We start from the raw sequence: 461,373 nt of genomic DNA, 5'->3' as shown, positions 1-461,373 counted from the left end.
GCCCGTTTTTGGTGGCTTTATCGATCATCATCGCGAGGGTCGGAACGTTCTTGGGATTTTCTTCGCCGATCAAGTTCCAGGGAATAAAAGCGGAAGTGACTTTGAGACCATGCTCCTTGGCCAACGGCACGAGCGTATCGGCATCCATGACGTCCATTAGTTCGACCTGGGAATAGCCTGCGGTCTTTACCTTTGCCAGGGTCGCTGACGGAGCAGCCGCCATTTCATTGCGAACGGTCCAGAGCTGAAGGCCCATTTCGGATAGATAGGGATCATCCGCGGGCAATGCTAGCGCAAGTCGATTCCGAGTTGCGAGCAGTGCAGCCCCGCTCAAGGCTGCTGTTTTCAATACATTTCGACGATTAAACACTTGATTTCCTTTCGAATAAGTCTGGAGGCAACTCCGCCGCTGAAGGTCGCGGCGTACAACCGAGGGCGAATTTGCCGCACGTTGCTGGCTGGTATTAGCGGATGCACAAGCTGATACGATTGGTACACTTAACACTACCCGGCGATGGTTGGCAATTCGGATCCTACGAATCTTTAAGCTGTGTTTGCAAGGTGCAGTTGAGATCCGACGGTTTGGTTATTCTAACCACTTCCGAGAGAGAAAAAGGGCGGAAAAGATTGTTTATCTTTATTCTGGCCTACACAAATCGTCGCAAAACGGGTATTTACTTTGGCTTGCGAAACAGCACATTAGCTGCTTGAGCGCCTCCTTAAGTGATCAAGCTTAGTTACTCAACAAAAAGAAGATTGGTAGAAAGTTTTCTAGCAAATGGCACCAACATCTGACGAAGTCTATGGCAAGGTTCAAGCCGCTTTGGTTGACGCTTTGGGCGTTGACGACGACGAAGTAACCCCGGAAGCGACTCTGGTTGGCGATTTGGGAGCCGAATCGATCGACTTTTTGGACATTGTCTTCAAGCTTGAAAAAGCTTTTGACATCAAGATTCCACGGGAAGACCTGTTCCCTGGCGATATCTTGACCAACCCAGAATATGTTTCCGAAGGCAAAGTTACAGCCAGCGGAGTCGCCGAACTCAAAAGCAAGCTACCTTGGGCCGACCTGAGCAAATTTGAAGCGAATCCACGAGTGCAAGACTTCGGCGATTTGCTAACCGTCGGTGACTTGGTGCGATACGTCGAGAGCAAAACCTAGTTGTTTCGAATGATCATCGTTCGAAAGGTCTCGCATTCGCAGCTACACGTCTCTTTCCTGTAGCTGCAGTGGCATTGTTGCTGGGGCCGTTCACTCGTTGCGACAAATCCACAAAACGTGGAAAATTCAAGCCGCGATTTCACGGGTTTACGCATTGCAGGGAAACGCTAAAGAATTGCCCTGAAAGAAGACCCGAAATCGTAACCCGAATGCGTCAGCAAGGGACAGCGCTTCGTGCGTAAAAATCCCTCGATAACGCATTCTTGTTGTGATGTCCGCTTGCCCCAAATGCGGAAGCAACTGCGGGACAGTTCCCAAAGCAAACCCATCTCAACTAAATCCAACCGCAGATGATGTTCGCGACTTGCTAGTTTGAATGGTCTAATGATAATCGCAACTCAATAAGAAACTGAATCTCAGTGATCCGGTCCATGACCTGCGATCGCGTTGGCAGCTTTGAGGTTTTTCATGCGATGGTTTTGGATTGATCGGTTCGAAGAATTTGTTCGCAACAAGTACGCTATCAGCGTCAAGAGTGTTACGTTGGCCGAAGAGCCCCTGGATGACTACCAGCCTGGGCGTCCTCATTATCCCCATTCATTAATGATTGAAGGGATGGCTCAAACGGGCGGTTTATTGATCGCCGAACCTTTCGGTTATGCAAGGCGCGTCGTCCTGGCTAAAGTTGGCAAAGCGATTTTCCACGACTTAGTGACCCCGGGCGATCGTATGCGGCTTAAGGCAACCATCCAAGACGTTCAAGATGCGGGCGCCGTGATCGCTGGCGAAATCACTGTTGAAGGCCGAGTCGTTGCGGAACTTGAGTTGTGGTTTGCATTTTTAGACGAGCGTTATGGGACTGGGCCACTTTTCCCGCTAGAACAGCTATTACACACTCTGAGAATTTTACGTTTATACGAGGTTGCTAAAGATGAAGACGGCCAACCGCTCAGCCCACCTCAATCTATGCTCGACGCCGAAATCGCAAATCTGGACAGTGTCATCGATTGATCTGTTGTGGTCTTTGTGCATCTGTGTGTTCTTAGTACTGCAGGTTGGGTGCAGCACTTCCAAAGACACCTCAAAACAGTCTAAGCAACCGGACGCTGAAGCGACCAGCAAGCTCCGCCCGGTCCGTTTATTATTGAACTGGTATCCTGAAGCGGAACATGGTGGCTTCTACGCTGCTAAGGAGCTTGGCCTGTTCGAAGCGGAAGGTCTGGATGTCACCATCGTTCCCGGCGGCAAGACAACAGTAATTGCACAGGAGCTGACTTTAGGACGCGTTGAATTTGGTGTTGCAAATGCCGACGACGTACTAGTTGCGGCTCAGCAAGATGCGCCGATTGTTGCTGTTATGACGCCCATGCAGCACACACCACGTTGCATCATGGTTCGCGAAGAAACGGGTATCAAGACTTTCGAGGATCTAAAAGATGTAACGCTGCTGCTGGATTCTTCACGAGCGTTTGTTCCTTATCTCAAGAGCCTCGGTTACTTACAAGATGTAACGATTGCCCCATACTTTGGCTCCATCGCGCCGTTGGTTGCCAACGAGCGTTTTGGCTGCCAAGGCTACAGCTTCAGTGAACCGTTCCTAGCTCAGCAGGAAGGTATGAAGGTCAAGAGTCTGATGGTTTCAGAAATCGGCTACGATCCATACTGCTCATTGTTGGTGACGAGTTCCAAAGTGATCGACCAGCAACCGGAAGTAGTGCGCAAGGTCGTCCAAGCTTCTGCCAAAGGTTGGCAAGCTTATTTGGAGTCGCCAGATAAAACCAACGAAGTCATCCTTAAAGCCAACACACAAGGCATGACAATGGAAGCGTTGCAGTTTGGCGCCACAGCGATTAAGCCGCTCAGCCAGCCAGAAAACGAGCAGCAGTTTGGTTCGATGTCCAGCTCAAGATGGAACACGCTGATAGAACAGCTTGAAAAGGTTGATTTTATCGACAAAGGCAAGCTCAAAGCGGAAGCGGTCTTTACCAATCAATTTATCGACTAAGATCTTCAGACGCCACCAAGTCAACCACTCGCAGCTTATTGAAGCATCTTTTCAACGGCATCGCGACCAGTGCAACCAACTTCAATGCCCAGTTTACTCGCTTCAGGCGTTACGCCAACGATCTTTGCATCAAGCAGATCTTCTGGCTCAACAAGCGGCTTAACTGGAGTGCCTCGGGCGATAGCGATCGCCTGCCCAAAATCAGCCGCAGTTTGCAGGTCGTAAATGCCGCATCCGACGATTCCTCGGTTAGTAATGATCGAGCAATACTGCCCGCCATCCCAACGTTGACTGGTTCCTATTGCGGTACCATTTTCAAATTTCATTTCGCGGCGCGATGCGATTGGTAACATTTTAATCACTTGAAGGTAGTGTCGAGGTAAACGAGTTCATACGTCTTCGATTTACGGCTTAGCCATCCACCAGCCAAATTACGTAGATCCAAATACAACCACAAAATGCGATGACGACAATTGCTTGAGCGAAATTCAGCGAAACAATATCCATAGACGGTGATTTCGGCTCTCGATATCGAGCAGCAACATTTGACACAATAAACAAAAAACTACACAGGAGCAACGACCCGTAGAATTTTATGCCGCTTGGCCAATGTGCGTCAGATATCCATCTTGCAGCAACAAGAAAGAGAAGCAAGACCGACGCGTACAGACTCGACAGGACACCAACAACGCGAACTGTCGACGTCCTAATTCTATTGTCGATCTTTGTTTTACTTGCCGATACCAAATCATCATCCGAAGGCCTGAATTCATAAGGGTTTGGAATGCTTGGAGCCATAGCTGTTTATCGACACGTTAGACCACGACCTAGCGACATCTGCATGCTACGAACGAGCGGCTTCGAGATGAGAAAGTTCCGTTGCAGGCCGATCGTTGCATTTACACTGTACCGTACGCAACATGTTACATTTTACCCGACTATGCTAATGCTGCAGTTTCGCTTGGAGGACTTTGATCGGCAGCAGTTCGGTCAATAATTGGCGACATGGATGCTGGTGGCGTCAAGCTGCAGTAGTTCCAAGACGGAGACCGATTCAACCCACGTTAATAGCACAGCAAGTGCTAGTGGTCTCGGTGTACCGAGTATGCCGTTCTCGAGCCAGATATTTGGTCCACACGTGTAATCATGCGGGACTTACAAAGGCGAATTAGGCGGTGGCCAACAAGTCCAAGAATTGGGAATACCCAGCGGAACGAGAGGACCTTTTCGAAAAACCCTATTTTTGAAGTAGCCGGAGCGGGACTCGAACCCGCACGGAGTTTAACCTCCCCAGGATTTTAAGTCCTGTGCGTCTGCCATTTCGCCACCCGGCCAGGTTGTAGTATTCGCCGCTGGCCACCCGCTTGCAGGCGCCGCTCGAATTTGGCGTCGTGCCGGCGATTATAGCCACTCACCCCATCGCCGAACAGGACGCTTTTCCCCACTCCGAAAACTACTTGCCAGTCGCAGAAACTCCGCTTTGAGCCGCAGCTTAAGCTGATCAAGCTAGACTCTAACCTCGTTGCTCTGCACAAGACTTGAATCGTCCGCTACTTAAGGAATTCAACCACGTCAATGCTCATCAGCGGACCTTCAGCCTCTTCGTTCTTGCTCACCAAGTAAATGTCGGCTACCGAATCCGTAACGCTCGACTTATCAAGCTCGATCGTCTTTTCGGAGTATCGTTCTCGCTGGCTGTTAGCATCGACGTTCGCGCTGCCCAATAGTGCACCGTCAACGCCGCCGACCCTCACCTCAATCACACCGCTTGGGCCAGTGCTCGCCGCCTTCACCTTAACCTGCGAAACTTGATCCATAGCAATGCTGTTAAATCGCAAGAACCCTTGGTGGTTTATCCGCCCTACAACTTGTCGGCCTTCAGCGCGAAATGAGTTCATCTTCGCCGCACCGCCAATTTCGTCCGCCGCTTCCGCTTGAATGCGTCGACTCCGCAATTGCACTTTGCCCGAACCGATTAACGCAGGCACTTCCCCGCGGCCGAGGTCCGTGTAAGTCGCCTCCAGCGCAATCGTTGCAATCTTGCTGTTGGTAGGCAGCTCATTTTGAAAGCCAACCGAACTTGGATTCGCAGCATCTGCCGTAACCGAGAAAACATACTCAACCATTTGTTGAATTTGCTGCGGCGTATGCTGCGAATGCGGCAGCATGGCAACCTTTCCCCAAACCCCAGTCGAACCTTCGAGAACTCGTTTCACCGAAAGGTCAAACTGGTGCGGTTCATCGCGGTACTTAGCTGCAATTTCGACGAACGTCGGCCCAACCAGTTTTCGACTCGCAGCGTGACAATTCAGGCAGTCACTTTTTCGAATCAACTCGAGGCCTGGGTGTACTGCGGCGGCACCTTCCTCAACTACAACCGGCACTGCTTCCACAAATAATCGACTTGGCGCATTGGATTCGATCGCTTCTAAATCGCCCTCATCGGCTTCGTCGAAGTCGCTCGTGCCATCTTCAAGATCGCGTACTTTGATGCTGTAGGCGACGGGTTCACCGGGCGTGAAAAAGTCTCCTTCGCGCGGCGTCAAAAAGCTCACTTCAGGTCGTGAATTTCCGACAATGATGGGCAGGGAAGTAATCGCTCGAGCACCGCTTGGGTCCACAACCGCTAGCTCGACAGTGTACACTCCCGGCGCATCAAAACTTGTCGACACTTCTGCTGTTTTGCCAATAACCTGACGTTCCGCTTGAGCACCGACACTCTTAATTGAGGTCCATTCATATGCCAAAGAATCAGCATCTTTGTCATAGGAGCCTTCTCCTGAAAACTGCACGGCTAAGGGTTCGCGGCCGATGCTTTCCGAGGCCTTGGCGACTGCAATTGGCTTTCTGTTACCGCGAACGTAGTCGATTCGCGTAAGCTTCGCATCAGGATTAACGCCCCAGGTTTCACCGTACTCGATGACATAGAGAGCTCCACTGGCATCAAATTGCATGTCAATTGGCCGAACAAATTTCATGTCAGGCAGAAATCGTTCAACGCTCACGACATTTGAATTTTCGTCCAATTGTACTGTATAGATCGCGTGCCGAGTCCACTCGAAGGCAAACAGGGTACGGTTAAATGCCTCCGGGAATTTGGTTTGCGAATCCAAGCCTTCATCAAAATAGTAGACAGGACCAGCACATGCCGACCTGCCACCAGAGCCGAGCGCTGGAAAAAGTTCAGTCGGCGCTGAAGGATAGTAGATTAACGCTGGTTGAGCCGGAGGCAACTCGCGAGCGCCAGTGTTGTTAGGTGACTCATTGACTGGGCTGGCGGGATCTTGCGCGGGCAGATTTTCGCCAGACTTGAAATCGGTCATGGCATACGCAAAATTGTTGCCAATAAAGTATGGCCAACCGAAAAAACCTGCCTGCTTGGCTTGATTAACTTCATCATAACCTCGAGGCCCACGCGCCGAATCTTGCCCCGCATCTGGGCCAATGTCTCCCCAATACAAGATGCCTGTCTTTTGATCGATGTTGATGCGCCAAGGATTTCGACATCCCATAACATAAATTTCAGCGTGTCCGACAGAACCATCTTTGGGGAAAAGGTTGCCATCGGGAATGCTATACGTTCCATCCGCCTCGGGATGAATCCGTAGAATCTTCCCATTGTAACTCTTTGTATTCCCCGCGGTTCGCTGCGAATCCCACGCTTGGCGATTCTCGCGTCCATCAAGTGGTGCGTAACCGTTGGAATCGTTAAAGGGGTTTGTATTGTCGCCTGTGCCAATGTACAAGTCGCCATTTGGTCCGAACTCAAGCGAACCGGCGTGATGACAACATTCACGTCGTTGCTCTTCAAACTTAAGGAGCAGCTTTTCGCTGCTCAAGTCCAACTGATCGTTCTCAAACTTAAACCGACTAATGTGCTGACCGACAAAATCTGGCGGCGAGTACTGCAAATAGATCCAGCCATTTTCAGCGAAATTAGGGTCGAGAGCCAATCCGATCAAACCATTCTCTTGTTCGTTAGTAACTTCGATCTTTCCTACCACCTCCATCTTGCCAGTGGCAGGATCGATTAGCTTCACAACTCCTGCAATCTCGATCAAGAAGATGCGACCATCCGGGGCAATATCAAGCTCCATTGGCTGAACGAGGTTGCCGCAAATCGTTGTATTCTCAAAGCGGTCGAGTTCAACTTCCGTCGCTTGAATCGCTTGGGCGACCACGCACTGCAGAAAGGTACACAGGAGAATGGCAGGCGACAGTTTCATAGATTTCAAAAGCCTTTGAGAATATTATGTAAGGCAACGAGTTGCTCGTCTGGAGCTCCAAGACGCGCTGATTCTAATTCATCTGAGCGCCAGAGTCAAAGTTTACAGATGCATCCAGATTAACTCTTTCGCCGCCCTCCGAATAGCAGAGCCCCGATTCAGCGTCTCAAAGAAACGGCGTTATCTGGCGACTTAAATATGTGGCAAGTTAAACTGTGACTAAGGGGCCCAATCCAGGTCGATGACCGGCGATTAAATGCCGCATCCAGTACCGGGCCGGTTCGTAGTGTTCTTCGGCCGTGAATGGTTCATGGAACTGACCATCAATCAAATCGTTTCGTACAAAGAACGCATTTACACCCGAAAAACTGCAGCCGACAAGTGAATATCCTTTTTTGTCCGCGATCTTTGCGATGGCCGAGAGGCTCGCGCCGAAGTAGCTCGTTCCTTGCCAGGTCAGCGACGGGTCACTAGGCTGCGCGATCGATAGCGGAGGTGCCCAGGTCGCGTTGTACTCGATCACCACGATCGCCGGTCGGACGACTGTGACAGCTTCCCAAACCCAGATGTCATTTCCATCGATATCGATCGACAGCAAACCCAACTCACCGGTTTGATTCTTCGCTTCGAAAACCTGATTTACATTGGCCGCAGTTATAAGAGCGTGCGAAACCTGCAACTTCTTTCCTGAAATCCAGTCGGCCGCGTGCTGTTGGATTTGTTTGATATACGTTTCGTTGCCATCCAACCAAAGCCCGGTCCAGCCATCCAGTAACAGCCGCAGCGTGTTGCACTCAAGCCCATCCTGCACACCGAACTCGATGAATGTCCGAGGTAAGTTCCCGTTCAGCCTGCGAATGATCTCGGCGAGGATGCCATCTTCGTCGTTCTGGGAGAAGACTTTGTAGCCGAACTGCAGCAGTCGCTTGGGCTGTAGATATCGGTCGCTTTGCAACGTTTGTCGCCAAGCCATCCATGCCTGGATCTGCAGTGATTCATCGACGCTCATCCTTGTTCCGTATCCTTTCTTATATAGCAGCACACAGCTTTCACAGTGCGTCTTTCCCAAAGAAAAAAGCCGCAGCGTTGCCAACTGCGGCTTTTGAGTTTATTACAAGAGATCGCGCAAAAGCGATTACGCTTCCGAGTATTCGCCAGCGGCGATTTCATTTTCCTTCTTTTGATTGTCAGAAAGTGACAGAGGCTTGTAGCCGCCAATGGACATAAAATAGACTAGCAGACCTAGATAAATTACCGCCATCGTTGCAGGGATGAATGAGTCGGCTCGGAGCGTTTGGCGGTCGCCTTCGATACTAGCCGCCAAAACCGTCTGCTCGTTTTCACTTAATTCCACCTGACCATTCGCGTTCAATTCGATATTGTTCTTCGCAACAACCTTCATGTCCTCTTCCGAAAGCTCGCGTCCAGCAAGAGCTTTCTTGGTGTTGATCAAGCCCAACTTGGCCCCATCAAGTCCTGTCGCTGGCTCAAAGAACAAGAATTTAGCTTGCTTCTCCGCCTTGTATTCTTCATACAAGTTCGGGGCTGTTTCCTGAAGTGTGGCTCCTGCGAAACGGTCTTTGGCATAGCCAAGACCAACAGATCCGATCAGTCCCCCACTCAACATACCGATACCGCCCATGATTGAGATTGCGATTGCCCCTGTTCGAGGGAATCGGTCCGATGCAACAGCCAACATAGTTGGCCAGAAAAACGTTTTACCGATGCCGTACAAGAACAATGCTAGTAGTGCTCCACCGAACGCCGTTATTCCGCTTACGAAATTGAGGCCTATGCAAGCCACAACAGCGCAAACCAGGAGCAATGCAATGGGAGACAAACCGATCTTCTTTTCAATAAAATCCGCACAGAAGCGGAGCAAGAACATCGTCAGCGACGTGAAGGCAAACAACATTTTACCTTCCTGGCTACTTAGAATATTGCCGGTTATATTCTGAATCCATCCATCGGTTCCTAACTCAACGGCGCCTACGAGTGCTTGCGTCACGAATAGCACGAACAAGAGCACAGAGCCGAGAGCAAAACCCGATGCCGAACTAAAGCCCATCCAAATCAACACACCGGACACGATAGAGATAATCACCCAAGTCTGGCTGCGGAAGAAGTCAGAACCAGTAAGTCCAGCAAGCAGTTCGCCTCCTAGGTTGTCCTTGATGAAAACGACTAGAAGTCCAGCAATTACAAGTGATCCTAGGATGCCAACATCAGTGAACATTTCCCTGAGCGAAAGCCCCTTTGCAGACGCCTCCGACTTTGGATAGCTCTGTCCAAAAAACATAACGCCATATAGCAGGGTGGGAATAAGATACAACCCTAACTGAACTTGCCACGAGACCTTCATAAGGTCGTCTAAAACCCACCCCACGATGGAACCAAATAGCAATCCGAGTGGCCAAGCAGCATGGAGAATGTTGAGGTAATGAGTGCGGTTTTGCGGAAACAAAGTCGCAACTAAAGGATTTGCTACTGCTTCCAAAGTGCCGTTTGCCAAAGCGAAAATGAACGTGCCAATAAAAAGGTAGTTAAAGGCCATCTGCGTCTCGGTTCCTGGAATCGCCAAAAACGCGATCACGGCAGATATTATGTGAAATAAGAATGCCGCCATTACCAGCATTCCGTAGCCGATTTTGTCAACGACGATACCGCCGATGATAATTCCGAAACAGAAACCGGTTAATCCGGCACTTCCGATCAATCCCAACTGACCGCCGCTGAATCCGAATTCCCCTCCCCAATTATCCAAAATCCCACCACGGACGGCAAAGCCGACTCCGGCTGCAAGAATCGCCATAAAACCTGCCGAAAGAAGTCGATATGCATTATCGACCGTTGGGGCGTTAGTGGTTGCTGATACTGTTGTCATGACGGTCTTCACCAACGTAATAAGTAGTAAAGGAAGTACACGGAAGAAGTTTTGAATATTTTAATGACCTAGCGGCGTATCCAATGGCTCCAGATGTTGCCATGGCTGATGACCGGCGTCAAGCTGGTGTCCGCTAACAATGCCATTGAGGAAGTCAAAAAGCCGTTGCGCATTTTGCCTAATCGATACCGAGCCTAGTTGGGCAAGCAAACAATGCAACCTCTGCAGAAACAATTCAGTTGCTACAAAGCGAACGCAAGCTTTCCTGCGAAACTGCGGGGAACAGGGCGAGTCGGTCTAGCGGCAACGAATGCTTTGACGTAACTTCCCTACCGATTTCCATGTCAGAGAGCATCCAAAAACTATGAGTTTATCCAGCGAAATTGACCCGACTTTTCGGATTCTGGTATGCCTTAAAATTCTGCAGTGCGTATACTCAAAGTTATACCCGGTCAGAATGGCCAGGATCATCGTCCCTTTTCCACGATGCTTTTTGATGTAGTGGCCATTCCTTTCTCTCCATCCCGGTGCCGCTGAACCCAGGCGCGAAGATCATAAATGAATACTTATTCTCTGGACTACATCGATGATTTGTATGTCCAGTACATCGAAGATCCCCAAAGTGTCTCTGAAAATTGGCGAAAGTACTTTGAGGAGTTCTCCCTCGCCGCACAACGCGAAATCGCCGGCAGTGGGGCAGGTACTCCGACCGAACTTTCGAACTCGGAAGCCGAACTGCTCTGGCTGGCGCGCATGCAGGAGCGAGTCGACCAATTGGTTCGTGAGTACCGAGTTCGCGGTCACTTGCTCGCGCGCGTCGACCCGCTGGACTTACGCCGCGCTGGTCAGACTCAAATCGATGCGCTTTCTTATGGATTGACCGAAGCTGATTTGAATCGTCCTTTCGCTGCCCCAACGGTGGAATACACCAACGGCCGAACAGTTGGCGATATTCTTCAGAAGTTGCGCAACACCTACTGTCGCAGCATTGGAGCCCAGTTCACGCACATCGACGATCGCGGCATTCGCGATTGGTTGCAACGACGCATGGAAAGCACTGAAAATCGCCTCGAACTGTCGCGTGAAGTGCAGGTCCGTTTGTACCAAAGATTGGCCGATGCAGAGCTTTTCGAGTCCTTTGTACGCAAGAAATTCGTCGGCGCGAAAACCTTTTCCCTCGAAGGTTCCGAAAGCCTCATTCCGCTGCTCGACCGAGCACTTGAGAAAGCTGGCGATCATGGCGTGAAGAGCGTCGTGATGGGGATGGCCCATCGCGGACGACTCAATGTGCTTGCCAATATTTTAGGAAAACGCGCGCAAAGTATCTTTTGGTCATTTGATGACCCGCGTCCAGAAATGTTCCGTGGTGGTGGGGACGTCAAATACCACATGGGCTACAGCAGCGACTGGATCACGAGCGTGGGGCACCGATTACACGTGTCGCTCTGTTTCAACCCAAGCCACCTAGAGTACGTCAATCCGGTCGTGCTAGGACGCTGCCGTGGAAAACAAGATCGCATGGGCGACGCCAATCGCACCGACGTACTATCGATTCTAATCCATGGGGATGCCGCGTTCGCTGGCGAAGGGGTTGTGCAAGAGACGCTTAACCTCTCACAACTGGCTGGTTACCAGACCGGTGGAACTTTGCACATCGTGATCAACAACCAAGTTGGCTTCACTACGGAACCCTTCGAAGGACGCAGCAGCACCTACTGCACTGATGTCTTCAAAATGCTGCAAAGCCCGATCTTCCACGTCAACGGCGAAGACCCCGAAGCCGTAGCTCAAGTCGTCTCGCTGGCGATGGACTTCCGTCACGAATTCAAGCGTGACGTGATCATCGACCTCTACGCCTATCGTAGGTTAGGACACAATGAAGTCGACGAGCCACGCTTCACGCAAACGGAAATGTACCAGGTCATCGACGCGCACAAGAGTGTACGTGAGAACTACCTCGGTCGCCTGTTGCAAATGGGAGAGCTGACTCGCGAGGAAGCCGACGAAATCATCGCGGTCCGCGACGAAAAATTGAACAAGGAGTTTGAAGCCGCCAAAAACGAACAGTTCGTTTCGGACCAACAGAGCTTGTCACAACACTGGTCTGGCTATTTTGGTGGCCCTGAACCGGAAGTTGAACAAACGGTACCAAGCGTCCCCGAAGAAACACTTCGCGAACTGCTCGACAAATTGTGTGCTTTTCCCGAGAACTTTAAACTGGTTCCCAAGCTTAATCGTTTCTTTGAACTGCGACGGGAAATGGCCCGCGGCAGTCGCAAACTTGACTGGGCATCCGCAGAATCGCTCGCCTTCGCGACCATGCTGCAAGACGGTCACCCGGTACGTCTTTCGGGACAAGATTGCCAACGCGGTACGTTTTCACAGCGACATGCGGTGCTTCACGACCCCAATACGCATGATACGCACATGCCGCTGGGACACCTCTCGCCCAATCAAGCTCGCATTGAAATCATCAACTCGCCACTCTCGGAGGCAGGCGTGCTAGGCTTCGACTATGGCTACAGCCTAGACAGCCCTGAAGGCTTTACCGCTTGGGAAGCTCAGTTTGGTGACTTCTGGAATGCGGCTCAAGTCATCGTCGACCAATTCATCACCAGCGCTGAAGACAAATGGAAGCGGCTTTCGAAGCTAACGATGCTACTGCCGCACGGATTCGAAGGGCAGGGACCAGAACATTGCAGTGCGAGGCTCGAGCGATTCCTCTTGTTGACCGCTGAAGACAACGTTCAGGTGACTCAGCCATCAACACCCGCACAATACTATCACTTGCTGCGAAGACAATGCAAATCGCTCTGGAGCAAGCCTTTGATAGTCTTGACGCCCAAGAGTCTGCTTCGTCATCCGCTCTGTGCCTCCGACTTACATGACTTGGCTCATGGTAGCTTCCAACGCGTCATTCCTGACAGTCGACCGGCAGATGCCGAAACGAAACGAATCATCCTTTGCTCTGGTAAAGTCTACTACGACTTGATAGAGGAACGCGATCGCATTGGCTGCAAGAATGTAGCTATCGTGCGCATTGAACAGTTCTATCCATTGTCACCATCTATCCTGATGAAGGCATTGGAAAACTATGCAGATGCGACAGACCTTGTATGGTTCCAAGATGAACCCACAAACATGGGCGGCTGGTATTTCATCAAGATGCGGTTTGGCGACATTATCGGGAAACGCTTCCCGATACGTTTAATTTCGCGCGTCGAATCAGCCAGTCCGTCGACCGGTTCGGCTAGCGCCCACAAGCTGGAACAGCGTGAACTTCTCGACCAAGCCTTTGCGGGCTTGTAAACACTTGCTCGGTAAACTGCGAGGTGTTTGGTATCTAGCTTGCACAACAGTGTCTCTCAGTAACGTAGTACATTTTGAGAACACTGTTGGTGGAGAATCAAACATGCCAAACGAAAACCAAACCTCGGGAATCGGAAAACAAATTAAGGGCAAGATCAACGAAGTGACCGGTGCAGCCACTGGCGATACTGCGCAAGAGGCCAAGGGAAAGGTTCAGAAGACGGTCGGTAAAGGTCAAAAAGAAGTTGGCGATATGCAGCAAGAAGCAAAGAAGAAGGGCTAACTGCTGGTTATTCCAGAGGTCCGTTGTGGGGGCTTGGAAGACACCTATACCTCTAGCACAACTTTACCCGCTAACGTCCCGTTTTGCTCGACGGTTGAGCCTTGCTGTAAGCGATGAGCTTCTGCCGCTAGAGCAAGCGGGATTGTTCGGTCTATCTGCGGCACTAACTTCCCACTAAGGAGAAGTTCGTTAATTCGCTCAGCACATGCCCGTTGTGTCCCAGCCGCGGCTTTAAACATCGCGAAACCGAATATCGAACAACCTTTCACGTAGAATGGACCGACTGGAAACTCAGGCCGCGCATCACGCCCCGCCATGACTACCATGCGTCCATTTTCCGCCATTCGGCCTACCGCGAGGTCGAAATCAGGAACACGCAGGGTCTCCCAAAAAACGTTGACTCCCTCTGGAGCAATATCTTGCAACGCCGACTCCGTGTCAATCTGGTTGTACTCGATGACATGGTCGGCCCCTAGCTCTTTGCACCGGCTTGCTTTTTCCGGCGAACCTGCTGTCGTAATGACCTCCGCGCCACTTGCCTTCGCCATTTGAACCACCATAGATCCAACGCCACCACTTCCCCCTCGCACAAAAATCTTTTCGCCAGAGGTCAGCTTTGCATGCTCAAATAGTCCCAGTTGCGCGGTTATTCCCACTAGGGCACAGGCGACTGCGGCTGCATCGGACACGTCATCTGGCGTGTGATAGACCCATTCGGGATCGACGGCGATTTCTTCAGCAAAAGTTCCTTGTCGCCCCAGTAGACCTTGATTGCTGCCCCAGACACGCTGCCCCGGCACCAATCCCGGAAATACTGTAAGGTCGACTTCGCTACCGACTTCAAGTATTTCACCGGCAAAATCACAACCAATGATAAATGGAAACTTGAGGGGCCAAAAGTTCGCCCCGTTGCGGATATAGGTATCGATTGGGTTGACTGCAACTTTCCTAACACGCACCAGCACCTGTTTCGGCGTACATTCCGGCGCCGGTAGTTCACCATAGATGATCTTTTCGGGACTACCTGTTTCCGTAATATATGCAGCGTGCATCAAGTCAACTCCTGGGCGTTTATCTCAATCTCGTCAAAGACTTAATTTTAAACATTCAACCGAGTCTGTCTGCCACACTTTTCAACTTCGTGCCGATATCAACGCGACGAGTCTAAACCGTTTCTGTACAGCAGGCGTGCGGCTAGTATACTGCAGCGAGTTCTGTTTAGACGGGTGATAGGTACTGGAAGCTTTTCCTTTCCACAGTTGAATAAATGTACTTTTGGAATTTCTCATGCGAATCGCCGCCGAAAAATTTGGCATACGACGAAGCTTTGCTGGAAGTCGTCGAACAACATGGGGAAGCCCGACCAGGCGAACCCATTGAAGTACTCCGCCTTTGGGAGATGCCGTGCACCGCGGTCGTTCTTGGTAGATCTTCGGTGGCCAACCAAGAGACCAATGTTCCGGCTTGCAAGCAATTCGGCGTGCCTATACTGCGTCGATGCTCGGGCGGAGCGACAATTTTAGCTGGCGCGGGATGCCTCATGTACTCGGCAGTCCTCTCATTCAACGTTCACCCACAGCTGGCCATGATCGACGCGGCGCACGATTTTGTAATGGATCGTTTGCTGACAGCGCTGCGGCCACAATTGGCTGCCGCTCGTCGCGAGGGGATTTGTGATTTAACAATTGCAGATCGAAAATTTTCGGGAAACGCGCTGCGGCTGAAACGTAATAGCGTTCTCTATCATGGCACGATTTTGTACGGGATGGATTTGGAGTGGGTCGAAACGTTGCTCGGTTCGCCTGCACGACAGCCCGAGTATCGTTTGAATCGCGCCCATCGCGACTTTATTGGCAACGCAAGCATTGATTTGATTAAGCTAGAAGAAGGTTTGAAACAATCTTTTGGTGCCCATAAAAATTGGTCCGAATTTCCGCTGCAGCAGAAGCTAGATGTTTTAGCAAACGAGCTTTTGGAGTCCCGATATAGCGATATCGCGTGGAATTTCGCGAGATAGCCTTTTCCGAAACGGTCCAAAAAGTGTACGATCGCTTCACAAGTCCCGCAGGCATAATGCTTTGCGGCCCATTATTGCTTTGCTTTTCGTTCTGAGTTTACTTCATGGTGTTTTCAAAAATCGGATTTCTGGGTGCTGGCCAGATGGCTAACGCACTAGCCAAAGGTGTCGTTGCCAGTGGTTTGGTGGCCCCCACAGCGTTAGTATTCTGCGATCCGGTCGATGCCCAACTTGCTGCTGCGCGGGCTCAATTTCCAGGCTGCATAACTCTACAGAATGCGCACGACTTGTTCACGCAGTGCGAGTTGATCATCCTGTCGGTCAAGCCTCAAGTGCTTCCCATCGTTGCGAGTAAATTTGCGAAGAGCGTTGGTTCGAACCACTTGCTGATATCGATCGCGGCGGGAATTTCACTGGGTAGCTTGCAAGAATGGTTTGCAACGAAGAACGTGGTACGCGTCATGCCAAACACTCCTGCCCAAGTATCTGCTGGGGTAAGTGCGCTGGCTTCCGATTTAGCGGCCGACAGCGAATCAATGCAGATAGCTTCACAGATCTTTGCCACAGTCGGCAAGGTCGTCGTCGTCGACGATGCTCAGATGGACGCTGTGACTGGACTCTCAGGATCAGGGCCAGCGTATGTTCTCATGATGATTGAGGCTCTGAGTGATGCTGGGGTAGCATCAGGACTGGCAAGACCCGTTGCGCTGACCCTCGCAGTCCAGACGGTCTTCGGATCTGCGAAAATGGTACAAGACACTCAACTACATCCCGCGGTTCTAAAGGATCAAGTCACCTCACCCGCAGGCACAACTATTGCTGGAATCCGTGTGTTGGAAGCAAATAAGTTCCGATCGACGTTAATTGAAGCCGTTTCCGCTGCCGTAAATCGCAGTCGGGAACTGCGAGGATAATTAATTTCGGTTCGACCTTGGAACAGCTAGGAATGTGGCGACAAGAAGTCAGCGTTCCGAACTTCGTCTTGAGTACGTTGGAAGATGGAAATGTCAAAATAGCGATGCCAGAACAGCCGGCCACGTCGAAGAGCAAACTCTGGATTCAGGTCTTGAAGGTTCTGATCGGAGTTGTCATTTTAGCCATCCTTGCTTCGCGCATTGATCGGACAGCGATTGACCATCTCGTGAATCACCCCAAGCGTTGGGATTTACTCGGTGTTGCGATGATGTGGGTCTTGCTGGCGCATTTGATCACTTACTTGCGTTGGTGGCAGATGGTGGTTTCGTTGGGTGTACCGCTGTCCCTAGTAATTGCTATTCGCGTGGGGTTCCTGGGAACGTTATTCAATATGGTTTCAGTCGGAGCCATCGGCGGAGATGTATTCAAGGCCGTGATCGCCACGCGCGCGGCGCGAGACAAGATGCCCGAAATCGTCGCGTCGGTTCTAGTTGACCGCATTGTGGGACTGATCGGACTAATACTTGTTACGTCAGTTTCATTTGAAACGTACGCTCGGTTGGCTTCGAGCCCAATATCCTTTTCCCAAGACATGCAGTATCTGCGCTACTTTTGCTTCGTCGCTGCGATCTCGTCGATCATTGGCTTGGTTGTCCTAGCGAGTCTGGGAAAACATTTTCCTGCGCACTGGTTTCGAAGACTACCCTTGGTCGGTTCGATGGCAGTCAGGATGGCGTCTGTCGCTCATGTTCTTCATGGAAGACCATTGCTTTTGGCCTTTCAAATTGCGTTAAGCTGCGGCGTACATATCGCTCTGACGCTTGGGTTTTATAGTGTGTCGCGAGCTTTTTACGACCAAGCCCCCGGTTTTCTCGAGCACATGATCACGATTCCACCTGCGTTTGCCATTTCAGCGTTACCCATAACACCTGGTGGTGTCGGTGTATTTGAAGTTGCCGTTGTGCAGATGATGAAAGCATTACAATTGAGCGACGCTACGTTTGATCAATTGATCGTAGTCGTCCTCGCCGTCTACCGTCTGTTCTTGCTGGCGACAGCGGCGATCGGAGGGGTTTATTACATCTTCGGTTTCGGAAGACTTGCCAAGGCAGAAGAGAAGATCGTGGCTGACCTTAGCCAGAGTTAAGCTACCTCAAGAACGTAACGATTGTATGTCACAATCCTTCGAGCACGACTCGTAACTCGCGCGGCATAATCTCATTGACGAGCGTTTTTTGGCGATCGCCGAGAAGTTGATACCGCGCAACGGTCATACTTTTGTGTGCGGAGGCGGCTTCTTTATTACCTTCAAGATTGGCCTTCCAATGTTCCGTCGCACTGGTCAGGACGTCGACAATATTATCAATGGATGGATAGCTTCGAATCTTATTTATCCATTTCGCAGCGGCTTCTGGTTTTTCAAGACGCAATTCATACCACGCCATATGAAGCCATGCTTTCATGCAGTACGCTTTGTTGACTTCATCAAAGGTTGGTGAAAAATATTGCTCTACGGCGGCCCAGTAGGCGGGGGAATCTTTGAGCAATGCGAGAGCATACTGGTCTTGAACTGACGACTGTCTGGGCACACCTAGTTGAATCGGAGTCGGCTCGGGAAGCAAACGCCGTTGCGGCGTAAAGGCGGTGACTGAGTAAGCCGCAAAACCAGCAGCGACTATACCAATCAAGGCAAGTGTTCCTCGAATGAGCTTGCGGCGAGTCTCATCGGCTAACCTCGAATGCTGCGTCGTAGCCCGCTGGAGCGCTGCAGTATGTTCGCTTGTAACAACCGCTTGATCAATTACAACGTTTGGTAGGGGGAGAGGCAGATCGGTTGGAAAAGGCCGCGGAAGCGATTCTGCCACCGTTCGGAGCGCACGATTGAGTTCGTTTGGTGATACAAATCGATCTTCCGGTTTCTTTTCTAATAGCCTTTCGACAATTGCGATCAACTCTTTCGGAACGTCGGGTCTAAGCTCGGCAAGATTTGGCACTTTGTTTTGCACATGCTGAACTGCCAACGATAAAGCTGTATCGCCTTGAAAGGGTGGCCTCCCGCTCAACATATGATAAGCAGTTACACCTAACGAATAGAGATCGCTTCGAAAGTCAACCGCTTGCCCCTGAATCTGCTCCGGACTCATGTACGTAGGTGTACCGAGTGCAATGCCGATCTCCGTTAGGTTTTCCTTTGAACTATAGGCTCGCGCGAGCCCAAAGTCTGTTACTTTAACTTCGCCATCAGTAGTCAACAGAATGTTATCGGGTTTGATATCGCGATGGACGATGCCGATACTGGCGGACTTGGAAAGGGCGGCTGACACTTGCAAGAGAATCGATACGGTCTCTTCAACGCTCAACGACCCCATCCGTTGGATATAAGAGCGTAGCGAACTGCCAGCGATATACTCTTGTGCAATAAATTGAATTGATTGGTAATCGCCAACGTCGTACACTTGAACGATGTTGGGATGAACCATCGAAGCGGCGGCTCGAGCTTCTTGGAGAAAACGTTTTAGATGTTCGGCGGATGAGGCCAAATCCATACGCATAACTTTTAGCGCAACATGCCGCTGCAAGTTCTCCTGGAATGCCAAATATACATCGGACATCCCGCCGCTACCCAGACGGTGCAAGACGCGAAACGGCCCAATAGTGCGATTTGTCAAATCGATTCGGTCGATAGACCTGACCGAAACCGATTCACTAGATACATCGCTACTCAAATTAAGCCCAACCACCAACGCGTTTAGATAAGAACTAAAGAGACTTCCAGTTTATACGAAGCAGCAGCGTCTCGCAGCCTTTCAATGACAGAAGAATATCGCCTGCATCAATCGCAGGATTGGATTGTGGTTCTCCTTCTGCATTCACAACGCTAGCCTTCTCAACGTCCCTGAAAAAGCCAAGTCTTACCGTAGAACTTTTTCCTGTCGCCTCTTGAACCCAGAGATACGCCACATCTCCGTTCGAACCAGCCTCGGTCTCATTCGCCTTGCCCTCAATTTCCAAGTGATTTGCTTGGAAAAAAGTGGTATTCAGCCAGCGAAGTTGTATACCGCGCTGTGAACTGGTTACGAAAGTCGCGGAACTTTGGTTTGCGGATAGCGGTTCAAATCCTGAAAAAACTAGCGGCTTCTGGCACCAAGCCGCGTGCGCCTGCAGCGGATCGGGGAGGTCGATCCCCGCCAAGATACTCCCGCTTTCCCCATTTCCCAAATGAGTGTCTAAATACCGCGATTCTTGCCGTGCGTGAACATTCTGACCGCCAAACATTAAATGCAGTCGGTGTTCCGCATCGTCAACTTCCATGACATCGGGGCAAAAGACCGTCGCCGAAGCCGCCTTGGTGGGAATCGTTTGCGGCCATGTCCTGAGCGTCGCCGCATCGCTAGGCCACGCTGTCCGCCACACAGGGACGCCAGCCCAAAAACCACCGGTTCCGCCTTCTACACCCTGAACTCGCTCGACCAGCCATTCGACCTTCGGCGTAATCTGGAGGCATCTACTTCCTCGCCACAACTCATACAACACCGTAAACTTGGCGATCGCTAAACTCTTGTGAACCAAAATGCCTTTCGCTGAAACGATCGCAGACATGGTCGAATTGTGTTCTAACGTCAAAGAAACATCTCGAGTTGTCGCGTAGACCTTCTCCCTCTTCTCTCGTTCCTGGACGTCAGTCGTAAAGAACGCAGCGTCAGCAATCGTCAATTGGCCGCTCATCCGGCTGCCACGCTTTCTGGCAACGAGAAGCGAACGCAGATGGCCAGTGCTAGGATCAAGTTGAACGTCCAAGAACTCGTTCGTCAGTGATTTTGCGGACGCGGCAATCAACTGACGACGCACGGACGATGGCGAACTAACGCTTGAACCTGCCGAACATTTAAATTGAGCAACGCCCATTGCTGGAACGTCTACGATAATTTCATTTCCACCGCGCAGGCTTTCTGGCATTGCATCAGCAAGTCCACGAGAGAACAAACCTGCAGCACTCGAGGATTCCTCCGCAGCATAAACTCGGTTTTCTTCGTCGGAAGTTAAGGCAAATTTTCCCGCTCGCAACCAGTACCGCTGTGGTGCACTGCTAGGATTAATAACCGTTACGACGCCCGACTCAAGCTCGACCGTTTTCGCCATCGTTGGCGTAGCCTGATATCTGCTGCGTTCGGACCCTGTTGCCCATTTGTCATTGGCGACAATCGATTTACCTGACAAAAGCCCAGACGTTACCCCAGCCAGACTCGCCAATTGTTGACTTAGCTCTTCATCTTGCTCGCCAAACTCGCATGCTTCTGCCCAACCACTGGAAACACCTGCGATTTGTGGGACAAAAGCGTTCATGTCGGCCGATGACCGAACGTCGCAGCGGCGAAGATACTGGCTTGCACTCTCGACGAAGCTCTCGACTTTCTCTCGGTCTTGCTTGCGTTTCATCCAATTGCACAGTTGCAAAAGCAAGGCGGCAAAGCTGGCGATTGATTCGGCAAGTCTAATTCGCTGACGAACGGTTTGCAATTCAATACAAAATCGAAGATAACTATTACGAACAGTTGGAAGCGAGTACTTGAATTGTGAAGTAGGAAGTGTGGTGTTACTGTAGGCTTGTCCGGTCTCTTCAAAATACCGTGCCAGCGTAATCCACTTCCCAAACGCAGTTGTTCGTTCGGTAGCCAACCGCAAATCAATGAAGGCTTCACTGTAGTCGTTTGGCCAGTGTGCGAACAGCAACGTGGGAACTTGGTGGTAGTCGAACTGCTTCGCCAAATCGACGCCAGATGATAAAACGTTGAGCGCAGAATTCGCATCGGATATAAATGCCGCAACTGCGTCGATGGTCGATCCATCAGCAGACTGCCAGCGGATCTTGGCCTGATCGCTGCGAGGCAAAGCACCATCTAGCCAAGCGGACAAGACTGCGTAGGGATAGCCAGCGATCCGATACAACTGCGCGTCGTTCGGCCGCACGCCTCCGGTTAATCGAGAGAAGGCAGTCGGTTTCTGCTTTAGCCCCAACGTTTCATACGCAGCAATTCCTGACCGAAGATCGCGCAGGAGTGTTCCTTGTCCCAGCCACGGATGTGCGGACTCTTTCTCAAGCCCTCCGGCAATCGAGATTTCTTCTTGATTGGCTTTGCTGACAAGCAATTCAAACGCGTCCGGATTGGCTGACTTCAATATGCTCAAGTTGTCAGCACTAATCAAGAAGTTTTGCTCGTGCTGTTGCTGCAACTGCTGGCTCATCGAACTTCCCAGCGTAGTTCCGACCACCAACGTCAGGTCGATCAAATTTGCCTGCTGAGAAAAGTACCGATCCCGCTCTTGAGAAATTTGATCATAACAGGACTGCAGCCAGCGTTCTGTTTCTTGTGCATCGTCGTTCAGGAAAGCTTGAGCCGCCTGAGTGACTTGTTCATGAAAAAGGGTCTGGTCAAGGTTGGTGTTATAATGCACCTTCCTCGTCAGAACATGCAGTTGCAAATAGGCGAAACCAAGTGCGAAAAAAGAGCGGCACGTAATGGGGCTTCGCGGCGGAATAGAATTGGCGATGTCAACCGACTCAAACGAAGCGACCAGTTCGCGATCAATTAATGAGACGCCCAGCGCTTGGGCAATCGCTTTCAAATTTCCCTGGCGATCGCCCAACGAATGCAATAAGAGATTGTCGCCCAATTCAATCCGCTCGCGAAGCGTCGAATCGAGATGACTTTCGGAGGCCTTTGGAACCAAAATCAGCGACGACTGGACATCAAGAGACGAACTATCGCTGCGTTTCCATTCAGGCAAGCCCGATACGGTAACGAGAAATGCGGGATGCCATAGCGAAGTCCAGCAAGCATGATAGTCGGCTGCCGTTTCTTGATCCAAATTCCGCGGCAAATCTTCAAGGGAGTAGCAGGGCTGGACAATTATGAGCCGTTGGAGAGGCATATCAAGACAAAATAAGGGAGGAAGCGAACTGCCTCTAATTTAGTTCATCTTGACGATCTATCACAGCGCCCTTGGAATGCAAAAGTGGAAAGACGAGCGGAAGCTTTCAAAACTGAAAGTAGATGAAGCCTTCCGACTGGGTTCCGGGCGCTAACAGCAAAGCCAGCAGAAACCAAGCGAACATGAAGCTCCACGAGAGGCCTTTGCGAAAACCCCAGACTCCAATTGTGTCGGTTTGTCGAAGTGCTGACGCGATCGCAACCAGCCCACCATAGCCTAAGATCGCGATCCACAACGAAGGATCATAGGCTGGACCAACCAAGCCATTTGCCCAGTCAAAGTCAACCACCTTTCGCAAACACAATATACTTTCACTCCAATTCGTCAGTCGGAAGAAACACCATGCTACGCAAACTGCATTGAACGTTAACGCTACGCATGCTCCTTTCCAGAGATAACCTCGCATGCCAGTCATTTCTGCCAATTCGTTTCGGATCGAGAATCGAATCCAGACGCGATGAGCGACCAAATAGAGTCCATGCAGGCCACCCCAAATCAGGAATGACCAACTCGCACCATGCCACAGGCCACCTAACAACATCGTGATCATTAGGTTTCGATTCGTTTGCCACCAACCGTGTCGACTGCCTCCCAGCGGAATATAGAGATAGTCGCGTAAGAACCGAGACAACGTCATATGCCAGCGATGCCAGAAGTCGGTAACAGAAGTTGCCAGATACGGCAAATTGAAATTCTCAGGCCAGTCGTAACCGAACACTTTAGCGATCCCCCTCGCAATATCTGTGTAAGCCGAAAAGTCAAAGTAGATCTGAAGAGCGTAAAGATATATGTACGGCAGCGAACAGACTCCCGCAGTAGTCGTATCTCCAATGTGGGCAAAAAATGGATTGATCGCCTCAGCAATCCGATCTGCAAGCACGACCTTTTTGAAGAACCCCCGCGCAATTAAATAACTAGCGTCCAATGGATCGATCGATCTCTGCGGCATATCGCCAGGTGCAAGGCGATTGAGAAATTCGTTCGGACGAAGAATAGGTCCTGCAACCAGATGCGGAAAAAACACCGCCGAAAGCGAGTAGCGAGATAGGCTGCTGAACGCCGGATGGACCTTGCGATAGACATCGACCATGTAGGCAATTCCGGTAAACGCAAAGAAGGAAATGCCGTAGGGTATCTCCCATTGATCCGCCGATATCATCCAGTCAGGTTTTCTAAACAGCCCACTACATAACTGCACTAACAGCGGGGCATATTTGAAATACGCTAAAAGCGAGAGGTTGAACACGAGTCCGGTCGCAAGCACTCGTCCAGGATATCGGCTTTTTTCGATCCTTATTGCGATCCACCAATTGCAGATGCAATACGCTAACAATACCGGAAGTAGTTTCCAGTGATTATGGCCATAAAACCCAAGGCTTGCGATCAACAGCCAACCAATCGCTAGCTTTTCATACCTACGAAGCAACCACCAACCGCAGAAGACCAGCGGCAGAAACCATGCAAATGCAGTTTCAGTAAACGTCACCGCTTCGTCTCCGCGCCCACGTGACTCAGCAGCGAAGAGAGAAGTATCGCATTCCCTCGCGTCGAAAAATGGTGATCTGGGATAAACAATGTCGACTTCTCTGCTTCGTCAGCAAAAGAGTTCCGAACATCGCAAACATCCATCGAACGCGAGACAGCTAGCTCGGTTATCAAATCCTGGAAGGCAAAACCCTGTCCTCGAGTAATCTGTTCGTATGTAGGTATCAACAGAATGGTTACTCTCACCCCTGACCGGCTTGATTCACTCGCTAGAACATCAAAGATCGATTCATACTGCGTAGCCAACTCTTGCGGAACTTGAACAGTCAATTTTCTTGCATAGGAGTTTGGTTTTGGCACCGGATTCGAGAACCTCAACCAACTCGCCAGTCCCAATCTGGTGACGTCTGTCCACATAGGCGCTTGATAGGTAATTACACCGTTCGAGTTTGCGCGTATTGTTTCGAGCGGGTGCTGGGCGAGAGGCGTGCTGTCAAGTGGCATCAAAGCAAAAACGATACGCTTTGGGCACAACCCATTATTTAACAAGAGCCGAACTTGCGCAACTCGAATGGGCAGCCATTCATTCTTGCCTAAGTAGAAAAAGGTCTTATCGGGCATTGCAGCCGCAGCTGAATCACCTAGCATGCCATCCATCTGAACAAACGAATTTCCAAAGAGCGCCCACTCAGGCTGGCAGTCAGAAAAAGGCGTGTACCTTTGCAGCTCGGCTCTGTTGGCCTCTTCAAAGCTCGCGAAATCGAGATAGTCGATTCCTAGCTGCAGATCGGACTTAAAAACATCTCGACCGGGCGACAATTCCCCCAGATATGGTTGGATGTCTTGCGGTGGAAATATTCGCAGATAGACTTCACCGAGAGTACCAACGACTAACAAACCCACGAGGATTCCCAACAGCGTCGAGCAGACTCTTCGGAATCGTTCGAGATAGCACATGGCACCAGCCGCAAGTGACAAAACTTTCTTGTGGGTTTTAAGCACCTGGGGATACATAAAATGGCGTTTCGCGTCGAGATCAATCCCGAGCTTGCTGCCAACTCCTTTGCCGGTTTTAGGATCCTCTATCGAAGTGGTTTTATCGGTAACTCTGTCGACGAACTTGCTGCCTAAATCGTTGCTAAAGGTCTAACGAAATCGGGCAATTGGCTCTAAACTGTTGCCATGACGCGAAACACGGACAACCCACCCAAATCAACCAGTTCCTCAGAAATAGACCGCGACACCATTGCGGCTGAATACTTTGAGACACTTCTCTATCCACCGTATCCGGTCCAAGAGGAAGCGCTGCTTGCGTATTACACCAGCGACGAAGGCGTGCTGGTATGTGCTCCTACAGGGACGGGCAAAACGCTGATTGCAGAGGCAGCGATCTATGAGGCCCTGCGCACCGGCAAGCAGTGTTACTACACAACACCGCTCATCGCTCTGACCGACCAGAAGCTCGACGAACTAACAGCAACGGTTCAGCGATGGGGTTACCCGGCGGAAAGTGTAGGGCTCGTGACCGGAAATCGTCGAGTCAACGCGAACGCTCCTATCCTCGTCGTCGTCGCCGAAATTTTGCTGAACCGATTGTTGCACCCAGACGCGTTCAACATGGACCAATGCCTGGCCGTAGTGATGGATGAATTCCACTGCTTCAATGACAATGAGCGCGGGATTGTTTGGGAGATGACACTTGGCTTTTTGCCGAAACATGTTCGCACGCTTCTCTTGTCTGCCACCGTCGGTAACAGTATCGATTTTCTCGGTTGGCTACGACGCTCCCACGGGCGAAACTTGGAGTTAGTCCAAGGTACAGAGCGAAAAGTTCCACTTGCCTTCAACTGGATTGATGACAAGTTACTAGACGAACATCTTGAATACATGTTTGAAGGTGACGACGAAACACGCCGAACTCCGGCACTACTCTTTTGTTTCAACCGTGATCAGTGCTGGCAAGTTGCGGAGATGCTAAAAGGCAAACGCTTGGTCGACAAGGCTCGGCAAGCAATCTTATCCGATCGCTTGGACCAATATGATCTCTCAAAGGGTGCTGGGCCAAAGCTCAAGGCGATTTTACAACGCGGCATCGGCGTGCATCATGCCGGAATTTTGCCGATGTATCGACGTATCGTTGAATCGCTGTTCCAAGAAAAACTACTTAGCGTTGCCGTCTGTACCGAAACTCTTTCCGCCGGCATTAACCTGCCAGCGCGATCCGTTGTACTGCCAACGATCTTGAAGGGCCCCAGAGACAAAAAGAAGCTTGTCGAGGCGAGCACGGCGCACCAAATTTTTGGACGAGCAGGTCGTCCTCAATTCGACAAAGAAGGGTTCGTCTATGCGCTGGCGCACGAGGACGATGTAAAACACTTGAGGTGGAAGGAAAAATACGATTCTATTCCGGAAGACACCAAGGATCCTCAACTGCTCCGGGCCAAGAAGCAGCTCAAGAAAAAGATGCCCAAGCGTCGCGAAGGTGAAACATACTGGAGTGCAGCGCAATTTGAGCAACTACGCAACGCTCCTTCTGCCAAGCTTGTTAGCAAAGGCGATCTGCCGTGGCGTCTGCTGGCTTACATGCTCCTGCAATCTTCTGACGTGCAATTGTTGCGAGATCTAGTAGGGCGCCGTCTCATGGCTGCGACTGATATTGAACGAGCTCAAAAACGACTCAACCAAATGTTAGTAACTCTCTGGTCTACCGGATACATCGACTTGCAGCCACCGCCTCGAGCCGCAGAAACAGCGGCCCAGGAGAGTGTTAAACCTACCAAAGTAGATCCCTTCGCAAGAACGAAACCGGAAGGGTTGCTGGCGGGCTTCGATCTCTCGAAATTAGAATTGCAAAAGACTGAGAAAGCGGAGCCGGCTGAACCTGGTGATATCGATGATGAGGAGGAGACCGAAGTAGACTCGAAACCACTGGCAGACACGAACGTGCAGTACGAAGTAGTCGACTACAAACCACTGGAAGCCAAGCCTAAAGAAGACGCAGAACTGCTGTTGCACTTGCGCAGTATTAATCCGCTGTTCGGCATGTATATGGCAGATCAATTACTTCATGCTGACCTTACCGAACGCGTCCTCGCGCTCGAAAGCGTTCTGGAGCTACCTCCGAACGTCGCCGCTCAAGTGCGTGTCCCTCCGCCCGAAGAGCTTCCGTTTGGGCCACTCGCTACCAACCATTTGCACGGCAGATTGCTCGAGTTGGGTCTGGCTACTCCACCCGAACTTACCGGCCGCTGGTCAGACGACGATGATGAAGACGAACAACAACAACGCGAACAATTCGGTCGCAGAATCCCGCCACCTTGGCCAATGTCGTTAGGCGAGAAAATTCGGAAGCTTTTCCAGTATGATGTACCTGGAGTTCATGACGTCAACGTGCGAGGTGTTTGGGTTGTCGGCGAGTTGCTGCAATTCAATGGCGAATTCTTTAAGTATATCGCAGCCCGCGGACTGCAAAAACAGGAAGGAATTCTTTTCCGACATGTGTTGCGATTTACCATGCTGTGCGACGAAATCGCTTCGGTCCCCCCAATCGGCAGCACTCCCGAAGACTGGGAAGATGTGTTCGACGATCTAATCGACACTCTTTCCGCAAGCTGCCGCGCTGTTGACCCTGAAAGCACCGACGAAGTATTAAGCGGAAAGCTCGAGAACGACGAACTGCTGATCGGAAACTTGACGCGAGCGTTACGCCGCAGCTAAACGTCTCGCATCGCGATACCAAAGTGCCAATAAAACAATCGCAAGCAACAGACAGGCAAACTGATACGCGGTAAAGCCCGAGATCACTTTAGCCTCGGGACGTATCCATTCCGTCATGAAGCGATATGTCAAATATCCCAAAAGATACACTTTAAGCCTCTGGTGTTTTAATATGTCATGCTTGGCAAGAAAATAAAACAGGCAAGCGCTGATAGCATGAAAGGCAACTTCGTACAGCTGAGTCGGATGCCGCAGGATATTTGAGTCTGCATCGACCGATGCGAAATGAACACCCCAAGGCAGATCAGTCGGCACTCCAAAACAGCAGCCGCCAACATAACATCCAATTCGACCCACAATGATCGCCACTGCAATCGGCATCACAAAGTTGTCACCAGTGGATTCTTTGATACCGAACATCCATTTCGATATTTCTACCGCCACATATCCACCAAAGATTCCTCCCAAAATCGTCTTTCCATCAGCGAACCAAAAATAGCCCGACGCGATGCCTTCCCAACCCTGTTCAAATATGAACGGCAATCGCGCTCCTAAGATCGCTCCAAGAAAGGCCGCGATTCCAATCGCAATTTTGGTATCAGGCTCAAGCGCCGAACTCACTTTTTGGCGCCGATACGTCCAGGCACACAGGGCAACAGCGGCCAACATGATCAGCATGTACGCAATTTGAATCCAAGCAGATCGCATTACTGCACAAGTCTGAATGTGGTGTACTAAGACGACAACCTTGCGACCGTCGGGAACTCAAGAATAAATTTTGTGCCACGACGCGCTTCGCTCTGAACGCTGATGCGGCCACCATGTGTTTCGATAATCTTTCTCGCCGTTGGCAAACCCAACCCACTGCCGCCGTTCTTCGTCGAATAGAAGGGTTCGAACATTTTCATAGCTGTATGATCATCCATGCCACAACCTGTATCGATCAAATCCATTGCCGCTCCACCGGGAATGGCATAGGTTCGGATGACGAATTGACCTCCATCAGGCATCGCTTCCAAAGCGTTCTTTACCAAGTTGATCAGAGCCGCTTGCAACGAATCGCTATGCAGCATTACAAGCGGTAGGTCAGGATCAAAGTAACGTACAACTTCAACATCTTGCTGGTCAGCTTGAGGTTGAAAGAGTCGCAGTACAGTCGAGATTTGATCATTGAGATTCCCTGGCGTCATCTCGAGATCCCGCATGCGAGCGAATCGGAGGAAATCCCGCAGCAGATTCTGCATGCGCTCGCACTGCTGTCGTATCAGATCGATTTTTTGTACGGCCCGACGGCTGCCACTCCAACTACTCTCCTCCAGTTCTTCGCTTAGCAAGTCCACGTTCATGTGGATCACGGAGAGCGGATTTTTGATTTCGTGCGCAAGCGAGCCAGCCAATTCCGCTAGCTCGTGATACTGTCGACGCAGATCTTCTTCAGTTTGACTCATAGTTGATTCAAAATCGTAACGGATCACCGGTTTTGAAGATGTTACTCCAATAGGCCCAGTGACTGCGTTCTTGCACGATAACTTTCTGGCGAAGAAAACGGTACGATACTTAAAATACTCGATTGCAAGATTCCGTCAGGATACACTTGGCGAGAATCTAGTGAAGAGGCTACGTTGTCGCCCAATACGTGCACACCTGTAACTGCAGGTAATGTATAGTCCAGTTCACCCCGCGGTCCGCGATAAAAAATATCGCGAAGCAACGACACTTGATAGGGTACTGGGCGATCTGTTTCGACACGAAACTGAATCGGGCAAAACGCCGAAACCTCTAAGCCGGCATCTGCGATAGGTTGAAAACCGAAAGCACTCGCACTCGCACTTGCCACCGCGTCTTGCGTGTTGGAATCGCTCGCAAGCAAGTGAGCGTCGGAGTTTAGATCCGATTCCACGAATTGGTAAGCAGCGAAATTCGCTTCCTGCCCAAGCAAGATTTGTCCATCGACTAAAGCAATTACGACTCCTGTTTGTTCATTGTTGGTTGGTTGAGCGTAAGATCGGTTCTCGGTCCTCAACACGTACGACTCTGCTTGGCCGTCGATTGCGAGCGTTCCTTCAATCGTTGAGCGACCAATGCTCACCGTCGCTTGCACGGTATGATTGTGATACCAAGCCCGGCAATCGATCTGAATCGGCAACGAAGAATCCTTAAATGCGAAATGCAGTCCAATATCTGGCACCACGAGAAACGGTCGCGATTCGTCATAGTACCACGGCGATTCATCCAAAATAGGCGAAGCATGGCGAACAAGCGACGGTCCAACTCGCGGATAAAAGCTGCTTGGGAAGTAGCCGATCGCCCGGGGCGGGATCGTCGAATCACCGCGTATCGATCCAACCAAGCTTGCCGATTCAATTTCCACGGCGCGGCTTAGAAACAGCGGCAGAGTTGCCTGCGCGCGAAGCCCATTTCGAAAAAGGTCGCCATTTGAGATTTGCAACTCTTCTCCCGGCAGAGCGGCTACCCGTTTTATCTGCAGATTTGAAGTTCCCGCTACGGCTTCATTCTGAAATGGAAAGACGACTAGCTCGCCAAATTCAGGCACCCGATCCGGTGGGTTCTGGGTAAAGCGAAGCTTTTCGCCAAACTTTTGGGAGCCGACAAGGACTTCGCTAGCACATCTCGGGCACAAAACCGATTGCTCCGATCGGTCGACAGGCGGCGAGTAGAAGGATGCCAACCCACAACTTTCACAGTAAAAATAGGATCGAGGTCCTACTAAACAAGGCTCCATAGAACTTCCGGCGACAATTCCAGAACCGATTGACGCCCCTGGCGAGGTCGGCCGGAGCGCATTCGTGCCCACTACGGTTAGAGCAAAGGACGAAACTGCCACGTAAAGCCATCCTCGTTTCCGTTGCGACGCTCCAAATCCAGGTTGGTGGCTTCGACCAAGCAAATTTCCGCCCTTATTGTCGTGGCTAAAGATCGCTAGAATCACAGACCAGTTCCGACAGTTGCCTTCTGAGGCGAGAATGACGCTGTGCGGCACATGTTCCGAGGCTCAAAAACCGAGCCATCCATTAAATATTAAATCATCGCGAGAGAGCTAACAGGGATGAATCGAGATAATTGGGATGTCGACGTAAGTTCGGAAGATTCTCCAGAACCCAAACACTTGAATTTTATCGAGCACGAAATCGAGAAGGATCTCGCGTCGAGCCGCTTTGCTGGGCGAACTTTTGCAACGCGTTTCCCCCCGGAGCCTAACGGATATTTGCACATCGGGCACGCAAAAAGTATCTGCTTGAATTTTGGACTTGCGAAACGATACAGTGGCAAATGCAACTTGCGATTCGACGATACGAATCCCGCTGCCGAAAGCGACGAGTACGTCCAGTCGATCATGAACGACGTTCGATGGCTTGGATTCGAATGGGATGAACTCCATTACGCATCCGACTATTTCGAGCAAATCTACGAGTGGGCAGTAAAGCTGGTCAAAGCCAAGAAAGCCTATATTTGCGATCTCGATAGTGAACAGATGCGCGAAATGCGAGGTACGCTGACCGAACCAGGTAAGAATAGCCCTTTCCGCGAGCGAAGCGTTGAAGAAAACCTCGACTTCCTTACACGCATGCGAGCAGGAGAATTTCCTGAAGGCACAAGAACGCTACGTGCCAAGATCGATATGGCGCACAGCAACCTGAACCTACGCGACCCGGTAATGTATCGAATTATGCACACGCCTCACCATCGCACTGGTGACAAGTGGTGCATTTATCCCATGTACGATTGGGCTCATGGCCAAAGCGATAGTATCGAAGGAATTACGCATTCAATTTGCACGTTAGAATTCGAAAATCATCGCCCACTCTACGATTGGTTTTGTGCTTCTTTGGCAATACATCATCCACGGCAGATCGAGTTCGCGCGACTCAATCTAACTTACACAGTGATGAGTAAGCGTAAGCTGTTGAAACTGGTCGAAGAGAAGCTGGTATCTGGCTGGGACGATCCTCGTATGCCAACTATCAGCGGCATGCGTCGTCGAGGATATACGCCAGAAAGCCTGCGCAACTTTTGTGAGCATGTAGGTGTTGCAAAATTCAATAGCACCATCGACGTCATCGTTCTCGAAAACGCTGTTCGAGAACACTTGAACGAAATCGCTTGCCGCTACATGGCCGTTCTCGATCCCGTCAAAGTAGTGATCACCAATTATCCTGAGGGGCAAGCAGAGGATCTGGAAGCGGTCAATCATCCTGAACGCCCAGAGGAAGGCAAGCGAACGCTGCCGTTCGGACGAGAGATTTTTATCGAACGGGACGACTTCATGGAAAATCCTCCGTCAAAGTTCTTCCGACTTCAAATCGGTGGCGAAGTTCGACTGCGCTATAGCTACATTATTCGTTGCGAAAGCATTGAAAAAGACGCTGACGGCAACATAACTCAAATAAACTGCACCTACGATCCAGAGACAAAATCGGGGTCGGGCTCGACACGCAAAGTAAAAGGAACCATCCATTGGGTGCCGGCCAAGGAATCGGTTCGAGTTCCAGTTCGATTGTACGACCGCCTTTTTCACAACGAATTCCCAGAAGACGCGCCTGAAGGTCAAACATTTTTGGACAACCTCAACCCCGACAGTGTGAAAACTTTGTATGCTCAAGTCGAACCGGAACTTGCAAAGTTAGAAAAAGGCACAAGAGTTCAATTTGAACGGACGGGTTATTTTGTAGTCGACACTGTCGATTCAAAACCCGGCGAGCCCCACTTCAACCGAATTGTGACACTCCGAGATACCTGGGCGAAAATTCTTAAAAAGGGCAACTAAAGGGCAGGCGAAATGTCAGAAGCACCATCATCCTACGACGCGGATCAACCATCAACTTCCGCAAAGAAACCCTATTCGCCTCTCGCGCTAATCGTTGTGCTTGGAGTCGTTGTTCTGGCATTCGGCAGCTACATCGGTTACGAATTCATGCTCGAAATGCAGGCCTCTGCTCCGGTAGACGTAGAACCGGAATTCACGCCATTCGGGCCCGACGATATTGGTCAACGCCGTTGATATCTGTTGGTGCTGCCAATAAGCGAACGATACGGTGCGAAAATAAAAAACAGACACCCGTTTATTTTTGCCTTGGGATCAGCGTCTTCGCAAACGCTGCTGGCAAGGCTTGATCAAAACGGAGGTCCAGCGTCTCGGGCGCCTCGGATTGCAAATACTGCGGGTACAACTGCCGAAATAGCAAAACGTTGCTCTCGAGCAACTCGTCGGAAGCGAACTCCAGGCGAGATGCTTCGTTAAATACCACGGCTACGATCTCTATCCCTCGCAGCCGGAGCACAGAACAGACTAGCATGGCTTGATTGATAGCCCCAAGCCTATTGCCGACAACAACTAAGGCGGGCAGTTTTGTTGCTTCAGCGAAATCTAGATTCGAAGTAGTTCGCGTCAGCGGCGACATCACTCCACCCGCCGTTTCGACCACGACGTAATCGCTTTGACTGTGCCACCAATCCAAGCCGGACTGGATCTTTCCCTCGTCAATTCGCAGTCCTTCCGATTCGGCGGCCAAAACTGGTGCAACTGGTTTTGTGAAGCGATAGGGACAGACACGCTCTATTGGATACTTGTTCGAAAGCGATTCAGCAAGCCGCACTGCGTCGTCGGCACTTCCTCCGGTGCATCCCGATGCGGCCGGTTTGTACGCACCGACATGCAACTCGAGCGACAACAGCGCACGAATCAGCTGGCAAGCAACCGTCGTCTTCCCGATTTCCGTGTCGTTTCCAACAATTACGCAACCGCGTTTCTTTTCACGCATCAATGTTTCTCATTTCATCAATCGCCTTCTGAGCATCAAAAACGAGCGGTGATTTATATAGCGTATGACTCAGATCGCAATCCAACAGATCACGACAACTTCGTTTCATCAACCGCGAAACTAGTCCGGAATGCCATGCAAGATATCCAATCAATTGCTCCGGCGCTATTCCTAGTTCTCGCAATGAACTGAGTCGCGTATCTCCATGTCGCTTCGCTAGCCGCCTGCCGTCTGTCCCAACAACCAAAGGCGCATGAAAGAAAATTGGCTTTTCCCAATTCAGATCGTCGTAAACTGCATTCTGCCGAAATGTGCTGAACACCAAATCGGCCCCGCGCACGACTTGATTCACGCCTGCATCATGATCATCGACAACTACAGCGAGCTGATAAGCGGCTTGATCATCCACTCGCCACACAACAAAGTCACCGAGCTCCCGTGCCGGATTAATTTCTTGCAAGCCAAGAAACGAATCGGCGAAGCTCGCGTGCGAAGCATCCCAACGGTATCGCCAACAGAACGGCGTGTTCGAAGCTTGCAGCTCATCTGCAGATTGCGGATCGCGGTGTCGGCAAGTTCCAGGATAAACCATACCATCCAAGTGAGATTCATGCGGCGCCGACGCCGTCGCAATGTCAGAGCGACTGCACGTACAGGGATAGACACGTCGGCGGACAATCAATTCGTCCAACACCATTCGATACCGAGTTGTGCGCAGCGACTGGACCAATTCAGGTCCTGCTAGTAGAGGCGATCGCGGCGAGGCGTCCCAGTCTAATCCGAGCCACTCCAGGTCATCATAAATCTGCTCCACGGCCCATGGCTTTACCCTTGGTGTTTCCAAGTCTTCAATGCGCAGAATCAGTTGACCGTCGGCAGATTGACGGAGCAAAAGCCATGCAAACAAGTAAGTTCTCGCATTACCGACATGTTGTGCTCCGGTGGGAGAAGGAGCCAAGCGCCCGATAAAATGCGTGTGCATAACGACCTAGAATCGTGCCCAGTGATGTGTGTCGGTGTTGCAAACAATCCACGCTACAAATGCTTAACCAGGAGGAAGTTGGATTTTAGGGTCCGGAAATTTCCTGCCAGCATGCAGCGCCATTACCAGTTTGCGAATGTTCAAAATATAGTCGACCATCGAATGGTCTGCTAAGTAGTCTAGTTTCCAGCGCCGGAGACTTTTGATCAGACCTTTGAATCGGTCCTTGCTGCGTGACCAGGAATAGACTTTCTTCAAGTTTCCATTGTGATCCAAGTACAACTCGATTCCGCTATGGCGATACCCAAGCCAGCGAGGAGGAACGCGTGTGACAATATCGTTATTGTTCACCCATCGATAGTGGGCCAACTGCACGGCGTGGATGTAGCGTTTGTTCCCGACTCTTGGGGAACCGAAGGTAAAAAGAGCGCGAGGATTGGTCGAAATTGATGAAAACTTACAACGCCCGGCACAAACCATCGCCATGGCCGCCCCCAAAGAATGCCCCGCAAAATATGTCGGGCGCGTATTATTGGCAATCCGCTTCTCAATCAGCGGCCACAGATGCTCGACTTCGCCATTGAACCCTTTGTGCACTCGTCCCACATCCAGCAAAACGGTAAGCGCGTTCGCATCAGCTCTCAGGTCATCCCATTGGTTTGGCTCGGTGCCCCGCGCCACGATGACTAAGTCATGCTCGTTGCTAAATAGATAAGCTTGCGCTCCATCGCGATCAAGAAACTCGCAGACAGAAATACCAGCGTTGCTGGCGATTGATTCTATCTGCGCCGGCGGAAAGTAAGCCAACCTCGAAAGTTGGGCCATTAACAATGACTGCTCTAACCAATGCAATTGGGCAATTGGGTGACTGAGCGCGATCGAGATATCATTGGGAATCAATCGATCGCTGATCCAAGCAGCGTCGTCCACTTCTAAGTACTCTTGCGATCGTTCATCGGTACCCAGTCTCGGATCGGCTCACCGATGTAGATCTGCCGAGGCCGCCCAATCCTTGCACTCATTTCATGCATTTCAACCCAGTGCGCAATCCAACCCGGCAGTCGTCCAATTGCAAACAACGCTGTAAACATCTGCACTGGAATTCCCATCGCACGATAGATTACACCAGAGTAAAAGTCGACGTTGGGATAGAGTTTTCTTTCCACAAAATAGCTATCTTGCAAGGCAACCTGCTCGAGCTCTTGAGCTACGTCGAAAAGAGGATCTTTGAGGTCGAGTTTGGCCAGCAGTACATCGCAAGCTGCTTTGATGATTGTTGCCCGCGGATCATAGTTCTTGTAGACGCGATGTCCAAAGCCCATCAATCGGAAGTTGCTCGATTTGTCTTTTGCCAGCTCGACGTACTTCTTCACATTGCCGCCATCGTCAGCTATTTGTTGCAACATGCTCACGCAAGCTTCGTTCGCACCGCCGTGACGCGGCCCCCACAATGCACAAATACCCGCCGATACGGATGCGAACAGATTAGCATTGGACGAACCGACCATGCGAACAGTAGACGTACTGCAGTTTTGTTCGTGATCAGCATGAACAATCAGCAGTAGATTCAAAGCCTTAATAAAGTCTGGGTCGGTCGTGTATTGCTCGCTTGGCACCGAGAACATCATGTTGAGGAAGTTCTCGCAATAACTCAAGCTATTGTTAGGATAGATGAACGGCTGGCCGAACGATTTTTTATAAGCGTAGGCAGCAATCGTCGGCAACTTGGCAAGCAAACGGTGGATCGACACTTCGACTTCAGCCGGATCGTGCGGGTCTAACGCGTCTTGGTAGAAAGTAGAAAGAGCGCCTACGACGGATGAAAGAATCGCCATGGGGTGTGCATCGCGAGGGAATCCGTTGTAAAAGTTCCGCATGTCTTCGTGCAACATCGTGTGCTTTCGAATCGATGCCCGGAACTTTTCGAGTTGTTCTTGAGTCGGCAGCTCGCCATAAATCAGAAGATAGGACGTCTCGATAAAATCGCAATTTTCTGCGATTTGTTCGACCGGATAACCGCGGTAGCGAAGGATTCCTTTATCCCCGTCCAGAAACGTAATCGCACTCTTCGTCGATCCCGTGTTCGCGTAGCCTTCATCCAGCGTAATGTGACCAGAATCTTTCAACAGGGTCGAAATGTCGAAGCCGCGTTCGTCTTCGGTGCCCACCACCACGGGAAATTCGTACGTTTTTTCCCCCAACGTCAACTTCGCTACTGCCCCATTCGTGTCTTTTTCTCCGCGCGTATTCGGCATGTAGCAACTCCCAAAGTTCTTAATATCTCGGAAAAATCTTGTCAAATTCCAAGAAGAATACAATCAATTCGATAGCGTTAGCAGTTTAACGATTAACCTACAGTTGAGCAATCGACCGCACCGGTGCATAGCGGTCTAATCCTGGGTTCGTCGCATCAGTGTGCACTAAATGTAACTGTTTGACTTGGCGATCCGTCGCGGTACGGACATGAATTTCAACTGGACCAATCTGCAGCACCGTGCCTTCCTTAGGAATACACCCCAAACGAGTGATGACAAGGCCTGCCAAGGTCTCGTAATCGTCTGACTCAGGCAAATCCCAACCGACGACTTGGTTGAATTTTTCGACTGAAACTCTGCCTTGAGCATCCGCGATCGCTCCGTTCTCATACTGCGTGATTTCACTGCCTTCTTCTTCATCTAATTCATCAGCAATTTCACCGACGATCTCTTCGAGGGCGTCTTCGATGGTTACCACGCCCAGCGTTTCTGAAAAATCGTCGACTACAATCGCCATGTGAGACCGACGATGAAGAAAATCTCGCAGCAACTCATACACTGGCCGGCTGCCCGGAACTCGCCAAGCGTCACGCAGCAGCGGTCGAATATTAATTGAATCCGACGCGACGTCAGTATTCAAAAAAGTAATGAGATCCTTGACGAACAGAATTCCAATGATGTTATCGAGCGAGCCTTCGTAGACCGGCAAGCGTGTGTGACCAGACCGATCGACTTCTGCGATCAATTCCGGCCAAGGCGTATGAATATCGATAGCGTTGACTTCACTGCGATGGGTCATAATGTTCTGGACTGGATTTTCGTCCAAGTTCATGACGCCCTGGATCATGTCTCGCATCCCTTTGCGCATCAATCCATCGCGCTCCCCGGCCGTGACCATCGTGCGAATCTCGTCCTCCAACGACTCTTCCTCGAAGCTATCATCTTGGACTTCATCCCCTAGCCGATGCCCCAGCCACTCGAAAAAAGCTTCCAGTGTTTGCAATGGCAACGAGATGTTCGTAATCAGCCGCCACAATGGCCACGTATGGTAAAGAATGCGAGAAGCTCGCTCTTGCACAACCAACTGCGGCAACCAGATTCGAATCGCCATCAATCCAATGGCCGTGACAATGACGAAGACAGTTTTTGCATAACCGGTGATGGTCGATACCGGTTGGTTGTCGGATATTCGACGCTGCTGTTCAACGGTAGGTAGGTAAATAAGAAACAGCGAAGTCCCAAAAACTAACGCGATGGTAACACCTATTAAGAACAGATAGGTGCAAGCCGTGGTACCAGCGTTTTGCAGGTCCAAAATCTGACCAAACCGCTCGCGTTTCCTGCGCAAGCGACAGTAGCTTTCCAGCGAGCGACCATTGAAACTCGAAAGCAAGTGTGTACCAAAAGCTCCGAGGATAGCGATCACCACCCCCAAGCCTGCCGCTGTCGCAGCATTGACGCTGTCCATTCCCCTCCTCGAATCCCATTAAAAAGGCCGCTTGCCCACCATTACCGCAGTGTAGTCAGAACAGGTTACGGCTGTCAGGCAATTGTATCGCGATTAACTACTTTTCGCGCCGGGCCTACCAGCGAATCCTGCACAGCGATCCTACATTCCGCAATCGGCTTGTTTTGGCGTACTCGATCCCCTTGAGTCCAACACACCTGACGTACGCGGATCCTTCAAAGCCTTCACCATATCGGTATCCGTAACCATTCTATATACGTACTACCGCAAAGTTAGCGAACAAACGCGCATCATGCATTACAAAGGAACATTATATTGCATCGCATTCCTCTTGTGTGTCGCTTTCCTTGCTCAAATAATGTCACCGAACGAATAAATCCAAACGCACTGCGAACGTTTTTAAAACACCTCACCATCCATGACGGCCTCGCACTGAAATGGCCGCTGCAAAACTAAAGAACGACATTTATGGAACATTCCGAGATTCTGCTGCCGAGCCTCGTAGCACTATTTGTGCTAGGTGTCACCACGCAGTGGATTGCATGGAGAATCAAAGTTCCTGCAATTCTATTACTGTTGGCAGTCGGTTCTCTAGCAGGCTCAGTTCCCAAACTTTTGTTACACCCGGAAGTGGTTTTTGGTGAATTGCTGCTTCCAATCGTGTCTCTTTCTGTCGGACTGATTCTCTTTGAAGGGGGACTGAACCTTCGTTTTGCTGAACTGAAAACGACTTGGCGGTCATTGGTTGGACTATTATCCATCGGCGTGTTAGTTACCTGGAGCCTCGTAACAGTCGCGGCGTACTACATCCTCGGACTCTCGCTTCCCGTCGCGACGCTGCTCGGTTCCGTTCTGGTAGTCACCGGTCCGACGGTCATTGGTCCGTTGTTGCGTGATATCCGACCGTCAGGACGTGTCGGTGTAATCGCCAAATGGGAAGGAATTGTAATCGACCCGATCGGCGCAACGCTCGCCGTCTTGGTCTTCAACGCAATCATTCCCGTAACGAGCGGCGAACTGAATAACGCTATCTGGAGTGTCATCGGTGACCTAACGAAAACTCTCGTGGTCGGGATTGTCAGCGGCTTGATCCCTGCTTTCGTACTCGCAATTCTGATGCGCCGCTTCTTGCTGCCCGATTATCTTCAAAATCCGATGACTCTGATGCTAGTCCTAGTCAGTTTTGCGTTCGCGAACTATTGGCAATCCGAAGCCGGCTTGCTCGCCGTCACGGTGATGGGGGTCGCTTTGGCGAACTACAAAGGGATTGACGTGAGCAAGATAATCGAATTTAAGGAAAGCATCGCCACGCTGTTGATCTCCACGTTGTTTATCATCCTCTCAGCCCGCGTGCCGCTAAATTCGTTGGTCGCGTTGGGCTGGCGAGGCCCCGCGTTTGCCGCGTGCCTGATCCTTTTTATTCGCCCAGCATCGGTATGGCTGTCAACAATCGGCAGTGGCCTCAGTTTTCCCGAACGCGCTTTTCTAGCATGGTTCGCTCCCCGAGGAATTGTCGCCGCCGCAGTGACTTCGGTCTTCGCCCTACGTTTGGGCGATTCACAGATGGTCCCAGCTACCTTCTGGGTCATCCTAGGCACAGTTACGGTTTACGGACTAAGTGCACCAAAGCTTGCCCGGCGTCTTGGACTGGCTGTCGCGGACGCTCAAGGCATTCTCATTGCTGGGGCAAACAAAACAGTTCGTGCCATTGCACTAACTCTAAAGCCACTTGGCTTCAGCGTCACCATGGTCGACACGCAGTTCCCTAGGATTCGACGTGCAACTCAGATGGGATTAAACGGTTGCTTCGCTAATGTACTGTCCGAAGAAGTGCTCGACCTTGTCGACTTTGGCGGTATCGGAAAGTTTCTCGCCATGACAGCCAATGATCAAGTTAACACCCTCGCGGCCGTACGATTCCGCGAACTGTTTGGCAGGTCCAACGTCTACCAACTAAAGTCCAACGAGGTTCGCCCCAGTTACCTGGAGACTCGCTGGCAGAATCACATGGCAGGCAGAACGCTATTCGCGGACGATCTAACGCATGAGCGGCTGAACGGCCTGATCGAAAGCGGAGCAAAACTATATGTTGTTCCGTCCGAATATCTCATTGAAAAGCAAGCTGCAGCTGCAGCTGCCAACAAAATGCTTCAGGCAAAATCGACATCGGAGAAACAATCCGACAGTTCCAGCGACATCAACTCAACTCCAATCGAACGCAAAGATTCGCCACCAGTCCGCGAGAAAGAAGAAGCGTGGCCACTGTTCGTAGTCGATGGCAAAAAAATTACGGTCTGTACGACCGACACTAAGACCACCCTAAAAGCGGGACAGAAGATTGTTATGCTCTCGGCCAACCCGATCGACTTTACACCAAAATCAAGCGAACCGACAGCGGTCAGTACCCAAGAAACAGCGACCTCTGCATAGTCCCCACGTAAGACAGTCTGCTATTCCGAAAGACTCCATCAGAGGACGTCAAACAGCCGATGCCAACAACTCCGTCATTTGCTCGACCAATTGTTTTGGATTCACAGGTTTGCGATACCATCGGTCTACACCGCTCGGGCCAATAGTCACGCCGACATCCTCGGGATTGCTTCCACTGACTGCGATGACTGGGATACGGCTGTGTGTCTGATTTTCGCGAATTCTCATCAGCGTCGATTGCCCATCCATCCCTGGCATGTTCATGTCCAAGAGTACGATGTCCGGCAGCGTATGTTCGGACAGACGGTATAGGGCCCGCAGACCATCGTCCGCTTCGGTTACGTCAAAACCGGTAAGCCGCAGATAGCCCGCCAACAGTTCGCGTTCATTGTCGTCGTCATCCACCAAAAGCGCTCGCTTGTTAGGTCGCTCCGCCCCTACGACAGTATTGTTATTGGAAGAAGCCGTACCACCCTCGAGCGAATCGAACTCGCGCAACGCCTGACTTAACGTCGTCATCGCTTCACCAATCTGGTCACGCTCTAACTGACTTGCAGCCAGGTGTAACAATTGATTCGCGCCGGAGATTCGTGCGACGACGTCTTCCGCCAGTTTGGCTTGCGAACAGTCCCCTTCGACTTCAAAGAGATCGGCGAGCAATTCTTCGCGGACGACTTTCACATCGCGTGGCGCTGTGATTCCGAGACGGACACGTTTATTTGCAATCCGCAGAATCTCAACGGAGATCCCCAGTTTTGGAAAAAGGACTTTATCTTGTGTCCCTCGCGATAGAACTAACATCGTGCTGTCATGCTTTTCGTTTGTGAGCTGCAAGTAACCATGGAGCCACCGGCTAGAGAATCGGTCCACGCAAGACCGAGCCAGTGCATGGCAGATATTTCAAGACAGAACTCTCGCAGTTGCTGCTAAATATAATTCTATGACGTCTGGCACCACGCAGGCAACTGGCTCTGTGGAAAACCGCCCCAAAGAAATAGCGCTAAGGGAACCCAAAGAACCTTTCGTTTATTCAAAAGTTTCCTGCGTTAAGGGCTCCGAGACCAGATCGCTTTATCGCTCGCGGAAGACAATACGTCCCTTGGTCAAATCGTAGGGCGACAGTTCGACGCGAACCTTATCTCCCGGTACGATTCGAATAAAGTTCTTCCGCATCTTGCCTGCAACGTGCGCCAATACTTCATCGCCTGTTTCCAACTGCACTCGAAAACGGGTATTCGCCAACGCCTGTGTTACCGTTCCATCTACTTCAAATGCTTCTTCGTTTTTTGCCATAAATCCTCGAAAAACCCTCTGTCCGAATCTGCCCGCCGATCCATATTGGTACCCTTGCGAAGCGTCAAAGATTGATAATCCCAATGTTTTATACCTATTGGGGTCAAGCGTCATCAGCAACTTGGGTAAATTGTCGCCAAAGGACACTTTCGGCGCAAGAATCTGGCGCGTCCGTCGACGAATTAACTAGCATACTACCCACTCCCCACTTATTTTGCGACTTCGCTCCCACAAAATTACTCAATTGAAACCGCCCAGTGCTCGCTACTGCCAGCAATTGAAGCGGAATAGACTTCGATAAATAGGAACATCTTGCTTAGCCCATTTTTTTACACAGCCTGCCAACACGGCATGCAGTCGATCGTCAAAGAACGCTGCTGCAACCATGAGGACGGGTATCGCTTAGCGTACTCGCGGCCAGGTTTTGTTACCCTCAAGTCCCGATACCCGGTGTCTTTGTGGTCCAGCGATGTCCCGCGCGACACTTTTGTACGCAGTAGCGGCCACATCCTGTCAAAGATTGAAGGAGAAAGCACGTTCGAGCTGGTCACGAGCGCTTTCGAACAGTTCGACGAAGCGGACTGGGAGGCGCTTCACGTTTGGCAAGTCGACAGCGATATGCCTGGCAAGAACGGCTTTGAGCCCGGAATTACCCCACTCGTCTCAGCCATCGCTCACGCTTTTCGAACTCGCTTAAAAGAGCGGGACGACGTGCGAGCCAGCACCGTTAACACGGTCGCCAGCCACAATACTAAAGTCATCGACATCATCATCGAGCAACCCAATCGCTGGTGGATTGGCGCCCACCGCGTCCACGAAAGGCACGACTGCTGGCCCGGTGGCGTGCCCCCACTCGATTTGCCAGTTACGATGATCAGCCGCGCTTATCTGAAAATCGCCGAAGCCGTTGAATGGGCTCGACTGCCACTCAAACCCAACCAGCAAGTGGTCGAAATCGGAAGCTCGCCTGGCGGTGCTTGTCAATATTTTTTGGATCGCGGCCTGCGAGTCACTGGAGTCGATCCTGCAGAAATGGACCCAGCAATTATGGCTCATCCCAAGTTTGAGTACGTTCGCTCACGCGCGATTGCCCTCAAACGCCGCTTCTTTTCTCAGTTCCAATATTTGGCTTGCGATGCCAATGTCGCTCCCAATTACACCATCGATACCGTCGGTGCAATCGTGACTCACGAGTCGAATACTTGCCAAGGCGTCGTGCTAACGATCAAATGCAAGGACCCAGCAACCGCCTTGCTCGAGTCTGAATTTGTGAACCGAGTGCGAGATTGGGGTTTTCAAAAAATCGAGGCCCGGCAACTCAGCTACAACCGTCGCGAATTCACAATTGTGCTCCAACGAAATGCGTAACTGTTCGCGCTTGTGTTAGGGAGCAGTCTGCGCGGAAGCAGTTGAAAACAACTCTGAAATTCGATCGTGGAGTTTAATCTGCAGCTTATCTTCTTGCTTGATGAGCTGCCGATTGATTTTCTCGACCAACTTGTCATTATAGTTTTCGAGTTTTTTGTCTAACACATGCCGCAGCCCTTTGCCTAAATGTTCAGCCAGCGGACCATGAATCTGTGAAATCCGATGGACTTCAAACTCTCGCAAGCTGACCGAAGCAGCGGTTGCTCTTGGACGGAATTGCACTTCGGGAGGGAAGGTAAGCGGTATAACTCGCACCTCACATTCACAGTCCACAGCAAGATCCACCGTCGCGTCGGCATTGGTCGATATTGAAATCAACTGTACATCGCGTTGCCACTGAGCGACACGTCCGAAAACGTGGAGCGGCACAGCAACGCCAACTCGAAATGCAAACTTGGAATCGCTGATTTGCTGCAACCCGTCGATCTTTAACTCAAGCAAATTTTCCGGATCTTCAAACTCGATGAAGTAGCGCGACCACGTACCTTGCTTGACAGTTTTCCACTTACGATACGTTTCAATCTTAAGGCCTTCACGCCGGAAGCGAAATCCATCGTACGCTTCTTTGGTCTTGCCCCACTTTTTGTTATTCTCATAGACCGGTGGCAAATTTTTGAGCAATAGCCATCGCGTCCAGGCATGAATCTCTGGCGAAACTGTTTGCTCGAAAACGATCGGGACTTCGTCAATATTCTCTGGAAGATTTAGATTCGGCGGCTTCGGACGCTCCGACGCGTCAATCGGTTCATCCGTCTGGGCATCATTTTCACCGACGGAATCCACATCAGAGAATATATCTTCCCAGTCATCCAGCGATGTTTGCGCCAACGATTGTTGCGCATTGACCTGGAATGTGAACGCGGGACAAAATGCGAGCAGCGAGCCGAATAAGAGAATTGGTTTTACTCGCATTTTGCACCACCGCCGAAATTTCTGAACCGAATACGCTAGTTGCGAACTGTTTCGCCGGGATTCACCGGCGAAGCGTCGGCGACTTCCGGACTCTTCGTTATTTCCTCAGCCTCGCATTCAGGACATGAATCACCACTGTTTTGTGTAGTGCAAGGAACGTCTGCCACCAAAGAAGCACTTGAGTTCAAGCAATGTCCACAGGATTCAGCTTGAGACGTGCTATCCAGCGAAAACAGCGGGACATAAGTACTTCGAGCGAACGGCACGGGCGGTTTGGTATCACTACCCGAAGTCATTTGCTTGGTAGTGAGTATGCTCAAGTCGGCTTGGATCGCTGCCACCGACATCCGCAACTCCTCAAGTGCCGCCGCAGTCGCTCCAGGGCTGCTGGAACTTTCGGCGACTTTCTGCCCGATCCATTCCTTGGCTGCCCTTAATTCCGCTTGCAGTTCTGTCTTCTCAACAATCAGCTCCATCATTGAGTCCATTAACTCATTTGCCACGCTCAATTGCGAAGCCTCTGCCCGCAGTTCTGAATTGACCTCCAGCAGCTCACGAATTTCTAAGGAGTGATTTTTCTCCTGCTCTAGCATTCGTTCTAAGTATTCTACTTTTGCGCGAAGTTCTGCGTCCTGAGATCCATTTGAATTTGCAACGTTTGATTCTATTGGTTCACGCAATGTAACTTCCGCCGAAGTATTATCGGAAATCGTTACCGTCTTAGATGGCGACCTTTTTGATTGTAACATCGGCATGGGTGGCGCACTGGAGTCAGCTTGTATCAGTGCATCAGCGCTGTCAGTGACGTTTGCTGTTGCCACGGTCGCGGTTGTGTCGTCTTCTACATAGCAACGCTCGCCATCGCAAACGTGTCCGCATAAAGTTATGGTAAACAATCGGTCCTGCGAATCAACAGACGGCGTATCAATCGCGAACTTGACGGGACTGTTCACCGATGCTTCAAAAAGATTGATGGGTAGGTTGCTCAAATTTAGAACATTTGAGGCATCTCCCATCGCTTTAAGCTTCTGGTGCGCTTCGCATGCATCACATTTGGTTGGCGATGCGATTTTGATCTTGGTTGCTTCTTGCGCCGATACGGTGCATGCAAGCAAGGCCGAATGTACGACAATCAATGAGGCGGATAACTGCTGGAACCGTTTCATACTCGACCACTCCGTTGGCTAAGAATCTAAGAATAGCCCGCACCCCGACCGTGGAACTTACAATCTGACGCAAGTCGAGCGAAAGACCAAAAAGGGCTCGAGAGTGCCACGATTGGACGAACCAAACTATTCCAATGGCCTAGTTTTGGCCACACTTGCTGCCCGAATTAGACGCTGCAGCGTCGAACCTAAAACTAGAGAAAAGTTTCGCCTTCTCCGAAATTTTTTCAATATTTCTGCCACAGGTTCGAACCCAGTATGGCTGTTGTGTTACTATAAGGTGTTCGATTTTCGTTATTTCCCCACCTAAATTGCCTTGATGGCTGGTCCATTTGCCTTTGACCTGGGTTTCTAACTCCCATTGATTTTTTGGGTTAGACAATTCGGCAGGCCCAGTACTTTGGACCGATACAGCGAGTGGAACGCCCGCTGTCGTTGATGTCGCAACCGGATGCACAAGCCGCAATCACTTCGCCAGGTTTGTCGAAAGGTAAGAAAGATGTCTGCAGATTGGTACTTCCTACGCCACGGTTTCTTCGGCGGTCAGAAGACCGTCGGACCTATCACCGAGCAAGATTTCAGAGCCCAAATCGAAAAAGGTAAAATCACACCGGAAACGATGGTCTCCAGCACTTCCAAGACACACGGACGTTGGATGAAAATGCACGACATTCCCGTTGCTCTAAAGTTATATCAACAGACTCACCCCTCGCATCGGTCGAGCGACGTTTCATAAACCATCGCTTGCACCATTGTGTTCGCCTGCCTGGATAGCAAGTCATTTGGCTTTTCCAGTTTCAGCCTTGCGATGCAGTTCCGATAATTCGTTCGCAAAGCATCGCAGCTCTATTCTTTAATCGAGTCGACGTCACCGTTCGTTTCCTCTGGCTTTTCATCTGGTTCTAACTCTCGAGCCCGGCGCGAGCGTTTTTTCTTTGCATTCTTTTTTCCAGCAGCCTCTAGTTCTGACTCCGTGAATTTTCCGACTACCGTCAGCTTGGTTGCAGCAATCTGATTTTTCTGGCCGTTATACGCGAGCCCAACTCCCTCAACCTCATCCCCTGGTTTTGCCAACTGCATAGAACTTGATCGAAACGTTAAATCAACGTCTTCACCGACCTCAATCGAAACTGCTTGGCCTGCATTCACAGTCAGCGTCTTGTCTTTGAAGCCTGTTATGCCGCCAACAATCTGAACTTCGGTCGAGTTTGCGAAACCCATTTGCGATAGGAAATAAACGCCCGGCACAACGTTCATCGCTTCGCGGGGATTTCGTAAATTAACCGTTCTTTGTTCTTCGGCCGCAAACAAATCGATCGTTGATGTCTTAATCGAATTTGACTGGACTGCTTCGACACTTGTTTTAAATCGCGCCAACATCCCTTGTGGAATCTGCGCCAGTTCCAAATCTGCCTGATACTCCATGTTGCGTTTTTCACGCGGCAGCATAATGAAAAGCGGCGAGCCGTCTTCTCCTTGCACTTGAATTACGTTTCCTTCGGAACCTTTGAGCACACCTTTGAACTCAACCGTCGACGCGTTAGCACCGGCCGCCTGAGGACCAAACCCATTGTTGTTGAAACCTTGCTGAGCAACTGCGCTGGCTGTTGAAAGGGTAATGAACACCGTCGCTAAACACAAACGCGGTAGGAAGTCCGTCTGGAGAATTCGCTTGCAGAGATAGAGCTTGAAAGAATCGGCACAGACTTGAGCAAATTGACGCATCGCAATAAACCTCGAGTGAGACGGCAGTTGATAGCGTTCCGTGCCGCCTTATGCAAAAGTGCAAAACCGCAACTAGAAGTATCTTATCATTCTAGGGCGATACGCAGAGAGCGGAAACCTATTATACTCGAAGCTTACTTGCAACTTATACGGGAATTACTCTCATGCGGAACGCAATCATAGCGGTTGTCGCCGTCTTGGTGATCGTAGTCGGCTTTTTTGTCTACCAAGCAGAATTCGATAACTCTGGCAACGAATTCTGCCCACAGACTTTCGAAGTTCGACACTTCAATTACAAAACCGCGCTCGTTCGTTGGGATAGTTATGGCATGGATCGAGCTCCAGCGGTGCAGATTCCTGGTCCAGCCATTACCGACCATCTTATAACCGCAAACTCCAATGCCCAATTGAACCGTAAACGATGGGACCTCGTGGAAGGCAACACCCAGTGGTCAGCCAAGCAAGGTGCGGCCAAGATCCTTGTCGACTTGCTGAATTTATCTCACTCAGGTTCAAGCTGGGATTTGCAAACGTGGTCGCAAACGCATAACGCTCTCGCAGCCGAACTTTGGCCTCGCGTGCAAACGCTTGCAATTCATAATCTTTATTTTTCCATTCCCGAGCTTGTCGATCTAGCCTTAGCCGGGCCGAGCGTGGCTGATTTTGTGCAGACTGCCGACCGACTGCTGATCGATGCCGCTGAAATTCGTCTCAAAGTCTTGTTAGGGACAGAAACCTCGGACGAACGAAAATGGGAGCTGAAGCACTTGGCTGACTTTGTCGAACAGTTAAGAACCTCCAAGCCTTCGCTTTTGACGCCCGAACGCCTGCAGCAGATCGACGCGTATCTTTCCAAGAGCCATGAGCTCACAGCTTCTCTGCCACCTGAGCCGCCGGCCAGCGATGAAGGCACTGACGATAAAGTTGGCGATCAATAGCGATTCTCGAATGCATCCTTCCCATCTTTCCAACGAACTCTTGCTGCGCGAATGTGAAGTGAGCACTACGCGCGGCAGCGGCCCTGGCGGGCAACATCGCAACAAGACAGACACCGCGGTGGTCGTAACGCACTCGAGTGGTATCGTTGGTCAGGCCTCGGAGGCTCGTAGCCAGTTGACCAATCGAGAGCTGGCAATTTTTCGATTGCGGCTTGCGCTAGCCACAAATTATCGTACGGAGGATGGAAGCCCATTTTCACCGGCTTGGCAAAAATGGGTTCGCCATGGAAGAATCATGATTCGAGAATCGCACGCCGATTTCCCGGCGTTATTGGCGGATGCGATCGACACTTTTGAACGGCATGAATTTGAAGTTTCCGCCGCCGCCGACAGCCTCAGCATTTCGTCCGCTCAACTGCTAAAGCTAATCCGCCTGCATCCAGCCGCGCTGCATACTTGCAATCAAAAACGAGCCCAAAAAGGCCTTCATCCGTTACGGTAAGAAACTTAAACCTTAACCTAGTGAACTTCAAGAGAATACCGAATAGACTTGCAATGTTAGCAAGGTAGACATGATAACGCCAGTTTACATCGAATGCAGCGATGAAATCAATTTTGCCAATTTGCGTCCTTAGGCTCAAATGTCTATGTCGATACAGCGTTCGAGGCTTGTTCGTCACACTTGCTCTCATTGCATTAAGCGTGGCATGGGTACGTTGGCCGATGTTAACGTTTAAGCGTTTCGTTGCAAACATCGAGAGAGGCGACTTCAAGGTCGCAAACTCAATGGTCAGTTCCAATGACAACTTTCGACTAGCAGCGTCTTCATTGGGAGTGAGGTTCTATGACAGTAGAGTCCGAGGTGGTTCTGTCGAAGAGGTTGTAGGTATATCACTTTTTAAAGAATCCTTTCAATCAGATAGCTCGTTACTTGACATTTTGCTTGCAAGGCGCCGCTACAGCAGTTGTGTATATGTCCTAGACGGAGAAAAACTCGATGGTGTAGATCCAGCCACATTTCAAATTGTAGTTCAATGGGGAAAAATATATCCCTTCCCCGTCGAGAATTATGACAGCCTGGTTAAACCCTTCAAAAAAGCAATACCGAGCACTAGAGTCCAGCACATAACATTGCCAATGCTGTTGAACTCAGAGATCTCCGATGAGGCAGAAAATTCTGGAAAGTAATGCTTGGACATGTCAAAGGGAGCCCTCGTTGACACTTCTCCAGACCAAAATGGGAAGATATCGGCATTTTCTAGCTTCCTTCTCGGATCGATACTGTGACAGATCGATGTCTGAGTATTGGATAGGAGCAGTTTTCTTAGATGAGCAGTTGGACTTGTAAAGCAAGAGCAACAAACCTCGCATCGACCTACGCGGAATGTTACCCGACCGAGCTCGCCTCGGTCGAGACGGGATCATAACCAGCCTAACGCATCACTGCACTCGCGTCACGATTGGGCTTGTCCCAGTCGAATGATGATCGATTCGTTGCGATTGGGATCATCAATCCACCAAGTCAAGCTTGGCGGTGAATTCGAAGCAATCGAAGTTACACTTAATCGGTCCCCTTTTACGTGAAGCGATTGTCTCGAGTGGCGATAAATGCTCAAATTAAATAACTCAAAAACGATCCTGTCGCAGGACATTACCTGTGCATTCCAACGGCTAATCCTGGTGGAGTCACTTTTTCAGTCGCTCAATTACCAAACCCTTGGGCTGTTTCAATATGAAAGCTTTTGCTCTGAGAAGACTGTTTGTCCTATCGTGGCTTCTCTGTTTGCCTGCGACGGCGGTTGCTGAGGAACGAGCTACCTTGGTAGAAGGATACGTAGTAACGTTCACGTTCGACGAGTCACGTTTGAGCAAATTGGAAAACGTGATAGCGCCTCAGAACTTGCTGGTCAATTGCCAAAATCTGTTAGATCAACTTAGCTTGGTTGCGCCGGAACTGAAAGATTTCAGCGTGGAACTTGAAAGTGCATGCCTCCAACGGAGATCGGGCAATTACTTTTGGGACTGCACCGTTGAATACTTCAGAGATCCTAGTTTTGGATTTGTAAACTTTTCAAACCTTCGATGCCGTATGACACTTAATGGAAACGGCGAACTGTTCGATTGGGAAATTCGCGTGAACAATTACTATCCTTTGGAGTTGAGCGATGAGAAAGACAAATTCCTCCACTCAACTTTTTCTATGCCGCGTGAACTCGAGGGGTATTCGAGGTGTACGGAAGATGAAGCGAAAGAGATTGCCCTGGGTCTTTGTAACGAACGACTGAATTCGTTGAGCCCGGATTCTCACGACAAGTCTGATCCTTTCGTAGTTGCGCAATGTGAAGAAATCCCGCTCACTGATGGGAATACAGCCTGGCGACTTATTCTTTGTGAGCAATCTTGGGTAGGTTACGCCGTGGGATTGAGGGTTGTCGTGTGCAATGAACAAATGCATTCTAAGATTGAGATTGTTGATGAAAAGAACCAGATTAATGATGGAATCTATCGACGTGTCCGGATACAAGCACCGTAGGAAGTCAATTGGTCGTACGAGCACAAAACACCTCCCAACTGCTGTATTGGATAATACATTCAGAGCAACAATTTGTTGTGGTGGTTTTGAAAATGCCGTGTCAGCAAGACCTATTGTTCTTCGCGACGAGCAACTGCTACCATAATTGAGTGTATTGATTTGATACAGGTAAATGCAACTTAATCCATATAAAGCTTTGAGCACTCCGGTACCAGGGCAATTGCACAACGGATGGCTAAATTTGTTGGATGAGCCGCGAGAAAACATCGTCATCCCAGCCACACCTTTTGCGTTTGCCGCGAATGTTATCTTTGATCGAAGTGTCGCGCTGGAGAATGTTCAAAGCAAAGCGTCGAAATGCGGAACTAATTTCTGGCGCCGTACCCTTGCGGATTCGGCTGCTATCTTCTGTAAAAGTTACATCCAGTACATAATGTTGGCTGTTCTCTATCGACCAGTGACCGCGCAGCCTCTTGGCAATATCTCGCACCCGAGGCGGTAACGAACTGATGAAGTACTCTGACTCTTCGCTCGTTTTTTCGCCGTCTACTCGCAATCGATGAATCACGCCAATCGTTTGAATACCCGCCCACTTGCGAAACTCAGGATGGTCTTTTGGACAGTTCATCAACACGCACTGGCGGAACTCTTCGCGGCCTCGATTGATTTCTGCTTTCGACATTCGCTTTACCTTGCGACGAAGCTTCTCGTTATCTACTGCGTCAAGCATAAGTTCCTCGATGCTTTCCAGTAGCTTCGGTTGGTTGCCTTTGACGGTTAAGAGATATTCCGCTTCCTTGTTACGTATGAGCTCGACGGTTTCACGCTGGCAATGCATGGCATCAGCAGTCACCACTGCTCCTTTCAGGTCCAACATGTCGATGAGAGTTTGGACAGCAGGTATCTCGTTGCTTTTGTCATCGACCGCAACGCATCCTAAGCACAACCGCAAGCCTCCTGCAAAGGCCGTCACAGTATGCAACGCCGATTTGTTCGCTGCAGCATCAAAGGAACCCCGCAATGTCTTTCCGTCGATCGCGACCGATTCGCCACGCAATGAGCATCCCAAGTCAGTAACCCATGCCTGTAAGCAAGCAAAGAATTGCAGGGAATCCAAACGAGAGAAAACACGTCCTAGTGTGTCGTGCGATGGGATACTATTGTCTAATCGCACGTACTTGCGGAGCCAAAGGCGTTTGGCGGTAGCGAACCGTTCCACATCAGTCCAACTGTTGGCGTCGCAAATGACAGCGCAAAGCGTGACGAAAATGATTTCGATCAGTTCGTGATTGGTCTCGCGAGGGACTCGTGGATCGGAAATTATTTCAAAGTGTTTGTAAAGTTTACGAACGAAGGTAGCAGCCATGCGAGCAAACTTCCGTGTACGAAGGGAAATGAAATGCTAGTCAAACTCAGAGACTTGCCATTCCCATACTCCTTGCAAATAATTGGCCATGACTACTTCGTTGTGCGATTTCCCTGACTCCGGTACCGGAGCAGCAAGCAGGAGTGATTCAGTGGGCGTCGATTATTTGGTGCATCGCGGCGACCTTCATAATTGTGATTGCTGAGTCCGTGCTAGCAGAAATTCTTGAATATCGTGCGCTTGTGAGTCTACTTGTATTGTGCCTCCCGTCTTGCATAGCATTGCTGTTTCCAAATTCAATCATTGGACGTTGTCTTGCAGCCATAATTGCATTTGGAGTGACAGTCGCATTGTGGCTCTTACTTTTCCTCGTGCATTTAAATTACTTTGGTTTGACGGGAGTACACTAAAGGCACAAAAGGAAGAACAGAAAGAGAAGGAAAAGGATGGCGACGGCCTTATTTCTTGAGAAACGCAAAGGAGCCGAGAGGCGAAAGGTGCTACACCCGAATGGTACGGTTGCGTACGTAAGTGATAGGTTTCGCAAAGGTTATCACTTTTTCGTAGGCTAGCCCGGAGGGTCGGTCGCTGCTCCGTCAGCAAGCGATAACTGTTCGGGCGTTTCTTGACGACGCGCGGCTCCAAACGATCCGGTCGATTGGCGATGCGACAAGCTGAAATTGGCTCAAGCAGCCACAAACTGTATGCTAGGCTCTCGGCCTCGCTCAAGTGTAAAATCGTATTAGGACAGCCAACAAGTACGTATTGGCATGCCGTTTTAGAACTGATCTCTCCCGGTCGACGCTCATGCAGGGGCGGCAGCGCTGCCGCCCCTGCATTCACGACGTACATTAAACGCGAGCCGGAACGAACGCGATTGGGCTCGCTTTTTAATTTGCAGCAACGAATGGCACAGCTTCGCAGCTCAAGACTTTCGGTGACTAGCAACCTGGAGTTCCGCTTCGTACCGCAGCTCCACTCCAGGCTAGAGAATGCCGCTACTTCGTAGCTCGATTTATGGCAAAAAATGAAGGCAAGAGAATGAAAACAGCAGTTTATTCTTCTACCGTCATTCTCCTGCCAATTCCTAGACGTGTTGCGGTGTCGCTTCGTGCCTTAGCTCCTCTCCAGTCTAGAACTAGGAATAACGGACGGGGGCAATAGCGTTCGGCACATGAATTGCGCAGGAGCGCGTAGTTTAACTTGGCCACCTGTGGCGGCGAGCACCAGGGGAGGGCGGCTCTTGGAATGTGTCTTCTATCTGACAAAACATTCGCTTCGTGTTAGGCAACCTGACACAGGGCCGTAGGTACGCAGCCTACCGGTGTGGCTCGCTCACCAAGTTCTGTTTGGATACCGGGAACTTGGCCGTGACCTTACAAGCTACTCGATGGCCGATGTTCAGATTCGGATTGCTTTATGAGCTTGTCTGCTGTTGGCTCAAAGCGGGGGATTGGAGTGATGCTAGCAAATAACTGTCGCCGGTTGCATAGCCATGGAAGTATCAAAATTGCCCAACTTTCGTGATTTTCCTGTGAGAACTTTCTGTTTTAGATCCGAAGCCAACTAAACAATATTGACTCAAGATCGCAAAAGTACTTAGCTTCCCAAAGCATGGGCTGAGTTCGGTAACTCGAAGGCCCAAAACAAACGTGAGCAAGGTAACCATAACCTTCTCGTTTAACGTACTGCAGGAACAAATCATGGGTACTGTCCTTAAGCCACTTGTCGCGCGGATGCGGCGGAAAATGCACGGTCCAGTGCCGAAGGCAGGTAATGTTGGCTTTCGCAGCGACCAACGCAACGGCTGGTTTAACGATGAAACTGGCGAACTCGCTAGCGGATTCCCTATTTGCTCCGAAGACACGTTCATCGACGTCGGCTGCGGCGATGGTGGCGTGAGTGTTTTTGCAGGTAACCAAGGCGCATCCGTCATTGCTACAGACATTTCTCAGGAATGTGTCGACAAGACTCTTGGCCGCCTGAAACGCACCAAAGCCAAATCATTTCGCGGCGAAGCAAGCGATACCAACCCGCTGCCAGTTGAATCCAACACCTGCACTCGAATCGCTTGTCTTGAAGTCCTGGAACATGTCGCTGATCCCAGCCAAGTGATCGAAGAATTGAAACGAGTCGCAACTCCCGGCGCACTCTTTCTGTTAGCGGTGCCCGATCCCGCAAGTGAAGCTGTCCAAAAAGATCTCGCGCCCGAGGCTTATTGGAAACATCCGAATCATATTCGCGTCTTTGAGCGTGCAGCGTTTGCAGACCTAGTTCAGAACGCTGGCCTCACCATCGTAAACCGCTCCTACAAAAGCTTCTTTTGGGCAATGTGGTGGACGCTGTTTTGGGCCGCCGAACAAGAATTCGGTGCTCAAGAAAAACCCGTGTTAGCACACTGGTCGCAAACCTGGAATGCACTCATGGATTGTCCAGGAGGTGATAAAATCGCAAATCGGCTTGACATGGTGATGCCCAAGAGTCAAGTCATTGTGGCGCAAAAGCCCATTTAAAGTCAGAGTTTTGCCAACAGCCCTTCGGAGCAAGCAAATCGACGCCCCGAGCAACAGCTACCCAAAATTCTTAAGCTAACAGCACTACTGAACTAGAGTCGGATTCAAGATAAATCGCTATGAAGAACGAGTCAATCATGTCGAATGAAAACGCGGAGAGCCGCGATTCAAACTGCAAGAAAGCGATCCTATTAACATGCTACATGACTGGATCAACAAGTGGCAAGAACCTAGGCACGCCTGGCTATTCGTACGACTTTGTCGCCAAGCTTTTCACGCGATTGCTTAGCAGACATGGTGAGGTCATTCCTGTTCCCGAACCCAAATTCAATTTGGAACAAGCAGCTATTGACGCTCGCAATCGTGGACTTGCTCCGATCCACGTCAGCTTTTTGCCATTCCAAGATGTTGTAATGTGCAAGGCGGCACCCAACGTAATCGTGCCTGCGTGGGAGTTCCCGGATGTTCCTGATCATGAATTCGATAACAATCCACGTAACAATTGGATTGCCATGGCCAACAACTCGGATATGGTCATCGTAGGAGGCCCCTTCACAGTTGACTCCATGCGACGCGGAGGTGCCACATGCCCGATCAGCGTTGTCCCGGTGCCTACACCCGAGTCCTATTTTGAACTGGCGGATTGGAACTACGACCAAAATATCACCGTGCCTTGTCGAGCGTACTGGCCGAAGTCGATTAATGGCGAACAAAAAGTTGAATACGAGACAAGGAAGAGCTGCTTCAAGCAAGCTCGACGCCAGTTTTCACAAGGATTACGGCAACTTTACAAGAGTGTACTGGGACCAGAAAACTATCAGAAGTTTTCTGATTCCATGAAGCATCGCAGAAGCGAGCGGCGTAGGAAACGCGCCACGCATCAAAGCGAGCCTGACACGCTGTACCTGAACCAGCCTAGCACTTCCGTTCTACAGCTCTCGGGTGTCGTTTACACCAGTATCTTTAATCCTGACGATGGGCGCAAGAACTGGCGAGACCTCTTGAATGCATACCTTTATGCATTGGGAGACAAAGAAGACGCTACTTTGGTTCTCAAACTGATCACCCGCAGACGCGAGGCTGCGGAACAAGTCATGCAGTACTATCAGGACCGCGACATTCCGCATCGCTGTAAGGTAGCCGTTGTGGTCGACTACATGTCCGAAGAGGCCCTTGCAACTCTCGCGCAAGCATCGACTTATTACCTGCAGACGACTAAAGCGGAAGGTAACTGTTTGCCGCTGATGAACTACCTTTCGGCCGGTCGACCAGGGATTTCGCCCGACCATTCCGCGATTGGTGATTACTTTGACAATTCATTGGGATGGGTAGTCGAGTCCCATGCCGAGCCAGCCGCGTGGCCCCATGACTCACGTTTGCGTTTGAGAACCTCGTGGGGACGATTGGTTTGGACATCATGCCGCGACAGTATTCGCGAAAGCTACGAGTTCTCCAAGGAGTCTCCTTCGCAATACAGCGCAATGTCAAACCGTTGTCGGGAAAAGATGATGAGTTGGGCAAGCTACGATGCTGTTTGGAAGCGGCTTAATGAGGCTCTTATGGAGCTCGAATCGCTCAAGTCCAATGAAGACACCGATGCACCTGTCATCCTTAAGTTACATGAGCATTCGGCTAAAGTTCAGCGTCAGCGGAAGGCAGCCTAGCTGTCAAAACAAATCGCATGACTTAACCTAACGCAAGCCGTCAAAGCTTGTGACGATCAATTGGATAGATAACGTGAAGATCGATTTCATTATCCCTGGATTCAGCAAATGTGGCACGACCACGTTAGCCGATATGCTAGGAAGTCATCCTGACGTATTCATGTGTCCTGGCAAAGAGCCAGGATACTTCGCCGAAAACTACAGTTTGGGTTGGCAGTGGTACGAGGATAGCTTCGTCGGCTACCAAGGTGAACGTTCGGTTTCTGAAGCCAGTACGACCTATTCTTCTGAAGAGTTCGCAGTCGTTGCATGTGAACGCATTTTGCAGCACTCCCCGAATTGCAAATTTATTTTTCTTGCTCGCGACCCTGTCAATCGGATGGAGTCGAGCTACCGAGAGATGCATGCCTCGGGTGACAAATACGGCATCGCTCCGCCATTTGACTTCACTGCAACATTAGATGCGTTGCCGAACATCATAGCCGATACAAAGTACTGGCGACTGATTAATCACTATCGGAAGCAAGTACCTGATTCTCAGATCCACGTCTTGTTTCTCAAGGATCTAAGGCGATCACCGGCCGAAGAGATCAACAAGTGTTTCGCGTTCCTCGGACTGGAAGCGATGGCACCGGAATCGATCCAACTCGCGCAGCTCAACCCCGCTGAAACAAAAACCTACGATACGCACTTGTATCGCTTCATTCGCACTTCGCCATTGCCAAGTCGGCTCTGGGCGAAACTATCGCCCCGTCGGCGCCAAAAGCTAATCACCAAATTCTCACTGAAAAAGCCGTTCAATCTTCCCGTCGTCTGGTCACCAAAAGCGCTTGAGTATTTCGAAGAGCATATCCGTCCCGAAGCTACTAGTTTTCTTGAGCACTACGGAAAATCACCTTGCTTCTGGAGTTTGGATGTGCGAGAACGTCAAATGAAGCCGCCAAGAGCAGCCTAGGTCTGCATTCGATCGTTAACAATAAAGCGTATGCCATGGTTAAGGCCATCGATAAAGTAAAGCTCATCTGCAAGAACCTCCGATGGTTGACTCGTAGCAGCGGTCTTGCGCACAGCGTTAATCATGCGAATGCTCGAATCGAAGTTCTAGAGCGTGCGTTACAGCGCATTCAGTCTTCGCTTGACAAACTACACTTGATCGAGAAATCAAAGTGCTACGCCTTCGGGCACCAGATGGATATCGATCCAGACGACAAAGTTATAACCAGCCATCTAAGCGAGCGCGGATGGTTCGAGCCTTTTGAGACAAAACTGGTTCAGGACCTTATCTTACCGGGGCAGGTCGTCTTCGATGTCGGCGCAAACATTGGTTACTACACGCTGCAGTTTGCAAAACTGGTCGGTCCCACTGGGCATGTCTACGCGTTTGAACCCGATCCAGCCAACTTCCGCTTGCTCTGCAAAAATGTGGCTCAAAACGGCTATGCAAACGTCACCGTGATCCAAAAAGCGGTGTCAGACAGCAGCTCAACTCTTCAACTTTACCGGAATCCTAAGAATTTCGGCGACCATCGGATCTACAAGACCGATGACAATCGCGACAGCATTGAAGTCCAGACCGTGTCATTAGACGAATATGCATCGCAAATTGACCGACCTGTGGACTTGATCAAGTTTGACATTCAGGGCGCTGAAGCAGTCGCCTTCGACGGGATGCAGAAACTGCTTGACGAAAACCGAAACCTCAAGATCATCACGGAGTTCTGGCCACGAGGCCTGACACTGACCGGCAATGACCCACGCACTTTTCTCGAAGCGCTCATAGACCGAGGCTTTGACGTTCACGTTATCGACGAACAGAACGAAAAACTCACGCAGTTGGACATCGATTACATTTTGGATCGCTATCCGGTTCAATACGACACAGACATTTACTTTACTAATCTGTACTGCAAGCGAGCAGCTTAGCTTCTTGTGGGAACTTTGTTGATAGGATACGGCATTGCCTTTCCATCCAAGGCCGCCAAGATATTTTCGGCGGCGCGCACGGCCATCGCATCGCGCGTGGCCTTGGTTGCAGAACCGATGTGCGGCAAGATAAAACAGTTGTCCAGTTCTCTCAACGTGCTATCGCCTGGTAGCGGTTCGGGATCGGTCACATCCAGTCCTGCTGCAAAAATCGTTTGAGCTTTCAAAGCTTCATACAAGGCAGCTTGATCCACAACGGGTCCGCGCGAGGTATTTACCAAGATCGATGTTCGCTTCATCTTGGAGAACGCCTCACTACCGAAAAGATGCTTCGTTTCCGAATTTAGATCGACATGGATGCTAATAACATCGCTCATAGCCAGTAGTTCATCATGGTCGACTCGACGAGCACTCAAACGATGGTCTACATCGTTTTTTGGGCTCCGCGAAGTGTACAGAACCTGCATGTCCCAGCCGTGATGACAGCGTTTGGCGACAGCTTCGCCGATACGTCCCATTCCGGCAATACCAAGCGTCTTCCCGACAAGGTCCATGCCTAACAATCCAATGGGATCCCAACTGCGCCAGCCTAGCTCGCGAACCATCCGCGTCGCTGCACCATAATTTCTTGCGGCAGCAAGAATCAGACCGAGTGCGATGTCTGCGGTCGCATCGGTTAAAACGTCAGGCGTATTCCCTAACTGAATGTCTCTCCTGGTGCCCGCGCTGACATCCATATTGTTAAAGCCAACAGCGTAATTCGCTACGGCCTTGAGTTGCGGACCGGCGGCGTCGAAATACTCTTCGTCGACCTTGTCGCCCAACATCGTAAGGATCGCGTCGGCTCCTTTGATGAAGGCCAACAGTTCGTTCCGACCGAGCGGCTCCGAATGGTCATGAACCACAACGGTGTGTTTCTCACGTAACTTGTCTATGCCGATGCTAGGTATCTGCCGAGTTACAACGACTTTAGCCATCCGGTTTGCCTTCCGAAAATCGATCTAGATGTGAAACATGTTGGATGCACTGGTCGCTTGTTCCAGCAGAGCATCCAAGCGGATACTTTCTAAATATTGCTGGGAATGGTTGTGCGCATCTAACCACACGTTATGGCTCAACTGTTCAATTGCCGACGCGCGAGGATCATGTACATTCTCCGACGGACAAGACCAAACCGACGCAATATCAGCCATTGTGATGGCCTCGGGCGGGCGGCTCAGTTTATAACCACCACTTGCCCCTCGCACGCTCGACACAAGGCCGTACGATCGCAGCTGATTAAGAATCTGCGTCAGGAAAGGAAGTGGAATATTGTGGTTGTCGGCGATATCGCGCACGCAGGTCAAACCGTTGCGTTGATACTGCAAGGCTAGTTCAATCATTGCGATGGTTGCGTAGTGAAGTCGTGCCGAGATTGGATTGTTTGCCATTGGTCTAAATGTACTGATCTATTAAATCGATTGACAGTTAATCCTGAGTGTGCAGACCGCATTCGGTCTTACCTTTACCACTCCATCGCCCCGCGCGCTCGTCCTCACCCGATCCAGTGGCTCGCGTGCAAGGCCAGCAGCCGATGCTTGGATAGCCCTGATCATGCAATGGATTGTAAGGCACTTTCTTGTCAAGCAAGTACTTCCAAACGTCGCTCTTGGTCCAGTTAGCCAAGGGACTGACCTTGACCAAGTGGAACTTCTTATCCCAACCAACAATGGGAGCCTTCGCTCGATCTAAACTTTGATCACGACGGATCGCGCTCGCCCAAGCATGTAGACCTTTGGCTGCATCCTGCAGCACAGCAAGCTTTCTGTCGCCGCAGCACTGATTGGGATTGTGAGTATAAACAGGCCCCCCGTGCAACTGCTCGTACTGCTCAACTGTTAACTTCGGCCGCCGCAGTTCTACTTGAATGCCATATTTTTCGCGAATCGTGTCGACTAGCTCAAGAGTTTCTTTGAACTGATACCCAGTGTCCAAATTAAAAATCGGTGTCTGAGGCGCAATTTCTGCGAGCATCGCAATAATCGACATGCCCTCGGGACCGAAAGCGGTCGCCATCGAAAACCGGGGAGCAAACCGCTCAATCGCATACTCAAGAATTGCCAGCGGACTCTTATCCTCCAGACGAATGCTAGCTTCCGCCAGCTCATTGAGAAGATCTTCGGTCGGCAGCAGCGGGGGGGCAGCAGCCAGACTTCCAGCCGCAAACGGATCCCCTAGCGGAAGCCGAACTCCAGCAATCTCGTTGTATTTCTTCGTTGTCTCGGTCATCTGATCTTCAACAGCAGTCATGGCAGTCGATTCCGTTTTCGCTTGCACACGCAAAACCCTTACAAAAAGCGGCCGTCGGAACATCTATCGGCACAAACAAGCCACCCGCTGGAGAAATACTACAAATCAGATCAAATTAGTCAAGTTTAGATCGGGCAAATTTGTCTATTTGCGATTAAACATTCCCGAAGCCGCCGCCGCCCGGAGTTTCTATCCGAATCCTATCGCCAGCCACGACATTCATTTGAACACTGGCTGCCAGCTCCTTTTCCTCGCCCGCGGCCCCAATCCAGAAGTTGCATCCCGACTCGCCATTTTCACCGCCTCCCTGCCCATAAGGAGAATAGGGTTGGCGACGAGAAGTGATCAGCGACACGGTCAAATCCGTTTGAAACTCTAATTCGCGGATCATGCCATTGCCGCCGCGTCTCTTTCCCGCACCACCACTCCCTTGGCGGACCCGCAGTTGGCGAAGCACAATCGGGTACCTTTTCTCGATCACTTCGGGATCGGTCAACCGCGTATTCGTCATATGGCTATGAACCGCATCGGCGCCGTCCGCCGCCTCCGTTGCTCCGGTTCCGCCCCCCAAAGTCTCATAGAATCCGAACTCGTGGTTGCCCATGAGAAGATTATTCATCGTCCCTTGACTTGCACCGCATACGCCCAAGGCTCCCAGCAAGACATCGACTACTCTTTGGCTCGTTTCCACATTCCCTGCACCTACAGCGGGACGATCTTCAAGCCTATCGGTTAAGACGGGATTTAGAATCGAATGCGGCACTACAATCTTAAGAGGTCGGAACGCTCCGCTGTTCATGGGAAAGTCGTCTTTGATCATGCATCGCACCACATACAGCACGGCGGCATGCACGATTCCGATAGACGCATTAAAGTTTGCTCGCGATACCGGTCCGCTACCTTCGAAATCGATGACAAGTTGTTCGTCACGAAAATCCAGCTTCACTGCGATCGTTGTCCCATCATCTAATTGATCCGAAAACGAAAGTGTTCTGGGCGACAGCGATGCGATCCAATGCTTTACCTTTGTTTCGGTCAGGCTGAGGATGCTTTCGATCGTATTGCTGATCTCCTCGAAACCAAGTTCATCGACTAAGTCCTGCAGCGCCGATACTCCGCGGCTATTGGCTGCTGTTTGAGCCGCCAGATCTGCCATGTTCTGTTTTACAAGTCGCGAAGGGAACGGCGAGTTCGACAACAAGTCACGAATCTTATCGCTACAGTCGCTACCACCGTGGGTCAGATGCTGCATTGGAATGATCACACCTTCTTCAACTAACCTAGTAGCTTTCGGAGTCATCGAGCCAGGAGCGATGCCGCCGATTTCAGCATGATGGGCTCGATTCGCCACGTAAAAGACAATCTCTGAGCGATCCTTGGCAAACACGGGCGTAACTACTGTTACATCTGGCAAGTGAGAGCCACCGCAATAGGGATCGTTGGTTATGTAGCTATCGCCAGGCAGCTTCTCGGGGAAAGACTTGATCGCATGCTCCACGGTAGCTTGCATAGCGCCTAGATGCACTGGGACGTGAGGAGCATTGGCTAACAACTGCCCGTGTCTATCGAAAACTGCGCAGGAAAAGTCGCGTCGGTCACGAATATTCACGCTGATCGCGGTTTGTTCTAAAACGATTCCCATCTGCGAAGCGATCGCGGCGAAGCGTTGTGCCAAGACCTCGCGGAACACTTGGGCCTGGGCAGCAGTTCGCTTTTCGCCGATTGCTGCTGGCGTCGCTTTCTTTCTTTGAGTTGCCACGATCGATCCATCGTGGCAGACCATCCCAACCCAACCGGCCTCGATAACGGTTGTGTGCGACGCTGACAGCACGATTGCTGGACCGTGAATCAGTGTACCGCTCACCAAGTCAGAACGCCTAACAACACTAGCACTGGACCACGTTCCATCGTACATTCGGTGCTCGCTGCTCGGAGGCAATTTGTTTTCTAAATCGAGACTTTGTGACAACTGATCCAGTTCGGCTACAGTCGGTGTTGGCCACTCAACGTCCGATTCGACTTGAGCCAATATTCGGATCGCTGTAACTTCGATTGGAAGCTCACGGCGACTGTAGCCGTATCGTGTGGCGTGCGCGTTATGGAAATCGTCTGGAATCGATTCGAATGATGACCATTCTAGAGGAATCGTCCGATCAGTGCCAACCGTCCTCATTTCGATCGTACGTTTAAACTGGATCGAACTCAGGTCCAGACCTTCGTTCTGCAGCTCGGTGGCAGCAGCTTCTTCGAGCTGACTAAATTCGCTATCCAGGCTGTCAGCATGGCAATCGACGAGTGGCTGGTAGACAGGCTTACTTGTAGTGCGAGTTATCGCGGCCAATCCCATCCCCAGAGCGCTCAAAATTCCGGCATCCAATGGATCAAGTATGGTCGAAATGCCCAAAAGCGATGCTATTTCGCAGATATGCTGCCCCGCAGCTCCACCGAACCCCACCAGCATATGCTCGCTTGGCTCGGCACCTTCCGCAATCGTTATTGAACGAACAGCTGCCGCCATTTGCTCGTTGGCAATCCTTCGTAATCCAGCAGCTAGCTCAATCGCAGCCTCATCCCCTTCAGGCAACTGCGCTTCACGGCATAACCGATTGAGGGCCTTGCGAGCTGCAGCGTGATCAACCGCGAATGGTAATGCATCTTCGGGAAGTCGCCCTGTAAGTAGATTCAAATCGGTTACCGTTAGCGGCCCGCCTCGGCTGTAGCAAGCGGGTCCCGGATTCGCGCCCGCTGATTGTGGGCCAACGTGCCACTGAACACCATCAAAGCTGCAGACAGAACCGCCACCGGATGCGACCGTGTGTATGTCGAGCGCGGGAGTGAGAAGCCGGACGTTGGCTTTGACGGTTTCAAATTTGAGAGTCGGTGCTTCCGAGATGCGGCACACGTCGGTACTAGTCCCTCCCATATCAAGCCCGATAAGCTTTGAACGAACTCTTTTTAGCTGCGGTCCTTTCGTATTACCCATAGAGAGCGAGAGACGGTCCAGCGCGACCACGCCGCCCGCCGGGCCCGACAATACACTGTCTTTGCCGCCATAACTGCGGAAGTCGACCAAGCCGCCGGCGCTTGTCATGACGCGCAAACGTTGACCATCCTTGCCACCGAATTGTTGATGGAGTCGATTTAAATAGGAACGCACTGTTGGCCCCAGATACGCATCGATCACAGTCGTTTCGCAGCGGTCTACCCATTTCGCGATTGGAGAAATTTCGCTGCTGACCGAAACATTCGCAAATCCAAGCGACCTTGCAATAGCGGCCACCTTTTGTTCATGAATCGGATTCGCATACGCGTTTAGAAATGAGATGGCAATCGATTCGATGCCATCCGCTTGCATTTCCTGCAAAACCTTTCTGGCATGGGACAGATCAACATGTGTTTCAATTTTACCCGAAGATCGAATGCGTTCATGCACACACCTAACCTTCTCGTAGATCGGAGCCCGTTTATGCACCTCTAGCGAAAACAATTCTGGCCGGTCCTGATGTCCTATCAACAGCAAGTCTTCAAACGGCGAAGTCAGCAGCAGGGCAGTACGACTGCCGTTCCTGGTCAATAGTGCATTCGTGCCTCGCGTCGTTCCAAGCCTAACATCTAAATGGTCATGAAGTGGTTTTGCAATCGGGATATCCAACAGTAGATGAGCTGCCAGAACCGGAGCTTCAAACCCACATATCAAGTCCACGCTTACGGCAGCTTCAATCAGGGCCGAACTCTGAACTAGTGCAACCCGAAAATAGTTCGAAGAGGATTCCGAACCGACCACGCGGGTCTCTCCAAGTAATTCTCCGTTTTGATCCCGGAATCGAATGACCGCGGTATTCCAGAACTCGCGAGACGTTGACGACAACTTTAATTGTACGCAACTTGGGTCGATCCACTTCATGATCGATGCGTGCGTCACACCCGAGCTCAAAACTTTCAGTCGCGATCTCTGCGAACCAGAAAGTGCGGAAGATGCATCCAGAATGGTGTCTGTAAAGGTACCACCAACATCGCACCAGATACGCAACACGTTTGACTCCTATCGCGGGTTCAGAATGACCGAATGCGATAGATCTTATCCGCAATGCGATTTATGGTCGATGCGCAAGACTTGGGTCGCGACCAATTAATTCGCAGGCCTAAGTGTCGATAGGCTCGCCATCATTATCGCCGACTTCGTCGTCCACATCGGGCTTAATCAAGTAAGATTGATTTTCATGATCTAAGACGATCGTAGCGGAGATTTCTGGCTCCATAAAGAACCGACCGGGAATCCAGGAGTTCTCAACAACGTTGCACGTAATCGTTACGCTAACAGTCTCTGTAAGTTCGGTGAAGACTGGGGGCGAAACAGAAATCGACTTGGCTTTGATGCCCGCTGCAGACAACACTGTGTTGGCCCGCGCTTCCACGTCGTCTTTGCTTCTTCCTTGAATTATGCCGGTCCGGCATGCTTCATAGGCGGCCTGATCAAGAGTATGACGTGTAAAAAAGATGCGGGAAAACTCAAAACATGCGATCAGAACGACGAAGAAGATTGACGACACGAGAGCAAATTCAACGGTGAATACGCCAAGTCGATTGCACCGGTGCAAACTTTTCAAGCGGCTGCGTGTTACGTTCTTCATATTGATTGATTGGGAGTTATCGAAAGCTGCTATCGTGTTACTGGGTTAGCATCGCTGGCAGTGTCTCTGCTATTTCTTGAAATACATCGTTGAGCGTTTCCGCATCGGGTGCGTTATAGAAATGCCCGCCTCCGGCAGCTGCGATGGCTTGCATCAACTCAACGTCCGCTTGTGCGCTAAAGGCAATCGTATTGACCTTTATATTTAGCTCACGTGCCACGTTCGCGAGCTCAACTGGACTTGACCCTTGCGTTAGCACGCCGTCGCTCAGGAGCACGATTACTTTTGTCGATGTAATTCTACTTTTTGCCGGATCGGTCAGTGCGGCGATCCCCTCTCGAAGTCCAGCGGAAATGTTTGTATTTCCGATCAATGGCTTGCTGCCAATCTGGTCCATAATGCCTGTGATGCCAACAAAGTCGTCGCTCAGCGGCATATCGATCGACGCAACGGTTGATGACCAAACGCCAAAATTAAAATTGCTCGCATAGGACGCCAGTGCAACTCGTGGTTCGTAGGGACTGTCTTTCAAAACATCGGAGAAGACACCGACAGATTCCGTCAGTGCCGCCCAACGACTTAGCACTGGGTCTGGAAGATCGACGTAACGTTGATTCAAGGCGAATCGACCGTCTTGCCCGGGATATTGAAATGGTATGTTCGAGAGATCCCAAGCCATTGACCCAGAACGATCCACAACCAAGGCGACGTCAATATCTATTCGCGTAGCGACTGCATCACGTACTGGGCTGAATTTGTTTGGATTGAACACCGTGTTCATCAATAGAATCGGAGCGCCCCCGTCGCCGAGCGTGTCCAAATCTGATCGGACGCGTACTGAGTTCAAGTTTGCTGATCCATCGCTCGCCGCAGTAAACGTAAATTTTCCATCATTCGACTTGGTCGATCTTCCAAAAACGATGTCCGCGTCCGCAAGTACGAATGGCTTACCGGCAACACTATAACCTGCAGCAATCTCATGCGCTTTTTGTCTTGCTTGCTGAGGTGATTGCGTTAGCCCTAATGTTATTGAGGCTGCTTTTGCAGCAGCGTCGGTCGCCATCCTTTGCTCAGTTCCAACGACTTCCATGTAAGCTAGATTCACCGACATTCCGCCCACGATCGCCACCGCAGCGAAAGCAGCGACAGCAAGCACAAGGATCGAACCGCTTCGATTTCGTGAGGAAGGTCGTGTTCGGTGTGACTTTAGCGGATGACGAATATTCATGATTGGACTCTTGCCAGGTAACTCAATATTGGACTTTGAAAGTTAATCAGCACAACTACTCCCGCAGCATTGTCGCCTTGACCGTGATTTGCCCCTGATCCTTTAGAACAAACCGAGTTGCCGTATTTGCTGCCCAGGGAACTTTTATTTCGACGGTTATTGGACTTCCAGTACTTATATCTTTAAACGTCGCTGGGCTGACCGTAACAGTTGCTCCGATGACTCGACGATTCGTGAGAATGCTTTGGCATCGATTAACAATGTCTGCTGGGTTGGATGATTTTCTAGCCGCTAGTCGGATGCCTTCATAAGTAGCAACAACGGCGGTTTGACGAAGGAACAGCCTTTGACAAATTTCAATCGTACCCAACACAAGAATTAACAAGAGCGGCAGAACGACAGCCATCTCGACCGTTGCTATCCCACGACGCAATGGTTTGCGCACGTGCAAGCGAGCCCCGCGAAGGTTGCTAGCCTTCTCGCTGGTCGATTTCACTTGAGTAATAGTCTGCGGTTCCATGTTGTGGTACGAGTAAGACTTTCAATCGTCTGAAAGTTAGCACCTGCTTTCCTTTCAAACGACTTGCTACAGGAGTTTGCTAGTGAGGATATTCTGCATTTATGTTTTCGAAACCAACGTCCACTACGAACAAGCAGTCGTTGTAGTCAAGGTCACCACCACCGATGATGTCTTCGTAACCAATTAAGATCATGGATGTGCCGGGGACGTGATAAGCGACCACATGCTGTAGGTTGTCCGAGTTTTTGGAAACGTCGTTCCAAAGCCAAGTCTGCCCGCCGTTGGCTCCATTAGAGATCAAAAAGAAGTCGAGTTGATAACCGTTCCCGCCGCGGCCAATTTCTACAAAATCCCCTTCACGAAGCGGTTCTGTCTTAGTCCGTTTACTTCCGGCCGAAGCATCTGGGAAAATCAAATAAGGTGTTCCCGGCGTTTCGGAACCGGCCGGCGTAAAAGCGAATCCCAAGGAGTTGTGATAACCTGCTCCTTCTGCCAGGAAATACACTCGGATCGTCTCGACAGCTTCCTGTCGTAGAAAGAGTTTATTAGCATCCAGTTTGAGGCTGCTTACGTTCGAAAGCGGTACGCTTTCCGCCAAGTTTTCATTGATGATTTGGCGGAGGGCGGGCAGATTGTTTTGATAAAAGCTTTCGGCTTTTGCGTCCGAACGTGCGGCTTGAACGTACGACACGATCGGTAAATTAAATGGTCGGACCGTTGCTTGAGGCTTAGCCGGTGTCCCGGCGATTGCGGTTAATGTCGATACGGACATAACTACGAGAACGCAGGAACAGATGAGAATTCGACGAACGAGGTGGCTGTACTTCATGTTGGAACCCAGACCTATCGGATGGGAGAGTAGGGGGGAGACGAAGATGGCGAGATGAGGCTTCGGGGCCGGAATTGGTGGCTCTTACTGAAACGTAGCTTTAATTCTGTGCCCGGGGGGAAGTTTTTTACGGGATTTTCTTACGCCGAGACATCAAAACCGTTAAAAACACCCGAGGTCCCCAGTTAATCCATGTGGCCGTCGCCTTCAAAAGTTTCCTCTGTAGTTGGAATTTCCCAAGTTTCACAAGGGAATTTTCGAAACCGGACGCGGGCGAGACCGTATGAAAGAGTCTGGATCTCGTCGACATTCCGTTCCCTCGCAATTTCCAACTTGCTAAGATCGCACAGTTGACGAATAATTGAGCCAGACGCCACTCCGTTTGGCATTTTTTGATATTTGATCGCAAGGGTTATAATTCATGGCTATTCAACTGACCGAGTCGGCAGCAGACCAAGTAAGAAAATTCAAGTCCGAAGGAAATTGGGGCGACGAAGCATTCCTAAGAATTGGTGTCACCAGCGGTGGCTGTAGCGGTTTGAGCTATTCGTTGGTTTTCGACGATTCGTTCGATGAGTCGAAGGACACACGTTACGATCAACACGGAGTTTCCGTCGTAGTTGACAAGAAAAGCTCGCTTTATTTGGACGGCACAAAGTTAGACTGGCATCAGAGCCTCGATCGCCAGGGCTTCACTTTCGAAAACCCGAACGTCGTGAAGAGTTGCGGTTGCGGAAGCTCTTTCCAAGCATAAGGTCCCCTTCCGCAATGCTGGTTTATTAGCTGTTGCGACTGTACTTTCACAATTCAAGGACCAGTAGCTTTACTAAGTTGCTGGTCTTTTTTTCTGCGCTTCGCGGGATGCATCTTTCAAGAGCGAGGGGAGACAAAATTGAGCCGCCGCACGCGTCTGCGAGTTACCACAGGCTCCGCGTAGAGTTATCATGAAGGGGTAGTTTACCTCTCACGCCAAAGCGCAGCCTGCGCAGATCTGGCCAAGCCATGCAATTGTTCGTCCTACGTCCAACGTTTGAAATTCCACTTGCGGACGACCGGGAACAGGTGATTGCGAAACTGGACGAAGCTTACCGACGCATCGGCGCTAAAGATTCGTTCTTCATGCATGGCGAATACGGCGAACTTCATCTACCCGTTTCCGAACATCGACTATGGTCGCCGCATTTGTCGTTTTATCTTTTTATGAAAAACCATCATTGCACGCTTTGTGGCCGGTTTGCACCTCGGGTAGAAGTTTGGACCTTTGTTTGGATCATCTATCTAGCCATGTCGTGCATCACCTTCTTTGGACTCGTGCTGGGCTATTCGCAATGGGTCGTCGGTGAAACTACTTGGGGTTTCTGGGCAGCCGCAGCGGCTTTGCTAATCATCGTCGTCCTGAACGTTGTAGCGCATGTGGGCCAGCAGTGGAGCGCCGACCAGATGCATTCTCTGCGAGATCGATTGGACCTTATTCTCACTAGCTCTGAAATCCATCCAGCTCGATGACTCTGCACGAACGTACAGATTGATGATTTAGTCAGCAAATGTAATTTCATGCTTGTCGCTTGACTCAAACTCACAGAATTTCAAAATTCGTTGTGATTCTTTTAGCTCAACTGACGATTAATGGCATTGAGACGGAATGCAGCTTGCTCGCGTAAATGCAGCAACGACTTCTGTCTTGGGCAATTGGCCGTGATCCTGAATTAACGCATGAAAAGACTTTGCAAACCATGACATCTGTACATGTCGAAAGCGAAACAGGGAGCACTTCTCGCTTTTCGCTCCGTGAGGCTCGAAGTTTAGTCAAAGGCCTAAACAATCCGTCGCAACTCGTATTCTGGACAGACTTTCTCGCTTCGATCTTAACGGGACATGTCTTGTTCCAAGCACTCTTGTTGCACGATCGCTGGTTAACCGGCAGCGAAGCTTTTACGTGGACCGTTCGGGGAGTTCTTTACACGGCGACGGTGCTCTTGTTTTTACGAGCTGCCATGTTCACGCATGAGCTTGTGCACTTGCCGAAGGAAGGTTTTGGCGCATTTCGATTTGCATGGAATTTGCTGTGCGGTATTCCCTTCATGATACCTTCGTTCATGTACTACCCGCATGTCGATCATCACCGCCGAAAGAGCTATGGCACCGAAGAAGACGGCGAATACCTCAATCTTTCACATCAACCTCCCAGGGCGATTGTCGTCTACATGTTGCTGACTCTGGTGACACCATTGGCTGGGTATTTGAGATTTGCCGTGCTGAGTCCGTTGGGTTGGATTTTTCCGGCCGTGCGTCGATGGAACTTCCGTCGCGCGTCGACAATGGTCATGGACGTCATGTACCAACGTCCGGAAGCCGGCAAGCGCGTAATGAGGACTATGCTGCTGCAGGAAGTCTTGTGCTTTCTGGTGGCGATGTGGATTGCCTTTCGCATGCCTCTCACCACGGGTCAGTGGTACGATCCGCTATGGTTGCAGGCCTACTCGGTTGCTCTAGGACTGCTGGTGATGAACAACGTGCGAACGCTGGGCGCACACCGTTGGACAGGAGAGGGATCCGAGTTAACTTTCGAGCAGCAATTGCTGGACTCATGCGACTATCCCTATCGTCCTTGGATCACGGAACTGTGGGGACCGACTGGCACGAGATATCATGCTACGCACCACCTTTTTCCAAGTATTCCTTATCACAATCTTGGGAAAGCACACCGCGCGTTAATGGCAGGTCTGCCAGTTGATAGCCCGTTCCGTGAAACGGTTAAGGTATCCTTGCTTGCCGAAGTTGCCGAACTGTGGCGACGTTCAGCTCAAGCGTTTTCGCAGAAATCGACCAATGTAGCGGCCCCAGCACAACGGCCAGAAGCTGACCGCCAGAAAGCGGCATAGAACCGCAAATGTTGTGGTGGGGCTTGCGACGGTGATTACTGGTCGGTCGTCGCTTGCACAGGAGCTGTTCGCAGCGAGTTTGCTGCACCGAATGCATAGAACGCAGCAAACACGACCGGGGTGAGAACAAGATCTCCAAAAAATGTACCCCGAGCAAAGGGGATCGCTGCCACATAGCAATTGAACAGACCGGCTGGTGTTGAAGCATAACCCATGCGTGGGTCTAGCCAGCATCCAAAGTTGCTGAGCAAGAAGAAGGCTGCCGAACCCGCAATTGCCGCCACCGCCGCACCAGCGACGGATTGTCGATTTCGTAAGAGCATCCCAATCAACCCCATTGCCGCAAGACCAGCGTAGTTGAAGAGCATGGCAGGAGCGGCATAGAGCCCGAGGTATGTCCCGTTGAGATAGTTGCCAACAATGTCGCTGAACACCAATGCGGCCACAGGTAGCAGCCAAGCGACTGGGCCCCGAAGAAAACAACCGCAGAAGATTGCAAGAGCGCCGAACAAGCCGAAATTCTCCCAAAGTGGAAGATTCACTAGCTTAAGAGCAACAGCGGCAATCGCCAAGAAGGATGCGGTGATAAGGGCTGTGCGCGTCATATTTTCAGCGGAAGGATTTAGTTTGGATTGGTAATCTGTGCCGTTCTGCACCCACGTACCGTATCACGCCTGTCAAGTTTTCTCAAGCCTGAGTGGTGGACAAGTCACATGCGGATAACTGGAAAGCTCAAATTCCCCGTCCTATTTCCAGCATTTCGAGCGCATCCAACACGACCCCACGCTGCTGAAACGCCGTCCGGATGGCCGCTTTGTGGATTTTCATTTTCAATCCGCCGACCGAAAGAGCACCATAGTCGGATCGTCCGACTCGTTCTTCGGCTTTATCCATCGCCCCAATTCCTTCCAGCCCAGCAGGGGACACCGCGTTCAGGTCGATGGCAACTTTTAGATTTTTGGCTGCCTCGAGTTGATCGCGGGATAGCAGCTGCACGCCTGCGGCGCCGCAGGCCACCAATAGCTCGCAACCGGAGAGCTGTTGGTTCAATTCTGCCACGTCGTCATAACCAAAGGGAACAAGCTCGCACGAACTCGCTTTACTATCGGATGCGATTTCGTCCGCAACTTTCTTCGCTTTAGTGGCCTCTCTTGAACCGATGCCTAGCTTTGCTCCCTGCTGAGCAAGCAACATGCAAACACGCTTTCCAACCGCGCCCGTTGCTCCCAGGATCAACGCCTGCGTTCCGGCCAAATCGAGATGCTTCATAGCCGTAAGGACGGCGGCGCAGGCTGTCGAATTTGCACCGTTGCTGTCCAGCACGACGGAAACTCGCAGCGGGTCGAACATAGTTTTCACGACCTGCTGCAAGACCGCTTCTCCAGCCTGTAGATCAGCCCCCCCGATAAAAATCGCAGTGGACTGCAAATCGCTGGGGCTGCGCGTGAAAATCGCACCGTGGACAAGCGATTCGACGTTATCTCGCGAGATACCTCCATATTGAAGCAGATGATCGACGCCCGCATCAATTGCGACGACAGCGTCAAAAGAGCTCGGGCGCAAGTCTGTATCAAGCTGCAATAAGATCTTAGGTTTCACAGTCTTTCCATCGATCTGTTCAAGAGGTAGTCCAACGTCAAACAGAACCGCTAGCGCTTACCCCTGAAGTTGACTGTGGTCGTTTCGGCGACAAAGCAGCGCACAGTCAATCGTTGAGGTACAAGACGCGATACAGTAACGCGTCCGAAGACGTTTCGACTAGAACCCACGGAATGGGTGAGCTGCCGAATCCTTTTGTGCCAGCATCTCATCAGCGGAAGGCTTGCCCTTCATCGCATTGTGAATCGCATCCTTTGTCGCTTGGTAGTTGTAGTCGTAGATTTTCTTGTCATCAGCCGCGGCTGGATGGATAAAGACTCCGCAGACGATCACTAGATTCTCGGCTTGGTCTTTTGGAATGGTGCTGTCAGCTACGCTGTCAGCGACAGCCTTGGCAACGGCGGCTTGAGCAGGGCCAAACATCTGCACAGCTTGCTTCATGCCTTTGATCGTCACTTTCGTGATCATGACGGTTGCTGGTTTTACAGCGACGTTTGGCGAGAGGACAGCCAGAAGATTGGTGTGCCCGGCCGATTGGGTGGCCAACGCATTGGCAAAAGCGGTGCCGACAGGGCCGTCTTTGCTGCCAACCATAAGGTCAATGTGGGCAATTTCGTTGCCATCGCCGACCAAAGCTTCACCGATAAACATGGACATGAGTCTTCTCCTGAGGATAATATTGGAAGGGTTTCAAAGCGACTGTGTTGTTGCAATCTGCTGCCGCGATTGCCGCAGAGCGTAGCAGAGTGCTACATTTTGCCAATGACCGCTTGGTCTGACCATAGGGTGTGAGGACAGACCGTTTAAGCCATTTAATTCGATTGTTCTGCACTTTAGGCGGTCGTAAAGTACGGAATTCATTGGAAATCGAGAGCTTTTGGAGTTAGAGTGTGATTGCTCTAACAACCTCGAACCTCGTCTTGGTATAGGCTTTGCGTTGGTTTATCTGCCGACACATCGCGTTTTATCGTTAAGTCGACAGAATCAGCAGTCCTTTCCGACTGCTGGCAAGTGACCGGTTTATGTGGCGTTGAAGCATACAAGCGAATTGATTCATCGCTTTGGAATCATCAAATTACTGGGAAATGAAACTATGAAGGTCCGTAACCTCTTCTCGATCGTCACCTTAGCAGGCCTATGTTTCTCGGGAGCAGCTGCCATGCATGCCGACGATAAAGCTCCGACCGCTAAGAGCAAGAAGGCAGCAAAAGCTGCTGAAGAAACCGTTATGAAAGACGAAAGCGTCGAATTCTTTGCAGCTATCGAAGCTGGACAGATCGACGTCGACTTCTATCCCAAAGACGCTACCAAAGCAACCGTCATCGTTCACAACAAGACCGACAAGCCAATCGATATTCGCCTCCCAACAACTTTCGCCGCAGTTCCTGAAGCGCTTGCTCAAGGCATGGGCGGTATGGGCGGCGGCATGGGTGGCATGGGCGGCGGCATGGGCGGTGGTATGGGCGGCGGCGGTGGCCAAGCCATGGGCGGCGGCATGGGTGGTATGGGCGGCGGCATGGGTGGTGGCATGGGCGGCGGCGGTATGGGCGGTGGCGGCATGTTCCGCGTTGCTCCAGACAAACCAGGCAAGATCGCAACGCCAACCGTATGCCTCGAGTTCGGCAAGAAAGATCCGAACCCACGCATGAAGTACGAAATTATCCCCCTCGAAAAAGTAAATGCAGAACCAGAAGTTGCCGTACTGTGCGAAGCTCTCGGACGCAGCGAAGTCTCTCAAACCGTCGCTCAAGCAGCGGCTTGGAATCTAGCCAACGACCTGAACTGGGAACGACTGCGAACTTTGCCAAAGGTTGTTTCACGCTACACCGGCATCGAACTCTACTTCACTCAGTATGAGATCAATGCCGCCATGCAAGTCGCTTCGACCGTCCGATCTCGCGTCAGCGATTCGACATCCTCGTACACCAGCTACAGCGACTCGGCGAACTAAACTTCACCATATGTAATACGTTAGTTACTAAACACGGGATCGTTCCCGTGTTTTTTCATGCGCCGATGAAACTATTGGGCCGCTAGCTAAAACTCGCCTGCTTGCTTCCGAGCACAGGGTTACTGAAAAGCCAGTTCTTAATCGAAGTCTTTTGCCAGCTTTCTAGCTTGTTACTTTCAACCTTAATTGGCTCTTCGGCACCGGCGTCAATTTCCACTGCGGCCTCAAAGTCTACGCCGATTGTTGACAGGAATTGCCGAAAGGCACTCACCGTCGGTTCTTCGTCGCGGATTTGCTCGGCTTTAACAGCATCCAAGTCGCTGGTATCTGGTGCGCGAAACTTTTCCATCAACACACTTGTAAAATCCACCGCGCGCTTGCCCGCTGAGACGGCAACTGCGCCACCAATACCGATCGCCGCTCTGACAGCTATTGCGGATAGATCCATGGAGCTTCGATTGATTGAGATTCGCGGCTAGTGTGGTGCTTAGGATCCTGAACGTGGTGCTGTCTGCTCAATTACAACAGGATCGACTTTGGATTGTATCGACGCGCTTTAACGGTTGAGTTGACTTTGCTTTTCGCGAAGTCTGTTATTTAACGGACGCCCGAGAGCAAAATATGTTGATCTAGGCAAACTGCGAGTTCTGTGAAGGTTCTGGTAGCACCAATTGATCCGATTCTGCCAAGAAGATGCAATCCAAGACGACCGATTGCTCGATATCGATAGGGTGACAAGGAACGACGATTTGTTTGACAACAGCATTGTTCCTCGCGTTGAAAATTGAAGGACTGCCAGGGTAGGAATAAAGGAATATACGATGAATCGCAACGTTGCAGGGATGCTACTGCTCGCCATCGGAATGGTCGCGAATGTCGGTTGCCAGCTAGGCAATCGTGGATGCCCTCGTTGCACGCCGGGCTGCCGACCAGGCCCGATTGGCTGGCAACGCGGTGGCACTGATTACCAAACCACGCTCAATCACGCTGCATATCGTGAGCAAGCCGCTGGCTCGGGCGTTACTGGTGCGCAGGTTGCCTACCCATACTACACGACACGTGGCCCACGGGACTTCCTCCTGAACAACCCACCGACCATCGGTCGATAGTCCGCGGCTAAAGCAACTTGCTTTAACGATGTCCTGCCAGTCCCACGCATCTCGACGCGTCTAGCTTGACCGCTTGACTGCGTCGATTTCGAAGGGACGGAACTTGCGCGTTTGGCCTGACGAATCTTCGTACAAAAGCAGTACGTTTTTATCGAGCCGATTGGCTGCTGCCGAATCGATGAGATGATTTGAGTCGTTAGAACTCATCTGCATCAACGCCCGATACTCTATATCGTGAGTCGCTTGTCGAGGCAGCCAGCGATTAAAGGTGTTGGCGTTATCGGCCCAGAGCAAAACGTGAATTCCAACCATTGGTCCTTCACGTAAAATCTCTTGAAGCATCTTGTCGGGCTTGATTTCACTCGCGTCATCTCCAAATGAGAACTCCTCATTCTTCCGCAAGCTCCGCAATCGCCCCAAGTGCGTCACGACCAAAAGTTCATCGACTGCACCCAGGTTGTTGGTATTCGGGCGAGTTTCCCCGTGCGAACCGTCTTCATTCTGTTCTGCCATCCGCTGCTGCATGCGGCGATAGACCCCTTCGATCGCTTGATCTGCTTGCTGAATCCCGAACAGCTTGACGTGCGACTCGGTTCCAAACAATCGCCGGGCAAGCTCAAAACTAAAAGTATCTTCTTCTCTTGAGGCGTCGATAACCGTCAGCATGCGAGCGGAAAGTGTATCAGCAGGCTTCATCTGAAACGACGACATGATGCTGCGCAAAACACTCGCACCATTCTCGTCATCGCTGCCCACCAAGAGCACGTTCTGACCGGCCTGGCGATGTAAGTTGATACTTACAACTGGTTCGATCGATACGCTTTCCCCCAGCAAGACCGCCGGGCTGGCCGGGCTCTTTGCTTGGACGGACACTAAGGTCTTCGCAACCGATGCATCATCCCAAGTAGCTTTCTTGTGTCCTGCAAACACAATGCATCTCTCCAAGCCCCCGTGCATTGGATCCGAGTTTCGCGTTGACGCGGGCAGCGAAGCAAGAAGTTCTCGTTGCTTTTCCTTGCTGAGAAAGGCGACTTGAAATGGTTGATTTCCTTCGACTCTACCGCTTTGATCGTTGTAGATGGCTTGCCCCGCGTGTCGAAGTCTTTCGGCTGCTAGATTATCCTCGCTCAAGATCATCATCGCATCAGAACCCTCACACTGCAGTGCGACCCTGACCGCCATTTGTGCAAGAGTGGTTCGCGGCAGCGAATAGGCTCCACCAAGGGTCTGCGATGCAAGCACGACGTGAATACCAAACGAACGCCCTTGTCGAACAATGCGATCAAGTAACATAGCGGCGTGTTGTCCAAGCTTGTCGTCGTCGGTAAAAATCTCTTGGAATTCATCGACGACTACTAATATCCGCGGCATCGGAACTTCCGGATGCCGCGCACACCAGCTGGGAATATCTTGAACACCGGCGCTTCGAAACGCTTCTCCCCGCGTCTGCATAACGCGATCGATGTACTCAAAAGTGCTCACGCCAAATTCGCGCTGGCTTTCAATGCCAATTATGTCTGCATGCGGCAGGTTAGTTTCAGAATAAACCTGGAACTCGACTCCTTTCTTAAAATCGAGGAGCACAAGTCGAAGCTCATCGGGCCCATAGTGAATTGCCGCGCTCGTTACCAGAGTATGCAAGAAAGAAGACTTGCCTGAACCCGTTTTTCCAGCGACCAAAACATGCTGCGCTGTGCCATGCCCAAGCCGAAACGCTTGGCTTCTCCCGACGCCGGCATGCCCAACCGGAATACTTAAACCATGGGCCGATTTACTTTGATAACGGCTGAGTGAATTTGGCACGACTGTATCGAATGCCACTTCGACACGATTCGCTCGCAATGCGTCTTCCGCACATTGCTTTAAAACCAACTGCTGAACAGGAGCCGCGGGAGGTGATTCGAAATGGATCGGGAAGGCCCGCAGAGCATCAGCGGCGACGAACGCTTGCGGCTGCCCATTTACATCGCTCTGAATTCGAATTGTCAGCCCACTCTCGTCCAACCGCTGCATATTCACACAAGTCGGTACTGGAAAATCCGTGTCGACTAAGAGTACGACACTGACTCCGCAACGACCGCCTGAACTGAGCAACGATGAGAGATAACGCCAGGAAGTTTCGTCGACTCCGGCAGGAAAACGCGACCAAACGACTAGGCGATAAGGCTCCGACATGGAGCCTGCCTCATTGTTGTACTCGCGAATGTCTTTGTACCGATCGCGTAGCAACTGCTGAATAACATCTTCGGTATGATGTGAAAGGCGGGCAAGCTGCTCTGTAATATGGGTAGCTTGCGTCCAGACGCGATGATTAACCATCGTTGGATCGGTATCGGCCAACTGCATTAGATGACTGAACTCCCGGCCTAATCCATCGGGATCGATGATGGTAACTTGCAGTGCACCCGCAGGAAGTGAATGGAAAGCTCTTAAGACAAAATTCCGGAGGACATTCTGCGCTAGCGATTGTTGCTTTGCATCAGCCTTTATTATCAGCGATCCATGTTCGACCATTTTGAAGACGACAGGCACTTGAGCGTGCAAGGGCTTGCTTCCAGATTCGGCGAGAATTTCCGAAACGTCAGTGCCTAAGCTCAATTCCAGATCCCCGAGCGGAAGATACGCCAGAGCGTTTTGGCCGCGTGGCAAAGTTAGGATTTCCTCTGGATTGACTGGCCAACTGGAACAAAACTGTCCCAAAGAAGTCCGCAAACGCCTGAAACGATCGTCAGTTTTGGAGAGGGCTCCTTTGAGTCGGTTTCGCATGTAAGCCGTTGCGTTTTTCTCCGTTTCTTTCACAGTTGCAATCTCAGCCTTCGATTCTCGAGTGAACGTTCGAAGCCGTTCCTGCGAACTGGCATGAAACGAGGCCATCGTCCGTTTGGCATTGGTTTCAACCGAAACAAGCGATTCTTCGAAAGCATTATTCATTTCCAACCGCTTGTTCGCTTGTTGGCGATGAATAGAGGCCAGATCTTCGGACAACTTCTTGTCCAATTGATCTATCTCAGCGGCAGCTTCACTTTTAATGTTCGCGACTTTTTCTTGCAAGTTTGTGGCAAGACCGGCCACGTGTTCGCCATACTTGTTTTGCAGGTGTTGCTCGCCCCGATCAACATAGCATTCCAGCGTTCGACAAGTCGCATCTAGTTGTGGAAGCTGACTCCGAGCATACGATTTGATCATCGGACGCACCGCCAGTATCAAGACGATGCCGCCGAGTATGACAGTCACGCCGAAAACAGCGAAACTGACGAGAAACGCAGTAATTGGAGCCAATTGAGCATTAATGAACCATGCGATGGTGGCCATAGCTAGTGCGATTGCGGCAGCCAAGCACCACAACATCCAGGAATCTGTAAAACGGGAAGTCGGGTGTTTCTGTAAATTGTTCAGTATCTGCTTGCCTTGCGACATTTCGCGATGAACCAGAGCCTTGATCGATTCAAAATTTTCGTGCGATGCGATTGTTATGTCTGGCAAACTAGCATTAAAAAACTTGGCAGCATCGATATGCCTCTTGGCAAGTAATTGGCTCGCATGATTTCGAATGAGATCGGCTTCGCGTTTCTGTTTTCGGAGAAAGTCTTTGTTGGCATCGAGCGTTGTCTGCAATCGGCTTCGTTCGGATTTCGCTTCATCCTGTGCGGTCAGTACGGCTTGTTCGGCATTTGCAGCGATCAGCTTGCGAGCTTTCGCATTCGATTTTCTAAGCTCTATAATTTTCTGCTTTTGAGACTGGATACTTTGAAGAGTCATGCGGTCAAACTGAGTCCAGGTCGCATCGCTTTCTTCGTCAGCCTCCGTAATCTTCGTCACCATTTCAGAAGCATGCTGCTGCTTCAAATCACTCAAAGCCGCTTGATGTAGTCCGCTCAAGCGTTCGAGTTCGGTTTCCGATTGGTGCTTGACTGCGGCAATTCGATCGACGCAGTTGCTGAGACGATTTTGCAGCCCAGCTATAGTTGCGTTCAACCTGTTGCCACTGAGAATATTTAGTGCTTTCGACATGGTTTATTCCTCGATAATCTCGTCTCGAATTTGACGATTGATAGCTTCAGCAAACTCGGCGGCCTTCTGCAGGTAGTTCACGAGACGCTTCACACTTTCCTCTAACTGTGGCAGTTCGCTTTGGAAGAACCGCTGCGCTCGAGCGTCCTGCCAAACCTCTTGGACTCGTTCACAGTCCCCCCGATTTCGCAAAGCTGTTCGTTGTAGCCGATTGATACAGCCGTGTAGGTCCTGCCTCAGTTGCACGGTAATCTTTTCCAGTTCTTTAATCGATGGATTCTCATTCGCCTGATTGTTTTTCTACCTGCATCGATTGCAAGTTGGCATACTTTCGAATGGAGTCGATGATTTGTTTAAGAGCAGCATGCGCGTTGGGGAGCCCAGACTCACTGATCTCCAAAACATGTCGCAAGTGTGTGTTTATTTTGGTCAACTCTTGTTGCCATTGCTGCGAGTAACTTTTGATGCTTCGCAACTTATTTTCACAAAGATCTACTCGCTGTTTTGCGAGCTGCAACTGCTTCTTTTGTTCGGTACAACTGCGACGTTCGTCTTCGCGTGTCACTTGCTCACAACGGCTTAAGGCTTCTCGCGCTTCGGCCCAGCGTTGCTTTGCCCGCTGATGCTGAATCTTCCAATATGCGGGAGCAGTACTTTGCAGGTATTCGCTAACGCGGTCAAGTTCGATGCGAGTCTCGTCAATCTGCCTGGCCGTATCAGATTGTGTAATGACTAGGCACTTTGCAAAGTGTTCAATCTCAGCGAGACTTTTTACATTTGCAGAGCTATCCATGGTTATGGTATTCCTCGATCAGCTCGGCCTTCTTCAACAAATACGGCACGTGTTTTTCGCTCGCTTCGACAAGCCTTTGAAGCTGCTTAAGTTGCTGTTCAAATTCTAAAGAAAACTTGCGGTGCTCTTGGTCACGCCATGTCGTGCCGAGTCGCCCCATTTCCAGCGAGATCTTGTTGGTTGATTCCGATAATGTCGTATTGAATCGCTTCAACAGAATTGCAAATTGTCGTAGTTGCTCTGGGTCAACAATTGCTTGAGCCATAAACATTTCCTCGCCTGTAAGATCGAACGGTCGCTTGTTGATTTCGCGAATACTATCCATTCGCTGCCGCAAATTGAATAGTCGAAACACTGAGTTATGTGATAAGTTGCGTTAATCTTGCGGCGCGGTCTTTTGCGCGGCGGCTAACTTCTTTAGTTCAACCAGTTTTGCATGTAGCGTCGCGAGATTCCCCGTCTTCTGATCGGCAAGAATATTCACGTAGCGAATTGCCGAATCATATAGTTCATGTTTTTCAGACAGGGCAATTGCAAGCTCTAACGATCGAGTGCGAACTTCTTGCGGCGGTGCAGGCGAGCGAAAAATAATGGCGCGACGATAGGCCGCCAAGGCTTCGATAATGGCATGTTTCGACTCTAAACAGATACCAAGATTTAGAGACGCCACAGCTCGCGTTTGTGGAAACGTTTGCGCTCGTTCTAAACGCCTAATCGCTTCATCAGTTCGCGCAAGACGATTCAGTGCGATAGCTGACGTAATCAGTAAATCAGGTTGATCGGGATGCCGAGCATAACGCGCCTCAGCAATCTCAAACTGAAGAGCTGCCAATTCAAGCTCGCTCTGGTCCAATTCGTGGCGGGAAACTTCTGTCTTTTGCCACTCGTACTGCCGAGCCGCTGTTTGCATCGATTCGCGTGAGATCCTCAGACGCGCGTCCTCAAGCATCGTCAGAAGCGATTCGTCTTCCGGATTGTGTCGCACACCTTGTTCGAGTACGCGGCGAGCATCTTTCCAGCGTGCTTGTTCGAGGTAGATCGCACCCAGCTCGTGGTAAGGTTCGCTGTTGGCTGGATTGTTCTTGATCTGTTGCTCAAGGGCTTGAAACCGATGCAGCGGAATTGCCTTTGCAACCTTAGAATCTGCGGACACTTCGGTAGCCGGCGGAGTTGGGCGGTACAACTCCTTTGCAAGCTTCTCGACGATAGGGTTATTGGAAGTATCGAGCGGCATTAGAACAATCTTTGAAACAACCGACGGGAACCTTCAATCATACCGACCAGACGCACAAAAGATCAACTTTCGCAGCTTACTTTTCTTAAAGCCGATCCCAGATCAAATTGTCACCCAACATTTCGCAGGTTTGCGAGAATTCCTTTCGAGACTGCTACAATTGGAAAAATACTAGCGTTCGTTCTCGGATTTTAGCTGGAAACGTCACAAATCTCCCGCAGCCCTAAGAATATAATGGTTTGAGCGTATTATGTGTTGTGGGCGTAGTACAACGTAGCAGTTCGGCTCCCTCCACTTCGATGGCAGCCTATTCGCCTTGTATAGTTATCCTTCATGTCGCAAGCATCCGTTTCCAACAACCAACAACCGCCCAGACCCAATGTGGCTGGCACCAAGCCACGCCTGACTTTGACAGACATGGTCAGCGAAGCATCTGTAAGCATGCGGCGCAGTGAGGCCGCATATGCGGTCTTAGTGTTGGGATTGGCGGTTTGCACGTTAGGGATAACGTTGATATTGATTGACCATTGGTTATGGCCTTTGCCCTTGGCATTCCGATGGGTCGTCTGGGCAGGCGCCATCGCATTTTCCGTGTTATGGCTTATTCGTTACCTGGTTCCACTATTCGGCCAACATATCAATCCAGAATATGCAGCTCGCAAGATTGAAAAACGCGTGCCAGAACTGAAGGATAGCCTCATAAGCTATGTTCAGCTCAATAACACTCAGGACTCCGCCCCTCGAGGGGTTGTCGCCGTAGTCGGAAAATTCGCCGTTGAACGTTTAAGCCGTTATGACCTTGGCGAGTTCGTCTCGTCGACCGCTTCATTCAAACTTGCAGCGGCACTTTTCGTTCTGGTGTTGCTGTCTGCAATTTATGTCGTCGCATCTCCTAAAAGTGGCATGGATTCACTTCGTCGCTTAGCCATGCCTTGGCAAACGATTGAAGCTCCGACCCGCGTTCGAATTGTTAAAGTCGAACCTGGAACAACCGTCGTTTCTCGCGGCGAATCGCTGGAAGTGTCCGTCGAGCTGCGAGGCTGGTTGGCGGGTGATTTGGTTGAGCTTGAGTTTAGCACGCGAGATGGACAGTTGGTCAATCAACGCGTGCCCATGGAGCCAAAGATCGAAGGCCTAACGTACAAAGGAACTCTCAAAACGAATTCGGTCGGCATTCAACAACCGATCGACTACTCCGTCATCGCAGGCGACGACGTTGCTGGTCCGTTCCAGGTAGAAGTCCAACCGGTCCCCATTGTTACTGCGGAGAAAGTCGAATTGACTTTTCCGAAGTACACCAAACTGGAACCGCGGGAAGCCGATGTCAACAATTTCGAAGCAGTCGAAGGGACAAGAGCAAAAGTCCACGCACAGTCTAACCAACCGTTGACGACGGGACGGATCGAGGTGAACCCCGTCCTAGAGAATGGTCGCTTTAGCCGCGCCGATAACATTTACTCCATTACTGTTGATGAACGACAGTTGCTTGGCACATTTCCACTTCGGCTGAATTCAGAGCGTAATGATCCTACGTTTTCGGCTTTTCGAATCTCTGCCGCCAATCATCTGGGACAATTGAACGCCGATCCAATACTTTACAACTTTAGAGTCATAGCAGACCAGTCCCCAACAATCACATGGTCAAAAGAGTTACCGCAACAAGTCGAACTTCCGGTAGGACACGCGATCGATTTAAGTCTCGCTGCCAGTGACGTCGATTTCGGCTTGTCACAGATTCGAATCGTTGGAACCCAGAATCGATTCAAAGCGATCGAGCACGAACTATTACGGAACGAAGAAGGTATCTCGGCGCCCGTTGAGCGTACCTGGCGATTTGATTCGGCCGCGTTGAAGCTGCGGGTGGGTGACGAAGTCACGATGCAAGGGTTCGCAGCCGACAATCGTCGCGATATCGATGAAGTGCGTTGGGAACCGAACATTGCGACCACTTCACCGATCGTCATCCGCATTGTGGCAGCCGCCGAACAAGGCAACTCCGATAGCTCCCCCAACAAACAGATGGATCCTCTGCCCGACCAACCAGTCGATGGCAGTGACGTACAACCTCCAACCGAAGAAAACAAACCTAACGACGAAGCCCAGCCAACCGATTCCACGCAGGGCGGTGAAAGCCAAGAAGGAGCTGCTACAGATAAAGACAAATCTGCTGGTGCCGAAAACAAAGATTCTGGCAACGACTCAGGCGAGGGCGATCCACAAGAGACCGGTGATTCTTCTGATTCTTCGAATGGAAACCAGTCAGACTCAAACAATTCGAGCAAAGGTAGCGACGGATCCGGCGAAAAGTCTCAGGCGAACGAATCACCCGAAGACAATTCCGATCCTAGTTCTGACTCCAGCTCAGGCGAACAAGAGGCTGGCAACGAGTCTGAAGCTGGCAACGAGTCTGAAGCTGGCAACGAGTCTGAAAGTGGCAACGAGTCTGAAAGTGGCAACGAGTCTGAAAGTGGCAACGAGTCTGAAAGTGGCAACGAGTCTGGGGATGCGAAGGGGGCCGAGAGCTCGAACGAACAACCCAATAGTTCAGACTCTTCCGGTTCTAAAAAAGGTACAGAAGGCTCGGAATCGTCAAACGATCAGGCTGCGGGAGGTCAGAATTCTGATTCCTCTGGTGAATCATCCTCTGGTCAGGCGTCTAGCGAGAAGCAACCGGGCAGCGGATCCTCCGGAGATCCTTCCGCCGCGCCGTCGCCCGACAGCGCGTCCAATACCGGCGAGCCAGTAAGTTCCGATGAACAAGGTAACGCGGCTAATAACAACGCCAGCAGCAACGCTGGTGAACAGTCTCGCTCCAATTCTGGCAATTCCAGTTCGAACAAAAGCGACTCGCAGTCTAAGCAAGCCACTCCACCGGCTTCAGAAACTTCCGACGAGCCAAACGCAAATACGGAAGGTGCAGATGGATCGTCTGCAACAAAAGGAAACACAAGTTCATCGACCGGGGAGAAGCAGGGCTCTGATGGTTCAAACTCGCTCAAATCGCCAAACGATAGCGACGAAAACACCAACAGTAATGAATCGTCAAGCCCTTCAAAGAATGACGGCAGCAGCGCAACGAACCAGTCCTCTTCGAAGAAACCTGCATCCGAATCTCAAAAGGGATCTCCTAGTGAGACGGGCAAACCAGAGGGCCGACTGGATAATGTTGAACGTGGCGATAAGGGGCCGCCGACTCATGAAGGAGAGGTCTTTGAAGAAATAGAAAAATGGATTCAAGAGAATGGCGATCCCCAACAAAGCAGTACGCCTAATCCTTCTGCTGGAGAGAAGAAGCAAGATGGTGCGACAGACGACGGGAAGGGCTCATCGAAACCAAACAGCAGTGCCGAACCTCAATCCGGCAATGATGGTGGGGAGTCCGGCGAGTCTTCGAAATCAGGCAATGCTAACAACGGTGGCGAAAAATCTTCCGAATCCGAATCTCAGTCTAAGCAAGAAGGTAACACCCAATCAAAATCTGATTCTCAAAGTTCTGGCGCTGAGGGCGGCGGTGAAGCAAGCCCAAGTGGCGCCGAAGGTAATTCGGAAGATCAGGCTTCGACAAGTGGAGAGAGTGGAGAACCAGGTGAGCAAAATGGTTCTTCCAAACCTTCTTCAACAGGCAGCACGCCCGGACTGAACGGGAATCCGTCTCCAAGCGGAGACGCTGGAGAAGCCCAACAAGCTGAATCTTCATCACGCGCGAAACCCGACCCGGTAAATCTTGACTACGCAAAAGAAAAAACGAATCTCGCGTTGGATTATTTAGAACGACAACGTGAACAGCCTGATCCAGAACTGCTCAAGAGACTTGGTTGGGATGCAGACCAACTCCGTGACTTTACCGATCGTTGGAAGCAGATGCGCGATCGTGGAATTAAACCCGATGGCATCGACGAGAAGTATGCGCAAGAGCTACGTTCACTGGGCTTAGTCCCACCGGTCGCTGAGTCGCGAACTTCTTCCAGTGTCCCAGACAGCCTAGGTGGCTTGAATGAAGAAGGCATGCGATTTCGGGCTCCTAGTTCTCTGCAAAGCCAGTTTGATGCATTCCGACGCGCCACTCAAAAGAGGCTTTCTAAAGAGAAGACGCCGTAGTGCGTCTGTTGTCACATAGGCGGCTTGTGCCTCTTCGCACACTCAGTGTTGGGTCTTATTTTTTGGTCACACGTGTGCTGCACGCTTTGCACACCTACCCCAGCCCGAAGAACCGACAAAGCTTTACAACCGCTGCGAACTTTAGCGTTTCCGCTCAGAAATTCTTTGCGAGCAATCTTATTTCGCGAGTAGTGATCAGCCGATTCGACTTGCGCGTACACAATCGGCGGTTTGTACGATTACGAAGTGTGCGTTCGGGCACTTTGCGCAGTGTATCAGACTCCTATCCATGATATGTTGCACATACGACGGACATCGCACATTCCGGTATCCAAGAGCTACGCGGAATTTTTGAAAGGATTCGAGAGAGATCATGAAAATGAAATTGAAGTTTGGTATGGCCGGGTTGTTGGGTTTAAGCCTGACCGGCGCTAGTTTTGCAGATCAACCGGTCTACCCAACATTTGACCAGGAAACGACTGCGGTCAGCTTTGAATCGTCGGTGAACACGACCCCTCAAACGATGCAATGCGGATATTTTGGTACGGAAGGATGTGATTGTAACGCCGGTTCCGCTTGTGATGCGAGCTGCGATTTTGGATGCGATTCTGCTTGCGGATGTGATTCGTCAGGATTGTTGGGATTCGGAATTCTGAAGCGTAGTGACACATGCTTCAATGACTTTATCAGTCCCATGACCAACCCAGTGTTCTTTGAAGACCCTCGGACGCTCAGCGAAGTTCGATTCATATTTTTGAATCACGAGCTTCCAGCGGCACTTGGTGGCAACTCCGTGCAAGTCTACGCAATGCAAGTGCGAGCAGCGCTGACCGAGCGTCTGAGCCTGATCGCGACCAAAGACGGCTTCATCTACACACAAAGCCCAGTGCTTGAGAGTGGTCTCGCCGATATCGCTGCTGGTTTGAAATACAACCTCTACCGCGACGTGAGGAATGGCCGTTTGCTGAGCGTTGGTGGAACTTATGAGATCCCTAGCGGATCGAATAAAGCATTACAAGGTAATGGCGACGGGGAATTCCATTTCTTCGCGACCGGCGGAACAAGGCTCGGCGAGAAATCACACTGGTTGAGCGCTATCGGGCTTCGTGAGCCACTCGATACGGATGCCGAAAATCGAATGATTTACTTCTCGAACCATTTCGACCGGCAACTGGGTGACCGCGCACTGTATGCTTTCACCGAAGTAAACTGGTACAACTATCAAAGCTCGGGAACAGCATTTCCTCTACCTGTCGAAGGTGGAGATCTGTTTAACTTGGGATCGGTCGGTGTGACTGGCAACAATCTAGTGACGCAAGCCGTCGGTTTCAAGTCAAAGCCAGCACGCAACATGGAAGCTGGGATTGCTTACGAAGTTCCACTGACCGAGCGTGAAGGAATCCTAGCCAACCGCTTCACAGCCGACTGGATCATTCGCTATTAGCGAACTCTAGTTGTTATGGCGTAAGTTGTCATAGCTTCTAAAGGCGGCGAGTACCGATTTGTCGGTAATCGCCGCGTCTTTCATTATAGGTTCACCGAAGCTTACTCGAACTCGTAAGCCCCGTCTTCCATGGAGCCGCGGCTGCCAGCAGCCTTCCAACTCATGCTTTTTGCTTCTGGGTCTTGAGTAATAGTTAGGTCAAAAGTTTCGCCATCGGCGGCTGTACCTGTTCCCGTGTAACCGCCTGCTGGATTTGGAGTAAGCGTTACATCGGAAAGCTCCAGACTCTTCTCCACTTGCTCCTGAACCTTCTCCTGAGGCCAATTGCCTGGGTGCTGACTTTCGCAACCAGAAAATAGAACTAGGGAAAACAAGACGAACAATGACAATGCTTTTTTCATTTACGGCTCTACTAGAGTAACTGCTTGTTAAGGTCATGAAACTTCGGGCATCCGAGTCGAATAAACAATGATCCCCAGCAGGCTTGGCGTTCACAGCCCGGGCAACTTACTCGAAATGCGTCGATCAACGCTGCCAGTATTTCGAAGTCGAGGCGATCAGTATAGTGAATTTCCGTGGAATTTCTCAAATTATTATTCGCTTCTGCGAGCAACTCGGATCGAAAACTCAAGCCATAAAGCGCCATATCTTCGCGTAAAACATTCGGTGTTGGCAACTTCGTCAACCGTCTTGTATGCTTAGAAAATACTTGACGCCCGATATAAACGCGTTAGCGCTACTTGATCCTTGAGTGTTCCGAAGGCCGAATAAATTTTCGACCACTCTTTTCCAACACGCCACTCACGCAAAAGCTCAGCACAAAATGCCGCCGTCCGAAGACTCGCAGTTGGATGTCCAGCGTCTACTAGATGCATCAGTCTATTCACATAAAGTCGAAGATCTGCGGCTGCTTGAGACACATATCTCATGGGTAGTATTGACCGGCCAATATGCATACAAACTTAAGAAGCCATGCAAGTTTAGTTTTGTTGACTACTCAACTCTAGAATTGCGGCGGGACTTCTGTTACAAGGAAGTCGAACTAAACAGACGTCTTGCCGCGGACATTTATCTTGATGTAGTACCGATTTACTCAAACTCAGACGGCTCGTTACAGGTTGGCTCTCCGTCCGTTTCGCCTTCGTCGACTGGCCCGGCCAGAAATGCCGTCGAATACGCTGTAAAGATGCGCCAGTTTCCTCAAGATGCAATCTTGACATCGCGCCTCGATCACCATGCCTTGTCGCCTGAATCTGTGGATCAATTGGGTCGAGATCTCGCGGCGTTTCACGAATCGATCGAGCAGGTGAGCGCAGACCTTGAGTGCGTACAACCAGATCGTATTCGCCAAGAAGCAATCGACAACATAACGCTACTGCAAGAATGCCTTCCAGCAGACTCCGAACACCAGTTGGCCCTATCCTTTCTATTGCAATGGACTGAGCAAGAGTTTGAAGATCGAAGATCGAATTTTCAGCGACGACTGCGGACGGGGTTTGTCCGGCGGTGTCACGGCGATATGCATCTCAACAATCTCATTCAACTGGACGGTCATATTACAGCTTTTGACTGCATCGAGTTCAATGAAGAGTTCCAGTGGGTCGATGTTGTGAGCGATATCGCGTTCCCCGTTATGGATTTTATGACTCACCGACGAAGCGATCTGGGTTGGCGACTTCTTAATTCATATTTGGAGACAAGGAACGATTGGTCGGGTTTAGAAGTCTTCCGATTTTATGCCGTCTATCGTGCTCTCGTGCGAGCCAAAGTTACGTGGCTTGATCCATCACAACATGAATCGTCCGATGCGACGACCGACCCCTGCTCGCACGCTTCAAAAGAAGCGTCGGGCCCTTGGGTAGAATATATGCGAACAGCCTTGGAGCTTGCATGCCCAAAGCGCTGTCAACTTTCGATCACTCACGGCTTTTCAGGCAGCGGAAAGTCTACGCGTGCTTGGTCCCGAATCGCAAAGTTCGGTGGACTGCGGATACGCTCCGACGTTGAACGCAAACGCCTCCGCATGCAAGACAACGCTCAAACTATCTATACTCCGCAGTCTCGAGAATTGATCTATGAACATCTTCTGGAGCTAGCTCGCCGAATACTTGGTTGGAAATTCGACGTCGTCGTTGATGCTACGTTTTTAAAGCAAGCAACTCGCGCACAGTTTCAAGCGCTGGCGGAAGAGATGGGAGCTTCGTTTCGCATCCTGCACTGTGAAGCGTCATTTGATGAGCTGGCGGAGCGTATTGCACGCCGCAAAAACGATGCATCAGATGCGACGCAGGACGTCCTTCGGCAACAAATGCACGACGCAGAGGCACTCGCAGAAGCGGAATGGAAAGCCGTTGCAGACGATTGATAAACCATCTGCCAGCGAATTTTCAGTAGAAGTTCTGCGGTTATAATGCTGCGATGAAATCCCTTCCAATAGTACTCAGCTTCCTTGCAAACCCGTCGCGACGTCGCAACCTTCTCGCTCTTGGAAAACTACTCGTGGTTTTCGTTGCGATGGTTTTTGTGTTTACGCTTTTCTTCCATCTTCTGATGACGATGGAGGGCCAGCAGCACTCCTGGGCGACAGGCATCTACTGGGTTCTTGTGGTGATGTCCACTTTGGGTTTTGGCGATATCACTTTCCATTCCGACCTGGGGCGACTTTTCTCTGTAGTGGTCCTATTGTCTGGCTCAGTGTTCATGTTGATGTTGCTGCCCTTCATGTTCATTCAGTTTTTTTATGTCCCTTGGCTTGAAGCTCAAGCAGCCGCCCGAGCACCGAGGGAACTGTCCAAGAAAGTGTTCGGCCATGTGATCTTCACAAGTCTTGGTTCGGTTGAACGATCCTTGATCCGGATGCTGCAGCGAGAGAACTGGAATTATGTCGTGATCGTCCCTGAATTGGATGAAGCGTTGCGTTATCACGACGAAGGGTACTCAGTCATGCTCGGGGAAATCGACGATCCGCCAACGTATGTTCGGGCACGCGCAGAGCACGCCGCTTTAGTTGTGGCGGCTCAACGCGACACGACGAACACGAATATCGCGTTCACCGTAAGGGAAATCGCTTCATCCGTTTCGATTGTTTCCGTCGCATCGTCTCCGGCATCGGTGGACATCCTAGAGCTTGCTGGCTGCAACCACGTCCTCCAACTTGGTGAAATGTTGGGGCAATCGTTTGCCCGCCGAGTCTTTGGTCAAGACGCCCGCAGTTCAGTTATCGGCGAATTTGGAAAGCTACTAATTGCCGAGGCTTCGGCTCTTAACACACCGATGGTCGGGAGAACACTAAAAGATATTCGGCTGACAGAGCACACACGCGTGAACGTTATCGGAGTTTGGAATCGTGGCAGTTTTATGATAGCCGGTCCAGATACTGTCATCGAAGCTAGCACGGTTCTCTTATTAGCCGGAACTCGTGAAGAGCTTGACGAGTATGACACGTTGTTTTGCCTTTACCGTGCACAGGAGCCGTCGGCTATTATTCTCGGAGCAGGAAGAGTAGGACGCGCCGCTGGCAGTGAGCTTCAGTTGCGAGGAACTGATTATCGAATTGTCGACCGCAATCCAGATCGCATTCGAGATCCCGAGCATTACATATTAGGGGACGCGGCTGAACTCGAAGTACTCGAACGTGCGGGCATTATGACTTGCTCGTCGGTCGTGATTACAACTCACGACGATGATGTGAATGTTTATTTGGCCATTTACTGTCGTCGCTTGAGGCCAGATATTCAAATACTAGCCCGAGCAAATCTTGACCGCAATGTGTCGACATTGCATCGCGCAGGCGCTGACTACGTCATGTCCTATTCGTCGACGGGTGCAAGTCGCATCTTCAATATTTTGAAGCGCGGAAACTCGATCTTGCTTGCCGAAGGATTGGATGTGTTACGCGTTCCAGTCCCCAAAACACTTGTCGGCAAAACGCTCGCCGAGTGCCGTTTTCGGCAGACTACGGGCTGCAACATCGTCGCCATCGAGAAGGATGGCAAGTTCGACGCCAAACCAGCACCTGACACTGTCTTGTCATCGGAAGCGCAACTGGTCATCGTAGGAGATGCAGAAGCCGAGCGGAAATTCTTTGAAACGCTGAGCGATCAGGCGGAATAATTGATAAATCGCCACGCGCGGTAAGCGATGTTTTCAAAAAGCAGCCAGAATTTGCGTGAACCTTCTGCCTAGTGAGGCATTTGAATATGGTAGCTGGCGATGGCGCGCGAACTGCGGTATAGCGCCAACCAAGCAATTTTACGTGAAATCAAGCAATACCTACATGGATATCGATCGAGGCCGCTCGTGAAACGTTGGTTAAACCGATTATTTTGGGGCATTTGCGGATTGATGCTGCGGATGCGTTACCGGCTGAAAATTTCAGGAGCTGACAAGCTTAAGGATCTGAAGGGTGCCACGCTCGTTCTCCCCAACCACCCCGCGCTAGTCGATCCGCCGTTGGTATCAAGCCGCATTCGGTTGCACAAGCCGCTGAGACCGCTTGTAAATTCCGCGACTTACCGGACGCCGATTTTTCGTCCGCTCATGTCACTTGTCGACGCATTCGAGGTCCCAGATCTTTCTGCACACAGCCGCGATGCTCATAGCCAAGTACTTGATATGATCGATTCGGTGGTGGATCGATTGCATGCTGGCGATTGCATGTTGATCTATCCCTCGGGACGGCTACAACGTGGTAATGTTGAAGTCGTCGGGGCCGCGCGAGCTGTCCACGAAATTGTTGCGAAGAGTCCAGACGTGAACATCGTTCTTATTAGAACGCGTGGCCTTTGGGGCAGTATGTTCAGTTGTGCAGAAACAAATTCACCTCCGAACCTATCGGCGAGAGTCAAATCAGCTTTGGGTTGGGTGTTTGCTAGTCTATTTTTCTTTCTGCCGCGGCGAGACGTTTCAATGCATATCGAAGTGTTAAAGCCGGAGGATATGCCAACCGATTCAAGAGAGTCCTTCAACGCTTTCCTGGAAGACTGGTATAACAAAGACGGAGCGCAGGAGCCTAAGTTTGTTCGCTATCATCACCTGTTCGGTCCAAGCCACGGTGAATTTGGAAAATCACTGCCGAGCACTTCGACCGACATAGGTGAAATCAGCGACAAAACGAAGACCCAGGTGAACGAACTTCTGCAGTCTCATCTTAAGCGACAGCTTTCGGGCGACGAATTGCAAGCAGACACGAAGTTGGAATCGATCGGACTCGATAGCCTAGACCGAATGGACGTCGCCCTAAAAATCGAACAGCAGTTCGGCTTTCGCAGCAACGTCGTAACGGAAACAGTTGGAGGCCTCTGGGCCCTCGCTGCTGGTCAACTTTCCGACGATGCGAACGAAAAGGTAGCTGCGCCAAAAGCTTGGGAGAATTACCCAAAGATCGATGACACACCGACTTTGTTGGCAGATACTATTGGGGCCGCTTTCGTCAGTCGGGCCTTAAAGCAACTCAATCGAGTTGCTGTTGCCGATTCGATATCAGGCGTACTGAATTATCGAAAACTTCTGGTTGCATGTGAACTTATGTCCCGCCGCTTCGCAAAGCTTGAGGAAGCGCATGTCGGGGTTATGCTTCCCGCCTCGGTCGCTGCTGATATCGTCTTCTTCGCCTTGCAGATGGCGGGCAAAATTCCCGTCATGATGAATTGGACTACAGGACCGTCAAATCTTGCTCACGGAGCAGAGGTTACTGAAACGAGACATATCATCACTTCGCGAAAAATGATTGACCGGATGAATATCGAAGTGAAAGGTGCGGAATATATTTTCCTGGAAGATATTCGCAAAGGCATCGGAAAACTCGAGAGCTTGCTCGTGCTTTGTCGAACCTATCTTGCCGGTTCGTCATTCAAAAGGCACCTTGCCAGACAATCTCCAGAAGATACCGCCGTCTTCCTCTTCACTTCGGGGTCCGAGAGCCTTCCGAAGACCGTACCTTTGACACATCGAAATCTTTTGACCAACGTTGTCGATGGTTTGGAAGTCTTAAAAGCCACTAACAATGACACACTCCTAGGCTTCCTTCCTCCGTTCCATTCCTTTGGCATGACAGGCAACTTAATTTTGCCTCATCTCACAAGCATCCGTTGTATTCGATATGCAGATCCAACCGATTCCCGAGGACTGGTCAAAACGATTGAAACGTATAAACCCACCCTGGTATTCACCACGCCAACCTTTTTAGGATACATATTGGCAGCCTGCTCGGGGGATGAGCTCTCCAGCCTTAAAACGATTGTTACAGGCGCGGAGAAATGCCCCGAACATATTTTCGAGAGCTGTAAGCAAAAGGCACCGAATGCCACGATTTTGGAAGGCTACGGCATCACCGAATGTTCGCCAGTTGTCGCAGGCAATACGCCCGGTGGAGTCAAGCCGGGCACGATTGGCAAGCCCGTCAAAAGCGTCGACGTTCGTATTATCGACGTCGACACCGAACAAGAGGTTGCTGCTGATCAAACCGGCATGCTTTTGGTCGCAGGACCTTCCATTTTCAGCGGATACTACAAACATGAGGGGCCCGATCCTTTTGTAGTACAGGATGAACGGCGCTGGTACAAAACCGGGGACTTGGTTTCGATTGACAAAGAGGGATATCTTCACTTTCAAGGCCGGTTGAAAAGATTTATCAAAGCAGGGGGTGAAATGATTTCCCTACCAGCTCTTGAAGAACCATTTGTTGCAAAATTCCCGCCTGATGAAAAAGGCCCTACTGTCGCGGTGGAAGGCGTCGAGACCGATGAAGGACGTCACATTGTGCTATTCACGACCCACGATATAACTCTGCGCGAAGCCAGTGAGATTCTTTTAGCTGCTGGGATGCGAGGCGTAATGCGTCTGGACGAAGTTCGCAACGTCGAGAAAATTCCTGTCCTGGGAACTGGCAAGACTGATTACAAATCGTTGCGCCAAATGCTTTCCGAATCGCCCTCCAAGACATAGATGCCTCAGTAAATCGTACTCAAGATACGGTTTCATGGAACAGCACCAAGCAACCGTCTCTTCACAAAAAAATGTACCGGCTGTTTTTCGCGTGGTTCGGTCGGCGATTGCATAACCTGCCACTCGACTTGTGCATTTAGTTTCGCCACGACAGCATGTACTGCTTGGAATTCTTCTTCGCCACCCGGATGACCGCGGTACGCTAAAATACTCACGCAGCCGTCCCAAGAAATCAAATGCAATGCTGCTTGCATGGCGGCCAAGGTGCTCGCAGGTTGCGTAATTTCTGTTTTGTCGCTGCCAGGCAAGTAACCCAAATTGAACATCACAACCTTGACGTTACCTCTCACGTTCTCTGGAAGCAATGCCAGCAGATCCCGGTGATTTCCAACTATTAGTTCGACGTTCGTACAGCCGTGCTCTTCTAATCTTCGCGCAGTTGAATCGATCGCCGCTGGTGATAGGTCAAGCCCATAGACTTTGCCCGCCACACCCACGGCACGACTTAGAAAGAGCGTATCGTGGCCATTACCAGCAGTTGCGTCGACTGCAATGTCACCTAGTCGCAGATCATTTCCAACGAATTCCTGCGCGGTCTTTGTCAGTGAAACGTATGGCATTATCGATCCCAACGCAAATCACCAGGGATCGCTCGCTTTTCCAACAGATGAGCAGCGAGAATATTTGCACACCAGGGACCGAGATAACAGCCTTTGGCACCAAGCCCGTTCAGCAGTCCAAGCCTTGGTATAGTGGGATGCATCCCCACGAAAGGATGCTGATCAAAGGTAGTCGGTCGGATGGCCGCGCGATGTTCGACAACGCCGCAAACGATATCCAATTTGCGATGGATGGTTTCGAGCAACGAATCACGCCCGGCTGCCGATGGCAGACCATCCAAAGGTCGCCATTGATAAGTCGATCCTAGCAGCCAGTCTGTCGCTTTCGGCCGCAAGCTGATCTCTAGATTCAACGACCCGAGCGTCCGTTGAGGATCTGTTGGCGTCATCCAAAGTTGACTGTGAATTGTTGTAGTCTCAATTGGAGCATTCAATTCGACTCGCAAAATATCACCTTGTGCAGGTCGGAATCGAGCTTGCTCGAAATAGGGATGAAGCCTATCAGTATGCCCTCGTGCGCAAATAACGTAATCTGCGACAATGTCATAGGGCCTAAGACGCGCTTCCCCGCTAACGAACTGAACGTCTTCGTCTAAATCGATGCTTGCCTGAAAATACTTACTGTCGCGTTGAAAGTGACTGTGGGACTGTTTTAAATATTCAGCGGCATTTAACCGCGATGCTTGTGGCATGAAAAATCCGCCAAATGGATTTTTCCAGTGCGGATCGAACCATTCGTTATAGAGCCATGACGTATCGACATTCGCGAAGCCACGCAACCGTAGCTCAGTTTCACTGACGGTCTTAGTTGAATCGCAGAATCTAGCGGCTCCAGATCGATACCAAATCTGCGTACTCAAAACTTGTTCGACGTAGCGATAGAATTGGTCACTATAAAGAAACGCATTGGGCCACGCGTAAGTAACGTTTACGCGCTTGCCAGTTATTGGCGTCACCAATCCCGCCGCGATTCGCGAGGCAGAGTTTTGCTGATTGTCGTCGACCAAAACGAAGCTCGCGCCGCGTTGTTCTAGCACCCAAGCCAAGCTTGTTCCGGCGATTCCACCGCCGATAATTATCACGTCAACGCGTCGCGGCACTGTAGAGAAGTCTTGCAAGATAAGGGTGTATGTGTCAGAACACCCTTATCTTACGACCAATTTAAGTTAAATTCCATCCGCTAGTCTGACCTGCGATGCAATGGAACTCACAATGACGTTTACACCGCAGAGGTTTCTTCCGCAGCGGACAGTCGCTTCTGGCGTCGCCGACGGGCCCATCCGAAACCGCTCGCAGCTACAGCGAGGAGTGCCATGCTGCTGGGCTCAGGGACGGCACTGATTGTCGAGATGCCCACAATGCTGCTTGAGGTGTTGATGTCACCAATGTAGGTCAACGCGCCGGTCGCTAAATCGATTTGCGAAAACTCAAAGCCATTGAGAACTACGTAACCGATATTTCCAAGCCCATCGATATCAAATGATGCTTCTGGAAATGCAATTCCGTCCAATGTACCAACCGTTTGCATCGTACCATCGTTCGGAGGCGACTGCAGAACGAGACTTTGTGTGCTCAAATCGAGATTGTAAAGTGCGGTTGAAGTCGTTCCAGCAAAACTGTTAGTGTAGGCCGAAGAGACAACATTGGGAGCGACACCGGCATTTACGTCGCCAGCCCCATACCGAAGGTTGCCGTCGAGAATCGTTGCGCCGTTGCTAACATTGATTCTCAGATTCTGACCAGAGTCACTGGTTACTCTAAGTCGATCCGCGACGGGATTAAAGTCGACGCCAAAGTTGGATCCCAGAATTGGTGCGTTCAACGTAGAGCTTAACGTCGCGGCCCCAGTGAATGCATCGATTGTGTAAATTCTACCCGTAAATTGATTGGTAGTAACACCATACAAAAGACCGTTGCTGGGTCGAAAATCGATACCGACCAGCGATTCACCGCTTTGTATGCCGGTGATCATAACTGGAGCGGAAGTCGAGCCTGGGTTGGAGGCATCGAATCGCAAAATTTCATTCGACTGGGTTAGTGCTACGACAACGCCAGCCAGGGATACAGTGGCTGAAACGGCCACTATCAGCATGCAGCAAATGGCGGAGACAATAGGTCGATGTAGTTTCATTGAACTCTCTCTTTATCGGTTTAGGAAGAACATTGGATCAAATCAAAAAATAAATGCGAACTTCTTCCGTATTATCGGTAGAAGCGAGGTACGTTGACGTTGTAAAATTCAGCTTCTAGATACTCAAGCGCAAGTGCGTAGTTTAAAATAGCAATATCATTTGCTTCCGAGGGCGTGTTGCTGAAGGTCAGCGGGGGCCCGCCATTCAGACTTGAGATAAACGGCCCCGCTTGCGAGCCAACTTCATCACTTGTAAGCGGACGCTCGAACGACTGCTCTTCGCCGTAGACGTTCGCTGTCGAAGCCGTCGAACGCAGCGAATTGAAGAAGCCAGCGTGGCGTGATTCAATAGTCAAAATCGAGCCTGCCGCCGCTAGGAAGTCGCGGTTAAACAGTGCCGGCGCAGCGCCTAAATAAGCACCTACACCTGTATTTTCCAACGCATTGGCGATGGTTAGGAACTGGGAAATATTGCTGGTTACCAAATTTTGGAATACAGGCTTAGGTCTTGCCTGCCCACCCAACGCATTTCGCAAAAACACGACGTGATCATTCTCATGTCGCTGCACCAGCTTCATCTGGTTCGCCAGCGTAACACGCGACGAGCTTTGAGCCTCCGCAGAACTTGAATCCAAATGCATCAGCGTAGCGCTCGCAGCAACCGCCCCCGTCGCAGTCACGGTTCTGCGGAGAAAGTTGCGACGCCCGAACGTTTGGGCAGAAGGAGTTCCAGTTATTGGCTCCGAGTACTGATCAGTTTTCGTACTTTGGTCGGAAAAGTGCCTATCGATACTGTCCAACTGTGCTCGTTGTGAGTCCATCAAATGCCTCCTAGGGTAAGAACTGTGGCTTGAGCGCACAGATCGTGTAACGTATTTCGCAGTCGCAAAAAGTACGCGACAGGTATCAGAGGCGGATGCAACTAATTTTAAATTTCACCATGAAGACGGCACTGACGACCGCGACCGGGAGCGCAATAGTTTGTAATGCACAGCGTTAGTACGAAAGAGTGGTATGCGAACTTGGCTTGCGATCGCTGCCGGACAACCTGCTTATGTTGGGTGTTTTGTTGACCTTCGATAGAAATCACAATAGAGTAAACGGACCCCAGAAGTGCTTTAGTACACTCGCCCCGTCAAAACTAAAAGAAAACTCAAGTGACGCTACTAAACAGAGGAACAGTTTTTGCTCTTGCAGCAGGCGTCGTGTTGGGTGCCTGTGTCGCCAGCGTACGGACGCCCGCAACTGCAGTGTCGAGTGCAGGTGCGATGCGGAAAAATTTTGCGGAGGTGGAACCCACGCTTACCCAAGCGGGTCCAACTGTTGATCTGGCGCCGTCAGAGGTTGTGCAGTTCCAGATGGAAGCGTTACGCCGTGCTGCGATTGACCCAGTCTACTTTGACGTGTGCTATCGATTTGCGTCACCGCGGAATCGAGCATTCATCGGAAGTAGTAGCGATTTCCAGGCGATGCTTCGAAAGTCTTTTGACAATTTGATCGGACATCAAATCCACATGGTTGGACAAGAGTTTACGCGAGGAAATGCCGCAGAAGTCATCGTGACAGGCATAGATGCGAATGGTTATCCGATGTGTTTCCAGTTCATTCTTGGAAGACAGTCGACGGGTGATTTTGCGGACTGTTGGATGACAGACAGCGTAATACCAATCGTAAGGAAGCGAGAGCCAACTGCCGCGACAACTCCCGTTAGCGCGATTGATCACGGAGGAAGTTGAAGGGATGAATTCAGCAAACACACCGGACGAAGTCTGGCAATTCGATCGAGAAGCGGTCTCAACAGTGACACTAGAACACTCGAGCGAATCGGAATTGATGCAAGAGATTGCGGCCGGAGATCAAAATGCGTTTGAGAAACTGTATGACCACTACTCCCCGATACTGTACGGATTATGCCTTAGGATTTTGAAACATGAATTTGAGGCTCGCGAAGTGCTTTCTGACGTTTTCATTACAGTTTGGGAACGGGCCGCGGAATACGATTGCCAGCGTGGATCAGTCAAAGCATTTCTCGTCACTATCACGCGCAGTCGTGCAATTGATCGACTGCGGTCGCTGACTTCAAAGCAACGCAATCGCCAGCGTCTGCAAAACTTTTGTGAAGCGAACCAGCCAAATCGGCCAGAACTGACTGAACCTTGTCATCGTATGATGATGGAAGAAGATGGATTGCTATTGCGTAGGGCCATTGATAGGCTAAGTAAGATACAGCAGCAAGTTTTACAGCTTGCATTTTTCGATGGCAAAACGCATTGCCAGATATCCGAAGAGTTACGCTTACCTCTGGGAACGGTAAAGTCGGCTGCTAGAAGAGGCATCGCAGTACTTCGCGAATTGCTTCCTCGCGGCGAACCAAAGAGTTTAGATACATGAATTGTAACGACTGCAGCGAGCTTTTGGACGACTACGTGACGGGGAGCTTAGATTTATCGCAGCAGGATGACGTCGAAAGCCACCTTCAAACAGGCTGTGAAGTGTGTAACAAAGAATTGCACCATATCCAAGCCGCATTCGCTAGTCTGGCCGCGGGAATTAAACCCATTGCCCCGCCAGCCGATCTGAAAGCGAAACTGCTCGCACAGATTCGAGAGCGGGAAGAGCTGAAGCGTTTGTCGACTACTGCTGGCCCGCGACCAGATACGGTTGATTATTCAACAGGCAGTCACCGCGAACCAACGCTTGCGCAGGTGCGACCACGGGGTTTCGATCGTAGGAATGCGACCAAGCTTTTCAGTGCACTGGCCGCGGGTGTCGTTGGTCTTGCTGCTGGTTATACGGCAATTCGAATTTGGCCGGTGGAAACGCCGCAAGATGCTCCGCAACGATCAGAACTTGCTAGTAATGATAGCCTGACCTCGGCCGACAATCCAAACTCGATTCGCTTCATATCGGCCAATCCAACGGAAAACTCTACGACCACTGCGAGAGAAACGGCGAATGACTATGTGGCGTTTGACCAGTTCGCACGTCAGCTACATGTCTATATCGATGTTGGGGATCGCTTGGTACCGAACAGCCAGCTCTATGTTGTGCTTGAACTGGCCAATGAAACGTTTCGTGACATCGGGACGATTACGGTCGCTGCGAAAGGTTCCGCTATGGATGTATTTGACATGCCCGTCGACGACGCATCTGTAAAACGCGTGATCGTTTCGAGGATTCCATCGTCCCAATTCACAGCGGACGCAAAAGATTACGCTTTTGTATTTGATGTGCAATAGAGTGGACGTCGGCAGGCGGCCTGTCTGTCTGTCGAAAGTTAGCGTGCTAGAATTCACGTTGCTCTTTCTTGGGCGTTTCATTTTCTGCTTTCTTTCCGCCAAATAGCTGCGACGGCAAGCTGAACAGATCAAAGTTGAGGGCAGGAAGCTTTACATCGTCTGACTTTGCATCTGCAACAACGGGAAATTTTTCGACGTCAAACGTGGCGATAAGAGTCAAACCTTCGGGCGATTGCGTGACGTGTGCCTGTAGTCCGCGAAGCCATCCGAGCCAATCGGCTTTGAAGTCAGGTGGAGCTATGAGGCTGTCCAAATTGACTTGCATAATGCCTGCGGACGTGGAAAATTGCTGAGTATTCCTCAGTTCGGTGCAAGTCCAAAACTGATTGTTGTCCAGCTCGTAGCTGCCTCCTAGCGGGCAGACAAGCATCGTGTCTAGCAATCGCTGAGACTTTACAAGCGATTCATCCGGAGAAAGATGAAACTGCTGTTGCATCGCATCGAGCAACCTTAAATTCCCCCGACACGCAGCGAATGATCGACGGTACCAGAAGTCATTGACCCAAGGAGCTAGCTGTGAATTCTCCAGATCTTTAACCTGGCATCGCACTTGAGCTGGATCAGGTGCCGTCGTAGGCTGGAGGTACGAGATTGCATTCTCCAGAATACCGCGATCAAACGAAATGACACTGAAGCCGTTTCCCTGCCAACGCCACATACCAATTAGCGCACGGGAGAAACCATAGACATCAGGACGCGAGCCCCCCAACCCCAGTGGCAATTGATCAAGATAGCCGGGTAGCGGCCATGCCCCTAAGTAGAAGGGCGTGTTTCTCACAGCGCGCCACACCTCGAGCAACTTGGGATCTTCCGTCAGCATCGGTGGTGGTGGCGCGTCCTTCAAACCTGCAAAAAGTACGTTGTCTGGAGCGTGAGCGCCAAGTAGGTTCTGACCAGCCATGTGCGCTTGTACGCTTACGATGTCGTCCGGCGGAGTAGCAATAATGGCTTCGACGGGCGGAGCAAGATACTTTCCGAACGCACCCAGCTTTTCAGAATTGAAAGGTGTTACGTACGCTTCGATTGCAATACGATCCACTTGTTTGCCAAGCTCGCTTTCAAACCGACGTACTCCCACCAGCATCGGTTCGGTGCTGCGCCATTGCGAAGTGTAGAACGCAGCATCTTGAATGTACTTGCTCGCTTCGTCTGGCGCACAATCGAGTAACGGAACATCGAGTATTGGCAATAATGCGCCAAGTCCGCCGCGGCGCGAATCGAGCCAGCGATCGCCTTGCCGAACAATCTTGCTTCCGTCAGGTGAGTCGTTGAACCACGCTGGCAACAAGTTCGCTTGGATCAACGATTCAATGTCAGAATGCGGGATGCCTTCGGCTTCGGCCATCAGCGTCGCCATCTCTACTGCGGCGAGCTTTGCTTTTGTCGCATACCTGCGGCGTAATTCGATGTTATATTGAGGCGATACGAGGTTTTGTAAAAACTTCGATGAAAAATACCCAAACAGTTCGTACTCGTTTTGCAGCGGCATCAACAAACGTGCATAGCGGAACTCGCGGGTCTTTGCGAGTGACGCTTCCCCATCACGAATCGCATAGAATCGCTCGACAAGAGTTTGCGACGTCGTCAGAAAAAGATAGTCGCCATCGACAGCCCGGAACGATCGAATCGAGTGGTCGCGATTCGACAACAAGGTAACTTGGCGACCAGCGACTTCCAAAGTGTCCAGTTGGACCCCTTGAGATTCCATCAATTTTGCCGCCTGGGCACGTTCGGAGTCCATCGACGATTTTAGCTGGCCGATGTTGGACGCTTCGAACAAGACGCCCATGGACGCGCCGTCCTGCATGTACAGATCTGTTCCAATGATTGCCATGTCCCGGATGATGGCATCTCCAAACAACCGAGCGATGAGGGTCGTCTTGGTGTTCAGCATCTTTTCAATTTTGGCGTTCGCGTTGCTGTCCGAGCCGCGGACGCTGACCATCTGCGCCAGTCCAGCTCCCTTGCCGGCGCTTAACTCTTTGAACCACAGATAATTCGAAAACTTACCAAACCGCAGATAGAAACACTCAGGAGGCACGCTATGGGCGATCGTCTCGATTGGCAAAGTGTCTGGCGTGTCGGGGACGTCAACTGGCAACCATTGCGGGGGCTGCGGGATTGGCACGTTGGTTTCGCCGACAATTCGCTGCGGCGATCGAAGCGTCTCGCGAAAGATGGCATCGCGGAGAGATTCGGTGTTTGAAAGGAGCTCAAGAGTCGAAAGCGGCTTGGCCAGCGGGTCTGTCGCCCGTCGCTCCTTTTCCGTTCGCAAGTCAATTGGCTGAACCTGCAGTCGACGAGCCATCGTTTCAGCGAGAAATGTTTGAAAAACAGGCGGATAGTCCCCTGCATTGATGTCATGCTTGGCGGCTGAAGTGAAGGCTTCGTACCATTGTTGGGTTCGAGCAACAACGGCGACATCGTCCGGTTGGCGTGGCTGGACCTGCAGCTTAAAGGAGAATTCCACGGCACCGCGGACTTGCACTTGGAGAGGTTGGGAGCCGACGAAAAGGAAGTCTATATCCATCGCGACCGGATGCTGCATCTGGTCTCGCGCAGTAGCGATCGCTTGGCGCAGTCGCTGCACAAGAGCCCCTCGTCCAATTCGCCGATTGGGCGCTGGGGCAGGTGCTGGAGCCACGGCGGGTGGCACCGGCAGTTCCCGCATTGTGATCGCAGGGTAAAAAATCCGACCGTCAGCTTCGTCGATCAGCACCCTCGGGATCTGATCGATTGGTACTTGGCCCAGGTCAATTGAAATTCTACCGGCCCCAAACGGCTCACCTTCCCATGCCATAGATTCCATCGGAGCCACAGGCTGCTGCGCTGGCTGGCTGCTCGGAATGGACGATTGTGCGACGGCGGTGGAGGCGGATAGCCAGATCGCTAATGCAGCTAGGCTCGACCTGCAAACCGCTTGCAAAACGATACGCGTTGATTCGCGAGACGACGTGTTTGGTTTTACAATAAATTTCATAGAAAATCCTGGCGATTGCCGCCATGTACCTCTTCAAAACCTTCCTTGAATGCTCGCAAACGCCAGGACAACGGAAATACGAAGGTCGATCGGGGCGTAATTCTTCGTCCAGCGTTTGACGGTCAGATATCGTACCAAATACACTGGAAGCGAACCAATCCGACGATTTACGCCACCATGCTTGCATTTGAAACAGTAGCGAGACGCGGCTTTAGCTGCATTTTAAGCTCCTATGAAGAAAACCATTTAAGTAAATTTTCTTCCAACGGCGCTACAGTCTCGCTAATTGACATTCGTTAAAATGCTTCAGACTTTCATGGTCGGGTAATTTTGGATCGAATACCATTCGCGAAACCTTCTGGAGATCATGTATGACCGGTGGCTCAGCGCTTGATAATAGTGTCTTGGTATTGAATCGCTTCTATATGGCGGTTCGGGTAGTGGATGTTCGGCGAGCAATGACTCTATTGTATCGCAGCTGTGCTGAAGTCATCACCATCGAGAACGATTTGTATTCCAACTATGACTTCGAATCGTGGTATGAACTATCGAGTCTAAATGCGATGGATCGCCAACCTGGAGAAGAATACCTTCGGACTCCTACTGTTGATTTGCTGGTACCACGTATTGTAAGGCTGACGCTTTATGACAAGGTTCCCAAGTCGACTGTGCGTTTTAACCGCAAGAATTTGTTTGCTCGCGATAACCACTCGTGCCAATACTGCGGGCAGCGCAAACCGCTCAGCCAGTTGAGTTTGGATCATGTGTTGCCGCGAAGCCAAGGCGGTAAGACGACGTGGGAGAACGTGGTTTGTTCGTGCATGCCCTGCAACAGTCGCAAAGGGGGTCGAACTCCTTTGCAAGCTAACATGCAGCTACTAAGCAAGCCAATTCGTCCGCACGCCAATCCTGCCGTCGTGGCGTCGTTGCAAGACCCACGATATGAGTCTTGGAAAACATTCTTGCCCAACACGACAGTTGCCTAGAGCGTCTTGGTTTCGGTAAGCCGCGTTTGCACAGATGTGCTGTTCAGATAACAATGCGTTGTCCTACGATGACGCATACCTTACTGGAGAGTTCATTGAACAGCGCAAGATTTCTCTTACTATCGCCGACAGATCTGGCGCCGACGGACCCAGGATTACAGATAATTGGTGCGTTTAATCCGGCAGCCATTCAAACAGGTCCCGACGAGTATACGCTGCTTGTCCGAGTGGTTCAGAGCGTTCGCGACCAAGATCAAGGTTCACTCACAGTCCCCGGGTGGAAGAATGGCGGTATACAAACGGAATCGCATGAGGCCGATTCTTTCAAGTACCTAGACCCCCGTGTCATTGAATTGCGAGCGACGGGACACCGGAGGCTTGTCTTTACCTCCCACTTTCAAATCGTTCGGATTACAAATGTATCCGCGGTTCCGAGTGAATGGAAAATCGCACCGCAGGGGACTATTTTGCCAGAAGGTGACCTCGAAACTTTCGGGATTGAGGATCCTCGAATCACGAAAATCGGCGATGAATACTTTGTCACCTATGTTGCCGTTTCCATGCATGGAGTCTCCACCGCATTGATGAAGACGATTGACTTCGTTTCCTTTGAACGAATGGGGGTCATCTTCGTCCCGGAAAACAAGGATGTAGTGATTTTCCCAGAAAGGTTTGATGACATGTACTGGGCGTTGCATCGCCCAACTCCTGCGCAACCTTTTTGTTCTCCAGAAATCTGGCTGGCAAATTCACCCGATCTGCTAAAGTGGGGCAACCATCGACCATTCCTGACATCGGCTTCGGGCTGGGAGGGCGGACGGATAGGGGGCGGATGTGTACCACTGCGTGTCGGTGATTTTTGGTTGATCGTCTATCATGGTTCGGAACGCAGCACGACGCCTGGACAAGTTGGTCGTTATGTCGCTACTGTCGCGATTGCTAGCGCGGACAAAGCCCCCCGACTAATTGCTGCCAGCCCAATTCCGCTATTTGAACCCGTCGACGACTTTGAGACTCAGGGCTTCGTGCCCAATGTCGTGTTTCCTACCGCTATTACACAGAACGATGATTGCCTAAACATCTTCTACGGTGCTGCTGATACCGCAGTTGGCGTCACGCAAATGAGTCAACGAGAGATCTTTACAACACACTTCCCAGATTACGCCTAACCGAAAAACCTCCCTCTGGCATACAACCGATTCTCGACGAGTCCGAAGTAGTGGCAAGGGTTCGCGACACGCTGATAATCGACTCACGAAACCTCATGTAAAATGACCGAAGATACAAAAACTGGCTTAGGAATTGTTGGATGCGGCGCTTTCGGACTGTTTGCTTTGCAGCAGTTTATTCAAAATCCGCGAGCCAGAGTTGTGGCCATTGGCGGAACTACGCGGCAGGAAGCAAAGCGAGTCGCTGACCGACACGGTATTGCTCACACGACTTCTGCTGATGAAGTCTTCAGCAACGATGAAGTGGACCTGATTTACATCAATACCCCTCCATCACTGCATGCGGAACAGTGTAAAAAAGCACTGAACGCTGGCAAACACGTCATTGTCGAAAAGCCTTTGGCTATTTCGGTAACCGATGGTGAACAGTTAACCGATCAGGCGAAAAACCAACAACGTGTTCTCGTGGCCAATTTGATGCAACGATACAACCCAGTTGCTGAAAGGGTACGCGAAATACTTGCCACAAAGACTCTCGGAGAATGCCTGTACGCTTCCTTAGAAAATCACGCCGTAGATGAAGGACTCGGGACCGACCATTGGTTCTGGGACCCGGCAATTAGTGGCGGGATATTTATCGAACATGGAGTTCACTTCTTTGACTTGGCTCGCTGGTGGTTCGGCGAACTGAAAGTTGTATCTGCCGGGCAGAATCGCACACGTGCTGACAATCATGTCGATCAGGTATGGTGCGATACAAAAGCGGAAAACGGATTGATATGTCGATTCTACCATGGCTTCAATCAAACATCGCGACTGGAAAAGCAAGTGTGGCGAATCGTGTGTGAGCGGGGAACAATTGAAATGCAAGGCTGGATTCCAATGGGAATCGAGATTCAAGCAATCGTCGATGATTCCACCACGAAATCTTTGACCGATTTGTTGCCGGACTACCGGTTGAATGTCGTGGAAAACTACGGGGCGACGGCTCGACGCACCAGAGCACACGGTCAGTGGTTTGACGTCGATCAGAAGGTCCATGTCACTTGGTCACAGCAGATGGAAAAGCAACCACTCTATTGTCAGCTCTTGCGAGACATGCTTGATGATCAGCTTCGATTCATCGCAGATGCGAGTCACGAACGCACGATTACAGAAGCAAACGGACTGGAATCTCTACGGTTAGCCGTGGCTGCTACCGAAATAGCACACACAAAATGATAGACCGCGTGGGCAGCCAGCTTTCAAATGCGAATTGTATTGTTGAAAACCCGATGAGCGCTGAGGGGGGGATGCTTCCTTTAAAGCCCGAGTGAAGGGAGTTGAGTTCGCAAACAATCGCCCTTACTCTCTCGCACAAGTTCATAATCCATTTGTACGGTAGTTTTGAACGCCAGCTACCGATAGAATGCAAGTTGAGACATCACACTCCCGGTTCGGCAACTGTGATCGCTAGTCCAACTTAATGTGCCCTTGGCATATTGGCGACGGTCCGACTTTTGCTTCTTTGTTGTGATTGAATAGAACGACGCTATTAAAGCTGAACTTCATGTTCGAGCCGTTCCTAGAAAATTAGATAAGTCGTGAGCCCGCTATGCGTGGCCTCTTTGCTCACGCGGGTCGATGGTAATGCAGATGGCATCAGGCCGTCATCATCGTTTTTACGAAGGGATAATAATGGAAGAGCGACAATTGTCGAAGATTGGGATTTTAGGTTCCTATCTACCCCGTAAATGTGGAATTGCGACATTCACATCGGATGTTTACCAATCGGTAAAGCAAGCAGCTCCAAATGCTGATGTGTGCGTAATCGCCGTAAACGACACTCCCGAAACATACGATTACCCCCGTGAAGTCCGGTTCGCTATCGAGCAGGAGATTGAAAGCTATCATCGAGCAGCAGACTTTATCAACGCTTCCGAGTTTGACGTGCTGTTCATCCAGCACGAGTTTGGCTTATTTGCCGGTGCCGCTGGAAAGATGCTTTTCGAACTGCTTGACAATATTCGAATCCCTGTTGTCACGCTGTTGCATACGATTCTTCAGAACCCAAACGAAGATCAATTTCGCGTCACTCGCAGGTTAGCCGCGAGGTCTTCAGAACTGATTTCGATGAGCGAGCGCGGCGCGAAGTTTTTGGAAGAGATATACAACGTTAAACGGGAAAAAATTAACGTTATCCCGCACGGTATTCCAGACATGCCTTTCGTCGATGGCGACTATTACAAAGACGAATTTAATCTACTTGGCAAGCGTGTTGGCCTAACATTCGGTTTGCTTAGTCCCGGCAAAGGCATCGAGTACGCGATTGACGCCGTACCCGATATAGTCGCCACGATTCCTAACTTTACATATGTTTTGCTTGGCGCGACGCACCCCCACTTACTTCGCAGCGAGGGCGAATCCTACCGGGAATCACTTGCGCAACGCGTTGCAAAGCTCGGCATGGAAGACCACGTGCACTTTGTCAACCGATTCGTCGATATTGAATTGCTGAAAAAGTACATCGCTTCTGCAGACATCTACCTGACGCCGTACTTGAACGAAACGCAGATTACCTCTGGGACATTGTCCTATGCGTATGGTTGCGGCAAGCCAATCGTATCAACGCCTTATTGGCACGCTGCAGATTTGCTTTCCGGTGGCAAAGGGGAGATCGTTCCCTTTCGCGACGCCATGGCAATTTCAAAATCCGTCGTGAAGATCTTAACGGACGACTCGTTACGTTTAAGGTTGCGGAAGAATGCGTACCAAGAAGGGCGACAAATGATTTGGTCTGCCGTTGGTGCGGCGTATGTCAATACGCTGAATCGGGCAAACAATCAAATGTTCAACTTTCAGTACGGCTCGAAGATTGCCCAGAAGCAGTTGCAAGACGAATATGATTGGATTGCAGACCACAACGCACCAATAAACTTGAGCCATCTCCAAATCCTTACCGATGACACGGGGATTATCCAGCATTCGACTTATTCGGTACCGAATCTCCATGAAGGCTATTGCACGGATGATAACGCGCGAGCCTTGCTGCTGACTCTGATGCTCGATCAGTTAGACGAGAACGACAATTCTTGGAAAATCCAACAGCGAAGGTACGCAGCATTTCTTGACTACGCGATCGACTGCCAAACGGGAGACGTTCGCAACTTTATGAGCTATGATCGAAAATGGTTGGAAAAACGCGGCTCGGATGATTCATTAGGCCGGACGCTCTGGACATTGGGATACTGTGTTGCAAAAACTAGAGATCCGCAAATGCGATGTTGGGCAGCTAGGCTTTTTGAGCTTGTTGCCCCGCGAGCAGCCGATTGTACTTCTCCCCGCTGCTGGGCATTTTCAATCTTGGGCGCCGAAGCGTATCAATCTTACTTTGCCGGAGAGCAACGTTCCCTCGCGCTGATCGAGGACCTCGCTTCGCGCCTTCAAGTGTGCTACCAGTCAGCGAGTACATCAGATTGGTCCTGGTTCGAGCGAATACTTACTTATGACAACGCCCAACTTTCCAACGCCATGTTACGTGCAGGCACGCTTTGCCATCGCGATGACTGGAGAGAAATTGGGCTACAATCCATGCGTTGGTTATGTGACTTGCAAACCTCGGCCAATGGCAACTTCCAGCCAATCGGCAATCGAGGTTTCTACGAATACGGACAAGAACGAGCTATCCATGATCAACAGCCTCTCGAAGCATGGTCGACTGCCAATGCAACGTTGGCTGCATTTGAGATTACGAATGATGAAGTTTGGTTCGACGAAGCGTTACGTGCGGTTGAGTGGTTTCTAGGTCGTAACGATCTGGGGCAACCGATTGCAAATTGGAGCGATGGCTCCTGCTGCGACGGACTACAGTTTGACCGCATCAATCGGAATCAAGGTGCTGAAAGCACACTTGCATGGCTGTGTACGGCTGCAGAATGGCGAATCGCTCAACACAAACGAAACTCCAAACTATTTCCGTCGAGAGAACGCTCCTATGACTCTGCAAGCCGTGGTTAGTAAGATTGCTCGAGGCGTTCGTGAGCTTCCGCAGCCCATGGCGAGTTAGGGGCAAGTTCGACGAATCGACGCCAATGATGCAACGCATCTTGGCTTCTGTTCGAATCGTCGAGTGCTCTCGCCAAATGGTAATGGACGTCAGGAAACTCTTCGTTTTGTGCAAGTGCACCTTGAAAGGCAGCGATACCGATATCGAGACGCCCAGTTTCAACAAGGACGCAACCAAGATTGGCCCGCGCTTCAACGAAATCTTCGTCCAACTCTAAAGTAGCATAGTACCGTTCGCGTGCGGCGCTGATATCGCCCAGCCTGTACAGCAGCTCTGCTAAAGCAAAATTTGTCTCCGGCTGCGGACCATAGCGCGTCAACAAAACGCGAAACCACTCAACGGCATCCTCAAGCTTCCCTTCATCTTCCGCTTGCTCCGCAAGTCGTAGAATCTCAGCCTGATCGCGTTCGGCTGTCCCTTGAACGAAAGGTTGCTGAAGGGCATGAAACGCAGAAATCGATATAGTTGCGCAGTCGTCGAGCGTTTCTTCTTCTGCGCTCGCGTCACTTTGCTGCCCGAGAGAATCGAAATCTATTCGCATCTGTTTGTTGGCATCTAACCAACTGTCAGCGTATCGGACGAGCAACGATTGCCCTTCCAGATGAATGCTCCAGCGGTCGAACGATTCCGGATCATCGTCGTCGACATTCTCGAGCAAAGCTTGAAGTTGCCGCACAATCGATTCGGGGGACAACCCCGCCGCGGTCCACTGTTGAACTTGCCGAGCACTTTGCAAACCTTCAAAGTCAAAATAGGGCAAGCGGTGGTTTACTCGCACAGGCGTGAGTAAACCAATTCGAATCCAGCGCCGGATATTGCGCAGGGGTGTTTCTATTAAGTCTGCCAGGACACGCGGCGTGTACAACTGGGACGAGTCGTCATGTTGCGAGTCGATGCCCAGACGCTGCCAAAATACCGTTTCATCAATCAGCTCGACATTGCCGGCGTTGATGGCCGCTTGTACTTCTAAATCCAAACGATCGGCCGCCTTCTCGTCTGCATCCGCACCAAGAACAATGATGTCAGCATTTGTGCTACTGCGATCCGCCGCAATCCCGCCACGCGATTTGATAATGCTGAACGCCTCCTGACGCGACATTGCTCCCAACTTGCCATGCAAGGCAATCTTTAGGCCACTGGGCCATGTACTTTCAGTCACGGCAGGGACCTCGGTTACCACTACGTTTTCGATGGGAGAGCATGGAAGAGTACTGCTGAACAGCGATGAAAGCTTGCATTGGTTTCGGAATTTGTCGGCTCATTATCTGTTGTCACGATGAAACTGCAACGTGCGATGGGGGACGAAACCGCTTGGGATAAGCTGTATCTCGCCGCCGAATGCCGACTATTCGGGGCTATTTCTACACTCAATCCAGGAAAATACTCGGAAATATTCCAACCCGGGTCGTTAAAATTGCTCAAGTAGCGCATTCTCGCTGATCGATACAATAGACAACGGCATCGTCCGTTCGCCATGCTTTGCTCTGCGCAATGGAGCTAGCATTGTTGCGGAGTGCTGTATAAGCCGAGCGGTAAATTTTCACCCAGGAACATTAGTGTCATCCAACGTTGACTACACCGCGAACGACTCACTGCTAGTTAATCTGCGTCGGATCGTAGAAGGCTGGGGCGGGACCGTTCTACGAATGATCGACGCTGTCGGAGACTTCAGCCTGTTCGTATGGCAAATGCTGATCTGGCTGGTGAAGGCCCGACCGCAGCGCGGAACACTGATGCCAAATTTTTACTCAGTTGGCGTCCTTTCGCTCCCCGTTGTGATGATCACAGGCTTATTTATCGGCATGGTTCTAGCCCATAACAGCTACTTCCAGTTCAAGAGCATCGGCATGGAGTCGCGTATTGGAGCTGTGGTAAACATGACGCTCGTTCGCGAACTCGGTCCAGTGCTCGCCGCAACGATGCTCGCGGGTCGCGTCGGTTCGGCAATGGCTGCGATCGTGGGCACCATGCGGGTAACCGAGCAAATCGATGCACTGACCAGTATGGGCGCCAATCCCATCCACTACCTTGTGGTGCCACGGTTTCTGTCTTGCGTCCTTCTGATTCCAGCCCTGACAATCATGGCTGACTTCATGGGAATTGTGGGGGGGTACTTTTACAGCGTCGTCATCATGAACGTCGAACACTCCCAGTACCTTCGCGTAACAAGAGACTTTGTCGGAGCAGTGGACTTCTTCTCGGGAATTTTTAAAAGCTTCTTTTTCGGAGCTGTTATCGCAACGGTAAGTTGCTACCGTGGATTCAACTGTGAGCCTGGCGCGGATGGAGTTGGTAAAGCAGCGACCACGTCCTTCGTAATCAGTTTCGTCTTGATTTTGATCCTCGATCTGATGCTAAACATCCTGCTCGACGCAGTGTACTTTAGAATTTGGCCACGCGGAACCAAGCTCGTTTAACGTGAACACTCAACAACAATTCGACGATGCATTTAGCGATGATGAATCGCTTTATGGCGCTGCGCCATCGCCGAATGTGGAGGTTAAACGTGGAAGTACCGACCACTCAACCAACGTATCAAAAAGACCACAGCAGTCCGAATCAGATTTGGGTGCTTCATCAAATTCAATCTTGGTTGAAACCGTCAAGCTGTCGATCATTTTCGGAAAACAAACGGTTCTAGATGAAATTAGCATCCAGATTCCTCGTGGACAAACGTTAGTTATAATCGGTGAGAGCGGATGCGGCAAAACGATGCTGCTTAAGTCATTGTGTGGACTTTTAAAACCTTCAAAAGGCAGTGTGCGGTTTGACGGTGTCGACCTACATTCGCTTGGTGAAGTAGAACTAACGAAACTTCGACGTCGATTTGGCTTTGTCTTTCAAAATGCAGCATTGTTTGATTCGATGACGATTGGCCAAAACATGGCATTTCCGCTAAGGCAGAATGGTTCGGAAACTTCAGATTCTCAACGCGCGCTGTTATTGAATCGACTCGCCGAAGTTGGCTTGCCCGATAGTGTACTAGCGAAACGGCCAGCACAACTTTCAGGCGGCATGCGTAAACGCGTGGGGCTCGCTCGGGCGCTAATCTTGGAACCCGATCTAGTGCTGTACGATGAACCGACGACAGGCTTGGACCCGATCATGAGCGACGTCATCAACGAGCTGATCTTGCGGACGCGTCGAAAGTACCCTGTTACGAGTGTCGTTGTAACGCACGATATGCATTCGGCGCGCAAGATCGCCGATCGAGTCATTATGTTGTATCCCGTTTCACGTTTGAAGCGAGGCGAACACCAGATCCTATTTGATGGTAAACCCGAAGAATTGGATACTTTCGAAGATCGCCGTGTACGCCAGTTCGTGCAGGGTGAAGCGGGCGAACGTTTGATGGAAATGCGGGCGAATTCGACTGGGCATGGTGACCTGGAAACGCCAAACCTTCTTGACTTGTTAAAGAAATAAGTCGAAAGGATATCGCACAATGGAAGATAACAATTATCGTTTCGGAGTTGGGTTACTGGTCGTGGCTGCAACAGCCATCGGCATCATCCTGGTGCTCTTTTTCGGCGCTATGCCAACGTTCTTAACTGATCGTTACCAAGTCACTATTAATTTCCCCTCGGCTCCCAAAGTGGGTCGCGACACTCCAGTGCGAAAAAATGGCGTTCAAATCGGTCGCGTAGCCAGCGTCGATCTCTTGAAAGGCAACGGCGGCGTCAACTTGGTCCTTGAACTAGACCGAGAACACGCGATTGCGCAAGGGGAGACGTGCCGCATCGCCACTGGATCACTGATAACCGGTGATTCAATTGTGGAGTTTATTCCCCCGACCGACTCGATTTTGATTGCTCGTTTCGATGGTGTCGCTGGCGGTGAACGCAACAACACGCTCGACCAAGAAGAGCTCGATTTCGCACAAAACGTGATGGCGGATGGTGATTACTTGACCGGCGGGATTGTGGCTGGCGATCCGCTAGACATGCTGGTTAACATGCAAGGTAACTTTGCCTCGACCTTGACTGCGATTGAACAAGCTAGTCGTCGTGTGGAATCACTCGCTTCTACTTTTGAAGGCGCTTTGGGAGGGGGGGAAGGCCAATTCCAAGACGTCGCCGATCGCTTCCGATTTACGATCGACAACTTCAATCAAACCGTCGATACCATCGACCGAGTAGCACGACAGTTCGAAGACGCTCGGCTCCCAGAAGTTATCGGTGTGGCAGCTTCTCGTATGCCGATCCTGTTTGACGAAGCCGAGCGCGTTCTCCAGCAAACCCAATTGACGCTCAAAGGCTACGAACAGTTCAGCACAGAGTTACAAGGCATCGGAAAAGAGTTTGAAGGTGTCGGCGATGAGGCTCGGCAAACTTTACGCACTGCCAACGAAGCGCTAGAAAACATTTCAGCGTTTACCAAACCGCTGGGCGACCAGTCAGGACAACTAGTCGGATCCGTCATGAAGACGCTCGACAGCCTCGAATTAACGCTCGCGGAACTGCGACAGTTTGGCCAGCGTCTCAATGCCGGTGATGGCACGCTCGCCCGGTTGATTGAAGACGACCAACTCTACTACAGCCTCATTTCGACAGTCGATAATGTAGAACGCCTCAGCAACCGGCTCGAACCAATCGTTAATGACGTGCGTGTAATCACCGACAAGATTGCGAGGGATCCTGGCCAACTTGGCGTAAACGGCGTCTTTCGCGCTGCACCGTCCAGGGCAGGCCTGAAGTAGGCTTGCCCCGCCCGCAGAACCAATTACGCTGGAACCTGCAATTTGATAAACAACGCGCTAATTTGAGATACAGATACAAAGGTTCAATAAGTAGGATGGCACAGAATACTTTTCCAACGATGCGGTTTAGCCAGTTGGACCGCATCGTCGAATTGGTTCCAGGAAAATCGATTGTGGCGGAGCGTAGAGTGCACGAGGAAGAAGACTTCCTCCGTGACCACTTTCCTCTCTTCGCAGTTCTACCAGGCGTTTTGATGCTCGAAGCTCTATACCAAGCTTCCTGCTGGTTGATCCGGGAAACGCTCGACTACAAATGTAGCGTGCTCTATTTAGCCGAAGCGAAAAACGTAAAGTTTGGAGATTTCGTCGGACCTGGCGAAACACTTACGATCACTAGCGAATTAGTGAAGCAAGATGGCGATCGATTCTCCATGAAGTGCCAGGGCATGAAAGGCGACCAAGCATCGCTGTCGGCCCGCCTCGTTATTACTCAGGCCACCGCTTCGTTCGGCGGCGATCCCTACGCACGCCATAATGACTTCGTTGCAATCGCAAAGAAAGAACAGTTTCAGCAAATGTTTACGGAAGGCGCTCCACGCGCCAGGCACTGTTAGGCAGCACGTCTAGTCAGAGGCCGACCAACATGTCGGGGCCAACTACCATGTCGGGGCCAACTACCATGTCGGCCCCTCGAGTGCATCGCACGATTGACTCCGGCCCCCTTAACTGCGCCCCAAGGCGGGGGCGACTGGATACGTCGAGGTGACCTGGTCGCGACCGGAACGCGTATCCATCGATCTCTGCGATGAATACGCTAACATTTCTACGCAACGATTAGCTATGACGCGTTACTATCGCTGTCTTGCGTCTCGATCGCATTGACATCGGCTCCCTTAGTCCTAACGACGATCTGTCGCGGATTTGGCTTGGCAACTTTCCGAATTGTGACTTGCAAAATGCCGGCGTCATACACCGCATCGATACTGTCACCATCGATCGACTCAGGCAACTGTACTACGCGGCGGAATTTGCCTTCAGCGCGCTCGCTACGCCAAACCTTTGCGTCACCAGCAACGGTTGGTCGCTTGCGTTCGCCTAAGATTGAAAGTCGCTGCTCGTGCAGTTCGATCTTGACCTCCGCTGGATCAACACCAGGTAGATCAAGTGCAACTTCGTAACGATCTTCGAACTCGACAAGGTCCATACGGGGCGTGTATGCCACCGAGCGGTCCATTTTCGACTTCGCTCCCTCTTCGTTCGCGCCACGGAAAAAATGGTCGAAAGCGTTTTCAACTTCAGTGGCAATGTCTTGTATGGCTGGCATTCCAGCCACTGGAAAAACAAATCGGCTCATTGCTTCTCTCCCTTTGAAAGTAGTGAGACTGTAATGCTTTGAAAATGGCTGTTGCCAAACTGGCAGACTTTTTAAGCCGAACTCATATTTTGCAAGCTCCGTGCCAATTCAAATTCGTAGATCTACGAACATGGCCAAAAGAAATGCCGCCAGTTTGGAAACTGACGGCATAGGCGGAGAGTTGAGTTTACGAAATTCAAATCTATCAGAGCGAAATTCGCGGTTGAGGGAGGCTGTATTGCGGTGCGACCTGCGGGCGATAGCTTTGGTAAGGTTGGACAAATGGTGCGACAGGTCGCGGCGCGGCTTGCGAACGGATTTGTCCGCGAAGCTCGATCTGAGGAGCATATAGTTCTTCACTATACCACTCCGGTTGTACCGTTCGTGCGGAATAATCAGGAGCGTACCTTATTGGCGGCGCAACAGGGAGCGGGGCATAAGCGACGGCTGGCGGTTTAGCTCTCCCCAAGTCGTTCACTAGTTTATTGAATCGGCCTTCGATCTGATCTGTATAGCGCTTGATGTTTTTGTCAGAGGCGATACGGTACTCCGATGCAATTAGCGAACGAGTGATTTCGTAAACTTCATTGAAACGAGTCAGCTCTGCTTCGATCGATGCTTGCGGTACATAGCCCCGTGTCAACTCGATCAGCGACTTTGCGAGTTCGTCCGACGCAACGGCATACTGCGTGGCTGGAGAGTGACGGTAAAGTCGTTCCAGTCGGTTCCTCAGATCTTCAGTTGCCGATCGCAATACCCTGGCTTCGCCTGTCGCACGAGACCACGGCCCGGCTTCCGCAGTACCAGTCGCGAGGAGCCCGACGAGCAACATCGGCGTGGCTAGCAGCCATTTCACAACAACATTCAACGAGGTAGCATCAAAGATCTTCATCATATTACCCTTTTGTCCAAAGCGTCGATTTCACGCTTCATGCTTGGTCAGGAACAACCTAACTCCAAGACTTCAGGATAACCACATTCTGTGCCAAGCCTCGCATTTTCTTTGCAAATGCAGCAGCGAATCCCTTTTGAATAGGCAAATCGTTGGCGGCGATGTTGATGCTTGTCCTATTCTCGCTCCGAAGGGTGCAGCCAACTGATTGCGCTAGCTGTACTCAATTTGACAAGGCCGAACGAAACTGTCAGAGATCGCTGCCTCGGAAAGCTTCCGGGGTAATCTTCTTGAGATTAGCAGCCACCAGTTCGGCGGCGCACATAATCTGCTGGTTCGTATGAGTGGAGTTGATGAAGAATCGCAATCGAGCCGCCGACTCCTCAACCGCCGGGTAGAGAATTGGCTGAACGTTGATCCCTTGTTCGAACAGCCGTCGCGACAACTGCAAAGCATGCAACGAATTGCCCGTGATCACCGGTATCACCGGAGTTTCCGCGCTATCGCCAGTGTTCAATCCTCGCTTTTTCACTTCCGTCAAAAACAGCCGGGAGGCCTCGTGCAAGCGGGTCACACGTTGAGGTTCACGACGCAGCACGTTGAGCGATGCGATCGCCGCAGCCGCATTCGACGGCGAGAGCCCTACGCTAAAGACGAACCCAGGCGCCGTGTACTTCAAGTATTCTACGAGTTCATGACTACCGGCGATGTAACCACCGCACGAACCAAACGACTTGCTGAGCGTTCCCATCCAGATGTCGACTTCACGTGGATTAACGCCGAAGTGTTCGGAAATGCCATGACCTCGCAGCCCCATAGTTCCAATGCTATGCGCCTCGTCGACCATCAACCACGCTTTATGCTGCCGAGCGACTTCGATAAACTTGGGCAAATTCGGAAAGTCACCGTCCATGCTATAAACGCCTTCGATGACGATCAACGTCCGTCGAAATCGTTTTCGCGACCTCTCTAGAATAGCAGCCAGTTCTTCCCAATCGTTATGGGCGAATGCTCTGCGACGAGCTCCCGACAGCAAAGCCCCTTGAACGATACTGTTATGCGAAAGTGAATCGTGGAGAATAAGGTCTTTCTCGTCGACCAAATGGCCTATCACGCTCTCGTTGGTCGCATGTCCACCAACCATAACCACCGCATCATCGACTCCGATCCATTGCGCTATCTCCGTTTCCAACTGGCGATGCAAAGGCTTTTCGCCGCTGACCAAACGCGAGGCAGACACACTCGTACCATAGTTGCGAACGGCTTCGACGACGGCTTCCGTCACAAACGGATCGCCGCTCATGCCCAAGTAGTTGTACGAAGCAAAGCTGATATATTCTTTACCGTTGATACTGGTCGTATCACGGGTCAGCGCATCATGCACTGTGAAATAAGGATTCGGCAATCCGCTCAAACCAAACTGCTCGATGGTGCGTCGCAGCCGCCGGTACTCTGGTAGCTGTGCGAATTGATAATCGCCAGGCTGAATCTCGCGTTCAAGGACAACTTCTTCGCTGACTTCCTCGGGAACGTCAACGCGCATCTTCTCTTTGCCGAAGTGTTGCTGAAGCGCTTCCGAAATCTCACGGACCGTTTCGATTTCGTTCAATACATCTTCTGGAAAGCGACCGCCAAACGCCGTTTCCAGCGTATGAGCAATCTGCAAACGTTCTAGCGAATCGAGCCCAAGGTCAACAACAATGTTGGTGTCCAGATCAAGAATCTTGGCACGTTCTTCGGCGACATTGCGAATCGCCTTCTTCACGAATTCGACGATTTCAGGATCAGGATCGCGTGTCTTCTTGGTCGTAACCGCGCGATGCTTCTGCCAGTTAAACGAGTTCGCTACAGTCGACGCGGCGATCATCGGCGCGGCTTCGTCGTCATTGTCTTCCCAGCCAATCCATTGCGAAATAACACGCATGGAACCGTCGCGGAAAGATGTCAAGCAAGCATGACGTTGGACTTTGCCACTAGACGTTTTCGGCAACGACCCAGACCGCACCAGCACAACAGCGTCGGGTGGGAGCTCGTGTACTTGCACGACGCTTCGCCGAATCGCATTGATCACCGGTGCCCAGTCGTCTTCCAAAGATCGCTGAACTTCCACTGCGATAATCAGACGTTCACGAGGACCGCTCAGATCAGCAAACGCGGCAGCTGAGCCGCTTTGAATCGACTCGTGGCATTCTTCAACCGTTTGTTCAATATCCTGTGGATAGCGATTCACACCACGGACAATAATCAAGTCTTTGACACGACCAGCAACAAACAATTGCCCATCGTGAAAGAAACCAAGATCGCCGCTTCGCAAGAATGGCCCCTGGCCGTCCGATGTATAAGCTTCGAAGGTCTCACGTGTCTGATCTGGCTTCTTCCAATAGCCTTTACCCACGCTTGGGCTCTTGATCCAGATCTCTCCAATTTCATCGTCACGCAAAACACTTTGGTTTTCCGTATCAACGATGCGCACAGTTTCGTTGGGAGCGACGCGACCGCACCCGACCAAGGAACGTGCATCAGGATCGTTGGCGTCAATCGGTTCTACGATACGCGTATCAAGGCAACGTCCCCGAAAGTGCTTCACAACAGGATCATTGGTCGCTGGCCCGGCCGTCACAATTAAAGTCGTTTCGGCCATACCATATGTTGGAAGATGCGACGAGTTCTTGAACCCAACACGCTCGAACTTCCGAGTAAACTGCTCCATGGTGCTGGCTCGTACGGGTTCCGCCCCATTGAAAGCAACTTTCCAGTTACTAAGATCCAGCCCTTCCATTTCTTCGTCGGTTACTTTGTCTACACACAACTGGTATGCGAAGTTGGGCGCTCCAGTGATCGCTGACTTATATTTTGTTAAGACGCGAAGCCAGCGCACAGGACGCTGAAGAAATGACATCGGACTCATTAGGCACATGGTTACGCCCAAGTAAATCGGGCTTAAGATGCCACCGATCAATCCCATATCATGGTACGCCGGAAGCCAGCTAACGCCATTTTCGTTCTGACGCAAGTTGAATAGATAAACGATCATCTCGCAATTGCGTATCAGATTCTCGTGGGTCAACATGACACCTTTAGGCTGACCAGTTGAACCGGAGGTGTACTGCAGCATCGCGAGGTCTTCGCCGGCGATCACTGGATTGCGAAACTGCATGGCCAGCGTCTTGTCGATCTTGTCAGTCGAAATCGTCTTCACCAACCGGACTTCGGCAGAATTTGATTCGTCCTTAAAAATCTGTGACGCGGTTTCCGCAGTCGTTAAACCAATTCTGGCGGCGCAATCTTGCGCAATGTTTTGAATGCGCATTCCTTTGCGATTACGTCGCGGCGGGAAAGCAGGTACGGCGACACAACCGGCGTACAAACATCCAAAGTACCCAATGACAAAATCTAAGCCGGGCGGATACATCAATATCGCGCGGTCACCCGGTTCGGCGAACTTCAGTATTTCAACCGCTGTCGCCCGCGCAGCATGATCAAGCTCTGCATAGGTGAGCGTTTGCTCGTCATCCGTTTCGCCATCGCTGAACATTAATCCAGCCGAATTGGGACGTGTATTTGCCCAGAATTGCAATCGCTCGACAAGATTATTGCGAGGAATATCTGCTGGTAGGATGTGAGATAGGTCAATCAATCCAGCACTGTCGACAGACGGGACCGTAGCAGACATGGAATATTTCGAAAGGAAGTGAATCACCACACGAAGCGACAGGAACCAGCAGCCCCAAAACCGCACGCGGCAGTTACCCGGCCGTTAGCAAGCCAAACTCTTGACTTGCTAGCGTTGACCGGCCATTTCTCGTGAAACCTGGCGCCGCTCGGTTGCAGCCTTGCACTTCGAACGCCATCTTCTGTTTTCACGAGGGGATTTTACTTTGCTTTCAATTCCCTGTCAGTTCTCACCAAAGGCATCTCTGTTGATATCGGTCTATCAAGAGGGACGATTCGATGGAAACCGGACGGAAATATGACCGCCCCCAAACCCCACACGCTGAAGTATTACCCGCGAGCAGCCTCGAACGCCTCGATTTTATCGAGATGCTTGAGCGTCATCGCAATATCATCTAACCCGTTCAGCAGACAGTGTTTACGGAAGCCATCAAGCTCGAATTTGGCTTCAAAACCGTGCTCGTCTTTGACGGTTTGACTCTCTAAGTCGATCGTCAGTTCGTACTGTTCATGAGCTGCATGCCGCGAAAAAATTTCTGCAACTTGCGTTTCGGAAAGCACAATTGGCAGCGTGCCATTCTTAAAACAGTTGTTGTAAAAAATGTCAGCAAACGACGGAGCGATCACCGCTCGCAGCCCATAATCAGCGATCGCCCAGACCGCATGCTCACGGGACGAACCGCTGCCAAAGTTGCGTTTGGCGACCAAAATCGACGCGTTCTTGTTGCGGGGCAAGTTCAGTTCGAACGTCGGATTGGGCGTTTCGCCATCTTCGGCAAACCGCCAATCGTAGAACAGAAACTGGCCAAAACCGCTGCGTTCGATCCGCTTGAGAAATTGCTTGGGGATAATCTGGTCGGTATCGACGTTGGCTCGGTCCATCACCGCTACCACGCCCTTATGCTGAATAAATGGTTCCATGTTGTAGCCTTTCAATTACGAGTGATAGGACCAGTCGCGGATGTCGACAAATCGGCCTTGGATAGCAGCCGCCGCCGCCATCGCTGGCGATACCAGATGTGTGCGTCCGCCTTTGCCTTGCCGTCCTTCGAAGTTACGATTCGAAGTCGATGCACATCGCTCGCCAGGACTTAAGCGATCTGGGTTCATCGCGAGACACATGCTGCAACCCGCTTCGCGCCAGTCAAAGCCTGCTTCGCGGAAAATGCGATCGAGCCCTTCTTGTTCCGCCTGCTTTTTGACCAAGCCACTGCCTGGGACGATCATCGCGTTGACGGAACTGTTGACGCGGTGGCCGCGCACGACTTTTGCAACGGCGCGCAAGTCTTCGATACGAGCGTTTGTACAGGAGCCGATGAACACGCGATTGATCGTCACGTCAGTCAGCTTGCCGCCCGCTTTCAGGTTCATGTACTCCAGCGCGCTGGCCGTGGACTTGCGCTCGGTTTCATCTTCAAAGTCATCGGGACGAGGAATTTGAGCGTTGACCGAAGCGACTTGACCGGGGTTTGTTCCCCAAGTTATTTGCGGCTCAATGTCTTCGCCGCGGTAGATATCAACCTTATCATAAGTCGCACCCGAGTCTGTCGGCAATTGTTTCCAACGTTCTACCGCCGCATCATAATCTTTCGGAGCGAACTCGCGGCCCTTCAAATAGTCAAATGTCGTCTGGTCAGGAGCGATCATGCCCGCCCGAGCCCCAGCCTCGATCGACATGTTACAGACGGTCATCCGTTCTTCCATGGAAAGATTTCGGATAACTTCACCGGTATACTCAAGCACGTATCCTGTGCCGCCAGACGTCGTGAGCTTTCCAATTAGATACAGGATCAAGTCTTTCGCCGTGACACCGTGCGACAACTTTCCATCGATTCGCAATTCGTAAGTCTTGGGCAGAGATTGCAGCAACGTCTGAGTCGCCATGACGTGCTCAACTTCGCTGGTCCCAATTCCGAATGCCAACGATCCAAACGCACCGTGAGTCGCGGTATGCGAATCGCCACAGACGATCGTCATCCCAGGTTGCGTATAGCCAAGCTCCGGGCCGATAATATGCACGATCCCTTGAGCGCGATCGTTTAGATCGTAAAGCCGCACGCCAAACTCTTTGCAGTTCTGTCGAAGCGTATCGACTTGCTGGCGTGAAATCGGATCAGCAATCGGCAGCCCTCGATTCTCCGTCGGCACGTTATGGTCTGGTGTTGCGATGGTACGTTCAGCGCGTCTGACCCTACGACCGGCTAGACGCAGCCCTTCGAAAGCTTGCGGGCTTGTGACTTCGTGGACGAGATGCAGATCGATGTACAGAATAGTTTGACCGGCTGGATCGGCATGGACGACGTGGGAATCCCAGATTTTTTGAAACATGGTGCGAGGTCCAGTCGCACTGCTCGGATTGGTCATAGTGGCAGTCTACAATTGAAAAAGTGACGAAACGGGAGCTGAATTGGAGGCCTCCGATAGTACAAAAGTTCGGTGGATTGAACCTTTGTCACGAGCTCCAGAACAGCAAATTCTTAGCTCTCCCGCATGGCAATCTGCTAATTTAATCACGCCAAGCCGATCTGGTTAGGCCAAAATCGTCACTTAAGCCCGCCGAATTTGGGTACTACAACACCAAAAGCCTCAAAGTTTCACACCTTTTGAAGCCTCAACGAAACCCTTCCAAGCTCACCAACCCCAGAAATTGCCAAACGCAGCTTCGCCAGACCGGAAGCCAGACACGTCCTCGGCTGGCTCTTCAGCAACCGAAAAGCTCAGCGGGTGAGGCCGAAACACTGGTAAAGTCAAAGCTCCGGCAGCTATGAGTCATATAGAGGACAAAACCTCAGAGTTCAGCCACGAGTTTTCAATCGCTCCTGTCTCAGACTCCCTAACTTTATAATGACAGTTTTGCACGAATGTCGACTCAACTTCCGCTGAGGTCCAGTACTATACATTCATGCGGCCGGATCTCGATCGAAGTCGCAGCTAGTTCTTTGCTTTCGTCCCCCCCCTCGCCAGTCCGATACAACGAACTCTCGGAACGCAATATTACTGGCTTGCCGCCTACATCGTCTGCTTCATAAACGATCGTACTTTCCGACAGATTAAAGAGCGCCCGCACCGCTCCTTGCGGTACGCCTAAATCAGCCCCTCGCTCGAGCACGAGGATCGTTGGCAATTCGTTGTTGGGCCAAAGATAGGCGGCTCTGTCTACGAAGTTTTGTAGAGCTGGCAATTCGCCACGCAATCGCAGCAAATCTTTGTAGAGCCGTCGCAAACCCGCTCGATAAGTTCCCACTGGCCAATCCCAACTCAAACGCGAACGCTCAAATGACGCAACGTCCTGCGGGTCAGGGATGTCACCCGCCAAATCGTAATCGCGACGTCGGCCAGTGCGGACGTTCTCTATTAATTGCGGGTCTTCAAATGAACAGAAAAAGAGAAAGGGACGATCTTCGCCGTACTCTTCCCCCATAAATATCAAAGGCAAATACGGAGACAATAGCATCAGCGCTGCCGAAAGTCGCTGCATGGACGGCGTCATCAATTCTCCTGTCCGCTCGCCTAACGCTCGATTGCCTGCGTGATCATGATTCTGGACGCCGATTACAAAATGATCACCGCTTAAGCCAATTGCGTTCCCACCCCATTTGCGTCCGCGAAATCGACTGTACTTTCCACTCAAATAGAATGTCTTCTCAAGCACTTCAGGCAAGAACTTCACATCGCCGAAATCTACATATTTCCCGTGACGCTCGCCAATCAAGTAAGCAAGCCACGCATGATGAAAGTCTTCGTTCCACTCGGCGTCTAATCCATAACCACCGACACTCGGCTCGCGCACCATTCGCACGTCATTCATCAAGCTTTCCACTACGATCTGCGCCGAGCGACCGTTCGTAGCTGCTGCCGCGTCGGCCACTTCTTTTATTTCTGCCAAAATATGTGTTGGGCTGATGTCGAACATCGCATGCACAGCATCTAACCGCAACCCGTCCAGATGAAAGTCGGCAATCCAGTGCCATATACTCTCAAGCGTAAACTGACGTACCGGGTCGCTATGGCGATCGTCAAAGTTGAATGCAGGTCCCCATGGAGTTGCATAGCGGTGCGAATAGTAATGACCAAATTCCGAAACGTAATTTCCTTCAGGCCCAAAATGATTTAACACCAGATCAAGAAAAACAGCTAAGCCCTTCTTATGTGCCGCATCAACAAACCGCTGGAATGCTTCCGGTCCACCATAGGTATTTTGCGTGGCCATTAGATGAACGCCGTCATAACCCCAGTTTCGCTCGCCCGGGAACTGAGAAACTGGCATGACTTCGATCGCTGACACACCCAAATCAGCAATCGCGTCCAGACGCTCGATTGCACTATCAAAAGTTCCGTCCGAAGTCAGAGTTCCGATGTGTAACTCGTAAAACGAAAGAGCACTTCGCGGCAATGACGTCCAGCTCTGGTCGGTCCACTCATAGGCAGTCGTGTCGTATAACTTCGAGAGCTTATGCACTCCATCCGGCTGCCAGACAGAGCAAGGATCAGGCCGCACGGGCCCTTGGTCCAAACTATAACCATACAACGTCGTGCGATCGACATTTTCCTCTGTGCACGTGAAATACCCTTCTTGCTCAGGCTCCATCTGGATCCACTTGGGGGAATCGTCGTGTTCTTTCGATTGCAAAAACAGACGCACATTAGTTGCCCTGGGAGCCCACACGCGCCACGTTACTCCTTCAGGCTTGAATTCAGGTCGGCATCGATAAAGCGGATCGTATTTACTAATGGACAATTTGTAACCTTCCAAAATGGCAATGATGTCAACAATCGACAGTCTGATTCGTTATTCTTGGAGTAACTCAGTCGGGGCTGGGATTCAGCCAAGCTCGCTAACTTCAACGCCTTTCCAAAAAGCGATGTAGCCTCGGATGTTCTGCGCAGGCTCTAGCGGCTCAGGATAATACCACGCCGCTTGAGCGTTTGTCTCCCCCGCAACTTCGATGTCATAGTAGTTCGCAGTGCCCTTCCAACTGCAACGGCTTGTATGTGTCGATGGCCGCAAGAACTCTTTGCGTACATCGTCAGGCGGAAAGTAGTAGTTCCCTTCCAGCACAATTGTCTCGTTGCTCTCTGCTATCGTTTCCTGATTCCATTTGGCAATTACCATGAGGTTCTCCTTTGATTGGCCTGTAGGTGACTCCCCCTTTGCAATTCCAGTGCCGCATTCAGTCCTAAATTTGGAACGGAAACCTTCTCGAATTTGCTAATCTAAAGGTTCGAGCGAACGCCAGTACACACGCACAGGCGAGTTCACTCCTATTACAATAGCGGCTGAAGGCAACGATAATGGGCTGGCAACTCAAAAACGTCGCCTCCTTGAACGCCAAATCAATCCTCTCTCGAAAGTTTGAACATGAGGCAACCTTCCTTGCACCATCGCACCTGCACCGCTTTGGCATTCGTCGCCTTCGCATTCCTATCCACACTTAGCGCCAACGGGCAAGAAGTTGTGAAGCTGTGGCCGGGCGAACCGGCCGGCCTGCCCGCAGTAACAAATGGCGATGAGTACGATAGCCAAAAACCGTCCGACAACTTGATCGCCGGAAAGACGGTCATGAAGATCGCTAACGTCAAGACTCCTGAGATCCACATCTATCGCCCCGCCGCCGACAAAGCGAACGGAGCTAGTTGCGTGATCTGCCCTGGAGGAGGCTTCAACATTTTGGCTTGGGATTTGGAAGGCACCGAAGTCGCCGAGTGGCTCAATTCCATCGGAGTGACAGCCATAATCTTGAAGTACCGCGTTCCGACTCGGACGCACGGCGACGCCGGTCGCTACGAAGGTCCCGTCAACGATACCCAACGTGCACTCAGCTATGTTCGCTCGCGTGCAGATGAGTGGAAGATCGATAAGGACAAAGTCGGCGTGCTTGGCTTCTCTGCGGGCGGCGTCTCTGCGGCTGTGGCTGCAATTCGAAACGGCCAGCGACAATACGAAGCGATCGACGAAGTGGACCAGAATAGCTGCCGAGCGGATTGGGCAGTTCTCGTCTATTCCGCCTACATGGCTGGCGACGACGGCAAAATCCGCCCCGAATTCGCAATCGACGACAAAGTCCCGCCCATGTTCCTGGTCCACGCACAGGACGATCCCGTTTCCTGCCAGAGCAGCATTGCTCTCTTCATGGCTCTGCGCGATGCCAAGGTACCCGCCGATCTGCATATCTTTTCACAAGGCGGCCATGGCTACGGACTGCGCCCGAGCGAAGATCCAGTTACGACTTGGCCTGGCATGGCGGCTACCTGGCTGAAAGTGCAGAACTTCGTTCCCAAGTAGACAAAGCTGAACACCGTCGCTGACGACTGCGGCGAACTCGTTCGCTTTTGAAGGTTCACCCCATCGACGACGGGAGCGTCCTACGCAGGACTTACAAACTCGAGTTCGCGTTGCCTCGGATTTTTCACCTGCAACGCGTTTTCGAGCTCTAATAACCACAACTTGCGGTCAAGTCCACCAGCGAATCCAGTCAAGGTTCCATTCGAACCGATTACGCGGTGGCAAGGAATTACAACAGCGATTGGATTCGCACCAATCGCCGCCCCAACAGCTCGAACGGCCTTCGGGCGACCAATGGCCGTCGCGATATCGCTATAACTTCGTACTTTGCCAAACGGAATCTCTTGCAACGCTTTCCAAACATCGTTCTGGAAAGGAGTCCCATTAAACTCGAGCGGCAAATCAAATGCCTGCAGCTCACCTGCAAAATACAGTTCTAACTGCTCCATCGCCGCTTGCAGAACAGAGCTCGAGGCAGTCAAAGCAAATGATTCAGTCAGTACAGGCAAACGGTCTTCTGAAAAACGAATGCTTGTCACCGCGTTCGCATTGCATTGAATCGAAATCGATCCTAACGCGAATGGTAGATCAGCCTGATAAACATCAAGAACGGCTTGATTGCGATTCATGCTTCGCCTCTTGTTTTCTACAAACCCAGGAATTAAACCGACCTCAATCGCATCGCTAAGACCCACCGGTCACTACAGCGTTTCGATGTCCCAAACGTGAACATCCTTCGATTCTACCCAATCCGTTATAGCATTGCTGAACGTTGCAAAGTGCTCAGTCTCACGATGTTTATCGATGGCAGCACGATCGTCGTAGGTTTCATACAGCAACACTGTGTTGGGACGATCTGCTGAAGTCGCTATGTCAAATTGATGGCACCAAGCTTCTTTTTCGATCGAATTCTTGGCCTGCAGCTTAATTGCCGTGAGGAACTCTTGAAAATGCTGCGGCTTAATCACAAACGTAACGCAGATAACACAAGTCGGCTTGGACATAATCGTAAAGGCTTACCTGGTAAAAGTGGAGAGAACGAACCTATTGCGCTTGCAATCTCAGTTAATATTGTTCAATGGCAATCGCTCGAACCGGGCTTCCATCGCCATTGGATATTTTCAGTGGCAGCGCAATGAACTCAACTTTGTTGGACGTAATTTGGTCCATATTACACAGTCCTTCCACGATTAAAATCCCGCTTGCAAACAAGATCCGATGCACGGCCGTCCACTCATCAAAATTGTTGATGTTTGCAACCGATGGAGTATCGATGGCAACGAGCGCGATTCCGATCGAAGCAAAGAATTCCGCCAGTTCGATTGAGACGCAAGGTTGTTTTTCGCGATAACTTTCATCACCAAATCGTTTGCACCAGTCGGTGCGAATCAGGATTCGGTCGCCGGCTTCAACAAAAACATTGGCAGCAAAGAACTGCTGCAGCGTAATTGTTTGCGATGGTTCACACGGAGCCAGATTGACGACCTTGGCCGGACCACAACAAACAGATAGATCTTGGTCATCGATCGACGCGCCATCCAAATTAAAATGTCGCGGGGCATCCATGTGCGTTCCGGAGTGCGTATGCATGCGGAGCTTTAACGTATTCCAGCCATCCACATCAATCGTATGATCCGCAGTCAGCTCGACTCCACTCAATCGCGAATCCACAGTCAGACTCAAGTCGATAATCCGGCGATTAACACCTAGCGGCGCGAGCGGTTGCACGGGAACTTCCGGTATCAAACTGGCCAATGGATTCATGCTTTGATCCAAACTCACCGGTTGATGCGATTCGTGCGACATGTAAATCGCTTCCTGCACGCGCAGGGTCTTCATATACTCATCAATGTTAGTCTCGAAGGGCTCATCGTTGGAAATACATTCCAAGAAGTGCTTTTGTGTTGCATACACACAATCGCCGGCAAAACCACGCCGTTCATGATAGTACGGGTGTGGAGTTTCGGTGTTACCGAGTGTTTGGATGGTAATACTTCCATCGGCGAACAGGCGAATCGTTCCGCCATTGCCTTCAACGGTCATTTCACCAAAAGTATATCGTGGATCTTCAGCCGTAGTCTCGTTGTAGCGATTTGCGTCCCACACCGCGCACGCTTGATTGGCAAATTCAAAAAAGACAACCGCCGCGTCTTCACCGCGAATCACAGGATTCAGCCTTCGCAGATTCGCTGTAACATTAGTGACTTCACCCAGCAGATATCGAAACGTATCTACAAAATGGACGCCAGTTTCGAAAACCAACATCCGCGGCAAGTCTCGATAGTATGGCTGGTTCTCAAGATAAGCTTCCTTGCCCCAACCATCACCTTGTCGTGAGCGAAAATAGATCTGGTACAGATGATCGCCGATCGCGCCATGGTTGATCAATTTCTTAATTTCGCGATGCCAAGGTTGAAAGCGAAAGTTCTCATGAACCATGAACCGACAGTTCGAACTCTTAATCAGGTCTTCGATTTCCAGCGCTATATCAAAGGACGGCGCTAGCGGTTTCTGGCAGATAATTGGCAAACCAAGCGGCACTAGTTGTTCAAGAATGCTCAGGTGCGTCGATGGCGGCGTAATGATATCGATTGCATCGGGACGAAAAGACTGGACCGCTTCAACTACGTCAGTATAGATTGCGTCCACCTTGTAACGCTTCGCCAGCCCCTGCGCTTTTGATTCATTCGTATCACACAAGGCAATGCCATAAACTTGACTCAGTCGTTGCCACGCATCGAGATGAAACTGTGAAAAGTAGCCAGCACCGACGCAAAGTATTTTCATAAACGTACCAGGATTGTTTTCAAACTGATGAACACGAGTAGGCAAACTTGACATCATCACGGCATCGCTGCAGAATCGCCAAGTGATTGGTGCTAGATCGTCGACGTTACAGATCCGCGGCGGCTTCGATCCTGCTAAGCGCGTTCAACAGAGTGCTGTTATGTGGAGATCGACAACTTTGCAAAACGTGATGTTTTGACTGGCGTTTGCAGGCAATCGAATGATCGATGCTGCTCTAACTCTGCGGCAAATATAGCCGCCAAGGCGCGAAAGATCGAGCCTTTGAAGATATTCTGGTACTAGATCGTTGTGACCTTTCTGCAATCACATCGACAATCCGGATGTCCCACTCTGCCATCCATGCACTCTGTTCCCGCATTTAAAAAATCGCTTGCATATCGGAAATATCGAATCGCGGCGACTCGAACACTACCTCAGACCGATGCAAGGGAAAGATCCGCCCCTTACTCGCGCGTAGCATACGATCAGCTTGCAACCTTGCCGCCTTTTTTTCCAAATTTAAATGTGCATTTGGCATGCGGCTAAACGGCGACTGAACATCGTACTCTTTCACCGTGGTAGCCTGTCGCATCTGCCCAATAAGCAAGCGCTCACCGTGACTATGGCGACGGGCAGGGCTCCTTGAGTGCCTTTCCTTTTGATTAAAATCCTCGACAATAACGCCGTTCAATTTGATCCATCGCGGCCGAGGCGGCCTTGAATGCTGACATGCAAGGAATGAAATTTGTCAACCAATGCTCCGAAGAACCGTTCGAGTGGTAATCTCCGCAAACGATCTACCCGGTCGCTGCGTCGTGAACATAAGAATGCAGGCAAGCATGTTCAGCGAGTAATGCTCGGCTGGGATCGCCCACTCTTACATTCTGCAATCGACTACTTGGTCCCGCATTACACCAAAGGTGAGTGTTGGGATATGGACCATGTTTATGTGGTGCTGCCAAGTTCGCTTGCGGCGCGTCGATTGCAACAGTTGATGGCACAGACTGCGGCAGAGAGAAACCTTTTGTTACGTCCGCCGCAAATATTGACGTTCGGCGATCTTCCCGAACGACTTTATAAAGCAAAGTTCCCTTTTGCAAGCGAGCTCCAGCAGCTCTTGGCATGGATCGACACTTTGAAAAGCTTGACGGCAGATGAGCTTGCGCCACTGCTTTTCCAGCCACCTAACACCGAACAGAACCGGCCGTGGATCGAGCTAGCAAGCATGCTTGCAGGACTGCACCGCGAACTGAGTTCTGATCTTACGATGTTCTCGGATGTCGTTGATCTGCTACGAGACGACGCTGACGCTCAGCGTTGGGAGGTTCTTGCCCGACTGCAGAATGGTTATCTTGACCGAATATCTGCACAACAACTGTGGGACATTCAGACAGCAAGGCGATTTGCGATCGAGTACAACGAAGTCGCACTTCCACCCAACCAAGAAGTGGTCATGCTAGGCACAGTCGACTTGAACCGTGCTCAGCGATACTTCATCGACATTATCGGCCGCGCCGTCACCGTTTTGATTGGAGCACCTGAGTCTTGGCAAGACGGCTTCGATCAATATGGAGCACTGCGAAGCGACTTTTGGCAGGACATCTGTGTCGAAATCGATAATGACACATTGGTCTCCCGCGCTTCAGCGGACGAGGTTGGTGAAGACGTCGCCAGTTCTGTCGGTCAATGGTCGGCGATCTATTCAGCTCAGCAAATTACGATCGGTGTGCCTGAGAGCGAACTCTTGCCGACAATCACGGAAAGACTGCAGCGGAGCGGAATTCATACGCGGCTTGCAGCGGGTGTCCCGTTGGCACAAACTCCGCCACTGCGGCTGTTAAAATCGATAAGCGAATTTCTTGCAGCTGGCAGCTACGATGCCTTCGCCGCACTTATCAGAACGCCCGCAGCTGCAAGGGTGCTCGGGCGCAACTCTGCAATCCCGGTCGATTTCCTAACGCCAATCGATCGCTATTATACGCAGACGATCCTTTCATCCGTACGTATCGCAGAGTTTCCAGAAGGACTAGGGAGCGATGTTTTCCGACAAGTCCTGGCGGCTGTCGATGAATGGCTACGCCCTCTTTTCGCAGAACGTCGTTCGCTGCAAGATTGGGCCAATCCGCTATTAAATGTCTTGCAAGCCGCTTTCTCTGAAGTAGAAGTCGACCTTGACGAAAGCAATGGTGCCAAACTGTTCGAAGCTTGTCGGCTTGTTTCGCAATCGCTCGCTCAATTCCGAGACCTTCCTGAACGGTTCACAATTCAGTCAACGCTGCAAGAAGTCATTGGCTGGCTAGAACGCGAGCTTGAAGGTGAGCGAATTGCTTTTTTGCCTGATCCAGCCTCCGTCGAGATTCTTGGCTGGCTCGAACTCTCGCTAGATGATGCCCCGGCGCTTTTGCTAACTGGAATCCATGATGGCGTTGTTCCAGAATCGGTGAACGGGGATGCCTTTTTGCCAAACCAAATCCGCACCAGACTTGGCTTGCTAGACAACGCACGTCGGTATGCACGAGACTGCTACGCGATGCAAGTTATCCTGCATGCTCGGGATCAATTGCGAATCCTAACCAACCATTACAGCTCAGACGGTACTCCACAAACCCCCAGCCGCCTCCTCCTCGCAGTCCAACCAGATGATCTTGCCAAACGAATCACACAAATTTTAAAGCCAGGTGCGAATGATCGTCCACAATCACTTCGCAAACGATGGGTCCCTGCGCCATTACAATCAGAAGTACCCATTCCGTTGCCAACAACCGGTTCAGGAAAGTCGCTGACTGCATTTTCGGCGACAGATCTTGCGGACTACCTATATTGTCCGTACCGCTTCTATCTCAAAAAAGTCTGCCGACTGCGTAAGTACAACGATGCGTCGCGTGAACTCGAGGCGAACGTCTTCGGTGAATTGATCCACAATTGTGTAGCTGAGATCAAAGGCTCGGAGGTTGAGAAAAGCAAGGACGCTAGTGAACTTCGCAAATGGTTGTTTGCCCGGCTAAATCATGATGCGTTAAAACTGTTCGGCAAACAACCTTCGCCCGCCGTCCGTTTACAGATCGAGCAAGCTCGGATGCGCATTGCCGCTTTTGCAGACCTGCAAGCGCAACGCGTTCGCGAAGGCTGGACAATTTGGGCCACAGAAATCGATGTGAAACCGGAGCATAATGTGAGCATGGACGTGGACAATGTCAAAGTCTACTTTCAAGGTCGTATCGACCGCATCGATTACCATGCCGAACAAAAATGTTATGCGATCTGGGACTACAAGACGTCAGATACGTCCAAAAAACCACTCAAGGCCCATTTCGCATCAGGCATCTGGAAGCAGTTGCAGTTGCCGCTTTATTTGCATCTGGTGAAGGGCTTAGGCATCCACACAACTCCTAGCGTTGGTTATATCAACTTACCGAAGTCTGTCACGCAAGTTGCATTCGAAACGGCGGAGTTCACTACGGAGTTGCTCGAAGCTGCCGATGCAAAAATCAGAGAAGTTGTTCAGTCCATTCGCAGCGACATCTTTTGGCCGCCGAATTATCACGATGTCTTTGCGTTCGACGAATTTAAGTCGATCACGCAGCACGATGTAGCCCGTCGATGGGATCCCAAACTGGCAGAAGAATCTGCGCGATTGATGAAGCGTAGCGGGCAAGCTGCGATATCAAATTTAACTGCCAGCACGCCCAAGATTGAAACGTCTTCTGCCGTGCTTCTGCCGCGACGAAAACAAAAGCCATCCCCACCCAAGCGCATTGGTTTGTTGCTCGATGATACCTCGGGGCCAATTCTCGATAGTTGGTACAGCTCGAAACTGATCCGTGCCTCGGCCGGCAGCGGAAAGACATACCAGCTTGCAAGGCGTGTTATCCAGTTGCTCTTCGCAGGTGAACCGACCGATTCTATCCTCGCTACGACGTTCACGCGAAAAGCCGCGGGCGAAATCTTGGAACGCGTGCTAACCGTCGTCGCCGATGCAATTTTGGACAAGGCGAAACTTAAACAACTCCAAGAGATGGTCAGTCCGCGTAAAGTATCGCTTCAAGGCTGTAAGTATCATCTCTCGCGGCTATGTTCTGACCTTCACCGCTTGCGTATCAGCACGCTGGATGGCTTCTATAGTGAACTCGCACGCAATTTTTCGTTGGAACTCGCCTTACCTCCAGGCTGGAAACTCGCCGATCCGTTTGAAGAATCGGGACTTCGCGTGACCGCGATCAATCGCATGTTCGCGGCGATGGACCATAGCCAACTTCACTCCTTGATTTCGCAGCTATGCAAGGGTGAAGCGGTGCGAGGTGTTTGGCGCGAAATCGCAACGACAGTCGACGCAGGCTTTACCATCTACCGTGCGACGGCGGAAAAGGCTTGGAAGACTGAATTTGAATCGAGGTCTCGTTCAGAAGCGGACGTCACGGTTGCGCTAGAGCAACTACAAGCCAGCCAGTGCAACCATAAGAGCTTTCCCGCATCCCGCGACAAAGCAGTCCAGTTTTTTCTAGAAGCCAATGGCGCCGAATTCTTGAAGCATTCACTGATCAAGAATGCTCTTGAAGGATCTTCGATCTATTCTCGCAAGGAAGTCGAGCCCAATATTTGCGATGCGGTGAGTGTACTTTGCGACGCCATTATCGCGCGAGAGTTTAAGGTTCTGCAGAGCCAGAACGCTGCGGCGTACGACTTGTTGGCGAACTATAACCTACAGCTCGAGCGAGTCAAATTGACCAATCGCACGCTGACGTTCGACGATGTATCGCAAAGGCTGGCAGCCTGGATGCGACGCAAACTGGAAACCGATTCAAAGACGGTTGACGCGACAGCGGTATCTTCATCATCGTCACTTGCCGAAACTGATCTTACGAGCATTGACAACAGAATGGATGCGAGAATAAAGCATTTGTTGCTGGACGAATTCCAAGACACTTCACCAACCCAGTGGTCAATCCTACAGCCGTTCGCAGCGAACGTGTTTGTAGCTGGAGCACCGAAAGCGGACAAGACTTCGATATTCTGCGTCGGCGATACCAAGCAAGCTATCTACGGTTGGCGTGGCGGTGTCGCAGAACTGTTCGATGTTATCGCCCGACAGTTGGAAGGAATTGGCGCAGAAATATTGAGCAAAAGCTATCGCAGCTCGCCGGTTGTTATCGATTTTGTAAATGCCGTTTTCACGGCCTTGGATCGGCATGAAAACTATGGCAGTGGAGCGGCCGCGATCGCGTTCTGGATGAATCAATTTTCTCGGCACGAAACGGAGAAGACGGCACTCGCTGGCTACGTTCGAATTTTCAACGGAACATTGAAAAAGTCAAACGCTCCTGCAGAAGAAACAGACGAAGATGAGCTCGATGACACCCTGTTCGAGAAATGCGTCGACGACATCTCAGAAATACACAAATCTGCTCCCGAGAAGTCCATCGCAGTGCTGCTTCGTACCAACGGAGAAGTCACTCACGTTATCAACTTACTTCGTGAAAAACAGATTGACGCCAGTCAGGAAGGCGGGAACCCACTCACCGATTCTGCTGCCGTCGACCTCATCTTGAGCGTCATCTCGCTGGCGGATCATCCAGGCGATGGCATTTCTGATTTCCATGTCCGGTCGTCGCCCCTGGCCAAACATTTGTACCAAGAAAATGCAGCGACATCAGCAATTGAGCTTTCTCAAGCCGTTCGCCAATCGATCGACCGCTGCGGTTATGCAGAAACCATTGCGAGCCTAGCCGACATGCTCGCTCCATTTTGCAGCGACCGAGACCAACTGCGGCTTGAACAGCTAATCCAGCTTGGCTACCGCTTTGAAGGTTTCGAAGCCAATCGACTGAAAGAGTTTATCGATTACGTTGCGAGCGAAAAGGTATCGCTTCCTCGCCCTGCCGCCGTGCGAGTCATGACAATCCATCAGGCCAAAGGGTTAGAGTTTGACGCTGTTTTCCTCCCGAACTTAGCTAGGAAATTCTCGCAAGGCCAATCGACCTTCATCGTTAAATCGGAAGACGCTACCGCAGTACCTAGCGGTGTGACTCGCAATGTTGGTAGCCATCTACAAAGATTTTTAAGTAAAGACTGGCAAGCGGCGTTTGATAAAGACGCGATCCAAAGGCTTCAAGAGTCTGTCTGCAACTTTTATGTAGCGATTACTCGGGCCCGACAAGCACTCTACATCTATGCGCAGCCTACCAAGAATCCTGTCCAAACGTGGGACTCGGTCCTGCACTCGATCTTTGATTCGTCAGATGATGAAAACTCAATACGCCAAAAAGAACAAACTGTTGTTTACGAGCTCGGAGATTCAAGCTGGGCGATCGATGGCGCTGCATCAAATCGCGAACCAAAAGCAAAATCAACGAAGCGTAAAAGCCAAGAGCTGTTTGATTTTGCAGAGCATGCTTCAATAGAGGAAAGCTTGATCGATCTCGCCGATGGTTTTGAATCCGTATCGGCACCAACAGAATTGCGTTACTTGCCTCAGCTGCGTCCATCCTCTGCAGAAGCGGCGACGACTGTGGACTTAAGTCATGCTTTTGCACGCTCGGCGACCGTCGGTTCCGTGGTTGGAACGGTAATCCACCGCTGGTTTGAAGATATTATTTGGCTGACCGATTACAGGTTTGATCGTGACCAGGCGAGACAACAGGCGCTCGATGTTTTGACGCCCGAACAGATGCCGCTCTTTGACATGGACGAATGGATTGTCAAGTTCGAAAACTATCTACACAATCCTTCGGTGCAACGAATCTTGTCGCAAGAGCCGTACAAGATCGATGACTTAAGGAAGGCGGCAAAACGTGACATCTCGCTTGAGATCCAGAATGAACGTCGAATATTGGAGTATGTAGATGGAATGTTGCTTCGCGGGACGATCGACCGACTAGTAATAGTTCTGGACGAAGGTAAAGCTGTCGCCGCACAGATCATCGATTACAAGACCGATTTCCTGGACGTTCGAAGCGACGAAGTGGCGGTCGATGATTGGATCGACTCGAGAGTTCAGAGACACGGCAAACAGTTGCGCATGTATCGTGATGCGATTTCTCGCCAATACAAACTTGCTCCTAATCGCATCGCCATGACGTTGATGCTATTGTCTGCTGACGCCGTTGTCTCAGTCCCTTCGGAAGACAGTTGAGCAGGCTAAAAATCAACATGAATCAAGTGATTGATGGTGCGCCCCGTCCCAATTTGTTCTGCTCCTAGCCTCAAATCGTATCCCTTGTACCTTGCGGCATCAGGAAGGTAGATTGTTCGCGTTGCACTTTCGCGAATGTCGAGCAACTGAATTCGCTGACGTGGAGCGTCTGGTAAGAACAACATCATGTCGAACGCCGTTGGCGAACCAGTGCTGTTGATAATACTCAAGTCGATCTGTAGAGCACCGGTCTCGGTCTGCTGGGTCCGCGACTGAATCTTTATTCCAGGCAAGCCAACGTGCATGGAACGTTCCAGTGAAAAGGCGAATGCGCGTGGCGATTCGACGGAGATTTCGATGCGGACCGGCACGTCTCCTTCAGCCACATCTGACCGCAGCTCGACTTCTTTCTCGATCTGCTTGGTCTCAAATGGCAAGACGGCGAACGGCATAACAAAAGATTGATCGCGAAGCAGTTTCGGTGCGATGACCTTGATTTCGCCAGAGACGGGCGTTTCATCTGGGTTTGTAATGGAAACGGGAATCGATGCCGTGGAACGCGCCGACGTAACCAGGTCGCTCATCGCTAAATCTACCGCACCCAACCACAGGATGAGACTCTTATTGACATCCTTCAACAATATTGGCCAATTGGATTGGGGCAATAGGGTCGGGTTATCTGTTTCCGTTGGGTCATGCTCTAGTTCTATTGTTCGCCCCCAAACGTCGACGGCGGTGACGTTATGCCCCAGCCAGCAGCGCTGCTTTTCGCTCTTGGCATTGGTCGAAGGGAACAAGATTAAATTTGAAACGCCATTGGAATTGAACATGAAGCATGCGCGGTCTTCCACCAGATCTAACGTTTGAAAACGGTCGGCATCTCGCAGCCATTGCAAAAGATTGCGCACAGGCAACATCAGAGGTCCTGGCCGGCCACTTTCATCGAATAATTCTTTGCCACTTTCTCTCGTGAAGAATCCAATCGGGAATCTTGATTGAGTCAGCGCGATCATCTTTTCGGCTAGGTCTCTAACCTGCGTTTTCAGTGAAAACCTGTCAGAATCCAACGTCTCTAGCGACACCCAGCGTTTCGGCGCGAGGTTACCAAGCGATTCGTCATAAGCGGCGATTTCGCGGGATGTCAGACCTGGTTTGGAGTGAAGCTGCCAACGCTCTACAACCGTAGAATCGCGATGTGCTGAAGCCGAAAGAATGTCATTAGGGAGCGTGACTGTACACTCTGGCCCAAACAATGCCATTTGAGTCTTCACGTTCTGGAGCATCGAATTCAGCTTGCTATTTTGCGAAAAGACCGTTTCGTCGTCCCAACCCAACTGAAACTCTTGAACGTGGAGACAGACACGCTGCCATACAGGCTGCAACAGCGGCTGCCAAACGTTCGCATATTCAAGTGCACTTGTAATATTGCCACCGCTTGCACCGGGAAACTTGTCCATCTGGGAGACCGGTGGACGATCTAAGACCGCAATGGACCTTACTTGCTGCGAGCCAAGCGTTTCGAGTGCCCACGACATTGCGTTTGATTCGGCGACGTTCTGAGAATCAAACCACACCGGTATCTTGATGTAACCAATCGGCAATTGCTTGGCCATGCGAACCGCATCGGTCCAAGCTAGCTTGCGCCCTGCATCGTCCAGACTTAAACCAAACCTAGGATTACGCACGAGCCCGCTCGCATCTGCCTTGGGCAGGACTGCGATGGGTATCGATTGTCGAAAATTGCCGTTTCCGGACTCCAACAAAGTCACCGAGAGGGAGTACATGCCGGGTTTCGCTACCGTAAACTTCGTCTGGCAAGTTCCGAAAAACTGGTCTTTCGCAACATTGCTTGAAGGCTTCGTGTCGTCAACTTGCTTCGACTCAGTCTGCACGTCACAATTCTCTCGATGAATCGGCACATCATCCACGTCAGCCAGTCTTACTTCAAGTTGCGCATGAGCATGATCGAGACCTGTAATCTCGCACTTTAGATCCAGAGAATCGCCAGCTACAATGATGCGGTCAGCGGGCAGGATACTGACCGACAACTTGGGAAGCCGTCGGATTTCAACGTTATCCAGCGAGACTCGCCCAAACAGAGCTCCAAAATTTTCAGGTCGCACGTTCATTCTCAGCTTGCCTGCAGCTAACGATTCATCTGGCAATGCCACATGATTGATCGCTACGTTAATCCATTCCGTAGTGCCGCTATGAGGCTCGGAACTAGCCAACTCGACTTCGGTGCCGCTCGAATCAAGTCCAACAAAAACTAGCGTTACCGTATAGTCGTCCAGCTTCTCACACTTAAGTTGCGAGCTGATCCGATAGGTAAACCGCCTATCCAATGCAAATGTTGGACTTTCGATAACCGCTGCTCCGCCATTCATGTCGATCGACAGACAACGATCCATTACGGTCTTTTCAAGCAAACGATCTAGTTCGGGTGGGATCTGTTCTGGGACGATGTCACCTGGACGCCGCTTGTACTCCCACGCCAACATCAGCTGAGCAAGCGAACGCCGCGTCTGCTGCAGTTCGACCGGATCGTATTCCGAACGTGGTTCGGTCTTCATCGAAATGTAGCGAGGATGCTCCCGATCAATCCGACGAGTCCATGCGTCAGGCCAACCATTGCTATCCTTGTCTTCGTCCGCTCCGAATTGGCTGGAGTGAATTATGACGATGTTCGAATCGTCCGCACGCAATGGTAATGCGGCCAGCATAGACGCAAACGAACTGACCGCTAGAATGACCCAGCGACAGGTAACTGCACAGTAGCCTTGAGGTTTCAGTTCAAAGCTGGTCATGGTTGATTAAGCTTGGCAGAAGATTAAGGTGGCGATTTGTATCGATTGGGAGCGTTTTAGTGGCTGGAGTTAATGTAACTATTGCCTTGGCTGCGTTAGGGCAACCGTTTAAGCAAGCTTTGCAGACAGCGGCTTCCATGCGCGTCGACGGCATCGAAATTGACGCCCGCAACGATTTAAAGCCTTCTGATATGTCGGCGAGTGCCGTACGTCAGCTGCGGAAAATGTTAGATGATCTGAATTTAAGGATTACGTCGGTTCGCTTTGCAACGCGCCGCGGCTACGATTGCACAGAAGATCTTGATCGCCGCGTGCATGGCACCAAGCAAGCGATGCGGATGGCCGTGGAGCTCGGCTGCAACGTGCTGGTGAACTCGATCGGCCAGATCACGGAACCACCGGAAGATGAAGCCGCTCGACTGCTGATGCGCGAAGTCTTGTCGGATCTCGCGAATTATTCGAACCATTATGGCTGTTTTCTTGCCTGCGAGACCGGTTCAGAACCGCTGGCCACCTTGGTTAGCTTTCTCGAAACACTGCCCGAGCAAGCGATTCATATTGCGCTCAACCCTGCCAATCTTGTTGCCGCAGGCTATGAACTTGACGGCTTAAAATCTGCCTCCAATCACGTGCGCGTCGTCTACGCCAACGACACAGTTCCTGACCGTGCAAGGTCTGGTAAGGGGATGCCGGTCCCGCTAGGGCAGGGCCTAGTCGATTTCCCAGAACTGATCGCCACCCTTGAGGACAGCCAATTTCGCGGGCCCTATGTCGTCGATGGCCGATTTGCCAACGATCCCATCGTAGCCGCGAAGCAATCGCTGGAGTTTTTACGACAGTTGTAGATTTGCGTTCGACGAATCGCATCGTAGCTGGCTTCGCCTAGAAGCCGGGGACACACTGGAGAGCTTTGCCTTTTCGCCACGAGCACTGCTGGACAAGCCAGCAGTGGCACCCGTTTTCAGGATACGCCGACGCTTCAAGAACCCGCACCGAACTTCACCCGCGTTCTTGGCGAACGCAGCTACGGGAAGAGGATTGCAAGCGAATCGTTCAAGCGCGTCGTCCAAGCGCATCGTAGCTGGCTTCGCCTAGAAGCCGGGGACGTATTGGGAAACGCACCCAAGTTCACCCGCGTTCTTGGCGAACGCAGCTACTGAAGAGGATTGCAAGCGAATCGTTCAAGCGCATCGTTCAAGCGCATCGTTCAAGCGCATCGTAGCTGGCTTCGCCTAGAAGCCGGGGACACACTGGAGAGCTTTGCCATTTCGCCACGAGCACTGCTGGGCAAGCCAGCAGTGGCACCCGTTTTTCAGGATACGCCGACGCTTCAAGAAACCGCACCGAACTTCAACCGCGTTCTAGGCGAACGCAGCTACGGAAGAGGAACGCAATCGCTACTTACGGCGTCTGGGACGGTAACCGATCCCTGGAGCCGACGGACGTTGTTGACGTTTACCGCGCGAAGCACCTTCTTCGTTGCCTTGTGAGCGGTCAGTATTCTGAGCTCGCTCGCTGTCAGGTGTCGCAGCAGAACGTTTTTGGCCCGACTCTCGGTTCTCCGACTTGGGAATCTGGTGAACGTAGTTGCCTTTAAAGCGTTCGTTCGCATCCTTTCGACGCCGCTCAAACGCTTCCTTAGGCGGTTTGGAACCGATCAAGCAATCGCAGCCTTCCCCGATCAAATCCCCGCGGCCAACCGAGAGTAAGGCTTGGCGAACTTCAAAATAATTCTCTGGCTTGAAGAACTGCATCAGAGCGCGTTGCATCTTCCGATCTTGCATCTTCTTTGCGATATATACCGGTTTCTTGGTAAACGGATCTACTCCGGTGTAATACATGCAAGTGGCAATGTCCAGCGGCGCTGGAATAAAGTCTTGAACTTGATCCGGCTTATATCCGTTCCGCTTAAGAAACAGTGCCAGCTCGATCATTGCATCGACATCGCTGCCGGGATGCGAAGCGATATAGTAGGGCACGATGTACTGTTTTTTACCGGCACGATCGTTTGCGTCTTTGAATTTGTCGGCAAAGTATTCGAAGTCGTCATTCGAAGGTTTCCGCATCTTGTTGAGCACATCAGGATCGACATGCTCGGGGGCAACTTTCAGATGGCCGCCGACATGGTGCGCGGTCAGTTCCGCGATATATTCGGGACTACGCCGCGCTAGATCCATACGGATACCGCTTGCAACGAGCACCTTCTTGATACCGGGTTGCTCGCGAGATTTTCGCATCAGATCCAAAACAGGTCCGTGATCGGTCCCCAACAGCTTACAAATTTTCGGATGAACACACGACTGACGCCGACAAACCGCTTCGACATCCGGTTTCGTGCATCGCATTTGATACATGTTCGCCGTCGGTCCGCCAATATCGCTAACGGTACCCTTAAAATCTTTGTCTTTCGTCATCCGATTCAACTCTTGCAGAATTGAATCCTGGCTGCGTGACTGAATGATACGACCTTGGTGCGCCGTGATAGAACAGAACGTACAACCGCCGAAACAGCCACGCATGATAGTGACCGAATTACGAATCATGTTATGCGCAGGAATCGGTTCGGTATAGCTTGGGTGTGGACGTCGGGTGTAGGGCAGGGCGTAGATACGGTCCATCGCCTCTTCGCTCAAGGGCAACTGCGGTACATTGCAGACGATGACTTGGGAACCATGCCGTTGCATCAATTTTTTTGCGTTCAGCGGATTCGTTTCATTATGGATAATGCGTGTTGCTTCAGCGAACTGCATTTTGTCGGCAACAACCTCTTCGTAGCTAGGAAGCTCGAGTACATCGCTGGGAACTTCTTCCGATGCCCCCAGAGCATAGGCGACACCGCGCATGTCGCGAAGGCTCTTGACCGGTTCGCCTGCGTCTAGCCGCCGAGCCATTTCGACGATTGCATTTTCACCCATGCCGAATCCCACCAAGTCGGCTTTGCTGTCCAGCAGGATACTCTTGCGGACTTTGTCGGACCAATAATCGTAGTGTGCAAGCCTTCGTAAGGAAGCTTCCACGCCGCCGGCGATTACCGGAACGCCTTTGTAAGCTTCGCGGGCACGTTGGCAGTAAGCGAGTGTGGCGCGGTCGGGCCTTAACCCGATTCTGCCTCCGGGTGAATAAGCATCGTCGTTTCGGACTTTCCGATTGGCGGTGTAATGGTTGATCATGGAATCCATGTTGCCGGCGCTGATTCCGAAGAACAGTCTAGGGCGGCCGAAGGTTTTCCAAGCGTCGCAAGAATGCCAATCGGGCTGAGAAACGACGCCGACGCGAAACCCAGCCGCTTCGAGAACCCGGCCGAGAATGGCCGTGGCAAAGCTCGGGTGGTCGACATAGGCATCGCCGCTGACAAGAACGATATCGATTTCGTTCCAGCCGCGAGCTTGCGCTTCTTGCATCGACATGGGCAAGGGGTTTAAAGCGATGGGTCCGGTTGGCAAGCGGCCATCGCGGAGCCATTCGGATTTACGTTTGGAGTCCGACGAGCTACAACCGAGATCGTCGAGGTAGCGGGAGACGACGTTGCCGTTAGAAGTAGTACCGGCATTGGGAAGAACGGGCAGTTGCATATTTGTGGTCCTCATGGATACCGTTGCGAACAAAATTCGCTCGGGCGTCGGAGGTGGTTAAAAAGTTTCGCGGATCCGAAAGCGTCCGCGGGAGTACAGTTTTACACCGATTGTCAGGAAAAGCTAGGGAAAAACTCGTCTTTTGTGGTCATAAACCCGCGGAACAAGCCGCTACACGAGAACTCTCAGATCGCCCCCTTCATCGCCCGCAGAGCAATGGGAGATGAGCCGCAGAGCAATGGCAGATTAGCCTCGAAGCAGTGGGAGACTAATCGCAGAGCAATGGGAGTCTAATCGCGGAGCGATGGCAGACGATAGCCTGGGGTGGAGCGAAACTAGCTGAAAGCGAGTTTACGCGGAACCCCAGGTAACACGCCCCACGTATTTCGGAGTCGCGGAGCGACGGCATGGGTTTGCGTTATCAAAAATCCGGTGACTCGCGTGAGATTATCTAATGTGCAGCACACCAGGCTCGGGATTTTAACTTACTCCCAAACGTGAGCTATATGAAAGTGGATGGATGCTATACTGAAAGACAATGTTCTTACAGAAGAATCTCGCTTGTGTAAACGCGGCGAAAGACCTGTCCTTGACGCAATTAACAAATGGTTGGTAACAACAGAACATTTTCAGCAGATGTAAGGCTGTGGCTACATACCACGACGGGTGCAATTACACTTGGGCAATTAGGTCCTGACTATGCGATCATGAGGGAGCATCAGTCGATTCATGAGGGCCATGCAGAACTAGAAATGATTATCGACGGCCGATCAACTCGCTGGCCAATTCTCATCACCCAAGCAATCACCAGCAGCTCAAAACGCTTTTATTTTGAAGCAGTGAAACGCACGTAGAAACTAATGCGTCTGGAACGATTAGCTGCATTAGATAGTTCATGACATAGATGCGGGCTGGTTATTTGGTCGAGTTCGTTTTCAAGTTGCAATCTCCGATTTGGATTTCTTGGCCACGTGGCAGTCGACAAGAACTTCTAAACGCCTTTCGGCATAAACGAATGATTCACCGTGTCGCGGCTCGCACGAGCCACGTGGATTGAAAGTGCTCAACGCCTTGCGGCATAAACGGATGATTCACAAGTTAAACTGGCTTGTCAATCCTCGCATATCTCGTGCTCAACGCCTTGGGGCATAAACGGATAATTCACTTTCTTGTAGCGATCGCCATCGATGTGAATCACTGGTGCTCAACGCCTTGCGGCATAAACGGATGATTCACATTGTGTCCACTGCCCATTTGGTGAAGTTGGCGAAGTGCTCAACGCCTTGCGGCATAAACGGATGATTCACGACGAGTTGCAAGCAATCGCATCTGCGACTAATCGGTGCTCAACGCCTTGCGGCATAAACGGATGATTCACTGGCCGTCTTGTAAACCGTTGGGCTTGTCTCGGTGTGCTCAACGCCTTGCGGCATAAACGGATGATTCACAGCCCCGAGGGCGTCGGCCCCCGAGTTAAACCATTGTGCTCAACGCCTTGCGGCATAAACGGATGATTCACCTGGTCCAGGCGTTGGCGATGGATCGTTGGTGCGGGTGCTCAACGCCTTGCGGCATAAACGGATGATTCACCTGTGTATGGGGCTTTTTATCTTTATAGGCTCGAGTGCTCAACGCCTTGCGGCATAAACGGATGATTCACTACGAATAGAAGAGAATGGTAATAGAGAATATCCGTGCTCAACGCCTTGCGGCATAAACGGATGATTCACAAATAGTATATTGAGAAGTTTACTAGACACATTGGTGCTCAACGCCTTGCGGCATAAACGGATGATTCACCACGCAAAAACCGCTTGAAAGCGGGACTACGAAGTGCTCAACGCCTTGCGGCATAAACGGATGATTCACTAAGCGAAGAGTATCAGCTACAGCGAGCAAGCTAGTGCTCAACGCCTTGCGGCATAAACGGATGATTCACCCCGAGGGGCTCGAGTTAATTGACGGCCACATGCGTGGTGCTCAACGCCTTGCGGCATAAACGGATGATTCACTTCACGCTCTGTCGCACTACGCGGCCAAGATCAAGTGCTCAACGCCTTGCGGCATAAACGGATGATTCACATTGGTGCCAGGCGTGCCGGTGACCAAACCAAGATGTGCTCAACGCCTTGCGGCATAAACGGATGATTCACTTGCGTTTCTCGTTGGCAGGTCCGCCACTTTGCCAGGTGCTCAACGCCTTGCGGCATAAACGGATGATTCACGTTCGGCAATCCTTTGGAAGCTGACCTCTTGACGTGCTCAACGCCTTGCGGCATAAACGGATGATTCACAACATTGCAGGCTCGCCCATAACCAGTGCAAGGAGTGCTCAACGCCTTGCGGCATAAACGGATGATTCACCGCACGATGGGCACCAATCTTCATCTGCGGAAAAGTGCTCAACGCCTTGCGGCATAAACGGATGATTCACGCCCTGTTGGTTTAGATTTTTCCCACATTCCGCGAAGTGCTCAACGCCTTGCGGCATAAACGGATGATTCACGATTCGCTCCAGTTCCGTCTGGCAACTTGCACGGTGCTCAACGCCTTGCGGCATAAACGGATGATTCACTCATTTGCAGTGCGTAATCTGTTCCAACTTTTAAGTGCTCAACGCCTTGCGGCATAAACGGATGATTCACATTCAACCGAAGTCCTACTTGCGGGTTTTTCTAAGTGCTCAACGCCTTGCGGCATAAACGGATGATTCACGATTCAACCGAAGTCCTACTTGCGGGTTTTTCTAAGTGCTCAACGCCTTGCGGCATAAACGGATGATTCACGCGACTCCAGCAAGTGAGACGCCTGCAACAAGTGGTGCTCAACGCCTTGCGGCATAAACGGATGATTCACAAGTGCTGGTTCCGTCGCCATTGAACGCGGCATGTGCTCAACGCCTTGCGGCATAAACGGATGATTCACTCCGATTCTATCGGGATCAACGCGGCACCGAGTAGTGCTCAACGCCTTGCGGCATAAACGGATGATTCACACTTCGACGGCGAGTTGAATTAGGTCAGCCGCTTTGGGTGCTCAACGCCTTGCGGCATAAACGGATGATTCACTCAGAGAACTTAGAGAAGTTTCGGAACATAAGACGTGCTCAACGCCTTGCGGCATAAACGGATGATTCACAGACTAGACAAATACTAAAAGATAGGTATCGACTAGTGCTCAACGCCTTGCGGCATAAACGGATGATTCACCGGAATTACTAAAGGCACGAATGACACGCTTATCCGTGCTCAACGCCTTGCGGCATAAACGGATGATTCACAGCCCTGCTTGTAAACCGTGAATATACAGGGATTTAGATGAGCGAGATTCACGGTACTGCGAAGGTATCTCATAACGAAGGCTTTGTCGGTTACTTTGCAGGCCAGAATTTGCAAAATTGCCAGGGAAAACAATCAATCATGGATCGTCGGCCGTCGCAAAGATCAAAAAACCTAAGATTTCATGCGACTTATGCAGAAAACAACGCGCAACCTACTCCGCCATTCCCTGATGCTGGAACCTCTCTAAAGCACTTCAAAAGTTGGTGGAGCATCGTTCCAGTCGCAATGATTCCCCTTTGACAGCTCATCAACTTTTCCAGCGCACCGACTGCACAGTGGAATGATAAGGAGATTATCCTCGTCCGCCAATACTTGTCCCATTTCCCAACGCAACTTTTCAAGAACGGCCTGTGTGGCGCGAACTCGAAACAACGAATACTGAATTCGTTCGCCATAGCCCTCCAAGACCTTTGCCGCACGTCGCAGACGTTTCGCCTCACGGACATCATAAGACACCATATGCCAGTTTGGTTCCGCCATATTTTTCACTCAAGCAAAATGTCAGTAAGGAAATCTCGAATCGAAATTCGATCAGCGAATCTTTAACTTTGCGAATGCACCCGGTGCGCCAGTCCATTCCTTCTCCAAGAGTCGGATCTCTAGCTCTACCATTCGACCATATTCTAGCGATTGACCTGTGAAGGGATGCTGATAAGACTCAACTAGCCGTTGCTCGAACAAACCGATAGCTTTGCGACGTCCCTCGTCAGAAAGCCAGACATGTCCAGGAAGAACGTCAAAGTCATTTTCCAAGTGCCACTGTCCTCGATTCAGGCTTCCGACTAAGGGCATTTCCCATAGGACAGTCCGAAAGATTTCCATGACATCCATCACAAGGGGCGGTGCTGCAGAACGAGGTTGATGGTAGTAGCCAAATGATGGCTCAAGCCCAACAGACAGTAACGCCCGATGCACAAGCGAGAAAATCATTCCATAGCCGAAAGATAACAGGCAGTTAATTCGATCCCGTGGGGGATGCTTGGTTCGACCTTTCATTTGAAGTTCTTCTGGCACGCGTTCGTTCAGTAGAGTCGAGAAGCTTGAAAAATACGCTTTTGCAGCCATTCCCTCGAATCCTCGCAACGAATCAATCGACATCGCTGATTCGACACCGCTGGCAGCGCGGCGAAGCCTTTCCAAGTCATCTTCAACAACAGACCGTGCATCTGGCGAGCTTCGTGTATTACGAAGTAAGTACTGGAACTGAAAACCAACTTTGGCGGCCACAGTTTGCTTCGATAATCGAAGACATACCTCAGGTTTCGTTAACGCATCATACTGTCGCAGGCGCTGACGCACTCTACCGTTTGGTGTGACACTTCCCATGGGGCGGCCACCACCGCTTACCCATTGCACAGAAACGCCTTCGTATATACATAAGTGAATTGCTTGACTTGTGATTTGTGCTCCACCGTACAACAACACTGCGTCAACTTGCTCAATTGGAATCCGTTTTTTCCCCGCATCCGTTTCAACGAACAAACTCCGGTCACTGCGAGTGACCGTTGCTGGTACACTGGTGATATGGAGTGTTCGTTTATCACGGCGTGCTGGAAATAGTCCGCTCTTCGGATTGGATTGATCCGGTTTATCGATCAGTCGTTCTTCTTCCGGTAGACAAACAACACGCAGGCTGCAACGTCGACAAAGTTTCTCATTATCCGTAACTGGTGGCCGCACATCAGAACGCCGCAGTTCCCTCATGCGTTGAACCGACCGTTTGACCAAGCTTCGAAGAGCTTCGTCGATTTCAATTCTAACGGTCACGTTGTCCTGGTGATACCGTATCCGGCCTTCAAGCACGGGCGCATTTAACTGTTTTTCCAGTAACATGGCGTATGCTGCGACCTGTAATCGATCGCTTGGCCATGCTTCGGGAGTCTTGGCTTTGTCTTTCGCTCTCTGGCAACGTCCTTTTTTATGTTCATAAGCTATCCATTTCGATTCGCGCACGCGAGCCGCATCGACTTTGCCATAAAGCCCTAGTTCGTCTGAGGAGACTTCAAAAGAACGTAGTTCGCGAGAGTCATCATCTAATTTCGGTACGCGTTCCTCATGCAAACGCCGACCGGCGTAGACACGATCATCCGCTTCGCGAATTTCTTCGACTTCCTCCAGATAGAAGAGTCGCTCACAATACTCAAGCGCATGAATCGCCATTACCCGAATCGGCGGCTCTTCTGGCGCAGCAAAATTCTGTTCACCCTCAACACTCATGTCGATATCATTCCTCAAGTATCTGACGACGACACTGCAATCGTACCATCGTCAATCAGCGGTAGTTGCTCCACGGCAGGTTGAGCTCCAACCAGCGGTTGCATGGAGCCAGTCGTGTACCGTGTTCCGGCAGCCCCGACGTGGTCTACCCAAACCGGCAGAGTCATGTTGCCAGCTTGTGACTTCAGAAAAACTCGAATTTCCGAAACAGAGTCCTCATCCCCCGCACTGTACCATGAAACCTCGTCAACCATGTGTGTGCTCTCGCCTAGACTCAGGCCTCCAAACCGCGTGATCTCTCCGCGACGCAAAGGGTCTAGTGCGACAGCAACTCGACTTTCCAATAATTGAGCCTGAGCAACTTCATCGGTTGAATCAACAAAAATTACTAGTTTGATTCCCGTTAGAACCTGCTGGTAGTCTGGCCGAACATTGGCTCCATTTCCAGAGCCGGCAAAGCTGTTACTCGCAAGCTCTTTGATACGCCAGAGCTTTCGCAAGACAGTAGAACATTCTGGCGCATTTAGTAGACCAGCAGTACAGCGAACTCCAAGATGTGCTCTCCTATCCGTTTCACCAACCAACGACAAGAGAAAGCCGTAGACTGTTGAGGGGGGAGGAAGAGGTTGCGTTTCCCAGAATTCCCGTGCCGTCCCAGGCCGGAAACTGGCGATAGGTACGGAAACATATAGGCCTAACATACTCTTGTTCCTGTGGAAGATCGTGATGAACGGATGACGGAAGACAACACGGAAACTAAGTTCGACGTTTCACTGTGTTAGCGAACGCAGAAACTTGATCAAGCAGACGCGAGCGACGTCTTAAGTCGCTCGAGAACCGCTGTTGTCGCCGATTTGATTCCTGCGTGGACTTCAGCACCTGCCTGTCTCAGAGAAGCGCCCGTCGCCGATTCAGCAAGCTGACCACCGACCACCAACTCGCTCGCTGCAATATCACCCGCCGAAACACGTCTTAACAACTCAGAGGCATCAACGGTCTTCCCTTCATCGGAGGTTTCAAAACAGTAAAGCAATCGCGGTGCTGGGTCATCCGTTACACGAAAAACGATGGACGCGGGTGAGAAGTCGTATAGGAAACGTCCATGGTTACCAGCAACTGTTCTCAGATTCGCTAGTGCCATGAGTGCTTTTGCGGCCCGTTTCGGGTCGTGTAATCGCTCGGGCGTCATTGCAACGCCGTACTGATAACGCGTTGCATGTATTTCTGCTCCGTAGGGGACGGGATTGCTGACGCTTGGATCTTTCCCCTTTTTGGCTGCAGATGGTGTTGCGCCTGGCGATGCGGCGTTGAACGTGGTATCTCCTGGCCACGGTGTCAAACTTACCGCACGTGTCACCTCAAGAACGGCTCGCCGAACCGTTGCTGTGCCAGCTTTGCCTTCGTCTTTTGCTGCATCAGCACGCATGAAGCCAAGCAGATCGTCATCAATAAACGTCTTTCCTTTCTTCTTTTCAGACCAACCTTCAAAGGATGCGTCTTTCCACGTGTTTGCTCGAACAGTTTCGTCCCAAGTCCGGTTGGTCCCGGCATCTTCCATTACTGCAAGTGATTGACGAATTGCGAATCGTATTGCTTCGGCGCTCACAGTTGTGTGCACGCCACCTTGCCAAATGAGTTTTTGGAGCGTTGTCGTGTTGCCTTCCGTTTCACCGCGATTGTTTGCCGCTGTCCCAAAGTCCGTAACGATGTTTGCGAAAATATGGATGCTCATTGTTTGTTCCAGTTGTTAAAAGATCTTTTGCAAAAATTGAATGATTCGAAATACGTTATGCGTCTGAAGATTCTGTCTCACCTTTGGTTAGGACTTCCGCTGCCTCTTTGTCTCCTTTCCCTTGGTAGCTAGCCAAGGCCAACAGCGCAAGGTCACGGCCATGTTGCCAGCAGGCGTCCGACAGAAGTGGAAGCACATGCTCCCAGTTCTCTTGCATTTCCTTATTACCGCGTGCCCGACTCATGAGATCGCAAGCAGCGAATCGAAACTGATCCGCAGTCTTTGAAGAGACGAACTGAATACGCCACTTTTCGAACTCTTTCTGGAACTTGTTCTTCATCCCTTGCGGGTTTCCCGAGAACTGCCCACTGATCTCTCCAAAGCGGCATGCGAGCGCGAATTGAATTCCTCTGACGAGTGACTTTTGTCCTTCGTCATCCCAAACATTTGATTTGACCATATTGGCAAGTCCTTCCTTTTCAAAAAACAAACGGGAGCGTAACGGCTTGCCGGTCGCCGGATCGTTACGAGTAAACAAAGATGAAAAATTGTGAAACCAAGGCTTTCTGTTCGCGAGATTATCTGCAATCAACGGTCGAACAATACTCAAACTCCAAAATGGCTGCTCCATGTCGCGAGTCACTTTTGACTTTCCTGTACCTTCGCTTACCTTCTCGATGCGAGTCTTGATTCGTGGGGGAAAGAATTCACGCACGTAATCGAAAACCTTCTCTGCATCAGCAGTGAGTGGTTCAATGCGACTTCGGGCAACACGGGACTTCTGCTGCGATGCCCATGCGGTCGGCTGGAAGAGATAAGCGGATATTGCGGGAACGTCTAGCACGCGCTGGTGGGCATCTCCAACGAGGTTTGCATAGATGCTTAGGACTGCATCACCGACCCCTCCGATCAAACAGTCCCGATATTTTTGGGGAGTGATCTTGTGTCTGTTCTTTGCGAAAGCGACCAGGTCATTCACTTCTGGAACCAGTAATACTGCCGAGCCACGATTTACCGGCAATGCAATCGTACCAATGATTGCGAAATATGCTGCCAACAGTTCCGCCGTAGTTCCTTCATGTTTCGTATGGGAATTAAACTTGTTATGCCGAACGGCAGCACCTGGATACAATGTGCCCGGCAATTCGGACATTTTTTCTAAGAGCATCCCGGTTTTTTCATTCGCCAAATCGCTATACCCAGATTGGTGCTTGTAACTGGTCAGTTCCCGAATCGAGTACGGGAACTGCTTGTCTTCAATTTGGAAAACCTTCTCCGAATCTTTTTTTGCTCCTGATCGGCTTTGACCGTGTTGTAAAAAGGTCAGCATTAATCCGCGCTGTAACTGCGCACGAACTACGCGATCTTGCTGTTTGTATGTGGCAGGAAAATCAATAACGTTATCTGTTGGTTCGATTCGGAACGCGTACTCGAAAAGACGCCGAAGATACTCAAAGGCATTTTCAGGGTTTCCAAATTGGAGGGTTATGCGGTCTGCTTCCATCATCCAAGGAGGACTTCCGTCCTCCCAGGGGCCTGCTGGGAATTGGTCCGTCGGCATACCACCCCTCGCCGCGCTGCGCATGTGATGCAAGACGGCCGCCAAACCACCAATTCCAGCTCGCAACATTGAGTCCATCTGCGGCGCGTGTAGCCAGAGCACCAATTCACTTGGTCCAATTTGCTTCTTTGAACTAGGTTTGTTTTGCGAATTATTCTTGTCTAGGGTAGATGTCTTAGTTTTGACCATCTTGCACCTCACTTCTGGCGGGAACAAAAAACCCACAGCCCATGTGACGACGACCACCGATGCCGCGGGCGGCAATTATGATTGAATCAGCGTCACGCAAACCATGAAGCGTTGTTTCGAAACCGACAACTTCAATCTGCTTAATTCGTAATGTTCGCTGTCGACCAACTTCAATCGAACAAGGACCAACCTCCAAGGCGTCCAACTGCCGTCGCACAGCTTCGGAGAATAACGTGGGCTCAAAGAAACCTTTGATCGTTACAATTCTCGCTCGAAGGGACGAGGCAGGAAGTAGCTGATGAACTGTTGGCACTCCCAGATGGAGCTTCCGCCCTAACACATCGATCGTCTTTCCTGCCAATGGCAAGAATTGTGATATTCGATCGGTAGTAGTTCTGACAACAAAGCGACTGTTTTCCGTAAGCCTCATTTGCCTCCCGCCAATTTGTCGTCCCGCAATTGGGGCCAATGCAAATCCATTTCCGCCGTGCGCTTCTGGGATCAGTCGAGACACGGCCCCCACCAACGCATAGCTGTGATCTGCCGGAAACGAAGCGTACGAGTTTATGAGGAAACTTAAATCAACTGCGATCATGCTTGTACTCCTGTTAAGGTTGTTAAAACTCGAAATGCGTGGACCATTCGCCCCCCCGTTTTGGGTCGTATGAGATTGTTCCTGATGTTGCGACTGGATACCCCCAATATGGAAAAGGCTCGCACCAATTCTCTTTCTTCGGGCGATCCATAGGTAAGGTATAAGCTGTGACATCCTTTGACTTCGCGTCACGGAGATCCTCAGTTCTGATCAGCGTCACGCCATAACCAGATTCGCGTATCGAGTCGACGGCGGTTACCGGACCTCCACTCAGCCAACAACTGGATACGGGCTTGTAGACAGCCGACTCATCAAGTTTATGCCAAGCCTCTGTCAAATCACGCTGAGATAAAGTCCGGTCTGGCAAACTCGCTAGCCAAGCACGCGCCATCTCAAGCTCACTTTCTTGATAGGGAGATGCTGAAAAGCAAGCGTCATTCATTGGTTCAATAACCAGAAAAGTTCCTGGTTGGAATGTTCGCACGTCCGCAGACCTAGCAAGGCGACCAAGTCGCTGTATGAGTGACGGAATCGGAGCAAGTTCGGTCACAAGCAACGTCGCGTACTTCAAATCCAAGGACATCTCTGCAACTTGACTGGTCGATGCCAACCCGGAACACGACTTGTGCTCAAATAGTTCTACGACTTCGTTATGTCTTTCAATACGATCTTTGTAAATAAAGCGACTGTGGTAGACAACCGGCTCGATACTGGGAAACAGATCTGCAACTTTCCTGGCACGCGCGACAGTATTGCTAATCCAAAGAGCCCGACCTCCCCTCTTCAACTCGTCTCTTACAAATTGTTCTGCCTCGCTCTTGGTCTGAATTTCACCAGAAGCTACAGCGCTGTAGCGACGAAGTGTTTCAAGTTCTTCTGGGCCATTCGGAATGCTTAGAAATGTTCGCTTCGCTTTCGCAACAACCGCCTCGATCGCTTCCTTCTTCCCGCACGGTAGACTAGCGGTCATTAGTAGCACCGGGACCCCGACTAACGTTTCTAGCCAAGTCAGTAAGTTGCCAAATAGTATGTCGTCATAACAATGTATTTCATCGAAGACAATTGCCGCGTTGACAAGAGCCGGCCATGCATAAATACCACGTCGCTGGTTCTGTAGCAGCATCAAAACATTATCAACGGTACAGGCGACAACTTGAGTGTCCCAGGCTTTTAGAGAGTCAATTCTTACGGATGCTTCGTCGATACCATCGCCAGAGGCTTGCCCAGTAGCCAGCATCTTTTGTATGTCGTACTCGCGACGTGAATGAAAAAGATCGGCCCGAACACCACTTTTGGCTGAAAGCTTTTCAAAAAGATAACCTTTGAAACCTTCAGTGGCCGTTCCAGTTGTTGGATAGCAGAACCAAAGCCGCTTCCCAGCATGTTGATTTGCGGCCCACATGTAGGCCGCTGCCGTTTTACCACTTCCACAACCGGCCTCTACAAGAGTAACGCTTGCCGTAGAATCACGAATCTTCATCTGGAAATCATGAGGCAGAGATGCCCCTAAACGAGCATCCACGACTTGCTGTAAATCGTCCGCAGAGGGGTGCCGACAAAGGCTTTCACGCACCCATTTGGCTCTGTCGGCAGAAGTTTCAATTCGCTCCCATAGAGCTGATCCAGCAACGTCTGCAGCAACAAGAGTTGCTTTTACCACCGCTGTGAGGCGTCGCCAGTCCAGGTCATATTGAATTCCTTCCTCCCACGCATCAGCAAATTGACTCACAAATTTCATGAAGTCATTTTTCCTCCGCCGATCGCCCGCACCAGAATAGACGGTTGATTCTATTGATGGGACTTCTGAGCCTAAGCCCAAAGAACTCTGCAACTGCTCAAGGCACTTGTGCCATTCCTCATGATTGGCAAGTACTTCAACACAATCCGCTTTAAAACAATCCTCTGTTGGTGCACCGCGATTGTGCTTTGGGTGATGGCCAGAAACGGCGTACATCGCGATATTCCAACATTTCTCGCAGCCATCGACGGCACCTAACAACCATTGCTTCATTTCCTTTTGGCACGCTATCCAGACGCTAATCCACTCGTGGCGAATCGGTTGATTTTGTTGTTCGCTAGGACAATGAATCATGCGTTGGAAAGAATTGTTAGCCTTGCCGAGATCGTGAAGTGCGGCTGCAAGTAAGCAGCATCTTTGAAGTCGGCCAAGCCAGTCCATCCCAGTAAGCCCGACACTCAAGAGCATTTGCTTGTCGACCGCGTCAAGGACTGCTTGCATAGCAGAAAAAACGTCGCGAGTATGTCCAAGTAATGTTACAGAACCTTCAATACCGGCAGAATCGCTGACAACGGACTTAGCGAGCAGAGTTTTGAAAACACTGTTTGACATAGCCATTTATTTCTAGAAGAACATTTTGGTTTCAATCAACATTAGAACTGAACCCTTCCTTTTGCTGCACGACAGTACAGGCGCAAACTGTTGGGGGGTGCGTCGCAAGTGTCAACATCAGTCGAAGTTGAACCTTGTTGCGTCATTTCAACTTCCATCCACAAAGCGAATAACATCCTTCTTCCTCATAAATTTTTCATAAGTCTCAACAAGCTAACGGAACCGTTTGACACGTTTGGTCATAAGGATCGAGGAATTCCATAAATTTTCGAGCATCGCTATCGCACTGATTCCAGCTTCATTGAGACTTGCGATGCGGATCGATCGCCAAGCTCGACTTTCCAGCACAAAAACTCTGCAACGAAAACATGCTGCAATGCTTCCTCGAAACTCTACGCGTAAACATCGCGAGATTCGCCTCACGAAAATGGACCGATTTTCAATTTTCTGCAAAATCAAAAACCTCTTGGGACTCGCTTCGTAACTCGCGGTACAAGACCACTCTGGTTGTGATCCTCAGCTCGACCGAGGCAAGCTCAGGCGGGTCGCTGTTGGGCATTAAACTTGAAGATTGGGAAACGCAAACGTACTTCATCGATCTTGCTGCAATTCAATCGCGGAGCGATGGCAGACGATAGCCTGGGGTGGAGCGAAACGAGCTGGAAGCGAGTTTACGCGGAACCCCAGGTAACACGCCCCATGTATCTCGGAGTCGCGGAGCGACGGCATGGGCTTTACATTACGATCAACCTGACAGACGGTTTCCAATTACCGTTCGATTCATTGATCAAACCAGCCAAGTCCACGCGGCTCGACTGCTCAGACGCATCCTCCAAATGCCGTCGCGTTGCGACTCGTGCGCAACCATTTCATCCTCTCCTGAGACTCGCGTCCCAGGCTTTAAAATGCCGTTGCTTTGCAACTCCACAACAAGCTTCGTTCTGGTTATGATCCTGGGATCGACCGAGGCAAGCTCAGTCGGGTCGCTATTCGGTAATGCCAGTCATCTGGCTACTCTTTTACTTCATCAGAAAGAAGAAGTACCGCGAAATTTTGAGTAGTGCACCATCCAGTAAACAGCGACGGCAAATATCCCAAAAACCAGCACGGAAGCAAACCAAACTGAAGTATCATCAATGAAAAGGTTCCCCGTCCTCTGAAGCCTCCTTGCATCGGTACGGATAAGAGTCGCCAGCCCAACATGAGCATACACTAAGGCAACGAGGATAAATAATTGGATCACTATGAAGAATAATGAAAACAGCAAGAGTATTTCGTGCGGCATAATCTAGGGACGACGGAGCTTTAAGAATGGATTGTTAATTTTAATATTGGACGCAAATTCAGTCTCGTGAACACTGTTCAACCAACAACAGCAAGGTAATCCCTACACAGATTCACACCATTTGATCGGAGATTGAACATGCTTTAGGGCGAACTTACTAAACCTTGCCCTTGAGATGACTTATCGTAACGCCTCAACGCTGGATAAGCGACATGGTAAAAGCGATCAAATCTTTCAATCCGCTGGTCGATGATCGTCCAAAGACGGAAGCGTTCAGCGTGATCGTTTTCGCAATAGCGAGTGGGCTTAAACAGTTCTTCGGCATGCGAGATTGGACTCAGACCAGGTTAAAGTGCGATCCTGAATGCCAGGTTCGATCCGGCTTGGACTCAGACAAATCCCCTGGCCGACGGCTCGCTGGAACTGAAGATTTAAAAGATGCATTCGCCGCATTTGAAATCCCCGGAAAGCCCCGCCCCGACGGGTCGGCGGTAGACTATCCCCTCCCTCTAAAGTTAGCTTTCCCAGCGGTGTCCGACTGGTAAATTGCAGAATGCTGACATTTTTTGCTGTGGATGCGTGCCGAAAGACCTCTCTATCGACGCCAGCACGCTCAAAATGCAACGGATTTTCCCTTCCGTTTTCGTCCCGAAGAGTCAAAAAATTGCGGTTGTTTTGCTCCGAATTCTGCGGTACATTCCCTGTCCACGTTTGCCCCGTGGTGTAATGGCAACACTAGGGATTTTGATTCCCTCATTCTAGGTTCGAGTCCTAGCGGGGTAATTTTGGAATTCTTTCCAATATTGCTGACTTTTTCTAGGGTTTTTCGAACCCTAGCTCTGCGATAGCGGCATCGTCATTTTCTATAAGTGACAAAACAAGTGGCATACTTGGTTTAGCGTTGGTCCTTCGTAGCTGGCTTTTGCTCGGCGATTTCCTAAGATTCTTAGTCCGTTTCAAATCGATTACGACCACTCCGTAACTTCCCTTCATCGCGGACCAACAGGCATATTCCACGTCGTATTTCGATTTTCCGGGGAGAAGTACAGCCTTCTTTATTCCTTCAGCGATCCCATCAAACTGCTTAAAATCTCCCCTACTTAGGAATTGTTCAAAATAGCTTCCGCACTTGAGGCAGGCGGACATCTCAACCCGAATGCGATAGCGAGGGATTTTTTCGGGCGATGCGATGTCGCTCGCTGACGCATTCGAGCTAAGTTCTTGGTATTCTGTTTCAGGACAATTTCTTACACCCGAGACAAAAATTCGGCTTGACTTGTCGGCAATTTATCGGCAATTTATCGGCAATAGCCAAGGACACCATGCCGATGACATTTCAACCGAATTATCGCCTCACCAACAAGCTGGTTTCGGTTCTCATGCGAATCGAAGCAGCACGTCAGTTGGTTGATGTCTTGCCTATTACGCCTCAAGTACTGGCAAGCCTTCGAGAAACGGCACGTCTTTATTCGACGCACTACTCTACGATGATCGAAGGGAACCGACTCACGCAGATTCAGGTTCAGCAGCTAATATCCGATCACGAACATTTTCCGGGCCGCGAGCGAGACGAAAAAGAAGTGCTTGGCTATTACGCGGCGATGGAACAGATGGAAGCATACGCCACCAAATCGAATGCTATTTCGGAGATGCAAATTCAAAAGCTGCACGCACTCGTAATGGCGGGTGGAAAAATCCGTGTGAAAGCTTCAACGTATCGTGATGGGCAGAATGTGATCCGCGATAGCACTCCACGCGGCATTGTTTACATGCCACCGGAGGCAAAAGATGTCGTTCCACTGATGGCTGATCTCGTTTGCTGGATCAATACCAAGTCAGACCTACCATGCCCCATCCGTGCAGCCATCGCACACTACCAGTTCGCCACCATCCATCCCTATCATGATGGAAACGGCCGAACTGCTCGCCTGCTTACAACCCTCATTCTTCATCTTGGGGGTTATGGACTCAAGGGCATCTATTCGCTTGAAGAATATTACGCAACGAATCTCCCTGCCTATTATGAAGCGTTAACGATCGGACCATCGCACAACTACTATCTTGGCCGGGTTGAGGCCGACATCACCAAGTTTATAGAGTATTTCTGTATTGGGATGGCCGATAGTTTCGAACGCGTTACACAGCACGCTCAGACAGCAGCTAAATTAACCTCACTCGATCACTCGCAGGCGTTACGAAGTCTCGACCCAAGGAAGCGTAAGTTGCTTCCCTTGTTTAAAAAAACGGCCACCATCACAAGCCGCGATGTGATGAAACTCTTCTCGGTCTCGGATCGAACTGCTCGGCATATCCTTTCATCATGGTTAGAGGACGGCTTTCTGCGTCTTCACAACCCTTCCAATCGTGCAAGAAGCTACGCGCTGCACGATAGATACTCGCACCTCGTTTAAACATGTTTCCAGACAACGCCCTATCGCATCGCAATTTTACTTAGTTATCCATCGGAATTGCTGAACGATGTGTTCGGCATACCTGAATACGGTGATGCAAGGATAAGGCTACGCCTGCGGACACTGCAAAACGAAAACGCTCCTCCTGCGCAATAACTACTCATGCCGTAGTGCTTCGATTGGACTCATCTGAGCGGCGCGGCGTGCCGGATAGAGTCCAAAGATCAAACCAACGCCGATCGAGATGAACAGTGACATCAAAATCGACCACGTGGCAATCCTCGGTTCTAACGTCTGCACGCTGGCTGGCAGTAGATCAGGCGAAAAATAGTTCAGCATCATTTTGACTGCGAGGAAGACTGGTCCGCACATCAGTCCAAACATTACCCCCAATACGCCACCGGTCCCAGTTAAAACCAAGGTCTCGGCCAAGAACTGAGATATGATATCCTTGCGCTTTGCCCCCAATGCGCGGCGAATGCCGATTTCGCGCGTCCGCTCGGTTACCGTGGCAAGCATGATATTCATGATCCCGATGCCGCCTACCAACAACGATATACCAGCGATAATTACGAGTAAGGAGTTGAACATGGCTTTGGTCCGCTCTGCCTGTCGTAACAAGTCTTTGGGAACAAGTACCGAGTAGTCTTCCTTGTCGTGATATTTCTTCAGCAATGTGTTCACCACTGCAGCAGTCCCATCCACTTCACTAATATCGGCAACCGACAAAGTGATCTGTGTAAGCTCGACAATCTCTCCTTTGAAACTAAAACCGTCCCCGGTACGCGTCATGATCATATCACCAACACGCGTTCTGAATGTCGACAATGGGATGTAGGAATCGTACGTATACTCACGCGCGTCGAGACTACCACCGATTGCCGCCGAGGCTTCTCTAGGCTTGGTTTGCCCAATGACGGTGTAGACATCACTCTCTACCCAGATCTCTTTGCCTATCGGATTTTCAGAAGGGAACAATCGATTGGCCGTACCATCCGCCAGCACAATTACATTGTTGCCCTCGTCTTGCTTGCTGAACCAACGCCCACGTAGAACCTCTAACCGATTCAAATCTTTGTGCTCAGGCGTACAACCGATCAGAATCGAATCGACCATCCTTCCATTGACTCTCAATTGACGTTTGAGCTCACGGATTGGGACCGAGCGTGTGATGGTCGGTGTATTGGAGAGAATCCGCTGGTAATCATCTCGCAAGAGCCCGTAGGACTTTACTCTTTGGCTACTATCATCACTACTCGGCTCGATACTACGGAGAATGATATTGGTTGCTCCCAGCTCCATGATCTGCTGTTGGGCTTGGTAGCTAACACCTTCGCCCATCGCGACCAACCATATGACGGTCGTAGTTCCTATAAAAATGCCTAGTGCGGCAAGGACGGAACGCATCTTTTGAAGCAGTAAACTCTTGAGTCCAAGCTTCAAGGTTTGAAAGAACTTTGATTGCATCTAACCACCGAATAGCGACGAGTTACGAGCGGACTAGATACCTGATGACTCTTCAGAACTCGCAGCTTTCGTCGGCGTTGTATCTGCCGATTCCTTATCTGCCTTTGAAGAGCTCTGTGCCACCAGAATTTGAGCGTCCTCAATGGAACTCAGAGGGCTTAGGATGATCGAATCGCCTTTCGCAAGACCAGATGTCACGATGGTAAATTCGTCGTTGGTATCGCCAACAACAATTTGACGTCGGCGCACTCCATCTGAATCTAGCACCCAGCAGTACGAATTCGAATTCGCTTCCACGATACTTGCCACGGGAACTGTGAGTACGTTCTCGTGATGGGCCAAGGTAATTTCGACGATTGCGCTCATCCCTGGTTTCAGACCTTCCCGAGGCTCCAGCATGATTACGGTATCGTACTTGACCATATTACCCGTCCACCAACCAGCTGGACGAGTGACTTCAGCGATCGATTCAACTTTGCCGTTCATACTGAAGCCCTGCATCTGCACATTCGCGGTCATGCCTTTTTTCAAACGATCAATCTTCGATTCGTGAATGCCAACCTTCACTTGCATCTTTCCTAGATCAGGAATCATCAGCAAGGTTTGTTGTTCGCGAACCACAGCACCTTCTTCGATGTCGGGCGTATCTTTCCAAGCGGCCGCCGAAGGAAAAATGACTAAGCCAGAACCAGGTGACTTGATCGTACAGTTTTCAAGCTGAAGTTTTTCTCGTGCCAATCTTTGTGTTTCTAGCTCCAACGCGGCTTCGTCGGCGGCCAGCTTTGCTTCCGAGGCCTTTAGGGTGCTTTCGAGCTCTTGAAGCAACTTTACTCGCGTATATTTCTCAAGCGCATTGAGTTTACTCTTCTTCAACTCCAGATCTTTCCGAGCAGAATCGAGCGAGAAGGCCTCTCCGTTTAACTGAATCGCTCGCAAAACTCCTTTGGCAGTCAAACGCATTGCTGACTCGTGTGACAATTCGGCTTTTCTAACAGCTTGCTCCGCATCGAAGATCTCCTTCTCGAGAGTCGAGTGCTCTTCTTTGTAAGTCCCTTCCAGGTATTCGTTGATACTCGTTTTTGCGACGGCAACATCGCTTTCTGCAATCAATTTATTCGCCAGCGCCTTCTCGTACTCAATCTTCTGTTGCAAGACTTTGTCTTCGATATCCGCCCGATCGAGCTCTACCAATACGTCGCCAGGCTTGACCAAAGTACCGGTCTCGATAACCCACAGCACCGTACTTCCACCTTTGACACTACACTTGATTTCGGTATTGTCAGAGCTTTCCAAGGTCCCGTCGGCCGTCACTTTGACGTCTAAGCTTCCGAGTTGGACGGTGTGGGTTAGAAAATTGGATGGATTGGCGGCACTGCCAGAAGTTCGCATAGCGAATCCAGCAGCAAGCACTAGTACAGCCGAAATGCCAACAACAAGAGTGAAGGTCTTAAGCGACCTAACTAGTCTTGGAAAACGCGATCGTGCAGTGGAGGCGGCGGGGGCAGGGTCCGTCATTTGAAAATCTTGGCAGGAGGGAGGGATTGGCGGAGATTGCAAAAACCGATCTGGGTCTCAAACAAAACGATTTTCAGCCTACCATCCTGACAAGAAAACGAGGAATTGCCAGAATTATTCACCCATTCTCGCCATCATCGAGTGATTTATACGCCCATCACTAGCAATCTGTCGGATTAGGGAAAGAATTTTGTCAGGTTCCAGTGTTCTTCATCGTTCCAATTTATAAATCGGCCACAGAGTAACAGGAGACCGTTGAAGACATGCCGCTGACTTCCCCAGAAATTTTGCAGTGCGTCATGCACCATCGCAGCAGGTTGTCGGCAGTCGCATGGCTAATGATTCGTGATGCTCACATCGCTGAAGATCTATTTCAAAACATTGCCATCAAAGCGATGACGACATCATCGCAATTCGACAATACGGCCACGTTGATTTCATGGTGCACCGTCACCTTACGTCACGAGTGCATCGATTGGCTACGCAAACATCAGCGAGAAGCATTTGTGCTGGATCCTACCACTGTCGCGTTGATTGATTCCGAATGGGATTTGGAACCAGAGCGTTCCAGCGGTGTGAAACTTGATCTGTTACGAAAATGCTTGAGCCATGCAGGACCTGAAGTGCAAGAGCTGATGCGATTGCGCTATTTTGAAAATTTAAGTTGCTCTGAGATCTCGGCAAAACTAGGCACGAACCTAGTAACAATTTACAAACGATTATCCCGGGCGCATGCGAATCTGAAGGCATGTGTTGAACGCAGTCAGACCGCGATAGGTACATCAAAATGAAGCCGGCCTTGAGTGAGGAACAGCGGGAACTATTGCTACAAGTAGTCGATAGGGATCTCAGCGGGGATCACAGCGAGAGAAAGCTTGCTGCGGCGCGAGAATTGTTACACGGAAATCCTGAAGCTCGGGCGTTCATTCGAACCGTCGGCGAACAAGCAGTATTGATAGCTGACATAGAAAGAATGTCTCAAGAGAACAAACCGCAACTCTTGAGAACCAATACAGCTTACCGGGTACGTGATCGAAGGTTGCTCTCCAGCCTGGCCATTGCTTTAAGCTTGCTGGCGGCAACTGCCTCCGGCTGGATTCTTCAAAGCTATTCGTCCAGCGATCAATTGGTGGCTCGAGTCACGGGAGTTAATGGAGCTATTTTATGGACAGGAGATTCCGGACAAATCGTTATGGATCTCCAGCTTGGTCAAAAGCTTACGGGAGGAACCCTTGAGGGCATGACACCCGACGCTTGGGTTGAAATCACTTTTAACGACGATACTCAAGTGAGCATTTCAGGAGATTCTCGCGTAACTTTCTCAGACTTGGTTCAGAAAGAACTCCATGTACATGCCGGCATGGTATCCGCAAATGTTAGAAAACAGCCGCGTGAAAAGCCGATGTTGGTACATACCAACACAGCCACCTTTGAAGTCCTAGGTACACAACTACGTATTGAGTCCGAGCTAACTTCATCAACACTCAGCGTCATCGAGGGAGCGGTCAAAGCGACTCGCCTGTTTGATAATCAGAGCGTTGAAGTTCCCGCACAACATCGCGTGATCGCAGCGTTTGATCAAAATCTTAGGCCAGAGAAATTGCCGGACGCGATCGAAAACTGGACCAGCGATTTGGTGAAAGGACGGATTGGCAACTACGGTCGCTGGAATGCCGCGTCGGACAATAAGCCTGCCAGCCTTGGTTCGATCCCATTCAACTTCCGAATGCCCAACGGACACGTCTTGAACTTATTTGTCGCTGCGTTCGAACCAACATATGGCCATGAGTCGCCGATCAAGATTGTCTCAACTTCGGGACTGCGACTTCGCGCACGGATGAAATCGCCGCAACATCTGTTTTGTGGTGTAACCATGCGACAAAGTAATGGCCAATTCGCAGGCAAGTTTCTGTTGATGCACGAGGCAAGTCAATTTGACGCGAATGCAGTCTTCGATTTGGAGATGCGTTTTGCAGATTTCCAATTGGATTCGACTCTAGAGTCACTCAAACGCGACCTTCCAACCGCACCGACGGATCTTTACATCGAAAACATCTGGATCCACACCCTCGAACAGAACGCTGGACTTGAGATCTACGAGGTGAGCGTATCTGCAAACGCTGCTAAGTAAGTGCACTTGCGATGTTAAGGAGAATCAGTAGCATCGGTGTATTGGGTTCAAAAGAATTCAGCTGCCGGGCGAACGTCTGCCTTTAAAATCCGTTCCATTTGCTCAAGCGAAAATTGGTTTTCGGCTTCTGTGTTCGACGCAATACAATCGCTCGGCACTGATATCTTATACTCACGCATGTATGCATCATTGGCGGTAAACAAGACGCAGATATTCCCGGCAAATCCAGTAAGGATTAACGTTTCAGCTTTCAAATGCCGCAGTAGAATCTCGAGGTTTGTGCTAAAGAAACCTGAGTGCATCGGCTTCAAGACAAAATAATCATCTTCCTCAGGTCGTAACAATTCGACTATTGCCCGCGCGTCTCCTTCCGCTTTTAGGCAGTGATCGATCTGTGCGGCAAAGTCTGATTTCCAGCGCCCAAAATTGTCGTTGACATAAATGGCTGGAACGCCACTTTGTCGCAAATGACGCTTCAACGAAGCAATTCGCTGCGCCGTTTCCAAGGCGCAACTCAACAACTGATCCTTTTCAGGAAAATCGAAATCGTTGATCACGTCGATCAACAAGAGGACTCGCGAAGCCCCACCTGTTTGCGAATGATCGCTGCTATCTTTCCCACCTTCGTCCATCCAGCCACTCCGTACCAATTAATTGATGGGCACCGCACAACCTTTGTATTGCTCGTAAGACGAGAGCCTGTTCAGCAAATCTAGTACCCAAAGCTCTGCCTCAATAAACGTAGACTCATTACCTCGATGCGACGACGGGTCCCGTATTTGCACAAGCGCCTTGTAAGATCAATTAGACATACATGTCCCTCTTGTACGTGGAGTAATCGTAATGCCCAACAGCATGCAAAAAGCAACCCTATCGCTGGAGCCTACCCGTTCTGATGTCATGGCAATGAAAGCCGAACATTGTGTCAGCATCGCAATTCCGACACATCGCAGCGGCCCCGACGTCGCTCAGGATCGGACTCGGTTCAAAAACTTAATCACGAAAGCAGAGTCAATTTTGCATGAGCAAAAGGTTGGTAACAACGTCATAGAACGAATCACCTCCCCGCTACGTGACACCTTGGCGGATGCAAACTTTTGGCGATATCAGTCGGACAGCCTTGTCGCATACGCTTCCGAACGCGATTGCAAGTTCGTACAGTTGAATTCCAAAGTGACGGAAATAGTGTTCGTGGATCAGCGTCCGTTTATACCGCCGCTCTATGCCAACGCCTTTGCCCCGACGCTTACGCTATTGGCTCTATCGTGGGATCACGCGAAGCTCTACAGTGCCAACGAGCATGCCATTGAGTCTTTGGAGACAGACTTGTTGCCAGCTGACCGCGAGACAATTGTGGGTGAACGCGATGCCGAAGTCCAGCTTCAAAATCGTTCCTTCCGTGCCGTTGGCGGTAGCCAATCAATGGCGAACTTTCATGGCCAAGGCAATGGCGAAACAAAGCGGGATGCGGACAAGGAACTTTACCTGACGCGAATTGCGCATCACATCGCCGACAGTGTCCTGCCCGAGCATCTAGTCATTGTGGCCACAAAGGAAGTCGCCGGGCACTTTGCGTCCCATTCAACCACCGAAGCAGTGGAAGTGATTCAGATGGCTCCCGACAACGTCCCAGAGAAGAAGATTCACGAACTCGCTGTCCCTGTGTGCAAGCGGTTAGGCCAGCAACTTGTCGAAGCGGAAGAACAAAAGCTGCACGCCCTGATGGCAAAGGAACGAGTGAACTTCGATTGTGAATCTCTAGAAGAAGACTTGAATCTAGGCCGTGTTGAGACGCTTTACACTACGTCAAGCCCACAGCAGTCACAACAAGAGCTTAAGCGAATCAACGACCTCGCATGGCGCGCGTTGTCCTCTGGCGGGTCCATCAGATCGCTCGAACGTCCCATTATTGGCGACCACTATTGCTTGGCAACCTTGCGGTTTTAAAACGTGCTCTCCTGCCTAACGCTTCTCATCGGACTGCTTACCACAAGGCTTGGAGGTCATGTCTAGTCGCAAGCAACGGCATGCCGATCACAGTTCATAAATTAAGCCCGGAACTGTCGTCCCAGGCTTAAGGAAGGTTAAATTGGCATTAGTTCAATGATGGGCTCAACCGGCAGGCCAGCAGGTAATCCGCTGGCTTAGGTCTGTTAAGGTCACAGTCCGAGGACCGCGAACTTAGCTGTCGCCTTTGATATCTTTTGCGATCGACTTGGCTTTATCCAAGTGCTGCTTGGTCTCATCTGTTGCTTTGCTAATCAACTGATTCAACTCTTGATCGCCTTTATCAGACAAGGCTTTCAATTCCGCCAGCATTGCGTTGTGCGCAACGATTTGTTGTCCGATATATGCCATATCAAAGTCAGATGCTTTGTGCTCGCCAAGCATTTCTTTGGTCATCTCTAGATGGTTCTCACAAGCTTCTTTCATAACTGACGCGAGCATTGAAGCGGAGGACTTTGAGTCATCACTCCACTTGTCTTGCCCTTGTTGCGACTGACTTCCTTGCTGGGACTGATTTTGCTGTTGAGCCGTTCCAGCTTGACCATCGCGGTTTTGATTGTCGTTCTTTCCCTGCGATTGCGATTTATCATCGTGCTTGACTGCCTTCAGCTTTTCGACCATTTTTCCATGAGAGTCGATCATCATCTTGGCGAATTCTTTCACCTTGTCATCTTCGGCTCGTTCCTGAGCCATTTTCGCGAGTTCAATCTCACCTTCGTTTCCAAGGATCAGTTTCTTGACCACGATGGTCTGAAACTTGTCTTTCTCTTGCTGCTCCGAATTAGCTTGCCCTTGCTGTTGCTGTCCACCTGCCGTTTGCTGCTGGACAACGCGAGTGCCGGGGACAACTTGCGTTGCATTGGGTTGCACTACTTGCCCCTGCACCGTGCCAGGCTGCACAGTACCTGGTTGCACTGTTCCAGATTGTTGTTGATTGCTACCAGGCGTGATCAGCCGGTTATCTTCGACGGTCTGTCCAGGCTTGAACTCTTGCGCAGTCGCGACAGTGGTAAAGCCTGCAATACTACAGACACACAATGCATTTATAAAATGCTTCTTCATAATTCACCTCTTTGAATTGAACACTACAGAAACTTTGGCGTGCAGCCGCTTTCTGAAAAACAGCGACTAAGGGCGACGTAATTTCAAGTTGTGTTGACACATCGAAAACCCGTTAAGAAGCCAAGTTGCCTTGGAGTGTTTTCAGTCACAGCTCGCCAAACAAAACTACTTGCGTCGCTACCGTCGCAATCTTGATACCAACGCGTATCAAATGTGCATCCGGTCAAAATATTTGAGTGGCAGTGCCGACGACACAGAACAATCAGTTGGACGCGACAATCATTCGATATTGGCAACCGCTGCCATGTCGTTTCGCCTCTCTTGTTACTGCAGAGCATGAATTGGCGTTTGAATTGGAGTTATTGTCACGGTGCAATAACTCAGCTCCGTCACTCGATGGGCGAGAAGGCTGCGGCGATTCGGTCTTCACGACGGTTTAAGACACCTCGCAAGCATTCTTACATGATTTGGGACGTCAGTAATTCAGATAGACTGCATTTGACGGCGGGAAAAATTTAATTTCGCGTATGGTAACACTGCATAAACCACATGGTCGGTGTTCAAGCGTGTTGCGTGAAAAACGCATCTAACCCTATCAGGCTTGCGCTCTAGCCATACTACACCAAGCTGGATTGACGTGCCGGACTCAATCAACATGCTCAAATTTGAAACGCGTCTCTCCCCATCCGATTTGAGGAACGGTAATTGCCTTCTTAGGCTTGTAATAAGATACGTCCCATTTCAAGTTTTACTGGAGTCAGTACCGTGAATGATCGAGCCGTCGAAGTCAGCGACACAAGTAGCACCTGTGATCTCAAAGGTCAGGACGCGTGTGGTTTTAGCAACCTCAGCCAAAATGTTGGACAAACCGAGCGATTGCTGTCAACAGGTGGAGGTGCATTACTGCTGTTGAAAGGTTTGGCCCGCGGCCGATTGCCAGGGTTGATCACAGCTTTAACGGGCGGCGCTCTTCTATACCGCGGACTGACTGGCCATTGCTATGGTTATGAAGCACTCGGGATCGACTCAAGCGAGGAACCCGAAGCATCTTCGGTAAGAGCAGGTCAGGGTGTGAAGATCGAAAAGACGATTATCGTAAATCGTTCGCCATCAGATTTGTACACCTTCTGGCGAGACTTCAGCAACTTGCCGCAAGTTATGAGTCATGTTAAGCAGGTAGATGTGTTGTCCGACACTCGCTCCAATTGGGCGGCCGAAGGCCCGCTCGGTAAGACACTCACTTGGGAAGCCGAGTTGATCAACGATCGGGAAAATGAGTTAATCGCGTGGCGGTCTCTGCCAGGGAGTCAGGTTGATACAGCGGGCAGCGTGCACTTCCACTCGTTAGGCCAAAGTCGTGGTACCTCGTTAGTGGTATCGCTGAAATACAATCCACCTGGCGGGAAGCTGGCCGCGACCGCTGCGCGCCTTCTTGGCAGTGGACTAGAACAAACGCTTGACCAAGACTTGCGTCGCTTCAAGTCGTTGATGGAAGCTAGTACGACACATGCGCCAATGAACTAGAGGGTCAACTGTCGTCGTGATCCTGGTTTCCGAAAAACGATGCGCAAATCACGCCCAGAGATGGTAAACGACGCCTGATCATATTAGGCGTTAACTGCGACTGGGAGGCGAACGGAGGCGATGGTCATGGGAATGATTTCTTGTTCGAGTCGGTAAAATTCCTGCAAGACCGTCAGTTGGATGCCACACTGCGCACGAGCTTCGGACAATGGTAGAGAAACAAGTTTGTGGAGCGACATTTTATAAAGGTCTTTACAGCCCGTCTTCATTCCGCACTCGACACCTAAATCAAAAGCTGGAAGTAGGTTGGTTGGGACTCGGTATGGTTCGGGGTAGAGGCGACTGAGAACCCACCGTAAAACCCGCTTTTGGAACCAACTTGCTCTTTTAGCCGTCCCCATAGCAAAGCCGACTACGAACGCTTCATCCTGATCCTGCAAGCCACGTCCAAGCAGAATATGCAGTACGTCGTGGTCTTCGAGGGACACCGCTCCCCGAAATCGTATCCAGCTTTCCGGGTTTTCAAGCAGACGCACTATCCAAGGAATATCCATCGGACCGGCGGCGGGCAGTGTGTCCATCACATCTTGGGTTGTCAGGTGGCCGTTGTTGAGCCCTGGATACCAAGCCAGCCAGTGATCGGTGTCAGTGAAGCTATCTCGCCTAGCTCCGCTCGCGTCATATAACCAGGCGCTTGTATCGTAGAGCGTTAAAGCGGAAGTCGATTTCTTGGTGTTCGTAGCCGTCAAAACCGCCGCGGTCGCCACTCGATTCAGTTGATCAAACAGAATGCCTTCCAATTCATGCTCTTTTCTTCGAGAAAGATCTCGAACATCTAGCGTCTCTACTAGCTCGCGTAAAGTTTGTAAGGCCGCCGACCGCAGTTGTTTTTGATTGTTGGCTCGATAACCACTCGCAAGCAATCCCGCGTTTTGAATTCCTCGCAGGGCTGCCATTACAGAGCCCAATGTTTCATCGTTCGTTACAAATTTCCCGATCCCTGAACGCTCACCTTTCAAAGTTTTAGCTGAGACGATGGCTATCCATTGCAATTGATCGCCACGTTCGTGGCGTTCTATGCTTAATTCGAAATCATGCGTGGCAACAGCTCGGAGCGAAGAGAAAATCGCACCATTTATTTCCGGACCGGATCCGGAGAACGACTGTGTCTGACCGTGGGCGTTCCGGACTTTGATATCACAAATGACTGGAACTGACGAATCGGCGATAGATGAAACTCGAATTTGAACGTCCAGAAGCTGAAGCGTTCCGACGAACATTCCAAGGATGCTTGGATGTTCGTTAGCAGCTACCCGGTCGCTCGAATCGTCGATCACAAGGCTCACTCCAAAACATGCAATGAATTCAAGAAATCATCGGCAGAAGCATCGCTAGGCATTCGCCAGTCGCCGCGCGGCGAGAGTGCTACTGAGCCGACTTTTGGACCATCAGGCACACAGGACCTTTTGAATTGATTCGCAAAGAAACGTTGCAAGAACGTCTTAAGTGTCTTATCGATTTCAGCCTTTTCATAAGGCTTTGAGAAGCTGGCATTGGCGGCCAAGAACCGCAATCGCTGCGGCGATGCGCCGGTTCGAACAAAATGGTACAGGAAGAAGTCGTGCAACTCATAGGGCCCTACGGTAGCTTCGGTAGCTTGTGAAACGCTTCCATCAGCCGCTAACGGTAATAGTTCGGGCGAGATTGGCGTGTCCACTATATCGAGCAAGACTTCTTGAATGGTTGACTCGAAATCGTGTGTTGCAACATGCTTAACCAAAAATTTAACGAGAGTCTTTGGAATACTGCAGTTTACGTTGTACATCGACATGTGATCGCCATTATACGTCGACCAACCCAGGGCTCCTTCCGACATGTCGCCTGTGCCGAGCACAAAGCCGCGGCTCATTAACAACAGAGTCCGAACACGAGCTTGCACATTTTCAAAAACCAGATCCTTACGGTTATCGTCGCTCAATTTCTCGAGTCTAGATTGAAACGCCTCGACGCTGATGTCGGACAGATCGATTCCGAACGGTTTATGCTGCATCCCTCGGAATACTTCTAAACAGGTCGATCGGATATCCACGGTTTCGTGCGAGATGCCAAGGTGTTCCATCAGCGTCACAGCGTTGTTTCGCGTCTTTTTACTGGTGCCGAATCCCGGCATCGTTAGACCTAGGATGCGTTTTCGATCGTAACCACAATCGTCGCAAACTTCGACAGCCACGAGCAATGCAAGGGTTGAATCAAGACCACCGCTCACACCTATTGTAAGCGGCAGACTCTCCGGCAGCTGTTCCAAACGCTTGGCAAGTCCCGCGCGTTGAATTTCGAAGATTTCTTGGCAACGTTGAGCCAGCTCAGCACCTTCACTGGGGACAAACGGTTGTCCTACATACTCTCGCTGAAGCGTTCGTTCTGAAAGCGGCAGTCCGCAATCGATGACACGGTAGCTGGCAGTCACATGTGCACTTGCGCCTGCCATCGATGTTTGCAAAACCTGTCGATCGTGGCTGATCCGATGCAAGTCAACGTCAGCCGTAGTTATTGTTCCGTGGTGAGTTGCTCGCCAGTTAGTTCCGACGCGTGGGGATTCAGCCAGTATGGTACCCAATTCAGCAATCATACAATGCCCGCCGAAGACGACATCGGTTGTTGATTCGCTAGGGCCTGAACTTGCATATGCATAGGCAGCCATACATCGTCCTGATTGGCTGGTTACTAGCTGTTTTCGCCAAGCTGCTTTACCGATTGTTTCATTGCTTGCGGAGAGATTCAGGAGCACGTTAGCGCCGGCCAGCGCATGGACAGAGCTGGGCGGGATGGGCATCCACAGATCTTCGCAGATCTCGATTCCGATCTTTGCATTTCCTATCGAGAACAAAAGATCGGTTCCGAGAGGGACTTGGCGGCCGTCATACAGGTAAGTTTTTTCGCGGAGATCAAATGCCGACTGGAACCATCGCGCCTCGTAAAACTCTTGGTAAGTTGGCAAGTAAGTCTTTGGGACAATTCCCACGACGCTGCCGCGATGAATCGCTAAAGCACAGTTAAACAGCAGATCGTGAACTCGCAACGGAATACCGACAACCCAAAGTTGTTTGCAACTCGCATTCGCGCTGCACAACCAGCCAATCTGATCTAACGACGAATCCAACAAATGCTCTTGGGCAAATAAGTCACCGCAGGTGTAGCCGGTCAGACTCAACTCCGGAAAAAGTACGATGTCACTCGTTTCGCATTGTTTTGCGAAATTGACGATCGTCATCGCGTTAGTCGCAGCGTCGGCCACGCTGACCGGCGGCGATACAACAGAAATTCGCAGATAGTCCCAAGCGTCCATTTTTTGATCTAGTTGAAGGAATGGAAGTTGTTGGAACGCTATTGTATCTGAGAGGTGCCGTAGAACAGAGACGAAAATGCCGGCCTTCCGGCAATAGATACAGGGGGTTTGCCCAGATCTGCTCAAAAGAATAAAAGCCGCTCACCGGACGATTCCGATGGCGGCTCTTCTTCGAATACTAAACCAATTTTCTAATGGACCAGCAGTAATAAAGCTAAAGGTCCGCTAGAGCGATATTTATAGGCCGGCCTTTTTAGCCAGATCCTTTGCACACTTGGTGCATTCCCAAGTGAACTCTTCTTCGGAGCGGCCAAAGTGACCACCAGCCGAAGTCTTCGCGTAGATTGGACGACGCAGATCGAGGTATTCAATGATCCCACGCGGTGTCAGCTTGAAAAAATCGCGTACGATGTCGCAGATCTTCTCGTCGGGTAACTTGCCGGAACCTTGCGTGTCAACTCGAACGCTGATTGGTTCACTGACACCGATCGCGTAAGCCAATTGCACTTCGCAGCGGTCGGCTAAACCTGCGGCCACGATATTCTTTGCGACGTGACGAGCCATATACGCAGCGCTACGGTCAACCTTAGTTGGATCCTTGCCGCTGAACGCGCCGCCGCCGTGCCGGCCCCATCCGCCGTATGTATCGACGATGATCTTGCGGCCCGTCAATCCGCAGTCACCATGCGGACCACCGACAATGAACTGGCCGGTTGGATTGATATGATATTTGATCTCTCGCTTAACCAACTCCTTGGGCAAGCAAGGTTTGATGACTTTTTCAATAACGAATTCGCGGATTTCGCTTTGCTTTGCATGCGGCGCATGTTGCGTTGAAACAACAACCGTGTCGATTGCGATTGGGGTGTAACCATCGTACTCAACGGTGACTTGGCTCTTGCTATCAGGCCGCAGCCAATCGACTTCTTTATTGAAGCGAGCTTCGGTGATACGGTTGGTGATGCGATGCGAAAGGGCGATGGGCAGCGGCATCAATTCTGGAGTATCGTTGCATGCAAAGCCGAACATGAGGCCTTGGTCACCAGCACCGATATCTTTGCCTTTGTCTGAATCGTCGTTAACGCCCATAGCGATGTCTGGACTCTGCCGGTCCAAAGCGACCATGACCGAACAGGTCTTGCCGTTGATACCAGCTTCATCGTCATCGTAACCGACGGCTAAAATGGCTTCGCGAACAACGTCGATGTAGTTGACGAAAGCCTTGGTGGTAATTTCGCCGGCAATAATAGCGATACCGGTGGTCACCATCGTTTCGCAAGCGACGCGGCTGGCGGGATCTTGGGACAATAAAGCATCGAGAACACTATCGCTGATGCGGTCAGCCAGTTTGTCAGGATGACCCATCGAGACGCTTTCGCTGGTGAACAAGTATTTACCGGCAGCCACTAAAATATCCCCTTGTCAAAGTGTCGATAATCCTGAATCGATTAGGATACGGCTGCAACCGAAGGGGCCTCCCTCATGCACTTTCCGAACCAAAAAAACCGCCAGGTGTGGGGCATAGTTTAACTAGGGTTTCTGTTGGGTCAAAGCCAGCCGAGCTCGAACGTCATAAAAAAGGTCGACTCGGCGCGTTAAAATTGGACTAAGATGGGCGATTCCTCGCCCCCGCGCCACCGGAGCTCCGTAAACCATAGAGTCCGGGATGACGTAAACCTCGCAACTTGAATATGATAAGCGTCAGAAGCGATTCGCTATTTTCTCTCTTGGATTGTTATGGACGAACTCGATTACCGCGGAATGTCGATTGACGCCGAAGGCGTTACGGACGAGGCGAAAAATTCAAAATTGGCCTTTGTTGCCTTTTTCCTGCTGCTGGTTGGCTTTCTTGCGCCGATCGAATGGCGACTCGTATTCGTCTCGGGAGCCGCAACATTTCTAGCCCTGATCGCTCTTTTAATGAGCAAGAGAGAAACAACAACGCGGCTTTCCAAAAACTTGGCGATCTTCGTGCTGTTCGTGGGCGCCATGTGCACTGTTTGGGGCACAGTGGTTCGGCAGGTCTACAACAATAGGCAGGAGCAACGTGCTACTGAAGTCGCTCAAGAATACATGGATGTCCTCGCCGAAGGTCAGATGCTCCGGGCAATTAAGATGGTCGGTCTCGATCCAATCGTTGACGATGCAGAACGTGAGAATGAGATGGCTCCGGCGCAAAAGGCGGTTCGCCAATACATGGACGATTATGCGATCTCCAAAGTGATCGAGCGCGGCAACGCTGCTAAATGGGTCAGCAAAGGCGTCATCAGCCATACTCAAGACGGCGACATGACCATCTTCACCGTTCGATTTCTCGACGACACACGGAACAACCCGGAACCCTACGATGTCATCGTCAACTTCATTCCACCCTCGAAATATGCCGTTGAAAAAACGTATCGCTGGATGGTAGATCGCGTCGAGATCCCAGTACAATAAATCCATGACATGACAGATGCCCTCATCAGTTTAGGCGCAAACCTTGGCAATGTCAGGCTTTCAATTAACACCGCAGCGGCAATGCTGTGTGACAGATTCGGACACGACAATGTTCGGCTTTCTTCCTTGCTGGAAAGCCCTGCCATCGGTGGCCCGAAAGACCAACAAGAGTTTCTTAATGCAGCCGCTCACATTCGTACGCCGCTAGATGTCTTCCAGATCTGGCATATCCTACGCGACATCGAATCCTCACTCGGGCGCAGTCGCAGACAACGTTGGGAATCGCGACGGATTGATTTAGACATCCTCACTTGCTCCAGCCCGTGCGTTCCCGGTGGAAGCGGCCTTCGCATTTGGACACCTCATCTAAAAATCCCACATCCTCGCATGGTAACACGCAGCTTTGCGCTGCTGCCGGCCGCCGAATTGTGCCCACACTTTGTCGAACCAGTCTCGCAACAGCAACTTGACCAGCTTGCAACACGTTTCCCTTACGACTTTGATCCCAGCGAAGGTACCTTAATTCGCAATCTCCAGAGCTCCTCTTCTCGCAATCCAATAGTGTTAGTGGTTAGCGTCGATCAGGCAACGAGCAGAAGTCTGGAACAGACATGGCAAACTAATCGTATCCCGAACGCGTCAACTGGAGTCGATGTCACAGTCGTCGATAACTATGCGGAAGTTGCTTTCGAGTGCGTGAATTCGGGCCGAACACCCGATCTGCAGAGTATTCGACAAATTTCTAACTTGATCGAGCAGTATAGCCCCATCCTAATGGTGCTCGGAATTCGCTGCCAAGACTCTTCCAACGTGGCCTGGGAAGACTACGCTCAATCCTGGGCAATCTGTTTGGGCATGCAACCAGTCGACCGGACTGACAGTGTCCCAGCATGGCACTTACCCAAATACTTGTTGAATTGTGACGATGTTGAGTGGGCGGCTCACGAACTTTCGGCAGCGATTGCAGCAATGAGCTGCGAACTGAAGATTGCCGAACAAGGCTTTGATATTTGAAACGAACGTTTGATTATGAACAGTGAATTTGCCATCCGGTTGGATCAATATCTCAAAATCATTGGTATTGCGGCGACGGGTGGACAAGCAAAGATTTTGATCCAAAGCGGACAAGTTTACGTCAATGGCGAAATGGAGACTCGTCGCCGGAAACAGCTTGCAGTCGGTGATATCATCGAGACGCTAGGCGAACGCTTTGAAGTTGCAGAGGAAGATTGCCAGTTCCCAGACGACCTAGCGTAGGCCTAAGTCGCTCAGCCGTTTGGCCACTTCTTCGAGACTGATTCCGTCAACGGAAAATTTTTTCGAGCGAGCAGTTGCACCTGAGACGAGCTTGACTTTCGATTTCGCTACCCCCAACAATTCGCTCAGTAAATCTGCAATTGCCACATTCGCTTTCCCATTTTCCGGCGCCGCAGTAACAGCAATCTTCAGCGCCCCGTCATGCACGCCGGTGAGGGCGTTCTTTCGCGCAGCAGGTTGAGCACGGACGGACACAACCACCGCGCCCTTGATCGACTGCAGCTGAATTGGTTCAGACAACGAAGCCTCCAAACTGCCTGGTCGACACAATCATTCTGCTCGTGCCAATCATTCGAATGACTCTGCTTCGCCGGGAAAACTTGCCTCCCGGACCTCACTGCAGTACTGCTTGATCGCCTCAATTGCCAGCGAGTTGACATCTGCATATTTCCGAACAAACTTCGCAGTCTGATTTTTGCTGAAGCCTAACAAATCTTGAGTAACGAGAACTTGTCCATCGCAGGACTTGCCGGCACCGATGCCGATTGTGGGAATGGAGAGGTCGCGAGTGATTGCATTAGCTAGCTTTGCAGGTACACATTCGATTAGAACGGCGAACGCGCCAGCTTCTTGAGCCGAGATCGCGTCTTGCATCAGCTGTTCTCGATCTCGCTGGACGCGAAAACCGCCTAAAGCATGGACGCTTTGAGGTCGCAATCCGATATGAGCCATCGTGGGAATGCCCGCGTCGACCAGCGCCGCGATGGAGTCGGCTTGAGCGGCCCCGCCTTCCATTTTGACGGCGGTGCAGCCCGTGCGTTTCATAATCTTTGCAGCAGTTCGAACCGTGTTTCGGATGCCGAGCTGTCCAATCGGAAAAGGCAAATCGACAATAACCATTGCATGTTCAGCCGCAGACGCCACAATGCGCCCATGGTAAATCATTTGATTGACCGTAACGCTGACAGTCGTAGCTTTGCCTTGAAAAACCATGCCCAAGGAATCGCCGACCAAAATGCAATCGATGCCGGCTTGGTCTAACCATTGAGCCATCATGTAATCATATGCTGTCAGCATTGTGATCTTTTTCTTGGCTTCTTTGTATTGCTGAAGGGTACGTACCGTAACGGGGCGAGTTCTTCCTGTTGGTTCTGTCTTCGCGGCATCGTCCGAATAAGGCATACTGCCTCCTGTTGGAGAGTGTTTGATCAGTGGGAGTGGACCGATAAGTTACCAAGTTGCTACGCTTTGACATATATTAGACTGCAAGAGCGTACGGTTACCGTTATGAACGAGCAAAATATGGGAGAATTGGATCGCGCCGAACTAAAATTTCGCCCCCCGTGGTACCTGCGTAGCGGGCATTTGCAGACAATCTTAACAGCCATCTATCGCCCCAAATTAGAGCTTCCGACGCCGACTGTGCAGCTTGTTGAATTGGGCGATCAACGTGGTGGAACCCATATTTATCGTAATCTGCCCCGCGAGTTCAACCAAGACGTCTGCAGCGACGACAAAGCGATCGTGATGCTGCATGGACTGGGTTCGTGTCATAGCGGTTCCTACATGACAGGGGTGTGTTATGGTTTGCTAGAACGAGGCTTTCAAACAATCCGTTTAGACATGCCTGGGGCAGGGCCATCATTCAGCACAACCGACCTGCCACCACATGCTGGCAGTAGCAAATACGTACTAAAGCTGCTTGACTGGATAAGTGAGCATTGGGGCATAAAACGATTCCAGCTTGTCGGCTTCTCATTGGGTGGTAACATCTCGTTGCACCTGGGCTCGCACTTTTCCTCCCAACTTCGCGAGAGAGCTTTGCAGGGCAAGTTTACGGTTGAGCAAATATTCGCGATGGCGCCACCTATCGATTTGGAGTATTGCTGTCGATCGATGGAGAGCGGTGTAAATCAAGTCTACGCTCGCTATTTTCTGCGAGGCTTGCGGAAGGCGGCAAGACTGCGTGCAGATCAGTGGGAGAGTTGGAATAAGGTGCGTAGCGGATTTGCTGCGACGACCATCCGGCGCTTTGATGACAGTGTCACAGCACCACTTGCTGGTTATGCTAATTCGACCGAATACTATCAGTACTCGAGTGTTCACCAGCGATTAGACTTGATTGATGTCCCAACTACGCTCGTTATAGATCGTCGTGATCCGATCGTTCCCTACTCAATTTTCCAAGGAATCGCATCACCGAACATCCGCTTGGTAGAAACCGACTTCGGCGGGCACCTTGGCTACTACACACACACTTTTCGCACCGGTTTAACACGCTGGGCCGACAACGCCTTCGCCGACCTAATCGCAAATAGCCAACACTTGGTTATGGCCTGAATTAGTGATTTTTTCTCAATTTCCATTGCTGCGTATAAGCAAGAACGTGAACAAGACCTTCTACGAAGCTGTGCCAACACCAATGTCGAGTCTGGGCTGCCCGGCTATTGACTGGACTCTTCGGAAGTACCAACTTCTTCTGGCGTATCACCACTGGGCAGGTCGGAGCTTTGCTCGTGAAGTTCCCAGTCTTTTTGGAGTGTGTCTCGCTGAATCTTTGGGCTGGGAAGGTGACCTGGGCCGGGTAGCTCCGATGGGGGCAAGGCTGAAACCTGGAGCGATTGGTCCAGTGGATCAAGACCTAAAGCAGCTTGCATCTCGGCCAACGCAGAAAACCAATAACGCTGCGCAGCGATCAACTTTATCTCTGTCTCGTTTGCTTTGGTCTCCAGCAGGTTGATGTAAATCAAGTCGCTTTTGCCACGCTCAAACGCAAATCGATATCGCGTCAATGTATCATAGGCAGCTTCCAAAGCGATCTTGGCCTGTGCAACTTGTTGCGCATTCAGTGTTAGTGCGTTATACGCCGTCTGCAACTCGACGCCAATCTTGTCTTGCTGAAGCTGCAACTTCTGATTCACTTGGCCGATCTTCGCACTGGTAGATTGGATCTTTCCTCGAGCTTTACGCCTTTGAATTGGAACTTCCCCTTGCAGGCCGACTAACAATTCGAACTGCCCCTTGTCGTTTGTACTGGAGGCAGGATCGCCGGTGTCTTGCGATCCTTCAGTAACGACATCCAACCGTGGCAATAGCTGGTTATTTGCCCACTGAAGCTCAAGTTGCAGTTGACGCATTTCAAGCTGCAAGAGCCGAGGCTCCGGTCTCCGAGCCAGCGCATTGCTAAGGTCTTCCTGAAAATTGCTCTGCGGCAGTGGCTCGATTGCCGGAAAAACGTCGGGGAGCCATGATGAACTCGGCACGAGCGGAGCGCCAAATTCATTGCGCAAATACATCGACAGCTTGAAACTAGCGGCCTGGAAGCGCTGCTGCGACTCGAGGTTCAAGCCTTGCCTCTCTGCAATCAATTGGTTGTTAAGGATCATGTCGATCTCAGCGAACTTACCTGCAGCGACGCCGACCTCGAACTGGGTTCCGCGGCGCTGAGCTAAGGTCAAAAGTTCTTCCTGAGCCTTCAGAACGGCACCCGCTGCGACCCATTCCCAATATGCTTGAACTGCATCGCGGGAAGAGTCGAGAATCGCTTGCTGGATTCTAGGTTCAGCTGCTTGGCGTTCCAATCCAGCCTGAAAAACAAAGAGCCGTTGAGCGTCGATCGCTCGTCCCTGCAACAGGGGAAAGATGTAAGTAAGCTTGAATTCGCCGCCCTTTTGCGTTTCCCGCTCTTTGTACCAAGGCTGAAAATCTCCTCGGCCAATTCTATATCCAGCAGATAGATAGCCGCCCCACCATGTTTGACGCGCTAGATTAATACCGCTGCGCGAATTCTCATAAAAGCCAGTCGGCTCTGACAAAGAATACCCTTCTAGCTTTGTGTCGAAGGCTCCGTACGCCTCTGTGATCAAACCTTGCGCACGAGAACGCTCGAGTCGCGCTTGCTGAATCACTGGGAAAGCTTGATAAACGCTGGCCACCACGTCGGCGACTTGAAGATACTCGCGGCTAAGCAGCGACTCTTCGACACGCTCGGGAGAAGCTCCTTGCATACTTTCGTCGCTGGAAGCGTTCGTTGCTCCGGCTGAGTTTTGGGGCTGCGATGACTGCCCGCTCCCGTTGCCAAGATTTCGTTCGGATTGATCGGTCGGCATGGGAGCTGAGGGAATCTGCTCCGGCTCCGCGGCGAACTTCTGCGCCGGCACAACCAGTTGAGCACTAGCCTGCGTTGCTCCAACGAACATAGCGCCAGCAAAACTGAGGAAACACCAAAGCTTTCCTAGCGTCACAATTTTGGCAGATTGATTTTGCCGCCCTTGTCCGAATTGCTCTTGGGCTCTGAATCGGAAATATTCGGCGGGAAACCGTTTAACTGTCGCCATATCTCATATCCAAGTCGAACCTGCTTGAGCAAAACCCACCCGTTTGCTTTTACTCCTTGTCTTAGATATCGGCTATCCGGCCAATCGGCCTCTCCCTCAAAATGCTTATCTTCGACAACAACCACCCTAAAATATCCCATGCCATCATCAGTTGGGTAAACCCGGTTGACTTTACCACCAAAAGTTCCAATAGCGACCGAAGGCCATCCAACGAACTGCACTGCCGGCCAACCTTCAAACTGAAGCCTCACACGATCGCCAACTTGCACCAGCGGCATGTCGTTGCCACTGACCTTCATCTCGACTGAAAGCTGGTCGGCTTCCGGAACGATCAAGAAGAGTTGATCCCCCTCCTTGATCGTATCACTCCCCTCCAAGCCGAACCACTGTTGGATATACCCGGATCGCGGCGCCCTTACTTCAAGACGATCAAATTCATTTCGTTTCGTTTCCAAGTCAATCAACTCTTTTTCGATAGATCGTAGCTTTTGAATCTCCTCGAGAATCTTTTGGCTGGCTTGTCGGTTTTTGATATCAATATCTTGCTTTTTTGATTCGATCTCTTCTTCTTTTGACATCAGCGTAGCGTAAGCTTCTTCAACGGCCCCTTCGGCCTTTAAGACTTTGGCCTGTTGCATTTCAACAGCGCGGCGTTTGGTGAATAATTCTTCTCGAGAAATAATCCCTTGAGATGCGACATCTTCAGCGACCTTTAATTGGTTTCGCTTGTCAGCTAGTTCGGCCTGTAGCGCGATCACTTCGCTTTTCGCTTGCTCCCATTTCTGGTTCGCTGCCTTATAGTCTTGTTTCAACGATTCATTTAGCCGCTGTCCACTAACTTCCTGAAGTTCGGCGGCTTGTTCTGCCACTGAAAGACTTGATTCAGCAGCCGATCTCTTCGATTCGATGGATTGCATTTGAGTTTCCATCTGCTGGATACCGTCCGATGCGAACGGCGTCAGCTTCAGCAAAATCTCGTCTTTTTCAACATAGCTGCCCTCGCGTAGTCCTGACCTTACGTAGCTTATAACGCCTTTTGAAGGACTGAGAACAGGCTGCGGACGTTGTTGCGGATCCAGCGCTACGACAAGCCCCGTCCCCGGTGCAGTCTGCTGCCAGGGCACGAAGACCATCGCAACGATGGATAGAGCCAAGATCATGAAAGTAATCTTGCCCAGAAGTCGAATAACTCGCCCAGTACGCACAAAGTGCAAGGCCGGAAAGTCTGTCCAGTAAACTGCAGGTTGGTGCATGTTCAATCCCTATTCGTGAGAAAGTTCCAGGGCCGAATCGCACTTCGAAACCAACTCAGGTACATTCGACGTCAAAATAATTGTCCAAGGGTTGTCGCGGTGCGACAGATTTGCCCAAATCTTGCTTCGCAACTTTGGATCGAGCTGGTCAAGCAAGCGATGAATAACAAGCAGTTGCGGTCGAGCAACAATTGCGCGAGCGATCAGCAACTGTATTTGTTGGCTGGAGTCGAGCAGCAAACCGCCTGTCTGCAGTTGTGTCTTCAACCCATCACGAAGCCTGAAGATGTCATCCCAAAGCTCCACCATCGCCAACGCTTCTCGCACCCGTTGGTGTCCCAGATTTTCGCGGCCCAGGTCAATGTTTTCTTGGATCGTGCCGAAGAAAAGTTCTTCCCAGGCGGCATATCCTATAATCCGCCCTTTACCTGAGAGCGCAACCTGCTGTGCTTCGTTCCCACAAACTTCAATCGCGCCGTGATGGGGACTTAAACCTCCCGACAAGGCCGAAGCTAGAGCGTCCATAGCTGAAGAGTTATCGCCAAAGACAACAAATCTTGAACCCGGCTCGACAGAGGTCGCTGGCACGCGATCGTAAGTATCCGTTCCCAGTCGTTTGAGTTCCAAGTCATCCCAATAGACTTCGGCCGGGCCATCAGGCACCCCCGCAATCTCAAGCCGGCTGTCGACAGGCAAATCCAAAAGATGCCCTACCTTATCAATTGCAGCCATCAAATCGTAGAACTTCTCCAAAGACTTACCAGCCTTCGCAAATGCCCCTACAACCACCGTAACCACCAGCTCACTTGCAACAAGTTGTCCAAGAGTCAATTGCTGACTGATCACAAGCCAGCCGCCTAAACTTAACAGCACCGTCGAAGCCAGCGCTTGCAAGCCAACCGCAAAAGTCATTTGCCGGATCAACACATGAAACTGATCTTGCCTGGCATTTAAGTATTCTGTGGTCAAACGATTGGCTCGATCAACAGCCAGCATCTCGCCGCCATTAATTTTGAATGCGTTTGGACAGGCAATGACGTCTTGAAGCCAATGCGCGACCTTATATTTGCAAATCGATTCGTCAATCGCGGTCACCACCCCACCACGACCAAGAAGCCATGTAAAGGTGACCATCACTGAAATGAGGACGATATCAAAACCAAGCAAGAACGGATGGTAAAACGCCAGTAGCACCAAACCAATTACAGTTGTCAAAACGATTGTGATCCCATCCAACAACAGAATCGCCGTCGCCTTTTGAATCGTCATGATATCAAAGACGCGGTTCGCAGTTTCGCGAGGATACTGGTCTGCTAACGCGTCACGTTTAGCACGAGAGAAGCGATGAGAAAGGTCGCCAACAATTCGAACAAACTGACGCCGCTGAATAATTTCAACTGCGAAAGCCTGCAGAATCTTTAGGACTGCTGCCAAGCCTAAGCATACCAAGACCATGAGCGAGAGCACGATAAGCGGTTGCATGAACGTACCCCAGCTCACAACGCCAACTAAAGCATCGATGGCCAAAGGAGTAGCCAATGCCAAGATACCTGCGACTAACGCGAATATCGTGATTGTTACTATGTCGCGCTGATCCAACTTCAGGAATTCAAAGAAGCGACGCAGCGGGCTCATGTGCTCATGCCCGGCATCACCATGATGCCCATGCGTGACCGAAATCGAGTCGCATTGCAACTCTTTGCGCACGAGGAAAGTTTGGATATCAGGCCATTTCCGAAAGAACTTTGCTAGTCGACTGCGGCTGAACTCTTTTGTGTCAACTTTGTCGCTGATATGACTTACTTCGATTCGGCTTCCCAATCTGTTCTCAAACACCCAAATTTCGCCCTGTTCATTAACAGCAACGACTGGAAAGCCTTCGTACAAGCCGCTTATCACATCATCTGTCCCTAGCGGCAACTCCTTGAGGTAGATATCAAGCTTCTTCGCAGCGAGATGAATTGCTTCAGAAACATAAAGCTGGAGATCTTCGCTCGCTGATTCGGAATTGTCGTTGTGGCCCAAGTCCAACGCAGTTCGCTCTACAGGCACATCCAAAGCATGACCCAACCTGCGGATGGCTTCACACACTCGATCGTTGATCGAATGCAATCGCGGTTTATAATCAGTGGCAAGCAATTTGATGTCCCGTCCGTTATTGTCGAAAAAACTAAATTAAGCAAAGCCGTGAGCGAGGTAGCTGGCCCGAATGAACACAGGAGCCGGCCACGAAATCATTCGTGAAACAGCCCGAGCAGGTCTCCGATCTTCCGATACGACTCGAGATGATGTCGAAGAGGCAGGTCCTCTTTGACACTATAGTGGTTCTGTCGTCCGACCTTCTCTCGCGTCAGATACCCCTCTTCTTCTAGATCCTGAACAATCCGCTGCACTGCACGTTCGGTAATTCCAACCCTGATCGCAACCTCACGCAAAACCAAGTCTGCATTTCTGCTCAAAACGATTAAGACGTGGGCGTGATTTGTTAAAAATGTCCACTTTGTTGGTTCATGTATTTGCTCGACAGCCGTCAGTTGCAAATTTTGGCTCATAGCTTTTCCGTCCTACCGCACTCTTGGAAACTGCTGCGCCTTTGCCTGTAATCACTTGGAATGACGTCCGCCCATCCCGTTTCGGACTTTGCACAGCTGGCGCTAAAACCTGTGCAACCGAACTTTATTCTATGACAAATTTTTCGCGACAAAGGAAGCACGAATGGCGAGCAACAATGAATACGTCGTCAATTCGCAAAGGTTTTGTCGAATTTTTGCTGGATGATTGTGCGAATCGCGAGGATTTCTGCCAAACGTTGATAGCAAAACTCCGAAGAGGCCCTTAGCGGAGGCCTTCCGTGAACTTCGCAAGCTTTAAGATATGGGCAAAATGCCCCGCCGATACGGGCTGGACACTCAGTCTCGAGCCTTTCTGAAGCAGAGTCATCCCATCGAGTTTTTTGTCAGCTTTTAAAACGGCGAGCGACAGCGGCTCAGGAAATTTCGCCAAAAATCGAATGTCGACTTGGTACCAACGTGGTGCACTGGGATCACTTTTGGGGTCAAAGTGGTCGTTCTTAGAGTCGAAGGCTGTAGGGTCGGGATATCCGCTCCGGATAACTTTTGCTAGGCCGACGATGCTGGATGGCTCAGAATTGCTGTGATAAACAAGAACTTGGTCGCCGATCGCGATTTCGTCCCGCAGCATATTTCGAGCTTGGTAGTTCCTGACTTCATCCCATCCCGTCTTTTTCCCCGGAGCCGCTGCCAAATCGTCGATTGAAAAGGAGTTGGGCTCAGTTTTGAATAGCCAGTATTGCATTGGTTGGATTATGGTTTAACAAAATGAGTAGACTTTGCGAGCAGAAACGCATGCCGCACGCAAAATCCAAGGCAAAACGATGAAGCTGTACAAGCCAACAGCAAGCTGGCGCATCATTTGCGTTTTGGAGTGTTCCTGGTTTTTGCCCGACTTCTCAGCCTATTTGGCAGATTGGTCGAGTTTGGACAAGTTTGGGGAGATCAAGCTGGGCATTTTGTTGCCGCCTTGAAATCGGCCCTTAGAATAGTGTTAAGCGAACTCTGGAACAATCCAGCTCGCCAGTTCCCAAAGGAAGACGCAATGAAATCCCGATGGCTCGCCGCCCTGCCAATTTTCAATGAACAAGATTACGTTCATTCCGTGCTCGATGAAGTCCTTCAATATGCCGAACACGTGCTGGTTGTTAACGATGGATCGACCGACGAGACAGCGAAACGTCTGGCTGAACGATCGGATGTAGTCGTGGTTCATCACGAACAGAACCGTGGATACGGCGCAGCGCTAAAATCGGCCTTTCAGTATGCGATCGACGAAGGGTACGAAAAACTAGTCACCCTGGATTGTGACGGTCAACATCAGCCCAAGCGAATTCCGCGGTTTGTCGCTGCGTGCGAGAACGTCGACATCGTGTCAGGCTCCCGCTACTTGAAAACGTACGAAGGCGACAGCACGCCGCCGTCTCAGCGGATGTTTATTAACCGCCAGATTACTAAGCAGTTGAATCAGAACTTTGGTTTCTGTCTGACCGATGCGTTTTGCGGTTTCAAAGCCTATCGTGTCGAAGCCCTCAAGCAATTCGACATACAGGACGATGGATATGCAATGCCGCTCGAGCTCTGGGTGCAGGCTGCGATGCATAACATGCGGATTCTCGAAGTCCCTGTGCCCCTTATCTACTTGGATCTGAACCGGTCGTTTGGTGGCTCGCTTGATGAAGCCGAAGTCCGACTAGCCTATTACAACGAAGTGATCGCGAACGCAAAATCGGCGATGACTGAAAAGGGTTTCTCTCTGCCGCGCTCCCGCGCCCGCTGCGGCGACTGCTCCTGAGCGCAATCGCAATCTTTGATGTCAAGCTATTCATTTGATCGCCTGCTGTGAAATCGCCGCTTCAACCTAACGAGAACTTTCGCTCCTTTTCTGTACCCAGGGAAGACGGGAGTTCGTACACTGATCCGCCGCTGAATCGCTGCTTACCTCTTGCGAAACAAAATCGAGTTAGACTAGCGAACATCAGAAAGCCTATGTTTGCCGATGTTCGTTTTGACGTTTTACGCAAACGCGTTCAACGTTCACTAGTGGAACTCGCTTTTGAATGGACTTCGGCTTACGCAGAGGAAAATGGTGAAGATGCCACTGATCCAGTCAGCGTAATGCACCGCAAAGTGCAAGCTTTCTTGGACGCCGGGGACTCATACGATCCTTTGGGCGATAACGAGAGCAGAAGACCGCTGCTGTTTGTAAGTGGTCATCAACCTGAGATTTTTCACACCGGCGTTTGGTTCAAGAATCTCGTTATCTCCAAGCTAGCCAATTGCTATGGAGGGCTCGCTGTCAATCTGATCATTGACCACGATCTGCCTAAACACCATTCCATCAATGTCCCCTACTCGGATACGTCAGGCAACATCGCGATACGAGGCGTTCCTTTCATTGAACTACGGGCGAATAAGCCGTGGGAAGAGCTCGATATCCAGGCAGCAAAACCGATTCGCGAATTCGCGGATCAGGTACAAGAGTTTGTATCAGAGTCTTTACCGACACCCTGCATGGTAGAAGAATACTGGGACGACGTGATTGCGAAAGTGAATGATGGTTACCTGCCAGGAGAGGCAATTGCGATCGCGCGTCACCGACTGGAATTGCAATCGAAGTGGGCGACTCTGGAACTACCGCTCAGCCGTCTTTGTAACGATTGGTCATTCGGCTGCTTCGTAGCAGAAATGCTTCACAGGGCTAACGATGTTCGCGATGCCTACAACGAAGCGCGTGCACTTTACCGCAGCCACCATAAAATCCGCAACGCAGCTCATCCTGTCCCACCACTGGCGGCAGAACACGGCGATGGATTCGAGCGACTCGAAACCCCATTTTGGATATATAAGTCAGATTCCCCCAAGCGATACCCTTTATGGCTGGTGAAGAATGCACAGGGCTGGCATCTATCCAATGGCGAATCGGAACTGTATTCACTCAAGAGCGGCGATTTGGCGATACTGACTGTATCGGATTGGGAACAGCTTCAGCGGCAGGAACTGAAAATTCGGCCGCGTGCTTTAATGACAACGACTTTCCTTCGATTGTTCGCCGCGGATCTTTTTGTACACGGGATTGGCGGAGGAAAATACGATCAAGTAACCGATCTGATCATCAGGCAACTCTTCGACATCGCTCCGCCTCAGTTTCTTGTTGCTTCCGCAAGTCTTTTCTTGCCGCTTGCGTCCCCAACGGAAATTGCGCATCAAAACGGCGTTGATATCCGGACGCAACTGCGACGCGCAAAGTACAACCCCGAACAATTTTTGACGAACGAGCAGCACGCCAAGCCAAAAATTGCTCGCTTGGTTGCGGAAAAAAAGCAGTTGCTGCAAAAGATTCCGGCAAGGGGCGAAAAGAAAGCGTGGCATGCACGCCTGCACGATGTTAACCAACAATTAGCGATGGCAATCGAAGAGCAATTTATTCAGCTGAACGCCGATTTGGAAGACGCGATCGCAAGCCAGCGTCAACGTAAGCTGCTTAGCTCTCGAGAATATTCCTTTGTTCTACACGACCGGGTTGAAGTAGTGCAGCGACTAGGTAAACTCGCCGAGATAAACTGCCCGGGGCAAGCAGAACTGGTACCGGCGCAATCATAGGCCGCTTTTCGTTTTCGACGATGACTCTATCTTACAACCTTGAACCCGATTTGACGCCTGAGGAATTTCGAGATGTGTTGCAACGGTCAACACTAGCCGAACGCAGACCCGCAGACGACCTGCTGCGCCTGGACGGCATGCTTCGACATGCTGATGTCATTGTGACATGCCGGAATCATGAAAAGCTCCTCGTGGGAGTCTCTCGAGCTATTACCGACTTCAATTATTGCACCTACCTATCTGACCTGGCTGTCGATCAGAATTTTCAGAAGCGCGGAATCGGTAAAGAGTTAATTGCCCGCACGCACCAAGCCGCTGGACTTAAGACAACGCTGATCCTGCTTGCCGCCCCTGCAGCACGCGAGTACTATCCCCATATCGGCATGGTTGGACACGATTCGTGCTGGTTGACTTGGGGCAAATCGCCCGATTAGGCTAGCTCATTGAACTCAACCAGGAGTCCCGGGGCATCGTTTGCCGAGGACAATCCCGATTGCGCCTCCAAACCAATAACGCGTTAGGTTGTTCGTAACCCGACGGAGACAAACTCCATCGGGTCGCATGTTGAGCAAGACACCTCTTGCTGTCTAGAGATACCAAGCTTGCTCGTTACTTCTTGAGCTCTTTGTTCAGTTGGTCCACAAAGACTTTGAATTCTGGCCGCTCACCCGAACGTCGATAGGCTTCCTCAGCAATTTTTAAAGCCTCGGTTGTGTTGCCAAGGCGATGCACTAGATGAGCAAGTGTATCCAGAACCGTTGCTTGCGACTCTTCATTCAATTGAGATAAGATCGACGGTACGGCATCCGCTGCAGTTTGGAGTATCTCCTTGTTATAATCATCTTGTTCCATCGAAATTTCGTAGATTTTCCAAGCCATATCGTGCTTGAAGACCGGGGATACCGATTCGCTCGTCATCAGGCCTTTAAGCAGTTTGACCGTTTCCGGATCTGCCGGTGCCGCAACAACCATCAGCTGCAATTTGGTTGCGACAATATCTTGCCGAATGCTGGGAGTTGTAATCAGTTTCTCGTATTTCAAAAGCACTGGTGTCAGCGCCTTTAAAAGCACTCCAGGATCGCTCGACTCTGGTAGTCCGCTTGCAATTCTCGACATCTCCATCTGGAGATCCATCAAGCGTTGCTGGTCCTCGAACTCATTTGCGAATTTCGCTCGATCCCAAATACCTTCTAAAACTTGAGCTAACGGCTCTTCAAGATTGCCTGGGTGTCCGACCCATTCGAGCTTGCTGTCGCGACCAACAATAAACGCGCAGGGAATCCCTGATTGCCGCGTAGCCATCATATAGTCTTTCGCTACCGACTGGTCTGGATCGCTAGCTAGCGTGTAATGACTTGTAATGTCCGCATATGTTTTGTCGTCTCCGCGAGCATTCTCAGCTTTCCGCGCCATCAGTTTATCGACTGCCTCTGGCGTATCATCGGTGATGGAGACAATCTGCAGCCCATCTGAAGCATACTTTTCTTGAAGCTCAGCCAAATGCGGCATACTCTTAATACACGGACCGCACCAAGTCGCCCAAAACTCGATCACATAGACCTTCTCAGGCGTAAATGATTGCACTTCCGAATACTTGCCTTTTCCTAAACTGAGCCAATGTTCGACGTCCAGGCGTGGAGCTGGATCGCCAATTCGCAGTCGATCTTCGGCATATCCGCTCGAACTACCTAGCACCGTAGAAGCTATTGCCGACGCGACGATTAAAAACGTTCTCTTCATTGCAGAATTCTCGATTATTCAGACTCCGATGCCGACCCAAAATGGCACATCGAAGGAAGTTGGTGGGGATACTAATTTCAGCAGGTGGATATATTTGCCAAGATGTTAAGCCAGCTCAGCCTCGAATGCACCCTTACGGTAACAAAAACCGAGCTAATTAGTCGATACGATTCTAGAAGTTATTGTGTTTGTATGATTCCTCACAGTTCGCGAATCAGTTGATTGAGACAGGGCAACCGGGCAAAGTTTATTTGGAATTCGTGGCAAAACAAGTATTCGATTTGCGTCGCACGGCGCTAAGAACTGCGTAAAACACTTCGTTTTCTGAGCAAAGCTGGCTAAGTACACCGTTTTTTCTACGCAATAATAGGATTCACAACCCGACCGTAGACGTCGGTCAGCCGAAAGTCGCGCCCCGCATGCCGAAATGTCAGCTTTTCATGATCAATACCTAGCAAGTGTAGGAGTGTGGCATGAAGATCATGCATATGGACCTTATTCTCAATCGCGCGGTGTCCGAATTCGTCTGTCGCGCCGTAGGAAAAACCTGATTTAACTCCCGCACCTGCAAGCCACATCGTAAAACCATCTGGGTTGTGATCACGCCCGGTTCCATTCTCTTGCGCATAAGGGGTTCTTCCGAATTCGCTTCCCCACCACACGATCGTATCTTCAAGCAAACCGCGTTGCTTGAGATCTTGCAGTAGCCCGGCGACAGGTTTATCAGTAGCGAGGGCATGGTCAGCGTGTTTCTCCAGGTTGGAGTGTTGATCCCAAGCAGGGTTTGCTGAATTATCGCCGTAGTTGACTTGAATAAAGCGCACTCCCGCTTCGCACATGCGGCGTGCAAGAAGGCAACGCCGACCAAATGTGTCGGTAGGTTTAGATCCAATCCCATACATTTCAAGTGTTTCGGCAGTCTCATCGGCCAGATCCAACACTTGAGGCGCATCCGCTTGCATGCGCCACGCCAGCTCATACGATTGAATCACGGCGTCAAAGCGGGAGTCGTGACTGGCGGCGTGACTTGCTTGAGTCGAATTGATGCGTTGCAAAAGCTCTAGCTGCGAGCGGCGTGCGTCTCGAGTTTGCTGATCTGCGTTGAGATTCGAAAATGTCAAGAACTCAGGGCCTTTGTCCAACGAGCCCAATTGCGTTCCTTGATATCGTGCGTCCAGAAATGCATTCCCATAATTTCGCGGCCCTCCATTTCCGATTGGAGGGGCAATGGTCACAAAACCTGGCAGATTCTTATTCTCGGAACCTAACGCATACATGAGCCAAGAACCAAACGAAGGTCGCACAAAGTTTGTTGAACCACAGTGAAGGAACAATGTTGCAGGCCCATGTGCTACGCCTTCAGTGTGCATCGAATGAATAAAACAGAGATCGTCGACACAATTTGATATATGCGGAAAGAGATCCGAAGTCGTCTTGGCCGATTGCCCTCGCGGTGCGAACTTCCAGGGGCTCCCCATGATCCGTTGGTCGCTGTCACGATTTCCGGTTTTGGCAATAGTCCGCGCATCGGCAAAACCGCGGCTTTCGCCGTCTCTCGCCGTTAGTAGTGGTTTATGATCAAAACTATCAACTTGACTTACTCCGCCCTGCATGAAAATAAAAATAATACGCTTCGCCTTCGAGCGCAAATCGATGGTTGTCGTCGAATCCTGCTTCGCTTCAGTTACGGCAGACTTAACATCGTCATGTGCAAGGGCAGCCGCTGCTAACGCGCCAAAGCCACAGGCGGAATTCTTTAGTATCCTTCGTCGTGAGATCATAATCGTATCCGCATGATTGTTTGCGTCCAACTTATGGCAAGTACTGAAAGTCGATCGAGCCAACTAGACCTTTGACAACATCTTTCCATCGTTGCATGGTGGTGTCGGAATTTCCGGCGTCTGCTTCAAGGTAGCCGAGCAATACCTGCCGCTCATCAGCACGAATATGACGTCCGAGCACAAGTACTGACAATCGATCCAGCTTGTCGTCATTCATAAGATCGTTATTTGAGACCAGTTCGGTGGCAATCCGCGTGATTCGCTGGTCGATCCAAGGCGAATTAAGAAACAACAGCGCCTGTGCGGCGACAATTGTCTGATCGCGATCTCCAACAACACTTGAAGAATCAGCGACATCGAAACTTGATAAAATCGGATTAGCTGAATTTCTAAAAACGGGCAAATATACGCTGCGCGAATTCGTGTCAAAGGTCGCATTAAAGTCGTTGGTTCGTCCTGCTACTAACTTCGCTTTCGGACTTCCCAACTCCAACTCCTGGCTCGCGAGCAACAGACTGTCGCGGATGCTTTCCGCATCCAAACGCTTTCGAAAACGTACCGCGTAAGTTCGCTGTGCAAGCTGCCAGTCTTCTTTTGAGTAGGCCGTGGGCGCGTCCAAGTTTGAGCTTCGCTGATATGCCTGCGAGGTTACAATTTGTCTCACCAACCACTTGGTCGACCAACCTTCTTGCATAAATCGCGATGCTAAGTAGTCAAGCAACTCCGGGTGTGTCGGTGCCGTACCAGTCGTCCCGAAATTATCCACGGAAGCGACCAAGCCTTGCCCCATCAAATGTTTCCATATTCGGTTTACATAGACGCGAGCCGTCATGGGATTTTGCGGATGCACCAGCCAATTTGCCAACTCAATTCGACCAGCGCTTGAGTCTGCAATTGGTATGTCGACATTCGCCAGCCTCAGAAATCCACGCGGCACCACATTCCCTAACGTGTGCACAGAACCTCGCACATGCACCGCCAAGTCAACGGGTGAGTTTTGAATCAGTCCTAAGGATGTGGGACGACTGTCAAGTTGTTTGTTAAGCTCTTTTAATTCAGCCTCAGACTGTGACTTTTGCAACCGCCACGTTTCAAGTTCCAAGCTCTCCGTGTCTTTTGCATCAACGGTTGCAGTAGGCTCATTCGCTAGATTGTTTGCTTCCACCGGAATAAATTGAACGGCGTCGGCGATGACATGACCTTGCGAATTTACATTCGAAATCAAAACATATGCTTGGCCATCTTTTTCAAAATTAAAGCTTCCAAGCTCGATCCAGAGATTCTCGATCGGCGCAACTTTGCTCTGATCAATCACTTGGTACTGTTCACCGTCGGCACTCGCAATGGTCACACGAACTGACTTGCTTCGATTATCGCCGGACTGATAGGCCAGCCTCACGCGATACCTGCCTGGTAGGATGTTTTCGGGCGCAAACGTTATACTCGCTTTCCCTTTATCGCGGTTCTGGTCATGGACATAGCCCGATCCGACATATGGTTTTGTATGCGTCGAATTTAGCCAGTCACCGATTTTCAGAGCTCGAGCGTCATCAACAACGATTCCATCCAGAGAATCTAGCGACACCGGACCTTGATGGTTCGACTTTTGATTGATCCGATCCTGCAAGTCCTGGATTCGGGCTTTCAACGAAGCGCCACGATCGGCAAGTTCCGCATAGAAAGACTCTTGCTCAATTGAAAGTGGAAGTGGTTTGCGAACCCAATTAGAAACATTGTCATGCCGTACCGTCTGCACGCTTTTTAGGATACCAGCCATCGCATAGTAATCCGCAGTTGGTATGGGATCAAATTTATGGTCATGGCATCGTGCGCACGTCAACGTTTGGCCCATAATCCCCTTGCCAATAACGTCCAATTGTTCATCGACGATATCCATCTCAAGTTGCGATTTGTCTTGTTCTTCGAGATTTGTATTTCCTAGCAACAAAAAGGTCGACGCAATCTGCAAACGTTGTCGCTCCGCAACATTTATAGCTGGCACGTGCATCGCGAGTAAATCACCCGCGACTTGCTCGCGGATGAAATCGTCGTAGCGCATATCCGAATTATAGGAATCAATTAGATAGTCTCTGTATCGCCAAGCATCCTCTAGCACAAACCCGCGCAAGGTAAGCGAGTCGGCATAACGTACTATATCCATCCAATGGCGAGCAAACCGCTCTCCAAAGCGTTGACTCGAGAGCAACTCATCGACTAGGGCTTGGTACGTAAGTGAGAAGTCTGCGCCGGTAAAACGCTCAAACTGCTCGATCGTCGGCGGTAAACCATGCAGATCAAAAGTTAATCTTCGCAGCAGTGCGGGTCGGTCTGCCCTTTGCGCGATCGCTTGTAACGCAGAGGAAAACTTCTCCTCTAAGAAAAGATCAATTTCGTTCAAAGTTGTCTCGTCCGACTGTCGGGAGGCTAAGCTCTTCACGTTTGGAACAAGCGGCTGCACTAAAGCCCGGTATGCCCAGTGCTCAATAGAACGCTCCAGTGGCAGGGCCGTCGGCGCCGATGCGGGGGCGTTCGTTTGGGGCATCTCGCGTGGGTCGGTTGCTCCCTCTTCAATCCATCGCTGAAACAATGCTTGCTCCGCTTTGGAAAGTGGACTATCAGGCGGCATTTGCAGATACGGATCGTCGTACCCTATTGCCTTCAAGAGTAAACTTTCTGCCGGCTCTTCCAGGTTGATCGCTTGGCCCGAATCGCCCCCCATGCGAACGCCAATTCGGTCGGAAAGGATCAAGCCGCCACTGGTATCTCCCTGCCGGTCATGACATTCAACGCACCGCTGGACTAGCAAGGGACGAATAGAACCTTCAAAAAATTCTAGTTTATCTTGTGCAGTTTCGTCCGCCCGAGTCCTCGATTGTGATGCTAAAGTCAATAAAAGGATGAACGTCAGCCTCGCGATGCAGAATACGCGGCGGTTCAACGACTTCGCTTCAAAGAGTGATGAAATATTCATCCAAAGCAGGCGGGGATCAAGGTTTTGTTGGATGGCGGGAATTTACTAGTATAGCGAAAAATTCGGACGCCGCGAAACGTCGATGCGAGACGCGGGTTCCGAGACGTCACCAATCGAATCAGCTTCCTTTTAGCTTTTCGGACGTTGCCGAAGCCATTCGGACTTATGAAACAGAATACTTAACTGCAAGTTGTGAGACTTTGTATGCACGCTTCATGTTCATGGAACAGGCAACTCCGCATTCTTGTTTGCGTGAGCGTTCTTGCTTTCACGTTCTGCGCTAATAAAACAACCATCCAAAGCGCAGAGCCTAACAAGGTTCTGAGCGAACGTCAGATTGCATTCTTTGAATCCAAGGTCCGCCCGATCCTTGTCAACAACTGCTACGAATGTCATTCTGCGGAAGCGGGTCAGGCCGAAGGGGGGCTGGAACTCGATTCGGCTGATGGAATGCTGCGCGGCGGAACTACCGGTCCCGCGATTGTGGCAGGAAATCCAAACCGCAGCCTACTGATTTTGTCTGTACGCCATCAAGCCCCTGCTAAAGCAATGCCTCCTGAGGATGCAGCAGACAAGCTAAGTGACGGTGACGTCGTGGTGTTGGAAAGATGGATCCGTGACGGGGCTCCCGATCCTCGCAAATCGACAAGAGCGGACTCGCGGAAAGAAACGGATCAACTGTATGATTCGCTTAACTCATGGTGGGCATATCAAAAAGTCCTACCGATACAAGTTCCCACCGCGGATCTCGCATGGTCGCCACTTCCAATCGATCAGTTCATTCGCGAAAAGCAGATTGCCTCTGGGATCAAACCTGTTGCAGATGCTGCACCTGAGGTTCTACTGCGGCGAGTATGTTTTGATCTTACCGGTCTACCTCCCACCAAAACACAATCCGAACAATTCCTTGATAGGATCAAGAATAACGGGCTTGATGCCGCGTTTGCAACTTTGGTGGACGAACTCCTCGAGAGTGATCAGTTCGGCATGCACTGGGGACGGCATTGGCAGGATGTTGCTCGTTACGCAGAATCATCCGGACGCGAAGTGAATCTAAACTACCCTCATGCATGGCGATACCGCAATTGGGTTATCGAAGCTATCAACGCGGATATGCCTTATGACAAATTCTTAAAATATCAGATCGCCGGTGACTTGATGCCAGCCAAGAACACGAAGCAAGCCGCGTCACAAATTATTGCCACTGGTTTTCTAGCTGTCGGCTCCCGCTCGCTCAATGAAATGAACCCTCAACAGTTCGCAGTCGATCAAGCAGATGAACAGATCGATACGGTATTTCAAGCAACGATGGGATTAACAATGGCGTGCGCTCGCTGTCATGACCACAAGTTTGATCCGATTTCCCAACGCGACTATACCTCGGTAGCCGGTATCTTTCTTTCGACAAAGACGCACTACGGCACAATTGGTCGCGGCGGAATGACGAGAAATGCCTCAACCTTGATTCAGCTACCGAATACAGTTGGTATTGAAGTGCTCAAGCGAGACCTTAGCGCAGATTCAATTGAAGAACAAAAATCTACGCTCGAGCAACTAAAGCAAGAACAGCTAGCGTTGAGGCGTGAAGTTGCGATCAAGTTGAGAAATTCAGAAGCCCGTGATCAGGCAAAAGTCCGTGAGCTTCAAGCGATGAATGCAGCGATCCAAAGACTCGAAGCGCAACTTGCAGAGCACAATGAAGAAGGAGATGTCGTGCCGGTCGCTATGGGAGTGGAAGACTGGCCTGTCAGATCGAACCAACCTCGCTTCATTGCTGCAGCCCGCGCTAACCGCAATCGTCAAATCTTTGATAGCATCTCAAACAGCCCATTTTATGCGCGCGGTGAAATCTCGCTCGCGGGAGAAGAAGTGCCACGTGCGGTTCCCAAACTGTTTGGTGAATCGTCTAAGTACGACATTCCTCAAGATTTCAGCGGTCGGTTGCAGCTCGCCGATTGGATTGCATCTAAAGAAAACCCGATGACCGCGCGAGTTGCGGTGAATCGCGTATGGGGCTGGATTTTTGGCGATGCGCTTGTAAATTCCGTCGACAACTTTGGAACAACTGGAACTCCGCCAAGCCACCCAGAATTGCTCGACTATCTGGCTCATCAACTCACATCAAACGGCTGGAGTCAAAAAGCGTTAATCCGCGAGATTGTGCTCAGCAAAACGTATCGGCTAGCCAGTCAGTATGACGCGGCAAATTCACTAATCGATCCCGATAACGAACAGTTTTGGCGAGCAAACAGCAAGCGTCTTCCAGCCGAATCGATTCGCGATGCGATTCTCCAAGCTTCCATGTCGCTCGACACCACGCTGCAGCTTGGAAGCGAAATCGCTGCTGCTGGCAATGGCGTTGTGCGGCTTAACACCGGAGAAGAAATGCAAAGGCCGGGTAGAGCAAGACAACGATACTTTGCTAGGTCGAACGCAGAAAAAGAATCCAATGCCAGATCTATCTTTCTAGCCTTCCCGCGCGGCGATGCCAATCCGTTCTTCGACCTGTTTGACGCTCCGGATGCGACCATGGTCCAAGGGCAACGCGATGTTACGAATGTACCAAGCCAATCGTTATTCCTGATGAACAGTCCTTTGGTTCATGAACATACTCTAAAACTGGCCAAACAAATAATGAAACCTGAGCCAAGTGATCAATCGTCGGTGATTGAGGCCTTGTTCCTGGCCATCTTGAATCGCGTTCCTACCGAAGAAGAGACATCGCTGGCAGAAAAAATGCTGCAAGAACTTCGTGGCGATAAGACCGAAGGCGTGGCAAGCCTTGCGAAGTCGTTGTTTGCGACCGCAGAGTTTCGATTTGTAGATTAGTTTTATATTGTTAAAGGCAACTAGAAAATGAACAACAATCTCTGTGCAAATCGATCGCTACTGACCAGCCGTCGCGAAGTCCTTCAAAGTGTGAGTTGCGGATTCGGCTATCTGGCGTTTTCCGCAATGGCGGGCAGCCTAACTTCGTCGCTTGCCTCCAAGACGCCACTGTCGACGAATAAACCTACGTTTGGCAAAGCGAAACGCGTTATTATGCTTTGCATGCGTGGTGGTCCGTCACATGTCGACATGTTCGATTATAAACCGCAACTAGAAAAAGATCATGGCAAACAAGCTCCACGCGGCAATAGCACTTGGATGAAGTCGCCCTGGAAATTCGAAAAGCACGGCGAAAGTGGGCTTTGGTTTTCAGAGTTAGTGCCGAACATGGCCAAACATGCGGACAAGATGTGCATGATTCATTCGATGCAAACGGAGGTTCCAGCTCATCCCCAAGCGATGGTTCGGCTGCACACCGGAACCAGTCAATTTGTTCGGCCAAGCTTGGGTGCTTGGACTTTGTATGGGTTGGGCGTAGAGAACGAAAACCTGCCGGGTTTCATCAGTATATCGCCGCAAGGTGCTGGCGGCGGATCGCAAAATTACGGCAGTGCTTTCCTACCTGCGAGTTTTCAAGGCATGCGGATCGGATCAGATCGGCAACGTATCCAAGACTCGCGCGTACCAAACCTTACGCCTATCGTCGGACGTCAGCGTCAGCAGATCGAACTCGATTTTATTCAGTCGATGAATCGATCGAAGCTTGCTGCAGCAGGCAATGCACCCGAGATCGAAGGCGTCATCGAATCCTATGAAACTGCATTCCGCATGCAGAGCGAGTTGCCAGACATTCTGGATGTTGATCGTGAAGACGATCGTACGAAAACGCAGTACGGTCTAGACAATCCAGAGACGGCAAACTTTGGTTCCAAATGCTTGTTAGCAAGACGTCTATCCGAAGCAGGTGTTCGTTTTGTCGAGATCACTTATGGAAACTGGGATCACCACAATAACATTGACACGAACCTGCCAAAAAATTGTCGCGAAATTGACAAGGGAGTGGATGGACTGCTCACCGATCTGCACGCGCGGGGTTTGCTCGACGAGACGCTGGTGATATGGACAGGCGAATTCGGAAGAACGCCATACGCCCAGCAAAACAATGGGCGCGACCATAACAACAAAGCGTTTACGCTTTGGATGGCCGGTGGCGGAGTTCGTGGCGGGTTTCGATATGGTAACTCAGGCGACCACGGACACGAAGCCACGGAAAATCCAGTGCCGATCGTCGACTTGCACGCCACACTTTTGGCGCTGATGGGGCTTGATCATGAAAAGCTGACCTACCCATATGCTGGCCGAGACTTTCGCTTGACCGATACGGCTGGTCGGGTCGTGACGGACATCATTGGGGGCTAGTGAACGAGGTTGGCATCTTTAGCTCCGTGCAATTTTTGCCTGGATAAGCTTTGCTATCTATAATTGGTGTAGAATTTGCGGTGACGTTCAACGCTTTGTCGCTCGCATTTTAAACTTCTCATCAATGGCACAGGCAGATGCACTATCAGCTTATTCTTCAAAATGAGGTGGAGGGACTGACCAAAAAACGATGGTCCTTTACTCCGCCAGCAACGGTTGGTCGTGATCCTGCATCGACGCTATGCATTGAACATGGATCTATTAGTCGCAAGCATTGCCAATTTTCGCTCAATCCAGACGAGTCGTTGGCAGTTAAAGATCTTGACTCGATGAATGGCACGTATGTCGACGACCAAAAAATCCAGCAAGTAACTTTGATGCCTGGAAAAGTCATTCAGATTGGCGCGTTGATGTTGAAGATTGAGTTCTCAGATGCACCCGAGCCAGCTCCTGTCCGTGCTGTTCCCAAGAAAAAGGAGAACGTCCAAGCCACGCAGCGCATGGAAATTTTCCCACCCATATCCAAACCCGCCAAGAAATCGTGGTGGCAAAAGCTGTTTGGGTAGTCGAGTTGAGTACTCTCTTGTTGGTAAAACGTATCGACTTCTTCTAAACCATGAACGACGGCATCGCACTCGAAAGCGTAGAATTAAGTCTCCATTTCTAATGGTGGCGGGCATTTTTTCATTTGAGCTAACCAAGCTAAACCAAGATGAAATTCTCGATTCGGCTCCTGCTTTACTTCATTTTCGTCGTTTCGATCACGTTAACGATAGGCATGTCTTCTCCCCTGAGCTTGTGGCAGGTAGTGAACGTAGAAAACACTAGATCTCAAATGACTGTGTACGTACCGAATGGAGGACCAATACCAGATGCACTTTACGATTCAGTGCTGACCTTGAAGCGTGGCGGGCGAACAACTGAGTACAATGTAATCGGTACCTCTCACGCACCTGCAATCGGTTCGTACTTGAGACTGCTCACAGAAGAGGGCAACACCGACTATCTATACCCGCCCTTGGTCGTTGTTTATCAAGATCAATATGCCATGCGAACCAGCCGTCTGCTGCTTGGACTTGCCGTTGGTTGGCTCATGCTAACTCTACCACTCTTGCTGGTTGTCGTAATGTCCGTGTTACAGAAACGCAAATGAACCAACGATATCCAACACCTACATGGTCATAATTGCAGACAGGTGCGTCTGAGATATCACAGTTCGTTTCTCATCGTCAGCTATTCGGGTTTCGCAAATGCAGGTCCAAGAATGAGAATGTTCGTACACACAGCGCACAGAAATTCTTTCGTACTTAACCAAAGCTTCAACATAAGTTTGGTGGCAATGGTTTTACAGGTAGCCAATTCAATTAGAACGTAGGGCCTACGATACTTTGGCCCTATGAGAGCGTCTCCGTCGCAGAGCAACTGACACAGCAAAAACGCCTAGACTCAATATGCCAGTGCTTGGCTCGGGAATCGCCGTGACTGATGTGATCGAAAATTCGATGGAATGAAATCGACTAAGTTAACAGCGCGAGTTAAATCACCGACTGCGAAAGTCGTAGATGTAGTAACTTCGGCTTCGTGCAATGGGTTGCGTTTTTGCTAGATAGCGCACGGCGATTTTGCCTTGTGGATGCTGCTCCATCTCTCCATATAAAATCGTCAAGCTTACCGCAACGACATGTCCACGGAGATGATTCAACACATCCGCTTCATTCTCAATCACAGGCGCAACTGTATGCAAAGGCAACGATCTTGACGATGCATGAAGGGTAGGGTCCGTTCCGAAATACCAGACCTTTGCTATCGGCAATCCAAGTCGATTGGTCGTCCTGTCCAAATCGATCAAGCCTTGCCCCCAGTCGCTATTGGAATCTGACAAATGCAGATGGACATTCTCTGGCCCTCCCCATAGCTCATTGGCATAACGCAAACCGTCCGGCCATGCGACCCAGGCGGGATAGAGCAACGCGACTGCGAGCAGGCCAAGGACTGGGCCAGGGGAATTCATTTTCCAAAGTTCAAGCCAGTTCGCCAGCGTAACGCTTGCGGAAATCATCACAAAAGCCAGCAGAGGAAAGACTAACCTGATTCCGATTTGCACTCGACAATTAAGGCTAAAAAGTAAAAGCAAAAGTGAAATAAGATTTACCGCGGTGACGTAGGAACGCGGTCTCGTCAAACAGATTGTAAGGACTAACAGAACAACACTTGATATCTTAACTGAAAGTGCGACGGGGAAATAATACCAGACGGCTCGAGGGTGCCAGTTACTATTCAAATAGCTCCCGTGCCCCTTTATGTTATGCTTGATCTGGTAAACCAATCCTTCGCCTGCGTTTGGAAAGACTTTAGCGTGGTTCGCTAGCCAAGCCATAGTTTCAAACCACGGCTGTCCTTGTTGGCTATCGGCCCACCTCACAAATGAAGCTTGAGGTTTCCAATCGGTGCCGCAATATGCCCAAAGTGCCATCGATCCGATCAAGAAAATCTTGATGAACCGCGAACGAAAGTTGCTTGTCTTTTGCCATCTTACTTTCCATGACAGCGCTCGAGCGCGAATGTCAAACATGTGGTCGCGCCAGAACTTCGGAAGCTCGATCGCGAACATAATTATTGGGACAAACATTAATGCAGACGCTTTTGCGCATAGCGCCGCGCCAAACAAAATGCCTGGAATCGCACAACTTCTCCATGAAGTACTCTGGCAACTTCGCAAATAATGCCACGTAAAAACCAAAACCATCGCCGTAATAGCGATATCGGTAGTAGCTAAGCATGCGTGCCCTAAAAGATTCGGCTCACTTGCCAAGAGACAAATAGCAAATCGGCCCCCCCACGGACCGCCGAAATGGCGGCTCAACAGTGCACCATAACCAAGCAACAGCCACCAAAAGATAAGATTCATTGTTCGTGCCACAGGTAGCACGGTATGGAATTCCTGGCCATCTTCTACGTTGAATTGTTCGCCTCGATATTTTTCCCATAGATAAACTGGCAGAGTTTGCAGATGAATTGGCAAGGGCATTGTCCCCGCCCGCATCAATTCGCGATTGCTGCCGGTTCGCCAAGAAGACATGCCCGACTTGATATAGAACGTCTCGTCGAACGTTGTAGAAATTTCAGGAGTTGCAGTAACGATCCAAGCCGTTGAGGCCAGCATCCATGCGAGAATCCAAGCAATGTCACCCAAGTGCTTCATCTTTTGCTACCCCTCCAGCCATAATTGTCGCAATGCTTCTTCAAATCAGTTGCTCGCGCTGGTGTGTGCACGTGGGTGGAAATGCTCACTGGTACTTATATCGCGTTTTTGGGCGGTTTGAAAGCAACCAATGCAGACTAGCCAGGACGGTCAAGATTTTGTGCGGTAGCATCCGCTTCGCGATGTTTGCGTAGTTGTCACTGGTGAGAATCGGATTGGCTGCGAGATGCATCTCGCAGCGATTTGGGATTTGCTTGCACGGGTGACGCCGGTAGCGAGTAAACAAAAACTGTTCTCTCCATTTCGCCTTGCAGCCGTAAAAACTTGTTTCAAACGGTGACTTGTCTACTCGAATCTGTGACTTTTACTTCTAAAAAGCGGTTCCTAGTCTGTTCCGGTGATGTGTTGGAATAGCGTTTGACAGATCGTAAGTGGCTGCCAATACTAATAAAAGGTCATCACCGAGTGCTTGTGACGAGTTGGTCCCGGCGATGCTTTGGCTTTGCAAGCTGAAGTAGTCGTTACGGCTTAAGCCGCTTTCGTCGTACATGCCCAGGATCATCAGTTTCCACGAGTCACTATCTTACGGATAACCTAATTATGTTCGGAATTGGTCAAACAGAGCTAATCATTTTAGCCCTAGTGTTGGTATTGCTTTTCGGTTCCGCCAAACTTCCATCGCTAATGCGAAACCTTGGCCGTAGTGCCAACGAGTTCAAGAAGGGGATGCGCGAGGAAAGTAACGATCCCGCCGAGAGGATCGAAAGCCAAAAAGAAGACACTGTAAACACCTAGTTTTCATGTCTTTTTGAGGTTTTTCGACCATGATGGGCTTAGGTTACAGTGAGATGATGCTGTTTGGCGTCATTGCGCTTATTCTCTTTGGCGCTCGGCTTCCCGAAGTAGCACGGAATCTCGGCTCGAGCTATCGTGAGCTGCGTAAGCATCTGAACGATTTTCAGCGAGAGTTTCAAGCGATCGACAAGTACGAACCGCCTGCCAAACCGACTTATGAAAAAGATGAGCCGGAAACGCCTGCGGCGAACAAGCCACCTCGGTTCGTTCCACCGCCCGCCGATTCAGACGACATGGCGATGTAAAGGCGTTTGTCCTATTGTTCGGGGTTTCGCCTTGCGTAGGCGGCGTGGCTCTCTCAAAAACCGCAAACTGAAGCCGCCGCCTGAAGTCGCCGCCTGAAGGCGGTACTACGAACAAGGCGGTACTACAAACACAGCGGCACTGTGAACCTGGACTTGTAGCCGCGGACAACCGCCCCAAGTAAAATGTGCTGCGGTGAGTGAAGGAAAGCAGCAAACTGGGTGTGTCTTTTGGGATCGCCAGTCCGCGCTTCGATCTGACAAGCAGCAGACCTTCGCCACCCACTCTTGCGTTCCTCCTGGTTAAGCTCTTGAAAGGCTACAAACATGGGCATTGATTTTGATCGGCGTTTATTCCTGAAGGCCACCGCGTTATCGACTGCGGCCTTAGCTGTGAAGAGCACAGCGATTGCTCAGGAGGACAAGCCAGCCGAAAAGTTGTACGACATATCGATTGCACAATGGTCGTTGAACAAAAACTTCTTTGGCTTTCTAGGGAATAACCGCGCCGGAGACGTCGAGAAGTTAGATCCGCAAGATTTTGCCATTATCGCGAAAGAGAAGTTTGGCATCAGCGCAGTTGAATACGTCAATCAGTTTTATTTTGAAGCCGTCAAGCAATCGGAATACCTCAAAACCCTTAAAAAGAAGGCCGAAGACGCGGGCGTGCGCAACGTGTTAATCATGTGCGATCGCGAAGGAAATCTAGGAGATCCTGATACGAAGAAACGGATCACTGCAGTGCGAAATCATATCAAATGGTTGGAGTGGGCCGCAGAGCTTGGATGTCATTCGATTCGTGTGAATGCAGCTTCGACAGGCACCTATGAAGAGCAGTTGAAGCTTGCTGCTGACGGCCTTCACCGCTTGGCAGAAATCGGTGACACGTACGATTTGAACGTGATTGTCGAGAATCACGGTGGCTATTCAAGCCACGGCCGCTGGCTGACGACAGTCATGGAAATGGTCGATCATCCTCGCTGCGGAACGCTGCCCGATTTCGGAAACTTCTTTATCTCGCGCGGCCGTAACGGAGTGGGGACGCAGGAGTATGATCGCTACCTGGGCACGTCTGAACTAATGCCTTATGCGAAAGGAGTGAGTGCGAAGACGTATGCCTTTGACGAGGATGGCAATGAAACCGCGACTGATTTTGAGCGTATCATGAAGATCGTCGTTGACGCCGGTTATCGTGGATATGTGGGCGTCGAATTCGAAGGGGCCGGGGACGCATTCGAAGGAATAAAGGCGACTAAGTCCTTGTTGGAGAAGGTTCGCGAAAAGCTGTCGGCGTAGTACTGCGACGACTTTTGAACGATTGAACCAAAAGCTTCCGTGGACGAACAGTGAAGTGTTACCAATCCAGTCCATGGAAGCAAAGTTGGCTATTTCCCGCAGCTTGACCGAATTTTCGTAAAGTTCTAGATAATTGGAACGAGTTTCCCATCTGCGCAGTTGCTGTCGATGCTGCTCGGTTGGACGCGAAGCGGTTGAAAACCTTGCCTTTTGCCGCGCGGAGGAATATCAAAAACGGAGAGCGGGAAAAAAGGACGTAGAGATGGCTTAGCCAAATCGATACGATAGGTAACTGCTAGCAAGAACGTTCAGCATTTTCTGCTCGCCCAAACTTACCACCCGACTGCCCGCCTGCCTTTAGCATTGCAGCTTTAAAAAAGAGTACTTCACATGAATTTTCGATTTTGGAAACACCGTTGCTTGGCCATCCAGCAAAATCTGCGTGCAGCCCGACCGATAGCATCGTTTGCTGTGTTATCGGTGGCAACTATGGTCGCGAGTGCAGGAGCCCATGCCATAGCTCAAGAGTCTGGTGTGCAAGAGGCTGATGCACCGGTTGCAGAGACCGCTAAGGAAGAAACGGTCAAGTCGAGCGATAAGAATGCAGGGCAAAGCGATCTTGACGCGGCGATTGATGCGAAGTTAGACGCAGACAATCTCGAGGCCTTAGACAAAGTAATGGATCTGGCCCAGAAAGCGATCGATAAAGGCTTGGATGAAGGCAACCAGGCCTTTGCGAAACAATTGATCGGGGCGGCAGCGTTTGATAAAGCCAAACGAATGGTCGAAGAAGCGGCGGCTTCACGTTTGGGTGCGCGAGGATTTTCGCGTCTTCAGAACGAGGTCACGGCCATGCTGAAACTAGCCACTGAAAATGACCCTAAACTCGCCGATGCGCATATTTTGCTGGCGAGGATGCATGCTACCAATAAAGATGCCACAGCAGCACGAGAGAGCCTCACGAAAGCGCTCGAAACGCTAGAAGATGACCGTATCAAAGCCTCTGAAGTTTATCTGCTCCGTGCGCTCGTCACGGAAGGGCCTGAAGAACAAGCGGCTGACCTCGAGAAAGCGACAACTCTGAACCCGCAGAATCAAGCTGCATGGCAAGCGAGGTTGCAACTTGCCGTTATCGATGACGACAAGGATAAAGCGCACGAGATCATCAAAGGTTTTCTTGGGACCGGTTCCGACAACATGGTCGCAATCCAAGGCGCCATTGAAGCTCTCTTGCTAATCGATAAGACAGATGATGCAATTTCGTACCTCGACGAAAAGATCGAAACCACTACCGATAAGTTCGAACTTTATCGTTTGCGTGCTCAATCGAGACTTGGTTTGCTCCGCGAATTTTTATTCAAGCCGAACAGCGACGAAGCCAAAGCAGAACGCGAAGAGATTTCGAAGCAGATTCTAGATGACGCCAGTCGCGCGATTGAGCTAAACCCGCAAGATGTGCCGAGCTACTTGTTGCGTGCACAAACGTACTTGATCTTAGATCCACCCAACCTGGACGAAGCAAACAAAGATGTTGACGAAGCTTTGGCACTGCAGCCCGGCAGCATCATGGGATTGAAATTGCGTTCTGATATCTCCGCCCAGCTGAAACAATATGCTGAAGCGATTGCTGATATGGAGTTGCTCGTACGTGACCAGCCAACGAATCCTGGACTACTATTGCAGCTGGCACAACTGTACCAGGCTGACGATCGTCCTAGCCTTGCGATTAAAGCGGCAGAGCAAGTGATTAAGCTTGATGCAGAAATCTGGCAGGCTTATCGCATTCGCGGCGATGCCTACTTGAGCGTTGGACAACAGAAGGATGCGGTCGACGACTACGAGGCGGCCTTGAAGATCATCAAAGATGATGAGGAGAAGTCAGGCTTGCTTAACAATCTGGCCTGGGTGCTGGCAACTAGTCCTCAAGATGAGATCCGCAACGGCAAGCGATCGCTGGAACTGGCTCTCGAAGCTTGCGAGATCACCGATTATAAGGAGTCGCATATCCTTAGCACGTTAGGCGCGGCCTATGCCGAATCGGGTGATTTTGAGAAAGCGCGTGAGTGGTCGAAAAAAGCAGTCGAGAAGGGACGCGAAGACGAAGTCGAACAGCTTGATCAGTTGGAAGCAGAACTGAAAAGTTACGAGGAAAACAAGCCATGGCGCGAGCTGCAAGAGACTGAAGAAGTCGAGAAACCGATCGTTCAGATCGAAGAAGGCATTGATGCCTAGCTTGCGGTAGCGGCTGCCGCTGGTCCCTGGCTGGATCAGCGGCATGTGAAGCGAACGCTGTGTTCGAAAATACGCCAGGACAGGGCAGTCTGCGACGATTCCGCCAACTATCTTAGCCAGCAGGCGAGACAATCGCGTCAAATAGGGCTGGCTTGTTTGGCATGGACTATGATTCATGCCTGTCTTCGATTAATTTGATTGGCTGACGTAGGTTCGGCGCGCAACGATTTGCGTTTTGAACCTGTCGGAAAAATTGCTCGTATGTGACGGGTCCCAGGCGGTCAGTAAGCTCGTGAGTCGCTTCTACATGCCTATCATCAGAATCGATCATCGGGAGTTTATTAATGTCGGTAGGAATTACTACTGAACCGGTAAGTTTAGGCAAGGCAGATGCACCGGTCGAATCTGATATCATCATCGAAACACGCGGCCTGAGTAAAATTTACCGCGATTTTTGGGGTCGCAAGAAAGTTCACGCGTTAAAGAACCTCGATATCGAAGTCAAACGCGGCGAAATCTTCGGACTTCTGGGCCCAAACGGCAGTGGTAAGTCAACAACGATCAAGCTGGTCCTGGGCCTCCTTTTCCCAACGACGGGTCGTGCATTCGTTTTCGGTAAGGAAGCGACAGAAGTCTCCAAAAACGAGCGAATTGGCTATCTGCCTGAAGAATCCTACCTTTACAAGTTCCTGAATGCTGAGGAAACGCTCGACTTCTACGGCCGATTGTTTGATATGCCACCTGCTGTCCGCCGTGAACGGACAGAGAAATTGATTCAGTTGGTCGGACTTCAACGTGCTCGCCGGCGTCAGTTGAAAGAGTATTCCAAAGGGATGACGCGACGCATCGGTTTGGCCCAGTCCTTGATTAACGAGCCTGACTTGCTTGTCTTGGACGAACCGACGACGGGGCTCGACCCCATCGGCTCGCGGGAAATGAAAGACTTAATTTTGCGTCTTCGGGATGCGGGCAAGACGATCTTGATGTGTTCGCACCAACTGGCGGATGTGCAAGATGTTTGCGACCGTATTGCTATTTTGCACCAAGGCGAGCTTAAGGAATTGGGACGAGTCGATAGCTTGTTGAAGGTGCAGGATGTAACTGAGTTTCATGCTCGAGGGCTTACGGACGTTGCCAAGAAGGAAATCGCCGAATTGATAGCTCATCACAAGGGCGAAATGACGTCGATGGGTAACCCAACGACGACGATGGAAGAGTTGTTTTTGGATATTGTTCGGGAAAGCGAGAATCGAACTGCCCCCCGAGAAAAGTAGTTGTTTTTGCTTGTTAGAATCCTTTCCTGTCCGTAAAGCACATCTTCTCATCCACCCATGCGACTTGAACCAGATCAATTTTGGACTTTCCGCGAATGGCTTTTCACCCATCGCGGCCTATTAGACGGCTTCTTGCTGGGCATAGTCCTAGTCGTCCTAGGATTTGTGCTCAGCTATTTGGTCTCGATGGTTCGGTATGGGCCGGGCGAAGGCTTCTACGTTGTCTCTAAGAACATTCGAGATCTGTTTCGAACCGATCTCCCCAAGACTAGTGCTCGTCGCATTGGCGCGATTGCAAAGCTGGCGTTTATGGAAGCCGTACGACGCAAGGTGCTCGCCGTCGTAGCGATTTTTATTGTCGGGCTTATGTTTGCGGGCTGGTATTTGGATCCCGACGCAGAAAATCCCGCGCGGCTTTATATCTCCTTTGTTCTCACATCGACTAACTATCTCGTGCTGCTACTGGGACTTTATCTCAGCACGTTCAGCTTGCCGGCCGACATTAAGAACAAGACGATTTACACGATTACCACCAAGCCAGTACGGGCAACAGAGATTGTCTTGGGGCGAATCGTCGGCTTTGCAATGATCGGAACCACGATCTTGCTTGCGCTAGGTCTCTTGAGCTACATCTTCGTCGTGCGAGGTTTGTCACATTCTCACGAAGTAGAGACGCTTGCAACGGATGATTTGGCTGGCGAGACAACATTGTCATCAAGACATCGTCATAGCTATACAGTCGACGCAGACGGCTTTGGAGAAACAGACCTACAAAAAGGTCACTACCACGAAGTGCGCCCAAGCGCGGACAGCAATGGTGGATTTGAAGTCGGACCAGCCGTTGGCTCGCTAACAGCTCGTGTACCAGTTTATGGAACGCTCAGTTTTACGGATCGCGACGGCAGGCGTGGTGCCAAGGACGTCGGGCTTAATGTCGGTTACATCTCCGAGTATCAGCGATATGTCGCCGGTTCGACGCTGATGAGCGCAATTTGGACCTTCAACAACATCAATCCAGAGCGTTTCGGAGACGATCTGCGGATTGAAATGACTCTTTCGGCGTTCCGCACGCAGAAGGGTGACATCGTGACGCCCGTGGGCGGGATCATGATCCTACGAAGCGCCGATGGCACTGTTGAAAGTGAACGGCGTTACTTTCGCGTCAAGGAGTTTGAACTTGACCGACATGTCATCCCGCGCGAGTTGAACGGATTTGTAAACGGCGTTGCTCAAAAGATTGACCTCTATAATGACTTGGCCAAAGACGGAACACTCGAAGTAATCATTCGCTGCGACGACAGCGGACAATATTTGGGGATGGCTCAAGCCGACATGTCACTTCGCGCAGGCGACCGCAGTTTCCCGTACAACTTTTTTAAGGGCTACGTTTCGATCTGGTTGCAGATGGTCATCATCATTTCGTTTGGAGTGATGTTTAGCACCTTTTTGTCTGGCCCAGTCGCAATGGTCGCAACCCTCTCAGCACTTGTGCTTGGGTTCTTCGGAAATTCGACGGACATGTATTTCGAAAATCAGAGAAATAGTGGAGGTGGACCGATCGAATCATTCATTCGAATCGTAACACAGAAGGGAAGTATGATCGACTTGGACCTCGGAAACGAGCCTCTAGAGAAGGTCATTACGAGCGTTGACTACGGTTTGATGTACTCGGTCGAACTGCTGAAGGGTGCCGTGCCTAGCTTCAGCCAGCTCGGAACGTCCGATTTCATCGCTTACGGCGTAGACTTGTTCGACGGGCTACTTCTCCGGCATATTATGATGACGTTGGGCTATTTTGTTATGGCAACCACGGTTGGATATTTCTTCCTCAAGACTCGAGAAATCGCAGCGTGAACAACAAGCTATTTATTCGCAAAGTCTTATACATTGCGTCCATTGCGCTGCTGCTGATTCCGCTGTTTTTGCTAGGTCAGCCTTCATACAAAAAGGAAGGCACTCTTGCGGGGATAAGCGGCGGTGGCGAGCTTGCCAAAATTCGGCATCGCTATCGAATTGGTCAGGCGGATATCGGCCAGATCGATCCGGCTAGCGAAAGCATGCGACTGGCCACCCTGGGCATGCGTGGTATTGCTGCTGCCTGGTTATGGCAGAAAGCGGAGTATTACAAAGAAGAGAAGTACTTTGACCGGCTTTCCGCAACGCTCAATCAAATTTCGTTGCTGCAACCTCACTTCGTAAAAGTGTGGGAGAGCCAAGCGCATAACTTGGCCTACAACGTTTCGCACGAATTTGACGACTATCGTCAACGTTATGCCTGGGTCAAAAAAGGCATCGACTATCTCGTTCGTGGTACGCAATACAACGAACGCGAGCCGATCTTGCAATGGCATCTCGGTAAGTACATGACGATGAAACTGGGGCGGTCCGACGAACAAAAGCAATTCCGTGAGCTGTATCGCAACGACGATGACTTCCACGAAAAACTGATTGCCGATGGGTTAACAGACCTCAAGAGCGAAGCGTTGGGAGCAGATCGCAAGCCCGACAACTGGCTCAGTGGCCGCCTTTGGTACCTGAAAGCGTACGACCTCGTCGACTCGGGCGCATTGCTGAACAAGAACGAGGTGCACTTTTATGCTGAAGCACCTTGGGCGCAGATGTACTATAGCGAAGCAATCGAAAAAGAAGGGATTCTCGACGACCGTGCACGCTTTGCATGGAGCCGAGCCAATGAGAGTTGGAGAGAGTTTGGAAATCGTGACATTCTAACGACTTGGGGTGACCGCGTTCAGTTACGATCTCTTGGTAGATTAAATCAAGTCTATCGCGATTTGACGGACAAATTCTCAGCACTTACTGCGAACATCAACGATGAAATCCTGAAATCCAGTCGCGATCAAATGTCTGCCCCGGAACTTTTTGTTTTGGATGCTGACGAAAGCACCTTGGACGAAGACCAGTTGAATTTCAAGCACGCCACAATCGACAAATACCTGTCAAACCGCTACGAAATCGCAAAACAATTGCCGCTCGAAAAACGCGCCGAAGGTATTAGCTTGGCCGCGACAATCGCTTCTACCGAAGAAGCAATCAGACACACCGACTCGTACCGAAACATGTGCAACTATGCGTACTGGGACATGCGATCCGAAGCGGAGCAGTCTCCCGTTACACTTGCCGCGCGACAACAAATGTACGAAGCCGACGTGCTGATCGACCAAGCTGACTTGAATGCGGCGACTCAGCGATACGAAAAGGCTTGGCTAAATTGGAACGCTGTCTTCCGCCGCTACCCAGAGATGATGCTGGAATCGATTGCCGACGATGTGCTACAAGCTGTTCGTCGCTATATGTCGGCCACCGATACGGAGCTTGAAGAGTCGTTTGTACTCTATAATTTTATCAGCTATCGAATGGTTCGAGATTCAAATCGCGCTGACGTCGAAAACAATAAGAACTTTCAACAGATGCTGCGAGAGGCCCCAGCCTGGGAGTCGGCCATGGACGAGCCTGCGTTATTGACGAACGAACACGTTCCACAACCAAAGAATATGAAGACTGGTGGTGAGACTGAGTCGAACTCCGCGACAACCTCAGCGTCCGTGTCGGAAACAAACGCGGGGGCCGCGACGGAAGGAAGCGTCGTTCCGCCGGCAGAAATGCCTACAGAAGAAGATGTTGCTACCGGTGCAAACACAGTTGAAACGGCTTCCGAACTCGGCTCTGTTAATGAGGCATCTGAGACACCTACGCGTCGACCACCGCCGCTGACGCCGCCTATGCCTGTGGAATAAGCGATACGTTGGACAAGTCGCAGGTCGTCTCGCTAAAAGATTGCCGCGCTTAAATGACTTCTAGACTCAGCGCTGGCTGATGTCTCTCAAACGGTTTCCCGATCCGCTTTCCTGACGCTTCTATTTGAGCCGGTTAGCGTTGTTGCGGGAAATCAAAGTCAGGCTCAGCCGGAATATCATCCAACGCTCCGAGGTCATGCATCTCATCTTGAACTTCGTCGCCGTCGTGATGAAGTTCGGCTTCCGATGGGCTCATGCTCGCGTTGCGACGCGCGATCGCCTTCTTACGTTTCATATTCTCCATCACCGCGGCGGCGATGGCTGCAGCGAAACAGAGCACGATAAAGGCGATCCAAGCGTAGGTCCACATTGTCCAAATTTCCTCAACCGTAATTCTCGCACATTTTCCGATCTCCAACCCTAATTGGTGACCGACTGAAACTCAAGGCGTCTAGAAAACATTCCGTGCAAGGCGAAACTGAATATTGCAGGTCGTAGGAATTCCGCCAGTCGCCCTTGCTGTAAGGCTACCATACAACCAGCAGGACTTAAGAAAGGCGTATTTCGTCGCAATCTACGTCAATTACTGTGCGAATGTCTCAAAATGAGTTAACCTAGGTAACTAGTCCCGTTTTCCCAGAATACTGTACAGACATTAGCCTATTCCGAATTGCATGCCCTCTTACCTTGTTGTAACGCACGGGGTCGATTTAGACCGCCGTTATGTGCTCGAGCCCTCCTCTGACTTAAAAATTGGTCGTGGGCTTGGCTGCCAAGTGGCAATTACCGACCCCTTGTCTTCTCGTATCCATGCTTCGTTATCGTTCGATGCGGGCCAGTGGATTTTGACCGATGCAGGCTCCAGAAATGGCACGCTCGTAAATGGTTCCAAGGTTGATCGCGCTACGCTTAACGATGGCTGTAAGATTCGCATCGGCAACACAGAACTGCAATATAACGAGCAGGAGACGAGAAGCCCTGATGACCTGACTATAGAAACTATCAACCTCGCTCATTCGTTGTTGGATGACGACGACAAAGTCAAAACAGGTCGAGCTGCAATTGCGGCTCTTCGCGATCGCAAGAGGTTTGATGAGCTCTACGATCTCTACCAAATGACGTATCAATGCCTGATCACCGATGATACCGATGCGATGATCGAAAAGGCCCTGACCATTCTGCGAGCACGAACCAAAGCAACGATTGTCGGCTTTCTAGCTACCGACGACTTAGGCGACCTGCGGCCGTTTTATATCAGTCCGCCTGAAGGAGCTCAACGTCTTAAACTCAGCCAACGACTTACCGACTTGGTTGTCCGTCAAGCGACTGCGATTTGGACGAAGAATGAATTGCGACGCAACGAAGATGGCGCACTGAAACAGTTCTCCGACGCAATCTGTATCCCACTGCTCGAAGACAAACGTCCGTTTGGTGCCATTCACCTGTATCGTGAAACGGAGCAATTCGATACGCACCATTTTGATTTTGCAATTTCCGCTGGCAATATTGTCGGCTCTGCGATTTTGGGTAGCCGCCGTAATCATTCTTTGCGAGCCGCCAGCGTTCGACTCAAGCAGAAGCATGTTGAACATGATGAATTGATTGGCGAGAGCAAACCGATGCAGACGCTTAAAGAGCGAATCAATCGTGTCGCAAAGGCCAACGGGACGGTTCTCATTCGGGGTGAGAGCGGCGTCGGTAAAGAGCTTGTCGCAAGAGCGATTCATCGTGCTGGCACCCGCGCTTCCGCCCCCATGCTCAGCGTAAACTGTGCGGCGATTCCGTCGGAATTGATGGAAAGCCAACTGTTTGGACATATTAAAGGAGCATTCACGGGCGCAGACAAAGATCATGCCGGCTGGTTCAAGCAAGCTGACGGCGGCACACTCTTCCTCGATGAAGTTGGGGAGCTGAACCTGGGCGGCCAAGCGAAACTGCTGCGAATCCTTGAAGGCCATCCGTTCTTGCCTGTCGGCGGCACTAAAGAAGTTCGTGTGAACGTGCGTGTACTGGTGGCGACCAACCGCGACCTCCGCGATTTTGTGCGTGACAAACGTTTTCGTGAAGATTTGTTTTATCGCCTCAGTACGTTTGAGCTGAACATTCCTCCGCTTCGAGATCGCGGTCCAGATATTGAACAGCTGATCGAGTACTTCTTTGAACACTTTCGCAACGAACATGGTCGCCCGAACTTAAAAATTTCCGACATGGCAAGAAAACGACTGCTTAACTATCGATGGCCAGGCAACGTTCGACAGTTGCGAAACGTCATCGATTCGGCGGTGGTACTTGCTGTGGGGGAAGAGATCGAATCAAGCGACCTGGCGTTGCATGAGCCACTTTCCGACAGGCTTGATACGCTTCGAATCGACGACTGGGAGCGGCGTTTAATTCCTGAAGCTCTCAAGCGCACTGACGGGAAAATACCGGATGCCGCAGACCTGCTCGGCATCTCGCGAGCGACACTATACCGTAAGCTGGAGGCTTATGGACTGAGCAAAGAAGGCGAACAGCTTCACAATCATGACGAGAATGAATTCCACTGATAGCATCGTCGCGCACAATCGTCGTGGCTGGGACAATCTGGTTTCTCAAGCGCATGCCCTTACAAAACCAGTCTCCGCAGAAGAACTCGGAAACGCTCGTAAAATCATTGATCCGGTCGGCTGGGTCGAAGGCGACCTTCAAGGTCGTCACGTGTTGTGCTTAGCTGCCGGAGGTGGTCGCTTCTCGGCTTTGTTTGCTGCACTCAATGCAATCGTAACGGTCGTCGATATCAGCCCGGCCATGCTAGAAACCGACCGTGCTATGGCGGAACGGCATAACTTCAAGGTGCGCATACTACAAACGGATATGGGAAATCTGTCCGCATGCCTTGATGCCGAATTCGACCTGATCATGCAACCCGTCAGTACAACCTATGTGAGCGAGCCTAGATATGCATTTGCAGAAGCTGCTCGAGTTCTTAAACCAAATGGGGTCTACATCTCGTTCCACAAACAGCCGATAAACTTACAAGCATCTCTGAATGCTTGCGGTCGCGGTTATTTGATTGAACACCCCAGCAACTGCGTAGTGCACAATCCGCCGCAACTGAAAACACGCTTTCGCGAAGCGGGTACCATCGAACACGCCCACAGTTTACAAACCATTATTGGTGGCATTTGCCGTGCAGGTTTTGTAATCGAAGATTTTGTGGAACCCCAGTACGGCGATGAAAGAGCAGCTCTTGGCAGCTTCGAGCACCGATGCAGCCACATTCCGCCATATATCGCAGTCAAGGCAAGAAAAGTCTGCGCCGCAGAACCTTGTCCACAACCGGTAAAGACACGACTAATTCTCAAGTAATTAACCGTGTTAAGAAAGTGCAGGTAATGCTGCAAAAACTATTTCGCGGATTTGGCGATCATCCAAACTTTAACAAGCTCGGGTAACGAACGAACTTGCAGCTTGCTCATCGCTCGAGCTCGTCTGGCTTCAATCGTCCTAACCGCAACGCCCAGAATCCTTGCCATCGCTTTGTTCATCTGGCCATCTACGACCAAATCGACAACAGCTCGCTCGGAATCAGTCAACGTCTGCTCAAGCTCCAAAATCCTTCGAACTTCAGGACTGTCAGGATCAACACCTGCCGACGCATTCTGGCGGTCAATCATAGCCAAACCGACAATACCAACCGGATTTCCGTTTTGACCGACCATGACGTTCCACATCTTGAGCGGAACCATCACGCCTCTACCATCATTGACAACACAACGGCAATTTGCCATTTGGCCAATTTGCATGCGTCGCCAACAACCTTCGCGCAACCTTTCGTTCTGTAGATCGTCCGCGAGAAAGTCCTCTATTCGACGACCCACCATGTCCGCTGATTCAAGTGACAGCATCCGCGCTGTCGAACCGCTTACGAACTGAATAACCCCTTCTGTGTTCTGTGTGAAAAAGAAGAAGTCATTGCTCAAGTGCTGCGCAAAAAGTGGCAGGAACGCTTCCGGGCGATTTAATAACGAGCCGGCTTGTTGTGAGGTCGACGCCTCACGCGAGTTTTCTTCAAACATTAGAACCTCTGTACAGTGCATGTGGCAACGTGGTTGCCAGTACGCGTAGACCAGAGTTGCCCGAACAGTGGCGATCGATCGACACTCGGACACCCGTAACAGCTACGAGACAACTTTTAGAAAGAGACAACTACTCGCAAATCGATGGAAGCAAAAATCTCTACAACACTACGTAAACCGCACGCTCACGTATGTGGTTAACCATTGTTCGCATTATTTGCGTTTTTCGCAACCTCATTTACGAAAAAACGTCAACTTTTGAAAGATTTCCATGCTTCGTCAGAGAGGTTGCAAGTCACTATTTCGACGTCACCCTGCTTTTTTGCTGGTAAAATCGCCAAAAACCCAGTTTCAGGAAATTGGTGGCAATACTCGATGGCCGCGTCGAGTCCCAGGACAAATAGTCCGGTCGCGAGCGCATCAGCCCGCGCTGCGCTAGGGTTAAGCACAGTGATTGACAACATCCCCCCCACCGGAAACCCGCTGCGGGGATCTATAATGTGACCATATCGCACACCGTTGAAATAGAAGTATTGATTCGCGGGGCCGCTCGTGCCCAATCCCGTGTTCTCAAGTCGCAATTCTCCGATAATGCGCTGGGCCTGTTCGGGGTGGCGAACCGCGATGCGCCAGCCAACTTGACTATCCACATCAAGTCGATGGCCAACGGCCAGGATGCTGCTGTGACCTCCATGCAGCAAGAAACTGTCGACGTCATGGTTCTTTAGACATGCGGCCATTTTGTCGAGCGCAAATCCTTTGCCGATGCCGCCACTGTTGATCTTTACATCGCTCCGTGTTTTTTGGATCGTCTTGGCAACTTCATCGATCACCATTTCGTTGGCTGCGATGCTTTCAACCGCAGATCGGAGTCGGTCGGTTGAAGGAACATGCCCCTCGCGCCTTGAAAAGCCCCAGAGTTCCGTGAGTTCTGCTGCGCACAGATCAAACGCCCCCTTCGTTTCCTCTTTGATCGCTAGCCCAAGCTGAATCATTTGTAAGGTAGCCGCAGAGACGGCGACGGGGCTGTTCGCCGTGGCATTGTTGATCCGACTAAATTCGCTGGTCGGTATATAAACGCTCAATAGCAACTCGAGATGTTCGGCAATATCGAGGGCTTCCATCGCCACATCGGGCCCGTCCGCAGGAATTCCGGCATTCAGTAGCACTTCAAAGCGGCACGCCATCAGCCAACGTCCGATTTCAACTTGATTCGTCACCAATCGCGGCCGAGGCATTCGAGTAACTCGTGATATGAGATAAGCTGTGTCAAACAGAACTGTGTTAAACTGTAGATGCGGCGGCAAGCTAGGCATGAGTTTGAGTGTAACGCATTCACCTACATTTACCGTCAGCCTATACTAGCTCAACTAACTTTTGGAGGACACGTTGGCGCGTCGATTTTTTCGTTCTTTGCGAGTGCGATTGTTAGCTCCTTTGTTGGCCGTATCTTTTATTGCCGCCATTCTCGTGGCTGGTGCATCCTATTTTCTTGGTGCACGATGGGCCATGCAAGAAGTCGAGCAGCGATTTGAAGCAATTCGTCAAACGCTCGAAACTACCGCCTTCCCTCTCAGTGAAAATGTTCTTACTTCACTGGCCGGCCTAACGCAGACCAACTTAGTGACGCTCGACAGCAACGGCTTATTGCTTACCACTACCCACAAAGGAAACTGGGGAAGGAATCTTCGTTTGCAAGATTTGACAAGCAAGACTGAAAATCCAGACTCGTACGCAACCAATATAGTTGAACTAGATCGTCGTCGTTTCGTCGTCTATTCATTTCAACGTAGCAACGTGAGCAGACCGCTAGACAATGTTTCGTCGGTGCTGGTTTTGTTCGATCAGACGTCGATCGATGCGACGCAACGACGCGCGGCGTTGTTGCCCCTGGCGACTGGTATATCGACGCTCGTTCTCTTGACGTCGCTGTCACTATGCATGACATCCCGGATAACTCGTCGGCTTTCTCAGCTACAATTGCGTGTTCTACGCGTTTCGCAAGGTGACTTTGAATCGAAAGTGACCGACCATTCCGATGACGAGATAGGACAGCTTGGTAACGAAGTCGACGCAATGGCTGGACAACTGAAACGCCTCTGGACGGCGGTGAATCAGCAGCAGAGCGAAAAGCTACTTCATCAAATTGCCAGCGGTATGGCTCACCAATTGCGAAATAGCCTTACGGGGGCGAGACTCGCGATTGAATTGCATGCCAGGCAATTGCAGGGCGATGAGACCGAAGGCCTTCGAATTGCAATCCAACAGATTGAAGCGGCCGAGGATTATGTGCAGCGTCTAATCCGGGTCGGCACGGGGCAACAGGAGAGAGACCGCCCCGCGAACACGCTAACATGCTTGCAGGATATTCGGTCAAGTCTCATTGCGATCGCGACTCATCGGCACGTCAATATACAGTGGTCGCTAGCACCTGAACTTGATGGCTACGAAGTAAAAGATGGCCCCACTTTGTCGGCCGCAATCACGAATCTTGTGATAAACGCAATTGACTTGGCGGAACAAGTTCGGGTTCAAGCTGTTTTAAAGTTGCCGAACATTCTGTCTGTAGTAATATTTGATGACGGGCCGGGCGTCCCAGAATCAATCGCGCAAAATCTATTTGAGCCCTTTGTGACTTCCAAACCTGAAGGGCTGGGACTAGGCCTGCCACTGGTGCGTCGTGCTGCGGAACATTTAGAGGGCAGTGTGGAGTGGAAGCGAACGGGCAAGGAAACGTGCTTTCTTTTTTATGCCAAACTTTCGCCCATCGCCTAGACTATTTCCAATGAACACACAAACGAGTAACCTTTCCAAAGCAACCCCTAGCCTCGCGCTAGTAGTCGACGATGAGCCAGCAATATGCTGGGCATTTGAACGTCTCTTGACCGAAGAAGGGCATCGCGTCGTTACCGCATCAACCGCCGAAGAAGGCTTGAGGATCGCTGCTCAACAACATCCCTCGATGGTCTTTCTCGATGTTAGGCTCCCGCGAGCTGACGGTATCTCGATGCTGCCTAAATTTTTGGAAGCGACGGGAAACGCACCGATCATCGTTATGACGGCCTTTGGCGATCTTGAAACCGCTGTTCGAGCCGTCCGTAGTGGCGCGAGTGATTATCTGGTTAAGCCATTTAAGCTTGAGGATGCCATTCGCGTGTGCAGAAACGCTGTACGGGCGTCCGCTTCCCAGCCAACCCCGATGGCGATTTCGCTGGTATCTGGCCAAGACGAAATGTTGATTGGTCGTTCTCCCGCGATGCAGCAAGCATTCCGCCAGATCGCCTTGGTGGCTGATAGCGATATCTCCGTACTGATAACAGGCGAAACGGGCTCCGGCAAAGAACTTGTTGCCGCTGCGATCCATCGCCACTCTCGCCGCAGCACAGCTCCCTATCTCCAGCTTGCGCCTGTGACGCTGAACCCCTCGTTAGTTGAAAGCGAGTTGTTTGGACACGTAAAGGGAGCCTTCACAGGCGCATCCGAAGATCGCTCGGGTTTGTTCGAAAGTGCCACTGGAGGTACTATCTTACTGGACGAGATCGGCGATTTGCCTCTTGAGATTCAAGTCAAACTGCTGCGTGTTCTTGAGAAAGGCCAGTTCAGCCGCGTGGGAGAAGTTCAGCTGCGTACCAGTAACGTGCGCGTCATTGCGGCCACAAATTGCGATCTTTCCAAAGCTGTTGAGCAAGGGAAATTTCGAGAGGACCTTTACTATCGCCTGAACGGAATCCATATACATCTACCGCCACTTCGCGAACGCATCGAAGACATCCCGCTCTTGTGTACGCATTTTCTGACACGCATCGGCTATCCTGCTGCCGCATCAGCTATTGATGAAACACTGATGGACGCGCTACTCGCGCGAAAGTGGTATGGCAATATCCGAGAGCTCAAAAACGCCATTCAAAGCGCCGCGGTGACCGCTCGCGGTCGATCACTTGTAATCGGAGATTTCCCGGAGGCTCAGCCCGGAAAAAGCGAACTGGGTAAGACCTTACAAGTTGAACTCGATAAAGCTGTAGCAAGCTGGACCCGCGAACAACTTGATAGCTTGACCAGTGACAAGGGAAATTTGTACGAGGATTTCTTGAAGGCAGTCGAGCCTGTCTTGTTTCGACTATTGATGCAACATACTGGCGACAACAAAGCAAAAACCGCAGATCTGCTTGGCATGCACCGGAGCACTCTCCGCGAAAGGCTCCGCGGCTATGAGGGCTAGATTTTAAGCGTTCAGATTTGAATCTGCGCTACGAAGCAGATGCAATCATGTTCGGAACCGTTCCGTTCTCACGCGGCTCGCCTTGCTCGCTTATGCAACCAGAGCTTGAGCAGTAGCAGCACCAACGGCAAGCTATGAAACGCCAAGTCAAAAATATCGATTGGACGGGTCAATGTCCCTCGGTAAAGCATCTTGAGCTTTTCCCACAGATGAGGTTCTGGAGCAAACGGAGCGAGTCCCAGCAGAAGTGCCAGCAAGACTACAACCGTAAACGGAATTTGCCGAATCCATTCTGCCACAGCGGTCAGCATTTGCGTTGCCTGGATACAAAGGGTGGTCGTTGAATCTCTGTTGGTTTAGAGCAATCAAAAGCGGCTTATGCAAAGAAGCTTCACTTTCGTTACTATTTGCGGTTACGCGATGGCCGCATGTTCTGGCGGGAGGTATTTTTATTTCGACAAGTCATACTGCTTGAACTGCAACTTTTGGTCGGCAATCGCTACAATTTAGTTTATCAGGTTTTAGCTACCGCTTTCCCTATTGGAAATTTGTAGCGATGCTAACTTGATTCCCCGCCTTCACGATCCTCTTTTCGTTACTGGTCCACGTGGCTTCAACACAACCGCTGTCCGATTCCAAGGACTTAAAAGAATTAGAGCAAGCACTTCGGAATCGCATTCAAGGAGATGTTTTCTCGACGCCAGTCAAACGAGGCGTATACGCCACAGATGCTTCACTTTTTCAAGTTATGCCGCGTTGCGTCGTGGTTCCGCAGACCGAAGACGATGTACTTGCCGTTGTGGAACTTGCAGACAAGTACCAAGTTCCAATCACACCGCGGGGTGGCGGAACTTCGCTTTCCGGTCAAACCTACGGGCCAGGAATTGTGCTTGATGTCTCGAAACATCTCAACAAAATCCTAGAAATTAACGCCGAAGAAGGCTGGGCTCGCGTCCAGTCCGGTGTTGTACGGGATCAGTTAAATGCGGCGGCGGCCAAGCTCGGTATGCATTTTGCGCCTGACCCAGCGACTGGCTCGCGTGCAACAATTGGCGGAATGATCGGCAACAATACTTGCGGCACACGCAGTATCGTTTACGGCAAGACTATCGATCACGTGCTGGAGACCCGAGTCGTGCTAGCCGATTCCTCGATCTGTTCTTTCCAGAACCGCGAGCCTGAATTCTGGCGAACGTTGCATCATAAGTCGCCCCCCCTGCTAAAAGAAGCCGGACTTTTATCGGGGCTAGATGCAATCATTCAAGCCAATCACGACGAGATTTTAAGTCGGTACCCCAAAGTGATGCGACGTGTGTCGGGCTATAACTTAGATGAGTTTGTTGACGGTGCTGGCTATGGGGGTTCAATCGGCCCGCGACGATCGCAGAATCAAGGCCATCGTCCTTGGAACCTATCGAACCTTATGGTCGGTTCCGAAGGCACACTTGGCGTCTTGCTCGATGCAAAAGTTCGCTTGACGGCGCTGCCGAAATCGACAGCGGTGTGCGTCGTTCATTTCAACGACCTGCTGGGCGCCCTTGAGAGCGTGGATGCGATCCTTGAACACAAACCGACGACAATAGAACTGTTGGACGCTACGGTTATGGAAGAGGCGAAAGTGAATCCGGCGACGGCCAAGATGGCTCACTTTATCCAGGGGAGTCCTCAAGCGGTTCAAATTGTTGAATTTTTCGGTGAAACTGTCGACGAAGCCAGACAAATTGCGGACCAATTTGCTTGGCAATGTTCGACTGACGGCATTGGTTACGCTTGGCCAGTTTTCTCAGATAAAGCCTCGATCCGCGACGTATGGGAAACGCGCAAACTTGGGTTAGGTTTGATCTCAAACGTGAAAGGCGCTAACAAGGGCCGCGACTTTATCGAAGATGCTTGCGTTCCTACTCGCCACCTCGCTGAATATATTTCGAAAATACAGACCTTATGCCGAAGCGAAGGAATCGACCGAGTCAGCCTCTATGCGCATGCATCTGTTGGAGTGGTCCACGTCGTTCCAGCACTCGACTTGCACGACATGCAACAGGCAGAGAAAATGACGCGAATCGCTAATCAAGCCTTCCTCTGGGTAATGGAGTATGGCGGGTCTTGGTCGGGTGAACATGGCGATGGCCAACTCCGTGGACAGTTCTTGCCTGCAGTGTTTGGAGACCAGCTATATCAAGCTTTCCGCGATGTTAAAAAGCTTTTTGACCCCAACGGATTAATGAACCCGGGAAAAGTTATCGACACGGCAACGCTGACAGACAATCTTCGATATCAAACACCCGGATATCAATTAAAATCGGCTCAGGCGCAATCAAAAGCGTTGTACAAGTATGCCGACCAAGGCGGCTTGCAATTAGCCATCGAACAGTGCAATGGGGTGGGCGAATGCCGAAAAATTGGCTCTGGCACTATGTGCCCTTCCTATATGGCGACGCGAGACGAACACCATTCAACTCGCGGCCGTGCGAATGCATTGCGACTGGCTATGTCGGGACAGTTGGGTTCGGATCCAGTTGAAGCCCTCGCCTCTGATGATGTCAACGACTGTATGTCACTGTGTTTGGCCTGCAAAGCCTGTAAAAGCGAATGCCCCAACGCTGTCGATATGGCTAAATTGAAGAGTGAAGTTTTACAGATGCGAAACGATCGTCATGGCATTTCGCTTGGAACAAAGATACTCGGGCGCATGCCGGATGCTGCTAAACGTTTTGCTGGAAAAGCGGCGGCCGCAATCGGTCTTGCTGCGCTCGTTCCGGGCGGTCGACGGATTCTTCAACGGCTTACCGGTATTGATCGTCGTCGTCCACTTCCTCCGTTTGCATCGCAAACACTTGAGCAGACTTTGAAATTCCAACCGGTTGCAATTGGCCAGCGTGATCGTGGCAAAGTTGTACTGTTCGATGATACTTATGCAAATTTTTTCGAACCGAAGGTGGGCATAGCAGCAATTAAATTACTTGAAGGTTGTGGCTTTGAAGTCATCTTAGCAAAATCTGGATGCTGCCAACGACCAAGGCTGTCTAAAGGCTTGGTGCGAGAAGCGAAGGACCGAGGAACTCAAACGTTAAAGAATCTGGATGTATTTGCGCGTCAGGGCATACCGATTTTGTGCTTAGAACCTTCGTGTGCTTCGGCGCTTCGAGATGACCTTCCGGACCTAATGGACGATCAAGAAATGGCTCAACGCGTTGCAAGCCAAGTACAAATGATCGATACATTTTTGGCTTCCCAAGACATCCAGCTTGAGAGCAATTGCGCGGAAATCGTCCTGCACGGTCACTGCCATCAAAAGGCGATGTTTGGTACCGGATCGATACATCAGCTGTTTGCAACAATGCAAAAGACCAATTGCGTAGAGATCGATTCTGGCTGCTGCGGCATGGCAGGTTCATTTGGTTATGAACATTATGATTTGTCCCGTACGATCGGCGAGCAACGGCTATTTCCAGCGGTACGCAAAGCGGTCGCAGAAAACAAAACGATCGTAGCCTGCGGAATCTCTTGTCGACACCAACTCAAAGACTTTTGCGAAGTGGAAGCAAAGCACTGGGTCGAAGTCGTTAAAGCAAAAAATCAGCAGACTTCCTAGTTGTATACTGTTCCATTCCTACGTGCGATTTCGACAATCCAACACTATTCTCCAGCATCAAGAAACAAACAATGAACAAATATTACTGTCTGTGCGGGCTCAGCCTAATGTTGCTGGTGCACAAAGAATCCGACGCGCAACATCCGATAAAATTCGACATCCATTTCCTAACAATTGATAGCAGCGAAGGTTGCGACATTGCAGATTTTGACAATGACGGGAAACTGGATATCGTTGCCGGTCGAAATTGGTATCGAAACGACGACTGGCTACCGCGACCAGTCCGACTGCTTGAGGATCGTGATGGCTACGTTCGCTCTAATGGCGAGTGGGCTCATGACGTAAATAATGACGGGCTAATCGATGTAATATCGATGGACTTCGTCGAAGGCGAGATCTACTGGTATGAAAACCCTGGCACGGCCATCCTCAAGCTGGGTACTCTCTGGCCAAAGCACTTGCTAAAAGACACTGGCTATACAACCAACGAAGCAAGCTACTTGGTTGATCTCGATGGCGACAGCATGCCCGAGTGGATTACCAACCAATGGAATAAAACAAATCCAGCTATCATCTGGAAGTTCGGCAAAACAACAGATAATGTCAGCAATAATGTTACCCTCCAAGGTCACCGAATAGGCGATATTACGGGCCATGGAATCGGGTTCGGAGACGTTAACAACGATGGACGCAAGGATGTGTTGGTGGGCACCGGTTGGTACGAGCAACCCGAAACAGATGCCTTTCAAAAGCTGTGGAATTATCACCCCGATTGGGACATGCAAGCAGCTTGCCCCATGATTGTTCACGACGTTGACGGCGACGGGATCAACGACGTCATCACCAGTAAAGCCCACGATTTCGGCATTTATTTGTGGCGTGGTCTGGGATACGACAGTACCGGAAAGTTACAGTTTCAGGAGAGCGAAATCGACAGCAGCTATTCCCAGGCGCACTGCCTGCACATGGCGGATCTGAATGGTGACGGCCAACTTGAATTGATTACGGGCAAGCGAGTGCGTGCCCACAATGGCGGCGACCCCGGCGCGTCGGAGCCCCCGATCATTCGTTATTACGTGTGGAATGCGGAGTCTCGGACCTACGAGGGCCACACGATTGACAAAGGCCTGGTTGGAATTGGACTGCAGATCCGAACGGCCGACGTCGACGGTGATGGTGATATAGATATCGTAGTAGCAGGGAAAGAAGGCACCCAGTTACTCATCAACCGTCTGAAATGAAATTGGAGTCGTCAACTAGATAAGATGATCGCCAGCGTATGATGTCCTGCCCTTTGCCGACTGTTGTTTGTCGACTGTCCGGCTTAGCAGTTTTTCCATCTTCTCCGCTGCATCATCGAGCGCTACCATCAACTCGGCTCCAGTGCCTGTAACGCTTACTGGTTGCATGCCAGCCAGTCGGGCTTCCATGACGCAACGCTTATCATCATCGCCAGCCTTTTGGCTGCTGTTCTCATCAGAAAGATGAATTTCGACTCTGGTAATCCTATCAGCAAATCGCCGTAGAGTATCTTGAACAACGGATTCGCAATGACTACTTAAATCGCTGCTACCCTCGGTGTGATTGTCCGTGTTAACTTGAATTTGCATCATAAAGTTCGCTTGGTTGTAAGTGTAAGCTAAGTACAGCGCGATTACTCCGCCGCGTCATGGTGACTCTACGCCGGTCCCCCGTAAGCTGTTCGGATATTTTGACGAATTCCCGGACCTGTCTTTCGGAAAGCGATGCTGAACTATGAGCGGTCAAGCGACTAGTTCAACCAACATGCTCGTTCAATAAATTTGGGAATTCGACGCCCTTCCAGAAAGCAGTCAAAACAAATCGGCTTACCAGTCCGCTCGTGCTCTTCTAGTTCGCTCTCACCGCACGCGTGGCATACTTGGCCTAGTAAAAACGGAGTCATCTCGCAAATGTGCTTTATGGCCTCAAGCAGGATTCGACGCCGTCGCTCTATGATAATAGACGAGGGATCGAGCCAACTTACTAGAAACCGTTTCTCTGTTGCCGAGAACTCATAGAAGACTTGGTTCTCGGCCATACGTTCGAGAAGAGTGTGGGGATGACTCAGCATTTGTTTCAGACCCCATGGGGTCAAAGGTAAGGACTCGTGCATTAACTCCGTGGCAATCGGCAGCAGTGAAGCAGCCTGACCACACCAGCGATCAGTAAGTCGCCGCACCGATTCGGAGATCGGGGAAGAATTTCTACCGCTTGAGACTGCAACTAAAAGACCAAAGCGAAAAAAGGCTTCGTCAGGCACTTTAGCGGCCAAATGAACGGATTTCTATTAGGAATATCCTTAGGTTCCGCGGCTCCAGGCGGCGGGCCTGGCGGACTTTTGAACAAAGCGCAAGGTTGTTCAGAAACAGCGACGGATTTTTGAGCACTATTGTCTGGGCCGCCCGCCGTAAGCGCCCAAGAGCTGCGAAGGTGAAACTCCGTACACGCGTTTGAATGCTCGGGAAAACTGAAACGGATCTGCAAAACCAAGCTTTGCGGCAACCTGCTTCACCAACAGTCGCTCATCGATCAGCAGTTCTGCAGCGTAGTTCAGTTTTTGGCGCAAGAGATATTGGTAAGCCCCAGTATGCCCAAAGCGTTGAAAAAGTCGTGAAGCGTAAATGGGTGTAACGTGGCATTTCGCAGCAACTTCTTCAATGCTATGCACAGAAACAAAGTCGTCGTCAATGCATTTCTTTATCGCAGCATAAGTATCAAATGCACGAGAGAAGGGGCGAGCATCCTTAATCGAACGCTGCTCAATTTTGAGCAAGATTAACCGCAGAAGTGTTTCACAAAGCTTCTTCGCTGCAGGACTGTCTTCTCGCGCTTCACGGAACAACAACTCAAAAAGGTCAACCAATTCATGCAACGCAGCGATGTGTACCGGCCTCCACTGGTCCAACCCTGTGTTTTTGAGCAAGCCTGCCGCTTCCTTGCCGACGAAATCGAGGTAATACTTTCGCATCAAACTATTCGCACGGTTCTCAATAGTGTGCTTGATGCCAGGTCCGTAAGCGAACACAACACCAGGGGCAAGCTGGTATCGCTGACCATTCAACTCCAGCGTCCCCTCGCCTTCAGACACGAATTCAATTGCAAGGTAAGGAAAATCAGTGCGTGCGATAGAATAATCCGGCCGCATTCGTTCGACGCCGCCGCATACAACCGCCAAAGGCGTCTTGGCAGGAGGCGATAAATCCAGGTAAAAGCGCCTCGCCTCTCTCACTTGCCGTGAAACAAACGGAGGATCGCCCTGCACCTTACTTCGTTCTGTTCTCATTAGCTTCTAGGTTAAGAATAGCTATGCAAAGGTCAAGTCGTGCCATTGGCGAACGGGTGGAGTTCCGACACAATTAAAGATTAAATTCAGGCGAGGATATTACGATGCAAACCTTAGAGCGTTTCTCATTCGGTGTCGGTGACCGTTTCGCCCACCAGGCAAAATCTCAACTTCGTGCATTCAAAATGCTCGAAGACGCTGGGGTCGTGGTTGTTCCGGTTTGGAACAAATCCAACCGGGAACATAACTTTATCGGGTCGGAACCACAAAGCGTTTATGATGCGGCCGCCGCTGCCACTCAAGCCTTGGGCTGGTCTCATCGCTGGTACGTCGACGCTGATCATATCCAGCTTAAAACAGTCGACAGATTCCTTTCCTGTTCGAACTTTTTCACAATCGACGTGGCGGAGTCCATCGGCAAGTCTGCAAGCGACGCCGATGTTGCTTCGTTCGTCAATAAGCACCCAGAGCTGATCGGTAGCGTCGAAATACCAGGCGTCTCAACGCCATTGGAAATTAAGGAATCGGATGTTGAGCAAGTCGCTCGCAAGTACCTTCTTGCAACTCGTGAGGCGGCAGAGATCTATCGCTATATCTCAAAGCGTAAAGTCGATATGCCTTTCGTGGCTGAAGTATCTATGGACGAAACCGATAGTCCCCAAACGCCGCCCGAACTGCTGATAATTCTAGCTGCCTTGTCAGATGCACAGGTTCCATTGCAAACCATTGCACCAAAGTTTACTGGCCGATTTAACAAAGGCGTCGACTACGTTGGCGACTTGCAACAATTCACTCGAGAATTTAACGACGACTTGGCTGTCATCGCATACGCCATTGCCGAATACGGACTACCAAGCGACCTCAAGTTAAGTGTTCACAGCGGCAGCGACAAGTTTAGTTTGTACCCAATCATTCGTAAGGCAATTCAGCAGACCGGTGCCGGTATTCACCTTAAAACGGCCGGCACGACCTGGCTAGAGGAGCTGATCGGATTGGCGGAAGCAGAAGGCGATGGTTTAGCACTCGCCAAAGAAATCTATGCGACTGCCCTGTCGCATATCGATGAACTATGCGTTCCATATGCCAGCGTCATCGATATTGATCGATCAAAGCTGCCTAGTAACAAACAAGTTGAGGAATGGAACGGCTCCATGTTCGCGAGTACCCTACGCCATATCCCGAGCAATCCTTTGTACAACGCTAACGTGCGCCAGCTTCTTCACGTCTCTTTCAAGCTAGCGGCGAAAGCGGGTTCACGTTTTACCGACTTACTTCAAAGCAACGAGATGATCGTCTCGGAACAAGTAACGGCGAATATTTTCGAACGGCACCTCAAGCCGCTCTTCATTGGTTAACTAAGAAACACACCGAAAAATACCGGGATGAACGAGATGGAAAAGCGTGTATTGGGAAAGACTGGGCTCGAGCTACCAGTGTTAAGCTTCGGAGCCTCGTCGCTGGGCGCCGAGTTCCGAAACGTACAACTGGATGAAGTTTTTGCAAGCATCCGTGTAGCCCTTGAACTAGGATTAAACCTTATCGACACCTCGCCTTACTATGGCCGGGGAATGTCAGAAGTGCTGCTGGGAATAGCGCTACGCGAAGTTTCTCGCGAGTCGTATCTGCTATGTACAAAGCTTGGAAGGTACGACGTAAACCATTTTGATTTTTCGGCAAAACGAGTGGCCGAAAGCGTCGATGTAAGCTTGCATCGATTGGGCACCGATCATTTGGACATCATACTCTGCCACGACATTGAATTCGTGCCCCTACAACGGATCGTCGACGAGACAATTCCGGCTTTGCGAAAGATTCAAGAAGCGGGTAAAGTGCGATTCATTGGAATCAGCGGTTACCCAATGAAGATTTTTGAAGTCATAAGCAGTCAAACCGATTTGGATTGTATACTTTCCTATAATCAGTACACACTTCAGAATACCAATCTAGTCGACCAGTTATTGCCAAAGCTAAAGCAAAAAAATATCGGCGTCATGAACGCGGGCCCTTTTGCTGCGAGGCTGTTAACTAATGCAACGCTTCCAGTTTGGCATCGCGATTCCGAACCGGTCAAACAGGCGGCACGGGCGGCAGCAAATCATTGCCAGAAACATGGCGTTGATATAGCACAACTTGCCCTGCAGTTCTCCTGTGCGAACCCAGACCTGGCAACCACCATTGCAGGAAGTGCCAACCCAAACAACGTTCGCAAGTGGGTCGAGTGGCTAGAACAGCCAATTGATCAAGAGCTACTACGCGACGTGCTAAAGATCTTCGAACCTGTCAAGAACGTGGGACACGCAGAAGGCCTGCCCGAGAACAACTAACGGAAACAGCATGAAAGCACTACAACTAGCTGAACCCAAACAATGGAAGATCATCGATATTCCGGAGCCAAAAGATCCAGGCCCAGACGAAGTGCTTGTGCGTGTTCATCGCGTGGGAGTTTGTGGCACCGATTTGGGTGGCTATCTCGGAAAGTTCCCATTCTTTTCGTACCCTCGCATACCGGGTCATGAGCTGGGCGTAGAGATTCTAAAGACGGGGTCTTCCGTAACAAACGTCAAGCCAGGAGACAGATGCGCCGTCGAACCCTATCTTAATTGCCAAAAATGCTATTCTTGCCGTCGGGGTTTCACGAACTGTTGCGAACACCATAAGACGCTTGGTGTTATGTGCGATGGTGGGCTCACCGACAAAATTGTGCTGCCCGCACGAAAACTACATCCCGCAAAAAGCCTGACATTAGAGCAAGCCGCTCTTGTTGAAACACTTGCTATTGGTTGCCATGCCGTTGACAGAAGCGGAGCGAAACAGGGTGAGAACGTTTTAATAATCGGTGCAGGACCAATTGGCCTTTCGGTATTAGAGTTTGTTAAGCTCTCCGGTGCTCGACCAATAGTTGCTGACGTCAGCGAAAGTCGGTTAACGTTTGTCCGAGACAAAATGGGAGTCGAGGACACTTTGCTCGTCAGTCACAACGAAAGCGATATTAGTGCATTGGAAAAGCTGACAGACTTGCAACGTGCTGATGTTGTGATTGACGCAACAGGAAATCACAAGTCGATGACACGAGCTTTCGAATTCGCTGCTTTTGCAGGCCGTGTAGTTTACGTGGGTATAACTCAGCAAAACCTCGAATTTCCACACGCCCCCCATTTCCATCGGCGCGAGTTGACTCTACTGGCAAGTCGCAATGCTTTGTCGCGTGATTTCACACGTATCATCGATCTGATCGACGAAGGCAAAATTGATACAACAGCCTGGATTACTCATCACGCAAAATTTGCTGACGTTCCGAAGGTCTTCCCCGACTGGTTAGATCCTAACGCAGGTGTGATGAAAGCGATCATCCATATCGACTGATGACATGAGTTACAACGTTGCAAGGTCCACGTTGCGAATACGGTCATCATAATAGGTTCTATACTTAACCTTGCGTTCCAAGTCGCGGATGATTACTTCCGTGAAATCTACGCCAGTATGTTTCTGCGCGCTTCCTAGTCCGCCGGGACTGAAGACATTAATCTCCATTAGCTTGTCTTCTACGATATCGAGTCCGACAAGGAACATACCGTCGCGGACCAGTTTCGGGCGAACCATTTCTACAATCTCAAGCATTTGTTCGGTGACTTCGGCTTCGACGCTTTCCCCGCCCGAATGCATATTACTGCGTGCATCGCCCGATTTATTGACGCGACGAAAGGCAGCATATTTTCCATCGTGTTGCAATGGGCGACCATTCATAACAAATAGTCGCACATCACCATCTTTTGCCGCTGGCAAGTACTCTTGCACGATACAATATCCATCGCGTGTGACCGCTTCGATCATTTGATTCATGTTGGCACGTTCATCTTCGGAGATAACAAATACGCTTTGCCCGCCCGAACCTTGGAGGGGCTTGATCACAACCTTGTCGTGCTCGGCCTCAATAAACTCTTTGATTTCGTTAGAGTCGCGACTGATACATGTTCTTGGCCGAACCTGCTCGGGAAAGTGCTGAAAATATGTTTTGTTGATTGCATTCGCAAGATTTTCTGGATCGTTGAGCACAATGACACCTCGCGAAGCTGCCAATTGGCCAAATAGAATTCCACTCGTCTGCGCCCAAGAGCGATCAGCAGCATCTTCCGAAGGATCGTTGCGCAACAGCAGGACGTCAAAATCATCAACCTTGACCTTTGTAGCCTTGTTTTCTTTGGATTGCAGTTCGGAAAGATATTCCTCCAAGGATTCATAGCTGTTACCTGATACGGCCTTGGCATGTGCATGAATCGAACCATCGGGCGCATAGATGAAATCTGCAACACCAAGGGTATAAGCTTGGTGTCCCATGTTGACGGCGGTCATTGATAGCCGCGTCGTTGTATACGCCGCATCTTCTGTCTTAACATTGTTAACTACAAATCCAATTTTCATAATCGCTTTTCCAATAGCTCGATGATGGTGAGTTTTCTACTGAGTTCAAGACGTTCTTGAGCCTTCGTGTCTTTCCAAAATCTCGGCAGTGCACCGGGAGGCTGTATGATGCCGCGACGTCGAAGCTCTTGGATGTAAGGCAAATGGTGAAGCCCCATCTTGCCGACATAAAGAGGCTCAATATCATGTCCGGCCGACAAGAACCTAAGCAAATCTCGAAGGCCCCGGAGGTAGATGATATCTTTCGTGAAACCTCCACCTCGATAAACCCGCATCGCCGTTACAAACGCTTGCCTCGCTGGAAAGTGATAGACTTGATGCAAGTGTTTAAATGTCTCTTGGAAGCTCGCCTGCTCTAACATCATCCCCACCGCTAAAACTCGACTCGCAAGCACACGCAATCGATTTACCGTCAGACCGCCCGTCAAATATTCTGACAAGACAGCCAGCCCTTCTTGCAGTTCTTCATAGCCGTCCAACCCAGAATAAAGCTGCTGAAAAGGCTGGCACCTTCCATTAAAATACGTTAACAGATGAGTACCAACTTCATGATGTAACAATGACTCGATCCGACGAAACGGAACGCAGATAGACTTAGAGATCAAAAGCTTCCCTCGTGAGACCATGATGCCCGAAGCAATATCGTCACAGATTTCGACCTTCGCATTGAACTCACTGAGCCCTAGTTTGTATTCATCAATCTCGTCACGGGCAGCCTTAACAACTTGTTTGACATTTGCGAACTTTCCGACCTCTTCTTCAGCTTCCGGCTCGGGAAAGGTCTGAAGAATTTCATTTGCCAACGTCATCAACGAATCGTCAACTTCTCCATAAACTTGCAGGCAACTGTGGAGGAACTGGGGCATATCGAGATGACGCAGCGCCGTCAATTGATAGTCGAGTTCGTCCTGCTTCTCCCAAAAGAGATGTGCTAACGTCGGATCTTCTATTCGTTCGATTTCGATATCAAAAAGCGTTCGCTTGAGATGGCTTGGATGATAGGGCAGGGGGCGATAACAAAATATTGGCTCTGAAGTGAATTTCGACGCTTTAAAATCGTGCCAAGCTTGGTCAGCATTGGTCGGTGTCACTTGCAATAGGAAGTCGAATGACTCAGCAACTTCGCACAGCTGCTGATCAACAAGTCGCGCAGCTTTTACAAAGGTCGACGGGCCAAGCGAATCGTAGTGGACCAATTTTAGGCTTGATGCCGCTTCCGCTCCTGTAAACTCCGCGACAGTCTTCCGAACTGCCCACGCAAGTTGAGGTCGCAAAGCCTGCAGGACCAATGGATATAGCGTTCTTGCAAATCTATCTTGGTATATCGGTCGTATTGCCAAGCCAAGTGATATCACTGCCGCGTCGGAAGTCGCTAAGGAAAGCGGCTGCACTTGAGGCGGCGAAACGCTATCTACCAAACGAGATGCTACGGTTGCTAAGTTGCCTGCGACCTTAATTTCGGAAAGCGCTGACACAAACGTTTCAACCGTAGCGCCCAGACTAGTCAATTCAGATGACTGCACTTCGAAGGCTGGCTGAAGGTCCGACTCTTCGGCACATAAGTCTGGTTCCGACCAAATCTCAATAAGTAGGAACGTGCCGAAGTGTTCCTTTAACAACTCCCCAATCGCGTGGCAGAGGTGATTTAGTCCGGCCTGGAATTCCGGCTCCCACGTAGCAAACAAATACGCAGCCTCGCTCATAACAAGCTGTTGCGTTCCCGGATCTGGCTTGCCGGTAGATCGATAGACAACTAGAAAAGGCAGTTGGCGGTCGATGCGCAACCGTCCGTTTCCTGGTAACGTTCGACGGATTGGCTGGTTTTTGGCTAAGCGCGCGACGACGGCAGCGGTGATTCTATCAAACGATTCAGTCGAGGCTTCCTGAGTCATTTCGTTCATAATTGCTCCAACCGAGCCGAAATTTCCGCTACGCAGGATTCGAGCGCTTCGTGGAGGACCTTCAGATCGTCTAAGTCCGGCTCTCCTGTCCATTCATCCATGAAGATCTTCTTGAACTCGATAGCTATGACACACACTTGCCTCGGAAAATTTTCATGAATCCATTTGCTGAAGTGTCCTCCTTGAAACTTTACATTTTCTCTAACATCCAATTGGCGGCCGTGCAGCGAGAACTTCGATAGACTCCCAACCGCCGCATCGACAATGGGATACCAATAACGCTTGTCTAGAGTGCCTGTTCCGATATTGATATCGGGATTGCCAAGCTGGTCAGCAGCGGGAGCATTAATGCCATTCCGGCGGTGATTGTATGAGTGAATGTCGAGCACCACAGCATGACCGTGGAGCTTAACAAGCCCCGCTAACAAGTCTTCTACAGATTTGTAGAATGTATCGTATGCCGCCAGCGAAGCTTGAATCAACGCGGAGTCGGGCGCGGACTTCCAGATGGCCATCCCCCAAGCGTCATCCTGTGTTAGGTACACTGCTTTGTCGCGAGCACGATTTAAGTCGACTTCAAAACGGGATCGTAAGCCAACGATTTGGTTCTCGGCAACTTGGGCAAGCGCACCGGTAAAGGGATCTTCTTCGCGCAGTCGCTCTGGCGCACGAATCGCCAACTGCTCTTCCGTCTGCGCACTGACCAGATGTCCATTGTGGATAGCGGCGGCCACAATTGGGCTCTTGCCGCGTTGAATAATACAGTGCGTTTCCCAGTTCATTGCCAATCTCCTCGATGGAACGGGAGAATGATGCAAAGGCTGTGCCGCCAGGGCTGGCGAGATAACGAGCGCTAACGGAGCTAGGAATTAGTCGATAGTATAAATTAAAACCATTCGCGTTTTTCTACCGCGTACGCTTGATAAAACTCTTCGTCCGATTTGGTTATGTACAGAATTCCTTCGATCAGACCTATGATTCCCATTGCAAAGCCTCCCAGAACCAGCGGCGGAAGGAAGCAAACCGTCAAACCGCCAAGCACAGTCACAGCGAGCATGATCGCGCCGGCCGTATTAAAGCCTAACACGAACTTGTGTATACCTAGTCCGCCAAGCAGGATACCGCAAATTCCCGCAATGATCTTCTTGTTCGCAAACATCTGGACATTGGACATCGCGGAATTGCTACCGTAATGCCCCGCAGGAAGCGGTATTTGAAACTTACCCTGACAGCTCGGGCAGTCAGCAGCGGCACCAGCTTGCGATGGAGAAAAAGACAAGCTAGTTCGGCAGTGGGGACACGAAACGTTGATACTTGCTGGCGGCATCGGCGGGGGCATATTACTCAACTGAGCTTCTCCTAAGGCTTTTTGCCATTCGTGGGCGTCGAAACAAGTAATCGAAGTGTCTGGTCTACATCAAGCAATCCGCAGTATAACGATCCTGTATTGCAAATTGAAGCAACCTCATTCAAGTCATTCCACCTATCATTCGAACAGTTTTAGCAAAGCTTGGAAAACTCAGCAGCGGCAGCGACCAACAAATTGGCTTTCCAAGACAAATAGTCTGCATGCCATTTATGCAAACAGCCTGTGTCAGCATCTACAGAATGCGTGCGAATCTGCTCTTTTTTCAGCATTTTTACCCAATTTTTCGCTAGGAATCTCTTGGATCGCTACAAAATTTCTTTGCGATTCCAGATGAAGGCGGCAGCCGACAAATCCAGAAACTATATTGCAACGAATCCTTCGTTAGATTTTGAGTTGCCGATGACGTTGATGTGGCTTTGCGAAACCGAGAAAAAAGATGACCGAACAGAATACCGATCGTAAGACAAAGGCCAAGGTTTCGGTAACTGATGCGACAGCTGCGGGCGATAAAAGCAGTAAACTGAAGAAGCGGCCCCGAAGCGTATCAAAGGGAGATATCGCGCCAGCAACCTCACCAAAAAGCACCGAGACGTTTGTTGTAAGCCAAGCTGTTTCTGCCGCACAAGAGGCAAAGATTGCTGCCGTCCGCGACATCGTGGCTTCGGTACCTTCTCAAGACGTAAATACACTGGTCAAAGTTCTTACTGCAATTCTTGATGGCAGTTCAACTGACGACGCCGTTGCTCTCAAGGAATCCTTGCTTCAGGAAGAGAACGACGAGCTGTCATTCGCGCTAAAAGCTGACGATGAATTGTCTGCGAACTGGCGGACAGGAGGATATCCTTACAAGAGCTTGATGTCGAGGAAGAATTACGAGAAGCAAAAATACCGTCTTCAAGTCGAGCTTCTGAAACTTCAGTCCTGGGTCAAACTGCACGGTGAGAAGGTGATCATCCTATTCGAAGGACGTGATGCGGCGGGCAAGGGAGGTACCATCAAACGCTTTATGGAGCATCTCAATCCACGTGGTGCCAGAGTGGTCGCTCTCGAAAAACCCAGCGAAATCGAACGAGGACAGTGGTACTTTCAACGGTATGTCGAGCATCTTCCAACGGCGGGCGAAATTGTACTTTTTGACCGGTCGTGGTATAACCGCGCCGGGGTCGAGCGTGTCATGGGCTTCTGCAACGCTCATGAATACGAAGAGTTTATGCGTCAAGCGCCCGAGTTTGAAAAGAACCTTGTACGCAGCGGGATGCACGTGGTCAAGTTTTGGTTCTCGGTCAGCCGCGAAGAACAACGTCGCCGATTCCAAGAACGCGAAACTCATCCGTTGAAACAGTGGAAGTTATCTCCGATCGATAAAGCTTCGCTCGATAAGTGGGACGATTATACGAAAGCCAAAGAGTCCATGTTCTATCACACTGACACCGCGGACTCTCCTTGGACCGTCATCAAATCTGATTGCAAGAAGCGAGCGAGGCTCAACGCAATGCGATACATTCTTCACAAACTACCCTACGACGGAAAAGATCCCGAGCGCATTGGAACACTTGATCCGTTGATTGTTGGTCGAGCGAACGTAGTCTACGAACGCGGCGAACGGCATGGCGGCATGCCACTACTCTAGGTTGGCTGACGAAAACTGTTCTAGCTTTCCCTAGGCCAGTTTGGCTTCCATGTCTTCGAGGGCAACACCCTTCGTCTCGGGTACCATGGTTAAAACCCAAATCAGTTGTAGCACCATCATGCCACAGAAAAACGCAAAAATGGTCGACTGATCGTATCTGGCCGCGACAACTGGAAAAAGCGTGGCGATTACAGCAGCAAACACCCAGTGAGTCGCACTTCCAACCGATTGCCCGATAGCTCGGTAACGACCTGGGAAGATTTCAGAGATGAAGACCCAGATGACCGCCCCTTGTCCAACAGCATGCGCGCCGATGAAGGCAAAAATACAGTACGGGATTAACGAAAATCGCTCCGCAGAAAATGCCCAAGAGCACATGCCTAACGAAACGATGTACCCAACCGAACCGATCAATAACAGCGTCTTCCGTCCAAGTATATCGATCAACCATAGACCAATAAAGGTAAAGATCAAGTTCGTAATGCCGATGCCGACGGAATTCATAAAAGATGCACTGTCGGTGAAGCCTGCTTTTTCAAAGATACGAATGGAAAAATAGAGAATCGCGTTGATTCCAGACCACTGGTTGAAAAACGCAATAAAAAACGCCAGCATTATCGGTTTGGATAATCGCGGTCGAGGCTGCACATTTGACGATGCTGATTGCGGTCTCGATTGTTCGATGCGGTCGGCCAACTGTTCTATTGCAGCGGGCGATTCATCAGGAGAAATTAGCGCCAGCGTCTTGATTGCCTCAGCCCGTTGGTCGCGATTGATCAGCAGCCAACGTGGACTCTCGGGCAACGTAAAACACATTAGCGTATAGATCATTGCTGGCAGCGCTTCGACGCCCAACATGAAACGCCACGAATTTGCCCCCAGCGGCGCGATGAGCATGTTGGACACATATGCCATCAAGATTCCGAAAACGATATTGAACTGAAATAAACCTGCTAGTAGTCCACGACGATTCGGAGGCGCAATCTCAGAGATAAATAATGGCGCCGCCACAGTCGAAACACCGACGCCTAACCCACCGATAAATCGAGCTATGATCAGCGTGTATGGTCCACTTGCCAGACCGGACCAGGCAGCCGAGGCAAAATACAGGATTCCAATCCAAGTCAACGTCGCGCGTCGACCGAACACATCGGTTGGCAAGCTTCCAAAAATGGCTCCCAAGACCATTCCCCACAATGCCGACCCCATCACTGCGCCGTGCATGAAGTCGCTCAAACCCCAGAGCTTTTGAATTGTTTGCTCGGCACCCGAGATCACGACCGTGTCGAATCCGAATAAGAATCCAGCGAGCGCCGAGACGATTGACCAATAAAGCAGACGATTCATGGGAATGACTGAGGCGATTGAGAGGAATTTGAATCACACCATTGACATCGTAAGTGCATTAGGTGCATACCGCCAGAATACTTAAGAAATTTTAGAAACCTGGGTGCTGATCGCTTTCGACAGGCTGGTTACTCTGACTGTGAGATCCAGTCGAGTGAAAAACTTGCGAGCGTTAGGCGGCGATAATTGTCAGCTTCGTAGAAGCAGCCAACGTTTCCATCAGGCAAGACGGCGAGGCAGGAGTAGGCAGACTCTCCTGCATGCAAAACACGAGACTGCGCCCACGTCGCGGCGTCGTCGAAACTGGCTCGAATCGTCAGATTCTGTCGCTTCTGCGTATGTGCGGGATTCGAAAACAGTATGATTCCCTGCGGATAGACACTCGAGGCAAATGTATACCGTCGGATGCTCGCCTGACAGACCGGCTCAATCAAGGTCTCGTCAAAGTATTGTTCAATAAAGGTCATACCGCCGTCAGAGCTCCTTGCGATTTGCCGTACCGATGCATTGCGATCATAGTTGCGCATGTTCAGTAGTACTTCGCCTGTCGATGTTTCGACAGCCTCGCACTCATTCACTTCGTCTTTCGGCGACGTGCCTCCAAGTATCCATGTTTGGCCATGGTCATCGGACAAAACGACATGCGAACGATAGCTTACGCCCGTGTCAGTTTCAATTTTATGATCACATGGAATTATAAGCCGGCCAGCGTGGTCTCCCTTTACCAATTGTATTCCAGCCCCTGGGCCAGTCGCGTACCAAGTCCACTCTTGCTTTTTGACTTGCAACGATATGTCAATTGGACGTGTCCAGCTCAGACCGGCATCATCAGATCTGCACACGTACACCTTCCTTGAATCTTTGCCAAAGCCAGCAACGATATCCTTTTCAGCAATATTACCCGCATTCCAAGTCAGAAACATCCAAATTGTTCCTGTAGCATGATCAAGAACAGGACAAGGATTTCCGCACGTATTCTCTCCATCGTCCCAAACGACTTCCATCGGAAGCCAAGTTTTTCCGCCGTCAACAGATCTCCGCTGCACAATATCGATATCACCACTGTCACTGAGCCCATTTGTGCGTCCTTCGCAGATGGCGATCAATACACCAGATTTGGCAACGATCAGCGATGGAATACGGTAGGCAGCATAAGTCCCAACGCCTTGAACGAACAAATCCTCTTGGCGTATATCTTCGCCTCTAATTCCAACTGAATACGTCGCAAAGAGACAGAGAGCGATAGTAGCGGGCACTGACCGCACTAGCTTTATCTTCAGTCTGTAAGCAGGGAAGAAGTAACTTGAGCACCTGTTAAAAAATTTCCCAAACTTTGCCATTGATACTTTCGACTTTCCATTTCATGAGTGTGCGGTGGGGCTTGCGTACTATTCTGTAGTCATGATTTTTGTTTTGATCTGACGGAGCTTGTTAGGGCCGCGTGCAAGGCTTCTTGGTCTAGAGCGCCTTCCCAACGAGCGACTACGACAGTGGCGACGGCGTTGCCTATAAAATTCGTTAGCGCACGACACTCACTCATGAATTTGTCGATACCTAAGATCAACGCCATACCTGCGACAGGAATCGAAGGCACAACCGACAGCGTGGCTGCCAGCGTGATAAAGCCTGCGCCGCTAACTCCCGCAGCGCCCTTGGAACTGATTATTGCTACCGCCAAAAGAGTAAATTGCTCTTTCCATGACAACTCAGTATTCGTCGCTTGAGCAATAAATAATGCAGCCAAACTCATATAAATGTTTGTCCCATCCAAGTTGAATGAGTAACCCGTCGGCACCACAAGTCCAACAACCGGTTTGCTACAACCAGCTCGTTCCATCTTTTCCATCAACGACGGCAAGGCAGCTTCCGATGACGACGTCCCAAGTACCAACACCAGTTCGTCACGCAGGTAGTTCAAAAGTCGGAAAATTGAGAAGCCTGCCAGTCGAGCAACAGCTCCCAGCACAACAAAAACAAAGAGTAGAGAGCTAATGTAAAACGTTCCGACCAACCATGCTAAATTGATCAAGGTCTCAATGCCATATTTTCCAATCATGAAGGCAATGGCACCAAACGCGCCAATCGGAGCTGCTCGCATTACCAGCGATACCATCTTGAATACAGGCCATGCCAGAGTCTCAAGGAATCGCAAGATCGGCTCGCCCGATTCGCCAGCCATTGTCAGCGAAATGCCAAACAGGACTGCGATTAAGAGGACTTGGAGAACGTTTCCTGAAGTGAATGCGCCGATCAAAGTGTCCGGGATGACGTCCAACATGAAGCCAGGTAGCGAGATGTCTTTCGCTTGGTGAGTGTATTTGGCTACGTCATTGGCATCCAAGGTCGTGACATCAACGTTCATTCCAGCTCCGGGCTGTACGACGTGCGCGACAACAAACCCAATAATGAGAGCAACCGTAGAAAGCGTCAGGAAGTAAGCCATGGCTCGCAGCATCACTCGGCCTACAGACCGCAAATGGCTCATCCCTGCGATCCCAATGACGATTGTGAGAAAGATGACCGGTGCGATAACCATCTTAACAAGTTTGATGAACGCTTGCCCAAGAGGCTCCATCATCTCGCCGACATCAGGACGAAAGTATCCCAGAGCGATGCCAGCAACAATCGCAACGATGACTTGAGCATACAATTGTTGGTAAAGTGGCGTACGCACAACCTCTTGCGAAGCGTTTTTTGCAATCTGCATTCTCTATTCAGCCCGGTAAGTTTCTTAGTGTCGTCTTCGGCGAAGTCACCTCAAAAAGTGCAAGGCTCGATTAAGTCGCCAAAGACGCGTTAAGTTTTACCAGATTTTAGCCTAACCCAGAGCAGATCGGGTACGATCGACGAGGCTATTGTCCTTATCGAGCGCACCGGGCAAAAGGAACGCTGCAGCGCTCAGATAAGCACTTCGAAATTGAGGACTCACAGCGTAGTAATCCTCTAAGACTGCGGAGCTGAACTTGTAATCATGCGAATCGGTCCCTTTGAGGAACACGAGCCGCCTCGCTGCCTCCATCACAGATTCAGCAGATGTGCCGCGATCCAACGCTTGTCGCAATTGTGCAGATGCCGTCTTTCGATCTTTACTTACTTGTTCGAATATGTCGTTAATCGCAGGGCTCTCGGTTGTCTGGTCGTATTCAATTTCAGTAAGTTGCAAAGTTTTCTCGTCTACGGATCCTCGATCGCGCATCGCTTCACGAAAATAAGGGATGAAAGCGGCGTTTTGCAACATAACGCTTTGACGCGTTTTCTCCGAAGCTGCGGTGCGAAATGCATATTGCATTGCGTTGGTTGATGTAGCCGAATGAAGCGACACGATGCCGGGTTGCTGAGTCAGCAATTCGGCCGATGAAAGATATAGTGCATCCGCAATCGCCTGCGATGAAGTCCCCTCTCGCAACAACTGCTCTGTTATGCTCACCGCTTCCGACGGGCTGCAGGTCCGAAGCTGTGAAACGAGATCTCGCGTAACTGCGTCGTCATGTTTTTCTCCGTACCATGATTTTTCGGCGACTAACTCGGTAGTATTCCTCCAAGCGCGATCAGCCTCCAAGTCACTCTTGGATGGGTTTGGATCACCGGTATGATTCAAGAGTGCGTATGCAAGCGATCGCAAGACAGGCTCCGCATATCGCCAACCGATGCACTCGAGCGTCCGAAAGCTGTTTGCAACATAGATCGCTTTGTGTCCGATACTTCGAAAATCGCGGCAGCCGTAATACGCGAAAATATCGAAGATTTGATGCGAGCTAGCGGAACGCGCAAGAGCGGCCACTGCGACGTCGGCGGCTTCGACGTCCCAGGATTCCATGGCATGTTCAAAAGCTTGACGGGCACGATGAGCTGGAGGAAGTTTTGCTTCATCAACTGCAGCTAGCGTCCAATCTCCTTCGCGTACGTCGGTTGCTTGAGCCGACTTGAAATAATCAAGCGCCCAAAAAATAGGTAACCAGCGATCTTGATCGGCCGATGCGAGGCTCGCAAGATGAGCTGAGTTAACTACAAGCACCGCGTGGAATTTAAAACCGACCGCTGGTCGAGGTTGGATGTTGCGAACGCCTGCCAGCAATAGTGCCGCCAGCACGTCTTGATAGCTAGTTCCCGACTGAATCTTCGCTGCGAATGCTTCAAGCACACGCTCACGAGGTGTCTCTTCTAGCAGTCTAACAAGAGGTTCAATGTGAGAATCAAATCGAACCGCGTTCGGTGGAAGCTTAAGCTCTTCTGCCTGTAACGGCCGAAGCTTTTGCAGAAACGCGAATTCACTTGCTGACGCTATAGCCACGCCGGCCGCCGTCGTGCCCAGAAAGCGTCGACGCGCTGCGTCGGTCGCTGATTGTGTGTAAAACCCCATCGCTCATCTCCTGTCCGCCAAAGTCAGTTTGTGTCGAGCAAACATTCATTGTACGAGGCAGAGAGGAGCGAGTAAAAGTGAACGTCGTTGAGCCTGAGTTTGGTCTGCGATTTAGAAGGTCTTCCAGACCGATTTCGCTTTAGCCATCGCTTCCTCAATTTTGGACGAATCTCGGCCACCTGCTTGTGCAAGATCGGGTTTACCACCGCCTTTTCCGCCAAGCACCTCAGCAACAGGTCCGATCCATTTCCCAGCGGACTTGCCCTGTTTTACGAGATCGGCGCTGATGCCTGCGATCAGCGTGACTTTGTCATCGGCTGCCGGTGCGATCAACAAAATCGCGGATGGCTCGGCACTTGTCGACCGAATTTTATCGATCCACTGCCGCATCAGCCCAGGGTTTGCACCGTCCACGCGCTGAACGACTACACGAACTCCGTCGACAAATTCGCCGGTCGCAATTAGATCTTCGCTTGAAATCGCACTACCTGCCGCTTGGTTTTGAATCTGATCTCGCAGTACGGCTTGGTCATTAACCAACGCTTGCAAACGAGTCGCAATTTCTTCCGCAGCGACATTCAAAACGCGAGCCGTTTGCCTAACGACACTTCGCATTTCGCTGGCCGATGATGAACCTACGTCTGCCTTGCCGCCTGCCTTGCCAACAATTGGCGGAAGAGCGTCTCCAGCAGCACCGCTAGCAAGTTTCTTCAGTTTACGAACCGCTTGCATGAGCTCATGCGCAATCTCTGGCACTTCGTTCACCGAGCAACCCAGGACTTCAGCTGACTTCGCCGCAGTTTCACGAATCTGCTGCTTATATTCTTCAGCTCGTTTTCCCGTCAGTGCCGTAATGCGCCGTGTGCCCGAAGAAATGCTTTCTTCGTTTAGAATCTGCAGAATCCCGATGTCGCTCGTGCTGTCTGCGTGCGTGCCCCCGCACAACTCGCGAGAGAATTCGCCCATGCTGACCATACGGACTGGGTCAGGATATTTTTCTCCGAACAACATCATCGCACCGGCAGCTCGCGCTTCGGTAAGCGAGACGTTTTTCCAAGAGATCGGTGCGTTCGCCTGAATCTTTTCGTTGCATATCATCTCGATACGCTCGAGCTGTTCTTCGGTCAGCGATTCTTGATTCGTGAAGTCAAATCGCAGCCAGTCTTGATCGACTTTGCTACCTTGCTGCTGCGCATGCGCGCCAACTGTCTGCTGAAGCGCGTAATGCAGAACGTGGGTAGCTGAGTGTGCGCGCCGAATAGCATCCCGGCGTTCGAGGTCGATGTTCGCAGAAAGTGTCATTCCTTCTGCCAATTCGCCTTTGACTAGTTCGCCGTAGTGAACAACAAGATCGCCGGCTTTTTGAGTATCGGTTACCTTGAAGGTCACGTTGTCAGACGATAGCGTACCTGTATCGCCGACTTGGCCGCCACTTTCGCCGTAAAAAGGAGTCTTATTCAGCACAACACGAATTTGGCCATGGTCATCGTCGTCTGCTGAAATGCTTGGCACAAGACGCTCGGATTGCGAATCACCTGCGACGATTCCCTTGAGGGTGACCGTTGTCGATGTTGTGACATAACCGAGGAAATCGGAGGATCGCAATGCTTCCTTCAGCGATTCAATCGGACCGGTTTTGAACAGTTCTTTCTGATCATCGCCGCTGATCAATTCATGTTCGGCCATCGCCTCACGGTAGCCATCCCAATCAAATGTTAAGCCTTTTTCGGCCGCTAGCTGCTGGAACAGTTCCGGTGGCACGCCGAAGGTTTGGTAAAGTCCCGCGGCCTCGTGACCATCTACCATCACTTTGCTGGACGACTTCATATCGCTAAAGACACGTTCGATTCGTTCCATCGCCGAATCTATGGTGCGGAAGAAGTCAGCTTCTTCTCGCTGCATGACGCCTGCCACACGTTCAACAGTATCCATAAGCTCTGGATAAGGCGACTTCATCATTTCAGCGACGACGGGTACGAGCCGATGGAGAAATGGGGACTTCATACCTAACTGATAACCGTCGAGAACCGCGCGGCGTAACAATCGCTTGATAACGTAGCGAGCTTTCTTGGGGCCAGGATAGACGTTCTCATGAATTGCAAACGTGCAAGCTCGAACGTGGTCGGTTATTCGGCGCAGACGACGGCCATTTTCGCCTTCGTAAGCATAGTCGACACTGCAAACTTGAGATGCAGCTTGGACGATCGGAAACAGAGAATCGATATGGAAGTTCGTCGGCGCGTTTTGCAACACGCTGGCGGTCCGTTCGAGTCCCATACCCGTGTCAATGTTCTTGCTAGGCAGCGGACGAAGATTGTCCGGTGGCTCACCAACGCGATTGAACTGTGTGAAGACTAAGTTCCAAATTTCGACGTTCTTGCCATTCTCAAGCTCATAGTAAATTTCACTGCATGGACCGCAGACGCCATCGGGTCCTTGGCTGGGCGCGCTGGCAGGCCAGAAATTCTCATCTTCTTCCATTCGCGAAATACGGCTGGTTGGCAGGCCGATCATTTCGTGCCAGAGATTCGCAGCTTCGTCATCGTCCTTGTAAACCGTAACTGTCAAACGGTTGGGATCGATACCCAGCCATTTTTTATCGGTCAAGAACTCCCATGCCCACGCAACCGCTTCCTTCTTGAAATAGTCGCCAAAGCTGAAGTTGCCAAGCATTTCGAAGAATGTGTGGTGGTATGCCGTACGACCTACATTATCAATGTCGCCCGTTCGCAAGCATTTCTGGCACGTTGTCGCGCGAGTAAAGTCAAGCTTTACTTTCCCGAGGAAGTGATCCTTAAATTGGTTCATGCCCGCGGGAGTGAACAAAACTGACGGATCCCAGGTCGGAACCAAAACATCGCTGTGCTCGCGGTGGTGACCTTTCGATTGGAAAAATTCTAGATATTTTTCGCGAAGCTCATCAGTTTTCATGAGGAATTTGGACGTTTGCTAAGGTTTAGGAAGGTACTCGAGTGGAAAATCCGTTCGGACGATGCCGAGTATATCGAAACGCCGATTGTTCGTTAAAGCCCATCCGAAGGGATTGTTGGCTTGTTTTCAGCGTTTTTGCGTTGCGATCCATCCGGCGTACCAGCAACTATTGCGGTATGAATGGACAACGATCTCGATATTCCAACACGACGTTGCTTGGCTGGATTAGTCGAGCACCCTTTTGAAGCTTGATGACTGCTACCGACCGCTTAGCGACGCTGTTGTCATAAGATCTCTCAGACTTGGCAGGCGGTAAACTCCTGGATTATTGCGAGGAAGGTGCCAAGTCCTAAGTTGTTAGCGCGGTTACTATCGACTGTATTCAGAACTATAATTTACGCTGAATAGATTGCTGAACCATAGTAAATCGAGTTTGCGTTCGATGATCGCCGTCAAATTAGCCGGGCACAGACTACGGCGCTGATTAACGAAAAGTTTTCTCGGACCAAATTATCTGAATTGAATCGGTGTTCTGGGACTGGCCAAGTTTGAATAGCACGCAACAATCATCGCGAGTGGGGACTTTTAAGGGTTTCGCGACAACAACGGGCCGTTGAAGGTAGTTGCCGCAGTTGTATCATAGATAGCTGCCAATAGAGGAAATTTGGAGCTTTTCCCAGCAATCCCAACGCTCCAGTAACCATTGAGGAAACAGTGTCAGAATCCGTTGAAGAAATACGACTACCGAATGATTTCGACGGACGCGTTCGTCTTTTTCCCCTCCCCAAGCTGGTGATGTTTCCCAACGTTGTGCAACCGCTGCACATCTTTGAACCGCGGTACTGCGATATGTTGCATGATGCAATGATCGACGATGGCCTCATTACTTTAGCCACTTTGCGTGAAGGCTGGGAGCCTAGTGTCAGTGCGCAGCCACCAATAGCGCCCGTGGTATGCATCGGCAAGGTTTTTAGTCACATGCCGACCGAAGACAATCGTCACAACATCCTTCTGATCGGGATTCAGCGGGCAAAGATCATTGAGGAACTCAAAGTATTAACTGCCTATCGACAAGCGATCGTCGAACCGATTCACGACATTTACGACCCAGAACGGGACGATGATCGGGATGAGCGTCAAGCTAAATTAGTGGCTGCATACAAGACGGCCTTCCCTGCCGTAACCGCAGCCGGCAGCGGCCTAACAAAGATACTCAAGAGTGGCATCCCACTTGGTCCGCTCACTGACATCATCACTTACAGCGTCGAATTTCCGCTTCCTCTAAAAGAGTTGCTCTTGTCGAAAGCCGACGTTGACTCACGCGGCGACCTGCTGGAAAAGATGCTTCACAACTGGGATCCATTGACGAGAAGTTGTGGAGACTTGGAATCGCTTGAACAGTCGGTTTCAGACCTTCGGGATGGAAAGGACGACGATGACTACGTCCCTCCATTTTCTCTGAATTAGTTGCTGACCAACTGCAACTCATCAACGCTATGCAGGCCAATCTTGATTAAGCTGATCAGTAGCAGCCCGTACAAATTTAGATTTTGCTAGCGACTGTTGCATATAACTTTTTCGAGGGTGATATCATTAGTGTCTTGACACCTCGCCGAAAATGCTGGATACACGAAAGCCCACCGCTTCCTTAAACGCTTTAGAACTAACACATTATGGGCATTTACGATCGGCCCTACTACCGCGACGATGAACCACCAGGTCTCCGACCAAGCTGGAATAACAAGTCGCCCATTGCGACCATCATCATCATTTGCGTTGCTGTTTTTCTGCTCGACATGCTCTTGGGTGGGCGAAGCGGCATTGTTGGGCAAACTCTAGCCCTGCACTCAGAAAACTTGACCAAGCCATGGATGTGGTGGCAAACGCTTACGTATGGATTTGTACACGATCGAAGCGGAATCGGTCATATTTTTTGGAACATGCTCGGACTCTGGATGCTTGGTCGCGGAGTTGAGGAACGGTACGGGTGGGCAGAATTCTGGCGAATCTACCTCGTCTCCGTGGTTCTTTGTGGTGTCAGCTGGCTGCTGATTCAACAGACTAGCAGCGGTCCAGCGACGCTGGCCGGAGCCTCCGGCGCTGTTTGTTGTATTCAAATGTTATATGTGTTGAATTTCCCCAAAGCGACGCTAATGATTTGGGGCATTCTACCAGTTCAAGCTTGGATTATCGGCACAATGTTGATTGCTTCGAATATCCTTGTCACGCCTAATACTGGAGGGCCGCGGATCGCTTATGAAGTCCACCTCGCCGGTATCGCTTTTGCCTTTATCTACTTCTATGGAAACCTCAATCTGGGCTTCGTGGACGGCTTCGGCAGAATGTTGCGCACAACGAAACGGAAGCTCACTGGTCCAAAACTGAAGGCTTATCAACCGGACCGAGACCAGAGCGACGCAGTGGAGGCTGACCGCCTTCTGGACAAAATACATAAGTCTGGCCAGGATTCTCTTACGCGAAAAGAACGCAAGTTTCTCGAGCAATACTCGCAACGCGTACGCGAACGGCAAAAAAGCCATTAGCGATTCTCTCGGTTTGGCAACCGTTTTGCTTATTCAGAAAGTGTAGGACTCATTGCAGGGTACGCGGTGAGTCGAAACTTCGAGCAGAATGAGAGAGACTAGCTATGTCCAAAGACGAAGACGTATCAGAAACCGTGTCGAACGCGGTCAAAGGAGAGGACAGGCCTATGAGCGAAACTCAACCAGCGGCTCCAGCGGCTCTTGTTTTCCTAACATATCCCATCATTCTCATCATTGCGCTGGTTCTGCTTGGCATTGCGTTCATGATCTTTCGGTAGCAATCATAAACTAAATTTCACTTCTGACTTTCCATCTCTCCTTGCCCCAGTCGAACCGCTGTAAGCAGAACATCGTATCGTTTGCGTATGTCCGACATAGGCAATCAATGGGGCGGTGCGAAATGAATTGCGATTGCGTTCGATGGAAATTTGTTACCGGTGCGGTGCTGGGCGTTCTTCTGACATGGTCTGCAGCATACGCGCAACAGAGTCATTCACAGGGAGAGCACAGCAACGATACGATCACAATTCCGTTGCGTGCTGAGCGTTTATGCGCTGCGGATCTCGCCGACTTGACAACGAAATCCCAATCGTCCGAATTGGTAAAGGCACTCTTAGAATTATGCAGGACCGACAGGAATCTCGCGATCCCGGTCGAAGCAATCGAACTAGCAGCGGCGATTTCCAATTCAACGGTTCAAGTTGAGCGGGATGCTAAAGGTAGAGCGACGTCGCTCCTGATTTCTAAAAGATCTGCCGTACAGGCAAGCAATCAATGGAAAAACTCGCTGTTTCATCTCGTCGGCCCTTTTGCCGAAATATCGGCTAGTCAGTTAGTGCCAATTGCGGACACATGGGAATCGGCATCGCTGAGGGCTTTCGAGGAACGATTTGCCGACACGCCTGGAAATGCAACTTCAGCAGCTTCTTTGGATGAAACTCTCGATCGCTTACTTGTTGTAATCCCTGGCTATCGTTCTCAAGCGCAAGATGCGGTTGCTTTTGCAAGAAAGGTACACTCTCAAGCTGGCCTGCCGACTTGCGTATTCTACTACCCAACCTCCATGCAGATTGAAGTCAGCGGCACGTCACTAGCCGAACATCTTCTGCGATTGCAGCACGCAATGCCCAACACAGAACTGATCTTGTGTGGTCATTCAATGGGCGGCCTTATTGCTCGCTATGCCATCGAAATGCCGGTTGGCAACGATGTGCACTGTGTCCAGCGAATCCTGCAAATCTTTCCACCTAGTCAGGGCTCAGTCCTCGCAGAGCTTACCGAACCAGGAGACGCAGTGCAATTGACGGCGATGGCAGCCAAGAGCATTGGAAAGAAGCTAGCAACTGATCAATCACCACCACAAACAATTGAACTCGCTTTCGGCCTGATGCTGGATGGATTCGGTGGCGCAAGCCGAGACTTACGACCGGGCTCTCCTTTGCTAATTGAGCTTAACTCCCGTCCACGGCGAAGCGACATAAGTTATACTATTATCGCTGGAAACCACGGTCCGATCTCACCCGTACTTGCTCTTTTAAACACCGAACTGCTCTCAAGAGTTGAGCTTGGAAAATTCGATCGACTGGCAAAGTTTACACCGGTCGTTTCAAGATACGCCAATTCAGAAGAGCTAACGCAGGGCACCGGTGATGGAGCTGTCGCAATCGATTCTACTTACCTCGCTGGCGTGCCTGATCACCAAGTAATCGATAGCAACCATTTCGAGTGGGCACAGGACAGTAAAGCTTCTAATGAACTGGTCCGCATTGTGGTAAAGAGAATTGCAGATTCAAAATAGTGGCAGTGTAGCGGAATCTTGAAAAAGTCGCCGTCGACTGCTGTTGCTATTTTACTGGTAATTCTGGCTCTACATCTTTCTTGGGAGGCTCCATGGTTTTGATCATCCCCGTAGGGTCAGATTTCTGTGGCACGATACCTTGCAGACCGATGACACTGAGTCCAAAGCCGTAGCGAAGTTTGGGGTTGAACAGCTTTTGAGGAATTTCAACGCGAGCGAAAAACTCTGGATCTGGTTTTTGAAGCTCACTCACTTTGGATTGTATTTCGCTCATACTTTGGGCGTACACGAACCCGGGTGATCCGGAATACGACGAACTGGTCCAAGCAACTTCGCCATTTTGTACGACGCTCAAAGTGCTAAAAAAAGGCGAAGAGGTAACCGTCGTTTCTTTATTCGTTCGAATGTCGCGGTAGGTCACCGATTCACTCGGCTTCTGTCCCATCGAAGCTTCAACAACAGTCGTCGCCGCATCATCGAGGACCCAGCCAATCTCCTTGATCTTCGCCGCGAGTGCCGCACGAACAGACGAATCGTAACTCCCGCATTTGGTGACAATCTTGACGTGATGACCTTCCACGATCGAATACAAATCGCCCACAGTAACATCCTTGGTCGCCTCGCGCACCATCGGCCCTGGCAGCGATACCGCGCCAACGACAAATCCGCTAACGCCAGCGTTGGAAACGGACGCGTAGTAGACCAATTTTCCATCGAAGACCGAAGTCGTCCTGTTTCCTCGACTATCCGCAATGACTTCAAAAGTCTTCGCGAGGTAGCTCCAAATTGGTGCCTCAAGCTTTAGATCGATAAGCGACTTGCCACCCATGCGACCATCAATCATCATTAGATCGTCATCGACGAATTCAATGTTAGCCGTAAATGGTTCGCCCACCGTATTACTTTTGTATTCAGTCGGTGGCAAATTCGAGCCAAACTGCCAAATCAAGATTTTGTTATAAGTCAGAGCGGCAATCCTTTGCCCATCGGCGCTGATGCCTACTCCGGCGCATGACTCTTTGATCGGCAGTGACGCAAGCACTTTGCCGGTGACGGCGTCAATCACGCGAACCCGTTTATCTTCAGGAAGTACCATATAGCGGTGATTAGCGCTAAACACAGGCTTGGCACCGAAAAATGACTCTTGGTCGATAGTGTAAGCGGCAGCCTCCTGCTCAATGTCCCAGCATACGTATCGCTTGCTACCCCATTCGTGCAAAACGAGTCGTTCATTGATCATCTCGATATAGTTGTCCCAAGAGGCCCACCCTGATTCATTAAGGCTGGCCCAAGACTTTTTACGCTCTAACTTTTTGACAGTGGGATCGCCCTGCCAGACGGTAAGTTCCGGCTTGCGATTTTCCAGTTTTAACGAAACGATCTGACGTGATGCGGGATGCGCACCGACCATTCGATGTCCCGGCGGAAGCAACTGGATTTGCGTCACTTTCTTTTTGGCAAGAGATGCCCAAACAACTCTCCCAGGCTGCTTCTGCCAATAATCATGCACACCAGCCACAAGCCATCCATCTGATCCGCCGATAGGAATAAGCCGTCCGAGTGTCTCGCCACTATATTGCTTTGCAAACCCCACTCCAGACATTGGTAAAGCCACAATCCCGCTGGGCACATCTGGCGGGATTGCTCCCAACCCCTCAGCGCTATTCCATTCATGAGCCCAACCCAAATCTGCACTTGGCGGCAGAAAGCTAAGTATCTCTGACGAATCGATTGGCGGTGGCCCTGCTACAACTTCAGCTTTATCCAAAATGCGTTGATCGACATCGCTCAACTTAACTATTTCGATTTCGACTTCAGAATTGTCTTTGCAGTGCAAAGTCACCTTTCCTTGGTCAACCTTTACCGCTGCTCCGACAACTTTGTACTTGCCCGTTTTGTCCGTCCAAGTCCGCATGGGAGTGATCGCGTTGGCTTGCCAAGCAAATCGAATTTGATTGAATGGAAAAACCTGCTGCCTTTCACTGATAAAAACATACGAGACAAGCGCCCCTTTATCATTCGTTTGCAAGACAGTTCCTGGATACCACTTCTGCAAATAGAAAACCTCGACCTCGTCTCCTTTTTTTGGTCGCTGTGCATAAATCGGGGACACGAATACGAACAGAATGAGTAATGCAAGTATTCGATTTAGCGTTACCATACATCGCCACCACTTTTAACAATTTCGCTCAACACTCGTCAAATCTCCGCCAGCCGCAGACGTTCCAAACTGGATCGACCACAGCATTTGCGCCCTGACGTCTAATACACAGCGTTTTTGGTTTTCTTACTCGCAAAAAACCAGAATTCGCAGCCTTTTTTGCCATTCTACTTGCGGAGCCAGCGAGTTGCCACACGGTCACCGATGGCCAAAAGCCTGCTTCCCTCACGACGCTCCGCATCTTTGCAACAAAGATTTGCGAGCCTTGTGTCGATAAACTTTCAATATTATCAAATCGCAAATCAACCGCACGAGTTGTAAGTTACGAGAACCATGAGTATTGCCGCGACGAATACGGCCGCCTCGGTCGATCCCTTGCATCGAGTAGACCAGGGTTTCGCAAACACCCAATCGCCAACTACCAAACAAAATCTGCAGAATGTTTTCTCTGCCGTCCTCGCAGAAGTCAACCGCGCAGGCTACCAATCAGCAGAACCCCTGGCTTCCACAACGTCACTCCAAGATGAAGTCGGTTTGTCGTGGGATCAATGGTTTCAGGAAGCGTCGCTTTCTCGCTATCGTTTTGTTGCCGGCGCAGAGAATCCGAGCGTTCAAGCCGACAAGTCCGCTGAGGACTTACGCACCGATTACAAAGCCATCCTGATCGACGCATATCAAAATGGTGGCTACGCGGCGCCTCAATCGTACTTGCGGTCAAAAAGCATCGACGAACTTCGTACCATTCAACAAGTGCAACATCTAGCGGAACCAATTCAAGTGGAAACGCTTTCCGAGGAAGCCGCTCTTAATCTCTTAATGCCACCAGATGCGCAGGTGGATCTAAACAAGGACGGCCTGACTTCGGTAGGCGCCGCAAAGAAGCTTCAGTTCCCAAGCAGCAACACACCGGCCTCAGTCCGTGATGCGTGGGATGCAGCCGTTGAAGGCCTTTCCGAAGCGGACCGAATGGTATTCGAACTTCGAATTGCGAGCCAAACTATTCTCGCGAACATACACTTAGACGAGAATGGTCGATTCGTCCGAAGGAGCGAACCTGGAGATGCGGATTGGGTCAACCCGCTCGCGGCTAGTTCGTTTTCATACGTTGAAAACGCAAGCGACTGGCTAGATTATCTAAAACACTTTAAGCCTCAAATACCAGCCGAACAGTATCAACGTGACTTTCAATTTTGGTCTACTTTTCGCACTCACCTTATTCAAAATGAAGCACGGCGAAAGGTAACGCCGGAGAGTCCAACCTAGCGTCATGCTGAAAAGACCCACTCTATCTCCAAGAACGCTCCTGCGCAACAATGAAGGGCCAGTACCCTGTACTTTCACCTATAAAAGTCAATCCAATTCACCTCGATCGTTTCGCTTGCTTCATTCAAAAATCGAGCGGGCAGATCGATTGCAAAGTATCCGTTTTGCAGAGGAATTCCAGAGGCGGGTTTACCATCCAGGCCGAACATTTCAACTCTCATCCAGTACTGGTCATCATTGTCGAGTAAGGATGACTCATTGCCATCTTTCCATTGGCGTGAAGCAAGCTGATCGCTTTGACTCGAGACGGATACTTCGAGGCGCGTTCGCCCGTTAAAGATCTCCAGTTTTTCTAGTCCAGCCAGATGCAGTTGCAGACCAAGCTCTCGGGGCCAATTCTTCTTGGAACGCTCAATCGTCGCCTTTCCGATGCCTCGTGGACTTTCCACCACGACATACGCACGACCGGCGATCGCGCGTACTTCAACCGTATCTTCCGCGCGGCTCTTGGTTATGTTGTATACAGCTTGATCGATCCCACAACCTACCATTGAGATGACAAGGTAAAACAACAACAACGAGTAAATTGGCTTGAACATAACGTTTCCTGTCACTGTGGGCCTGATGCCAGCCCTTGCAACACATCGCGTCTCGCGACATTTTGACTGATTCCAAAGCGTCTCACATCTATCGCAATCGATATTTCTCATACAACCGTTATCCCATGCGGGTATTCCAGGGAGAGAAAAACCGCATCACTCGCATCGATCAAGCGAGAGACGCCTGCAAGTAGGGTAGTGTTTGGTGCCCTAGTATCTCACCTCAAAGGACTGGAAATATATGTCGAACACCAGGCGCGGTGCTGCTCTTGTTGAGCTAGCCATATTTCTACCATTGCTGTTCTTAATTGCCATGGCAACGATTGAGACCTGTCGCATGATTTACTTACGTCATTCACTCAAAATCGCCGCTTACGAGTGCGCAAGACTCGCGATAATCCCAGGCGTTACCGCGAGCGACATTCAACTGCAATGCGACGCAATATTGATGGGTCGCAGAATCCAACAATACAAACTTACTTGCACGCCTTCAAACCCGCAGGAACTTCAGCTCGGCGATTTGTTTGTCGCAGAAGTCGAAGCTCCAGCGTCGGAAGCAGCACTCGTGGGAAGCTGGTTTTATCGAGGCAAGTTGCTATGTGAAAAAGTTACAACCATGGCGGAGTATTAAAAGTGCTAGGACACGAAAGCAGATACGAACAGCAGGTTCGTCGCAAAAGATCTGTTGGCTCACAGCAAAACCGATCTGGAGCTACGACCGTGATGCTCTGCATCATGCTACCAATCATCCTGATGGTTTCGTCTTACGCCATCAACGTAGCGTATATGGAACATGTCCGCACGGACTTGCAAATCGCAACAGACGTAGCAACCCGAGCAGCGGGGCGCATGTTAGCGGTTACAGGCGATCAAAACGTGGCGCGCAGAACTGCAGAAGATATGCTCGCTCTTAACCCAATTGTTAATCACACAGTATCCCTTGACGAGCTGAATATAGACTTTGGCGTATCCACGCGTTACACCGAACAGGAACGATATCGCTTTGAGCCACATGGAAAGAATCCGAACGCCATCCACATTCACGGAAATGGTAGCCTTCTTCTAAAACCACTTTTCCCGACCATGGGTGTACCGATCAAGATTCGGCCAGTGAAGACAGCTATCAGCACGCAAACGGAACTTGATGTCGCTCTAGTGATGGACCGCTCCGGTTCGATGGCTTTTTCCGCAGTGCAAAGCTCCGGCCCACACACTCCGCCGAATGCTCCACCAGACTGGCAATTTGGAGATCCAGTCCCGCCCCACGCGAGGTGGCTAGACGCTTGCGTTTCTGTCAGCCTTTTCCTCGACTTGCTCAACGAGACCTCGCACAACGAATCAGTTGGACTATGTACCTACGGAAGTGATGCGAAAATCGACCAGCGTTTAACATCGGACTACTCCCTGATCAACCTCCGAATGAATGCGATCAGTCAGCAGTACAGAGGCGGTGCGACCAACATCGGCGACGCAATTGAAGCGGGCATTGAAACGCTTGCACATAAGCAAACCGCACGACCTTGGGCGACGCGTGTGATCATTCTCTTGACCGATGGCATTCATAACACAGGCAAGAACCCAGAAGCAGCAGCCCAAGCCGCTGCCGTTCAGGGAATTCAGATTTTTACCGTTAGTTTTTCTAGCGAAGCGGATATTGGAAGGATGTCGGAAATTGCTGCGATTGCAAGCGGAAAACATTTTCATGCCGACAGCGCGGATGACTTGCGGCGAGCCTTCGTCGACATTGCCAAAAGCTTGCCAACCCTCATAACACACTGAAGTACAGTATGTCTCGACAGGTATCACGAAACGGTGCGGCCGTGGTTGAATTTGCGGTCGTGCTACCGCTGTTGTTTTTCATCTTCGCGGCAGTCATCGAACTCAGTCGAATGATGCTTTTACAGCAAACCGCCGACACAGCTGCTTACGAAGGAGCACGCCATGGCATGGTGCCCGGAGCCACAGCCGAGGAAGCGTTTGAGGCGGCTCAGAGGCTCATACGTCAATCGAACCTTGCTGGCACAAGGATCATCGTTGAACCACCTGAAATAACGGAGAGCACTGGAGCTATCAGCGTTTCCGTCAGCATACCTTTGTCAGAAAACTATTGGTTCTTGAAGTTCTGGAATAACTATACGGTAGAAAGCAACGTCACCTTGATCTGCGAACGCGTCCCCCTGGTCCAACTGACGGGGCTGCCAAAATTGAAAGGCAAGCCTCCGAAGCAACCCAAGCCACCGAAAGACGAGGACGATGATGATGACGATTGATTGCATCCCCCATTAAAGCCCTAAAGATCCACAAAATCGACTGCGAAAAATCTGGTTACGATACGAACGAAGATTGGTGTTCCGATTTTCTTCCAATCTCAGGCAAAGGTCGGGATGTATGGCAGACCATTGATCAGACCACTTAGCATGTGTGAGATTTCCTCGAGCTGCTGCTTTAGTTTTGCATGATGATCATCGGACAAGAGCTTTCGTCGCCGGGCGAGTTCAAGCTGCGGGACGCACCCATATAGCGTCGATATTGCATCCTTCGATGATTCGTTTTCGTCGGAAGCCAATTTACTTCGAATTGCCCATGCGACGATAGCACCAACCACAAGGCCAAGAAAAAGCCAACCGAAGTACTGCATCATGATCGTAGAGAATTTGTGTTAAGTTTGAGCCAACTAAACGCGAGGACGTGCCATTAACAACTTCGCCGATAGTCCAGCATGAACCAGAGTGTAAAATGTCGAGAGCAGGTTCGCTCACAAGCAGCAGAAGCGAATGTAGATAGCGGTGATGTCGGAAAACCTGCAAGATGAGGTGGTACTATGGCTCCGATTTTTAAGGTTTTTCGGGACGCACGCTTCGTCCCACTTTTTTGCTATGCTAACGCCTTCGCACTTGCAAACTGAACGAACGCTAAATCTGAATACGGCAATTTAGCAGAGGCTCAGAGATGAAAATCATACCGTATCAAATTTTTCTTACAAAACGTGAACGACGCCCACTTACTCACCGCTTTCGAGAACTGTTCGCTTCCCATCGAACAATGGACTCACCAAGCTCATGTCCGTGTGGCATTTCTGTATGCATCATCGCACGATCGCGAAACCGCAATCAACTTTATTCGTGACCGCATTAAGGCATACAACAAAGCAACAGATACACCCGAGGCAATAGATCGAGGCTATCACGAAACGATCACGCAAGCATTTATGCATCTGGTATCTGCAGCCAATCACAAAACTGGTCCTCACGAATCTTCGGATGCTTTTTGTAAGTCGCATCCTGAATTGATGACCAAGAATGTGCTATCTGACTACTATTCACGTGATCTGCTAATGTCCTGGGAAGCCAAATCGAAGTTTGTAGCTCCCGATCTAGCTCCGCTGCCTTAACCGCCGATCCCAGTAAAAGAAGGACCAGCTAATGCCTCAACTGAAACTACTGGTGTTAAAGAAATCTCAGTAGAAACGCTTCTTGAATTCTACACTCGAATTGGTTTTCGTTTCGCGGAAGTACAGAACAGGAGTGGTCCGCTTCATTATTCTGCCGAACTTGTTGATGGAATATTTCAGATCAATCCTCTGTCTGTTGAAACGGTGATACACGTGAGCAGAAAACATTCAAATAATCGCGGATCTTGTGAACAAGAATAATGCATTCGTTTTCACTGTGTAGTTTCTATAAACCTTTCCGAATTCGTAGCCCTTCTCGTCTGGCCCAAATTCGTAGCACATCATTCGCCTGAGAGCTTGGCGGTAGATTATTCGTTCCCTTGGCTTGCCAAATCATCTTCGTCTTTGAAACTACTTGGATGGTAAGCACTCGCTTCCACTGCTCGCCCTGCCGGATTCTCATCGACCAAATTGAAGAAGTGCCGCGATGACAAGAGTCCGCATACGAAGCAACGCAGTGGTGCATAGTTTTACCTTCAACAACCAGTTCTTCGCGAGTGAGTAATTCATCAATCGTCCAAACTTCATCGTCTCGCTCTATGGCAAAAGATGAAATTACCGACCGGTTCCAGCCGGTGCGGTGCTCAAACATCAGCAAGTCTTGCTTTGCAGCCAACTCTGTTTTCCAATTTGCCATATGTCTCCGCAACGACCTCAGCGAACGACCTTGCAAGGTAAACTCTGGCTGCAATGAATCATTTCCGGCATCGGCCTGCCAGTGACATGGCCCCCAAACGTCTTTGGCAGGCCGAAACTTCTGGCCATTGATAAACCGAACGATCTCAATTGACTCGGCTAGTGGTATCGGTTGATGGCGGACTAAGAAACGAATTACCGATTCCCAAAACGTTTCATTTTTTGTAGGAGCGGCCAGTTCAATGCATACAGCAAGTTGGCGAGCAAGCTGCAAATCGCCTCCCAGAGAACGAATTTGAGCCCAACGCAGGGCAGCCGTCGGAGCCAGATCGTCGGGGGCCTGCATGAAGAGGGAAGCGGCCTTCTTGCTCAGGCGACAACTATCGGGAAGTTCGAACTGGCGGATGCTTCGTCCAGCGGCTAGGTGAAGATACAACTGAAGCTCCCACGGCTCTTCCTGCTCATTGATCCAAACTCGTGTCATGAACTTTGGCACTGCATACAGGTCGAACAAATGACCAACGAGACTCCGGAATTGAATTGATCGACTCCCTGATGGGGCATTCCATTCCTCCGGTGGACGTACCCATCGATCGCAGTAATTGGACATACGTACGCACGCCTGAACAAGATGCTCGCTCGTTTGCAAGCTCTTGTTCTCACGACCTGTGCGTGGGGCAAGAATTGTTGACTTTGATCGCACCCTGTTTAATACACGCCACAACTCTTGACGTGAGCGAGCAGTTGCAGATCGACGTTTGATCACTTCATCCAGGTGCCACTTGGCAAAGCGTTTGCAAGATGTATTAGACATAGCGTTGATTTCAAAAAGTTCATACGGACGTCCCCATGCCGAACGGACACAGCCATTCCGGCGAGCGAAAATCGATGAACTTCAACCAACGGTGACTCTTCAGGTTGCTTTTTTGCAAACCATGTCATTTACCTATACTGCAAATCAATGCTGCTCAAGTACTACTCCAGGACGGAATGTCGATGCCGATACAAGTAAGCTATCGCGGTGAGCAGCGGTAACGTTAATTATCTTTTGCCAATGACGCAGATGGCCTCAAAAGGTTCGCTTAAACCGGTACTGAGCGGCAACTCAAAACATCTTTGCCAGAAAAATTCGCGCAGTAGTTCTGAAATCTAGCTGAACTTCTGTCGGCTTGTGTGAACTCTCTACAGCCACCGGTGTCACATTAGAAACTTCGAAATCGAGATCCCAGCTCAACTTCGCAAGGCAACAAAACTGGGGACGCCAGGTCAATTCCAGTGGCCGTAGAAACATAAAAAGCCAGTCGTACAACAAGGTACAGCGAGCCATGACTCCACTTCCACCAGACCAGCCTGCAGGTCCTTGTAAACCGATCGCGAACTACGACGAATCTTCAAGGGCGAAACTTATCGAATCAATTCGCCAAGCCCCATCCTTACTCAGAGCGGCAGTTGCTGGGCTTTCGGATCCGCAAGTCGATACGCTCTACAAGAATTGGACTATACGTCAGATTGTCCATCACGTCGCAGACAGCCATTTGCATAGCATCATTCGATTCAAATGGGCACTGACAGAAGACAATCCCACCATCAAAGCCTACGAGGAAGCTGACTGGGTACAACTCGGTGACGCTAAGTCAGGGAATTTGGAACCATCACTTCATCTTTTGGATGGCTTGCACGCGAAGTGGGTACAGATCTTGGAGTCGATGTCCGAAGAGCAATTCAGCCGAACGTACTATCATCCACAGTCCTGTGAAACTGTAAGCTTGTGGCTTGCCCTGAATAACTATGCTTGGCACGGACAACACCACACTGCACAAATACTGTGGCTCCGTAAGCGACATGAGTGGTGAAAACAACGAAGAATAAATCTGAATATCGCATACTTGATTATTCTCAGCGGCGAATCACCTAACCGGTCAGCCAATCATGACAATTCAAACCACTATTCGCCTCTTTCAATCTAGCGACGCCGAATCAATTATCGCGTTATGGCAACAAGTCCTTCCGTCGACTAAACCATGGAATGAACCCAAAGACACATTGTGTCGCAAAGCCAATCGGCAAGATGAACTGATATTCGTTGCTGAACGCGACAATCTCATTGTTGGCGTGGCAATGGCCGGGTACGACGGTGTGCCGCGTTGGATCGATTACTTCATCGCAGCACAGTCGTGAACATTCGCAGCGAGCGTTATCGCTTATAAGAGCAACGCAAGAGTGGTACTGCAGCCGGTGCCCAAGAAAATGCTCGCAGTTAACAGCTCGCGAGCAACAAAGTCGAACCACCCCGCGTATGCGTTCGCTGAACGCGGTGAACTGCGGTGCTATTTCGTTCAGATTTGTGTTGGTCGACGATGGCCCCGCGGTGGGTAGGATGCGATTGCAGCCAGCGATTTGGTAACAATGCGTCCAAATCGAGTTCACCCTTAACCAACCGGGGATCGGGTCCAATATGCTAATACGACACGAATTCCGCCTATCGCACTTCCAACTTTTATCGGAGCTCCAGAATTCGTAACAATTCAGCTAAACATCACAAAGCAGCCTTAAATCCCACCGTCTCAATTCGGCCAAAAATGCGACCATAATTCGGCCGGTAACACTTTGCCCCGGCGAAGCATCACTTATTAACTTCATCCAAACTGCGTTGGAACGAACATATTGAAAGCAAATCGACTAGCGAAAATCGTGAGAGGAATGCCAATGCAGAAAATGACTACTGCTACCCAAAAGAACCACTGCGACTTTGTTTGAATCGCTAGTAACATTACGAATGCTGTCGCGATTCCAATCGCAAACCCCGCGAATTCATAGGGCTGTCTACTTTCCATATTATAAGTCTCAGAATACGCAAACTCGCCAAGTAGAAGTCCGCCAATCTCAAACACAATCGCTTGTATAGCCAAATATCCAAGCAACACTCGGGTTTTCCACTCTGAACCAGTTTTCAATCGTTGACTTCCTCAGCCATGCCAGTGCTTTGGTATGGATTGTTTTGGCTATCTTCTGTCATCAACGCCTCTTTCGTAATGATTTGAGTTATGGCGCTCCTTCAACTTCTTGATTTCCTCTTGTCCGTAGTCAGAGAGAAAGAATCGCTGTCACGGATCGCCTGCTCGTTTTTGGTAAAACTCATAACCCATTCGATTTGCTGCGATATCAGCGTTTGATGCAATACCGGTTGAGTAAGTGCCAAAGTAACCAAAACTGCGAAAGGTGCCATCCACCTATCGCAACCCGCTTGTCATATGAATGAATGGCGCAGCTTCGCAGCTCATGACTTTAGGTGTCTGGCAACCTGGGGTTCCGCTTCGTGCCTCAGCTCCACCCCAGGCTAGTGAATGCTGCTACTTCGTAGCTCGAAAAGCAAACAATTGGTGGAGGCAAACAATAGGTGGTAAGCTAAGAATAAACATCAGGCTCTATTCTTGGACCGCCCCGCAAGTGAAACCGAAGAAGTGTTTTCGAGCTGGCTTGGCAAAACGACCGTTGCCTTCGGCGATGTTAGATGCGATTGAGAGCGAGGCGCGGTTGACTTGGTCAGCCAGATGATTGTAGCGGGCCGGGAATTGTTCGGTCAGGTCACAGATGGCATCGGCTAAGTCAACTGACTTTTGGTAGACCAGTAGCTTTTCGAAGGCGAAAGTCATTTGGTCTCCCTAGAGTTGGACTCGACGGAGGCTCTCAAGAAAGAGAGTCGTGAGCAGAAAGTAGACCGAGTAGACAAGGAGAAAGCGGAGTGGCGATGAAAGTTCTTTTGCCCTGGAAAATCTCCAGGTCTAAAATCTTTCTACTCTCTACTTTCTCCTGCCTACTATCTGTTGGCCGAAGGCCAATGGAGGATGGAGAACACGAATTGAACTTTTTATGGCGGGAGTTCTTAGGGCGGCATTAGTTCTCGCGGTTATCCAGACCATTGATCAGACCGCTAAGCATCCGTGAAATCTCCTCGAGCTGCGATTTCAGCTTCGCGTGGAGTTCGTCTGAAACGAGCTTTCGTCGGCGTGCAAGCTCAAGCTGCGGGACGCATTCTTGGACCGAGCCGCGGGCAATACCGAAGAAGTGCTTTCGATCAGGCTTTGTGAAGCGACCATTGCCTTCGGCAATATTGGAAGCAATGGACAGAGAGGCACGGTTCACTTGGTCGGCAAGATGGTTGTATCGGGCGGGAAATTGCTCGGTCAATTCGCAAACTTGATCGGCAAAGTCGACCGCCTTTTGGTAAACGAGCAGTTTTTCGAATGCGAATGCCATCGCAGCTCTCCAGGTTTGGAGTCTACCCACACTGCAAAAGGAAGAGAGTAGTGAGTAGAAAGTAGACCGAGTAGACAAGGAGAAAGCTGAGCGGTGATGAACGATTGCTTGCCCTGGAAAATTTCCAGGACTGGAATCTTTCTACTCTCTACTTTCTCCTGCCTACTCTCTATTGGCCTTTGGCCAATGGAGGATAGGGGACATAGAGCCTTAAACCCTAAAGCCTTACGCTGAAACGACTTACGGCACCGCAAAATTCGCCAAATCAGACAACCTGCCTGACAAAAACTGGGCATTCTGACACAAACCGAGTTTACGATCCGTTGACTAGACAGTTGGCCAATCGCCATTCTGGCAAAGCAGCATCTTTTGGTTCTTTGGAAACTAGATCCATCGCACTCGGAGTGCGATCAAAATGAGCGTGCAGACCGCCGCAGAAAATGGAAACCAAGCATCAAGTCTTCAGCTATTCCACCAAGCTCAGCTCGGCGATCTGATAGTTGCCGTACACCTTTAGAAAGAGACCGTTGGGATCGGCAATGTCATAGGGCCGACTTTCAAGCTTGTGATAGCCTCCGCTCCATCGGTATTGTTCACCCGAATCGCTGACGACATGGACGCCGATAGCGTCAACGTGCATCGTAATTGTGTGATATTCTTTGTCTGGGAAGAAATCCACAGCCTGCGTTGTTTCGCCCTTCAGAATCGCAATATTTGTAATTTTGCGACCACCTCCCAACTGCAAGCCAATCTGGTGGTTCGAGTGAACAATTGGAAGGACAAACTGTCTGGTCACATCGCTTAGACGTTTCGCTCGCAATTTGAGCGTGTAATCTTTGTTCGGTTGATAGGGAATCTGGATTGCGGCACCGTACTGCTCATGATTTCCATTTGGTGAGTTTCCAACCAAACCATTCTCATCCAGAGTCCAGGTCCCACGAATAACATCACGGTTCAGAATGATATAACTGAGCAAATTTACGGTCCCCGGTTGGGCATCAGTATTATCAGACATCAGCCCCGTTTGTTCTTTGAACGCACCTCCGCTCACTGCAACACTATCCGCATCATTTGCCCGTGGGTTCGTTCTTCTTGTCTCAAGTGCGTAGACAGCCAAAATTGAGACCAATGCTACTGTCGCGATACCTGCCATGAACCTGGGATAAATGCTTCTGGACTTACTTGCTAGATGTAAGTCTTCCAGGATTGCTTGAACGTTTTCATACCGCTCACTCGGTTGCAACAGCAAGCATTTTCTGATCACCGGTCTAATTCGCGTCGGAATGCCGCTCCAACTGACCGATCCATTTTGAATAAACCCGTCACTGCCTCGAAACGGGTGCTCTCCCGACAACAATTCGTATAACAAAATACCGAGCGAAAAAACATCCGATCGCACGGACGCCATGACTTCACCCGTCGCACATGCTAGAAGCTCCGGTGCAATATAGCCGGTGCTGCCTTGTTGCACTTTTTGATAACTACCAGTTCCAGAATCTACTGCGATACCGAAGTCGGCAACTTTGGCACTGGAATTGTGATCCAGCAACACATTCGACGGCTTGATGTCACGATGAATTATTCCCTGCTTATGTGCAAAATGAATTCCATTTGCGACGTCCGAGAACCATTGAACTGCAGTCGGCAATGATATCTTCGGCGGCCCAATTTTATCTCGTAGACTTCCGCCTTCAACGAACTCACTAACAATAAATGCGTGCTCCCCGATCTGTCCAACATCGTACACGGGCACGATGTTTGGATGGCTGAGCCGAGCGACCTTCTGGGCCTCCTCAAGTAAATGCTCCTTTGACACGTAGCGATCTTGTCTCGCAATCTTGATTGCAACAAAACGTTTCAATTGATGATCTATCGCCTTATAGACTTGCCCAAATCCTCCGCTGCCGACTTGGCTTAGCAGTTCGTACCGATCGCCAAAGGTTTGCCCGGATTGATCAACCTGCGACGATGTCAGCGACGCATCCTCTTCGCCATGAAGCATCCAATTCATCTTCTTGAGTTTTTCAATCTGCTCTGCAACCGCATCCACCATTTGAGGATTGTCGACACAAAGTTCTTCTGGAGAGCGTTCAGCACCGGCCTGGCAGGATTCTTCCCATAGCACTAGGTAGGCTGAAATGTTGTTAGAATCCTGATTCAATCGAATGCCCAACCTTCAAGAGTATTGCAAAGATTTATTCGAGCCGTCGCCCAACGTCGCTTCAAAGTGGCCAGAGAGATCTGGAGGAAATCGGCAGCCTCAGACTGAGTCAGGTTGTCATACCAAAGCAGACCGACGACTTGCTTCTGCTCCTCCGGCAGCCCCTCCACAGCTTCATGAAAAGCCGTCCATGCGTCCAAACTCTCGGGCTTTAGTGACGCATTCTCCAGATGAACGCCGATAATGTCTGACTCTAGATTTGTTGCTAGTCCTTTTGCTCCGTTGCATTTACGTGCCAAGTCAATCAACTCTCGCCTAATCATGGTAATAGCTAGGCCATAAAACTCTTGCGAGTCCGCCGGAGCAAGCGAGTCTAAAGCCCGATTCAAGCGGATTAAAGACGCCTGAAGCACATCTCCCGTTTCACACCATCTTTTAACTTTTGGAAAATCACGCAACATTTTTCGTGTCAACACTTCGAGTCGAGCACAAGCATGTTCAATAACACGTCCTTTGGCGTCTCGTGAAGGCGATTCGAGCAAATGGATGCTACTGAGGAGAGTTGTTGTCTTTTCCATCTCCCGATTTTAACTGAATCGTCAATTGGCGAGGAGCACCTTAACCGGGGAGATTTGCTTCAATTCCACAGGCGAAAACTATCAATGATGCCTGCAAAAGCTTATTTTTCGCCGCAGCTTCTTCCTGACAGGCCCTGATGCATTTTTCGTGTGACTCTCCGCAAATGTCGCCAAGCATGTGCAACACAGTGGATAGGTCGAATTCCTCTAAAATTTCTATCAATCGTTGCTTCGCCACTTCTTCACTCATAAGCTCTCCCAGATTAGATGCTATCAACGTAGAGCGGAAAAATTCGCTAGATAGCTCAAAAATGTGAGCCACTTTCGCAAGAAAGCACGCTTCTATTCCAGGTGAGATTGTCCTTAATTTCGCGACTTGCGTTTTCGCGACAAGGATTCGATCAATCTGTTAAACAAAGGACAGAGCATGAGCAGTGTTTCGCGATCGGAATTCAAGAGTAGCTCTTGGAAGAGCTCAGATGCTCGCTTTTGCAGAAAATCAGCCTCCTCGTCACTTTCACGTACAGGAAGGGGCAACAACTCGTGTGTAGTTACCTGAAGTGCTTTGGCCAACCGTTCGAGCAAATCTATACCTGGACTAGTAGAACCAGATTCCAGCCTCCCGACATAGCTAGATGTAACTTTTGCCAGCGTGGCCAGTTCAAGCTGGGTCATTCCTCGAGAGGCTCTGACTTCACGTAGTCTCGACGCAAACCGGAGAACCACTCGATCCTGCTGGACCACAGTATTAGGATTTCTCTTCTTTGCCATAACCGATTCTCCCAAGTGAATCTGTCGGCACCTGTGACCTAAAAGCCCGTCTTATTGGATGTTTCCACAACCACTATTGTGAGTACAATATGTTATGGTGTATCCTTTCGTTCTTGTTTTAGGCGAGTGCCCCGCTGATTAAATGCTTTGGGCTTTACCACTCATAGCGTGGAAAACCCATTGTGAATTTTATCGACAAAGGCACTTTTTGCACAAAATTCTTTCAGCTTTGAGTTCACTGCTAGGGGAACGGAATCACTCAGACACGGGTTTTGCTTGAATGCAATTGTGAGCCAAAACGAAACGACAGTAATCAGAACTCGAGACGAAGTTAATTACACAATGACATCAGCACGATTGAAAGCCACAAAGGTTTGCAAAGTCCTGATGAGCTACCCAGCATGGTTTCCTCGCTTTCCAATCAAGAGCAATGTTCCAAACCGCGTGAGAACATTGCCAATATCGATCTGTAGTATCCAGTTTTTCGCAGTACGGATTTCAAATGTCAAAAGTTAACACGTTCCACTTGATTGTGGCTTCCAGCATTATTTTCTTCGTCGGCTGCGATGCTCGCAGCTCCGTTCTAAAGGACAACATTACCGGGCAGATTGATCGACTAATCGGCGATGTAAAAGTCAAACAAAAAGAAGCCGAGTTTGCGGTCGAAAAGATGGAAGGCGGGATCAACGAAATCAAAAAGGGTAGGATCGAGACAAAAGTTAGGCTGACTCAAATCACGAAGAAAATCGATGATACAATATTGAAAGTCACCGACATCGACAAAGCACTTGTTCGGCTGCGTGATTATTTGAAGCAAGGAGGCGATGTAGATATTGCTGGAAAGACGATTTCGCCAGCAGAGTTGAAGAAGATGGCTGACACAACCGTCGCATCGAGAAAAAAGTTGGTCTCACAGATTGAAACGCTAGAAACCTCACAAAGAAAACTTGCTGAAACGGTTGCGTCCCTCGAGAAGAGAGAAGAAGAAGCAGAGAGTCGACTTGATTCAATCCGATTGACTCTGGATGAGATAAAGACCAAGGCCGTTGCCCTAGATGCAATGAAGAACACCAACGGCTCCGCAGTGCTCGGGGATGGTTTAGATTTCGATGATTTGGAAAAGCAAGTAGCAGGAATTTCTGAAAAAATGGATGTAGAACTTGCCGTTCAAGATGAGAAATGGCAAGACGAAAGAGATTCGAGCAGCAACATGAATTCAATTGACGATATTCTCTCAGCCACATCGACGGAAGACGACACTATTGCGGAGATTGATCAGCTGCTAGGAACGTCAGAATGATTTAAGTATTCGCATGCTACCTACCACTTTGTTTAACCGATTGAAGTGCACGACAAGAGTGAGCAAAAGAAGCAGATCACTGCTTTGTATCTTCTGCTTGCCACTCATACTGACGTCGCACTGTTGCTGCTCGAAGCCGAGTGAAGTAAGTAGCAGCGTGGTAGTCGAGTCCAAGGTTCAGGTCGACAGCCTTAGTGAACAAGTTGTCGACCTAAACAGCAAAATTGGTGACTGGAAATCGACAAAGGAAGATCTGACAAAGCTCAGCATATCGCTTCAAAAAGACAAAAACGGTTTAATCATCAACCTAAAATCCCTTGGTGTATCAAGCACTGAGCTCAAAAGCGATAATCCCAAGGCAAGCATTCTGCTTGGCGAGCTCCGAGACGTTCTTCAGCAAGCAATGCTGTATCAAAAAAAGCTGGACGAGTATGACTTGGCCATCTTTAAAAGCGAGTCGCGTCTTCGCACGATAGAACGAAGAATTGCTGCAAGAGAAACCGGGCTCACGGATTCGGAACTCGACGAGTTATCACGTAGTATGCTTACGCTTGACGATGAGCTACAAGCAGAGCAAAAGACAGTACTTCCCATCGAACTAGATGAAGCACTGATCGCCTCATTGTCTGACACGGCCTTTTCCGAATCTAAATTAAATACGTTAAATCAAACCGAAGAAATACATTCCAGTACACCTTCCGCTGCAGACCCTGAAGGGACCAATTTGGGGAGCAAGCAGCCCGATACTGCGTCGGTAGAAGTAGTTCGGCCGGATCCAAAGAGGGAGTTGGAACCTCCGCCATCAGAACATCAAGCGAAAGCAAATCTCGCAGACGACATTATAAAAGGCACGTATGAAGTTGAGTGGGTTAAGCCGGATACAATGGATCATGGAATCGCAATCTACACTTTCACTGATAAGGGTAAAGTTGCGATTGGCGACGATGTAGTGGGGGTATGGCATAAACGAGAAGCCGACTACGTCGTCACGTATTCAGACGTTGCTTTTGGTACCGCCGTAATCAAATTTCAGGGATTTTACTCGTTCCTAGGAAATCATAAGCTGGAAAACGGCGTGATTTCCAACTGGACTGCCCGAAGAATAAACGGGAATACGGGAACTAGAGGCGATGCGGTAGACGGCGGTGATCAACCGCGTATCAAGAATCTTATAGGCAAAAGCGATGGAAAGTTCTTTGATCTTGTTGTTGTGGACGAAAACAATATTGTTGTCGCTTGTGAAAATGGAACAATTCGATGTTACAACACAACAATTTTGCCAAATATTGCACCAGTATGGATTGCGAAAACCGAAAACCAGTCAGCTCTAGCTGTCCAGAGGATTCCTAACACAGCAAATCTTATCGCCGCGTCGAGTAAAAAAATATTTTTTATAAATGCCCAATCTGGAAACATCTTTAAGACCGTCGATATTCCACCAGGTGCAGGGGACAATCTTGGAGATTTGGTTTTCTCGGCTGATTGTAAGCATTGCGTGGTGTCAGGTGCAGGCAATGTTATTCGCTTTAGCACGCTTGACGGAAAAGTACTTAACAGTGTGAAAGCATGGATTCCTTCGGTTCTCTTTTTCAACAATGGTCATTCTATCTTGCTGGGTTGCACTGAGGGTAGCTTCCCGATAGAGCTTGCGTCATTTACTAAACGATCTGAACTTAAAGCGATTAAGAAATTCAATGGTCTTCGGGACCGATGCTTTTCTTTAGCGGTGTCGGATGATCAGAGATTTCTTGCTGCGACCACGGGGCCTGCAAGACCCAAACAGAATCCACCTGAAATGAAGACATTCATCTTTGATTTAAAAACCGGAGAAAAGCGATTCGAGTTTCATACGGTACACAACTGGCAACACGCTTCTCGGTTTTCACCTCACGGAGATTTTTTGGTTACAGGGGGAGGCGGAGGGCGTTCCGGCGGAGATTGGTACGGAGTAGAACATTGGTCCATTAGCTCTCTCAACATTTACAACTTGAAATCTGGTGTGAAGGTCGATGAACTTTTCGGACACTCTGCGGCCATCCTTGATATTGAATTCTCGCCAGACGGCAAGAAGTTCTACTCAGCCTCGGCAGATGGCACAATTCGCGTTTGGGACATGAAGAATTAAGAAACAACGCACTTGCTTATAACAAAGAGACTCTCGCCCTTAACCGCTCTGGTGCATCGATGGTACCTTAGCAGTCACTGATTCCCGAATAGTTGTTGCGTTTCTGATTTTGCAACAACTCGGAAGTTGAATTGATATGGCCGTAGATTCACTCTTGCAAATCGTCGTGTCAGCTTGCGTCCGATTCAGCAAGCCGCTCATCAATCAGTTCGTCGATGCAACTAGCTCTATGCTAGCTAGGATGATTTCGTGAGATGAGCAACTCTACCCACATTCGACGATAGGTTGGCGGATAAACGGTTTTGCTCGGGACGGTAGCAGAACATGCTTGTACGCTGAATAGGCTGGTTAGTGGAATCACTAACTAACTAAGCAGCCGCTACTCACTTAAAATTTGGGAACTTGGTCAGGTCGGTATAAATTGTTTCATGAGCCTAGCACAACGTGATTATCTTCCATTTCTCCCTCGTCCTCTTGATCGCTTTTTGATCCGGGTTCGAGTACCAGAATTCCGGTTTGAGTTTGGTCGACTGGTTGTTAAACATACGTGGTCACCGATCCGAACATTGGAGACTTCGACTTTATTATTTATCTTTAACTGAAAAAGCGGTTGACGATCTTCCCATGTTAAAACGAAGCGACCGTTTTCGTCGCTTTTTGTTTCTCGCGTCACTTCCCCACTGACAAGAACCCCCGAAATGCACATATTCCTTGCAGCACTGCCGTTTCGGTACTTCACCGTGCCAGTAATGAAGCCTCCTTTAATTTCTGCTCGCCAAAGCTCGTATTCAACTGAGTCAACGCTGGCTTGAGTGAAAAGATAGACTCCCACGCTGTCATCTTTGCTCACATCTTTAAAAGTACTTTCATCGCAAATAACTGACAATTCGCTTGAACATGCTATTTGATTGGAGCGATCGAATACTGGTGTAGTCCACTCAGTGGGACCTGTCGAAATCCCAAACTGTAAGCCAACGGGGCTCTCCTTATAAGCTGTGTGAATGCCTAGGCTGAACTCAATAGCATTTACTGCAGCTTTAAATATTACGACCGCACCACTACTTTGCCCACTGATGAAATACCCCTCTCGCATGGTCGAGGAAAATTCTGAATTGCTTATCAAGAACTTCTTGAATTCTGACCATTCGTCGGTCGCCAACCTTTGAACTTCCTCGGAAGTGGGACGAAACTTCATACTTACAATCGAAAGCTGCTTAGTGACGCCGATCCAGTCACGGAATCGCTCGCTTCGTAGTTCGGCCAATGCAGAAACTTCGTCGCCCTCTTCTTCAAGGCGACCGCTGGCAGTATACGTCATCGTCTCAATTACTTGTTCACTCGATTCGTTAAGGGAAAACTGAGCTTGAGCGTTCAAATTAAAGTACTTAAAACAATATTGACAAGGAAAGTTTTGAATATTCTCTGCGAAAGCTCGAGTCAACGCATTCCTATCAGTTACTACATTCTTGCAGTGTTCGCAACGAACGATCCGCGATTTTTGAAATACAATATTACATGCGGTAAGGTGTGACTCTATAGCTCTTTCAAAAAGGGAAAGATTCGATTCGCTGTTGTTAAGAGAAAACATGCAAAAAGTAGCAGCACCATTAGCTGATGAAACCAACTTTACGCCACACTGGGTCCCGTTCAAACACATAAAAACAACGGTGTTTTTCCAAGCACTGATTAGCTTGAAAATTCCACCGTAATATAGTTTTACGACTAGAGTTGCATAAACGTTTTCAACAGGTCCTTGAAGTTGAAACTCAACTTGTTCATGGAATTCCTCTGACGATTTTTCGGGCATTTCCTCGTTGAACTTTGCCGGAAATACTAGCCAACCGTCTTGATCGAAAGCCAAACCGAGACGCAGAAATTCTTCCACTGTAGCATGTAGTAAGTAGGTTCGATCAACATCATCCAATTGGTCAGCATCTGTTAGACGAATGCGACTTTCTAGGACCTCTGATCGAAGAACGCAACCCAGTCCAGCGTTATGGCGACGGGCGGCGTCAATAACATCGGAAGCAAAACCGTTCAGAAGTTCGGGCCGCAAGAGAACGAGGTCCCCGAAAGAAAGTCTTTTAATAACGCCCGTGTTTTCGACGTGGCCAATAACTGTCCGAAACTGTGCTTCAGTTGCGGCACTGCCGGAGGCTTGAGAGGTAAACTCTCTGAAAAGCGTCGACTGACGCACTAAGTATCGAGTATCGTCTCGTACCGAAATCAGAAATTGTTTGATGGCCCGAAAGATCTCAGGACTACTAGTCTTGGGGAGCGAAGACCAGCTAATACCATTGATAATCTCTTGCTTCAATTTGTCGCAACCCTCGCCAGTAAATGCACTGGTTTCGAAATGTGAATCGAAGCCCGTTTGACTACAAATTGACTGAATCTTCCGAGGCATTAACCGAACGCTTCCAACGTCGGTCCGAGAGGCTACATACCATTTCCTCACTGGACCATCTGAAGTTCTATCTAGAGCAGAAATCCAATAACTTACTCCCGCAAAAGAATCATCGGATTTGGTCGGATCGTAGAGTAGCAAGGCAAGATTTGCTTGATTTAGAAAAATCTGATGCACCAGTCGATACTCTGGCTGTCCCGCAAAATCCCATAATAATATGTCTTTATCAGCTTCTTCATGTAGACTCCATACTTGCATTCCGTGAGTTGATCTATCGCGTTCATCCCATTTACCTTCCGCAAGCCTGTAGCCAAGCTTGGTTTTCCCGACACCGCTATCACCTAACAAGACGACTTTTGCATTAGAATACTGAACTGACTTTGTGTCGCTGCGGGGGACAAGTGCATCTTGATCTACGTCTAGTATTGTAATTTCAGTATCGCGACGATGAAGAACAGCTAATCGATTTGTACATTTATCGAATGCAATGCTGGGATTATTCGAAAACGAACGTCGTACAGGTGCCCGTTGCTCAAGTAACGTCTCCCAGGATTCTGTATTCCATATTTTCAAGTGCTGGTCGAACGACTTTGCTGCCAACATTTTACCATCAGATGAGTAGGTTACGGACTGAGCGTCATGCGTAAACCCCTCCAAACAGATAGTGCACGAATCACTATTAGCGTTCCAGACTCGAACCGTTTTGTCTTTTGAAGTAGTGGCGATCGTTTGGCCATCAGGTGACCACGAAATACCTGTAATCGCACCATGGTGACCAATAAGTCTTCTGACCAATTCGTGTGACGTTGAGTCCCAGATTTGCAAACCGTGGGCTTCTGATCCGCTGGCCACATATTTTCCATCAGGCGAAAAGCACACAGTCAAAACGGATGTGCCACCGGAGTGAATTCGAGCTGAAACTTTACCTGTCTCAGAGTCACAGAAAACTAAAAATCCGTCGCTACCACCAGAGACAATTATATTTCCTTTCGGCGACCAATCCACGTCATATACCCAACCATCATGAACCAAAAGACATAGGCTCTCTTCACCAGTATCTGGTTTCCAAATACGAACCGTTTGGTCGGCAGAACAAGTTGCTACGAAGTCATTATCTGGGGACCAGGCTGCTCCAAAAACCCAGTGACCATGCTTATTGAAGGATTGCGTGACCTTCATAGTGTTTGCGTCGACTATACACGCGGTACTGTCACACGATGTGGAGCATAAAAGACCACTTCCGTGAGACCAAGCAATTCGATTTACTTGCTTTGTATGCATGTTCATGCGGCCTAGCACACGTATTCCAGCTAAGGTATCAAGTATTGGTGTCCCCAGTTCTTTAACTCGTTTGTTATGACTTGTCGGTTCCGCTCTGACGTGCAGAACATTTAACCTAGTGAGTTCCAGTTGCTCTTTAACCAGTTCTCTGGTGCGTATTTGCTCTTCCTTCAACTGATTTACACCGAGTAATATACTTTTCAGTTTTGCAGCATGGTCTTCAATAATCGCTAAGGACTTCTCGAACGCAGTGCCTGGTGAGGAACTTTGTTCGCACAGACCAACAATTAGATTTCGAGAATCGATTATTTCACGTAATGTTTCCTCGTGCTGTAGGTTTGAGTTGAGTGCTAAGTCATTGAGGCCACCGTGGATTTCGGAAAGAACTTTGATAACAAAGCCTGAGTATGCCCTACCACCGTTATCAGACGTAAAGTCGTCTTTCAGGAGTTCACGAACAGCAATGGGAAGACGTTGAGTAATCTTCTCGGCTACGACATGGAGCCAATTCTCGTTTAGAGTTATTTCGTGCTTTTTGGTGACCATTGACAAAAGTATTACCCAAATGTCTGGCGACAATGCGACCGGATTGCCAAGTTCGCCGGATGCCTGTCGATACCATCCAACTAGTTCATCTTTAGGTAGCTCCGTAAGCTCCGGGGAGATGCGACCGAGTTCACTCCATTCTTCACTTACAAGCGGGCCTAGTCGCTTCAAAAGCTGACGTATTTCGGTGCTCGGGACTTCCTCGGAATCCTCGCTTAAATTCGCCACCACCATTGCTGTCGCGTTTCCGCATAACGTTATTAAATCGTGATTGTTGTACAGGTCCTGCGGGGACAGATGCTGTTTTTTTAAAGAATCATGGAGGACATTCCCCATCCTGCCTGCAAGAATACCCGCCGCAGAACTAGCAGTCCCAACTGCTAACCCATTTAAGAGAGAACCCAGCGAGTTCTCTCCTTGATTCAATGACAATACGTAGGACGTCGCGGAACCAAGTGTTGCTGCCAACGACATCCAACCATGTCGCATCCATTCCCGCTGGTCCATCGATATTTTCATGACTCTTCATTCTGTGGCTAAGCCCAAACGAATACTTGTTGCTCTCAAGTGTATCGCGATCACAGTGACCGACGTCTTTCGTCTGCAATTTTATCCGATCAGCGGAGCATTTGATGCGAGACGTCGGCGGTTCTTTCTGAAATTCAGTCGATAGCTGTGTACGTTCGGCCGTTAGCGTACCCTTTGCTTATGAAAGAAACAACTACTGCTCACCGTCATGCATTACTTGGTTTGGACGCTAACTGGAGCGTGCGATCAGTTTAGTGCCGCCCGGCCGAGAAAGCCGTAGTCGATCAAATCTAGAATTTTGTAGTATCTCTACAATTTCCTTGATATGATGCCCCGGCTCACAACATGTCTTCTGCTCCCGAGTAATCTTGGTGACAAGTAGATACCATGCAATCTGTGACTCGCGTCCCGGCATAGCCAGAAGCACAGGTTGCTAGTTAGTACGGTTGGGCCACACGGCGACAAATTAAACCAGGGATGAGAGTCCATGATATTCGAGAGTCACCATCGGGGCCTTATGTTCTACAAAGGCCATTGGGGAACCGGTGCCGTTAGTGAAGATTTCAACATTCATCTCTAATCTATTGAGGTTTCAGTTACGGCTCTTGCAATCTCGACAACGCTCAGATTCGGATCTTCTGCGGCAAAGTCAACCTCGCTTTGGATACCCTCAAACGCTAAATTCCATAGTCTAATAAACAAAGAGACTCTCCGCCCTTAACCCCTCTTGGGCAGTCATGGTACCTAAGCAGTCACTCATAACCGAATAGTTGTTGCATTTTCGATTTTGCAACAACTTGATAGTTGGATCGATATGGCCACAAATTCTCTCTAGCCACCCGCCGCATTAGCTTGCTTCGGCTTCAGCAAGCCGTTCATCGATCAGTTCATCAATGCAAGCCGCTCTGTACTGGTCGCCGTGATTGAGCGAGATGAGTAGCTCAATCCATAGCTGTTGATAACTTGCGATAAGTAAGAAATTCCGAATTGTTTGGCGAATCAAACGCTTTTGCTCGGGTCGATAGTAAAACATGCTTGTACTCTCCAAAGGTTGGTTAGTGAAAATTGCTAATCAACTAAGCAGTCGCTACTCATGCCTATCGCTACGTTATGCGATGAGCTGACGTTTTTCATTTCTCCTTGACGCTCTCTCCGCATGATGCTTTCGCACGTCCTTTCGCCAATTCGCATTGCCTTGGTATCGGCCCAGCGGCACAAGCTCTAAGTAACCCAATGGGCAGGAAAAGTAGTAAGGAAAGTCTACTTCGCAAAGCGGTTTATAGCCCCACTTTGATTTCACGCAGTTGATCAGATCACAACCGATCCAACGTTCGGAGGATTGCGACTCAACTCCGTCAAGCATGAATGTTCGCTCCCCTACAGTCCACAGTACGCCACTGAAAACGTTGCCTCGGAAGCAGTGCTTGAGACAAATTGAATTTACAACGACGCCATCTTCTCGAGTGTGTTGTCGTCCTTGCGTCAAATCGTCGATCAGGTCTTTGCGAGTACCAACTTCATTGAAATACCAGCCCATTGTAGTCTCCTTTAGCAAGATCAACATGAGCGAAGTGCTCATGCCTTACTCTTTGCTAAGCAGTCACTCAGACTAGTAATCATCTGGAGTTAGTACGCAAGTCGAAGATCGGTCGGCTTCAGTAATAATCCAGATCGCCTCTTCACCAACCTTGTAAACAGAGAAGACACGCTCACCATTCTCAATAGCTCCAACATTGGTCTGCCAGTCCTCGTCGCAGCACTCGCCAAAATCTCCTGTGACGTGTCGAGTAATGAGCGTAGCGGGTGCAATACCCGCAATCTCCAAAACTTCAATTGCTGCTGGAGTCGCTACGATCTGGCCAAGTGTGAAAAGTCGCTTGTCGGTTTGAATCATAAGGTTATTTTCTGTTTTTGATGATGAGTTGAATTGGACTGCTAAGCATAAACAGCGAGTACTGCTCGCTTCACTCGGTCCCAGTCATCCTCATCAAGCTCTCGCTCGACTTCTGGCAAGGGAGTAACGTATGCACTAGCGATAGAGCAATCACGGTTGCTGCTGAAGCTGATTGCAGGTGCCCAGTAGCCACATCCTGGTGCTTGAAGCGATCCCATTGTCTCTGTTCGTTCGGCAACTAAATCGCAGTGTTCGACAAAGTCATCGAACTGCTCCCGAGTAAGGATGGCACACCATTTCTTATGCGTACCGTTTTCCCAGTCGCCTTCAAGATACGAGTATTCGCTTTCGCCCGACTCGGTTTCGTCCCATAGCTCGTCAGCGAAAGGTGGTGCAAATCGGTCAAGATTGACGTCTTCCGGTACGTCGACAGAATAGATAACTGAAAACAGCATGAGCGGCTCCTTAACAACATGATTGCACTGCGATTTGCAGTGCTTACACAGTGTTAAGCAGTCGCTGAGAAGTTTGTTGAACTGAAATAGTTCAGCCACTTGGCAAGAAGTTGGCTTACGTAAGATGGTCAATTATGGCGAAACATCTTAAGTGCGTCTGTTTAGGCTTCTCGAGCCCCCAGAAGCTTTCGATTTAGCAAACCTCCGCTGTGCAGCATTTCATTCAACGCGGATTCTAGGTCGGATTCAAGCAACTCTTTCGCACCGTCACGTTCAATTGCATATTGAGTCGAACGCCTCATCAACTCTTTTATGAAAGCAGCACTAACTCCTTCTGTACGTTTCACCGTCGATTCAACTAGTTGTTCCGAAAGATCAATCGACGGGGCATAAAGCTGAATCAGTTTTTTTCTACCAATCGCATCAGGTAAAGGAAACTCTATCGCTTGATCAATTCGTCCAGGCCTTGCGGCCAACGCGGCTTCCAGTGCTTCCGGTCGGTTGGTTGTCAAAATAAAGAAGATCTCCGCGTCTTCGGTGAGCCCATCCATCTCGTTGAGCAACTTGTTGAGCAAGATTTCTTCGCAAGGACTATTCATTGAAGCCCGATCACGTGCAATTAGATCAACATCTTCAATCAACACGATGCTTGGCTGCAGTAACCTGGCAAGAGTCATGTACTCTCCAAGCAAACCTACTTGTTCGGCGGAAATGATCAGCGTCGTGTGACCGTCAAGCGAGTTTGCAAGATGATGTAACGTATGCGTTTTTCCGGTCCCGGGAGGGCCGTAAAACAAGAGTCCCTTCTTTTTTGACAACCCAATCGATGCAAGACGTGCTCGGTTCTTCGCAAAGTTCACGACATTTCGTTCAAGAAGCTCTAACGTATGGGCGGGAAGTATGACCTCTTCACGCAATACGTTTCGAAGCTTGTGCACTGTGATGCCTGACGATCTGCCGGAGTATCTATGTTCAGACTTTTGTAATGAAAGGATTTTCCCTCGATAGGTCTCACCTTTTGCAACTGCTTCTTCAAGCTGGGAGAAGATACGACGCGTGAGAGCAGCACCAGTCGCATCATTTTTGCTTGCAACTTCAATCTGTATTCCCGTTATGTCCATGTAGTGGCCGCATGGCGACAACATCAGAGCGATTCGATCACCATCAATCTCAAGCAACCATAAAGCATTCTTAAGCACTCGTACCGGCACTTCATCCCCAGTGTCAAGCTCTTCGTATTCAGGTGGTGTTGCCTTCGTCTGATTGTGAGAGCTTTCGACTACACAGTCGGTCATCGTAGGCGAACTATGCGAGTACTCACTTCGGATACCAGAGAAGTGATGCACCTTCGAATTTGAACCTAACAACAGATCGATCGATTTTTGCAAATCGGCACGGACTCGGTAAGGAAATTGTCGCTGAGAAATCGAAAGCTGCTCGACTTGAACTGGGGAAAAGTGAGTTCGCAAGAGCGTCGATATTGCGTCCTTTGATGTTGCGTTTTCGTCGGAAGCTAATTTACTTCGAATTGCCCATGCGACGATAGCACCAACCACAAGGCCAAGAAAAAGCCAACCGAAGTACTGCATCATGATCGTAGAAAATTTGTGTTGAGTTTGAGCCAACTAAACGCGAGGACGTGACATTAACAACTTCGCCGATAATCCTGCATGAACAGAGTGTAACATTTCGAGAGCAGGTTCGCTCACAAGCAGCAGAAGTGAATGTAGAAAGTGGAAAACCTGCAAGATGGGGGAGTATTGCGGCACCTTATTCAAGTCATTTCTGCGACGCACGCTTCGTCCCACTTTTTTGATATGCTAACACCATCGCACTTGCAAACTGAACGAACGCTAAATCTGAATACGGCTATGACCGGAGCTTCAAAGATGAACATCATCCCCTATCTAAGCGTTGGACCGCTGCTGTTTGACGCGATGTCACCGGAAGAATGTTGGCGACTGATCGGAGAACCAACCAGTCAGTACCAGACTCCTGGATAAAGAAGACAGTTTATGAATTTGAGGACTGGAGGGTTGGATTCAGCGACGACAGAAATCTACTTGCTGAGGTCTCGTTCTTCCCAACTACAACGCCTAGTATCAACGAAACGTTATTGGTAACGTGGGATTTTTCATTCTTAGAGGAGGCTTGTAAGCTAGACGATGAAGCCGCAATAACACATGGCGTTTTAGTGTTTCCACAGCTAGGGTTCGCGACGACTGGTATCCACGATTGTGATCGATCTCAACTTTCTCTAACAGCATTTCGTCGCTCACACTTGGCCTTTTATCTAGAGTCCTCCGAGCCATTCCGCTTGAGCGATTAGGTACACTAGTTTAGCTTCGACCGATATCCAACTCTTCTGTACCCAAGTCGGCTATGCAGTCTTATAAGCTTCGTATCTTCCCTCGCGAAGCAGACAATATGAAAATGGCAGCAAATCGGCAACCAGATTTTTCTTACAAGACATGAAAGACGCAGACTTACTCACCGCTTTCGAGAACTGTTCGCTTCCAATTGAACAATGGACTCCTCGAGCTCACGTCCGTGTCGCATTTCTGTATGCATCTTCGCACGATCGCGAAACCGCAATCAACTTTATTCGTGACCGCATTAAGGCATACAACAAAGCAACAGATACACCCGAAGCAATAGGTCGAGGCTATCACGAAACGATCACGCAAGCGTTTATGCATCTTGTGTCTGCAGCCAATGACAAAACCGGTCCTCACGAATCTTCCGATGCGTTTTGTAAGTTGCATCCTGAATTGATGACCAAGAATGTGTTATCTGACTACTATTCACGTGATCTGCTAATGTCCTGGGAAGCCAAATCGAAGTTTGTAGCCCCCGATCTAGCTCCGCTGCCTTAGCCGCCGATCCCAATCAAAGAAGAACCAGTAAGTGCCTACGTGATGGACTTTTCTCCATCAGCAAACGAAGTACGACATTTTGATCAGTTAACGCTAAGCTTCATTCGCATTGCCATTCCAAATCGTGTCGGCTCATCACACACAAACGTGAAGCCGCACGCTTCGTAAAAGTGTTTGGCACGCGGGTGCCCCACAACATCAATAAAATCTTTCTTCTTTTCGCGTGCGTAAGTTACGCAATGTCGCACCAGCATTCTTCCGACTCCACTACGCCAACAATTCGGTTCGACAAACAGGCCATCGATTTCAAGCCTGTTCGGATCAGGATTGATTATCGCGGCAAACCCTATAGCAACATTGTCTTCTTCCATTACAAAGACTTGTCCCGCTTCTATTTGTTCTCGTGGTAAAGTCACGCAGTCTGGATTGTCAAGAATATCAGCATTCTCTGAATTATTCGCAAGCGAAGCACGCAATTGCAAAGCTTCGAGTTCAGATTTGTCATCGATCGTTGCTAGTCGGATTGTTCGCATTTTTGGATCTTGACCTCAGGTATCGATGTTACAAGAAACGCAATGGCGAAGTCCTTGGACTGACAGCAAATTCTGTGCTGATGAATCTGTCAGCGTTAACTAGGCCGTCGTTTGTTCCTCTTGCCAACTACAGAAAGTTGACTGTGACGTTTGCTCATCAGGGTTCTTGTCTTGCCATCGTAATCAACATCACATCCGGAAGTTCCGTTTGGCCAAGTTGGCGTAGCATGTTGACGAGCTGAGCGGTCGTGTACTGAGCGTGGGTACAGACATGCAGCAAGATATCAAGTCGCTTTGTTCCAAAACGCTTGCCTGCCCCTGAGCTAGTACTATAACGAAACACGATGTCATCCAGTGAATCGTCAGTCATGGAAGTTAGGTAGTTCTGCCAATGCTCTTCGAGTTCAAGCCATCTGTTGCATAGTTCACTCAGCGTTTGTAACGCTTCGTTGCCTTCCTGATTCCCTGGCAGCTTGTTTGGTAGGTCCCCAGGCATGGCAGACGATTCATTGCCTAGCAGCGTTTCGAGCCAAACGTATTCGGCCGCCATCATGTGAGTGAGTGTTTTCCAAACACTGCCCTGTCCAATAGGTAAATTTTGGCGTAATTGATCGTCGGTAAGAAGTTGAACGGCGTTGATCAACCGGCGATTAACCCACATGCGATGCTGATGAAGGCGTCGAATTGAATCGGTGCAATTCATTTTAGATCATTTCCTGTACGAAGAACGACTAGTTCCGGTGTTAGGTTTTGTCGGTAGCTCGCTCTTATCAGTTTCTTCAATGACAAAAAGTCTAGCCGTTTGATTTGTCGAATGATGCTTGTGGCGAGTATTACTCGGAATGTTGACCATATCATCTTTCTTGAATGTCACTAGCGAACCTTCGATGTTGACTACAATCTCTCCACTTAAGACGTAGCCACGGTGTCCAATCATGCACCAGTCGAGTTCTCGAAACGCAGAAGTGAATTCAAGCAGCCGAAAACGAAAAGCACCCACCTGCCGAGCCTTCACACGCAATCCAGGAGCTGTTTCTTCCCATGGAATTTGTTCAAGTGAAAAGCTGAAGTCCGATTGATCTGAAGCGGACATGAGTGAACTCATTCGGTTAGATTATGTCTCGGTTGACTGAAGTGAACTTTGCGAACGACACCAAACGGTCGGTTGAGGTTCATCCCGTACGCAAACGAAACAATTAGCAAGAACTATCCGACAGTTTAAAAACGTCAGTAACAGTGACGCCACAAAGAAGAAAAATACTCGATGCTAAACACGCCACCAGACCAGCCTGCAGGTACTTGTAATCCGATCGCGAACTATGACGAATCCTCAAGGTCGCAACTCGTCGAATTGATACGCCAAGCCCCATCCTTACTGAGATCGGCAGTTGCTGGGCTGTCGGATCCACAACTCGATACACTCTACAAGAACTGGACGATACGTCAGATTGCCCATCACATCGCAGACAGCCATTTGCATAGCATCATTCGATTCAAATGGGCACTGACAGAAGACAATCCCACCATCAAAGCCTACGAGGAAGCAGATTGGGTACAACTCAGTGACGCCAAGGCAGGCGATCTGGAACCATCACTTCTTCTTTTGGATGGCTTGCACGCGAAGTGGGTGCAGATGTTGGAGTCGATGTCCGAAGAGCAATTCAGCCGAACATTCTATCATCCACAGTCCGGTGAAACTGTCAGCCTGTGGCTTGCCCTGAATAACTATGCTTGGCACGGACAACACCACACGGCACAGATTCTGTGGCTCCGTAAGCGACACGGCTGGTGATATAAAACGAAGAACAAACCTGAATATAGCACACTTGATTATCCTCAGTGGCGATTCACCTAATCGGTCAGCCAGTCACTGACAGATCAACCTCTAAATTCGTCAGACAATCGTTTGCCCTGGGCCAGCTATGTGAGCCGGAAGACGTAGCACATATGGCCGTTTATTTAGCGTCTTCAAATGCCAAATGGACAACCGGGGCAGTTGTAATTGTCGATGGCGGCCTCAGTACAAACTGATTCGCTGAACTAATGTAAGTAACCCATGATTAAGCCAGGCCTTACTATTTACAATTTCAGGTAATTGCTGCTTGAGTCAGTTGGCCTCGCATGCAAGTATCGACCTGTCGTAGCGATACTTACGTGTCCAAGAGTGGCTTGTACCAAATGAATGGGGGCTCCATTGTCCAAAGCGTGACTTGCATGAGCATGTCGTAACCAGTGACACGAAACTTTGTCGCTCAACCCAGCTTTGATGGCTGCTTGCTTGACAATTCTTCGCACCGCCGATTCTCGCAAGTGTCCTGATTTGCGGCTCCTAAAAACAGGTGCATCCATCGAATCTGAACATCGCAATGACTGGATCACGGCCCACGTTGATGCAGGTATTAGAATCGTCCTCGTCTTCTCGCCCTTCCCGTAGGCGGTAAGTTGCCCACCAGAGTTTCTCTGGGACAAGTCGCACCAATTAAGACGGCATATCTCAGAAACTCTCAGTCCTGTGGCATAGAAGAGGCACAACATTGCCTTATCACGTAGCGGCATAGATACAGCCAAGATCTGTCTGACATCATCTTCTGTAAGGATTCGTTGATTCAGCGTATCCGGAAGCTTCTTCAACCGCACCGGCTTTCCGACATCGAACTGCAAATAGCCCAGTTGGTGCCCAAATGTTATAAAGCTCTTCACTGCAGCGATCGCACGACGAACGCTCGATTGATGCAACCTTTGCGATAGATGATCAACGTAATCCTGCAGGTCTTGCAACCGAACTCGCTGCATTGGCTTGTTTACGAAATCTCTGAACAGCTCCACTTCTCGGCGGTACGCTCGCTGGGTGTTTGTACTTCGCTCATGCAACCAGAGCTTCAACAGATGTTCGTCCGAAGCGACTTCATTTACCTTCAGCACCTCCTGCGTTAGCTTATGTTTTGTCGAATCATCGATAACAGAAATTATCAGCCCATCGTCAGGGAAATTTTCGGAACAACTTTCGGATAACATTTACGCACCTCTATTACAAGTTCTTTACATGTCTCGCTCAACTTTGACGCAGACATCGTTCACATTAAGCTAATTAGTCACGCAAAACGCGTCAGATTTCAACCGTCGATCGGACATCGCACGACTAAACCAATTCAGTCCCAGTTCAAGATCCAAGAAACAATCAAACAGACCCCGAGCTCTTCAGATGTCGGAAGACTGTTCGAAGTACGTCGTTTTCGTCGCGACCCGCAACGCCTTGTGGAAAGCACACAACTATCGCATCGGAAGCCTGCTTACTATTAACGCTTGATAGGCCGAGAGCTTGCAGGCCTTCAACAAGTTCTTCGACGAGTTGCTTTGGCACCGCTGGCTTCTGAGTCGTAACAACGTCCGTGTTCCGAGCATAGAAAAGCACGTATTCACCATTAACTCCGATGCCCATGGTCTTTGCCTTCACATTGTCGGCAACTTGAGAAGCCGTGAAATAGGGCCGACCATTTGAAAGGCGATGAGGCTCGTGGAATGTTCCCTTCTTGATGTGTGCATAAACTTGGCTGCGGCTCATCGACAAGAGTTCGCACATTTCGCTAACGGTGATGGCCGCTTTAATCTGGTCAGTATTCATTCGTGTTCCTTTCGTTCTTCGGATTTTGTGCCGTAACTGTCGCTGAGTGATCGGCGGTCACGTTGTTCAGATGATCGATCCCTGCCTTAGTTAGAGATCTACCCTTCTCACATTTGGTGATGAGATTCAGCCGGATGAAGTCGTGCTCAAACATTTCGATGGTTTGCTTTGGAAGTCCTAAAGTAGTGCTTAGTACATTCAAACGTACCGGAGCCCCATGTTCACGCAGAATTTGCAAGTAGGCTTGCTCGACTGGATCAAGTCCCAGTCGATCGATACCTTCCATTACTAGCATTTGCTCAACGTGCTCCGCAGAAATCGCATCGCTTCCTCTACTTGAGCTAACCCGTTTCGCAGCATCGAGAAATCTGATTCCCAATCGTGGCACACCACGGCTTTTTGCTGCTAGTTCCTTTACGCAGTCACTACTAATTGACCAACCGAGCCTCTTCGCTCTCTGCTCTAGTAGCTTGCTCATGTCGTCTTCATTGTAATGTGTCAGTCTCAACAAGATTTTGAAGCGATCACGCATGCTTGTGGTGAGCATATGCTCATCGGTCGTGCTGCCGATCAGTGTAAATGGAGGAAGTGTTATCGATTGCCGTTTGTTTCCACCGAGAAACAACTTTCGTTCCTCAAGTGCTCGGTAAAGGCAGACTTGAACCATTGGATTAAGCTCATGAATCTCATCGATCAATAGAATATGCTCCGCCTCAAGAAGCATAAGCAGTCCCTGCATCTGACTGCTCGTGAGAATGTTTTGAGCGAGCTCAGTATGTACTGTAGTGCATAGCTCACTTGCGACAATTTCCGTGAGCATCGTTTTGCCGGTTCCGCCGGGACCGCAGATCAGTAAATGGGGGAAATTTTCATCTGTTCCTTTTGATCGATCGTACCAATACGCATCGATTGCGGTACGCAATACTCCGACAGCTCGCTCCTGTCCAATTATATGATTTAGCGATGTGACGACTCTGTGTTGATTGCTCATTCGATTCTCCTTTTAGTTTTCACGATGTTAGCACTTAGCACGATGAAGAAAATGGTTTTGTCTTAAAGGCGTCTGACCGTTGTCTGAGCCCTGTGCGAATACTGTCTGATAGCTGTCTGAGAGGTGACTAAGCAGTCGCCAATCATTGAAGTTTTGTGTTACTGGCTCGTTGAACGCGAAAAAGATCCGAGCGATCAACCTTATATGTTCATAGGCGACTTACGACTTCGCTTCAACAGTACATATGCAATGAACGCCACGTGGATCGTCTCGCTGCATTGAACTTGCTTGCTAGTCGTTAAAGCCGAAGTCGGCAATTTGGAACATACTCAAACTGATCTACTCGGATGCCTGATCAGGACATCCCTTTAAGCAGTCACACATTTGCAACGACTATTCAAAATTGTCGTCGAGCTCAAGTTTTGCGGACGGATCAATCTCAAGCGTAAGCTCTTCACTACGTGAAAAGCTCAGTAGGTAATCAACCGCTTTGCTCGCATGTGATGAAACTTTGAAGATGAAGCTGGGATCCTGCTTCATAGATTCGAGCCAACCTTTTAAGTACGTACATGATTGATCGAAATCCCCCATTCCGAGACCGAGCTCACTGCACCAATAGCTTGCTCCAATCTCAGCTCGGAGTTCACTTTTAGCATAGCCCTCACTCTCATAGTCCCATCCAAGCCTTGTCTCGCTCCAGTGGGTAAGTTCGTGGCCCAAAGTTTCGTAGTAAGCATCGAGCGACTCGAATTGCTTCTGTAGCGGCATATGAATAGCGTCAGTATTACGCTGATAGTACGCTTGATTGCCGCCGTGAATGATGGCCGCCGGAATTGGTTCAACCGCTTGCTCTGCTAGTCGGTATCGTTGAGTGTCAATAATTGGCCTAGCTACCAACGACTCGCCATTGCCCGCACGGAGGTGGTCAATCTGCGAACCTTCGACTTGGTCAATATTAAAAACGGTGTACGTCTTCATGAAGAAGAAACGATCTTCGACTTCGTCACCAAAGTCGTCAACTTTCGTCTTCTTTGCTTGAGAACAATAGACAATTCTTGTCCCCCATTTGCCGGGCTCCACGTCGTTTGGTCGACGCTTTACACTTGCTCCCCAATCATTCCATTGATGAATCGTGCCCCACCATCGAGATTTAAATCCGTGTCTACGACTTGCGAGCTCAAGAACAAGAGGATTGACGCCAGTGTAGGTCTTGCCACTTATGATATTTGCGGCAACACCAGCATTAGGATCGTTTGACCACGGCTTTCGCCACGGTGGTAAATTCCCGCTCTCAAGGGCATCGACAATTAGCTTAGTAATTTCGTGACGAATGTTTTGTTGTACCGACATCATTGCTCCAGCGGTTGTGAGTGAAGAAAAACACAACCGCTTAAGCAGTCGCAAGCAACTTTACTTTCGCGAACCGTTACCGGCATCCAGTGCTCTAAGCAATCATCGGTGACTGCTTAGAGAGTCGAACGGCACTTTTGACAACTACGCCTTAGACTTTCTAGCACGTATCGTCACCCAAGCCTTCTTGGCGGCAAGTCTCTGTCGCTCCGATACTTCGGGCGGTATGGCTTTCTTTGGGGGGTTGGCTGAAGCTTTAGACGATGCACGATTTTTTGATTTCGGCATCTGGCGGATCCTAAGATGAGCAGGCCATTCATCCCAATCACCACCATGTCCATTGTTCAAATCCATTGCCTCACCGCCATTGACTGGTTTAGCACCAATTTGCTTGAGAAAGTATGCGACTCCATGCTCTCTACATTGGCCTGCAATGGTCTCGGCCCATCTGATATCAAAGGGAAGAGCACTCTTGCCCGATTCGCCCCCCTGGATTACCCAATTCAACCTTGGTAACCACTTTGTTATGTCGATCGGTTCGTGTTGGGGTTCAACCGACAGAAACCGTACCGTATTGGAATTTCCTACAGTCAGTAAAGGAGCAATGCGGCTCGTAGTCATTTGGTTTGTTATGCTCGTGCCCGCCCACACGTTGGCTGGCCATTCCTGTCCTTTCTCTTTCAGCCAGATGGAAAATTTACTCATCCGTTCTGGACGCTTGGTTAGCCACATCCAAATATGTTTCTGCCCCTTCTCTGACGTTACGTTACATATTATCTCGTCGAACAAGTACTCGAATGTCACATCCTTCGACAATGCATCAGACATATCTGAAACAAAGATGCTTCGAGGCATCCCGTCAAGCCACGGCTTGTTTGTTCGCTTTTCACCTGAAAGATCCGACCAAGTTGCGGCTATTTCCATACGTCCTGGAAACAATTCAACTTGCTCGAAATTCTCTGCATAACCTTTAGTTGCTCCACCAAAACGTGCGTGTAAAGCTCCTGCATAACACTTCTTTACGGTTTTAGTCCACAGCTCACAACCATCACAACCCATCGTTGGGTTTATTGTACCATCTGTCCACTGAATTGCTGTATTTTTGCTCATGTATTACCTCTTACTGAAATGTTTGAAAAAGTAGATTTTGGAAGCTGCTCCAGTTTTTGAATCAGCTCCACTTGAAACGATTTGTTGGTCTTAAGTGCATAAACACGACCAAACACTTGTTATAGAATTGATGAACTTGAATAGCTGTTACATTGACGTCTTCTCCAGTTGCTTGAGCTTGCGATAGAAGGTTGCACGGCTTTTGTTTGTCGCTTGTGACCAAGCAAGTTGCTGTTCTTCCACCGATTCGGGAAATTGCTCAATGACTTTTTGGAGATCAATTAAATCTTGTTCTGTTGCCTCAAGCCTCTTCGTGCAGCTGCTTTTCTTTCCGAGTGTCTTTAATTGATTGGCGACCATTGGTCTCCAATCCACACCCATAGTTTTCGAGTACTGAAATTTTTTGATTGACATGCCTAGTAGCCGCATCGAAATCTCCCGATCGTCTGCTTGGTCTTGGATGAAATCGATAATCTCCTGACACTCGTCGGCTGAAATCCCATTCAATCCGTTGGCCACAACTGCCCTCATGAGTTCGATTACTTCGGAGTTGGTTGCCGAAAGCTCGAACTGATCGCAGCGAGACAATACTGCCTGGAAGGCGTCATTCCGTTTTGGAATCACATTGCACGCAAAAATACAGCGGCTCGTGAAGTCAAAGCTTGGTGGTAGGTTCTTCACTTGCGACGACGAGTATGTTACGGTCCTGGGGCTACCCCAGAGGGCACTTCTCAGTAACCCGAGGTGTGCCATTGAGGAGAACATTGAGTCGACGTCGTCGAAGAACAAAACGCTGTCTTCGCAGTGCTCGTACATTACTGTGTAGAGTGCCAGCGGCGTGACATGGCTATTGATAAGCACTGGTGTCACGCCTTCAGCGTCCAAAGTTCTGTTAATAGTGCGACTCTTACCGAGACCTCCCTGATTGCCGTACACAAAGAGTGCATGACTCTTCCGGCGGGCGACCATGCGAACATGATGAGCTAGCAATTCCTGTTTTTGTTGCAATGAACTAAGTTTGTTTTGACCCGAATCCGACATATGGTTTCCTTTGAAAATCGTTTCTAAAAAGCCAACAGCGATGTTGGCCGCCACGAAAGTGGCAATTTCTGTTAACGCTAAACCGTCACTAAAAACCGCTTCGCATGCCGCCCTAAGCAGTCATTGATTTAGAGGTGAGACGGTCTTCGCTCGCACCCGCAACTCCCCACCTAAGCAGTCACATGAATGACTGCGTTGCGACCTGAGCCCCTTGAGACTCGGCCGACACGCCAGCTACTTGATCAGATGATCACCTGTGGCATTTGGATATTTCCGCACCGCACTTTCGCTTTTTCAACTCATGCTTTCCTCCCATCGTTCTTCTGTATTCAGCCCCGACTGACTTTCAGACCTCACTTCTTTCGCCTCCTCGACGCCGACTCGTCGGGCGGCCCGACGTCAAAAATTTTTCAATAGTGCCCCTAAGCAGTCACTACTTAGCGGCACCCCGAAAACGGCCATTTTCCCGTCGCAAAATTCCCACTGAAAAAACTCTTTCACCCTAAGCAGTCACCCATAGCTGCTTCCAACGACGTCTTTTTGCCTAAAAACTGCCTCTACCGACCCTTTTCACGCTCCCGCGAACGAATTGCGTGCGGCTTTCCACACAAAAGAAATTTTTTTCTGAAATCTTCTTTGGCCGACCGCCGGTCACCAAAAACTGTCTTTAGGAGCTCAGCTACCCGACAAAACGAGCGACCGGCTGACTCGCGTAGTGATGCCGAACTCGTTAAAAATGCCCTAAGCCGTCACCATAAAAATCTCAATAGCGAGCGTTTTCGCTCACTCTGATAAGTCAGGATCCGATTGGCAGATCTCGTGGTCCGGTTCTTTGGTCGATGCAACCTGACTAAGCAGTCACCACTAAAGCGGCCGGTCAAAAGTTTCTGACGGCACCTGCTGAAGTCTGATGCAGGCCGTCGCTCCTGGCTCATGAAAGTCGCCGATCCGATTCCGGTCTGCAGGCGGACCACCGTTCTTGGAGATCAATCAACTTCGGTGGTCCCGACGGCTGCCGTTTCGTCTGTGCAATGGACTCCACCGTGACGCGTTCCCAAAGTCGCGTGAGACATAAGATTTGAATCCCGTAACAATCTGGATTCCCGAATAGCTATCAAATCTGCCGCCATCCAGGCGATGATCCGACGCTGCGAAAGCCAGAATGCTCGCATGTCTCAAGTCTCATGAGACTCGCGGGAGACCGCATGAGCCTATGGCCGTCTCATGTCCCAAGACTTTCCTCCTCGGTGAACTGCAGCGGCATCCGGCTCAAAGAATCCGCCAGATTTTCTCCGCTTGAACAGCGGTCAAATGAGACTTCGATTCCTCCTTCCTCGGCGATCTTCTTTGCAACGAACAAGTACTTTGCTCCGGCATACCCCCGCTTCACGGATTCTTCAAATCCCTCAATTCGGTCGTTTCGAATGGTGATGCTTTTCAAACCGTGCCCCACCGCGAACTCAATTGCTTTGAGCACGGCGAAACACTCTCCCGCGAATTGATCTGGGCATCGCCGATTAACGTACTGCCTCGACTCCTGCGGCACGGCCTGATCCGGGTTCTCCAAGACTACGGCGACGCGATAGCCGCCGTAGTCAATTTTCATTTTCTTACCAAAACGATTGACTACCACCTTGGCAGTATTTGGTGCAGCATCGCACCAGATAACGCTTTTCGAACTACTCATTCTCTTCTCCTTGTTAACGATTACATAACCAGACGATTGCCTGCCACTTTTCATGTTAGATTTTTAGCGGGTCGATGTCCGCTAATTTGGAGAGTCTTTTTCAATTTATTTTTCTTAGGGCAACTGACAAACAAAAGTCGCAAGTATCACTGATACTCAAAAGACTAAGCTGACATGCCAGTAAGTGCATCTAAGCTACAGGATGCAGAGAACTACGATCCAACTTGGGCTGGTCTATATCACCGATATTTATCGAGGCTCTCTTCATCTTCGAAAACCAGCAACGGCACAACAGAAAATTAAGCCGGAGTATAAGGCGTGCTGCTTAACATCCATTTGAGAAGAAATTTTTCAAAACAAAGGACAGTTTTAGAAAACACATCTAGAATATGTTTGCGAAAGACGCAATTTACATTTCAAGGACGTTTTCGATTCTTATAGGGGTAGATGTATGAAGAAGTTAAGTGAGGCGGAGACGCACAAACGGTTGGAGTCGAAGAGAAAAAAACTTGCTCGACGAACGAAGAAGAAAATTTACGAAGCTATCAACGGTACATTTTTGGGCCTTGAAAGAGTGTTCACAGAGTTAGAAGAACTTCTGAGCGACTTGAACGAAGATGAATTCGATTTCTTACCAACGGATGTACCCGGCAATTTTTTCGACTTCACGTCGAATCGATGTGCAGATTGGGAAAGTCTGCTTTTGACGTGCTTCTCGGAAGATGAGATTCCTGACGCCTCTGCTCTAGAGGCGTGGACGCTCGAGGGTGAAGGCTTACTTTACGCGGACATTTGGGAAGAGGTCGAATTTTATTTTGACCAAGCAAAGTCCTACGTTGAATCATTGTTGAATGATGATGAGCTCGACCACGGTTATTTCTCAATCAAGTTTGAAGCTGAGATAGGTGAGTCTATAGAAGACGTTGCCAGTCGCGTCGTCTCTAGTATCCTAGCGAGACTCGGTAAATGCAGCTCTATTCGGCTCTGGCTTTTCCCGCAATCCGACTGGGCTCTCGCCCGAGATTCGGGGATTTCGGATTTCGCTTCTTATCAAGACCTTGCATATTGGTTTAATACCCTCAAGGCTGAATACGAGTATCGCGGGTTGGACGTCATTGTGATTACAACCGCTGTTGCGGAAATGATTTCGGAGCTAGAGAAAAGAGGGCTCGAAAACACGCCCCGAAACAGGGCGGAGTTGATTTCGCATTTTGCACTACTCGATAATCAACAGAACTAAGCGAGCGAGATAATCGTCTGCATTTCAAGTGACCAAGAGGCAATCATCATTCCATCGCAGATGTTTGCCTCTAGGGGCAGGACTGAGAACGCCGGGATCAGTAACCCGCCAGCTTAGTTGCTATCGCGTCTGATTTCAGGCTCTAGCTTTTTGGTTTTTTCACCGCGGCTCCATCGTTTGCTGGGGTGCAATCGTCCTGATAGTTAAACTCAAATTCGTCAACCCGATCTAGTTCATTTGGAAATGCAAACGGTGGAAATGTATCATCGTTGACGAAAAAATCCTGGCGAAGCAATGTGTGAGTTAATTGCCACAGGAAGTACTGTAACGCAACATTGTCACCCTTGTGTGTCGATTTAAATACGAACCATTTGCGGCTGAGATGCGTGCCATCGGTCCCAGCTGCGAAACGTCCCGTCAGTGAACCAACGAACTGCGGCAGGACAAATATGCTTGCGTCTTGCTCCGTTTCATGTCGATACCTCTGGTGATATTTTCGCCGTTCAGCTAGTAAGCGAGAGTACGGATTTTTTTGCCGCAAGTTTTCTTCGAATCCGATTACAGCGGAGAAGATTGCTCGAGACGGAAAGAAAAATCCGGCGTCGGGATCACGTATTTTGGCATTTGTACGTAGAGTATCAATCAAATGCTGCTTTGCAGCTACAACGTTTCCAATTCCACGATTCAAAGTTCCCTTTTTCCCGCCACTGAGCGATCGCTTAACCTGAATTAGCCCCTTTACTGCTTCCGGTTGGACGATAACAAAGTCTTCAAGGCGGTAGATCGGCCGAAAACTGTGTGTGTCGTGAATAAGTATGTCTATCTCAGGGCAGTGCACGGTGCCTCCGTCACGTTGAGCTCTGCCAAATATGTAACCTTTGTCTACGCTAAATCGGTTAGGCAGTGATCTTCGCAAAAAATCACGTAAGAGGACTTCGCAATGAGTTCCAGGATGTGTCCAGTCGTGTGTTGGTCCCAACAGCTTGTTAATGTTGTTGTACTGAGACAACATGACATCGGCTTGTGACGAGAAGAATCGATAAAGCCCTTCTGAGCTGGGATCGACAGGTTCAGAGGACAGTTCGTCATTCATTGCGTTTTGGCTCGATGATGTTAAGTGAAGGCTATCAAAAGAGTATAATCTGAGCGATCAGCAACAAGCCGACCCAGCATTCCCACCATTTTCACTTGCTGTCGTCTGCACGCTTCACGCTATCAAAGGCGGCACTTAAGCTTTTCTGGTTTTGGGCACCGAGGAGCAAGATGTCCTGCATCCAAATTTGAGGTAGGCCACCATTATTTGCATTTAGGATACCGCGAGCGACACTATCAATCTGCACATCTAATGCAGGATCGCTGAGGTCGAGATCGTATCGTTCCATATCTAGGCCAAGCTGTATGGCTAAATCTCTGGTCGCGGTGGAGGACAGATCGCTTGCTGAGAACAATGCGTCGGCCATGAGCGTGGCTTCGCCCTGACGTTCAGCACATAGATACGATTTTGCTGCCGAGCGGCTATTTTGATAACGTTCCAACGGCACGACTATCCGAACGAAGTTAACCCGCTCTTTGTGCTTGTCGATAAACGCGTCAAGTTCCCCATGAGTTTGGCGGCAATGTGGACACGTGAAGTCTGTCAGCTCTATGACATTTATCTTTCCTTCCATCCACGATGTTTTTACAAACGAAGGCACTTCTGGTGCAGGCTTAGCGGCGGCCCATGCAAAAGGTGATGCTATGGCAACGACGGCAAGGCTAACCCATGCCCATCGATTTGTTCTTGTAGGCGATATTTGCACTTCGCTAACGGTGCTGTTTTGGGGCGGTAGGCCTAACTCCGCTACAGCGATCAGAATGGCTACAGCGTCTACTGCCATGCACATAGGACAAATCTGCTTCAGCAAGAAAACTTGAACGCATACGAGCCCTAAGCCAATGAGACCCGCGAGGACTGCTAGCCCGCTTAAGCCGCGTTGAATTGCGGAACCAGGGAATAGCGTCAGCGAAAAGAATACTAAGAAACTCAGGAGCCCCAGAACTGGTAAAGGCACGCCCAATAGGTTTCCAAACTTCGAATGAAAAACTTCAGAGCAACCAGCTCGAAATCCGCAAAAAGTGGGGGCTGGCTGGATGTAATCGACAAGCATCGCGGCACAAAGCGTGATGGCGATTAGCGACAAAATACGGAATGCGAGAAGGCGAAGCGTCATTCAGGGAAACCAAAGAAAAAGGGAAGCAGTTCAATGAGAACGACCTCCCTCAATAATCTCCAATTTCAAGAATCCTGCAATCAGCCGCAACCACTTCCGTTAGTAGGATCGCAAGCAGATGCGATGTTCTCAACTAAACCAGGCACTCCGCTAGCGATGGCAGCGAGGGCGACGATCAACATCAGGGCGGCAAGTGGTTTGCGAAGCATCGTGGTGGTTCTTTCTAAATATCTAAGCTTTGTTGTTTTGGAAGTCGCTGAAGTTTCAGTGCAGTGTTCTTATTCGAAAGGAATCGTTAGAGGCAACCAGATCCATTGTTCGGATCGCAGTCTGCGAAAGCCATGTTTTCAACTAAACCAGGCACTCCGCTTGCGATGGCAGCGAGGGCAACGATCAACATTAGGGCGGCGAGTGGTTTGCGAAGCATCGTGGTAGTTCTTTCTTTTCTTCTGGTTTGATGATCCTGAATTCGCCGGGCCCTCGGAAGCACTGAGGCCGCGTTCAGTTGATATCGTATAAACGCAGATCTCGTGCCAATGCGTTCGAGGTGCGGAAAACCCTGGAAAACAGAGGTGATTTTCGTGGACACCTGTTTTTCGAGACAAATAGTGTCGTCAAAATGATATCGAAATTCGCACATTTGCCACAGTGCTTTTTGCTCCTCCGCTATTGCCCACTTAATACTCTCTGATCAGAAATTGCGAATCTTTCGACGTTTTCTTGTTCGAATCAGATGAATTCGCCAGTAGGCACTCCTATATATTAAGAGGTGCTTAATGACTGAGAGATGCTATTCACTTGCCGAGATCTGCCGACTAAGCGGAGCGAAGTCCTACCAAATTCAATACGCCATCAGCATCGGTCTGTTGCCCGAGCCAAAGGCTAACGTATCGGGCCGTCGAGTCTTCACTGACCTCGAACTTGAGCTGTATCGTTCGCACTTCGAAGCGAAAAAACATGCAGCCCATATTCGCCGCGAAAGTAACAATACGCCCAAGCTAAATCGAACGGAATCGAAATGACAGTAACCGCCAAAAGAAAACCAGCCAACAAACCTAACAAAAAAAAGAGCTTCACGAAGCTAGCCACTTGGTTACGCCAACGCACGTCCAGTCTAGACTTCGGCTTCAAGTACTACGGTGCACCCATCCATTGCAATAAAAACGCCGACGTGATCAACGCACTTAATCGGCGGGGAAATTGGCTTCAGCGGATGACCAACCACAAATTTGGTGCCCACTTTGCGGGTGCGGAGACTTACTATTTTGCAGGCAATGGAAGTACCAAAACGTCGAAAACTTTAGTGATGATCGACATCGACTGTCATAAAAGCGGGTCGCTAATTGGTGCCGAATCGTTTGCAAAGTATCTCCGAGATACCATGTTTCCCAATCTCTTCTACGAAACATCTACCAACGGCAATGGGATTCACGCTTACCTTGTCCTTGATAAAGACAAGCTATGTCCGGAAGTCATCAACGGACTTTTGAAGCGATTACAACATAAACTTGTCTACGAGTTGTCGGAGTCGGACTTCGATGTGGAATTGGTTGAAATCAAAGGCACTTGTCCCGTCATTTGTTGGGGCGAGAAACGGGGCGAAGTTTCGAACTATCGCAGTGGGCAACTGGCAAAGATTCCACGGTCACTGGACCGAGCCGAAGAGATCATGTCAACAACGGAGATTCACTGCAGTGAACTTTTCAGGCTGCCAATTGCACCAGAGAAGCATCATGAAGTCGGTCTTGAGTCATCCGTCGACAAAGAGACTTCTGTAGTTCAACAAAACGTTAGCAAAAAGAAGGTCGAAGGATCTATCACTGGTCTCTTGTTCAATGATGGTGAAATCGCCAAGCTACAAACGCACTACCGATCGATCGCTAAGACTCTGATGAACAACCATCAGCTAAAGACGAGTGTTCGAGCAGTTTGCACCGAGGAAGACGTCGCGATATTTTTGATGCTGCTCCGATTTTTCACAAGGCACATGAACAGTGATGGGAGTCTCCCGTATTTGAGATTCAAAAGATCATGGCAAACTTTGGTTGATTCCGGTTCGATTGAAAGGGTATTTGATTGCCGACGATTCGCGGCAATTAGAAACTACTTGACTTCGCTGGGACTATTAAACTGGGCAAGTCAGGCGTTTTCTTTTGGCACGGAGGTGGTTGATGGTGAGCGTGTTAAAGGTAACGCAGCACGCTGGAAAGCTTCGGAATTGTTGATGACGATTTTGAACGCAGACAAACAAGGTCAATGCGTTGAGGAATGCTTCGTTCTGAATAGAGAAGAAGATAAGAAGACATCCTTAGTAGTAACAACTATTGAATCAATCATCCAATCTATTGCTCCGATTAGCCTGAAAGATATCCTGAGGCCAACACTAGGACCAGAGCAGCCTGTTTACCTACTTTCACCCGATGAGATCTCACCCCATATCGCGTCTTTTGAATCACAACTGGCTATCGCTGCGTAGAAGAACTAGGCTGGCTTACGATTGAATAACTGACTTTCAAAAACAGAGGGATGAATTAAGTCAGCGTGCTCATGCCTTTAGGCATAATTCCAATCAGCGTACATCGGCACGGTCGTCTAAGTCTCCTTCTGATTATCAAATGGGCTATATAGCAAGTATCTATCTGACTCCGTGGAGATGAGCTTTGACACAACATTCTGCAGACCCTTATGCACCGCCGATTGACGCTCGAGAAAACACGCGGGAGCAAGTGCCGAAGAAAACGAAATGGAGATTGATTCCGGTTCTTTTGACAGGCATTTATGGATTGTGGATCAACATTGTTGGAGTCTACGGATTTGTGATGACAGTCCAAAATATTGTCACACCAGCCGCCTATTCGTTCAAGCTGGCAATCGCCATGGCAACTCTATCTATAGTGCTCTTGGTGAACGGATTACTAGGCTTTTTTGTCAGCTTTAGCTTCTGGCGAGCACATTATCGAATTGCCTGGCTTTGGACTGGAGCCATTGTTCTGTTCTGGTGGGCCTTCAAATTCTATATTGAAAGTGGTGGTCAAGAATTCGTGCATGACTGGATCAATCGGTAGTTGAATTGCAGAGCGATCCAAATGCGAGATGATCGTGGTCATACGTCGCAACCAGCTCGTCTAAGTTTCTTGCGGCCATCAAATGTGTTATAAGCAAGCACCTTTCCGACTCCGTGGAGATGAACATTGACACAACATTCTACAGACCCTTACTCACCGCCGAGTGACTCTCAAGCAACTACGCAGGAGCCAGTACCGCAAAAGACAAGGTGGAGATTAATTCCCGCTTTTTTAGCCAGCCTCTTTGGTTTAGCAGCAATCGGACTTGGGGGTTTTGCAATTGCGATAATTGTCATAGATGCCTTCTCCGGTGCCGACTATTCCGGGAAGCTAAGATTTGCAATGGGAATCGCGTCTTTGGTTTACTTGACGAGTGGCTTGTTAGGGTTTTACGTGAGCTTTGCCTTTTGGCGAGAGCGTTATCGGAAAGCATGTCTCTTGACTGGAGCCATAATTTTGTTCTGGTATGCCGTAATCAAAATTGCTGAAAATGGTGGCGAGGATTACTTAAACAATTGGATCATGCAATAGTGGTGGAAACCGTTTGCGATTTTGGAGGGATCCTAATGCGAGATGATTGTGGTCTGCCTATCTTCACGCCCAATCCCTCGAAGACCGGCATGGCATGCATCTGCGTTCCTAGTGGCCCCAGGTGCTTTGGAAGTTGAAACGAGAGTGAATGCGGGATGGGAATTGGTCTCTGCGGTGTGAGCTGAATTTCTGAGTACGATCTTGCAACCAGCAAGTTTTGTTGCTGGGTATTGCTGTCCGACCTTCAACGAGAATTTGTTGGCATAGTGCCGAAATCTTGGTAGGGTTATCGCTAGATCGTTAGAGGAAGTGCATCTGAATTTACTTCGGTTGCTCCAGGACGGGTACGAGAAGAGGCTATGAAAGCCACCCAGGGGAACGCAGAGTGAAACATCCTTCCAGCGACATAGTTCGCCCCTATTCTTACTAGGACAAAAACATGGGGAATTTCGTTGAGGTCGATAGAGTTACAGTGCGTGCAGGAAGTACTTCTGAATGGATAAGACTCCGTCATACCAGTCAAGCATTAGCAATAGTCAGTGAAAGTTGGAGTAACCTAAAAGGGCAGGTCGAATACAGCGTTGATGCTAAAGACGTAGTTAGAAAGGTTTTCTACGGGGGGGACCTGATTGCTACCAGCAATCGCATGGAAGTTGCAGAGATGCCCGGCTACCTTCGTCTGGTTGCGATTGGCGAAAGTGGTGAGTTAAGCCTTTTGATATACGCGGATCCCGAGAACGAACTAGCCGCAACACACAGTGTAGAAGAACTTCTCTTGATGACACCCGGTTACTCTGACTGGCTCCCACTTACCTCTCTCAATGACAATCTGTGCGTCACGTGCGTAAATTGGACGGGTAACCGTGTCAAAGTGGAACTTAGCTTCGATGGTCGCCACGTATTTCCGGCAGGCGAAGGTGGCAACGAACTCTATTGCGTTGAAAATACGACTCGTCTCGTCGAGATCGGGGGAATGGTGAGAATCAATGCTGAAAAGCTTCAAACGCCGGTGCGTCTCACTGTCGCTTCATTTAACGTTGTTGCTCAAAAGAGAAGTGAAAAGCAGTTAACAAATACGCTGATGATCGACTACCTTCAAAGGAATCCAGACTCAATGAACTTCACGGTTCGGCAGTGGAGCGATGCAATAGACCGATCGATCGGAAGCATTCAAGGTACTACAACTTGGACCAACTTGATGGAGCTTAAAGAGAGAGCTCGACAACAAAGAATTGTTCAATCGCAAACAGAGTGAATGAACAAACTTATATTCGAAATAATTCTCAACTGTTCATGTTGAACATCCGGGTAATGGTCTACGGGGAATTAATCTGAAACTGCGTCTGTTCAACAGGCGAATCTTCTGAACGAACAAGCGAGCGGTTCAAACTGCCACTACATCTGTTAGTGAGGAAAAGCTGAACGAACTTAGGTCTATCGGTGTTTCACTGATTCTTACCTAAGGAGTTTTTATGAGCATCCACTCGCTCGCGGAGATCGTCGCAATTCTTTTAGCAGCTCGCAGAATACTTATTTGGTTAATGGATGAGCAATTGTGCGGCATTCGGCATTTCCGACTAGGCATCATGCTTTCCGTTTCGGTCCAGATCCAAACTACTGAACAATGCGACGGTGAATCCAGTGTTTAGTACAGCGTGCAGTAATTTGGTTGCCGAGCTGGGCTGCCGGTAGTTACCCGAAACGGGAACACGTGTTGCTCTAGAGGTGGCTATGCGTGACATGGAAAACAGGCGTCTTCACTTGCTAGTTCGCTTATCACTCCTTCGGTATTTTGTCTGCTTGTGTCTGAGACTCGTCTAACGTAGAGTAATTGGCCGCATAGGGCGACAAGCCGATCGATGGTTAGGTAGGTCCTGTAGGGTACTAAGGATTGCACTGGAGTTATGGCAAACAACAATTCGGAAACCGAACGACGTCTTTGGCAAGCGGCCGATCAATTCAGAGCGAACTCGGACTTGAAGTCCTCCGAATATGCAGTTCCAGTTCTTGGCTTAATATTTCTTCGGTACGCTGACCATCGGTTCACTATTGCTGAAAAGGAACTTGAAGGCAAAGGCTCGGGACGCCGGAAGATCGGCAAAGAAGACTACCAAGCAAAGGGCGTAATGTATGTCCCACCCGAAGCTCGCTTTTCGTACTTGCTGTCTCGTCCTGAAGGGGAGAACATTGGCAAGGCGATCAATGAAGCAATGAAATCGGTCGAAGCCGATAATGTTGACCTCAAGGGTGTGCTTCCTCGCACTTATACCAAGATCGACAATGCCATTTTGGTCTCGCTCTTAAAGAGCTTTTCTCAAATCCAAATGGATGCTGAGGGAGATAAGTTTGGCAAGATTTACGAATACTTTCTAGGCAACTTCGCCCGAGCCGAAGGACAACGAGGTGGTGAGTTCTTCACGCCGACGTCGCTGGTCAAGCTGATCGTCGAGATCATCGAGCCGTACCACGGACGCATCTACGACCCGGCGTGTGGATCGGGCGGTATGTTCGCTCAGAGTGCCGAGTTCATCAAAGCCCACCAGAACAATCCTTCGGTGGAAATCTCCTGTTACGGTCAGGAGCGAGTCGGAGAGACCCGGCAACTGTGCATGATGAACCTTGCCGTGCATTCGCTGTCCGGCGACATTCGCTTGGGGAACAGCTACTACGAAGACCCCCACGACAGTCTCGGCAAATTCGACTTCGTGATGGCAAATCCCCCGTTCAACGTCGACAAGGTGGACAAGGAGAAGATCAAAGACGATCCCCGCTACCCGTTCGGGATGCCACGGGCCGACAACGCCAACTACCTCTGGATACAACGATTCTACAGCAGCCTGAGCGATACAGGCCGAGCCGGTTTTGTGATGGCGAACTCTGCCGCCGACGCTCGCCAGTCGGAGATGGAGATTCGCAAGCAACTGCTCCAGTCGCACGCCGTCGATGTGATGGTCGCCATCGGTCCGAACTTCTTCTACACGGTGACGCTCCCTTGCACGCTCTGGTTCTTTGACAAAGGCAAGGCCACTTCAAAAACCAAGCGAAAGGACCAAGTGCTGTTCATCGACGCCCGGCATACGTTCCGGCAGGTCGACCGGGCACACCGCAAGTTCAGTCCCAAGCAGATCGAGTATCTGGCCAACATCGTGCGGCTGTATCGGGGTGAGCAGCCGGAGTTCGTGGCAGGTGAAGATGAAGAAGTGCCCGGCGAAGAGCCGGATTTGAAGGCCACCTTCCCGAAGCTGAAATACGCGGACGTGGCGGGACTTTGCAAGGTTGCATCGCTAGCGGAGATCGAAGCACAGGGCTGGAGCCTGAATCCCGGTCGCTACGTCGGCGTGGCGGATCGTGAGGAAGACGATTTTGTCTTTGCCGAGCGGCTGGAAGAACTGAACGAAGAGTTGGAGGTCTTGAACAGCGAAGCGTCCGAGTTGGAAGAGCGGATTGCGAACAACGTCGCCAAGTTGTTGGAGGAGGCGTCGTGAGGGACAACCAATGGCCAGTACGGATTCTGGACGAACTGACGGAGACAAAGAGACCGATCACTTATGGTGTCGTGAAACCGGGTGATCACGACGACGTTTCAGGAATACGCTTTATTCGAGGAGGTGATCTTCAAAACGGGAAAGTCAACATCGCTGCACTTCGTACGATAACGAAGGAAGTTTCAGCCCCGTATAAGAGAACGCTTCTGAAAGGCGGGGAATTGCTGGTGTCTCTGGTTGGAATGTACCTTGGCGAAGCGGCCATTGCACAGATGTCGTTGCGTGGTGCAAACATCGCTCGCCAAGTTGGGCTTGTCGCTCTGCGACCCGAAATAAACGCCCGATTTGTCATGTACTTTTTGCGATCACAGTATGGGCGAGATGAATTAACCAGACAGACGACCGGGGCGTGTCAGCCAGTAATCAACCTTGCAGACTTGAAGAATGTACGAGTGCCCTTACCTCCGCTTCCGCTCCAACGGAAGATCGCTTCGATCCTGTCGGCGTATGACGATCTGATTGAGAACAACACCCGCCGCATTGCCATTCTGGAAGAGATGGCTCAGGCGATTTACCGGGAATGGTTCGTCAACTTCCGCTTCCCCGGCCACGAAAACGTCAAGCTCGTCGATTCACCACTCGGCCAGATTCCTGAGGGATGGGAGGCTAGAGAAATAGGCGACTTCTGCGACATTTCCTCCAGTAAACGAGTCTTTGCAAAGGACTATTGCGAGTCAGGAGTCCCGTTCTATCGAGGTAAGGAGATTATCGAGAAGCAGAAAGGGGCGATTGAACTGTCCAACACTCTATTCATATCAGAAGAAAAGTTCGCAGAACTCTGTTCAAAGCTCGGTGCCCCACAACCCGGTGACCTGTTGTTGACGTCCGTGGGTACTCTCGGCGTTCCTTACGTTGTGCGTCCCGGAGAGCGATTTTACTTCAAAGACGGAAATCTAACCTGGTTCCGCAACTACACCGGAATAAATTCATCATTCCTTTACTGTTGGTTGCTGTCTCCAACGGGCAAGGCGGAACTTGCAAAGGCGACAATTGGATCATCACAGCAGGCGTTTACCATCGTGTTATTGAAGAGCTTGCAAATCGTGTATCCGCCTATTGGCTCTGCCCCATTTACGCCAAAGATTCTTGACCTATTCCACGAAATTGTTGGGCCGTTATTCGACAGTGCTTTCACTCTAGCGAAAAAGAACCACAACCTCCGAACTACCCGTGATCTGCTGCTCCCCAAGCTGATCTCCGGCAAGCTGGACGTGGAAGACCTAGACATCGACTCAGGGCTAACCGCCGAGGCATTAGAGGAGGCGACGGCATGAAAGTCCTTGGTATCGACTTTACGAGTAGCCCTTCGGCCTGCGACTCCAATGCGAAGGCTGCGAAGTGGATGCCCCTTGCAAGCTGCACTCTGGAAGGCGAGTGCCTAACTGTTGACTCGTTTACAAAGTTGAATGGTGCCAAGAAAGACGACTACTCGCCCTTCGTTTCAACTTTGAGCAGCACTGGTCCTTGGATTGCGGGAGTTGACGTTCCTCTTGGTATGCCGCTCGAATGCATCGAGTACTTTCAGTGGCTTAAAAGCGATGATGAAGTACAAGACTGGGCAACCTACGTTGACCGTTGTCGAGCAATTGATACCCGAAAGAACTTCAGGCAAAAAATTGAAAGCTGGCGACATCCAATCAAAACCAATTCCAAGGGAGAAAAAGAACGAGTTCGGAAGTACAGGCTCGTTGACAAACCGATTGGGGCTCAAAGCCCGATGAATTGTATTCGGCCAGCAGTGGGTTCAATGTTCTACGAAGTTTGCGAAAGAATTAAGCAAACGCCAGCCTCAATTCCTCCGGTTCGCTTGCGGGAAGATGAAACGCGAATCATTGTCGAAGCATACCCGCGACTCGTTATTGATCGGTTTATCGGAAATGGAAACTACAAAGAGGCCGATGGATTGGAGGAAACTCGTGAGCAGATCATAGAGCAGTTGAAATGCGATAAGCCTGATTCGATTGTGCGAACGTGGTACGGATTGAACATTGAAATCGCAGACAATCTCTCCGCTGAATGCGTGAAAGACCGCGATGGCGACAAGTTAGACTCCGTGCTTTGTGCATTGCAGGCGGCTTGGTCTTGCAAAGCTAAAAATTACGGGATGCCCACATTTGCGTCCACGGTGATGCAGAACGTCGTGGCACTGGAAGGTTGGGTAGCCGATCCGTTCATAGCCCAGTGGTCAAATCATATACAAGATGATGCGGAGGCGACGGCATGAGTATCCACGTTGGTAACCCTTTGGCATTCGCCACTGTCAAAGATGCTGTGCGGGACATACCAGCCAGCGAATTGAACCGTCCGACTGTCTCAACGATTCCGATGCTCTCGCTAATGATTTCTGGCGAGCAGCAATTCAAAGAGATTCTTAGCAGGCTCGGCATGGAAGACTATCAGCAATTGATACTCGAATACAAAGCCGGTCCGTTTGAGGGCAAGGGCCAAGCGTCACATACCGACGTGATGCTCCTCAACTCCAACCAGTCTCTGGCGATTGAAGCCAAATGGACGGAAGGCATGTACCCTAAGGTCTCAAAATGGAGGAAATCAGGCAAAGACGAAACGAATCGCGAAGCTGTTCTTCGGGGGTGGTTCAGCAAGCTCACTGATTCCCCAGATTCCATGCTTGTTGATGACCATGGCCACCTGATATATCAGATGGTCCACAGGGCATCATCTGCGGCGTCGGCATCCGACAACCCACGTTTGGCCTATTTTCTGTTTCAACTTGACGGAAAGTCCAAAGGAGCAAAGCCGGAACGGATAGTGGAGGAACTCAGAAGGCTGTGGATGGCTCTGGGGCAACCGTTTCCTTTCTATTCAGTTCAGATTCCGATGAAAGAGGCGTTTGGCTATCAACAAATCAAGAATCTGAAAAAGGGTAAGGAAACCTCCGCAATCATCTCCGAAGTCCTGCAAGGCGACAACGCCATGTTCGAATTTTTGGAACACACGATTTCCCCCATTGGAGAAGACACGTGAGTTCTCCGTCTGACTACTCCGAAGACACGCTCGTCGAACAACCGGCAATCGCCCTGTTCTCGGAACTCGGCTACGAAACGGCCAGCTGCTTCTACGAAAAGGTCGGTACCACTGATTCGACGCTGGGACGGGAAACCACCGAAGAGGTCGTGCTTGTTCCGAGGCTGCGATGTGCCTTGCAGAAACTCAATCCCAATCTGTGCAGCGAAGCGATCAATCTGGCCATCGAGGAACTGACTCGTGATCGCGGGGCGATGAGTCCGGTGCAGGCGAACCGTGAGGTCTACAAGCTTCTCAAAGATGGCGTGAAGGTCGCTTTCGAGAACGACGAAGGCGAAGAGACCGACGAGACGGTTCGCATCATCGACTGGAACGATCCCGAGAACAACGACTTCTTTCTCGCCTCGCAGTTCTGGATTACATCACCCAGCGGCATCTACAAGAAGCGTCCGGACCTGATCGGCTTCGTTAATGGACTGCCCATGATCTTCATCGAACTAAAGAAGAGCCACGGCAAGGTCGAGCATGCTTACAAGCATAACCTTAAAGACTACAAGGCTACGATTCCGCAGGTGTTCTGGTACAACGCCCTCGTCATCCTGTCCAACGGTTCGCACGCAAAGGTCGGCAGCATGACTGCGGGTTGGGAACACTTTGCTGATTGGAAACGAATCAACTCCGAAGGTGAACAGGGCGTTATTTCACTTGAGACCCTGATCCGAGGCACCTGCAGCAAACGGCAGTTCATTGATCTTGTTGAGAACTTTACGGTGTACGACGAATCAAAAGGTGGCGTTGCTAAGATAACGGCGAAGAATCATCAGTTCCTTGGAGTTAACAATGCAGTTGATGCGTTGGCGGAGATCAAAGAAAACCAAGGGAAACTCGGCGTGTTCTGGCACACGCAGGGCAGCGGTAAAAGTTTCTCGATGGCATTCTTCTCGCAAAAGGTTCTGCGGAAGTTAACTGGTAACTGGACGTTTTTGGTCATCACCGACCGGCAAGACCTCGATAAACAGATTTACAAGAACTTCGCGAACACGGGCGTTGTGACCGAGGACTGCCAAGCTGAAAGCGGTGCCCACCTGAAACAACTTCTTAGTGAGGACCACAGGTTCATCTTCACGTTGATCCAAAAGTTCGGCACCAAGCCGGGCGAGAAGTACCCTAAGCTGTCCGACCGCAGCGACATCATCGTAATGACGGACGAAGCCCACCGCAGCCAGTACGATACGCTGGCTTTAAACATGCGGAACGCTCTTCCCAACGCCGCGTTCATCGGTTTCACTGGCACACCGCTAATGGCAGGAGAAGAAAAGACGAAGGAAGTCTTCGGCGATTACGTCAGCATCTACAACTTCCAACAGTCCATTGAAGATGGGGCAACGGTCCCACTGTTCTATGAGAACCGTATCCCCGAACTCCAGCTTGCCAATGAGAACTTTAAGGAAGATCTGGCTGAACTGGTCGATGCAGCGGATCTAGATGAAGAGCAGAACAAAAAGTTGGAGCGAGAATTCGCCAGAGAGTACCATCTGATCACTCGTGACGATCGGTTGGAGAAAGTAGCCGAAGACCTCGTGTCGCACTTTATCGGTCGCAAACAGGGCGGCAAGGGAATGGTCATTTGCATCGACAAGGTCACGGCTGTCAAAATGTATGACAAGGTGCAAAAGTATTGGAAAGCATATCTTGGAGGACTGAAGTCACAGTTGGCAGCGATGCCAGCTCCATCCAAACCGGCTTCGAGAGCAACAATCACCGGTAACGCCGATGGTCTGTCGTTGGCAGCTGAACAGCTAGTTGACTTTAACGAGGCCAAACGTCGGGAACTGCAGAAGCAGATCGACTTCATGGAAGAAACTGACATGGCGGTGATTGTGTCTTCACAGCAGAACGAGGGTGAGGATTTTAAGGCAAAAGGCCTCAACATAGAGCCGCACCGGACACGGATGGTCAAAGAGGACATGGAAACAAAATTCAAAGACGCAGACGATCCATTTCGCTTGGTCTTCGTGTGTGCCATGTGGCTAACCGGATTTGATTCCCCTTCGGTATCGACGATCTATCTCGACAAGCCGATGAAGAATCACACTCTAATGCAAACGATTGCTCGTGCTAATCGTGTGTTCAAGGACAAATACAATGGCTTGATTGTTGACTATGTCGGAGTTTTTCGCAATTTAGAGAAGGCTTTGGCGATCTACGGCTCATCTGCTGGAGGTGGAGTTGACGATGGTGAATGTCCCATCGAAAAGAAAGAGGAGCTTGTGCAGGATCTACGGCTCGCAATCGCAGAATCAGTCGACTTTTGCAAAGACAGAGGTGTGGACCTAGAGGCAATACTAAAGGCGGACGGCTTTCAAAAAGTCGCTTTCCTTGATGACGCAGCGACCAACTTAGTCGATAAACAAGTTTGCGAGGCGGTGGACGACGCAGTTGAACAAGTCATCGTCAATGACGAATTGAAGAAGCAATTCTTAACTCTTGCCAATCAAGTCATCCGACTATACAAAGCAATACTGCCCGATGCGTCGGCCAACGAGTTTGCTCCAATCAAAACCTGTCTTGCCGTATTGGCCGAAAAGATTCGCAGCTTCACGGAAGAAGCCAGTATCGATTCTATTATGTATTCGGTTGGCGAGTTGCTTGATTCTTCCATATCCACCAAGGGCTATGTAATTCATGCGACGGAAGAAACGTCACTGCTGGACCTGAGCGAAGTCGATTTCGAAGCTCTAAAAGCTCATTTCGAGAAAGGCCGCAAACGAACCGAGGCTGAAAGGCTAAAGTTAGTGGTCGGCGACAAGTTGAACAGCATGGTAGCATTAAATAAAACTCGAGCTGACATGGTCGAGAAGTTCAAGAAACTGATCGATGAATACAATAAGGGGCTCGACGTTGATGGTTTTTTTGCCAAGCTAACCGATTTTGTTAAGGAACTGAGCAAAGAAGAACAGCGAAGTGTATCGGAGCAACTGACTGAGGAGGAGCTGGCCCTGTTTGATATTTTGACCAAGCCCGAGTTCGACATCACGGACAAGGAAAAAGCGGAAGTTAAGAAAGTCGCTCGTACACTGTTGCAGACTTTGAAACAAGCGAAGCTAGTCCTCGACTGGCGAAAGAAGCAACGAACAAGAGCGGATGTTTACACCACTGTAAAGACAATTCTCGATGATTTGCCGAGAGCGTATACACCGGAGCTGTACCAGCAGAAGTGTGACGTTGTTTACCAGCATATCTACGACAGTTACCAAGGCGAGGGTCAGAGTGTTTATATTCAACTTCCTTAAAGCCATGAATAGCTTTGAAACAGAAGTGAACGAGTTTTTGATCAGCATAAAACCATTCCTACTACTGGTATTTGCTATCCCCACCGGCCTAATCGTTCGTGCGGTCGGTCAATACGTTCTTGATTGGTCTTATGAGCCGATAAAGAAGAAGAAGGAGGCTGACGAGTGTCACCGTCTACTTCAAGAGTTGAAAGCGACTTTGGGCAACGCGTCGCAGTATTGCACGCAGATGCTCGATGGGTTTAAAGCATTGAGACCAAACTCAAGCACTAACGACGAAAACGATCGAAATGCTTTAATCGCCAGTATCAGAACTGTTGTGATCCCGACATTTAATTTTGATCTCTCTGTTCTGAATCGTCTGTCAGGTCAATTTTCACATCTAGTCGGAACTGAGACCGCAGAGCAACTCAACACTGTTCGACTTGAACTCATGCATATTCATCGTCGAATTGATGTGATAGCTGACAAGCTACTCTTCTTTCCGCCGAACGAAGTGTTGTCTAATCCTGTCTACAGCCAGTACCTTCAAGGTGTGCAAGCACTTCTCATATCAACTCTCGAATACTGCAAGACTGCATCAAGCTCAGTTAATGCAGAAATACCCCGACGGAATAGTTCTCAGGGATGGTTCAAACTTAACTGGCGTCGTGGCTTCGTAATTTTAGCAATGATCTTCCTGATCTTACTTTTGTTTTATGTCGCTCGACTGCCAACAAAGTAAACAGGTATTTTTGAAGCTTAAGCGAATGGTCTTATGAAATCAGCGAAGCAGTTGTCACTGACGAAAAGATTTCGCTGGACTGGATCGATGAGACGAAATTTAACGTTTTTCTATACTCAACCGATGGTGGGACCTACTATGAAGGAAGTTATGGAAGTCCGGGGCCAGAGGCAAGTGGTTACATGGAAGCGACAAGATTCACTGCGAATTCCGGCGAGATTGCTCTATGGACATACTGGACCCAAAAGACAAATGGCCATGAAGGCTGGGCGATGATCCACCTAGCAAGAGAGTGGAAATAGTGAACGTATTGAGCAATGGGAGTTATCCATTCTACGCATCAAACATGATCCGAGTCACCAGACGAGAAGGTGCTACGCCATTATTGCCAACATTGAACTAGCAGTTGCATCCTACCTTGGTTCGAGCGAAATCGACTGGGAGAAACTTAAGTCGGTTATGTGCTTTGTCGTGTTGTGGAACCGCTTGGAAGTGCGGCACGCGAGACACCTTAACGTCAGTCGTCTTGGTGAATCAATTCGCAACGTGGCATCACAACCGAATTTTGCCTTTGATAAGTATCAAACGGCTGTCCTGTTTTTTCGTGATCGATACACAAATAACAGCAGAAGGCTCTTGAGCCTGCTTGGTCCCTTGAAACGTCGTGATGAGCAGCCGTTTCGTGAATGTCTTGAAAAACTGCTAGTCAATAACGAGCAGTCGCACGAAGATAAACTGAAAGGTCTGGTGTATATCCCGTATCGCATTCGGAACAACCTATTTCACGGAAACAAAACCACCTCTGAACTCTATGATCAGACCGAGCTCTTTCAGAACGTCAATGAAGTCTTGTTTCATTTTGAGTCGGAGCCATTTTGAATGATCGACTCGAAAGCCTTTTGTTTGATCATACGCTGTTGCAACGTGTTCGTCGATGAAGTCTGTCACCTGCAAGTACACAACCAAGGTCCCCGTTTTAATCGCCTGTTTAACGAAATGATACTTGGCTTGGAGAGAAAGTGGGAGAAGCAAGGAGCGGGCAGGTCATGACGAATAATCCCGAAGGCGACGGCACAGTGCCAACAATGATCGAAAACATGACAGACGACGAACTCGTCCAGCTCATGGTGAATCAAACGCTTCGAGCCACGCCAGAAGTGGACCAATCGCTAATCACGGAACTCTTTGTAAATCGGATGCAATCCGGACGCGATCGTTTCTTGCTTCGCTGCGGTCTCAGGGAGCCAATTCATGGCTTTGAAGATCTTGAGCAAAAGCTCTATAACGGGCAACTGACAAGTGAACAGTGCCAAGCTGAAATGGAGAAGCTTTCGGCGAGCCTCCCGGAAATCTCCTCTCTTACCCAGGTTTATCAGTTCTACGAGTCGCAAGTAGAATCCTACTCGGCTTTTCTGGAAGCGGTTATTGCTGGCTACCAAGCCGAGATAAAACAAAACTTACGAAGTCTGCTTAGGTCGAAACGACATGCGACTTCGGCAATTAGGAAGCTCGGTCAAAGATCGCTCTGCTACGACGTTCAGCTTCGTCAAGCGTTTGAATTCTATCAGGACTTAAACGCTGAACAGAATCGTGGCATCATTTCTGTAAACGGCTTCACATCTGACACTGCACATTTTCTTGCAGCACAAGTCGGTGGTCGGGCATCGGAAGTATGGAAGCGGCTGCACGGCATTAGCCCCACAGAAATTCGTCGCATAAATCTTCGCGGCAGTTCAACAGTTTGTACAAACTTCTACGAACGATACCTGACTTCCTTTCCCAAGCCCCAGCAGCTGCTAGTGCTACTTGCAGAGGAATTCGCTAGGGCACGAGTGTACCTGAGAGAGAACACCGACACATCGAAACAACACACGCGAGGATACGGGGAATTGAAAAATGATGATATCGATACTATCGAACCAATCAACAGCGGACTCTACGGTAGTGTATATCGTGCTTATCAAAAGACGCTGGAGCGGCCAATCGCAATTAAAGTAATTAAAGCTGAATGGCAGCACCAAACGACAATTCTCGACCACGCAAGAGCATTGGCAGCCGCGGGTCCACATCCGCATCTGGTTACCGTATATGAAATACGGCAGATGGTTTTACCAGGTCATGACAACCCACAACACGTGATGATTATGGAGTGGATCGAGGGAGTACGCCTTGGTGATCGACTCGGCGACGCCAGTTTTTCGACAAAAGAAGGGAATCAGTACATTGCGGACTTAATTAGTGGTATCCGTCAACTTCACAAGTCAAACATCGCTCATCTGGACCTCAACTATGGAAATTTGTTTCTTACAAACGATGGAAGACTGAAAGTTTTTGACGCAGACCCCAACAAAGACATTTGGCTTTCTGGACAATCCAGCAATACGCGGGCAAAAACGATCCACGATGATATCGCATCTGTACGTCAAATCGCTTATGAAATTGCAATTCGTTCGAGCTTGCTGCCGAGCCAAGTCTCACTTCTTGACAAAGAACTTGCAGTTACCAAGACTCTCGAAGATATTGAAGCCGCCGTTGGTAAAGCTTTTTCAACGGATGCCGTACAAACTTTAATCCAGTCAGATGAAACAAAGTCCACGCCACTGGATGCTCAAGTCCTGAGATTTCTTGGGGAGCATTTGCTTCGTCAGTCCCATACACAGGCACCAATCAGCTTAGGACGATTCCTCGACGAGCATCCAGAGGTCAGGCTGAACGTCTTCATAGATACAATTGAATCTCTAGATGAGGCAAGTATCATTCGGGCCGAAAGTAGAACATCACGTTGGGTAATGCTCACGAGCAAGGGATTTGAAAAATATCTCACGGAAAATGTGAATGAATACCCACAGTGGCATTCTCGAATTAAGAAGAGCATTGTCATGACGGAGTGCCGAACAGATGAAGAGATCGCCATTGACTGTGAAGTGCCTAAAAGTGCGGTCGAGCACGTTGTTAACATGCTTGCGAACTCAAATCTCATTTCAATTAGTACGTTCAATACCGGGGTCGAGGTCGACACGGTTTCGACCACTCTGAGAAGAGAGTTTGAATAGCTACCCATATTCAGTGATACTCGGTACAGAGACTCTGATGCAGTTGAAAGCTGACGACCAACAGGCGTGGTTGCCAGCAATATTGTAACTTACGGGCTTGGCTCGGAGCTTAACTTCCAATTCCGCCTCATGCCGTCGGACGTAAACGGCGATCTACCCACGCCAACGCAAGGGAAGTTGTATTGATGAATCAACCAAGCCTGTTTGAAGAAATCAATGACGATCTTAGTAAAGCCGCTGCCGCAGAAATAGTTCGTTAGCACTTTTCAAATGGTCTGAACGAGATTTGCGACGAACGCTTTCTTTCAAGGAGGTTCAAGGAATTTGAACGACGTGACGATCCGATCTACGCAACGCTGATGGCGGGAATGGGGGACAATGAACTTGCCAAGACGTTCGTCAGCTATTGGACCATCGGGCAAACTCTTTCAGTCAAGAGTCGCTTCTGGCTCGAAGATGCCATCTTTGAAATTATTCGCAGGCAAGTCACCAAATTCGGCAAGAGTATTACTCATGCTTACACACAGAAGATGCTGAGCAATGGGTATCTACTGAACGAGAAATTGATAGCCGATATAGGAGAACAAGACATTGAACACTTACAGAAGAAGACTTGGGAGGTTTCAATGAAACGTAACGCTCTTCGTGAAGCCGACTTGATTGTGGGTGAGCAAGAGCGGGAAGTCGTTGACCGAACTGGTAAGGGGAAGCCTTTTGAACGCAGAGTATGGTCGCAGACGCAGAACAAAGAAGCAAAGCGTCACGATTTAGAATTCTTGAAGCGGATAGAAGAAGCCATCTCTGGCGAAGATGTTGAGAAACAGAAGCTGCAATGTAGCCTGTTGGTTGTAGAGCCAGACTCTTCCGACCAACGCCCGCATATTACAGCGTATCGGTTTATCAATCCGAAGACGTTTTCTAGTCATGACAAGAGAAAACAAGAACGGGTAAATTTGCTTCGTTTGTATGCATATCTTTGTCAAGAAAAGCCGTTTCGTGACCCGCATTCAGTCAAGGTGTATGTCACTGAACTGCTACCAAGAGACACTGGTGGCTTCGACAACTCCGATCACTATCCAGATTACTTCTCCAATGAGACATACATGACATCTGAGGAGTTTTGGAAGCGATTAAACGTCCCGTTTGACGTAGTTCAAAGAGCAATTTCAGAAGTTGCTCAAGAGTTCCGCGAAAAGCTAATTACGGGCCTGCGAAAGCTTCTCCCCGACAACAAAAGCTAACTGCCGCTTCGGTGGGCTTGAACGGCCAGATGTCGTAGGCAAGTCAATGGCTGAGGACTTCTTCACAAGTCCGCTTCGAAAGCACGGTATTCGGCAAGATACTCCCACGGGGAAAACGGCCAGAGAATAGCCGTGGGCGATCATGAGTGAAGTCGCAAGTGTCATTCAGCACCGCAGGCTTACAGGAATTGCGGGATCTACAGCGGTTGTTTACAGGCCGAATCGAGTTCGTCTCAACCGACTCGATAGTGGGTGCTAACGAACTCAGCCAGTGAAAAGACAGTTACGGACGAATTGATCTGCTATGCTTTGAAATTACGCCTCCGCTTCGTCTTTGAATTGAGGCGGAATTAAGACGGCGGACACAACTGCAAACGCCTTTACAACTTTTGATGCGTACTCTCGAACGTCCCTTTCGAGACTGATAATCCAAAATTTTTTATTTTTAGTTGCAGTGTCAATGGAAAACAGAAAATTCGAACTCCTATTGTTAGTGACCATTTACTAATAAAGGAACGAAGGAATGGGAAATGCGAAAATGCAAACGCGGCTGGTTTGCAATGAAACCGTAGTCGAGCAAGCGTTGCTATCGACCGATCTGTTGGATGAAAGGCTGGTCACGGAATCAAGCACCACCAGATGTCCTGACAAAGTATGGCCGTTGCACACCTCAGAGTTATCATTGAAGAGCGATTCTGTAGATGATGCGTTTGAATTCGATGAGGTGACGAAATGAGCCATCATCTTTACGCAAGCCCGGACGTTGCGAAACTATCAAATCTTGCGGTATCCTTGTTGAGCGAAAATATCATCGGTAGATTCACCATCACCAAGCAGGACCATGGTCATGTAGTACATACGCTGGTCTGCGATGCTGACGAAGAGCATGATACGGAGATTGAGGAGTGGGAGCTTGCTCTTGGGATCACTCAAGGAGAGATATGCTAACGCCCATAATGCCCAGGAGTCCGCTGCATTTTTGACTCAAAAATGCGGCCAGTTGATATCAAATTCTGCCACTGCGGCAGAACCAATTGTTTATCAAGGGTGGGGCGTATGGGAATCTAGAGTAAAGTCGGGGCTTTTCATAGGAGACACAAATGAAGTTGCTAAAGCAAAAACTGATCTGTGTTCATTCCGAGGTTGATCAGTTTTACACGGGGCGTTCGGTAGACCCAGGAATGTTTCTTCGGCTAGTGGAATGGCCGTCTGCAATTGTGGAGTGGAGCAATGAGTCAAAGGTTCACAACAAACGATTGCGAAAAGTTTGCAGGAAGCGGGACATTTTGTTACGATCTCGTTCCAGGTCTGCTCCACAGTATTTTTCCATTCAAATCGCTTGTTAGGCGAACCGGCGTGGATACGTTTGTATACCGATCGAAGGAGCTTGGAATTGCTCTGCTCGAACCAACGGTCAATAACATTTGGTTTGAATGCTCCTAGAGTCTCGAAGTGTCGAAAGATGGCGATCATGATGTGTCCGCTGTGTCAGGAAGAAAAAGAAGTAGTTTCAAAGCAAGGATACAGAAGTTGGGTATACGAATTTTCTTGTTCTACGTGCAAAGGGTTCTGGGCCGACGACGCGATGGTGCGTTGTCGTACAAAACTGTCGCCAGGCTATCTATGTGCGGTTCGTGAATGTCGCGACATGTTAGGATCAAGGCCAGAAATTGTGTATGAACGGGATACAGCAGAGGCTACGGTGGTCGGTAAGGACGAGGACAACGAACTACAAGTTTTCAGTCGATTCCCCTCATCTCTACGCCAAAAGCTTGGTAAGCTTCTCAACCTATGTGTTAGACGCACGAAGGAATTCGGTCAGCAAGTAATTCTCAGTGCAACAGACGATTGCTATTTAGCCTATTCTATAACATCAGATGAGTTTCTGTTCCTTTTGAATTCCTTGGTTTCCGAAGGGTATCTTAAACGCGAGCCCAGCGGCTATTGTGTTACCCTTGCCGGATATGATGCCGAGGAGAGCTCAGCATTGTTGCCGACGGCGACGATATTCCTTAGTTCGACGTGTTATGATCTCACTGATTGTCGTGCAGAAGTCGCTGCTTCGCTTGAATCAGTTGGTTGCAGCGTGCGACTTTCTGATTCGCCAGAAAATTTTTCGGTCTCTCATAAACTCAATTCCATCGATAGTTGTCTTTTGAACATAGAAAAATCAGATGCAGTCTTCTGCATTCTTGATCGAGAATACGGACCTGAGCTTCCATCGCCGTACGAGGGACTCTCGGCTACAGAAGTTGAGGTGAATTTTGCAATCGAGAAGGAAATCCCTACTTACTTTTTTATCCGGAAGCAAGCATTTGAAGAGTATTCGGCCTTCAACAAAAACACGGATCTACTGGATAGAAGCAGTTCAAATTGGGTCGAGAAACATAATGCAGATCGACGTAAGAAGTGGTTCAAATTTGTCAAAAGACACATCCGTCTTCCTCGCGACACCGGAAGATCGAATTGGTTCGATCAGTTTACGAGCAGTGTTGACTTGAAGCGAATTGCTTCCAGGCGGGCTAGGGAGATTCGCTCAGGAGTGAAGAACTAGCTACTTCGCGGCGTCAAACTGATAAGGAATGGTATTCATATGACCTTAGGCAAAACTGGATGTTTAGGAGCACTCTTTATAGTCGTGGTTGCGGGAGTTATTCTCGGTGGAGTAATTGCTGTATTATCCCTAGCAATCGGTTACATCGAATTCTCCAATCCCGGCGGAGAAGACACTAAGCCCATCCCCGATAATGATGAGGTCATTGTCGTGCCGGACTTTGACGAGCAACTAGATGCCTTTAGAGCAGAATGGAATATCTATGGTCGATTCGAAGAATGGCCAGCGTTGCTGCCTCTTGCCCAATTGAGCGATATTGCATACGGAAATGAATCAGTTGTTCGACAGGAAGCAGAGCGTCTCGGATTCGATCACTGCGTGTTGGTAGATTCGCCGTTCCACTCACAAGTAGCGTACATCGTAAGTGAGGATGATGTGGCAGTGGTCGTATTTCGGGGAACCGACGATACGGAAGACTGGTTTGTCAACGCAAACATGTATCTTCGTATGCTGGATGTCGGCGAAATCCATACCGGATTCTCTGGTGCGTATGGCATGGTGCAAACACGCATTGTCGCCGAACTCGATAAGCTAAATCCAAAACATCTGTGGATCACCGGGCACAGCCTTGGCGGTGCAATGGCCCTCACCTGTGCAGTCGATTTGGTCGAGTTTCAGCATCGAAACCTAGATGGTGTCATCACGTTCGGCCAACCAATGATTGGTAAAGAAATGCTGACAACATACCTCCAAGAAAAAATTGGCGACCGCTACGTGCACTTTGCAAACGAACGAGATGCAGTTCCGTTTTTGCCACAAACGTTTTCACATTGTGGATGTCTGTTGAGGTTCTTTAACGGTAAAGTGCAAAAGTCCTCGAACTACTTTGCACTTACCAGCACACATGACGATCTGTTTAGCGAAGAAATTGAATACGAGCCGATCGATGAATTGCCCCCCATTGACCCACTACTCTACGAACAGTTCAAGCAGACGTATGACGGCGAGAAAAATACGCAACCTATGACGGTTGGCCCCTTTGGTGCAGCACCTGATGCAAATCCTCCAGTAGTCGGTGCCATTCCGTGGAAAGAAGACCACTCTATGACGCTGTACGTGGAGAAGATACAGCAAGCGATTGACAAGGTGCGTGGCAATGTCAACGGTGAATCGCTTCGTAAAGATTGAAGCTCGGTGCAGCCATGTTCACTTCTGCATATTTACCGTCCCGTCGCTAATACTAATAAATTCAGATTTTACTTCTTGGTAACACTGGGAAAACGAAAGTTAGCATGAGCGATTTTCATCGAAATATTTTCGCTTACTTCCGCGGTGCGGTTCAATCCGAACAAAGTCGTGTTCAACAACTTGAGGACAACACAACCAAAGCACTGATTAATACTCTGGAGCATTCAGATACGAGCGTTACCAAAAATTTCTTGGCATGGCTCGGAATTGATTCTTCAAGCAAAACTCAATTTGTTCAGCAAAAGCCAAGTATCGGCAGCGGTACAATACGTCTGAAAACGACACGGTTGCTACTTGCGATAGTTGGTGTTAGACACGAGTCATACCAAGATTCATGGCTAACGCCTCCAGAAGTTTTTGAGGGTGACAGTCGGCCAGATGCTTGGATTTATTCCGATGATTTCGTCGTACTTGTGGAAAGTAAAGTTGGCAGTGCTTTATTGATAGAAAACCAGATGGCGTGCCACTGGCAGAAGCTCGAACCAACCGAAGTGAAAGTTGTTACGTGGGCAGAAATTCATAAGTTTTTTCAACAGCTTTCGCACAAAATGAGCCAGTCGCATAGTTTGTGGATAGTAAGTCAATTTCGCGATTATCTGGAGTGGACAGGCATGACTGAATTCGCCGGTTTTAGGGAAGAGATGTTCGAGTTCTTTGTCGCTTCTAAGCGGGATCCTGACATGCAGCGTTGGGTTCGTTCTGCGGTCGAGGGACTCGCAGAGAAAGTATTGCACGGCAAGGATGGATTGCAGAATCATTCGTCTTGGTATTCCGACAGACACATCGGCAACCTTTCGTTGAATGCAGATCATTATTGGGTTGCGTTTGGCCCCCCAAAGATCTTTCGTCAATCAGCCCACCAAACTATCTCCCTTTACGAAGACAGGCTTGATGTTTTCGTGAATGTGGAACTTCTTCCTGCTATTAAAAGGTTACGGAGAAAGCTTAAAGACGGAAAGTTCCGCGATGTACTGTCAAACGTAACAGCACCATTCACCGTCAGGATTGAACAGCGAAAGAAGACGAAGCGTCCAAGGGTATATGACTACTCTCACGTCGCAGACATCCAAAGTGGTCTAATCAAACGTGACCTTCACGGATTGCTCAACCCCAAGTCCGCCGCTTTCGACTACCTTGAAAATGTCATCCGCAACATTCAGTATCCTTACATGTCTGTTCGAAGAACTTTTTGCAGAAGCAAAGTGCTCGAGCTCTCAAAAAACAGGGGCGACGAACTTGTGGGAACAGTACTGAAAACACTAAAAGAGTTCCACCCTCTCGTTGACTTCATCAACTCGTAAACGCAGTACTTTTGAAATTCGACTTGGATGGCGGCCATGCAAGTTGGTCGCACCATCTTACTAATTGAACACTAATCGAATCAACCCATGCCTAGCAGAATCTACCATTTGCATAACTCAGAGTTACTCTCGCTCGAAGAATCTCCCTACGATTCTGAAAATTTGTTGCAGGAGATGCTTGCAAAGTATCCAGACTTGCTAGCAGGCGAACAAATCAATGTTGACGAGCCGAGACGATGGCTACTAGTCACCAGAGAGATGATGGTGCAAGGTGATTATGTCGATGCATCGCGTTGGTCACTTGATCATCTTTTTCTCGACCAAGATGCAATTCCGACTTTGGTTGAGGTGAAAAAAGGAAACAACACTGACATTCGTCGAAAGGTGATTGGACAAATGCTCGACTATGCTGCAAACGCAGTTGTACACTGGCCAATTGAAGAAATCATTGCGAGGTTCAAGAATCGGTGCGAGCGGGAATCCAATGTACCAGAAGATGTTCTGAGTTCCTTCTTGGGTGACCAAGAGGCTGACACATTTTGGCAACAAGTAAAAACAAATCTCCAGGCCGGGCGGGTGCGAATGGTTTTTTTGGCGGATGAAATACCTGGAGAACTCAGACGCGTCGTAGAGTTTCTTAATGAACAGATGGACCCAGCTGAAGTTATTGCAATCGAGGTGAAACAATTTGTCGGCGGAGGTGTAACGACATTTGTGCCGCGTGTGATTGGTCAATCGGAGACGGCACGGCAGAAGAAGCAGGCCACCACGACAACGACCAAACAGTGGAATAAAAACTCTTTTCTCCAGAATCTGCGAACAAATTTAGGTGAAGATGCTTTTGTAACCGCTAACAGACTGCTTGATTGGGCCGAAGATCGAAACTTAGAAATCCGTTACGAGAAGGGCAGTAGTGTTGGATCATTTTTCCCAATTTTTCACCACGACAACAAAAGGTACTTTACTTTTGGCTTTTGGGGTTCTGGATTGATCGAATGGCCAATCTATCGCACGGTGGCCCCACCATTCGATCAACTTGATTTTAAGGAAGCCCTAGCAAGGAGATTGCTAAGTGCCACGAAGCAAGAGATCCCACCTAACAACTCGACCAAAGTTCCTTCCTTTCCATGGACGGTGCTTCGCTCGGAGCAAAATCTCGCACAGTTCCTAGGAGTATTCGATTGGATGATAGACAAAGTTCGAGCTTCTCAAACGAGAGCAGCGGAAAATTGATCGCAAACGCACAACTATTTTGCTTTGAAATTAACTGAAAACAAACATGGCCATCTACGAAATCTGCTCTGACAAGTTCCGCAAAATCGATGAGACGACTTTCAGTTCGGCGGGTCTCCGGGAACGCCAAGATCTCCAGCGACTATTGCGATCTCAAATCGAGATAGTTTCACCCGACACGCTGGTAATTGCTGAAGAATTCAGTCAGTGGGAAGACAGCAACCGTCGAATTGATCTTCTCGGCATCGACAAGAATGCCAATCTAGTTGTTATTGAACTAAAGCGGACCGAAGATGGCGGTCACATGGACCTTCAAGCGGTTCGCTATGCCGCTATGGTCTCGGCGATGACATTTGAGAGAGCTGTTGAGGTCTATTCAGCATACCTTTCACAAACAGATCAAACCTATGATGCGAGATCGTCTCTCCTTGAGTTTTTAGAATGGGAAGAAGTCGATGAAGACAACTTCGCTCAAGACATTCGAATCGTTCTAGTTTCGGCTGAATTCTCAAAAGAGCTGACGACGACGGTCATTTGGTTAAACGAACGCGGATTAGACATCCAATGTGTTCGAGTTAAACCATACAATGATGGCGAACGAATTCTCGCTGATATCCAACAAATCATTCCGTTACCTGAAGCCGAGGATTACCGAGTCCGCTTAAAAGAAAAGCAGCAGCGTGAAAGAGTTGCCCGGAGTACAACTCGCGATACATCCAAATTTGATGTGATCGTCAATAGTAAAGTCCATGAGCGACTCTCCAAACGAGTTGCCATCTATACCATCGTTCGGCACCTTGCCGAGGCTGGACACTCGCCAGACGCAATAGCCGCAGCGGTTCCCTGGCGTAACTCTATGTTTCGTTCAGCTGATGGTGAATTAACGGAAGAACAGTTTTCAACCGTTTTAAAAATCGAGGCGGCCAACGGCGGGAAAAGTTTTGACGGACGTCGAAACTTCTGTTCCGATGACGAACTTATTTACTATCGAGGGAGAACGTACACTTTTACAAACCAATGGGGGCACCGGACGCTTACCGCAATGGATCAATTGATCGCTGCCTTTCCCACCGAATCAATCACTTACAAAGTTTCGGAGTAACGACCTCCAACCGTGGAACCAAGTCATAGCTAATGAGACTGGCAACTTACAACCTATTGAGGGGAGGACCAAAACGCGTTCATTGGAGCAGGATGATCGAAGACTGCAGCATTGATTTGTTGCTGCTTCAGGAATCTTTTCCCCACGATCAGCATCTTCCTCCACTTCTTTATCCCGGTACAGAAAAACAATCGGTGTGGCAGATGGTGGAATCGAATGGATGGGGAAGTGTTGTTTATTCGAAATCGGGAACTCTAAAGCCAGTCTCTGTCACCGGGTTTGCTGGTTGGGTGGTCGGAGCGGAAATCAGTGGAGCATCTTGGCAATCAGGGGCCAGTGAGTCCATCATCGTCTTCAGTGTTCACGCACCGTCGCGAAAAGAGAGCTATGCAAAGCAAGTTAACAAGATACTCGACGAGATCCGTTGTATTGTCGGGAATCGTAAGATCATAATCGGTGGTGATTTCAATTTAACTGTAAGTAATAGGATAAATTCTGAACGACCAATTCGTAACCAAGATATGGCTATTCAAACACGGCTGAATGACGAATTCGGTTTGATCAATTGCTGGCAGACAAAGAATCCCGATCGGCCACTGAGCCAGACACTTCGATGGGCGAGAAATCCGACTATTCCGTATCATTGTGATGGTCTCTTCGTTCCACAATCCTGGAGCGAACGATTGGTATCCTGTGAGGTCCTGTCTGGAAGCCAGTGGGACTGTCTAAGCGACCACAATCCTGTCATTGCTGAATTCACTTGACGTTGCCGAAACAGGATGTGTTTAAAATGCAGTTTGGAATTCACGTTCCGCCCGTCGTTCGCAATATTTCGAAGCAGGGCACAAGATTCGATAGCTCGTGTTTGACTTGGCAGGGATTCTGAAATCTGATCAAATGTTAGGATTGCGTGCGAACACCTGATCAACGCATACGCACGAGATAGCTTTCATATTTAGAGTTACTAAATGTTCGCAACCACAAAACACCTGCTTGTTCCGTTATTAGTATTGTGCATAACGGGTTGCGATTCTCAAACAACTCGCCTCGAGCCTCCTCGCCTTAAGCCACTTCGGCCAGTAATCAGACACAGGGCTAAATCCGATGTCAAAGATGTGCTTTTCATTGAAGATCAAGAAAAGGTCGTATTCGTCGACAGGGAGAGATTCGCTACTTTTACAATCGATGGTGAGCTGGAAATGCGATCCAATCGAATAAGTAATCCACTTTTAAACTGGCTTCACTTTGGCTCATACTCCGGTGATGAGCGAAAGCTACTACTTGGACGAACGGACAATGGAATACTATGCTTTGACTTTGAAATAAACGAATTTGTATCAGATCCAGAATTTCAAGGAAACAACTTCTGCTACGCCATTCCGGGCACTGACGAATACATCACTCTACGCAATGATAATTGGCTAACCCGCGTCAATTATCGAACTGGTGAAGAAACTTGGTCAGTCGAAACTCGTGCAGAAACGATATTTTGTCCGCATGCTGTGACAGCTCGTACGATCGCTTTGGCTGAGTCCACCGGTAGTAGCTTTAATAGAGTAGTTATGCACAGTCTGGAGGATGGCGAAGCAACACCGACTAAATTGGAGCACGAGATATTCATACGCGGCATTGCTTTTTCGGCTGATGGTTCTTTGCTTGTGTCTACAGGTCATGACCGCTATTTGCGAGTGCTGGACATGCAAACGCAGTCAATTATTTGGGAGCAAGAAAACGATGTGGATATTGCGTTTGGAGTCGCTGTACATCCAAACAGCGACTACATAGCAGTTGGATGTATGCGAGGCTTTAAAATTTGGTCCTTAAAGGAGAAGCGTTTGGTGTCAAGTTGCAACGGTCATACACATTTTGTACGTTGTCTGAGATTTTCCCCTGACGGCGAATATTTGCTGAGCGGATCGGCTGACGAGACTGGAGCGTTGTGGAAGACGGAAGATCTTATCGGAAGGCTTGAGTACGTCAGCGATCTCACGCTTGACTAGATCGTTCTACGCGAGGAGCAACTAGAAGGGCGATCTAGGTACATCGATCGATAAGTTTGGGGATAGTCCAAGACCTGAGCTTGGAATTTTCAAGGTGATGCTTCATTCGGCTCCGGACTCATTAGACACGATAAAACTGAAGAGTCCGATTCCCAACGACAAGCTTAGTAAGAGTGGCAACCCATTCACGAATCAACTCGATAGCAGGCAGTCAGCATTGGTTAGTTCGGCAAGTGTCCTCACCAAGGTTGTCCCTTCTCCAAATCGATCCTTTATTTGCATTAATCTGATCTAGCCGATTTGAGTAGACACACAATTTCGATTCTACAGCTAACCGATTGGTGAGTTGATTCGTCGTTTACATCGGCTGGTAGTGCCGGAGTAGTGACCACGATTCCGTAGGGCGATTGAAAGACGACTAATCATTTCCAATCTGTCTGAAGGTCAGATTGATCCTCTCACTAACCGGCTCCGCCGTCTTCGGAACATCATGTTTCCAGAACTGTTGCATGGTTCCCGCCATAATGATGAGCGTGCCATTGCCCACTGAAAATAACTTCGTTTCCTTTGTGGTGTTATGTCGAATGCGAAACGTTCGTGTAGCCCCCAGGGAGATGGAACCAATCACGTCCCCCATCCCATGTTCGTTGTCGGCGTGCCAGCCAACGCTATCCGCTCCTGACCGATAACGGTTCAACAAACAGTAGTTGTATGTTCCCTGTACCGCTTCGACTTTTTGCTTGATCTCTCGTACTGTGTCGGTCCAGGGAAGAGCGACGTTCACAGAACCGGAATAGCGATAGATGATGCCATCGTCACCATAAGAGGCGGTTAGTCTCGGCTGCTTGTGCCCAAACACGCCTGGCTTCTGTTCCCACGCAGCATGATCTCGCAACTCGGCAAAGTAACGATCAGCAATGTCCGAAAGAATAAATGCATCGTCGTAGTACAGAATACCTCCATCCGTGAGTTCGATGGTTTGAGGTGAGTTCACCATGCTCGTTCCTTCTCCAAGTCGATTCCCCACTCGTCCAATACAAAACTTGGAACGACACCAAAGCTCGCACGACCATCGGCCCACTTAATGGTCTCTGGTCGTTTGGCCACGTCGGTGCAAAGTCGGCTGGGATGTGGCGTGATCCCAACTCGACCAAGATCCAGTCGATCCGAATCCCAGCAGGTCTGGATCGTCTCGTCGGGATGATCCAGTTCGTGTGTGTGTCCTTCGCAGGCTCGATAAAGGAGCGTGAACTCGTGATCATCGAGATCGAATAAATTGCCACGAAGTTCAGCGGCGAACTCGGCAGCACGGGGGCCATGTTCTGGATCGGTGAATTCGTTGATTCGGCGTGAGTCGTGGAGCACAGCGAAAAGGGAAACGACCTCGATGTTGGCACCAGTCTCTTTTGCTAAACAAAGGCCGTTTTCAAGCACTCTCGCCCAGTGAGCGACGCCGTGATTACCGCCTAGTGGCAGAGCGTAGTCTTTGAGGATTGTCTGTAGTATTGGCTTCGGGTTCATGGTCTTTTCTCGAGCGGTTTCGTATGCCAGTAGGCCCACAGAATAATGATGCCCTGCAACGGCAGTCGCAACAAGTGAATGAGCGGCGAGGCAGGATGAATCTCTTGATGCTGGAAGAGATATACGTTGGCAGGGAACACGGCAATCAACAGAGCGATGATTCCCCACGCCGAAAATTGCGAACATGATGGAAGCAATAGCAGTACACCCAGCAGAATTTCACAACCGCCGCTGACTAGAACGAGTTCTTTATGAAACGGAAGATAAGGCGGCACGATCTTGAGGAAGAACTCGGGGTTCACAAAGTGCATCGTGCCAGCCACGGTCATCAAGATCGCCAGTAGGTATTTCGAGATCAGCTTGATGCGTTTCATGCTTTGGCCTGTTTGAACGCATCGAGAAAAGTCTCAGGGGCCTGAGCACCAGACAATGTGATCGCATTGTTGATGATGAAGAATGGAACACCATCGACTTGATGCCGTCGAGATCGCTCGCCAGCTTGAGCTATGGCATTTATTCCATCATCGCTGTTCAGCATGTTGTTGGCAGCCTCCCGGTCCATTCCGGCTTCAGCAACCACTTCAATTAGAGTCTGGCGTCTTCCAATGTCCTGTCCCTCAGTGAAGTAGGCTCGGAACAGTGCCTCCACAACCGCATCCTGACAATCACTTTGACCGGCAAGCCAGATTAGCCGGTGGGCATCAACGGTGTTTGGCGTTCGTTCAGTTTTGTCGAAAGCGAAAAGAATTCCTTCGGACTCACCGACAGCAATGACTTTCGCATCCAGTTCCAGTGATCTTTCCCAGCTTCCAAATTTTCTGGTGCGATATTCGTTGCGACTGATGCCTTCTTTCGGCATCGTTGGGTTGAGTTGGAATGGATGCCAGTGGACTTGAATCTCATACTGGCCCTCAACATTGGCAATCGCCTTCTCAAGCCGTCGTTTGCCAATGTAGCACCACGGGCAGATCACATCAGAAATTACGTCAACGGTGAGATTCATCTGGCCCCCTTGTTCAATGATAAAAGTCGGTCCAGTTTAGCGTGATCGACTCAGGATTGTCTTCAACCAAGGTTTTAGGCAACTGCATTTCGAAATACCAAAACTCGGTGATCAACTCGCCAAGTCGGGAATGGTTGTTTTATGCTTTTAATCTCCTCCTGAAGATTGCCATGCTCACTTAAGTTCGATTCTATCGACATTAGTGCAGTAAGAATATAATTGCTTGTCGCAGGCAAATCTCTACAGAACGGAATCATGGACAACCTACCTCGACGAAGTCGGAACGATCAAGCGATCAAGCATCTACGCCGTGCCGACCCGATCATGAACGCGATGATTGCTGAAGTTGGTCCGTTTACTTTACGTCCTCAACGGGATCGTTTTAGAATGCTGGCTGGTTCGATCATTTCCCAGCAGATCTCCACAGGGGCCGCTCGGTCGATCAAAAAGAAACTTGATGAACTGGTCGGCTCCGATGGTCTGACACCAGCGAATCTGTCACAATATTCACCAGAAGAGCTTCGGGTTGCTGGCGTCTCGCCACAGAAGGCGAATTATCTGCTTGATCTTGCTACCAAGGTACATGAGAAGGAAATCAATCTACAGCACATTGGGAGATACTCCGACGACGCAATCATCGAGCAACTGACCATCGTGAAGGGAATCGGGAAATGGACAGCCCAGATGTTTTTAATTTTTGCTCTTGGCCGTCTTGATGTGTTTCCACATGATGATCTGGGAGTGCGTTCAGCGATTCGGAATCGGTATGGCCTCGACGAACTGCCGGACTTTAAAACAAGCACTGTCATCGCTGCAAAGTGGCGTCCATACGCATCGGTTGCAAGCTGGTATTGTTGGCGGTCCTTGGACTTTGGCAAAACCAGCTTGGCTAAAGGAAAGGGTTAGTCATCGTTGCAGATTACAGAACACACTCACCCTACAAGTTGCGGTTGGAATTCGTGGACTCAGTACGACAGATTGTACCTGGAATTACAGTCGGACCATCCGGTCAAGCGACAATAGACCCATCGATCAAGGATGTCTTGTTCGATCTCGCCATTGCTCTCGAAGAACCAACAAACCTTCCCGTCGATATCGAGCATGTTGTCGCAGCTTTAGTATTGGCAGTTCGAAATAACGAGATCGATGCGAAGAAAGACATTTCCGGAAACGATCCAGAGCTGATAAGTGCTTTGGAGGTTCATGTCAAATCAGTGTTTGCACTGTACGGCGGCAAGGTTGGCAGTGACGAATAGCAGGGTACGGGATGCACGGTGAAACATGGTTCCGAATCGCTCTGGTCGTTGTGATCCTGATCACGATGGCAATAGGCATTCCGCATCGCCTTAGAGCGGCTTCGTCCGGTGAGCACATCTCGCACAAAGAAGAAGGCTATCTCTTCGCTGTGATGCTGAGGATAGCAGGGTTGCTTCTCTGGCTCAGCACATTCGCCTACTTGATTTACCCCGCTTCCGTTGACTGGGCATTGATACCGGTTCCATCGTTGCTGCGATGGCTCGCCGTAATTGTTGCAATCGCATCAACGGCGTTGTTCTATTGGTCGCTTTCAAGCTTGGGAAAGAATCTCACTGACACCGTCGTTACGCGAAAGGACGCAGTCTTGGTGTCGCATGGTCCTTACCGCTACGTGCGTCATCCATTTTATGTGTGTGCCGCATTACTGATGGCATCCGTTACAATGCTAACAGCGAATTGGCTAATTGGAGTCAGCAGTCTGTTGGTGCTATCGTTACTTGCGATCAGAACGCCGAAGGAAGAGGAAATGCTGACCCAGCGGTTCGGTGACGACTATCGAAGGTACATTGAAACAACTGGCAAATTCATTCCTCGTTTTTGGTGACAGTGTTTCCTGTGGACTCGTTTAAGGCTACACCGAATTTTCCCAATAGATACGAGTTGGTGGATGGTGTCGCCATGCATCAAGCTAGCGAAATTAGAAATGTCTCATGGGCAATGAATAAGCAAAGATCATGAGGACATCTTTTAGGAAAGATAATCAATGACCACATCAAGAAGTGCAGCTATTCGAACGCCTGATGCCGGGCAATCCTATGGCGTTGTCGGTGACATATATCGCTTTCTCGCCACTGGCGAAGATACAGATGGGAAATATGCGATGTGGGAAGCAATCGTGCCCCCTGGAGGTGGACCACCGCCGCATGTTCACAGGCGAGAGGAAGAAGGATTCTTCGTGCTAGAAGGTGAAATCACATTCCAGGTTGGAGAAAAGCGAATCGTTGCGAGAGCAGGGACATTTGCAAACATGCCAGTCGGAACCCCGCACTCCTTCAAGAATGAGAGCGGCCAACTGGCGAAGATGATCATCACCGTTGCACCAGCAGGACTCGAGCAGATGTTCTTTGAAGTCAGTTCTCCACTAGAACAGGGAGCAATGACCGCTCCGAAGCCAACGCCTGCTGACTTTGAAAAGTTGTTGACAGCTGCCCCAAAGTACGGAATTGAAATTATGATGCCGAAGCATTGAACGAAAGCTAATCCCGTTCTCAACTTGAACAACCAATTGCTTGAGACTAGAACATGGCTCCTAATTCAGCACTTGAATCGAGAAAATGAAATGGCCAAACAACACGCAGACAAACCGCAAAACAAACCCGATACTGGTACGGAAGAAAGCAAAACCGAATCCGATGCGATTGTGAACGAGGTTGCTGCCACACCCGAAGCGATCAGTCCATTGGCTGATCGCGTTAAGAAGGAGCCTTTGCCGACTCGTCCAAAAAAGCAAAGTGCGGTTGCAACAAAAAGTGCTTCGTTGTTGCCTACCGCTTACAAACTTGAACATTTGAAAGCTGCGGTTGTTGCTGCTGGTAACGCTGAAAAGTTATTGTTAATTTTGCACCACGTCGAAGAAGCTGGCGGAAAGGCCGAAGTCACCGAAAGCATCGAAGCCTATCGAGTTCTAAAGACGGCTTTGGAGGAGTAGGAGCAGCCGTCAGAAGTCCGCCTGGGCAATCGAAATTGCGAGGATAGAAATGAAAATTTTGTCTGTCGTAGAAACTGCGATCTACGTCGATGACCTTGATGCCGCAGAAGATTTTTATGAGCGAGTCCTTGGCCTGGATGTGATTGCAAAGCAGCAAGGTCGTCACGTCTTTTTCCAAGTTGGCGATTCAAGCGTTCTGCTCGCATTCAATCCGAAGACGACAGGCATCGAAGAAGCCACACCGCATGGTGCAACTGGTCCTGGGCATTTTGCATTGGGTATCGAAATGCAATCACTCGACCATTGGCAGCAACATCTGCTGACTCATGGCGTCCTGATTGAAGCCGAGGTTGAATGGCCCCCCGGTGGAAAGTCGATTTACTTCCGTGATCCCGCAGGCAACTCGGTCGAGTTAGTCACGGCAGGCGTATGGCGATTGCCGAGTGGATGGTAGGAATGTCCAAGCAACAAATCGAAGTGGCAAGTTCGATCCAAAGCAGTTAGACGCAGAGACGGCAACTAGGAAAATGTAGCGAGGACTGCCTATTTGGTGAAAGATGAGTTGACTATGGCACAACGTAAGTCCAGCAATGACACCACCACCGATCGGGCGGTCAAGCAAATAACCGATCTTGTGGATGGCTTCTGCAAGGAGCATCTTAACGACGAGTACGCCGATCTGTGCGGAAAGCTAACTGAGAAGCTCGCTCGCAAACGACCAACCCCATTGATTAGTGGCAAACCCAATTCGTGGGCGTCTGGCATTGTCCGCACGATTGGCTGGGTGAATTTCCTTGACGACAAGTCTCGGAAACCGTACATGAAGTTGACCGCCATCGACAAAGCATTCGGCGTCGGTGAAAGCACAGGTCAAGGCAAGTCGATGTTGATCCGCAAAATGCTTCGCATTCGACCAATGGACCCAGCGTGGTCACTGCGAAGCCGGATAGACGAGAACCCGGTGACCTGGATGATCCAGATCAATGGCTTTTTGGTTGACGCCCGATTTATGCAGTCTGAAATTCAAGAAGAAGCACTACGCAAAGGGTTGATCCCGTACATCCCGAAACGACCGCAATCGTTGAATGATGACGACGAGAGCAACTTGGAATAAGACGGCGTCAATAATGCTTTCCGCACCTGACTCAGCAGACACGATAAAACTGAAGAGCCCGATTCAGAAAAAGAAGCTCAGAGATACGCCGCCAGCGAAAAACTTCGGTTGGCCAAGACCACTGGGATCTGGATTGATCGACTGAAGCATGAGTCTCAAGTCTCATGAGACTAGAGACAACCGCTACCACGGAAGCAGAGATATAGCTATGTGATCGAATCGGCACTCGATCTGTGACATGTCGACGAGCTCTCGGTCAATCTTGAGCATTCGAGCTGCAGCAAGTTCTCTTAGAATTTTGGTAAATTCATCCATCGTAAACCTAACTTCGATGCCTGAATCCAGGCCACGAATGAAAATCATGTGTGTGTCAATGAACATATTTCTTGTTAACTTTCCGATCTAATAAAATTGATAGTTTCTTCTCAAGCAGCACGCGATAAGCGTTGAGTGTTCTCGGCACGAGGTTATTCGTATCGGTCGAGGAAAATTTCGTAGAAGCCTTGGAAAAATCACTGTACGACGATTGGCCGTGGTCTGTAGGTCGCCTCTAGAGTACAGCGATCGTGGTAACGCACCACGAAGCCCCTGCTGCCTCTTTTCGAAAAAGAGTTTAGGCGTGAAACCAAATTTTTGTAAACAAAAAAATGCGAACTATTGTGAATTTGTTCTCATGGACTGTCTTTTGTTTTAGTCTCATTACGCGTTGAGACTTGAGACGTATATGAAAATGCAATATCCAAAGATGTGAATAAGATCAGGTTAGCTTTAGATTGCATTCCATTCGAAGGAAAAGACTCGAGACTTACCCAATGAAAAACCGCGAAGAAGGTGCACCAAATTGCGAACCAAGATGATGCTGAATTTTACTGTCTAATCATGTCTAACTGAAAAAGAAGATCGGCTCTTGTGCAATTAAAAAATTGCCCTTCGGCGACTCGTTAGTTGTCAAATGCAACTCCGAACAATTCAGAAATGGTTGGTTTCAAGCATATTATTAATCCAACCATTTAGCTTGCTTGACCTCAAGCACTTGGTCTTTTTCGATTCGAACTAAACCGATAAAACCATGTCCATGCGATTCTAGATCTCGCAAAAACAGTTGAGTTTCCGATCTTTCAAGGTAATAATTTTCTTGTTTAGTCTTGATCTGAAAAATAACCATGTTGTTGATTCCTGAAATAATGGGGCAATATATGTATGCGAAACTCACTTTAAAATTAATTCTTTCGAAAAGAAATTCGGAAGTTTAGGTGGTAAATTTGGACTTCGTTTTCTGACTGAGCTAGTCAATCGCTTCATTGGTGCTGCAACAAAGCTGCTCGCCCCGAAGGGGCAATCAGCTAAACGGCAGCTTCAAGAAGAATGCAGAGGAACCAGTTATCTATGGGGTTTCGAGCTAATGGTCCGCAGGATTGGTAAGTCTACTGGCTAGCGAAGCTGCCAGTACCGGAGGTGGCAACGCCACCGAGGACCCCGTAAGCTAGAGTTGATATCGAGTGAAAAGCAGTAACTAAGAGGTAACTGGCTCTTTACCTGTTTATTACTAATTCCTCGGACTGGCGTCCTGCGGTATCGCACGTCCACGACGGGCGATAGACTTTCTTTTACTAATTCTTTTCTATTTCCTTACTCTTCTTTAATGTACGGAAATATCGATCAATATCCGGCAAATCTGCATCAAGAATCTGCAAATTTGAGTCAATCGTGAGAGAAATCTGATCAGCGATGTTGTCACTCCACTGCAACAAGTAGTCAACCAAAAGAAATTCTTGATCAATTTTCAGAAAATTGTTGTCAGCGACGGTGAAATATTTAGCCGCTCTCCTATCCTAATTTTGTCCATTTCAACCATAGGAGATAAACTCATGAATGATTTTCAGTACACGCTTCTTTTCACTTCAACGGAAGAATTCGCTCAGCATGTCGTGAAAAGCGGCTACAAAAACATACTCGCAGCGAGATTTGTCTATTCTTATCTCGCCTACCGCACAAAATTTAGTCGGAAAAGCAGCATGCGAGAAATTAGCCGCAAGCTTGATTATTCAACGGCTACCGTCGCAAAAGCGTTGAAATCGCTTGGCAGTTTAGCAACAAAAGTCAACGGAAAATGGCTCGCCAATGAAAGTCCAAATGGCTTTTTCGTTACAAGAAAGAGTCATAAGCCAATTGATCACTGGTCGCAGAAATTTGCATACTCGAAGATTTATTTACCACTAAAGAATGCGAAAATTGAATATCCGAAACTGAGCGTGAAATTCGGAATTAACCACGCAATTATTTTTGGCTTCATATTTAATAAGCGAAGGAAAACTCCGGGAGCACGTTTCACAATTTCCGGTATCTCGAAAATCTATGGGCTTTCGGCAAAGACCGTCGCGAATATTCTCCACGATCTCAACTTTAGTGGTTTAATTCGGCGGATAGATTATGGTCTCAGAATGGAATTAATCGTCGAAGAGTCCGCAAAACTCGATCGATTTTTTGCACTAAAGAAGTCCGTAGATCAAACGGTTGGCGTTGAATATCTTCCAACGGAACGAAACCCGATTACCAGAAAGCCTAAGCAGCCGATTATTTCGCACCTTGGGTATGGCGAGGTTGATGTTTTTGGCCTGAAGATTGTCGAATAATACTTGCATTGTTTGTAATCAAAACGCCAGTCCATGACTGGCGTGATTAGCCTTTTATTTTGCATCAGTCTAGGATCTAGACAGTCCTCAGACATGTTCCAGACGCGTCTCAGTCGATCAGTCGGCAGCACCACAGGGGAGCTGCTCGAATTGGCTTACACTGATTTTGAGCTTAAGCCCCTGAACCAGACCAATGCTGTTAATCCGGTTATAGCCGAAACCGTCTGCCCGAGAATTTCCTAGCTCGCTTGCTCGTGCTTTAGCACAAAATGGTCATCGTCACCTACCTCAAATTCTACTGAGATGTAGTCGTCATCGGTTTCGTATAGACGGATCGACCCGGTCGTGCCACCATCGTCAAATAAAAAACAATAACCTTGGAAGAATGGCAATCCTGTCTCTTCCTTGATTTCGTTGATTTCGTCGTCCGAAAACTCGTGAAGGTAATCGTCCGAGCAAATGAACCAGTTGTTTGGTCCATCCGGTAATTTCGTGAAGTTGGTAGAATCTGGGCTGGAGGAAATCAGCCATGCAAGACAAAGAATTGTACCAACACATCCTTGGACTCAACAATCCTTGGTTTGTTCAAGAAGTCGTTCTGGATCAAGTAGCCAAAGAGATTGTCGTTCGAGTAAACCACCCAGATCAAGCAACATTCTCATGCTCGCAGTGTGCTCACACTGGCGCATGCTATGATCATGCCGAAGAGCGACGCTGGCGGCATTTGGATTCGTGTCAATTTAAAACAATCCTTGTGGCACGTGTTCCGCGCGTCCAATGTCCCACGCATGGTATCAAGAATGTCGCGGTGCCTTGGGCAGAAAAGCATAGCCGGTTCACCTTGCTCTTCGAACGTTTGGCAATCGACGTGCTGCGAGCAACGCAAACGGTCAAAGGAGCCATGAACATCTTAGACATTAAATGGGACCAAGCCTGGAACATCCTGCAGCGTGCTGTCGAGCGTGGCCAAGCTCGCAAGCAAGCCAAACCAATCCCGCACGTTGGTATCGACGAAAAAGCTTTTCGCAAAGGTCATAGCTATGTGACCATGCTCTACGATCTGCAAAACAGTACGGTCGAAGCTATAAGTGAAGGGCATGATGTCGAGAGTGCAAAAGCCTGTTTTTCTCAGCTTTCTGAGGATCAAATCGCTTCAGTACAAGCGATCGCTATGGATATGAGCCCGAGCTTTGTGCGAGCCACCAAAGAAACAATTCCCCTTGCTGAAGAGAAGATCGTGCATGATCGATTTCATGTGATGCAGTTAGCGAATAAGGCGGTTGATAAGGTGCGTCGGCAAGAGCATCGCTCGTTGCTGTCGTTGGGAGATGATCGTCTTAGCAAGACAAAATACTTGTGGCTCAAAGGCGAAGAGAGTTTGAGCGAAGCACAAAGCGAAACGTTCGCCTCGATTTATCATGGTACGATGCAAACAGCGAAAGCTTGGTGCTCCAAAGAAATTCTTCGAGGACTTTGGGACCAGTGCGATGCGAGCACAGCGACGCAGTATTTTAACAAGTGGTATCGCAGCGTGATCCATACGAAACTTGAGCCGATGAAGTCCGTAGCCCGGACGATCAAAGAGCGACTGGGCAACGTAGTCAGTTACTGTACGCATCGGATCACGAACGCAGTGGCCGAAGGGATGAACAGTAAGATCATGTCGATCAAAAGGCGAGTAGGCGGGTATCGCAACGTAGAGAACTTCAAGATTGCAGTTTACTTCCACTGCGGCGGATTAGATCTCTACCCACGATAATCCCGGATGGACCAGTTGTTTTCGATCGTCATCTTAGCAATTTTTATGAGGACGCTTCGCAGTGGTTCATCGATTTGATCGCAGCAATTGCAATTCTCACGAGTCTCTCCATCATTGAGAAATTGTTGTTTCCTGGCATTGATACCAGTCTCGGTTTTGCTAACAACCAAGGCTAGCGTTTCGCCGTGTCTATCGAAGCAGAACATTGAATCGTCGTGCGTGTTGTTTACTACGGTGAATCTGCCTTGCTCGGTGAGCCTAAACAGCAGGCCCTCAAGCTGGCAAGCGGTAATCTTTTCTAGATCTACTAACATCTGGATACTCCTAACATTTGAATTTGGTACCGCGAAGTGCAGTACTCAACGTCAATGAAAGGCGTCGAAAAAAATTTTCCAAGGGCATTTGGAGCCGAAATTTGGAAAGATTTCCAAAAAAGTTTGAGACTTGGCAATTCAAATTCAGCGGTTTAGGCGAGTCGCGTTTAGTCACTAAATCTCGAGGCCATCGCGTGGACTAACGTGTGTTCATCCGAAGACGCTCGCGAGCAGTCGAAGGCTATTGGAAAAGGTATCTCGGTAGCATTGCCGTATAGTGGACGCAAATCGGTAGTCAACAGCGGCGTCCATTCGGCGGTTCGAGCTGGCCAGACATGCCACCTGTCAGACAGGCACTGTCGGCAAAGTATTTGACCAGAGAGTTGATTGATGATTCACTGATGAAATCGCCGCTAGTCACTAAACATTGTCGACTCACTAGTACGTTTGCAGCTGCTTTTGAAGCTGAGACTTAGTCAGCCCTCAGTCATATCTCAGACGATTCTCAGGCGTTAATTCAGCAGCACCACAGGGGAGCTGCTCAACAGAACTTACATCATCTACAAGCTACATTGGTCACTAGATTCAGACGGCAGCAAACTGACTAAATCGCGAGTGAGTCGAGAAACGGTTTGAATGCCGGTCTCAATGACTGGATTGCCGCGGCAAGCTGCTCATACCGCCGATCGGAATATCGATCAATCATTTCCGAAACGGTGGAGTTCTCATCTGGCACCACTCTTGCGTTTGCCAGATCTGCAATTTCTTTCCCGAATTCAGGCCGGAGGCTGACGGGCAATATCTTCCTCAGCTTGATCATGGTGTGGCGGGGAAAACCCGGATATTCGTCCGAGATCTTTACGACAACGCCTTTGCGTTTATCTTTTTCGGTTGGCAGTTTCTGAAACCATTTTGCAAATGTTTGATGCGGATGTCGTGCTGTATCCTTGTACCAACTATTTCCCTTGTCACTGACGACCAGTCTTTGCACCCCTAGCTTTTGGCATCTCTCGATCGCCCACTGCACCACGGGGACTACCTCCGGCCAAAGCGACCATTCGCCATATTCCCCGGTCTTTGGACGGCTAAAAATAATGAATGGACCAGGTACATTGGTATCAGGATGAGTAAGGAAGAAATCACCAATCTCAACACGACCGCACTCTGCAGGTTGCATTCCACAGTTCACTGACAAGGCAAGAATCAATTTCCCAACATTGTTGACTCGTGACGCAATTATCCCCAGTTCTTCTGGACTATAAACTGAGTTCCTCACTCGTCGCGTGCGGGCTGCATGATTCTTTTCTGAAGTGAATTTTTGAGGAGTGCGTTTTATCTTGCTTGCTCCTTTTGGCATCTCCCATTTCCACTGCGGAGTAGAATCCAACCAGTCCAATACCTTCCATAAACTGCTAATCCTCTTCTTAGCAGTGACGTACGAGATTGGCTCATCCGACTTTTCTTTCTTCGGTCTTCGCTGCCAATAGGCATTCAACTCTTTCATTTTTTGTAAATCCAACTCCCAGACTGGAAAGTCTTCGTGGTGCTTCTTTAGACGCTCTACATCACCAATGCAGTTTCTGGCGTCTTGCGTCAGCCCACCGTTTTCGAGCGTTGGAGCAGTTTCGCGGAAATCCTTCACGTATTGTGTTATGGCTTGATGGAAAGTCCGGATCTCGAGCTTCTCTGGTGCATCAGGAAGCTTTACAATCTGATCAAACATGTCGGCCGGAATCATACTTCGCGTTTGAAGCTTAGGAAGGAGCTCCTTAATTCCATCGCTTATCATTTGTTGAAGAAGCGTTTTGGTGAACGACTGGGCATCGGCCATCGTCTTTTCCTGGTCCAAGATCTCCAGATCTATTCCAGCCTCCTTAAATGCTGCAAAAAACGTGTATTCCTCGTAGGCCTGACCGGGATTTCTTTCTGCGGACTCTGTAAATCTAAAGATTTTCCGGCCACTACTAGCGATCTCCTTGGCGATATGAAGTACGCAGAATCGATTCCAATTCTTACGCTTGAACAGAACGCATTGTTGTTCATAGAGATCTCGAATCGCAGCCAAACGCTTAAGGGCTTCGTTTTTACTTATGTCGTCCTTATGCCCTAGGTTAAATCGATGCTCTCCGACATAGGGTCGATAGTAGCCATTGGGATCTGGGTCTGGGAGTCCGCACTTGTAAGTCCGCTTCATTTTACGCATCTCAAATCTGACAAATCTGCCTGGGAAATCTGACAACAAATCTGACAGCAGACAAAACGATTATCGCTGCCGGTCAGACTAGGTTAGGCGTCATATTGAAAAAGACAACGAAATCGAAGGCTCGTTGAAGAAAGAAAGCCGCAGAGCGGCGGCTTATTAAAGAATCGTAATGGAGGATAGGGGACTTGAACCCCTGACCTCTTGCATGCCATGCAAGCGCTCTCCCAACTGAGCTAATCCCCCGGCAGTTCTGGCAAGACACGTAGGCCGTCCCAGAGAGGCAGCGAAGTTACCCTCCTAACGTCAGAATGTCAAGCTCTTGAAATTCCTCCTCTGCATCAATAATCACCTAAATCCCCACCGTTTCACACAAGGCGTACCACTTCCGAAAGGCATCAAAAGTCTCGATTTCTTGCTGCTCCGATGCCTCAAATCCAACCTCGCTGATCATAATCGTCTCCCCCAATACCACTAAATCTTCAAGTCTCAGATCTGTCGACGATTCGCTAGCACTAAATTGAGGGGCGATTTGCTGCATCGCTTGGTGCACGGCCCAAATCGCAGCTCTTTCCGGCGATGCACTGTTGATGATTCGGCTCAAATTTCCACTCTGTACGTAATATTTTGCCATTGCCTGGTTCTCCTAGAGCTAGCGAAAAAGAAACGGTCGTTCCGTCCAACACCATCTCTATCGCATCCTGATTTGACACGTTTGGTCACGCGAATCACGACTGAGCTCGCTTTTAAGAAAAATTTTGCTCCATCTTCTGCCAACCCCCGGGGCAGCACACAACCCTAAACCAAGAAGGAGTCCAAACCGTCTGCGATTCGCCTATAATGACAACCTGCGGGACCGTCGCCGCAGAACCATCCACGGCGTCCGCCGCCCCGACTGCTAACACACTTGCCAAATTCCCTTCCTAACCAAACTCCAAGCCATGTCCCAATACAGCATCGTTCCCAACGAAACCGAATTGAAAAACCTCGAACGAGATTTACGCTTCCACGAAGCGAACAATCCTGCTCCGAAGACGCTGACGCCCGAACAAATTCAGCATTACAACCGTGATGGCTACATCGCCCCCATCCGCATCTTCTCTGACCAGGAAATCTCGGACATTCGTTCGTACTTCGACGACTTGCTTGAAAGAGTGATTGCTAGCGGCGGAAACAGCTACTCGATCTCATCAGCACACTTGCGTTATGGGCCGGTCTTTGATTTGTTGACAAATGATCGGATCGTAGATTGCGTCAGCGATTTGCTTGGTGAGAACGTTATTGGCTGGGGTTCGCACTTCTTTTGCAAAATGCCGCATGATGGTAAAGCGGTCGCGTGGCATCAAGACGCGAGCTACTGGCCGCTGTCCCCTTCCAAAGCCGTTACGGTCTGGCTTGCGATTGACGATGCCGATCAAGAGAACGCATGCGTAAAATTCATCGCGGGCTCCCAGAAGTCCGGACACCTAACTTATCGTCCCAGCGATGATGCTGATCACAACGTGCTGACGCAAAGCATCGATAATGCGGAACAGTATGGCGAAGTTGTCTACGATATTCTTAATGCGGGCGAGATCTCTATTCACAACGATCTGCTGCTGCACGGTTCCGAAGCAAACCATTCGGCGCGGCGACGTTGCGGTCTGACGCTTCGTTATTGTTCTGCCGACGTTCATGCAGCCATGCGATGGAACGAAAAAGGCGTCCACGTCCGCGGCGTCGATCCGAGCGGCCACTGGTTCAATAATACTCGGCCGGCCGACATTTAGGCGAATGCTGGCTGTTTCGCTTGTCTTGGTTCTGGCGGATGTAGCGTTAATTCGTCAAGAAACGGTTGCAGCGATGCCGATGACAGAAATAGGAACGAGCGTTTTTGTATTGCTATCAGAAACGCCGTGGCCTTGACCAAGCTCTGAATTCGGCTCGTGGAGACATCGGAATGTTCCGTAAAAAACTGTTCGTCGCAGCTCTCGCCGCCGCTGTTTTGCCAACGTTCGTTTCCGCGGCTAGCGCGCAGCAACCTCAAGCATATGGAACCGCGTGGGGCGGATCCAATGTATCACGCGACTACAATCGCTTTATGCATTACCCCTACGTCTACTATCCGCAAAACTATTACGGTAACCAATACTACCGAAGTGCGGATAGCATGTACTATCGCTATCCACCCGAGATGCAAATTCCGGTTTACAACAAGAAGTGGCACAACTACTACCCAACCGGTCAACGCTACCATTGGGGACATCACTTCATCACGGACGTGTTCTAAGCCGTCCTTGAGCATGCAGGAAACAATAACGCGAGGGAACCACCTTCGCGTTTTTTTATAGCCCGATCGCTTTGTCGGCAATTATCGGCAGATTCTCAACCATCGCCAGTCTTAGGTGTCTTCTGCTCGCCAAGCATGCTAAACTTTGCGTTCGCATCTTGTATCCGTTGTCCACACCCGCTGCGAAAGTTGAATCTGAAGTGACTCCACCATCATCGAAACAAAAGCTGACGCGTTTCGCTTCAATCTGTTTAGCCGTTTTAGTGAGCTTCATATGGTCCATCGGCCCCAATCATGCCCAGGAGCTTGCCACCGAGCCAACGACGACGCAAGAGACGCTGCCCGTAGAAGATAACGTTGCGTCACCTAAAGGACTCGACGAGCGGATTGACGCTGCGTTTGCGCCCATCGCCGGATGGTGGGAAGGCTTGGTTTTTACATCAATGCCAATTGGAAACGGCAAGAGTGTCCCAATTGTCTTGGTGATTTTGGTGGCTGGAGCACTCCTGTTCACGATCGCGTTTGGCTTTATCAACGTTCGACTATTGCCATTCGCGGTGCGAGTCGTATGCGGCAAGTACGATGCGATTGAGAAGTCGAACGCTGTCGCAGTCGTCCCTGAAGACCTTAATGTCGTAGATGGCGACATTGTCGACACGATTCGCAACGAACACGAATCAGGTGAAGTCTCTCATTTCCAAGCGCTTGCCACAGCGGTCTCTGGCACCGTCGGCCTGGGAAATATCTCAGGTGTTGCAGTGGCCGTCGCGGTCGGCGGACCTGGAGCCACATTCTGGATGATCGTATGTGGCTTGCTTGGCATGTCGACCAAGTTTGTCGAGTGTACGTTGGGTGTTAAGTATCGCGACATTGAGGCCGATGGCACGGTTCATGGCGGTCCAATGTACTATCTTAGCAAAGGTCTTGCTGACTTGGGCTTGGCGCCTCTTGGTAAATTTCTCGCGATCGTGTTTGCCATCCTTTGCATCGGAGCCTCGTTCGGTGGCGGAAATGCTTTCCAATCCAATCAAGCCACGCAGCAAATCATCACGATCTTCGGATTTGACAATGATGCAGCCGGTACAACGATCGGATTAGTACTGGCTGTTATCGTTGGCATCGTCATCATCGGAGGCATCAAGCGTATCGCGAAAGTTACCGAGAAGATTGTTCCCTTGATGGCGTTGATCTACATGTTTGCAGCGCTCATCATTATCTTGGCGAATGTCCAACATCTCGGCGCCGCCATTTCAGCGATTGTTAGTGGCGCCTTTGCACCCGAGGCTGGAATTGGTGGCATAATTGGCGTTATCATCGTCGGTTTCCAACGCGCGGCCTTTTCGAATGAAGCCGGGGCAGGGTCCGCAGCCATAGCTCACTCAGCAGTAAAAACAAAATACCCGGCATCAGAAGGGGTCGTCGCGCTGCTCGAACCTTTCATCGACACTGTTGTCATCTGCACGATGACAGCGCTTGTGATTGTGCTCTACAACATCAACGGAAGTTTTGCATATGGTGATGTGGTAAATAACTCAGTACTAATCGATGGACAACGCATTGGTGGAGTCGATTTGACGTCAAAGGCCTTTGATAGTGTACTGCCCGGCTTTCGTTACATGCTGACGATCGCGATTGTACTCTTCGCCGTATCGACGATGATCTCATGGAGCTACTACGGTTTACAGTCCTGGAAATATGTCTTCGGTCGCAGCAAAGCATCGGACCTGAGTTACAAACTGATTTACTGTGCTTTTATCATCATAGGCGCGGCCGCCACCCTGGATTCTGTCATTAGGTTTTCTGACGCCATGATCCTGGCATTAGTATTCCCGAACATGCTCGGCTTGGTGCTTCTCTTTGGAAAAGTCCGTAGCGAATTGAGTCGCTACTTGAACGCTGTCCGTGCAGGTTAGCCGGGCAACTCTCGACTCCATCGGGATGCACTTCATCGATCTAGACGCGCTGGATAGAACGCGCGGAAAGACGGCGGATCAGTTTGCGCATTTGCAGCACACTGATCGTGGCAAGCACTTGAGAGACATTCAATCCGCTCTTGGCCGTAATCTCGTCGATATCTGTAGGCTCGACTTGGATCGCCTGCAAGACCTTCATCTCGGTTTCATTCAGCTTCATTTCTGCTGGATGACGGATTGTGTTCTCGTTCTCCATCGTCGCTTGCTGAAACAGCGGGCCTAAATGATCGAGCACATCACCAGGATCTTGAACCAAGATAGCTCCGTCGCGGATCAATCGATTGCAGCCTCGGGAAGTCCTCGATTGGATCGAACCCGGAATAGCAAAGACATCGCGTCCTTGCTCGCCAGCATGCGACGCGGTGATCAAAGCGCCCGATCGCTCCGCCGCTTCGACAATGATTACCCCCAAGCTCATCCCGCTGATCAGTCGATTGCGTTGCGGAAAAACGCCTGGCTTTGTTTTTGCAAAGGGATGCGTTTCACTAACGATTGCGCCTGACTTTATAATTCTCGCGGCAAGCTCTTCATTTTCAGCAGGATAAATATCCGTTACGCTGCTTCCAAGATAAGCAATCGTACGACCGCCAACGTCCAACGCCGCGTTATGCGAAGCAGTGTCAATACCGCGAGCAAGTCCGCTGACGATCGTGAGCCCTGCTCGTGCCAGGCCCCGCGCAAAGAGCTCGGCAGCTCGCATTCCATAGGAAGATGCATGCCTCGTTCCCACCATGCCAATCGAAAGTTCATCGGCTGGAGTAAATTCTCCTTTGACATACAGGACCGGGGGAGCGTCGGCAAGCTCACACAGCAGGGGAGGCATTTCCGCATGTGCGCTGGTTAGTATTCGCACGCCATTTTCACTGCAGTGTTCGAATACGCGATCAGCAAGATCGTCATTCCTTGCAGCTTGGATCGCAGCTGCGACTTGCGGCCCAACTTTTTCGACTTCGCCTAGCTGCCGAAGCGTTGCGCTGAATACTGCTGAAGCGCTTTCGAAATGATCAAGTAAACGCCGCATCAAACGCGGTCCAACTCCATTGACAAGACTCAATTTAAGGAACGCGCGAGTGTCGCCGTCAGATGGATTTGGTGCAATAGTCGATTCTTCGCCGGCGAGACGCGTAGCTGGAGCAAATGATTCACCACGAATATCATCCACCATAAATCAGCCCAAAACCTTCCTAACGCACCACTAACTCCGAGCCTTCTACTAACATGTAACGTCGGTCGGCTGCGACGTTCTTAAACTCTTGCTGCTTACCACTAGGCCATGTCACCATAACAGAATCCATTACTGAGTTTGTACCAATTCCGATATGAACCAGTCTTTCACTCGCCGAATAATAACCTTCACCAACAACCAGACTCTCCGTCCATTTCTCAGTACCGCATGTTAGCGTGACACGAGCGCCGATTGCATCGCGGTCGGATTCTACTCCCACAAGATCCATCTGAAACGCATGATTCGTTGAATCGGTTTGGTTGTGTAATGCAGCAGCGTTTCTTTCACAGTGAGTGATAATAACGTCCAGCTTCCCATCTCTATCAAAATCGGTTGTGGCAAGCCCGCGGGCAATCGTTGGAGTCTGCGAATAGGCTCCTAACACATTTTTGTCCAATACTTGCATTTGCTTTGAAGCGTTTTGGTAAAGCAACGGATGCATTTTAAACTGTTCTCCGAACTGTTCGTAGTCATCAAGACCGCCATTGACCACGATAATATCCTGCCATCCGTCATTATCCATGTCGAAAATTTGGCAACCGAATCCGACTAGCGGAAGTGACTCTTTGTATAAGTTCCAACCGCGTGTTTTGTCGACAAATAGATTGGGTTTTTCTTGTAGGTACAATGAATTGTATTCGCCGAACGCGTTCGTCACATAGATATCTTCTAGTCCATTTCGATCGATGTCCGCGACTGCGATTCCCATGCTGCCTTGAGAGCGTCCTTTAAAATCCACGGCGACGCCAGCAGCACCCGCTCGCTGCATCAGCTGGAAACTGCCGTTGCTTGCTGGCTCGTTTACGAAATAGTGATTTGCCGTTGTATCGTTAGTGACGTACATCTCATTCCCGCCAGCTTGATCAAAGTCACCAACCAACAATCCAAGCGATCGCCCGCGTTCTATTTGTCCTTGGAGGAATTCATCAGCCTTTTCCCAGCCCTCACTCGCGCGATTCAGCATAACAACTTCGTCGCACCCAGGAAATTGTTGTGGCGGGCAATTGTAAGTTTGCGAACCGGGACGCGAGCACTTCTCAGTTTCCCATTGACTGCCTCCGATGTACATAACCAGCACTATATCTGGCAAGCCATCCCTGTTTACATCCGCCAACGCACAAGCCGACACCCAATAGCTTTCCGCGCTTAATGGAACCGAGTACGACAATGAATAAGTCCCATCGCCGTTATTGCGATACAAATTGCACGAGCCAATGTTTGCGACTAGAAAATCTGGGTACCCATCTTGGTCGAAATCACCGACCGCGAGCCCTTGACCGAACCCGCGTGCCTCGGGAATTGCAACGCTGCTTACTTCGACAAACGTGCCTTCCAAGTTGCGAAATAGCTGTTTAGGTTTGTTCGCCAACGGCTCGGACGGAATAGCTCCTGCGCGTGAAAATAACATATCTGGCCAACCATCCAAGTCATAGTCAGATACAGCCACGCCCCCACCCATGGAACGATAAATATAAACGCCAGTTTCTGATTCCAATCGCCCCCAATCATATTCGGCTGCTGCTAGCCCGATCTGCTCGGTCACTTCCTCAAATCGGATCGACGCTGCCAATTCTTCCCCAGCCGACAGTTGGGGCAGATTCGAATCAAGTTGCAGTTCCAAATTTACGTTAGGCAAATCGAGCTCATTAAGGCCAGCCAGTAACTCTGGCAACTTTAGGTTTGGTGCTGACGTTGGCGAATCGGTAGACAAATCACCAGCCGCACTAGCTTCTTCTTTTTCACCTGCAGCGCCAGCGCTAGGATCAGTAGGAAGCGAAACGCCGATCGCCTTCCATGTTTTCTCCAAGAGGTCCCATCCTAGCGACCCATAGTCGGTCGCAAGTTGCAAGCAACTGGTTCTGCTCAAATCACCTCGCAATATGTCACGCACTTGCTCGTTGGTCCGACCTAGTCGATAACTTCGCTGGCGAAACTTTTCTGCGAGCTCTAGATTCTCAAGCGTAATCAAGCTGCTCGCCATTCCTTGGGTCGCCGTTAAGCTTCGAGGGTCAAGATCGAGTGCCTTTCGAAAGGCTTGAATGGCCTGCTCAGGTTGCGATTGATATTCGTACCACAGCCCCATTGTGTTCCAAAACTGAGGATGCTGATCATACTTCGGAGGTTTGCTTGCCAACCATTGGGGTAGAGTATCCCATGCGTCGTTCATAGCCTGAACATAACCATACCATACCCATGCTTCGCGGTGCTGCGGAGATACTTCCAGAGCATTTTTCAGTAGCTCGGAAGCGATATCATAACGATGATTCACCAGCGCCTCTCGCGCGTCGTAGGTCAGCTTATGATGCCGTTCGCTTTCTACCCCCTCCATCGCTTCGCGCAGTGGTTCGTCGCGGAACTGATTTTCGATGTTGCAAAGCATAGACAACTCGTGCAGTTGAAAACTGCCGAGCTGGATCAACTTGCGAGTAAATGGTTCGGATTCAAATCGCCTCCCTTGAGCATTGTACATTCGCTGTAGCAATCGGTTTGGCGCAGGATTGTCTGGCGCGGCAGCTGCAACTGCAAGCAAGCGTGGTTCTGCCTCCGTCAATCGGCCTAAACTTAACAACCACTCTGCCGACTGGCCGTCGACAGCCATCTTGATGTTAGGATCATTCGAATTTATCGTTCCAAGTAATTCGACAGCATCGGCAATTTGCCCCCGTTCCGCCATAATTCGCGCCGTCAAAAACACAACGCCCGGATCATCCGGAGCCTGCAATAGTGCGTTCTGAATCGCTTGCCAAGCAGTCTCGCTGTCTCCAGTGCTCATCGCTTGCATTGCAGCCTCCATCGATTGCTGCACAGTGGCTTTGGGAGCTGGCGCTGCTGCTGAAGCTGGCGCTGGCGTGCTTGGCGACGGCTCACTCGGGGGCAGGGTGCGCTGCTCCAGCTCACTTGGTGACTGGCGAGCGACTTGGCTCTCTGCGGCGGCTTTTTCCAATTCCTTGTGTCGCGAAGCCGCCTTACGATCTGCGATCGGTTCGTCTTTGCACCCGACGATGGTTACAGAAACCAGCAACACGCTCAGCCACATGCGGCGGAGCATTAGATTCATGGCAGAATGCGGCTGCGGCGGTAAAGTACTTTGATTGCAAGGCACGTTGAACGACTCACTGCGACGATAAGTTGATCGAACCGTCCAACAGTCTGCTAACAATACTGCTGCGTCAACGGCTTGATTATGATTTCTGGCACGTGAGCTTGAGGAGGCAAAGAAGCTATTGCAATCACCATCGCAGCCACGTCTTCCGGCTGTAGTATACGAGCTTTATGTTCATCTGTCACAGGAACAGGCCGGTTGTTCAAAATTGGCGTATTGACCTCCCCCGGATATACATTCGTAATACGAATCCCATGTTCGGCCAGTTCGTTTCCCGAAGCCGTACCCAGAGCCGTCATCGCAAATTTACTGGCACAGTACGCGATTCCGCCCAAAGAGATCGCTCGTTTACCCGCGACGCTCGAAACGTTGATGATCAATCCACTTTTGGCTGCCATCATGTTCGGCAGGACTGCCCGCATACAATTATAAGGACCTGTCGCGTTGATCCCCATGACCATGTCCCATTCTTCGGGCTTCATCGCTTGCATCGTCCGGTCGCGAATATTGACCCCAGCCGCTTGCACCAGAATCGTAACCGGCGAGATCGTCTTGGCAGCCCAATCGAAGAATGTCTGCACGCTTTCGCGATTCGCGACGTCCAGCGGATGTCCGAAAGCACGCCCCGGCGCGTTCAAAAGCTTAATAGCCTCCTCCACCGCCTCGGCACGCCGCGAACCGATGGCAACTTTTGCTCCAGCAGCCATCATTGCTTTCGCAATTCCCAGCCCAATTCCGCTAGCCCCGCCCGTGACGACAACCGAAGCATCTTTTAAATTCGACATACCCATTCCCAAATTAGACTTGACCCAGCTGACTCGACTGACCCATTAAACGTGACAGGCTCAGCCACCTCGAGCGGTGGACCCGTATTCTAGCCGCAATGCCGCTTTTGTCTGCCCGACAAGCTTCACGGGTACTTCATATTTCGCCCCATCTTTCGAGCGCCGGGCGGATTTTTTACGCCGAGCAGAACTGTGGCGGCGTGTGCACTGTGAGTCGATTTGTGTTACGCTAACGATACGAGATGAACCGGCGACTGTTTGAAATCTTCCTCACGAAAGCGCATTTATGGACTCACGCAAAGCAATAGCTTCGACTCTTAATACAAGCATGATGGTACTTCAGAAGTATATTGAAGACTTTAGTGACGACGAGCTTCTCCAATCGCCTGGTGAGGGTTGTAATTCGGTAGCCTGGCAACTTGGGCACTTGGTCTCTTCACAAGTCAGCCTGCTGCAATCGGTAGCACCAGGTGCTGGCCCCGAGTTGCCAGCCGGATTTGCAGAGCGTCACAGTAAGGACGGGGCCAGCGATCCATCTAAGGACGGTTATCACTCGGCCGCCAAGTATCTGGAATTGTTCCATGCTGCGAACACCTCCGTCGTCAATTCACTCTCCAAACTAACCGACGAAGAACTTGACGCTCCCTCTCCGGAACACTTACGAAGCTTCTTCCCAACCGTTGGCGATATTTACATCCTTATGGCAGTACATCCTTTGATGCATGCTGGCCAATTCGTTCCGCTTCGCCGCAAGCTGAGCAAACCGGTTGTTATTTAGTTGCGATAGACGAGCGTTACTTCGGCAATACTTACCGCACGTGATCGCGATACGGCTCGTACTGCGATCGTTTCCCAGAACTGGAAAGCATCCATGAAAAATCCTGCAACGAAATCCCTTCGCAAAATCTGTTTTTGGGTGAATGCGATTGTCTGCACACTGCTTCTTGGTCACGTTCACGCGCAAGAGACTTCTGAGCAAGCAAATCCATGGACCCGTTTCCGCGGCCCCAATGGCACTGGAGTCCTGGAAAAATTTGAAGGTCCATTGCCCTGGAACGCCTCTGACGTCGCACATCGCGTCGATCTTCCCGGAACTGGCAACGGCTCTCCGGTAATCTGGGGCAATCAAGTGTTTTTGCAGGTAGCAAAGCCAGCAAGTGCTGACGCGTCGAGCTCCAATCGCTCCTTAATTGCGATCGATGCCGCTAGTGGAAAAATCCAGTGGCAATATACCTCCGATTTTCCGCTCTATAGCATCCACAAGTTTAGTTCCTATGCATCCAGCACGCCGTGCGTCGACAAGGATCACGTCTACAACGTCTGGGGCCAGCCTGAATCATTAATCGTTGAAGCTCTTACCCATGAAGGCAAAGTCGTATGGCAGCGTGACCTCGGATCTTTCGTCGGCCAGCATGGCTTCGGAAGCTCACCGATGCTGGTTGGCGATTTTGTAGTGCTTTACAACAGTCAAGACGCTAAAGACCTACCGCCAGGCGTTGCACCCGGGAAAGACCGAATCGTTGCCATGCATAAGGCAACCGGCGAGACAGCCTGGGAAACGGAACTGCACGCATCCAACGTGTGTTATGGTGTGCCTTGCGTTATTGAATACGACAACAAGCCGGGGTTGCTGGCGGCCAACACACTCGACGGATTCTTTGTCGTAGATGCTCGCAATGGTGAGAAACTGATGACCGATCTACCCTTTGGCAAACGAGTCGTCTGCTCATGCAGTTTCAACGACGATATTTTCGTCGCGTCGGAGGGTTCGGGCGGCGGCGGAAATGTTGTGGTCGCTATGGATCGCAAAAATCCTGGTAAGGTCAAATTTCGACTTGATCGCGCGGCGAGCTATGTTCCGTCAACGCTAATTCACAACGACCTCCTGTTCGTCTGGGCCGACAATGGAATCGTCACCTGTGTCGACACATCGAGCGGCAAGCAATATTGGACGAAACGTGTGGGGGGCAATTTCTCAGGTTCCCCCGTTTTGCTCGGAGACAAACTCGTCAACGTTTCCCACGAAGGAATCGCCACCATTCTGAGAGCGTCCTCAGAATCAGAAGAGCTAGCTTCAATTGACTTAGAACAACCCTCGCGAGCCACTCCAGCGGCAACTCAGCAACAACTGTTCATCCGCACCGAATCGCAGTTGTGGATTATCGGGAAGCAGTAGTCGCCAGCCCGCTAAAATGATTAGCAGCCGAGCGCTTTAAATGAAATTTCGTGGCTTAACTAAGCCGCGAATCGTAAACACGTTTTCCCAAAGCTTGGAACGACTGCTCTTTTTATCACGAATTGCGAAAGCGAAGCCGACTTTGAAGCTCAGCGATCATGGTCTCAAGTTCCGCCGGAGTCTTCGAAAGCAGCTCTTCGTCGTCACTGATCGCGTCTCCAAGCAACTCCTGGTAACTTTGCACCCGCCCCGTTAACTTGCCTTCCTGCCGACCTTCCTGCCGACCTTCCTGCCGACCTTCCTGCCGACCTTCCTGCCGACCTTCTTGTCGACCTTCTTGCCGACCTTCCTGCCAGCCTACTTGCCGGGCTTTTTCTTCAGCGGCAGCAATCCGCCAAGCTTCATCCATCTTCGCTTTTTCTCGATCGTCGTAGATGTCGCGATATTCCGTCTTCATTTGAATCTCCTCGACCGTATCAATCACCAATTGGAACTCTGGATTGGGAAACAACTCCCGCAATCGAGCTGGACTGTAGTGCTGCGCATTTCGAATAAGATAAATCCAACGTTCGATCGCCGTGGCATGCTCCAATTCGTCTTCGGTAACATTATACTTTGGAAGCTCTAGAAAGTGAATCTCAAGCGTCGCCTCCAAGACTCGGCCGGTATTGAGATCGGCCAATTGGAAACAATGGTGTTTGGTTGAATCTTTCCGCCATAAAAAATCATCTAGCAAACAGATCGCAAAGACGGGACGGAGTTCCGCATAGTTGTCGCCTCTCTCCAACTGTCCGCGGTACATCGTGCATCCATAGTAGGTCATTCTTTTTTCAATTGCGAAAGTGTACGCAAGCTGCATCTCAACATTGAAGTATGCTCCGTTTGCGTCCTTGGCCTTGATGTCCAAAATAGAAGACTTATCTTTTTGGAATTTCTGCAAATCAAACGGGTTAAGCACTTCTAAATCAACGATGCGCACGCGAGGATTCAAGATGGCATTGAGCAGCGAGATAAGCGGCCCGACGTGCTTCTGATTGCCGAAGGCAAGCTTAAAAGCAAAATCGATCAGCAGGGAAATACCAGAAGCAATTGACATGACTCGATAAATCAAACGCAAAACGGACTTACCGAAATAAGGCCGCGATTAATGAAAATTTCACTGTGACTACCCGCTACTCATTTGGCATCGAACAATGGACCATTTTAGGCTTGGCAACCGCGTTTTGGTAGTCAGGTTCCGTCAGCGTCAACTTCCATTGGTCGCTTCGCTCTAAGTCTAAACCTTCTTTGACTCGACTGCATTGGTCCCACCGGTCGTTTTGTCTTTTGTGACGTAAGCCTGAGTTATGCTAGCGACCAAGGAACCGAAGGCTATTCCGTATCCCAATTCAAGATGTGGATGCGCAGGTAACAAAAGGAAAGATTGCAAAGCTCAGATTCCTTTTTACCTGAACTATTCAACTCTTGTGCTTGGAGACGCTTGCGACTTCAGAAAAGCTCACAAACTCCAACTGCCGTCGCATGAACACCGGAATTAATATCGCTCGAAAAATTTCTGAGTCTCTCGCCAGAATTTGTTGAACAATGTGACGCGACACACAGAAGTGCCACTCTTTGACAGGTAGTCTTGGCGACGCAACGTTGCTTTTCAAGAAACTCGTCCCAAGTATTTTCGGAGATTGTTTGTATGAAGTTTACATTCCGTTTGACTGCTGCGGTTCTACTTTTGTTTTGCATTGGTGGCGTGAGCGAGAAGGCCAATGCAGATGTGGTTTCGATATCTGTGCATAACCCGGGAAACTCAAGTTTTTCATTGACACCACTTTGGTACGGGTTTCATAGTGGCGGTTTCGACATTTTCAACCCCGGGCAACAAGCTTCCGCTTCACTTGAGGCTTTGGCTGAAGACGGCATTGTTAGCGGCCTGCAAAGCGACTTTAGCAGCACAGCGCCCACGGGTCAGCAAGGAGTACTAACTGCCCCAGCGGGTTTTGCCGGCGCCCCAGTAATAGAGCCGGGCGAAACAGCCAGCTTTACTTTTGATCGAAGCTTGCCGAACCGCTTTCTATCATTTGCTTCGATGGTCATTCCATCGAATGATGCATTTATCGGAGCACCCAATGCGATCGAAATTTTCAACGTCGACGGCAGCTTCGTTGGAGGTGGAACCTCTCGCACTTTAAATATCAGCTACGAACAGATTTGGGATGCTGGAACAGAAGTCAATAACACGCTGGGAGCAGCTTTTTCATTGGTTGGCGGAACGTCATCTGACGAAAATGGAGTTGTAAGTCTTCTGCCCGCCGGGGGACTCGATAACTTCTTGGGGACGCAGACTCCCGCCGGTTCCATCGACACACTTTTCCTCCCTGGATCAACAGTTGCGACTATAACCATAACTGCTGTCCCCGAGCCCACTTCTATGTCTTTGTTAGGTGCCACACTCGCGTCGATCTTCGCGATAAGAAAACGCAAGAAGATCATAAGCTCCTTCGCCAAACAACAAAACTAGATGGCTTCGGAACCATGTAACTGTACAAAGCGGCTAACTCAATTTAGTGCTGGCCGCATAAGTACAATTCTTGATCAAGTGGTTAATTAGCCGTTGAGCTCTACTGGGCTCTGGCTCACATCACTCTGCAATGTCACTCAGCCGCGATTGCGCGGGCGCTAAGGGATTGACAGACCACTTTTCCCATTCAAAACCAGTGGCGGCAGGAGGTGTCATAAAGCGCACAGCCCCATGGCAAGATTCATTAGGCAGTTTATCCCACGTGATCTCGCAGTAAGCAAGTATTCCACCAGCCCACTCTCGCTGCTTAGGCCATGAACTGGGAGGACGCGAACCAAGAAAATCTGCGTAGATCAACCAGAGCTTGATGACACCATTTGAATGCTCTTCGTTAGTCCCGACATCAATAATGAATGTCTCAGAAACAGCAATGTGTTCGACTGAATGGATATTCGTTTCAGTGCCGCGGCTACCGAGCCATTCCGCAGACACCAAAGGCGATGTGCGAGTCACAGCGGATTCGACGTTCCCTCCTCTGTCAAACTTGCGAATAAGCACTGCACCAAAATCGTTGTCAACGAACTTGCCAGGGTCGATGCCACCATATCTCTCAACACGCTCTTCGCCATGACGCCGCAAAAGGTACGGTAGATTTGGCCACTGCCATTTGGATTCTGAATCCCAAATTCTAACTTCATCCATCCATGGAACGTCAGCGAATGCAAGCCGCGAGTTCCAGAACTCTCTGTCCAAATCGCCCGATGGACGGCTAATGGTTACGGTGACCTCTAGACCAAGCCTCTGACCTTTTACGGAGGACTCCTTAAGCGATACGGCTCCATAAAGTAGCGGTGGACTTGAGTGCACCATCTCTGATTCAGGAGCGATTGGCGGCCAATGTATGGCAAAATCGTGCGTCGTTCCGTCGATCGGTACACCTTGGTTCGGCTCACGCGTGCACCCACTGATAACGATCGCAACCAGCATAAAAACCAGCCGGGTTGTATCGGCGACAATCTGCACTGCAGATCCTCTAGTGAAGGAGTTTGAACATTTTGGCGTCATTCGTCACCGTGAACATCGCGTCAGGTTATTCATTTGGACGCTGGTCAATCATTGCGTGCTTGCAACAATGAGTTTAACTTGAATCGGCACAAGTCGACATCATTGTATCTATCTCACCCAGCCAATTCTCTCCGCACTAAGATTGCTCTTCGAGAGTTTGCTCGCCAAGATGGATTGCGAAAGTATCTCGTAGAAGCGTCGAAAGCTGGAGAACATCTTATTGGATTAATGCTGAAACAAGAACTCACGACTGCTCATGAGGCTCCAAAATAAATCCTCGATCGCTTGCCGTTTCTGCGACTCATCGGCCGAAGCAATTAAGTCGACCATCTGCTGCTGCTCCCGAGCATTCGGTTCGCGAGAAAGACAACGCAGGTAGGCGTTCTTCACTAACGCTGCTGTGTCATCTCCATACGTCTTCATGAAATCCCCGACGATACTGTCAGGGCCCGCTAGCTTGTCGTTGATCGTGTCGCCGTTGTTAATGTGAAGCACTTGAACGACACTGGGCTCATTGCTCCGCTCGCATTCACAAACAATCCGCCGTTGGTTGCGGCCGAAAGTACGCAAAAAGCTATTTTCAACAGCACTGTCATACAATTGAATCGCCCGAGTACCTTTGGGATAAAAATCGATTTTCCGCCGATCGTTGCCAGGAAACTCGATCTGCGTAAACTCCGTATCGATCTTGCTCACTTGCACGATGTTGTCATGAAGAACTTCCGCAATTAACCTTCGCGGATAATAGTGCGAAAAGAATCGGACATCGGCGGCATTATTTAAACGTGTCTGACTGCTGCGTTGATAGGTTTCGGAATTCAAAATCAGCCGCATTAAAGACTTCAAGTCATATTTGTGTTCGATCAAGTACTCTGTCAATGTTTGCATGAGCAAGGGGTTAGATTCAGGATTGCTCGCCCGCAGATCGTCTACCGGTTCGACAATTCCAACACCGAAGTACGCATGCCAAACACGATTGACGATCGCTCGCGTAAAATAAGGATTGCTCGGTGAAGTCATCCATTGAGCAAGTTCAACTCTTCGATCTTCTGGGGAGTTGCTGTCTAGCGGAGACGCATCTAAAGGTGCTGGTGCTTGTGGCTTTCCTTTGTTAGGCTGAATCAAGTCACCGCGATCCAGCACGACGACCGTCCGATGAGCGTCGCCATTGCGAGTCTCACCTGCCCAACCTTTCGCTCGCACCCGAGCGAACATGTTTGCCATCGCGTAATACTGGTCGTTCGTCCATTTTTCCAGGGGATGATTGTGGCACTTGGCACAACCAATTGACAGGCCCAGAAAGGCTTGGCAAGCGTTTTCCGTCATGCTTTCGGGATCTTGATTCAACGCATAAAAATTCGTGGCTCCGTTTTCCAAGGCTTCCCCCGTCGCTGTGAGGATTTGCGATGTAAATTGGTCCCACGGAGTATTTTTTTCCACATGGTTTCGAATCCAGTGGTAGTAGGATTTAACGCCGTCGACTTGGAGGATCGCGCCGTTCAGCATAAACAAGTCTGACCAGCGATAGGCCCAATAGTCGACATATTCGGGGCGTTCCAACAATTCGTCGATCAACTTGGAGCGTTTGTTGTTGTCACTATTTTCGTGAAACGCGAGAATTTCTTCCGCGGTCGGCAGCTTGCCAATCGTATCGAGGTACACACGACGAACGAACTCTTGGTCAGTCGTTTTCTCTGATGGAGCAACATTCAGTTGCACTAGGTGCTGTTTGACTGCGGCGTCGATCGCATTTACAGTCTTGAGCTCTTCAAAGGTCTCTGGTGGAATGTCTTCCGTAAAGGGCACGAGGATTTGGCTATTTTCAATGCGGCTGGCAAACCAAACGGAAATCGATGTTTGTCCATTCCCTATGACTTTAACGATGCCGCCCTCGTCAACGTTCGCTACCGACTCGTCCGACGATGAAAACCTCGCCCACTCGGTGACATCGTCCGTGCGGCCGTCGGAGTATTTTGCGGTGACCACGATCGCTTGTTCATCGCCCACTTTCAGCTCTAATCCTGAAGGATAGACCGTAAGCGTTTCCAGTTTTGCTGCCGACGGTTTCGGCGCGTGTGCGCCTTGCTTTATCCAGTCTTGAAGAACTCGGTACCCTTCGCTATCTACCGGCAGGCGAACGCCTCCTTTATGGGGCACCTTGCCCGACGGCTTAAGCAACAACAACGACAACTCCGGCGAGTTTAGTTCCACACGGCGTCCTAGGTCTTCTCTCGCGATCGTATAAAAATCCGATTCGGAATCGTAGCCCCGCAACGAAAGCCGAAATCCTCCCTTACCAGCTAGTGCACCGTGACAAGCCCCCATGTTGCAACCAGCACGGGCCAATACTGCTTGGACATGGCTGCTGAATTCGATTTCGCGGGGTTGTTGCGTTTCACTTACCGTAACATCGACCGACACCTTTGATTCAGCACCGGATTCGGTTGTCCATCGTGCCGTTACGACGGCCGCGCCATCGCCGACGGCCGTGACGATTCCCTGCGATACTGCAGCAACGCTTGGCTCCGACGTTTCCCACTTCACTGGCTGCTCGATTGCCGAACCGATGACGCCGCTATCGATCTGACTTTGGAGAAGTAGTTTTTGAGATGAGGCTGGACCAACCAGCTTGACCGAAGCAGGTAAGACGATCGCTGCCGCGCGTGTGGGTTCGAGTTCGACTGCGCGTGAGATTGTTGCCACAAAGAGAGGCATTACCAAGCACATCGCACGAGCGAACAATACCGGCAGAAAAAATCCATGGAGAGTGACTGGCATTGGTTTATCAGCTATCAAAATAGTTCGTGGATAGGGCGAAAGCCGGAGTCGACTAAAGGGAAAGGGCGACCGTTCGGCCCAGGCAACACACCGTCGGAGTTGAGTCCGAGCGCGTGCATAATTGTCGCGACGACATCAGGTGGCTCGCAAGGTCGATCGACAGGAACGGCGCCGATAGGATCGCTCGCTCCGATAGCTCGACCGCCTTGAATACCTCCACCTGCGAAATAGACGGTAAAACATTGAGGCCAATGATCTCGACCGCCGGCAGGATTTACCTTGGGTGTGCGGCCGAATTCCGCTAAATTGCAGACCAGCGTATCGTCGAGCATGCCGCGATCAAAAAGATCCTCGATCAGAGCAGAGTAGGCTTGATCGTACATAGGTGCAACGATGTTCTTCATCCCTTCGACCGACGTAAACGGTTTGCTTCCGTGGATATCCCAGGTTACTTCATCGAACACTGTCAGGAACGTATTAATTGTCACGAACCTAACGCCAGCTTCCACCAGACGTCTCGCAAGCAAGCAGCATTGACCAAACCGATTCATGCCATAACGCTCGCGCACAGCCAATGGTTCTTTCGACAGATCGAATGCATCGCGAGCTTGGGGGCTTGTCATCAGGCGGTATGCTGATTCGAAATTTTCGTTCATCAGTTTGGCCGATTCGCTTTGCTCGAAGTTTCGTACGGTTGAATCGACGATTTCTCGCATGCGTTTGCGTCGCTCGAGGCGGGCAACTCCAATGGTCTCGGGCGGCAGTAAGTCGGGGACCTTGAAGTCTGGCTTGGACGGATCGGCCATCAAAGCGAAGGGGTCATGAGCCTTGCCCAAGAATCCACCCGCTTGACCATTCGGCAAGTTTCCTCCTCCGCGTCCCATCGTCTCGGGTAAAACAACGTGCGCGGGAAGGTCACCGCGTCGGCCCAAACAATAATCGACTACGGAGCCAACATGAGGAGTATTGATCCCGCCGGCGAACTGACGGCCTGTTTGCATTATTTGCCAACCGCTATCGTGGACAGCTGCGCCGCGATGGAAGCACGAACGTACCAGTGAAAACTTGTCGGCAATGGCAGCGTGCTTTGGAAGAATCTCCGAGATCTGAAAATCGGCTCCGTTGGTTGATATCGGATTAAATGGCCCGCGAATTTCTGCTGGTGCGTTGGGCTTCATGTCGAAGGTGTCCAACTGGCTGGGAGCGCCCAGGTTGAAAATCAGGATCGCCGATTTGTTGTCCTTGGTTGGGTCAACCAACCCCGCTTCTTTTGCGGCGACGTATTTCGGCAAGGTCAAACCTAAGGCGGACAGCGTGCCGACTTGCAGAAAATCGCGGCGGGGTAGACCATTACAAGTATGCGCTACCGCACGTGAAATGAATTCCAGCATAGTATTCAAGAATTAAGGTAGGCTTGGGGCGGGCAAGTTCATCGAAGTTTGCAGTCGCAAATCGACTTGAAATTGGCTAAGATAGGGTCTCCGACTTGGGGCACCTACGCACAACCAATCGCCTCATTTTAGCCTAACTCACCCGCCCAAATATTGTGCGTACTGAAAAATATGCGACGTCCCCACCGTTTTACGTCGCCAAGCAGCACTTGCGGTCAGCCGTAAATGCAAATTCAAACCTCCGCTAATCCTTCGATGATGCTTCCATTGAAAACCCACCGAAGTCCAGCCATTTCCCGGCTCTTGGCAGTTCTGTTTTGGGGCGCGAGCTCGTTAATCGCTGGTGCAGCGGATTCGGCTGGCAAGGACAAAGTTGACTTTAATAGTCAGATCCGCCCACTGTTAGCCAAGCACTGCTACGCTTGCCATGGCGGCGACGTTGCGGAATCAAGTCTGCGGCTAGATCAGCGCGAATCAGCGGTGGGTGAGGCTGATAGCGGAATGATTGCGATACTTCCGGGTGATTCGGCTCAAAGCGAATTACTTCGTCGCGTGCGGTCGCATGACGAATCGGACCAAATGCCGCCAGAAGGAAAGCGGCTCGATGATGCCAGCGTGGCTCTTATCGCACAATGGATTGAACAAGGGGCAGAATACACGCCGCATTGGTCATTTCAACCGCTGAGCGATCCACCAATACCAAGGGTCGCTGACAACGCACAGGTGCTCAATCCAGTCGACGCATTTGTGCTCGCCAAGCTGCAAGCTGCAGGCCTGCAGCCTAACACAAATGCGGATGCGAGAACGTTGATTCGCCGGTTGTACTACAACACACTAGGTTTGCCTCCATCGGCGGCCCAAGTAGACGCCTTCGTGGAACAAGCGAAAGAGACTACTCATTTTGAAGCCCTCTATGAAGAGACCGTCGACTCACTGCTAGCAAATCCGGCTTTCGGTGAGCGCTGGGGTCGCAACTGGTTGGACGTGGTTCGTTATGCCGAGACCAACAGCTTCGAGCGCGATGGCCCTAAACCGAACGCTTGGAAGTATCGTGATTACGTCATCGCTTCAATCAATGGCGACAAGCCCTACAATCGCTTTGTAACCGAACAACTAGCTGGCGACGAGTTAGAAAAAGTGACGGAAGAATCACTCATTGCAACTGGATACTATCGTCTGGGATTGTGGGATGACGAGCCTGCAGATCCAGAGCAAGCGGAATTTGATGGTTTTGATGACTTGGTAACGGTAACCGGGCAAGGCCTGTTGGGTTTGACCTTGAATTGTGCGAGATGTCACGACCACAAGATCGATCCAATCAGCCAACGTGACTACTATTCGATGGTAGCCTTCTTTCGCGATGTCACGACATACGGCGATCGAGGTGACCAAACAACCAACAGCCAGATCGATTTGTCTCAAGTCGGCATTATCGCTAAACGAAAAGAGTTGAATAAAAACATCCGTCAGCTCGAAGAACGCAAATATGCGATCGAGCAAACTGCGATTGCGAAGATGGATGCGGAGTATCAGCGTGCGGCCGAAGGAGCGGACCGGGACCGCGTGGTAGCTGAAAAAGTCGACGAATTCCTGGATGAATCGCTCAAACCAGAATACTCGCAGGTAAAATCTACAATCGAATCGTACAAAGGCGAGCTAGCATCCCTTCCTGCACCTGACGCGGCGTTAGGACTCGCTCGATGCCTTCCCAATCCGCCGGAAACTTTCGTCCTTGCCAGAGGTAGCCCCCAGGCGCCAACGGATAAAGTTGAGCCAACGTTCGTAAGCCTGCTGAGTGACGAAGCCAATCAGTACCAACCTGAGATTCACCCCACCGATCGAAGTGCAGGTCGACGGCTGGCATTAGCACGCTGGATCACCTCTGAGAACAACTGGCTGACGGCGAGAGTGATCGTGAACCGAGTTTGGCAACATCACTTTGGACGCGGCATCGTGCGTTCGAGCAACAACTTTGGTCAGCTTGGTGACGTCCCAACACATCCTGAGTTGCTCGATTATCTAGCCAACGAATTGATTCGCCACGATTGGAATCTTAAGCCGATCCATCGTCTAATCATGACCAGTCACGTCTATAAACTAGCTAGCGTCGACCAGGAAGCAGGCTTAATGAACGATCCTCGCAACAACTTGTATTGGCGTTTTGATCCACGCAGACTGTCGGCGGAAGAAATGCGAGATTCCATGCTGAAAGTCACTGACGAGTTGAACCTGAGTATGGGTGGGCCGAGCTTTTATCCCGATGTTTCGGACGAAGTCAAAGCAGGCCAGTCAGTACCTGGACAAGGCTGGGGAGAATCGACCGACGCCGACAAAGCACGTCGCAGTGCCTACATTTACATCAAGCGCTCCCTGATTCCACCCGAACTTTCGGTGTTTGATTTTCCAGAAACCGATGGTACATGCGAAGCTCGCTTTCTGACAACGCAAGCAGCCCAGTCGCTGAATTTGCTGAATGGTCGTTTTGCTCGTGAGTGTGCTGCCGATCTGGCGAATCGCACATTTTTGGGTGACTTTGAATCCGACGCCAATCTCCAGACGGCTGTTTCCGACGCAGTTCGTCGCGTATACCAGCGAGAGGGCACGGCACAAGATTACACCTTAGCGAAAGACTTATTGAACAAACTGCGGGACAAGCACTCGCTGGACGAGGCTACCGCTTGGCAGGCGTATTGCCTGGTACTTTTGAATACGAACGAATTTCTTTATCTGGATTGAAAGCCGAAAACCATGCAACAAAATTTTTGCGGCCGAACGCGGCGTGAGTTTCTTTGGCAAGGCGGCTTGGGATTTGGATCGCTGGCCTTAAGTTCATTTTTTGCCAGCGATATGGCTCAAGGTGCAACAGTCGCTTCAACCAATCCGCTCGCACCAAAACCGGCTATGTTTGCGCCCAAGGCCAAATCGGTCATTTTTCTATTCATGTATGGCGGACCCAGCCACATCGATACGTTCGACTACAAGCCTAACATGGTGGGCATGGATGGTAAAACAGTTACGGTCAAAACGTTTGGCCGCGGCGGCAAACGCAACGAAGGCCGAATCGTTGAACCAAGATGGAAGTTCAAACAGTATGGCCAATGCGGAAAGTGGGTAAGCGATCTGTTTCCTCATGTCGGTTCTTGCGTAGATGACATTGCGTTTCTGCACAGCATGACCGCGGACTCTCCGATCCATGGATCGGCAATGTTGATGATGAACTCCGGCAAGATTCTCTCGGGAGCTCCTTCGTTAGGCTCTTGGCTTACCTATGGCCTTGGCAGCGAGAATGATAATCTTCCTGGGTATGTCGTAATGCTCGATCCGACCGGCGGCCCGATCAGCGGAGCAAAAAATTGGTCGAGCGGTTTTATGCCCGCCAGCTACCAAGGCACGATCTTGCGTACGCAAGGCTCCCCCATTCTCGACTTGCAACCACCTGCAGGCATGACGCGCGAAATGCAGCGTGATCTGATCGATTCCATTGGTCTCGCCAATCAACAACATGCAGCCGAAAGACAAAGTAACACCGATTTGACGGCGAGGATTGCATCGTACGAGCTTGCGTATCGCATGCAAATGTCGGCTCCAGAGCTAGTTGACTTTGGTGACGAAACAGCCGAAACGCTTGAACTGTATGGGGCTAACGACGAAAAGACAGCAGACTTTGGCAAACGCTGCTTGATCGCGCGACGAATGGTAGAAAGAGGAGTTCGCTTTATCCAGCTATATTCGGGCGGCGCACACAACGATGATAATTGGGACGCTCACGGGAACCTCGAAGCTAACCATAATCACCATGCAGGTGCGACCGATAAACCGGTAGCAGGTTTATTGAAAGATTTGAAACGTCGCGGTCTACTCGACGAAACACTGGTTATCTGGGGCGGTGAATTCGGCCGACAACCAACAGCAGAATATGCTATGGGATCCGGGCGTGATCACAATTCGTTTGGATTTACGATGTGGATGGCGGGCGGAGGCATCAAAGGTGGAGTCAGCGTAGGCTCAACCGACGAACTGGGAGCCAGGGCTGAAGAAAATCCATTGCATGTCAAAGCTATGCATGCCACGATGTTGCATCAATGCGGATTGGATCCAAATCGACTTTCGTACTTTTTCAGCGGCTTGGATCAGAAACTAGTGGGAGTAGAGCATGTCGATCCCATCCATCAAATTATTTAACTTGCCTCTAGGCACTGGTCTTCAAAGTCATCATGGAACGTCGAACTTTTCTGAGTTTATCAGCGGGCACCTGTGCAGGACTCTGCGTCGATAGGATTGGTAATTTCGCATCATCGCAAGACAATGTACCAAATTCGTTACCAAGGGGTGATTTTAGTAAACACGATTTTGCACCTGAACGTGTGCTTGACTTTTTGAACGTCGTTGAACGCCAGCAAATACCCCTGCACAGTTTCATGTTATTGCGAAACGGGCATGTACTAGCGGAAGCATGGTGGACGCCTTATAGCTCCGAATACAAACATGCACTTTATTCGCTTAGTAAAAGCTTTACATCGACGGCAATCGGTCTGGCAATCGACGAAGGTTTGCTATCCGTCGAAGATCTGGTAGTTGAACATTTTCCTGACGACCTACCCGACAGCGTCGGCGACAAGCTTGCCTCAATGCGAGTGAAACATCTATTGATGATGGGGACTGGGCATGAAAAGGAATCGATCTTTGGAAGCGATTTCAATATGGAAACAGGAAACTGGATAAGGCAATTTTTATCCAGTCCTGTACAACGCGAGCCAGGATCTCACTTCTTATACAACAGCGGCGCGACATTTATGTTGTCCGCGCTCATTAGCAAGGTGACCAAGAGCACATTGGTCGACTACCTAAAACCCAGACTATTCGAACCGCTTGGGATTGATCACTATGACTGGGAGGTCAATCCAAAGGGTATCAATGCGGGCGCTTGGGGATTGCGAGTTCGTACTGAAGATATTGCCAAACTTGGGCAACTTTATCTTCAGAAAGGAAAATGGAAGGATCAGCAATTGTTGTCGGAAGCCTGGGTCCAATCGGCGACGCAAAAGCAGATCGACAATTCCTCCGGTAATCCAGATCGAGACAATACAAGTGATTGGGCCCAAGGCTATGGCTACCAGTTCTGGAGATGCCGTTATAATGCCTATCGCGGCGACGGAGCTTTCGGGCAATATTGCGTCGTGCTTCCAGAGCACAATTCGGTTGTTGCAATCACTAGCGAAGTCCCCAATATGCAGCAGGTCCTTAATGCCATTTGGGACCATCTATTACCGGGTTTTGACGCCATCTCGACTCAACCTGACGCGTCAAACTTAATATCCCAACAGACCGCGAAGCTGGAGTTTTCTCGGCCGAAAGGCGCGAATCAGTCACCACGACAACTTGCTTTGGAAGGCAAGGAATTTCGCTTCGAAAGTAATCCCTTGGGTATTGGAGGGATGAAGCTTCGCTTCTCACCTGACAAATGCGAGTGCACGATATCCACGGAGAATGGGGTGCAAACTATCCAATGCGGTTTTGATCGATGGCTTCCGTCAACCGTCGACCGCAAACTTTCATGGCCTTTGCATTTGGTGACGCTCGAGATACCAATTGTCAACACGACCGTCGTTCACGGCGCGGCCGGGTGGACCACCGAACAAATGTTACAGCTACAATGGCAGTTCGTAGAAACGCCACATTACTACGCGATCGAATGTGATTTCTCCAAATCACCGATAACAGTGAATTTCGTTCGTAGTGCTGATGTTATTTCAAAAAACACCGCAAATGGCACTCTATTGCGTGCCCTTTAGACTTTATCCGCTTACTAGCAAGGCTTGAACATGAGAATGATAATTTGTGCGATGCTCGTAGCAGCATTATTGCAACCAACATTTGCCAAAGAGGGAGTTACGCCGGCGATTACCCCAGAACCTCAGTCCGCGGAGTGGGCACAATCGTGGTGGATGCCACGTCATGAAGCCAAGCTTAAAGAGAAAGAAGAGGCCGGCAAGATCGACTTGCTATTTGTCGGCGATAGTATAACTCAAGGCTGGGAAGGAGCAGGGAAAGACGCCTGGGAAAAGCACTTCGCCAAGAAGAACGCGTTTAATCTGGGCTTTTCGGGTGATCGCACCGAACAGGTTCTTTGGCGTCTGGAGAATGGTGAATTTGACGGGATCAGTCCTAAGGTAGCGGTCGTCATGATAGGTACAAATAACACTGGACACCGTCAAGATCCTGCTGATGAAACTGCGGAAGGTATTCGACAGATCCTTGCGAAGATGCACGAGAAGATGCCAAAGATGCATATTGTCCTGTTGGCGATTTTCCCACGAGGCGAACAACCCGATGACGCAATGCGGAAGCTGAATAACGAGATCAATGAAAAGATCAAAGCATTTGACGAGCTTGAATATGTAAGTTTCGTTGACATTGGAGATAAGTTCCTGAAGCCAGACGGCACATTGAGCAAAGACGTAATGCCCGATCTATTGCATCTCAATCCCGCAAGCTATGCAGTCTGGGCAGAAGCCATTGCACCTGAGATAGAAAAGCATTTTTAAGCGACGATTCTGAATCGCTGATGATCCTTTCATAAATTGCGTTCTTGCGGATGAGTCCCGCCACGACTCCATTAGCTCTGCAGAACGCAACAACCTCCCGCCTGGCCGATTGCATCAAGGCAATTGGCGACGATCTCCCGCCTACTTGATCGGAACATCTCGATGAGAGACCTTGCGTTGAAGCTTGCCATTGCGCTGGCTGTATTGCATAACACACTTCTTATCCCAAGCACCTTGGCGGACGAAGGCGTCGAGTTTTTTGAGCAGAAAATTCGCCCCGTTTTGGTCGCAAATTGTTACGAATGCCACTCCGAAAAGGCCGAAAAACTCAAGGGGAATCTTTTTCTTGATACAAAAGCAGGCTGGGAGCGCGGTGGCGATAGCGGACAGAGTGTGATTGTCCCAGGTGCTCCCGAAGATAGCCCCTTGATGCAGAGCCTGAAGCACGAGAATGGCCTTGAAATGCCGCCATCCGGCCAACTTTCGGAAGCTATCATCAATGATTTCGCTACGTGGATCAAAATCGGAGCCCCCGACCCACGCGACGAACTGCCGACGAAAATTACGCGGGCCGACAGATCGTGGTGGTCACTCCAACCACTTGCAAGGTCTGAACCGTCCGACCTGCCTGAAACGGACGAACAACCCCACAAATTTGACCGCAGCGCTTGGCAAAAAAACATTATCGACCGTTTTGTATGGAATCGACTTGCTGCAGAAGGTTTGACTCCCAACCCACCGGCTGATGCGCGAACGTTGATTCGTCGTCTGTTTTACGATGTGATCGGCTTGCCGCCCACTTACGAACAGGTGGAAGAGTTTCGTAGAAGCTACGAACAAGATCCAGAACTCGCCACGGCGGAGCTTGTTGACAGGTTGCTCGCTTCAACGCACTACGGCGAACAATGGGGTCGGCACTGGCTGGATGTCGTTCGTTTTGGTGAAAGCAATGGTTTCGAACGAAATGTAATAATTGATGACCTATGGCCATTTCGGGACTACGTGATTCGCTCGCTGAATGACGACAAACCTTTTAATCAGTTCATCGTCGAACATCTGGCTGGAGATGTGATCGGGAAGGGGAACCCAGATATAGAAGTCGGCAGCGCATTTCTGGTCGCTGGTCCCTACGATGATGTCGGCAATCAAGAAGTGGTCGCTCAGGCAAACATCCGCGCTGCAACTTTGGACGACATCATCACCGCCACCAGCAGTGCATTCTTAGGCTTAACAATCAACTGTGCTCGATGTCACGACCACAAGTTCGATCCGATTCCGACTGAGGACTATTATCGATTGAGGTCTGCGTTTGAAGGAGTAACGCATGGACGCCGTGTCGTTGCATCAACAGAGGAGCAAGCCAGATTTACTGCAGCAAAGAGTCCTTTGGAGCATGAACTTGTCGCAATCAACGACGAAATCAACAAATTGCAATCGACAATCCGGGCTGATTCTTCGGCAATACAAGAGCTGAACACTACATTACGGGCAAAGTTTGATCCAACACGAACCGAAGAAAGCTTTAAGGCGATCAAGGCGAAATTTGTACTTATTAGGTTTCTAGCTCACACTTCAAATCCAACTTCAGCAGTAGGTGCCCGACTTACCGAAGTCCAAGTATGGGATGATTATAACACTCACAATGTCGCGAGCCAAGAGAGCGGGAGTATTGCAAGCGGTGCGAAGTCGGCCGTGGCAGACGACTTTCCGGAAGCATACGGGTCCCAGTTTACAAACGATGGCGATTTCGCAGCCCAGTGGTTCATTGGCCATCCTGCCGAATTAAAGATTTCATTTCCGCAAACTGATTCAATCCATCGTGTTGTTATTTCGAATTCTCGAAGCAGGGAAGGGGAACAGGGAAACATCGAAGGTGACACGCCGTGTGAGTATGAAATCTTTACATCGACCGATGGCCTTGAATGGGTAAAGGCAGCGGATTCATTTGATCGCGAACCCTTTACCGAAAGCCATGCCATGGAGCGACTGCGGCGTGAAGTAATGGGTGGCGAGACTGCATTGAGCGACCAGAAAGCTTCGCTTCGACAGCTTTATGAGAAGTTAGCGGCTCTGCAAACTCGACAAGCTGGTGTGCAGCAACAACTCAACGCCATCCCGCCGCTAAGGCAAATGTGGGTTGGCAATCATCATCAACCTGGAGAGCCGACACGGGTGCATGTAGGCGGCGACCCTATGAAGCCAGCGGAGGTTGTTCCGCCTGCGAGTCTAAATGTTCTGTCTGCAATGGGCGAAACGTACAAACTCGCAGAAGACGCCGACGAGGGTGAACGCCGGCTAGCCTTGGCAAAGTGGATTGTTGCCGATTCCAATCCGTTGACGCCGCGAGTACTCGCAAACCGAGTTTGGCAGCATCACTTCGGCGCAGGCCTCGTCGATACACCGAACGACTTTGGATTTCTTGGCGGGCAGCCAATGCATCCTGAACTATTGGACTGGCTTGCGATCCGCTTGCAGCAGCACAATTGGCAATTGAAGCCTCTGCATCGTGACATCTTGCTCTCGCAAACATATCGCCAATCATCTGCAAATCAAACAGTTGCCTATGAGAAAGATAGTGAAGCACGTTTGCTATGGCGGTTCCCACCGCGGCGTTTGTCAGCGGAAGAGATCCGCGACACCATGCTAACACTTGGAAACGTGTTGCGGCACGACAGTGGCGGTCCTGGGTTTAGGCTTTACAAGTTTACGCAGAACAACGTGTGCACGTATTTCCCATTAGATCAACACGGACCCGAGACTTACCGGCGAGCGGTCTATCATCAGAATGCGCGAGCAAGCGTGGTTGACCTGCTGTCTGATTTTGATCTACCTGACAATTCTTTTAGCGTCCCAAAGCGGTCAACAACGACCTCGCCGTTGCAAGCCCTGACCATGCTGAACCATGCTTTCACAATTGACATGGCCAAGGCCTTTGAAACACGAACAGCTCAAGAATCGAACGCCGATATAGCCGCTTCAATTCAGGCCGCGTATAGAATCGGGTTACAGCGTACGCCAAGCGATGAAGAACTGCGCGATGCGGTCATGATTGTTAATGCGCATGGCTTTGAATCTTTTTGTCGCGCACTACTAAACTTCAATGAACTACTTTTTGTTGAGTAACTGATGGATAGTCTAGGCCTACTACAGACATCGCGTCGCAGCTTCCTACAATCCATGAGCAGCGGATTGACCGGAGTCGCACTAACGCAACTTCTCAAACAAGAAGCGGCAGCTCAGTCGCCTTCGTCGATACAATTGCCACAAAAAGCTAAGCGGGTTCTACAGATCTTTTGTCCTGGAGCAGCGTCCCATATCGATCTTTGGGACTACAAGCCATCGCTTGAAAAGTACGATGGAACACCGTTGCCGGGAGACGTCCCTGAGGTTTCCTTTCAAGGAAAAAATGGAAACCTGATGCGATCACCTTGGGATTTCAAGCCTGCGGGGCAAAGCGGCAAGATGATTTCTTCGATGATGCCGCATATGGCCAAGCATGTCGATGACATCGCGTTCATCCACTCTATGCAATCGAGGTCGAACACGCATGGTCCAGGTTGCATTTTCATGAATTCGTGTTTCACTCGCGAAGGGTTCCCAACTGCTGGGGCTTGGGTAAGTTATGCGTTAGGTAACGAGAACGAGAATCTTCCGACCTACATTGCTATCCAAGATGTTCGCGGCGAACCGCCAAACGGCAAGGCGAACTGGGGAAATGGATTTTTGCCAGCCCAGCATCAGGCTGTTATGATGTCGGCCCAACAGACGCTTCGCAATCTTTCCGCACCTTCGTCGATCGGAGCGGAGCAAGATCGTGCAACGCGCGAATTCTTGGCGCGAGCGAATCAACGGTACGCTCAGCAAAACCCAGGCTTCGATGCGCTGCGAGCACGGATGGCGGCTTACGAACTAGCTGCAAAAATGCAAACGACAGCGCCAGAGACTAGCGATCTCAGTCAGGAAACGAGTGCGACCCACGCGATGTACGGTACGGACGATGCCAATTCGCTCAAGGCGGCCTACGCACGCAATTGCTTGTTGGCTCGGCGGTTTCTAGAACAGGGAGTGCGATACGTAAGTCTGTATTGCGCGTCGCGGGCGTCAGCAGTCGACGGACTATTGAATTGGGATGCACATAAGACGCTGAAAGCCGACTACGAACGCCACCTGCCCATTTTTGATCAGCCGACCGCAGCGTTGCTTACCGATCTAAAACAGCGAGGGCTGCTCGAAGACACGCTCGTGTTATGGTGCACCGAGTTCGGTCGTATGCCAACGCACCAAGAGGGCACCGTTGGTCGTGACCACAATCCAGATGCGTTTACTGCCTGGATGATGGGGGCCGGCATTCGAGGAGGAACGACTTACGGAGCGACGGACGAATTTGGCCGTCGCGCCGAGCAAAATATTGCAAGCGTGTATGACTTCTACGCCACCGTGCTACATTTGCTAGGTTTGAACCACGAACAGTTGACCTTCTATCACAATGGTGCGAATCGCCGACTTACCGATGTCCATGGTCACGTCATCAGTGAAATTCTAGCGTAGCCTTATAGCCGTCCGGATCGTCGCGAGGTGCGTTTACGACCGCGAAACATGGATGGTTTGGCATCAGATTCCAACGCTTCCGCAGCAGCGAGTTCGGCAGCTTCGGCTTGAGCAATCCGCTTCTCGTATCCACGCACTGGCAAGGACAATTCGTCCTTATCGAGCAAACGATTGATTCGTTGTTCGATGTCGGTGAGCAGAATTCCGTCGTCTTTGCTGACGAAGGAGAAGGCGATTCCTTCACGCCCCATCCGGCCCGTACGTCCGACACGGTGAACGTAGTCGTCGCAATCTTGCGGTAGATCAAAATTGATGATATGTGAGATCGTTGAGACGTCGATCCCGCGTCCGACGACGTCGGTCGCTACGAGGATATCAATATCTCCGCGGCGCAGTTTGGCAAAGACACGATCACGCTGAGGCTGATTCATATTTCCGTGAATCGTCTCCAACTGCATGTTCTTGAGGTCCTCTTCTTTGGCAAAGGACTCTTCTAGCTTGCGATGCAGCCTAGCGGTGCCCAACTTTGTTCGGCAGAAGATAATTGCCTGCGGCGGTTTTTCGCGTCGCAGCAGTTGTATCAGCAGATCATATTTTTGATCCATTTCGGCTGTGATATAGCGCTGCTCGATCGTTTCAACCGACATGTTCTTGCTGGAACAGTCGATGTGGACTGGTTCGAAGAGATAGCGTTTGGTCAGTTCGCGAATCTCTGCGTCAAAGGTCGCACTCAAGAGCAACGTTTGGCGAGTTTCGGGGCAGCGGCGAAGGATACGTTCGATGTCAGGGCGAAAACCGATGTCCAACATGCGGTCTGCTTCATCGAGCACGACACACCACAGATTATCCAAGACGAGCGAACCGCGTCGCAGATGGTCGATCACACGGCCTGGAGTTCCCACGACAACTTGGGCGCCAATGCCCAACTTACGAAGCTGGCTTTGCATCGCTTTGCCGCCAGAAAGCTCAACGATGGAGGTCGGGACACCAAATGCGAGCTTTTCGAATTCGCCAGAAACTTGCCCCGCCAGTTCGCGAGTTGGAACCAGCACCAACGCTTGCGGGTATTTGCACTCTTGGATGGGATCGAGTTGTTCTAGAATTGGAATCGCGAAAGACGCTGTCTTTCCAGTTCCCGTGCGTGCTTGGCCCAGCACGTCATAACCATCAAGTGCTACGGGGATAACTCTAGCCTGGATGGGGCTAGGAGCTTCATACCCGGCCGCATAAATCGCTTTGAGCGTCAGAGGCGATAGCCCCATATCCTCGAAGCGTTCGACAACAATTTGTTCGTTTACTTCCTCTTGCAAAACTTCACTACTCACTGCAAAAAAGCTCTTGTGACAATCGTCACAGTTGGATGCGGCACCGCTGAAATTGCAACACAATGATGAATCGTGTTTGCCACCGGAGAGCAGTAGAGGCGGGCCGAAATAACATAATCACTCCATATTTTCTCAAAATACGGTATCTTCGCAGTGCGGCTTGGTCAATTGTAGGCTTGTCGGAATCAGCATCTAGAGCGAGATTATTCGGAGAAACATCAGATACATGATAGATTTGGAACAATGGATCGACCAAACGTTCGCCTGGATCAAGTCGGAACCGGGTGCAAATCCGACCGATCAAGACTCCGCAAGCACTGCGCCGAATGTTGCGGATGGTGAACAAGTTATACCGCATCGTGACGCCAGCCGCTCGACAAAGCCACCACAATCTTTCGAAATACCTCCGCAGTTTGACGCGCCAGAGCAACTAGACTGGCCGCTCGAATTGCTCCAAAAGCTCCCGCAGTTCATCGAAGTCCTCTTTGCCGAGAACCGCGATATTGATCAAACGGCCAAGCGAGTCGATCTGGTCATTCAAAACCTGAGCGTTTGGTTGCAGCAGTATCTATCACAATTGCGAAAGGATGTGGGGGTCGAAGCAGCCTTTCTAACGCAGACATCCGACGGGATTGTGATCGGAGCGGCACGGCTATACCGCGAATTACAGCCGTTTCATGCCTTCCGATCCGAAGAAGTCTTGTTGCGACTAATGCTGGCAGTTCCTAGTGAGCAATCGATTCCATTGTGGATCTCGTTGATGGTCGATCTACCGCCAACCAACCATCGCTCAGCCGCGTCCGGCGTTGAGACATTAACGCAGCGTCGTGGGCTAGCGGCAGATTCGCTTTTTCCCGCACTGGTTGGTGCGCTCGACAATCCGACGACGATCGCACCCGTGTTGGATCTCGCCAACTGGACGGTTCATAGCGGTCGGGCCGAACAACATCCGCTTCTTGAGTTTGCAGACAAGCTCAGTTCGCTTCTGAATGCCGTTGTCGATCGACTATCGATCTTGGAGACAACGCCCTCTCGCTTTGGTACCGATATTGCCACGATCCAGCAGATACTTGATGAGTCTGTGGCGCTGTGTGTGGCACTCAGTGACGCTTTGGGCCTAATGCTCCATACAGAAGCTCTAGGGACATTGCGGAGGGCTGCAGCGTTGCGTCATCGACGCATTGCGTGTGAAGCGGCGGCGGCGATCTTGCGACTAGGTGACGAACATGGACAAGAGTTGCTCGAAAAGATGGCGAGCGAACCTGTCGCGCGGCTACGTGCATTGAACTACGCCGAAGAGCTTGGTTTCATTGAATCGATTGATGAACAATTCCGCAGTGAAGCAGCCCGTGCCGAGTCGACTCTGGCGCTGTGGCTGGCGGCTCCAGAAAACTACGGTATCGCCCCTAAGCACCTAGAGCTGATCGATCAGCGAACGTTGATGTGGCCAAGCTTTGACGTGCCACAGAGCTGCTATCTTTTTCGTTTTGTCTATCCGCTGGTGGACGGACAATTCAGCAATATTGGAATCGCCGGTCCGCTGGTCCACGCGTTTACAGCCGACATGGCCGAACTGCCCGAGATGGACATTTATGCGGCTTTCGCCGGATGGCAAGCAGAACACGCTGAAATATTCGAGCTGCGACCCAGCGAGTTCATGGCGTCGCATCTGGAAACCGCGAATGGCTTGAAAGCGGCGCTCGAGACGGCCGACTACGCAAACCTGGAAACATTCCGCTTGGGCAGCTTTTTTGGCGAATGGGTTTTTGTAGGGCAGGGGACGTTGGAAGACGCAGAAGGAACGGTCGTATTCGACGGGACCGAACTTCTATGGTACCCCCAGTCAGGCCGGCCTCGCCCCATCGAGCCCGACGTGGCGTATAGTATTTACAAAGGTCGTCGGTTCCTACGTTCATTTAATCCGTAATTACGATGCAGTGAATCTTTTCGAACGATTGTTTGCTTGCATCCTAAGAGCGAAATACTATTGCACGTAGTTTTCAATTCATTCCGGATCCGAGCTCGTTGCGATATGGCCATACTGCTGACTGCGTTTGATACTTACGATCAGTGGACGGAGAATTCCAGCTGGCTAGCAATGACGGAGTACCTCCGTGAACACGGGGGGACGAATGACATCGTGACACGACGCTATCCCGTCGATCTGCACAAGATGAAGGAACGCTTGGAGATCGATCTAGCGCGGGGTGTCGATGGCGTAATTCACTTCGGCCAACGGCCCGGCGGTCGTCAGCTTGAGCTCGAAGCAATTTGCCTTAACGTAGCCGGTTTCACTCAGGGGGCTGGACGGGAGTTTGGCTCAATAATCGACGACGGTCCCGTTGCCTTTCGCAGCAATTGCCCACTTGGTTTGTGGGCAGAACATCTGCGACGTCAAAATGTGCCAGCTGAAGTTTCCTACCACGCCGGCACATACCTTTGTAATGCGATCATGTACCTATCGCACTACTGGCTGCGTTCGCGGTCGATTATGACTCCGGTGGCGTTTGTACACGTGCCGCTGACAACCGAACAAGCCAAGCAAGCGACAGCTAGCTCGCCGGGGCTGAGTGTAGAAACTTCGGCAGCGGGAGTCAGAATTTTGGCCGATCTAATGCGCAGAACCGTCGCGACTACATCGATCATTTGATTTTACCGATACGGAACTTCCAAAACTTCCGTCAAATCTGGGCTCATAATTTGCATAGCTGGAGCCAAGAAATAAAGTACTTGTATCAAGCTTTCGGACGCATGTTCGAATGCAGAATTACAGTTTCATCAAGATGAAAGTTCAGATCAAAGCGATGGTTAAGAAGTTTCTCCCAATCTTCTTCTGTGCAGTTTTCGCTGCTTCGAGCCTCGTAGTTTCTCCCGTAAGTGCTAATGAACCTGGGTGGACTCATGGGGTCGTTCTTTTTGGCGAAGCCCGTGAAAAGAAGGACGCGACTCCCATTCTGCAACGCGAGTATCGCCCGTTGCACTTTTACGGCAACACGGTCCGCCGCAAACATTATCGCGGTACGCCAGTGCCTTCGATCGGTGACGGCTTGCGAGCCGCAAAAGTTGTAGTGACTCGTTCGTAGAGTTTGGTTTGTTTTCTTGTAGCTGGCTTTGTCTAGAAGCCGGGGCACAACCGGAATCGCACCCAGGTTCGACCGCGTTCTTGGCGAACGCAGCTACGGTAGAGGGCTCCAAACGCATCGTAGCTGGCTTCGCCTAGAAGCCGGTGCACAACCGGAAACGCACCCCTCGGCCACGGCACTGCTGAACAAGCCAGCAGTGGCACCCAAATCGGGTGGCAAGCCAATGACACGCTTTTCAAGAAACGCACCCGGGTTCGACCGCGTTCTTGGCGAACGCAGCTACGGAAGAAATTCCCGAGCGCATCCTACACGCGCATCGTAGCTGGCTTCGCCTAGAAGCCGGTGCACAACCGGAAACGCACCCCTCGGCCACGACACTGCTGGACAAGCCAGCAGTGGCACCTGAATCGGGAGGCAAGCCAGTAGCACGCTTATCAGGAAACGCACCCGGGTTCGACCGCGTTCTTGGCGAACGCAGCTACGGAAGAGGGCTCCAAACGCATCGTACAAGCGTAGCTACGATTGCCTACCACAGAACAGCGACCGATTATCAAGTCGGAGTGCTGACTAGATCGTACGTACGATGTCCAGATTTTCCTTGCTGATAATTACGCACCGCAATATCGTAGAGCTTCTCGCCGCAAGGCGTCGGGTAATTACCTGTAATGCAGGCTTGGCAAAGATGCGAAGACGGCAAGTCGATCGCTCGTGCAATCGAATCAACGGGTAAATATCGCAAGGACTCGCACCCGAGCCGATCTGCCATGGCTCGCTGCGACGCTTCCGTCAACTTGCCATCTTCCAAAAATTGTGGTGCGAATAATTCATCGATCGTCGACATATCGATCCCGTAAAAACAGGGCGCGATAATCGGCGGGCAAGCAACTCGCACGTGTATCTCTTTGGCTCCACCTAACGACCGGATACGATCGAGCAGAACTTTCATAGTCGTTGAGCGAACAATAGAATCCTCGACCAGGATGACTCGCTTGCCTTCCAATACTTCCCGCAGCGGCGTGTACTTGATCGCTGCTTTAGCCTTGCGTGCGCGACCGCCTTCGATAAAGGTCCGTCCGCTGTAACGATTGCGAATTAGCCCTTCACGGGAAGGGATTCCCAAATGGAATGCCATCGAATCCGCTGCCGCTTTGCTTGTATCGGGAACCGGTACAACAATCGTATCTTCGTCGATTTCGAAAGTCTTTTTTTCGCGTTCGATCCGGGCTAGCTCTTCACCAAGCCGTGTTCGAGACAGGTAAACGCTACGATCATCGAGGGTACTTGCGACATTGGCAAAGTAGATCCATTCAAAAAAGCAGTGCTTCGGCTCTTCTTCTTCGATGAATCGTTCGATTCGAATTCCCTCGGGCGTAACCAATATCGCGTGTCCAGGCTGAAGCGACTTGATCGACTCGCGTGGGAAGGACAAGTTCAACAGCGCGACAGATTCACTAGCCGCGGCAAAGAGCGAGCCATCGATTGCATAGCACATCGGCTTAATTCCGCGAGGATCGCGAGCGATTAACAGATGGCCTTTGGCATTCATCAGCGCGAGTGAATAAGCTCCGTCAAAGCACTTTGCGGCCGCGGAAAAAATCTCGATCAGAGATTTACTGCCGCTACCTTCGCGCGATAGATAGCGAGCGATTTCGTGCATGATGATTTCGGTGTCAGACTCACGTGCCAAGTGATGCTCACCATCGGCGGTTAAGCGGTCCCGCAGCTCTGGGTAGTTGGCAAGCTGGCCATTGAAACAAAAGCTGAACCACTTGTGCTTATGAATGTGCTGCCGCTCGAATGGTTGAGCATAAGAACGGTCATCTTGACCGCAAGTTGCATAGCGAACGTGACCGATGGCCGCGTGCCCGGAGAGCTGCTTCATTAGCTCCTCACATTTATTGCGATGCGAGAGCTGAAAAACCTCGCTGACGGTGCCGATATCTTTGTGCGTTTCCAGCAACGAAGCGCGATCGGCTTGAAAGCTAGTCATACCTGCCGCCAATTGGCCACGATTTTGGATGTCTTGCAACATTCGCGGGAGCAGACGCGAAACTTGCGACGCGCCGCCCTCGGGACAGAGCGGACTTTCGTCCCCCCCTGGCAGGTGATAGATCGCGGCGACTCCGCATTCGTGGTAAAGTTCGCTCATCGCTTTTAAAAAGACTCCGTACTTTTCGCCCAAAATCGTCCAATGGGCAGCGTAATTTCGGCTTCTGAATCGACTAGATCACATGCGGAACGATTGTTATTCTGCATCACTCACCACACATAACCACACTTTCCCGCTTTCGAGCTTCGAAAACTAGGGATTTCCCATACTGGGAAGTTTGTGTGTATGCAATTGTCGGCCACTTCGCAGGACTGTAAATAGTGTCCGGCCAGAATTGCTGAATCAGCCACCTCCAACTTCAACAAATCAAACCATTATGGCTGAAACGCCAGTCGAACCCGCAGACCGAAATTCGATTCTTCAGGACGCAGACATTTGGGTCGTAAAGGTCGGCTCCCGAATTTTGACGCAGCCAGGTGGCGGCCTGGACCGCGAACAGATAAGCCGTTTGAGCGACGGGTTGGCGCATCTCACTCGATTGGGAAAGAAAGTAGTGTTGGTTTCCAGCGGCGCAGTCGCCAGTGGAGTCGGACGCCTAGGACTGCCAGCCCGTCCAAAAGAACTTGCGACTTTGCAAGCCGTCGCGGCGGTTGGCCAAGCACAGTTGATTCAGACCTATGAAGAATCGCTAGGTAAGCATGGATTGCATGCGGCTCAAGTCTTGCTGACCGCAAGCGACTTAGATGATCGCGTTCGATATCTGAACGTCCGCAATACGTTAGCGGCGATCCATAACTTGGGTGCGATCCCGATTATCAACGAGAACGACACGGTAGCGGTGGAAGAGTTGCAGACGACGTTTGGTGACAATGATCGCCTGGCAGCTATGTTGGCGGGTATTTTTACCAAGCCACTGCTTGTGATCCTGAGCGATGTCCGAGGGCTCTATGACCGCGATCCGTCGGATCCAGAAGCAAAAGTGCTGCCCTCTGTCTCACGCGTCGATTCCAACGTCCTCGAGCTGGTACGGGACCGAAACACAGGAGTGAGCAAGGGCGGCATGGCAAGCAAACTCGCCGCGGCGAGGTTTGTTAATTCGAGCGGCGTCGCCGCCATCATCGCCTGGGGCAAGGAAGACAACATACTAGCCAGACTTGCTGCCGGAGAAGTACTCGGCACTCTTTTCCATCCCCGTAGTCAGTTAATGGAAGCCAAAAAGCGTTGGATTGGCTTTACAGCCCAGTGCGCCGGACAGCTAATAGTTGACGCAGGCGCAGTCCATGCTATTTCCGCTCAACATCGTTCGCTGTTGCCGATTGGCGTGCATGATGTGACCGGCGAGTTTGAGAAAGGTGATACCATCTCGATTGCAGGACCAGACAAAATAGAAATTGCGCGAGGCCAATCAAACTACTCTTCGGCTGACATTCAGCGCATTCGCGGATGTCGCTCTAATATGATCGAAGAAATCCTTGGCCATTGCCCTTACGAGACCATTGTCCACAGAGACAATCTCGTGCTAAGTGCCGATCGCCAACAAGATTAACAGCGATCTAGCCTACTGCCACCTTAGATTTTGCCAGGAATTTTTCAGAATTTCTTCCGATTGCTCGCTCAACCCATATTCCATCGAGGGTTGGTTGAGTTCGATAAAGACGGTGTACTTTCGGTAGGCGTCGTTGGCATACACAACCGGTGCCGGCTGAATCATCGCCAAACTGGTCACCCGATTATTCCATCGCGAAGTATACAAATGACCGCCAAGTGACGGCTCGACTTTCAAGTTGTAGCTTTGCAACAAAATAGCCGTTAAATTCGCAGGGTCGCCGCAATAGCCTTGCAAAAGAATCCTGCGCAACTGTTGGTTTCGGTCAAAGTAGTAATCGACTGTGCCAGCGAAATCACTAGGGGCGGTGCCTGTGACGACAGGTACGCGCAACCCATCCATCTGCACGTTCGACAACACGGTCGTGACGCGCGGAAACGTTCCTGTAACCCAACCTGGCGTTACATCAAACCTCGCAAAATGACGTAAGTCTCGGATTGCCGGATTCGTAACGGCGACCAGCGTTGACGGCGTATACGCCGGAGAACCATAAGGGTTTGAAGTCGCAGAGGGAGAGCCCTGAATACTTGAAGCGTAACCCGTCAGAACACCCGTTTGCTCTAGCGCATGCGTTGGAGGGCTGCCGTTACCACCGACGCCGTTGTAGTAGACGTACGGAGCTCCCACGGCAGCGGATAGTAAGGCCGCGAATTGGGCTGGACGGCTAGCAAGTGAAATAGGCATGCCTAATCAACACCAAAAAGGAGCATTCCAAGAGTACTTCGCACTTCTTATATTCGATTGCTTGAGCACCGCGGCTTGAACTATGTTCTATGCAGCGACAAAGAAACAGTTTTCGGAGCTCGAATAAAGCTTCCTCTTACGATGATCGTTACAAATGGTATTTTCAGATTTGGTTGACGGATTCTCCGCCCCGCAGTGGCAAGCTATTTTTGCCGAAGCGGTACGAGCCCCTGGCAACCTGAAAGATATGATTGCCGAGAGCGATTATGCAAGAGTTCGTCTGGCAAGCGATCTGCCGCAAGAACTTCTGCAACACCAGCTCACCTTGCAGTCGAAATCGAAACGCAAGTTTTCCGATCCGACATCGTGGCTGTGGACGACTCGCTTGCTCGAGCTTTCAAGTGACGAGACAACTGCGAAGCTGGTCGCGAGTTATTATCCGGACGATTGTAAAATATTGGATGTAGGCTGTGGCGGCGGATCGGATGCGATCGCGCTGGCAGCGAAACATAACGTCGTCGCGCTGGACCGAAGCGATTTCGCGACCGGAATGACAATGGCAAATGCCGCCTTGCAAGAATGCGAGGGTACTTTCCAACGGCTTTCCGTTCGATGCGCCGACATATCCGATGAACCGATCCCCGAAGACCTCTACATCCACGCCGACCCCGATCGTCGCAGCGAGAAAGGTCGGAGCGTCCAACTACAGTGGCACTCACCAGATATCGCCACCATTTTGCGGCTAGTAAGGACAAGCGCAGGCGGCTCCATAAAACTGGCGCCGGCTTGCGTGGATATTTTGCCTGAAATCGACTCACAGATTGCGAAACATTGGATCACTCACAATAGAAGCGTTGTCCAGCAGCGATGGTGGTGGAACATCTCTGGCTTTGAACATAATTACGTATACGTATCAACTCACTCGAAGACAACGGGCTGGCATCACTGGTCAGTTCCTAGGGACGAACTTGAAAGTTTCGCAAGTCCGCACCAAAATCTCGTAGTTTGCCGATCGGTAAATGAAGTAAGCGAATGGATAGGAGACGCCGATCCATCGCTAAGAGCTGCAAAATGCCAGCATGTTTTTGCTCTTCAATCAGGGCATCAAGTCATTGGAAACCACGACGGATTCTTGACTACAAATGAAGCAAAAGAGGGGCCGTTTGTTCGTTGGCATAAAGTATTGGAAGTCTCGCCTCTCGATGCAAAAAAGATTAAACGCAAAGTCAGTGATTACGCTTGCGATGGAATCATTTTGAAAACACGGAATGTGCACAGCGTACCGGAAGAGCTCACGAAGGCATCTTTGCGTTCTTCAACGAACCCATTGATCGTATTTGCCACACGCATCGGCAAGCGGCATTATGGGATATTAACTAAAAATTCTTGACGCCCTCAGTAACGAAAAGTGGGTTTCGAAAAATCTGTATTTTGCATTGAAGGCGTCTCCTGACCGTGCTTTCCCAGGCAAAACACAGGGAAACTTCGGGGTATCGCAATTCCTCAAGAAAAGATTTTGAATAGTCTGCTACGCAATTTTGTACGGGACCTTGTGAGATCCAACGTGTTTTAAATGGTTGCGACGGATGGATTAACATCCTTTCGCACCCGGGTAGTGCTATTGCAACAATTGCTTTAGATGCGATTAGCCTCACAGGCTCTCGTTGCTGAACAGCATCCCGCATTTATTTCTTAGTTGTTTTCTCTTCTAGTAGTGGAAATTCGATGAAACGTACATTTAAGAGCGGTTTTACGCTCGTGGAGCTTCTGGTGGTTATTGCCATCATTGGTATCCTCGCTGGCCTATTGCTGCCGGCAATTCAACAGGCCCGCGAAGCGGCTCGCAAGATGAGTTGCGGCAGTAACATCCGCCAACTCGGTTTGGCTTCGATGGAATACGAACAGGCCTTCAAACGGCTGGTCGGTTTTGATAGCCCTTGGGGATCGGCCGATCCCGACAAAGGCTTTGAACAGTCGCGTGACCCGCGCTGGAGCGGATTTATCGGCCTCTATCCCTTCATGGACCAAGCTCCGCTTTACCAAAAAATTCACAACGGGTTCGTTGCGAAGGTATCAGGCGTAGCCACAAGTTACGGTCCGTACGGATCTCCAGGAATCGCCGTGAATGGCTCGGAGTCCGGTGCTGCATTCCCTTGGGACACGGCATACCCGCCAAACCGCACCCAAATTGGGATGCTTAAGTGCCCATCTGACCCGTACAAGATGATGCCAAACAACCCTTGGAACGGCGCACGCGTCAACTATGCCTATTCCTTCGGCGACATGCAGGTCGGCCAAAATGCAACATCACTGGACGTCGACCACGTTCGCGGCGCATTCCAACGCCAGTACTACTTCGGCCTTGAAAGCATTCTGGACGGCTACTCCACAACGGTGATGTTTGGAGAAATAAGCACACCTGAAACTCGTTCGCTCAACGAGGCGGCCAACCAAGGCATCACAGAGATCGACGTTCGAGTCCAAGGTCGATCGAACTACGATCTGGCTCCCCAAGCCGACTACCGTGGGATCAATGTGGTCGACTGCCGCAATAAAGCTGTCGGCGGAATCTACCAAGGAAGCACCCGTTATTGGGGTCGCCATGGCACACGCAACCTTGATTGCTTGACTGCGTGCACCGGAATGACGACCATCATCGGACCTAACGGCGGGTCCTGCACGCCGACGACCGATGCTCATGGCGAAGGTGACGGAATCTATAGTGCGGGCAGTTTCCACTTCGGTGGCGCCCACGTCATTATGTTCGATGCCAGCGTCAAGTTCATTAGCGACTCGATTGACACCAACGATGCTCGTCCTGGAACGACAGCGGCAGACTATTATTCCCCCGGACGTATCTACGACCAGGACGCTTGGCGCACGACGCCGAACTGGAATCAGCAAAGTCCGTTTGGAACTTGGGGCGCTATGGGCTCCAAATCGGGTGGCGAGTCACCACAAGTGATCCCCGAATAGGAACCTAGTTGTTTCTCCTGCAATCGCGCCAGCATTCATCAAAAATGCTGGCGCGAAGTGCTTCTGAAGGCAAAATCCGGCTTGGCTGGCTGCCAATCTTCAAATTCTTCTGAATTCTCGCTGGGCGACGCTCTTTTCGTCAGCCCCCTACAGCAGCGAGCAGTGCCGCAATGGATCCCTATCCAACATTAACGCCGCTTGCGAGCGGAACCACGCCCAACAAGCTTCGTTTTGCACAGCTTGTCTCAATTTGCAACGCTTAAGCCCCAGCAGGTGACCCACCCCACAAGCGGAAAAAACTTTTCTAAAAATACATGAAAGCTGTAATAACACTCAAAATCTAAGCGGTTTCGCACAATTTCATATCTTCTTTTTTCGACTTTATCGCGAATCCAGCGAAACCTTTTTCCTGGGCGCGAGAGATGCATTCGGCTACGTATTACCCGCAATCGGGTAAATAATTTCCGGACGCCAGCCCAGGGCTGGTAATGCATTTTTTTGAGGTCTTATTTATATGAAGCGAACTATTCGCAAGGGCTTTACGCTCGTCGAACTGCTGGTGGTCATTGCCATCATCGGTATTCTTGCTGGCTTGCTATTGCCAGCTATTCAACAGGCTCGCGAAGCAGCTCGAAAAATGAGCTGCGGCAGCAACATCCGCCAATTGGGCTTGGCGTCGATGGAATATGAACAAGCCTTCAAGCGGCTTGTCGCTTTCGATAGCCCTTGGGGTAGTGAAGATCCTGATAAAGGATACGGAACAGCTCGCGATCCACGTTGGAGTGGTTTCATTGGCTTGTATCCTTTCATGGATCAAGCGCCTTTGTATCAAAAGATCCACAATGGATATGTTGCAAAAGTTCAAGGACAACAACGTGCTTACGGCCCTTACGGTTCCAATGGCGTAGCTGTTGGCGGCGCTGTTGTTGCCTCCGCATTCCCTTGGGATGCAGCTTACCCACCTGTTCGTACCCAAATCGGAATGCTTAAGTGCCCTTCCGATCCGTACAAAATGATGCCAAACAACCCTTGGAACGCTGCTCGCGTTAACTACGCCTATTCGTTCGGCGATATGCAAGTCGGACAAAATGCTACGTCCTTGGACGTTGACCATGTTCGCGGTGCATTCCAACGCCAATACTTCTTCGGTATGGAAAGCATCATCGACGGCTACTCCGGAACAGTTATGTTCGGCGAAGTCAGCACGCCTGAAACCCGCTCGCTCAACGAAGCACAGAACGGCGGCGTGACCGAAATCGACGTGAAAGTCCAAGGTCGCTTGAACTACGACTTGGCTCCACAAGCGGATTACCGAGGCATCAACGTTGTCGATTGCCGCAACAAAGCTACCGGCGGGATTTACCGCGGAAGCACCCGTTATTGGGGCAAACAAGGAACTCGTAACCTGGACTGCTTGACCGTTTTCACCGGGATGACAACCATTCTGGGACCAAACGCTGGCGGTTGCACACCTTCCAACAACGGTTGGGGTGAAGGCGACGGGATCTACAGTGCTGGTAGCTTCCACTTCGGTGGAGCTCACGTCGTCATGTTTGACGCTAGCGTGAAATTCATCAGCGACTCGATCGATACCAACGACATCCGCCCAGGTATGGTCGCAGCAGACTACTATTCACCTGGCCGTATTTGGGACAACGCATGGAGAACCACGCCGAACTGGAACCAACAAAGCCCGTTCGGAACTTGGGGTGCCATGGGTTCCAAGTCTGGTGGAGAAGCGCCTCAGGTTATTCCTGACTAAAAAAAGTTAACCAAAACGAGAAACTTTTTCCTAACGGCCGCGAGCCATTCGCGGCCGTTTTCCATTTTGAGGTGGCCCAATTCTACAGGGTTTCGGCCTTTTTTCGAAAATTGAGACGCTTCCGAAGACTTCTTTTCTTGATTGTTTCGTGGCCCTTCTCTTGCGAACAAGACCCTAAAGATCGCGCTTTTTTCTACCCGCGGTTTTTATTGTCATTCTTTTTCCAGGGTTTCGTAATGAGAAAAACTTTTCGTAAGGGCTTTACGCTCGTCGAACTGCTGGTGGTCATTGCCATCATCGGTATCCTTGCTGGCTTGCTATTGCCAGCTATTCAACAAGCTCGCGAAGCAGCTCGCAAAATGAGCTGTGGCAGCAACATCCGCCAATTAGGTTTGGCGTCGATGGAATATGAACAAGCCTTCAAACGGCTTGTCGGTTTTGATAGCCCATGGGGCAGTGAAGATCCTGATAAAGGATACGGAACAGCTCGCGACCCACGTTGGAGTGGTTTCATCGGATTGTATCCTTTCATGGATCAAGCTCCTCTGTACCAAAAGATCCACAACGGATATGTCGCCCGCGTTCAGGGTGAGCAGCGTGCTTACGGACCTTACGGCTCCAATGGCGTGGCTGTTGGTGGCGCGGTCGTCGCTTCTGCATTCCCATGGGACACTGCATATCCGCCTAACCGTACGCAAATCGGTATGCTCAAATGCCCTTCTGATCCGTACAAAATGATGCCAAACAACCCTTGGAATGCGGCTCGCACCAACTACGCCTATTCTTTCGGCGACATGCAAGTTGGACAAAATGCTACATCTCTGGACGTTGACCATGTTCGCGGTGCATTCCAACGCCAATACTTCTTCGGCATGGAAAGCATTATCGATGGTTACTCGGGAACCGTTATGTTCGGCGAAATCAGTACCCCAGAAACTCGCTCGCTAAACCAAGCTGAGAATCAAGGTGTGACCGAGATCGACGTTCGCGTTCAAGGCCGCTTGAACTACGACCTAGCTCCGCAAGCCGACTACAGAGGCATCAATGTTGTCGATTGCCGCAACAAAGCAACCGGCGGCATCTACCAAGGAAGCACCCGCTATTGGGGCAACCAAGGCGTTCGCAACCTAGATTGCTTGTCTGTATTCACCGGCGTGACAACGATTATCGGGCCGAATGGTGCTTCATGCACACCTTCCAACAACCCTTGGGGTGAAGGCGACGGTATTTATAACGTTGGCAGCTTCCACTTTGGTGGTGCTCACGTCGTAATGTTCGATTCAAGCGTCAAATTCATTAGCGATTCGATCGACACCAACGACACTCGACCAGGCGTGACCGCAGCCGATTACTACTCGCCTGGCCGTATTTACGACGGGGGCTGGAGAACCACACCAAACTGGAATCAACAAAGCCCGTTTGGAACCTGGGGAGCTATGGGATCTAAGTCTGGCGGCGAGTCGCCTCAAACTATCCCTGAATAAGCCTTAGCCTTTCAAGAGGACCAACTTAGCCGCGAATACCTTCGCGGCTATTTTTTTGGGCCGCGAGCTGCAAAACCACAGTGGGCCGCTCAACTAGTGTGATCCGCTCATCGTAAAGACTTAGGAGAGGCTCCATGCCTCAGAGGCGCGGACCTCAGAGCCATCTTGTCGACCAAACCTCTCTCGCGTCTGCTCGCAAAAGGCCCAGCTCAAACGACCGGGGAAAGACTCGCGAACGTGACTCGCGCAAGGAAAATCACGAAACGACTTGCGCTTATCTTGCCTCACCACGACCGCAACACACTCCATGAGAAATGTATCGCGGCAACTGGAAATTTTCTTTTGTAATTTCCTACATAGCCGGGTGGGCCTACCGTGGCACCCTTCTTGCCTTTTAATACCTAGCGTGGCGGTATTACGACCGTCCGTTTCATTATTTTCATTTTAATAGAAGGGTTTCGTACTAATGCGAAAAACTTTTCGTAAGGGCTTTACGCTCGTCGAACTATTGGTGGTTATCGCCATCATCGGTATTCTCGCTGGCTTGCTATTGCCAGCCATTCAACAGGCTCGCGAAGCAGCTCGAAAAATGAGCTGCGGCAGCAACATCCGCCAATTGGGCTTGGCGTCGATGGAATACGAACAAGCCTTCAAGCGGCTTGTCGGTTTTGATAGCCCTTGGGGTAGTGAAGATCCTGATAAAGGATACGGAACAGCTCGCGATCCACGTTGGAGTGGTTTCATTGGCTTGTATCCTTTCATGGATCAAGCGCCTTTGTATCAAAAGATCCACAATGGATATGTTGCAAAAGTTCAAGGACAACAACGTGCTTACGGTCCTTACGGTTCCAATGGCGTAGCCGTTGGCGGTGCAGTTGTTGCCTCCGCATTCCCTTGGGATGCAGCTTACCCACCTGTTCGTACCCAAATCGGAATGCTTAAGTGCCCTTCCGATCCGTACAAAATGATGCCAAACAACCCTTGGAACGCTGCTCGCGTTAACTACGCCTATTCGTTCGGCGATATGCAAGTCGGACAAAATGCTACGTCCTTGGACGTTGACCATGTTCGCGGTGCATTCCAACGCCAATACTTCTTCGGTATGGAAAGCATCATCGACGGCTACTCCGGAACAGTTATGTTCGGCGAAGTCAGCACGCCTGAAACCCGCTCGCTCAACGAAGCGGAAAATGGCGGCGTCACTGAAATCGACGTCCGTGTTCAAGGTCGATTGAACTATGACTTGGCTCCACAAGCAGATTATCGAGGTATCAATGTTGTCGATTGCCGCAACAAGGCTACCGGCGGGATTTACAAGGGAAGCACCCGTTATTGGGGCAAACAAGGAACTCGTAACCTGGACTGCTTGACCGTTTTCACCGGGATGACAACCATTCTGGGACCAAACGCTGGCGGTTGCACACCTTCCAACAACGGTTGGGGTGAAGGCGACGGGATCTACAGTGCTGGTAGCTTCCACTTCGGTGGAGCTCACGTCGTCATGTTTGACGCTAGCGTGAAATTCATCAGCGACTCGATCGATACCAACGACATCCGCCCAGGTATGGTCGCAGCAGACTACTATTCACCTGGCCGTATTTGGGACAACGCATGGAGAACCACGCCGAACTGGAACCAACAAAGCCCGTTCGGAACTTGGGGTGCCATGGGTTCCAAGTCTGGTGGAGAAGCGCCTCAGGTTATTCCTGACTAACCTGTAGTTGCCCACAATTTAATCGCTGCTCCCTGGTCATCCTAGGGAATACACAAGACCTAAGAGGGTTGCGAAATCTCGCAACCCTCTTTTTTTATGCAGTCGCCAAGACTGCCTGGCCAGAATCTCTCTCGAAAAACTAATCGATCCATTACTTGGAACACTTTGCTTACGAGCAATTTAATAGCAAGTGCCGCAAGTAACCTCCCACTCCCGCAGATCTCTTTTGCGGTGTTTTACTGTCTTTCTATTTCTAAAAGGTTTCGCTTCCAATGCGAAAAACGTTCCGTAAGGGTTTTACGCTTGTTGAGCTGCTGGTGGTTATCGCCATCATCGGTATTCTTGCTGGGCTTCTACTGCCAGCGATCCAACAAGCTCGTGAAGCAGCTCGCAAAATGAGCTGTGGCAGCAACATCCGCCAATTAGGTTTGGCGTCGATGGAATATGAACAAGCCTTCAAGCGGCTTGTCGGTTTTGATAGCCCATGGGGCAGTGAAGATCCTGATAAAGGCTATGGTACCGCGCGCGATCCACGCTGGAGTGGTTTCATTGGCTTGTATCCGTTCATGGATCAAGCTCCCTTGTACCAGAAGATCCACAATGGATACGTCGCGAAGGTTCAGGGACAATCTCGTGCTTATGGACCTTATGGTTCGAATGGCGTAGCTGCAGGTGGCGCTGTCGTCGCTTCTGGGTTCCCATGGGACTCAGCTTATCCACCAAACCGTACGCAAATCGGAATGCTTAAGTGCCCTTCTGATCCGTACAAGATGATGGCCAACAACCCTTGGAACGGCGCTCGAACAAACTACGCCTACTCGTTTGGTGATGCTCAAGTTGGACAAAATGCTACATCGTTGGACGTGGACCACGTTCGCGGCGCTTTCCAACGCCAGTATTACTTCGGCATGGAAAGCATCATTGATGGTTACTCGGGAACAGTTATGTTCGGCGAAATCAGCACCCCAGAAACTCGCTCGCTAAACCAAGCTGAGAATCAAGGCGTGACGGAAATCGACGTTCGCGTTCAAGGTCGTTGCAACTACGACTTGGCCCCGCAATCGGACTATAAAGGTATCAACGTTGTCGATTGTCGTAACAAGGCAACTGGTGGCATCTATAGAGGAAGCACCCGCTACTGGGGCAATCAAGGCGTTCGTAACCTAGATTGCTTGTCTGTTTTCACCGGCGTGACAACAGTACTTGGACCAAACAGCGCTTCTTGCACTCCGTCAAATCATCCGTGGGGCGAAGGCGATGGACTCTACACTGTCGGTAGCTTCCACTTTGGAGGTGCTCACGTCGTAATGTTCGATTCAAGCGTTAAATTCATCAGCGATTCGATCGACACCAACGACATCCGCCCAGGTATGGTCGCAGCAGACTACTACTCGCCTGGCCGTATTTATGACGGTGGTTGGAGAACAACCCCGAACTGGAACCAACAAAGCCCGTTCGGAACTTGGGGCGCCATGGGATCCAAGTCGGCCGGCGAAGCTCCACAAGTTATTCCTGACTAAGTGTGAATAACGCAGAAACTTAATTTGATAGCCGCGGGCGTCCCGCGGCTATCTTTGTTTTCACCGTGGTGGAAAGCAAACGTTTCGCAGCAAAAACTCGAATCTACATAATAAAGTAGATTTTATCTTCGCGTCATTCTCGGCGCTCCCATTGCATTTGCGTCTTATGGCCCGCGGAAAATCTTTTCGCAGGCTATCTGTCTTTCTTTCTATTCTAAGGTTTCTTAATGCGAAAAACGTTTCGTAAGGGCTTTACGCTCGTCGAACTATTGGTGGTTATCGCCATCATCGGTATTCTTGCTGGGCTTCTACTGCCAGCTATTCAACAAGCTCGCGAAGCAGCTCGCAAAATGAGCTGTGGCAGCAACATCCGCCAATTGGGCTTGGCGTCGATGGAATATGAACAAGCCTTTAAGCGGCTTGTCGGTTTTGATAGTCCATGGGGCAGTGAAGATCCTGATAAAGGATACGGAACAGCTCGCGACCCACGTTGGAGTGGTTTCATTGGCTTGTATCCTTTCATGGATCAAGCTCCTCTGTACCAAAAGATCCACAACGGTTATGTCGCTAAGGTGCAAGGCGAACAACGTGCCTACGGCCCTTACGGCTCCAATGGCGTAGCCGTTGGCGGTGCAGTTGTTGGAAGTGGTTTCCCATGGGATACAGCTTACCCACCAAACCGTACTCAGATCGGGATGCTTAAGTGCCCTTCCGATCCGTACAAGATGATGCCAAACAACCCTTGGAATGGAGCGCGTACGAACTACGCGTACTCCTTTGGTGATGCTCAAATCGGACAGAACGCTACGTCGCTTGACGTTGACCATGTTCGCGGTGCATTCCAACGCCAATACTACTTCGGCATGGAAAGCATCATCGACGGATACTCCGGTACCGTCATGTTCGGCGAAATCAGTACGCCAGAAACTCGCCCGCTAAACCAAGCTGAGAATCAAGGCGTGACAGAAATTGACGTTCGCGTTCAAGGTCGTTGCAACTACGACTTGGCGCCTCAAGCCGACTACAAAGGTATCAACGTTGTCGATTGCCGCAACAAAGCAACCGGCGGAATCTACAAGGGAAGCACCCGCTATTGGGGTAACCAAGGCGTTCGTAATCTGGATTGCTTGTCAGTCTTCACCGGCGTAACAACAGTACTAGGTCCTAACAGCGCATCTTGCACCCCATCCAATCATCCTTGGGGTGAAGGCGATGGACTTTACACTGTCGGTAGCTTCCACTTTGGTGGTGCTCACGTTGTAATGTTCGATTCAAGCGTCAAATTCATCAGCGATTCGATCGACACCAACGACATCCGTCCAGGTATGACGGCAGCGGATTACTACTCGCCTGGTCGTATTTACGACGGTTCATGGAGAACAACCCCGAACTGGAACCAACAAAGTCCGTTCGGAACTTGGGGCGCCATGGGATCCAAGTCTGGTGGAGAAGCACCACAGGTTATTCCTGACTAATAGTTGCTTAGTGTAAGCATCAGCTAGCAGCAAACTTCTCAAAATAGAAATGCTGCTCGACGAACCAAGAGGGTCGCGAGAATTCGCGACCCTCTTTTTTGGTTGTTATCGAACATTTCACGCAATCCGTTGCAGTAGAATGATGAGTGCTTCTCTGCCTGCACTCGCCACTCAGACGCAAGAGCTTGCAAGCGATTCTGCGACCAGAGAAAGCATTCCGGCGGAACATGCTTTCGATTTTCAACAGGTTATGCGCACGAGCACTTGCAAAGGCTACACGCTTCTTGAACTGATGATGGTGATTGCTGTCATCAGTGTTCTCGTTACTTTATTGTTACCAGCCTTACAATTTGGCCGGGAGTCGTCGCGGAAAGAAGCCTGCGCCAGCAACATTCGCCAGTTGGGCTTGGCCTCCTTAGAGTATGAACAAACTTTCCATCGCCTTGTTTCATTCGATAGCCCTTGGGGTGCTGGAGATGCCGACCTCAAATATGTCCAATCGCGTGAACCTCGCTGGAGTGGATTTATAGGTCTGTACCCGTTCTTGGGACACACTTCAGATTACACGCAAATACACGAAGGGTTGATTGCGAGAGTGCAAGATCGACTATTCGCGTATGGTCCGTATGGCTCCAATGGTGCAGCCATCGACGGCGCTGTCTCAGTGTCTGCCTTTCCTTGGGATCTAGCATATCCGCCAAACCGGACGCAAATTGGAATACTCAAATGCCCTTCGGATCCGTACACGATGCGTCCGAGTAATCCTTGGAATGGTGCGCGCGTCAACTACGCGTTCTCCTTTGCAGATATGCAAGTCGGTCAGAATTCGGTTGCCTTGGACGTTGTCCACGTCCGTGGTGGCTTCCAACGCCAATACTACTTCGGCATGGAAAACATTATCGACGGCTATTCGGGTTCAATTATGTTCGGCGAGATAAGCACGCCGGAAACGCGTTTCCTTAACGAAGTTCAAAATGCGGGAGTTAAGGGAATTGACGTTCGTGTTCAAGGTCGTGTGAACTACGAATTGCCACAGCAGGCAGACTACAAAGGCATCAATGTTATCGATTGCCGCAATAAAGCGATTGGTGGGATCTACAAGGGAAGTACTCGCTATTGGAGCAAGCAAGGTACTCGCAACTTAGATTGCTCTTCCGTTCTCACAGGGATGACAACCATCCTTGGACCAAACGCAGGCAGCTGCGCACCGATCAATAATGCGTGGGGAGAAGGCGACGGAATCTACAGCGCTGGCAGTTTTCACTTTGGCGGTGCTCATGTTGTTATGTTCGATGCTAGCGTCGATTTCATCAGCGATTCGATCGATACTGATAACTATAACCCGGAGGAAACGCCAGCGGATTACTACTCTCCAGGGCGTATCTGGCTTAACGGAGCGTGGCATCAGACTCCTAACTGGAATCGACGTAGTCCGTTCGGTACTTGGGGGGCAATGGGGTCGGTGTCTGGTGGTGAAGCACCTTCTATTCCACCAAAACCAGAGCCAGAATGGTTTTCCATACCGCCCACGAAATAAGAAGATTACCTGCCGTCAGAATTAAGTTGCGTTTGCGTAAAGGCCTTCGATTTCAGCCATCTTCCCATCGTTGGCGGTAGTTTCGGAATGAACGACTTTAAATTTCACTCAATCGGAGTCACCACATCTGCACGTCGAATTGGTTGCTATCATACGTGATTGGGTAATCTTTCTAGCCGTGGGGCGTCGAGTATTGGTTAAGGCGAATTGGTCGGATGCGAATTCTTGTTAATAGACGACAATTGCCTCAAGAAACAATCGCGGCGTCCAATAGAAATATTGATGCTGCACGAAGTCCTGAGAGGGTCGCGAGAATTCGCGACCCTCTTTTTTTGTCGCTATCGAACATTTCACTCAATCCGTTGTAGTAGAATGACGGGTGCTTCTCTTACTGCACTCGCCACTCAGATACAAGAGCTTGCAGCCGAGTCTATGACAAGAGAAAGCATTCCGGCGGAACATGCTTTCGATTTTCAACGGGTTTTGCTCACATGCGCACGAGCACTTGCAAAGGCTACACGCTTCTTGAACTGATGATGGTGATTGCTGTCATCAGTGTTCTCGTTACTTTATTGTTACCAGCCTTACAATTTGGCCGTGAGTCGTCGCGGAAAGAAGCCTGCGCCAGCAACATTCGCCAATTGGGCTTAGCATCCTTAGAGTATGAACAAACTTTCCATCGCCTTGTTTCATTCGATAGCCCTTGGGGTGCTGGAGATGCCGACCTCAAATATGTCCAATCGCGTGAACCTCGCTGGAGTGGATTTATAGGTCTGTACCCGTTCTTGGGACACACTTCAGATTACACGCAAATACACGAAGGGTTGATTGCGAGAGTGCAAGATCGACTATTCGCGTATGGTCCGTATGGCTCCAATGGTGCAGCCATCGACGGCGCTGTCTCAGTGTCTGCCTTTCCTTGGGATCTAGCATATCCGCCAAACCGGACGCAAATTGGAATACTCAAATGCCCTTCGGATCCGTACACGATGCGTCCGAGTAATCCTTGGAATGGTGCGCGCGTCAACTACGCGTTCTCCTTTGCAGATATGCAAGTCGGTCAGAATTCGGTTGCCTTGGACGTTGTCCACGTCCGTGGTGGATTCCAACGCCAATACTACTTCGGCATGGAAAACATTATCGACGGCTATTCGGGTTCAATTATGTTCGGCGAGATAAGCACGCCGGAAACACGTTCGCTTAACGAAGTTCAAAATGCGGGAGTTAAAGGAATTGACGTTCGTGTTCAAGGTCGTGTGAACTACGAATTGCCGCAGCAGGCAGAGTACAAAGGCATCAATGTTATCGATTGCCGTAACAAAGCGATTGGTGGGATCTACAAGGGAAGTACTCGCTATTGGAGCAAGCAAGGTACTCGCAACTTAGATTGCTCTTCCGTTCTCACAGGGATGACAACCATCCTTGGACCAAACGCGGGCAGCTGCGCACCGATCAATAATGCGTGGGGAGAAGGCGACGGAATCTACAGCGCTGGCAGTTTTCACTTTGGCGGCGCTCATGTTGTTATGTTCGACGCAAGCGTCAAATTCATCAGCGATTCGATTTATACCGAAAACTTTTGGCCGCAGTACACGCCAGCGGATTGCTACTCGCCTGGTCGTATTTGGCATAACGGAGCGTGGCATTCAACTCCTAACTGGAATGGACGTAGTCCGTTCGGTACTTGGGGGGCAATGGGGTCGGTGTCTGGTGGTGAAGCACCTGCTATGATCCCAGAGCCGCCAAAACCGGCCCCCGAATGGTTTTCCATACCGCCCACGAAATAAAAAGGTTACCTGCCGTCAGAATTAAGTTGCGTTTGCGTAAAGGCCTTCGATTTCAGCCATCTTCCCATCGTTGGCGGTAGTTTCGGAATGAACAACTTAAAATTTCACTCAATCGGTTTCACTACATCTGCACGTCGAATTGGTTGCTATCATACTTGATTGGGTAGTCTTTCTAGCCGTGGGGCGTCGAGTATTGGTTAAGGCGAATTTGTCGGATGCGAATTCTTGTTACTGGCATATGTGGTTTTGTTGGCAGCGAAATAGCATTGCACCTTTCCGATCAGGCATTCACTTCACAAATTTTCGGCATTGATAATCTGGCTAGAAGTGGCTCGGAAAGAAATCGCCAGCGTCTTCAAGCTCGAGGAATAAAGTTTATCCACGGCGACCTCCGCTGCGCGAGCGATGTCGATCAGTTGCCTCCGGTAGACTTTGTCATCGATTGCGCTGCCATGCCAAGTGTGTTGGGCGGAGTTCAAGATTCATTCTCTCCCCGACAGATCGTTGAACACAACCTCTTGGGCACAGTCAACCTGCTTGAGTTTTGCCGCAATGCTCGCGCGGGATTAATTCTGTTAAGCACGTCGCGTGTCTATTCGATAAAGGCAATGTCCAAAATCGCATTGTCGACTCGTGAGCATGCATTTTTTCCCGAAGAGACACAGACTATACCAGGAGTTAGTCAGAAAGGGATTTCTGAATCGTTCAGCACAATGCCGCCCGTTTCGTTGTACGGGTCAACTAAAGCGGCATCTGAAATCTTGGCCGCGGAGTATGCCGACGCATTTAGTCTGCCTGTTTGGATCAATCGCTGCGGAGTCCTCGCGGGCGCTGGTCAATTTGCCAAAGCTGATCAAGGCATCTTTTCCTATTGGATTCATTCTTGGCAACAACGATCTGCACTTAAGTACATTGGTTTCGACGGAAATGGTTTACAAGTGCGAGACTGTTTGCACCCGCGTGATTTAGCTCAACTGATCTTGTTGCAACTCAAGGAACCAAAAGGCTCTACAAAGCCAATGATCAGTAACGTTTCCGGTGGGATAGAATCGGCCATGTCTCTCGCGCAATTGAGCAACTGGTGTACAGCGAGGTTTGGAAAGCATACGGTCATATCGGAACCAAAACCGCGGCCATATGATTGTGGCTGGATCGTGCTGGATGCAACTCAGGCGCGAGAACATTGGAATTGGAAGCCGGCGATCTCAACTGATGGAATCCTCGAGGAACTGGCAACCTTTGCAGAAGACAATCCTGAATGGATGAAAACTAGCCAAGCAACTTGAACTTAGTGACGCACTCGCTCAACATCACTGCAACCATTCGCTTCTTTCACACTTCTTGTTATGCCCGAACTATCCGTCGTCATACCTGCCTATAACGAAGCAATCAACATCGGCCCATGTTTGGACGATTTGATGATCTTTCTGCATGACCAGCACGGACTTGATATGGAAGTTCTGGTAGTCAACGACAACAGCTTGGACGTAACCGAACAACAAGTTCTAGAACGAAAGGCTCGCTGGCCAAACATCCGCTTGATTCGCCGAGAGCCTCCCAATGGTTTTGGACGGGCAATCCGGTCGGGACTTGAAAATGTCACCGGCGACATTGTTGTCATCTATATGGCCGATCGCTCGGACCATCCGGCTGATGTGCTGCGATATGTAGAAAAGATTAGAGAGGGTTACGACTGCGTATTTGGATCTCGTTTCGTCGCTGGAGCGGTGGTTAATCATTATCCGCGTTTGAAGCTTTGGATAAATCGTTTGGTTAACAACGCAATTCGAATTTTGTTCTGGACCCATATGAACGACTTGACCAATGCGTTCAAAGCCTATCGTCGTCATGTCATAGAACGATGCGGCCCCTATCGCTCCTGCCATTTCAATATCACGCTCGAAATGTCGCTCAGCGCCCTCATCAGTGAGTACAAGATTGCGCAGATTCCGATTAAGTGGGAGGGGCGAACGTGGGGGTCGTCGAACTTGCGTATTCGCGAAATGGGGCGCCGCTACCTTTGCACCCTTTTGATGTTGCTGGCGCAGCGAGTTTTGTTGTCGGACGATGTCCGCAGCGAACGAAACCGCAAACTTGCTTCCAGCCGAGAGATAAATCTGGGCGAAACGGAGTCTCCAAAGACTTCGGAGTAGTCAAAATTGTAATAGACCACACACCGGCAGATAAGTTTGGTTGCACTGTAGGCTCAATCGCTTGGCAAACTACCCGACGTCACCTATCGTAGAGTAAGTGACCTAAGAGGCACCGTAAGTGGATTTACGGCACCTTAATCTCTAAATCTGAGGAAAGCACGTTCGATGCCTAGCGACAATCTTGACTTCGGAAGCGACTTGCCAGAGTTCGCCGATGATATCGAGCCTACGCCTGCGCCGCTCGAACCTGCACCTGCTCCAATCCCGGCGCGACCACTCCCGCGTCCCAAACCTGTCGAGGCGAGCGGCCAAGTAAAGAATAATCGGGCAAGTGCTCCCAAAGTCCGTCCGCTTAACGACGCTTCTCCGGCCGAGAGTACATTCGGCTCACCTCTGGCTACCGAAGCAAACGATGATTTTGAAATAGCTTCAACGTCGAAGCGTCGAGCTTGGATGGTCAGCATACCAAGTTGGTTTATCAGCTTGGCCTTACATACGGCGATTCTGGTGACGATGGCAGCTTATTCCATCGAACCGATCAAAGAGGCCCTAACAAAATTGGTGATCGAGAGCGGTCGATCGGAAGACCCGACGGATTCTCAATCGTTCGAGTTGGCCAGTACCGAAATCTCCGCGTCCGATCTCAGCGAACAGACGGAAATGGCGCCGCAAAGCATGCCCGAAGTAAGTCCGTCGGTTGCAGAAATACCGATGGAAATTTCGGTCACCAACCTTGAAGTTGGAAGCTTGGCTAACTTGTCGATGGAGTCCATAACATCTCAGTTGGTCCCGAGCAGTCTTCTTTCCACTAGCAGCGCGTCCTTAACTAAAGGGCTGAACGGAAGGTCGGCCGCGACAAAGCGAGATTTGCTTGCCAAGTATGGCGGCGGTGACGAAACCGAAAAGGCGGTCGCTATGGGCCTTCGATGGCTTGCCGATCATCAGTTGCCTGATGGTTCGTGGACCTTCGGACATCCGATCGCGTGTAACGGACAGTGTGGAGATCCAGGAAAATTCCTAGACGCAAGAAACGCTGCTACGGGCTTGGCGTTGATGTCGTTTCTCGGAGCTGGGCAAACTCATTTGGATGGGGAATACAAAGAAGTTGTATTCAAAGGTTTATCATTTTTGCTATCAACTTTGCGTGTTGATCGTTTCGGAGGCGTAGCAATAGGTTCCTGGTTTGACGACCCAGGACCGTACCCCAACATCGGAAATAACCCGAGCTCACACAATAGGATGTACGGCCAAGGAATTGCTACCACGGCAATTTGCGAGGCTTACGGAATGACGAATGACCCCAAACTAGCCGAAGCGGCACAGTTGAGCGTAAACTTTATCGTCGCCGCACAAGACCCTCGCGGCGGAGGCTGGAACTACGAAGTGCGTTCTCCTGGGGACACTTCGATTGTGGGCTGGCAGATTATGGCCCTGAAAAGCGCTCTCATGAGCAACATCCAATTTCCTCAAGAGACTATCCGAAAGACGAGCTTCTTTCTCGACAGCGTGCAAACAGACAATGGCAGCTCCTACCATTATCGCGTCCCTGGTGATCGAAACGGGAACCACGCTTTAACCGCCTGTGCTCTGTTGTGCCGGATGTACATGGGCATGCCAAAAACTTCTCCAGGTCTACTCGTCGCACTCGATAAAATTCAAGAGGCAGGCCCTAGCACCGATGACGCTTACCTAAATTACTACGCGACACAGGTCATGAAACAGTACGGTGGTGATCATTGGAAGAAATGGAACGAAAAGATGAAGAACTTCCTTGTTTCAGGCCAAGCCAACACCGGCCATGCGGCTGGCAGTTGGGCACCCGGAAACACCTGGGGCGATTCGCACGGTGGTAGACTCTATCGTACCACCATGTCGATCATGGTGCTGGAAGTGTACTACCGATACTTGCCGATCTATAACGATCAAACCGAGGAAGATGCGTTTAAGTTATAGCAAGCGGATCGATGGGACTTACCAAGCCAAGCCCGCTGCGTAAATAAGTTCGACGTAGGCCGCCTGACACTCGCGTAACCGGTTAATCTTCTCTACTCTCGCTTGGCGTAGACTCAATTCAGCTTCCGCCAGTTCGGCAGTTGCAACAAACACTTCTTTCCCAAACTCCTCGAGCTGCTGCTGGCGTCGTGTTGCAAGATTCACCAAGTCGTCCGCGATCTTCATTCGCTGCAGAGCTTCGTTATGCTCGTACCATGCAGTAGTGACCTCTGACGCCACTTTGTCTCGCATCGCTTCCAAGATCTGCGTGAGAGACCGTCGACGCAATTCTTGTAGTTCTTCTGTTTCGGACTTCTTTAAGAACGAGATCAGAAAGTTTTTCTTGGTAGAGCCTACCGACAGCAACGAGCACGAAAGGTTGCTATCCATCAGACCGGCGAAACAGCTCCAATCACTAGACACATCTTCACACAAACTGTTTCGCAGAAGTTCAATGGCGCGAACATCTCCTCTGTTCCGTTGAGCCGTTTCAATGAAGCTGCACAAATCGAGATTACAGACGCGGCACTCGGCCTCCAGCATCGGCATGTAGTCGCATGCGATCGACGTGTCCAAGAGAAGCGAGAGTTGCGAACGAGCCATGCTGTTTGCATTCACGATCTGCGCCGATGCATCTGCGATTTGTAGTGCCAAGCGATCGAGAGCGAGCGGATCTCTGTTCGGAAGCCCATTCTCTTCTGCGGCAATTTGCTTTAGGCGAAACGCATCCAACTGCTCGAGCGCCACCAGCTGCTCTTGCGCAAGTAGTGTTGTAGCGTGAACGGCATAATGCGCCTGCAGTGACCTCTGAACGACCACTTGCTGCTGCCGAGAAACTAGTTGCGCTATAATCGCCGAGCGAAGACGGATAAAAGCATCCGAAGATTTCTTACACGGCCCGCCAGACTGTGTAATTCGGGTCACGATCTGTCCATGCGAGCGATTGCACGCAAGTTGCACGATCTCGTCGGCACCTAACACGGCCCCCAAAGGTTGCGCAGTCTGCTGCAGATCGCTGCGGACTGCGTCCATATCTGTCGCGATAAACTCGCCGCTCGATGCCTGAGAATTGTTAATCACCAGTGCGACCGTCGACAACGAGGGTCTCGCGTTGTCTGGAGGAACCGACGAGTTAGACGTTGCATCAGTTGCGGTGACTTCGGCCACAGAGACGTCAGCGTAGATGGCTGGCGTTGAAACGTGCTGGGCAGACGCACTTTGTAGTGGCACATAAGCGAAAGCCACACCGACTGCGATCGCAATCAAGCATGTCCTCTGACTCGCGTATGCCAAGCACTTTTTCATATTTGAACTGGTCCTGGGTCGACCGACGGATGATCATTTCCGCGGCCTGAGTTCAACACTTCAGGAACCGCCTGTTTCAATTTTGCTAGCAATGCAGCGAATACAGGCAGTATCGAATCTACCTTGAGTATCGATCGCGACGACTGCAGTACTGGAGTTTGTGCTGAGTTGGTCTGCTCGCGCCTATTAGGAAACTTTTAACGATTCCATAATGCGGTAGTGGTGGGGACGCTGCGATTGAGATGAATTTGCATGAACACCAGAGAGTGCTGATGGAAATTCGGAGAGCGTGTTCGGCAGAGCGCAAAAAAAAGCTCCCGGTAGTGAACGAGTCCCAGGGGGGCGGAGGACTGCGAGCGACTTTACCGGGAGCAATATTTTAATGCGGGGCAGGTAGACATCCGTGTCACCGAAAGTCCCGCGGCATTGCATTTGGAAACAAATTTTGGACAGCGAACATCCTTGTTGCTACCCTGGCTTGTTGAAGTACTCGTTTCATCCCAGAAGGACTACCGAGCAATTCTTTTCCTCACGCAAACCTTTGTATTAACTAAACTAATCCGTATCTTAAGGCTACTCTCGAGTTGTCTTCATGACTTTTCTTAAGCGGCGATGGCAGCAAGATAGAAGCTACCCTAGGTTTGGGTCAAGCTGACTTTCGACAAAAAAACAAACTCTTTAAAGTTCTTGTGATGCTACCATTTCTGACTCATGATTCACTGCTTTTGCCGCCAATGCACTGGCCAATGAAAGCCTAAGTTTATTCACATTTCCATCGATTTCCGACCAGCCTTCTCCTTATATCTTTGACGCCCTATGCCCGCTCCGCTTGAATCATCCGCAGTGCATTTGTCTGATTATCGTCCGCCTATATTCGAACGATTCCTGCTGAACGTCGCCTTCATGCTGGTGTTTCCTGTTTGGACGATTTGCATTGCGTGGGTGTTTGCGTTGAAGTACTCGCTTGCAGATGTGATCACCCACACGTCGATGCATGTTTGGGTGATCACCTCTTTTACAACGTTCATTATTTTTGTTTTGGTTTTGCTTCGTCGCAGATCGGTCGCTTCGAAAAGCTGGCTTCGACGCTTCGTTCTACTTGCACTTCCTCTCACGTTCTTGACCTATATCGCTTTGCCATGGAACTCAATGCCGATGTCGCAGCCTAACGGCACAGGCACAGCTCCGGTTCGCATCTTTGTATGGAACGCTCAACTGATCAATTTTGACTATGCGTTAGTAGAAAAAGTTATCCGCGAAACAGACGCGGACATCGTCGCTATCATCGAGTGTAACGCTGAGTTAGGCAAAGTCCTCGAGCCCTTACGTGCACAATATGCGCACAGCCTTTGGTCGCCGCAATGGGATTCGCAAAGTATGATTGTTCTTTCCAAGCTACCCGACTCAGAACTGAAATTCTCTAAGATTGCCGGGTTGCGAGCGGCAAACGTTCGTTTTTCCGTAAACGAAGATTCCCCGGAACATAACCTACTGGTTTTTCATACCTTTTCCCCACGGTGGCCCGATGGTCGCGTCCTGGCAAGAAATCAACAACTGCTAGCAGCGGGCGATTGGGCTATCGAACATAAAGATTCACCCGCGATTCTGATGGGAGATTTCAACACCAGTCCTTGGTCGCCTATTTTCAAGAAGCTGATTCGCACCGCTTCGCTATGCGACACACGCCGCTTCGCGGGATACTATTCATCTTGGCCTTCGTTTTTGGGAGATTTCGGCATCCCAATCGATCATGCCCTAACAAACTATCAAGTAAACGTCTTGCGTCGAGACGTATTGCCGGAAGGTTTTGGCTCTGATCATCGAGGCATCATTCTCGAAATTGACGCAGGCAAACGCTAAGCGAACTATAGTTTGTCGTCACGAGTAATTGTGTTCACATCTTGAACACTGTGCCGCACTTCCAAGGCTGGCAGCCATTGTTTTAGCAATTCCGCCAGCCTCTTCATGGCGAATTGTTCGCTGGGATGATGACCAATCATCAGCAAAGCTACGCCAGCCGCTTTCGCCTCCAAGCATTGGTGATAAGTTGCTTCGCCAGTCAACAAAGCATCGGCACGTTTTCCCAGCGCCATCGGCAACATAGAGCCTCCGCTGCCACAACAGATTGCTACGGATTGAACTTCGTGCTGCCAATCGAAATTTGCTTGAGGCTGGATGCCCGCAATACCGCTTTGCAGACACTGGAAAAGTTCGCTAAGCGTCGTTGGCTTGGACAGGACACCAAAACGCGATGAACCAGTTCGATCTACATCAGCCAGATTTCTGGGAACAAGAGGTTCTACACTCTCAAGCTTCAGTAACCGACTCAGCTGGTCGTTTATCCCATTGGTCGAATTGTCCCATGCAGTATGGGAACTGTAGATCGCTATCTTGTTGTTGAGTGCTTTTACTAACAACCGACCAGTGAGATCCGCGGTCGTTAGTTTTTTTAGCGGACGAAAGGGCAAGGGATGGTGCGTGACAATCAAGCCTACGCGCGATTCAATAGCCTCATCCAAAACCGCCGGCGTAATATCAAGAGTTACCAGGACGTTTTTAACTTCTGCTTCATAGTCACCCGCCAGCAAACCCACATTGTCCCATTCTTCGGCCAATTGCAACGGCACATGCTTTTCCATCTCGAATAGAATGTCACGAATTTTCATGCTGTTGATACAAGCTACGTTGCAAAAAGACACAGTGTGATCATTGAAGTCCGACAGTCGTAAATCAACATCGAAACAGATTGTATCAAAGTTCCCGCTGTCTCTCAGAGCGATACTTCGCTGAGCTCTATATCGCAGGAAAGTGCAGTTGAATGCTTGACATTTTGCAACACGCCTCCCAGAAATGGACAAAGCATGGGGGTTTCCCATGCTTTGTTTTCGAAACATTCAAATTTTAACGGAACGGCGCAAGCCGTCCGGTGACAATTTCCAATATAAGCGGAACGGCGCAAGCCGTCCGGTGTCACAGAACCGGAGGACTCGCGCCCTACCGCTAAAACTGAATTGCGAAACTTATTTCAGGACGAGCCCTTTTAGTGCGCGGCACCGCCTTTAGCAGCTTCAATGGTTACCGCGAACACAATAGGAGCGACAGTATCGTCACCTTTCACGAAATCGATCGACTTGAGAGGCTTACTTCCATCGATCGGGATCTTGATATAGCGAACTTGTCGTCCTTTTGCATCCAAGGCATACTGCGACTCGGGCACCTCAACCTTGTTAATATAGTCCGCGATGTGCTTGCCATTGATCAGCTTATGCTCTTCAACAGAATCGTCTTCGTAGACGCAACGCACAATGAGACTAGTGGTTTCATTGCGGTTGAAGGGAAACGCCCAACCACCCACGCCACCTAACAAATGGATAGCCGAAGCAGTCCCGGAAACAGGTAAACTAGTGCGGCTTGGCATCGTCTTGGCAGCGTCACCAAGCGGGCTATTGAGCATGATAATGTTGGAAACACGGCCATCTTGAGGATCTTCCAATACAAATGGAACATCACCGAACTTCGTTGTTCCGTATTTATCAAACAGAATCCGTTCTGCAGCAGCATCTTTGCTGAAGAACAAACCCTGCCCGCTACTTACAGTCGCGGCAGTTGCCAGTGGAACCGGAGTATACTGACCACGCTGAGTTAAAAATGCGAGCAGGTCTGTCATTTCCTTTTTAGTCATAAGACTTTCGAAGCCTTCGGGCATCAAAGATTTCGTCGACGCATTCATCTCTTCGATATCCTCTCGCAATACTTGCTCTTCTTTACCTTGCGAGTTGATCATGCGAATTGCATTCTGCGATTCCCCAGCCATCATTCCTGTAAGTACTGCGCCTTCGAGCGTAAGCACTTGATAGGTGCGGAAATTGCTTTCCACACTGCGGGATGGGTCTAGAATGTGAACTAACAATTCCGCTTTGGGATGCACCGCCATCCCGGTTAGATTCGGACCGATAGCCACACCCAAGTCTCCATGTTGATGGCACAACGCACAGTGCTTCTTATACATGGCGACACCGTTTTCAACATCACCCTGATCTTGCGTGACCGACATCCATTCGTCGACCAATCCTTGACGGTTGGATGTGACGGCAGCACCGCTGCTTTTCATCAGTTCAGCCGCCCGTGTAGCAATCTCCTTGGTCGGATGGTTCATCAACGCTTGGCGCTGATCCAACTGGAGGTCGGTAAAGGAAACGTTGCCTTCGCCGATTGCATCAAGCAATTCTTTAGTAGTATCAGCTCGTGCCAACAACAGCGTTAGGATTTTACCGCTAAGTTTTGGACCAAGCTTTCCACGCACCTCCAATAGCTTTTCAGTCATTCCCGGCACACGTGCGGCCTGCAATGCTGAAATAGCTTGTTCGGCAACTTCTGGAGCTAGCTGGGGCGTAAACAATCCTTCGACCGCTTCTAGAATCTCTTCCGATTCGGGAGCCAAGCGAATCGCTTGAGTCCAAGCATCCACGCGCTGCGTATTCGACTTAGCTTTGTCGGAAGCGACCTGGAACAAGTCTTTTTGAATTTCAGCAACGATCTTGTCCAAGTCGGATACAGACCACTTCTCGGCCAAAGCTAACACGGCCGCTTTAGACTGTATTCCTACATCTCCGCTCAAAAAGCGTTCGCGAAGTTTTGCTTGAGCTTCGGGAGAAATCTTCAAGACCAAATCTCGTGGCCAACCTTTTGCAATACCTTGCCACATGGCGACCGTGACATCCGAATTTGGATTCACGTCCAAAAGCGTCTCGATATCCGAAGCAGTAGGATTTGACCTCGCAATGTGTTCTGCCAAAACAGCAATTCGGTCGAGCAACAGCTTTTGTGTTTGGCCGCTCGAGGCCGAACTGCTAGTCAATGCCACGAGAATTTCAATCGGCTGAGTTGCGGCCGCTGATGTCCAAGCATCCAACAAAATGCCGTCTTGAACCACAGAGTCAGCACCATGGGCGAGGCTGGCCAAATCTTCGCCAGTCATTGACTTTCCAGCATCGCCATCAGCGACGCGGAGCAGTACGGCAAGTTGTACTTTGGAGTCTACGTCGTTATGTAGATCGTTAGCAACGGCCTCGCTGATCAAGCTTGCTGGGCAATTCATCACAGCGGCATGACGTACAGGACTTGACGCATGCTTAAATCCTTTGACGCAAGCATTCGTTAAGGCACCGTATGCTTCTCCATCCTGTTTGCCAGCCGTCAAGCCGGATAGTGTCCATATTGCATGCATGGCTGCCGTATTGAGGCCAAGCTCATCAATCTGTTGATTCTCGACCAATGCAACCAATTGGCTTAGAGTAGCAGAATCGTTCAAGTTTCGCTCAATGATGAGTCGCTGGGCCGTTCTTCGCCAGAAGAAATTATCGCTTTGAAGTCCGCGGACCAAGTCTGCAGAACTGGCATCCGCAAGAGACAGGGAAGTCGATGGCTTTGCATTCGCTTCCTGTTCGCCATGAATCAAGCGGAAAATTCGACCGAATCTCTTGTCACGCAGATCGCTTTCGTAAGCATTTCCACGACCGGTCTCGAAGCCATTGGGCGTTGGATTGTGCTGCACGATATAGTTGTACCAATCGAGCACCCAAACGTTTCCATCCGGCCCAACTTCCGACATGATCGGAGCAGCCCAATCGTCAATACTGGCCACGACGTTGAATGGATTGTAGCTACGAAATCCCGCGCCACGTCTTTCGATGACAAACGCTCCTACAAGGTGCCCGGTCGGACCACATACCATGCCGATACGATTCCACCAATCGCTTGGATAGTTTCGGGCTGTGTACAACGCATGCCCACAACCTGCCGTGTAACCGCCGTGAACGTCTACTTGACGAATGTTTTTGTCGATAGGATTGAAGTAGTGGTTATCCGAAATCTGCTCGAGTGTTTTAGGCGACCAACCCGCCACACTATCGTAGTAGCGATTGGGGATCGCCATGTGCACGCTTGGGCAAGAATTCGCAGTAGAGCCAAACACGTAGCCTTCTTCGCTAAATCCCAAGCCCCAGGTGTTGTTGTTCGTACCGCGCACAAACTCAAGCGCATTCACTCGAATCGTATGGTCATCATATTTTTCAGTCGCACTGCTAGCGACGCGTCCGGTGGATTTATCGATTTCATAAGCAGGCGCGTTCGAATCAGAAGCACCTTTGTCGACCGCAAATCGCCAGAATCCCTGGCGGAACCTTTGTTGCCGCACGCCGTTAATCACTGGTTGCGAATCGTTATAGCCCTGCATCCCCCAAATCCAGTTGTCTGGACCATACTGAAAGTTGCTGACCCCGCCGTGCGTGTCGCCTAGGGCCCAACCGGTGATCAACTCTTGCCGGAAGTCGGCTTTGTCATCGCCATCCGTATCTTTTAGAAAGACTGTCTTCTGACCGTCTTGCACAATCACGCCGCCACGATAGCAAAGCAAAGTGGTTGGGATGCTCAGGTTTTCGGCAAAGACAGTAAACTTGTCGGCCTGACCATCGTTATCGCTATCCTCACAGATTCGAATACGATCGCGTCCCATGCCTGGCGATTGCAATTCGTTCGGGTAGTCGATAGTTTCGCAAACCCAGAGTCTTCCAGCTTCATCCCAGTTCATAGCAATTGGTTTGCCACCGAGTCCAGCGTTGCTGGTTTTCGGTTGCGAACCGGCTGGCCAATACTTGTCGGCTTCTTTAGCCCATATGTTCAGCGAAAAGCCCTTGGGGAAAGCATACGAGTTAACGGATTCTTCGGCAGGCAACGGATCTTGCATCAGGGTCAGCAGTTCTCCTTGTGTCCCCCACTTTTCACCAGGCGTATAGTTTGGAATCTTTGCTCCAACATCTTGAAAAGTAAACTTATCTTCGTCGATCGTTGGTGTCGTCGTCTCAGGCGTAACAAAGCGTCGCTTTGCTGCCACGACTGCGGGCGATTCCTTTTCGGCCTCATTAAACTGAACTGGGCGCTTCGCTGCCCAGTAAATCCCTCGCGCCAGCAGCGATTGAAAGCCAGGATTTTCCCATGTCTTGTAATCATGCCCCCAAGCGGTGTAGAACACTCGTCCGTCGCCGCTTGTGCGCACCCACGTGTAGGGCTCTCCGTTTTCGTCGCTGACAGGTCCGGAAGCCTTGCTGCGAACCTCCAATACTTTCTTATCGGGGTTATGTCGCGAGTGCATATAACTTTCGTCATAAGAACTGAACGGCTCGTACCCTTGCATGATCTCATGATCTGGAGCCACAACTTGTGTGTCGAACCGAGTGTAGCCATGGCTCTTGAACTGAGCCCCGACTAGTTCGACGTACTTCGATGAATTTAGAAAACAGAACGACGCACAATGGACCGGGACCAACCCGCCTCCGCCGGCCACGTAATCCAACAACGCCTTCTCGGCCTCCGGCGTAATCCTTTCGGTATTAGCGAAGATCATCAATGCGTCAAACTTCGCTAAGTTATCGCTGCTGATATCGGCAAGTTCCTGAGTGTAATGAACTTGGATTTCTTTTTCGGCCAGCGGTCCGACCAACAAGCGGTAAAACTCCGAAGGCTTATGATGACCTTCATCGCCAAACATCAGAACCTGGACAGGTTCTTCCGCATGTGCAACTGATGTCGCGTATTGGCTTGCGCCCAGGAGCAGCGCAAAACTTGCTATCGCCGCGATCGATTTTAACGTTCTGAATAACATCTTTTTAGGTGGGTTGAGAGTAAATACTGACTCACGCGAGAAACGCCAGGAGCTATGGTCAGATAGACTCCTGGGCTGTTCCCTGCTGAAAATTTTCGCTACGAGTTACTTACAAAAGCGGGCATTAGCCCAATGTAAACTCAGGCAAACGAACGAGCTCACCGCCGTTCATCGCACTTTCGTGCGCACACAAACCTACGCAGGTCCAGTTAGCACTTGTCTTGGCGTTGGGCCATGGATCGCGATCTTCGACCAGTGCTGAAACGAATTCATGCACCAGGTGAGGATGTGAACCGCCGTGACCACCACCTTGAATGAACGAAAGGTGGTCTGCGTCCTGTATGCTTTGGGTAAACTGCTGAATTTCCTTGGGCAGCAAGTGAGCAAAGTCTGGAACTTCAATCTCTTCTGCGATCTCATGTTCAGGCTTCTTGGCAGTATGCATAATGTGCGGCTTACCTTCCACCAAGGACCACTCAAACGACTTCTTAGTACCGTATACATCGAAGCTTTCTCGATATTGTCGTGCTGTGTCAAACAGGAATCGCCAAATGTGAGCAGCGACATCGCTGTCTTTGATTTTGATATGGCAGGACTCTACCGCAAACGGACTACCCGATTTCTTGGCAAGTTCTTCACGGATTGCACCCGAACCAAAGCAGGAAACTTTTTCAGCTAGGCCATTAACCAAGCCTAACACAGGAGAAACCACGTGCGTCGCGTAGTGCATCGGTATCATGCTTTCCCAATACGAAGGCCAACCTTCCATGTCTTGTGGGTGCGAAGCCGCCATGTACTGGATCTTACCCAACTCACCTTTGGCAACGAGCTCCTTTAAGAACAAGAACTCACGGCTGTACACAACCGTTTCCGCCATCATGTACTTAAGCCCCGTGTCAGCAACTTTTTGGCAAATCTGATCGCACTCTTTGATAGTCGTTGCCATCGGCACCGTGCACATTACGTGCTTGCCAGCATCCAACGCTCGTAGCGACATCCAGGCATGGTCCGGGATGGGTGAATTAATATGCACAAAATCAACTTCAGGATCTGCCAGCACTGCGTCGTAGTCTTGATAACGCTTGGCAATACCAAAGCGGTCTGCCGTAATGTTCATCTCTTTTTCATTGCGTCGACAAACGGCGAGAACATTGGCATTGGGATGCGTTTGGTAAATAGGAATGAATTCGGATCCAAAGCCTAAACCGATCATTGCAACATTGAATTGTTTAGCCATCAGCGTTTCTTTCTTCGCCAGGAGGGAGAGGATGCGGCGCAGCAACTAGAAAATGGCTGCGTAGACTTATTTTATGGTTGCCAGTATCCCTCGCGAAGCAGGGAAGTCCATGAGACTTTGCGACTTAAATTTGAGTTTTTTCACCACAACAGCAGAGACGCGGCCAATAAAAATGCTACAAAAAGAAGGTCTTCCCCAGGAACAACTAAATCTCCTTGCAATTTTCGACCGTTTTAATGACACGCCGTTCCGTCGCACTTTTGATTGAAACTTCCAACGCTTATTCGCGAGGACTACTGGAAGGCATCGTCGATTATGTTCGGCAGCATGAAGCCTGGTCGATTTACCTCCCAGAGCAAGAACGCGCCGCCAAACCTCCAGCATGGTTATCGCACTGGCGCGGCGATGGAATTATCGCTCGCATCGAAACCAACGAGATTGCTGACGCTGTCCTGCGAACAAAACTCCCTGTTGTCGATGTCAGCGCTGCTCGCCACGTCCCTGATATTCCCTGGGTCGAAACAGATGATGGTGCAATAGCGAGAATTGCCGCCGACCATCTGCTGCAGCGAGGATTCCGGCATCTAGGGTTCGTAAGCGATCCTGGATTCAAATGGTCAACTTGGCGACGCCAAGCCTTCTTCGAATTTGTCACCGCGAGAGGAGTCGATTGCCACCTTCACGATTCTATAGCAAGGCTCGACCCCGGCTACTCATGGAATCGTGAAAAGAAGGGACTCGTAACCTGGCTACAAAACCTCCCCAAACCTATTGGCGTAATGGCGTGTTATGACATTAAAGCCCAACAACTGCTCGACATCTGCCGCGAGCTCAACATCGCTGTTCCAGAACAAGTGGCTGTCATCGGAGTCGACAATGATGAGCTGCTGTGCAATCTGTCGGACCCACCTTTGTCAAGCGTTATCAGCAACACGCACCGCGCGGGCTATGAAGCAGCGTCGATGCTTGATCGCATGATGTCGGGGGAAAACATCAAAACGGAGTCGGTCCTTTTCGAACCGCTCGGCATTGCAACGCGACAATCAACTGACATCTTGGCTATTGATGATCAAGATATCGCAAACGCAGTTCGCTACATTCGCACAAACGCTTGGACAGAAATGAAGATCAGCGACGTTGTCAAAGAAATTCCGTTGTCTCGTCGCGTGCTGGAAAGCCGATTTCTGAAAATTCTTGGACGAACTCCGCACGAAGAACTCACGCGATTGAGAATTGATCGCGTCAAACAGCTTTTGATACAGACCGATTTACCGCTCGCGCTGATTGCCCATCGAGCTGGGTTCCGGCACGAAGAATACATGTCGGTCGCCTTCAAGAAAAACGTCGGAATGCCCCCGAGTAAGTATCGAAAAACCTCAGGAAAACAGCAGTAATCCGTGCGTTTCCCAAACGCGACCGACTGCCGAACCAACTCGTATCGACCTTTGAGATTCAAAAACCACAGAGACAAAACTCGCGTTTGCGCAAGTGCGACGCGAAACCGAGACATTCTCGACAAAGACAGGTTAGAGCAGCTCCGCAGCACCCTGGCTTCGCAGTCGATCTGCCACCACCAGCCCGAGCTGCGTTCCGTCAAAGTCCGCGTCGATCACGCGTGTCACCTCGGCCTCTAAACATTGCGAGCCATCCGTTGATAGCAATCGAGCTTCGAGTCGCAAGCTATGCTCCTGCCAAACTGCATGTACTCCCATGGGAGCTAGGCAGCCAGCCTGAAGTTCTCGCAGCACTGTTCGCTCGGCCGATACAGCCTGCCAAGTCTGTTCGTCATTGAGCTTTTTGAGGACATCGAATATTTTTTCGTCGTCATCTCGGCACTCAAGCCCTAGGGCAGCTTGCCCAACTGCGGGCAGCATTTCTTCTGGGGTGAAATACTTCCTGATGTGCGACTGTAGGCCCAAGCGATGGAGGCCCGCTGCCGCAAGTATGATTGCATCGTACTCGCCCACTTGTTGTTTCCGGATTCTCGTCTCAACGTTGCCGCGAATTGACGCTAACTTGAGATCAGGCCTGAGTCGCAGGAGTTGAGCTATTCTGCGTGGAGATCCGGTTCCAACAGTTGCACCCAACGGCAAGTCTTGTATTCTCGCATAACGATCACTCAGAAAACAATCGCGAGCATCCTCGCGTTTGGGCGATGCCGCCACGACCAAGCCATCGACCTTAGTGGTTGGAAGATCCTTAAGCGAATGGACGGCAACATCGCAGCGCCGGTCCAGCAGAGCACGCTGGATCGCTTTTGTGAAAACCCCGACACCGGCAGATTGCGTAAGTGGTCCGGTAGATACGTCGCCATCTGTGACCAGCCACACGAGCTCCACTTCGCATCCGATGTCGCGCAGCAAGCCCGCAACGTAGTTTGCTTGCCACTTAGCCAGTTCGCTTTGACGCGATCCGATCCTAATTTTCATCTTGATATTTTTGAAATTATTGAAACGGGGCACCGATGCCGTTGTCCGACGCAACGTCTCCTGCGGCAACAATAGGAAGGATTTACGCCGCAGTAGAGGCCCTTACTTTCACAGCAAATGGCGTCTGACAGCTAGTAAGGCAAGACGTTTTGTAAGTTCAAGCCGCGGGGCGTTGTTCGGGGACGCTAACGCAAGTATACTTCGCCGCAAATTGCATTCTTCAGATAGTAAGCCTTTGGGAGTTTATCGCAACGTGGGTACAAAAGTCGGGATCAACGGTTTTGGTCGAATTGGACGCATGGTTTTTCGCGCCGCCGTGCAAAACTTTGGCAGCGATATCGAAATCGTCGGCATTAACGACCTATTGGAGCCAGACTACCTGGCTTACATGCTGAAGTATGACAGTGTGCATGGCCGATTCCGCGGCGAAATCGCAGTCGACGGCAACACACTTGTCGTAAACGGCAAGAAGATTCGTCTTACTGCAGAGCGTGATCCAGCCGCATTGAAGTGGGGCGATGTCGGAGCAGACGTGGTAATTGAATCCACAGGCCTGTTCCTAACGCTTGACACTTGCCAAAAGCACTTGGACGCTGGTGCTAAGAAAGTCATCCAGAGTGCACCAAGCAAGGACGAGACCCCAATGTTTGTTTACGGCGTCAACCACGACACCTACGACGGACAAGCGATTATCAGCAATGCGTCGTGTACCACCAACTGCTTGGCTCCGCTTGCGAAAGTCTTGCATGACAAATACGGCATCAAGCGCGGCCTGATGACCACGGTGCATGCGGCCACTGCGACGCAGAAGACGGTGGACGGCCCAAGCAATAAGGATTGGCGCGGCGGACGCGGAATTTTGGAAAACATCATTCCAAGTTCTACCGGTGCAGCCAAGGCGGTTGGAAAAGTCATTCCGTCGCTGAACAAGAAACTCACTGGCATGGCTTTCCGCGTTCCAACTTCCGATGTTTCCGTAGTCGATTTGACGGTTGATTTGAACAAAGAAACGACCTACGAAGACATCTGTGCAACGATGAAATCGGCCAGCGAAGGCGCGCTGAAGGGAGTTCTTGGATACACCGAAGATAAGGTGGTTGCTACGGATTTCCGAGGCGAAGCTTGCACGAGTGTTTTCGATGCCGAAGCCGGCATTATGCTCGATTCGACTTTCGCCAAACTTGTCGCTTGGTACGACAATGAATGGGGTTACTCGAACAAGGTTTGCGAGATGGTGCGCGTTATCAGCAAGTAACGCGTCGCTCTTTCCTTAAACTTACAATATCGCTTGGTTATTTAACCAAGCGTTTTTTTATGCATTGATCAGCTTTTGATCCGACCGATAATAGGCCCGAACGCTTTGCCCTCAACTCTGCTCTGGCTGTAAGTCTACGAGTTGTATTGACAATACAGAGTGCACCTTAGGGTTCACGCTGGCAGGCTCTTCGGTCCCATGTGCTTCCGTAACCGTCTTTAACCCTATCGATTCGTATGACAACCGGCACTCCCTTTCAAGATCAGCTAGAATGTTTTGACAATTCGTTTCCCGACCGGCCTTATCGGATCGAGATCAATTGCCCTGAGTTTACGTCTATGTGCCCTAAGACAGGGCAGCCTGATTTTGGTACGCTAGTCTTTGACTATGTCCCAAGCAAGTTGTGTGTGGAACTGAAGAGCCTAAAGCTATACCTTCAGAAATTCCGCAATGAAGGAATCTTTTACGAGAATGTCACCAATCGCATTGCCAACGATTTCATAGAGATCGTCAAACCGCGGTCCCTAACACTCAAGAGCATTTGGGGTCCGCGTGGCGGCATTTCGTCAACGATAACAATTGAATACAAGGAAGCGTCATAAACATGCCGAAGCCAACCCTGCTTCTGTCGGGATTCGCCGATGAGACCGATCATTTGAAGCGAGCCGAGCATCAGTTCAACGCGTTTGCTGCTCTAGGGCTCAAGCAACTCACCTTGCGATTTATTGATGCAGGGCAGGGCATCAAGAATGTCATGCAGTTGAGCGAAGCGGAAGTAAAGTTGGTAAAAAAGTGGCTTGAAGAGTACGGCCTGGCAGTTTCTTCCATCGGGTCGCCGATCGGCAAAGTAAAATTGCGAGATGTAAATGATGGCACGAGCAACCGTTTTGTGCCGTTTCCACATTACTTGGAACATGAGGTGAAACGGGCCTGCGAACTGGCTTGCGAGTTCGACTCGAAGCTCCTGCGCGGTTTCTCGTTCTACCACCCAAAAGGCAGCAGCATCGACGACCATCTTTCGGAAGCCATCGATCAATTGGGTGAGATCGCAAGCTTGGTTGACACCTACGGCCTTACCTATGGTTTGGAAGTCGAAGCGAATCTTGTCGGGCAGACTGGCAAGCTGCTAGGACAGATGCACCAAGCCATCGATCATCCTGCGATTGTATTAATTTTTGACGGAGCAAATCTTGTTTGCCAAGGAATGAAATCGGAGCAGGTTTACGAAGAGTACTTGGCGATGAAAGATGGCCTAGGTTGGATTCACATCAAAGACTACCGAGCGCCTTCGCAGCGCAGCACGCATGTTGACGAAGACTCATTGAAGAATTTCGTACCGTCGGACTGTGGAGATACCGGCCACGAAGCGATACTTCGAGACTTAAAATTGTCACTGCCGGCGATTCAGCAGCGCATGCAAAAACGCGGGGTGGCGGGCGTGTATGCAGACCTGGAGCCTCACGTCAAAGGCGGCGGTCAATTTGGTGGCTTTAGTGGGCCGGATGGATTTGGCGTGGCCCTTCGCAGCTTTTGCCGCGTCCTGGACTACGTTGGCATCGACTATGATTTGCGACAATTTGGCGAGCTGGTCTAATTTGCCGCTTGGACTTTGCGCGATAAGCTAGTTGACGTAAGGCGACGGCGTCGATAGCCTTTTTGTTGACTAGTAAAGATCAGCGTGGAACACCTAGGGGTGTGGTGTAATTGGTAGCACGACAGATTCTGACTCTGTTAGTTGGGGTTCGAGTCCCTACACCCCTATTTTGATATTAATGCGATTAAGCCGTGGCGACGAGTGCATTCCCAGTTCTCAAATGGTTTCGCCGTTTATGACCATCTGCGAACTCGATCTGAACTGACCGTTTTAAGACATGAACTAGGCTGGGACTACCTCGTATGGAACGCATTGAACAGCTGAAAAACTTGATCGTAATGGCCGCGGTTGATGGCAAGTTATCTGAGGAAGAGATCAACTTTCTTGCAGAACGCTGTCACGAGTTTGGATTGTCGCAAGAAGAATTTCAGTCCGCGTTCACCGAAGCGACCAGTAAAGACGCTCAGCTTTCAATTCCAACGGAACACGCAGAAAAAACTGAGTTACTGAGGGACTTGCTGCGGATGATGGCGGCCGATGGCCAATTGAGTGATACTGAGAAGCGTCTGTTCGCGCTTGCTTCGGTCCGCATGAAAATTGATCGTGTCGAAATTGATGAACTCATCGATCAATTGCTCTCCAGTCAGCAAACAATCGACGACCCGCCGCTGCTTTAGCGAGCCTGCGATTGAGTCTGTTTTGGCCCCGATGGCTTCTCTTCTGTAACTGATTGGAATTTATGCTTGGAAAAATGGACTGCAGCGGAGCGACGCATATTGGGTTGGCTCGGCAAAGCAACGAAGACAATTTTTTAATTGCCGACATCTGTAAGTCGATTCGCATCCTAAGCACCAGCCAGGGCATGGGTCACGAGACGCGTTTGTTCGGTCATAGCCAAGGCGTTGTAATGCTGGTGGCTGATGGCATGGGCGGGCACGAAGCAGGGGAACGAGCAAGCCAATTGGTTGTTGACAGCGTCGTGAACTTCGTACTCAATGAACTTCACTGGTCGGCGTTCGACGAGCACTCTCATCCACACGTCGAAAACATCTTGAAGAGGAGCGTTTACGCAGCACATCAGAAGCTTGCCGACGATGCCGCTTCGACTCCACAGCGTGCAGGAATGGGAACAACGCTGACGATGATGTTAGTCCACTGGCCCGTCGCCTATGTGGTACACATTGGTGATTCTCGGTGCTACTTACAAAGGCAAGGCGAATTCAAGCTACTAACACGAGACCACACTGTTGACCAGTTGCGATCGGATCTTGCATCAGGAAATGCAACAGCGGAGCAGATGCAACGATTCTCCGACGTGCAGTGGAGCACGATTCACACTGGCGAAGCTTTGTGGAACGTCATAGCGACCAACGCGGAAGATATCCAGCCTGAGGTGCAGCGACTGGAGCTTAAGCTAGGAGATTCGATTCTGCTATGTTCCGATGGCCTAATTCGCCATGTAGAAGACGCGGAGATTTCCGAATTCTTAGTTCAGCCGACTTCCGCCGAAGCGACTTGCCAAAAGCTCATTGAGCTAGCGAACGACCGCGGTGGTAGCGACAACACTACGGTAATCGTCGCGAAGTTCTTGGACAGCACGAATGCATTAGCTGGAATGGCTGAGACAGGAATTATGCTGCCAGCGACATTGGATGAAGACACAAACGAATTCGCATCGCCATACAAGTAGCAATTGCTGGCTTGTTAATTCTTTCCAATCGCGTGTACTTCGAATCCGATCGCACGAAGTTTTCGATGGTCTAGAACATTTCGGCCATCGAAGACGAACGCGGGCCGATACATCGCTTGGAAAATCTTGTCATAGTCGTATGACTTGAATTCGTCCCATTCCGTAACAGCAGCAATAGCATGAGCACCTTCGACGGCAGTATAGGCCGATTTTTCGATCACGATATTGCGATCTAACAAGAGTTTGTCTTTTTTCGAAAGTTCGCCGTTGCTGTCTTGCAAAACATGCTGCAGATCTTGGACTATCTGCTCTTTTCCAACTTGTGGATCGTAGATGTGCAGTCTGGCTTGCTCTCGAAGCAGATCACGACAAAGATAGATTGCAGCGGATTCACGCGTATCGTTTGTGTCTTTCTTGAACGCCCATCCCCAGATCGCAATTCTCTTGTCCGAAACGGTATTGAACAGCGTTTTGACGATCTTTTCGGAGAATCGTCGCTTCTGGTAGTCATTCATAACAACGACTTGCTCCCAATACGCAGCGACTTCCTTCAGTCCGAAATGTTCGCACAGATAGACTAAATTCAGAATGTCTTTTTGGAAGCAGCTGCCACCAAACCCGATTGAGGCTTTTAGAAACTTTGGCCCTATGCGCGAATCGGTACCAATAGCGCGTGACACTTCGTCTACGTCGGCACCAGTTGCTTCGCACAAAGCGGAGATTGCGTTGATCGACGAGACGCGTTGGGCCAGGAAAGCATTCGCGGTAAGCTTCGAAAGCTCACTGCTCCATAGATTGGTCGTTAAGATTCTCTCTCGCGGAATCCATTGTTCGTAAACGGACGCCAGCGTTGAGATAGCAGACGGCGACTCGCCTCCAATTAGTACACGGTCGGGAGCTAGCAGATCCTGCACCGCCGTGCCCTCAGCGAGAAACTCAGGATTGCTGAGGACATCAAATGTGGCTCCATTGCCCGTCGAGCTCAGTATGCGCTTGACCGCTTCCGCAGTTCGAACGGGCAGTGTCGACTTTTCCACAACGATCTTGTGACCGGTAGAAACTTTCGCGATTTGCCGAGCGCACTTTTCGACAAACTCGAGATTTGCGGCCCGTCCAGCACCGATGCCAAACGTTTTTGTCGGTGTGTTGACGGAGATGAAGACGATGTCTGCTTCGCTGATCGATTCATCTACGGCAGTGGTAAAGAAGAGGTTGCGACCACGCGATTCGCGAACGACTTCGTCCAGTCCAGGCTCGTAAACCGGAAGCTCGTCGGAGTTCCACGCGGCAATGCGTTTCTCATTTAAGTCGACAACTTTGACTTGGATGGTAGGACATTTTTTGGCGATCATCGCCATCGTCGGCCCACCGACATAGCCAGCACCAATACAACAGATTTTCATATGATTTCGATGAGAAAAGGCATTTGGACAGTCGTGATTAGTATAGCTCGATTCCCGATTCTCCATAGGGAAAATCGTACGCCTCATCAAATGCTACGCAGTTTATGAAAAAGCAGATAGCGCTATTAATCCTTACGATCTTTACAATCGTCACGAGGAGCCTATATTTTAGACTGCCAGTTCTTCTGAAGGGAGGAGTAATTGCCTTGGCTTCCCATACTGGTGGATGTGCATTAGTCCGCTGCTTATCCCAAAAAACCATATCGTAGGAAATCCAATTTCGTACGGCATCCACACCGTGAACAACACGAACAGGTTTGCCATCAACACAGCCGCTAGACAACTCGCGAAGGCCTGCAGACTTGTTCCTCGATACTTGTCAGCGAGGCACACAAATTGCCCGACAACGATGAGACAGGCAGCCAAAAAAATAGTGATTCCTACGTAGCCGAAACGAAGCGTAAATAAAACATAAGTATTATCGATGTACTTGGTCTTCTTGAGCGTTGCAACCTCGCGCGGGCCGACAGGCACATTTATAGGAAATCCAGAAACAGCGTCGGTGCCAAAACCAATCAGCCCGCTACGGCGCAACGCAATTCTGTATACTTCGAGAATGTTTAGGCGGTTTCTGGTTCCGCTGTGCTCGATCGATGTTCCATCGACTTCAATTAGATCTGCACGCGCTCGGCTTACTTCACCTGACCATGATTCCAATTTCTTAATGATGGCTTCTTGCTGCCATATGAGTAAAAAAATTAGCACTGCGGAACTGACGGAAATCGGTAAGCGAGTTTGGCGAAACCTTACAAAGACAAAACAAACTGCTGTCAGGCACATGCCAAGAATCGGTCCTCTTGAACCGGTGCAGATAACCCCTAAGGCGATCGGTAACAAGCAAAACATCCAAGCTGGATGAGCCTTTCGTTTGAAACACTGCAACGTTGCAAACGCCGTAAAGCCTAACAAGTACAATTGCAAGACGCCGAAGTAGATGGGGTGGAACGTCGAACCAAATGCCCGCTTCATACCCCAACGCTCTGCGTTGCGACTAAACCCTTCGGTAGGCCTCTCACCAGCCATCATTTCGAAAAGGTTGATTCTCGCGACACCTTCAATCACGGCGACAATCCCGACCAACACTGCGATCGCTGCAACAACGTAGGGAAACCACCGCAGGTCTGCCGCACTTCGAATAGCCAAACGCCCGGCCACGTAAGGCACCCACCATTCCGCGTAACCATGCGCCAAAACTTTCCACCAAGGACTTCCATGAAAGAGATCACTTGCCAGATGTACAGCTACCAGCGCGAGCATCGCGAGATCCGACGGAACAAGTTTCCACGGAAACCATCGCCCTGGCATCACGCAGTAGGCTACCAAACAACACGTACCAACGGCAAATTTGATGTCGATACCTGAAGCGACCACTGTTCCATTGGGGCTATCTAGCAACCGTAGTATTAGCCATGATGGCATTACGAACGCCAGTGGTATCACGCCCCCCATGGCTAGTTGCGGCGTTTTCGCATAACCGATCAGCAGAAAAAGTCCGGTAAGACCTACAATCAGAACCAGCCACATCCGACTCTACCTTTTGTAGGGATTACAGCGATAAGATTTACGTGAGACTACGGACAACGCGATTCCGAAAATGCCGTCGCGACTTTAATGTAAATCGCTCGGTTAAAGGTCCTGCGCCAAACCCAAAAGGCGTTCAATGGAATCGACGAATCCACAGCTTGGTTCGCGAGCAGTGCAGTACCGTTGACTTCTGACGTCTATCTAGAAAATCACTTCTACCGGCAAAAAATCTGGTAATATATAGAAGAGCAATTGAAGCGTGGAAGGCCATCGAAGCGTCAAGCTTGGATTATATGCTTGCGTAAACGCGTGTAGGGCTAGTATCCAACGCACTGCAATGAAATTTGATTTGGTCCCTAACTATTCGAAAATAGATTCTTATGTCGGAAAAGCCAACCAGTGCTGTTGAGTCGAGCGGGAGTAGAAGAGCAAATTCAAATGAGTTTTCAGTCGATCTACTTGCGATTATCAACCGCCGCAAAATGTTCGTGGCGTCGTCTTGCCTGGCAGGTCTACTTGCCGGTGTTTGCTACTTCATGCTATTAACTCCAACCTATGAGTCAACGGCAAGAATACTTCTTATGCAGAACGATTCTGCGACCATGGCTTCTCAAATGCAACCCGCACAAGGCGGAGTTTCCGAGGACTTACTTGCAACGCATATGGGTTTGCTACAGAGCAAACGGATTGTCGGGAGTGCACTGAAGACAGCGGGTCTTGAAGAGTTGCCATCGATTGTAAAGGAGCTTGACGAAAAGGACACGGCAGCCGACTACGTCATCGATCGATTGTATGTTACGAAAGGCGGCGAAGGATCTGCGCGCGACGCAAGAATTCTGACGTTGTCGTTTCGCCACAAATCTCCCGAAGACGCGGAAATTGTTATTAACGCCATCCTAAACGAATACAAAACCTTTGTCCGATCCAAATTTAACGACATCAATAAGGAAGCCGTTGAGTTAATCCAGAAGGCTCGACTTGAAATCGAAATTGAGATTGAGGAACTCTCGAAAGAGTACCGGAACTTCCGAGCAGAGTCTCCTTTACTCGCCAGTACGGACAATGGCGCAAATGTTTTTGCCATTCGCTATGAAGAGCTCTCGGCCGAGTTATCACAGCTGATGACCAAAATTGATGAAGCCAGTGGAAGACTGGAGTTGGTCAAGACCCAACTGGAACGTATCGATGGTACGAAAAGCCATCAGCTTTCTAAGCTTGCACTTATTGACCAAGTGAATGCTGAGCGTTTGGGAATCCTTGTAACGGTTGAGCGGGGCGAAGCTGCGACGGCTTCATTTCTAGCGCTTCAGCCAGAAAGAGCTGCGGGAGCGCAATCAGAATATACTGGGTTACTTACTCTTAAGGCCAGACTGCGGCAATTCACTGACGAGTTCGGCCCTCAGCATCCCGAAGTAAAAGCAATACAGACGCAAATCAACGAGATGCAGAAGTTTTTCAAAGAACGCGAATCCGTACTTGGGGTAGCCTCGGACCAAGCACCTCTAAAGCCTGACGATGTAATGACGGCCTACATCAGTCTACTTGAAAATGACTTACTAGCGCTTCGTCAACGCAAAACTGACCTCGAGGCCCAGATTGCAGAAGCCGAACTAAAAGCGAAAACGCTGGTGTCATACGAGCTCCGCGATCGTGAGCTTACTCGAGGTCTGACACGGCAAGAGGACCTGTATAATTCGGTGGTTGAGCGGTTACGCGACATCAACATGCAACAAGACTCCTCGAACCTTGTTCAAGAGGTGATTGAGGAACCCGAAGTTGGCGAAAAGGTTTCCCCCAATCCTCCGATTGCAGTCGCTGTTACAATTTTAGTAAGCTTGCTGCTCAGCACAAGCTCGGTATTGTTTGCCGAGCTGTCTGACAAACGAATCCATTCCTCGGAGGACTTAGAAGCAATATATTCAAGCAAGGTTATCAGCCACATTCCTGATTTCGAAAAAGACGCGGAGACTCATAAGCTTCTTAATAAGATTTCAGCCGAGAAGCCCCAAGAATCAGCCACAGTGATTGCGCTACATGCGCCAAAATCCCATGTGAGTGAAGCATACCGCGGCATACGAACCCAATTACTTTTCAAATCAAAGAACGGGAAGCTGATGATTGCTATCACCAGCCCTAAGCCTGGTGACGGCAAATCCACGACAGCCGCCAATCTAGCGGTCACATTCGCAAGCACGGGCAAGTCTGTGTTATTGATTGACTGCGACATGAGGCGTCCCAACCAAGCGAAATTGTTTGGCTTGAGCGGTCAATGCGGCTTGTCAAACGTTCTTCAGGGCAAATGCACTCTTGATAATGCGTGTATAGCCGGCCCTGTAGCGACTCTCAGGATCTTGCCTGAGTTTGCGCCGCCAGAAAATCCTTCAGAACTCTTGTCACAAGACACGTTTGCGAACTTGCTGGAGGATGCACGTTCAAAGTACGACTATGTGGTTCTTGATTGCCCTCCGGTGCTGCCTGTCTCCGATGCAAGCATTATCGCCCCGCATACCGACGGTCTTGTTCTTGTCACATCTCTTGATGTCGATGGCTCACTTAGCGCAAAACAGTGCAACAAACAGCTTACCGCGGCCAATGCACCGTTAAGCGGAATACTGGTAAATCGCACACCAAAATCGGGCACAGGCTATAGCTACGCGGGGTATGGATACAAAACTTACTAACAGAGTTTCCAGAAACTTCACGTTGCTGGCCTGATTTGAAATTCTGCTTCAAGAACAAATTTACGAAAATCCTGTCGATGAACAAAAGCGTTGGAAAGAGCAACCTAATAAACGCAAAGATCACGATCGGAGCGTTATGCCCAACATCTTGCTAAGCTCGGTCGTCCATCATGTGCCGATTACCTCAATTAAGTGTCGCGTTGTACTATAGCATTCGATAGAACACTTATCCCGCTTACCGATCCTAAAGACCAGATATAGAAAAACCCGAAATCATGTGGCATCCACACTACAAGAATCATTAGAGCGATCCCGAGAATCGCTGAATGCGAAACTATATAGACATGCCAACATCCTGAGGATTTAAGTAGTTGAGCGTTCCTTATCGGAGCAAACGCGAAGATTGTCCAGAAGCAAAAGGCGAACAGTCCTAAATACCCGAAACGCAAAAGCATTAGCAAATACGCGTTGTCAATATACTTAACTCGCTTTATTGTCTGCGCATCCACCTCACCGACGGGTATATTGATAGGAAATCCGGTTGTTGCCGCAGTTCCGAAGCCAATGATTCCGGCCCTTTCAATGGCAATTTTATAGACTTTGACAATCAAAAGCCTGTTTCTCGTACCGCTGAATGCCTCGTTCTTGTTGTCAATAACTACTTGATCTTTCTGCAATCGCGATTCGCCTCCAATTGCTTCCAGTCGCTCTAATGTCGAATCCCAATTCAGTAGAGCTGCACACAGTACGGTTCCAACCAATATCGCACTTAGAGTTGCAATCGATTTACTACGACAGCTTATGCTGTAGATTGTAGTCATTACGTAAGCAACAATCGCGCTACGCGAGCCAGTAGCGAATGTACCAAGAAATGCGAAAAGCCAGCCCCATAGGTGAACTTCATACAGCGAATTTAAATGAACCTTCTTCAATGCCCCAAGTTGGCTCGCGCCAAGAAACACAAAAAGCGCACCGAAGTAGATGGGATGGAGCGTAGGACCGTACGCACGAAAATGCCCCCAGCGCGTTCCATGATGCTTAACTGCCGTTTCCTCAATTGGGCGATTGCAAAACAAATATTCAAAAAAATTTGTTCCCGAGAAGAACTCGACATAAGCGCATACAGCTAACAATATTGCAAAAATTGCACAAACTTTTTGCAGCTTCGACATGTCATCTAGAAATTGAAAAGCAAGCCTTCCACATAAGTAAGGTACCAACCACTCCCCAAGTGGCCTAAGAAACATTTGAATAGATAGTCCTTGATTCGACCAGTCGGATACTACATGTGCCAATATAAGCAAAGTAAGTCCTGCGTCTAAAGGAGTGATTTTTATTGGAAATGTAGCTCCCGGCATAAAGGAGTAACATAGCAAAGCCAATGCTCCGACAGCGACTTTAACGTCGATACCAGAACCAACAATTGTAGACGAAGAAACATCAAAAAGTGGATAGATAATCCATACCGGTATGAGAACGGCTGTTAGAACGGAAACCCCAATTGCAAGCTGCGGTCGTTTCCCAAAAATAGAAATTAGCGCAAAGACCCCAAACAATAGTCCAGTCCAAAGCACTTGCAAATCGCTAATACTCACCATCACTTACACTTTCTCGACTGCAACCGTTTGCTAGCGACAGCCCAACACCCAGAAACGCAGTAGCGGGAAGTCCGAATGCTGGAGCACCGTATGCATGTGCAACCAATGCTGACATCGCGAGAAAAATCGCAATAGCTTTACATGCAACTAGAAGACTATACGCTTCCCATTCGTGCATGTACCAATTCGCTGCTTTCCCTATCTTCACCCAGAGCAACAGCCAAAATGAAGAAATCAGCAACATACCTACCAGCCCTGTCTCCGAGAGGATTTGTATATAGCTATTGTGCGCAGTCAGATGGTGAATCGTTCTTCGCTCACTCCGATTTAAGTATATAAAATACTTCATTCCAGAACGAATATCCTCGTCATTGAATCGCCCAAAACCAGCACCCACCAGCGGGCTCTCAAAGAATAACCGTAGTCCATGTAAGTTCATAGAGACACGACCTAAGATGTTCCATTCAGCGTCGGCGCTTGACCGCTTCATATCTTCTGAAAGTTCATCGCCTGGAGACCATTGTGCTACTTCCGCATGCTCCCTTATGGCTGCAGTTGTGTCGAGAGAAAAGATCGACGTAAGTCGATCTAAAGCGGAACTGGTTGACAACAGGATTATTGAAGTAAGTGCGCAAAGCGCTGCCGCATAGACAGCAATTTTACCCAGGTCGATGCTGTTGAACGCCACATAAAGGCTTGCGATCGCCATAGCCAAAATTGCTGTTCGAGACGAAGCCGCAACAACAGGTATGAATGCCATTGCCGACCAAAACAAATCAAGCTTACGATCACTTATCATCGCGCTCGTGAGGAAGTACAAACTAATCGCTCCGTAAAGCGCTCCGGGCCCGTGATGGGAACGCGTAAGAAACGTGGGCAACTCTGAATGCGGCGAAACCAAAGCAAGGCAAGCGAATGGCAACGTCGCTAGAACAACTACTAAACAGACGAACCTGAGCTTAGGAATTATCGCTGGTCGACTCGATAGACTACAAAACGCAAGAAGTGGAATGTAGTAGATGATTAATCTGCCCTCCGCTCCGTAAAAGTCTGACGTAAGAAAATCTCTCAGCACTATCCCGCCCGTCAATAAACCGCTTGAAAAGCAAAACAACAAAAAAGCAAAAAGGACTGAGAATAATAAATTGAACTTCCGAATAGCGTTTACGGAGATGGTTAAAACCGAGAATCCTAGCAGAAAGGCCAATGCTAATGGGAACTCAGCGGTAGCGGCACTTACAATACAAAGAGCGCTCAAAACGGAAGGCAAATCGAACTCGAATTTGCCTAGTCGTAGTTTAACTAACATCGTTAATTTCCACGCTTAGCAACTCTATGTAATCCCTAAGAACACTTTCTCGGTGCCTAATCAGTTCCTTGTTTTTCTGCTCAATATCAGTCAAGACGTCCTTAACAGCAACTTCTACTTCTTCTTCTTTTTGAATAGATTTGCTCAAAAACCCGCCGACCGTGCTACTTCGATTGTCGTGTCCCAAATGGATGTTAGGGATTCCAATTGAAGATGCAATACCGCAGCCATGGACTCTACTAGAAATCACAAGATCTGAATCTTCTAGTAAACGAGGATAATCGGCAGAATCAAAACTATAACGAACCTTTAATTGACTGAAGTCTCTCTTCGCATCTGCAATCTCATCTATATAATTACAAACAATCTGGTACTCGAAACCAGGAAAAATCGACATTACTTTCGAAAACACAGTGTTTTGAAAATCATAGTGAGATTTGCGAACCGCCTGATACTTCTGTCCACAAAAGCTTGTGTAAACCAGGCTGACTTTGTTTAAAGCGGTAACATTCTTCGTTTTTGCGGCACTGAGCAATGCGGGGCATGGCAAATAGCAAGAGTTAATGCCAAACGTCGCCAATGAGTCTCGCAACTCTCTATTTCGAACAGTCACAATTGCATTTGATAGTACAAGACGTTCGACCTTCTTCAATTTTAAACGTTTATTAGGGCTACCAATACCGAGAAAAAGTATTCTGCCTTTGAACGTTTCGAGTTGGCCGTAAAGATCACGAAGACGACCACCGAACCACCCTGGACTTCCAGCAAACACAACTAGGTCATAGTTACCAATCTCGTGGTACCAACTATGTGAATTGTCGTACTCCGTCAACTTGAGGAAAGAGTCAAACACTCCCGAAAAGTGTTTAATCGATGCTCTTCTTAGAGGATTGAACGAGTCGTACAATCCTCGCACTTGTGGACTCTTATTGTATACTGCTTCTAAATTCGGAACGCCATAGACAGAATTAACAATCCGCCGGCAACCAGCAAGTATAAACTCGTCGCCAGGATTCCATTGCCGAGTTGTTACATACAATACGTTCATACTCATCTATAACCTTTTCTGATGATCAACTTACTATTTTCGCCAGTGATCTAGACGACAATTGAGCATAACCTCAAGTCTCGATACTTCATCGTCAAAATAGTTGGAAAATTTTGCCCGTTGGCTTATGGACAGTCTTGGCTTTGATTGCGTTTCGTACTCTCTATAGAACACTTGAGACCAACGTGAATTTTTCACTCTTCCTACAATATTCGGCAGACCAAACGACCTGAAAGTATTAGCTGATTTTTTTAAGAACAAGGCCAATTTCCTGCTTTTCGCTACAGCAGCACTACGAACCTTTGCATCCCAAGGAAGCGACTCATAGAAAGGTATGTCAAGAAAAGCACAGATTCGTTGTGCCAACTCTCCTGGATGCTTAACCAAGTCCTCAAAGAAGAACACGCCAATATTTTCAGCAGGAAACAGGTTAAAGTAGGTGCTTAGATACTTCGAGTACAGACTTTTTTCAAGAATTTCTGGGCGTGCAATAACACAATCTTCGAACGTCCCACTTAATTCGCCAGAACGTAGAAAGTAGAGATACTGTGAAAAACTACGCTCCAATGGATGTCTTAGAATCGTAACAATCTTGCAGTCAGGTAGGTCCGACTTGATTCGGCTAGCAGCTAGAGATGAATAAAGGTAGTCATGGCAAATTTCGCCAACAACAGGAAATGAACTCCCTTTCTCAAAAAACTTTTCGTACCATGCCATGCCAAAGTCAAAATACCGATCAAAAAAATAGATGTCTTTTGCAATTGGTATGTAAACTGAGCTGTGTGCGCTCAGCACTTCGAAAAGCCAACTCGAACCGCATTTGTCTGGACCGATAAATAGAAAGTTTGGTCGCGTCATAGCTTACGAATTTTCGCTAAGAGTTTGCATGTGAGGTAGTGAGGCGATTTTCATCGATATGATCAATCTTGTCGTCATGCCAATCATACTCGCAACGAGAAGGCTATAGGAATACGCGTATTCTGTGTACTGCGAAATAGTAGATATAGAAATTATTAGTGCCACTATCGAGGCAACCGAACCAAATATCTGAGAACGAACAAAACCAGCACCTATTATGTATGGAGCAAGAAAAGTAGAGATGCTCTGAGATATTATAATAAGTGCAAGTAGACGTGGTTCCACACCTGAAATCAATGAAACGCCGTATATCCATAACTCGAACGTATTTACACAAAAGTAGAGTGTTATGGCTGCAATTGTTCCAATGATACTGCTGAAGAAAAGACCTTTCTTTAGTAGAGTAGAGAGGTCGCTTGTTCGCCTCGCGATGATGAGTACTGCCCTGCCAGCAAGCCCAAGCGGGAGCACAGCGACGAAAGCGAATAGGAAAAAGTGTGTTGCTCGAAGCGTTTCCTCTTCATTTGCGAAAAGCAAAAATAGATATAGGCTTCCTTGAAAGAAGAAGGTGGATACGAATTGGGAAAGGCAGTATGGCATGCCGCTTAAGAACTCTCCGGAAATATTTAATTGAGATTTTTCTAGCTTCACTCCCTTCTGGACAGACAAGCTCACTAGTAAAGACGGCATTGCAGAAATTGCCCAATAGCTAGGATAGAATAAATGAATACCAATTGAGACACAGATTCCACTTAAGATCGTCAGATACCTAGCTGCCTGCTTGCTAGTCCGCATCAGAGATATGAGTCCGACCCCTCTGAGTACAAATAGAAAGAACCATATTTCTAAGATTACAATACTGTCACCACCTTGAAAAAAGGCGAGCCCGGCCATCCCAATAGCAAAAAAAGAGAATCTGATCGCCAAATAGGAAAGAGCACGGTCCAGATAGAGAGATTTTACAACGTAATGCTCTATAGCCCCAAACAGCGCTAGCGTGCTGAAAAAGAAACAGGATTGAAACTCTTTAACTGACTGTGCACCCTGAATTTCATCAATAGCCGATCTCTCTACGCCAATTATTGGTAGCATCAAAAGAATTCGAGTAATTGTGAAACCAAAGTCCAAACTAGCAAACTGGCGGATCAATTTTATCATAAGTACAAGATCGCTCGATTTGCTTAGCACTTACTCTGGCAATTTAAGATGTGTGATTTAATTGCTTGCCAATTTGAAAAGGCATCACACTTCACGTCTTCCAGCTGGCTCGGAGATATTAAAATTGCCCTACAGCCCGCGGCATGCCCCGCTTCTACATCTGAATGTTTGTCACCAATCATATACGATTCAGAGAGGTCGATTCTATAGCGCGCCGCTAGTTCCAGAATCATTTTCGGCGAAGGTTTCCGTCGCGTAGCTTGAATCCCGGGAACGTCCGTACAATAGGCCACATCAGAAACGACGACATCGTGTTCTTTCAGTAGTTCTATAAGCTTGTCGTGAACGAGCCACATATCAGCTTCGGTAAAATAGCCGCGTCCAACTCCCGATTGATTGCTCACGATATAGAGCTCAAATCCGTTCCTACCTATTTCTGCCAAACACTCCCCAACGTGGGGCAAAAGCACAACTTGATCTGGAGACTTCGGATACCCGCAATCCTCCATTATCGTTCCATCCCGATCAAGAAATAGGGCTCTGCGCTGTTTGGGCTCAGTCATTTAAATTCCCGCCTAAACCGATGCTTTGAGACGTTCGACAATTTTGGTCGTGGATACTTCCTCAAAGTTTGGACAGTAACAAATCCGCCCCCCATAGCTTTCCACAATTGATCGTTCTGGAAATTTTTCATCGCCAACGTTTTCGTACTCAGTTCCCTTACAATGAATATCCGGTTTCAACTTCTTGATAATTTCACAAGGATCAGTCGATTCTAACAAGTAGATGAAGTCGACACTTCGAATTGCGCTAAGCATCTTTATTCGTTGTGCTTGGTTTATGATAGGTCGTGATTCGCCTTTATTGATTTTAATCGATGCATCGTCATTGATTCCAACGACCAGTACGTCGGCTTTTGATTTTGCAAATTCGAGACTGGCTACGTGACCGGCGTGCAACAGATCGAAACATCCATTTGTCCAAGCAACTTTTACTTGTGAGTCTTTCCAAAATTTGCGACGGTTAGCGAGCTCGTCGGCGCTTAACAATACAGCACGGGGAATATTGCTCTGTAAAATATGCTCTGTTCTGCCCGTGAAGACCTCGTCAACGCGACCGCAGATGTAATGCCCAACTGCAATATGCATCTCCTGAATTTGACATGTGATGCGAGAGGGAACCTTTACCGTAATATCGCTCACATCATTGCAGTCACCTCCGAGTTCGCCTGTTAGCGCGATTGTTGTAACTCCAAGTGATTTTGCTTTACGAAGTGCATTGATGACATTTTCGGAATTGCCGCTCGTTGAAATACCGATTGCCAAATCACCCGGCTTTGCTAATGCTTGAAGCTGCCTTGAAAATGTTTCAGCATACCCAAAGTCATTAGCGATAGCAGTTATCGCTGATGTATCGGTTGTGAGCGCAACCCCAGCTAACGGCATACGGTTGGTAATAAATCTTCCCGTAAGTTCAGCGGCAATATGTTGTGCATCGCCCGCACTACCACCATTGCCAAACAGCAATATTTTTCGGCCAAGCGCTAGTGTCCTGCATACTTGACTCGCAGCCTTCTCGACGTCTTCGTCAACCCTAGGCATCTCTAGGGATCGCACGCGATCGAAATACTCACTGAAGTTTTTCAGCATCAAAAATCCCTATTTGCTCGATACGGTACAGATTAGCTGATCAACGCTTTCGATCACGCTTTTCACAGTAATTTGAGTCATGATATTTTGTACGGAGTTGGGATGTTCAAAACCTAAATTCAGATACGCGCCTCCGTTTGCAGCATCCACTTCCAAGCTCTTTACTTTTTTTCCGATTGGCCCCCAACGAAGGCCATTTGTTGGCCCGCTCAAACCAATCGTTGGTGTTCCCAATGTAGCAGCTAAATGCATTATGCCTGTATTTACACTGATTACAATTGAAGCACATTGAACAATATAAGCCGTTTCTTCAAGACTGAATTTGCCAGCAATCGATCGAACGAAAGGCGAACCAATATCCGCTTCAAGCGCCTCCGCTTGGGATTTGTCGCTAGGACCACCCGTGATTAGAACCTTTAGCCCCCTGTCTACCAATGCTAGAGCAAGCTCTCTCCAATTCCTTGATGGCCATTCTCGCAAGTCGTTTCGATATCCAGAGGCCCAAGGATGAAAAATGGCATATTCACCATCAATAATCGTTTGAACACGTTCCGCAACATCAGCAGAAATGCGTAATGCAGGCGCCTTAACCTTTGATTTCTCTACAAATGGTTCTATAAGTGCCTCGTAGTTGCGAAGCTCATGCCTGTCGTTTCGATGTGGAATAGGTATGTCGTATGGCAAACTCCGATGTTGGTCAGGCGTATTGAAACCAATTGTCATGCAATCCAATCGGGAATTTGCAACGAATGAGGCAACGCGAGACCATTGATGAGTGTCAATAATTGCTTGGCATTCGACTGCTCGCAGAAGCTTGATGCACTTCCACGGGCTTCGTATTGGAAGTAGAACATCTTTCTGACCAAACTGGATCAGTGGGAGCAAGAATCGATTCTCTGGCGAAACACAAAGAGTGACATCTGAAAACTCTTCAATAAGGGTCCTTACGATTCCAGACGCTAAAATTAAGTCTCCAATAGCCCCTGGGCACAGAACACATACGCTACTTAAACGACTTGACCGCTTTGCGAGAAGCCTTAGCGGCCGTCGTAGACTACCAAGACCGAATACTACAGGAATTCCCACTACTCGATCAAGCTGGCGGGCTTTTGGGTTTCCACGTTCAGATCTCATGTTAGTGCACTTCGTGCTGCTTCCTCTGACTCCAACAATCGCTCCAGAAGCGCCTTACGAGTCACAACAGAAGTTCCAGGCAATTCTACCGCAATACCGCCAGCAAGATTCGCTAAGAAACATGCCTCGGGAAGACTACAGCCCGCCGCCAGCGCCACGACCAAAGCGGAGACAACACTATCCCCTGCTCCAGACACATCATAAACGCGTCTCGCAATCGTAGGAAAAGAGAAAATCTGGTCCATGGAGACCAAAACCATCCCCTTAGCACCTAGCGTTATAATCATATTTGCGATGTCATACTGCCCCATCAGCTTTCGAGCCGAGAGCACCATTTCCTGCATTGATGAGCTATCACATGCACTTAAAACCCTAAATTCACTCTCGTTTGGTGTCACAATCGTAGCGCCAGCATACTTCGCAACACTGCTTCCCTTCGGATCGACAACAACGATTTTACCGCAACTATTTGCTTCACGAATTACTTTCTGACATACCGTAGGTGTAAGTACTCCTTTTGCGTAATCCGATAAAACAATTGCGTCATAATCTCCAACCGAACTCATTGTTGAAAAAATTGATTCTTCTGTTTTCGAATTAATCGGCGATACTGACTCCCGATCTGTTCTCAGAAGTTGCTGGCCTTGCGCAACAAACCTTGTTTTTATAATCGTTGACCGAGAAGGTTCAATCGAAAGACTGGTTTGAAGTCCGAACGCTTGGCAAAGCTTGTTAATAGTTGAAGCTTCTTCGTCTTCGCCTACCACCCCACAAAGTTGAACCTTGCTCCCCATTGACACCATGTTATGTGCAACGTTCGCTGCACCGCCTAGCATAAACTCTCTACGCTCTTCCTGGAAAACAGCCACTGGCGCTTCAGGGGATATGCGCCGAGCATCACCGTACACAAAACAGTCAAGCATCACGTCTCCGAAACACATGATCCGACTTCCAGTCTCAACCTCGTCAAGTTTCTCGGCAATTGAAGCAGACACGCTCATGTCGAACCTTAGTACGCCCCTTCACAGAACAAGACCGTCCTGACTGTTCTAAGCAAAATATAACAATCCATCCACGGGGACCAATTTCTCACGTAAAACTCGTCATATGCAAGTCTTTCGGCGTAGGTTGTGTTGTTTCGTCCGGAGATTTGCCAGAGTCCTGTGATACCAGGGGTTACTCGCAAATACTCTCTGAAGGTTAAGCCATACTTGGCGATCTCTTCGTCCACGATCGGCCTTGGTCCAACTAAGCTCATCTCGCCTACAAAGACGTTCCATAACTGCGGAAGCTCGTCTAGGCTGGTCTTTCGGATGAGCTTGCCGATCCAGGTTATGCGTGGATCATCCTTCAACTTGTGATCTCGCTCCCACTCCGCTCTCAACTCCGGATGCTTGTCAAGGTAATCTGCCAGCACTTTATTCGCATCCGGTACCATCGAACGGAACTTGTGCGCCTTAAAAGTCCGGCCGCCTCGCCCGATTCGGGAATGACTAAAGGTTACAGGCCCCGGACTTGTAAGTTTTATCAGAATCGCGATACAAGCCAAAACAGGGGACAGAAGCAAAAGGGCTAGCCCCGAGAACACAACATCCATCGATCGCTTTATAAACTTTGGCCAAGGAAGCAAAAGAGACTCTTCGATCTTCACTCCACTCATCAGCCCGCAATTCACAAAGGCGCTGCTAGCACAAAAATGCGAGCGGGAGGCTCGGGTGCATACGACTTCCGGGAAGACACTAAATATCTTTGAATTTGCGGCAACCGTTTCAGCCGCATTGTCACCAACAATAAAAAGTCGATACACCTTATTCTTGATCGCGGATTCAATCAACAACTCAGGTGTGCCTCTGTAAGCTACATCTCGCTCGAACTTCCATTCAAACTCCGTCGATATGTCGCGATCAACCGCTCCCCAATTTCCTTCTGGTCCACAAAATCGACCAGCGGGCCGCAACATCGTCCAGCCAAAGCGAGTCATATCTCGGTAAACTCGCAACACGTCTTCGCGTCGCCCTAGAAAGTAGAACGGCAGCCCGATCCCTTGGAATCGCAAAATCGACTTCACAAGACCACGACAAACAGGCAACAATCCAAGCATTAGAACAAATGAGATGCCTAGAGTGATGACATAGGGAGATCGCCAGGAAGAGACCAATAATAGCGCCGCTACCAATGCCATTGTTCCCGTCAAAACGGCACGAAACTGATGCTTTAGTTCGCGAGCTGGATGAAGCCCTGCGCCCGGGTAAAGACCCACTGACCAGAAGCAAATCGAATATGCCATGACGGTGAACGCTGTAAACGCAACTCCGTGATGGGGCGTTGACGTCAGAAAATTGGCGATGCTTAGCCCAATGGCCACAGACAACGCACATGCAACGACGTCACCAATCCAAAGCGGAATGCCTACAGCAAGAATTTGGAGGAAGTAGCCAGAATCTACTGGGCGAGGCGTTGCGTCTGATGCGAAGCCTGCAATCGCAGACTCACGATCTATGGTTGCCAACGAAACGTTGCGGGCATTTGTCTGGGGCTCAAGCGTATCAATAAGGTTCGGCATTGTGACTAGATATGTGTTCTCAAGTGATCCGAATTTGCGGCTTACGTGCCACTTTCAGTTTTTCGCCTCAAACTTATCGAAGTGAGTCTATCTAGGGAAATCTCTAAATCAAGCATTCGGAAACAGACAGGGCCATTAAGAATTGGCAGATATCCCTCACAATCGAACCTCAGGGGGCAATCACTTCCCTTGAATTCCCTTAGTGTCGCCTTGTTGGCTAAGAACAATTCATGTGATTTTCCAAAGAAATTTCTATATTTGCGAGACCTGTCCGCAAATGTGCCTCTCCAAATCCACGCCGTTGCCAAGATCGGTTATCCACCGACCAAGGTGCGACAATTCGGGAATGCTGGCTGGCGTGATAGACGCGGGGAGTAGGGGGATCTACAATAGCACTATTTATAGGGTGAATCGCATATAGTGCGCTAATACCCTCATTCGAGCCTCACTCTTTACCAAATCTCACCATGACCGCTCGCGACCGTATCGTTGTTGCCGAACAAGGAATTATCTCGATCGTCCGCTTCGTCGATAAGAAGATCGTCGATTCAGCTAACATCGAGCAGCTTGGCGAAGAACTCAATAGCCTCGTGTTGCAGGATAAACGGGAGGCAATCCTCCTCAATTTTGAAGGCGTCGACTTTCTCAGCAGTGCGGCCCTCAATAAGCTCATTTCATTAAATAATAAGGTCAAATCAGTTCAAGGGCGTCTCAAGTTTTGCAACGTCAAAGCGGATATCCTTGAGGTCTTTTCGATCACCAAACTCGATCGCTTGTTCGATATTCGCAAAAATGAGTCCGATGCGCTCGCGGCTTTTCGCGCATAGTAAATAAGCCTCCCGTTATCTGCGATCGCAAGACTTCACATCCCCCGAGGAAGTTTCGGCCCATGCGATCAACATCTCTGACCGAGTGAATTCCCTATGACTTCCAAATCAAAGAATTGGGCAATCGATCAGATTATTGAAAGCGATTCCGATCAAGCGCACGAGCTCATCGAAAAGATCGCTGGTCGACTTGAGGAAGAAGAATGGTCCATGCGGGAGCAATTTCAGATTCGAATGGCTATGGAAGAGACCATTACGAACGCCATCGAACACGGCAATCGGCGCTCGCCTGACAAGAAAGTCCGCATCAGTTGCAGGATCTCGCCGCATGAATTTTGGCTAGAAGTTGAAGACGAAGGCTCAGGCTTTTGCCGGGAAGAGATCGCCGACTGCACTCAAGAGGACCGTATCGGACTACCACGTGGTCGTGGCGTCATGTTAATCGAAAGCTTTATGTCTCAGGCGGAATACGTTGGTCGCGGAAATCTCGTTCGAATGTCCCGGACCAGAAACGATCCTAAGTTCGACATACGTCGCGAAGACTAGGCGAACATGTTCACTGCATCAGCGCTATACTTGATAGTATTGGCGATACCACTGAACAAACCTACGAACGCCTTCCTGAACCGTCGTAGTAGGCACGAAACCGACAGCCGCTTTCAGATCATCCACGTCAGCATACGTCGAAGGAACGTCGCCTGGTTGCATCGGCAACAAGTTCTTTTTAGCCGGCTTGCCGATTGCAGCTTCAATTGCCTCGATAAAGTCATTCAAGGCCACAGGCGCATTGTTGCCGATATTAAAGATGCGGTACGGCGCGTTAGAAGTCGCTGGATCTGGACAGCCAGCATCCCACTCTGAATTCGGTTTCGCTACAGTTTCTGTTACAGCGGCGACGGCGGCCACGATGTCATCGACATAAGTGAAATCTCGCTGCATCTGGCCACGATTATAAACATCGATAGGCTGGTCTTCGAAAATGGCTTTCGTAAATTTAAACAAAGCCATATCGGGCCTTCCCCATGGGCCATACACCGTAAAGAACCTGAGCCCGGTTGTAGGCAGGTTGTATAGATGCGAATAAGTGTGCGCTAGTAGCTCATTCGCCTTCTTCGTGGCCGCATAGAGACTAAGCGGATGATCGACATTCTGGTGCACGGAAAAAGGCTGCGTTACGTTCGCACCGTAAACACTAGAACTGCTGGCATAAACAAGATGCCCAACTTTTTGGTGACGACACCCCTCAAGGACATTGGTAGTACCAACCAAATTCGCGTCGATATAGGCGTGCGGATTGTCGATAGAATACCTGACACCAGCTTGCGCCGCTAAGTGGACGACTCGGTCAAATCGATTGGATTCGAACAAGTCCTTGACCGCAGGGCGATCGGCCAGATCAATTTTTTTAAACTGAAAGCGGGGCAAGGTCTCCAACTGTTTCAGACGGTCAAGCTTCAACTGGACGCTGTAGTAGTCGTTGACGTTATCGACACCAACAACTTGCACATCATCCTGCTGCTCGAGCAACAGCTTGGAAAGATGAAAACCAATAAAGCCAGCGGCACCGGTGACTAAAATTGTTCGCATAGTTTCCAGACTTTCGGGTACATCAGGCTGTGTCGCTACCCAAAGTTAATTTGGGTAACGCAAATTTCAACTACTTTTCCTACTTTGGATCGTTGCGTCGTCGTAGATCTTAAATCATCTTCAGCGACTGCAGAAGTGGCGTCGAAATGACGTTGTTCGATCGATCTCGCACGTCGAGTTCGCATTGCTCTGGAAATTGCGACTCGCTTCCAAGCACTAGTAATGTGACCCCCGTTTGCTCTTCGATCTTCATCAACTCCCGTCGCTTACGATTGTTGAGATAGGCAGCTACATTCTCGTTTACACGGACGCTGACACGACTAGCCTGCGACGTCTGAGAGGCGACCAGCATAATGCGATAGACTTCCAACGCCATGCTTTCTGCCGTCTTAACCACCGCGCGCCCCTTGCAGCATGGGCAGTCTTCGTACACGCTCTTCTTAAAACTCGGACGTACTCGTTGCCGAGTCATTTCGATCAAGCCGAATGGACTTGTTCGTAAGATTTTGGTCTTGGCTCGGTCGCGCCGCATCGAATCTCGCAAAGTGTTTTCGACTTTGCGACGATGCGATTCCTTACGCATATCGATAAAGTCGTTGACTATCACGCCACCTAAATCTCGCAGGCGTAACTGCCGAGCGATCTCACGGGCAGCAGCCATGTTGAGCTGAAATGCGTTTTCCTCCGCAGATTCATCGGTACGGAAACTTCCGCTGTTGACGTCGATTGCAACCAACGCTTCGGTCTGATCGATCACCAGCGAACCACCATGTGGCAAAGGTACAACACGCTGATGGATGCGATTTATTTCGGCCTCAAGGCCATGTTTGTGAAATAACGGTTCAGGACCGTCATACAGATGAAGTCGCTCTGCGAATTTCGGCATCGTCATTTCGACGAATTCAACGGCGCGGCGATACGCATCTTCTTGATCTACTGTTATACGATCGATATCGGAAGTAAAGTTATCCCGAATCGTGCGAATCATCATATCGCTCTCTTCGTAGATAACTCCCGGCGCTGGCATCGCTCGCATACGTTTGACGATTACCTTCCAGAGTCGGACAAGGTAAGTGATATCCCGAGCTAGTTCTTTCCGCGTACGATCTTCGCCGGCCGTTCGGACGATAAAGCCAATTCCTTTGGGTGGATCGATCTCCCGCATGTAGTCTCGCAATCGCTTGCGATTTCCCTCGTTCTCGATCTTGCGCGAAATACCGACTCGATTGAGTGCCGGCATCAGGACGATGTAGCGACCTGGGATCGAGATATAGGTGGACAGAGTAGGCCCCTTTGTCCCAATCCCTTCCTTGATAACTTGCACAAGCACTTCATCGCCACGGCGGAAGACTTCTTGAATAGGTGGCTTAAAACGGGGGCGACCGCTTCGTAAGAGGGCACTTTGCTTTCTGCCGCGAGGGTTGGGGCCGCGCCCTCCTTGAAGCTCTGGACCATCAGAATCAACATCATCGTCATCCGCGTCATCTAATTCGTCGTCTGCAGCACCGTGCGCGACTGCGGCGGGGCGGGGTGAACGTCGCGGTTCCCGGTCAACGTCGTCCATATTGCCGTCGGCAATTTCCGCAGGATCGAATCCACCTTGGCGGAAATACTGCGGTTCGACATCGCTGATATGCAAGAATCCATTTCTCCCAACGCCAAAATCTACGAACGCAGCTTGGATACTGGGCTCGATGTTGACGATCTTGCCTTTGTAGATGTTACCAACCCAGTTGTCTTGGCTGGTCCGCTCGGTAAAGAGTTCTTCGAGTTGGTTATCTTCCAGGATCGCAATCCGACATTCTTCGGCTTGCGAAACATTGATTAACATTTCTTTTTTCATTTGTTATTTTCACTTTTGGCTTAAACACGTCCCAGAAAAAGGTTTGCTTCGGCTTCAACTTCTTCACGCCTGGAGCACAATTTCGGGAACTAAATCTGCTAGTTGGTTTTGTAAAAAAGCGTCGACCTCGCGAGCGGTTTCCAATCGCATCGCGCGCCACGCCATGGCTTCGCACTGGTCGATCGTTATGGACCGAACAGCCTTCTTAAGAATAGGAATTGCAGAAGGAGCAACTGATAGGATACGAATTCCCATACCTACAAGCAGAAGCGCGTAGGCTGGATTGTTACTCATTTCGCCGCAGACGCTGGTCGGCACGTTGCTGGCCGCTGCAATCTCTTTCGTCCGAGCAATCAGTCTCAGTACGGCTGGATCGCACGCTTGATAGAGATCAGCGACTGCTTCGTTACTCCGATCCACGGCCAGTGTGTATTGGGTGAGATCGTTGGTACCGATACTTACGAAGTCGATTTCCTTAATGAAGCGGTCCAGCATCATGACCGCCGCAGGAACTTCAACCATCATGCCGATCGGAACGTCATTACGAACCTCATATCCATCTTCGCGTAGATCTTCCTCGACTCCTCTCAAGACAAACCGTGCGCTACGAAGTTCATCGAGCGTCGAAATCATGGGAAACATGATCCGAATATCGCCTCCGTTAGCCGCACGCAAAATCGCTCGCAATTGAGTTCGGAATAACGATGGATTTCGAAGTGAGAGTCGAATCGATCGCAAACCAAGAAAGGGGTTATTTTCATCGCGAGCGACGGGATGAAGCCCCATTTTATCCGCCCCTAGGTCGAGCGTCCGGATAACAACTGGTCGTTGTTTGAGTTCCGCGACAACCGTCGAATAGGCTTGGAAATGATCTTCTTCGGTCGGCTCTTTCGCCGTCCCAAGATACAAGAATTCAGTACGATAAAGTCCGACACCGTCCGCTCCACGCTCCACGCAGCCGACGGCTTCTTGCGGAAACTCGATATTCGCCATCAACTGGATGCGCACGCCGTCACTGGTACATGCCGGCAAATCGCGAATCTCTGCTAGCTTTGTTGAAATCGATTCGCGATGCAATCGACGCTGTGTATAGCGTTCCAGCGTCGCGTCATCTGGACCAACGATCACAGTGCCTCGGTGCCCATCGACGATGATGGTATCTTCACTGCGGAGGCGATGCAGGAATGGCCCAATACCGACGACGGCAGGAATCTCCAAACCGCGAGCGACAATCGCCGTGTGACCGCCAGGTCCGCCGCTCTCAGTACAAATCCCCAACACCTGGCGAGGATCTAAACCAGCCGTTTCACCTGGAGTCAGATCGAAACTTGCAATGACTGCAGGATGTGGAAGCTTTTGCAAAGTTGCGGTGGGCTTGCCAGAAAGTGCTTCTAACAAAAGCCGTTCAATGTCGCTTATGTCCGCCGCTCGTTCAGCCAAGAAACTCGAAGTGGCCTTGCGGAAAGCGGCTGCGTAGCCAGTGAGAACTTCGCTGACAGCAAACTCAGCGGAATGGTCGTTGATATCAACTAACTTTTTAATTTCAGCATGCAATTGTCGATCGAGCAACATCTGCTGCTGAGCCGAGAAGATATTCCCAAGATGCGCACCAAGATTTGCACTGGTATGCTCACGAGACTCCTCCAACCGCGAAGACGCAGTTTTGATTGCCGCCTCAACGCGAGCCCACTCTTGAGCAGCGTCCGAACCAGCCGTTCGGCAGCGTGTAATTTGATACCCTTCGCGGTCAAAAACTAACGCATTACCAATCGCTACGCCCGGCGAAACTGCGATGCCTTGCAATTCCAACATGCCGTATCAGCTCTATCTTCTTTATTTGCCGAAAGCCAATCGATCGATCATGAACGATTGGCTTTCGAGATTATACATTTGCGAACTCTGTGACATTCGCGGTCTGTGAAAGATCTAGCTCCTTCAGCGAGCTGCTTTCCTAACCACCTTGCCACCTATTTTGCACGTCCCTATCACTCTCGAATTATGGTGCGTGCGTCTCATCGTCTTCACCAAACTTGCTGTCAAACAGACCCACAATCTCAGCCACCGCCTCGTCTGCATCTTCTCCATTGGCTTCCAGAGTAATCTGTTCGCCAGCAGTCGCCCCTAGCCCCAGCATGGCCAGATAGCTTCGGCAGTCAACTCGCTGCGAACACCTCTCGAAGGTGAGATCGCACTTATACTTACCAGCCGTCTTTACGAGCAAATCGACAGGACGCATATGCAAACCCTGCGAATTCTGGACAGTGACGACAACTGTTCGATGCTTGATCGCCATATAATGCCGAACTAGCTTCCGCCACCAAACTGGTTATTGTCAGATTCATCCAACAACTGAGAAATATCCTCAGCCTGCTTGGACTGCCGAAGGAACTTGCAGAACGTATCGTTTCGGACCTGACGTGAAATATTCTCCAGCGCCCGCAAGTGATCGCCAGGCCGATCAGGCGGCGATACCAACAAGAAAAACAAGTGTGCTTTCTGTCCATCGAAGCTATCGAACTCGACACCTTCTTCACTCACTCCAACCGTTCCAACAAGACGCTCGACCTGAGCGTTCTTGGTGTGCGGCACAGCGACGCCCTTGCCAATGCCTGTTGAACCAAGTTCTTCTCGCTTCATAATCGCACGAATAATATCATCGCGGTCCTCCGCTTTAATATCTCCGGCTTCAACGAGCGAATCGACTAATTCTGCGATTATTGGCTCTTTGGTCGTAGCCTGCAGACTGGGGCGAATCGCTTTTGTGGATACAAAATCGGCAAATTTCATGCGTTAAACTCTTTGAACTTCGAATCTCCGACCGGATTGCGGTGCGTTAGCCGAGAAAAACCTGCTACCGCAAATCACCAAAATTAAAATTAGCCCGCTCATAACAGCACGGCAAAGACGTGCCAAAACACACGCTATTTCGCAGAGAGGATATCACGAAACATCCAATTTAGAGAGGGGGCAGTCAAGGAAAAACTAGAATCAGAAGCATTCTTGCTGTCAAAAGCCAACTTTTTGCTGGTACGGACACCACAAGGCCCATTTCAGCCCCCCAAAAATGACGCCCCCGGTCGCCCTACTGCGGTTTCGGCAACGATTTCCCTATGCCACGCATCCGATTTTCGAATCAGCGTCTCTTCGAAACGCTGATCTAAAGCCCAAACTTATCTTCCACCAAGCCTCTCGAAGAACCGCAGTATCGCCCAGTCGTTGCCTGCCCCAGTCGTCGAATGCCAAGGTCGCTGGAGGAGCAGCGTGCAGTGCATTGCCGACTAAATCGGTTCTTTAAATCGGCTCTTCAAAATGCACGCGTCCAATTTTGTGGTCGGTAAGCCGCTCTTTATGCTTCCTGACCTGCTGCTCTACTTTATGAATAGCTGCATCTAGAGCGCTGAGAACCGTTTGCGACTCGCAAGTCGCCACAAAGTCGCTTGAACCTTCGGCAGATACGTTGATTTCCACTGTTGGCTTATCGCGATGCTCTAAATCGACGGTGACTTCGATCGCATTGATCCGATCGAATAGCCTTCGTATCTTTTCAACCTTCTCAACAATGATTTGTTGATCTTCCGACTTAAGGTGTCCGTGCCGCGCTGATACATTGACTTGCACAGGAAAGCTCCAATCTATACGTAATTACCAACTCGTCTCATCGGAATCGCCCGATGAGTCTTCTTCCAAATTACATTGTACTCAAGTTAGCTTCGCTGGGGTGGCGGGACACAATGCGATCAACAAATGTTGTGTCCACAAACTGCACACTGCCAAACTAAAGTATCACCTCAGCTAGCGACTTAAGACCTATCAGATTTGTAGGTTACTTTCGGTATCATGTCCAATCCACGAACCGTCGAGTTACGTGGTTTCAAACCCGTCGGCGGCGAATATGCGGATCATAACAATCCAATTACCTCTCCCGCAAAAACAGGATCTCCTGACGACTCCCAAGACGAACACGAACCGCGAGTCGTAACCGCTCGCAAGACGTTACGCCTTTGCGGTCATCACACGCTGCAATTCCTGCAAACTGGTATTTCCTAACGCCACTGCCAAAACACCTTCTTCTTGAAATCCAAGATGACCTGATTTCTTCAAATACTGCCGAATCAGATCGGGCGTCTTTGCATACTGAAGAATCGCTTTTCGCACGTTGTCATCGACCGTCAACATTTCAAAAATCGCCATTCGGCCAAAGTATCCGCGCCCTTGGCATTTGGGGCAGGGCTCAATAGGGTTCCCCTTGTCATCAACGCGTTTATCTGGAGGCGGAAGTACAAACGGCTGGTATAGAGTACTGACCCGTCCGGGAGGAATACCAAGTTTTTGTTGCATCTGCGCCGAAGGCGTAAACGGCTGGCGACAAACGTCACACAGGCGACGCACAAGTCGTTGACTGAGCACCACTCGTGTCAACATCAAAACTTCTTTAGCCTGTGTTCGATGCGAGGAGAGCAGGGTCAAGATCGCTTCAACAGGATCGTTTGCTACGAGCCGCGTAACAACTTGTTTGTCGTTATTCTTCATTTGGTCGACCAACGACTCGACGACTTGGCTGCTGTACAATCGCGGCATCACAAAGACATCGGGTTGTTTTAACAACATCTTGATCATCCGACTCTCTGGCGTGTCACCCTTATCTCGCTCGATCAGATGCGGCGTAACATTGATTAGTTCAGGGTCTGGATCAGCTGCGTCTTCAAGCGCCACCCAATCTCGGGTGTATTTATCGGCAGAATCAAGCGCCACGCGCCAAGTCGTCGGCAAGCCATTACCAGCAGGCGCCGAAATCAAGACCAGACCACCGTTGCTCCCGAGGGCCGATTTAAATTGATCTCGCATCGACTCGCGCATGCCTAGATCTTCGAGCGTCTTCAGTATTGGCTTCTTTGGATCGATCGAGATGAGAACACGCTCCCCGGCGGCTACACCTTGGGAAGTGCATTCAAGCACCCACTCGCCTTGGCCACTCACAATCCCGCATTTACCCATTTGTCGCACTCGGCGTTCGTTTGGATTCATACCAAACAACCGCTTGATCACCACTAATGCGCCATCGCCGCTAGGCCGATCCAGTGGTGGGTTCGCCTCCCAAACACCATCCACGCGAAAGCGTACAACCGTCGCGTTTGCCGTAAAATCCATCAAAATCCTGTCTGCGCGAGCCACAAAAGCAGCCCCTAACAAACCGATTGCTGTAGGATACCCAGGCAACTGGCGGACAGCAATCAACACCCCTTGTGCTTCGTTCTTGGGATAGCTGGTTGGTTTGATGTCTAGCGATGGAAGCGATGGGCCATCATTAGACGCAACAACACTTTTTTTTCTTCTGAGCAGTGCCATGTTAGGTCATCTCAATCGATTTTGTAATTAGAAGAGGACGTCTCGAAGGGACGACTCACGCCACCTCGAGACTATGCGTTTGTATTCGTTGCAGACTAAATAATTCCAGGTTGCGACACATTGATTCCCTTGAGCGACATCTTCAAGGCATCCGGGTTTGGAGCAACTTCGAAAGCTGTCGGACGGTCGATAAGCCCATCGTCTATCAACTGCTTGAGGCTCATCGTGAAGTCCTGCATACCTTCTGCTGCGCCAATGCGTATCGCGTCGGATAGTTTTTCGTCTTTGCCTTCCAAGACTAACTTCCGAACCATGGGCGTAAAGCTCATGATTTCACACGTTGGCACTCGCGATACACCTTCCTTAATGGAGGGTAGCAGCTTCTGAGCGATAATGCCCTTCATGTTGAATGCCATCGCGTTACGAATTGCCGTATGCAACTCTTCAGGAAACAAGTCCAAAATACGGCCAATCGTTGTTGAAGCGCTGGATGCGTGGATTGTACCAAAAACCAAGTGCCCTGTTTCTGCCGCGTGAATCGCCGTCATAAACGTTTCCTCGTCACGCATTTCCCCGACAAGAATAATGTCAGGGTCTTCACGAACCGCGTGCTTCATACCGATTTCAAAGTCCTTCACGTCAACACCAACCTCACGTTGGTTGATCAGACACTTGTCTTCGGTGTATACAAATTCAATCGGATCCTCGAGCGTTAGGATGTGCTTCCGATAATTGCGATTGATCCAGTTCAGCATGGAAGCGATCGTGGTACTTTTGCCCGATCCAGTTACGCCTGCTAGCAGCACCATCCCTTGGTCGTACTTACAGAAGCTTTCCATAACTGCGGGCAGGTAGAGCCCTTCAAAGTTTGGGATAAAGTTGTTGATTCGACGTGCCACGAGGCCTGGGCGACCTAACTGCTTGAGCATATTTACACGAAATCGCCAGCTCACACCCTCAAGCTCGACCGTGTACGAAAAGTCAGCGCCGCCTTCTTCCTCGAAAATACGACGATTGCGGTCGTCAAGCATCGGAATCAGCAGTCGGACCATTTCTTCAACGTCGATGGCAGGGCGACTGAGCGGTCGCAATTCGCCTTTAACGCGAACAATCGGCGGCGAACCTACCTTGAGATGCAAGTCGCTCGCTTCGGTTTTGACGGCGGCCCGAAACAGCTTATCAACTTCCAGCTCTCTCTTGGTCGAAAGCAAAGATTTTGCAAGATTGTCGGCGGCACTGACCTGTGACCGTGATGCTTCTACCGTCGCCATGTACTGTTGTACTCCGTTTTTTCAAACTAAAGAGATAAGGACCTTATTAGGAAGGATATCTCAATTGTAGACAACCCCGCGAGAATCGCCCACTTTTTCTTTTCGAGAGTTGAGACTTCCTACAATCGGACTTCGATCCCGGCTTGCTTCATCATGTTCTTGGTCTCCAAGATTGTATACTCGCCAAAGTGGAAAATGCTGGCCGCCAGAGCAGCGCTCGCACCACCTTTGAGGATTGCATCAACTAGATGCTGTGGTTTTCCTGCTCCGCCGCTAGCTACGACGGGAATTTTCACCGCTTGGCTGACCGCCTTCGTTATGGGCAAATCGTACCCATCCTTGGTCCCGTCACAGTCCATGCTAGTCAAAACAATCTCGCCAGCCCCCAGCTCTTCAACCTGCCTAGCCCAAGCGACGGCTTCCAGGCCAGTCGGTTTTCTTCCTCCTTGAATGTGCACTTCCCAGAATTCTTGGCCCCCTCGCATAACTCGCTTCGGGTCAATGTTTACCACGATGCATTGCGAGCCGAAGCGATCGGCGGCTTGACGCACCAGTTCTGGATTTGTGCAGGCGGCAGAATTAATCGACACTTTATCGCATCCGGCCTGAAGCAATCGGCGGATGTCTTCCAACGTCCGAATACCGCCACCAACCGTTAACGGCATAAAAACTTGTTCCGCCGTCCTGCGAACGACATCCACCAAAATGTCTCGCTCCTCGTGCGACGCCGTAATATCAAGAAAGACTAGTTCGTCCGCACCCTCCGATTCATAGCGAGACGCAACCTGAACCGGGTCTCCCGCGTCTCGCAAGTTCACGAAGTTCGTCCCCTTTACGACGCGACCACCATGCACATCAAGACAGGGAATAACGCGAGCGGCTAACATCCGGCTGAATCCAAGCTCAAAAATAGACAATGAACAAAAGCCGGATTGTAACGCCAACCTGAATTACTTCAAACAGCCGCTCCAGTGCTCGTCCCAGTCGGCGACAGCGGCCGAACGGCCTGAGTAGCTACAAGACTGGCTGCGCAAGTCTTTGCTGTACTAAGCTGGATCGTAACCCTGTTCTGCCTGAAAACCGCGACGTGGAAAATAATGACAAAGGGCGATTCCCAAGAAGTACAAGCCGACCAATGGAACTCCCATGCCGATCATCGATGTCACTTCCGCAGGCGTCAAAATCATCGACATAAACGTGATGACAAGAATTGCTGTTCGCCATTGGGAAAGATAGGTTTGCACCGATATGAAACCAATACGCTCTAACACAAACATGACCAAGGGCAACTGAAATGCAATGCCGAACCCCAGGGGTAAGAACAGCGCAAAGGACATGTAGTCAGACAATCGGGGCGACGCCCCGATTCCGAGACTGTCGTTAAAGGTCAACAGAAATTGAATCACCAGTTTGAAAATCACAAAGAATGCCAAGCACGCGCCTGACAGAAACAGGAAGATCGCAAACGGTAGGAAAAAGTACACGTACTTGCGTTCATGCGGATACAGCCCCGCCGCAACGAAAGACCAAATCGCATAAAAAATCCCTGGGCTGGCAATCACAAAACCAACAACAAAGCCGGCCTTCAACCAAATCATAAAGGGTTCTTGCAAGCCTAACGCTTGATTAGTCTCGGGAGTGCGCTGAATGCGCCAGGTAGGCTGCAGGCTTTCCAACGTAGGAGCGGTAAATTTCTTAAGCTCCAGCGGTATCGCCAGCGTCTTCGCCATCAATTCAGCGTCTGTCGTCGCTTCATCAGCCTCCGTTGTTGTCGACGATCCATCGGCAGCTTCGGCTTTTTTTTCTACCTCTGGAAAAATCTCGTCAGCCGGGGATTGGTAAACCAGTTCAGCCGTCAGACTGTTCGCAACCAAAAAAGCCTTGAAATCTTCGGTGAGATTCCCTCCACCCTTGGCTTCGACAAGTCGTTCTGCACGTTTTGCATAGTACTCATTCAATGCTTGAGCCAGCGGTGTCTGAACGTAGTTCACAACACTGTTGGCAAGCAACAGGCCTATGCACATGCCGCCTGCCAGGAAGGACATCGCCCATATCAGGCACCTCCGAAGCTCCTCCAAATGCGCGCCAAAACTCATCGAACTCTTGTCGAAGAGATCATCAGCCTTTTTGAAGGGCACTCCGCTTTTCAACATTTCCGAGCGATCCAAACGTACAACCTTTTCTGCCGACCAGGAATGCGGCATCTAACTTTCAAATGCAAAAGTACATCGTCTCTAGCAATCCCGCAAGTTCCGGCAGGAAGATGACGCCTGCTTATCGACTGACCTATTTTACCGGAGTTCGCAAATATTGAATTAAATCCGCCAACTGCTTGCTGCTTAATAGCTCTCCGAAGTTCTCTGGCATCAGAGAATTATTCGAAGCACGTTCTTCTTCAATATCCGATAGTGCAATGGTTTGTTCCTCACCCTTGGCGTCAGCCAACACAAGTTTCTTGTCATCGCGTTGTCGCGCCAAACCGGAAATGACGTTGCCCTCTGTCGTCATTACCGCGATCGTCCGAAACGCATGATCGACGTTCTGATTTGGCAGCAGAATGTCTTCGCAAAGTCGCTCTACGCCGCGTCCTCCCACGCCTTCCAGCTGAGGCCCAACCACTTTACCTTGTCCTGCGAACTGGTGGCAGAGCGCACATTGCTGTGCATAAAGCGCCTTACCTGCCTCCGGATCCCCAGCAAGAGCCGCAATCTCACTGCGTCGCTGCAGGAATGTGGCCATCTTTTCCTGCGCATTCTCATTTGCATCAGGTCGGAAGGTGACAAGTTCCTTTACAACTGGTTTCTCGACATTCGCATCCCACCACGCAGTCGGTATGGCATTCAAAGCGTTCGGAGACAGCCAACCTTGCTTAACCGATTCCAATAACAATTCGTGTGAACGAGAGTTCGTCGAAAGTTGTAGAGCCAGGTCCTGCTGGGCCAGAGCATCAGAACGCTTGGCAATCTCCTGCAACATCGCCGAGGCCGCGACATCCGGCTGACTCGAAGCTAGCGATTTCGCCGCCGCAGTAGCCACATCGAATTGCAAATGCTCCCACGCCCAAACAGCCAGAACGACTTCCAGAGCAGGCTGGCTCGTAACGCGACCGGACCATAACAACTGATAGTACTCGTCGACACGCCGCTCGCTCAATCGACTTTGGCCAGCTACTCCATCCGGCAACCCGCCCACCGTCTTGAGTATCGCCAACACGCGGTGCAGCTCCGTTCGATCTGCCCGAGCCGAAATCCCATCTGGCTCAAAGCCACCAGCCGCAATCCACGCGTACGCTCCGCCTGTATCGCCGTCAACGATGCGAATTACAAGAGAGCGGTCCGCAAAGGGTTTCAAGTCCCAAACGACTTCGGCGGCGGCATCTGTACGCGGCGGGTACTGGAACAACAAGACTTCTTTGCTGCTCGCATCCAACAACGCCACCCGGTTCTTGTGCGTGTCGGGATCCTTTGGATCACCATTGTGTCCCGAAAGGTAGAAACGCACTTGCTCTGCCTTCGGTAGAATCCCGCTGACCATGCTGCCGACGTATGGCTCCCCCATTGTAAAGGAACTAAATACTGGCAATGTCGGTTTGTCTTTGGGTTGCTGAAACGGACGCTCTTCGACTTGCCAACGCACGTTCGTAGTCGCACTAGCACCACCTATGCCGACCCAACTGACCAAGCGTTCTGCATTACTGGAGTTAAACCTAACAGTCCAATCACGAACGAAATCCGAAATCAAACGTCGAGCATCGTCATTCAGTTTGCCTTGCTCTTTGAGCACTTCCACAACGGTGGCAAGCTGCTCAAGGTACAAAGCCTGATTGCTCGCAGTGGCCTTTTCCAAGAGGCAAAAGAGATCTGGAATCTCGTCAGCCGATAGCGCGGTTGCCATCGCAACCAACAAGCTTTGCGGAATACTCGAGCCATCCAAATTCTTTTCTAGATAGGCAAATCCCGCCTTGGCAGGGAATTCGCCCGCAGGCAATGCTATTAAGACGTCAAACAATTCCTGCCCTTCTGGGCTATCGATCGCGACCAGGACCGATTCTGCGGCAGCGTTTTTATCCTTGGTGACTGCAACATCGGCGGCCTGAGCACAAGCCAGTTGCGGCTCCCACCCTTGAAGCAAAAACTCGCGTGCGTCTTTGCTGCGCAACATTTCTCGCAACGCGATCCGTAACGACGAGCACAAGATAACATCGTCGGCCTTACATGCCGCGATAGTTTGCAGGACAAGGTGAGCATCCTGCGCAACACCTATTTGCGTCATCAACTGTCCCGCTACAAACGCAGTATGCGGACGCGTTTTCCAATCATGAAGGGCCTTTCGCGCCGCATCTTTTGCTTTGGTTAATTCTTGATCGTTATATTTTGCTAAATCTGCCTGAACGGTTCGAAGCGCGTTGGCCGACACTAAGTCAACCGAACTGCTGAACTGGTCGACGACCGGCGAGAGTGAGACGCTCTTATTGACAAACGTATGCACCCAAGCTCTAGCCGCAATTTCCGTTGAACTAGCCTGTGTTCCTAAAGGCGATTCGTTCAGCGCCGATGCGACTTGGCCTTCGTCCTTACGAGACAACTCAGACAAACGCTGGAGTGCAAGCCGAACGATCGTAGGGTTCTGGCTACCCAAAGAATCGATGCAAGCCTTGGCGGACTCTAGATCCAGTGCCGAAGTCGTCGCACCGTCTTTTCTGCCGATACGCCAAATACGTCCGCGAAAACGGTCGCGGCCCTCATGTTGCAAGGGCACTTCATAATGCCCTATGATCCGATTGTAAAAGTCGGCCACGTAAAGCCAACCGTCGGGACCAAGTCGGATATCGACAGGGCGAAACCAGGGATCGTCGCTGGTCAAGAGGTCACTTTCCTCGACTGCTGTAACACTAAGCCCCTTTCGCACAATTTGGTTTCTATTGATGCGGCTTGTCATCACATTGCCGCTCAAAAACTGATCCAAATATTGCTCAGGCAACACGCTACCGAGCCCGATTTCCAAGCCAGCAATTGCCGTTGAGCCATGAAGGTGATCCATAACGTCCGGCACGAAGCCAAGACCATCGTGAGGCCGACCAAAGCTCTGATAAAAGCCACCGGGGATTACTTGAGAAATGGGCTTACTATGACAATCAGCAGTAAACACGTTGCCGTAAGTATCGATCGTCATCCCAAACGGATTCACTTGCCCGTTACCGAAGACGTCAATTGATTGGCCGTCAGGGCGGAATCGAAAGACATTACCGCTTGGCAAGAATACTGACTTTCCATCGGTCCCTGCAACTTTCGATTGATTGTTGAATCCGTGATTCGCCATTACCCAGCCATTGGGCATCCAGCGGAGCGAGTTCACCATTCCGTGAGTATCGCGAGTCGTATCGAATGGCCCCAACACAACGTCGCGCTGATCGCAGATCGAATCACCATCCGTATCGCGAAGCATGTAGATATTGGGAATGTTGAAGCAGAGCGCGCCGTCTTCGTAGGGAAGTATCCCAATGGGTATATTCATCTGATCGGCAAATTTGGTTACTGTCTCGCGGTAGCCGTCGCCGTCTTTGTCTTCGAGTATAACAATCGCATCCCGCGGGCCTTTATTCTCTAAATCCTTCGATGCGTCATAGGGGTACGGGTACTCATAAGTCTGCGTAACCCACAAGCGGCCCTTCCAGTCAAATGCTATGTTCAGTGGCTTGGCGATTTCAGGTTCGCTGGCAACCAATTCGATCGTGAGCCCCTCAGGCAGATGGAAACCTTGCCTTTCTTCGTCGGGTGCGCGAGGTTCCGTAGTCCGCACGCCGCGTCCAAACTCTTCCGCGTCCGTTAACGGCTCGGCAGCTTTGACGAAAACGGTGGTAGCTTCTTGAGCATAGACTGCTGCCCAACAGAGACCTGAATTTACGAAAGCCGAAAGCACGGTAACACCCAGCAGTCGGGCGAACTTTCGACGCTGATGAAACCTAGGGGAGGGGGTAGACGGGCGAGATCGGATGAATGTAGTCATAAGCCGTAGTGCAGAGATGCAAAGGTGGGGTAGGGTACAACGGATATTTCGCGGTCCGCGCGGTCGGCAGCTTTAGGCTGAAATCGACGCAGAAGATTCGATACGAGGCCTGTTCTGAATCAAACTAGCTTAGTGAGAAAGTTGCCAAACCTCAAATCCAACGCGATATAAGAATTTAGAATCATCGGACCGGCAAGGGTATTTGTTGTTTACGCGAGTCAAATACCGCAATCTGGGCTAGCCCCAAGATGGTATCGGACCCAAATTTGGCTATAATTTATGATCGGCTAACCGAGCGCGGTTGCAATGGGACGTAACGCGTCCGTACCTTTTCCAGGGCGTATTATTTCGTCAGCATGTCCAAACGAACAGTCACTTGCAACCAAATCCGCCGCCAACTCCTCTCGTATAGATGCCCGTAGTGGATGCTTCTTCATCACACACTCAACAATTCGCGGCTGGCTCCTTAGAAGCCGGTGACGATGAACGTATTTTTGATTGCAAATGCGGAGCGAAGTTTGTCGTGGTAGGAGACATGGCCACGGCTTGTGCCAATTGTGGCCATGTAGTCAATTCGGCAAAGAGAATAGCGGACGCCATCACGCTTTCGCAGGATGACTTCCACTCGCAGGGGAGCTTTGATCACGGCAATACTACCGGCCCTGACTCAAATCCGTCGTCGGGCAAACTAGCTGGCATCACTCTCGGCCACTTTCAACTAGAAAACATGCTTGGCTCCGGCGGCATGGGCGCCGTCTACAAAGCTCTTGATACCTCACTGCAACGTTATGTCGCTGTCAAAGTCATCAATGATGTTCGCTATGGGGCTGATCAGCATTCTGTAACCTCCTCCATAATTCGCGAAGCCGTAGCCCAGGCCAGGCTGAATCATCCTAACGTTGTGACTATCTATTACGTTGGCCGAACTGAATCGGAACCGTTCCTCGCAATGGAATTGGTTGATGGCACGACACTGAGACAACAACTTAACAATGGTCCCATTGCTTACGCGGATGCGATTCGCATCGCACGTCAATTGGCCAGCGCGCTAGATCATGCGTCACGAATCAATATTGTGCACGGCGACATCAAGCCCAACAACCTGCTGATTGACGATGCAGGTAATGTAAAGCTTTCCGATTTCGGTTTAGCTCGGTCGACCCTAGACAACTTGCCCAAGGCTCCACTTTCTGGGACGCCCGCTTATATGGCACCAGAATTACTGGACACATCTGAGGTATCTATCCAGAGCGACATGTATGCGATTGGCATAACTCTCTTTGAAATGATCTTTGGCAGGCTGCCGTTCACATTTAAAGGACAGAATGTCAGAGACCAGTTGCTCTGCCATGCAACCAATCCGGTCGAATACCCAGAGGTGTGGCCGCGTGAGCTGCCAATTGAACTAAAGAGTGTTTTGGACCGTCTGCTCGCCAAGAACCCGCTCGACCGCTATCGAAACTACACGGAATTGCTTGACGATTTGCAAAGTATCGAACCGGTCAGCACGACGGTGGCGGGTATAGCACTTCGTGCGGCAGCATTTGCGATTGATGAAACGATACTTCTCGCTGCCTTTCTTCCATTTGCAATCCCTATTTATCTTTCAACGTTGCAGTTGCCACCGTACGGGCCATATTTTTCAGTGATTCGTCCGTGGAATATTGTGCTTGCGTTGTGCGCCTTAAGCGTACCATTAACGTTTTTAACGCTGGCCAGACTCGGCAAGCAATCGGTCGGCCGTTATCTGTTTCAATTGCGAGTCACAGAACAGCATGGGTTAGTGCTAGGACGCGATCAAGCAGTGCTACGAGCTTTGTTGCGAAATGCAACCGCTTGGCTATTGCCCCTTGGTCTGTTTGGAGGCATCTACTTCTCACTGATCGTTGAGATCACTTATGTTCTCATACTTGTGATCTTATTAGCGGAAGTTATTGCAGCCATTAGCTCTAAGGATCGTCGCTCGCTGCATGACCTTCTTTGCCACTCGCGGGTTGTTTTAAACTTTAAGACATCTGAACGAACATTGCGAAAAGCTCCCGCAACATTGCGAGCAAAAGCCGAGGTTCGTACGGCGCGAGAGGAGACGTTGACGCAGTCTTCCCCTCATTCCGTCGACTATCGTTGATATACCGTTAATAACGAACAGCTGTGACCAACGGAGCTGGGCAAAATGGGAGGCTAAAAAGCCGATCGCATTGGCAAACTACAAGTATCTAGGAAACCTGTAACGCCTACCTTTTGAAGCAAACTCCGCAGGCGGAAAACTCAACCCATTTTGTTAAGCTCGGCAGACTTGGGTATTTGCGGAAAAATGACATCGCCTGCTCAAGCGCTTTGGAAAGCAATACCGATATCTAAACCACGAAGCCTTAGTTGGTGTAACCGACCTATCGTGAGGTCGGAGGGAATGACATTCGATTAAGGCTTGCCGAACATTGGGATGGACGCCTTCAGTATCGCTTTCGGTGCTGACTAATGTTTGGAAAAGGAAGCAACAGCAACCCGCCGTTGCACAGTTACATAGCGGAAGTAGACGACAACACCTGTTGCAGAACAGATGTTTGTCTGCGAGTCGGTCAACGAAGTCGAATTTGGGCAGCTTGTTTGCAGGTTGCTCAAATTCAAAGGCCACGTCGGCTTGAGGGCGATTTCGGCGGCGGCTTCGTGCGCCGAAACCGGTCTCCAGCTATGCCGATATGTAACAATTCCTAAAGACTCAGGTTCGGCGTTCAAATCATAAGGGAGATGATTGTCGATGAAGTGGAACATTATTGTAGGGTCGATGGTCCTTGGCGTTAGCCTTGCAAGCCAAAGCTTCGGTTTTGGACTGTTGGACCGTATGCTCGGCGGTAGCGGTTGTGGCTGTGCAAGCTCATGCTGCGATACGTCGGTTAGTGAACCATCCTGCGGATGTGAAATGTCCGGTTGTAGCGCTGATCCAAGCTGCGGTTGCGAAATCGCTGCTTGCGATCCATGTGCATCAGCTGCACCATCTTGCGGATGTGAAATGGCAGCCTGCGGCGCAGCACCAAGCTGTGGTTGCGAAATGGCTGCTTGTGATCCTTGCGGCGCTGCTGCTTGCGATTCCGGATGTGGAAAACAACGTTGCCACAAGCCTTTGTTAGGCTTGTTGAAGAAGTTGCATGCTAAGAAAGCTTCTTGCTGCTCGCCAGCACCAAGCTGTGGTTGCGAAATCGCTTCGTGCGATCCTTGCGGTGCAGCTCCTAGCTGTGGTTGCGAAATGGCCGCTTGCGGTGCAGCTCCTAGCTGTGGCTGCGAAATGGCTGCTTGCGATCCTTGCGGTGCAGCTCCTAGCTGCGGTTGCGAAATCGCTGCTTGCGATCCTTGCGGAGCTTCGGCTTGCGACAGCGGTTGCGGATCGAAGAAGCGATGCGGTCTACTTTCCAAGCTATTCGGTGGACGCAGCAAGTGCGCTCCAGCATGTGATTCTTGCGACGTAGCAGTTGCAAGCCCATGCAGCTCCGGATGCAGCTCTTGCGGTTCAGTTGCAGCTCCTGCTGCTCCAATGGCTGCACCAGCACCAGTTGTTGACCCAAGTGCTTACTTGAACAGCAAGCGTCGAGTCATTCAAGCTAGCAGCACGACCATTCGCTAGTGCTCCCGAAAGGGACACTGCTAACGGTGAGGTTGGAAACGACCTTCTGCTAAGCTCCTAAGACAGACGTTATTAAGACAGCCCGCCAAGTTCGAAAGAATAAGGCGGGCTGTTTTTCTTTTGGCACTCACACGTTGCTATAGCAAACCGCGAAATCCACTAAGCATCCGGCTCGGCTACGCAGGTCTCTTGACGTAGTAAGATCGAAACACTGGTAAACTGTTCAATCTTGTGCGTCGCTCGAAGTGAGTTAGGTAATCAAGATCATCTTCCGCAGTCCGCTCTTCAATCAAATGCGGACCATCCCACTTTGTTTCCGACGCAATTAACTCAACAGTTGATTCGAAGTAGTCGAGCACGTCAGTCCAAAAGTGCAACTTGCCGTTTGGCTTGAGCACTCTATCAATCGCCGCAATCATGCGCGAATTCAGAACTCGCCGCTTCTTGTGTTTTGCTTTCCACCACGGATCCGGAAAATACACATGCACAGCATCAACGCGTTCGTCGGCCACATGCTGGTCTAAAGCAATTACGCCGTCGGCACAAAAACATGTCGCATTCTTAAGCTCCGCTCGCTCAAGCTTCTTGTTGCACATCGCCGCATACTTCGAGGCAATCTCAAGTCCAATAAATTGGACGCCCGGGAACTGCTTGGCCGCGTTTACAAGAAAGAGACCTTTCCCAGATCCAACTTCAATCTGAACCGGATTCTCCCTAACCAACAATTCAACAAATCGATCGCAGTCGTCCTGAGTTCGAAACGCAGTCCTTGTGCCAAACGTGTACTCGCTCTGTTGTCTTAAATCTTCTGACATGACCGCGCTGTCTAAATTCAAATTTGCGAAAAAAACTCCACTGCAACATGAAAACGTAAAGACTAGTTGCTCGTCATTAACTAGCAATGCCTAAGGCGAATTCAACGAAAAAGGGCAGGAAAGCAAACCCTGGTAGCGATTGCACTCCTGCCCCTAATTTATCACTAGATTTACTGACTAGCGACCACGTTGTTGCGGAGCGCTCGCCGTGGCTGCTGCACCGCTGATCTGCATCACACCTTCTTCAATGGTTAATCGCATAATCAATCCATTATCCACCGCGCGACTGGTGACACGAACCATGTCGTTGGAAGAGAATTCAGCAGACTTGGCAATAGCAGCTCGCAGAACAGTCAGTACTTTTTCGTCTTTCGCCAGCGTCGTTGCATACTGAAGAATTGGAGTCAATTCGATTTGAAGGTCAAATGGATTGGATGGCGTTTCCGATGCCGCTTTCGCTCGGTCAATGGCCGCCGCAAGTGCCGTTTGACTATTTACACCTAGCGCCAGTGCCGCTTGGTTGTCGCCAAATGCAACGACAAAGGGCACCGTCTCGCCCATGACCTGTTGCATTTCAGTACTATCTCCCGGCACTTTCCAGGTGCCCGTATAAGTGTTCAATCCACCAACGTTGGTTGGGCCGGCGGTAATCTGAGGAGCGTTCAAATTTCCTGCGTACTGCTTTAAGAACGCAACAAAATCTTGTTCGAGCTCTTTAGCATTGGCCACCGTGCCTCCACCTAAAACATTGATTCCGTTTTCAAAGTTGATCGCATAGCAGCCATCAATGTTGCCGCCCTTCAGCGTGCTTTTAAACGACTTGGAAAAAATGTTTACAAGTTGCTTGATAACATCGCGTGCGACTTCATCGTTGACAGAGTTTCGCAGCGAAGTATCGAGCTGGCCCATTTGCATCTCGATATTATCCAGAGCCATCTTGATTTCTTCCTCGCCCATCTTCGAACGATACATTGCCTGGATCGGATCGGATTCAAACGCATACGATGCAAATGCACTAGTCAATCCTTTCTGCATCTCTGTTTGCTTGGCCAGTCGTGAACCGGCAACGAACTTGGTACCGAAATCAAACACGACAGCTCTCGCGTCCTTGTCAATGTTAATACCGACCAAGAATTGATCCGTATCTTGGATCGTATCCTTGATCTGCTGCATCGCTCGCTTGCCCGTTTCCTTTTGTTGAGCAATCTCTTCAGCCGATTTTCCAGCATTGCCGCGCGACATGGCTGCTTCGAAACCTTGATCCAAGTTTTTGATAAATTCGTCTCGTAGTTCCGCCGGTATCGACTGAATGCGAATGTTGACAGAGAGGTCATAACGATCCGACAAGCGAGAAATAATTCCCTGTGGATTCGATGGAATCTTCTCTAGGTCGTCTTCGAACTGTGTGACAAATAACCATCCGTTGTCAAAGCGCCCATAGACATTCGACATCCCGACGTTCAGCGAGTAGCGATTATTTCCAAGGTCGCTGCGGGAAATGACCTGCGCTGTGCCTGCAAAGAAATCCTCAATATCCTTGATCGGCAACATGAGAAAACTTTGCGGTTGCCCATCTTCCTTCAAAGTCACCGCCACACCGATTGGCCGGGTCCGGTCGATCCCCTGCGAATACTGATTCACAGACATCGAAATCATACCGCCGATCATCGGAGGTTGTCCGCTTGCCTTAATCAAGTACATCAAGTCTGGCAAAAACTTGTCGAGACTGTTGATTGCCACCACCGCCGTCGGCTGATCGACACCAACTTCCGAACCAGAAGATTGCTGCTCTTGAGCAAACGCAAGTGAGGACATGGCAACGCATACAACAGCGTATAAGAATGTGCGTTGCAGCTTATTGAACAACCCATGAACCGACATATCTAATCCTTTGATCTCAAAGTTAAAAGGCGTGACCAGCATTGCAAGGGGCTATTTTGGCACGTTTACGCCCCCAATGAATAGGGGGCGCCGAGAAGTTTAAGACCAAAGTTTTGCAGCGACTGCGTTAAACCGCGATCGCTGCTTTGCTTGAAATTGCAGCATTTTGAGCGATAAATCAGCTGTCGACTTCGCTCAACTCTTCTGCATCTTCGGTTGCTTCGACGTTTTCAGGCCCAGTATAGCCGCCAGCTGAAAGGATCAGTTCACGGATCTCGGCCGAAATCTCGGGGTTTTCGATCAAGAAATTACGAGCCTTCTCTTTGCCCTGTCCCAAATACGTCTCGCCATATTTGAACCAGGCACCGCTACGGCTGACGATCTTGTGCGCCATGCCTAAATCCAAAAGGTCGCCTTCATAGCTAATCCCGCCTGCGTGCATCATATCGAATTCAGCCACGCGGAACGGAGGCGCGACCTTGTTCTTAACAATCTTGGCCTTAACCCGTTGCCCTACGACTTCTTCGCCATCCTTAAGCGAACCAGTTCGACGAACATCAATTCGGCAAGACGCATAGAACTTCAATGCGCGACCGCCAGGAGTCGTTTCCGGACTACCAAACATCACACCGATTTTTTCACGAATCTGATTGATGAAAATCACCGACGCCTTGCTCTTAGCAATCGCCCCCGTCAACTTACGCATCGATTGGCTCATCAACCTCGCTTGAAGTCCAATGTGCGAGTCGCCAATCTCTCCTTCCAACTCTTGCCGCGGCACCAACGCCGCCACCGAGTCAATCACAATGACGTCAACTGCGTTGCTCTTTACGAGCATCTCGCAGATCTGCATCGCTTCTTCACCGCTGCCCGGTTGCGATACTAAAAGGTTATCAAGCTCCACTCCTAACTTCTTACCCCAAGTCGGGTCAAACGCATGTTCGGCGTCGATAATCGCAGCGATTCCGCCTGCATGCTGTGCCTCAGCGCAGATGTGCAGCGCTAAAGTAGTCTTGCCGCTGGATTCAGGACCATAGATCTCGATGATACGACCACGAGGCACACCGAATCCACCCAACGCCATATCCAGCGACAACGAGCCGGTGGTGATACCTGAGATCTTCAGTTGAGACTCGCCACCCAAGGGCATAATCGAGCCCTCGCCAAACTGCTTCTCGATCTGCTCTAGCGTCGTTCGCAAGCCAGGCTCACGCTTGTAAATTGACTCCATTCCATCAACAGCTTTTCCACCAGTAGATTTAACCGTCTTTTTCTTACCAGCCATCGCGGCAACTCCTCAAAATTTTGATCGAATCGTACCAAACTCAGAACATCAGACGCGATTGAACGCCTATACACCAGCCACGGATTCTAACATGTTTTGCTATCCACTTTGCAAGTACTTACGCCATTTCGCTTGATTGCTACTGATATTATCCGACCGTGCTGTGACACGTTTGGTCACACGCAAACGGTGTTTTCGAAAAAATATAAAGTTGACCGAACTGCCCCGCTCGCAAGCTGAAAAATTTCAGAAAGCTAGCACTGCGAAACGAATAGTTCCTCAAAGTGAATTTTGCCAGGCATAAGCGACCGCTCCAATCACCGGCGCCGTATCATTGCAGACCGAGAATTCAATACGAGCGTTCCCGCGAAAGCCATCCAAAGCGTGACGATAGTAGGAATCGAGCACCATCTTCATGTACCGCTCACGCACGGGAATTGAAAGATCGCACACGCCTCCGCCAATAACCAACAAATCGAAGTCCCCGATATAGTTGATGCTCAGCAACGCAATCCCCAAAGCTTTGGCTTGATCATCAAACAGCTCAAGTGCCAACGAATCGCCGGCGTCGGCAAACCCCCGCAACGCTTTCGCCTTGTCACGAATAGATGCTTCAATCTCATGAAGCGGATGATCAGCCCACTTCGGAAGCGACAACCTATACGCCAATTGATGCGTCAACGCAGTCAACGAGACAGCGGATTCAACCGTCGATTTCGCGTTCCCCACTAACAGGTCCGCATCTTGCTCATAACGGAACGCAGCGGCCGGCAAAAAGATGTGCCCACCATGCCCAGCTCTGCCTGCGAGCCCTCGGACGACGCCACGATCCCGAACCTCGCCTCCCCCCAAACCCGTGCCGACAATTACCATAAAGAGCGACCGCAAATTCGACTCTAGCGCACTCTCTTGAGATCCACTCCACTTCCATGTTCCGCTTCGGACTTGGAATTCGCCCAACGCAGCCGATTGCCCGTCACCGATGTAAACCACGTCACAATGGAAGCCCGCCTTCCTCAGACGATCCTCCAGAGCCGCACGGATCGGAAATTGTCGCCACTCTGGATGCTTCAAATTTGGTGTACCAAGCAACACTCCGTCTAACGTCGAAGGCCCTGGAGTCGATAACCCAACGCCATAACAATCATCTGGGGAAACAGACAATTCTCGCAACATCAAACTGACTTGACGCGAGATGCTAGTCAAAGCAGCCGAAGGACCAGAAGCTGAATCGGTTGCGAATTGGTCAGAAACCAAACAAATATTGAGACTAGAATTACCGATTGCTACTGTCGTCGTAGTGCCCCCAATATCAATCCCGATAAAATATTTCAAGGCGCGACTCCATCTAGCTGACTACCGCAAAAAATTGATCGGCGACATTGTAACAAATCGTCGCAACGCGTCGTGCGGTTTTGTTGCAAAGCAATCAAAAGCTCAGTCGCATGCGTCCCTCCTTCAACTGAGCCAGCGGTCGTACATCACCAGGGCCGCGAAGTGATGACCCCTTCTTCAGGGCTAGATGCCTGTGCGTACAAACGCTTGGGAATTCGACCAGCGCGGTACGCTAGCCTGCCAGCTTCCAAACCCAGTTTCATCGCAATCGCCATTTGGACCGGCTCTCGAGCATGCGCAATGGCCGTATTTAAGAGAATCCCATCAACTCCCAACTCCATCGCCGCGGCCACGTCGCTCGCCGTACCGACGCCAGCATCAACAATTACTGGGTAACTCGGGTCGCCGTCTTTTAAATATTCGAGAATGATTCGAATGTTATTTGGATTCAAAATCCCTTGCCCAGAACCGATCGGAGATCCCGCCGGCATCACTGCAGCCGCTCCCGCCGCTTTCAGTCGCACAGCCGTAATCGGATCATCGTTGGTATAAGCGAGCACTTCAAAGCCATCATCGACCAATTGCTGGCAAGCCTCTAAGGTCGCAATCGGATCAGGCAACAATGTTTTGCTGTCGCCAAGCACTTCTAGCTTTACCCAGTTAGCTCCAGGATTTTCAAGCGTTTGAAGGATTTCTCGCCCCAATCTCGCGACACGCAGTGCGTCTTTGGCGTTGTAACATCCGGCTGTGTTGGGCAGCAGCGTATAGACGCTTGGATCGAGGTAATCCAAGATGTTTTGACCAGAGCGGTCGTACAGCTTTTCGCGACGCACGGCCACCGTTACACACGTCGCCCCAGAGGCAACCAACGAATCACGCATCAACTCCATCGTGTCGTATTTGCCCGTCCCGACGATCAAGCGACTTGAAAGCTGGTGCGAACCAATTTTGAGGGGGGTGTCTTCCACACAAAGCGTCATATTGCGATTCGTTACAGTTGAGCTAAATTTCTTGGCTTCGATCCTAATGATCTACCTTTATGGTAACAATCTCAAGCCATTCGTCCAATCGCCACCGCCCTCGTCGAACACTTCCCACTGATCAACGGAGCCTCATTACGTTTCATTTAGCCATCCTCTGCCAAAGCAATAGTTGGTACGCCCGCGATCTTCAGCGAGCAACACGTCCGGACGAACAACTGCATTTGATCAACTATCGCGATCTTGCGGCAGAACTCTCAAACGAGCTTTCAATCCATAGCTCCCTCCATACCGATTCTCGAAACTCGACCAGAACTGCCATCGACCTCTGTTCTATGGACGCGATACTAGTACGCTCAATGCCGACTGGATCGCTCGAACAAATCATCTTTCGGATCAACGCTCTCCACGCCCTCAACGCTCGGGGAACACCTGTTGTTAATTCAGCTCGAACGCTGGAGATTGCGATCGACAAATGGCTTACCTTGGAAATACTTCGCCGTCACGGAATCAATACTCCTCGCACATTCGCTTGCCAGACTCGGGAACAAGCGATGGCAGGTTTTAAAGCTTTGGGAAGTGATGTCGTCGTAAAACCTCTTTTCGGCGGAGAAGGGCGGGGACTCATGCGCATCAACTGTGAAGATCACGCGTGGCGAGTCTTTGGTACGCTTGAAAATTGCCAGTCCGTGTTGTACCTGCAAGAATACTTGCCGCACTTCGATAGCGACATCCGCATCCTAGTCATTGGCAACGAAGCATTCTCTGTCTTAAGATCCAATCCTAACGATTGGCGATCCAATCTTTCTCGAGGAGGCACGGCAACGGCTTACACTTCGAAAACAACCGAGCTTGAAATTGCGATGAGAGTTGCGGAAATTCTCGGAAGCAAGATGGTCGGTGTCGACTTGCTTCCAACGCAAGACGGACGGCTTGTTGTTCTCGAAGCCAATGCAGTGCCCGGTTGGAAAGGCTTAGCAAAGTGCCTGAACGTGGACATCGCTCGGAAGGTCCTAGACGTTACGAAATGCTCACCGGCTGCTATGTCGCCCCCGCGCGAAGTCTAATCGCTAACCGCCGCATCTGGTGAGTCTCGGGTGAAGAGCTTAAAAGAAGATACGATGAAGATTCACATCTTTTAAGCTTCTGATCAGGTGTTGCGATAAGCCATAGGCTATTTTGGCTAATCCGACTCAAAAGACCAAAGCAAAAGGTTACGCCATGAGCAACCGTCATCGCGGCTTCACAATTATCGAGCTACTCGTAGTCGTCGCCATAATTGGATTTCTTATCGCCCTCCTTCTTCCCGCAGTGCAGCAAGCACGCGAAAGCGGCCGACGGGCACAATGCACCAGCCAACTACGTCAGTTCGGGATTGCTCTGAACAATTACGAATCGACGTTTAAATATATGCCCGAAGGCAGAATGGCTCCTGACTATTCGATCAACGGTGTCGTGCAAACCAACTACACAACTTATCCAAACACACTACCAAACAAAGCTTGGACTGGTTTTCGATCGGTGCACACCTTCTTGCTCCCGCACATGGACCAAAAGGTGATCTACAGCATGATCGATTTCGCCGCGCCTACCGCGGTGCGTATGACGATGGCAGGTACTCCAATCAACGTCAACTACGCTGCCTATGACCATGCTGGCCCGATCTTCATTTGCCCTTCTGAAATTAACAACCACCGGAACGTCACCGAGAACAGTTACCGCTATAACTTCGGTGGAAGTACTCCCTACGGCGGAGCGCTCGACTCACGAAATAACACCAACACAGAAGCAAAATTGGGCAAACTGGAAGCGGGGGGTAACGGTGCGTTTACAATCGGCAAGCATCTTAAATCATCTGCGATTTTAGATGGCATGTCGAATACGATCTTCTTCTCCGAACGAGCGATGGGCAGTGGCGCAGATTTAACGAATTCACTACCACAAAGAGGTGATATCAACACGCTGACCGCAAGATCGTACGGAATGTTGACTCCGGAGCAGTTCTTTGCGCAATGCGAAAGTCGCCCTTTTGTTGTCGACTCTTTCAATTTCAATTCGGCAGGTCGCTGGCTGGCTGGAACAGACTATTCCAACGGCTGGCCATTCGCCTTCTATTCAAGCACCATGTACAACCATGTCGCCCCACCAAACTGGGAACATATCGATTGCGGGCAACGCAGCTCAATTCCCGACGCACCCGGTGAACACGCTATCATCTCCGCTCGAAGCTACCACGTGGGCGGCGTCAACGTCGTCCGCGGTGATGCTTCAACACAGTTCGTCAACGATAGTATCGATGTTATCACTTGGCGAGCGATCGGCACCAGAGACGGACGAGAATCACCAAAGATGCCGAAGTAAGTAGAGGCAGCAGCCTCTAAATCTTACTATCCGCAATGCTTAACTTTTACTGCGTGTTGCGGACAACGAACAACGCGTAGACGACCGGATTACCGGCTTCGCCCGTTAGCAAAGCACCGGCAGGACTCTCCGAGCTTTTACGAATTTCTAGCGGCATAGGTGCCTGCCGTCGCGAAGAGGCGACCCACGAATCTTGTGAGGCACTCGGCGTTATCGGAGTAGCGATGCTGCTCCTGGTCGCCGCTTCTTGCTCCTGCTGACTCAATGCAGCTTCCTGAATAAATCTCAGCTGATGAAACAAATCGAGTGACGGAGGATCCATCGCCAGATCAAAAGAAAATTCAGGAAACGCGTCGACATCAACCATCAATTCCAAGATCGCCGAATCCAGCCGACTAGCTCTTGATTTTACAAAGACAAGTGTTGTCTCCTGAGCGATCTTCTCATTTCGTTTGGCTTCAATTGGACCTTCAACCAGCCGACTTTTTTCAAGCGTGTCGATCGTGTCTTGCTGAATTGCAATCTCAGTTCCCGAAGCAATGTCATACTTTAATAGAACGTCATTCAGGACATCCAAAGAGTTCACGTCCTCTGCAACGCTCACATCAACGATCAACAACAAACCTGATCCCAGCATCGCTTCCATGCCCGCGATCTCATCATCCGCAATTCTTCCAGGAACAGTCCCGACCATCGAGTCCACACCGTCAGTTCGCTCGCCTAGACCATGCCCAGCAACAAGACCAGATCCAGCGGCTGATTCGCCAGACGGGTTCGATACTACGCCCGACGGCGGAGCGGTTACGTCCCCGGGCGCATCGGTCTGTTTGGGCAAAACGACTGATGGATTGTTGGCAGCTACATCGAATGGCGAAGTCTCTTCGCGAAGTGGCTTAGATTCCGGTCCGTCACTTGGTGGTGGTGGATTTGAAACATTTGCACCTGAGTCCGCGAGCTGACCAGACTCGGGTCTTGCTTTGCTACCCGCATCACTTTGAAACCAATAACCAGCGCTCAGCGCGACAAACAGTATGCTAGCGGCCGTCGCGAATCCAACTGCAGCTCGAGTTGATTTTCGCATCGTCCAACGACTAACAACGTGGGATGTCGGTCGATGATCGTTCTGCTGAATTGGTATCCAAGACGGGGCATTTGCCCCCATCGCGGCCGCCTTCTTAGAGGCTGCAGCAATCACATCCGACGCTAACGGGCGAGTCGTTCGGACGGGAATACTCGATAGTACCCGCCGATTCACGGCCAAAGCGTCGGCCATATGCTGAATCGAGCCATCTTCCGCCATACGCCGCTCTAATTCCGCGCGTTCCGCAGCATCTAACTGGCCGTCAAGCAAGCCTGTTAGCAATTCGTCGGTGTCTGGAAATGGACGGCTCATAACTCAACTTAATTTCACAGGACAAAGACTCGTTTGTCCCGGCATACAACAATGAAAAATTGGCAAGTCCGCAATACCTAAAATACTTGCGACTAGGCAAATACAGGCTTCACGGAACTTCATAGCAAATCTTGGACGTGTGTGCGAAGAGAAAGTTCCGCATGCCTGCTCCAAACCAGGGGCACCTCTACGTTTTTATGCACCAAATGCATGCAAAAACCGCGAAAAACGGTCTTAGCAGCGGAACTGAAGCTTGCGGCAACCCGCTACACCCCAGAGGGTTGCGACTTCCAGGGGGCTCGAAGTGACCGAGCTATTTATTAGAATCCCGGAATCTAGCAATCCCGTCCAAAATATCTTGAAATACTTGGTCCGGTTCGTTCATACCGTTGATGCGGATCAATTTTTCTTTCCGCGCGTAGTAGTCAGTCAAAGGAGCAGTTTGCGTGTAGAAAACATGCAATCGCTCGCGAATCGTGTCGTACGTATCGTCATGGCGACCTTCAAGTGTCGCGCGATTCAGCAGGCGAGCGATTAATTCCGTCTCATTGACTTCCAATTCAATGGCGACATCAATACTCCAGCTATGCTCCGCAAGCATGTCATCCAACATTTGAGCTTGTATCAGAGTACGCGGCATTCCGTCGAAGAGAGCACCTGCCAAGCAGTCTTCACGCTTGAGCCGATTGCCGACAATGCGCATTACCAGATGATCAGGAGCTAACCTGCCGGCATCAATGTAAGACGCAATCCAACGCGCTAACGCAGTATCTTGACCGCGTACTTCCCGAAGCATCTCGCCGGTCGACAAGTGCGGAATGCCAAATTCAGCAATAAGGCGTTTGCACTGTGTACCTTTGCCAGCACCGGGCGGTCCAATGAATATGATCCGCATCCGAGGCGGCCCTTCTATCGCGTCTTCAGGATTCCAACAGTCCGCGATAATTTCGCATGAGGAGATGCGAGTCGATCTTCTGGATCAAATCGAATGCCACACTGACTGCAATGAGCAAGCCGGTACCACCGTAAAACGCCGCCACGTTAAACGACACATTGAATTGGCCAGTGATAATTGTCGGAACAATCGCCACCAACGCCAAGAATGACGCGCCGACATACGTGATGCGCACCATGACTTTTTCCAGATAATCTGCGGTACGTTTCCCAGGCCTGTAACCCGGAATGAATGTCCCGTGATCCTTCAAATTCTCGGTGATCTCTTTCGGATTGAACGTAATTGAAGTCCAAAAGAAGCAGAAGAAATAGATCAATGCGACAAACAACAGATTGTATGCCAAACTGGATTGTGATTGAAACATGTTGGCAACGCTTCGCAGCATTCCCGAGGCAAACTCGCTAGACGCGAACCAGTTGGCTAATAAACCCAACAGCACGCTCGGGATCAGCAACAGACTGCTGGCAAAAATAATCGGCATAACACCAGCTTGATTGATACGCAGTGGCAAATACTGCTTTGTGCCTCCGTAGACGCGACGACCACGCACGTGTTTGGCCGACTGTGTTGGAATCCGACGCTGAGCCATCGTGATAAAAACAACCGCGAACACGACTGCGACGAAGATCATACCCAGCACAATTAGTACGTCAGGTCCGATCTGTCCGCTGCCCATTCCGCTGAGGTTAAAGGACATCGAACTTCGCAGATCCCACAAAGCCTTGGGCATTTGAGCGACGATACCAGCCATGATCAACAAGCTGATGCCGTTTCCAATACCATATTCATCAATCTGTTCGCCAAGCCACATCAGGAACATTGTCCCGCAGGTCATAATCGCGACGCTCGTAATCTGCCAACCAAAGGAAAGCGTCGTTCCAGAGAAGAACTGCTCCGAGACGCGAGCTGTTCCGGCACTGGTCATCATGCTCAGGAAAAACCAACTTTGTACAACACAAATTACCACTGTTAGATAGCGAGTGTAATTATTGATCTTCTTCATCCCCGATTGGCCTTCTTTGCGAAGTTGCTCAATCGGCTTCCAAACAGTTCCTAGCAACTGGAAGATAATGCTCGCGGAAATGTAAGGCATGATGCCAAGACCGAAGATTGTCAACGATCGAAGATCGACGGCCGCAAACACAGCAACTTTGTCAAGGAAAGAGGCTATGTCGCCTCCTTGGTCACTGTTGGCGCTTTGCAAAATCGGCAAGCGAATCTGGTAGCCGACGCGGTAGACAGCGAGAAGGGCAAGAGTCAAAAAGATCTTGCGACGGAGTTCGGGTATCGTAAAAACGATCCGCAGTTTTTCGAACATCTCAATTAATCCAAGTCGAAGACGAACAAACTTTTTACTTAATCGAGCGAGGTAACCACCGGCTACAACTCGCTAAGACGATCGTGTTGAGTCATTCGACTTTTCGCTCCATCGTCTTCGCAACACTGCAGTCGAGATGGATTTATGCTTGGGCTTTTAGTGCAGCCACACGTTGTTTAGGAGTTTGCTTGGCAGCAACCACCTTCACAGATCCACCCGCTTGCTCGATCTTCTGTTTAGCGGATTCGCTAATTTGAGTCACGACCAGCTTCAAAGCTTTCGTGACTTCTCCACCGCCCAGAATTTTGATTTCGTCGCTACGGACCTTGATCAGCCCGCTAGTACGCATCAGTTCAGGGGTAATTTCTTGAGTGCCATCGAAAGCGTCGCAAAGTTCGCCGACGTTAATCGCGAAAACTGTCGAAGCAAATCGATTGTGGAAGCCGCGTTTCGGAATACGGCGGACCATTGGCAAGTCGCCACCGTTGAAAATTGGATGGCGCGAGTAACCGCTGCGGGACTTGTGTCCGTCGCGACCACGACCGGAAGTCTTTCCGATACCCGAACCAACTCCGCGACCGATGCGTTTACGCTTGCGGTTCGCTAAAATACCTTCGTGTACTTCGTGTTCGTTCATGATAAGGTCACTCCTCGCAGTCGTTCGATATCTTCGCGTGTGCGCAATTTCTTGAGCGCTTCAAATGTAGCTTTAACCAGGATGGTTGGGTTGTTCGACCGGAAGCTCTTCGTCAAAATGTCGTGAATTCCTGCGGCTTCGCAGACAGACCGTACAGCAGGACCGGCGATGATACCTGTACCAGGGCTAGCTGGCATCAGGAGAACTTGTGCAGCGCCGAAATGACCTTTAACAGGATGTGGAATGGTCCCGTTCACCAGGGGAACACTGATCATTTCCCGTGATGCTTGTTTTTGTGCTTTTGCTACGCTTGGCGGCACTTCGTTCGCTTTGCCATAGCCATGTCCTACGCGTCCCTTGCCGTCACCGACGACAACGAGAGCGGCGAAACTGAAGCGGCGACCGCCCTTAACAACGGCGGCACAGCGTTTGATCTTCAGAACGCGATCGATCAAGTCGCTTTGGTTATTGTCATTGGCCACAGCTGCGTTCATCCCCAACCTTGAAAATTAAAATCTCTTCAAACGTAATCGTCTTCGCTTTAGTTACCAGAATGCGAATCGAACGTTTGGTCAAGACGAAATTTAAAACCTTAAAACTCTAATCCACCAGCCCGAGCCGCATCAGCCAACGCAGCGACGCGACCATGATATTTGTTCGAGCCGCGATCAAACGCGACCTTCTTGATTCCAGCAGCCACTGCACGCTCGGCGATTACTTTGCCAAGTTGCTCTGCGGCTTTGCAATTTCCACCGTAGTTGACTTGACCACGGATATCTTTTTCCAACGTACTCGCCGAGACTAAGGTCTTTCCGAGAGCATCATCAATGAGCTGTACGGAAAGATTGGCCAACGAGCGATGCACGCACATGCGAGGTCGCTCGGAGCTTCCGGTGATTTTGTTACGTACTCGAAAAGATCGGCGAACTCGTTGAGCACCAAGACTTTTACGATGATCCATGATTCTGTGTCTTAACTACAAATATTACAATGAACAAGCAAAATTAAGTTGCGCTCTTACCAGCCTTGAGCTTAACGACTTCGCCTTGATAGCGAATTCCCTTACCCTTGTAAGGCTCAGGCTTACGGCACGCACGAACTTCGGCTGCGAACTGACCTACCAGTTGCTTGTCGCACCCTTTAATTACAATGTGTGTTTGATCAGGGCAGGTAACTTCCAAACCCTTTGGAATCGGTCGCTGCAATTCGTTGGCAAAACCAACGCGTAGCTGCAGGATATCTCCCTTAATTGCGGCAAGATAACCGACGCCAATAATTTCAAGTTTCTTTTCGTAACCCGACTTTACACCCGCAATCATATTGCTGATTAGGGCTCGAGTGAGGCCATGCAACTCGCGTGCACTACGCTCGTCTGTATCGCGGCTCACGCTGACCGACTTACCGTCATCATCAAGCTGAACATTGACTTCCGGACGATGCTCGAAATTCAATTTGCCAAAGGGTCCTTCGACATTGATTTTACGATTCTCAACCGACACTTTAACGCCGTCGAGGATCGGAACAGGTTTTTTGCCAATACGGGACATGATTACAAAATCAAATAATTCAAAGGAATGAGCGATGCGTTGAAACGGCTCTAGCTAATCTCGCAAAGTACTTCGCCGCCAAGTTTCTGCTGGCGTGCCTCACGGTCGCTTACCACACCACGCGATGTGCTGACGATCGAGATGCCTAAGCCGTTCATAACCGGACGCAGGTCTGCACACTTGGCATACACGCGACGGCCAGGCTTGCTGACACGCTTTACCGATTGAATGATCCGCTCTCCGTTGGGACCATACTTTAATTCAATACGCATCTGCTTAACTGGTTCACCATCAACTTCTTGATAGTCCCAGATATAGCCTTCACGCTTGAGAACTTCCGCTACTCCGCGGCGTACACGAGACACTGGCATGTCAACAAATTGCCGTTCAACGCGTACTGCGTTGCGGATTCGTGTCAACATATCAGCTATTGGATCAGTCATCATCTGTTTTCAGTGCTCCTACCTTACCAGCTAGCCTTACGAACACCCGGAATCAGACCCTTGTCTGCCAACGAGCGGAAGCAAATTCGGCAGATGCCAAATTTGCGATATACTGCCCTAGGGCGACCGCACATCTTGCAGCGGTTTTCACGCCTCGATGAAAACTTCGGCTGACGATTCGCTTTTGCAATTTTGCTTTTGCTAGCCACGACTTCAATGTTCCGATTTGGTTAAACGGTAGTTAAATAGCTTGTTAATTCAATCAGGTTGGGTTCGCCCCGAAACGGTCGCCGAACCATTGCGCTGGCTTCGAAAATTACGAAGCAGCCTTTCGAGGTGCACGGAACGGCATTCCAACCATTTCCAACAGTGCAAACGCGTCCTTGTTATTCTTCGCGGTGGTCACCACCGTTATGTTCATACCTTGCTGCCGGGTATATTTATCCGGGTTCAACTCGGGGAACACCAATTGTTCTGACAGCCCCAGCGAATAATTGCCGTGTCCATCAAACGCTGTTCGGGAGATTCCGCGAAAGTCACGCACGCGAGGCAGAACAATCGTGATCAACCGATCCAGAAACTCATACATCCGAGCACCGCGAAGCGTGACTTTACACCCGATCGCGACTCCTTCACGCAGGCGAAAACCTGCGATCGAACCGCGAGCGACCGTAGTCAACGGCTTCTGCCCGGTAATATCTGTCATTGCGTCAATCGCAACTTCCAAGTACTTCTTATCCTGCATCGCTTCGCCGACACCCATGTTGAGGACGACTTTTTGAATGCGCGGAATCGCCATTGGATTCTTAATCTCAAGCTGCTCCTGCAACTTGCTTCGAATCTCTTGTACGTATCGCTCTTGTAATCGAGGTGCCATAATCGGGAACCGTTAACAATTTTCCGGTGGATCGGAGTGCCGATCAAACTATTTGAATCTTACCTAAAACCAACATTCCGACGTTTGTCAGGCGTGTCGATTGGCCGCCTAGCGCAACTTTGGGTCGCGCCTAACTTAACTCTGCTTATATTGTGGTCGGGCAGGGGCAATCGTATCGATTGTCTTGCCACTCTTCTTCGCGAATCGTTCTTTACTGCCGTCGGCCAAGTATCGCACTCCTAGTCGGGAAGGCTTACCAGTCGCTTCTTCGACGTACATCACGTTCGATGCATCGATTGGCATCTCCCGAGACAAGCGGCCACCTTGAGGATTGCGTTGAGACTTGCGAACGTGCTTGTACGATCGCGAAATTCCTTCAACAACCACTCGGTTAGCCTCGCGGTCCACCTTCAGGATCTTGCCAGTACGGCCTCGATCACGTCCAGCAATGACGACAACTGAGTCATTCTTACGGAACAACATGACTAAACCACCTCATTTGCTAAGGAGACGATCTTTGTAAAGGATCGTTCACGCAACTCACGAGCGACCGCACCAAAAATACGGGTGCCGCGTGGGTTGCTATCTTTATCGATCAACACAACTGCATTCGAATCAAATCGAATGTAACTACCGTCCGGACGGCGGCACGGTTGCTTGGTACGCACCACTACCGCTCGTACGACAGCCTTCTTCTTAATTTCGCTGCCAGGAATCACGCTCTTGACTGAACAGATAATAATATCGCCCAGACTCGCGTATCGGCGACGCGATCCACCCAACACCTTAATGCACATCACTTCGCGTGCGCCGGTGTTATCAGCGACCGCCAATCGTGTTTCTTGTTGAATCATATTTACTCGCTAGCTCCGCCTTGCTCGCCACTGGAAAGTCCACTCAAGGCCGATTGCTGTTCGTCGGTTTGTTGCGATCGCGCCAAACGCAATGCTGCAACGTCTACTTCTTTGCTCTTCTCAAGCACTTGAACCAATCGCCAGCGTTTCAGCTTGGACAGCGGACGCGACTCCTCAATTCGCACTCGATCGCCCATCGCTGACTCGTTATTCTCGTCATGGACGTGGCAAATCGTCTTGCGTTTGATGATCTTCGAGTACTGCTTGTGGCTAACCACGCGCGGGATCTCTACTCGGCGAGTCTTACTCGCACGATCGCTGGTTACAACACCTTCCAAAATTCGACGTGGCATATTTCGTTTACCGATTAAAACTCTTGTCTCTTACCGACCGAACCAACGGCCATCTCAAGCGTTACTACTTGACGCTTGCTCGTTCATTTTGCA

At 50.1% G+C, this 461,373-nt stretch carries 374 protein-coding genes, 4 tRNA genes and 1 CRISPR repeat array (2 of these 379 running past the window's edge); of the genes, 174 read left to right on the top strand and 204 right to left on the bottom strand.

Annotated elements, in window-relative coordinates; all coding sequences use genetic code 11:
• Nucleotides 1-370: the start of a sugar phosphate isomerase/epimerase family protein gene (locus tag SH451x_RS02925; protein WP_479360863.1), read on the bottom strand. Its footprint begins 527 nt before the window's first position; only the first 370 of its 897 coding nucleotides appear in the window; its start codon is at nucleotides 368-370; its stop codon lies beyond the left edge, outside the window.
• A 408-nt stretch (nucleotides 371-778) separates the two neighbouring features.
• Between SH451x_RS02925 and SH451x_RS02920 the strand changes: the two genes are divergently transcribed.
• From SH451x_RS02920 to SH451x_RS02910, 3 genes are all read left to right on the top strand, one after another.
• A complete protein-coding gene (locus SH451x_RS02920; protein ID WP_479360862.1) occupies nucleotides 779-1,162 on the top strand; it encodes an acyl carrier protein in 384 nt (127 codons plus the stop codon).
• A gap of 468 nt (nucleotides 1,163-1,630) precedes the next feature.
• Nucleotides 1,631-2,173, top strand: coding sequence for a 3-hydroxyacyl-ACP dehydratase FabZ family protein (locus tag SH451x_RS02915; protein WP_479360861.1), 543 nt, complete (start codon nucleotides 1,631-1,633; stop codon nucleotides 2,171-2,173).
• Entirely contained in the window at nucleotides 2,160-3,167 is a 1,008-nt protein-coding gene (locus SH451x_RS02910; RefSeq protein WP_479360859.1) for an ABC transporter substrate-binding protein, read from the top strand. The genes SH451x_RS02915 and SH451x_RS02910 overlap by 14 nt, the downstream gene beginning before the upstream one ends.
• A 35-nt stretch (nucleotides 3,168-3,202) precedes the next feature.
• On the opposite strand, the gene SH451x_RS02905 is transcribed toward SH451x_RS02910, so the two are convergent.
• The 5 genes from SH451x_RS02905 to SH451x_RS02885 form a co-directional block, all read right to left on the bottom strand.
• Nucleotides 3,203-3,520: a DUF1805 domain-containing protein gene (locus SH451x_RS02905; RefSeq protein ID WP_479360858.1), complete on the bottom strand. Its 318-nt coding sequence runs from the start codon at nucleotides 3,518-3,520 to the stop codon at nucleotides 3,203-3,205.
• 896 nt (nucleotides 3,521-4,416) lie between these two features.
• A tRNA-Leu gene (locus SH451x_RS02900) sits at nucleotides 4,417-4,501 on the bottom strand.
• A gap of 216 nt (nucleotides 4,502-4,717) precedes the next feature.
• Nucleotides 4,718-7,393 carry a PQQ-dependent sugar dehydrogenase gene (locus SH451x_RS02895; protein WP_479360857.1) on the bottom strand — a complete coding sequence of 892 codons (2,676 nt, stop codon included), beginning with the start codon at nucleotides 7,391-7,393 and terminating at the stop codon, nucleotides 4,718-4,720.
• A gap of 208 nt (nucleotides 7,394-7,601) precedes the next feature.
• Nucleotides 7,602-8,402 carry a hypothetical protein gene (locus SH451x_RS02890; RefSeq protein ID WP_479360855.1) on the bottom strand — a complete coding sequence of 267 codons (801 nt, stop codon included), beginning with the start codon at nucleotides 8,400-8,402 and terminating at the stop codon, nucleotides 7,602-7,604.
• A gap of 126 nt (nucleotides 8,403-8,528) precedes the next feature.
• Nucleotides 8,529-10,277 carry an MFS transporter gene (locus SH451x_RS02885; protein ID WP_479360854.1) on the bottom strand — a complete coding sequence of 583 codons (1,749 nt, stop codon included), beginning with the start codon at nucleotides 10,275-10,277 and terminating at the stop codon, nucleotides 8,529-8,531.
• 558 nt (nucleotides 10,278-10,835) lie between these two features.
• On the opposite strand from SH451x_RS02885, the gene SH451x_RS02880 reads away from it, so the two are divergent.
• Both SH451x_RS02880 and SH451x_RS02875 read left to right on the top strand, forming a co-directional pair.
• On the top strand, nucleotides 10,836-13,586 hold the full coding sequence (locus SH451x_RS02880; protein WP_479360852.1) for a 2-oxoglutarate dehydrogenase E1 component: 2,751 nt from the start codon (nucleotides 10,836-10,838) through the stop codon (nucleotides 13,584-13,586).
• A gap of 103 nt (nucleotides 13,587-13,689) precedes the next feature.
• Entirely contained in the window at nucleotides 13,690-13,869 is a 180-nt protein-coding gene (locus SH451x_RS02875) for a CsbD family protein (protein WP_479360851.1), read from the top strand.
• Nucleotides 13,870-13,913: 44 nt separating this feature from the next.
• Here SH451x_RS02875 and SH451x_RS02870 read toward each other — a convergent pair whose 3' ends face one another.
• Entirely contained in the window at nucleotides 13,914-14,921 is a 1,008-nt protein-coding gene (locus SH451x_RS02870; protein ID WP_479360850.1) for an NADPH:quinone reductase, read from the bottom strand.
• Nucleotides 14,922-15,136: 215 nt separating this feature from the next.
• Between SH451x_RS02870 and SH451x_RS02865 the strand changes: the two genes are divergently transcribed.
• The 3 genes from SH451x_RS02865 (at nucleotide 15,137) to SH451x_RS02855 (ending at nucleotide 17,948) form a co-directional block, all read left to right on the top strand.
• The gene (locus SH451x_RS02865) at nucleotides 15,137-15,886 is read left to right on the top strand and encodes a lipoate--protein ligase family protein (protein ID WP_479360848.1); all 750 of its coding nucleotides are present in this window, start codon (nucleotides 15,137-15,139) and stop codon (nucleotides 15,884-15,886) included.
• Nucleotides 15,887-15,990: 104 nt separating this feature from the next.
• Nucleotides 15,991-16,800 (top strand): pyrroline-5-carboxylate reductase, encoded by an 810-nt coding sequence (proC, locus tag SH451x_RS02860; protein ID WP_479360847.1) that lies wholly within the window; start codon nucleotides 15,991-15,993, stop codon nucleotides 16,798-16,800.
• Nucleotides 16,801-16,832: 32 nt separating this feature from the next.
• Entirely contained in the window at nucleotides 16,833-17,948 is a 1,116-nt protein-coding gene (locus tag SH451x_RS02855) for a lysylphosphatidylglycerol synthase transmembrane domain-containing protein (RefSeq protein WP_479360846.1), read from the top strand.
• Nucleotides 17,949-17,976: 28 nt separating this feature from the next.
• On the opposite strand, the gene SH451x_RS02850 is transcribed toward SH451x_RS02855, so the two are convergent.
• The 4 genes from SH451x_RS02850 to SH451x_RS02835 form a co-directional block, all read right to left on the bottom strand.
• Nucleotides 17,977-19,527 (bottom strand): protein kinase domain-containing protein, encoded by a 1,551-nt coding sequence (locus SH451x_RS02850; protein WP_479360845.1) that lies wholly within the window; start codon nucleotides 19,525-19,527, stop codon nucleotides 17,977-17,979.
• A 34-nt stretch (nucleotides 19,528-19,561) separates the two neighbouring features.
• Nucleotides 19,562-22,732: a hypothetical protein gene (locus tag SH451x_RS02845; RefSeq protein ID WP_479360844.1), complete on the bottom strand. Its 3,171-nt coding sequence runs from the start codon at nucleotides 22,730-22,732 to the stop codon at nucleotides 19,562-19,564.
• 106 nt (nucleotides 22,733-22,838) lie between these two features.
• Nucleotides 22,839-24,278, bottom strand: a complete 1,440-nt coding sequence (locus SH451x_RS02840; protein ID WP_479360843.1) for an MBOAT family O-acyltransferase — start codon at nucleotides 24,276-24,278, stop codon at nucleotides 22,839-22,841.
• Entirely contained in the window at nucleotides 24,275-25,279 is a 1,005-nt protein-coding gene (locus SH451x_RS02835; protein WP_479360842.1) for a hypothetical protein, read from the bottom strand. The genes SH451x_RS02840 and SH451x_RS02835 overlap by 4 nt, the downstream gene beginning before the upstream one ends.
• A gap of 180 nt (nucleotides 25,280-25,459) precedes the next feature.
• On the opposite strand from SH451x_RS02835, the gene SH451x_RS02830 reads away from it, so the two are divergent.
• A complete protein-coding gene (locus SH451x_RS02830) occupies nucleotides 25,460-27,994 on the top strand; it encodes a DEAD/DEAH box helicase (RefSeq protein ID WP_479360841.1) in 2,535 nt (844 codons plus the stop codon).
• On the opposite strand, the gene SH451x_RS02825 is transcribed toward SH451x_RS02830, so the two are convergent.
• The 3 genes from SH451x_RS02825 to SH451x_RS02815 are packed head-to-tail and all read right to left on the bottom strand — an operon-like array spanning nucleotide 27,980 to nucleotide 30,683.
• Nucleotides 27,980-28,702, bottom strand: coding sequence for a prolipoprotein diacylglyceryl transferase (locus SH451x_RS02825; protein ID WP_479360840.1), 723 nt, complete (start codon nucleotides 28,700-28,702; stop codon nucleotides 27,980-27,982). The genes SH451x_RS02830 and SH451x_RS02825 overlap by 15 nt on opposite strands.
• Nucleotides 28,703-28,728: 26 nt before the next feature.
• Nucleotides 28,729-29,442, bottom strand: a complete 714-nt coding sequence (locus tag SH451x_RS02820; protein ID WP_479360839.1) for a sensor histidine kinase — start codon at nucleotides 29,440-29,442, stop codon at nucleotides 28,729-28,731.
• A gap of 41 nt (nucleotides 29,443-29,483) precedes the next feature.
• Nucleotides 29,484-30,683: a S26 family signal peptidase gene (locus tag SH451x_RS02815; protein WP_479360838.1), complete on the bottom strand. Its 1,200-nt coding sequence runs from the start codon at nucleotides 30,681-30,683 to the stop codon at nucleotides 29,484-29,486.
• Between the two features lie 378 nt (nucleotides 30,684-31,061).
• Here SH451x_RS02815 and SH451x_RS02810 point away from each other — a divergent pair, with 378 nt between their 5' ends.
• Nucleotides 31,062-32,780: a glutamine--tRNA ligase/YqeY domain fusion protein gene (locus SH451x_RS02810; protein WP_479360837.1), complete on the top strand. Its 1,719-nt coding sequence runs from the start codon at nucleotides 31,062-31,064 to the stop codon at nucleotides 32,778-32,780.
• Nucleotides 32,781-32,792: 12 nt separating this feature from the next.
• On the top strand, nucleotides 32,793-33,014 hold the full coding sequence (locus tag SH451x_RS02805) for a hypothetical protein (RefSeq protein ID WP_479360836.1): 222 nt from the start codon (nucleotides 32,793-32,795) through the stop codon (nucleotides 33,012-33,014).
• Between the two features lie 61 nt (nucleotides 33,015-33,075).
• On the opposite strand, the gene bioD is transcribed toward SH451x_RS02805, so the two are convergent.
• The 5 genes from bioD to SH451x_RS02780 form a co-directional block, all read right to left on the bottom strand.
• On the bottom strand, nucleotides 33,076-33,774 hold the full coding sequence (bioD, locus tag SH451x_RS02800) for a dethiobiotin synthase (RefSeq protein WP_479360835.1): 699 nt from the start codon (nucleotides 33,772-33,774) through the stop codon (nucleotides 33,076-33,078).
• On the bottom strand, nucleotides 33,767-34,756 hold the full coding sequence (gene gluQRS / locus SH451x_RS02795) for a tRNA glutamyl-Q(34) synthetase GluQRS (protein ID WP_479360834.1): 990 nt from the start codon (nucleotides 34,754-34,756) through the stop codon (nucleotides 33,767-33,769). Before gluQRS ends, bioD begins: the two co-directional genes overlap by 8 nt.
• Nucleotides 34,757-34,819: 63 nt before the next feature.
• Complete coding sequence (locus SH451x_RS02790; RefSeq protein ID WP_479360833.1) at nucleotides 34,820-35,686, bottom strand: lipase family protein; 867 nt, start codon at nucleotides 35,684-35,686, stop codon at nucleotides 34,820-34,822.
• Between the two features lie 2 nt (nucleotides 35,687-35,688).
• A complete protein-coding gene (locus tag SH451x_RS02785) occupies nucleotides 35,689-37,011 on the bottom strand; it encodes a citrate synthase (RefSeq protein WP_479360832.1) in 1,323 nt (440 codons plus the stop codon).
• Between the two features lie 97 nt (nucleotides 37,012-37,108).
• Nucleotides 37,109-38,479: a hemolysin family protein gene (locus tag SH451x_RS02780; RefSeq protein WP_479360831.1), complete on the bottom strand. Its 1,371-nt coding sequence runs from the start codon at nucleotides 38,477-38,479 to the stop codon at nucleotides 37,109-37,111.
• Between the two features lie 468 nt (nucleotides 38,480-38,947).
• On the opposite strand from SH451x_RS02780, the gene SH451x_RS02775 reads away from it, so the two are divergent.
• Nucleotides 38,948-40,909 carry a cation:proton antiporter gene (locus SH451x_RS02775; RefSeq protein ID WP_479360830.1) on the top strand — a complete coding sequence of 654 codons (1,962 nt, stop codon included), beginning with the start codon at nucleotides 38,948-38,950 and terminating at the stop codon, nucleotides 40,907-40,909.
• A gap of 48 nt (nucleotides 40,910-40,957) precedes the next feature.
• Here the strand turns inward: SH451x_RS02775 and SH451x_RS02770 are convergent, their stop codons facing one another.
• Together SH451x_RS02770 and infA are read right to left on the bottom strand one after the other, a co-directional pair.
• On the bottom strand, nucleotides 40,958-41,710 hold the full coding sequence (locus SH451x_RS02770; protein ID WP_479360829.1) for a response regulator: 753 nt from the start codon (nucleotides 41,708-41,710) through the stop codon (nucleotides 40,958-40,960).
• A gap of 270 nt (nucleotides 41,711-41,980) precedes the next feature.
• The gene (gene infA, locus SH451x_RS02765) at nucleotides 41,981-42,202 is read right to left on the bottom strand and encodes a translation initiation factor IF-1 (RefSeq protein WP_479360828.1); all 222 of its coding nucleotides are present in this window, start codon (nucleotides 42,200-42,202) and stop codon (nucleotides 41,981-41,983) included.
• Between the two features lie 312 nt (nucleotides 42,203-42,514).
• Here infA and SH451x_RS02760 point away from each other — a divergent pair, with 312 nt between their 5' ends.
• Nucleotides 42,515-43,570: an SAM-dependent methyltransferase gene (locus SH451x_RS02760; RefSeq protein ID WP_479360827.1), complete on the top strand. Its 1,056-nt coding sequence runs from the start codon at nucleotides 42,515-42,517 to the stop codon at nucleotides 43,568-43,570.
• 15 nt (nucleotides 43,571-43,585) lie between these two features.
• Here SH451x_RS02760 and SH451x_RS02755 read toward each other — a convergent pair whose 3' ends face one another.
• Together SH451x_RS02755 and SH451x_RS02750 are read right to left on the bottom strand one after the other, a co-directional pair.
• Nucleotides 43,586-44,542: a hypothetical protein gene (locus SH451x_RS02755; protein ID WP_479360826.1), complete on the bottom strand. Its 957-nt coding sequence runs from the start codon at nucleotides 44,540-44,542 to the stop codon at nucleotides 43,586-43,588.
• 35 nt (nucleotides 44,543-44,577) lie between these two features.
• The gene (locus SH451x_RS02750) at nucleotides 44,578-45,708 is read right to left on the bottom strand and encodes an intermediate filament family protein (RefSeq protein WP_479360825.1); all 1,131 of its coding nucleotides are present in this window, start codon (nucleotides 45,706-45,708) and stop codon (nucleotides 44,578-44,580) included.
• Between the two features lie 499 nt (nucleotides 45,709-46,207).
• Here SH451x_RS02750 and SH451x_RS02745 point away from each other — a divergent pair, with 499 nt between their 5' ends.
• Nucleotides 46,208-46,444 (top strand): GYF domain-containing protein, encoded by a 237-nt coding sequence (locus SH451x_RS02745; RefSeq protein ID WP_479360824.1) that lies wholly within the window; start codon nucleotides 46,208-46,210, stop codon nucleotides 46,442-46,444.
• A 110-nt stretch (nucleotides 46,445-46,554) separates the two neighbouring features.
• On the opposite strand, the gene SH451x_RS02740 is transcribed toward SH451x_RS02745, so the two are convergent.
• Complete coding sequence (locus SH451x_RS02740) at nucleotides 46,555-47,433, bottom strand: hypothetical protein (RefSeq protein ID WP_479360823.1); 879 nt, start codon at nucleotides 47,431-47,433, stop codon at nucleotides 46,555-46,557.
• 164 nt (nucleotides 47,434-47,597) lie between these two features.
• On the opposite strand from SH451x_RS02740, the gene SH451x_RS02735 reads away from it, so the two are divergent.
• The 3 genes from SH451x_RS02735 to SH451x_RS02725 all read left to right on the top strand — a co-directional run bounded on the left by SH451x_RS02735 (nucleotide 47,598) and on the right by SH451x_RS02725 (nucleotide 50,904).
• Nucleotides 47,598-48,371 carry a hypothetical protein gene (locus tag SH451x_RS02735; protein ID WP_479360822.1) on the top strand — a complete coding sequence of 258 codons (774 nt, stop codon included), beginning with the start codon at nucleotides 47,598-47,600 and terminating at the stop codon, nucleotides 48,369-48,371.
• Between the two features lie 10 nt (nucleotides 48,372-48,381).
• Nucleotides 48,382-48,873, top strand: a complete 492-nt coding sequence (locus tag SH451x_RS02730) for a peptide chain release factor family protein (protein ID WP_479360821.1) — start codon at nucleotides 48,382-48,384, stop codon at nucleotides 48,871-48,873.
• Between the two features lie 1,230 nt (nucleotides 48,874-50,103).
• Nucleotides 50,104-50,904: a hypothetical protein gene (locus SH451x_RS02725; RefSeq protein WP_479360820.1), complete on the top strand. Its 801-nt coding sequence runs from the start codon at nucleotides 50,104-50,106 to the stop codon at nucleotides 50,902-50,904.
• Between the two features lie 235 nt (nucleotides 50,905-51,139).
• Here the strand turns inward: SH451x_RS02725 and SH451x_RS02720 are convergent, their stop codons facing one another.
• A complete protein-coding gene (locus SH451x_RS02720; RefSeq protein WP_479360819.1) occupies nucleotides 51,140-52,270 on the bottom strand; it encodes an ISAs1 family transposase in 1,131 nt (376 codons plus the stop codon).
• Nucleotides 52,271-53,973: 1,703 nt separating this feature from the next.
• Between SH451x_RS02720 and SH451x_RS02715 the strand changes: the two genes are divergently transcribed.
• The 4 genes from SH451x_RS02715 (at nucleotide 53,974) to SH451x_RS02700 (ending at nucleotide 58,370) form a co-directional block, all read left to right on the top strand.
• Nucleotides 53,974-54,783 (top strand): class I SAM-dependent methyltransferase, encoded by an 810-nt coding sequence (locus tag SH451x_RS02715; RefSeq protein ID WP_479360818.1) that lies wholly within the window; start codon nucleotides 53,974-53,976, stop codon nucleotides 54,781-54,783.
• A 137-nt stretch (nucleotides 54,784-54,920) separates the two neighbouring features.
• Nucleotides 54,921-56,447 (top strand): glycosyltransferase, encoded by a 1,527-nt coding sequence (locus SH451x_RS02710; RefSeq protein WP_479360817.1) that lies wholly within the window; start codon nucleotides 54,921-54,923, stop codon nucleotides 56,445-56,447.
• 73 nt (nucleotides 56,448-56,520) lie between these two features.
• The gene (locus SH451x_RS02705) at nucleotides 56,521-57,402 is read left to right on the top strand and encodes a sulfotransferase family protein (RefSeq protein ID WP_479360816.1); all 882 of its coding nucleotides are present in this window, start codon (nucleotides 56,521-56,523) and stop codon (nucleotides 57,400-57,402) included.
• A 35-nt stretch (nucleotides 57,403-57,437) separates the two neighbouring features.
• Nucleotides 57,438-58,370, top strand: a complete 933-nt coding sequence (locus SH451x_RS02700) for an FkbM family methyltransferase (RefSeq protein WP_479360815.1) — start codon at nucleotides 57,438-57,440, stop codon at nucleotides 58,368-58,370.
• Here SH451x_RS02700 and SH451x_RS02695 read toward each other — a convergent pair.
• From SH451x_RS02695 to SH451x_RS02660, 8 genes are all read right to left on the bottom strand, one after another.
• Nucleotides 58,367-59,347, bottom strand: coding sequence for a 2-hydroxyacid dehydrogenase (locus tag SH451x_RS02695; protein WP_479360814.1), 981 nt, complete (start codon nucleotides 59,345-59,347; stop codon nucleotides 58,367-58,369). The two genes, SH451x_RS02700 and SH451x_RS02695, sit on opposite strands and share 4 nt — an antisense overlap.
• Before the next feature lie 24 nt (nucleotides 59,348-59,371).
• Entirely contained in the window at nucleotides 59,372-59,800 is a 429-nt protein-coding gene (locus SH451x_RS02690) for an RrF2 family transcriptional regulator (RefSeq protein WP_479360813.1), read from the bottom strand.
• 37 nt (nucleotides 59,801-59,837) lie between these two features.
• The gene (locus tag SH451x_RS02685; RefSeq protein WP_479362872.1) at nucleotides 59,838-60,638 is read right to left on the bottom strand and encodes a phosphoadenylyl-sulfate reductase; all 801 of its coding nucleotides are present in this window, start codon (nucleotides 60,636-60,638) and stop codon (nucleotides 59,838-59,840) included.
• 175 nt (nucleotides 60,639-60,813) lie between these two features.
• On the bottom strand, nucleotides 60,814-64,692 hold the full coding sequence (locus SH451x_RS02680; protein WP_479360812.1) for a hydantoinase B/oxoprolinase family protein: 3,879 nt from the start codon (nucleotides 64,690-64,692) through the stop codon (nucleotides 60,814-60,816).
• Nucleotides 64,693-64,801: 109 nt separating this feature from the next.
• A complete protein-coding gene (locus SH451x_RS02675) occupies nucleotides 64,802-65,290 on the bottom strand; it encodes a TadE/TadG family type IV pilus assembly protein (RefSeq protein ID WP_479360811.1) in 489 nt (162 codons plus the stop codon).
• A 37-nt stretch (nucleotides 65,291-65,327) separates the two neighbouring features.
• Nucleotides 65,328-66,518 (bottom strand): vWA domain-containing protein, encoded by a 1,191-nt coding sequence (locus SH451x_RS02670; RefSeq protein ID WP_479360809.1) that lies wholly within the window; start codon nucleotides 66,516-66,518, stop codon nucleotides 65,328-65,330.
• 55 nt (nucleotides 66,519-66,573) lie between these two features.
• Complete coding sequence (locus tag SH451x_RS02665; protein WP_479360808.1) at nucleotides 66,574-67,038, bottom strand: TadE/TadG family type IV pilus assembly protein; 465 nt, start codon at nucleotides 67,036-67,038, stop codon at nucleotides 66,574-66,576.
• Nucleotides 67,039-67,117: 79 nt separating this feature from the next.
• Complete coding sequence (locus SH451x_RS02660; RefSeq protein ID WP_479360807.1) at nucleotides 67,118-67,867, bottom strand: DUF4114 domain-containing protein; 750 nt, start codon at nucleotides 67,865-67,867, stop codon at nucleotides 67,118-67,120.
• A gap of 421 nt (nucleotides 67,868-68,288) precedes the next feature.
• Here SH451x_RS02660 and SH451x_RS02655 point away from each other — a divergent pair, with 421 nt between their 5' ends.
• The 3 genes from SH451x_RS02655 (at nucleotide 68,289) to SH451x_RS02645 (ending at nucleotide 70,749) form a co-directional block, all read left to right on the top strand.
• Entirely contained in the window at nucleotides 68,289-68,621 is a 333-nt protein-coding gene (locus SH451x_RS02655; protein WP_479360805.1) for a HesB/IscA family protein, read from the top strand.
• A gap of 248 nt (nucleotides 68,622-68,869) precedes the next feature.
• Nucleotides 68,870-69,373: a hypothetical protein gene (locus SH451x_RS02650; RefSeq protein WP_479360804.1), complete on the top strand. Its 504-nt coding sequence runs from the start codon at nucleotides 68,870-68,872 to the stop codon at nucleotides 69,371-69,373.
• A gap of 227 nt (nucleotides 69,374-69,600) precedes the next feature.
• Nucleotides 69,601-70,749, top strand: coding sequence for a fatty acid desaturase family protein (locus SH451x_RS02645; RefSeq protein WP_479360803.1), 1,149 nt, complete (start codon nucleotides 69,601-69,603; stop codon nucleotides 70,747-70,749).
• 35 nt (nucleotides 70,750-70,784) lie between these two features.
• Here the strand turns inward: SH451x_RS02645 and SH451x_RS02640 are convergent, their stop codons facing one another.
• The 3 genes from SH451x_RS02640 to fae all read right to left on the bottom strand — a co-directional run bounded on the left by SH451x_RS02640 (nucleotide 70,785) and on the right by fae (nucleotide 73,005).
• Entirely contained in the window at nucleotides 70,785-71,354 is a 570-nt protein-coding gene (locus tag SH451x_RS02640) for a DUF6580 family putative transport protein (RefSeq protein WP_479360802.1), read from the bottom strand.
• 127 nt (nucleotides 71,355-71,481) lie between these two features.
• A complete protein-coding gene (locus tag SH451x_RS02635) occupies nucleotides 71,482-72,348 on the bottom strand; it encodes an NAD(P)-dependent methylenetetrahydromethanopterin dehydrogenase (RefSeq protein WP_479360801.1) in 867 nt (288 codons plus the stop codon).
• Nucleotides 72,349-72,507: 159 nt separating this feature from the next.
• Nucleotides 72,508-73,005: a formaldehyde-activating enzyme gene (gene fae, locus SH451x_RS02630; protein ID WP_479360800.1), complete on the bottom strand. Its 498-nt coding sequence runs from the start codon at nucleotides 73,003-73,005 to the stop codon at nucleotides 72,508-72,510.
• 436 nt (nucleotides 73,006-73,441) lie between these two features.
• Here fae and SH451x_RS02625 point away from each other — a divergent pair, with 436 nt between their 5' ends.
• A complete protein-coding gene (locus tag SH451x_RS02625; RefSeq protein WP_479360799.1) occupies nucleotides 73,442-74,299 on the top strand; it encodes a hypothetical protein in 858 nt (285 codons plus the stop codon).
• An 82-nt stretch (nucleotides 74,300-74,381) separates the two neighbouring features.
• On the opposite strand, the gene SH451x_RS02620 is transcribed toward SH451x_RS02625, so the two are convergent.
• Nucleotides 74,382-74,747 (bottom strand): hypothetical protein, encoded by a 366-nt coding sequence (locus SH451x_RS02620; RefSeq protein WP_479360798.1) that lies wholly within the window; start codon nucleotides 74,745-74,747, stop codon nucleotides 74,382-74,384.
• 373 nt (nucleotides 74,748-75,120) lie between these two features.
• Between SH451x_RS02620 and SH451x_RS02615 the strand changes: the two genes are divergently transcribed.
• Nucleotides 75,121-75,408 (top strand): hypothetical protein, encoded by a 288-nt coding sequence (locus tag SH451x_RS02615; protein WP_479360797.1) that lies wholly within the window; start codon nucleotides 75,121-75,123, stop codon nucleotides 75,406-75,408.
• A gap of 60 nt (nucleotides 75,409-75,468) precedes the next feature.
• On the opposite strand, the gene SH451x_RS02610 is transcribed toward SH451x_RS02615, so the two are convergent.
• Genes SH451x_RS02610 through SH451x_RS02590 form a run of 5 tightly spaced genes read right to left on the bottom strand, consistent with a single transcriptional unit; the run spans nucleotide 75,469 to nucleotide 81,446 of the window.
• Complete coding sequence (locus SH451x_RS02610; RefSeq protein WP_479360796.1) at nucleotides 75,469-79,419, bottom strand: FtsK/SpoIIIE domain-containing protein; 3,951 nt, start codon at nucleotides 79,417-79,419, stop codon at nucleotides 75,469-75,471.
• 3 nt (nucleotides 79,420-79,422) lie between these two features.
• On the bottom strand, nucleotides 79,423-79,665 hold the full coding sequence (locus SH451x_RS02605; RefSeq protein ID WP_479360795.1) for a hypothetical protein: 243 nt from the start codon (nucleotides 79,663-79,665) through the stop codon (nucleotides 79,423-79,425).
• Nucleotides 79,666-79,699: 34 nt separating this feature from the next.
• Nucleotides 79,700-80,212 carry a hypothetical protein gene (locus SH451x_RS02600; protein WP_479360793.1) on the bottom strand — a complete coding sequence of 171 codons (513 nt, stop codon included), beginning with the start codon at nucleotides 80,210-80,212 and terminating at the stop codon, nucleotides 79,700-79,702.
• Nucleotides 80,205-80,567 carry a WXG100 family type VII secretion target gene (locus SH451x_RS02595; protein ID WP_479360791.1) on the bottom strand — a complete coding sequence of 121 codons (363 nt, stop codon included), beginning with the start codon at nucleotides 80,565-80,567 and terminating at the stop codon, nucleotides 80,205-80,207. The genes SH451x_RS02600 and SH451x_RS02595 overlap by 8 nt, the downstream gene beginning before the upstream one ends.
• Nucleotides 80,568-80,588: 21 nt before the next feature.
• A complete protein-coding gene (locus SH451x_RS02590) occupies nucleotides 80,589-81,446 on the bottom strand; it encodes a tetratricopeptide repeat protein (protein WP_479360790.1) in 858 nt (285 codons plus the stop codon).
• 333 nt (nucleotides 81,447-81,779) lie between these two features.
• On the opposite strand from SH451x_RS02590, the gene SH451x_RS02585 reads away from it, so the two are divergent.
• Nucleotides 81,780-85,544: an MSCRAMM family adhesin gene (locus SH451x_RS02585; protein ID WP_479360788.1), complete on the top strand. Its 3,765-nt coding sequence runs from the start codon at nucleotides 81,780-81,782 to the stop codon at nucleotides 85,542-85,544.
• Nucleotides 85,545-85,917: 373 nt separating this feature from the next.
• Nucleotides 85,918-86,988: a hypothetical protein gene (locus SH451x_RS02580; RefSeq protein ID WP_479360787.1), complete on the top strand. Its 1,071-nt coding sequence runs from the start codon at nucleotides 85,918-85,920 to the stop codon at nucleotides 86,986-86,988.
• 101 nt (nucleotides 86,989-87,089) lie between these two features.
• Here SH451x_RS02580 and SH451x_RS02575 read toward each other — a convergent pair whose 3' ends face one another.
• Nucleotides 87,090-87,389: a hypothetical protein gene (locus SH451x_RS02575; protein WP_479360785.1), complete on the bottom strand. Its 300-nt coding sequence runs from the start codon at nucleotides 87,387-87,389 to the stop codon at nucleotides 87,090-87,092.
• Between the two features lie 422 nt (nucleotides 87,390-87,811).
• Between SH451x_RS02575 and SH451x_RS02570 the strand changes: the two genes are divergently transcribed.
• The 3 genes from SH451x_RS02570 (at nucleotide 87,812) to SH451x_RS02560 (ending at nucleotide 93,933) form a co-directional block, all read left to right on the top strand.
• Nucleotides 87,812-89,353 carry a bifunctional aminoglycoside phosphotransferase/ATP-binding protein gene (locus tag SH451x_RS02570; protein ID WP_479360784.1) on the top strand — a complete coding sequence of 514 codons (1,542 nt, stop codon included), beginning with the start codon at nucleotides 87,812-87,814 and terminating at the stop codon, nucleotides 89,351-89,353.
• A 53-nt stretch (nucleotides 89,354-89,406) separates the two neighbouring features.
• Entirely contained in the window at nucleotides 89,407-91,101 is a 1,695-nt protein-coding gene (locus SH451x_RS02565) for a potassium channel family protein (RefSeq protein ID WP_479360782.1), read from the top strand.
• Between the two features lie 186 nt (nucleotides 91,102-91,287).
• Nucleotides 91,288-93,933: an AMP-binding protein gene (locus SH451x_RS02560; protein WP_479360780.1), complete on the top strand. Its 2,646-nt coding sequence runs from the start codon at nucleotides 91,288-91,290 to the stop codon at nucleotides 93,931-93,933.
• Between the two features lie 32 nt (nucleotides 93,934-93,965).
• Here SH451x_RS02560 and mnmM read toward each other — a convergent pair whose 3' ends face one another.
• From mnmM to SH451x_RS02540, 4 genes are all read right to left on the bottom strand, one after another.
• Entirely contained in the window at nucleotides 93,966-94,553 is a 588-nt protein-coding gene (gene mnmM, locus SH451x_RS02555) for a tRNA 5-(aminomethyl)-2-thiouridylate-methyltransferase MnmM (protein WP_479360779.1), read from the bottom strand.
• Complete coding sequence (locus SH451x_RS02550) at nucleotides 94,553-95,671, bottom strand: NAD(P)/FAD-dependent oxidoreductase (RefSeq protein ID WP_479360778.1); 1,119 nt, start codon at nucleotides 95,669-95,671, stop codon at nucleotides 94,553-94,555. Before SH451x_RS02550 ends, mnmM begins: the two co-directional genes overlap by 1 nt.
• A 101-nt stretch (nucleotides 95,672-95,772) precedes the next feature.
• Nucleotides 95,773-96,684, bottom strand: a complete 912-nt coding sequence (locus SH451x_RS02545) for a DUF4394 domain-containing protein (RefSeq protein WP_479360777.1) — start codon at nucleotides 96,682-96,684, stop codon at nucleotides 95,773-95,775.
• Between the two features lie 71 nt (nucleotides 96,685-96,755).
• Nucleotides 96,756-97,505, bottom strand: coding sequence for a ferritin-like domain-containing protein (locus SH451x_RS02540; RefSeq protein WP_479360776.1), 750 nt, complete (start codon nucleotides 97,503-97,505; stop codon nucleotides 96,756-96,758).
• Between the two features lie 336 nt (nucleotides 97,506-97,841).
• Between SH451x_RS02540 and SH451x_RS02535 the strand changes: the two genes are divergently transcribed.
• The 3 genes from SH451x_RS02535 to SH451x_RS02525 are packed head-to-tail and all read left to right on the top strand — an operon-like array spanning nucleotide 97,842 to nucleotide 99,923.
• On the top strand, nucleotides 97,842-98,420 hold the full coding sequence (locus tag SH451x_RS02535; protein ID WP_479360774.1) for a hypothetical protein: 579 nt from the start codon (nucleotides 97,842-97,844) through the stop codon (nucleotides 98,418-98,420).
• A gap of 4 nt (nucleotides 98,421-98,424) precedes the next feature.
• A complete protein-coding gene (locus tag SH451x_RS02530; protein ID WP_479360773.1) occupies nucleotides 98,425-99,075 on the top strand; it encodes a sigma-70 family RNA polymerase sigma factor in 651 nt (216 codons plus the stop codon).
• Nucleotides 99,072-99,923, top strand: a complete 852-nt coding sequence (locus SH451x_RS02525) for an anti-sigma factor family protein (protein WP_479360772.1) — start codon at nucleotides 99,072-99,074, stop codon at nucleotides 99,921-99,923. The genes SH451x_RS02530 and SH451x_RS02525 overlap by 4 nt, the downstream gene beginning before the upstream one ends.
• Nucleotides 99,924-99,969: 46 nt before the next feature.
• Here SH451x_RS02525 and SH451x_RS02520 read toward each other — a convergent pair whose 3' ends face one another.
• Nucleotides 99,970-102,963, bottom strand: a complete 2,994-nt coding sequence (locus SH451x_RS02520; RefSeq protein WP_479360771.1) for a hypothetical protein — start codon at nucleotides 102,961-102,963, stop codon at nucleotides 99,970-99,972.
• 371 nt (nucleotides 102,964-103,334) lie between these two features.
• Here SH451x_RS02520 and SH451x_RS02515 point away from each other — a divergent pair, with 371 nt between their 5' ends.
• The 4 genes from SH451x_RS02515 (at nucleotide 103,335) to SH451x_RS02500 (ending at nucleotide 109,114) form a co-directional block, all read left to right on the top strand.
• Nucleotides 103,335-103,949: an HNH endonuclease gene (locus SH451x_RS02515; protein ID WP_479360770.1), complete on the top strand. Its 615-nt coding sequence runs from the start codon at nucleotides 103,335-103,337 to the stop codon at nucleotides 103,947-103,949.
• 53 nt (nucleotides 103,950-104,002) lie between these two features.
• Complete coding sequence (locus tag SH451x_RS02510) at nucleotides 104,003-105,118, top strand: glycoside hydrolase family 130 protein (RefSeq protein ID WP_479360769.1); 1,116 nt, start codon at nucleotides 104,003-104,005, stop codon at nucleotides 105,116-105,118.
• Nucleotides 105,119-105,220: 102 nt separating this feature from the next.
• Nucleotides 105,221-106,339 carry a Gfo/Idh/MocA family protein gene (locus tag SH451x_RS02505; RefSeq protein WP_479360768.1) on the top strand — a complete coding sequence of 373 codons (1,119 nt, stop codon included), beginning with the start codon at nucleotides 105,221-105,223 and terminating at the stop codon, nucleotides 106,337-106,339.
• Between the two features lie 456 nt (nucleotides 106,340-106,795).
• A complete protein-coding gene (locus SH451x_RS02500; RefSeq protein ID WP_479360767.1) occupies nucleotides 106,796-109,114 on the top strand; it encodes a glycosyltransferase family 4 protein in 2,319 nt (772 codons plus the stop codon).
• Here SH451x_RS02500 and SH451x_RS02495 read toward each other — a convergent pair.
• A complete protein-coding gene (locus SH451x_RS02495; protein WP_479360766.1) occupies nucleotides 109,111-110,322 on the bottom strand; it encodes a tetratricopeptide repeat protein in 1,212 nt (403 codons plus the stop codon). The two genes, SH451x_RS02500 and SH451x_RS02495, sit on opposite strands and share 4 nt — an antisense overlap.
• Before the next feature lie 117 nt (nucleotides 110,323-110,439).
• Between SH451x_RS02495 and SH451x_RS02490 the strand changes: the two genes are divergently transcribed.
• The 5 genes from SH451x_RS02490 (at nucleotide 110,440) to SH451x_RS02470 (ending at nucleotide 114,476) form a co-directional block, all read left to right on the top strand.
• On the top strand, nucleotides 110,440-110,589 hold the full coding sequence (locus SH451x_RS02490; protein ID WP_479360765.1) for a hypothetical protein: 150 nt from the start codon (nucleotides 110,440-110,442) through the stop codon (nucleotides 110,587-110,589).
• A gap of 220 nt (nucleotides 110,590-110,809) precedes the next feature.
• Nucleotides 110,810-111,580 carry an MlaE family ABC transporter permease gene (locus SH451x_RS02485; RefSeq protein WP_479362871.1) on the top strand — a complete coding sequence of 257 codons (771 nt, stop codon included), beginning with the start codon at nucleotides 110,810-110,812 and terminating at the stop codon, nucleotides 111,578-111,580.
• A gap of 148 nt (nucleotides 111,581-111,728) precedes the next feature.
• On the top strand, nucleotides 111,729-112,589 hold the full coding sequence (locus tag SH451x_RS02480; RefSeq protein WP_479362870.1) for an ABC transporter ATP-binding protein: 861 nt from the start codon (nucleotides 111,729-111,731) through the stop codon (nucleotides 112,587-112,589).
• A gap of 19 nt (nucleotides 112,590-112,608) precedes the next feature.
• Nucleotides 112,609-113,862 (top strand): MlaD family protein, encoded by a 1,254-nt coding sequence (locus tag SH451x_RS02475; RefSeq protein ID WP_479360764.1) that lies wholly within the window; start codon nucleotides 112,609-112,611, stop codon nucleotides 113,860-113,862.
• Nucleotides 113,863-113,957: 95 nt separating this feature from the next.
• The gene (locus SH451x_RS02470; protein ID WP_479360763.1) at nucleotides 113,958-114,476 is read left to right on the top strand and encodes a 3-hydroxyacyl-ACP dehydratase FabZ family protein; all 519 of its coding nucleotides are present in this window, start codon (nucleotides 113,958-113,960) and stop codon (nucleotides 114,474-114,476) included.
• A gap of 224 nt (nucleotides 114,477-114,700) precedes the next feature.
• On the opposite strand, the gene SH451x_RS02465 is transcribed toward SH451x_RS02470, so the two are convergent.
• From SH451x_RS02465 to SH451x_RS02435, 7 genes are all read right to left on the bottom strand, one after another.
• Nucleotides 114,701-115,216 carry an Hsp20/alpha crystallin family protein gene (locus SH451x_RS02465; protein WP_479360762.1) on the bottom strand — a complete coding sequence of 172 codons (516 nt, stop codon included), beginning with the start codon at nucleotides 115,214-115,216 and terminating at the stop codon, nucleotides 114,701-114,703.
• 205 nt (nucleotides 115,217-115,421) lie between these two features.
• Nucleotides 115,422-116,108, bottom strand: coding sequence for a hypothetical protein (locus tag SH451x_RS02460; protein WP_479360761.1), 687 nt, complete (start codon nucleotides 116,106-116,108; stop codon nucleotides 115,422-115,424).
• A 250-nt stretch (nucleotides 116,109-116,358) separates the two neighbouring features.
• Nucleotides 116,359-119,781 (bottom strand): aminotransferase class I/II-fold pyridoxal phosphate-dependent enzyme, encoded by a 3,423-nt coding sequence (locus tag SH451x_RS02455; protein ID WP_479360760.1) that lies wholly within the window; start codon nucleotides 119,779-119,781, stop codon nucleotides 116,359-116,361.
• Between the two features lie 329 nt (nucleotides 119,782-120,110).
• Nucleotides 120,111-120,701 (bottom strand): 3-isopropylmalate dehydratase small subunit, encoded by a 591-nt coding sequence (gene leuD / locus SH451x_RS02450; protein WP_479360759.1) that lies wholly within the window; start codon nucleotides 120,699-120,701, stop codon nucleotides 120,111-120,113.
• A gap of 15 nt (nucleotides 120,702-120,716) precedes the next feature.
• Nucleotides 120,717-122,144, bottom strand: a complete 1,428-nt coding sequence (leuC, locus tag SH451x_RS02445; protein WP_479360758.1) for a 3-isopropylmalate dehydratase large subunit — start codon at nucleotides 122,142-122,144, stop codon at nucleotides 120,717-120,719.
• A gap of 505 nt (nucleotides 122,145-122,649) precedes the next feature.
• Nucleotides 122,650-124,518 (bottom strand): malto-oligosyltrehalose trehalohydrolase, encoded by a 1,869-nt coding sequence (treZ, locus tag SH451x_RS02440; RefSeq protein WP_479360756.1) that lies wholly within the window; start codon nucleotides 124,516-124,518, stop codon nucleotides 122,650-122,652.
• A gap of 84 nt (nucleotides 124,519-124,602) precedes the next feature.
• A complete protein-coding gene (locus SH451x_RS02435; RefSeq protein WP_479360755.1) occupies nucleotides 124,603-124,893 on the bottom strand; it encodes a DUF427 domain-containing protein in 291 nt (96 codons plus the stop codon).
• Nucleotides 124,894-125,139: 246 nt separating this feature from the next.
• On the opposite strand from SH451x_RS02435, the gene SH451x_RS02430 reads away from it, so the two are divergent.
• Nucleotides 125,140-126,063: an alpha/beta hydrolase gene (locus SH451x_RS02430; RefSeq protein ID WP_479360754.1), complete on the top strand. Its 924-nt coding sequence runs from the start codon at nucleotides 125,140-125,142 to the stop codon at nucleotides 126,061-126,063.
• An 80-nt stretch (nucleotides 126,064-126,143) separates the two neighbouring features.
• On the opposite strand, the gene SH451x_RS02425 is transcribed toward SH451x_RS02430, so the two are convergent.
• The 3 genes from SH451x_RS02425 to SH451x_RS02415 all read right to left on the bottom strand — a co-directional run bounded on the left by SH451x_RS02425 (nucleotide 126,144) and on the right by SH451x_RS02415 (nucleotide 128,907).
• Entirely contained in the window at nucleotides 126,144-126,692 is a 549-nt protein-coding gene (locus SH451x_RS02425; RefSeq protein WP_479360753.1) for a methylated-DNA--[protein]-cysteine S-methyltransferase, read from the bottom strand.
• A 72-nt stretch (nucleotides 126,693-126,764) separates the two neighbouring features.
• Nucleotides 126,765-127,067 carry a putative quinol monooxygenase gene (locus SH451x_RS02420; RefSeq protein ID WP_479360752.1) on the bottom strand — a complete coding sequence of 101 codons (303 nt, stop codon included), beginning with the start codon at nucleotides 127,065-127,067 and terminating at the stop codon, nucleotides 126,765-126,767.
• Between the two features lie 61 nt (nucleotides 127,068-127,128).
• On the bottom strand, nucleotides 127,129-128,907 hold the full coding sequence (locus SH451x_RS02415) for a cyclase family protein (protein WP_479360751.1): 1,779 nt from the start codon (nucleotides 128,905-128,907) through the stop codon (nucleotides 127,129-127,131).
• Between the two features lie 688 nt (nucleotides 128,908-129,595).
• Here SH451x_RS02415 and SH451x_RS02410 point away from each other — a divergent pair.
• Nucleotides 129,596-135,979: a PD-(D/E)XK nuclease family protein gene (locus SH451x_RS02410; protein ID WP_479360750.1), complete on the top strand. Its 6,384-nt coding sequence runs from the start codon at nucleotides 129,596-129,598 to the stop codon at nucleotides 135,977-135,979.
• 5 nt (nucleotides 135,980-135,984) lie between these two features.
• On the opposite strand, the gene SH451x_RS02405 is transcribed toward SH451x_RS02410, so the two are convergent.
• Nucleotides 135,985-138,786 (bottom strand): hypothetical protein, encoded by a 2,802-nt coding sequence (locus SH451x_RS02405; protein ID WP_479360748.1) that lies wholly within the window; start codon nucleotides 138,784-138,786, stop codon nucleotides 135,985-135,987.
• A gap of 59 nt (nucleotides 138,787-138,845) precedes the next feature.
• Between SH451x_RS02405 and SH451x_RS02400 the strand changes: the two genes are divergently transcribed.
• Nucleotides 138,846-139,631 carry a sugar phosphate isomerase/epimerase family protein gene (locus SH451x_RS02400; protein WP_479360746.1) on the top strand — a complete coding sequence of 262 codons (786 nt, stop codon included), beginning with the start codon at nucleotides 138,846-138,848 and terminating at the stop codon, nucleotides 139,629-139,631.
• Nucleotides 139,632-140,183: 552 nt separating this feature from the next.
• Here SH451x_RS02400 and SH451x_RS02395 read toward each other — a convergent pair.
• Entirely contained in the window at nucleotides 140,184-142,358 is a 2,175-nt protein-coding gene (locus tag SH451x_RS02395; protein ID WP_479360744.1) for a YgiQ family radical SAM protein, read from the bottom strand.
• Nucleotides 142,359-142,963: 605 nt separating this feature from the next.
• On the opposite strand from SH451x_RS02395, the gene SH451x_RS02390 reads away from it, so the two are divergent.
• A complete protein-coding gene (locus SH451x_RS02390; RefSeq protein WP_479360743.1) occupies nucleotides 142,964-143,212 on the top strand; it encodes a hypothetical protein in 249 nt (82 codons plus the stop codon).
• Nucleotides 143,213-143,346: 134 nt separating this feature from the next.
• Nucleotides 143,347-145,638: a CRISPR direct-repeat array (repeat unit 36 nt; unit sequence GTGCTCAACGCCTTGCGGCATAAACGGATGATTCAC).
• A 244-nt stretch (nucleotides 145,639-145,882) separates the two neighbouring features.
• Here the strand turns inward: SH451x_RS02390 and cas2 are convergent.
• From cas2 to cas3, 7 genes are all read right to left on the bottom strand, one after another.
• The gene (cas2, locus tag SH451x_RS02385) at nucleotides 145,883-146,179 is read right to left on the bottom strand and encodes a CRISPR-associated endonuclease Cas2 (RefSeq protein ID WP_479360742.1); all 297 of its coding nucleotides are present in this window, start codon (nucleotides 146,177-146,179) and stop codon (nucleotides 145,883-145,885) included.
• Between the two features lie 51 nt (nucleotides 146,180-146,230).
• Nucleotides 146,231-147,916, bottom strand: coding sequence for a type I-MYXAN CRISPR-associated endonuclease Cas1 (gene cas1, locus SH451x_RS02380; RefSeq protein WP_479360741.1), 1,686 nt, complete (start codon nucleotides 147,914-147,916; stop codon nucleotides 146,231-146,233).
• Between the two features lie 14 nt (nucleotides 147,917-147,930).
• Nucleotides 147,931-148,617 (bottom strand): type I-MYXAN CRISPR-associated protein Cas5/Cmx5/DevS, encoded by a 687-nt coding sequence (gene cas5, locus SH451x_RS02375; RefSeq protein ID WP_479360740.1) that lies wholly within the window; start codon nucleotides 148,615-148,617, stop codon nucleotides 147,931-147,933.
• A gap of 98 nt (nucleotides 148,618-148,715) precedes the next feature.
• Nucleotides 148,716-149,648: a type I-B CRISPR-associated protein Cas7/Cst2/DevR gene (cas7i, locus tag SH451x_RS02370; protein ID WP_479360739.1), complete on the bottom strand. Its 933-nt coding sequence runs from the start codon at nucleotides 149,646-149,648 to the stop codon at nucleotides 148,716-148,718.
• A gap of 55 nt (nucleotides 149,649-149,703) precedes the next feature.
• The gene (gene cas8a1, locus SH451x_RS02365; RefSeq protein WP_479360738.1) at nucleotides 149,704-151,398 is read right to left on the bottom strand and encodes a type I-MYXAN CRISPR-associated Cas8a1/Cmx1; all 1,695 of its coding nucleotides are present in this window, start codon (nucleotides 151,396-151,398) and stop codon (nucleotides 149,704-149,706) included.
• Nucleotides 151,385-151,993, bottom strand: a complete 609-nt coding sequence (gene cas6, locus SH451x_RS02360) for a type I-MYXAN CRISPR-associated protein Cas6/Cmx6 (RefSeq protein ID WP_479360737.1) — start codon at nucleotides 151,991-151,993, stop codon at nucleotides 151,385-151,387. Before cas6 ends, cas8a1 begins: the two co-directional genes overlap by 14 nt.
• A 22-nt stretch (nucleotides 151,994-152,015) precedes the next feature.
• Nucleotides 152,016-154,343, bottom strand: coding sequence for a CRISPR-associated helicase Cas3' (gene cas3, locus SH451x_RS02355; protein WP_479360736.1), 2,328 nt, complete (start codon nucleotides 154,341-154,343; stop codon nucleotides 152,016-152,018).
• A gap of 1,497 nt (nucleotides 154,344-155,840) precedes the next feature.
• Between cas3 and SH451x_RS02350 the strand changes: the two genes are divergently transcribed.
• The 3 genes from SH451x_RS02350 to SH451x_RS02340 all read left to right on the top strand — a co-directional run bounded on the left by SH451x_RS02350 (nucleotide 155,841) and on the right by SH451x_RS02340 (nucleotide 158,039).
• Nucleotides 155,841-156,173, top strand: coding sequence for a hypothetical protein (locus SH451x_RS02350; protein WP_479360735.1), 333 nt, complete (start codon nucleotides 155,841-155,843; stop codon nucleotides 156,171-156,173).
• A 167-nt stretch (nucleotides 156,174-156,340) separates the two neighbouring features.
• Nucleotides 156,341-156,411 (top strand) — tRNA-Gln (locus SH451x_RS02345).
• Nucleotides 156,412-156,956: 545 nt separating this feature from the next.
• On the top strand, nucleotides 156,957-158,039 hold the full coding sequence (locus SH451x_RS02340; protein ID WP_479360734.1) for a Fic family protein: 1,083 nt from the start codon (nucleotides 156,957-156,959) through the stop codon (nucleotides 158,037-158,039).
• A 156-nt stretch (nucleotides 158,040-158,195) separates the two neighbouring features.
• Here the strand turns inward: SH451x_RS02340 and SH451x_RS02335 are convergent, their stop codons facing one another.
• Both SH451x_RS02335 and SH451x_RS02330 read right to left on the bottom strand, forming a co-directional pair.
• Nucleotides 158,196-159,506: an ABC transporter permease gene (locus SH451x_RS02335; protein ID WP_479360733.1), complete on the bottom strand. Its 1,311-nt coding sequence runs from the start codon at nucleotides 159,504-159,506 to the stop codon at nucleotides 158,196-158,198.
• A gap of 33 nt (nucleotides 159,507-159,539) precedes the next feature.
• Entirely contained in the window at nucleotides 159,540-161,021 is a 1,482-nt protein-coding gene (locus SH451x_RS02330) for an efflux RND transporter periplasmic adaptor subunit (protein ID WP_479360732.1), read from the bottom strand.
• Between the two features lie 263 nt (nucleotides 161,022-161,284).
• On the opposite strand from SH451x_RS02330, the gene SH451x_RS02325 reads away from it, so the two are divergent.
• Both SH451x_RS02325 and SH451x_RS02320 read left to right on the top strand, forming a co-directional pair.
• Entirely contained in the window at nucleotides 161,285-161,812 is a 528-nt protein-coding gene (locus SH451x_RS02325) for an RNA polymerase sigma factor (RefSeq protein ID WP_479360731.1), read from the top strand.
• Nucleotides 161,809-163,152 (top strand): FecR domain-containing protein, encoded by a 1,344-nt coding sequence (locus tag SH451x_RS02320; protein ID WP_479360729.1) that lies wholly within the window; start codon nucleotides 161,809-161,811, stop codon nucleotides 163,150-163,152. The genes SH451x_RS02325 and SH451x_RS02320 overlap by 4 nt, the downstream gene beginning before the upstream one ends.
• A gap of 47 nt (nucleotides 163,153-163,199) precedes the next feature.
• On the opposite strand, the gene SH451x_RS02315 is transcribed toward SH451x_RS02320, so the two are convergent.
• On the bottom strand, nucleotides 163,200-163,784 hold the full coding sequence (locus tag SH451x_RS02315; protein WP_479360727.1) for a cysteine hydrolase family protein: 585 nt from the start codon (nucleotides 163,782-163,784) through the stop codon (nucleotides 163,200-163,202).
• A gap of 211 nt (nucleotides 163,785-163,995) precedes the next feature.
• Between SH451x_RS02315 and SH451x_RS02310 the strand changes: the two genes are divergently transcribed.
• On the top strand, nucleotides 163,996-165,099 hold the full coding sequence (locus SH451x_RS02310) for a baeRF3 domain-containing protein (protein ID WP_479360726.1): 1,104 nt from the start codon (nucleotides 163,996-163,998) through the stop codon (nucleotides 165,097-165,099).
• A 234-nt stretch (nucleotides 165,100-165,333) separates the two neighbouring features.
• On the opposite strand, the gene SH451x_RS02305 is transcribed toward SH451x_RS02310, so the two are convergent.
• Nucleotides 165,334-166,221 (bottom strand): DUF4142 domain-containing protein, encoded by an 888-nt coding sequence (locus SH451x_RS02305; protein WP_479360725.1) that lies wholly within the window; start codon nucleotides 166,219-166,221, stop codon nucleotides 165,334-165,336.
• 765 nt (nucleotides 166,222-166,986) lie between these two features.
• On the opposite strand from SH451x_RS02305, the gene SH451x_RS02300 reads away from it, so the two are divergent.
• Nucleotides 166,987-167,745: an SRPBCC family protein gene (locus tag SH451x_RS02300; protein ID WP_479360723.1), complete on the top strand. Its 759-nt coding sequence runs from the start codon at nucleotides 166,987-166,989 to the stop codon at nucleotides 167,743-167,745.
• A gap of 83 nt (nucleotides 167,746-167,828) precedes the next feature.
• On the opposite strand, the gene SH451x_RS02295 is transcribed toward SH451x_RS02300, so the two are convergent.
• The 3 genes from SH451x_RS02295 to metK form a co-directional block, all read right to left on the bottom strand.
• Nucleotides 167,829-169,082, bottom strand: coding sequence for a hypothetical protein (locus SH451x_RS02295; protein WP_479360722.1), 1,254 nt, complete (start codon nucleotides 169,080-169,082; stop codon nucleotides 167,829-167,831).
• A 5-nt stretch (nucleotides 169,083-169,087) separates the two neighbouring features.
• Complete coding sequence (locus SH451x_RS02290) at nucleotides 169,088-171,091, bottom strand: NAD(+) synthase (protein WP_479360720.1); 2,004 nt, start codon at nucleotides 171,089-171,091, stop codon at nucleotides 169,088-169,090.
• A gap of 237 nt (nucleotides 171,092-171,328) precedes the next feature.
• Nucleotides 171,329-172,498: a methionine adenosyltransferase gene (gene metK, locus SH451x_RS02285; protein WP_479360719.1), complete on the bottom strand. Its 1,170-nt coding sequence runs from the start codon at nucleotides 172,496-172,498 to the stop codon at nucleotides 171,329-171,331.
• 330 nt (nucleotides 172,499-172,828) lie between these two features.
• On the opposite strand from metK, the gene SH451x_RS02280 reads away from it, so the two are divergent.
• Genes SH451x_RS02280 through SH451x_RS02270 form a run of 3 tightly spaced genes read left to right on the top strand, consistent with a single transcriptional unit; the run spans nucleotide 172,829 to nucleotide 174,787 of the window.
• Nucleotides 172,829-173,530 (top strand): hypothetical protein, encoded by a 702-nt coding sequence (locus SH451x_RS02280; RefSeq protein ID WP_479360718.1) that lies wholly within the window; start codon nucleotides 172,829-172,831, stop codon nucleotides 173,528-173,530.
• 9 nt (nucleotides 173,531-173,539) lie between these two features.
• Entirely contained in the window at nucleotides 173,540-174,544 is a 1,005-nt protein-coding gene (gene folK / locus SH451x_RS02275) for a 2-amino-4-hydroxy-6-hydroxymethyldihydropteridine diphosphokinase (protein ID WP_479360717.1), read from the top strand.
• A 15-nt stretch (nucleotides 174,545-174,559) separates the two neighbouring features.
• Nucleotides 174,560-174,787, top strand: a complete 228-nt coding sequence (locus SH451x_RS02270; RefSeq protein ID WP_479360716.1) for an RNA-binding S4 domain-containing protein — start codon at nucleotides 174,560-174,562, stop codon at nucleotides 174,785-174,787.
• Here SH451x_RS02270 and SH451x_RS02265 read toward each other — a convergent pair.
• Nucleotides 174,779-175,087: a DUF167 domain-containing protein gene (locus SH451x_RS02265; RefSeq protein WP_479360715.1), complete on the bottom strand. Its 309-nt coding sequence runs from the start codon at nucleotides 175,085-175,087 to the stop codon at nucleotides 174,779-174,781. The two genes, SH451x_RS02270 and SH451x_RS02265, sit on opposite strands and share 9 nt — an antisense overlap.
• A 48-nt stretch (nucleotides 175,088-175,135) precedes the next feature.
• Nucleotides 175,136-175,969: a 3-methyl-2-oxobutanoate hydroxymethyltransferase gene (gene panB / locus SH451x_RS02260; RefSeq protein WP_479360714.1), complete on the bottom strand. Its 834-nt coding sequence runs from the start codon at nucleotides 175,967-175,969 to the stop codon at nucleotides 175,136-175,138.
• Nucleotides 175,970-176,074: 105 nt separating this feature from the next.
• On the opposite strand from panB, the gene SH451x_RS02255 reads away from it, so the two are divergent.
• On the top strand, nucleotides 176,075-177,127 hold the full coding sequence (locus SH451x_RS02255) for a YheT family hydrolase (protein ID WP_479360713.1): 1,053 nt from the start codon (nucleotides 176,075-176,077) through the stop codon (nucleotides 177,125-177,127).
• A gap of 104 nt (nucleotides 177,128-177,231) precedes the next feature.
• On the opposite strand, the gene SH451x_RS02250 is transcribed toward SH451x_RS02255, so the two are convergent.
• From SH451x_RS02250 to SH451x_RS02230, 5 genes are all read right to left on the bottom strand, one after another.
• Nucleotides 177,232-179,124 (bottom strand): TolC family protein, encoded by a 1,893-nt coding sequence (locus SH451x_RS02250; protein ID WP_479360712.1) that lies wholly within the window; start codon nucleotides 179,122-179,124, stop codon nucleotides 177,232-177,234.
• A complete protein-coding gene (locus tag SH451x_RS02245; protein ID WP_479360710.1) occupies nucleotides 179,028-180,377 on the bottom strand; it encodes an HlyD family secretion protein in 1,350 nt (449 codons plus the stop codon). The genes SH451x_RS02250 and SH451x_RS02245 overlap by 97 nt, the downstream gene beginning before the upstream one ends.
• A gap of 9 nt (nucleotides 180,378-180,386) precedes the next feature.
• Nucleotides 180,387-182,516 carry an ATP-binding cassette domain-containing protein gene (locus SH451x_RS02240; RefSeq protein ID WP_479360709.1) on the bottom strand — a complete coding sequence of 710 codons (2,130 nt, stop codon included), beginning with the start codon at nucleotides 182,514-182,516 and terminating at the stop codon, nucleotides 180,387-180,389.
• 95 nt (nucleotides 182,517-182,611) lie between these two features.
• A complete protein-coding gene (locus SH451x_RS02235) occupies nucleotides 182,612-182,929 on the bottom strand; it encodes a helix-turn-helix transcriptional regulator (protein ID WP_479360708.1) in 318 nt (105 codons plus the stop codon).
• Nucleotides 182,930-183,212: 283 nt separating this feature from the next.
• Nucleotides 183,213-183,692, bottom strand: coding sequence for an EVE domain-containing protein (locus SH451x_RS02230; protein WP_479360706.1), 480 nt, complete (start codon nucleotides 183,690-183,692; stop codon nucleotides 183,213-183,215).
• A gap of 300 nt (nucleotides 183,693-183,992) precedes the next feature.
• Here SH451x_RS02230 and SH451x_RS02225 point away from each other — a divergent pair, with 300 nt between their 5' ends.
• From SH451x_RS02225 to SH451x_RS02215, 3 genes are all read left to right on the top strand, one after another.
• Complete coding sequence (locus tag SH451x_RS02225) at nucleotides 183,993-184,742, top strand: glycosyltransferase family 2 protein (RefSeq protein WP_479360705.1); 750 nt, start codon at nucleotides 183,993-183,995, stop codon at nucleotides 184,740-184,742.
• Nucleotides 184,743-184,936: 194 nt separating this feature from the next.
• Entirely contained in the window at nucleotides 184,937-186,550 is a 1,614-nt protein-coding gene (locus SH451x_RS02220; RefSeq protein WP_479360704.1) for a hypothetical protein, read from the top strand.
• A gap of 20 nt (nucleotides 186,551-186,570) precedes the next feature.
• Nucleotides 186,571-186,984 (top strand): GNAT family N-acetyltransferase, encoded by a 414-nt coding sequence (locus tag SH451x_RS02215; RefSeq protein WP_479360702.1) that lies wholly within the window; start codon nucleotides 186,571-186,573, stop codon nucleotides 186,982-186,984.
• Nucleotides 186,985-187,159: 175 nt separating this feature from the next.
• Here the strand turns inward: SH451x_RS02215 and SH451x_RS02210 are convergent, their stop codons facing one another.
• The 3 genes from SH451x_RS02210 to SH451x_RS02200 all read right to left on the bottom strand — a co-directional run bounded on the left by SH451x_RS02210 (nucleotide 187,160) and on the right by SH451x_RS02200 (nucleotide 193,042).
• Nucleotides 187,160-188,290, bottom strand: a complete 1,131-nt coding sequence (locus SH451x_RS02210) for a redoxin domain-containing protein (protein WP_479360701.1) — start codon at nucleotides 188,288-188,290, stop codon at nucleotides 187,160-187,162.
• A 356-nt stretch (nucleotides 188,291-188,646) separates the two neighbouring features.
• Complete coding sequence (locus SH451x_RS02205; RefSeq protein WP_479360700.1) at nucleotides 188,647-190,071, bottom strand: DUF1501 domain-containing protein; 1,425 nt, start codon at nucleotides 190,069-190,071, stop codon at nucleotides 188,647-188,649.
• A gap of 31 nt (nucleotides 190,072-190,102) precedes the next feature.
• Nucleotides 190,103-193,042 (bottom strand): DUF1553 domain-containing protein, encoded by a 2,940-nt coding sequence (locus tag SH451x_RS02200; RefSeq protein WP_479360698.1) that lies wholly within the window; start codon nucleotides 193,040-193,042, stop codon nucleotides 190,103-190,105.
• Between the two features lie 252 nt (nucleotides 193,043-193,294).
• On the opposite strand from SH451x_RS02200, the gene SH451x_RS02195 reads away from it, so the two are divergent.
• From SH451x_RS02195 to SH451x_RS02180, 4 genes are all read left to right on the top strand, one after another.
• On the top strand, nucleotides 193,295-195,871 hold the full coding sequence (locus SH451x_RS02195; RefSeq protein WP_479360696.1) for a PSD1 and planctomycete cytochrome C domain-containing protein: 2,577 nt from the start codon (nucleotides 193,295-193,297) through the stop codon (nucleotides 195,869-195,871).
• A 27-nt stretch (nucleotides 195,872-195,898) separates the two neighbouring features.
• Nucleotides 195,899-197,290 (top strand): DUF1501 domain-containing protein, encoded by a 1,392-nt coding sequence (locus SH451x_RS02190; RefSeq protein ID WP_479360695.1) that lies wholly within the window; start codon nucleotides 195,899-195,901, stop codon nucleotides 197,288-197,290.
• A 137-nt stretch (nucleotides 197,291-197,427) separates the two neighbouring features.
• Nucleotides 197,428-197,856 carry an FHA domain-containing protein gene (locus SH451x_RS02185; RefSeq protein ID WP_479360693.1) on the top strand — a complete coding sequence of 143 codons (429 nt, stop codon included), beginning with the start codon at nucleotides 197,428-197,430 and terminating at the stop codon, nucleotides 197,854-197,856.
• Between the two features lie 146 nt (nucleotides 197,857-198,002).
• Nucleotides 198,003-198,443, top strand: coding sequence for a hypothetical protein (locus SH451x_RS02180; protein WP_479360691.1), 441 nt, complete (start codon nucleotides 198,003-198,005; stop codon nucleotides 198,441-198,443).
• A gap of 225 nt (nucleotides 198,444-198,668) precedes the next feature.
• Here the strand turns inward: SH451x_RS02180 and SH451x_RS02175 are convergent, their stop codons facing one another.
• Nucleotides 198,669-198,764 carry a PEP-CTERM sorting domain-containing protein gene (locus tag SH451x_RS02175; RefSeq protein ID WP_479362939.1) on the bottom strand — a complete coding sequence of 32 codons (96 nt, stop codon included), beginning with the start codon at nucleotides 198,762-198,764 and terminating at the stop codon, nucleotides 198,669-198,671.
• Between the two features lie 66 nt (nucleotides 198,765-198,830).
• Nucleotides 198,831-200,492, bottom strand: a complete 1,662-nt coding sequence (locus SH451x_RS02170) for an ArnT family glycosyltransferase (RefSeq protein ID WP_479360690.1) — start codon at nucleotides 200,490-200,492, stop codon at nucleotides 198,831-198,833.
• Between the two features lie 600 nt (nucleotides 200,493-201,092).
• On the opposite strand from SH451x_RS02170, the gene tatA reads away from it, so the two are divergent.
• The 7 genes from tatA to SH451x_RS02135 all read left to right on the top strand — a co-directional run bounded on the left by tatA (nucleotide 201,093) and on the right by SH451x_RS02135 (nucleotide 210,146).
• Entirely contained in the window at nucleotides 201,093-201,287 is a 195-nt protein-coding gene (gene tatA / locus SH451x_RS02165; RefSeq protein ID WP_479360689.1) for a twin-arginine translocase TatA/TatE family subunit, read from the top strand.
• Between the two features lie 29 nt (nucleotides 201,288-201,316).
• Complete coding sequence (locus SH451x_RS02160; RefSeq protein WP_479360687.1) at nucleotides 201,317-201,592, top strand: Sec-independent protein translocase subunit TatA/TatB; 276 nt, start codon at nucleotides 201,317-201,319, stop codon at nucleotides 201,590-201,592.
• 324 nt (nucleotides 201,593-201,916) lie between these two features.
• Nucleotides 201,917-202,885 (top strand): sugar phosphate isomerase/epimerase family protein, encoded by a 969-nt coding sequence (locus tag SH451x_RS02155; protein ID WP_479360685.1) that lies wholly within the window; start codon nucleotides 201,917-201,919, stop codon nucleotides 202,883-202,885.
• 390 nt (nucleotides 202,886-203,275) lie between these two features.
• Nucleotides 203,276-205,117: a tetratricopeptide repeat protein gene (locus SH451x_RS02150; RefSeq protein WP_479360684.1), complete on the top strand. Its 1,842-nt coding sequence runs from the start codon at nucleotides 203,276-203,278 to the stop codon at nucleotides 205,115-205,117.
• Between the two features lie 356 nt (nucleotides 205,118-205,473).
• Nucleotides 205,474-206,391, top strand: coding sequence for an ABC transporter ATP-binding protein (locus tag SH451x_RS02145; RefSeq protein WP_479362938.1), 918 nt, complete (start codon nucleotides 205,474-205,476; stop codon nucleotides 206,389-206,391).
• 57 nt (nucleotides 206,392-206,448) lie between these two features.
• Nucleotides 206,449-208,245, top strand: a complete 1,797-nt coding sequence (locus SH451x_RS02140; protein ID WP_479360683.1) for an ABC transporter permease — start codon at nucleotides 206,449-206,451, stop codon at nucleotides 208,243-208,245.
• Nucleotides 208,242-210,146: a hypothetical protein gene (locus SH451x_RS02135; protein ID WP_479360681.1), complete on the top strand. Its 1,905-nt coding sequence runs from the start codon at nucleotides 208,242-208,244 to the stop codon at nucleotides 210,144-210,146. Before SH451x_RS02140 ends, SH451x_RS02135 begins: the two co-directional genes overlap by 4 nt.
• 133 nt (nucleotides 210,147-210,279) lie before the next feature.
• Here the strand turns inward: SH451x_RS02135 and SH451x_RS02130 are convergent, their stop codons facing one another.
• The gene (locus SH451x_RS02130; RefSeq protein ID WP_479360679.1) at nucleotides 210,280-210,516 is read right to left on the bottom strand and encodes a hypothetical protein; all 237 of its coding nucleotides are present in this window, start codon (nucleotides 210,514-210,516) and stop codon (nucleotides 210,280-210,282) included.
• Nucleotides 210,517-210,820: 304 nt separating this feature from the next.
• On the opposite strand from SH451x_RS02130, the gene SH451x_RS02125 reads away from it, so the two are divergent.
• Nucleotides 210,821-212,692, top strand: coding sequence for a sigma 54-interacting transcriptional regulator (locus tag SH451x_RS02125; RefSeq protein WP_479360677.1), 1,872 nt, complete (start codon nucleotides 210,821-210,823; stop codon nucleotides 212,690-212,692).
• Nucleotides 212,679-213,494 carry a class I SAM-dependent methyltransferase gene (locus tag SH451x_RS02120; protein WP_479360675.1) on the top strand — a complete coding sequence of 272 codons (816 nt, stop codon included), beginning with the start codon at nucleotides 212,679-212,681 and terminating at the stop codon, nucleotides 213,492-213,494. The genes SH451x_RS02125 and SH451x_RS02120 overlap by 14 nt, the downstream gene beginning before the upstream one ends.
• A gap of 38 nt (nucleotides 213,495-213,532) precedes the next feature.
• Here the strand turns inward: SH451x_RS02120 and SH451x_RS02115 are convergent, their stop codons facing one another.
• On the bottom strand, nucleotides 213,533-214,204 hold the full coding sequence (locus SH451x_RS02115) for a LuxR C-terminal-related transcriptional regulator (protein ID WP_479360673.1): 672 nt from the start codon (nucleotides 214,202-214,204) through the stop codon (nucleotides 213,533-213,535).
• A gap of 251 nt (nucleotides 214,205-214,455) precedes the next feature.
• Nucleotides 214,456-215,442 carry an FAD:protein FMN transferase gene (locus tag SH451x_RS02110; protein WP_479360671.1) on the bottom strand — a complete coding sequence of 329 codons (987 nt, stop codon included), beginning with the start codon at nucleotides 215,440-215,442 and terminating at the stop codon, nucleotides 214,456-214,458.
• 151 nt (nucleotides 215,443-215,593) lie between these two features.
• Here SH451x_RS02110 and SH451x_RS02105 point away from each other — a divergent pair, with 151 nt between their 5' ends.
• Nucleotides 215,594-216,979: an ATP-binding protein gene (locus tag SH451x_RS02105; RefSeq protein WP_479360670.1), complete on the top strand. Its 1,386-nt coding sequence runs from the start codon at nucleotides 215,594-215,596 to the stop codon at nucleotides 216,977-216,979.
• Between the two features lie 10 nt (nucleotides 216,980-216,989).
• Entirely contained in the window at nucleotides 216,990-218,423 is a 1,434-nt protein-coding gene (locus SH451x_RS02100; RefSeq protein WP_479360669.1) for a sigma-54-dependent transcriptional regulator, read from the top strand.
• A 68-nt stretch (nucleotides 218,424-218,491) separates the two neighbouring features.
• On the opposite strand, the gene SH451x_RS02095 is transcribed toward SH451x_RS02100, so the two are convergent.
• Nucleotides 218,492-218,734, bottom strand: a complete 243-nt coding sequence (locus tag SH451x_RS02095) for a hypothetical protein (RefSeq protein WP_479360668.1) — start codon at nucleotides 218,732-218,734, stop codon at nucleotides 218,492-218,494.
• Nucleotides 218,735-219,030: 296 nt separating this feature from the next.
• On the opposite strand from SH451x_RS02095, the gene SH451x_RS02090 reads away from it, so the two are divergent.
• Both SH451x_RS02090 and SH451x_RS02085 read left to right on the top strand, forming a co-directional pair.
• Nucleotides 219,031-222,015 (top strand): FAD-binding and (Fe-S)-binding domain-containing protein, encoded by a 2,985-nt coding sequence (locus tag SH451x_RS02090; RefSeq protein WP_479360667.1) that lies wholly within the window; start codon nucleotides 219,031-219,033, stop codon nucleotides 222,013-222,015.
• A gap of 71 nt (nucleotides 222,016-222,086) precedes the next feature.
• Nucleotides 222,087-223,256 (top strand): FG-GAP repeat domain-containing protein, encoded by a 1,170-nt coding sequence (locus SH451x_RS02085; RefSeq protein WP_479360666.1) that lies wholly within the window; start codon nucleotides 222,087-222,089, stop codon nucleotides 223,254-223,256.
• A 15-nt stretch (nucleotides 223,257-223,271) separates the two neighbouring features.
• On the opposite strand, the gene SH451x_RS02080 is transcribed toward SH451x_RS02085, so the two are convergent.
• Nucleotides 223,272-223,625: an HPF/RaiA family ribosome-associated protein gene (locus SH451x_RS02080; RefSeq protein WP_479360665.1), complete on the bottom strand. Its 354-nt coding sequence runs from the start codon at nucleotides 223,623-223,625 to the stop codon at nucleotides 223,272-223,274.
• A gap of 797 nt (nucleotides 223,626-224,422) precedes the next feature.
• A complete protein-coding gene (locus SH451x_RS02075; RefSeq protein WP_479360664.1) occupies nucleotides 224,423-225,319 on the bottom strand; it encodes an AraC family transcriptional regulator in 897 nt (298 codons plus the stop codon).
• 104 nt (nucleotides 225,320-225,423) lie between these two features.
• On the opposite strand from SH451x_RS02075, the gene SH451x_RS02070 reads away from it, so the two are divergent.
• From SH451x_RS02070 to SH451x_RS02060, 3 genes are read left to right on the top strand one after another with little or no spacing between them, the layout of a single operon-like run.
• On the top strand, nucleotides 225,424-226,674 hold the full coding sequence (locus SH451x_RS02070) for a tagaturonate epimerase family protein (RefSeq protein ID WP_479360663.1): 1,251 nt from the start codon (nucleotides 225,424-225,426) through the stop codon (nucleotides 226,672-226,674).
• Nucleotides 226,675-226,710: 36 nt separating this feature from the next.
• A complete protein-coding gene (locus SH451x_RS02065; RefSeq protein ID WP_479360661.1) occupies nucleotides 226,711-227,643 on the top strand; it encodes an aldo/keto reductase in 933 nt (310 codons plus the stop codon).
• A 10-nt stretch (nucleotides 227,644-227,653) separates the two neighbouring features.
• On the top strand, nucleotides 227,654-228,682 hold the full coding sequence (locus tag SH451x_RS02060; RefSeq protein ID WP_479360660.1) for a zinc-binding alcohol dehydrogenase family protein: 1,029 nt from the start codon (nucleotides 227,654-227,656) through the stop codon (nucleotides 228,680-228,682).
• Nucleotides 228,683-228,691: 9 nt separating this feature from the next.
• Here SH451x_RS02060 and SH451x_RS02055 read toward each other — a convergent pair whose 3' ends face one another.
• The 4 genes from SH451x_RS02055 to SH451x_RS02040 form a co-directional block, all read right to left on the bottom strand.
• Nucleotides 228,692-229,738, bottom strand: coding sequence for a glutathione synthetase (locus SH451x_RS02055; protein ID WP_479360659.1), 1,047 nt, complete (start codon nucleotides 229,736-229,738; stop codon nucleotides 228,692-228,694).
• The gene (locus SH451x_RS02050) at nucleotides 229,735-231,639 is read right to left on the bottom strand and encodes a flavohemoglobin expression-modulating QEGLA motif protein (protein ID WP_479360658.1); all 1,905 of its coding nucleotides are present in this window, start codon (nucleotides 231,637-231,639) and stop codon (nucleotides 229,735-229,737) included. Before SH451x_RS02050 ends, SH451x_RS02055 begins: the two co-directional genes overlap by 4 nt.
• Entirely contained in the window at nucleotides 231,636-232,421 is a 786-nt protein-coding gene (locus tag SH451x_RS02045) for an N-formylglutamate amidohydrolase (protein ID WP_479360656.1), read from the bottom strand. Before SH451x_RS02045 ends, SH451x_RS02050 begins: the two co-directional genes overlap by 4 nt.
• Before the next feature lie 104 nt (nucleotides 232,422-232,525).
• Complete coding sequence (locus SH451x_RS02040; protein WP_479360654.1) at nucleotides 232,526-232,813, bottom strand: TM2 domain-containing protein; 288 nt, start codon at nucleotides 232,811-232,813, stop codon at nucleotides 232,526-232,528.
• Between the two features lie 631 nt (nucleotides 232,814-233,444).
• Between SH451x_RS02040 and ppk2 the strand changes: the two genes are divergently transcribed.
• On the top strand, nucleotides 233,445-234,638 hold the full coding sequence (ppk2, locus tag SH451x_RS02035) for a polyphosphate kinase 2 (protein ID WP_479360653.1): 1,194 nt from the start codon (nucleotides 233,445-233,447) through the stop codon (nucleotides 234,636-234,638).
• A 30-nt stretch (nucleotides 234,639-234,668) separates the two neighbouring features.
• On the opposite strand, the gene SH451x_RS02030 is transcribed toward ppk2, so the two are convergent.
• The 5 genes from SH451x_RS02030 to alaS form a co-directional block, all read right to left on the bottom strand.
• The gene (locus SH451x_RS02030; RefSeq protein WP_479360652.1) at nucleotides 234,669-235,985 is read right to left on the bottom strand and encodes a sugar porter family MFS transporter; all 1,317 of its coding nucleotides are present in this window, start codon (nucleotides 235,983-235,985) and stop codon (nucleotides 234,669-234,671) included.
• 128 nt (nucleotides 235,986-236,113) lie between these two features.
• Nucleotides 236,114-237,241 carry a sialidase family protein gene (locus SH451x_RS02025; RefSeq protein WP_479360651.1) on the bottom strand — a complete coding sequence of 376 codons (1,128 nt, stop codon included), beginning with the start codon at nucleotides 237,239-237,241 and terminating at the stop codon, nucleotides 236,114-236,116.
• A gap of 143 nt (nucleotides 237,242-237,384) precedes the next feature.
• Nucleotides 237,385-238,692 carry a dicarboxylate/amino acid:cation symporter gene (locus SH451x_RS02020; protein ID WP_479360650.1) on the bottom strand — a complete coding sequence of 436 codons (1,308 nt, stop codon included), beginning with the start codon at nucleotides 238,690-238,692 and terminating at the stop codon, nucleotides 237,385-237,387.
• Between the two features lie 111 nt (nucleotides 238,693-238,803).
• A complete protein-coding gene (locus SH451x_RS02015) occupies nucleotides 238,804-240,345 on the bottom strand; it encodes a hypothetical protein (protein ID WP_479360649.1) in 1,542 nt (513 codons plus the stop codon).
• A gap of 111 nt (nucleotides 240,346-240,456) precedes the next feature.
• Nucleotides 240,457-243,276, bottom strand: a complete 2,820-nt coding sequence (gene alaS, locus SH451x_RS02010) for an alanine--tRNA ligase (RefSeq protein WP_479360648.1) — start codon at nucleotides 243,274-243,276, stop codon at nucleotides 240,457-240,459.
• 714 nt (nucleotides 243,277-243,990) lie between these two features.
• Here alaS and SH451x_RS02005 point away from each other — a divergent pair.
• The 4 genes from SH451x_RS02005 (at nucleotide 243,991) to SH451x_RS01990 (ending at nucleotide 247,617) form a co-directional block, all read left to right on the top strand.
• The gene (locus tag SH451x_RS02005) at nucleotides 243,991-244,743 is read left to right on the top strand and encodes an LON peptidase substrate-binding domain-containing protein (RefSeq protein ID WP_479360647.1); all 753 of its coding nucleotides are present in this window, start codon (nucleotides 243,991-243,993) and stop codon (nucleotides 244,741-244,743) included.
• A gap of 206 nt (nucleotides 244,744-244,949) precedes the next feature.
• Nucleotides 244,950-245,819 carry a rhomboid family intramembrane serine protease gene (locus tag SH451x_RS02000; protein ID WP_479360646.1) on the top strand — a complete coding sequence of 290 codons (870 nt, stop codon included), beginning with the start codon at nucleotides 244,950-244,952 and terminating at the stop codon, nucleotides 245,817-245,819.
• 104 nt (nucleotides 245,820-245,923) lie between these two features.
• Nucleotides 245,924-246,097, top strand: coding sequence for a hypothetical protein (locus SH451x_RS01995; RefSeq protein ID WP_479360645.1), 174 nt, complete (start codon nucleotides 245,924-245,926; stop codon nucleotides 246,095-246,097).
• A 122-nt stretch (nucleotides 246,098-246,219) separates the two neighbouring features.
• The gene (locus SH451x_RS01990) at nucleotides 246,220-247,617 is read left to right on the top strand and encodes an esterase/lipase family protein (RefSeq protein WP_479360644.1); all 1,398 of its coding nucleotides are present in this window, start codon (nucleotides 246,220-246,222) and stop codon (nucleotides 247,615-247,617) included.
• Nucleotides 247,618-247,663: 46 nt separating this feature from the next.
• Here the strand turns inward: SH451x_RS01990 and SH451x_RS01985 are convergent, their stop codons facing one another.
• Nucleotides 247,664-249,778 carry an SHD1 domain-containing protein gene (locus SH451x_RS01985; protein WP_479360643.1) on the bottom strand — a complete coding sequence of 705 codons (2,115 nt, stop codon included), beginning with the start codon at nucleotides 249,776-249,778 and terminating at the stop codon, nucleotides 247,664-247,666.
• A 333-nt stretch (nucleotides 249,779-250,111) separates the two neighbouring features.
• Between SH451x_RS01985 and SH451x_RS01980 the strand changes: the two genes are divergently transcribed.
• A complete protein-coding gene (locus SH451x_RS01980) occupies nucleotides 250,112-251,041 on the top strand; it encodes a hypothetical protein (RefSeq protein WP_479360641.1) in 930 nt (309 codons plus the stop codon).
• A 74-nt stretch (nucleotides 251,042-251,115) separates the two neighbouring features.
• Here SH451x_RS01980 and SH451x_RS01975 read toward each other — a convergent pair whose 3' ends face one another.
• On the bottom strand, nucleotides 251,116-251,640 hold the full coding sequence (locus SH451x_RS01975; RefSeq protein ID WP_479360639.1) for a hypothetical protein: 525 nt from the start codon (nucleotides 251,638-251,640) through the stop codon (nucleotides 251,116-251,118).
• A gap of 241 nt (nucleotides 251,641-251,881) precedes the next feature.
• Between SH451x_RS01975 and SH451x_RS01970 the strand changes: the two genes are divergently transcribed.
• Genes SH451x_RS01970 through SH451x_RS01960 form a run of 3 tightly spaced genes read left to right on the top strand, consistent with a single transcriptional unit; the run spans nucleotide 251,882 to nucleotide 253,910 of the window.
• Entirely contained in the window at nucleotides 251,882-252,271 is a 390-nt protein-coding gene (locus SH451x_RS01970) for a TadE/TadG family type IV pilus assembly protein (protein ID WP_479360638.1), read from the top strand.
• A gap of 2 nt (nucleotides 252,272-252,273) precedes the next feature.
• Nucleotides 252,274-253,419, top strand: coding sequence for a vWA domain-containing protein (locus SH451x_RS01965; RefSeq protein ID WP_479360636.1), 1,146 nt, complete (start codon nucleotides 252,274-252,276; stop codon nucleotides 253,417-253,419).
• Between the two features lie 8 nt (nucleotides 253,420-253,427).
• A complete protein-coding gene (locus SH451x_RS01960) occupies nucleotides 253,428-253,910 on the top strand; it encodes a TadE family protein (RefSeq protein ID WP_479360635.1) in 483 nt (160 codons plus the stop codon).
• A 98-nt stretch (nucleotides 253,911-254,008) separates the two neighbouring features.
• Here SH451x_RS01960 and SH451x_RS01955 read toward each other — a convergent pair whose 3' ends face one another.
• Nucleotides 254,009-254,281 (bottom strand): four helix bundle protein, encoded by a 273-nt coding sequence (locus tag SH451x_RS01955; RefSeq protein WP_479360634.1) that lies wholly within the window; start codon nucleotides 254,279-254,281, stop codon nucleotides 254,009-254,011.
• A gap of 345 nt (nucleotides 254,282-254,626) precedes the next feature.
• Here SH451x_RS01955 and SH451x_RS01950 point away from each other — a divergent pair, with 345 nt between their 5' ends.
• Nucleotides 254,627-255,031 carry a hypothetical protein gene (locus SH451x_RS01950; protein ID WP_479360633.1) on the top strand — a complete coding sequence of 135 codons (405 nt, stop codon included), beginning with the start codon at nucleotides 254,627-254,629 and terminating at the stop codon, nucleotides 255,029-255,031.
• Nucleotides 255,032-255,317: 286 nt separating this feature from the next.
• On the opposite strand, the gene SH451x_RS01945 is transcribed toward SH451x_RS01950, so the two are convergent.
• Nucleotides 255,318-256,541 carry a PcfJ domain-containing protein gene (locus SH451x_RS01945; protein WP_479360632.1) on the bottom strand — a complete coding sequence of 408 codons (1,224 nt, stop codon included), beginning with the start codon at nucleotides 256,539-256,541 and terminating at the stop codon, nucleotides 255,318-255,320.
• A gap of 511 nt (nucleotides 256,542-257,052) precedes the next feature.
• On the opposite strand from SH451x_RS01945, the gene SH451x_RS01940 reads away from it, so the two are divergent.
• Both SH451x_RS01940 and SH451x_RS01935 read left to right on the top strand, forming a co-directional pair.
• Nucleotides 257,053-257,580: a YfiT family bacillithiol transferase gene (locus SH451x_RS01940; protein ID WP_479360630.1), complete on the top strand. Its 528-nt coding sequence runs from the start codon at nucleotides 257,053-257,055 to the stop codon at nucleotides 257,578-257,580.
• Between the two features lie 76 nt (nucleotides 257,581-257,656).
• The gene (locus SH451x_RS01935; RefSeq protein ID WP_479360629.1) at nucleotides 257,657-257,905 is read left to right on the top strand and encodes a GNAT family N-acetyltransferase; all 249 of its coding nucleotides are present in this window, start codon (nucleotides 257,657-257,659) and stop codon (nucleotides 257,903-257,905) included.
• Between the two features lie 458 nt (nucleotides 257,906-258,363).
• On the opposite strand, the gene SH451x_RS01930 is transcribed toward SH451x_RS01935, so the two are convergent.
• The 7 genes from SH451x_RS01930 to SH451x_RS01900 all read right to left on the bottom strand — a co-directional run bounded on the left by SH451x_RS01930 (nucleotide 258,364) and on the right by SH451x_RS01900 (nucleotide 263,494).
• Entirely contained in the window at nucleotides 258,364-258,681 is a 318-nt protein-coding gene (locus tag SH451x_RS01930; protein WP_479360628.1) for a hypothetical protein, read from the bottom strand.
• A 471-nt stretch (nucleotides 258,682-259,152) separates the two neighbouring features.
• Nucleotides 259,153-259,380 carry a four helix bundle protein gene (locus SH451x_RS01925; RefSeq protein ID WP_479360626.1) on the bottom strand — a complete coding sequence of 76 codons (228 nt, stop codon included), beginning with the start codon at nucleotides 259,378-259,380 and terminating at the stop codon, nucleotides 259,153-259,155.
• 241 nt (nucleotides 259,381-259,621) lie between these two features.
• A complete protein-coding gene (locus SH451x_RS01920; protein ID WP_479360625.1) occupies nucleotides 259,622-259,984 on the bottom strand; it encodes a four helix bundle protein in 363 nt (120 codons plus the stop codon).
• Between the two features lie 466 nt (nucleotides 259,985-260,450).
• A complete protein-coding gene (locus tag SH451x_RS01915) occupies nucleotides 260,451-262,145 on the bottom strand; it encodes a serine/threonine-protein kinase (RefSeq protein ID WP_479360624.1) in 1,695 nt (564 codons plus the stop codon).
• Nucleotides 262,142-262,723 (bottom strand): RNA polymerase sigma factor, encoded by a 582-nt coding sequence (locus SH451x_RS01910; protein ID WP_479360622.1) that lies wholly within the window; start codon nucleotides 262,721-262,723, stop codon nucleotides 262,142-262,144. Before SH451x_RS01910 ends, SH451x_RS01915 begins: the two co-directional genes overlap by 4 nt.
• Nucleotides 262,724-262,763: 40 nt before the next feature.
• Nucleotides 262,764-262,973, bottom strand: a complete 210-nt coding sequence (locus SH451x_RS01905; protein WP_479360620.1) for a hypothetical protein — start codon at nucleotides 262,971-262,973, stop codon at nucleotides 262,764-262,766.
• A gap of 113 nt (nucleotides 262,974-263,086) precedes the next feature.
• Nucleotides 263,087-263,494 (bottom strand): helix-turn-helix domain-containing protein, encoded by a 408-nt coding sequence (locus SH451x_RS01900; protein WP_479360619.1) that lies wholly within the window; start codon nucleotides 263,492-263,494, stop codon nucleotides 263,087-263,089.
• 502 nt (nucleotides 263,495-263,996) lie between these two features.
• Here SH451x_RS01900 and SH451x_RS01895 point away from each other — a divergent pair.
• Nucleotides 263,997-264,794: a hypothetical protein gene (locus tag SH451x_RS01895; RefSeq protein ID WP_479360617.1), complete on the top strand. Its 798-nt coding sequence runs from the start codon at nucleotides 263,997-263,999 to the stop codon at nucleotides 264,792-264,794.
• Between the two features lie 157 nt (nucleotides 264,795-264,951).
• A complete protein-coding gene (locus SH451x_RS01890; RefSeq protein ID WP_479360616.1) occupies nucleotides 264,952-266,919 on the top strand; it encodes a WD40 repeat domain-containing protein in 1,968 nt (655 codons plus the stop codon).
• Between the two features lie 448 nt (nucleotides 266,920-267,367).
• On the opposite strand, the gene SH451x_RS01885 is transcribed toward SH451x_RS01890, so the two are convergent.
• The 6 genes from SH451x_RS01885 to SH451x_RS01860 all read right to left on the bottom strand — a co-directional run bounded on the left by SH451x_RS01885 (nucleotide 267,368) and on the right by SH451x_RS01860 (nucleotide 275,622).
• Complete coding sequence (locus SH451x_RS01885; RefSeq protein WP_479360615.1) at nucleotides 267,368-271,672, bottom strand: WD40 domain-containing protein; 4,305 nt, start codon at nucleotides 271,670-271,672, stop codon at nucleotides 267,368-267,370.
• 856 nt (nucleotides 271,673-272,528) lie between these two features.
• Entirely contained in the window at nucleotides 272,529-272,714 is a 186-nt protein-coding gene (locus tag SH451x_RS01880; protein WP_479360613.1) for a hypothetical protein, read from the bottom strand.
• 75 nt (nucleotides 272,715-272,789) lie between these two features.
• Nucleotides 272,790-273,260: a hypothetical protein gene (locus tag SH451x_RS01875; protein WP_479360612.1), complete on the bottom strand. Its 471-nt coding sequence runs from the start codon at nucleotides 273,258-273,260 to the stop codon at nucleotides 272,790-272,792.
• 30 nt (nucleotides 273,261-273,290) lie between these two features.
• Entirely contained in the window at nucleotides 273,291-273,575 is a 285-nt protein-coding gene (locus SH451x_RS01870) for a hypothetical protein (RefSeq protein ID WP_479360610.1), read from the bottom strand.
• 41 nt (nucleotides 273,576-273,616) lie between these two features.
• Nucleotides 273,617-274,030, bottom strand: a complete 414-nt coding sequence (locus tag SH451x_RS01865) for a hypothetical protein (RefSeq protein WP_479360609.1) — start codon at nucleotides 274,028-274,030, stop codon at nucleotides 273,617-273,619.
• A gap of 161 nt (nucleotides 274,031-274,191) precedes the next feature.
• Complete coding sequence (locus tag SH451x_RS01860) at nucleotides 274,192-275,622, bottom strand: AAA family ATPase (protein ID WP_479360607.1); 1,431 nt, start codon at nucleotides 275,620-275,622, stop codon at nucleotides 274,192-274,194.
• 141 nt (nucleotides 275,623-275,763) lie between these two features.
• Here SH451x_RS01860 and SH451x_RS01855 point away from each other — a divergent pair, with 141 nt between their 5' ends.
• Both SH451x_RS01855 and SH451x_RS01850 read left to right on the top strand, forming a co-directional pair.
• The gene (locus SH451x_RS01855) at nucleotides 275,764-276,033 is read left to right on the top strand and encodes a hypothetical protein (protein WP_479360605.1); all 270 of its coding nucleotides are present in this window, start codon (nucleotides 275,764-275,766) and stop codon (nucleotides 276,031-276,033) included.
• Nucleotides 276,034-276,501: 468 nt separating this feature from the next.
• On the top strand, nucleotides 276,502-276,906 hold the full coding sequence (locus tag SH451x_RS01850) for a hypothetical protein (protein WP_479360604.1): 405 nt from the start codon (nucleotides 276,502-276,504) through the stop codon (nucleotides 276,904-276,906).
• Nucleotides 276,907-276,989: 83 nt separating this feature from the next.
• Here the strand turns inward: SH451x_RS01850 and SH451x_RS01845 are convergent, their stop codons facing one another.
• The 3 genes from SH451x_RS01845 to SH451x_RS01835 form a co-directional block, all read right to left on the bottom strand.
• On the bottom strand, nucleotides 276,990-277,439 hold the full coding sequence (locus SH451x_RS01845; protein ID WP_479360603.1) for a GNAT family N-acetyltransferase: 450 nt from the start codon (nucleotides 277,437-277,439) through the stop codon (nucleotides 276,990-276,992).
• Between the two features lie 157 nt (nucleotides 277,440-277,596).
• Nucleotides 277,597-278,142 (bottom strand): DinB family protein, encoded by a 546-nt coding sequence (locus tag SH451x_RS01840; protein ID WP_479360601.1) that lies wholly within the window; start codon nucleotides 278,140-278,142, stop codon nucleotides 277,597-277,599.
• 6 nt (nucleotides 278,143-278,148) lie between these two features.
• The gene (locus SH451x_RS01835; RefSeq protein ID WP_479360600.1) at nucleotides 278,149-278,532 is read right to left on the bottom strand and encodes a cupin domain-containing protein; all 384 of its coding nucleotides are present in this window, start codon (nucleotides 278,530-278,532) and stop codon (nucleotides 278,149-278,151) included.
• A 171-nt stretch (nucleotides 278,533-278,703) separates the two neighbouring features.
• On the opposite strand from SH451x_RS01835, the gene SH451x_RS01830 reads away from it, so the two are divergent.
• Together SH451x_RS01830 and SH451x_RS01825 are read left to right on the top strand one after the other, a co-directional pair.
• Nucleotides 278,704-279,231 carry a YfiT family bacillithiol transferase gene (locus tag SH451x_RS01830; protein WP_479360599.1) on the top strand — a complete coding sequence of 176 codons (528 nt, stop codon included), beginning with the start codon at nucleotides 278,704-278,706 and terminating at the stop codon, nucleotides 279,229-279,231.
• A gap of 47 nt (nucleotides 279,232-279,278) precedes the next feature.
• On the top strand, nucleotides 279,279-279,470 hold the full coding sequence (locus SH451x_RS01825; protein WP_479360598.1) for an SDR family oxidoreductase: 192 nt from the start codon (nucleotides 279,279-279,281) through the stop codon (nucleotides 279,468-279,470).
• Nucleotides 279,471-279,518: 48 nt separating this feature from the next.
• Here SH451x_RS01825 and SH451x_RS01820 read toward each other — a convergent pair whose 3' ends face one another.
• The 7 genes from SH451x_RS01820 to SH451x_RS01790 all read right to left on the bottom strand — a co-directional run bounded on the left by SH451x_RS01820 (nucleotide 279,519) and on the right by SH451x_RS01790 (nucleotide 287,240).
• On the bottom strand, nucleotides 279,519-280,454 hold the full coding sequence (locus SH451x_RS01820; protein ID WP_479360597.1) for a tyrosine-type recombinase/integrase: 936 nt from the start codon (nucleotides 280,452-280,454) through the stop codon (nucleotides 279,519-279,521).
• Nucleotides 280,455-280,617: 163 nt separating this feature from the next.
• Nucleotides 280,618-281,061, bottom strand: coding sequence for a helix-turn-helix transcriptional regulator (locus SH451x_RS01815; protein WP_479360595.1), 444 nt, complete (start codon nucleotides 281,059-281,061; stop codon nucleotides 280,618-280,620).
• Nucleotides 281,051-282,052 (bottom strand): Holliday junction DNA helicase RuvB C-terminal domain-containing protein, encoded by a 1,002-nt coding sequence (locus tag SH451x_RS01810; RefSeq protein ID WP_479360594.1) that lies wholly within the window; start codon nucleotides 282,050-282,052, stop codon nucleotides 281,051-281,053. Before SH451x_RS01810 ends, SH451x_RS01815 begins: the two co-directional genes overlap by 11 nt.
• A 393-nt stretch (nucleotides 282,053-282,445) precedes the next feature.
• On the bottom strand, nucleotides 282,446-283,402 hold the full coding sequence (locus SH451x_RS01805) for an ArdC family protein (protein WP_479360593.1): 957 nt from the start codon (nucleotides 283,400-283,402) through the stop codon (nucleotides 282,446-282,448).
• Nucleotides 283,403-283,546: 144 nt separating this feature from the next.
• Nucleotides 283,547-284,512 carry a DUF5131 family protein gene (locus SH451x_RS01800; protein ID WP_479360592.1) on the bottom strand — a complete coding sequence of 322 codons (966 nt, stop codon included), beginning with the start codon at nucleotides 284,510-284,512 and terminating at the stop codon, nucleotides 283,547-283,549.
• Between the two features lie 147 nt (nucleotides 284,513-284,659).
• On the bottom strand, nucleotides 284,660-285,553 hold the full coding sequence (locus tag SH451x_RS01795; protein ID WP_479360591.1) for a hypothetical protein: 894 nt from the start codon (nucleotides 285,551-285,553) through the stop codon (nucleotides 284,660-284,662).
• Between the two features lie 1,222 nt (nucleotides 285,554-286,775).
• Nucleotides 286,776-287,240, bottom strand: coding sequence for a ribonuclease H family protein (locus SH451x_RS01790; RefSeq protein ID WP_479360590.1), 465 nt, complete (start codon nucleotides 287,238-287,240; stop codon nucleotides 286,776-286,778).
• Between the two features lie 451 nt (nucleotides 287,241-287,691).
• Here SH451x_RS01790 and SH451x_RS01785 point away from each other — a divergent pair, with 451 nt between their 5' ends.
• Nucleotides 287,692-288,480, top strand: a complete 789-nt coding sequence (locus tag SH451x_RS01785; RefSeq protein ID WP_479360589.1) for a hypothetical protein — start codon at nucleotides 287,692-287,694, stop codon at nucleotides 288,478-288,480.
• Between the two features lie 142 nt (nucleotides 288,481-288,622).
• On the opposite strand, the gene SH451x_RS01780 is transcribed toward SH451x_RS01785, so the two are convergent.
• The 4 genes from SH451x_RS01780 to SH451x_RS01765 form a co-directional block, all read right to left on the bottom strand.
• Nucleotides 288,623-289,573, bottom strand: a complete 951-nt coding sequence (locus SH451x_RS01780; RefSeq protein WP_479360588.1) for a DUF6602 domain-containing protein — start codon at nucleotides 289,571-289,573, stop codon at nucleotides 288,623-288,625.
• A 91-nt stretch (nucleotides 289,574-289,664) separates the two neighbouring features.
• Nucleotides 289,665-290,690 (bottom strand): vitamin K epoxide reductase family protein, encoded by a 1,026-nt coding sequence (locus SH451x_RS01775; RefSeq protein WP_479360586.1) that lies wholly within the window; start codon nucleotides 290,688-290,690, stop codon nucleotides 289,665-289,667.
• Nucleotides 290,691-290,770: 80 nt separating this feature from the next.
• Nucleotides 290,771-290,899 carry a hypothetical protein gene (locus SH451x_RS01770; RefSeq protein WP_479360585.1) on the bottom strand — a complete coding sequence of 43 codons (129 nt, stop codon included), beginning with the start codon at nucleotides 290,897-290,899 and terminating at the stop codon, nucleotides 290,771-290,773.
• A gap of 86 nt (nucleotides 290,900-290,985) precedes the next feature.
• Nucleotides 290,986-291,117: a hypothetical protein gene (locus SH451x_RS01765; protein WP_479360584.1), complete on the bottom strand. Its 132-nt coding sequence runs from the start codon at nucleotides 291,115-291,117 to the stop codon at nucleotides 290,986-290,988.
• A 349-nt stretch (nucleotides 291,118-291,466) separates the two neighbouring features.
• Between SH451x_RS01765 and SH451x_RS01760 the strand changes: the two genes are divergently transcribed.
• From SH451x_RS01760 to SH451x_RS01650, 23 genes are all read left to right on the top strand, one after another.
• The gene (locus tag SH451x_RS01760) at nucleotides 291,467-291,712 is read left to right on the top strand and encodes a MerR family transcriptional regulator (RefSeq protein ID WP_479360582.1); all 246 of its coding nucleotides are present in this window, start codon (nucleotides 291,467-291,469) and stop codon (nucleotides 291,710-291,712) included.
• Nucleotides 291,713-291,903: 191 nt separating this feature from the next.
• A complete protein-coding gene (locus tag SH451x_RS01755) occupies nucleotides 291,904-293,166 on the top strand; it encodes a hypothetical protein (RefSeq protein WP_479360580.1) in 1,263 nt (420 codons plus the stop codon).
• A 184-nt stretch (nucleotides 293,167-293,350) separates the two neighbouring features.
• Nucleotides 293,351-293,755, top strand: coding sequence for a hypothetical protein (locus SH451x_RS01750; RefSeq protein WP_479360579.1), 405 nt, complete (start codon nucleotides 293,351-293,353; stop codon nucleotides 293,753-293,755).
• Nucleotides 293,756-293,881: 126 nt separating this feature from the next.
• A complete protein-coding gene (locus tag SH451x_RS01745; RefSeq protein ID WP_479360578.1) occupies nucleotides 293,882-294,286 on the top strand; it encodes a hypothetical protein in 405 nt (134 codons plus the stop codon).
• Between the two features lie 439 nt (nucleotides 294,287-294,725).
• Nucleotides 294,726-295,541, top strand: coding sequence for a hypothetical protein (locus SH451x_RS01740; protein ID WP_479360577.1), 816 nt, complete (start codon nucleotides 294,726-294,728; stop codon nucleotides 295,539-295,541).
• Between the two features lie 217 nt (nucleotides 295,542-295,758).
• Nucleotides 295,759-295,935 (top strand): hypothetical protein, encoded by a 177-nt coding sequence (locus tag SH451x_RS01735; RefSeq protein ID WP_479360575.1) that lies wholly within the window; start codon nucleotides 295,759-295,761, stop codon nucleotides 295,933-295,935.
• Between the two features lie 255 nt (nucleotides 295,936-296,190).
• Nucleotides 296,191-297,771: a type I restriction-modification system subunit M gene (locus tag SH451x_RS01730; protein ID WP_479360573.1), complete on the top strand. Its 1,581-nt coding sequence runs from the start codon at nucleotides 296,191-296,193 to the stop codon at nucleotides 297,769-297,771.
• Complete coding sequence (locus SH451x_RS01725; protein WP_479360571.1) at nucleotides 297,768-299,105, top strand: restriction endonuclease subunit S; 1,338 nt, start codon at nucleotides 297,768-297,770, stop codon at nucleotides 299,103-299,105. The genes SH451x_RS01730 and SH451x_RS01725 overlap by 4 nt, the downstream gene beginning before the upstream one ends.
• Nucleotides 299,102-300,055, top strand: coding sequence for a hypothetical protein (locus SH451x_RS01720; RefSeq protein WP_479360569.1), 954 nt, complete (start codon nucleotides 299,102-299,104; stop codon nucleotides 300,053-300,055). Before SH451x_RS01725 ends, SH451x_RS01720 begins: the two co-directional genes overlap by 4 nt.
• Nucleotides 300,052-300,816 (top strand): DUF6946 family protein, encoded by a 765-nt coding sequence (locus SH451x_RS01715; RefSeq protein WP_479360568.1) that lies wholly within the window; start codon nucleotides 300,052-300,054, stop codon nucleotides 300,814-300,816. Before SH451x_RS01720 ends, SH451x_RS01715 begins: the two co-directional genes overlap by 4 nt.
• Nucleotides 300,813-304,109 carry a type I restriction endonuclease subunit R gene (locus SH451x_RS01710; protein ID WP_479360567.1) on the top strand — a complete coding sequence of 1,099 codons (3,297 nt, stop codon included), beginning with the start codon at nucleotides 300,813-300,815 and terminating at the stop codon, nucleotides 304,107-304,109. The genes SH451x_RS01715 and SH451x_RS01710 overlap by 4 nt, the downstream gene beginning before the upstream one ends.
• A gap of 4 nt (nucleotides 304,110-304,113) precedes the next feature.
• Nucleotides 304,114-304,833 (top strand): hypothetical protein, encoded by a 720-nt coding sequence (locus SH451x_RS01705; RefSeq protein ID WP_479360566.1) that lies wholly within the window; start codon nucleotides 304,114-304,116, stop codon nucleotides 304,831-304,833.
• Nucleotides 304,834-305,879: 1,046 nt separating this feature from the next.
• A complete protein-coding gene (locus SH451x_RS01700) occupies nucleotides 305,880-307,886 on the top strand; it encodes a protein kinase domain-containing protein (RefSeq protein ID WP_479360565.1) in 2,007 nt (668 codons plus the stop codon).
• 368 nt (nucleotides 307,887-308,254) lie between these two features.
• On the top strand, nucleotides 308,255-309,127 hold the full coding sequence (locus tag SH451x_RS01695; protein ID WP_479360564.1) for a hypothetical protein: 873 nt from the start codon (nucleotides 308,255-308,257) through the stop codon (nucleotides 309,125-309,127).
• Between the two features lie 523 nt (nucleotides 309,128-309,650).
• Complete coding sequence (locus SH451x_RS01690) at nucleotides 309,651-309,863, top strand: hypothetical protein (RefSeq protein ID WP_479360563.1); 213 nt, start codon at nucleotides 309,651-309,653, stop codon at nucleotides 309,861-309,863.
• Nucleotides 309,860-310,075: a hypothetical protein gene (locus SH451x_RS01685; protein WP_479360562.1), complete on the top strand. Its 216-nt coding sequence runs from the start codon at nucleotides 309,860-309,862 to the stop codon at nucleotides 310,073-310,075. The genes SH451x_RS01690 and SH451x_RS01685 overlap by 4 nt, the downstream gene beginning before the upstream one ends.
• Nucleotides 310,076-310,799: 724 nt before the next feature.
• Nucleotides 310,800-311,681, top strand: coding sequence for a DUF4062 domain-containing protein (locus SH451x_RS01680; RefSeq protein WP_479360561.1), 882 nt, complete (start codon nucleotides 310,800-310,802; stop codon nucleotides 311,679-311,681).
• 39 nt (nucleotides 311,682-311,720) lie between these two features.
• Nucleotides 311,721-312,869, top strand: a complete 1,149-nt coding sequence (locus SH451x_RS01675; RefSeq protein WP_479360560.1) for a lipase family protein — start codon at nucleotides 311,721-311,723, stop codon at nucleotides 312,867-312,869.
• A gap of 104 nt (nucleotides 312,870-312,973) precedes the next feature.
• The gene (locus SH451x_RS01670; RefSeq protein ID WP_479360559.1) at nucleotides 312,974-314,230 is read left to right on the top strand and encodes a hypothetical protein; all 1,257 of its coding nucleotides are present in this window, start codon (nucleotides 312,974-312,976) and stop codon (nucleotides 314,228-314,230) included.
• 87 nt (nucleotides 314,231-314,317) lie between these two features.
• The gene (locus SH451x_RS01665) at nucleotides 314,318-315,463 is read left to right on the top strand and encodes a hypothetical protein (protein WP_479360558.1); all 1,146 of its coding nucleotides are present in this window, start codon (nucleotides 314,318-314,320) and stop codon (nucleotides 315,461-315,463) included.
• Between the two features lie 46 nt (nucleotides 315,464-315,509).
• Complete coding sequence (locus SH451x_RS01660) at nucleotides 315,510-316,565, top strand: hypothetical protein (RefSeq protein ID WP_479360557.1); 1,056 nt, start codon at nucleotides 315,510-315,512, stop codon at nucleotides 316,563-316,565.
• Between the two features lie 32 nt (nucleotides 316,566-316,597).
• On the top strand, nucleotides 316,598-317,329 hold the full coding sequence (locus SH451x_RS01655) for an endonuclease/exonuclease/phosphatase family protein (protein WP_479360556.1): 732 nt from the start codon (nucleotides 316,598-316,600) through the stop codon (nucleotides 317,327-317,329).
• Between the two features lie 435 nt (nucleotides 317,330-317,764).
• Nucleotides 317,765-318,565 carry a WD40 repeat domain-containing protein gene (locus tag SH451x_RS01650; RefSeq protein ID WP_479360555.1) on the top strand — a complete coding sequence of 267 codons (801 nt, stop codon included), beginning with the start codon at nucleotides 317,765-317,767 and terminating at the stop codon, nucleotides 318,563-318,565.
• 418 nt (nucleotides 318,566-318,983) lie between these two features.
• On the opposite strand, the gene SH451x_RS01645 is transcribed toward SH451x_RS01650, so the two are convergent.
• From SH451x_RS01645 to SH451x_RS01630, 4 genes are read right to left on the bottom strand one after another with little or no spacing between them, the layout of a single operon-like run.
• Nucleotides 318,984-319,562 carry an alpha-ketoglutarate-dependent dioxygenase AlkB family protein gene (locus tag SH451x_RS01645; protein ID WP_479360554.1) on the bottom strand — a complete coding sequence of 193 codons (579 nt, stop codon included), beginning with the start codon at nucleotides 319,560-319,562 and terminating at the stop codon, nucleotides 318,984-318,986.
• Nucleotides 319,556-320,086: an HD domain-containing protein gene (locus SH451x_RS01640; protein ID WP_479360553.1), complete on the bottom strand. Its 531-nt coding sequence runs from the start codon at nucleotides 320,084-320,086 to the stop codon at nucleotides 319,556-319,558. The genes SH451x_RS01645 and SH451x_RS01640 overlap by 7 nt, the downstream gene beginning before the upstream one ends.
• Nucleotides 320,083-320,460, bottom strand: a complete 378-nt coding sequence (locus SH451x_RS01635; RefSeq protein ID WP_479360551.1) for a DoxX family protein — start codon at nucleotides 320,458-320,460, stop codon at nucleotides 320,083-320,085. The genes SH451x_RS01640 and SH451x_RS01635 overlap by 4 nt, the downstream gene beginning before the upstream one ends.
• Entirely contained in the window at nucleotides 320,457-321,089 is a 633-nt protein-coding gene (locus SH451x_RS01630) for a DsbA family oxidoreductase (protein WP_479360550.1), read from the bottom strand. Before SH451x_RS01630 ends, SH451x_RS01635 begins: the two co-directional genes overlap by 4 nt.
• A gap of 255 nt (nucleotides 321,090-321,344) precedes the next feature.
• Here SH451x_RS01630 and SH451x_RS01625 point away from each other — a divergent pair, with 255 nt between their 5' ends.
• The 7 genes from SH451x_RS01625 (at nucleotide 321,345) to SH451x_RS01595 (ending at nucleotide 325,168) form a co-directional block, all read left to right on the top strand.
• Complete coding sequence (locus tag SH451x_RS01625) at nucleotides 321,345-321,995, top strand: DNA-3-methyladenine glycosylase family protein (protein ID WP_479360549.1); 651 nt, start codon at nucleotides 321,345-321,347, stop codon at nucleotides 321,993-321,995.
• Between the two features lie 53 nt (nucleotides 321,996-322,048).
• Nucleotides 322,049-322,345 (top strand): hypothetical protein, encoded by a 297-nt coding sequence (locus SH451x_RS01620; RefSeq protein ID WP_479360548.1) that lies wholly within the window; start codon nucleotides 322,049-322,051, stop codon nucleotides 322,343-322,345.
• A gap of 11 nt (nucleotides 322,346-322,356) precedes the next feature.
• A complete protein-coding gene (locus SH451x_RS01615) occupies nucleotides 322,357-322,950 on the top strand; it encodes an isoprenylcysteine carboxylmethyltransferase family protein (protein WP_479360547.1) in 594 nt (197 codons plus the stop codon).
• 159 nt (nucleotides 322,951-323,109) lie between these two features.
• Complete coding sequence (locus SH451x_RS01610) at nucleotides 323,110-323,595, top strand: cupin domain-containing protein (protein ID WP_479360546.1); 486 nt, start codon at nucleotides 323,110-323,112, stop codon at nucleotides 323,593-323,595.
• A gap of 90 nt (nucleotides 323,596-323,685) precedes the next feature.
• Entirely contained in the window at nucleotides 323,686-324,054 is a 369-nt protein-coding gene (locus SH451x_RS01605) for a hypothetical protein (protein WP_479360545.1), read from the top strand.
• Nucleotides 324,055-324,103: 49 nt separating this feature from the next.
• Entirely contained in the window at nucleotides 324,104-324,508 is a 405-nt protein-coding gene (locus tag SH451x_RS01600; protein ID WP_479360544.1) for a VOC family protein, read from the top strand.
• A 114-nt stretch (nucleotides 324,509-324,622) separates the two neighbouring features.
• On the top strand, nucleotides 324,623-325,168 hold the full coding sequence (locus SH451x_RS01595) for a DUF6398 domain-containing protein (RefSeq protein WP_479360543.1): 546 nt from the start codon (nucleotides 324,623-324,625) through the stop codon (nucleotides 325,166-325,168).
• Between the two features lie 183 nt (nucleotides 325,169-325,351).
• Here SH451x_RS01595 and SH451x_RS01590 read toward each other — a convergent pair whose 3' ends face one another.
• The 3 genes from SH451x_RS01590 to SH451x_RS01580 all read right to left on the bottom strand — a co-directional run bounded on the left by SH451x_RS01590 (nucleotide 325,352) and on the right by SH451x_RS01580 (nucleotide 326,931).
• The gene (locus SH451x_RS01590) at nucleotides 325,352-325,549 is read right to left on the bottom strand and encodes a hypothetical protein (RefSeq protein ID WP_479360542.1); all 198 of its coding nucleotides are present in this window, start codon (nucleotides 325,547-325,549) and stop codon (nucleotides 325,352-325,354) included.
• Nucleotides 325,550-326,165: 616 nt separating this feature from the next.
• Entirely contained in the window at nucleotides 326,166-326,333 is a 168-nt protein-coding gene (locus SH451x_RS01585; RefSeq protein WP_479360541.1) for a hypothetical protein, read from the bottom strand.
• A gap of 445 nt (nucleotides 326,334-326,778) precedes the next feature.
• Nucleotides 326,779-326,931, bottom strand: a complete 153-nt coding sequence (locus SH451x_RS01580; RefSeq protein ID WP_479360540.1) for a hypothetical protein — start codon at nucleotides 326,929-326,931, stop codon at nucleotides 326,779-326,781.
• A gap of 105 nt (nucleotides 326,932-327,036) precedes the next feature.
• Between SH451x_RS01580 and SH451x_RS01575 the strand changes: the two genes are divergently transcribed.
• A complete protein-coding gene (locus SH451x_RS01575; RefSeq protein ID WP_479360539.1) occupies nucleotides 327,037-327,801 on the top strand; it encodes a hypothetical protein in 765 nt (254 codons plus the stop codon).
• 239 nt (nucleotides 327,802-328,040) lie between these two features.
• Here SH451x_RS01575 and SH451x_RS01570 read toward each other — a convergent pair whose 3' ends face one another.
• The gene (locus tag SH451x_RS01570; protein WP_479360538.1) at nucleotides 328,041-328,193 is read right to left on the bottom strand and encodes a hypothetical protein; all 153 of its coding nucleotides are present in this window, start codon (nucleotides 328,191-328,193) and stop codon (nucleotides 328,041-328,043) included.
• Nucleotides 328,194-328,330: 137 nt separating this feature from the next.
• Here SH451x_RS01570 and SH451x_RS01565 point away from each other — a divergent pair, with 137 nt between their 5' ends.
• Nucleotides 328,331-329,560, top strand: a complete 1,230-nt coding sequence (locus SH451x_RS01565; RefSeq protein ID WP_479360537.1) for an ISL3 family transposase — start codon at nucleotides 328,331-328,333, stop codon at nucleotides 329,558-329,560.
• Here the strand turns inward: SH451x_RS01565 and SH451x_RS01560 are convergent.
• The 4 genes from SH451x_RS01560 to SH451x_RS01545 all read right to left on the bottom strand — a co-directional run bounded on the left by SH451x_RS01560 (nucleotide 329,548) and on the right by SH451x_RS01545 (nucleotide 332,708).
• Nucleotides 329,548-329,874 carry a hypothetical protein gene (locus tag SH451x_RS01560; protein WP_479360536.1) on the bottom strand — a complete coding sequence of 109 codons (327 nt, stop codon included), beginning with the start codon at nucleotides 329,872-329,874 and terminating at the stop codon, nucleotides 329,548-329,550. The two genes, SH451x_RS01565 and SH451x_RS01560, sit on opposite strands and share 13 nt — an antisense overlap.
• A 604-nt stretch (nucleotides 329,875-330,478) precedes the next feature.
• Complete coding sequence (locus SH451x_RS01555; RefSeq protein WP_479360535.1) at nucleotides 330,479-332,068, bottom strand: hypothetical protein; 1,590 nt, start codon at nucleotides 332,066-332,068, stop codon at nucleotides 330,479-330,481.
• Nucleotides 332,069-332,247: 179 nt separating this feature from the next.
• Nucleotides 332,248-332,320: transfer RNA gene (locus SH451x_RS01550), tRNA-Ala, on the bottom strand.
• Nucleotides 332,321-332,426: 106 nt separating this feature from the next.
• Nucleotides 332,427-332,708: a hypothetical protein gene (locus SH451x_RS01545; RefSeq protein ID WP_479360534.1), complete on the bottom strand. Its 282-nt coding sequence runs from the start codon at nucleotides 332,706-332,708 to the stop codon at nucleotides 332,427-332,429.
• 307 nt (nucleotides 332,709-333,015) lie between these two features.
• Here SH451x_RS01545 and SH451x_RS01540 point away from each other — a divergent pair, with 307 nt between their 5' ends.
• Together SH451x_RS01540 and SH451x_RS01535 are read left to right on the top strand one after the other, a co-directional pair.
• On the top strand, nucleotides 333,016-333,843 hold the full coding sequence (locus tag SH451x_RS01540) for a phytanoyl-CoA dioxygenase family protein (RefSeq protein WP_479360533.1): 828 nt from the start codon (nucleotides 333,016-333,018) through the stop codon (nucleotides 333,841-333,843).
• Between the two features lie 170 nt (nucleotides 333,844-334,013).
• On the top strand, nucleotides 334,014-334,343 hold the full coding sequence (locus tag SH451x_RS01535) for a calmodulin-binding protein (protein WP_479360532.1): 330 nt from the start codon (nucleotides 334,014-334,016) through the stop codon (nucleotides 334,341-334,343).
• Nucleotides 334,344-334,398: 55 nt separating this feature from the next.
• On the opposite strand, the gene SH451x_RS01530 is transcribed toward SH451x_RS01535, so the two are convergent.
• Nucleotides 334,399-334,617: a hypothetical protein gene (locus SH451x_RS01530; protein ID WP_479360531.1), complete on the bottom strand. Its 219-nt coding sequence runs from the start codon at nucleotides 334,615-334,617 to the stop codon at nucleotides 334,399-334,401.
• Between SH451x_RS01530 and SH451x_RS01525 the strand changes: the two genes are divergently transcribed.
• On the top strand, nucleotides 334,607-336,256 hold the full coding sequence (locus tag SH451x_RS01525; protein ID WP_479360530.1) for an alanine/glycine:cation symporter family protein: 1,650 nt from the start codon (nucleotides 334,607-334,609) through the stop codon (nucleotides 336,254-336,256). The genes SH451x_RS01530 and SH451x_RS01525 overlap by 11 nt on opposite strands.
• A 40-nt stretch (nucleotides 336,257-336,296) precedes the next feature.
• Here SH451x_RS01525 and dprA read toward each other — a convergent pair whose 3' ends face one another.
• The 3 genes from dprA to SH451x_RS01510 form a co-directional block, all read right to left on the bottom strand.
• Nucleotides 336,297-337,481 carry a DNA-processing protein DprA gene (dprA, locus tag SH451x_RS01520; RefSeq protein ID WP_479360529.1) on the bottom strand — a complete coding sequence of 395 codons (1,185 nt, stop codon included), beginning with the start codon at nucleotides 337,479-337,481 and terminating at the stop codon, nucleotides 336,297-336,299.
• Between the two features lie 19 nt (nucleotides 337,482-337,500).
• Complete coding sequence (locus SH451x_RS01515) at nucleotides 337,501-340,599, bottom strand: FG-GAP-like repeat-containing protein (protein WP_479360528.1); 3,099 nt, start codon at nucleotides 340,597-340,599, stop codon at nucleotides 337,501-337,503.
• Nucleotides 340,600-340,694: 95 nt separating this feature from the next.
• Nucleotides 340,695-341,429 (bottom strand): SDR family oxidoreductase, encoded by a 735-nt coding sequence (locus SH451x_RS01510; RefSeq protein WP_479360527.1) that lies wholly within the window; start codon nucleotides 341,427-341,429, stop codon nucleotides 340,695-340,697.
• Nucleotides 341,430-341,715: 286 nt separating this feature from the next.
• On the opposite strand from SH451x_RS01510, the gene SH451x_RS01505 reads away from it, so the two are divergent.
• Both SH451x_RS01505 and SH451x_RS01500 read left to right on the top strand, forming a co-directional pair.
• Entirely contained in the window at nucleotides 341,716-342,207 is a 492-nt protein-coding gene (locus SH451x_RS01505) for a DinB family protein (RefSeq protein ID WP_479360526.1), read from the top strand.
• A 93-nt stretch (nucleotides 342,208-342,300) separates the two neighbouring features.
• The gene (locus tag SH451x_RS01500; RefSeq protein WP_479360525.1) at nucleotides 342,301-343,605 is read left to right on the top strand and encodes an outer membrane protein assembly factor BamB family protein; all 1,305 of its coding nucleotides are present in this window, start codon (nucleotides 342,301-342,303) and stop codon (nucleotides 343,603-343,605) included.
• Nucleotides 343,606-343,720: 115 nt separating this feature from the next.
• Here SH451x_RS01500 and SH451x_RS01495 read toward each other — a convergent pair whose 3' ends face one another.
• Nucleotides 343,721-344,701 (bottom strand): Rpn family recombination-promoting nuclease/putative transposase, encoded by a 981-nt coding sequence (locus tag SH451x_RS01495; RefSeq protein ID WP_479360524.1) that lies wholly within the window; start codon nucleotides 344,699-344,701, stop codon nucleotides 343,721-343,723.
• Between the two features lie 591 nt (nucleotides 344,702-345,292).
• Here SH451x_RS01495 and SH451x_RS01490 point away from each other — a divergent pair.
• The gene (locus SH451x_RS01490) at nucleotides 345,293-346,117 is read left to right on the top strand and encodes a spondin domain-containing protein (protein ID WP_479360523.1); all 825 of its coding nucleotides are present in this window, start codon (nucleotides 345,293-345,295) and stop codon (nucleotides 346,115-346,117) included.
• Nucleotides 346,118-346,237: 120 nt separating this feature from the next.
• Here SH451x_RS01490 and SH451x_RS01485 read toward each other — a convergent pair whose 3' ends face one another.
• From SH451x_RS01485 to SH451x_RS01475, 3 genes are all read right to left on the bottom strand, one after another.
• Complete coding sequence (locus tag SH451x_RS01485; RefSeq protein ID WP_479360522.1) at nucleotides 346,238-347,140, bottom strand: hypothetical protein; 903 nt, start codon at nucleotides 347,138-347,140, stop codon at nucleotides 346,238-346,240.
• A 267-nt stretch (nucleotides 347,141-347,407) separates the two neighbouring features.
• Nucleotides 347,408-349,960: a DUF1553 domain-containing protein gene (locus tag SH451x_RS01480; protein ID WP_479360521.1), complete on the bottom strand. Its 2,553-nt coding sequence runs from the start codon at nucleotides 349,958-349,960 to the stop codon at nucleotides 347,408-347,410.
• Between the two features lie 14 nt (nucleotides 349,961-349,974).
• Nucleotides 349,975-351,351 carry a DUF1501 domain-containing protein gene (locus tag SH451x_RS01475; protein WP_479360520.1) on the bottom strand — a complete coding sequence of 459 codons (1,377 nt, stop codon included), beginning with the start codon at nucleotides 351,349-351,351 and terminating at the stop codon, nucleotides 349,975-349,977.
• 225 nt (nucleotides 351,352-351,576) lie between these two features.
• Between SH451x_RS01475 and SH451x_RS01470 the strand changes: the two genes are divergently transcribed.
• The 6 genes from SH451x_RS01470 (at nucleotide 351,577) to SH451x_RS01445 (ending at nucleotide 362,444) form a co-directional block, all read left to right on the top strand.
• On the top strand, nucleotides 351,577-354,087 hold the full coding sequence (locus SH451x_RS01470; protein WP_479360519.1) for a DUF1553 domain-containing protein: 2,511 nt from the start codon (nucleotides 351,577-351,579) through the stop codon (nucleotides 354,085-354,087).
• Nucleotides 354,088-354,099: 12 nt separating this feature from the next.
• On the top strand, nucleotides 354,100-355,533 hold the full coding sequence (locus SH451x_RS01465) for a DUF1501 domain-containing protein (protein WP_479360518.1): 1,434 nt from the start codon (nucleotides 354,100-354,102) through the stop codon (nucleotides 355,531-355,533).
• Between the two features lie 32 nt (nucleotides 355,534-355,565).
• Entirely contained in the window at nucleotides 355,566-357,143 is a 1,578-nt protein-coding gene (locus SH451x_RS01460; protein ID WP_479360517.1) for a serine hydrolase domain-containing protein, read from the top strand.
• 30 nt (nucleotides 357,144-357,173) lie between these two features.
• Nucleotides 357,174-357,896 carry a platelet-activating factor acetylhydrolase IB subunit gene (locus SH451x_RS01455; protein ID WP_479360515.1) on the top strand — a complete coding sequence of 241 codons (723 nt, stop codon included), beginning with the start codon at nucleotides 357,174-357,176 and terminating at the stop codon, nucleotides 357,894-357,896.
• Between the two features lie 162 nt (nucleotides 357,897-358,058).
• Nucleotides 358,059-361,019, top strand: a complete 2,961-nt coding sequence (locus SH451x_RS01450) for a PSD1 and planctomycete cytochrome C domain-containing protein (protein WP_479360514.1) — start codon at nucleotides 358,059-358,061, stop codon at nucleotides 361,017-361,019.
• Between the two features lie 3 nt (nucleotides 361,020-361,022).
• Nucleotides 361,023-362,444, top strand: a complete 1,422-nt coding sequence (locus tag SH451x_RS01445) for a DUF1501 domain-containing protein (protein WP_479360513.1) — start codon at nucleotides 361,023-361,025, stop codon at nucleotides 362,442-362,444.
• 2 nt (nucleotides 362,445-362,446) lie between these two features.
• Here SH451x_RS01445 and SH451x_RS01440 read toward each other — a convergent pair whose 3' ends face one another.
• A complete protein-coding gene (locus SH451x_RS01440) occupies nucleotides 362,447-363,769 on the bottom strand; it encodes a DEAD/DEAH box helicase (protein WP_479360512.1) in 1,323 nt (440 codons plus the stop codon).
• Nucleotides 363,770-363,995: 226 nt separating this feature from the next.
• Between SH451x_RS01440 and SH451x_RS01435 the strand changes: the two genes are divergently transcribed.
• The 3 genes from SH451x_RS01435 to SH451x_RS01425 all read left to right on the top strand — a co-directional run bounded on the left by SH451x_RS01435 (nucleotide 363,996) and on the right by SH451x_RS01425 (nucleotide 366,852).
• Complete coding sequence (locus SH451x_RS01435) at nucleotides 363,996-365,696, top strand: HEAT repeat domain-containing protein (protein ID WP_479360510.1); 1,701 nt, start codon at nucleotides 363,996-363,998, stop codon at nucleotides 365,694-365,696.
• A 105-nt stretch (nucleotides 365,697-365,801) separates the two neighbouring features.
• Nucleotides 365,802-366,419, top strand: coding sequence for a pyroglutamyl-peptidase I (locus tag SH451x_RS01430; protein WP_479360508.1), 618 nt, complete (start codon nucleotides 365,802-365,804; stop codon nucleotides 366,417-366,419).
• 109 nt (nucleotides 366,420-366,528) lie between these two features.
• Nucleotides 366,529-366,852: a hypothetical protein gene (locus SH451x_RS01425; protein WP_479360507.1), complete on the top strand. Its 324-nt coding sequence runs from the start codon at nucleotides 366,529-366,531 to the stop codon at nucleotides 366,850-366,852.
• 550 nt (nucleotides 366,853-367,402) lie between these two features.
• Here SH451x_RS01425 and SH451x_RS01420 read toward each other — a convergent pair.
• On the bottom strand, nucleotides 367,403-369,001 hold the full coding sequence (locus tag SH451x_RS01420; RefSeq protein ID WP_479360506.1) for an amidophosphoribosyltransferase: 1,599 nt from the start codon (nucleotides 368,999-369,001) through the stop codon (nucleotides 367,403-367,405).
• Nucleotides 369,002-369,278: 277 nt separating this feature from the next.
• Between SH451x_RS01420 and proB the strand changes: the two genes are divergently transcribed.
• Nucleotides 369,279-370,448, top strand: coding sequence for a glutamate 5-kinase (gene proB, locus SH451x_RS01415; RefSeq protein WP_479360504.1), 1,170 nt, complete (start codon nucleotides 369,279-369,281; stop codon nucleotides 370,446-370,448).
• Between the two features lie 12 nt (nucleotides 370,449-370,460).
• Here the strand turns inward: proB and SH451x_RS01410 are convergent, their stop codons facing one another.
• Entirely contained in the window at nucleotides 370,461-371,192 is a 732-nt protein-coding gene (locus SH451x_RS01410) for a DUF6690 family protein (RefSeq protein ID WP_479360503.1), read from the bottom strand.
• A gap of 154 nt (nucleotides 371,193-371,346) precedes the next feature.
• On the opposite strand from SH451x_RS01410, the gene SH451x_RS01405 reads away from it, so the two are divergent.
• The 12 genes from SH451x_RS01405 to SH451x_RS01350 all read left to right on the top strand — a co-directional run bounded on the left by SH451x_RS01405 (nucleotide 371,347) and on the right by SH451x_RS01350 (nucleotide 389,553).
• A complete protein-coding gene (locus SH451x_RS01405; RefSeq protein ID WP_479360502.1) occupies nucleotides 371,347-372,582 on the top strand; it encodes a class I SAM-dependent methyltransferase in 1,236 nt (411 codons plus the stop codon).
• 335 nt (nucleotides 372,583-372,917) lie between these two features.
• Complete coding sequence (locus tag SH451x_RS01400; protein ID WP_479360501.1) at nucleotides 372,918-374,168, top strand: DUF1559 family PulG-like putative transporter; 1,251 nt, start codon at nucleotides 372,918-372,920, stop codon at nucleotides 374,166-374,168.
• 514 nt (nucleotides 374,169-374,682) lie between these two features.
• A complete protein-coding gene (locus tag SH451x_RS01395) occupies nucleotides 374,683-375,930 on the top strand; it encodes a DUF1559 family PulG-like putative transporter (protein WP_479360500.1) in 1,248 nt (415 codons plus the stop codon).
• A gap of 236 nt (nucleotides 375,931-376,166) precedes the next feature.
• The gene (locus SH451x_RS01390; protein ID WP_479360499.1) at nucleotides 376,167-377,414 is read left to right on the top strand and encodes a DUF1559 family PulG-like putative transporter; all 1,248 of its coding nucleotides are present in this window, start codon (nucleotides 376,167-376,169) and stop codon (nucleotides 377,412-377,414) included.
• A 466-nt stretch (nucleotides 377,415-377,880) separates the two neighbouring features.
• Nucleotides 377,881-379,128: a DUF1559 family PulG-like putative transporter gene (locus SH451x_RS01385; protein WP_479360498.1), complete on the top strand. Its 1,248-nt coding sequence runs from the start codon at nucleotides 377,881-377,883 to the stop codon at nucleotides 379,126-379,128.
• Between the two features lie 272 nt (nucleotides 379,129-379,400).
• The gene (locus SH451x_RS01380; RefSeq protein ID WP_479360497.1) at nucleotides 379,401-380,648 is read left to right on the top strand and encodes a DUF1559 family PulG-like putative transporter; all 1,248 of its coding nucleotides are present in this window, start codon (nucleotides 379,401-379,403) and stop codon (nucleotides 380,646-380,648) included.
• Between the two features lie 227 nt (nucleotides 380,649-380,875).
• Nucleotides 380,876-382,123, top strand: a complete 1,248-nt coding sequence (locus SH451x_RS01375; protein ID WP_479360495.1) for a DUF1559 family PulG-like putative transporter — start codon at nucleotides 380,876-380,878, stop codon at nucleotides 382,121-382,123.
• 139 nt (nucleotides 382,124-382,262) lie between these two features.
• Nucleotides 382,263-383,660, top strand: coding sequence for a DUF1559 family PulG-like putative transporter (locus SH451x_RS01370; protein ID WP_479360494.1), 1,398 nt, complete (start codon nucleotides 382,263-382,265; stop codon nucleotides 383,658-383,660).
• Between the two features lie 491 nt (nucleotides 383,661-384,151).
• Entirely contained in the window at nucleotides 384,152-385,447 is a 1,296-nt protein-coding gene (locus SH451x_RS01365) for a DUF1559 family PulG-like putative transporter (RefSeq protein ID WP_479360493.1), read from the top strand.
• A gap of 215 nt (nucleotides 385,448-385,662) precedes the next feature.
• Complete coding sequence (locus SH451x_RS01360; protein ID WP_479360492.1) at nucleotides 385,663-386,733, top strand: NAD-dependent epimerase/dehydratase family protein; 1,071 nt, start codon at nucleotides 385,663-385,665, stop codon at nucleotides 386,731-386,733.
• A gap of 60 nt (nucleotides 386,734-386,793) precedes the next feature.
• A complete protein-coding gene (locus SH451x_RS01355) occupies nucleotides 386,794-387,600 on the top strand; it encodes a glycosyltransferase family 2 protein (protein ID WP_479360491.1) in 807 nt (268 codons plus the stop codon).
• Between the two features lie 165 nt (nucleotides 387,601-387,765).
• Nucleotides 387,766-389,553, top strand: a complete 1,788-nt coding sequence (locus tag SH451x_RS01350; RefSeq protein WP_479360490.1) for a prenyltransferase/squalene oxidase repeat-containing protein — start codon at nucleotides 387,766-387,768, stop codon at nucleotides 389,551-389,553.
• Between the two features lie 18 nt (nucleotides 389,554-389,571).
• On the opposite strand, the gene SH451x_RS01345 is transcribed toward SH451x_RS01350, so the two are convergent.
• On the bottom strand, nucleotides 389,572-390,897 hold the full coding sequence (locus tag SH451x_RS01345) for a TolC family protein (protein ID WP_479360489.1): 1,326 nt from the start codon (nucleotides 390,895-390,897) through the stop codon (nucleotides 389,572-389,574).
• Nucleotides 390,898-391,713: 816 nt separating this feature from the next.
• Here SH451x_RS01345 and SH451x_RS01340 point away from each other — a divergent pair.
• Nucleotides 391,714-392,757 (top strand): endonuclease/exonuclease/phosphatase family protein, encoded by a 1,044-nt coding sequence (locus SH451x_RS01340; protein ID WP_479360488.1) that lies wholly within the window; start codon nucleotides 391,714-391,716, stop codon nucleotides 392,755-392,757.
• 5 nt (nucleotides 392,758-392,762) lie between these two features.
• On the opposite strand, the gene SH451x_RS01335 is transcribed toward SH451x_RS01340, so the two are convergent.
• The 3 genes from SH451x_RS01335 to SH451x_RS01325 form a co-directional block, all read right to left on the bottom strand.
• Entirely contained in the window at nucleotides 392,763-393,563 is an 801-nt protein-coding gene (locus tag SH451x_RS01335) for a Nif3-like dinuclear metal center hexameric protein (RefSeq protein WP_479360487.1), read from the bottom strand.
• Between the two features lie 374 nt (nucleotides 393,564-393,937).
• On the bottom strand, nucleotides 393,938-398,557 hold the full coding sequence (locus tag SH451x_RS01330; protein WP_479360485.1) for a PVC-type heme-binding CxxCH protein: 4,620 nt from the start codon (nucleotides 398,555-398,557) through the stop codon (nucleotides 393,938-393,940).
• Nucleotides 398,558-398,681: 124 nt separating this feature from the next.
• On the bottom strand, nucleotides 398,682-399,794 hold the full coding sequence (locus SH451x_RS01325; protein ID WP_479360484.1) for a Gfo/Idh/MocA family protein: 1,113 nt from the start codon (nucleotides 399,792-399,794) through the stop codon (nucleotides 398,682-398,684).
• A gap of 236 nt (nucleotides 399,795-400,030) precedes the next feature.
• Between SH451x_RS01325 and SH451x_RS01320 the strand changes: the two genes are divergently transcribed.
• A complete protein-coding gene (locus SH451x_RS01320) occupies nucleotides 400,031-401,188 on the top strand; it encodes a XylR family transcriptional regulator (RefSeq protein ID WP_479360483.1) in 1,158 nt (385 codons plus the stop codon).
• Between the two features lie 132 nt (nucleotides 401,189-401,320).
• On the opposite strand, the gene hemC is transcribed toward SH451x_RS01320, so the two are convergent.
• On the bottom strand, nucleotides 401,321-402,223 hold the full coding sequence (hemC, locus tag SH451x_RS01315; protein WP_479360482.1) for a hydroxymethylbilane synthase: 903 nt from the start codon (nucleotides 402,221-402,223) through the stop codon (nucleotides 401,321-401,323).
• Between the two features lie 253 nt (nucleotides 402,224-402,476).
• Between hemC and gap the strand changes: the two genes are divergently transcribed.
• From gap to SH451x_RS01285, 6 genes are all read left to right on the top strand, one after another.
• Nucleotides 402,477-403,478, top strand: coding sequence for a type I glyceraldehyde-3-phosphate dehydrogenase (gap, locus tag SH451x_RS01310; protein WP_479360481.1), 1,002 nt, complete (start codon nucleotides 402,477-402,479; stop codon nucleotides 403,476-403,478).
• A 236-nt stretch (nucleotides 403,479-403,714) separates the two neighbouring features.
• Nucleotides 403,715-404,080 carry a preQ(1) synthase gene (gene queF / locus SH451x_RS01305; RefSeq protein WP_479360480.1) on the top strand — a complete coding sequence of 122 codons (366 nt, stop codon included), beginning with the start codon at nucleotides 403,715-403,717 and terminating at the stop codon, nucleotides 404,078-404,080.
• A 2-nt stretch (nucleotides 404,081-404,082) separates the two neighbouring features.
• The gene (locus SH451x_RS01300; protein WP_479360479.1) at nucleotides 404,083-405,072 is read left to right on the top strand and encodes a sugar phosphate isomerase/epimerase family protein; all 990 of its coding nucleotides are present in this window, start codon (nucleotides 404,083-404,085) and stop codon (nucleotides 405,070-405,072) included.
• A 95-nt stretch (nucleotides 405,073-405,167) separates the two neighbouring features.
• A tRNA-Gln gene (locus tag SH451x_RS01295) sits at nucleotides 405,168-405,239 on the top strand.
• A 135-nt stretch (nucleotides 405,240-405,374) separates the two neighbouring features.
• Nucleotides 405,375-405,749: a TerB family tellurite resistance protein gene (locus SH451x_RS01290; protein WP_479360478.1), complete on the top strand. Its 375-nt coding sequence runs from the start codon at nucleotides 405,375-405,377 to the stop codon at nucleotides 405,747-405,749.
• A gap of 62 nt (nucleotides 405,750-405,811) precedes the next feature.
• A complete protein-coding gene (locus tag SH451x_RS01285) occupies nucleotides 405,812-406,762 on the top strand; it encodes a PP2C family protein-serine/threonine phosphatase (RefSeq protein WP_479360477.1) in 951 nt (316 codons plus the stop codon).
• Between the two features lie 14 nt (nucleotides 406,763-406,776).
• Here the strand turns inward: SH451x_RS01285 and SH451x_RS01280 are convergent, their stop codons facing one another.
• Nucleotides 406,777-408,165, bottom strand: a complete 1,389-nt coding sequence (locus SH451x_RS01280) for a UDP-glucose 6-dehydrogenase (RefSeq protein WP_479360476.1) — start codon at nucleotides 408,163-408,165, stop codon at nucleotides 406,777-406,779.
• Nucleotides 408,166-408,333: 168 nt separating this feature from the next.
• Nucleotides 408,334-409,749: an O-antigen ligase family protein gene (locus SH451x_RS01275; protein ID WP_479360475.1), complete on the bottom strand. Its 1,416-nt coding sequence runs from the start codon at nucleotides 409,747-409,749 to the stop codon at nucleotides 408,334-408,336.
• 380 nt (nucleotides 409,750-410,129) lie between these two features.
• Between SH451x_RS01275 and SH451x_RS01270 the strand changes: the two genes are divergently transcribed.
• Nucleotides 410,130-412,430 carry an exopolysaccharide transport family protein gene (locus tag SH451x_RS01270; protein ID WP_479360473.1) on the top strand — a complete coding sequence of 767 codons (2,301 nt, stop codon included), beginning with the start codon at nucleotides 410,130-410,132 and terminating at the stop codon, nucleotides 412,428-412,430.
• A 188-nt stretch (nucleotides 412,431-412,618) separates the two neighbouring features.
• Here SH451x_RS01270 and SH451x_RS01265 read toward each other — a convergent pair whose 3' ends face one another.
• The 10 genes from SH451x_RS01265 to SH451x_RS01220 form a co-directional block, all read right to left on the bottom strand.
• Nucleotides 412,619-413,602: an O-antigen ligase family protein gene (locus SH451x_RS01265; protein ID WP_479360471.1), complete on the bottom strand. Its 984-nt coding sequence runs from the start codon at nucleotides 413,600-413,602 to the stop codon at nucleotides 412,619-412,621.
• A 412-nt stretch (nucleotides 413,603-414,014) separates the two neighbouring features.
• A complete protein-coding gene (locus tag SH451x_RS01260) occupies nucleotides 414,015-414,827 on the bottom strand; it encodes an O-antigen ligase family protein (protein WP_479360470.1) in 813 nt (270 codons plus the stop codon).
• 499 nt (nucleotides 414,828-415,326) lie between these two features.
• On the bottom strand, nucleotides 415,327-416,391 hold the full coding sequence (locus SH451x_RS01255) for a polysaccharide pyruvyl transferase family protein (protein WP_479360469.1): 1,065 nt from the start codon (nucleotides 416,389-416,391) through the stop codon (nucleotides 415,327-415,329).
• Nucleotides 416,392-416,418: 27 nt separating this feature from the next.
• The gene (locus tag SH451x_RS01250) at nucleotides 416,419-417,243 is read right to left on the bottom strand and encodes a sulfotransferase family protein (protein ID WP_479360468.1); all 825 of its coding nucleotides are present in this window, start codon (nucleotides 417,241-417,243) and stop codon (nucleotides 416,419-416,421) included.
• A 3-nt stretch (nucleotides 417,244-417,246) separates the two neighbouring features.
• Entirely contained in the window at nucleotides 417,247-418,335 is a 1,089-nt protein-coding gene (locus SH451x_RS01245; protein ID WP_479360467.1) for a hypothetical protein, read from the bottom strand.
• Between the two features lie 89 nt (nucleotides 418,336-418,424).
• A complete protein-coding gene (locus tag SH451x_RS01240) occupies nucleotides 418,425-418,964 on the bottom strand; it encodes a D-glycero-alpha-D-manno-heptose-1,7-bisphosphate 7-phosphatase (protein WP_479360465.1) in 540 nt (179 codons plus the stop codon).
• Between the two features lie 12 nt (nucleotides 418,965-418,976).
• Nucleotides 418,977-420,050 (bottom strand): SIS domain-containing protein, encoded by a 1,074-nt coding sequence (locus SH451x_RS01235; RefSeq protein WP_479360464.1) that lies wholly within the window; start codon nucleotides 420,048-420,050, stop codon nucleotides 418,977-418,979.
• A 9-nt stretch (nucleotides 420,051-420,059) separates the two neighbouring features.
• The gene (locus tag SH451x_RS01230) at nucleotides 420,060-421,184 is read right to left on the bottom strand and encodes a glycosyltransferase family 9 protein (RefSeq protein ID WP_479360462.1); all 1,125 of its coding nucleotides are present in this window, start codon (nucleotides 421,182-421,184) and stop codon (nucleotides 420,060-420,062) included.
• On the bottom strand, nucleotides 421,181-422,185 hold the full coding sequence (locus SH451x_RS01225; RefSeq protein ID WP_479360461.1) for a bifunctional heptose 7-phosphate kinase/heptose 1-phosphate adenyltransferase: 1,005 nt from the start codon (nucleotides 422,183-422,185) through the stop codon (nucleotides 421,181-421,183). The genes SH451x_RS01230 and SH451x_RS01225 overlap by 4 nt, the downstream gene beginning before the upstream one ends.
• Before the next feature lie 8 nt (nucleotides 422,186-422,193).
• A complete protein-coding gene (locus SH451x_RS01220) occupies nucleotides 422,194-423,747 on the bottom strand; it encodes an exopolysaccharide biosynthesis polyprenyl glycosylphosphotransferase (protein WP_479360460.1) in 1,554 nt (517 codons plus the stop codon).
• 467 nt (nucleotides 423,748-424,214) lie between these two features.
• Here SH451x_RS01220 and SH451x_RS01215 point away from each other — a divergent pair, with 467 nt between their 5' ends.
• Nucleotides 424,215-424,574 (top strand): STAS domain-containing protein, encoded by a 360-nt coding sequence (locus SH451x_RS01215; protein WP_479360459.1) that lies wholly within the window; start codon nucleotides 424,215-424,217, stop codon nucleotides 424,572-424,574.
• 96 nt (nucleotides 424,575-424,670) lie between these two features.
• Entirely contained in the window at nucleotides 424,671-425,120 is a 450-nt protein-coding gene (locus SH451x_RS01210; RefSeq protein WP_479360458.1) for an ATP-binding protein, read from the top strand.
• Between the two features lie 24 nt (nucleotides 425,121-425,144).
• Here SH451x_RS01210 and SH451x_RS01205 read toward each other — a convergent pair whose 3' ends face one another.
• The 11 genes from SH451x_RS01205 to SH451x_RS01155 all read right to left on the bottom strand — a co-directional run bounded on the left by SH451x_RS01205 (nucleotide 425,145) and on the right by SH451x_RS01155 (nucleotide 440,540).
• Nucleotides 425,145-426,161 carry an NAD-dependent epimerase gene (locus SH451x_RS01205; protein WP_479360457.1) on the bottom strand — a complete coding sequence of 339 codons (1,017 nt, stop codon included), beginning with the start codon at nucleotides 426,159-426,161 and terminating at the stop codon, nucleotides 425,145-425,147.
• A gap of 109 nt (nucleotides 426,162-426,270) precedes the next feature.
• Nucleotides 426,271-428,004 carry an Rne/Rng family ribonuclease gene (locus SH451x_RS01200; RefSeq protein ID WP_479360456.1) on the bottom strand — a complete coding sequence of 578 codons (1,734 nt, stop codon included), beginning with the start codon at nucleotides 428,002-428,004 and terminating at the stop codon, nucleotides 426,271-426,273.
• A gap of 63 nt (nucleotides 428,005-428,067) precedes the next feature.
• A complete protein-coding gene (gene ptsP, locus SH451x_RS01195) occupies nucleotides 428,068-429,816 on the bottom strand; it encodes a phosphoenolpyruvate--protein phosphotransferase (protein ID WP_479360455.1) in 1,749 nt (582 codons plus the stop codon).
• A gap of 184 nt (nucleotides 429,817-430,000) precedes the next feature.
• Complete coding sequence (locus SH451x_RS01190; protein ID WP_479360454.1) at nucleotides 430,001-430,297, bottom strand: HPr family phosphocarrier protein; 297 nt, start codon at nucleotides 430,295-430,297, stop codon at nucleotides 430,001-430,003.
• Between the two features lie 11 nt (nucleotides 430,298-430,308).
• Nucleotides 430,309-430,791 (bottom strand): PTS sugar transporter subunit IIA, encoded by a 483-nt coding sequence (locus SH451x_RS01185; RefSeq protein WP_479360453.1) that lies wholly within the window; start codon nucleotides 430,789-430,791, stop codon nucleotides 430,309-430,311.
• 504 nt (nucleotides 430,792-431,295) lie between these two features.
• Nucleotides 431,296-431,622, bottom strand: a complete 327-nt coding sequence (gene hpf / locus SH451x_RS01180; RefSeq protein WP_479360452.1) for a ribosome hibernation-promoting factor, HPF/YfiA family — start codon at nucleotides 431,620-431,622, stop codon at nucleotides 431,296-431,298.
• A gap of 375 nt (nucleotides 431,623-431,997) precedes the next feature.
• On the bottom strand, nucleotides 431,998-433,350 hold the full coding sequence (locus tag SH451x_RS01175) for an ATPase, T2SS/T4P/T4SS family (protein WP_479360451.1): 1,353 nt from the start codon (nucleotides 433,348-433,350) through the stop codon (nucleotides 431,998-432,000).
• 95 nt (nucleotides 433,351-433,445) lie between these two features.
• Entirely contained in the window at nucleotides 433,446-434,621 is a 1,176-nt protein-coding gene (locus SH451x_RS01170; RefSeq protein ID WP_479360450.1) for a type IV pilus twitching motility protein PilT, read from the bottom strand.
• Between the two features lie 119 nt (nucleotides 434,622-434,740).
• Nucleotides 434,741-435,508, bottom strand: a complete 768-nt coding sequence (hisF, locus tag SH451x_RS01165; protein WP_479360449.1) for an imidazole glycerol phosphate synthase subunit HisF — start codon at nucleotides 435,506-435,508, stop codon at nucleotides 434,741-434,743.
• A 159-nt stretch (nucleotides 435,509-435,667) separates the two neighbouring features.
• Nucleotides 435,668-436,825, bottom strand: coding sequence for a twin-arginine translocase subunit TatC (gene tatC / locus SH451x_RS01160; protein WP_479360448.1), 1,158 nt, complete (start codon nucleotides 436,823-436,825; stop codon nucleotides 435,668-435,670).
• Between the two features lie 82 nt (nucleotides 436,826-436,907).
• Nucleotides 436,908-440,540: a PVC-type heme-binding CxxCH protein gene (locus SH451x_RS01155; RefSeq protein WP_479360446.1), complete on the bottom strand. Its 3,633-nt coding sequence runs from the start codon at nucleotides 440,538-440,540 to the stop codon at nucleotides 436,908-436,910.
• Nucleotides 440,541-441,039: 499 nt separating this feature from the next.
• On the opposite strand from SH451x_RS01155, the gene SH451x_RS01150 reads away from it, so the two are divergent.
• Nucleotides 441,040-442,755, top strand: coding sequence for a protein kinase domain-containing protein (locus SH451x_RS01150; RefSeq protein WP_479360445.1), 1,716 nt, complete (start codon nucleotides 441,040-441,042; stop codon nucleotides 442,753-442,755).
• 347 nt (nucleotides 442,756-443,102) lie between these two features.
• Here SH451x_RS01150 and SH451x_RS01145 read toward each other — a convergent pair whose 3' ends face one another.
• The 6 genes from SH451x_RS01145 to SH451x_RS01120 all read right to left on the bottom strand — a co-directional run bounded on the left by SH451x_RS01145 (nucleotide 443,103) and on the right by SH451x_RS01120 (nucleotide 450,542).
• The gene (locus SH451x_RS01145) at nucleotides 443,103-444,059 is read right to left on the bottom strand and encodes a hypothetical protein (RefSeq protein ID WP_479360444.1); all 957 of its coding nucleotides are present in this window, start codon (nucleotides 444,057-444,059) and stop codon (nucleotides 443,103-443,105) included.
• 363 nt (nucleotides 444,060-444,422) lie between these two features.
• Nucleotides 444,423-445,061, bottom strand: coding sequence for a tRNA (guanosine(46)-N7)-methyltransferase TrmB (trmB, locus tag SH451x_RS01140; RefSeq protein ID WP_479360443.1), 639 nt, complete (start codon nucleotides 445,059-445,061; stop codon nucleotides 444,423-444,425).
• Between the two features lie 177 nt (nucleotides 445,062-445,238).
• Nucleotides 445,239-446,984, bottom strand: coding sequence for a hypothetical protein (locus SH451x_RS01135; RefSeq protein WP_479360442.1), 1,746 nt, complete (start codon nucleotides 446,982-446,984; stop codon nucleotides 445,239-445,241).
• A gap of 136 nt (nucleotides 446,985-447,120) precedes the next feature.
• The gene (gene recA / locus SH451x_RS01130; protein WP_479360441.1) at nucleotides 447,121-448,227 is read right to left on the bottom strand and encodes a recombinase RecA; all 1,107 of its coding nucleotides are present in this window, start codon (nucleotides 448,225-448,227) and stop codon (nucleotides 447,121-447,123) included.
• Between the two features lie 279 nt (nucleotides 448,228-448,506).
• Entirely contained in the window at nucleotides 448,507-449,562 is a 1,056-nt protein-coding gene (locus SH451x_RS01125; protein WP_479360440.1) for an ROK family protein, read from the bottom strand.
• 146 nt (nucleotides 449,563-449,708) lie between these two features.
• Nucleotides 449,709-450,542 carry a thiazole synthase gene (locus tag SH451x_RS01120; protein ID WP_479360439.1) on the bottom strand — a complete coding sequence of 278 codons (834 nt, stop codon included), beginning with the start codon at nucleotides 450,540-450,542 and terminating at the stop codon, nucleotides 449,709-449,711.
• A 59-nt stretch (nucleotides 450,543-450,601) separates the two neighbouring features.
• Here SH451x_RS01120 and SH451x_RS01115 point away from each other — a divergent pair, with 59 nt between their 5' ends.
• Nucleotides 450,602-451,609 (top strand): ATP-grasp domain-containing protein, encoded by a 1,008-nt coding sequence (locus SH451x_RS01115; protein ID WP_479360438.1) that lies wholly within the window; start codon nucleotides 450,602-450,604, stop codon nucleotides 451,607-451,609.
• A 154-nt stretch (nucleotides 451,610-451,763) separates the two neighbouring features.
• Nucleotides 451,764-452,903 (top strand): DUF1559 family PulG-like putative transporter, encoded by a 1,140-nt coding sequence (locus tag SH451x_RS01110; RefSeq protein ID WP_479360437.1) that lies wholly within the window; start codon nucleotides 451,764-451,766, stop codon nucleotides 452,901-452,903.
• A 46-nt stretch (nucleotides 452,904-452,949) separates the two neighbouring features.
• Here SH451x_RS01110 and SH451x_RS01105 read toward each other — a convergent pair whose 3' ends face one another.
• The 14 genes from SH451x_RS01105 to rpmC all read right to left on the bottom strand — a co-directional run.
• Entirely contained in the window at nucleotides 452,950-454,296 is a 1,347-nt protein-coding gene (locus tag SH451x_RS01105) for an anti-sigma factor family protein (protein ID WP_479360436.1), read from the bottom strand.
• Between the two features lie 313 nt (nucleotides 454,297-454,609).
• Nucleotides 454,610-455,191 (bottom strand): adenylate kinase, encoded by a 582-nt coding sequence (locus SH451x_RS01100; RefSeq protein ID WP_479360435.1) that lies wholly within the window; start codon nucleotides 455,189-455,191, stop codon nucleotides 454,610-454,612.
• A gap of 25 nt (nucleotides 455,192-455,216) precedes the next feature.
• A complete protein-coding gene (gene secY / locus SH451x_RS01095; protein WP_479360433.1) occupies nucleotides 455,217-456,569 on the bottom strand; it encodes a preprotein translocase subunit SecY in 1,353 nt (450 codons plus the stop codon).
• A gap of 142 nt (nucleotides 456,570-456,711) precedes the next feature.
• Entirely contained in the window at nucleotides 456,712-457,206 is a 495-nt protein-coding gene (rplO, locus tag SH451x_RS01090; RefSeq protein WP_479360432.1) for a 50S ribosomal protein L15, read from the bottom strand.
• Nucleotides 457,203-457,700, bottom strand: coding sequence for a 30S ribosomal protein S5 (rpsE, locus tag SH451x_RS01085; RefSeq protein ID WP_479360431.1), 498 nt, complete (start codon nucleotides 457,698-457,700; stop codon nucleotides 457,203-457,205). The genes rplO and rpsE overlap by 4 nt, the downstream gene beginning before the upstream one ends.
• A gap of 98 nt (nucleotides 457,701-457,798) precedes the next feature.
• The gene (gene rplR, locus SH451x_RS01080) at nucleotides 457,799-458,167 is read right to left on the bottom strand and encodes a 50S ribosomal protein L18 (RefSeq protein WP_479360430.1); all 369 of its coding nucleotides are present in this window, start codon (nucleotides 458,165-458,167) and stop codon (nucleotides 457,799-457,801) included.
• 43 nt (nucleotides 458,168-458,210) lie between these two features.
• The gene (rplF, locus tag SH451x_RS01075; RefSeq protein WP_479360429.1) at nucleotides 458,211-458,753 is read right to left on the bottom strand and encodes a 50S ribosomal protein L6; all 543 of its coding nucleotides are present in this window, start codon (nucleotides 458,751-458,753) and stop codon (nucleotides 458,211-458,213) included.
• Between the two features lie 50 nt (nucleotides 458,754-458,803).
• Nucleotides 458,804-459,199: a 30S ribosomal protein S8 gene (gene rpsH / locus SH451x_RS01070; protein WP_479360427.1), complete on the bottom strand. Its 396-nt coding sequence runs from the start codon at nucleotides 459,197-459,199 to the stop codon at nucleotides 458,804-458,806.
• Between the two features lie 20 nt (nucleotides 459,200-459,219).
• Nucleotides 459,220-459,405: a type Z 30S ribosomal protein S14 gene (locus SH451x_RS01065; protein WP_479360425.1), complete on the bottom strand. Its 186-nt coding sequence runs from the start codon at nucleotides 459,403-459,405 to the stop codon at nucleotides 459,220-459,222.
• A 107-nt stretch (nucleotides 459,406-459,512) separates the two neighbouring features.
• Nucleotides 459,513-460,073 carry a 50S ribosomal protein L5 gene (gene rplE, locus SH451x_RS01060; RefSeq protein WP_479360421.1) on the bottom strand — a complete coding sequence of 187 codons (561 nt, stop codon included), beginning with the start codon at nucleotides 460,071-460,073 and terminating at the stop codon, nucleotides 459,513-459,515.
• Nucleotides 460,074-460,208: 135 nt separating this feature from the next.
• Complete coding sequence (rplX, locus tag SH451x_RS01055; RefSeq protein WP_479360420.1) at nucleotides 460,209-460,556, bottom strand: 50S ribosomal protein L24; 348 nt, start codon at nucleotides 460,554-460,556, stop codon at nucleotides 460,209-460,211.
• A gap of 2 nt (nucleotides 460,557-460,558) precedes the next feature.
• Complete coding sequence (gene rplN / locus SH451x_RS01050) at nucleotides 460,559-460,927, bottom strand: 50S ribosomal protein L14 (protein WP_479360419.1); 369 nt, start codon at nucleotides 460,925-460,927, stop codon at nucleotides 460,559-460,561.
• 2 nt (nucleotides 460,928-460,929) lie between these two features.
• Nucleotides 460,930-461,280, bottom strand: a complete 351-nt coding sequence (gene rpsQ, locus SH451x_RS01045; RefSeq protein WP_479360418.1) for a 30S ribosomal protein S17 — start codon at nucleotides 461,278-461,280, stop codon at nucleotides 460,930-460,932.
• Nucleotides 461,281-461,344: 64 nt separating this feature from the next.
• A protein-coding gene (rpmC, locus tag SH451x_RS01040; RefSeq protein ID WP_479360416.1) for a 50S ribosomal protein L29 crosses the window boundary here: on the bottom strand, nucleotides 461,345-461,373 show its 3' end. It continues 166 nt past the right edge of the window; only the last 29 of its 195 coding nucleotides appear in the window; the start codon falls outside the window, past its right edge; its stop codon occupies nucleotides 461,345-461,347.

The organism is Njordella aestuarii (assembly GCF_056494165.1).
This window is presented reverse-complemented; position numbering and strand designations above follow the sequence as displayed.

Excerpts from the sequence above, each read along its gene's own strand:
- SH451x_RS02920 (WP_479360862.1), top strand. The coding sequence starts at position 779 with ATGGCACCAACATCTGACGAAGTCTATGGCAAGGTTCAAGCCGCTTTG.
- SH451x_RS02915 (WP_479360861.1), top strand. The coding sequence starts at position 1,631 with ATGCGATGGTTTTGGATTGATCGGTTCGAAGAATTTGTTCGCAACAAG.
- SH451x_RS02905 (WP_479360858.1), bottom strand. The coding sequence starts at position 3,520 with ATGTTACCAATCGCATCGCGCCGCGAAATGAAATTTGAAAATGGTACC.
- SH451x_RS02895 (WP_479360857.1), bottom strand. The coding sequence starts at position 7,393 with ATGAAACTGTCGCCTGCCATTCTCCTGTGTACCTTTCTGCAGTGCGTG.
- SH451x_RS02890 (WP_479360855.1), bottom strand. The coding sequence starts at position 8,402 with ATGAGCGTCGATGAATCACTGCAGATCCAGGCATGGATGGCTTGGCGA.
- SH451x_RS02885 (WP_479360854.1), bottom strand. The coding sequence starts at position 10,277 with ATGACAACAGTATCAGCAACCACTAACGCCCCAACGGTCGATAATGCA.
- SH451x_RS02880 (WP_479360852.1), top strand. The coding sequence starts at position 10,836 with ATGAATACTTATTCTCTGGACTACATCGATGATTTGTATGTCCAGTAC.
- SH451x_RS02875 (WP_479360851.1), top strand. The coding sequence starts at position 13,690 with ATGCCAAACGAAAACCAAACCTCGGGAATCGGAAAACAAATTAAGGGC.
- SH451x_RS02870 (WP_479360850.1), bottom strand. The coding sequence starts at position 14,921 with ATGCACGCTGCATATATTACGGAAACAGGTAGTCCCGAAAAGATCATC.
- SH451x_RS02865 (WP_479360848.1), top strand. The coding sequence starts at position 15,137 with ATGTACTTTTGGAATTTCTCATGCGAATCGCCGCCGAAAAATTTGGCA.
- proC (WP_479360847.1), top strand. The coding sequence starts at position 15,991 with ATGGTGTTTTCAAAAATCGGATTTCTGGGTGCTGGCCAGATGGCTAAC.
- SH451x_RS02855 (WP_479360846.1), top strand. The coding sequence starts at position 16,833 with ATGTGGCGACAAGAAGTCAGCGTTCCGAACTTCGTCTTGAGTACGTTG.
- SH451x_RS02845 (WP_479360844.1), bottom strand. The coding sequence starts at position 22,732 with ATGCCTCTCCAACGGCTCATAATTGTCCAGCCCTGCTACTCCCTTGAA.
- SH451x_RS02830 (WP_479360841.1), top strand. The coding sequence starts at position 25,460 with ATGACGCGAAACACGGACAACCCACCCAAATCAACCAGTTCCTCAGAA.
- SH451x_RS02825 (WP_479360840.1), bottom strand. The coding sequence starts at position 28,702 with ATGCGATCTGCTTGGATTCAAATTGCGTACATGCTGATCATGTTGGCC.
- SH451x_RS02820 (WP_479360839.1), bottom strand. The coding sequence starts at position 29,442 with ATGAGTCAAACTGAAGAAGATCTGCGTCGACAGTATCACGAGCTAGCG.
- SH451x_RS02810 (WP_479360837.1), top strand. The coding sequence starts at position 31,062 with ATGAATCGAGATAATTGGGATGTCGACGTAAGTTCGGAAGATTCTCCA.
- SH451x_RS02805 (WP_479360836.1), top strand. The coding sequence starts at position 32,793 with ATGTCAGAAGCACCATCATCCTACGACGCGGATCAACCATCAACTTCC.
- bioD (WP_479360835.1), bottom strand. The coding sequence starts at position 33,774 with ATGCGTGAAAAGAAACGCGGTTGCGTAATTGTTGGAAACGACACGGAA.
- gluQRS (WP_479360834.1), bottom strand. The coding sequence starts at position 34,756 with ATGCACACGCATTTTATCGGGCGCTTGGCTCCTTCTCCCACCGGAGCA.
- SH451x_RS02785 (WP_479360832.1), bottom strand. The coding sequence starts at position 37,011 with ATGCCGAATACGCGCGGAGAAAAAGACACGAATGGGGCAGTAGCGAAG.
- SH451x_RS02780 (WP_479360831.1), bottom strand. The coding sequence starts at position 38,479 with ATGGACAGCGTCAATGCTGCGACAGCGGCAGGCTTGGGGGTGGTGATC.
- SH451x_RS02775 (WP_479360830.1), top strand. The coding sequence starts at position 38,948 with ATGGAACATTCCGAGATTCTGCTGCCGAGCCTCGTAGCACTATTTGTG.
- SH451x_RS02770 (WP_479360829.1), bottom strand. The coding sequence starts at position 41,710 with ATGTTAGTTCTATCGCGAGGGACACAAGATAAAGTCCTTTTTCCAAAA.
- infA (WP_479360828.1), bottom strand. The coding sequence starts at position 42,202 with ATGGCAAAAAACGAAGAAGCATTTGAAGTAGATGGAACGGTAACACAG.
- SH451x_RS02755 (WP_479360826.1), bottom strand. The coding sequence starts at position 44,542 with ATGCGAGTAAAACCAATTCTCTTATTCGGCTCGCTGCTCGCATTTTGT.
- SH451x_RS02750 (WP_479360825.1), bottom strand. The coding sequence starts at position 45,708 with ATGAAACGGTTCCAGCAGTTATCCGCCTCATTGATTGTCGTACATTCG.
- SH451x_RS02745 (WP_479360824.1), top strand. The coding sequence starts at position 46,208 with ATGTCTGCAGATTGGTACTTCCTACGCCACGGTTTCTTCGGCGGTCAG.
- SH451x_RS02740 (WP_479360823.1), bottom strand. The coding sequence starts at position 47,433 with ATGCGTCAATTTGCTCAAGTCTGTGCCGATTCTTTCAAGCTCTATCTC.
- SH451x_RS02735 (WP_479360822.1), top strand. The coding sequence starts at position 47,598 with ATGCGGAACGCAATCATAGCGGTTGTCGCCGTCTTGGTGATCGTAGTC.
- SH451x_RS02730 (WP_479360821.1), top strand. The coding sequence starts at position 48,382 with ATGCATCCTTCCCATCTTTCCAACGAACTCTTGCTGCGCGAATGTGAA.
- SH451x_RS02725 (WP_479360820.1), top strand. The coding sequence starts at position 50,104 with ATGAAAGCTTTTGCTCTGAGAAGACTGTTTGTCCTATCGTGGCTTCTC.
- SH451x_RS02720 (WP_479360819.1), bottom strand. The coding sequence starts at position 52,270 with ATGGCTGCTACCTTCGTTCGTAAACTTTACAAACACTTTGAAATAATT.
- SH451x_RS02715 (WP_479360818.1), top strand. The coding sequence starts at position 53,974 with ATGGGTACTGTCCTTAAGCCACTTGTCGCGCGGATGCGGCGGAAAATG.
- SH451x_RS02710 (WP_479360817.1), top strand. The coding sequence starts at position 54,921 with ATGTCGAATGAAAACGCGGAGAGCCGCGATTCAAACTGCAAGAAAGCG.
- SH451x_RS02700 (WP_479360815.1), top strand. The coding sequence starts at position 57,438 with ATGGTTAAGGCCATCGATAAAGTAAAGCTCATCTGCAAGAACCTCCGA.
- SH451x_RS02695 (WP_479360814.1), bottom strand. The coding sequence starts at position 59,347 with ATGGCTAAAGTCGTTGTAACTCGGCAGATACCTAGCATCGGCATAGAC.
- SH451x_RS02690 (WP_479360813.1), bottom strand. The coding sequence starts at position 59,800 with ATGGCAAACAATCCAATCTCGGCACGACTTCACTACGCAACCATCGCA.
- SH451x_RS02685 (WP_479362872.1), bottom strand. The coding sequence starts at position 60,638 with ATGACCGAGACAACGAAGAAATACAACGAGATTGCTGGAGTTCGGCTT.
- SH451x_RS02675 (WP_479360811.1), bottom strand. The coding sequence starts at position 65,290 with ATGAAGAACGTAACACGCAGCCGCTTGAAAAGTTTGCACCGGTGCAAT.
- SH451x_RS02670 (WP_479360809.1), bottom strand. The coding sequence starts at position 66,518 with ATGAATATTCGTCATCCGCTAAAGTCACACCGAACACGACCTTCCTCA.
- SH451x_RS02665 (WP_479360808.1), bottom strand. The coding sequence starts at position 67,038 with ATGGAACCGCAGACTATTACTCAAGTGAAATCGACCAGCGAGAAGGCT.
- SH451x_RS02660 (WP_479360807.1), bottom strand. The coding sequence starts at position 67,867 with ATGAAGTACAGCCACCTCGTTCGTCGAATTCTCATCTGTTCCTGCGTT.
- SH451x_RS02655 (WP_479360805.1), top strand. The coding sequence starts at position 68,289 with ATGGCTATTCAACTGACCGAGTCGGCAGCAGACCAAGTAAGAAAATTC.
- SH451x_RS02650 (WP_479360804.1), top strand. The coding sequence starts at position 68,870 with ATGCAATTGTTCGTCCTACGTCCAACGTTTGAAATTCCACTTGCGGAC.
- SH451x_RS02645 (WP_479360803.1), top strand. The coding sequence starts at position 69,601 with ATGACATCTGTACATGTCGAAAGCGAAACAGGGAGCACTTCTCGCTTT.
- SH451x_RS02640 (WP_479360802.1), bottom strand. The coding sequence starts at position 71,354 with ATGACGCGCACAGCCCTTATCACCGCATCCTTCTTGGCGATTGCCGCT.
- fae (WP_479360800.1), bottom strand. The coding sequence starts at position 73,005 with ATGTCCATGTTTATCGGTGAAGCTTTGGTCGGCGATGGCAACGAAATT.
- SH451x_RS02625 (WP_479360799.1), top strand. The coding sequence starts at position 73,442 with ATGAAGGTCCGTAACCTCTTCTCGATCGTCACCTTAGCAGGCCTATGT.
- SH451x_RS02620 (WP_479360798.1), bottom strand. The coding sequence starts at position 74,747 with ATGGATCTATCCGCAATAGCTGTCAGAGCGGCGATCGGTATTGGTGGC.
- SH451x_RS02615 (WP_479360797.1), top strand. The coding sequence starts at position 75,121 with ATGAATCGCAACGTTGCAGGGATGCTACTGCTCGCCATCGGAATGGTC.
- SH451x_RS02610 (WP_479360796.1), bottom strand. The coding sequence starts at position 79,419 with ATGTCGAAAGCACTAAATATTCTCAGTGGCAACAGGTTGAACGCAACT.
- SH451x_RS02600 (WP_479360793.1), bottom strand. The coding sequence starts at position 80,212 with ATGGATAGCTCTGCAAATGTAAAAAGTCTCGCTGAGATTGAACACTTT.
- SH451x_RS02590 (WP_479360790.1), bottom strand. The coding sequence starts at position 81,446 with ATGCCGCTCGATACTTCCAATAACCCTATCGTCGAGAAGCTTGCAAAG.
- SH451x_RS02585 (WP_479360788.1), top strand. The coding sequence starts at position 81,780 with ATGTCGCAAGCATCCGTTTCCAACAACCAACAACCGCCCAGACCCAAT.
- SH451x_RS02580 (WP_479360787.1), top strand. The coding sequence starts at position 85,918 with ATGAAAATGAAATTGAAGTTTGGTATGGCCGGGTTGTTGGGTTTAAGC.
- SH451x_RS02575 (WP_479360785.1), bottom strand. The coding sequence starts at position 87,389 with ATGAAAAAAGCATTGTCATTGTTCGTCTTGTTTTCCCTAGTTCTATTT.
- SH451x_RS02570 (WP_479360784.1), top strand. The coding sequence starts at position 87,812 with ATGCCGCCGTCCGAAGACTCGCAGTTGGATGTCCAGCGTCTACTAGAT.
- SH451x_RS02565 (WP_479360782.1), top strand. The coding sequence starts at position 89,407 with ATGAAATCCCTTCCAATAGTACTCAGCTTCCTTGCAAACCCGTCGCGA.
- mnmM (WP_479360779.1), bottom strand. The coding sequence starts at position 94,553 with ATGCCATACGTTTCACTGACAAAGACCGCGCAGGAATTCGTTGGAAAT.
- SH451x_RS02545 (WP_479360777.1), bottom strand. The coding sequence starts at position 96,684 with ATGAAACTACATCGACCTATTGTCTCCGCCATTTGCTGCATGCTGATA.
- SH451x_RS02540 (WP_479360776.1), bottom strand. The coding sequence starts at position 97,505 with ATGGACTCACAACGAGCACAGTTGGACAGTATCGATAGGCACTTTTCC.
- SH451x_RS02530 (WP_479360773.1), top strand. The coding sequence starts at position 98,425 with ATGAATTCAGCAAACACACCGGACGAAGTCTGGCAATTCGATCGAGAA.
- SH451x_RS02525 (WP_479360772.1), top strand. The coding sequence starts at position 99,072 with ATGAATTGTAACGACTGCAGCGAGCTTTTGGACGACTACGTGACGGGG.
- SH451x_RS02520 (WP_479360771.1), bottom strand. The coding sequence starts at position 102,963 with ATGAAATTTATTGTAAAACCAAACACGTCGTCTCGCGAATCAACGCGT.
- SH451x_RS02515 (WP_479360770.1), top strand. The coding sequence starts at position 103,335 with ATGACCGGTGGCTCAGCGCTTGATAATAGTGTCTTGGTATTGAATCGC.
- SH451x_RS02510 (WP_479360769.1), top strand. The coding sequence starts at position 104,003 with ATGCGTTGTCCTACGATGACGCATACCTTACTGGAGAGTTCATTGAAC.
- SH451x_RS02505 (WP_479360768.1), top strand. The coding sequence starts at position 105,221 with ATGACCGAAGATACAAAAACTGGCTTAGGAATTGTTGGATGCGGCGCT.
- SH451x_RS02500 (WP_479360767.1), top strand. The coding sequence starts at position 106,796 with ATGGAAGAGCGACAATTGTCGAAGATTGGGATTTTAGGTTCCTATCTA.
- SH451x_RS02490 (WP_479360765.1), top strand. The coding sequence starts at position 110,440 with ATGAAACTGCAACGTGCGATGGGGGACGAAACCGCTTGGGATAAGCTG.
- SH451x_RS02485 (WP_479362871.1), top strand. The coding sequence starts at position 110,810 with ATGATCGACGCTGTCGGAGACTTCAGCCTGTTCGTATGGCAAATGCTG.
- SH451x_RS02475 (WP_479360764.1), top strand. The coding sequence starts at position 112,609 with ATGGAAGATAACAATTATCGTTTCGGAGTTGGGTTACTGGTCGTGGCT.
- SH451x_RS02470 (WP_479360763.1), top strand. The coding sequence starts at position 113,958 with ATGGCACAGAATACTTTTCCAACGATGCGGTTTAGCCAGTTGGACCGC.
- SH451x_RS02465 (WP_479360762.1), bottom strand. The coding sequence starts at position 115,216 with ATGAGCCGATTTGTTTTTCCAGTGGCTGGAATGCCAGCCATACAAGAC.
- SH451x_RS02460 (WP_479360761.1), bottom strand. The coding sequence starts at position 116,108 with ATGAAGATCTTTGATGCTACCTCGTTGAATGTTGTTGTGAAATGGCTG.
- SH451x_RS02455 (WP_479360760.1), bottom strand. The coding sequence starts at position 119,781 with ATGTCTGCTACGGTCCCGTCTGTCGACAGTGCTGGATTGATTGACCTA.
- leuD (WP_479360759.1), bottom strand. The coding sequence starts at position 120,701 with ATGGAACCATTTATTCAGCATAAGGGCGTGGTAGCGGTGATGGACCGA.
- leuC (WP_479360758.1), bottom strand. The coding sequence starts at position 122,144 with ATGACCAATCCGAGCAGTGCGACTGGACCTCGCACCATGTTTCAAAAA.
- SH451x_RS02435 (WP_479360755.1), bottom strand. The coding sequence starts at position 124,893 with ATGGTAATTGCCAAATGGAATCAGGAAACGATAGCAGAGAGCAACGAG.
- SH451x_RS02430 (WP_479360754.1), top strand. The coding sequence starts at position 125,140 with ATGAGGCAACCTTCCTTGCACCATCGCACCTGCACCGCTTTGGCATTC.
- SH451x_RS02425 (WP_479360753.1), bottom strand. The coding sequence starts at position 126,692 with ATGAATCGCAATCAAGCCGTTCTTGATGTTTATCAGGCTGATCTACCA.
- SH451x_RS02420 (WP_479360752.1), bottom strand. The coding sequence starts at position 127,067 with ATGTCCAAGCCGACTTGTGTTATCTGCGTTACGTTTGTGATTAAGCCG.
- SH451x_RS02415 (WP_479360751.1), bottom strand. The coding sequence starts at position 128,907 with ATGATGTCAAGTTTGCCTACTCGTGTTCATCAGTTTGAAAACAATCCT.
- SH451x_RS02405 (WP_479360748.1), bottom strand. The coding sequence starts at position 138,786 with ATGACCAGCTTTGAACTGAAACCTCAAGGCTACTGTGCAGTTACCTGT.
- SH451x_RS02395 (WP_479360744.1), bottom strand. The coding sequence starts at position 142,358 with ATGCAACTGCCCGTTCTTCCCAATGCCGGTACTACTTCTAACGGCAAC.
- SH451x_RS02390 (WP_479360743.1), top strand. The coding sequence starts at position 142,964 with ATGGTTGGTAACAACAGAACATTTTCAGCAGATGTAAGGCTGTGGCTA.
- cas2 (WP_479360742.1), bottom strand. The coding sequence starts at position 146,179 with ATGGCGGAACCAAACTGGCATATGGTGTCTTATGATGTCCGTGAGGCG.
- cas1 (WP_479360741.1), bottom strand. The coding sequence starts at position 147,916 with ATGAGTGTTGAGGGTGAACAGAATTTTGCTGCGCCAGAAGAGCCGCCG.
- cas5 (WP_479360740.1), bottom strand. The coding sequence starts at position 148,617 with ATGTTAGGCCTATATGTTTCCGTACCTATCGCCAGTTTCCGGCCTGGG.
- cas7i (WP_479360739.1), bottom strand. The coding sequence starts at position 149,648 with ATGAGCATCCATATTTTCGCAAACATCGTTACGGACTTTGGGACAGCG.
- cas8a1 (WP_479360738.1), bottom strand. The coding sequence starts at position 151,398 with ATGGTCAAAACTAAGACATCTACCCTAGACAAGAATAATTCGCAAAAC.
- cas6 (WP_479360737.1), bottom strand. The coding sequence starts at position 151,993 with ATGATCGCAGTTGATTTAAGTTTCCTCATAAACTCGTACGCTTCGTTT.
- cas3 (WP_479360736.1), bottom strand. The coding sequence starts at position 154,343 with ATGTCAAACAGTGTTTTCAAAACTCTGCTCGCTAAGTCCGTTGTCAGC.
- SH451x_RS02350 (WP_479360735.1), top strand. The coding sequence starts at position 155,841 with ATGGTAAAAGCGATCAAATCTTTCAATCCGCTGGTCGATGATCGTCCA.
- SH451x_RS02340 (WP_479360734.1), top strand. The coding sequence starts at position 156,957 with ATGACATTTCAACCGAATTATCGCCTCACCAACAAGCTGGTTTCGGTT.
- SH451x_RS02335 (WP_479360733.1), bottom strand. The coding sequence starts at position 159,506 with ATGCAATCAAAGTTCTTTCAAACCTTGAAGCTTGGACTCAAGAGTTTA.
- SH451x_RS02330 (WP_479360732.1), bottom strand. The coding sequence starts at position 161,021 with ATGACGGACCCTGCCCCCGCCGCCTCCACTGCACGATCGCGTTTTCCA.
- SH451x_RS02325 (WP_479360731.1), top strand. The coding sequence starts at position 161,285 with ATGCCGCTGACTTCCCCAGAAATTTTGCAGTGCGTCATGCACCATCGC.
- SH451x_RS02320 (WP_479360729.1), top strand. The coding sequence starts at position 161,809 with ATGAAGCCGGCCTTGAGTGAGGAACAGCGGGAACTATTGCTACAAGTA.
- SH451x_RS02315 (WP_479360727.1), bottom strand. The coding sequence starts at position 163,784 with ATGGACGAAGGTGGGAAAGATAGCAGCGATCATTCGCAAACAGGTGGG.
- SH451x_RS02310 (WP_479360726.1), top strand. The coding sequence starts at position 163,996 with ATGCCCAACAGCATGCAAAAAGCAACCCTATCGCTGGAGCCTACCCGT.
- SH451x_RS02305 (WP_479360725.1), bottom strand. The coding sequence starts at position 166,221 with ATGAAGAAGCATTTTATAAATGCATTGTGTGTCTGTAGTATTGCAGGC.
- SH451x_RS02290 (WP_479360720.1), bottom strand. The coding sequence starts at position 171,091 with ATGGACGCTTGGGACTATCTGCGAATTTCTGTTGTATCGCCGCCGGTC.
- SH451x_RS02280 (WP_479360718.1), top strand. The coding sequence starts at position 172,829 with ATGGACGAACTCGATTACCGCGGAATGTCGATTGACGCCGAAGGCGTT.
- folK (WP_479360717.1), top strand. The coding sequence starts at position 173,540 with ATGACAGATGCCCTCATCAGTTTAGGCGCAAACCTTGGCAATGTCAGG.
- SH451x_RS02270 (WP_479360716.1), top strand. The coding sequence starts at position 174,560 with ATGAACAGTGAATTTGCCATCCGGTTGGATCAATATCTCAAAATCATT.
- panB (WP_479360714.1), bottom strand. The coding sequence starts at position 175,969 with ATGCCTTATTCGGACGATGCCGCGAAGACAGAACCAACAGGAAGAACT.
- SH451x_RS02255 (WP_479360713.1), top strand. The coding sequence starts at position 176,075 with ATGAACGAGCAAAATATGGGAGAATTGGATCGCGCCGAACTAAAATTT.
- SH451x_RS02250 (WP_479360712.1), bottom strand. The coding sequence starts at position 179,124 with ATGGCGACAGTTAAACGGTTTCCCGCCGAATATTTCCGATTCAGAGCC.
- SH451x_RS02245 (WP_479360710.1), bottom strand. The coding sequence starts at position 180,377 with ATGCACCAACCTGCAGTTTACTGGACAGACTTTCCGGCCTTGCACTTT.
- SH451x_RS02235 (WP_479360708.1), bottom strand. The coding sequence starts at position 182,929 with ATGAGCCAAAATTTGCAACTGACGGCTGTCGAGCAAATACATGAACCA.
- SH451x_RS02230 (WP_479360706.1), bottom strand. The coding sequence starts at position 183,692 with ATGCAATACTGGCTATTCAAAACTGAGCCCAACTCCTTTTCAATCGAC.
- SH451x_RS02225 (WP_479360705.1), top strand. The coding sequence starts at position 183,993 with ATGAAATCCCGATGGCTCGCCGCCCTGCCAATTTTCAATGAACAAGAT.
- SH451x_RS02220 (WP_479360704.1), top strand. The coding sequence starts at position 184,937 with ATGTTTGCCGATGTTCGTTTTGACGTTTTACGCAAACGCGTTCAACGT.
- SH451x_RS02215 (WP_479360702.1), top strand. The coding sequence starts at position 186,571 with ATGACTCTATCTTACAACCTTGAACCCGATTTGACGCCTGAGGAATTT.
- SH451x_RS02210 (WP_479360701.1), bottom strand. The coding sequence starts at position 188,290 with ATGAAGAGAACGTTTTTAATCGTCGCGTCGGCAATAGCTTCTACGGTG.
- SH451x_RS02205 (WP_479360700.1), bottom strand. The coding sequence starts at position 190,071 with ATGATCTCACGACGAAGGATACTAAAGAATTCCGCCTGTGGCTTTGGC.
- SH451x_RS02200 (WP_479360698.1), bottom strand. The coding sequence starts at position 193,042 with ATGAATATTTCATCACTCTTTGAAGCGAAGTCGTTGAACCGCCGCGTA.
- SH451x_RS02190 (WP_479360695.1), top strand. The coding sequence starts at position 195,899 with ATGAACAACAATCTCTGTGCAAATCGATCGCTACTGACCAGCCGTCGC.
- SH451x_RS02185 (WP_479360693.1), top strand. The coding sequence starts at position 197,428 with ATGCACTATCAGCTTATTCTTCAAAATGAGGTGGAGGGACTGACCAAA.
- SH451x_RS02180 (WP_479360691.1), top strand. The coding sequence starts at position 198,003 with ATGAAATTCTCGATTCGGCTCCTGCTTTACTTCATTTTCGTCGTTTCG.
- SH451x_RS02170 (WP_479360690.1), bottom strand. The coding sequence starts at position 200,492 with ATGAAGCACTTGGGTGACATTGCTTGGATTCTCGCATGGATGCTGGCC.
- tatA (WP_479360689.1), top strand. The coding sequence starts at position 201,093 with ATGTTCGGAATTGGTCAAACAGAGCTAATCATTTTAGCCCTAGTGTTG.
- SH451x_RS02160 (WP_479360687.1), top strand. The coding sequence starts at position 201,317 with ATGATGGGCTTAGGTTACAGTGAGATGATGCTGTTTGGCGTCATTGCG.
- SH451x_RS02155 (WP_479360685.1), top strand. The coding sequence starts at position 201,917 with ATGGGCATTGATTTTGATCGGCGTTTATTCCTGAAGGCCACCGCGTTA.
- SH451x_RS02150 (WP_479360684.1), top strand. The coding sequence starts at position 203,276 with ATGAATTTTCGATTTTGGAAACACCGTTGCTTGGCCATCCAGCAAAAT.
- SH451x_RS02140 (WP_479360683.1), top strand. The coding sequence starts at position 206,449 with ATGCGACTTGAACCAGATCAATTTTGGACTTTCCGCGAATGGCTTTTC.
- SH451x_RS02130 (WP_479360679.1), bottom strand. The coding sequence starts at position 210,516 with ATGTGGACCTACGCTTGGATCGCCTTTATCGTGCTCTGTTTCGCTGCA.
- SH451x_RS02125 (WP_479360677.1), top strand. The coding sequence starts at position 210,821 with ATGCCCTCTTACCTTGTTGTAACGCACGGGGTCGATTTAGACCGCCGT.
- SH451x_RS02120 (WP_479360675.1), top strand. The coding sequence starts at position 212,679 with ATGAATTCCACTGATAGCATCGTCGCGCACAATCGTCGTGGCTGGGAC.
- SH451x_RS02115 (WP_479360673.1), bottom strand. The coding sequence starts at position 214,204 with ATGTTTGAAGAAAACTCGCGTGAGGCGTCGACCTCACAACAAGCCGGC.
- SH451x_RS02110 (WP_479360671.1), bottom strand. The coding sequence starts at position 215,442 with ATGCCTCGGCCGCGATTGGTGACGAATCAAGTTGAAATCGGACGTTGG.
- SH451x_RS02100 (WP_479360669.1), top strand. The coding sequence starts at position 216,990 with ATGAACACACAAACGAGTAACCTTTCCAAAGCAACCCCTAGCCTCGCG.
- SH451x_RS02095 (WP_479360668.1), bottom strand. The coding sequence starts at position 218,734 with ATGCTGACCGCTGTGGCAGAATGGATTCGGCAAATTCCGTTTACGGTT.
- SH451x_RS02085 (WP_479360666.1), top strand. The coding sequence starts at position 222,087 with ATGAACAAATATTACTGTCTGTGCGGGCTCAGCCTAATGTTGCTGGTG.
- SH451x_RS02080 (WP_479360665.1), bottom strand. The coding sequence starts at position 223,625 with ATGCAAATTCAAGTTAACACGGACAATCACACCGAGGGTAGCAGCGAT.
- SH451x_RS02075 (WP_479360664.1), bottom strand. The coding sequence starts at position 225,319 with ATGAGAACAGAACGAAGTAAGGTGCAGGGCGATCCTCCGTTTGTTTCA.
- SH451x_RS02070 (WP_479360663.1), top strand. The coding sequence starts at position 225,424 with ATGCAAACCTTAGAGCGTTTCTCATTCGGTGTCGGTGACCGTTTCGCC.
- SH451x_RS02065 (WP_479360661.1), top strand. The coding sequence starts at position 226,711 with ATGGAAAAGCGTGTATTGGGAAAGACTGGGCTCGAGCTACCAGTGTTA.
- SH451x_RS02060 (WP_479360660.1), top strand. The coding sequence starts at position 227,654 with ATGAAAGCACTACAACTAGCTGAACCCAAACAATGGAAGATCATCGAT.
- SH451x_RS02055 (WP_479360659.1), bottom strand. The coding sequence starts at position 229,738 with ATGAAAATTGGATTTGTAGTTAACAATGTTAAGACAGAAGATGCGGCG.
- SH451x_RS02050 (WP_479360658.1), bottom strand. The coding sequence starts at position 231,639 with ATGAACGAAATGACTCAGGAAGCCTCGACTGAATCGTTTGATAGAATC.
- SH451x_RS02045 (WP_479360656.1), bottom strand. The coding sequence starts at position 232,421 with ATGAACTGGGAAACGCACTGTATTATTCAACGCGGCAAGAGCCCAATT.
- SH451x_RS02040 (WP_479360654.1), bottom strand. The coding sequence starts at position 232,813 with ATGTCCAATGTCCAGATGTTTGCGAACAAGAAGATCATTGCGGGAATT.
- ppk2 (WP_479360653.1), top strand. The coding sequence starts at position 233,445 with ATGACCGAACAGAATACCGATCGTAAGACAAAGGCCAAGGTTTCGGTA.
- SH451x_RS02030 (WP_479360652.1), bottom strand. The coding sequence starts at position 235,985 with ATGAATCGTCTGCTTTATTGGTCAATCGTCTCGGCGCTCGCTGGATTC.
- SH451x_RS02020 (WP_479360650.1), bottom strand. The coding sequence starts at position 238,692 with ATGCAGATTGCAAAAAACGCTTCGCAAGAGGTTGTGCGTACGCCACTT.
- SH451x_RS02015 (WP_479360649.1), bottom strand. The coding sequence starts at position 240,345 with ATGGGGTTTTACACACAATCAGCGACCGACGCAGCGCGTCGACGCTTT.
- alaS (WP_479360648.1), bottom strand. The coding sequence starts at position 243,276 with ATGAAAACTGATGAGCTTCGCGAAAAATATCTAGAATTTTTCCAATCG.
- SH451x_RS02000 (WP_479360646.1), top strand. The coding sequence starts at position 244,950 with ATGGGCATTTACGATCGGCCCTACTACCGCGACGATGAACCACCAGGT.
- SH451x_RS01995 (WP_479360645.1), top strand. The coding sequence starts at position 245,924 with ATGTCCAAAGACGAAGACGTATCAGAAACCGTGTCGAACGCGGTCAAA.
- SH451x_RS01990 (WP_479360644.1), top strand. The coding sequence starts at position 246,220 with ATGAATTGCGATTGCGTTCGATGGAAATTTGTTACCGGTGCGGTGCTG.
- SH451x_RS01985 (WP_479360643.1), bottom strand. The coding sequence starts at position 249,778 with ATGGTAACGCTAAATCGAATACTTGCATTACTCATTCTGTTCGTATTC.
- SH451x_RS01980 (WP_479360641.1), top strand. The coding sequence starts at position 250,112 with ATGAGTATTGCCGCGACGAATACGGCCGCCTCGGTCGATCCCTTGCAT.
- SH451x_RS01975 (WP_479360639.1), bottom strand. The coding sequence starts at position 251,640 with ATGTTCAAGCCAATTTACTCGTTGTTGTTGTTTTACCTTGTCATCTCA.
- SH451x_RS01970 (WP_479360638.1), top strand. The coding sequence starts at position 251,882 with ATGTCGAACACCAGGCGCGGTGCTGCTCTTGTTGAGCTAGCCATATTT.
- SH451x_RS01960 (WP_479360635.1), top strand. The coding sequence starts at position 253,428 with ATGTCTCGACAGGTATCACGAAACGGTGCGGCCGTGGTTGAATTTGCG.
- SH451x_RS01955 (WP_479360634.1), bottom strand. The coding sequence starts at position 254,281 with ATGATGCAGTACTTCGGTTGGCTTTTTCTTGGCCTTGTGGTTGGTGCT.
- SH451x_RS01945 (WP_479360632.1), bottom strand. The coding sequence starts at position 256,541 with ATGTCTAATACATCTTGCAAACGCTTTGCCAAGTGGCACCTGGATGAA.
- SH451x_RS01940 (WP_479360630.1), top strand. The coding sequence starts at position 257,053 with ATGACTCCACTTCCACCAGACCAGCCTGCAGGTCCTTGTAAACCGATC.
- SH451x_RS01935 (WP_479360629.1), top strand. The coding sequence starts at position 257,657 with ATGACAATTCAAACCACTATTCGCCTCTTTCAATCTAGCGACGCCGAA.
- SH451x_RS01925 (WP_479360626.1), bottom strand. The coding sequence starts at position 259,380 with ATGACTTTCGCCTTCGAAAAGCTACTGGTCTACCAAAAGTCAGTTGAC.
- SH451x_RS01920 (WP_479360625.1), bottom strand. The coding sequence starts at position 259,984 with ATGGCATTCGCATTCGAAAAACTGCTCGTTTACCAAAAGGCGGTCGAC.
- SH451x_RS01910 (WP_479360622.1), bottom strand. The coding sequence starts at position 262,723 with ATGGAAAAGACAACAACTCTCCTCAGTAGCATCCATTTGCTCGAATCG.
- SH451x_RS01905 (WP_479360620.1), bottom strand. The coding sequence starts at position 262,973 with ATGAGTGAAGAAGTGGCGAAGCAACGATTGATAGAAATTTTAGAGGAA.
- SH451x_RS01900 (WP_479360619.1), bottom strand. The coding sequence starts at position 263,494 with ATGGCAAAGAAGAGAAATCCTAATACTGTGGTCCAGCAGGATCGAGTG.
- SH451x_RS01895 (WP_479360617.1), top strand. The coding sequence starts at position 263,997 with ATGTCAAAAGTTAACACGTTCCACTTGATTGTGGCTTCCAGCATTATT.
- SH451x_RS01885 (WP_479360615.1), bottom strand. The coding sequence starts at position 271,672 with ATGAAAATATCGATGGACCAGCGGGAATGGATGCGACATGGTTGGATG.
- SH451x_RS01880 (WP_479360613.1), bottom strand. The coding sequence starts at position 272,714 with ATGTTTTACTATCGACCCGAGCAAAAGCGTTTGATTCGCCAAACAATT.
- SH451x_RS01875 (WP_479360612.1), bottom strand. The coding sequence starts at position 273,260 with ATGAGCACTTCGCTCATGTTGATCTTGCTAAAGGAGACTACAATGGGC.
- SH451x_RS01870 (WP_479360610.1), bottom strand. The coding sequence starts at position 273,575 with ATGATTCAAACCGACAAGCGACTTTTCACACTTGGCCAGATCGTAGCG.
- SH451x_RS01865 (WP_479360609.1), bottom strand. The coding sequence starts at position 274,030 with ATGCTGTTTTCAGTTATCTATTCTGTCGACGTACCGGAAGACGTCAAT.
- SH451x_RS01860 (WP_479360607.1), bottom strand. The coding sequence starts at position 275,622 with ATGATGCAGTACTTCGGTTGGCTTTTTCTTGGCCTTGTGGTTGGTGCT.
- SH451x_RS01850 (WP_479360604.1), top strand. The coding sequence starts at position 276,502 with ATGAAAGACGCAGACTTACTCACCGCTTTCGAGAACTGTTCGCTTCCA.
- SH451x_RS01845 (WP_479360603.1), bottom strand. The coding sequence starts at position 277,439 with ATGCGAACAATCCGACTAGCAACGATCGATGACAAATCTGAACTCGAA.
- SH451x_RS01840 (WP_479360601.1), bottom strand. The coding sequence starts at position 278,142 with ATGAATTGCACCGATTCAATTCGACGCCTTCATCAGCATCGCATGTGG.
- SH451x_RS01835 (WP_479360600.1), bottom strand. The coding sequence starts at position 278,532 with ATGTCCGCTTCAGATCAATCGGACTTCAGCTTTTCACTTGAACAAATT.
- SH451x_RS01830 (WP_479360599.1), top strand. The coding sequence starts at position 278,704 with ATGCTAAACACGCCACCAGACCAGCCTGCAGGTACTTGTAATCCGATC.
- SH451x_RS01820 (WP_479360597.1), bottom strand. The coding sequence starts at position 280,454 with ATGTTATCCGAAAGTTGTTCCGAAAATTTCCCTGACGATGGGCTGATA.
- SH451x_RS01815 (WP_479360595.1), bottom strand. The coding sequence starts at position 281,061 with ATGAATACTGACCAGATTAAAGCGGCCATCACCGTTAGCGAAATGTGC.
- SH451x_RS01810 (WP_479360594.1), bottom strand. The coding sequence starts at position 282,052 with ATGAGCAATCAACACAGAGTCGTCACATCGCTAAATCATATAATTGGA.
- SH451x_RS01805 (WP_479360593.1), bottom strand. The coding sequence starts at position 283,402 with ATGTCGGTACAACAAAACATTCGTCACGAAATTACTAAGCTAATTGTC.
- SH451x_RS01800 (WP_479360592.1), bottom strand. The coding sequence starts at position 284,512 with ATGAGCAAAAATACAGCAATTCAGTGGACAGATGGTACAATAAACCCA.
- SH451x_RS01795 (WP_479360591.1), bottom strand. The coding sequence starts at position 285,553 with ATGTCGGATTCGGGTCAAAACAAACTTAGTTCATTGCAACAAAAACAG.
- SH451x_RS01790 (WP_479360590.1), bottom strand. The coding sequence starts at position 287,240 with ATGAGTAGTTCGAAAAGCGTTATCTGGTGCGATGCTGCACCAAATACT.
- SH451x_RS01785 (WP_479360589.1), top strand. The coding sequence starts at position 287,692 with ATGAAGAAGTTAAGTGAGGCGGAGACGCACAAACGGTTGGAGTCGAAG.
- SH451x_RS01780 (WP_479360588.1), bottom strand. The coding sequence starts at position 289,573 with ATGAATGACGAACTGTCCTCTGAACCTGTCGATCCCAGCTCAGAAGGG.
- SH451x_RS01775 (WP_479360586.1), bottom strand. The coding sequence starts at position 290,690 with ATGACGCTTCGCCTTCTCGCATTCCGTATTTTGTCGCTAATCGCCATC.
- SH451x_RS01770 (WP_479360585.1), bottom strand. The coding sequence starts at position 290,899 with ATGCTTCGCAAACCACTTGCCGCCCTGATGTTGATCGTCGCCCTCGCT.
- SH451x_RS01765 (WP_479360584.1), bottom strand. The coding sequence starts at position 291,117 with ATGCTTCGCAAACCACTCGCCGCCCTAATGTTGATCGTTGCCCTCGCT.
- SH451x_RS01760 (WP_479360582.1), top strand. The coding sequence starts at position 291,467 with ATGACTGAGAGATGCTATTCACTTGCCGAGATCTGCCGACTAAGCGGA.
- SH451x_RS01755 (WP_479360580.1), top strand. The coding sequence starts at position 291,904 with ATGACCAACCACAAATTTGGTGCCCACTTTGCGGGTGCGGAGACTTAC.
- SH451x_RS01740 (WP_479360577.1), top strand. The coding sequence starts at position 294,726 with ATGGGGAATTTCGTTGAGGTCGATAGAGTTACAGTGCGTGCAGGAAGT.
- SH451x_RS01735 (WP_479360575.1), top strand. The coding sequence starts at position 295,759 with ATGAGCATCCACTCGCTCGCGGAGATCGTCGCAATTCTTTTAGCAGCT.
- SH451x_RS01730 (WP_479360573.1), top strand. The coding sequence starts at position 296,191 with ATGGCAAACAACAATTCGGAAACCGAACGACGTCTTTGGCAAGCGGCC.
- SH451x_RS01720 (WP_479360569.1), top strand. The coding sequence starts at position 299,102 with ATGAAAGTCCTTGGTATCGACTTTACGAGTAGCCCTTCGGCCTGCGAC.
- SH451x_RS01715 (WP_479360568.1), top strand. The coding sequence starts at position 300,052 with ATGAGTATCCACGTTGGTAACCCTTTGGCATTCGCCACTGTCAAAGAT.
- SH451x_RS01705 (WP_479360566.1), top strand. The coding sequence starts at position 304,114 with ATGAATAGCTTTGAAACAGAAGTGAACGAGTTTTTGATCAGCATAAAA.
- SH451x_RS01700 (WP_479360565.1), top strand. The coding sequence starts at position 305,880 with ATGACGAATAATCCCGAAGGCGACGGCACAGTGCCAACAATGATCGAA.
- SH451x_RS01695 (WP_479360564.1), top strand. The coding sequence starts at position 308,255 with ATGGGGGACAATGAACTTGCCAAGACGTTCGTCAGCTATTGGACCATC.
- SH451x_RS01690 (WP_479360563.1), top strand. The coding sequence starts at position 309,651 with ATGGGAAATGCGAAAATGCAAACGCGGCTGGTTTGCAATGAAACCGTA.
- SH451x_RS01685 (WP_479360562.1), top strand. The coding sequence starts at position 309,860 with ATGAGCCATCATCTTTACGCAAGCCCGGACGTTGCGAAACTATCAAAT.
- SH451x_RS01675 (WP_479360560.1), top strand. The coding sequence starts at position 311,721 with ATGACCTTAGGCAAAACTGGATGTTTAGGAGCACTCTTTATAGTCGTG.
- SH451x_RS01670 (WP_479360559.1), top strand. The coding sequence starts at position 312,974 with ATGAGCGATTTTCATCGAAATATTTTCGCTTACTTCCGCGGTGCGGTT.
- SH451x_RS01665 (WP_479360558.1), top strand. The coding sequence starts at position 314,318 with ATGCCTAGCAGAATCTACCATTTGCATAACTCAGAGTTACTCTCGCTC.
- SH451x_RS01660 (WP_479360557.1), top strand. The coding sequence starts at position 315,510 with ATGGCCATCTACGAAATCTGCTCTGACAAGTTCCGCAAAATCGATGAG.
- SH451x_RS01655 (WP_479360556.1), top strand. The coding sequence starts at position 316,598 with ATGAGACTGGCAACTTACAACCTATTGAGGGGAGGACCAAAACGCGTT.
- SH451x_RS01650 (WP_479360555.1), top strand. The coding sequence starts at position 317,765 with ATGCGATCCAATCGAATAAGTAATCCACTTTTAAACTGGCTTCACTTT.
- SH451x_RS01645 (WP_479360554.1), bottom strand. The coding sequence starts at position 319,562 with ATGGTGAACTCACCTCAAACCATCGAACTCACGGATGGAGGTATTCTG.
- SH451x_RS01640 (WP_479360553.1), bottom strand. The coding sequence starts at position 320,086 with ATGAACCCGAAGCCAATACTACAGACAATCCTCAAAGACTACGCTCTG.
- SH451x_RS01635 (WP_479360551.1), bottom strand. The coding sequence starts at position 320,460 with ATGAAACGCATCAAGCTGATCTCGAAATACCTACTGGCGATCTTGATG.
- SH451x_RS01630 (WP_479360550.1), bottom strand. The coding sequence starts at position 321,089 with ATGAATCTCACCGTTGACGTAATTTCTGATGTGATCTGCCCGTGGTGC.
- SH451x_RS01625 (WP_479360549.1), top strand. The coding sequence starts at position 321,345 with ATGGACAACCTACCTCGACGAAGTCGGAACGATCAAGCGATCAAGCAT.
- SH451x_RS01615 (WP_479360547.1), top strand. The coding sequence starts at position 322,357 with ATGCACGGTGAAACATGGTTCCGAATCGCTCTGGTCGTTGTGATCCTG.
- SH451x_RS01610 (WP_479360546.1), top strand. The coding sequence starts at position 323,110 with ATGACCACATCAAGAAGTGCAGCTATTCGAACGCCTGATGCCGGGCAA.
- SH451x_RS01605 (WP_479360545.1), top strand. The coding sequence starts at position 323,686 with ATGGCCAAACAACACGCAGACAAACCGCAAAACAAACCCGATACTGGT.
- SH451x_RS01600 (WP_479360544.1), top strand. The coding sequence starts at position 324,104 with ATGAAAATTTTGTCTGTCGTAGAAACTGCGATCTACGTCGATGACCTT.
- SH451x_RS01595 (WP_479360543.1), top strand. The coding sequence starts at position 324,623 with ATGGCACAACGTAAGTCCAGCAATGACACCACCACCGATCGGGCGGTC.
- SH451x_RS01590 (WP_479360542.1), bottom strand. The coding sequence starts at position 325,549 with ATGTTCATTGACACACACATGATTTTCATTCGTGGCCTGGATTCAGGC.
- SH451x_RS01585 (WP_479360541.1), bottom strand. The coding sequence starts at position 326,333 with ATGGTTATTTTTCAGATCAAGACTAAACAAGAAAATTATTACCTTGAA.
- SH451x_RS01575 (WP_479360539.1), top strand. The coding sequence starts at position 327,037 with ATGAATGATTTTCAGTACACGCTTCTTTTCACTTCAACGGAAGAATTC.
- SH451x_RS01565 (WP_479360537.1), top strand. The coding sequence starts at position 328,331 with ATGCAAGACAAAGAATTGTACCAACACATCCTTGGACTCAACAATCCT.
- SH451x_RS01560 (WP_479360536.1), bottom strand. The coding sequence starts at position 329,874 with ATGTTAGTAGATCTAGAAAAGATTACCGCTTGCCAGCTTGAGGGCCTG.
- SH451x_RS01555 (WP_479360535.1), bottom strand. The coding sequence starts at position 332,068 with ATGAAGCGGACTTACAAGTGCGGACTCCCAGACCCAGATCCCAATGGC.
- SH451x_RS01545 (WP_479360534.1), bottom strand. The coding sequence starts at position 332,708 with ATGGCAAAATATTACGTACAGAGTGGAAATTTGAGCCGAATCATCAAC.
- SH451x_RS01540 (WP_479360533.1), top strand. The coding sequence starts at position 333,016 with ATGTCCCAATACAGCATCGTTCCCAACGAAACCGAATTGAAAAACCTC.
- SH451x_RS01535 (WP_479360532.1), top strand. The coding sequence starts at position 334,014 with ATGTTCCGTAAAAAACTGTTCGTCGCAGCTCTCGCCGCCGCTGTTTTG.
- SH451x_RS01530 (WP_479360531.1), bottom strand. The coding sequence starts at position 334,617 with ATGAAGCTCACTAAAACGGCTAAACAGATTGAAGCGAAACGCGTCAGC.
- dprA (WP_479360529.1), bottom strand. The coding sequence starts at position 337,481 with ATGGTGGATGATATTCGTGGTGAATCATTTGCTCCAGCTACGCGTCTC.
- SH451x_RS01515 (WP_479360528.1), bottom strand. The coding sequence starts at position 340,599 with ATGAATCTAATGCTCCGCCGCATGTGGCTGAGCGTGTTGCTGGTTTCT.
- SH451x_RS01510 (WP_479360527.1), bottom strand. The coding sequence starts at position 341,429 with ATGTCGAATTTAAAAGATGCTTCGGTTGTCGTCACGGGCGGGGCTAGC.
- SH451x_RS01505 (WP_479360526.1), top strand. The coding sequence starts at position 341,716 with ATGGACTCACGCAAAGCAATAGCTTCGACTCTTAATACAAGCATGATG.
- SH451x_RS01500 (WP_479360525.1), top strand. The coding sequence starts at position 342,301 with ATGAAAAATCCTGCAACGAAATCCCTTCGCAAAATCTGTTTTTGGGTG.
- SH451x_RS01495 (WP_479360524.1), bottom strand. The coding sequence starts at position 344,701 with ATGTCAATTGCTTCTGGTATTTCCCTGCTGATCGATTTTGCTTTTAAG.
- SH451x_RS01490 (WP_479360523.1), top strand. The coding sequence starts at position 345,293 with ATGAAGTTTACATTCCGTTTGACTGCTGCGGTTCTACTTTTGTTTTGC.
- SH451x_RS01480 (WP_479360521.1), bottom strand. The coding sequence starts at position 349,960 with ATGCCAGTCACTCTCCATGGATTTTTTCTGCCGGTATTGTTCGCTCGT.
- SH451x_RS01475 (WP_479360520.1), bottom strand. The coding sequence starts at position 351,351 with ATGCTGGAATTCATTTCACGTGCGGTAGCGCATACTTGTAATGGTCTA.
- SH451x_RS01470 (WP_479360519.1), top strand. The coding sequence starts at position 351,577 with ATGCAAATTCAAACCTCCGCTAATCCTTCGATGATGCTTCCATTGAAA.
- SH451x_RS01465 (WP_479360518.1), top strand. The coding sequence starts at position 354,100 with ATGCAACAAAATTTTTGCGGCCGAACGCGGCGTGAGTTTCTTTGGCAA.
- SH451x_RS01460 (WP_479360517.1), top strand. The coding sequence starts at position 355,566 with ATGGAACGTCGAACTTTTCTGAGTTTATCAGCGGGCACCTGTGCAGGA.
- SH451x_RS01455 (WP_479360515.1), top strand. The coding sequence starts at position 357,174 with ATGAGAATGATAATTTGTGCGATGCTCGTAGCAGCATTATTGCAACCA.
- SH451x_RS01450 (WP_479360514.1), top strand. The coding sequence starts at position 358,059 with ATGAGAGACCTTGCGTTGAAGCTTGCCATTGCGCTGGCTGTATTGCAT.
- SH451x_RS01445 (WP_479360513.1), top strand. The coding sequence starts at position 361,023 with ATGGATAGTCTAGGCCTACTACAGACATCGCGTCGCAGCTTCCTACAA.
- SH451x_RS01435 (WP_479360510.1), top strand. The coding sequence starts at position 363,996 with ATGATAGATTTGGAACAATGGATCGACCAAACGTTCGCCTGGATCAAG.
- SH451x_RS01430 (WP_479360508.1), top strand. The coding sequence starts at position 365,802 with ATGGCCATACTGCTGACTGCGTTTGATACTTACGATCAGTGGACGGAG.
- SH451x_RS01425 (WP_479360507.1), top strand. The coding sequence starts at position 366,529 with ATGCAGAATTACAGTTTCATCAAGATGAAAGTTCAGATCAAAGCGATG.
- SH451x_RS01420 (WP_479360506.1), bottom strand. The coding sequence starts at position 369,001 with ATGAGCGAACTTTACCACGAATGCGGAGTCGCCGCGATCTATCACCTG.
- proB (WP_479360504.1), top strand. The coding sequence starts at position 369,279 with ATGGCTGAAACGCCAGTCGAACCCGCAGACCGAAATTCGATTCTTCAG.
- SH451x_RS01410 (WP_479360503.1), bottom strand. The coding sequence starts at position 371,192 with ATGCCTATTTCACTTGCTAGCCGTCCAGCCCAATTCGCGGCCTTACTA.
- SH451x_RS01405 (WP_479360502.1), top strand. The coding sequence starts at position 371,347 with ATGGTATTTTCAGATTTGGTTGACGGATTCTCCGCCCCGCAGTGGCAA.
- SH451x_RS01400 (WP_479360501.1), top strand. The coding sequence starts at position 372,918 with ATGAAACGTACATTTAAGAGCGGTTTTACGCTCGTGGAGCTTCTGGTG.
- SH451x_RS01395 (WP_479360500.1), top strand. The coding sequence starts at position 374,683 with ATGAAGCGAACTATTCGCAAGGGCTTTACGCTCGTCGAACTGCTGGTG.
- SH451x_RS01390 (WP_479360499.1), top strand. The coding sequence starts at position 376,167 with ATGAGAAAAACTTTTCGTAAGGGCTTTACGCTCGTCGAACTGCTGGTG.
- SH451x_RS01385 (WP_479360498.1), top strand. The coding sequence starts at position 377,881 with ATGCGAAAAACTTTTCGTAAGGGCTTTACGCTCGTCGAACTATTGGTG.
- SH451x_RS01380 (WP_479360497.1), top strand. The coding sequence starts at position 379,401 with ATGCGAAAAACGTTCCGTAAGGGTTTTACGCTTGTTGAGCTGCTGGTG.
- SH451x_RS01375 (WP_479360495.1), top strand. The coding sequence starts at position 380,876 with ATGCGAAAAACGTTTCGTAAGGGCTTTACGCTCGTCGAACTATTGGTG.
- SH451x_RS01370 (WP_479360494.1), top strand. The coding sequence starts at position 382,263 with ATGATGAGTGCTTCTCTGCCTGCACTCGCCACTCAGACGCAAGAGCTT.
- SH451x_RS01365 (WP_479360493.1), top strand. The coding sequence starts at position 384,152 with ATGCGCACGAGCACTTGCAAAGGCTACACGCTTCTTGAACTGATGATG.
- SH451x_RS01360 (WP_479360492.1), top strand. The coding sequence starts at position 385,663 with ATGCGAATTCTTGTTACTGGCATATGTGGTTTTGTTGGCAGCGAAATA.
- SH451x_RS01355 (WP_479360491.1), top strand. The coding sequence starts at position 386,794 with ATGCCCGAACTATCCGTCGTCATACCTGCCTATAACGAAGCAATCAAC.
- SH451x_RS01350 (WP_479360490.1), top strand. The coding sequence starts at position 387,766 with ATGCCTAGCGACAATCTTGACTTCGGAAGCGACTTGCCAGAGTTCGCC.
- SH451x_RS01345 (WP_479360489.1), bottom strand. The coding sequence starts at position 390,897 with ATGAAAAAGTGCTTGGCATACGCGAGTCAGAGGACATGCTTGATTGCG.
- SH451x_RS01340 (WP_479360488.1), top strand. The coding sequence starts at position 391,714 with ATGCCCGCTCCGCTTGAATCATCCGCAGTGCATTTGTCTGATTATCGT.
- SH451x_RS01335 (WP_479360487.1), bottom strand. The coding sequence starts at position 393,563 with ATGAAAATTCGTGACATTCTATTCGAGATGGAAAAGCATGTGCCGTTG.
- SH451x_RS01330 (WP_479360485.1), bottom strand. The coding sequence starts at position 398,557 with ATGTTATTCAGAACGTTAAAATCGATCGCGGCGATAGCAAGTTTTGCG.
- SH451x_RS01325 (WP_479360484.1), bottom strand. The coding sequence starts at position 399,794 with ATGGCTAAACAATTCAATGTTGCAATGATCGGTTTAGGCTTTGGATCC.
- SH451x_RS01320 (WP_479360483.1), top strand. The coding sequence starts at position 400,031 with ATGACACGCCGTTCCGTCGCACTTTTGATTGAAACTTCCAACGCTTAT.
- hemC (WP_479360482.1), bottom strand. The coding sequence starts at position 402,223 with ATGAAAATTAGGATCGGATCGCGTCAAAGCGAACTGGCTAAGTGGCAA.
- queF (WP_479360480.1), top strand. The coding sequence starts at position 403,715 with ATGACAACCGGCACTCCCTTTCAAGATCAGCTAGAATGTTTTGACAAT.
- SH451x_RS01300 (WP_479360479.1), top strand. The coding sequence starts at position 404,083 with ATGCCGAAGCCAACCCTGCTTCTGTCGGGATTCGCCGATGAGACCGAT.
- SH451x_RS01290 (WP_479360478.1), top strand. The coding sequence starts at position 405,375 with ATGGAACGCATTGAACAGCTGAAAAACTTGATCGTAATGGCCGCGGTT.
- SH451x_RS01285 (WP_479360477.1), top strand. The coding sequence starts at position 405,812 with ATGCTTGGAAAAATGGACTGCAGCGGAGCGACGCATATTGGGTTGGCT.
- SH451x_RS01280 (WP_479360476.1), bottom strand. The coding sequence starts at position 408,165 with ATGAAAATCTGTTGTATTGGTGCTGGCTATGTCGGTGGGCCGACGATG.
- SH451x_RS01275 (WP_479360475.1), bottom strand. The coding sequence starts at position 409,749 with ATGTGGCTGGTTCTGATTGTAGGTCTTACCGGACTTTTTCTGCTGATC.
- SH451x_RS01270 (WP_479360473.1), top strand. The coding sequence starts at position 410,130 with ATGTCGGAAAAGCCAACCAGTGCTGTTGAGTCGAGCGGGAGTAGAAGA.
- SH451x_RS01265 (WP_479360471.1), bottom strand. The coding sequence starts at position 413,602 with ATGTCGAAGCTGCAAAAAGTTTGTGCAATTTTTGCAATATTGTTAGCT.
- SH451x_RS01260 (WP_479360470.1), bottom strand. The coding sequence starts at position 414,827 with ATGATAAGTGATCGTAAGCTTGATTTGTTTTGGTCGGCAATGGCATTC.
- SH451x_RS01255 (WP_479360469.1), bottom strand. The coding sequence starts at position 416,391 with ATGAGTATGAACGTATTGTATGTAACAACTCGGCAATGGAATCCTGGC.
- SH451x_RS01250 (WP_479360468.1), bottom strand. The coding sequence starts at position 417,243 with ATGACGCGACCAAACTTTCTATTTATCGGTCCAGACAAATGCGGTTCG.
- SH451x_RS01245 (WP_479360467.1), bottom strand. The coding sequence starts at position 418,335 with ATGCTACCAATAATTGGCGTAGAGAGATCGGCTATTGATGAAATTCAG.
- SH451x_RS01240 (WP_479360465.1), bottom strand. The coding sequence starts at position 418,964 with ATGACTGAGCCCAAACAGCGCAGAGCCCTATTTCTTGATCGGGATGGA.
- SH451x_RS01235 (WP_479360464.1), bottom strand. The coding sequence starts at position 420,050 with ATGCTGAAAAACTTCAGTGAGTATTTCGATCGCGTGCGATCCCTAGAG.
- SH451x_RS01230 (WP_479360462.1), bottom strand. The coding sequence starts at position 421,184 with ATGAGATCTGAACGTGGAAACCCAAAAGCCCGCCAGCTTGATCGAGTA.
- SH451x_RS01225 (WP_479360461.1), bottom strand. The coding sequence starts at position 422,185 with ATGAGCGTGTCTGCTTCAATTGCCGAGAAACTTGACGAGGTTGAGACT.
- SH451x_RS01220 (WP_479360460.1), bottom strand. The coding sequence starts at position 423,747 with ATGCCGAACCTTATTGATACGCTTGAGCCCCAGACAAATGCCCGCAAC.
- SH451x_RS01215 (WP_479360459.1), top strand. The coding sequence starts at position 424,215 with ATGACCGCTCGCGACCGTATCGTTGTTGCCGAACAAGGAATTATCTCG.
- SH451x_RS01210 (WP_479360458.1), top strand. The coding sequence starts at position 424,671 with ATGACTTCCAAATCAAAGAATTGGGCAATCGATCAGATTATTGAAAGC.
- SH451x_RS01205 (WP_479360457.1), bottom strand. The coding sequence starts at position 426,161 with ATGCGAACAATTTTAGTCACCGGTGCCGCTGGCTTTATTGGTTTTCAT.
- SH451x_RS01200 (WP_479360456.1), bottom strand. The coding sequence starts at position 428,004 with ATGAAAAAAGAAATGTTAATCAATGTTTCGCAAGCCGAAGAATGTCGG.
- ptsP (WP_479360455.1), bottom strand. The coding sequence starts at position 429,816 with ATGTTGGAATTGCAAGGCATCGCAGTTTCGCCGGGCGTAGCGATTGGT.
- SH451x_RS01190 (WP_479360454.1), bottom strand. The coding sequence starts at position 430,297 with ATGGCGATCAAGCATCGAACAGTTGTCGTCACTGTCCAGAATTCGCAG.
- SH451x_RS01185 (WP_479360453.1), bottom strand. The coding sequence starts at position 430,791 with ATGAAATTTGCCGATTTTGTATCCACAAAAGCGATTCGCCCCAGTCTG.
- SH451x_RS01175 (WP_479360451.1), bottom strand. The coding sequence starts at position 433,350 with ATGGCACTGCTCAGAAGAAAAAAAAGTGTTGTTGCGTCTAATGATGGC.
- SH451x_RS01170 (WP_479360450.1), bottom strand. The coding sequence starts at position 434,621 with ATGGCGACGGTAGAAGCATCACGGTCACAGGTCAGTGCCGCCGACAAT.
- hisF (WP_479360449.1), bottom strand. The coding sequence starts at position 435,508 with ATGTTAGCCGCTCGCGTTATTCCCTGTCTTGATGTGCATGGTGGTCGC.
- tatC (WP_479360448.1), bottom strand. The coding sequence starts at position 436,825 with ATGCCGCATTCCTGGTCGGCAGAAAAGGTTGTACGTTTGGATCGCTCG.
- SH451x_RS01150 (WP_479360445.1), top strand. The coding sequence starts at position 441,040 with ATGCCCGTAGTGGATGCTTCTTCATCACACACTCAACAATTCGCGGCT.
- trmB (WP_479360443.1), bottom strand. The coding sequence starts at position 445,061 with ATGTCAGAAGATTTAAGACAACAGAGCGAGTACACGTTTGGCACAAGG.
- SH451x_RS01135 (WP_479360442.1), bottom strand. The coding sequence starts at position 446,984 with ATGCTGGTCACGCCTTTTAACTTTGAGATCAAAGGATTAGATATGTCG.
- recA (WP_479360441.1), bottom strand. The coding sequence starts at position 448,227 with ATGGCTGGTAAGAAAAAGACGGTTAAATCTACTGGTGGAAAAGCTGTT.
- SH451x_RS01120 (WP_479360439.1), bottom strand. The coding sequence starts at position 450,542 with ATGACGCTTTGTGTGGAAGACACCCCCCTCAAAATTGGTTCGCACCAG.
- SH451x_RS01115 (WP_479360438.1), top strand. The coding sequence starts at position 450,602 with ATGGTAACAATCTCAAGCCATTCGTCCAATCGCCACCGCCCTCGTCGA.
- SH451x_RS01110 (WP_479360437.1), top strand. The coding sequence starts at position 451,764 with ATGAGCAACCGTCATCGCGGCTTCACAATTATCGAGCTACTCGTAGTC.
- SH451x_RS01105 (WP_479360436.1), bottom strand. The coding sequence starts at position 454,296 with ATGAGCCGTCCATTTCCAGACACCGACGAATTGCTAACAGGCTTGCTT.
- SH451x_RS01100 (WP_479360435.1), bottom strand. The coding sequence starts at position 455,191 with ATGCGGATCATATTCATTGGACCGCCCGGTGCTGGCAAAGGTACACAG.
- secY (WP_479360433.1), bottom strand. The coding sequence starts at position 456,569 with ATGTTCGAAAAACTGCGGATCGTTTTTACGATACCCGAACTCCGTCGC.
- rplO (WP_479360432.1), bottom strand. The coding sequence starts at position 457,206 with ATGAACGAACACGAAGTACACGAAGGTATTTTAGCGAACCGCAAGCGT.
- rpsE (WP_479360431.1), bottom strand. The coding sequence starts at position 457,700 with ATGAACGCAGCTGTGGCCAATGACAATAACCAAAGCGACTTGATCGAT.
- rplR (WP_479360430.1), bottom strand. The coding sequence starts at position 458,167 with ATGGATCATCGTAAAAGTCTTGGTGCTCAACGAGTTCGCCGATCTTTT.
- rplF (WP_479360429.1), bottom strand. The coding sequence starts at position 458,753 with ATGTCCCGTATTGGCAAAAAACCTGTTCCGATCCTCGACGGCGTTAAA.
- rpsH (WP_479360427.1), bottom strand. The coding sequence starts at position 459,199 with ATGATGACTGATCCAATAGCTGATATGTTGACACGAATCCGCAACGCA.
- rplE (WP_479360421.1), bottom strand. The coding sequence starts at position 460,073 with ATGGCACCTCGATTACAAGAGCGATACGTACAAGAGATTCGAAGCAAG.
- rplX (WP_479360420.1), bottom strand. The coding sequence starts at position 460,556 with ATGTTGTTCCGTAAGAATGACTCAGTTGTCGTCATTGCTGGACGTGAT.
- rplN (WP_479360419.1), bottom strand. The coding sequence starts at position 460,927 with ATGATTCAACAAGAAACACGATTGGCGGTCGCTGATAACACCGGCGCA.
- rpsQ (WP_479360418.1), bottom strand. The coding sequence starts at position 461,280 with ATGCCACGTCGAATTTTGGAAGGTGTTGTAACCAGCGATCGTGCGAGT.